Origin of the sequence: Nibribacter ruber (assembly GCF_009913235.1) — a bacterium.
Classification (GTDB): Bacteria; Bacteroidota; Bacteroidia; order Cytophagales; family Hymenobacteraceae; genus Nibribacter; species Nibribacter ruber.
On the sequence record NZ_CP047897.1, the window covers coordinates 2,528,014 to 2,989,386 of the forward strand.

The 461,373-nt window shown below is 50.5% G+C and carries 402 protein-coding genes, 1 tRNA gene and 1 pseudogene (2 of these 404 cut by a window edge); 244 read left to right on the forward strand and 160 right to left on the reverse strand.

Going from position 1 to position 461,373, the window contains the following annotated elements; translation table 11 throughout:
• A protein-coding gene (locus GU926_RS10600; protein WP_160691639.1) for a thioredoxin-like domain-containing protein crosses the window boundary here: on the reverse strand, positions 1-71 show its 5' portion. The gene continues 1,345 nt to the left of window position 1, outside the view; only the first 71 of its 1,416 coding nucleotides appear in the window; the start codon lies at positions 69-71; the stop codon falls past the left edge of the window.
• Positions 72-214: 143 nt separating this feature from the next.
• Between GU926_RS10600 and GU926_RS10605 the strand changes: the two genes are divergently transcribed.
• From GU926_RS10605 to GU926_RS10645, 9 genes are all read left to right on the forward strand, one after another.
• Entirely contained in the window at positions 215-697 is a 483-nt protein-coding gene (locus GU926_RS10605; RefSeq protein WP_160691641.1) for an NADH-quinone oxidoreductase subunit A, read from the forward strand.
• 51 nt (positions 698-748) lie between these two features.
• Entirely contained in the window at positions 749-1,279 is a 531-nt protein-coding gene (gene nuoB, locus GU926_RS10610; RefSeq protein WP_160691643.1) for an NADH-quinone oxidoreductase subunit NuoB, read from the forward strand.
• Between the two features lie 2 nt (positions 1,280-1,281).
• Positions 1,282-1,833 (forward strand): NADH-quinone oxidoreductase subunit C, encoded by a 552-nt coding sequence (locus GU926_RS10615; RefSeq protein ID WP_160691646.1) that lies wholly within the window; start codon positions 1,282-1,284, stop codon positions 1,831-1,833.
• Positions 1,830-2,303 carry a hypothetical protein gene (locus GU926_RS10620; RefSeq protein ID WP_160691648.1) on the forward strand — a complete coding sequence of 158 codons (474 nt, stop codon included), beginning with the start codon at positions 1,830-1,832 and terminating at the stop codon, positions 2,301-2,303. Before GU926_RS10615 ends, GU926_RS10620 begins: the two co-directional genes overlap by 4 nt.
• An 83-nt stretch (positions 2,304-2,386) precedes the next feature.
• A complete protein-coding gene (locus tag GU926_RS10625) occupies positions 2,387-3,565 on the forward strand; it encodes an NADH-quinone oxidoreductase subunit D (protein ID WP_232058482.1) in 1,179 nt (392 codons plus the stop codon).
• A 52-nt stretch (positions 3,566-3,617) separates the two neighbouring features.
• Complete coding sequence (locus tag GU926_RS10630; protein ID WP_160691652.1) at positions 3,618-4,031, forward strand: hypothetical protein; 414 nt, start codon at positions 3,618-3,620, stop codon at positions 4,029-4,031.
• Positions 4,032-4,150: 119 nt separating this feature from the next.
• Complete coding sequence (locus GU926_RS10635) at positions 4,151-4,672, forward strand: hypothetical protein (protein ID WP_160691654.1); 522 nt, start codon at positions 4,151-4,153, stop codon at positions 4,670-4,672.
• A 269-nt stretch (positions 4,673-4,941) separates the two neighbouring features.
• Positions 4,942-5,748, forward strand: coding sequence for a phosphatase PAP2 family protein (locus tag GU926_RS10640; RefSeq protein ID WP_232058293.1), 807 nt, complete (start codon positions 4,942-4,944; stop codon positions 5,746-5,748).
• Positions 5,749-6,237: 489 nt separating this feature from the next.
• The gene (locus GU926_RS10645) at positions 6,238-7,749 is read left to right on the forward strand and encodes an NAD(P)H-hydrate dehydratase (protein ID WP_160691658.1); all 1,512 of its coding nucleotides are present in this window, start codon (positions 6,238-6,240) and stop codon (positions 7,747-7,749) included.
• A gap of 64 nt (positions 7,750-7,813) precedes the next feature.
• On the opposite strand, the gene GU926_RS10650 is transcribed toward GU926_RS10645, so the two are convergent.
• The 11 genes from GU926_RS10650 to GU926_RS10700 all read right to left on the reverse strand — a co-directional run bounded on the left by GU926_RS10650 (position 7,814) and on the right by GU926_RS10700 (position 17,152).
• Complete coding sequence (locus GU926_RS10650; protein WP_160691660.1) at positions 7,814-8,662, reverse strand: UbiA prenyltransferase family protein; 849 nt, start codon at positions 8,660-8,662, stop codon at positions 7,814-7,816.
• A 171-nt stretch (positions 8,663-8,833) separates the two neighbouring features.
• Positions 8,834-9,394, reverse strand: coding sequence for an inorganic diphosphatase (locus GU926_RS10655; RefSeq protein ID WP_160691662.1), 561 nt, complete (start codon positions 9,392-9,394; stop codon positions 8,834-8,836).
• A gap of 48 nt (positions 9,395-9,442) precedes the next feature.
• A complete protein-coding gene (pafA, locus tag GU926_RS10660) occupies positions 9,443-11,113 on the reverse strand; it encodes an alkaline phosphatase PafA (protein ID WP_160691664.1) in 1,671 nt (556 codons plus the stop codon).
• Positions 11,114-11,311: 198 nt separating this feature from the next.
• Entirely contained in the window at positions 11,312-12,202 is an 891-nt protein-coding gene (gene atpG / locus GU926_RS10665) for an ATP synthase F1 subunit gamma (protein WP_160691666.1), read from the reverse strand.
• A 73-nt stretch (positions 12,203-12,275) separates the two neighbouring features.
• Positions 12,276-13,856 (reverse strand): F0F1 ATP synthase subunit alpha, encoded by a 1,581-nt coding sequence (atpA, locus tag GU926_RS10670; RefSeq protein ID WP_160691668.1) that lies wholly within the window; start codon positions 13,854-13,856, stop codon positions 12,276-12,278.
• Between the two features lie 2 nt (positions 13,857-13,858).
• Complete coding sequence (gene atpH, locus GU926_RS10675) at positions 13,859-14,416, reverse strand: ATP synthase F1 subunit delta (protein ID WP_160691670.1); 558 nt, start codon at positions 14,414-14,416, stop codon at positions 13,859-13,861.
• Positions 14,417-14,484: 68 nt separating this feature from the next.
• Entirely contained in the window at positions 14,485-14,982 is a 498-nt protein-coding gene (locus GU926_RS10680; RefSeq protein WP_160691672.1) for a F0F1 ATP synthase subunit B, read from the reverse strand.
• Between the two features lie 122 nt (positions 14,983-15,104).
• Positions 15,105-15,362: an ATP synthase F0 subunit C gene (atpE, locus tag GU926_RS10685; RefSeq protein ID WP_066506565.1), complete on the reverse strand. Its 258-nt coding sequence runs from the start codon at positions 15,360-15,362 to the stop codon at positions 15,105-15,107.
• 36 nt (positions 15,363-15,398) lie between these two features.
• Positions 15,399-16,481 carry a F0F1 ATP synthase subunit A gene (atpB, locus tag GU926_RS10690; RefSeq protein WP_160691674.1) on the reverse strand — a complete coding sequence of 361 codons (1,083 nt, stop codon included), beginning with the start codon at positions 16,479-16,481 and terminating at the stop codon, positions 15,399-15,401.
• Positions 16,482-16,524: 43 nt separating this feature from the next.
• The gene (locus GU926_RS10695; protein ID WP_160691676.1) at positions 16,525-16,908 is read right to left on the reverse strand and encodes a hypothetical protein; all 384 of its coding nucleotides are present in this window, start codon (positions 16,906-16,908) and stop codon (positions 16,525-16,527) included.
• Between the two features lies 1 nt (position 16,909).
• Positions 16,910-17,152 carry an AtpZ/AtpI family protein gene (locus tag GU926_RS10700; protein WP_160691678.1) on the reverse strand — a complete coding sequence of 81 codons (243 nt, stop codon included), beginning with the start codon at positions 17,150-17,152 and terminating at the stop codon, positions 16,910-16,912.
• Positions 17,153-17,466: 314 nt separating this feature from the next.
• Here GU926_RS10700 and porW point away from each other — a divergent pair, with 314 nt between their 5' ends.
• The 3 genes from porW to uvrC are packed head-to-tail and all read left to right on the forward strand — an operon-like array spanning position 17,467 to position 24,154.
• The gene (porW, locus tag GU926_RS10705; RefSeq protein ID WP_160691680.1) at positions 17,467-20,043 is read left to right on the forward strand and encodes a type IX secretion system periplasmic lipoprotein PorW/SprE; all 2,577 of its coding nucleotides are present in this window, start codon (positions 17,467-17,469) and stop codon (positions 20,041-20,043) included.
• Positions 20,024-22,342: a penicillin-binding protein 1A gene (locus GU926_RS10710; protein ID WP_232058294.1), complete on the forward strand. Its 2,319-nt coding sequence runs from the start codon at positions 20,024-20,026 to the stop codon at positions 22,340-22,342. Before porW ends, GU926_RS10710 begins: the two co-directional genes overlap by 20 nt.
• Positions 22,343-22,354: 12 nt before the next feature.
• Positions 22,355-24,154, forward strand: coding sequence for an excinuclease ABC subunit UvrC (gene uvrC, locus GU926_RS10715; protein WP_160691691.1), 1,800 nt, complete (start codon positions 22,355-22,357; stop codon positions 24,152-24,154).
• Between the two features lie 355 nt (positions 24,155-24,509).
• Here the strand turns inward: uvrC and porN are convergent, their stop codons facing one another.
• The 10 genes from porN to lipB all read right to left on the reverse strand — a co-directional run bounded on the left by porN (position 24,510) and on the right by lipB (position 34,633).
• The gene (gene porN, locus GU926_RS10720; RefSeq protein WP_198001405.1) at positions 24,510-25,532 is read right to left on the reverse strand and encodes a type IX secretion system ring subunit PorN/GldN; all 1,023 of its coding nucleotides are present in this window, start codon (positions 25,530-25,532) and stop codon (positions 24,510-24,512) included.
• Positions 25,533-25,554: 22 nt separating this feature from the next.
• Complete coding sequence (porM, locus tag GU926_RS10725; RefSeq protein ID WP_160691693.1) at positions 25,555-27,150, reverse strand: type IX secretion system motor protein PorM/GldM; 1,596 nt, start codon at positions 27,148-27,150, stop codon at positions 25,555-25,557.
• A 59-nt stretch (positions 27,151-27,209) separates the two neighbouring features.
• A complete protein-coding gene (gene porL / locus GU926_RS10730; protein WP_160691695.1) occupies positions 27,210-28,004 on the reverse strand; it encodes a type IX secretion system motor protein PorL/GldL in 795 nt (264 codons plus the stop codon).
• Positions 28,005-28,066: 62 nt separating this feature from the next.
• The gene (gene porK / locus GU926_RS10735; protein ID WP_160691705.1) at positions 28,067-29,101 is read right to left on the reverse strand and encodes a T9SS ring complex lipoprotein PorK/GldK; all 1,035 of its coding nucleotides are present in this window, start codon (positions 29,099-29,101) and stop codon (positions 28,067-28,069) included.
• A 199-nt stretch (positions 29,102-29,300) separates the two neighbouring features.
• Positions 29,301-30,272, reverse strand: a complete 972-nt coding sequence (locus GU926_RS10740) for a PorP/SprF family type IX secretion system membrane protein (protein WP_232058295.1) — start codon at positions 30,270-30,272, stop codon at positions 29,301-29,303.
• A gap of 137 nt (positions 30,273-30,409) precedes the next feature.
• On the reverse strand, positions 30,410-31,201 hold the full coding sequence (locus GU926_RS10745; RefSeq protein ID WP_160691707.1) for a uroporphyrinogen-III synthase: 792 nt from the start codon (positions 31,199-31,201) through the stop codon (positions 30,410-30,412).
• A 66-nt stretch (positions 31,202-31,267) separates the two neighbouring features.
• Positions 31,268-32,395, reverse strand: a complete 1,128-nt coding sequence (locus GU926_RS10750) for a DUF4271 domain-containing protein (RefSeq protein ID WP_160691709.1) — start codon at positions 32,393-32,395, stop codon at positions 31,268-31,270.
• Positions 32,396-32,398: 3 nt separating this feature from the next.
• Entirely contained in the window at positions 32,399-33,436 is a 1,038-nt protein-coding gene (locus GU926_RS10755; protein WP_232058296.1) for an MraY family glycosyltransferase, read from the reverse strand.
• 74 nt (positions 33,437-33,510) lie between these two features.
• Positions 33,511-33,915, reverse strand: coding sequence for a hypothetical protein (locus GU926_RS10760; RefSeq protein ID WP_160691711.1), 405 nt, complete (start codon positions 33,913-33,915; stop codon positions 33,511-33,513).
• Positions 33,899-34,633 (reverse strand): lipoyl(octanoyl) transferase LipB, encoded by a 735-nt coding sequence (gene lipB / locus GU926_RS10765; protein WP_160691713.1) that lies wholly within the window; start codon positions 34,631-34,633, stop codon positions 33,899-33,901. The genes GU926_RS10760 and lipB overlap by 17 nt, the downstream gene beginning before the upstream one ends.
• Positions 34,634-34,760: 127 nt before the next feature.
• Here lipB and GU926_RS10770 point away from each other — a divergent pair, with 127 nt between their 5' ends.
• The gene (locus tag GU926_RS10770; RefSeq protein ID WP_160691715.1) at positions 34,761-35,114 is read left to right on the forward strand and encodes a YraN family protein; all 354 of its coding nucleotides are present in this window, start codon (positions 34,761-34,763) and stop codon (positions 35,112-35,114) included.
• A gap of 49 nt (positions 35,115-35,163) precedes the next feature.
• Here GU926_RS10770 and GU926_RS10775 read toward each other — a convergent pair whose 3' ends face one another.
• A complete protein-coding gene (locus GU926_RS10775; RefSeq protein WP_160691717.1) occupies positions 35,164-36,072 on the reverse strand; it encodes a toxin-antitoxin system YwqK family antitoxin in 909 nt (302 codons plus the stop codon).
• A 247-nt stretch (positions 36,073-36,319) separates the two neighbouring features.
• Positions 36,320-37,063, reverse strand: coding sequence for a septal ring lytic transglycosylase RlpA family protein (locus GU926_RS10780; protein WP_160691719.1), 744 nt, complete (start codon positions 37,061-37,063; stop codon positions 36,320-36,322).
• A 411-nt stretch (positions 37,064-37,474) separates the two neighbouring features.
• Here GU926_RS10780 and GU926_RS10785 point away from each other — a divergent pair, with 411 nt between their 5' ends.
• Both GU926_RS10785 and GU926_RS10790 read left to right on the forward strand, forming a co-directional pair.
• Entirely contained in the window at positions 37,475-38,383 is a 909-nt protein-coding gene (locus GU926_RS10785) for a DUF72 domain-containing protein (protein ID WP_160691721.1), read from the forward strand.
• Between the two features lie 169 nt (positions 38,384-38,552).
• Positions 38,553-40,112 carry a gliding motility protein GldB-related protein gene (locus tag GU926_RS10790; RefSeq protein ID WP_160691723.1) on the forward strand — a complete coding sequence of 520 codons (1,560 nt, stop codon included), beginning with the start codon at positions 38,553-38,555 and terminating at the stop codon, positions 40,110-40,112.
• Between the two features lie 229 nt (positions 40,113-40,341).
• Here the strand turns inward: GU926_RS10790 and GU926_RS10795 are convergent, their stop codons facing one another.
• The 9 genes from GU926_RS10795 to GU926_RS10835 form a co-directional block, all read right to left on the reverse strand.
• A complete protein-coding gene (locus GU926_RS10795; RefSeq protein ID WP_160691725.1) occupies positions 40,342-41,649 on the reverse strand; it encodes a sensor histidine kinase in 1,308 nt (435 codons plus the stop codon).
• Positions 41,633-43,015, reverse strand: coding sequence for a sigma-54-dependent transcriptional regulator (locus tag GU926_RS10800; RefSeq protein ID WP_160691727.1), 1,383 nt, complete (start codon positions 43,013-43,015; stop codon positions 41,633-41,635). Before GU926_RS10800 ends, GU926_RS10795 begins: the two co-directional genes overlap by 17 nt.
• A gap of 198 nt (positions 43,016-43,213) precedes the next feature.
• Positions 43,214-44,395, reverse strand: coding sequence for an ABC transporter permease (locus GU926_RS10805; protein WP_160691729.1), 1,182 nt, complete (start codon positions 44,393-44,395; stop codon positions 43,214-43,216).
• Entirely contained in the window at positions 44,392-45,633 is a 1,242-nt protein-coding gene (locus GU926_RS10810; protein WP_160691731.1) for an ABC transporter permease, read from the reverse strand. The genes GU926_RS10805 and GU926_RS10810 overlap by 4 nt, the downstream gene beginning before the upstream one ends.
• 10 nt (positions 45,634-45,643) lie before the next feature.
• Positions 45,644-46,336, reverse strand: a complete 693-nt coding sequence (locus GU926_RS10815; protein WP_160691733.1) for an ABC transporter ATP-binding protein — start codon at positions 46,334-46,336, stop codon at positions 45,644-45,646.
• A gap of 124 nt (positions 46,337-46,460) precedes the next feature.
• Positions 46,461-47,936 (reverse strand): TolC family protein, encoded by a 1,476-nt coding sequence (locus GU926_RS10820; RefSeq protein WP_160691735.1) that lies wholly within the window; start codon positions 47,934-47,936, stop codon positions 46,461-46,463.
• An 8-nt stretch (positions 47,937-47,944) separates the two neighbouring features.
• The gene (locus tag GU926_RS10825; RefSeq protein ID WP_160691737.1) at positions 47,945-49,195 is read right to left on the reverse strand and encodes an efflux RND transporter periplasmic adaptor subunit; all 1,251 of its coding nucleotides are present in this window, start codon (positions 49,193-49,195) and stop codon (positions 47,945-47,947) included.
• 744 nt (positions 49,196-49,939) lie between these two features.
• Positions 49,940-52,012 carry an insulinase family protein gene (locus GU926_RS10830; protein ID WP_160691739.1) on the reverse strand — a complete coding sequence of 691 codons (2,073 nt, stop codon included), beginning with the start codon at positions 52,010-52,012 and terminating at the stop codon, positions 49,940-49,942.
• Between the two features lie 89 nt (positions 52,013-52,101).
• Entirely contained in the window at positions 52,102-53,418 is a 1,317-nt protein-coding gene (locus tag GU926_RS10835; protein WP_160691741.1) for a M16 family metallopeptidase, read from the reverse strand.
• A gap of 204 nt (positions 53,419-53,622) precedes the next feature.
• Here GU926_RS10835 and GU926_RS10840 point away from each other — a divergent pair, with 204 nt between their 5' ends.
• From GU926_RS10840 to GU926_RS10870, 7 genes are all read left to right on the forward strand, one after another.
• Positions 53,623-54,054 (forward strand): hypothetical protein, encoded by a 432-nt coding sequence (locus GU926_RS10840; protein WP_160691743.1) that lies wholly within the window; start codon positions 53,623-53,625, stop codon positions 54,052-54,054.
• 660 nt (positions 54,055-54,714) lie between these two features.
• Positions 54,715-57,144: a penicillin acylase family protein gene (locus GU926_RS10845; protein ID WP_160691745.1), complete on the forward strand. Its 2,430-nt coding sequence runs from the start codon at positions 54,715-54,717 to the stop codon at positions 57,142-57,144.
• A 49-nt stretch (positions 57,145-57,193) separates the two neighbouring features.
• Complete coding sequence (locus tag GU926_RS10850; protein WP_160691747.1) at positions 57,194-57,925, forward strand: hypothetical protein; 732 nt, start codon at positions 57,194-57,196, stop codon at positions 57,923-57,925.
• Between the two features lie 69 nt (positions 57,926-57,994).
• Positions 57,995-58,327: a hypothetical protein gene (locus GU926_RS10855; protein WP_160691749.1), complete on the forward strand. Its 333-nt coding sequence runs from the start codon at positions 57,995-57,997 to the stop codon at positions 58,325-58,327.
• Positions 58,328-58,393: 66 nt separating this feature from the next.
• Positions 58,394-58,663, forward strand: a complete 270-nt coding sequence (locus tag GU926_RS10860) for a hypothetical protein (protein ID WP_160691751.1) — start codon at positions 58,394-58,396, stop codon at positions 58,661-58,663.
• Positions 58,664-58,693: 30 nt separating this feature from the next.
• Entirely contained in the window at positions 58,694-59,263 is a 570-nt protein-coding gene (locus GU926_RS10865; RefSeq protein ID WP_160691753.1) for a helix-turn-helix domain-containing protein, read from the forward strand.
• A gap of 59 nt (positions 59,264-59,322) precedes the next feature.
• Entirely contained in the window at positions 59,323-60,504 is a 1,182-nt protein-coding gene (locus GU926_RS10870; protein WP_160691755.1) for a hypothetical protein, read from the forward strand.
• Positions 60,505-60,612: 108 nt separating this feature from the next.
• On the opposite strand, the gene GU926_RS10875 is transcribed toward GU926_RS10870, so the two are convergent.
• Positions 60,613-61,413 (reverse strand): tetratricopeptide repeat protein, encoded by an 801-nt coding sequence (locus tag GU926_RS10875; RefSeq protein ID WP_160691757.1) that lies wholly within the window; start codon positions 61,411-61,413, stop codon positions 60,613-60,615.
• A 272-nt stretch (positions 61,414-61,685) separates the two neighbouring features.
• Between GU926_RS10875 and GU926_RS10880 the strand changes: the two genes are divergently transcribed.
• From GU926_RS10880 to GU926_RS10905, 6 genes are all read left to right on the forward strand, one after another.
• Positions 61,686-62,195 carry an RNA polymerase sigma factor gene (locus GU926_RS10880; RefSeq protein ID WP_160691759.1) on the forward strand — a complete coding sequence of 170 codons (510 nt, stop codon included), beginning with the start codon at positions 61,686-61,688 and terminating at the stop codon, positions 62,193-62,195.
• The gene (locus GU926_RS10885; protein ID WP_160691761.1) at positions 62,185-63,120 is read left to right on the forward strand and encodes a HEAT repeat domain-containing protein; all 936 of its coding nucleotides are present in this window, start codon (positions 62,185-62,187) and stop codon (positions 63,118-63,120) included. The genes GU926_RS10880 and GU926_RS10885 overlap by 11 nt, the downstream gene beginning before the upstream one ends.
• Positions 63,121-63,191: 71 nt before the next feature.
• The gene (locus GU926_RS10890; protein ID WP_232058297.1) at positions 63,192-64,031 is read left to right on the forward strand and encodes a DUF4097 family beta strand repeat-containing protein; all 840 of its coding nucleotides are present in this window, start codon (positions 63,192-63,194) and stop codon (positions 64,029-64,031) included.
• Positions 64,032-64,063: 32 nt separating this feature from the next.
• The gene (locus tag GU926_RS10895; RefSeq protein WP_160691763.1) at positions 64,064-64,777 is read left to right on the forward strand and encodes a DUF4097 family beta strand repeat-containing protein; all 714 of its coding nucleotides are present in this window, start codon (positions 64,064-64,066) and stop codon (positions 64,775-64,777) included.
• Between the two features lie 365 nt (positions 64,778-65,142).
• On the forward strand, positions 65,143-65,424 hold the full coding sequence (locus GU926_RS10900; protein WP_160691765.1) for a hypothetical protein: 282 nt from the start codon (positions 65,143-65,145) through the stop codon (positions 65,422-65,424).
• 139 nt (positions 65,425-65,563) lie between these two features.
• Complete coding sequence (locus GU926_RS10905) at positions 65,564-68,005, forward strand: outer membrane beta-barrel family protein (protein WP_160691767.1); 2,442 nt, start codon at positions 65,564-65,566, stop codon at positions 68,003-68,005.
• A 7-nt stretch (positions 68,006-68,012) separates the two neighbouring features.
• Here GU926_RS10905 and GU926_RS10910 read toward each other — a convergent pair whose 3' ends face one another.
• Positions 68,013-68,831 (reverse strand): tetratricopeptide repeat protein, encoded by an 819-nt coding sequence (locus tag GU926_RS10910; RefSeq protein ID WP_160691769.1) that lies wholly within the window; start codon positions 68,829-68,831, stop codon positions 68,013-68,015.
• A gap of 141 nt (positions 68,832-68,972) precedes the next feature.
• Here GU926_RS10910 and nagA point away from each other — a divergent pair, with 141 nt between their 5' ends.
• The 16 genes from nagA (at position 68,973) to GU926_RS10990 (ending at position 94,245) form a co-directional block, all read left to right on the forward strand.
• On the forward strand, positions 68,973-70,121 hold the full coding sequence (gene nagA, locus GU926_RS10915; protein ID WP_160691771.1) for an N-acetylglucosamine-6-phosphate deacetylase: 1,149 nt from the start codon (positions 68,973-68,975) through the stop codon (positions 70,119-70,121).
• A 245-nt stretch (positions 70,122-70,366) separates the two neighbouring features.
• Positions 70,367-72,466 carry a M13 family metallopeptidase gene (locus GU926_RS10920; RefSeq protein ID WP_198001406.1) on the forward strand — a complete coding sequence of 700 codons (2,100 nt, stop codon included), beginning with the start codon at positions 70,367-70,369 and terminating at the stop codon, positions 72,464-72,466.
• Positions 72,467-72,630: 164 nt separating this feature from the next.
• The gene (locus GU926_RS10925) at positions 72,631-73,563 is read left to right on the forward strand and encodes a 1-phosphofructokinase family hexose kinase (RefSeq protein ID WP_160691773.1); all 933 of its coding nucleotides are present in this window, start codon (positions 72,631-72,633) and stop codon (positions 73,561-73,563) included.
• 216 nt (positions 73,564-73,779) lie between these two features.
• Positions 73,780-75,423, forward strand: coding sequence for a TldD/PmbA family protein (locus GU926_RS10930; RefSeq protein ID WP_160691775.1), 1,644 nt, complete (start codon positions 73,780-73,782; stop codon positions 75,421-75,423).
• Between the two features lie 50 nt (positions 75,424-75,473).
• Positions 75,474-75,848 (forward strand): four helix bundle protein, encoded by a 375-nt coding sequence (locus GU926_RS10935; protein ID WP_160691777.1) that lies wholly within the window; start codon positions 75,474-75,476, stop codon positions 75,846-75,848.
• Positions 75,849-75,909: 61 nt separating this feature from the next.
• Complete coding sequence (locus tag GU926_RS10940) at positions 75,910-77,232, forward strand: TldD/PmbA family protein (protein WP_160691779.1); 1,323 nt, start codon at positions 75,910-75,912, stop codon at positions 77,230-77,232.
• Between the two features lie 221 nt (positions 77,233-77,453).
• Complete coding sequence (locus GU926_RS10945; protein WP_160691781.1) at positions 77,454-78,074, forward strand: DUF4159 domain-containing protein; 621 nt, start codon at positions 77,454-77,456, stop codon at positions 78,072-78,074.
• 298 nt (positions 78,075-78,372) lie between these two features.
• A complete protein-coding gene (locus GU926_RS10950; RefSeq protein WP_198001490.1) occupies positions 78,373-79,368 on the forward strand; it encodes an AAA family ATPase in 996 nt (331 codons plus the stop codon).
• 366 nt (positions 79,369-79,734) lie between these two features.
• Positions 79,735-80,619 carry a DUF58 domain-containing protein gene (locus tag GU926_RS10955; RefSeq protein WP_160691785.1) on the forward strand — a complete coding sequence of 295 codons (885 nt, stop codon included), beginning with the start codon at positions 79,735-79,737 and terminating at the stop codon, positions 80,617-80,619.
• A 137-nt stretch (positions 80,620-80,756) separates the two neighbouring features.
• The gene (locus GU926_RS10960) at positions 80,757-81,212 is read left to right on the forward strand and encodes an RNA methyltransferase (RefSeq protein WP_160691787.1); all 456 of its coding nucleotides are present in this window, start codon (positions 80,757-80,759) and stop codon (positions 81,210-81,212) included.
• Positions 81,213-81,357: 145 nt separating this feature from the next.
• Positions 81,358-82,911, forward strand: a complete 1,554-nt coding sequence (locus tag GU926_RS10965) for a BatA domain-containing protein (protein ID WP_160691789.1) — start codon at positions 81,358-81,360, stop codon at positions 82,909-82,911.
• A complete protein-coding gene (locus tag GU926_RS10970) occupies positions 82,908-83,750 on the forward strand; it encodes a hypothetical protein (protein WP_160691791.1) in 843 nt (280 codons plus the stop codon). The genes GU926_RS10965 and GU926_RS10970 overlap by 4 nt, the downstream gene beginning before the upstream one ends.
• 41 nt (positions 83,751-83,791) lie before the next feature.
• Complete coding sequence (locus tag GU926_RS10975) at positions 83,792-86,011, forward strand: DUF4175 family protein (protein ID WP_160691793.1); 2,220 nt, start codon at positions 83,792-83,794, stop codon at positions 86,009-86,011.
• Positions 86,012-86,013: 2 nt separating this feature from the next.
• Positions 86,014-87,795, forward strand: coding sequence for a hypothetical protein (locus tag GU926_RS10980; protein ID WP_160691795.1), 1,782 nt, complete (start codon positions 86,014-86,016; stop codon positions 87,793-87,795).
• A gap of 183 nt (positions 87,796-87,978) precedes the next feature.
• Entirely contained in the window at positions 87,979-91,215 is a 3,237-nt protein-coding gene (locus tag GU926_RS10985; protein WP_160691797.1) for a T9SS type A sorting domain-containing protein, read from the forward strand.
• Positions 91,216-91,623: 408 nt separating this feature from the next.
• The gene (locus tag GU926_RS10990) at positions 91,624-94,245 is read left to right on the forward strand and encodes a PAS domain-containing sensor histidine kinase (protein WP_160691799.1); all 2,622 of its coding nucleotides are present in this window, start codon (positions 91,624-91,626) and stop codon (positions 94,243-94,245) included.
• Between the two features lie 116 nt (positions 94,246-94,361).
• On the opposite strand, the gene GU926_RS10995 is transcribed toward GU926_RS10990, so the two are convergent.
• Positions 94,362-95,831: a serine hydrolase domain-containing protein gene (locus tag GU926_RS10995; protein ID WP_160691801.1), complete on the reverse strand. Its 1,470-nt coding sequence runs from the start codon at positions 95,829-95,831 to the stop codon at positions 94,362-94,364.
• Positions 95,832-96,200: 369 nt separating this feature from the next.
• Positions 96,201-96,632, reverse strand: a complete 432-nt coding sequence (locus tag GU926_RS11000) for a hypothetical protein (protein WP_160691803.1) — start codon at positions 96,630-96,632, stop codon at positions 96,201-96,203.
• 298 nt (positions 96,633-96,930) lie between these two features.
• On the opposite strand from GU926_RS11000, the gene GU926_RS11005 reads away from it, so the two are divergent.
• Entirely contained in the window at positions 96,931-98,100 is a 1,170-nt protein-coding gene (locus tag GU926_RS11005) for a tetratricopeptide repeat protein (protein ID WP_160691805.1), read from the forward strand.
• Positions 98,101-98,304: 204 nt separating this feature from the next.
• Here GU926_RS11005 and GU926_RS11010 read toward each other — a convergent pair whose 3' ends face one another.
• Entirely contained in the window at positions 98,305-99,033 is a 729-nt protein-coding gene (locus GU926_RS11010) for a LytR/AlgR family response regulator transcription factor (protein ID WP_160691807.1), read from the reverse strand.
• Positions 99,002-100,042 carry a sensor histidine kinase gene (locus GU926_RS11015; protein ID WP_160691809.1) on the reverse strand — a complete coding sequence of 347 codons (1,041 nt, stop codon included), beginning with the start codon at positions 100,040-100,042 and terminating at the stop codon, positions 99,002-99,004. The genes GU926_RS11010 and GU926_RS11015 overlap by 32 nt, the downstream gene beginning before the upstream one ends.
• 381 nt (positions 100,043-100,423) lie before the next feature.
• Between GU926_RS11015 and GU926_RS11020 the strand changes: the two genes are divergently transcribed.
• From GU926_RS11020 to GU926_RS11040, 5 genes are all read left to right on the forward strand, one after another.
• Positions 100,424-101,353 (forward strand): ABC transporter ATP-binding protein, encoded by a 930-nt coding sequence (locus GU926_RS11020; protein WP_160691811.1) that lies wholly within the window; start codon positions 100,424-100,426, stop codon positions 101,351-101,353.
• Positions 101,350-104,973: an ABC transporter permease/M1 family aminopeptidase gene (locus GU926_RS11025; RefSeq protein WP_160691813.1), complete on the forward strand. Its 3,624-nt coding sequence runs from the start codon at positions 101,350-101,352 to the stop codon at positions 104,971-104,973. Before GU926_RS11020 ends, GU926_RS11025 begins: the two co-directional genes overlap by 4 nt.
• An 86-nt stretch (positions 104,974-105,059) precedes the next feature.
• Positions 105,060-107,255 carry a PAS domain-containing sensor histidine kinase gene (locus tag GU926_RS11030; RefSeq protein ID WP_160691815.1) on the forward strand — a complete coding sequence of 732 codons (2,196 nt, stop codon included), beginning with the start codon at positions 105,060-105,062 and terminating at the stop codon, positions 107,253-107,255.
• 478 nt (positions 107,256-107,733) lie between these two features.
• Positions 107,734-108,996 (forward strand): tyrosine-type recombinase/integrase, encoded by a 1,263-nt coding sequence (locus tag GU926_RS11035; protein WP_160691817.1) that lies wholly within the window; start codon positions 107,734-107,736, stop codon positions 108,994-108,996.
• 210 nt (positions 108,997-109,206) lie between these two features.
• Positions 109,207-109,503: a helix-turn-helix domain-containing protein gene (locus GU926_RS11040; protein ID WP_160691819.1), complete on the forward strand. Its 297-nt coding sequence runs from the start codon at positions 109,207-109,209 to the stop codon at positions 109,501-109,503.
• A 98-nt stretch (positions 109,504-109,601) separates the two neighbouring features.
• On the opposite strand, the gene GU926_RS11045 is transcribed toward GU926_RS11040, so the two are convergent.
• Positions 109,602-110,246, reverse strand: a complete 645-nt coding sequence (locus tag GU926_RS11045; protein ID WP_160691821.1) for a hypothetical protein — start codon at positions 110,244-110,246, stop codon at positions 109,602-109,604.
• Positions 110,247-110,693: 447 nt separating this feature from the next.
• Here GU926_RS11045 and GU926_RS11050 point away from each other — a divergent pair, with 447 nt between their 5' ends.
• Entirely contained in the window at positions 110,694-111,005 is a 312-nt protein-coding gene (locus GU926_RS11050) for a hypothetical protein (protein WP_160691823.1), read from the forward strand.
• 108 nt (positions 111,006-111,113) lie between these two features.
• Here GU926_RS11050 and GU926_RS11055 read toward each other — a convergent pair whose 3' ends face one another.
• Positions 111,114-111,803 carry a hypothetical protein gene (locus tag GU926_RS11055; RefSeq protein ID WP_160691825.1) on the reverse strand — a complete coding sequence of 230 codons (690 nt, stop codon included), beginning with the start codon at positions 111,801-111,803 and terminating at the stop codon, positions 111,114-111,116.
• Between the two features lie 1,013 nt (positions 111,804-112,816).
• Between GU926_RS11055 and GU926_RS11060 the strand changes: the two genes are divergently transcribed.
• Complete coding sequence (locus GU926_RS11060) at positions 112,817-114,244, forward strand: hypothetical protein (RefSeq protein WP_232058298.1); 1,428 nt, start codon at positions 112,817-112,819, stop codon at positions 114,242-114,244.
• A gap of 468 nt (positions 114,245-114,712) precedes the next feature.
• Here GU926_RS11060 and GU926_RS11065 read toward each other — a convergent pair whose 3' ends face one another.
• Positions 114,713-114,922: a hypothetical protein gene (locus tag GU926_RS11065; protein WP_160691829.1), complete on the reverse strand. Its 210-nt coding sequence runs from the start codon at positions 114,920-114,922 to the stop codon at positions 114,713-114,715.
• A 1-nt stretch (position 114,923) separates the two neighbouring features.
• Here GU926_RS11065 and GU926_RS11070 point away from each other — a divergent pair, with 1 nt between their 5' ends.
• Positions 114,924-115,151, forward strand: a complete 228-nt coding sequence (locus tag GU926_RS11070) for an SH3 domain-containing protein (protein ID WP_160691831.1) — start codon at positions 114,924-114,926, stop codon at positions 115,149-115,151.
• A 490-nt stretch (positions 115,152-115,641) separates the two neighbouring features.
• Complete coding sequence (locus GU926_RS11075; protein WP_198001407.1) at positions 115,642-116,601, forward strand: hypothetical protein; 960 nt, start codon at positions 115,642-115,644, stop codon at positions 116,599-116,601.
• A 366-nt stretch (positions 116,602-116,967) separates the two neighbouring features.
• On the opposite strand, the gene darG is transcribed toward GU926_RS11075, so the two are convergent.
• From darG to GU926_RS11090, 3 genes are all read right to left on the reverse strand, one after another.
• Entirely contained in the window at positions 116,968-118,023 is a 1,056-nt protein-coding gene (gene darG, locus GU926_RS11080; protein WP_160691833.1) for a type II toxin-antitoxin system antitoxin DNA ADP-ribosyl glycohydrolase DarG, read from the reverse strand.
• Positions 118,023-118,667 (reverse strand): type II toxin-antitoxin system toxin DNA ADP-ribosyl transferase DarT, encoded by a 645-nt coding sequence (gene darT, locus GU926_RS11085; protein WP_160691835.1) that lies wholly within the window; start codon positions 118,665-118,667, stop codon positions 118,023-118,025. Before darT ends, darG begins: the two co-directional genes overlap by 1 nt.
• A gap of 514 nt (positions 118,668-119,181) precedes the next feature.
• Positions 119,182-119,439: a helix-turn-helix domain-containing protein gene (locus tag GU926_RS11090; RefSeq protein WP_160691837.1), complete on the reverse strand. Its 258-nt coding sequence runs from the start codon at positions 119,437-119,439 to the stop codon at positions 119,182-119,184.
• Between the two features lie 102 nt (positions 119,440-119,541).
• Here GU926_RS11090 and GU926_RS11095 point away from each other — a divergent pair, with 102 nt between their 5' ends.
• The 4 genes from GU926_RS11095 (at position 119,542) to GU926_RS11110 (ending at position 124,900) form a co-directional block, all read left to right on the forward strand.
• A complete protein-coding gene (locus tag GU926_RS11095; RefSeq protein WP_160691838.1) occupies positions 119,542-120,342 on the forward strand; it encodes a DUF2726 domain-containing protein in 801 nt (266 codons plus the stop codon).
• 188 nt (positions 120,343-120,530) lie between these two features.
• Positions 120,531-121,799 carry an ABC-three component system protein gene (locus GU926_RS11100; RefSeq protein ID WP_160691840.1) on the forward strand — a complete coding sequence of 423 codons (1,269 nt, stop codon included), beginning with the start codon at positions 120,531-120,533 and terminating at the stop codon, positions 121,797-121,799.
• Positions 121,792-122,511 (forward strand): ABC-three component system middle component 1, encoded by a 720-nt coding sequence (locus tag GU926_RS11105; protein ID WP_160691842.1) that lies wholly within the window; start codon positions 121,792-121,794, stop codon positions 122,509-122,511. Before GU926_RS11100 ends, GU926_RS11105 begins: the two co-directional genes overlap by 8 nt.
• Entirely contained in the window at positions 122,504-124,900 is a 2,397-nt protein-coding gene (locus GU926_RS11110; protein ID WP_160691844.1) for an ATP-binding protein, read from the forward strand. Before GU926_RS11105 ends, GU926_RS11110 begins: the two co-directional genes overlap by 8 nt.
• A 707-nt stretch (positions 124,901-125,607) precedes the next feature.
• Here the strand turns inward: GU926_RS11110 and GU926_RS11115 are convergent.
• The 3 genes from GU926_RS11115 to GU926_RS11125 form a co-directional block, all read right to left on the reverse strand.
• Positions 125,608-130,245: an NACHT domain-containing protein gene (locus GU926_RS11115; RefSeq protein WP_160691846.1), complete on the reverse strand. Its 4,638-nt coding sequence runs from the start codon at positions 130,243-130,245 to the stop codon at positions 125,608-125,610.
• Positions 130,246-130,769: 524 nt separating this feature from the next.
• A complete protein-coding gene (locus GU926_RS11120; protein WP_232058299.1) occupies positions 130,770-131,627 on the reverse strand; it encodes an IS3 family transposase in 858 nt (285 codons plus the stop codon).
• Positions 131,628-131,674: 47 nt separating this feature from the next.
• Positions 131,675-132,010, reverse strand: a complete 336-nt coding sequence (locus tag GU926_RS11125; RefSeq protein ID WP_160691848.1) for a transposase — start codon at positions 132,008-132,010, stop codon at positions 131,675-131,677.
• A gap of 51 nt (positions 132,011-132,061) precedes the next feature.
• Here GU926_RS11125 and GU926_RS11130 point away from each other — a divergent pair.
• Positions 132,062-132,652, forward strand: a pseudogene (locus GU926_RS11130) (recombinase family protein); the annotation flags it as partial.
• 349 nt (positions 132,653-133,001) lie between these two features.
• Here the strand turns inward: GU926_RS11130 and GU926_RS11135 are convergent.
• Together GU926_RS11135 and GU926_RS11140 are read right to left on the reverse strand one after the other, a co-directional pair.
• The gene (locus GU926_RS11135) at positions 133,002-133,400 is read right to left on the reverse strand and encodes a hypothetical protein (protein ID WP_160691850.1); all 399 of its coding nucleotides are present in this window, start codon (positions 133,398-133,400) and stop codon (positions 133,002-133,004) included.
• 8 nt (positions 133,401-133,408) lie between these two features.
• Entirely contained in the window at positions 133,409-137,923 is a 4,515-nt protein-coding gene (locus GU926_RS11140) for a DUF6443 domain-containing protein (RefSeq protein WP_262886166.1), read from the reverse strand.
• Here GU926_RS11140 and GU926_RS11145 point away from each other — a divergent pair.
• Positions 137,829-138,056, forward strand: a complete 228-nt coding sequence (locus tag GU926_RS11145) for a hypothetical protein (protein WP_160691854.1) — start codon at positions 137,829-137,831, stop codon at positions 138,054-138,056. The genes GU926_RS11140 and GU926_RS11145 overlap by 95 nt on opposite strands.
• A gap of 550 nt (positions 138,057-138,606) precedes the next feature.
• Here GU926_RS11145 and GU926_RS11150 read toward each other — a convergent pair.
• Positions 138,607-142,713 carry a PKD domain-containing protein gene (locus GU926_RS11150; protein ID WP_160691856.1) on the reverse strand — a complete coding sequence of 1,369 codons (4,107 nt, stop codon included), beginning with the start codon at positions 142,711-142,713 and terminating at the stop codon, positions 138,607-138,609.
• Positions 142,714-143,532: 819 nt separating this feature from the next.
• On the opposite strand from GU926_RS11150, the gene GU926_RS11155 reads away from it, so the two are divergent.
• The 13 genes from GU926_RS11155 (at position 143,533) to GU926_RS11215 (ending at position 155,136) form a co-directional block, all read left to right on the forward strand.
• The gene (locus tag GU926_RS11155; protein ID WP_160691858.1) at positions 143,533-143,733 is read left to right on the forward strand and encodes a hypothetical protein; all 201 of its coding nucleotides are present in this window, start codon (positions 143,533-143,535) and stop codon (positions 143,731-143,733) included.
• A gap of 324 nt (positions 143,734-144,057) precedes the next feature.
• Positions 144,058-144,339, forward strand: a complete 282-nt coding sequence (locus GU926_RS11160; protein WP_160691860.1) for a heavy metal-binding domain-containing protein — start codon at positions 144,058-144,060, stop codon at positions 144,337-144,339.
• Between the two features lie 123 nt (positions 144,340-144,462).
• A complete protein-coding gene (locus GU926_RS18590) occupies positions 144,463-145,743 on the forward strand; it encodes an efflux RND transporter permease subunit (RefSeq protein ID WP_160691862.1) in 1,281 nt (426 codons plus the stop codon).
• A complete protein-coding gene (locus GU926_RS18595; RefSeq protein WP_160691864.1) occupies positions 145,736-147,628 on the forward strand; it encodes an efflux RND transporter permease subunit in 1,893 nt (630 codons plus the stop codon). The genes GU926_RS18590 and GU926_RS18595 overlap by 8 nt, the downstream gene beginning before the upstream one ends.
• Positions 147,612-148,859 (forward strand): TolC family protein, encoded by a 1,248-nt coding sequence (locus GU926_RS11175; protein WP_160691866.1) that lies wholly within the window; start codon positions 147,612-147,614, stop codon positions 148,857-148,859. Before GU926_RS18595 ends, GU926_RS11175 begins: the two co-directional genes overlap by 17 nt.
• Positions 148,837-149,667: an efflux RND transporter periplasmic adaptor subunit gene (locus tag GU926_RS18600; RefSeq protein ID WP_160691868.1), complete on the forward strand. Its 831-nt coding sequence runs from the start codon at positions 148,837-148,839 to the stop codon at positions 149,665-149,667. The genes GU926_RS11175 and GU926_RS18600 overlap by 23 nt, the downstream gene beginning before the upstream one ends.
• On the forward strand, positions 149,658-150,173 hold the full coding sequence (locus GU926_RS18605; RefSeq protein ID WP_160691870.1) for an efflux RND transporter periplasmic adaptor subunit: 516 nt from the start codon (positions 149,658-149,660) through the stop codon (positions 150,171-150,173). Before GU926_RS18600 ends, GU926_RS18605 begins: the two co-directional genes overlap by 10 nt.
• A complete protein-coding gene (locus GU926_RS11190) occupies positions 150,170-151,489 on the forward strand; it encodes an efflux RND transporter periplasmic adaptor subunit (protein ID WP_160691872.1) in 1,320 nt (439 codons plus the stop codon). Before GU926_RS18605 ends, GU926_RS11190 begins: the two co-directional genes overlap by 4 nt.
• Positions 151,490-151,592: 103 nt before the next feature.
• On the forward strand, positions 151,593-152,672 hold the full coding sequence (locus GU926_RS11195) for a YncE family protein (protein ID WP_198001408.1): 1,080 nt from the start codon (positions 151,593-151,595) through the stop codon (positions 152,670-152,672).
• Positions 152,673-152,707: 35 nt separating this feature from the next.
• Positions 152,708-153,397 (forward strand): hypothetical protein, encoded by a 690-nt coding sequence (locus GU926_RS11200; protein WP_232058300.1) that lies wholly within the window; start codon positions 152,708-152,710, stop codon positions 153,395-153,397.
• A 39-nt stretch (positions 153,398-153,436) separates the two neighbouring features.
• Positions 153,437-154,063, forward strand: a complete 627-nt coding sequence (locus tag GU926_RS11205) for a DUF2911 domain-containing protein (RefSeq protein ID WP_160691874.1) — start codon at positions 153,437-153,439, stop codon at positions 154,061-154,063.
• 85 nt (positions 154,064-154,148) lie between these two features.
• Entirely contained in the window at positions 154,149-154,691 is a 543-nt protein-coding gene (locus GU926_RS11210; RefSeq protein ID WP_160691875.1) for a helix-turn-helix domain-containing protein, read from the forward strand.
• A 112-nt stretch (positions 154,692-154,803) separates the two neighbouring features.
• On the forward strand, positions 154,804-155,136 hold the full coding sequence (locus tag GU926_RS11215; RefSeq protein WP_160691877.1) for a four-helix bundle copper-binding protein: 333 nt from the start codon (positions 154,804-154,806) through the stop codon (positions 155,134-155,136).
• Between the two features lie 130 nt (positions 155,137-155,266).
• On the opposite strand, the gene GU926_RS11220 is transcribed toward GU926_RS11215, so the two are convergent.
• Together GU926_RS11220 and GU926_RS11225 are read right to left on the reverse strand one after the other, a co-directional pair.
• Positions 155,267-155,935, reverse strand: a complete 669-nt coding sequence (locus GU926_RS11220) for a DUF305 domain-containing protein (RefSeq protein ID WP_160691879.1) — start codon at positions 155,933-155,935, stop codon at positions 155,267-155,269.
• 222 nt (positions 155,936-156,157) lie between these two features.
• Complete coding sequence (locus tag GU926_RS11225) at positions 156,158-156,613, reverse strand: DUF305 domain-containing protein (protein ID WP_160691881.1); 456 nt, start codon at positions 156,611-156,613, stop codon at positions 156,158-156,160.
• Between the two features lie 594 nt (positions 156,614-157,207).
• Here GU926_RS11225 and GU926_RS11230 point away from each other — a divergent pair.
• The 10 genes from GU926_RS11230 to GU926_RS11275 all read left to right on the forward strand — a co-directional run bounded on the left by GU926_RS11230 (position 157,208) and on the right by GU926_RS11275 (position 173,335).
• Positions 157,208-157,537, forward strand: a complete 330-nt coding sequence (locus tag GU926_RS11230) for a four-helix bundle copper-binding protein (protein ID WP_160691883.1) — start codon at positions 157,208-157,210, stop codon at positions 157,535-157,537.
• 333 nt (positions 157,538-157,870) lie between these two features.
• Positions 157,871-158,500, forward strand: coding sequence for a DUF305 domain-containing protein (locus tag GU926_RS11235; RefSeq protein ID WP_160691885.1), 630 nt, complete (start codon positions 157,871-157,873; stop codon positions 158,498-158,500).
• Positions 158,501-158,625: 125 nt separating this feature from the next.
• Positions 158,626-160,881: a multicopper oxidase domain-containing protein gene (locus tag GU926_RS11240; RefSeq protein ID WP_232058301.1), complete on the forward strand. Its 2,256-nt coding sequence runs from the start codon at positions 158,626-158,628 to the stop codon at positions 160,879-160,881.
• A gap of 233 nt (positions 160,882-161,114) precedes the next feature.
• The gene (locus GU926_RS11245; RefSeq protein WP_160691889.1) at positions 161,115-161,327 is read left to right on the forward strand and encodes a heavy-metal-associated domain-containing protein; all 213 of its coding nucleotides are present in this window, start codon (positions 161,115-161,117) and stop codon (positions 161,325-161,327) included.
• Between the two features lie 77 nt (positions 161,328-161,404).
• Complete coding sequence (locus GU926_RS11250) at positions 161,405-163,513, forward strand: copper-translocating P-type ATPase (RefSeq protein ID WP_160691891.1); 2,109 nt, start codon at positions 161,405-161,407, stop codon at positions 163,511-163,513.
• Positions 163,514-163,958: 445 nt separating this feature from the next.
• Positions 163,959-164,408 (forward strand): DUF2911 domain-containing protein, encoded by a 450-nt coding sequence (locus tag GU926_RS11255; RefSeq protein WP_232058484.1) that lies wholly within the window; start codon positions 163,959-163,961, stop codon positions 164,406-164,408.
• A 578-nt stretch (positions 164,409-164,986) separates the two neighbouring features.
• Complete coding sequence (locus tag GU926_RS11260) at positions 164,987-169,378, forward strand: CusA/CzcA family heavy metal efflux RND transporter (RefSeq protein WP_160691895.1); 4,392 nt, start codon at positions 164,987-164,989, stop codon at positions 169,376-169,378.
• A 2-nt stretch (positions 169,379-169,380) separates the two neighbouring features.
• Positions 169,381-170,628 (forward strand): efflux RND transporter periplasmic adaptor subunit, encoded by a 1,248-nt coding sequence (locus GU926_RS11265; RefSeq protein ID WP_160691897.1) that lies wholly within the window; start codon positions 169,381-169,383, stop codon positions 170,626-170,628.
• A 63-nt stretch (positions 170,629-170,691) separates the two neighbouring features.
• Positions 170,692-171,285 carry a hypothetical protein gene (locus GU926_RS11270; protein ID WP_160691899.1) on the forward strand — a complete coding sequence of 198 codons (594 nt, stop codon included), beginning with the start codon at positions 170,692-170,694 and terminating at the stop codon, positions 171,283-171,285.
• Positions 171,286-171,307: 22 nt separating this feature from the next.
• A complete protein-coding gene (locus GU926_RS11275) occupies positions 171,308-173,335 on the forward strand; it encodes a heavy metal translocating P-type ATPase (protein WP_232058302.1) in 2,028 nt (675 codons plus the stop codon).
• A gap of 200 nt (positions 173,336-173,535) precedes the next feature.
• Here the strand turns inward: GU926_RS11275 and GU926_RS11280 are convergent, their stop codons facing one another.
• From GU926_RS11280 to GU926_RS11305, 6 genes are all read right to left on the reverse strand, one after another.
• On the reverse strand, positions 173,536-173,949 hold the full coding sequence (locus GU926_RS11280; protein WP_160691901.1) for a bleomycin resistance protein: 414 nt from the start codon (positions 173,947-173,949) through the stop codon (positions 173,536-173,538).
• 12 nt (positions 173,950-173,961) lie between these two features.
• A complete protein-coding gene (locus GU926_RS18510) occupies positions 173,962-174,177 on the reverse strand; it encodes a GDCCVxC domain-containing (seleno)protein (protein ID WP_160691903.1) in 216 nt (71 codons plus the stop codon).
• Between the two features lie 7 nt (positions 174,178-174,184).
• Positions 174,185-174,925 carry a hypothetical protein gene (locus GU926_RS11290; protein ID WP_160691905.1) on the reverse strand — a complete coding sequence of 247 codons (741 nt, stop codon included), beginning with the start codon at positions 174,923-174,925 and terminating at the stop codon, positions 174,185-174,187.
• Positions 174,926-174,965: 40 nt separating this feature from the next.
• Positions 174,966-175,577, reverse strand: a complete 612-nt coding sequence (gene merTP, locus GU926_RS11295) for a mercuric transport protein MerTP (protein ID WP_160691907.1) — start codon at positions 175,575-175,577, stop codon at positions 174,966-174,968.
• Positions 175,574-175,948 (reverse strand): ArsR/SmtB family transcription factor, encoded by a 375-nt coding sequence (locus GU926_RS18610; RefSeq protein WP_160691909.1) that lies wholly within the window; start codon positions 175,946-175,948, stop codon positions 175,574-175,576. The genes merTP and GU926_RS18610 overlap by 4 nt, the downstream gene beginning before the upstream one ends.
• Before the next feature lie 291 nt (positions 175,949-176,239).
• Entirely contained in the window at positions 176,240-176,653 is a 414-nt protein-coding gene (locus GU926_RS11305) for a hypothetical protein (protein WP_160691911.1), read from the reverse strand.
• Positions 176,654-176,877: 224 nt separating this feature from the next.
• Here GU926_RS11305 and GU926_RS11310 point away from each other — a divergent pair, with 224 nt between their 5' ends.
• The gene (locus GU926_RS11310) at positions 176,878-177,213 is read left to right on the forward strand and encodes a transposase (protein WP_160691848.1); all 336 of its coding nucleotides are present in this window, start codon (positions 176,878-176,880) and stop codon (positions 177,211-177,213) included.
• Between the two features lie 47 nt (positions 177,214-177,260).
• Positions 177,261-178,118, forward strand: a complete 858-nt coding sequence (locus GU926_RS11315; protein WP_232058299.1) for an IS3 family transposase — start codon at positions 177,261-177,263, stop codon at positions 178,116-178,118.
• Positions 178,119-178,516: 398 nt separating this feature from the next.
• Here GU926_RS11315 and GU926_RS11320 read toward each other — a convergent pair whose 3' ends face one another.
• Genes GU926_RS11320 through GU926_RS18615 form a run of 3 tightly spaced genes read right to left on the reverse strand, consistent with a single transcriptional unit; the run spans position 178,517 to position 181,719 of the window.
• Complete coding sequence (locus GU926_RS11320) at positions 178,517-180,367, reverse strand: ATP-binding protein (protein ID WP_160691913.1); 1,851 nt, start codon at positions 180,365-180,367, stop codon at positions 178,517-178,519.
• On the reverse strand, positions 180,351-181,574 hold the full coding sequence (locus GU926_RS11325; RefSeq protein ID WP_160691915.1) for an SIR2 family protein: 1,224 nt from the start codon (positions 181,572-181,574) through the stop codon (positions 180,351-180,353). Before GU926_RS11325 ends, GU926_RS11320 begins: the two co-directional genes overlap by 17 nt.
• A gap of 16 nt (positions 181,575-181,590) precedes the next feature.
• On the reverse strand, positions 181,591-181,719 hold the full coding sequence (locus tag GU926_RS18615) for a hypothetical protein (protein WP_262886136.1): 129 nt from the start codon (positions 181,717-181,719) through the stop codon (positions 181,591-181,593).
• A 352-nt stretch (positions 181,720-182,071) separates the two neighbouring features.
• Here GU926_RS18615 and GU926_RS11330 point away from each other — a divergent pair, with 352 nt between their 5' ends.
• The 5 genes from GU926_RS11330 (at position 182,072) to GU926_RS18670 (ending at position 186,055) form a co-directional block, all read left to right on the forward strand.
• Positions 182,072-182,593 (forward strand): helix-turn-helix domain-containing protein, encoded by a 522-nt coding sequence (locus GU926_RS11330; protein WP_160691917.1) that lies wholly within the window; start codon positions 182,072-182,074, stop codon positions 182,591-182,593.
• A 66-nt stretch (positions 182,594-182,659) separates the two neighbouring features.
• Entirely contained in the window at positions 182,660-183,154 is a 495-nt protein-coding gene (locus GU926_RS11335; protein ID WP_160691919.1) for a hypothetical protein, read from the forward strand.
• Complete coding sequence (locus GU926_RS11340) at positions 183,151-183,336, forward strand: hypothetical protein (RefSeq protein WP_160691921.1); 186 nt, start codon at positions 183,151-183,153, stop codon at positions 183,334-183,336. The genes GU926_RS11335 and GU926_RS11340 overlap by 4 nt, the downstream gene beginning before the upstream one ends.
• A 245-nt stretch (positions 183,337-183,581) precedes the next feature.
• Positions 183,582-184,112 carry a hypothetical protein gene (locus GU926_RS11345; RefSeq protein ID WP_160691923.1) on the forward strand — a complete coding sequence of 177 codons (531 nt, stop codon included), beginning with the start codon at positions 183,582-183,584 and terminating at the stop codon, positions 184,110-184,112.
• 335 nt (positions 184,113-184,447) lie between these two features.
• Positions 184,448-186,055, forward strand: a complete 1,608-nt coding sequence (locus GU926_RS18670) for a recombinase family protein (protein WP_394350780.1) — start codon at positions 184,448-184,450, stop codon at positions 186,053-186,055.
• On the opposite strand, the gene GU926_RS11360 is transcribed toward GU926_RS18670, so the two are convergent.
• Together GU926_RS11360 and GU926_RS11365 are read right to left on the reverse strand one after the other, a co-directional pair.
• Positions 186,011-186,087: transfer RNA gene (locus GU926_RS11360), tRNA-Met, on the reverse strand. The genes GU926_RS18670 and GU926_RS11360 overlap by 45 nt on opposite strands.
• Positions 186,088-186,160: 73 nt before the next feature.
• Positions 186,161-187,945 carry a BamA/OMP85 family outer membrane protein gene (locus GU926_RS11365; protein ID WP_160691927.1) on the reverse strand — a complete coding sequence of 595 codons (1,785 nt, stop codon included), beginning with the start codon at positions 187,943-187,945 and terminating at the stop codon, positions 186,161-186,163.
• 86 nt (positions 187,946-188,031) lie between these two features.
• On the opposite strand from GU926_RS11365, the gene hemW reads away from it, so the two are divergent.
• From hemW to GU926_RS11405, 8 genes are all read left to right on the forward strand, one after another.
• Positions 188,032-189,183, forward strand: a complete 1,152-nt coding sequence (hemW, locus tag GU926_RS11370) for a radical SAM family heme chaperone HemW (protein WP_160691929.1) — start codon at positions 188,032-188,034, stop codon at positions 189,181-189,183.
• A gap of 457 nt (positions 189,184-189,640) precedes the next feature.
• Positions 189,641-190,765, forward strand: a complete 1,125-nt coding sequence (locus tag GU926_RS11375; protein ID WP_160691931.1) for an MBL fold metallo-hydrolase — start codon at positions 189,641-189,643, stop codon at positions 190,763-190,765.
• A 148-nt stretch (positions 190,766-190,913) separates the two neighbouring features.
• Positions 190,914-191,228 carry a hypothetical protein gene (locus GU926_RS11380; protein ID WP_160691933.1) on the forward strand — a complete coding sequence of 105 codons (315 nt, stop codon included), beginning with the start codon at positions 190,914-190,916 and terminating at the stop codon, positions 191,226-191,228.
• A 194-nt stretch (positions 191,229-191,422) separates the two neighbouring features.
• Complete coding sequence (locus GU926_RS11385; protein WP_160691935.1) at positions 191,423-191,998, forward strand: pentapeptide repeat-containing protein; 576 nt, start codon at positions 191,423-191,425, stop codon at positions 191,996-191,998.
• A 327-nt stretch (positions 191,999-192,325) separates the two neighbouring features.
• A complete protein-coding gene (locus GU926_RS11390) occupies positions 192,326-193,231 on the forward strand; it encodes a LytR/AlgR family response regulator transcription factor (RefSeq protein WP_160691937.1) in 906 nt (301 codons plus the stop codon).
• Positions 193,232-193,362: 131 nt separating this feature from the next.
• The gene (locus GU926_RS11395) at positions 193,363-194,661 is read left to right on the forward strand and encodes a TraB/GumN family protein (protein WP_160691939.1); all 1,299 of its coding nucleotides are present in this window, start codon (positions 193,363-193,365) and stop codon (positions 194,659-194,661) included.
• Between the two features lie 127 nt (positions 194,662-194,788).
• The gene (locus GU926_RS11400; protein WP_160691941.1) at positions 194,789-195,484 is read left to right on the forward strand and encodes a 2'-5' RNA ligase family protein; all 696 of its coding nucleotides are present in this window, start codon (positions 194,789-194,791) and stop codon (positions 195,482-195,484) included.
• Between the two features lie 55 nt (positions 195,485-195,539).
• The gene (locus GU926_RS11405; RefSeq protein ID WP_160691943.1) at positions 195,540-196,319 is read left to right on the forward strand and encodes a cyclase family protein; all 780 of its coding nucleotides are present in this window, start codon (positions 195,540-195,542) and stop codon (positions 196,317-196,319) included.
• A 715-nt stretch (positions 196,320-197,034) separates the two neighbouring features.
• Here the strand turns inward: GU926_RS11405 and rpmA are convergent.
• Together rpmA and rplU are read right to left on the reverse strand one after the other, a co-directional pair.
• A complete protein-coding gene (rpmA, locus tag GU926_RS11410) occupies positions 197,035-197,340 on the reverse strand; it encodes a 50S ribosomal protein L27 (protein WP_160691945.1) in 306 nt (101 codons plus the stop codon).
• Positions 197,341-197,411: 71 nt separating this feature from the next.
• On the reverse strand, positions 197,412-197,720 hold the full coding sequence (rplU, locus tag GU926_RS11415) for a 50S ribosomal protein L21 (protein ID WP_160691947.1): 309 nt from the start codon (positions 197,718-197,720) through the stop codon (positions 197,412-197,414).
• 715 nt (positions 197,721-198,435) lie between these two features.
• Between rplU and GU926_RS11420 the strand changes: the two genes are divergently transcribed.
• The 4 genes from GU926_RS11420 (at position 198,436) to GU926_RS11435 (ending at position 204,605) form a co-directional block, all read left to right on the forward strand.
• Entirely contained in the window at positions 198,436-199,395 is a 960-nt protein-coding gene (locus GU926_RS11420) for a ribonucleoside-diphosphate reductase small subunit (RefSeq protein ID WP_160691949.1), read from the forward strand.
• A gap of 460 nt (positions 199,396-199,855) precedes the next feature.
• Positions 199,856-202,237, forward strand: coding sequence for a ribonucleoside-diphosphate reductase subunit alpha (locus GU926_RS11425; RefSeq protein ID WP_160691951.1), 2,382 nt, complete (start codon positions 199,856-199,858; stop codon positions 202,235-202,237).
• Between the two features lie 630 nt (positions 202,238-202,867).
• Positions 202,868-203,557: a hypothetical protein gene (locus GU926_RS11430; protein ID WP_160691953.1), complete on the forward strand. Its 690-nt coding sequence runs from the start codon at positions 202,868-202,870 to the stop codon at positions 203,555-203,557.
• A gap of 193 nt (positions 203,558-203,750) precedes the next feature.
• Positions 203,751-204,605: a DUF3298 and DUF4163 domain-containing protein gene (locus GU926_RS11435; RefSeq protein WP_160691955.1), complete on the forward strand. Its 855-nt coding sequence runs from the start codon at positions 203,751-203,753 to the stop codon at positions 204,603-204,605.
• 57 nt (positions 204,606-204,662) lie between these two features.
• Here GU926_RS11435 and GU926_RS11440 read toward each other — a convergent pair whose 3' ends face one another.
• Positions 204,663-205,427: a hypothetical protein gene (locus tag GU926_RS11440; RefSeq protein WP_160691957.1), complete on the reverse strand. Its 765-nt coding sequence runs from the start codon at positions 205,425-205,427 to the stop codon at positions 204,663-204,665.
• Between the two features lie 498 nt (positions 205,428-205,925).
• Here GU926_RS11440 and GU926_RS11445 point away from each other — a divergent pair, with 498 nt between their 5' ends.
• Positions 205,926-206,384 carry a hypothetical protein gene (locus tag GU926_RS11445; RefSeq protein WP_160691959.1) on the forward strand — a complete coding sequence of 153 codons (459 nt, stop codon included), beginning with the start codon at positions 205,926-205,928 and terminating at the stop codon, positions 206,382-206,384.
• A gap of 93 nt (positions 206,385-206,477) precedes the next feature.
• On the opposite strand, the gene GU926_RS11450 is transcribed toward GU926_RS11445, so the two are convergent.
• Both GU926_RS11450 and GU926_RS11455 read right to left on the reverse strand, forming a co-directional pair.
• Complete coding sequence (locus GU926_RS11450) at positions 206,478-207,290, reverse strand: hypothetical protein (protein ID WP_160691961.1); 813 nt, start codon at positions 207,288-207,290, stop codon at positions 206,478-206,480.
• 363 nt (positions 207,291-207,653) lie between these two features.
• On the reverse strand, positions 207,654-208,070 hold the full coding sequence (locus tag GU926_RS11455) for a hypothetical protein (protein ID WP_160691963.1): 417 nt from the start codon (positions 208,068-208,070) through the stop codon (positions 207,654-207,656).
• A gap of 456 nt (positions 208,071-208,526) precedes the next feature.
• Between GU926_RS11455 and GU926_RS11460 the strand changes: the two genes are divergently transcribed.
• The 3 genes from GU926_RS11460 to GU926_RS11470 all read left to right on the forward strand — a co-directional run bounded on the left by GU926_RS11460 (position 208,527) and on the right by GU926_RS11470 (position 210,239).
• Positions 208,527-208,940, forward strand: coding sequence for a hypothetical protein (locus GU926_RS11460; RefSeq protein ID WP_160691965.1), 414 nt, complete (start codon positions 208,527-208,529; stop codon positions 208,938-208,940).
• Positions 208,941-209,103: 163 nt separating this feature from the next.
• Positions 209,104-209,484: an Hsp20/alpha crystallin family protein gene (locus tag GU926_RS11465; RefSeq protein ID WP_160691967.1), complete on the forward strand. Its 381-nt coding sequence runs from the start codon at positions 209,104-209,106 to the stop codon at positions 209,482-209,484.
• A 188-nt stretch (positions 209,485-209,672) separates the two neighbouring features.
• Positions 209,673-210,239 (forward strand): Hsp20/alpha crystallin family protein, encoded by a 567-nt coding sequence (locus GU926_RS11470; protein WP_160691969.1) that lies wholly within the window; start codon positions 209,673-209,675, stop codon positions 210,237-210,239.
• A gap of 75 nt (positions 210,240-210,314) precedes the next feature.
• Here the strand turns inward: GU926_RS11470 and GU926_RS11475 are convergent, their stop codons facing one another.
• Positions 210,315-210,563, reverse strand: a complete 249-nt coding sequence (locus GU926_RS11475; protein ID WP_160691971.1) for a hypothetical protein — start codon at positions 210,561-210,563, stop codon at positions 210,315-210,317.
• A 162-nt stretch (positions 210,564-210,725) separates the two neighbouring features.
• Here GU926_RS11475 and GU926_RS11480 point away from each other — a divergent pair, with 162 nt between their 5' ends.
• The 4 genes from GU926_RS11480 (at position 210,726) to GU926_RS11495 (ending at position 213,249) form a co-directional block, all read left to right on the forward strand.
• Positions 210,726-211,469 carry a hypothetical protein gene (locus GU926_RS11480; protein WP_160691973.1) on the forward strand — a complete coding sequence of 248 codons (744 nt, stop codon included), beginning with the start codon at positions 210,726-210,728 and terminating at the stop codon, positions 211,467-211,469.
• Between the two features lie 156 nt (positions 211,470-211,625).
• Positions 211,626-212,060 (forward strand): GNAT family N-acetyltransferase, encoded by a 435-nt coding sequence (locus tag GU926_RS11485; RefSeq protein ID WP_160691975.1) that lies wholly within the window; start codon positions 211,626-211,628, stop codon positions 212,058-212,060.
• An 87-nt stretch (positions 212,061-212,147) separates the two neighbouring features.
• Positions 212,148-212,840 (forward strand): alpha/beta fold hydrolase, encoded by a 693-nt coding sequence (locus tag GU926_RS11490; protein ID WP_160691977.1) that lies wholly within the window; start codon positions 212,148-212,150, stop codon positions 212,838-212,840.
• A gap of 28 nt (positions 212,841-212,868) precedes the next feature.
• A complete protein-coding gene (locus GU926_RS11495) occupies positions 212,869-213,249 on the forward strand; it encodes a septal ring lytic transglycosylase RlpA family protein (protein WP_232058305.1) in 381 nt (126 codons plus the stop codon).
• A 781-nt stretch (positions 213,250-214,030) separates the two neighbouring features.
• Here GU926_RS11495 and GU926_RS11500 read toward each other — a convergent pair.
• The 3 genes from GU926_RS11500 to GU926_RS11510 form a co-directional block, all read right to left on the reverse strand.
• Complete coding sequence (locus tag GU926_RS11500; RefSeq protein WP_160691981.1) at positions 214,031-214,747, reverse strand: head GIN domain-containing protein; 717 nt, start codon at positions 214,745-214,747, stop codon at positions 214,031-214,033.
• 85 nt (positions 214,748-214,832) lie between these two features.
• Complete coding sequence (locus tag GU926_RS11505) at positions 214,833-215,852, reverse strand: DUF3667 domain-containing protein (RefSeq protein ID WP_160691983.1); 1,020 nt, start codon at positions 215,850-215,852, stop codon at positions 214,833-214,835.
• Positions 215,853-215,999: 147 nt separating this feature from the next.
• A complete protein-coding gene (locus GU926_RS11510; RefSeq protein WP_160691985.1) occupies positions 216,000-216,515 on the reverse strand; it encodes a hypothetical protein in 516 nt (171 codons plus the stop codon).
• Between the two features lie 155 nt (positions 216,516-216,670).
• On the opposite strand from GU926_RS11510, the gene GU926_RS11515 reads away from it, so the two are divergent.
• Both GU926_RS11515 and GU926_RS11520 read left to right on the forward strand, forming a co-directional pair.
• Positions 216,671-218,209 (forward strand): ArnT family glycosyltransferase, encoded by a 1,539-nt coding sequence (locus tag GU926_RS11515; RefSeq protein ID WP_160691987.1) that lies wholly within the window; start codon positions 216,671-216,673, stop codon positions 218,207-218,209.
• Positions 218,193-219,185 carry a glycosyltransferase family 2 protein gene (locus GU926_RS11520; protein WP_160691989.1) on the forward strand — a complete coding sequence of 331 codons (993 nt, stop codon included), beginning with the start codon at positions 218,193-218,195 and terminating at the stop codon, positions 219,183-219,185. Before GU926_RS11515 ends, GU926_RS11520 begins: the two co-directional genes overlap by 17 nt.
• Positions 219,186-219,256: 71 nt before the next feature.
• Here GU926_RS11520 and GU926_RS11525 read toward each other — a convergent pair whose 3' ends face one another.
• Positions 219,257-219,499, reverse strand: coding sequence for a hypothetical protein (locus GU926_RS11525; RefSeq protein ID WP_160691991.1), 243 nt, complete (start codon positions 219,497-219,499; stop codon positions 219,257-219,259).
• Positions 219,500-219,659: 160 nt separating this feature from the next.
• On the opposite strand from GU926_RS11525, the gene GU926_RS11530 reads away from it, so the two are divergent.
• The 4 genes from GU926_RS11530 to GU926_RS11545 all read left to right on the forward strand — a co-directional run bounded on the left by GU926_RS11530 (position 219,660) and on the right by GU926_RS11545 (position 222,443).
• A complete protein-coding gene (locus GU926_RS11530; RefSeq protein WP_160691993.1) occupies positions 219,660-220,520 on the forward strand; it encodes an alpha/beta hydrolase in 861 nt (286 codons plus the stop codon).
• Between the two features lie 20 nt (positions 220,521-220,540).
• The gene (locus tag GU926_RS11535; RefSeq protein WP_160691995.1) at positions 220,541-221,167 is read left to right on the forward strand and encodes a class I SAM-dependent methyltransferase; all 627 of its coding nucleotides are present in this window, start codon (positions 220,541-220,543) and stop codon (positions 221,165-221,167) included.
• Positions 221,168-221,210: 43 nt separating this feature from the next.
• Positions 221,211-221,588, forward strand: a complete 378-nt coding sequence (locus GU926_RS11540; RefSeq protein ID WP_160691997.1) for an iron chaperone — start codon at positions 221,211-221,213, stop codon at positions 221,586-221,588.
• Positions 221,589-221,828: 240 nt separating this feature from the next.
• A complete protein-coding gene (locus GU926_RS11545) occupies positions 221,829-222,443 on the forward strand; it encodes a hypothetical protein (protein WP_160691999.1) in 615 nt (204 codons plus the stop codon).
• A 315-nt stretch (positions 222,444-222,758) separates the two neighbouring features.
• On the opposite strand, the gene GU926_RS11550 is transcribed toward GU926_RS11545, so the two are convergent.
• A complete protein-coding gene (locus GU926_RS11550; protein WP_160692001.1) occupies positions 222,759-224,843 on the reverse strand; it encodes a M56 family metallopeptidase in 2,085 nt (694 codons plus the stop codon).
• The gene (locus tag GU926_RS11555; RefSeq protein ID WP_160692003.1) at positions 224,818-225,222 is read right to left on the reverse strand and encodes a BlaI/MecI/CopY family transcriptional regulator; all 405 of its coding nucleotides are present in this window, start codon (positions 225,220-225,222) and stop codon (positions 224,818-224,820) included. The genes GU926_RS11550 and GU926_RS11555 overlap by 26 nt, the downstream gene beginning before the upstream one ends.
• A 263-nt stretch (positions 225,223-225,485) precedes the next feature.
• Here GU926_RS11555 and GU926_RS11560 point away from each other — a divergent pair, with 263 nt between their 5' ends.
• Positions 225,486-226,004 (forward strand): hypothetical protein, encoded by a 519-nt coding sequence (locus GU926_RS11560; protein WP_160692005.1) that lies wholly within the window; start codon positions 225,486-225,488, stop codon positions 226,002-226,004.
• 56 nt (positions 226,005-226,060) lie between these two features.
• Here GU926_RS11560 and GU926_RS11565 read toward each other — a convergent pair whose 3' ends face one another.
• Positions 226,061-226,249: a hypothetical protein gene (locus GU926_RS11565; protein ID WP_160692007.1), complete on the reverse strand. Its 189-nt coding sequence runs from the start codon at positions 226,247-226,249 to the stop codon at positions 226,061-226,063.
• Between the two features lie 434 nt (positions 226,250-226,683).
• Here GU926_RS11565 and arfB point away from each other — a divergent pair, with 434 nt between their 5' ends.
• Positions 226,684-227,088, forward strand: coding sequence for an alternative ribosome rescue aminoacyl-tRNA hydrolase ArfB (arfB, locus tag GU926_RS11570; RefSeq protein WP_160692009.1), 405 nt, complete (start codon positions 226,684-226,686; stop codon positions 227,086-227,088).
• A 344-nt stretch (positions 227,089-227,432) separates the two neighbouring features.
• On the opposite strand, the gene GU926_RS11575 is transcribed toward arfB, so the two are convergent.
• Both GU926_RS11575 and GU926_RS11580 read right to left on the reverse strand, forming a co-directional pair.
• On the reverse strand, positions 227,433-228,158 hold the full coding sequence (locus tag GU926_RS11575; protein WP_160692011.1) for a DUF481 domain-containing protein: 726 nt from the start codon (positions 228,156-228,158) through the stop codon (positions 227,433-227,435).
• A 915-nt stretch (positions 228,159-229,073) separates the two neighbouring features.
• Positions 229,074-230,405 carry an MBL fold metallo-hydrolase gene (locus GU926_RS11580; RefSeq protein ID WP_160692013.1) on the reverse strand — a complete coding sequence of 444 codons (1,332 nt, stop codon included), beginning with the start codon at positions 230,403-230,405 and terminating at the stop codon, positions 229,074-229,076.
• 436 nt (positions 230,406-230,841) lie between these two features.
• Here GU926_RS11580 and GU926_RS11585 point away from each other — a divergent pair, with 436 nt between their 5' ends.
• On the forward strand, positions 230,842-231,666 hold the full coding sequence (locus GU926_RS11585; protein ID WP_160692015.1) for a cyanophycinase: 825 nt from the start codon (positions 230,842-230,844) through the stop codon (positions 231,664-231,666).
• 352 nt (positions 231,667-232,018) lie between these two features.
• Here the strand turns inward: GU926_RS11585 and GU926_RS11590 are convergent, their stop codons facing one another.
• Positions 232,019-232,912 carry an NAD(P)/FAD-dependent oxidoreductase gene (locus tag GU926_RS11590; protein WP_160692017.1) on the reverse strand — a complete coding sequence of 298 codons (894 nt, stop codon included), beginning with the start codon at positions 232,910-232,912 and terminating at the stop codon, positions 232,019-232,021.
• Between the two features lie 274 nt (positions 232,913-233,186).
• Between GU926_RS11590 and GU926_RS11595 the strand changes: the two genes are divergently transcribed.
• The gene (locus tag GU926_RS11595) at positions 233,187-234,431 is read left to right on the forward strand and encodes an OmpP1/FadL family transporter (protein WP_160692019.1); all 1,245 of its coding nucleotides are present in this window, start codon (positions 233,187-233,189) and stop codon (positions 234,429-234,431) included.
• Between the two features lie 14 nt (positions 234,432-234,445).
• Complete coding sequence (locus GU926_RS11600) at positions 234,446-235,750, forward strand: SGNH/GDSL hydrolase family protein (protein WP_198001409.1); 1,305 nt, start codon at positions 234,446-234,448, stop codon at positions 235,748-235,750.
• 111 nt (positions 235,751-235,861) lie between these two features.
• Here GU926_RS11600 and polA read toward each other — a convergent pair whose 3' ends face one another.
• From polA to rbfA, 5 genes are all read right to left on the reverse strand, one after another.
• On the reverse strand, positions 235,862-238,732 hold the full coding sequence (polA, locus tag GU926_RS11605; protein ID WP_160692023.1) for a DNA polymerase I: 2,871 nt from the start codon (positions 238,730-238,732) through the stop codon (positions 235,862-235,864).
• 894 nt (positions 238,733-239,626) lie between these two features.
• Positions 239,627-240,850, reverse strand: coding sequence for an ABC transporter permease (locus tag GU926_RS11610; RefSeq protein ID WP_160692025.1), 1,224 nt, complete (start codon positions 240,848-240,850; stop codon positions 239,627-239,629).
• A gap of 150 nt (positions 240,851-241,000) precedes the next feature.
• Positions 241,001-241,471, reverse strand: a complete 471-nt coding sequence (locus GU926_RS11615; protein WP_160692027.1) for a GNAT family N-acetyltransferase — start codon at positions 241,469-241,471, stop codon at positions 241,001-241,003.
• Between the two features lie 164 nt (positions 241,472-241,635).
• Positions 241,636-242,448, reverse strand: coding sequence for a class I SAM-dependent methyltransferase (locus tag GU926_RS11620; protein ID WP_160692029.1), 813 nt, complete (start codon positions 242,446-242,448; stop codon positions 241,636-241,638).
• A gap of 41 nt (positions 242,449-242,489) precedes the next feature.
• Positions 242,490-242,960, reverse strand: a complete 471-nt coding sequence (gene rbfA / locus GU926_RS11625; RefSeq protein WP_160692031.1) for a 30S ribosome-binding factor RbfA — start codon at positions 242,958-242,960, stop codon at positions 242,490-242,492.
• 84 nt (positions 242,961-243,044) lie between these two features.
• Here rbfA and GU926_RS11630 point away from each other — a divergent pair, with 84 nt between their 5' ends.
• A complete protein-coding gene (locus tag GU926_RS11630; RefSeq protein ID WP_160692033.1) occupies positions 243,045-244,457 on the forward strand; it encodes a hypothetical protein in 1,413 nt (470 codons plus the stop codon).
• Between the two features lie 429 nt (positions 244,458-244,886).
• On the opposite strand, the gene rpiB is transcribed toward GU926_RS11630, so the two are convergent.
• The 8 genes from rpiB to GU926_RS11670 all read right to left on the reverse strand — a co-directional run bounded on the left by rpiB (position 244,887) and on the right by GU926_RS11670 (position 251,878).
• Positions 244,887-245,318 carry a ribose 5-phosphate isomerase B gene (gene rpiB / locus GU926_RS11635; protein ID WP_160692035.1) on the reverse strand — a complete coding sequence of 144 codons (432 nt, stop codon included), beginning with the start codon at positions 245,316-245,318 and terminating at the stop codon, positions 244,887-244,889.
• A gap of 10 nt (positions 245,319-245,328) precedes the next feature.
• Positions 245,329-246,183: a twin-arginine translocase subunit TatC gene (gene tatC, locus GU926_RS11640; protein ID WP_232058306.1), complete on the reverse strand. Its 855-nt coding sequence runs from the start codon at positions 246,181-246,183 to the stop codon at positions 245,329-245,331.
• A 15-nt stretch (positions 246,184-246,198) separates the two neighbouring features.
• Positions 246,199-247,473, reverse strand: coding sequence for a serine hydroxymethyltransferase (locus GU926_RS11645; RefSeq protein ID WP_160692037.1), 1,275 nt, complete (start codon positions 247,471-247,473; stop codon positions 246,199-246,201).
• A 155-nt stretch (positions 247,474-247,628) separates the two neighbouring features.
• Positions 247,629-249,317: a T9SS type A sorting domain-containing protein gene (locus GU926_RS11650; protein WP_160692039.1), complete on the reverse strand. Its 1,689-nt coding sequence runs from the start codon at positions 249,315-249,317 to the stop codon at positions 247,629-247,631.
• 173 nt (positions 249,318-249,490) lie between these two features.
• Positions 249,491-250,189 (reverse strand): metallophosphoesterase family protein, encoded by a 699-nt coding sequence (locus tag GU926_RS11655; protein ID WP_160692041.1) that lies wholly within the window; start codon positions 250,187-250,189, stop codon positions 249,491-249,493.
• A gap of 172 nt (positions 250,190-250,361) precedes the next feature.
• A complete protein-coding gene (locus GU926_RS11660; protein WP_160692043.1) occupies positions 250,362-250,607 on the reverse strand; it encodes a hypothetical protein in 246 nt (81 codons plus the stop codon).
• Positions 250,608-250,663: 56 nt separating this feature from the next.
• Positions 250,664-250,957 (reverse strand): hypothetical protein, encoded by a 294-nt coding sequence (locus tag GU926_RS11665; RefSeq protein ID WP_160692045.1) that lies wholly within the window; start codon positions 250,955-250,957, stop codon positions 250,664-250,666.
• Between the two features lie 63 nt (positions 250,958-251,020).
• On the reverse strand, positions 251,021-251,878 hold the full coding sequence (locus tag GU926_RS11670) for an SDR family oxidoreductase (protein ID WP_160692047.1): 858 nt from the start codon (positions 251,876-251,878) through the stop codon (positions 251,021-251,023).
• A 230-nt stretch (positions 251,879-252,108) separates the two neighbouring features.
• Between GU926_RS11670 and GU926_RS11675 the strand changes: the two genes are divergently transcribed.
• The 6 genes from GU926_RS11675 (at position 252,109) to GU926_RS11700 (ending at position 256,843) form a co-directional block, all read left to right on the forward strand.
• The gene (locus tag GU926_RS11675) at positions 252,109-252,351 is read left to right on the forward strand and encodes a 4a-hydroxytetrahydrobiopterin dehydratase (protein ID WP_160692049.1); all 243 of its coding nucleotides are present in this window, start codon (positions 252,109-252,111) and stop codon (positions 252,349-252,351) included.
• Between the two features lie 787 nt (positions 252,352-253,138).
• Positions 253,139-253,834 carry a 16S rRNA (cytidine(1402)-2'-O)-methyltransferase gene (gene rsmI, locus GU926_RS11680; RefSeq protein ID WP_160692051.1) on the forward strand — a complete coding sequence of 232 codons (696 nt, stop codon included), beginning with the start codon at positions 253,139-253,141 and terminating at the stop codon, positions 253,832-253,834.
• 6 nt (positions 253,835-253,840) lie between these two features.
• Positions 253,841-255,037 carry an Lnb N-terminal periplasmic domain-containing protein gene (locus GU926_RS11685; RefSeq protein ID WP_160692053.1) on the forward strand — a complete coding sequence of 399 codons (1,197 nt, stop codon included), beginning with the start codon at positions 253,841-253,843 and terminating at the stop codon, positions 255,035-255,037.
• Between the two features lie 28 nt (positions 255,038-255,065).
• A complete protein-coding gene (locus GU926_RS11690; RefSeq protein ID WP_160692055.1) occupies positions 255,066-255,866 on the forward strand; it encodes an inositol monophosphatase family protein in 801 nt (266 codons plus the stop codon).
• 209 nt (positions 255,867-256,075) lie between these two features.
• Positions 256,076-256,261: a FeoB-associated Cys-rich membrane protein gene (locus GU926_RS11695; RefSeq protein WP_232058307.1), complete on the forward strand. Its 186-nt coding sequence runs from the start codon at positions 256,076-256,078 to the stop codon at positions 256,259-256,261.
• A 243-nt stretch (positions 256,262-256,504) separates the two neighbouring features.
• Positions 256,505-256,843 (forward strand): hypothetical protein, encoded by a 339-nt coding sequence (locus GU926_RS11700; protein ID WP_160692057.1) that lies wholly within the window; start codon positions 256,505-256,507, stop codon positions 256,841-256,843.
• A gap of 42 nt (positions 256,844-256,885) precedes the next feature.
• Here the strand turns inward: GU926_RS11700 and GU926_RS11705 are convergent, their stop codons facing one another.
• The 5 genes from GU926_RS11705 to radA form a co-directional block, all read right to left on the reverse strand.
• On the reverse strand, positions 256,886-257,848 hold the full coding sequence (locus tag GU926_RS11705) for a mechanosensitive ion channel family protein (RefSeq protein WP_160692059.1): 963 nt from the start codon (positions 257,846-257,848) through the stop codon (positions 256,886-256,888).
• A 123-nt stretch (positions 257,849-257,971) separates the two neighbouring features.
• Positions 257,972-258,442: a hypothetical protein gene (locus GU926_RS11710; RefSeq protein ID WP_160692061.1), complete on the reverse strand. Its 471-nt coding sequence runs from the start codon at positions 258,440-258,442 to the stop codon at positions 257,972-257,974.
• A 54-nt stretch (positions 258,443-258,496) separates the two neighbouring features.
• Entirely contained in the window at positions 258,497-259,522 is a 1,026-nt protein-coding gene (locus tag GU926_RS11715) for an SPASM domain-containing protein (protein ID WP_160692063.1), read from the reverse strand.
• A 116-nt stretch (positions 259,523-259,638) separates the two neighbouring features.
• Positions 259,639-261,072, reverse strand: coding sequence for a TlpA family protein disulfide reductase (locus GU926_RS11720; protein ID WP_160692066.1), 1,434 nt, complete (start codon positions 261,070-261,072; stop codon positions 259,639-259,641).
• 97 nt (positions 261,073-261,169) lie between these two features.
• Positions 261,170-262,549 (reverse strand): DNA repair protein RadA, encoded by a 1,380-nt coding sequence (radA, locus tag GU926_RS11725; RefSeq protein ID WP_160692068.1) that lies wholly within the window; start codon positions 262,547-262,549, stop codon positions 261,170-261,172.
• Between the two features lie 205 nt (positions 262,550-262,754).
• Here radA and GU926_RS11730 point away from each other — a divergent pair, with 205 nt between their 5' ends.
• From GU926_RS11730 to GU926_RS11745, 4 genes are all read left to right on the forward strand, one after another.
• Entirely contained in the window at positions 262,755-263,177 is a 423-nt protein-coding gene (locus GU926_RS11730) for a hypothetical protein (RefSeq protein ID WP_160692070.1), read from the forward strand.
• Between the two features lie 54 nt (positions 263,178-263,231).
• Entirely contained in the window at positions 263,232-264,305 is a 1,074-nt protein-coding gene (locus GU926_RS11735) for a hypothetical protein (RefSeq protein WP_160692072.1), read from the forward strand.
• A 312-nt stretch (positions 264,306-264,617) separates the two neighbouring features.
• Complete coding sequence (locus GU926_RS11740; protein WP_198001410.1) at positions 264,618-266,033, forward strand: methyltransferase RsmF C-terminal domain-like protein; 1,416 nt, start codon at positions 264,618-264,620, stop codon at positions 266,031-266,033.
• Between the two features lie 125 nt (positions 266,034-266,158).
• Positions 266,159-266,971 (forward strand): hypothetical protein, encoded by an 813-nt coding sequence (locus GU926_RS11745; RefSeq protein ID WP_160692074.1) that lies wholly within the window; start codon positions 266,159-266,161, stop codon positions 266,969-266,971.
• Positions 266,972-267,174: 203 nt separating this feature from the next.
• Here the strand turns inward: GU926_RS11745 and GU926_RS11750 are convergent, their stop codons facing one another.
• Positions 267,175-268,362 carry a class I SAM-dependent rRNA methyltransferase gene (locus GU926_RS11750; RefSeq protein ID WP_160692076.1) on the reverse strand — a complete coding sequence of 396 codons (1,188 nt, stop codon included), beginning with the start codon at positions 268,360-268,362 and terminating at the stop codon, positions 267,175-267,177.
• Positions 268,363-268,520: 158 nt separating this feature from the next.
• Here GU926_RS11750 and GU926_RS11755 point away from each other — a divergent pair, with 158 nt between their 5' ends.
• The 7 genes from GU926_RS11755 (at position 268,521) to GU926_RS11785 (ending at position 276,631) form a co-directional block, all read left to right on the forward strand.
• Positions 268,521-269,507 (forward strand): dipeptidase, encoded by a 987-nt coding sequence (locus tag GU926_RS11755; protein WP_160692078.1) that lies wholly within the window; start codon positions 268,521-268,523, stop codon positions 269,505-269,507.
• Positions 269,508-269,606: 99 nt separating this feature from the next.
• A complete protein-coding gene (locus GU926_RS11760; RefSeq protein ID WP_160692080.1) occupies positions 269,607-272,321 on the forward strand; it encodes a TonB-dependent receptor plug domain-containing protein in 2,715 nt (904 codons plus the stop codon).
• A 105-nt stretch (positions 272,322-272,426) separates the two neighbouring features.
• On the forward strand, positions 272,427-273,500 hold the full coding sequence (prfA, locus tag GU926_RS11765) for a peptide chain release factor 1 (protein WP_066507215.1): 1,074 nt from the start codon (positions 272,427-272,429) through the stop codon (positions 273,498-273,500).
• Between the two features lie 109 nt (positions 273,501-273,609).
• On the forward strand, positions 273,610-273,978 hold the full coding sequence (locus tag GU926_RS11770; RefSeq protein WP_160692082.1) for a hypothetical protein: 369 nt from the start codon (positions 273,610-273,612) through the stop codon (positions 273,976-273,978).
• A 252-nt stretch (positions 273,979-274,230) separates the two neighbouring features.
• On the forward strand, positions 274,231-274,527 hold the full coding sequence (locus tag GU926_RS11775) for a hypothetical protein (protein ID WP_160692084.1): 297 nt from the start codon (positions 274,231-274,233) through the stop codon (positions 274,525-274,527).
• Positions 274,528-274,787: 260 nt separating this feature from the next.
• On the forward strand, positions 274,788-276,197 hold the full coding sequence (locus GU926_RS11780; RefSeq protein ID WP_160692086.1) for a hypothetical protein: 1,410 nt from the start codon (positions 274,788-274,790) through the stop codon (positions 276,195-276,197).
• Between the two features lie 11 nt (positions 276,198-276,208).
• Positions 276,209-276,631: a secondary thiamine-phosphate synthase enzyme YjbQ gene (locus GU926_RS11785; protein ID WP_160692088.1), complete on the forward strand. Its 423-nt coding sequence runs from the start codon at positions 276,209-276,211 to the stop codon at positions 276,629-276,631.
• 44 nt (positions 276,632-276,675) lie between these two features.
• Here the strand turns inward: GU926_RS11785 and GU926_RS11790 are convergent, their stop codons facing one another.
• Positions 276,676-278,910, reverse strand: a complete 2,235-nt coding sequence (locus GU926_RS11790) for an ATP-binding protein (protein ID WP_160692090.1) — start codon at positions 278,908-278,910, stop codon at positions 276,676-276,678.
• A gap of 146 nt (positions 278,911-279,056) precedes the next feature.
• Between GU926_RS11790 and GU926_RS11795 the strand changes: the two genes are divergently transcribed.
• Positions 279,057-279,356: an antibiotic biosynthesis monooxygenase family protein gene (locus GU926_RS11795; RefSeq protein WP_160692092.1), complete on the forward strand. Its 300-nt coding sequence runs from the start codon at positions 279,057-279,059 to the stop codon at positions 279,354-279,356.
• 141 nt (positions 279,357-279,497) lie between these two features.
• Here GU926_RS11795 and GU926_RS11800 read toward each other — a convergent pair whose 3' ends face one another.
• Both GU926_RS11800 and gpmI read right to left on the reverse strand, forming a co-directional pair.
• Positions 279,498-280,085: a hypothetical protein gene (locus GU926_RS11800; RefSeq protein WP_160692094.1), complete on the reverse strand. Its 588-nt coding sequence runs from the start codon at positions 280,083-280,085 to the stop codon at positions 279,498-279,500.
• Between the two features lie 163 nt (positions 280,086-280,248).
• Positions 280,249-281,784, reverse strand: coding sequence for a 2,3-bisphosphoglycerate-independent phosphoglycerate mutase (gene gpmI, locus GU926_RS11805; protein WP_160692096.1), 1,536 nt, complete (start codon positions 281,782-281,784; stop codon positions 280,249-280,251).
• 149 nt (positions 281,785-281,933) lie between these two features.
• Here gpmI and GU926_RS11810 point away from each other — a divergent pair, with 149 nt between their 5' ends.
• From GU926_RS11810 to GU926_RS11855, 10 genes are all read left to right on the forward strand, one after another.
• The gene (locus tag GU926_RS11810) at positions 281,934-282,326 is read left to right on the forward strand and encodes a DUF4783 domain-containing protein (protein WP_160692098.1); all 393 of its coding nucleotides are present in this window, start codon (positions 281,934-281,936) and stop codon (positions 282,324-282,326) included.
• A 122-nt stretch (positions 282,327-282,448) separates the two neighbouring features.
• Positions 282,449-283,309, forward strand: coding sequence for a carboxylating nicotinate-nucleotide diphosphorylase (gene nadC / locus GU926_RS11815; protein ID WP_160692100.1), 861 nt, complete (start codon positions 282,449-282,451; stop codon positions 283,307-283,309).
• Positions 283,310-283,444: 135 nt separating this feature from the next.
• A complete protein-coding gene (locus GU926_RS11820) occupies positions 283,445-284,041 on the forward strand; it encodes a hypothetical protein (RefSeq protein WP_160692102.1) in 597 nt (198 codons plus the stop codon).
• A 43-nt stretch (positions 284,042-284,084) separates the two neighbouring features.
• Positions 284,085-284,375, forward strand: coding sequence for a hypothetical protein (locus GU926_RS11825; RefSeq protein WP_160692104.1), 291 nt, complete (start codon positions 284,085-284,087; stop codon positions 284,373-284,375).
• A gap of 86 nt (positions 284,376-284,461) precedes the next feature.
• Entirely contained in the window at positions 284,462-284,749 is a 288-nt protein-coding gene (locus GU926_RS11830; RefSeq protein WP_232058308.1) for a heavy metal-binding domain-containing protein, read from the forward strand.
• A 60-nt stretch (positions 284,750-284,809) separates the two neighbouring features.
• On the forward strand, positions 284,810-285,544 hold the full coding sequence (locus GU926_RS11835; protein WP_160692106.1) for an SAM-dependent methyltransferase: 735 nt from the start codon (positions 284,810-284,812) through the stop codon (positions 285,542-285,544).
• Positions 285,545-285,550: 6 nt separating this feature from the next.
• Entirely contained in the window at positions 285,551-286,336 is a 786-nt protein-coding gene (locus GU926_RS11840) for a ZIP family metal transporter (RefSeq protein ID WP_160692108.1), read from the forward strand.
• Positions 286,337-286,475: 139 nt separating this feature from the next.
• The gene (locus tag GU926_RS11845; protein ID WP_160692110.1) at positions 286,476-287,138 is read left to right on the forward strand and encodes a DUF2939 domain-containing protein; all 663 of its coding nucleotides are present in this window, start codon (positions 286,476-286,478) and stop codon (positions 287,136-287,138) included.
• A 111-nt stretch (positions 287,139-287,249) separates the two neighbouring features.
• Positions 287,250-287,768, forward strand: coding sequence for a GNAT family N-acetyltransferase (locus GU926_RS11850; RefSeq protein WP_160692112.1), 519 nt, complete (start codon positions 287,250-287,252; stop codon positions 287,766-287,768).
• Between the two features lie 158 nt (positions 287,769-287,926).
• On the forward strand, positions 287,927-289,366 hold the full coding sequence (locus GU926_RS11855; RefSeq protein ID WP_160692114.1) for a tetratricopeptide repeat protein: 1,440 nt from the start codon (positions 287,927-287,929) through the stop codon (positions 289,364-289,366).
• A 481-nt stretch (positions 289,367-289,847) separates the two neighbouring features.
• On the opposite strand, the gene GU926_RS11860 is transcribed toward GU926_RS11855, so the two are convergent.
• From GU926_RS11860 to GU926_RS11870, 3 genes are all read right to left on the reverse strand, one after another.
• Positions 289,848-291,215: a deoxyguanosinetriphosphate triphosphohydrolase gene (locus GU926_RS11860; RefSeq protein ID WP_160692116.1), complete on the reverse strand. Its 1,368-nt coding sequence runs from the start codon at positions 291,213-291,215 to the stop codon at positions 289,848-289,850.
• A 127-nt stretch (positions 291,216-291,342) separates the two neighbouring features.
• Complete coding sequence (locus GU926_RS11865) at positions 291,343-293,487, reverse strand: T9SS type A sorting domain-containing protein (RefSeq protein WP_160692118.1); 2,145 nt, start codon at positions 293,485-293,487, stop codon at positions 291,343-291,345.
• Between the two features lie 297 nt (positions 293,488-293,784).
• Positions 293,785-294,282 carry a YciI family protein gene (locus GU926_RS11870; protein ID WP_160692120.1) on the reverse strand — a complete coding sequence of 166 codons (498 nt, stop codon included), beginning with the start codon at positions 294,280-294,282 and terminating at the stop codon, positions 293,785-293,787.
• Positions 294,283-294,412: 130 nt separating this feature from the next.
• On the opposite strand from GU926_RS11870, the gene GU926_RS11875 reads away from it, so the two are divergent.
• Positions 294,413-296,650 carry a prolyl oligopeptidase family serine peptidase gene (locus tag GU926_RS11875; protein WP_160692123.1) on the forward strand — a complete coding sequence of 746 codons (2,238 nt, stop codon included), beginning with the start codon at positions 294,413-294,415 and terminating at the stop codon, positions 296,648-296,650.
• A gap of 115 nt (positions 296,651-296,765) precedes the next feature.
• The gene (locus GU926_RS11880; RefSeq protein WP_160692125.1) at positions 296,766-297,242 is read left to right on the forward strand and encodes a GNAT family N-acetyltransferase; all 477 of its coding nucleotides are present in this window, start codon (positions 296,766-296,768) and stop codon (positions 297,240-297,242) included.
• 133 nt (positions 297,243-297,375) lie between these two features.
• Here GU926_RS11880 and GU926_RS11885 read toward each other — a convergent pair whose 3' ends face one another.
• From GU926_RS11885 to GU926_RS11895, 3 genes are all read right to left on the reverse strand, one after another.
• Complete coding sequence (locus GU926_RS11885; RefSeq protein ID WP_160692127.1) at positions 297,376-297,681, reverse strand: DUF4286 family protein; 306 nt, start codon at positions 297,679-297,681, stop codon at positions 297,376-297,378.
• A gap of 145 nt (positions 297,682-297,826) precedes the next feature.
• Positions 297,827-298,510 carry a hypothetical protein gene (locus tag GU926_RS11890; protein ID WP_160692129.1) on the reverse strand — a complete coding sequence of 228 codons (684 nt, stop codon included), beginning with the start codon at positions 298,508-298,510 and terminating at the stop codon, positions 297,827-297,829.
• A 25-nt stretch (positions 298,511-298,535) separates the two neighbouring features.
• A complete protein-coding gene (locus GU926_RS11895) occupies positions 298,536-299,774 on the reverse strand; it encodes an MFS transporter (protein ID WP_160692131.1) in 1,239 nt (412 codons plus the stop codon).
• 205 nt (positions 299,775-299,979) lie between these two features.
• Here GU926_RS11895 and GU926_RS11900 point away from each other — a divergent pair, with 205 nt between their 5' ends.
• Positions 299,980-300,858, forward strand: coding sequence for a TraB/GumN family protein (locus GU926_RS11900; RefSeq protein WP_160692133.1), 879 nt, complete (start codon positions 299,980-299,982; stop codon positions 300,856-300,858).
• Positions 300,859-301,122: 264 nt separating this feature from the next.
• Here GU926_RS11900 and GU926_RS11905 read toward each other — a convergent pair whose 3' ends face one another.
• Together GU926_RS11905 and GU926_RS11910 are read right to left on the reverse strand one after the other, a co-directional pair.
• A complete protein-coding gene (locus GU926_RS11905) occupies positions 301,123-303,546 on the reverse strand; it encodes a TonB-dependent receptor (protein WP_160692135.1) in 2,424 nt (807 codons plus the stop codon).
• Positions 303,547-303,678: 132 nt separating this feature from the next.
• Positions 303,679-304,005, reverse strand: a complete 327-nt coding sequence (locus tag GU926_RS11910) for a hypothetical protein (protein ID WP_160692137.1) — start codon at positions 304,003-304,005, stop codon at positions 303,679-303,681.
• 823 nt (positions 304,006-304,828) lie between these two features.
• On the opposite strand from GU926_RS11910, the gene htpG reads away from it, so the two are divergent.
• Positions 304,829-306,655, forward strand: coding sequence for a molecular chaperone HtpG (gene htpG, locus GU926_RS11915; protein WP_160692139.1), 1,827 nt, complete (start codon positions 304,829-304,831; stop codon positions 306,653-306,655).
• Positions 306,656-306,707: 52 nt separating this feature from the next.
• Here htpG and GU926_RS11920 read toward each other — a convergent pair whose 3' ends face one another.
• The 3 genes from GU926_RS11920 to GU926_RS11930 all read right to left on the reverse strand — a co-directional run bounded on the left by GU926_RS11920 (position 306,708) and on the right by GU926_RS11930 (position 309,730).
• Complete coding sequence (locus GU926_RS11920) at positions 306,708-307,643, reverse strand: hypothetical protein (protein WP_160692141.1); 936 nt, start codon at positions 307,641-307,643, stop codon at positions 306,708-306,710.
• Positions 307,644-307,724: 81 nt separating this feature from the next.
• The gene (locus GU926_RS11925) at positions 307,725-308,822 is read right to left on the reverse strand and encodes a serine hydrolase domain-containing protein (RefSeq protein WP_232058309.1); all 1,098 of its coding nucleotides are present in this window, start codon (positions 308,820-308,822) and stop codon (positions 307,725-307,727) included.
• A gap of 155 nt (positions 308,823-308,977) precedes the next feature.
• Positions 308,978-309,730, reverse strand: a complete 753-nt coding sequence (locus GU926_RS11930) for a DoxX family membrane protein (protein WP_160692143.1) — start codon at positions 309,728-309,730, stop codon at positions 308,978-308,980.
• 321 nt (positions 309,731-310,051) lie between these two features.
• Between GU926_RS11930 and GU926_RS11935 the strand changes: the two genes are divergently transcribed.
• From GU926_RS11935 to GU926_RS11945, 3 genes are read left to right on the forward strand one after another with little or no spacing between them, the layout of a single operon-like run.
• The gene (locus GU926_RS11935) at positions 310,052-311,623 is read left to right on the forward strand and encodes a hypothetical protein (RefSeq protein WP_160692145.1); all 1,572 of its coding nucleotides are present in this window, start codon (positions 310,052-310,054) and stop codon (positions 311,621-311,623) included.
• 34 nt (positions 311,624-311,657) lie between these two features.
• The gene (locus GU926_RS11940) at positions 311,658-312,635 is read left to right on the forward strand and encodes a WD40/YVTN/BNR-like repeat-containing protein (protein WP_160692147.1); all 978 of its coding nucleotides are present in this window, start codon (positions 311,658-311,660) and stop codon (positions 312,633-312,635) included.
• Between the two features lie 26 nt (positions 312,636-312,661).
• A complete protein-coding gene (locus GU926_RS11945) occupies positions 312,662-313,246 on the forward strand; it encodes a hypothetical protein (RefSeq protein WP_160692149.1) in 585 nt (194 codons plus the stop codon).
• Positions 313,247-313,313: 67 nt separating this feature from the next.
• On the opposite strand, the gene ygiD is transcribed toward GU926_RS11945, so the two are convergent.
• The 6 genes from ygiD to GU926_RS11975 all read right to left on the reverse strand — a co-directional run bounded on the left by ygiD (position 313,314) and on the right by GU926_RS11975 (position 318,038).
• Entirely contained in the window at positions 313,314-314,144 is an 831-nt protein-coding gene (ygiD, locus tag GU926_RS11950; protein ID WP_160692151.1) for a 4,5-DOPA-extradiol-dioxygenase, read from the reverse strand.
• Positions 314,145-314,323: 179 nt separating this feature from the next.
• Complete coding sequence (locus GU926_RS11955) at positions 314,324-314,914, reverse strand: Crp/Fnr family transcriptional regulator (RefSeq protein WP_160692153.1); 591 nt, start codon at positions 314,912-314,914, stop codon at positions 314,324-314,326.
• A 71-nt stretch (positions 314,915-314,985) separates the two neighbouring features.
• The gene (locus GU926_RS11960; protein WP_160692155.1) at positions 314,986-315,432 is read right to left on the reverse strand and encodes a hypothetical protein; all 447 of its coding nucleotides are present in this window, start codon (positions 315,430-315,432) and stop codon (positions 314,986-314,988) included.
• A gap of 84 nt (positions 315,433-315,516) precedes the next feature.
• A complete protein-coding gene (locus tag GU926_RS11965; RefSeq protein ID WP_160692157.1) occupies positions 315,517-315,945 on the reverse strand; it encodes an SRPBCC family protein in 429 nt (142 codons plus the stop codon).
• Between the two features lie 65 nt (positions 315,946-316,010).
• Positions 316,011-316,952 carry an NAD(P)H-dependent flavin oxidoreductase gene (locus GU926_RS11970; protein ID WP_160692159.1) on the reverse strand — a complete coding sequence of 314 codons (942 nt, stop codon included), beginning with the start codon at positions 316,950-316,952 and terminating at the stop codon, positions 316,011-316,013.
• A gap of 87 nt (positions 316,953-317,039) precedes the next feature.
• Complete coding sequence (locus tag GU926_RS11975; RefSeq protein ID WP_160692161.1) at positions 317,040-318,038, reverse strand: sugar phosphate nucleotidyltransferase; 999 nt, start codon at positions 318,036-318,038, stop codon at positions 317,040-317,042.
• Between the two features lie 270 nt (positions 318,039-318,308).
• Between GU926_RS11975 and GU926_RS11980 the strand changes: the two genes are divergently transcribed.
• From GU926_RS11980 to GU926_RS11990, 3 genes are all read left to right on the forward strand, one after another.
• Positions 318,309-318,887, forward strand: a complete 579-nt coding sequence (locus GU926_RS11980; RefSeq protein WP_160692163.1) for a LemA family protein — start codon at positions 318,309-318,311, stop codon at positions 318,885-318,887.
• Between the two features lie 168 nt (positions 318,888-319,055).
• Entirely contained in the window at positions 319,056-319,517 is a 462-nt protein-coding gene (locus GU926_RS11985; RefSeq protein ID WP_160692165.1) for a TPM domain-containing protein, read from the forward strand.
• On the forward strand, positions 319,514-320,311 hold the full coding sequence (locus tag GU926_RS11990) for a TPM domain-containing protein (protein ID WP_160692167.1): 798 nt from the start codon (positions 319,514-319,516) through the stop codon (positions 320,309-320,311). The genes GU926_RS11985 and GU926_RS11990 overlap by 4 nt, the downstream gene beginning before the upstream one ends.
• A gap of 780 nt (positions 320,312-321,091) precedes the next feature.
• On the opposite strand, the gene fbaA is transcribed toward GU926_RS11990, so the two are convergent.
• Positions 321,092-322,159, reverse strand: coding sequence for a class II fructose-bisphosphate aldolase (fbaA, locus tag GU926_RS11995; RefSeq protein ID WP_160692169.1), 1,068 nt, complete (start codon positions 322,157-322,159; stop codon positions 321,092-321,094).
• Positions 322,160-322,468: 309 nt separating this feature from the next.
• Between fbaA and GU926_RS12000 the strand changes: the two genes are divergently transcribed.
• The 6 genes from GU926_RS12000 to GU926_RS12025 all read left to right on the forward strand — a co-directional run bounded on the left by GU926_RS12000 (position 322,469) and on the right by GU926_RS12025 (position 328,578).
• Complete coding sequence (locus GU926_RS12000; protein WP_160692171.1) at positions 322,469-325,411, forward strand: DEAD/DEAH box helicase; 2,943 nt, start codon at positions 322,469-322,471, stop codon at positions 325,409-325,411.
• A 108-nt stretch (positions 325,412-325,519) separates the two neighbouring features.
• Positions 325,520-326,425, forward strand: a complete 906-nt coding sequence (locus GU926_RS12005; RefSeq protein WP_160692173.1) for a tetratricopeptide repeat protein — start codon at positions 325,520-325,522, stop codon at positions 326,423-326,425.
• 134 nt (positions 326,426-326,559) lie between these two features.
• Complete coding sequence (locus tag GU926_RS12010) at positions 326,560-326,883, forward strand: nucleotidyltransferase family protein (RefSeq protein ID WP_160692175.1); 324 nt, start codon at positions 326,560-326,562, stop codon at positions 326,881-326,883.
• Entirely contained in the window at positions 326,852-327,193 is a 342-nt protein-coding gene (locus GU926_RS12015) for a HepT-like ribonuclease domain-containing protein (RefSeq protein ID WP_160692177.1), read from the forward strand. The genes GU926_RS12010 and GU926_RS12015 overlap by 32 nt, the downstream gene beginning before the upstream one ends.
• Positions 327,194-327,251: 58 nt before the next feature.
• Entirely contained in the window at positions 327,252-327,767 is a 516-nt protein-coding gene (locus GU926_RS12020) for a MepB family protein (RefSeq protein ID WP_232058310.1), read from the forward strand.
• A gap of 196 nt (positions 327,768-327,963) precedes the next feature.
• Positions 327,964-328,578, forward strand: a complete 615-nt coding sequence (locus tag GU926_RS12025; RefSeq protein WP_160692179.1) for an FEKKY domain-containing protein — start codon at positions 327,964-327,966, stop codon at positions 328,576-328,578.
• Between the two features lie 97 nt (positions 328,579-328,675).
• Here GU926_RS12025 and GU926_RS12030 read toward each other — a convergent pair whose 3' ends face one another.
• On the reverse strand, positions 328,676-329,359 hold the full coding sequence (locus GU926_RS12030; RefSeq protein WP_160692181.1) for a hypothetical protein: 684 nt from the start codon (positions 329,357-329,359) through the stop codon (positions 328,676-328,678).
• 352 nt (positions 329,360-329,711) lie between these two features.
• Between GU926_RS12030 and GU926_RS12035 the strand changes: the two genes are divergently transcribed.
• From GU926_RS12035 to GU926_RS12060, 6 genes are all read left to right on the forward strand, one after another.
• A complete protein-coding gene (locus GU926_RS12035) occupies positions 329,712-330,152 on the forward strand; it encodes an SRPBCC family protein (RefSeq protein WP_160692183.1) in 441 nt (146 codons plus the stop codon).
• Between the two features lie 282 nt (positions 330,153-330,434).
• Positions 330,435-331,922 (forward strand): 1-hydroxycarotenoid 3,4-desaturase CrtD, encoded by a 1,488-nt coding sequence (gene crtD / locus GU926_RS12040; RefSeq protein ID WP_160692185.1) that lies wholly within the window; start codon positions 330,435-330,437, stop codon positions 331,920-331,922.
• Positions 331,919-332,584 (forward strand): carotenoid biosynthesis protein, encoded by a 666-nt coding sequence (locus tag GU926_RS12045; protein WP_160692187.1) that lies wholly within the window; start codon positions 331,919-331,921, stop codon positions 332,582-332,584. Before crtD ends, GU926_RS12045 begins: the two co-directional genes overlap by 4 nt.
• Before the next feature lie 36 nt (positions 332,585-332,620).
• Positions 332,621-334,030: a glycosyltransferase family protein gene (locus GU926_RS12050; RefSeq protein ID WP_160692189.1), complete on the forward strand. Its 1,410-nt coding sequence runs from the start codon at positions 332,621-332,623 to the stop codon at positions 334,028-334,030.
• Between the two features lie 155 nt (positions 334,031-334,185).
• Entirely contained in the window at positions 334,186-334,827 is a 642-nt protein-coding gene (locus GU926_RS12055) for a TetR/AcrR family transcriptional regulator (protein WP_160692191.1), read from the forward strand.
• Positions 334,828-334,914: 87 nt separating this feature from the next.
• Positions 334,915-335,529, forward strand: a complete 615-nt coding sequence (locus GU926_RS12060; protein WP_160692193.1) for a TetR/AcrR family transcriptional regulator — start codon at positions 334,915-334,917, stop codon at positions 335,527-335,529.
• Positions 335,530-335,783: 254 nt separating this feature from the next.
• Here GU926_RS12060 and GU926_RS12065 read toward each other — a convergent pair whose 3' ends face one another.
• From GU926_RS12065 to GU926_RS12075, 3 genes are all read right to left on the reverse strand, one after another.
• Positions 335,784-336,026 carry a DUF6952 family protein gene (locus tag GU926_RS12065; protein WP_160692195.1) on the reverse strand — a complete coding sequence of 81 codons (243 nt, stop codon included), beginning with the start codon at positions 336,024-336,026 and terminating at the stop codon, positions 335,784-335,786.
• A gap of 7 nt (positions 336,027-336,033) precedes the next feature.
• On the reverse strand, positions 336,034-336,351 hold the full coding sequence (locus GU926_RS12070; RefSeq protein ID WP_160692197.1) for a thioredoxin family protein: 318 nt from the start codon (positions 336,349-336,351) through the stop codon (positions 336,034-336,036).
• Between the two features lie 188 nt (positions 336,352-336,539).
• A complete protein-coding gene (locus GU926_RS12075) occupies positions 336,540-337,154 on the reverse strand; it encodes a hypothetical protein (protein ID WP_160692199.1) in 615 nt (204 codons plus the stop codon).
• Positions 337,155-337,160: 6 nt separating this feature from the next.
• On the opposite strand from GU926_RS12075, the gene GU926_RS12080 reads away from it, so the two are divergent.
• Together GU926_RS12080 and GU926_RS12085 are read left to right on the forward strand one after the other, a co-directional pair.
• Positions 337,161-337,562, forward strand: coding sequence for a hypothetical protein (locus GU926_RS12080; RefSeq protein WP_160692201.1), 402 nt, complete (start codon positions 337,161-337,163; stop codon positions 337,560-337,562).
• Between the two features lie 240 nt (positions 337,563-337,802).
• The gene (locus GU926_RS12085; RefSeq protein ID WP_160692203.1) at positions 337,803-337,967 is read left to right on the forward strand and encodes a hypothetical protein; all 165 of its coding nucleotides are present in this window, start codon (positions 337,803-337,805) and stop codon (positions 337,965-337,967) included.
• Positions 337,968-337,994: 27 nt separating this feature from the next.
• Here the strand turns inward: GU926_RS12085 and GU926_RS12090 are convergent, their stop codons facing one another.
• Both GU926_RS12090 and GU926_RS12095 read right to left on the reverse strand, forming a co-directional pair.
• Positions 337,995-338,384 (reverse strand): nuclease A inhibitor family protein, encoded by a 390-nt coding sequence (locus GU926_RS12090; protein ID WP_160692205.1) that lies wholly within the window; start codon positions 338,382-338,384, stop codon positions 337,995-337,997.
• Positions 338,385-338,450: 66 nt separating this feature from the next.
• Positions 338,451-339,323, reverse strand: a complete 873-nt coding sequence (locus GU926_RS12095) for a DNA/RNA non-specific endonuclease (protein ID WP_160692207.1) — start codon at positions 339,321-339,323, stop codon at positions 338,451-338,453.
• Between the two features lie 246 nt (positions 339,324-339,569).
• On the opposite strand from GU926_RS12095, the gene GU926_RS12100 reads away from it, so the two are divergent.
• Positions 339,570-341,108: a glycoside hydrolase family 10 protein gene (locus GU926_RS12100; RefSeq protein ID WP_160692209.1), complete on the forward strand. Its 1,539-nt coding sequence runs from the start codon at positions 339,570-339,572 to the stop codon at positions 341,106-341,108.
• Positions 341,109-341,255: 147 nt separating this feature from the next.
• On the forward strand, positions 341,256-342,653 hold the full coding sequence (gene fumC / locus GU926_RS12105) for a class II fumarate hydratase (RefSeq protein ID WP_160692211.1): 1,398 nt from the start codon (positions 341,256-341,258) through the stop codon (positions 342,651-342,653).
• Between the two features lie 155 nt (positions 342,654-342,808).
• On the opposite strand, the gene GU926_RS12110 is transcribed toward fumC, so the two are convergent.
• The 3 genes from GU926_RS12110 to GU926_RS12120 are packed head-to-tail and all read right to left on the reverse strand — an operon-like array spanning position 342,809 to position 348,660.
• Positions 342,809-344,047 carry a hypothetical protein gene (locus tag GU926_RS12110; RefSeq protein ID WP_160692213.1) on the reverse strand — a complete coding sequence of 413 codons (1,239 nt, stop codon included), beginning with the start codon at positions 344,045-344,047 and terminating at the stop codon, positions 342,809-342,811.
• 28 nt (positions 344,048-344,075) lie between these two features.
• Entirely contained in the window at positions 344,076-345,548 is a 1,473-nt protein-coding gene (locus GU926_RS12115) for a SusD/RagB family nutrient-binding outer membrane lipoprotein (protein WP_160692215.1), read from the reverse strand.
• Positions 345,549-345,567: 19 nt separating this feature from the next.
• A complete protein-coding gene (locus GU926_RS12120; RefSeq protein ID WP_160692217.1) occupies positions 345,568-348,660 on the reverse strand; it encodes a SusC/RagA family TonB-linked outer membrane protein in 3,093 nt (1,030 codons plus the stop codon).
• A 360-nt stretch (positions 348,661-349,020) separates the two neighbouring features.
• Between GU926_RS12120 and GU926_RS12125 the strand changes: the two genes are divergently transcribed.
• From GU926_RS12125 to GU926_RS12135, 3 genes are all read left to right on the forward strand, one after another.
• Positions 349,021-350,187 carry an acyltransferase family protein gene (locus GU926_RS12125; protein ID WP_232058311.1) on the forward strand — a complete coding sequence of 389 codons (1,167 nt, stop codon included), beginning with the start codon at positions 349,021-349,023 and terminating at the stop codon, positions 350,185-350,187.
• Between the two features lie 198 nt (positions 350,188-350,385).
• Entirely contained in the window at positions 350,386-350,790 is a 405-nt protein-coding gene (locus tag GU926_RS12130) for a diacylglycerol kinase (RefSeq protein ID WP_160692219.1), read from the forward strand.
• Between the two features lie 69 nt (positions 350,791-350,859).
• Positions 350,860-351,345 (forward strand): DinB family protein, encoded by a 486-nt coding sequence (locus GU926_RS12135; RefSeq protein WP_160692221.1) that lies wholly within the window; start codon positions 350,860-350,862, stop codon positions 351,343-351,345.
• Between the two features lie 114 nt (positions 351,346-351,459).
• Here GU926_RS12135 and GU926_RS12140 read toward each other — a convergent pair whose 3' ends face one another.
• Complete coding sequence (locus GU926_RS12140) at positions 351,460-352,254, reverse strand: DUF4382 domain-containing protein (RefSeq protein ID WP_160692223.1); 795 nt, start codon at positions 352,252-352,254, stop codon at positions 351,460-351,462.
• A gap of 173 nt (positions 352,255-352,427) precedes the next feature.
• Complete coding sequence (locus GU926_RS12145; RefSeq protein WP_160692225.1) at positions 352,428-355,445, reverse strand: AsmA-like C-terminal region-containing protein; 3,018 nt, start codon at positions 355,443-355,445, stop codon at positions 352,428-352,430.
• Between the two features lie 146 nt (positions 355,446-355,591).
• Here GU926_RS12145 and GU926_RS12150 point away from each other — a divergent pair, with 146 nt between their 5' ends.
• Positions 355,592-356,563 (forward strand): PorP/SprF family type IX secretion system membrane protein, encoded by a 972-nt coding sequence (locus GU926_RS12150; protein WP_160692227.1) that lies wholly within the window; start codon positions 355,592-355,594, stop codon positions 356,561-356,563.
• Between the two features lie 85 nt (positions 356,564-356,648).
• Positions 356,649-357,836: a gliding motility lipoprotein GldJ gene (gldJ, locus tag GU926_RS12155; protein ID WP_160692229.1), complete on the forward strand. Its 1,188-nt coding sequence runs from the start codon at positions 356,649-356,651 to the stop codon at positions 357,834-357,836.
• Positions 357,837-358,016: 180 nt separating this feature from the next.
• On the opposite strand, the gene GU926_RS12160 is transcribed toward gldJ, so the two are convergent.
• A complete protein-coding gene (locus tag GU926_RS12160; RefSeq protein WP_160692231.1) occupies positions 358,017-358,730 on the reverse strand; it encodes a ComF family protein in 714 nt (237 codons plus the stop codon).
• A 66-nt stretch (positions 358,731-358,796) separates the two neighbouring features.
• Here GU926_RS12160 and GU926_RS12165 point away from each other — a divergent pair, with 66 nt between their 5' ends.
• The 11 genes from GU926_RS12165 (at position 358,797) to GU926_RS12215 (ending at position 370,205) form a co-directional block, all read left to right on the forward strand.
• The gene (locus GU926_RS12165) at positions 358,797-359,147 is read left to right on the forward strand and encodes a carboxymuconolactone decarboxylase family protein (RefSeq protein ID WP_160692233.1); all 351 of its coding nucleotides are present in this window, start codon (positions 358,797-358,799) and stop codon (positions 359,145-359,147) included.
• Positions 359,148-359,290: 143 nt separating this feature from the next.
• Positions 359,291-359,635 (forward strand): hypothetical protein, encoded by a 345-nt coding sequence (locus GU926_RS12170; RefSeq protein WP_160692235.1) that lies wholly within the window; start codon positions 359,291-359,293, stop codon positions 359,633-359,635.
• Complete coding sequence (locus GU926_RS12175; protein WP_160692237.1) at positions 359,632-360,402, forward strand: exodeoxyribonuclease III; 771 nt, start codon at positions 359,632-359,634, stop codon at positions 360,400-360,402. Before GU926_RS12170 ends, GU926_RS12175 begins: the two co-directional genes overlap by 4 nt.
• A 139-nt stretch (positions 360,403-360,541) precedes the next feature.
• Complete coding sequence (locus tag GU926_RS12180) at positions 360,542-363,547, forward strand: DUF4175 family protein (protein ID WP_160692239.1); 3,006 nt, start codon at positions 360,542-360,544, stop codon at positions 363,545-363,547.
• Between the two features lie 8 nt (positions 363,548-363,555).
• A complete protein-coding gene (locus tag GU926_RS12185) occupies positions 363,556-363,852 on the forward strand; it encodes a hypothetical protein (protein WP_160692241.1) in 297 nt (98 codons plus the stop codon).
• Between the two features lie 39 nt (positions 363,853-363,891).
• Positions 363,892-364,299, forward strand: coding sequence for an ATP-binding protein (locus GU926_RS12190; RefSeq protein ID WP_160692243.1), 408 nt, complete (start codon positions 363,892-363,894; stop codon positions 364,297-364,299).
• Positions 364,292-364,723 carry an rRNA maturation RNase YbeY gene (ybeY, locus tag GU926_RS12195; RefSeq protein WP_160692245.1) on the forward strand — a complete coding sequence of 144 codons (432 nt, stop codon included), beginning with the start codon at positions 364,292-364,294 and terminating at the stop codon, positions 364,721-364,723. Before GU926_RS12190 ends, ybeY begins: the two co-directional genes overlap by 8 nt.
• 70 nt (positions 364,724-364,793) lie before the next feature.
• Positions 364,794-366,656 carry a tRNA uridine-5-carboxymethylaminomethyl(34) synthesis enzyme MnmG gene (gene mnmG, locus GU926_RS12200; protein ID WP_160692247.1) on the forward strand — a complete coding sequence of 621 codons (1,863 nt, stop codon included), beginning with the start codon at positions 364,794-364,796 and terminating at the stop codon, positions 366,654-366,656.
• Positions 366,657-367,544 (forward strand): class I SAM-dependent methyltransferase, encoded by an 888-nt coding sequence (locus GU926_RS12205; RefSeq protein WP_160692249.1) that lies wholly within the window; start codon positions 366,657-366,659, stop codon positions 367,542-367,544.
• Positions 367,545-367,614: 70 nt separating this feature from the next.
• Positions 367,615-369,198 carry an Ig-like domain-containing protein gene (locus tag GU926_RS12210; RefSeq protein ID WP_160692251.1) on the forward strand — a complete coding sequence of 528 codons (1,584 nt, stop codon included), beginning with the start codon at positions 367,615-367,617 and terminating at the stop codon, positions 369,196-369,198.
• A 533-nt stretch (positions 369,199-369,731) separates the two neighbouring features.
• Positions 369,732-370,205, forward strand: coding sequence for a hypothetical protein (locus GU926_RS12215; RefSeq protein ID WP_160692253.1), 474 nt, complete (start codon positions 369,732-369,734; stop codon positions 370,203-370,205).
• A 611-nt stretch (positions 370,206-370,816) separates the two neighbouring features.
• Here the strand turns inward: GU926_RS12215 and GU926_RS12220 are convergent.
• Positions 370,817-372,223 carry an inorganic phosphate transporter gene (locus tag GU926_RS12220; protein WP_160692255.1) on the reverse strand — a complete coding sequence of 469 codons (1,407 nt, stop codon included), beginning with the start codon at positions 372,221-372,223 and terminating at the stop codon, positions 370,817-370,819.
• 243 nt (positions 372,224-372,466) lie between these two features.
• Between GU926_RS12220 and GU926_RS12225 the strand changes: the two genes are divergently transcribed.
• Complete coding sequence (locus tag GU926_RS12225; RefSeq protein ID WP_160692257.1) at positions 372,467-373,963, forward strand: glycine--tRNA ligase; 1,497 nt, start codon at positions 372,467-372,469, stop codon at positions 373,961-373,963.
• Between the two features lie 563 nt (positions 373,964-374,526).
• Here GU926_RS12225 and GU926_RS12230 read toward each other — a convergent pair.
• Complete coding sequence (locus GU926_RS12230) at positions 374,527-375,603, reverse strand: dipeptide epimerase (protein WP_160692259.1); 1,077 nt, start codon at positions 375,601-375,603, stop codon at positions 374,527-374,529.
• Positions 375,604-375,871: 268 nt separating this feature from the next.
• Here GU926_RS12230 and GU926_RS12235 point away from each other — a divergent pair, with 268 nt between their 5' ends.
• The 3 genes from GU926_RS12235 to GU926_RS12245 all read left to right on the forward strand — a co-directional run bounded on the left by GU926_RS12235 (position 375,872) and on the right by GU926_RS12245 (position 382,477).
• On the forward strand, positions 375,872-378,304 hold the full coding sequence (locus GU926_RS12235) for an efflux RND transporter permease subunit (protein ID WP_232058312.1): 2,433 nt from the start codon (positions 375,872-375,874) through the stop codon (positions 378,302-378,304).
• Positions 378,294-381,794: an isoleucine--tRNA ligase gene (gene ileS / locus GU926_RS12240; protein ID WP_160692263.1), complete on the forward strand. Its 3,501-nt coding sequence runs from the start codon at positions 378,294-378,296 to the stop codon at positions 381,792-381,794. The genes GU926_RS12235 and ileS overlap by 11 nt, the downstream gene beginning before the upstream one ends.
• A gap of 83 nt (positions 381,795-381,877) precedes the next feature.
• Complete coding sequence (locus tag GU926_RS12245; RefSeq protein ID WP_160692265.1) at positions 381,878-382,477, forward strand: lipoprotein signal peptidase; 600 nt, start codon at positions 381,878-381,880, stop codon at positions 382,475-382,477.
• 93 nt (positions 382,478-382,570) lie between these two features.
• On the opposite strand, the gene GU926_RS12250 is transcribed toward GU926_RS12245, so the two are convergent.
• Positions 382,571-383,179 (reverse strand): hypothetical protein, encoded by a 609-nt coding sequence (locus tag GU926_RS12250; protein ID WP_160692267.1) that lies wholly within the window; start codon positions 383,177-383,179, stop codon positions 382,571-382,573.
• Between the two features lie 191 nt (positions 383,180-383,370).
• On the opposite strand from GU926_RS12250, the gene GU926_RS18525 reads away from it, so the two are divergent.
• The 7 genes from GU926_RS18525 (at position 383,371) to GU926_RS12285 (ending at position 392,200) form a co-directional block, all read left to right on the forward strand.
• The gene (locus tag GU926_RS18525) at positions 383,371-385,137 is read left to right on the forward strand and encodes an ABC transporter ATP-binding protein (RefSeq protein ID WP_160692269.1); all 1,767 of its coding nucleotides are present in this window, start codon (positions 383,371-383,373) and stop codon (positions 385,135-385,137) included.
• Between the two features lie 237 nt (positions 385,138-385,374).
• Positions 385,375-387,714, forward strand: a complete 2,340-nt coding sequence (rnr, locus tag GU926_RS12260) for a ribonuclease R (RefSeq protein WP_160692271.1) — start codon at positions 385,375-385,377, stop codon at positions 387,712-387,714.
• 180 nt (positions 387,715-387,894) lie between these two features.
• Positions 387,895-388,857: a polyprenyl synthetase family protein gene (locus tag GU926_RS12265; protein ID WP_160692273.1), complete on the forward strand. Its 963-nt coding sequence runs from the start codon at positions 387,895-387,897 to the stop codon at positions 388,855-388,857.
• A 286-nt stretch (positions 388,858-389,143) separates the two neighbouring features.
• Positions 389,144-389,851, forward strand: coding sequence for a hypothetical protein (locus tag GU926_RS12270; RefSeq protein ID WP_160692275.1), 708 nt, complete (start codon positions 389,144-389,146; stop codon positions 389,849-389,851).
• 73 nt (positions 389,852-389,924) lie between these two features.
• Positions 389,925-390,551, forward strand: coding sequence for a rhomboid family intramembrane serine protease (locus tag GU926_RS12275; RefSeq protein WP_232058315.1), 627 nt, complete (start codon positions 389,925-389,927; stop codon positions 390,549-390,551).
• A gap of 120 nt (positions 390,552-390,671) precedes the next feature.
• Positions 390,672-391,154 (forward strand): fasciclin domain-containing protein, encoded by a 483-nt coding sequence (locus GU926_RS12280; RefSeq protein ID WP_160692277.1) that lies wholly within the window; start codon positions 390,672-390,674, stop codon positions 391,152-391,154.
• Between the two features lie 317 nt (positions 391,155-391,471).
• On the forward strand, positions 391,472-392,200 hold the full coding sequence (locus GU926_RS12285; protein WP_160692279.1) for a head GIN domain-containing protein: 729 nt from the start codon (positions 391,472-391,474) through the stop codon (positions 392,198-392,200).
• 396 nt (positions 392,201-392,596) lie between these two features.
• Here the strand turns inward: GU926_RS12285 and GU926_RS12290 are convergent, their stop codons facing one another.
• Complete coding sequence (locus GU926_RS12290; RefSeq protein ID WP_160692281.1) at positions 392,597-394,918, reverse strand: patatin-like phospholipase family protein; 2,322 nt, start codon at positions 394,916-394,918, stop codon at positions 392,597-392,599.
• A gap of 598 nt (positions 394,919-395,516) precedes the next feature.
• On the reverse strand, positions 395,517-396,899 hold the full coding sequence (locus tag GU926_RS12295; protein ID WP_198001411.1) for a M28 family peptidase: 1,383 nt from the start codon (positions 396,897-396,899) through the stop codon (positions 395,517-395,519).
• Positions 396,900-397,244: 345 nt separating this feature from the next.
• Between GU926_RS12295 and GU926_RS12300 the strand changes: the two genes are divergently transcribed.
• From GU926_RS12300 to cls, 9 genes are all read left to right on the forward strand, one after another.
• Positions 397,245-398,669 (forward strand): Glu/Leu/Phe/Val family dehydrogenase, encoded by a 1,425-nt coding sequence (locus GU926_RS12300; RefSeq protein ID WP_160692283.1) that lies wholly within the window; start codon positions 397,245-397,247, stop codon positions 398,667-398,669.
• Between the two features lie 1,090 nt (positions 398,670-399,759).
• Positions 399,760-400,200, forward strand: coding sequence for an RNA polymerase sigma factor (locus GU926_RS12305; protein ID WP_232058316.1), 441 nt, complete (start codon positions 399,760-399,762; stop codon positions 400,198-400,200).
• A complete protein-coding gene (locus tag GU926_RS12310) occupies positions 400,187-400,822 on the forward strand; it encodes a hypothetical protein (RefSeq protein WP_160692287.1) in 636 nt (211 codons plus the stop codon). The genes GU926_RS12305 and GU926_RS12310 overlap by 14 nt, the downstream gene beginning before the upstream one ends.
• A gap of 127 nt (positions 400,823-400,949) precedes the next feature.
• The gene (locus tag GU926_RS12315; RefSeq protein WP_160692289.1) at positions 400,950-402,437 is read left to right on the forward strand and encodes a DUF5687 family protein; all 1,488 of its coding nucleotides are present in this window, start codon (positions 400,950-400,952) and stop codon (positions 402,435-402,437) included.
• Positions 402,438-402,545: 108 nt separating this feature from the next.
• Positions 402,546-403,238 carry an ABC transporter ATP-binding protein gene (locus GU926_RS12320; protein WP_160692291.1) on the forward strand — a complete coding sequence of 231 codons (693 nt, stop codon included), beginning with the start codon at positions 402,546-402,548 and terminating at the stop codon, positions 403,236-403,238.
• Positions 403,239-403,382: 144 nt separating this feature from the next.
• Positions 403,383-404,741 (forward strand): serine hydrolase domain-containing protein, encoded by a 1,359-nt coding sequence (locus GU926_RS12325; protein WP_160692293.1) that lies wholly within the window; start codon positions 403,383-403,385, stop codon positions 404,739-404,741.
• Positions 404,742-404,843: 102 nt separating this feature from the next.
• Complete coding sequence (locus GU926_RS12330; RefSeq protein ID WP_160692295.1) at positions 404,844-405,881, forward strand: metal-dependent hydrolase; 1,038 nt, start codon at positions 404,844-404,846, stop codon at positions 405,879-405,881.
• 38 nt (positions 405,882-405,919) lie between these two features.
• Positions 405,920-406,474, forward strand: a complete 555-nt coding sequence (locus tag GU926_RS12335; protein WP_160692297.1) for a hypothetical protein — start codon at positions 405,920-405,922, stop codon at positions 406,472-406,474.
• A gap of 34 nt (positions 406,475-406,508) precedes the next feature.
• Positions 406,509-408,020, forward strand: coding sequence for a cardiolipin synthase (gene cls / locus GU926_RS12340; RefSeq protein WP_160692299.1), 1,512 nt, complete (start codon positions 406,509-406,511; stop codon positions 408,018-408,020).
• A 62-nt stretch (positions 408,021-408,082) separates the two neighbouring features.
• On the opposite strand, the gene GU926_RS12345 is transcribed toward cls, so the two are convergent.
• The 5 genes from GU926_RS12345 to recF all read right to left on the reverse strand — a co-directional run bounded on the left by GU926_RS12345 (position 408,083) and on the right by recF (position 411,729).
• Positions 408,083-408,658 carry an acyl-CoA thioesterase gene (locus GU926_RS12345; RefSeq protein ID WP_160692301.1) on the reverse strand — a complete coding sequence of 192 codons (576 nt, stop codon included), beginning with the start codon at positions 408,656-408,658 and terminating at the stop codon, positions 408,083-408,085.
• A gap of 50 nt (positions 408,659-408,708) precedes the next feature.
• Entirely contained in the window at positions 408,709-409,437 is a 729-nt protein-coding gene (locus tag GU926_RS12350) for a DUF1003 domain-containing protein (RefSeq protein WP_232058317.1), read from the reverse strand.
• Between the two features lie 73 nt (positions 409,438-409,510).
• Positions 409,511-409,837 (reverse strand): DUF721 domain-containing protein, encoded by a 327-nt coding sequence (locus GU926_RS12355; RefSeq protein ID WP_198001412.1) that lies wholly within the window; start codon positions 409,835-409,837, stop codon positions 409,511-409,513.
• Between the two features lie 179 nt (positions 409,838-410,016).
• Entirely contained in the window at positions 410,017-410,571 is a 555-nt protein-coding gene (locus GU926_RS12360) for a GNAT family N-acetyltransferase (protein ID WP_160692303.1), read from the reverse strand.
• A 39-nt stretch (positions 410,572-410,610) separates the two neighbouring features.
• Positions 410,611-411,729 carry a DNA replication/repair protein RecF gene (recF, locus tag GU926_RS12365; protein WP_160692305.1) on the reverse strand — a complete coding sequence of 373 codons (1,119 nt, stop codon included), beginning with the start codon at positions 411,727-411,729 and terminating at the stop codon, positions 410,611-410,613.
• 135 nt (positions 411,730-411,864) lie between these two features.
• On the opposite strand from recF, the gene pdhA reads away from it, so the two are divergent.
• The 3 genes from pdhA to ribH all read left to right on the forward strand — a co-directional run bounded on the left by pdhA (position 411,865) and on the right by ribH (position 414,354).
• The gene (pdhA, locus tag GU926_RS12370) at positions 411,865-412,902 is read left to right on the forward strand and encodes a pyruvate dehydrogenase (acetyl-transferring) E1 component subunit alpha (RefSeq protein WP_160692307.1); all 1,038 of its coding nucleotides are present in this window, start codon (positions 411,865-411,867) and stop codon (positions 412,900-412,902) included.
• 94 nt (positions 412,903-412,996) lie between these two features.
• Positions 412,997-413,707 (forward strand): tetratricopeptide repeat protein, encoded by a 711-nt coding sequence (locus tag GU926_RS12375; RefSeq protein WP_160692309.1) that lies wholly within the window; start codon positions 412,997-412,999, stop codon positions 413,705-413,707.
• A gap of 164 nt (positions 413,708-413,871) precedes the next feature.
• Positions 413,872-414,354: a 6,7-dimethyl-8-ribityllumazine synthase gene (gene ribH / locus GU926_RS12380; protein ID WP_160692311.1), complete on the forward strand. Its 483-nt coding sequence runs from the start codon at positions 413,872-413,874 to the stop codon at positions 414,352-414,354.
• A gap of 141 nt (positions 414,355-414,495) precedes the next feature.
• On the opposite strand, the gene GU926_RS12385 is transcribed toward ribH, so the two are convergent.
• Positions 414,496-415,029, reverse strand: coding sequence for a DUF3575 domain-containing protein (locus GU926_RS12385; protein ID WP_160692313.1), 534 nt, complete (start codon positions 415,027-415,029; stop codon positions 414,496-414,498).
• 476 nt (positions 415,030-415,505) lie between these two features.
• Here GU926_RS12385 and GU926_RS12390 point away from each other — a divergent pair, with 476 nt between their 5' ends.
• The 10 genes from GU926_RS12390 to GU926_RS12435 all read left to right on the forward strand — a co-directional run bounded on the left by GU926_RS12390 (position 415,506) and on the right by GU926_RS12435 (position 426,623).
• Complete coding sequence (locus GU926_RS12390) at positions 415,506-415,889, forward strand: TraR/DksA family transcriptional regulator (protein WP_198001413.1); 384 nt, start codon at positions 415,506-415,508, stop codon at positions 415,887-415,889.
• Positions 415,890-415,905: 16 nt separating this feature from the next.
• Positions 415,906-416,469, forward strand: a complete 564-nt coding sequence (scpB, locus tag GU926_RS12395; RefSeq protein ID WP_160692315.1) for an SMC-Scp complex subunit ScpB — start codon at positions 415,906-415,908, stop codon at positions 416,467-416,469.
• A gap of 54 nt (positions 416,470-416,523) precedes the next feature.
• A complete protein-coding gene (locus tag GU926_RS12400; RefSeq protein WP_160692317.1) occupies positions 416,524-418,326 on the forward strand; it encodes a pseudouridine synthase in 1,803 nt (600 codons plus the stop codon).
• Between the two features lie 15 nt (positions 418,327-418,341).
• Positions 418,342-419,058: a type III pantothenate kinase gene (locus tag GU926_RS12405; protein WP_198001414.1), complete on the forward strand. Its 717-nt coding sequence runs from the start codon at positions 418,342-418,344 to the stop codon at positions 419,056-419,058.
• Positions 419,051-420,382, forward strand: a complete 1,332-nt coding sequence (locus GU926_RS12410) for a hypothetical protein (protein WP_160692319.1) — start codon at positions 419,051-419,053, stop codon at positions 420,380-420,382. Before GU926_RS12405 ends, GU926_RS12410 begins: the two co-directional genes overlap by 8 nt.
• Positions 420,383-420,425: 43 nt before the next feature.
• Positions 420,426-420,956 carry an LPS export ABC transporter periplasmic protein LptC gene (lptC, locus tag GU926_RS12415; RefSeq protein WP_160692321.1) on the forward strand — a complete coding sequence of 177 codons (531 nt, stop codon included), beginning with the start codon at positions 420,426-420,428 and terminating at the stop codon, positions 420,954-420,956.
• Complete coding sequence (locus GU926_RS12420; RefSeq protein WP_160692323.1) at positions 420,953-421,108, forward strand: hypothetical protein; 156 nt, start codon at positions 420,953-420,955, stop codon at positions 421,106-421,108. The genes lptC and GU926_RS12420 overlap by 4 nt, the downstream gene beginning before the upstream one ends.
• Positions 421,109-421,125: 17 nt before the next feature.
• A complete protein-coding gene (locus GU926_RS12425; protein ID WP_160692325.1) occupies positions 421,126-422,400 on the forward strand; it encodes a hemolysin family protein in 1,275 nt (424 codons plus the stop codon).
• Positions 422,401-422,483: 83 nt separating this feature from the next.
• A complete protein-coding gene (locus GU926_RS12430) occupies positions 422,484-424,586 on the forward strand; it encodes a peptidylprolyl isomerase (RefSeq protein ID WP_160692327.1) in 2,103 nt (700 codons plus the stop codon).
• A gap of 213 nt (positions 424,587-424,799) precedes the next feature.
• Positions 424,800-426,623 carry a tetratricopeptide repeat protein gene (locus tag GU926_RS12435; RefSeq protein ID WP_160692329.1) on the forward strand — a complete coding sequence of 608 codons (1,824 nt, stop codon included), beginning with the start codon at positions 424,800-424,802 and terminating at the stop codon, positions 426,621-426,623.
• An 85-nt stretch (positions 426,624-426,708) separates the two neighbouring features.
• On the opposite strand, the gene GU926_RS12440 is transcribed toward GU926_RS12435, so the two are convergent.
• Positions 426,709-427,146 carry a PH domain-containing protein gene (locus GU926_RS12440; RefSeq protein ID WP_160692331.1) on the reverse strand — a complete coding sequence of 146 codons (438 nt, stop codon included), beginning with the start codon at positions 427,144-427,146 and terminating at the stop codon, positions 426,709-426,711.
• 344 nt (positions 427,147-427,490) lie between these two features.
• Here GU926_RS12440 and recJ point away from each other — a divergent pair, with 344 nt between their 5' ends.
• The 4 genes from recJ to GU926_RS12455 all read left to right on the forward strand — a co-directional run bounded on the left by recJ (position 427,491) and on the right by GU926_RS12455 (position 433,790).
• Positions 427,491-429,203, forward strand: a complete 1,713-nt coding sequence (gene recJ, locus GU926_RS12445; RefSeq protein WP_160692333.1) for a single-stranded-DNA-specific exonuclease RecJ — start codon at positions 427,491-427,493, stop codon at positions 429,201-429,203.
• 742 nt (positions 429,204-429,945) lie between these two features.
• Positions 429,946-432,873, forward strand: a complete 2,928-nt coding sequence (locus GU926_RS12450) for an alpha/beta hydrolase family protein (protein WP_160692335.1) — start codon at positions 429,946-429,948, stop codon at positions 432,871-432,873.
• A gap of 109 nt (positions 432,874-432,982) precedes the next feature.
• On the forward strand, positions 432,983-433,105 hold the full coding sequence (locus tag GU926_RS18620; protein ID WP_262886141.1) for a hypothetical protein: 123 nt from the start codon (positions 432,983-432,985) through the stop codon (positions 433,103-433,105).
• 160 nt (positions 433,106-433,265) lie between these two features.
• Positions 433,266-433,790, forward strand: coding sequence for an FtsZ/tubulin family protein (locus GU926_RS12455; protein WP_160692337.1), 525 nt, complete (start codon positions 433,266-433,268; stop codon positions 433,788-433,790).
• 42 nt (positions 433,791-433,832) lie between these two features.
• On the opposite strand, the gene GU926_RS12460 is transcribed toward GU926_RS12455, so the two are convergent.
• Positions 433,833-434,597, reverse strand: a complete 765-nt coding sequence (locus GU926_RS12460; RefSeq protein WP_160692339.1) for a glycoside hydrolase family 25 protein — start codon at positions 434,595-434,597, stop codon at positions 433,833-433,835.
• 195 nt (positions 434,598-434,792) lie between these two features.
• On the opposite strand from GU926_RS12460, the gene lptB reads away from it, so the two are divergent.
• From lptB to GU926_RS12475, 3 genes are all read left to right on the forward strand, one after another.
• Positions 434,793-435,524, forward strand: a complete 732-nt coding sequence (lptB, locus tag GU926_RS12465) for an LPS export ABC transporter ATP-binding protein (RefSeq protein ID WP_160692341.1) — start codon at positions 434,793-434,795, stop codon at positions 435,522-435,524.
• Positions 435,525-435,723: 199 nt separating this feature from the next.
• The gene (locus GU926_RS12470; protein WP_160692343.1) at positions 435,724-436,080 is read left to right on the forward strand and encodes a four helix bundle protein; all 357 of its coding nucleotides are present in this window, start codon (positions 435,724-435,726) and stop codon (positions 436,078-436,080) included.
• Positions 436,081-436,172: 92 nt separating this feature from the next.
• Complete coding sequence (locus tag GU926_RS12475; protein WP_232058318.1) at positions 436,173-437,693, forward strand: GH3 auxin-responsive promoter family protein; 1,521 nt, start codon at positions 436,173-436,175, stop codon at positions 437,691-437,693.
• 104 nt (positions 437,694-437,797) lie between these two features.
• On the opposite strand, the gene GU926_RS12480 is transcribed toward GU926_RS12475, so the two are convergent.
• The 3 genes from GU926_RS12480 to gltX all read right to left on the reverse strand — a co-directional run bounded on the left by GU926_RS12480 (position 437,798) and on the right by gltX (position 440,698).
• Positions 437,798-438,559: a TIGR00266 family protein gene (locus tag GU926_RS12480; protein WP_160692345.1), complete on the reverse strand. Its 762-nt coding sequence runs from the start codon at positions 438,557-438,559 to the stop codon at positions 437,798-437,800.
• A gap of 6 nt (positions 438,560-438,565) precedes the next feature.
• A complete protein-coding gene (locus tag GU926_RS12485; RefSeq protein ID WP_160692347.1) occupies positions 438,566-438,934 on the reverse strand; it encodes a hypothetical protein in 369 nt (122 codons plus the stop codon).
• 225 nt (positions 438,935-439,159) lie between these two features.
• Positions 439,160-440,698, reverse strand: a complete 1,539-nt coding sequence (gene gltX / locus GU926_RS12490; RefSeq protein WP_160692349.1) for a glutamate--tRNA ligase — start codon at positions 440,696-440,698, stop codon at positions 439,160-439,162.
• Between the two features lie 189 nt (positions 440,699-440,887).
• Between gltX and GU926_RS12495 the strand changes: the two genes are divergently transcribed.
• Positions 440,888-441,886 carry a YihY/virulence factor BrkB family protein gene (locus GU926_RS12495; protein WP_160692351.1) on the forward strand — a complete coding sequence of 333 codons (999 nt, stop codon included), beginning with the start codon at positions 440,888-440,890 and terminating at the stop codon, positions 441,884-441,886.
• A gap of 46 nt (positions 441,887-441,932) precedes the next feature.
• Here GU926_RS12495 and GU926_RS12500 read toward each other — a convergent pair whose 3' ends face one another.
• On the reverse strand, positions 441,933-442,532 hold the full coding sequence (locus GU926_RS12500) for a nitroreductase family protein (protein WP_160692353.1): 600 nt from the start codon (positions 442,530-442,532) through the stop codon (positions 441,933-441,935).
• Positions 442,533-442,677: 145 nt separating this feature from the next.
• A complete protein-coding gene (locus GU926_RS12505; protein WP_160692355.1) occupies positions 442,678-443,061 on the reverse strand; it encodes a RidA family protein in 384 nt (127 codons plus the stop codon).
• Positions 443,062-443,110: 49 nt separating this feature from the next.
• Here GU926_RS12505 and GU926_RS12510 point away from each other — a divergent pair, with 49 nt between their 5' ends.
• Entirely contained in the window at positions 443,111-443,788 is a 678-nt protein-coding gene (locus GU926_RS12510) for a 3-hydroxyacyl-CoA dehydrogenase family protein (protein ID WP_160692357.1), read from the forward strand.
• Positions 443,789-443,896: 108 nt separating this feature from the next.
• Here GU926_RS12510 and glmS read toward each other — a convergent pair whose 3' ends face one another.
• The 3 genes from glmS to GU926_RS12525 all read right to left on the reverse strand — a co-directional run bounded on the left by glmS (position 443,897) and on the right by GU926_RS12525 (position 448,030).
• The gene (gene glmS / locus GU926_RS12515) at positions 443,897-445,735 is read right to left on the reverse strand and encodes a glutamine--fructose-6-phosphate transaminase (isomerizing) (RefSeq protein ID WP_160692359.1); all 1,839 of its coding nucleotides are present in this window, start codon (positions 445,733-445,735) and stop codon (positions 443,897-443,899) included.
• 74 nt (positions 445,736-445,809) lie between these two features.
• Positions 445,810-447,234: a DUF4270 family protein gene (locus GU926_RS12520; protein ID WP_160692361.1), complete on the reverse strand. Its 1,425-nt coding sequence runs from the start codon at positions 447,232-447,234 to the stop codon at positions 445,810-445,812.
• Positions 447,218-448,030, reverse strand: coding sequence for a glycogen/starch synthase (locus tag GU926_RS12525; protein ID WP_160692363.1), 813 nt, complete (start codon positions 448,028-448,030; stop codon positions 447,218-447,220). The genes GU926_RS12520 and GU926_RS12525 overlap by 17 nt, the downstream gene beginning before the upstream one ends.
• Positions 448,031-448,175: 145 nt before the next feature.
• Between GU926_RS12525 and panC the strand changes: the two genes are divergently transcribed.
• The 7 genes from panC to GU926_RS12560 all read left to right on the forward strand — a co-directional run bounded on the left by panC (position 448,176) and on the right by GU926_RS12560 (position 454,254).
• Positions 448,176-449,021 carry a pantoate--beta-alanine ligase gene (gene panC, locus GU926_RS12530; protein WP_160692365.1) on the forward strand — a complete coding sequence of 282 codons (846 nt, stop codon included), beginning with the start codon at positions 448,176-448,178 and terminating at the stop codon, positions 449,019-449,021.
• Positions 449,022-449,160: 139 nt separating this feature from the next.
• A complete protein-coding gene (gene panD / locus GU926_RS12535) occupies positions 449,161-449,508 on the forward strand; it encodes an aspartate 1-decarboxylase (protein WP_066507614.1) in 348 nt (115 codons plus the stop codon).
• 12 nt (positions 449,509-449,520) lie between these two features.
• The gene (locus GU926_RS12540; protein WP_160692367.1) at positions 449,521-450,543 is read left to right on the forward strand and encodes a lysylphosphatidylglycerol synthase transmembrane domain-containing protein; all 1,023 of its coding nucleotides are present in this window, start codon (positions 449,521-449,523) and stop codon (positions 450,541-450,543) included.
• Between the two features lie 68 nt (positions 450,544-450,611).
• A complete protein-coding gene (gene rfaE2 / locus GU926_RS12545) occupies positions 450,612-451,094 on the forward strand; it encodes a D-glycero-beta-D-manno-heptose 1-phosphate adenylyltransferase (RefSeq protein ID WP_160692369.1) in 483 nt (160 codons plus the stop codon).
• Between the two features lie 28 nt (positions 451,095-451,122).
• Complete coding sequence (locus tag GU926_RS12550) at positions 451,123-451,803, forward strand: zinc metallopeptidase (RefSeq protein ID WP_160692371.1); 681 nt, start codon at positions 451,123-451,125, stop codon at positions 451,801-451,803.
• A gap of 222 nt (positions 451,804-452,025) precedes the next feature.
• Entirely contained in the window at positions 452,026-453,165 is a 1,140-nt protein-coding gene (locus tag GU926_RS12555; protein ID WP_160692373.1) for an acyl-CoA dehydrogenase, read from the forward strand.
• A 168-nt stretch (positions 453,166-453,333) separates the two neighbouring features.
• A complete protein-coding gene (locus tag GU926_RS12560; RefSeq protein WP_160692375.1) occupies positions 453,334-454,254 on the forward strand; it encodes a helix-turn-helix domain-containing protein in 921 nt (306 codons plus the stop codon).
• 95 nt (positions 454,255-454,349) lie between these two features.
• On the opposite strand, the gene GU926_RS12565 is transcribed toward GU926_RS12560, so the two are convergent.
• The 6 genes from GU926_RS12565 to GU926_RS12590 all read right to left on the reverse strand — a co-directional run bounded on the left by GU926_RS12565 (position 454,350) and on the right by GU926_RS12590 (position 457,663).
• Entirely contained in the window at positions 454,350-454,787 is a 438-nt protein-coding gene (locus tag GU926_RS12565) for an STAS/SEC14 domain-containing protein (protein WP_160692377.1), read from the reverse strand.
• A 193-nt stretch (positions 454,788-454,980) separates the two neighbouring features.
• Positions 454,981-455,385 (reverse strand): nucleoside diphosphate kinase regulator, encoded by a 405-nt coding sequence (rnk, locus tag GU926_RS12570; protein ID WP_160692379.1) that lies wholly within the window; start codon positions 455,383-455,385, stop codon positions 454,981-454,983.
• A gap of 229 nt (positions 455,386-455,614) precedes the next feature.
• Positions 455,615-455,782 carry a hypothetical protein gene (locus GU926_RS12575; RefSeq protein ID WP_160692381.1) on the reverse strand — a complete coding sequence of 56 codons (168 nt, stop codon included), beginning with the start codon at positions 455,780-455,782 and terminating at the stop codon, positions 455,615-455,617.
• 39 nt (positions 455,783-455,821) lie between these two features.
• A complete protein-coding gene (locus GU926_RS12580; protein WP_160692383.1) occupies positions 455,822-456,613 on the reverse strand; it encodes a geranylgeranylglyceryl/heptaprenylglyceryl phosphate synthase in 792 nt (263 codons plus the stop codon).
• Positions 456,585-457,211 (reverse strand): hypothetical protein, encoded by a 627-nt coding sequence (locus GU926_RS12585; protein WP_160692385.1) that lies wholly within the window; start codon positions 457,209-457,211, stop codon positions 456,585-456,587. The genes GU926_RS12580 and GU926_RS12585 overlap by 29 nt, the downstream gene beginning before the upstream one ends.
• A gap of 14 nt (positions 457,212-457,225) precedes the next feature.
• A complete protein-coding gene (locus GU926_RS12590) occupies positions 457,226-457,663 on the reverse strand; it encodes a phage holin family protein (RefSeq protein ID WP_232058319.1) in 438 nt (145 codons plus the stop codon).
• Positions 457,664-457,847: 184 nt separating this feature from the next.
• Between GU926_RS12590 and GU926_RS12595 the strand changes: the two genes are divergently transcribed.
• Positions 457,848-458,927 (forward strand): DnaJ domain-containing protein, encoded by a 1,080-nt coding sequence (locus GU926_RS12595; RefSeq protein ID WP_160692387.1) that lies wholly within the window; start codon positions 457,848-457,850, stop codon positions 458,925-458,927.
• Between the two features lie 3 nt (positions 458,928-458,930).
• On the opposite strand, the gene GU926_RS12600 is transcribed toward GU926_RS12595, so the two are convergent.
• Entirely contained in the window at positions 458,931-459,857 is a 927-nt protein-coding gene (locus GU926_RS12600) for an isoaspartyl peptidase/L-asparaginase family protein (RefSeq protein WP_160692389.1), read from the reverse strand.
• A 302-nt stretch (positions 459,858-460,159) separates the two neighbouring features.
• On the opposite strand from GU926_RS12600, the gene GU926_RS12605 reads away from it, so the two are divergent.
• Together GU926_RS12605 and GU926_RS12610 are read left to right on the forward strand one after the other, a co-directional pair.
• Positions 460,160-460,429: a hypothetical protein gene (locus GU926_RS12605; RefSeq protein ID WP_160692391.1), complete on the forward strand. Its 270-nt coding sequence runs from the start codon at positions 460,160-460,162 to the stop codon at positions 460,427-460,429.
• Positions 460,430-460,700: 271 nt separating this feature from the next.
• Positions 460,701-461,373, forward strand: the 5' portion of a protein-coding gene (locus GU926_RS12610; protein ID WP_160692393.1) for a putative sensor domain DACNV-containing protein. Its footprint extends 470 nt past the window's final position; 673 of the gene's 1,143 nt are visible here — the first part of the coding sequence; the start codon lies at positions 460,701-460,703; the stop codon falls past the right edge of the window.

The following is a 461,373-nucleotide window of genomic DNA, read 5'->3' on the forward strand; positions in this document are numbered from 1 at the left end:
TAGGAGCGGTCTGTGTTGAGCCAGCCGTGTTTGGTGTTTATTTCTGGGGCGTTGACAACTCCTGTTAGCATAGAAAATAGTTTGATGGGTAGATAGGCATTGGGCAATATTTTCTTAACCCCGGCTCTCCAAAAAGGTTACACAGCCCGGCCCGCTAGCATATTTACTGGACACTTCTCAAGAAATGGGTTAGTTTTGTATAGACCTGCTGCTCATGACACCAAACCTGTATTTTTCTGATTTTGGCATGATTCTGCTTTTCCTGATAGGCGGGGTGGTGTTTGTGGCGCTCGGGCTTTTTGCCAGCCGGCTACTGCGTCCCAACAACCCCAACTCAGAGAAGCTGGCCACCTATGAGTCGGGGGAGGAGGCTTTGGGCAACGCCTGGGGTGCTTTCAATCCGCGCTTTTACGTGATTGCCCTGGTTTTTCTCTTGTTTGAAGTAGAGCTGGTGTTTCTCTTCCCATGGGCTGTGGTGTTTGGCGATAAAAATTTGATGGAAGCTACAGACGGTGCCTGGGGTTGGTTTGCGGTGGCCGAGATGTTCTTCTTCGTGCTGGTCTTGGCCTTGGGCCTGGCCTACGCGTGGGTGAAAGGCCATTTGGATTGGATTAAGCCGAAGCCGGTGGTGCCCAAGAGCCGCTCTAAGATTCCGGGCAGTTTCTACCAGCAGGTCAATGACAAGTATAAGAAATAGTATCATTCGTTTTTAGCCTCTTTTCAGCAAAACAACCCAAAAACGCACCCCATGTTCCCCACAGACAAAACCGGCGAAGGAGGCGTAGTCATCGCCAAACTAGATGACCTGCTCAACTGGGCCAGGCTGTCGGCGCTGTGGCCCATGGGATTTGGGCTGGCCTGCTGTGCCATTGAGATGATGGGCGCGTATGGCTCTAACTATGACATGGACAGGTTCGGGATTCTGCCTAGGCCTTCCCCTCGCCAGAGCGACGTAATGATTGTGGCCGGCACCGTCACTTTCAAAATGGCCGACCGCATCCGCCGCCTCTATGAACAGATGCCCGAGCCACGGTATGTCATCTCCATGGGCTCTTGTTCTAACTGCGGAGGCCCATACTGGGAGCACGGCTATCATGTGGTCAAAGGCGTGGACCGCATCATTCCGGTAGACGTCTACGTGCCCGGCTGCCCTCCTAGGCCAGAGGCGTTGATTGGCGGCTTCCTGAAACTGCAGGAACTCATCAGAAAGGAAAGCATCACCGCGCCCAGAGCGGTGTTGCGGTTGTTGGACCAGGAGAAGACCCAAGAAAACGCCTAGCCATGACTTTCGCAGAAATCAAAGACTTGTTGCTTACCCAGTTCGGGCCAACCGTAATTTTGGGCGAAGAGGTGCATCCTTTGCAGTCTTATGCGTTGTTGGCGGTGTGGGCTTTGCCTGAGGTGGCGGAGTTTCTGCATGACGAGGAACAGACCTATTTTGACTTTCTCTCTTGCCTCACGGGCGTGGACAACGGCCCTGAGGCCGGCACTATGGAAGTAATTTATCACCTCTATTCTATCCCGTACAACCACCATTTTGCGTTAAAGGTACAGGTACCCCGCAATCTACCCGACCAGAATCTGCCCGCCGTACCTACGGTGAGTCATGTGTGGCGGTCAGCGGATTGGCATGAGCGCGAAGTCTATGATCTGGTAGGCATTTCGTTTCCAGACCACCCAGACCTGCGGCGCATTCTGTGCGCCGCCGACTGGGAAGGGCATCCGCTCAGGAAAGATTACACGTGGCCGGCAGAATACCATGGCATCAAAGTGCCCTATGACCGGCACAATGAAGAGAATGGTGTTAAAAACGATTGGAATCTACCCTCATGAGAAAGATTAGAAATATGTTCGATTTTCTGGCCCTGCTGTTTGGCGTGAGAACCAGAAACAACTTTGAAGGCCGAAGAGGCTTTTGGGCCAGCTTTACCCGCACCCTAGGCCCGGTCATCAGGCTGTCCATGATAGTGCTGGTAGGCGGCTTTGTACTGATGCTACTAGTCTATGCATTGACTTACAACATGGTCAAAGAACGCAACACCGCCTTGAAATTAAATCGCCTGAGCGGACAGATTGCGCAGTATTATCAAACGCGGGCTATGCTTCCGGCGCACTTGAATGAGGTGGTAGCCAATGACCCGATGATTAGAAACAACACTTTTGACAGCTGGGGAAACCGAGTGGTGTATCAACCTCTACTACCCAACCAAGGTTTTAAACTGACATCGGCGGGCAAGGACAGAAAGATCAACACGGATGATGACATTGAACGGCTGGTCACCCAGGCACCGGCGGTCAATTAACCACTTCCGTTTTTGCCCTGTTTTCCAGAAATTAGCCTAAAAACGAATTATATCTTTTGGCCACCACGCGCTACACAGAGTACCTGCTCCAATCTGAACCCAACAAGTTTGACGTAGACAGCCTGCAACACGGCGAACTGCTCTTGAACATGGGTCCGCAACACCCGGCCACGCACGGAGTTCTGCGGCTGGAGGTGGTGACAGACGGCGAGCTGGTGGTAGACGTGGTGCCGCACATTGGGTACCTGCACCGTTGTTTTGAGAAGCACGCCGAGGCCCTGACTTATCAGCAGTCCATCCCGTACGTGGACCGCATGGACTACCTGGCCGCCATGAATTCTGAGCACGTATGGTGCATGGCCGTGGAAAAGATGCTGGGCCTAGACGGGCAGCTGCCCAAGCGCGTGGAATACATACGCGTGCTAGTGGCCGAGCTCAACCGCATTGCCTCCCATTTTCTGGCTATTGGCACCTACGCCATTGACATTGGGGCCTTCACGCCGTTTCTGTGGCTCCTGCGGGACCGTGAGCACATTCAGCGTCTGCTGGAGTGGGTGACGGGCGCGCGCATGCTCTACAACTACATCTGGGTGGGTGGTTTGTACTATGACCTGCCCGTGGGCTTTGAACAGCGCTGCCGCGAATTCATCCAGTACCTCCTGCCCAAGCTCACCGAACTGGACACGCTCCTGCTTCAGAATAAAATCTTCATTGACCGAACCGCCAACGTGGGTACTTTGCCCTTAGACGTGGCCATCAATTACGGATGCTCGGGCCCTATGCTACGCGGCTCGGGGCTTCGGTTTGATTTGCGCCGGGTGGATGGCTATTCAGTCTATACAGAGTTGGACTTTGATATTCCTATTGGGCAGGGCTTGGCTGGCGCCGTGGGCGATTGCTGGGATAGAAACTACGTGCGCGCACAGGAGTGCCATGAGAGCATCAAAATCATTTCGCAGTGCCTGGACAAACTGGAAGGCGACCACAAGCGCACCCCAGACTTCGACCCGCAGGCCATGTGCCCCAAAAAGATACGCCCCACGGCGCAGGACTTCTATTTCAGGGCAGAAACACCACGCGGCGAACTAGGCTACTTCTTTAGAACCACAGGCCGCACCGATGTGCCGTTCCGGTGCAAAGGCCGCTCGCCGTGTTTTTCCAATTTATCAGTCTTGCCTGAAATCAGCAAAGGTTGTATGGTCTCTGACCTCGTTGCCATTGTAGGCTCGGTGGACATTGTCTTGGGTGAGCTGGATAGGTAGTAAGTGGCTTTCCTTTTTTAATTCTGTTTAGCAAATAGTTGGGGTTAATATTATGAGAAAAACTCTATCGACATTGGGATTTTTATGGATTGCGATTTGTCATGCTACACCTCTACAGGACAGTATCAAAATTGGCAAGTTTACTTACAAAACCAAAAAGGCTAAAGTCTTTTTAAAAGATGAATCATACCATTGCAATTGGTTCTCCTTGTATTCTCAAAATGGTGAGCACCAAGCAGGTCTTATAATAGAAGCCAAGCGGAATGACACGCTTTTTGTGAGTGGAACTTACCAGATTGAATCAAACAATTTTATCGCTAAAAACTACTATCATTTTAGACATAGCCACGAACCCGATTCTTCAGTAAAAACTTTTGTACAGAACAGCAAAGGAAAGCTAGAACTTCGCTCATTCATTGAGTTTACAGATGGAGTAAAAAATGCAATCAAATTGCCTAATCATTAGCGCCATTAAAATACGACAGGTAACCTACAGAAAAATACTACCGCTAACGAGAGCTAAACGACATCTCGGCCAACGGCTGTCGTCACCGTTTAGCCTTACCACTTTGCCACATGTAAAGTATGAAAAAACCTATCCTAATCTTCTTACTACTCCTCGCTCCATTAGTAAACTTTGGGAGGCAAGGCGCTGGAGAAAAACTTAATAAAGAACTAATATGCCAACAGCTTGAGGCTGCATTAATGCACCTAAAAAGTAATACTATACTTAAAGGATTTGAATTAAAGTTTGACAACCGGATTAGGGATGGCTGGGGTTATGGCTCGTTCGCCACCTTATATACAGCAAAAAAACTTAAGGTAACGCCAGAAGAACTTTGGAATCAAGACAAGAGCAAGATTGGAGAGATATTCAACTCGTTTGAAGACAAACCCTTTAAGTCTGGTTCCAAAATGAATTTGGATTGTCTATCTAAATCCCGTTGTGCAAATACGGTTATCTCTAAAATAGATAGTGATACCATGCTGTTCTATGTGACTACTAACAGGCTTGGAGAGGAAGGTTCATCAGGAGTGATTCTTTTATTTTGCTTTGATGAATCAAATAATATTGAATCGTTTCATAAGACCTCTTGGATAAGCTAAAGGAAACGCTTGTTACAACATTATCTATACTTCAGCCTTCAGTCTTACCCGTTAGATAGCATAGTCCAATTGAAAATCACCTGTCTATTTGTGACGATGTAAAGAATGCTTTCTGTTTTCCTTCTATTTTCTAAGAAACAGGCCAAAAACGATTCTAGTCCATTCTGATTCAGTAACTTGCACCCCGCTAAAACAAAATTGAGTTTACTTTTGTGAATTCTCATGGTGGCTTTTGCGTTATGTCCCTATTTCACCCAAATTTTAACCGTTTGAATCTTAGAAAGTATGTTGCGGTGCCCTTGGTGTGGCTTTCTCTGCTAGGAGGAGTACAGGCCCAAACCACACCAGAGGTAGTAGAAGTTATTGCGTCCGTCGCAGAAAGACTACCCGCCGCCCAGGCAGACTCCATCCTGAAGGCCCAGCACAAACAAAGCAACAGGCAGTTCTTGAAAAATGCGGTGTTGCCCTCAGCTGTTTTAATAGCCGCCGGCATCTATACCATCAAAGACAACGGCTTTTACAGCAGCTATGACGCCAAGCAGGACGCCCGTACAGAGTTTCCGCACTTCAGCACCAAGATAGACGACTACATTTTCTTCGTGCCGATGGTGGGCTTGTACGGCTTCAACTTATTTTCTTCCCAGAACAAGCATGACATCCGCCGACAGACGGGCCTGCTTCTGGCATCTGGCGCCTTGGCCACGGCCATCATCTACCCTACCAAAATACTGTCGGGGCAGGAGCGGCCCAACGGTCTTCCCAGAGCATTTCCCTCTGGGCATACGGCCTACGCGTTTACCATTGCCACCATCGCAGACAAGGAGTTCAGAGACAAAAGCCCCTGGATCAGCGTGGGCGCCTACACCATTGCCAGCGCCACGGGCGTGATGCGGGTCTTAAACAATGAGCACTGGATGTCTGATGTACTGGCCGGCGCCGGCATTGGAATCTTATCTGTAAATACCGTGTACTGGCTGCATGACAAGTTTGCCCGCAACAAAGGCCTGAACGCCCGCATGGCGCCTACCATTTTGCCCAACGGCCAACTGGGCATGGGACTGGCGGTGAAATTTTAATTGATTGCTGATGGCTGATGGTTAGTTGCTGATGGTTGAAGGAGACGTTGGCAGAAGGTAAAAATCCGTTTTTGGGCTGTTTTGATGGAAACAGCCCAAAAACGGATTTTTTGTTTTCAAGCGATGGCTGGTTATTCGGTTAGAGATTGTAAACGAATACTGGTTTTACATCCTGATACAGCACTCTTTCTCCTTCATGAAAGCAAGGTAGTTGCTGGGGATAACACAACAACAGCTGGACACTAACAACAAGTGGAAAGGCAGGCGGCAAACAGGCAGGCAGAATGCCAACGTTCCTTGATAGATCGGCTTATGTCTGTGATTGAACACGCAAACCAGACTGACCAATACACATACACCATTCTCACCTTCCACGGCAGCCTCAACACCTCGCTGGCAAGTACACGTACAATGCGTAACTAGCCGTTGATACCATTGCCACGGTAATTGGTAATGAACAGCCAGCAACTAACAATCCACCAATTCTCTATGAAAATCCTTACCGCCGCCCAGACCAGAGAAGCAGATGCCTATACCATTCAACAAGAGCCAGTTTCTTCTCTGGACTTGATGGAACGGGCAGCGGCGGCATTGGTGGCGTGGCTCAGGCAACGGTATTCTGCCCAGGTGCCGTTTGTCTTCTTCTGCGGTCCCGGCAACAACGGCGGCGACGGCCTGGCGGCGGCTAGGCTTCTCTTTCAGGCGGGGTATGAGGTGCAGGTGTTTTTGGTGGAGGAAGCTGGCCAGTGCAAATCTCAAGACTTTACACAGAACCTTCAGCGGCTTCCTTCAGAGATTTCTACCCATACGCTTCAGGCCGGCTTTGGCTTTCCTGAGATGGAGTTTGGCGCCATTGTCGTAGACGCGCTCTTCGGGTCTGGGCTGTCCCGGCCTTTGCAAGGCGTGTATGCGCAGGTAGCGGAGGAGATTAATCAGGCAGGTGTCACCGTGGTGGCGGTAGATGTACCCTCGGGACTCTTCACAGATGCGCCCACGCCAGAAGACGCGGTTGTTGTGCAGGCTACCTATACGGTCACCTTTGAACGCCCTAAGCTGGCCTTTCTTCTGCCTAAATCAGGGGCGTGGGTAGGCGAATGGCACGCAGTCCCCATCGGGCTGCACCCAGAGTTCCTGCAACAGGTGGCCACGCCGTATCAACTGCTTACAAATGCTTACGTGAAAAGCCTGCTCAAGGCCCGGCAGAAATATGCGCACAAAGGCACATACGGGCACGCGCTGCTGATTGGCGGAAGCTATGGAAAGATGGGTGCCTTGGTTTTAGCGGCCAAAGCTGCCTTGCGCGCGGGAATAGGTTTGTTGACGGTGCAAATTCCGCAGGTGGGTTATTCTATTGTACAGACCGCCGTGCCAGAGGCCATGGCCCTAACAGATGCGCATGAGCTGCACTTTACCCGGTTCATGGGTCAGCCAGAGACGTATGAGTGTATAGGCATAGGACCGGGCCTGGGCCAGGCCGAAGACACCCGGCTGGCGCTTGAAAACTTATTCCGGCAGCATTTGCCGCCTTTGGTCCTGGACGCAGATGCCCTCAACCTTCTGGCCGCTGACCGAACCTTGCTCAGAACCCTCCCCCAGGACACCATTCTCACGCCCCACCTGAAGGAGTTTGAACGCTTGGCCGGTCCTGCCACAGATGATTTTCACCGGCTGCAGCTGCTACAAAGCTTTTGCCAGGAACACAGGTGCTATGTGGTTTTGAAGGGGGCGCACAGCTGCGTTGGCACTCCTACCGGCGATTTCTACTTCAACACCACCGGCAATCCGGGCATGGCCACCGGCGGCTCAGGAGACGTCTTAACGGGCATCTTGACCGCGTTGCGGGCGCAGGGACATAGTGCCTTAGAGACATGCTTATTGGGCGTGTATCTGCATGGCTTGGCCGGAGACCTGGCCGCGAAGGAAATGGGACAGGCTTCATTGATTGCTTCAGACCTAACTACTTATCTGGGAAAGGCATTTCTAGCTTTGGAGGCTAGTTAAATAGAGAAGACGTTTTTGGCTTGTTTTCCGGAAATCAGGCCAAAAACGAGGCTTTGGCAGATCATCAGATAAAGAGCCAGACCAACAGAAACTGCAGGAGCATCATGCCGTCTGCCAAGATGAGGTAATAGTAATACGACCTGCCTTCGCGGGCCTGCCACACCACCCAGGCGGCTCCTCCGGCTGAAAGTCCCAGCGCCAGCCGCACCTGCCAATTGATGCTGGCGGGGAGCAGGATGGCAAAAAACAACAGCGAGAGCATGGCTAGTTGCTTGGTGCGCTTGATTCCCCATTTGCCCGGGAACGTGACGGTCTCTGTGAGCTTATCTTTGTTGATGTCCCGGATGTCAAAGACCAGCGTGAGCGCGAAGATGAACAGGAACCTACGCACAAACAGAATCAGGCTGTCTGTGGCAAAAAGGTCACGGCCGGCTTCCATCTGGGGTAGCTGCACGGTAATGGCAGACCAGACATAGGCAATGAGAAACACTTTGAGAAAAGGAACATCGCGCAGCGGAATATACCCCTCGCGGTCTGGCAGCACGGGTATGGAGTACAGCCCCGCTACCACCATCAGGTGCAGCATGAACCAGAAGCTCAGCTCAAAGGCAGCCGTCCAGTAGAGCGCAAACACGCATAGGACGCTGATGGCAGCCATGGCCATTAAGACCAGCTTGTTCTGTTGCACCCAGGCCATGCGGGGCGTAAGTGGCACGTCCTGGTTGAATTTATAGGGCAGCAGGCTGTCTGCGTTGTACACAAAAAGCGTGGCAAAGAAGGCCATCACGCCCAGCCTGAGGGAGATGGGCATACCGCTGAGCATATAGGTCTCCCATACCAACGCTGCTGCGCAAACGGCAATGAACAGGTTGCTGAACAAGATAAAATCCAGGAGTTTCTGAAGTAAGCGCATGGGTATGGACAAGACGATGCCGCCTTTGTTCAGCAAGATACGTTGCTGGTAAGAAACCTGATAACTTGTTCTTCAATCTCTCCTGTTTTTGGTCACTTTTTCTGAAAACAGCCTAAATACGAAAGCGCCGCTCCCGTGACGGGGAGCGGCGCTTTTCAGGTTCTTGAGCAATTAGCCGTTGTTACGGAACGTCTCATCATAGAGCTTGATGCTGTCTTCAATGATACGGTAGGCATCCTCACGGCCCAGGAAGTTCTCCACCACCACTTGTTTGTTCTCCAGCTTCTTGTAGTCTTCAAAGAAACGCTGGATCTCCAGCAAGGTGTGCGGCGGTAACTCAGAGATGTCGTTGATGTGCTTCACAGACATGTCATTGGCAGCCACGGCGATGATCTTGTCATCTTCCTCGTCGTTGTCAATCATCTGCATCACGCCAATCACTTTGGCATCAATCATACACATAGGAACCACGTCAATGGAGCAAAGCACCAGAATGTCCAGAGGGTCTTTGTCGTCACAGTAGGTCTGCGGGATGAAACCGTAGTTGGCGGGGTAATGTACCGCTGAGAACAACACGCGGTCCAGTTTCAACAGGCCGCTTTCTTTGTCTAACTCGTATTTTGCTTTGGATCCCTTCGGGATTTCAATGATACCGGTTACTATGGCTGGCGCTTGATCGCCGTATTCTACATCATGCCAAGGGTTGCTGGCGGTTTTAGAAGTTTCTAACATACGTACTTTAAATTCTAAGCTATTTTAATCGTCATCGGCAGAAACAAATTATTTCTGCATGTATTGCTGTAAGGCTTTGCCGGTGGTGCCGTTGGGCTCCTGAATGTTCAACCAATGAGCCAAACTTGGGGCGATATCTGTGATGTGGCTGCGCTGAGAGCTTTCTCCCGCCGGTATCTGCCAACCGTACCAGAGCAAAGGAACGTGCGTGTCATAACCCCAGGGACTGCCGTGCGTGGTGCCCTTCGGCTCGCCGCGGCCGTAGCCCTCATACCAACCCGGCTGAAGCGTGATCATCACGTCTCCGGAGCGGTACGGCATGTAACCGTTCTCTACCAGCATGCCTACGCCGCCCTCCCAATGAGAGCGCATGAGGGCGTCAGCGGTGATTGAACGTAAAACACCTGGAAAACGCTGCACAAACCGAGCAGTTTCTTCTTGAATGGCCACCAAGTCTGCCTTCTTGCTTTCAATGACGGCGTGGTTCAGGTACACCTGCTGGTTCATGAAACTAGAGACCCAGTCTGCGGTCCCAAACTTCTGGTTCAGGTGCTTCTTGAGGGAATCTACCATCATGCCGCCAGCGGTGGTACCCGCCGGAATGCGCAGGCTTTTGAGATAGTTGGGATTGTGCGCCGCACCATGGTCTGCCGTCAAGAAAATGAGCACGTTCTCCTTGCCCAAATACCCGTCCAGGAATTTGAGGAAATCTGCCAAGTCCTTGTCCAGACGCAGGTAGTTGTCTTCTACCTCAATGGAATTGGGACCGTATTGGTGACCCACATAGTCTGGGCTGGAAAAGCTCAGGGCCAGAAAGTCTGTCACTTGCCCTTTGCCCATGTTCTCTGCCTTGATGGCTTCTATGGCGAACTCCTTGGTATAGGTATTCCCGAAGGGAACCGCGCGTAGCATGTCAAAGGTCTTGCCGCGCAATTCGGGCAGATTGTGCGGGAATACTGGTTTCTTCTCTCCTGCGAACAAGCCTTCAAACGGCTGGTCATCGGCGGTGCTCTCAGTGTATTGTTCAATAGGCAACAGCGTATTCCAAGGCTGGCTCAGGTACTGGTCGGCTAGTTTCCGGTTGTTGAACGCCTGCACCCATGCCGGAAGCTCCTGCATGTAGTAGGTGCTGGTAATCATGTTGCCGTTGCTCCCGTCAAACCAATAAGCGGCATTGGCAGCGTGCCCGGCCGGTAAAATAGAGCCGCGGTCCTTCAGGCTGACACCAATCACCTTGCTCTTTTGGTTGGTGGCCAGTTTGAGCTCATCTGTGATGGTGGTGGAGATCATGTTAACCGGCGACATTTGTCCTGCGGTAGACGTACTACCCACTGACTGAACCGTCTTGTCTTCGGCGCAGTAGATGTTTTTGCCGGTGGTTCTGTTGTACCAGTCATTGCCTACAATGCCGTGCATGGCTGGGGTGGTGCCTGTGTAGATAGACGCGTGCCCCGGCCCCGTGTAAGTAGGTACGTAGTTGTAGTGGTTGTTCTTAAAGTTGAACCCTTCGCGCAACAGCCGCTTGAACCCGTCATTAGAGTATTTGTCCCAGTAGCGGTACAGGTAGTCATAGCGCATCTGGTCCACCACAATGCCTACCACCAGCTTGGGCTGGCTTGATTGGTCCTTGCGAGAGCGGTTTCTTTTCTGTGCCTCGGTTGAGAAAGACAACAGTAAGAAGAGAAGAATCAGGGGGAAGTTGAAAAATCTTCTTTCCATAAAAGTGGAGGTTTGTTCGTTTTTGGGCTATTTCCCAGAAAACAGGTGAAAAACGAAGCAAAGATACCAGCGCACTGCACTTCTTGCGCGGTTAGGCTCAACGTTTTACAAATGATAACCTTGTGGTAACAGGCACCGCTCTAAAATGCGAAACGCCCATCTGTATGGATGGGCGCCGCAAATAAGGGTGAAATTGGTTTATCTACTGGCCGCGAGCGCCTCTGCACCACCCACAATCTCCAGGATTTCGGTGGTAATGGCCGCTTGACGCGTTCGGTTGTAGGTCAGTTTCAATTGTTTCAAAAGCTCACCGGCATTTTCCGTGGCTTTGTCCATGGCCGTCATACGGGCACCGTGCTCAGAGGCATTAGACTCCAACACCGCTTTGTAGATTTGAATCTTCAAAGACTTAGGAATCAACTGCTCCACAATCTCTTCTTTTGAAGGCTCAAAGATATAGTCAGAGTTGGCGTTGTTGGCCGTCTCTTCTTCGGTCTTCTCAGGGATTGGCAGGAACTGCTCTGTGCGCACAATCTGGGTAGCCACGTTCTTGAACTCATTGTACACAAGATCAATGCGGTCATACTGGCCCAAGATGAAGCCTTCCATGGCCTGTTCAGCGGCAACGCGTACGCGCTCAAAAGACAGGTTGTTGAAGACCGTGGTGTAGTCACCGGCTAGTGTGTAGTTACGCTTGGTAAAGAACTCATGTCCTTTTTTACCAATGGCCATAATCTCTACGTTGCCGGCAGCCTCTTGTGCGCTGTATTTTTCTTTAATCAAAAGGTTAGCCGCTTTCATCACGTTAGAGTTGAAAGCACCGCACAAGCCGCGGTCAGAGGTCACCACAATGATCAAAACACGCTGCACGTCACGCTTCTGTGAATAGATATTGGTGTCTGACTCTGCGTTTACCGTAGAGACGTTAGACAAAATACTGTTCAAGCGTTGTGCATAGGGACGCATACGGATAATGTTGTCCTGTGCTCTTCTCAACTTGGCCGCCGCCACCATTTTCATGGCTTTGGTGATTTGTTGCGTAGACCCAATGGAAACAATTCTATTGCGTACTTCTTTTAAACTAGCCATTAATAGTTAGTCAAATATGAACAGAGAAAGAAGAGCCTGCCGGGTGGGCAAAGCTCTTCTTCTGTTGAGTTAATTAGTTACGATATCTGGCGGTGATGTCACGAGCTACTTGCTTCAGCTCATTGGTCACGTTGTCATCAATCTTACCAGCTTTCAAAGCATCCAATACCGGACGGTGCTGGGCGTTCATGGTCATCAAGAACTCTTTCTCAAACGCACGAACCTCATTCACTGGCACATCATCAATCAGACCGTTGGTACAGCAGTAGATCATAGCCACCTGGTCTTCTACAGATACTGGAGCGAACTGTGGTTGCTTCAATACTTCTAAGTTTCTACGGCCACGCTCAATGGTCAACTTAGTAGCGGCATCCAGGTCAGAACCAAACTTAGCGAAAGCCTCCAATTCACGGAACTGCGCCTGGTCTAGTTTCAAGGTACCAGCCACTTTCTTCATGGACTTGATCTGGGCGTTACCACCTACGCGTGATACCGAGATACCAACGTTGATAGCTGGACGGATACCAGAGTTGAACAAGTTAGTCTCCAAGAAGATCTGACCGTCTGTGATAGAGATCACGTTGGTTGGGATATACGCAGAAACGTCACCAGCCTGAGTCTCAATGATTGGAAGAGCGGTCAATGATCCACCACCTTTCACCAAGTGCTTAATAGACTCTGGCAAGTCGTTCATGTCTTGGGCAATAGAGTCAGACGCGTTGATCTTAGCCGCACGCTCTAATAGACGAGAGTGAAGGTAGAATACGTCACCTGGATAAGCCTCACGTCCTGGAGGACGACGAAGCAACAGAGACACTTCACGGTACGCAACTGCTTGCTTAGACAGGTCATCATAAACTACCAAGGCAGGACGACCGGTATCACGGAAGAACTCACCAATAGCAGCACCAGTAAATGGTGCGTAGAATTGCAATGGAGCTGGGTCAGCGGCAGGAGCAGCAACTACTACGGTGTAACGCATGGCGCCACCAGCTTGTAGAGCGTTCACAATCTGGGCAACCGTAGAAGCCTTCTGGCCAACGGCTACATAGATACAGAAAACAGGCTCACCTCTGTCAAAGAACTCACCCTGGTTAATGATAGTATCAATGGCCACGGCAGTCTTACCTGTCTGACGGTCACCAATGATCAACTCACGCTGGCCACGGCCAATCGGAATCATGGAGTCAATGGCTTTGATACCGGTTTGCATAGGCTCAGTTACCGGTTGGCGGTAAATAACACCTGGTGCTTTTCTTTCAATTGGCATTTCGTATAGCTCACCTACCAATGGACCTTTTCCATCAATTGGATGACCAAGCGTGTTTACCACACGGCCTACCATGCCATCACCTACTTTTACAGAGGCGATTTTATTTGTTTTCTTTACAGTATCGCCTTCTTTAACGTTGCTGTAGTCACCCAACAATACCGCACCCACGTTGTCTTCCTCTAGGTTAAGAACAAGGGCCTGCAGACCGTTTTCGAATTCTAACAACTCACCAGATTGTGCCTTGGATAAGCCGTAGATACGAGCAACACCGTCACCAACTTGCAAAACAGTACCAACTTCTTCTAGTTCAGCCTCTGTTCTGAAGTTTGACAGTTGTTCTCTTAATATCGCTGATACTTCATCAGGTCTAACTTCTGCCATGATTATAGTTTAGTAATGTATGGATTTTCTTTAAACTTATTTTTCAACTTCTGCACCTTGGCGCGGACTGTGTTATCAATCTGCTCGTCACCAATGCGCAATACGTACCCACCTACTACGGCAGGGTTCACCACTTCTTTCAAATCTACTGTCTTGCCAGAGCGCTCTCTTACCATGTTCTGGAAAGTGGCGCGCAGCTCATCAGTCAATGGCACGGCAGTGGTCACCGTAGCTTTTTGAATGCCTTTGATTTCATTGTACTGGGTCACAAACTCTGTGGCCACAGTCTCTAAGATAGTCTCCCGGTTTTTCTGGGTTAAGATCTTGAAGAAGGCAAGGGTCAACTCGGTTACTTTACCTGAGAAAATAGAGGTAAGGATGGCAAGTTTCTTATCGTGTTTTACTATTGGGTTTTGCAACACCAGGTGCAAGTCGCGGGTTTCAGTGACGGCTTTTGTAAATAAAAGCATGTCTGCGTACACCTGCTCAAGCTGGCCTCTTTCATTGGCTAGCTCCAACAGTGACTTGGCGTATCTGGAGGCAACTCTAACGTCTGACATCTCTCTAGCGTGGTTTAAGGTTCAGGCTTCCTGTTCAATGGGCGGGAAGCGGCTCGCCTTTACCGGTCTTAGCTTAAGTTGGCGTCCTGCAGGTAGCTTTGCACCAGAGCACGTTGCGCCTGCTCGTCTTGTAACTCGCGGTTCAACAGTTTCTCAGCAATGTTGATAGACAAGGTAGCCGCCAGGTTTTTCACCTCGGTCAAAGCCGCCTGTTTCTCATGACCAATGGCCTCACGGGCGTTTTCAATCATGCGCTGTCCTTCTTCGTTTGCCTTGGCACGGGCTCCTTCAACTAATGAGTTAGCCGTTTCAGTAGCTTCTTTCAAGATGCGCTCACGCTCAACACGGGCCTCATTCAAAAGACGCTCGTTGTCAGCTTTCAAAGACTGCATCTCTAGCTTGGCTTTTTCAGCCATCTGCAAGGCGCTGTCAATAGACTGCTCACGTTCGCGCAGGGCGGCCATGATCGGCTTCCAGGCAAACTTAGACAACAAGAACAACACAATCAGGAAGGTGATTGCTTGCCAGATAAGTAGCCCTAGATTTGGAGTTACTAATGGATTCATTTCTTTCTATTTAAAGTCTTGGAGGGCAATAACCTCTAATAACGTATATACTCTACTAACGCTCTTTTATCACTTCACCCGTCAAGACCAATCGTCAGGACGGGTGAAGGATAGAAATCATCTTACTTGATGAAAGAGATCAGAAGGCAAACAACCACCCCGAAAAGGGCAACACCTTCAATAAGAGCAGAAGCAATAATCATTGCAGTCTGGATCTTACCACCGGCCTCTGGTTGTCTTGCAATAGACTCCATGGCTGAACCACCGATTCTACCGATACCAAGACCAGCGCCAAGAGCAACTAAACCAGCACCGATACCGGCACCCATGATTGCGAAACCTGCGCCTTCTGACAAAGCTTGAAGCAATAATGCTAACATAATTGTAGGTATATATAGTTAAAAAAGAAATTCAGATTAATGATGTGCGTCTACTGTATAAGGAGCATCGCCGTGGCCCATGTCATCATGACCGTCATGCTCTTCTACCGCACCGCCAAAGTACATGGCAGACAGCAACGTGAAAATGTACGCTTGCAGTAAAGCCACAAACAACTCCAAAAAGTTCATGAAGGTAGCAAAAGCTACACTCACCGGGCCAATGGCCACTGATTGGAAGATAAAGATCAAGCTAAACAAAGAGAGGATGATGATGTGACCAGCCGTGATGTTGGCAAAAAGTCGAACCATCAAAGAGAAAGGTTTGGTAAAGATACCAATCACCTCTACCAATGGCATGATGGGAATACCCCACTTCAACCACCACGGAACGCCCGGAGTGTTGAAGATGTGACCCCAGTATGATTTGTTACCGCTGAACACCGTGATCAACAAAGTAAACACCGCTAGGATCAACGTAACCGTAATGTTACCCGTCAAGTTGGCACCACCCGGCAACAAGCCCAACATGTTGTTGAACCAGATAAAGAAAAACACCGTCAGCAAATATGGCATGTAGCGCTCATATTTAGGACCAATGTTAGTCTTGGCAATCTCATCTCTTACAAAGATGATGATGGGCTCAAAGAAAGACTGAATGCCTCTTGGCGCTCTGCCTCTGTTCTTTTTGTAAGCACCGGCAATGGACATGAATACCAAGAACAACAAGAACACACTCAGCAACATAGAAGCCACGTTCTTGGTAATGGAAAGATCAAAAGGGCCTACATGCTTTTCTTCGCCGTTTACCAATTCTGTTCTTGGGTGACCGTTGGCGTCTGCATAATAAATATGCCCATGCTCCATCACGTAGCCGTTGTAAGGCTGCAACTCATGGTTGGCATTGTAGAAGTTAGACGAAGAGAACACATCCCAGCCGTTTTCACCGTTTACAATGACCGGCAATGGAAGCACCAGACCGTCAGCGAAGTGCCATGTGTAGTCATCACCAATGTGGTGCATGATCATGTCGCCGGGCTTGAATTCCCCACCTTCAGTAGATTCTGCCGCCTGGGCTGAAAAAGTAAGAATAGAAAGCAGAAAAACGAATATCTTCTTCATTAAGAGCGGTTTAAAAGTAACGTGCCTTAGTTGACACATTCCCCTAGAATTGCTTTTTTGAATTTTGGCGCAAGTTACTCAACAATGAGTAGATTTCAAATCCGGTATAGATAAAATAAAGCACGAAAAAGTTGAACACGAATTGGATTACCCGCTCCTCGTTGAAATATCTATATATAAAAATTGCTATAATCACGAACACCATACGGACGCCCATGGACGCGTAATAGTAGGCGTGCAAATGTTCCTGATCGTGCTTTAAGCCCATATGCGCCACATAATGCGCAAAGCCAGTCACAAAGACAAAGAAGCCCACCATCCACCAGATGAGGGGATGCACGTACTCGTTTCCGGCAAAAGCGATGAAACCGCTGGCCACCATAACCACCAAACCGGTAATCAAAACCAGTCCTCTAATAAAATTCACGCTAATCTTTTTTAGTCAGTGACACGATGACCAGATACATAGAAGCGGCAATAGCCACCAAAAGCAGACCCAACGTCCACCATGGAGTAGCGTTCCCAAAATGGGCATCTAACTTGCGTCCGCCCAAGGCTGCCAGCACCATGATGCCAATCATCTGAAATGCCAGCCCAGAATACTTAAGGTAGGGCTTGGCCGCCTGTGACTCTTGACGCGATTTCTCTGTAGGTTTATTTTCTGGCTCCATAGTGTTTGCTTGGACAAAGGTACAAAAGCATCTTAAATGGTAAGGTCTTGTAAATCTTCCGTTTTTGGGCTATTTTCTGGAAATCAGGCCAAAAACGACAATGGCATACCTATCTCTGGCGTCTGCGCGTTATCTATCTGCAGGGCATTTGCGTACTAGGGTAGCATGAGCGCAAAAAAGCGTAAGTTTGTTTATGAACAAGTGGCCTGGGCTCTTGGCTTCTGCTTACGTTCTTCTGCCTTTAGAAAGACAGATTGCCGGTAAAATATATCTAACCCTGCACAGTTCTACTGTTGTTCCAATTCTCCTATACGTTGAAGCTGACACGTTTCTTTGTCTATTCCCTTCTGTTTGCCCTGCTGGCTGGTTGCTCCGCTGAGAAGAACGGCCCCGTGAGCCGCGCCTTCCATAACCTGAACGCCCGCTTCAATGGCTACTTTCTGGCCCGGGAAAAGATGCTGGAGGTGGAAACCAAACTGGCCGCCGCCACGGTCAATGACTACAACCGCATTCTGGACGTGCTGCCGCCCCTGGACACGACCGTGCTCAAGACCCTTCAGCCAGATTTAGACGAGGTCATCAAGCGCGCTTCTTTCCCCATTGCCCGTCACCCCAAGTCCAGGTGGGTAGATGACTGCTACGTACTCATTGGCAAAGCCCGTTATTACCAGGGAGAGGAGGCTGAAGCCATCAAGACCTTCCGGTATGTGCAGACCACCAGCAAAGACCGCCACGCCAAACACGCCGCCCTGGTGTGGCTCATGCGCACCTATCTCAGAGCCAAGGACTATGACAATGCCACCTCGGTGTCAGAATTATTCCGGAAGGAGCGCATGAACGAAGACAACGGCCGCGAGTTGTTGCTCACCCGCGCCCAGCTGGCCAGTGAACAGAACAACCTGCCCATCATGATAGAAAACCTGGAGCGCGCCCTGCCATTTGTTGAAGCGCGCGACGAGGAATCCCGCGTGCGGTTTATTCTGGGTCAGGCGTACCAGGCCACCAACCAGGATGCCAAAGCTTATGAACAATTCGCGAAGGTGCTCAAGAAGAACCCGCCGTATGAACTGGGTTTCTATTCTAAACTAAGCCAGGCACAGGTCACTGAATTGAAGGACGTAACAGAGCAGGATAAGGTAGAAAGCTTTCTAAACAACCTAGCCAAGGATGAAAAGAACAAAGAGTACTTGGACAAAATCTATTATGATTTAGCAAAGCTGGAACTACGGCAGCAACAGTATCCGGCCGCTTTGGAATACCTGGCCAAATCTACCAAAGCCTCCACCAGAAACCGCACCCAGAAGGCCTACTCTTATTTATTGGCAGGGCAGATTCATTATGAGCACTTGCAGGAGTACAAACTGGCCCAGGCCTACTATGACAGCACGCTCCAACTATTACCGCCCACTACGCTGGGATATGACGAGCTAGCCGACAGACGCACCGTACTCACTGCCTTTACCCAACAGCTGGAGATTATAAGAACCGAGGACAGTCTGCAGGCCCTGGCGCAGTTACCGGCCGCAGAACGCACCCAGCGCATTGCCCAGCAGATTGAACAAGAGCAACAAGCCAAGGCAGAGGCGACCACTGCCGCTACTAACAGACCAAGCTTCACTTCCGCGGGCCCTGCCCCCGCAGGTGGGTCGGGTGGCACCTGGTACTTTGACAACCCGGTAGCCATGGCCAGTGCCAGAAATGACTTCTTACGTGTATGGGGGGAGCGCCCGCTGCAGGACAACTGGCGCCGGGCCACCGCGCTTTCCATGGCAGGCGGTCAGCTCCCTGATGCCACCGCGGGCGCGGGCGTAGACAGCACCGCCCTGGCAGCCGCCAATGCCCAGAAGCAGGAAGCGTATGCTCAGGCCATTCCTCTTACGCTAGAACAGAAACAAGCCTCAGACAAAAAGATTGAAGAAGCCTTGTTCACCCTAGGCAACATCTACCAGCAGCGGTTACGTGAACCGGAACAGGCCGCCAAAACATTCCAGCAACTGTTACAGCGCTTCCCTGCTTCTGCCCACGCCTCTGAGGCCTATTATAGTTTGTACGTGCTAGCTCAGTCACAGAAACAGGCTACTCAGGCTGCCCAATACGCCCAGGCCTTGAAAGAACGCTTCCCCAACTCCAAATACAGCCGCCTCATTGATCAACCCGATTTCCTGACCCAGTTCACCGCAGAAAATGCCGCGGCCCATGCTCTATATGACTCCGCTTACCAGATGTACGACCGTGAGGAATATGCGCTGGCTTCTGCCGTTTTAGGCGAGATTTCTCAAAAATACCCCGGAAACGACATTCCAGACCAAGTCGCTTTCCTGGCTGCACTCATTACCAGCCGCACCCATTCTCCTTCAGACTTCAAGGCTGCGCTGGAAGGCTTCCAAAAACAATTCCAGGACAGTCCTCTCCAGGCCAGAGCTGCAGAGCTGCTGGCAGTGCAACAACGCCTAGAGAATGAACAGGTGGCCAAACCAGAACTACCTGCCGCCGCACCACCCGTTGCACCAGCGGCCGAGGCTCCCGCTTATAAAGTTGATTTGGCTGCCCCACACGCGTTTGTGCTTGCCTATCCCAATGACAGTCTGGCAGCGAAGACCATGGTCACTGCCCTGCAGGCCTACGCCACCCGCTATCATGCCAAAAAGAACCTGACGGTGCAAGTAGTGGCCCTTACAGACAGCGCCCGCCTTATTGTAGTACAGCCATTCTCAGACTATAAAGCCTCAGACCAATTCTCCCGGTTGCAGAAAGCGCGCAACTCACCACTGGTTACCGTAAAAGGCCCGAAATTTGCTACCTTTGTTATCTCCGCAGAAAACCTACTGTTACTGCAACAGCTCAAGGATTTACCTGCGTACCTAGCCTTCTTTGAAAAAAATTACCAATAGTATGTTCTCGTCGCCTAATAGCACGTACCGGAAAATCATTTCGGGGCTGTGGCTTTGCTTTGCTGGAGGATTCATCTTCTTCGTCCTGTACGTTTTTGCCGTAAGCATCAACTTCCTCAACCTGTTTGGTGACCTGCCCGACTTGAAGGCTCTGGAAAATCCCAAGAGTGAACTGGCTTCTGAGGTGTATTCAGAGGACGGAGTCCTGCTGGGGAAATACTTCAGAGAGAATAGAAGCCCGGTCACGTATGAGCAGCTGCCTCAGCACTTGGTAGACGCCCTGGTCGCTACCGAAGACATTCGGTTTGAGGAGCATTCAGGTATTGACTTCAAGGGAACCTTGGCCGTGCCTTACTATCAGTTGACTGGCAAGCAAGACCGTGGTTCCAGTACGCTCACCCAGCAGCTGGCCCGTAACCTCTTCAGGACCCGTAGTGATCTAAACGATGGTTTGCTGAGCAGTGTGCCCGGTCTGCGCATGCTTATCATCAAGACCAAGGAGTGGATCATGGCCATTAAACTGGAGCGCTCTTACACCAAGAAAGAGATTCTGTTAATGTACCTGAACACCGTAGACTTTGGCTCTAATGCCTACGGCGTGAAAGTGGCCGCCAAAACCTTCTTCAACAAAGAGCCAGAGCAATTGACCGTAGAAGAGTCCGCCACTTTGGTAGGTGTCTTGAAAGGACCTTCGTTTTACAGCCCGGTGGGCAATCCTGAGCGCTCTGTGAGCAGACGCAATACGGTGTTAGACCAGATGCTCAAGTACAATTACATTGATGAGCCCACGTATCAAGCCAGTATCGCCAAGCCTCTGAAGCTTGATTTCAACGTGGAGAACCAGAACAAAGGCCTGGCCCCGTACTTCCGGACGGAGATGGGCAAGTTCCTGACCAAGTGGGCCAAGGAGAACGGGTATGATCTGTATTCAGATGGTCTGCGTATCTACACCACCATCAACTCGCGCATGCAGAAACACGCCGAGGATGCCGTGGAAGACCACATGAAGACCATGCAGAAGATCTTCTTCCAGCAATGGAAAGGCAAGAACCCCTGGATAGATGAGAATGGCAAAGAGATTAAAAACTTCTTGTCTACTCAGATTAAACGCACCGCCCGTTATCAAAGCCTGAAGGAGCAGTATGATGACAATGAAGATTCCATCAAGTACCACTTGAATAAGAAAGTGCCCATGCGCGTCTTCTCCTGGAAAGGCGAGATTGACACACTCATGAGTCCCATGGACTCTTTGCGGTACTACAAGCACTTCCTGCATGTTGGTTTCATGGCCATGAACCCATTGAACGGACACGTGAAGGCGTGGGTAGGCGGTGCCAACTACAAATACTTCAAATATGACCACGTGCAGCAGGGCGCGCGCCAGCCGGGCTCTACGTTTAAACCGTTTGTGTACACAACGGCCATTGAGGCTGGGTATTCACCTTGCTATGAAGTGGTAGACGCCCCTGTGACCATCATCAACGAAGATGGCGTTCCCTGGACGCCTAAGAACAGTGATGGCGTCTTTACCGGCCGCAAGTTCACGCTACGCCAGGCCCTGGCACTTTCCGTCAACTCCATCACCACGTTCCTGATGAAGAAGCTGGGTCCCGAAGCCGTGGTGAACACTGCCCGCAGATTGGGTATTACTACTCCGCTGGAAGCGGTTCCTTCTTTGGGCCTGGGCTCTAGTGACGTTACCTTGTTTGACATGGTGGGCGCCTATGGTACGTTTGTCAACAAAGGCGTCTGGACGCAGCCGCAGTACATTCTGCGCATTGAAGACAAGGCCGGCACCGTGGTGCAGGAGTTTGCCCCTAAGACCGTAGAGGCCTTGAGTGAAGAAACGGCGTACCTGATGGTGCACATGTTGCAGGGCTCAGCAGATACCCGCGGCGGTACAGCTTATTATGGTCTCCGGTTCAGGAACAACCTTAAGAATGAGATTGGTGCTAAAACCGGTACCACCTCTAATTACTCAGACGCATGGTTCATGGGCATTACCCCTGATCTGGCGGCGGGTGTATGGGTAGGCGGTGAAGACAGAAGCATCCACTTTAGAAGTGCCGCTTATGGTCAGGGAAACAAGCTGGCCATGCCTATTTACGGAGCCTTCATGCAAAAAGTATACGCAGACAAATCATTGAACGTGTCTAAGGCTCCTTTCCCTAAACCAGAAACCCCGCTTTCTACAAATATCAATTGTGGTGCCGTGAATGCTGCACCCGTTCTTCCTGATTCCGTACAACAAGACCAGGTTTTGACTATACCTAAAGAAGTAGGAGAAGAAGAGATTTAAGGGAGAACGCGAATGACTGTTGAGGAACAAATTAGAGAGCAGATCAAACACCTGCCACACAGGCCTGGTATCTATAAGTTCTATGATGATAAGGGCATTATCTACGTAGGCAAGGCCATAGACATCAGGAAGCGGGTGAGTAGCTACTTTAACCGCTCCACGCAGCACAACAAGAAAACCAAGAAGCTCATTTCGCAGATTCAGCGTATTGAGTTTACCATTGTAGACAATGAGGCTGATGCTTTCTTGCTGGAGAACAACCTCATCAAGCAGCATCAGCCTAAGTACAACATTCTGCTCAAAGACGGGAAAACCTACCCGTACCTGGTGATCACCAATGAGCGGTTCCCGCGCATCTTCAGTACCCGCAACAAGATCAATGACGGTTCGCGCTACTTCGGGCCATACCCCACCGGCACCAGTATGTATGTGCTGCTGGAACTGATCAGGTCCTTGTACCCGCTCAGAACGTGCAGCTACAATCTTTCACAAGCCAACATAGACGCGGGCAAATTCAAGGTTTGCCTGGAATACCACATAGGAAACTGCAAAGGGCCCTGTGAGAACCTGTACTCAGAAGAAGAATACAACCAGCACATTCAGCAGATCAGGAACATTCTGTCTGGCAACCTGAGCATTGCCAAGACCTATTTTAAAGAACGAATGTCTGAGGCTGCCGCAGACTATCAATATGAACTGGCCCACCAATACAAGCAGAAGCTAGACCGATTAGAGGATTTCCAGGCCAAGTCTACCGTGGTCAGCCATACGCTCACCAATATTGACGTCTTCACCATTACGTCTAATGAGAAGTGCGCCTTCGTCAACTACCTGAAGGTCATGAACGGCTCCATCATAGCCACCCAGTCCCTGGAACTGCAGAAAAAGCTGGAAGAAACCGATCAAGACATTCTGGCCTCCATCATTATGCAGTTGCGGCAGGAGTTTGAGAGCCTTTCCAGGGAGATTATCGTCAATGTGCCAGACATAGAACTGCCCTTGGAGAACGTGTCCATCACGGTTCCGCAGATAGGGGATAAGAAGAAGCTGCTCAATTTGTCTTTGAAGAATGCACTGTACCTGCGCAAGGAGAAGGAGAGCATGCAAGACAAGTCAAAGGACAGCAACGAGGTACGCATCATGGAAACCATGAAAAAAGACCTTCGGCTCACAGAGCTGCCCAAGCACATTGAGTGCTTTGACAACTCCAACTTTCAGGGAGATAATCCGGTGGCGTCCATGGTCTGCTTCAAGAATGCGCGGCCTTCCAAGAAAGATTACCGCCATTTCCATATCAAAACCGTGGTAGGCCCAGATGACTTTGCCTCTATGTATGAGGTGGTCACGCGCCGGTACAGAAGGCTGCTGGATGAAGGCACGCCTTTGCCGCAGTTGATTATTGTGGACGGCGGCAAAGGCCAGTTGGGCATGGGCGTGAAGGCGCTCAAAGACTTGGGAATTTACAGCCAAGTAGCCATTGTGGGCATTGCCAAACGGTTGGAGGAAATCTTCTATCCCGGTGACACCCTGCCGCTGTACATTGACAAGAAGTCTGAGTCGCTGCGCTTGATTCAACGCATCCGGAACGAGGCACACCGGTTTGCCATTACCTTCCACCGGTCTCTCCGGGATGCAGGCACGCTACAAACCGAACTCACGCAAATCAAAGGACTTGGCCCGGCCACGGCAGAAAAACTTCTTACCAAGTTTAAGTCTGTGAAGAAGATAGCCGAACTTTCCCAGCAGGAATTAGAGGCCGAGGTAGGCAAGAGCAAAGCCAAGCTGCTTTTAAATCATTTCGGGAAGGCGTAGACAATCGTTTTTGGGCTGTTTTCTGGGAAATAAGCCAAAAACAACCTTCCCGCGTTTCCCTACCGGCGAGTGACCTCAAATTTGGTTGTTATCATCTAGTCTGTAAGAACAAGATCCTTGTTGAAGTTTAGTCTCTAGGCTTTCTGCCTCTGTACATTCTAGTGCCTTCGCCTTACTCTAGTCGTTTTTAGGCTAATTCCTGGAAAATAGGCCAAAAACGATTGTTCACGCCAAGGCTAGAAAGACGCTTTCCTAATCACAGTAAGATTGTTGAATAAGACTTTAAGAATCTAGAAACAGTACATAAAAAAAGGAGACCAAATGGTCTCCTTTTTTTATGTACTGTATGTGATGCTTAGTAGCTCCAAAGGCTGTATTCAAACTCAATAAGTTCTTCCATAGCTTGCTGAGCGGCTAATAAACCTTTCTTGCCACCACCGTAGACTTCATCCAAACGCTCATTGTTCACGTTGGATACTTTGGTGATGTAAGAGCTGAACAACCACAGGTCAAAGGCATCTGCCAGGTTCTTATGCTGGGCATCGTTCTGCTGGTTAAACCAGATGGCTTCGTCTGGATGCGCCTTGAACACTTTTGCCAATTCACTGAACTTGAAAGAAGCAGCTGTTTTCTCAATTCCCAGTGGATCAAACTTTGAAGGAACGGTGATAGTGAGTGATTGGATGTCATGATACAGGCGTGAACGCTTTTTATCAAACACTACATCTTCTTTCAGTTCCAATTGGTACAGTTGGTTCGCGAAAAGCTCATTTGAAGCCGTCATAGGAGCGGCAGCGGCAGTTTTACCACCTTTTGCAGGCGCAGCGGGAGCACCCCATCCATCATCTGCAGCAGCGGCATCAGCCGTACCAAATCCCGCTTTCTTCTCTTCTTCCGTTAAAACTGTTGCGCCTCCCTGTGCAGGAGAAATAGCAGTCAAGAACTCTTGAGGAGTGATAGGTCTGTTTAAGCTATCAGTGGCATATGGCTGCAATTCGCCACGCTTCACAGCATCAACAATCAATTTAGTGATTTCTTTCCCTGGAGAGAACATTGGCTTGTTCTGCTTTTCTCTAAGGTCTATCAAACGCCAAACCGTTTTCTTGAACATCACATCTGATGCCGGAATAGGACGCACTGACGGATTAGCAGAGTCAGACTTAGCCAGTAATTGTTGTGATCTCTGAGATGCAGCCGCCTCTTGTTGTTGTCTTGCCAACTCCTCCTGACGAGCCTTCTCTTGAGCTGCAGAAGCTGCAGATGATTTAGCTGTGGTAGTGGTTGCCTTCTTTTTAGTGGTAGTGGTTCTCTTTTGAGCCACAGATACCACTGGTAAGCTCAACAAGCCCGCTAAACCCAAAACAATTAACTTTTTCATGGTACTAGGGAAAATAACTTAATTAATTAAGTGCAAACGTCATGCTCATTCCGTTTGACGGAACGGTCTCCTGCTGATCGCGGTAGTTCATTCTGCGAACTTCCTTCACCTCAATGGCAATACGGTCGCCCGGACGAGCCTTTGAAGCTAAGCTGGTAATGTTCACAGAAGGACCATTACCTGGCACTTGATCTACTGGACGGTTACCACGCACCAAATACACGGTGTAGTTGGTTACTCTGTAACGAGCTTCTTTAGGAAGCAAGTTCTTGAAGCTTTCGTCTGGAACCGCATTCACTTGCAGAATTCTTGGACCTGGCGCAGCCATACCTCTCACTGGGTCTACCTGACGGCCATTGGCCAATACGGCAATCTGTGGTCTTGGAACCGTTTTCACGGTGAATTCCTGTGACCCAATCAGGTTACCACCGCTGCTCACGTTCAACTTCACGGTTCTTCCGTTAGGAATGATGGTCACAAAACCCTTCTTAGCACCTTTCACTACAGTAGCGCCAGAGGCTGAGAAAGAAGGATCGTATGTAGCACCTAACGCCGGAACCTGGATGTTTAGTTCGTTACCGCAGTTAAAATACAAAGAGTTGATTGCAGCAGACTGAATTTGCATAACAGGCTTGGCTACCACGTATTCTTGTTTTACAGTGAAGACAGTATCACGTCCGCTTGGCTGACGGAAACGCACTTGGCCAGTCCATTGTTTTTTGGCATTGCCTTCTGCGTCATAGTTACCCGCACTGGCAGTGAACTCAATTTGTCCTTTACCCGCCTGTACTTTGATTGGTCTACCGTCTACAGACATAGTGGGCGTTACCGCATCAGAGGAAGCAGCCAAGAACATTTCTGCCTTGTATTTAGTACCGGCAGCTACTGTTTTAGACTCAGCGCTAGCCATGGCAAATATCTTCTCAAACTTGATGATATCTGCTCCTACTTTTTGAGCCAGCTTAGAAAGAGTCTCAGATTCATACTTCAACACTTCAGATTCCATGTGCGCAATGGTAGCCAAAGCGGCCACAATGGGAGTTTCTGCGAAGTTGATTTCAGCAAAGTCTTTCTTCTTCTGCTCTTTGTTTCCTTGTACGCGTGGGTCTTCTTTTCCGCTCATGGCTAGTTTAGCAGGAGCGTTTTCATTGTACTGGCGCAAGAAGGCCGCGTATTCGTTAAGTTTTTTCTCTAACTCATAGGCTTTACCACCCTTGCCTGGTCCACCAATCATAAGCATGTTTACACGCTCATTGTTCTCTGGATTGTTGTACCCGCCTGTTTCTTCGTTCTTTCCGCCAGCTTCTTTCACAAGTTGCTCGCGTAAACCATCCATGTAAGCAATGATCTCACTGGTTTTGGTTCTTACAGCAGTGGCATTTTCCACTACTCTAACGTCAGCCGGCCTGTTGCCAGATTCGTCTACCGTTGATTTGATGCCACTTACAATACCTCCGTTATCACTTTTAGTTTTAGTGTTTACAGTTGTTAAACTGTCATCTATAAACTGAAATTTTAGAAGAATTGCAGAGCTTACGTTCAAGGCCAACATTGCAGTCAGAACGAGATACATCATCCCGATCATTTTCTGCCGTGGCGTTTCTTTTCCTCCAGCCATATAATCCTTGGTCTAGCTTTTTTGTTAAACTATTGGTTTAAAAATAGGATTGGCAGAGATTAACCTCTCATTGCATTAAGCATGTTACCATACACATTGTTCAAAGAGTGAAGGTTCTTGGTCAAGTTAGTAACCTCCGTCTTGAACTGCTCAGTATCACGGCTTGCCTCAGTCAAATTCTCCATAGCCATAGTCAGGCTACCGTAGAATTTGTTCATAGACTTCAAGTGATTGTTGGCGTCCTGCAACTCCATTTCATATACCGCATTCAGAGCACCCAGATTCTTAGTGATGTTCTGTACTTGCATATGATATTCCTGAGTATCTGCTGTAGACTTGGCCATGTGAGAAACGGCCTCTACAGTGGCACCATACGCTTCATTGATTTTATCCAAAGAAACAGCTGCTGTTCTTACACGCGAGGTGTATTCATTTGTAGCAACGGTAGCATCTGACATATCAGACATTTGAGCAGCAGTTTCGCTCAATCTGTTCAAGCCTTGGCCTAAAGTATTGATAGTGGCTGGTGTTACGTTGGCATCACGCAGCATTCTATCCAGGTCACCGGTCAAAGAACCTTCGTTAGATTTGGTAGCTACAGTAGGAAGAGGACCGTCATAGTCGTCACGTAATTGTGGGTACACACGATCCCATGCTGGTTCATGTGCGGCTGGCTGGAATGCACTCAGGAAGAAGATGACGGCTTCAGTACCAAGACCTACCATAAGCATGATATCAGCTGGACCAATGTGCAAGATTTTAAACAATGCACCCAGAATTACGATTGCCGCACCAATACCATAAATTTTGGGCATCATACCATCCCAGAACCAGTGACCTTTTGATTTGCTCATTTTTTTGACAGATTTAAAATTATAAAGATTGTTTGTTACTTGATAAAAATGGAGGGTTTAGATTAGTTTCCAAAGCCAAACTCACGACCTGAAGAACGACCGATGTAGATCATGGCGCTGCGGAAACCGATAAAGGATCTGGTTGAATCTTCGTGTTCAAAATTACGAACGCCTGTTTCCAAGAAATAAGCGATGTCTTTCCAAGAACCACCACGCACTACCTTCTCCTTGATGGTGTCATTGCTGAAAGTAGGGTTCAAGTCCCATACCAACGGAACAGAAGCTACAGAATAAGCATCTTCACACCACTCAGATACGTTTCCGGCCATGTCATACAGACCAAAATCGTTTGGATAGTACTGGCCTACCGGAGCAGTGTAGGTAAAACCGTCGCTGTAGTAGTCCCCGCGACCTGGCTTGAAGTTAGCCAACATACAACCTTTGGAATTGCGCAGGTAAGGACCACCCCAAGGATAGGTTGCCAAATCACGACCGCCACGGGCGGCATACTCCCACTCTGCCTCAGACGGCAGGCGGAAATTAGGCATTGGCGCCTGACCGTTCTCTAAGTTATAATTGTTCTTGTGCTTGGTGCGCCATTCGTTGAAACGCTTGGCACCATGCCAGCTCACACCTACCACCGGATAATCATCAAAGGCAGGGTGAGTATAGTAGTATTCCATCAAGGGGTCACCCATGTGGTTGCTAAAGTCTTTTACCCATACGGTTGTGTCTGGGTAAAGCTTGGTCATCACATACTCTTCGTCATACCCTGGCGCGCCGGCAGAGTCTGTCTTAATAGCGTCAACAAACTGACGGTACTCATTGTTGGTAATCTCAGTCTCATCCATATAGAATCCACCAATGGTCACCTGCTTGTTCAGGTTAGACATACTGGCGGCTATATCCTGATCTGTCTGCCCCATGTGGAATGTTCCACCTGGACACGCAATCATCCCATACGGCACCTCTTGCGGGTTGAAATCTGGACGGTCCTCTGCACCAATCAGATCACCTTCTGAGCTTCGTCCCATACCGCAACCCACTGTCAAAACAGCGCTTAATGCAATGGCAGAAAACTGTAAAACCTTATTCATATACTTGAAAATTGAAAAGAAATGCGCTAATTATAGAGTATTCGGATTTTAAGAAAGCAAATATAGATAAGTGGTTTCAAAAATAAAACTATTAATTTTTCTTGAACATATTTTTTTCAACGTTCCAACAAAAATTTTAGTATTAGAAACCAGTAATATAATAGAGTCAGGTATTTGGCTACCCTTCCACACCTAGTCCTTAAAAATTATATCTGGGGGTCTTGATAGGTGGTTTTGCAGTATTCTTAGATTTTGGCAATCTATAGCCCAGCATTATCTCATGAGAGGTGGCGCTTTTAGCGGCGGCGTCTACCAAGGTGTAATCAAAGGCATACCCAAAACTCAACGCGTTGTCTTTCAAAAAATAAACACCCAGCAAACCGGTGGCTGCTTCTCCTACTCTGTAGCCGGCACCTGCCCAAAACTTATCATAGAAGGTGGCTCGGGCCCCTGCTTCCAGGGAAGATACGCTGGCACTCAAGTCATGTTTCAATATAGCCGTTGGCGTCAGGGAAATGGAACTGCTAAGTTCAGCGGTATAACCGCCCGTAAGCATGATGTGCTTCTCTCCTGTAACCGTGCTCAAGGCGCCGCTTCTGTCTTTGTTTTCAAATTCATAGGTAGAACCCAGCAAGTTTGTGATGCCCACGCCTACATACCAATCCTCGTGCTGGTACCATAAACCGGCACCCATGTCAAATTTTCGGTCTGAGCTCTGGAAAGGCACCCGCGGATCTGACTCCGTGTTGGGCCGGTAACTTCCTTTGCTCATGTTAGTTATATTCCCCTGAACGCCTATTCCCAAATTACCGTTCCCTAAACGGGCATGATATGCATAAGAAAGTTGCGCCTGAAAAACATCTACCGCTCCTATCTCATCTTTCATCACCACCAGACCAATCCCACTCTTTAAAGAAGGCAGAGGCGTTGATAACGTGAACAAACCTGTTTTAGGAGAACCACCCCCGTCAAAGGACCCTTCATAGCCTAGCCACTGGTAACGGTACAAGACATTTAATTCTGTCTGTCCTTGAATACCAGCATATCCCGGACTAATAAACTGTCCGTTAAAGGCGTAGTGGCTGAATTGGGGAAGTTGTTGAGCAGCCATTGGCAGAGAAGCCAACAGACCGGCACCAATAAGGAGGCAGCGTAAAGTTTTGAACATCATACCAGAGGATAGAAAACGTTAGGCATATAACACCTAGGAGCAAAAGCTAAGAAAATGATGGACAAAGACCAAAAATAATATTCGTTTTCTAAGCTAATGCTTGCTACGTATAATCTACTCTAAGGTAGGAAAAACGTTTATTTTTTACCCGAGTTCTGCTGAATATACACCTCAATGGCACCTGTCATGGAAGGAGCATTGGGCATGGGAGCCACAATATCCAACTCCAGGCCAGCATCACGCACGGCTTGAGCAGTGGTAGGACCAAAGGCTGCTATGCGGGTACCATCCTGCACAAAGTCAGGAAAGTTGGTGAACAGAGAATGGATACCTGACGGGCTAAAGAAGGCAATGCAGTCATACTTCACCTCTGCCAGGTCAGACAGGTCAGAAGCCACTGTTTTGTACATGGTGGCCTCAGAGAAGTCAAACCCGTTGGCTCGCATAAACTCAGGAATGTCTTCTTTTCTGATGTTAGAGCAAGGGTACAAGAATTTCTCCCCCTTGTGCTTTTTCAACACATCAAATAAGTCTGCGGCCACCTTGCCACCCACAAACAATTTGCGCTTGCGCAGCACAATGTATTTCTGGAGGTAATAAGCGGTCTGGTCAGAAATACAGAAGTACTTCATCTCAGCGGGCACTTCCATCTTACCTTCGGCGCAGATTCTAAAGAAATGGTCTACCGCGTTGCGGCTGGTAAAGATAACCGCCGTGTGCTCCAGAATATTTACCTTGTCTTTTCTAAACTCTTTAAATGGAACCGGCTCAATATCAATAAAAGCCCTAAAGTCTACTTTAATCCCGTACTTCTCGGCAATGCCCAGATACGGCGAGTTATCATTTGCCGGCTTTGGTTGCGTGACCAGAATACTGGAGATTTTCTTCGAATGTCTGTCCGCACCCAACTTTTCTTTACCGTCAGCCATGTTGTAGAAAGTAGTTAAACGACTTTAGTTTGAGGATTCAAAGAACAAGGCGCTTTTACACCTGTCCTACACAAAAACAATCAATTTGAGCAAAATCATCAAAGGGATCACTTCCGTGGCGCAAATGTACGAAAACAAATGCAGATTTTGAAGTGAATACTTTTTACTGATTGTAAGAAAAGTCCTGATTACTGTAAAAATAAGCAAAACCGCCACACTCAGATTCGCTATCCAGTAAATGACCAAAGGCGCTGACTTAGAAAGACCTAAATGCAGCAGCAAAATAAGAGGCAAAAACACGCCCAGGGCCAGCAGCGTTCTCAAAAACTCACGGTATTGTGTAAGTACTACTTCTGTCACGCCAAAGATAAATCCCATCAGCTGCAGGAAAAGATACTTAGACACCACAAACGAGAAGACCAGCAGGGCATACAGGATGATCTTAGAAAGCAAGTCTGCCTGCGTGGCCGTGAACAGCTGGTTCAACAGCGCCAACTCCTCAATGTCTCTGTGGATGGCCACAATCAGCAGGGAAAAGGACAAGGAAAACGCCACTACAAACAGTATGCTAGACCAGTTCCCGATTGGCTTTGCCAGCAAACCCTCTTCCAGCGTGTTCACCTTAGTAAAGTTTGAGAACTTGAAGATGCTGGTAAAGTCCGTAGGGAAGGTCATGCGCAGACTGCCGTACAGCAGGCCTACCACCACCATAAATAGAATAAGCACACTGCGCACAGAGCTAGAAGGACGTTGTTTCACCTGCACGGTAGTGGGCGCAGCGGCATTGCTTTGCACCGTTTGCACCTCTGGCACCCTAAAAGAAAGGTAATTGGGTTGTTGCTCTGGATGCCAGAGGGAGAACAGATACTTCTGCCCAGGCTTCATCCATTTACTCAGATTTAGGGTGTACCGGGCCGTAGAGTCGGCTACGAAGATGAGTTTGTTGTCCAGAAACACGCAGAGCTGCTTACGGGCGGCAAATTCTACCACCGGGTTGGTAAAAGCGTCTAGCTTCACCCACTGGTGCAAGGCCTGGTGCTCTTCATGAAAGTCTGCCAAGTAGGGCACCAGCTGGTTTTTCTGGGGATGGTAAATGAGCCAGTCAGAGGACAGGAGCGGCTTAAGCGGGGCAGGTTGGCCTTGCGCCACGCCCCACATCAGCCAACAGCCCAGCAGCAATGCCCATACGCGCATAAGTTAAACCGTAGGAGTGGTAGCTTTGGAGGTATTCTGCCCCAGTACAAAACTCAATACCAGAGAGAAACCCAACAAGCAAAGCAGCAGGTTCAGGTTACCCCAGTAAGAAAAATAGAACACGAAGGCAGTCACCAGAATATTCAACAGCGCCAGAATCAGCACCGTAGCCACCTGACTGAAGCCCATAGCCAGAATGCGGTGGTGAATGTGATTCTTGTCTGGTGAGAAAGGCGAAAGCCCCTTCAGCACGCGAATGATGGACACTCTAATGGTATCAAACAAAGGCACGAACAACACCCCCAAGGCCACCGCCGGTGAAGAAGGCACATAGCGCATTTCAATGAACTGAATGGCCATCACAGAAACTATGAACCCGCATACCAGCGAGCCGGTGTCTCCCATGAAAATCCGGGCTTTGTAGAAATTGTACCGCAAAAAACCCAGCAAACCGCCAATCAGGCAGACGGCCACCCCGGCATAGTTAGAGAATCCTCCGTAATGCGAGGCCCAGAAGAAGAACCCAAACGTGGCCACGATGATAGTGACCATGGTACCCGCCAAACCGTCTAACCCATCAATGAGGTTAATGGCATTGGTGATGCCCACAATGGTAAAGAAGGTAAAGGCATAGCTCAAGCCAATGGGCAGTTCATGAATGCCAAAAATACCCTGAAAGCTGGAGATTCTGATGTCTGCCATGAACATGACCACGCCCGTGGCCAGCACCTGCATAAAGAACTTCTTCACCGGCGAGATGGAGACCAGGTCATCCTTCAGGCCGCCAAAGAACAAAATGATACAGCCCGCCAGCAGCTGCTGCACGCCATTGTCCAGGTCCCCGAAGATGGTGAGCGCCGACATGAACCCGGCAAATACCCCCAACCCTCCTAATCTAGGCGTGAGCGACACGTGCACCGTGCGCTGGTTGGGTTGGTCCAGGATGTTTTTCAAATGCGCCACATACACAATGGAGGGAATGGCAAACAAGGCAATGAAAAACGACCAACTAAAGGAAAGCAGGTAGGTAATAAATTTCATGGGGTGTCACAAAGGTATAAAAAGCCGCGAAAAAGTATCATTACGCAAGCCAGTGCCTGCAGATGCCTCATCCCTTAGGAATGCAACACCCCACGCTTGTCCAATATAGAGATATCTATCAGGTTTTCCTCCACTACCGTACCCGGCACGAACAAAAACTTCTTGTCATAAATGGTCTGCCCAATGTAATAGCTCACCCAGTACTCATTAGTGATGCCAAACAAAGCCGGGTCAATGGGCTCAATCTGCACAAAGCTCTTAGGCGCCACCTGGTCAAACAAATGCCGAAGCACGGAGGTCTTCACTTCCTGGCCATCCTGCTCGCCATAGCCTTTGGAGGCGACCATCACATTGTCCAGGTACACATCATTTTTGTTGATAAAGAAGACGTTCCATTCTTTCTCGCCCAGGTCATTCACCTCTTGGGCAATGGCCACGGAGACACCTTCTACCGCAAGAAACTCAATATCTTTCTTCATGTGCTTTCTCTACTATACTTGCTCCAAATAACTCCTGAAAATGCACCAGCAGCTTTTCTTCCACTTCCTGCATCTGCACCTCTCTGCCTAACTCCAGTTGCATGGAAGTAACGGCCTTGTCTGTAATGCCGCAGGGCACAATATTCCCGAAATAGGCCAAATCTGTGTTCACGTTCAAGGCCAGCCCGTGCATGGTCACCCAGCGGCTGCATTTCACGCCCATGGCACAGATCTTACGCGGGTTCTTCTGCTCTTCAAAATCCAGCCACACGCCGGTCAGGCCCGCAATTCTACCCGCCTTCAGCCCAAAGTCTGCGAGGGTAAGAATCACGGCTTCCTCTAAGAAGCGCAGGTACTTGTGTATGTCTGTGAAGAAATGGTCTAGGTCTAGCAAGGGGTAGGCCACCAGTTGCCCGGGACCGTGGTAGGTGATGTCGCCGCCGCGGTTGATCTTGTAGAACGTGGCTTCTTTCTCGGCTAAGCCCTGTTCATCTAACAACAGATGATCCAGGTGGCCGCTCTTGCCCAGCGTGTATACGTGCGGGTGCTGGCAGAACAGCAGGTAGTTGGGTGTGGTTTGCTGCTCATCTTCGGGCAGACTGCGGTTCTGAGCCTTTAGGTCCAGAATCTCCTTAAACAACTTTTCCTGATAGTCCCAGGCCTGCTGGTAGTCCATCAATCCAAGTCTTTGGAGAAGCACCTCTTTATTTTGAATCACAGCGTTTGCTTGAAATAGGTAAAATCAATTGCGTCTTTGACCGCATAGGCCATTTACCGGTGGGCGCGTATACACCATTGCCTTGTAAACCGATGCAAATTACTCATTTAACCAGGAGCAACCAAAAATGAGCACCAACGCCTCTTTGGGCCAGTTAGGCGAAAAAGCCGCTGAGGCCTATTTAGTTACCCACGGCTACCAGGTCTTGCAACGAAACTACCGCTACAAACGCGCCGAGGTGGATTTGGTGGTGCTGAAAGAACGTTTTTTGGTGTTGGTGGAGGTGAAGACCAGAAGCAGCCGGCAGTATGGGTTTCCGGAGGAGGCCGTCTCTCCCAGAAAGCAGGAGATGCTCTTTCTGGCCGCCGAAGAACTGGTGCAGCAACTGGACTGGCAGCACGAGGTGCGCTTTGACATCGTCTCCATCTTCTGGCATCCTACCTCTCCAGACATTCTGCACATAGAAGACGCCTTCCATTAACCGTTTTTGGCCTATTTTCTGGAAAACAGGCCAAAAACGCCGTTAGGCTCTACTCTTTCTTTTCATACACCAGCACCCCGTAGGCATCATAATGCTTGGTGAGCACGGGTTCGGCAGGGGCGTCAAAGGCAGATTCTGGGTACAGGAACTCATGCTGCAGGCGGCCTCTATAGTCATAGAAGTGAGACCAGGTGCCTACTTTGCGGCCTTTGTCATAGGTGCCGCGCCATTCCAGCTGCCCGTTTTCATAGAACTTGAGGTACTGGCCCTGCACTTCGCCGTACTGGTACGGAATCACTTCTTTGATCTTGGTCTTGCCGGCGTCATAGTAAGAAATAACGGCGTCTCTGGGAAAACCCTTCTCATAGTGCAGCTTGCTGGCCAGGGTACTGTCCGTTTTAAAGGTCTCCCAGCGCAGGTGCTTGGTACCTACATAGAAATACCCCTGTTCAATGACCACGTCACCGCGCATGCGCGTGTAAGGACCATGCAGAATACGAGCCTGGTTGGGTTTTAAGGTGAAGTTGTAGGTGCGCAGCACGTCACGCTTCTTCACATCATAGTAGTATTTCTCTGGGGCATAGGGGTTGGGCTGTTGGAACTCGCGCAGGTAATGAAAGGTCTCCACAATCTGGTTTTTGCCTTTCCCCTGCCGCGCAAAGCCTTTCTTGACGCGGTAGCCAAAGTACGCCTTCTTCTTTTTAGACTTCTTGCCGTCCTTTTCATCCTCGGCAAGGCTGTCCTTGCCCGCGGTGACCAGAGAAGGCATGGCCAGAGAATCCACCACCGTCAGCGTGTCTGCCGGCGAAAGGACCACCGGCTCCTTCTTGCGCTGCCAGAAGAAGATCTTTTTTTTCTCCTTGCCTATAATCTGTGCCTGAGCGGGGTCTGGCGCTGTCGCCCAAAAGGCCATGGCCACCACCAGCGCTTTTCCCCAGAATGAAATCCTTGTGTTCATGCCGTGTTCTTCAATCTAACGTCTTTGTTGTAACGCGCCTGTGTGCGTCTTGGTATCAGATGCCCCTTGTACGCACGTTGCCGGCGCAGGTGGCCTATCTTGTTGTAAAGAACAAAAATTTACAGATATAATTCAGAACCCGTCGTTTTTGGCCTGTTTCCCAGGAAATAGCCCAAAAACGACCAGGCACAAAAAAGCCAAGCCTGCAGGCGCAAACTTGGCGGTACTCGTAAACACAAATGGACTCTTAGATAGCGCTCACCACTTGGGCGGGCTCTTTCATTTCTTTTACCAGGCCCTGGAAGCCTTTCTTCACCAGATCCTGGCGGGCTTGCTCTGCGGTGGCTTTGTCCTGGAACTTGCCGGCTACAATGCGGTGCACGGTCTTGCCGTTCACGGTCTCCTCCATGAGAGAGACTGGCAGCTGCTGGTAAATGCGCTTCAGCTTCTCTAGCTGCGCCTGCGCGTTGGCCAGGCTCCCGAAGGCACCTGCCTGAATCACGAAGGAAGACACCGTGTTGGCCGTTAAGACGGTTTCTGCAGATACCTGCTTCACCTCAGTGGCGGGCGCGGCAGCCGGGGCAGAGCGCTTGGCTAGGTAAGACTGCGGTAATTCTACCACCTCCACAGACACTTCTGCAAGGCCGGCGTTGCGGTACTTGATTTGCTTGGCGGCAGCCTCAGAAAGGTCAATGATGCGGCGGCCTTTGAACGGACCTCTGTCATTGATCTTCACTACCACGCTTTCTCCGTTGGAGAGGTTGGTCACCTTTACAATGGTGCCCAGCGGAAGCCCGTTGTGGGCGGCAGTGAGTTTGTGGCGGTTGTAGACTTCGCCGCTGCTGGTCTTGCGGCCGTGGTATTTAGCGCCATACCAAGAGGCCAGACCTTTTTGCGTTTCGCCTACTTCCTGCGCGGAGGCAGTTGGGGCAAAGGCAATGAATGATATGAAAAGAACGACAATTGCATGGTAAATTTTCTGTATCCCCATTTTAGGTTTTGTTGGTGGAACATCAATTCTAAGGCGACAAAATTAGGAATTATTTTTTTCAAAGCTATTCTCAGCCCGAAAGCAACCTCCTTTGCCACCTCTAACAACTAGCTAAATTTATATGATTTTATTATAATGTTCAAAATAAAATTTTGTAAATATAACTTTATTCATAAAACGTGGTATGCCAGAATTTTCCCCTCTTGGCAGGCTAGAAAGTAGGCATACAGACCGTATGGCTAAATTTAGGGCGGCTTTTTGGTTGGGTCTGGCGGGCCGCACTTCCTTAGAAAAATAGAAAGTGAGAAAAAAAAGTGGACTTTCGCTAAAAAAAATAGTCAAACCCAGAAAATAGGGCTTTAAAACGCCTCCTTTTTTAGCCGAATATCGTTTAAGGCATATATTTATCGCATGGATTTCGGACGCTTACCAGACATCAGCAAGGTCAATTTTAGCTTGCCAGAGGACCACGCCGCCACGGCCCAGGTGCTGGCGCGGGCGCAGCGCCCTACCAAGCCGTCTTTGTACCTGGGCTGCCCTACCTGGGTGAACAAGAACTGGCTGGGTTCTTACTATCCCTCGGGGGCGCCAGACAACCAGTTGCTGTACTGGTACAGCCGCCAGTTCAACACCCTGGAGATGAACACCACGCACTACCGCATTCCAGACCTGGCCACCGTGCACAAATGGAAACAGGCCGTCCCTTCGGGCTTTACCTTTTGCCCCAAGCTGCCCCAGATCATTAGCCATGACCAACTGTTGCAGAACGCTGGCGAACCCACCCAACGCTTCTGTGAGGCCATATTAGAACTAGGCGAGGCGCTGGGGATGGCCTTTCTACAGCTGCCGCCCTTCTTCGGGCCAGAGGACTTTGACATTCTCCAACGCTTCCTGGAGCAGTTTCCGGCAGAGGTGCCGCTGGCCGTAGAGTTCAGGCACCCAGACTGGTTTAAAGCGGGCCCCAGGCAAGAAGAAGCCTTTCAGTTGCTGGAAGAACGCCAGATGGCCACCGTGCTCACAGACGTAGCCGGAAGAAGGGACGCCCTGCACATGCGCCTGACGGCCCCGGTGGCTATGATCAGGTTCAACGGCCACGGCCTGCACCCCACCGACTACACCAGATTAACCGATTGGGCAGAGAGGCTGCATCAATGGCTAGAACAGGGCCTGCATACGGTCTACTTTTTCATGCACCAGCAGGAGATTCTGCACGCGCCGCCGGCACTGGAGTTTCTGATGGACCAACTGCAACAGCGTACCAGCCTTGCGCTACCTAGGCCGCAGAAACTGCAGCAATACATACAAGGCCAGCTCTTTTAGCACGGTTTACCACTCTATATATAAGGAGCAACCGTTTTGGGGTATTTTCTGGAAATCAGGCTAAAAACGATTGCTAAACAAGGCTGAGAGCAGCCTTCAGGAAAATAAGCTGCCGGAAGCAACCATCTCCTGTGTCTGCGCATCTATGTTGAAAAAGAGATGTACAGCCATGAGATTTTCTACTTCGCTCAAAACCTTTCTTAGCAGAAGCGCCCTGGCCGCCGTGGCCCTTCTGCCGCTACAGGCCTTTGCCCAGTCGGCGACAGCCTTCCTGTCCGCTCCTCAGGACAGCGTCACCTTGCGCATGGCAGAAACCAGGTACAAGCACTCCTTTAAGGTAAGCGAGGCCGGCCAGGAGAAACTGGTGCGCATTTCCCCCACCTCCAGAGGCAATACCATGTGGCTCAATCTGGGGAAAGACAGCCTGGCCATCACCTACAAAGGCAGGGACAAGGAACGCTACACCCTCTCCAACGGCAAAGACACGGTGCAACTGGTTTTCTCCTTCTTCAGCCCGCCCGCGCATGAGCCCTTGGTCAAGAAAGGTACCGAGGAGTACGGTAAGCAGCAATACGCCCTGGCGGCAGACTTTTACCAGCAAGCCCTCAAGGCCACTCCCACAGGAGCCCATACCCGCACCACCTATTACAACCTGGCCTGCTGCTACGCCTTGTTAGGTCAGAAAGAACCAGCCCTCAAAGCGTTGGAGCAGGCCGTGAAAGCCGGCTATAAGAATGTGGCCCACCTGAAGAGAGACTCAGACCTGGACATCCTCAGAAAAGAGAAAGGGTACCTGCAGTTGGTGAACAAACTAGAGAAAACCCAGGCCCAGCTAGGCGATCCTTTCAAGGCGCAACTGGTGACCACAGACGTGCACAACTTCTGGAAAGCCTATGACGCCGCAGCTAAACATCCCGCCCAGAAACAGGAAATCTTTGAGAAACAGTACTTCGGGAAGGCCTCTGCGGGGTTACAGGATTACTTTGAGAACAAGATTGGCTCCGTGGAGCTGTTCATGAACAACCTGGTCAACAAGCCTGCCTTCTTCCCGGCCATCAGAAAGAACACCCTGCAGGTTGACGCCATGAAACCGGCCATTTACCAGAGCTTCCAGAAGATGAAGGAGTTATACCCGGCGGCCACTTTCCCCAACGTGTACTTTGTGATCGGGCGCTACAACTCGGCGGGTACGGTCTCTGATAATGGCTTGTTGATTGGCATTGACCAGTTCTCGCGCTCAGCAGACGTGCCCCTGCAGGAACTCAACCTCTGGGAGCGCAACAACTACAACTACGTACACAACGTGCCACCGCTCATTGCCCATGAACTCATTCACTTCATCCAGTCTGACCGAAACGACACAACGCTCCTGTCTAACGCCTTAACCGAGGGCATGGCCGACTTCATTGGCGAGCTCATCTCTGGCGTGAACACCAACCAACGCATCCATGACTTCGCCAACCCCCGGGAGAAGCAAATCTGGGAAGAGTTCCAGAAGGAGATGTACCTCAAGCGCGCCTACAACTGGATTGCCAACGGCAACCAGGAGCGCCCAGATCGGCCCGCAGATCTTGGCTATTACATGGGCTACAAAATCTGCGAAGCCTATTACACCAAAGCCACAGACAAGAAGCAGGCCGTGAAGGATATTCTAGAGATGAAAGACGCCAAGGCCTTTTTTGAGCAAAGCGGCTACGCCGATAAATTCCTGCAAGCCAACAACCGGTAAATAAGCCAAACCCCTTTTTAGGCTATTTTCTGGAAAAGAGGCCAAAAACGACAAAGACCTCACTGGCTTGAAAACCGGTGAGGTCTTATTTTATAGATAATTGTTCTGTTCTGAAGAAAAGCTTAATCCTACAAGAGCCTTAGCTTTACATAATAAACACATGACCCTAAGCACCTGAACATCGTTTTTGGCCTATTTCCTAGGAAACACGCCAAAAACGGTTCTTGCTTTAAGCTTCGGTGAGGTCAATGGCAAACGCGGTGATGCCGTCCTGCCCGGTCTGCAAGGAGAATTTGAACCCGTGCTGCAGCAATATTTCCCGAACCATGGTCAAGCCAATGCCCTGCCCGTTCACTTTGGTACTGAAGAAGGGTGAGAAGAGCTTTTCCTGCACCTCAGGGGAAATGGGTTTACCGTTGTCCTTAATAAGCAGCCGCGCCGGCGAGGCACTGGTCTGCACCTTCACCCAGCCACCGGGCTCAGTGGCTTCCAGTGCATTTTTGACTACGTTGATTAGGACCTGTTCCAGTTGTTGCACGTCTACGGCTACCATAGGAGATTCCTGGTCCAGATTCCATTGCCAAGTCACCTGTTTCTGCTCAAAGCTAGGCGCCATCAATCTATGAATGCCCTGCAACAATTCATGCAAATGAACCGGCCGTTTGACCGGCACGGGTATGCGTACCACGTTGGCAAAATTGGCCATGAAGCCCGCCAGGTTCTGGTTGCGGGTAATGCACACTTGCAAAGCCTCGTCAAAGTCTGGCTTGGTGTCTGCGTCCAGCTGAGGTGCGAAGTACTTGAATGAATTAAGAATGGAATTGACGGCGCCGATGGAATTGTTGATCTCATGACTCATCATTCTAATGAGTTTCTCATAAGCGTTGCGCTCCTTCTCCAGCAACTCCTGCGTAAGTTCTTCTATTAAGAGAAAGTACCTATGGTAGCCTCTATCCAAGAACCTGATTTTACGGCACCGGTAGGTCTGGATGCCATTGGGCCTGATGACGCGTTGCTCGTCCTTAGGAATACTCTCCAAGGAATTTCCCCAATGGCCGGGCAGCTCGCCTAGCGCTTTGCCCACCACGTCTCTGCTGGAGGCCTGCAACAGTTGTGCGGCGGCGGGGTTCAAACCCGCCACGCGGTCATAAGTGTCTAATAGAATAATGCCAGAGGGCGAGGCTTCAATAAGGCGTTCCAGTAGAAAATGCTTCTCGGTTTGGGTCACGCGCTGCTGCCGCAACTCGTCCATCATCTGGTTATACACAGAAATGAGTTGGTCCACCTCTTGCTGGCCCGTCTCCATGAACTTGATGGAAAAATCGCGGTCTTTGATGGATTCCACGCCGGCGGCAATCAGGTGCATGGGCCGCACGAAGGACAGGTACAACCGGTAGGTGAACACCAGACTGATGACAATCAAGGCCTCGGCCATCACAAAAAGCACCTTGTCATAGCGCAACAACTGCCAGGCCAGCACGCCCATGGCCAGGTACAGAACCGCTACCGTGAGGATGAACTTATTCCGCAGCGTCATACGGAATGTTGAATTTCTCCAGCCTTCTATACAAAGAACCTCGGCTCACGCCCAAGGCCTTAGCCACTTTGCTCACGTTGTTATTATAATGCGCCATGGACTTTTTGATCATGCTGGCTTCCAGCTCATCTAAGGTCATAGCGCCCACAGACGGTAAGGCTTTATCCTCCTGCTTGCGCAGGCCGCCCTGTAGCTGGTTCATGAAATCATCTTCGGTGAGCAGGCTCTTGCCAGACACTAGCACGGTCCGTTCCACCAGATTCTTGAGCTCCCGTATGTTGCCGGGCAAAGGCTGTTCCTTGAGCCAGGTCAAGGCTTTGGCGCTTACTTCTAGTTCTTGCTTATGGTAGGTCTTCTTGAGGTTATTGACAAAGTGCTGCACTAGCAAGGGAATGTCCTGTGGACGTTCGCGAAGAGCGGGTAGGCGTACCGTGATTAAGTTAATTCTGTAATAAAGGTCCTCTCTGAACTTACCTTCCAAGACCATCTCGCGCAGGTCGCGGTTGGTGGCGCAGATGACGCGTATGTCCAGATTGCGGGAGCGGCTATCGCCTAAGACTTCATAGGTACGGTCCTGGAGCACGCGCAAGAGTTTCACTTGGCTGCTCATGTCCAGTTCGCCAATCTCATCCAGGAAAATGGTGCCTTTGTTGGCCATCTCAAAACGGCCCACGCGATCGGCTTTGGCGTCTGTGAACGCGCCGCGGCGGTGCCCGAACATCTCACTCTCAAACAAACTCGCTGAAATACCGCCTAAGTTAACCTTCACGAAAGGGGCTTTAGCACGATGGCTGTTTTTATGAATGGCCTCGGCAATGAGCTCTTTCCCCGTGCCGCTTTCGCCCTCAATTAAGATAGACGCGTCTGTGGCACTGATCTGGCCAACGTTGCGCAGCACTTGTAACAAACCCGCATCTTCGCCCACAATCATGGAGAAGTCATAGAGCTCGTCCAGTTTTTTTCGGGTGAGTTTATCGGTGGCGGCTTCGCGGGCGGGTAGGGACAAATCAATCGCCGTCTGGACAGCCTGCAGCAGGTAGTCGTTGTTCCAGGGTTTGGTAATGAAATCGGCGGCGCCGGCTTTAATGCCCTCTACGGCCAGGTTGATGGATCCCCAACCGGTAATCAAAATCACCGGAATGGCGGGGTAGAGTTCTTTCAGTTGCCCTAAGAGTTGCAAGCCGTCCTCCCCGGTGGTTTCCATGGAGAAGTTCATGTCCATGAGCACCAACTGAGGACGGTGCTTGACTGCGGCCTCTAAGGCCTCAGGCTGATTGGTGGCTTGTACGGTCGTGTAACCGGCCTGCTTGAGGAGCAGACTTAGAGAGGCCCGAACGGCAACGTCATCGTCTATAATAAGGATCATGGTTCTTTGGAGCGGGTAAGTGAAGGTAGCGTTTTTAAGCCGTTTTCTGAAAAACAGGCCAAAAACGGAATCTATATTTAAACTGGCGCGAGTCTGAAGACTCACGCCAGTTGGTTTTTCGTTTTTGGCCTGTTTTCTGGAAAACAGGCCAAAAACGCAGGAGCGTAGTTCCCCCTCTCAACTGGAGAGGGGCTGGCCCTACTCTTCATGCAAGGCCACGGCCGGCTGTATGCCAGAGGCCTGGCGGCTAGGGTACAGGGCGCACAAGGCGGTGAGCAGGAAGATGAAGAGGCCCGCCAAGACAATGCCTTGCCAGTAAATCTCACTAGACACCTGAAACACATCCAACAACGGAAACTGCACGGCCAGCAACAAGCCCAGCACTACGCCAAAGAAAGCCAGCACTATTACTTCGCCTACAAACTGGGTTCTGATCTGGCGGGTAGTAGCACCCATGGCGCGGCGCAATCCAATCTCGCCGGTGCGCTTGTTGATGTTGTACCACAGCACGCCAAACAGTCCCAAGGCCACGTTGAACACCAGAAACCCGCACACCACGGCCAGAGCAATCAAAGGCACCAACGTGAAATTGGCCTTGTTCTGGCGCATCTTCTCCAGGGTAGAAACATCCATGGTCCAGCCTTTGGCAATCTGCCCCAGCTCGCGCATCATCTTTTCTTCAAATTCTACGCCCGTACCCGGCTTCACTTTTATCAAGAGACTGTTCCAGCGCCATTCGTTGTTCTTCTGACGGTCAATGCGGGTAAAGAACGCTCCGTCTTCGGCGCTATATTCACTGGAGGCCCTGAAATAATCCGTCACGCCAATCACTTGGTACTGCACAGAGTCATTCATAGGAATCACTTTCCCAATAGGGTCCACGTCATGGAACAAGTCTTGCTGCAGCTTGCGGTTAATCACAATGGGCTGGCGCAGAGAGGTCCCGTCCTGCGGCCCGAACCAGCGGCCCTGCACCACTTTTAGTCCCATCACGTCTTTATACTCATCTTCTACGTCATACTGGTTAGCGTCATAATCTTTGACGTTGCCATAGGCAAGCCGGTTGTTCATAGAAGAGAAAGAAAACGGGGCGTTGCTGCTTGAGAAGGCCGCATGTTCCACCTCGGGGAAGCTGCGCACCCGTTGCATGATCTGCTCCTGGGTCTGGGCGTTCTGGGCCGCAGAATCTGACCGGGTCTCCAGAGAAAGTAACCAGACGTTGTCATAGGCAAAGCCCAGCGGCTTCTGGTAATTGTGGTAATTGTAGAGCCCGAAGCTGATCACCCCAAACAGCACCAGAAAGGAGAAGAATATTTCAGAAATCAGAAGGAAGTTACTTTTCTTCCGGTTCCAGATTAGTTTAAACAGATGGCGTATCATTTTGTACCTCCTCTTAGTGCCTCAACGGCGTTTAAGCGTGACATTTTATAAGCAGGGTAAACCCCAGAAATCAGCCCGAACACCAGGCACAGCAGAATACCCCAGGCAAACACTCTTATGTTCAACCCCAGGTCTGCATAGACAATAATGCCGCTGTTATTAATAAGGTGCATAACACCCAAAGAAAGCACCAGCCCCAGTAAACCGCCAATCAAGGTCAGGAACACGTTCTCCACCACAAACTGGCCAATAATCACCTTAGACGATGCACCAAAGGCTTTTCTCACGCCAATTTCTGAGGACCGCTCCATGATGCGACTGATATTGATGTTGACCAGGTTGATGGTAGGCAACAGCATGAACAAAAAGGCCGCCAAAGCCAGCAAGGTGTAGAACAAGCCAATCTTAGAGTCCTGGCCTCTGCCCAGGGCACTGCGGGCGAAGAACTCCAGAATAGTGTCCGGGAAAGAAAACAGTTGAGACACTTCCTTGGGGTTTTTAATCTCTACCTGGGTCATCATGTGGGCATATTCGTCCTTGATTTTAGGCAGGTCACCCGCGGTTTTGGCCTGGATGATGCCCATGAATGTACCGCGCAGCCCATCGTTCTTAAACTCATTCTGCCGCAACGTGATAGGCACCCACACATCTGCGTAAGAGTTAAGTCTCAACACCGGCACGTCTTTCACCACGCCCACTACCTTGTAGGTGACTTGGTTGACCACAATGTCCTGGCCAATGGCGGCGGCATCCCCGAAGTACTTTTTGCGGGTATTCTGGTTGATGACCGCCACATGGCTGGCATTGGCTACTTCCTGCTCATTGAAGGCGCGGCCTTCCAGGAACTCAAAGTCCAGAATCTCCCAGAAGGCCCGGTCTGTGTGTTTCAGGTCCAGGGCCAGCTTCTGGTTGTTCACATAGCTGTTCACCATGTTGAACACAGAGCTGATGGAGACTTTTTCCGGGGTCGGGAGGCTTTTCACGTAATGGTCCAGGAAATAATAACTGGGGGGACCGCTGGTGTTGTAGCCTTCTTCGCCCTGTTCCCGCATCATGTTCACAAACAGCAAACGATCTGTATCACGCTCTGGCATTTGCGGACCGAAGGCATGGTCAAACAATGAAGTCACCACCATCAACACCATCAAGGTAAAGCTGATGCCAAAAAGGCTGATGAAGGTGAAGAACTTGCGCCGTTGCAAGACCTTCCAGGCAATTTTTATGTAGTTCTTTAACATGGCCGTGGTCTTAAATCTGGGCTTCCAATACCAATGAATCTGCCACCTGCTGGCCGTCAAAGAACCTGATGAGACGGCTGGTCTTGTGGGCCATGTGCTCATCATGCGTCACCATAACAATAGTGGTGCCTTCTTCTTTGTTGAGTCTTAGCAGGATGTCCATAATCTCCTCGCCCATCACGCTGTCCAGGTTACCAGTAGGCTCATCTGCCAGGATAATCTCGGGGTTACCAGCTAGCGCTCTTGCAATGGCCACACGCTGGCGCTGACCACCTGACAGTTGGCTAGGAAAGTGACGAGTACGAGTGCTCAATCCAACTTTCTCCAAGGCTTCCAACGCACGTTTGCGGCGCTCTGAGCCAGAAATATTGCGGTACAGCAGAGGCAACTCCACGTTGTCCACCACAGATAGGTCATGAATGAGATGGTAACTCTGAAAGACGAAGCCTATTTTCTCATTCCGGAGCTTGGCCAGTTGCTTGTCTGAATGCGTTTTCACGGGAAGGCCGTCAATGCTTACCTGGCCGGCAGAAGGCTCATCCAGCAGGCCCATGATGTTGAGCAGGGTGGACTTTCCGCAACCCGAGGGGCCCATGATGGATACAAACTCGCCGCGTTCCACGTGCATGTTCACGCAGTTGAGGGCTACCGTCTCTATGGTCTTGGTGCGGTAGACTTTTTCAATGTTAGATAACTGGATCATAGTCTTTAATGTGCTAAAGTGCTAATTTCTAATTGTACTATTTTCTTCTTCATCGCCTGTTGAACAAGGCGCAATAGGTACTGTCGTTTTTGGCCTGATTTCCGGAAAAGAGGCAAAAAAACGATTACTCATTGGCCAGCAAGGGCTGACCGCGTTCAAAGTCATATAAAGTAAGCGCCCGCAGGCGGTAATAAGCTACCCAGAAATCCTGCAGGGCCGAGATAAAAGCCCGGCGGGCCTGGTCTTTTTCCTGCAAAGCAATGTTCAAATCTGTAATGCTGATGCGGCCCACCAGAAACGTGGCCTTGGTGATGTCGTAGCGTTCCTGGCCAATAGAGTCTGCGGCGGCGGTGATTTTGAGGCGCTCCTGAAGTAGTTCTATCTGGTTTACCTGCGTCAGGACGCTCTGTTCAAAGGCCGTCTGTTCCTGCTCTACCGTGTATTGGGTAAGTTGCAGTTTGGCCTGCGCCGTTTTCACTCTCCCTTTCTGCTGACCCCAATCTACAATAGGAAGACTGAACCCTACTGTTACCTGCTGTTGGTTTTCTGGGCTGCTGAAGCTTTCTGTAATGTTGCGCGCGCTTTTAGAAAGGCCATAGGTAGCGTATAGATTGGCATTGAAGCCACCGTTGCCCCTAGCAGCCGCCACGTCCTGCTGGGCCTGCAACACCTTCCGCTGGAACTGGAAGTGCTCCTTGCGGTTCTGGCGCGCCTGGTCCAGCGCCGCTTGTTCTTCTACCTGCAGTTCGGGTACTTCCTGCGGCGCCATTACGGTAACTTTCTCTCCCTGAGGCAAACCCACATAAGCGGCAAACTGCATGGTGGCGGTCTTCAGCTCAGTGGCGGCCTGGGCCTGGGCCATTTGGGCGTTCATGAGGCTCAGCTTCAGTTGCAGCAACTCATTGCGGGACAGTCTGCCTAATCTGTATTTCTCTTCGGCCACTTTGAACAGCGCCTGGTTGTTGGTCACGTTCTTGGAGGCAATCTCATGGTTCACCTGTTGCAACAACACCTCAAAGAAGCGTTGGGTGGCGGTAGTGGCCAGTGTCTCGCGGTCTTCCACATACTGGCGCTCGGCCTCCTGGTAGCGCAGTGGCTCAATCTTTTTATCCCAGGCCAGGCCATTGTAGCCAAACAGCGGCTGGTTGATGCCAAAGATGGCCGGGAACGAATTATAGTTTCTGATGCCGCGGTTAAAGTCATCGAAGCGCTGGGTAAGGGAGGTCACAAACACTTCGCCCCCGGTCAACCCAATAGACTGACTCACCGACAACGCCATGTCTGAGTTACTGATGGACACCGCCCGGTATTCTGTGGTCCCGTCTGGTTGTTCTACCGCCTTATTGGTTCTACTGAAGTCTGGCAACGTACCTTTTAAGATAAGCTGCGGACGGTAGTTGGACTTGAACGTGCGGTACTGCCAGTAGCTGCTGGTTTTGTTGGTCACGGCCTGTTTGGCCGCAATAGAAGAGGACAAAGCCAGATCAATGGTTTCTTGCAGCGTGAGTTGGCGGCCCACCGACGAAACCGTCTGCTGAGCGTAGGCTCCAGGCGCCAGGGTCACTAAGCCCAACACTATATAATATAGAGTCTTTTTCATGGCGCAGCCTAATTATTGGTGAGGTGAAGTTCCTCTAAGTGCGCGTACTCCTTGGTGTTAGAGAGAATGATCTGCTCACCGGCGGCAATGTCTCCTTGCAGTTCCACGAAGTCAAAGTTGCTAGCCCCGGTTTTGAGCGTGCGCCTAATGGCTTTATCTCCCTGCACTACAAACACGGCCTGCTCTTTGGCGCCTGTATAGAAAGGGCCGTTCTTCACCCGCAGCACATTGGGCCTAAAATCTGTGAGCACAAACACTTCTACCCGCAGGTTAGAGCGCAAGGCCTGGTGGTTTTTCTCTTGCAGGCGCACATAAAAGGTGATGATGCCGTTCTCTACCTTGGGCTGAATGTTGGCAATCTCGCCGCGCAAATCTGTGTTGTTGATGCGCACGGTTACAGGTCCGTCCACTTTCAACTGCTCAGCATAGGTATCTGAGATGGTGGCTTTTATTTTAAAGCTGCTGAGGTCGGCTACGCGGGCAAGTGGTTCGCCGGCGTTTATGGTGGCGCCAATCTCTTCATTCACCCAGGTCACCACGCCTTTGCGGGAAGCCTTCACATCTGCTTGGTCTAGCTGGCGCTGTAGTTGGCCAATGTCTCGACGTTTCATCTCCAGCTCAAAACCCACGTCTTTCATGCCGATGCGGGCGGCCTCCTGCTCATCTTTGATTTGGCGTTGCAGTTGGGTCAGTTCCAATGAGGCTACTTTCAAATCAAGCTCGGCTTTTTTGACGTTCTCCTTGGTACCGCCGCCAATAGAAAGTAGATATTGTTCATCTGCAAGCGCGGCCTGCAGGCTTTTCACGCGCACTTCCTGCACAGCATAGCGCGAACGGAGCTGGTTCACGTTTTTGCGGAGGTCATTTTCTACCTGGGCGGTTTTGTTTTGCTTAAGCTGCTGCTCGTCTCTGAGTTTTTCAAAGGAAGTTTGGGCCAGTTGCTTGTCTAATTGTAACAGGGACTCGCCAGCGGTAACCTGGTCGCCGGGGGTATGCAAGACGCGCTCAATCTTGGCTTGGATGGGGCTGGTGATGACTTCTTCGTTCTCAGGCACCACAGTACCGGTTGCAGTCAATGATGCTTCCACGGCGCCCACCTCCACCGTGGCAAACCGAAGGTCAGACTTGGCCACTCTGGTCTCCAACAGCATCCGGAAACCCACCACGGCCAGTAGCACAATGACCATCACTCCACCAATGAGCCAGATTTGGCGGCGCCTGGCTTGCTGAACAACGGTTTGGGGTAATTCTCTATCCATTTTCTTGAAGGTTTCTTGCCTTCCCCTATCCAAGCCGCGTGCCAAATTATATATTATTGATTCACAACTATTTACAGCGGTCATAAAGTAGACCCACTGTCCAGTATTGGACAGTCTGGTCCAGTTGTGGTCAAGTATGCAGAGTTATTTAGGTAAACTTTCAAGCGGAGAATATTCCTTTTCGTTTTTGGCTTCTTTTTGAGAAATCAGGCTAAAAACGATGAGAGGTTTGCTGGTAAAACTCCTGAAGACTAAAGGAAAGAAAGGTTGGTCAGGCGGTGAACAAGAAGTGGGAAGTTCACATTATCTATAAATCAGTGCCTCCCTATTTTGTCATCCTGAAAGGATCTTAGTGGCGAACTGTTGCAGCGTTCACCAAGAGGAATATTTTGGTTTGTAAAAGAGAGGAATAGAGGATTAGTGTTTTATAGCTACTGACTGTCTATTTCGCCACCAAGATCCTTTCAGGATGACAAAGGGAGGAGAGGATAATTAGAGAGGGAGAAGAAAGAGGTAAAAAAGGATGATAAGAAGAAGAGAGAAACTAAGAACGACTCTTTCGGCTTCCTTTGGTTTCCTTGTAGAGGTTCCCGTTGGGATTGGATTACGAACTGCTTGATCTGAGAAGCACCTTGGGAGGATACTTCTACTGTTGGGTAGGCACAAAAAAACCGCCTCCGTTTTTGGCCTGTTTTCTTGAAAACATGCCAAAAACGGAAGCGGTTGCTGCAATTTAGAGAACCCTTACTTCACTTTGAACAAATCGTCTTTCAGGTTTTTGTTGATTTCAATGCTGGTGACGGTAGAAGACAATACCTGACCGCCAATGTGCAGGTCAATCTGGTGCGGGTACTTGATGCCGTTTACTTCGCGATAGTCTTTGAGGTCGGTGGTTTGGTTGGCGGTGCCTACCGAGGTTTGCTCTGTGGCTACTTCGCGTACTTTCAAGCCGGTCTCTTTATCAAAGTAGTGGAAAGATTTTTTGCCGCTGGGCAGGATCAGTTCCAACTTGTAGGCATCGCGGCCTTCTACTTTCTCCATGGTGTTCAAAGCCAGTTGTACGCCCAGGTTGTTGTAATTGAGTACGCTGAAGAGAATGCCTTCCAATTTTTGGTCCTGCACTTCTATGGCGCTCAGCTCTTTCACCTGGCCCTGTGAGCTGATGGCTCCCTGATTACCATTAATGGTGACGCGGTTGAGTTCGTCTGGCCCGTATTTGGTAGTCAGGAGCATTTTATCAAAACCTTTCTGCTGCTGGATTACGGCCAGTTCACCGCCCGGCACTTTCATGGTGCGCTTGAGGGTAAGGTCTTTCACCTTGGCCACGTTGGCTTGCCCGCCAATGGCGTTGATGTAAGAAGCCAGCACGCTCTCCACGGTCACGCCCGCCGGAAGTGAGTTGATGGGCGCCTCGGTCTTCTCGCCGTAGGCGTTGTAATAGGCAATGGGCTGGCTGGTGTTGAAGCGCTTGAGAGAACCGGCTACTTCACGAGCGTTGCCCACTACGGCCAGGTACGCATTCTCTGGTTGCAGGTACTTTTGAGCCACCCGCTGAATGTCTGCCGGAGTAACGGATGCCACATTCTTGAGGTAGTTGGCATAGTAGTCGTTGGGCAGGCCGTGACGGGCGGTGTTGATCGCGAACATGGCCACCGTCAAAGGATTCTCCAGTGAACGCGCAAACGAGCCGGTCATCATGCTCTGCACTTTCTGCAGCTCTTGGGCGCTTACTGGTTCTTTGCGCAAACGGTCCATCTCCCACAGAATCTGCGTGAATGCACTGTCTGTCACGGCGTTTCTTACGCTGGCATAGGCTGTAAAATAACCAGCCAACTTATCAGCAGACAACGACGAGTTAGAGCCATAAGTATAGGCGTGCTTCTCGCGTAGGTTGGCATCCAGGCGGGCAAAAGAGCCGCCCAAGATGTTGTTCAGCAAAGAAGCCGCTATCACATCCGGGTTGCTGGGCTTCAGGTCTACGGCATAGGTGACAGAAATCTGCGACTGTACTGCGTTAGGACGGTCAATGAACGCCACCCTGGTACCCGTCAAGGCAGCTGGTGCTGGGTACGCCGTGGCAGGAACCGTTCCTTTCTGCCACTTCCCGAAGTACTGTTTAGCCAGCGTCTTGGCCTGTTTCACGGTCACGTCGCCTACAATGGCCAGGTAGCCAATGTTGGGCCGGAAATACGTGGCATGGTACTTCTGCACATCGGCTAGGGTGATGTTCTCCACGGTCTTCTCGGTCATGACGCCGCCGTACGGATGGTTTTTCCCGAACAGCAATGACTGCTGCAGGTTCTGCTCCAGGGTAGCCGGGTCGTTTTTACCGGCGGCCAGGTTAGAGAGCATCTGCTTTTTGAACTTGTCCAGCTCCTCTTGCTTGAACTGCGGATTCTGGGTCACGTCTGCGGCCAGCTCCATCAATTTAGGCAAGTGTTTTTTCAAGCCACTCGCAGAAAAGCCAGACGCATTGGTGCTGAGAGTAGCACCTATGAAATCCACTTCTTCGTCCAGTTTGTCTTTGGGGCGAGAGACGGTCCCGCTGCGCATCAAGTAGCCCGCCGCCGAAGTCAGGCCTACTTTATCGCCTTCCAGCAAAGGGTCACGGTCCAAGACCAAGCTCATGGCCACTTTAGGCAGTTGGTGGTTTTCTACCACGTATACTTTCAAGCCATTGGACAAGACAAACGACTCATACGCGCCCAGCTGAATGGTAGGCGCGGGGCCTGCCACGGGAGGTTTTTGTTGTGCCTGCGCTACGTCTACCACCGCGGCAGAAAGCGCTAAACAGAAAATAGAAATATATTTTTTCATCGAAATCTAAACTAAAAAGGAATACTGCTGAAGCCTTGAAAGCGGCGTTAAGGCCCTTCTCCCAATCTTCAAATCTCTACATCTTCAAATTATCTTTCCTTAGGAAGATAGTGCAACACCACGCGGTTCTCTTTGGTGAGGTACTGGTTGGCCACCCGCTGAATGTCCTCTTTGGTCACGGCCAGTAACTTGTCCAGCTCTGTGTTGATGAGGTTGGTGTCTTTGTAGAGCATGTGGTATGAAGCCAGTTTCTCCGTGCGGCCTTCCAGCGTAGAAATACCGTTGATGAAATCTGTCTCAATCTTGTTGCGCAGCTTTTGGAATTCCTGATCGGTGATGGCTTCGGTTTTCACGCGCTCAATCTCCACGTCCAAAGCCCGCTCCAGGTCCTGGGCATCTACGCCCATGTTGGCAATGGCCAGGTTGATGAACAAGCCCGGGTGCTCCAGGGGCATAGGGATAGAAGCCACCTGCACCGCTTTCTGCTGGTTGTCTACCAAGGCTTTGTTCAACCGCGAGCTCTGCCCTCCTGACAACAGCGTGGTCAACAGGTTGATGGCGTATGAATCTGGCGTACCCTGCGCCGGAATGTGATAAGCCTGAATAACCGCTGGCAACTGAATATTGTCAAAAATCACGCGACGGCCTTCTTCCATCTGGGCTGGCTCCGTGACGCTAGGTCTGATGATGGGAATGTTGCTTTTAGGAATGCTCCCGAAGTACTGCTCCACCCACGCCTTAGTCTGGTTCACGTCTAAATCGCCGGCAATGGTCAACGTAGCGTTGTTGGGCACATAGTAGGTCTTGTAGAAGTTCATGAACTCCGGAAGAGACGCCTGGTCTATGTACTGTGCGGAGCCAATGGGCGTCCAGCGGTACGGAAACACTTCATAAGCGGTGGCAAAAGTGTTTTCCAGCAAAGAGCCGTACGGCTGGTTGTCTATGCGCTGTTTCTTTTCTTCTTTCACTACCTGGCGCTGGGTCTCAACACCCTGCTGGTCAATTTTGGCAGATTTGAGGCGGTCGGCTTCCATCCAGAGGCCCAGGGCCAGTTGGTTGGACGGCAGAATCTGGTAGTAGTAGGTGCGGTCAAAGGAGGTGTTGGCATTTACGGTTCCGCCCGCGCTCTGAATCATGTTAATGTACTTGCCCCGCTCCACGTTTTCAGAGCCTTCAAACATCAAATGCTCAAAGAAATGCGCAAAGCCAGTACGGCGCGGATCTTCGTTCTTGGAGCCCACGTGGTACATCATGGTCACGGCCACGGTGGGCGTGGTTTTGTCCTGGTGCAGAATCACGTGCAGGCCGTTGGGCAGGTCATATTCTGTGAAGGCAATCTTGTTACTCTGCGCGGCGGCGGCGAGGCCGGCACCCAGCAACAGGGCACTTAGTACTAAGCGTTTCATTCAAAAAGCGTTAAAAGAAAGTAAGGGTAGTCAGGTCAGTTTGGCGCAAGTTTTAGGTAAGCGTCCTTAAAAATAAGGCAAAAAAATGGAAAACACCTCTATTCGCCTGACTGCCTTACTACTAGAAATAAATTTTTGCGTGTATATTAACCTTTGGCCTGTTTCGCGTTCTAAGACATAAACCCTTTAATCCCCTTGTATAGTATGAAGACATTGAAGAAAGTAACCCGGTTGGCATTTGTGTTCGCACTTTTCTTACTAGGCACCACGGCCTTTGCCCAGCAGGCCAATTCCAGCAACCCCAGAGCCAGCCTCACCGCCGAGCAACGCGCCCAGGCCCAAGTGCAGCGCTACCAGAAGCAACTGAACCTTACCCCAGAGCAAACGGTTAAAATCACCGCCATTGTGACGGCCTCCGTACAAGAGATGGACAAACTGCGCACGCCCGGCACCCGTCCAGACCGCCAAGCCATGCAGGCCGAAGCCCAGAAACGCGCCCAGGAGATCAACGCCATCCTCACCCCAGCCCAGCAAGAGAAGTTTGCCGCCATGTTAGCCAAGCAGATGGAACAGGGACAAGGCAGAGGAGGACGCCAACCCATCAAAGGCACCAACAAAACCAAAGGAGACATTTAATCCATCCTCTTCAATAAGAACAAAAAGCCGAAGCCCACCGCTTCGGCTTTTTCTTTGCGTGCCGTTTTTGGCCTGTTTTCCGGAAAGCAGGCCAAAAACGCGATAGCGCAATTGCTTCTTCCTCAGGGAGAGGGGCTTCTTCCTCAGGGAGAGGGGCTTCTTCCTGTATCTGGCGCGAGTCTCCAGACTCGTGACTGGGGATGCCGGGCAGTCACCTGACTGCCCTCGCGGGCACCGCGAAACCGGTACGCATTGCTTTCTCCTGCTGAAGTTTATCTGCAAGAGTAAGTCATCCCCTACCCCCTTCAAAGGGGGACGGCATACGTGTTGATCGGAGAGACCAGGCACTGCCTTGTCTCCTGCGCATTGCTTTCTTTGACGATAAAAGATCTGCTGGTGTAAACACCCCCCTTCGCCACCCTCAAAGGGGAGAATCTGTAATATGGACGGTCTTTAACACAGACGCTCGCAAGTACTGGCGCACGCTACGAGGTCTTATGAGCAGGCGGCATTGCCGTTTTTGACCTACTTTCTGGAAAACAGTCTAAAAACGAAAACGCAACACGCCACCTTATTTCTAATTCGTAATTTCTACTATTTAATTGTCCGCTGAAGGCGGAACATCTATATTTCAGGACGCATCTTTTTGCACCTCCCTCTATGAAATGGTTGAAAGCGGCTCTGGCCACCTTCCTTGCAGTATTGGTTGTCTACGGACTGAACAGAAACTATGGAACTGAGGTACCCGCATTGGGGCCGTTTCTGAGCCCCTATGAAGGTTTTTGGCTGAACAGTGAACGGAATGGAGATTTCACCTCTGAAGAACTGACCATTGAAGGACTGCGCCAGCCGGTCCAGATTCGGTTTGACTCCTTGCGGGTGCCGCACATCTTCGCGCAGAACGACCATGACCTGTACCTGGCCCAAGGGTACGTCACGGCTAAAGACCGGCTCTGGCAGATGGAGTTCATGACGCACGCCGCGGCGGGTAGGCTTTCTGAGATTATTGGTGACCAGACCTTGGCCCTGGACCAGTACCAACGCCGCATGGGCATGATGAAATCTGCCAAGGAGTCGCTGCAGAAATTCTCTTCTGACCCTGCCTCCAAAGCCTTATTAGACGCTTACGCCGCGGGGGTCAACGCCTACATTAAACAACTTTCGCCGCGGGAGTATCCATTGGAATACAAGCTTCTGAAATACGCGCCAGAGGCCTGGACACCTTTGAAAACGGCGCTATTGCTGAAGAGGCTGGCCTATGACATGACCGGTTTCTCTGATGATTTGCGCATGACCAACAACCTGCGCAAATATGGAAACTCGGTCATGCAAGACCTTTTCCCAGACTATCCTTTCAGGGAAGAACCCATTATTCCGGTAGGCACGCCGCAGAGTTTTAAACCGCTTCCCATTCCCGCTACTCCGGCAGAATTTGTGGCCGGTTTGGCCTCTCATACATTAGAACGGCAGAAGCCCGAAAACCTGGGCAGTAACAACTGGGCCGTGACGGGTACTCGTACGGCCAACGGCTATCCTTTGCTAGCCTCAGACCCGCATCTGAACTTAACCTTGCCGTCTATCTGGCACGCGGTGCAGTTGCATGCGCCGGGCGTGAATGTGTATGGCGTGATTATTCCGGGAGCGCCGGGCGTGGGCATTGGCTTTAATGAGCACATTGCCTGGGGCATGACCAACGTGGGCTCAGATGTGCTGGACTGGTACGAAGTCAAATTCAAAGACGCCAGCCGCCGGGAGTACTGGCACGACAACCAATGGAAGCCCATCAAACGCGTGTTAGAGGAAATCAAAATCAAAGGCAAGGCTTCTAAAATAGACACGGTTCTGTACACGCACCACGGCCCAGTGGCCTATCTGCCTAATGAAGAACCTTACCGAAAAGCTACCACGCCCATCGGTCACGCCTTGCGATGGACGGCCCATGACACCCAGAACGAACTCATGGCTTTGCACAGCGTGAACCGCGCTACCAATTACCACGCTTTCAAAAAAGCCCTGACCACCTGGGCGGCCCCGGCCTTCAACTTTGTCTACGCCGACAGCCAGAACATTGCCATTATCTCCAACGGACTCTTCCCCAACAAATGGAAAGGCCAAGGCCAGTACCTGCTGGACGGCTCTAACCCCACCCACGACTGGCAGGGCTGGATTCCCATGGACCACGTACCGCAGGTAATGAATCCGGCTAGAGGCTTTGTGAGTTCTGCCAACCAATCACCGGTGTCGCCCAAGGATTATCCATATTATTTAGGTTCTTCTTTTGCAGGGTATGAGCGCGGTGCCCGCATCAACCAACGCCTGTCCGCTATGACCAAGGCCGTACCCGACAGTTTTAAGCTGTTGCAGATGGATAACTTCAATGTGCATGCGCAGAATGTCCTGCCCACCTTGCTGGCGCAACTAGACACCAAAGCCTTTACATCTGCCCAGCGTCAAGCCTATCAAGCGCTCAGCACCTGGAAGTACCAGTATGTGGCAGAAGCGGTCGCGCCGTCGGTGTTTGAGGAATGGTGGCAGGCGCTTAGCCGCAACACTTGGCGAGACGAATTCCCCGTGGAGAACTTCAAAGTCCCGGCCCGTGACAGGACCGTACAGATGCTGTTACAGGAACCCAACGCCCAATGGTTTGACAACATAGAAACTCCGCAGAAGGAAACCATGCAAGACGTGATTCAGGTGTCCTTTACACAAGCAGTGGACAGCCTGACCAAAGACTACGGCACGGTGAATGACCAATGGCAGTGGGGACATCACAAGAACTCCAGCATCGGGCACATGGCGCGGTTGCCCGGTTTTGGCACCAAGCTGTTTGCTGGCGGGAGCGCCAATTCCATCAACGCCCTCAACGGCAGTCACGGTCCCTCCTGGCGCATGGTGGTAGAAATGGGCCCAGAAGTAAAAGCATACGGCGTGTACCCCGGCGGCCAAAGCGGCAATCCCGGAAGCAAGTTCTATGACAACCTGGTAGAAGACTGGCGTCTGGGCAAATTGCATGAACTGTTATTCTTGACGTTTGCTGAGGATAGAAAAGAACAGACCAACGTGGTTTGGGTGATGAAGGGCAAGAAGTAAAAGTTAGATGATGTATAGACTACCCTTTATTCTCCTATTTTGCATTGCAATGGTTTCATGCCAGCCATCAGAGAAAGCGCCCATTCCAAAAGAGGAATCTACCATTGTTTCAGATTCAATTTCTCATAAGTCAGAGGCTCCATCTAAAGAGGTAGTGCAAGCAGCCACCCAGGAATGCAGTTATGATAATGAATCCAGCTCCCTAGGCATTGGCCTTGTTCTGGCACCAGATACGTTTGAGCTTTTCAATGATAGTCTTTTAACAGACCGTTATTTGGAATGGGATGTGTACTCCAGCGATGCTCCTCCTAAACCCACTTGCTCTAAATATTATATGCCAGAATACGCCATCATGCATTTTGTCTGCCTACAACAGACCAAGGCTTTTTACAAAGTGTTGGTGAATAACAACCAGATAAAATACTTCCCTAAAAAGAAGGAATATGAATTTAAGACCTGGGAAAACTACATATTAAATGGAGTTGGCATCAGGAGGGCGACAAACGAAAACGGCAGTCCGGCAAATGAAAGACCGCTCCAAAAGAATCCGTCAGAGACATCAGAATCCATAAAAATACCTGAAGGCCATGAACACTTCTGTCCGCTAGAAGTGAATGGAGATTGGGTGAAAGTCACGTACAATTGTTTCTATAACTTAGAGCGAGACCCGTATGAGGGCGAGCCTTGTCAGTTTATAGACAAATGCGCTAACCCAACCACCGGCTGGCTCAAATGGCGAGAAGAAAATAAAATTCTCATTGATATTTTCCTGATGCCCTAATCGGCTTTCCGTTTTCAGCCGCTTTTCACCAAAACAGCCCAAAAACGACCACCTCAAACTCTCACGCGTATGCTCTTCGTCCTCATTCTTATTCTCAGCCTGATTGCCCAGTTGTTTCTTCCGTGGTGGAGCGTGGCCGTGGTGTGTTTTGCGTTGGCCTTCTGGAAAGCGCATAGAGGTGGGCAGGCGTTTACGGCGGGCTTCTTGGGAGTGGGGCTCACGTGGCTGGGCGCGGCTCTCTTCTGGCAGGTAGTGAGTGATGGCATCTTGAGTGCACGGGTGGCAGAGATGTTCACGGTAGAGTCGCCGTGGGTGTTGCTGGCGGTGACCGTGATGCTGGGTGGCTTGGTAGGTGGCGTGAGCGCCGTGTCAGGGTTCTTTGTGCGGCGGGCCTTGGTGTAGCGTTTCTGGCCTATTTTCTGGAAAATAGCCCGAAAACGGCTGATTCAGATTTTCTATTTTTAACCCATGGAAATACAGCCTCGCCCGTTTACGCCCCGGCACCCGCTGTTGCAGAAGCACCTGCAATACTTCTATTTCCTGAAAACCGATTCCAGCCAGTTTGAGACACAGTACTACGCCTTTCCCAGCACCAACACCGTTTTAAACATCCACCAGAAGGCCAATTGCCAGATACAGGAGTACCATACCCACGTCTTTGAAGACCCCAGCCAACCGCACCTCGCCATTGTGCAGGGCATGCGCGAACTGGCCTTGCGCGCGCACTTGCAAGGCTAGTTAGACAAAGTAACCCTTATCTTCCATCCCTTGGGGCTCAACCATTTTCTGCCGGTGCCTTTTCTGAAGGTAGCGCCCAAAGATTCACAAGTGTTCACGGCTTGGGATGCTTTACCTGAATATCATCAGTTTTTACATGCCTTCTACGCCACCCAAGACAATACCCAGAGCGCAAAGCTCCTTGAGGACTTTCTACTGAGCGTGTACCGGCCGTTCCCGGAATATGAGGTCTTGCAGGAAGCACTCACTTTGCTCACGCAGTTTGACGAGGAACTGCCCGTGGAGGAAATAGCCCAGCGACTAAAACTAAACCCTAGAACCTTTCACAGGCTGTTCAAGAAGCACATGGGCATCTCACCGGTGGGTTACCGGAAGGTGGCACGGTTCAGGCATTCGCTCAACAACAAGCTGGTAGACGCGCAGTTCAAGAAACTCACCGAACTGGGTTACGCCAGCAACTTCTATGACCAGGCTTACTTTAACAAGGTCTACAAGCAGTTCACCGGCTCCAACCCCAGCACCTTTTTCAACTCCATTGACACCATGGCCGAGGATAAGCTCATTTTCCAGTTCCTGAAGGAAAAAGATAACACTGTCTGAAAAATACAAGCGCTGGTTGAGTAGACGGCATTTCTTTGTGCTTTCCTTACCCAAATTCCATGAAAGCAAAACTCCTACTTCCGTTGTTTTTATTATTGGGCGCACTTTCTGCCACCGCCCAGACCAAGCCCGCAACCTACCGCCTGTCCAGTCAGATTGAGACGCAGATTAAAACTGACACCGTACCTTGGAAGCACCAGAAAGGTGCCTGGGAATATTCGTTTGGGGGACATTATTTGCAGGCCTTGCAGGCGTGGGATGCGCAATACCCCACCATGCGGCGCCAAGTCACGGCCCAGGACAGCACTTTGTTTAAAACGCACGCGCCCAGCCCCGCCAAGGCATATTTGGTGGAGAAAGCAAAAAAACACCAGTTGTTCGTCATCAATGAGGCGCACCACACCGCTGAGCACAGAGCCTTCACCCAAAGCCTGCTGGCAGATTTATACAAACAGGGTTACCGGTATCTGGGCTTAGAGGCCTTGGACCAAACAGACAGCCTCATCAATCAACGCCAATACCCAGTGCAGGAAAGCGGCTACTACACCAAAGAACCGCAGATGGGCAGTCTGGTGCGTGAGGCCTTACGCCTGGGCTATACCGTGTTTGGCTATGACGCTGAAGGTAACGGAAAAGAGCGGGAGATCAACCAGGCCCGAAACATCCAGAAAATGCTCCAGAAAGACCCTAAAGCCAAAATGGTCATCCATTGCGGCTTCGACCATGTGAACGAGGGGCCATCACAGGCATGGGAGAAAGCCATGGCCGGCCGCCTGAAAGAATTTACCGGTTTGGACCCGTTCACCGTAGATCAGGAAAGCCTTACGCCCACCAGCGCCCCGCGCTTTGACGAGCCTTTCCTACAGCTTTCCAACGCACCTTATCCAGCAGTCTATCTCCAAAAAGATACCAAACAGCCCTTCACAGGTTCAGGTTCTCAGCGTACGGTAGATGTGGTAGTGGTGCATCCAAAGACCAAACTGGTCAAGGGACGGCCTGGTTGGGTGTGGTTGAAGGACCGGAAACCGTACAAACTGTCTGCCAGGAAAATCACCATTGGGTATCCGGCACTGGTCTTGGCCTACAAACAAAGCGAGGCTGGTAAAGCGGTGCCCATGGATATTATAGAAATCAGAAAGGCTCAGAATATGCCAGCCTTGGCCTTACCGAAGGGCGAGTACCGGCTTGTCCTTCAGAACGGAGCCGGACAGCAGCAGACGCTGCCCATCCAAGTGAAGTAAGCCACATAAAAGAGGACCCGTTTTTGCCCTGATTTCTGGAAATCAGGGCAAAAACGGGTTCTTTCTAAAACGAATGCTTAGACAAGCCCTAGGCAAACCAAGCTTTCTTTACCAGGTAATGGGGTCATCCTCCTCCCAGCCGTCATCATAGGAGCTGGCCATATCTTGAAAGGCGCCTCTCTTGTCTTTCAGGGCGGCACGCACATGGCTTCGGTAGAGATAGGCCACGGCCAGGTCCTCGTTGATGTCCAGGGCCTCGTCCAGGTCTTCCAGGGCTTGGGTGTATTCCTCAAGTTTCAGGTGCACGTACCCGCGGTAGGCAAAGGCAAACTCCAGATTAGCGTTCATGGCAATGGCTTTCTCCAGATCTTTAAGAGCGCCGTCAAAATCTTGCAGATAGGCCTTGGTATGGCCGCGCTGGGCCAGGGCGTCATAGTAGTCTGGTTCCAGGGCCAGGGCCTGGTCTAAATCTGCAATGGCAGCCGTGTACAGGCCCAGTTCATGGTTGGCCATGCCGCGCATGTAGTAAAAATTGGCGTTGCTGCCCTTGTAGAGAATGGCCTGGTCAAACTTCTCCTTGGCTGGCAGGTAAAACCCACCCCTGAACGCAATCTGACCCAGGTTAAAATACGCAGACCCAATGTTAGGATTCAGGCGAAGGGCTTTTCTGTAATCTTCCTTGGCGGCGTTGAAGGCGTGCTTGTCAAACTTGGCGTTGCCGCGGTGATAATACGCCAGTGCGTTGACAGAGTCCAGGGCAATGGCCTTGTCCAGCTCTACAATGGCATCGTCAAAAAGACCCTGGCTCACTTTGGCCGCCCCCTTGGCCAGAAAATCCTGCGCCGTCTGGCCGTAACCAGAAAAGTAGGTGCAAAGCAGAAGAAGAGAAAGTAAAATGCGGGGACTCATAGGGGGTACTCTAAAAGTAAGCCCATAAAGATAAGAGTTTTACAAAGTGTTTTGCATGGTCTTGCCGTTAAGTTGTCTCAGAACCGTCACAATCGTTTTTGGGCGGTTTTCCAGAAAACAGGCCAAAAACGGCGGCTTTCATGTTTCCCATCTTTTCGGCAAATTACCTCTTGCTTGCGTCTGCGGTGGTGTGGCCGCCGTTTTTCCCCTCCCAGAAAATATTTTTCAAAAAGCCTGTAATGACTTCTCACCTGCGTCGTCTTTGTTATTGAATGGACTTACAAGAGTTTAAAACCAAGGTACTCCCGGCCAAACAAAAGCTCTACCGGCTGGCGCTCTTCTTGTTGCAGAACAAGGAGGAGGCTGAGGACATCTTGCAGGACGTGTTCCTGAAACTCTGGACCAATAAACACAAGCTCCACGCCTACGCCAGCATTGAGGCGTTTGCCATGACCGTCACCAAGAACCTATGCCTGGACAAACTAAAAGCGCGCAAGCACAAAAACATGGTAGTCATAGAAGACTTGGAACTAGGCGCCCATGATGCCAACCCACACCAGCGCTATGAGTTGGCAGACCAAGTGAACAAGGTGCAGGAACTGGTGCAGCTTCTGCCGGAGCAACAGCGCCTGATCCTACATCTGCGCGATGTGGAAGGCTACGAGTACCAGGAGATTGAGCAGGTGACCGGCATACAGGTGAACGCCATACGGGTGGCCTTGAGCAGAGCCCGCAAAAGCGTACGCGACGGACTTTTAAAACTAGAAAGCTATGCAGTTTAACCAGATAGAAGCTTTGCTGGAGAAATACTACAACGGCCAAACCTCTTTACCGGAAGAGGCCCAGCTGCGGGAGTTCTTCCTGAAGACCAAACTGCTGCCAGACCACCTCAAGGCCCATGCCGCCGCGTTCCAGTTTTACGCCCATGAGCAGACCGTTGAGATGGACAAGTTTCTGGCCGACGACTGGCTGTTTGCCAAGATAGAACAACCCTCCATGGCTGCGGAGCCTGCTACTCCCACAACCAGAAACGTCTTTACCGCCTACTCCTGGCAGATTGCCGCCAGCATCACGTTGCTGCTAGTGGCGTTCTGGGCCGGAAGCTATTTTAAACCCGCCAGCCAGCTTACTTCAGGAACTGCTCCTTTGGCAACACAGCAAGAGAAAGCAGAAACGCCTGCTCCGCCAGCAGAAGAAGTTGCGCCTGTCATAGAAGAACCAGCCCTAGCCAGCGCCAAATCAGCACCAATAGAACCAGAACCGGCAGCAGAAACCCAAGCTAGAGCATCCAAAGCCAGACCCAGAAAAGGAATAGTTTTGGCCAGTAACGTCACCCAGGTGGCCTCAGCGAGTGACCGTTTGCAGCTAATCAGCCAGGAAATGCCTGCACAGGGCCTCACCCCGCAAGAAAACCAAAAGGTAATGCGCCTGCTCATCAAAACCATGCAGCAAGATGACAACGTGAACGTGCGCCTGGCCGCCTGCGAGGCCCTTTACCAGTTCAAAGACCAGAAAGAGGCGCGGCAGGCGTTTATTCAGGCCTTGGGCACGCAGACAGACCCCATGATGCAGCTTACGCTCATTGACATTGTCATCAGCCTGAAGGAAAAACGAGCCCTGCCGCAACTACAGCAGCTAGCCAACCAGGAGAACGTCTTACCCATCATTAAACACAAAGCACAAGAGGGACTGGGCACTCTTATCTAAAGCCCGGTAAGCAGGCATCCATGGTACACGCCCGCTTTCACATTTACATTCATCTAATGACCAATACAGACATGAAAAAAGTATGCATGATAGCATGGGCCAGCCTAATGCTCACCACAGGCGCCTTCGCCCAGACCAAAGCGGGCCAGCCCACAACCAACGCCCCTCAGAACAACGCCCGTGACGTGAAGACCCACAAAGTGAAGTTGGGCAGTGGCAAGGACAAACAAGTACAACTAACTGTGTATAGCAGCGAGGTAGAGATCATAGGATACAACGGCGATGACGTCATCATTGAGACCTCAGACTACCTTCCTGCCTCCTCGGAACGCGCTAAGGGCCTCAAACCCTTGTATAACCAGATAGAGGACAACACGGGTCTGGGGTTAGCTGTGGAGAAGAAGAACGACGTCGTTTCCATCACCAAAGCTTCGCGCACCGCTGCCAGCTATACCATCAAAGTACCAAAAAATGCTTCCATTCTATTCAAAGAGGCAGACTGGACTGGCGGCGATCTTAAAATTACTGATGTAGACGGCGAGATTGAAGCTAGGCTCAACAACTCAGACGCCACCCTAACCAACGTATCTGGACCGGTGGTGGCCAACACCACGGCCGGTACCATCAAAGTCATTTTCTCTGCCCTGGATCAGAGCAAGCCCTTCGCGCTGACCGCCGTGGCCGGCGACATTGACCTTACGTTCCCTGCTAACTCAAAAGCCAATTTCAAGCTGGAGTCCATGCAAGGCGAGATTTACACTGACTTTGACATGGACGTGAAGCATGAAGGCAAAAGCGAACTGCCCCTGATTGGCGGGGGTGGCATCATTGACGGCAAAACCAACGGCGGCGGCGTGCAAATCACGGTCAAGAGCATCACCAGCGACATCTACATCCGGAAGAAAAAATAGTCTCTCAGAGCCACTAAAAACCTAATTCTCTTATGAAAAAGTTATTGCTTGCAGCCCTGCTCTTGTGGGGTATAGGGAACCTCCATGCCCAGAAAAAAACAGTGGAGAAGACGCTTACCGTGCCCGCCAGCCAGAAGGTGAACCTCAACCTCAAGTTTGCCAATGATATCAAAATCACCGCCTGGGACAAGAAGGAAGCCTACATCAAGGTGACCTATGAGATCAACGGCGGCAAGGGCAACGAGGCCATGAAAATCACGTTCACGCCCAGCGCAGACCAACTTTCCATCCTCACAGACCTGGACCATGAGTACCTGAAAACCCAGGCATCAACTGAGAACGATTGCCCGGACGGTTATTCTCAAACCTCGGGCACGTACATCAAAGGCAAGGCGGCCAGGTTCACCTGCACCCGCATTGACTATGAAATCTTCCTACCCAGACAAGCAAACGTGACTCTGGAAACTATCAACGGTGACATTGAGCTCAGAGGCTTCACCGGTCCGGTCAAGGCCAAGTCCATTAGTGGGTTTGTAGACATGGACTGGCCCACCCAGAAAGGCGCCAGTGTAGCCCTCAAAACTATTACCGGCGAAGTGTTCACCGACCTGGCCCTCCAGTTCCCGGCTGGCAAAAAGGAGATGTCCATGATTGGTCACCAATTAAACGGCAGCCTCAACAAAGGCGGCGCCGCCATCCAACTGGAATCCATCAGCAACAACATTTACCTGCGAAAGAAAAAGTAGCCCCTCGTTTTTGGGCTGTTTTAGTCAAAACAGCCCAAAAACGAGGAAATTAAAAATTAGAAATTATGAATTAGAAATTGGTTGAGATGTGGTGTCCCCGTTTTAGCCTGTTCTTCTGAAAATAAAGCCAAAAGCGGCAGTTGCCCTTGCTCCAAAGACCTCGTAGTGTCCAGAGGACCTGCGAGCGTCTCTGTGCCAAGGACGGTTACCAAACGTAGATTCCCCCTTAAGGGGCGAAGGGGTTGTTTATACCAGCAGATAAAACAGGCAAAAGTGGGCAATGCGTCAGAGACAAGGCGGTGCCTGGTCTCTACAAAAACCACGCATAACGTCCCCCTTTAAAGGGGGTAGGGGGATGACTGCACATGCTGTTCGGGATTTGCAATCCCGAACTTTTGAAAAGCGGATTTGCAATCCGCCTGCTGCAACCTAACCTAATGGCTATGGTGCGGGGATTACAAATCTCCCCTCGGTACTTCCGAATTACAAATCCGGGAGAGCGCAGACAAAACCTTGGTTGTATTTGCTCAAAAGGATTGATGGATACCCAGAAAAGCTTTGGTGAGAATGCGCGGAACCTGCACTTAGCAAAAAGCTCTCCTCCTGATTTGGGAGTGGCAGCAGCGGTAAAATCTTGGCTACTTTAACTCATAATTCTCAACTCTTACCACACCACTCTCCCCACTCGTTTTTAGGCTGATTTCCAGAAAACAGCCTAAAAACGTCGCTTACTACTTTCAGGCGCAGGTAGCAGCCATACTTAAACCTCTTATTCTTATCATACCTATGAAAAAAAGCATTCACTTTTTGCTGGGAGGGCTATGCCTTTTCCTCAGCGCTTTCAGCCCGGTTTGGGCACAAACGTCTGTTGCTTCCTCTACCTCCGTTCAAAATAGGGGCACCATCTCTGGCGTGGTCACAGACGCGGCCACGGGAAAGCCCATTGAGTTTGCCACGGTGGCGCTTACCAGACAAAATGCTACTCAATCTCTGGACGGCGTGCTGACCAATGACAAGGGAGCGTTTACCCTCAACAGTGTGCCGGTGGGCACCTATGAGGTAAAAGTCAGTTTTGTGGGGTATGTATCGCAACAGGTAAGCCCGGTGATAGTGGCAGAGCAACAGTTGTCTGTACATGTGGCTCCTCTTCAGTTGAGTCCAGAAGCGCACAAGCTAAAAGAGGTAACCGTAGTGGGGCAAAAGCCGCTGATAGAAGACAAGGTAGACCGCCTGGTTTACAACGCAGACCAGGACATTAGCAACAGCGGAGGCAATGCCGCCGATGTCCTGCGCAAAGTGCCTTCGCTTTCTGTGGATATGGACGGAAATGTGCAGTTGCGGGGCTCGGCCAATGTGCGGGTATTGGTCAACAACAAGACGTCTACGTTAATGGCCACCAGCCTGGCAGACGCGCTGCGCCAGATTCCGGCAGACATGATCAAGAGCGTAGAGGTGATTACCAGCCCATCGGCTAAATATGACGCCGAAGGCTCTGCCGGCATCATCAACATCATCACCAAGAAGAACACCTTGCAAGGCTTGACCGGCAACGCCGGAGGATTGGTAGGCACCCAGAGCCAGAGCTTTTACAGTTCGCTCAGCACGCGTCGGCAGAAATGGGGCGTGACCTTGGGGGCCAGCGCGTTCAGGTATGACGTACCCAAAGGATTTGGCATGTACAGAAGAGAGTTTGCCGAGGGCGAAGACATCATCACGCGTCAGGAGGGCGAGGGAAAAGTCTACGGCGGCGGAAGCAGTGCCCAGCTGGGCCTGGACTATGACCTGGACTCTGCCAACCTGTTTTCATTGGGCATCAAGTTCAACCAGGGCCGGTACCAAGGCAAGAATGAGCAGATCACCACCACTACGTCTTCTGCCGGTTATCCGTACATCAGGAACACCAATCAATACCAATACACGCCTTTGGGCCTGGACCTCAACCTGGACTATACGCACATCTTTCAACCGCAGCAGGAACTTACGGTGCTGGCCCAGTTCAGCCAGTCAGACCATGGCAATTTTGTAGACCAGGACCATTTCACGCAGGCAGATGATTTGTTTTACCTGCAGCGCAACACCAACCAGAACAGCAACCAGGAGATTACTTTCCAGACAGACTATACCCACCCAGTTACCAACAACGCTACCCTGGAGGTGGGCCTCAAAGCCATTCTGCGCAATGCCCAGAGTGACGGCCGTTATGACATCAGGTTTCCGCTGGAAGGCCGGGCACTACCAGATCAGAACAGCCTGAACTACCAGCAAGACGTTGCGGCCGGGTACCTGTCCTATGGTTTTAAAATGGGCAAGCACTACGCTCTTAAAGTGGGCGGCCGGTATGAGCACACCTGGTTGTCCGGTGATTTCACCACCACCCAAACCAGCCTCAGCCAGCGCTACCACATCTTCATTCCCAGCTTTTCGGTTTCCAGAACGTTTAAGGAAAACCATACGGTAAAAGTAAACTACACGCAGCGCATACAACGTCCGCACATCTTCCTCCTAAACCCCTACCGCGACAGCCGCGACCCTAAGAGCGTTTTCTATGGCAACCCGGCGCTAGAACCGGAACGCACGCACTTGTATGAACTAGGCTACAGCACTTTCTTTAACACCAGTTCACTCACCAGTTCTTTGTATGTGCGGCAGATTGACAATGCCATCCAGATGGTGACGCTGCAGATAGAAGACGGCGTTGCGCAGAACACTTATGTAAACGCGGGCAACCTGCTAAGCTACGGCCTTACGGTGGCAGGATCTGTTAAACCCTTGGCGGCGCTCAGCGTCAACGGAGACATCAACTGGTATTACAACCAACTGCAGGGAGCAGGTTTCCGGAATGCAGGCTGGCAATACAACCTTAACTTAACTACCGGGTATGAGTTTGGGAAAGGGTTTACCGGGCAGTTTTCGGGGCTGTTTGGCTCTTCCAGGGTAACATTGCAGGGACGCGCGCTGCCCTGGCAGCAGTACAGTCTGGCCGTGAAGAAGGAGTTCTGGAACAAGAAAGCCAGCCTCACCCTGGCCGTCAACAACCCGTTCACCAAATCCGTCAACTTCGGGCAGGAAACCGTGACAGACGCGTTTGTGCAGACCAATGAGAACCGAAACTTCAACCGCGCTCTGCGCCTGAGCTTTGACTATAAATTTGGGCAGCAGAACGCCTCCAAAAACCCGGCGCGCAAGAAGAAAACCATTAGGAACGATGACGTGAAACAGGGCGAGTAAAACTGACCTAGGGCGTCTTGCCGTCTTCCTGACTGGACCAGCCTTCTGACTCCTCCATAAGCTCTAACAAAATTGCTTTGTCTTTTTCGGCTCCTTTCTTGTCACCCAGGGCTAGTTTGATTTTCCGGCGCAGGCGGTACCCGTTTTTAGAGTCAGGCAAGAGAGTTAAGAATGTATTGGCACTGGCCAGGGCTTCCTTGTATTTCTCCCATTGCCAGTAGATGTCACCCACCTCGTAATGTGCCCAGACTTTTTCAGGGTCCAGCACCAGCGCCTGTTGTAGGTCGGCCACGGCCTCTGGGTACTTGTTCTGTGCTTTAAAAGTGAGGCCCCTGTGGTAATAGGCTTCTGCGTTTCTGGGGTTCAACTGAAGGGCTTTCTGCAGATCGGGGAGAGACTCATGGTGCAGGCCCAGGGCATGGTGCAGGAGGGCGCGCATCAGGTAGCCTTCGGCGTTGGCCGGGTCCAGCAGAATGAGCTTCTCAAAGTCCTTGCCGGCGTCATCAAACTGCTCAAAGGAAAGGTGCAGTTCACCACGGCGCTGGTACGCTTGCCAATGGTTGGGGTTTAGGGCAATGGCTTTGGCATAGTCCAGCATGGCATTGTCTATCATGCCTTCTTCCGCTTGGGCTAGGCCTCGGTAGAAATACCCGTTGGCGCTGGTTGGGTCTAGCTTAAGGTACGCGTTGAAGTCGTCCAGGGCGGCGGCGTATTCTTTCTTTTCCAGGTTGGCTATGCCCCGCTGCCAAACTTCTCCTTTGTTCTGGCCTACGGCCGAAAACAACGTACAAAGAAAAAGGAGCAGGAAGAGACCTTTGGTTTTCATGAGCTACGGAGTTTGAGGTTATAAAGATAGAGAACTTTGCCAGCTCTCTTCCATTATAGCCCTGAACCCGAAACCTATGCAAACCAGATTGGCGTTTTTGGTCTGTTTTCATGAAATTAGCCCAAAAACGAGTTACCTGCCATGCGCTTCGCCCTCACCAACGGTACCATTTACACCGGTCATTCCATGTACCAAGACCACGCCCTGCTTTTTGAGGACGGCAAGGTGGTGGAGATACTCCCTCATACCCAGGTTCCCAAAGAGGCCACTCCCATAGACGCGCTGGGCGGTATCATTTGCCCGGGCTTTGTAGACCTGCAGGTAAACGGCGGAAACGGCATTTACTTCACCCAACATCCTACGGTAGAAAGCCTGAACACCATTAGAGACGCGCACCTCCAGTTTGGCACCACCAGCTTTCTGCCCACGGTCATCTCAGCGTTTCAGGAAGTCATTCTGGAGACCATCACCGCCGTGCGGCAGGCCATGCAGGCAAACCCCAGCACGTTTCTGGGCATGCACCTGGAGGGGCCGTATTTCAGTCTGGAGAAGGCCGGCGCGCATGACGTGGCCTGCATCAGGACGGCCACGCATGAAGAACTGGATATTCTTTTAGCAGCCGGCCAGGACGTCATCAACTACCTCACCCTGGCCCCTGAATGCGTAGAAGAAAGCGTCTTGCAACGATTGGTGGACAGCGGGATTGTTCTGTCTGCCGGACACAGCATGGCCACCTATGACCAGGCCATGGACTTCTTTAAGAAAGGTGTAACGGCGGTCACCCACCTCTACAACGCCATGAGCGGCCTGGACACCAAAAACCCGGGACTGGCAGCCGCCACTTTAGATTATGGCCAAGCTTGGACGGGCATTATTGTAGACGGCGAGCATTGCCACCCCGCGGCCGTACGGTTAGCCAAAAAGGCGCTGAACGAGAAGCTGCTGTTGATTTCTGACTGCGCGGCCTGCGTCAACTCAGACATTGAATACACGCAGTTCGGGAATTTCAGGTCATACTACCGCAACGGTCGTTGTGAAACCGAGGATGGGCGCCTGGCCGGCTCGGCGCTGACCATGCTCAAGGCCGTGCAAAACACCGTACAATTGGTGGGCCTGCCCCTAGACGAAGCCCTGCGCATGGCCACGCTGTATCCTGCGCAGGTCTTGAAGATGGAAGAAAAAGTGGGCCAGCTTGTTCCAGGAGCCTTTGCCAACATAGCAGTTCTCCACCAAGACTTGACTTTGCAGCAGGTTTGGGTAGACGGCCAGCCGGTTGCGCTGGAGGCATAGGCGTTTTTGGCTTCTTTTCTGGAAAACTGACCAAAAACGCCGTTCCATTATCTCGCTCAGGCTCAATATGTCCTGTCTGGGGCCTATTACAAAACTTGGCTCACTTGCATCTCTTTGTTAATTTTTAGTAATACTTTGCCTTCTGTTCCGACTAATATAGAAGCCGCTGCCGTTATCGCTGCAGAAGCAGCCTACCCAACAAACCCTTCGGCGGCAGCCTTATACTTGTTCAACCAAACCAACCCATGCTAAAACGAACCATCAAAATCTCAGAAATTTTGCTTCTGGCATCAGGGGCGCTACTGACTGTGAGCTGTAGCAAGTCCATGACCACTGAGCAGAAACCCGCCACCGCCGAAGTAGCGGTAGCCACCGTTCCCCAGGAACAGTCAAACCTGCGGTCGGGCATCATCAAGGCCAACATGGACCCTAGCGTAAAACCCGGCGACAACTTTACCGCCTACGTGAACGGCACTTGGGTTAAGAACACCGAAATTCCGGCCGACAAGGCTGCGTATGGCGCGGGTTCCATCTTGAATGACAAAGCCCAGGAAGACGTGAAAGCCATTATTGAGGCCTCTGCGGCGGGTACGTTTGCCAAAGGCTCAGATGAGCAAAAAATCGGCGACTTGTACGAGGCGTATCTCAACACCAAGGTGAGAGACTCCATCGGGCTGAAGCCGTTGCAGGAAGAGTTGCAGAAGATTGAGGCCATCAAAAACCACAAGGACCTGGCCCGCTACTTCGCCTACGCCAACAAATACGGCATCACCTCGCCATTCAGCATTGGCGTCACCGAAGACTTCAAGAAGCCAACCCAGTACATGCTGCTCACCTGGCAGGGTGGGCTGGGCTTACCAGAGCGTGAATACTACCTGAAGGAAGATGCCAAGTCCAAGGAAATCAGAGCCAAGTACGTAGACCACATCAGCAAGATGCTTACGTTGGCCGGCATTGCCAAAGGCAAGGAGAAAGCCAGCCAGATCATGGCCTTGGAGACCAAGATGGCGGCCAAGCACATGAAGAAAGAAGACACCCGCAACATTGCGGCGCTGTACAACAAATATGCCATCAGCAAGGTGAGCACCCTCATGCCTGATTTTGACATGACCGGTTACTTGCAAGAGGCGGGCATTGCCGGACAGGACAGTGTGGTGGTGACGCAGGTAGACTACATGAAAGCGGCCAACGCCATCATCAAGAACACCCCCATCAGTACCTGGAAAACCTATTTGCAGTGGAGCCTGGTGAACAACTCTGCCACCGCGCTTACCTCTGCCCTGGACCAGCAGAACTTTGAGTTCTACAACAAGACCTTGTACGGCGTACAGCAGCAACAGCCGCAGTGGCGCCGTGCCGTGGGTGTGGTGAACGGGAGCTTAGGCGAGATTGTGGGCAAAGTGTACGTGAAGAAGCACTTCCCGCCACAGGCTAAAGAACGTATGGAAACCCTGGTAGCCAACCTCATCAAAGCCTATGAGTCTAGCATCAAAGAACTGGACTGGATGGGCGAAGAAACCAAGGCCCAGGCTTTGGACAAACTGCACAAATTCACCCCGAAGATTGGCTACCCAGACAAATGGCGTGATTACTCTGCCCTGCAGATTGCCAAGCATGACTTGTTCGGCAACATGAAACGCGCCGCCGCCTTTGAGTACCAGCGCAGCGTCAACAAACTGGGCAAACCGGTAGACCGCTCTGAGTGGGGCATGACGCCGCAGACCGTGAACGCCTACTACAACCCACCTTTGAACGAGATTGTGTTCCCCGCTGCCATTCTGCAACCGCCTTATTTTGACCTGAACGCCGAGGATGCCGTGAACTACGGCGGCATTGGCGCCGTGATTGGTCATGAGATTGGCCACGGCTTTGATGACCAGGGCAGCACCTTTGACGGCAACGGCGTCATGCGCAACTGGTGGACCGAAAAAGACCAGCAGGAGTTCAAGAAACGCACCAATGCCCTGGTGGCCCAGTACAATGACTTCAAAGTGTTCCCAGACCTGAACGTGAACGGTGCCTTTACCTTAGGCGAGAACATTGGTGATTTGGGAGGCTTGAGCATCGCCTTGAAGGCCTACAACAACAGCCTGAACGGCAAGCCAGCCCCGGTACTGGATGGTTTTACCGGCACGCAGCGCGTGTTCCTGGGTTGGGGACAGGCCTGGCTGAGCAAAGCCCGCGAAGAAGCCTTGCGCAACCAGGTGTCTACAGACCCGCACTCACCTGCCATGTTTAGAGTGAACGGCGTGGTGCGCAACATCCCAGAATTCTATACCGCCTTCAACGTACAACCAACCGACTCTCTGTACCTGGCTCCGGAAAAGCGCGTGAAAATCTGGTAAATCCTTTTTGAGTAACACCTATAAAAAAGCCTGTCTAGTTTTTAGACAGGCTTTTTTATAGCCACCGTTTTTGTCCCCTTTTCCGGAAAACAGGTCAAAAACGGTGACATGCACGTAAGAACTAGCATCAAGCGAAGAAACCAACTTCCTACCCAACACCTGCCATGAAAATCATCACCATCACGGTTAATCCCGCCCTAGACAAGAGCACCCGCCTGGACAAAGTAGCCCCAGAGAAAAAACTGCGCTGCGAACAGCCTACCTATGAGCCCGGCGGGGGCGGCATCAACGTGTCCAGAGCCATCAAGAAACTGGGCGGCGAGTCGTGTGCCTGGTACCTGAGCGGCGGCGGTTCTGGCGAGTTGCTGGGACAACTGCTCAAAGAGGAAGGGGTGTCTTTTAGACAATTCAAATGCGAACACTGGACCCGCGAGAACCTGATGGTCTATGAAACCGCCAGCGGCCAGCAGTTCAGGTTTGGGATGCCCGGCCCACCAGTTTCAGAGGCAGAATGGAAGCAGCTTCTGCAGGCTTTGGAAGAATTAGAGGAAACACCCGAGTTTGTGGTGGCCAGCGGCAGCCTTTCGCCGGGAGTACCCGATGATTTCTATGCGCAGATTGCCCAGATTGCCGTCAAAAAAGGATTTAAACTAGTGGTGGACACTTCAGGCGAGGCGCTCTTACAATCTGCCGGAAAAGGCATATACCTGCTCAAGCCTAACCTAAGTGAACTGGCTGCCTTGGCTGGCAAGGAAAAAATCAACGCCAGAGAGCAGGAAGAATTAGCGCATAAGGTGATGGAGGAAGGCAAGAGCGAAGTATTGGTGGTTTCCCTGGGTCCGCGCGGCGCCATGCTGGCCACCAAAGACGGCTTTGAGTACATCACCCCGCCCACCGTCCAGACAGAAAGTGCCGTAGGCGCCGGTGATAGCATGGTAGGCGGCATGGTTCTTAAACTATCGCAGGGGTGGCCTTGGTCAGACGTTATAAAATACGGCGTAGCCACCGGTACTGCCACGTCCATGACGCCTGGTTCAGAACTCTGCCGCCTACCAGATGTAGAAGAGATTTACGCCTGGCTAAAGGCAAGAAGCTGAGCGCCCTGCGTTCTCAATTGCTTCAGTTATCAATCTTTTCCGTTTTTGGCTTCTTTTCCAGAAAACTGCCCAAAAACGTCCTACCCTGTCTTTTGCAAGTACCGGCTATTGTAATTCTAGGTATGCTTTCTTGTTTTCCTGCCAAACAAGAGGTAAACTTAATGGGGCAAAAATAGCCGCCCTGTTAACCTACTCGCATACCTAACAAACAAACACTTGAAAAGACGTGATTTTATAGGACTGACCGCCATGGGCGTCGGAGGGCTTATGCTCGCTGGCATCCCAACGTTCGGTCATGAGATTGACCCGGCCAGGGCGCTGGACATCATAGATCCAGCCTTGAAGAAACGCCTTGCAGATGTGGCCTTGAACGCGGCCAAAGCTAAGGGCGCCACTTACACAGACGTACGCATTGGTCGTTACCTGGCGCAGAACCTGTTCACCCGCGAGAAGCAGGTGCAGGGCATTAGCACCACAGAAAGCTACGGGGTGGGCGTTCGCGTGATTGCCAACGGTACCTGGGGTTTTGCCGCCACCTCAGATGTAAGCGATAAAGGCATTGCCAAGGCCGCCGAGCAGGCCGTGGCCATCGCCAAGGCCAACTCCAAACTACAGAAAGAACCAGTCAAGCTGGCTCCACAGGAAGGCTACGGCGAGGTAAGCTGGAGAACGCCCATCAAGAAAAACGCTTTTGAAGTACCCGTTTCTGAAAAGGCAGATCTGCTCCTGGCCGCCAACGCCGCAGCTTTGGCCGCTGGTGCTAACTTCGTGAATTCTGCCTTGTTCCAGATCAATGAGCAGAAGTATTTTGCCTCTACAGACGGTTCTTACATTGACCAGGACATTCATAGAATCTGGCCGAACTTTACAGTAACCGCCGTAGACAAAGCCTCAGGCAAGTTCAAAACCCGTGACGCCTTGAGCGCGCCTATGGGTATGGGTTATGAGTACCTGACGGTAAAAGCGCCTACCATGAAAGGCCCCGAAGGCACCAGCCTCATCGGCTATGATAAATACTATGATATTGTGGCAGACGCCGGTCTGGCCGCCAAACAAGCCCGCGAGAAACTGACGGCCAAGTCTGTTTTAGCTGGTAAATATGATATAGTCTTAGACCCGAATCACCTGGGCTTGACCATCCACGAAAGTGTAGGTCACCCATTAGAACTAGACCGCGTGCTAGGCTACGAAGCCAACTACGCCGGTACCTCCTTCGCGACCTTAGACAAGTGGAAAACCAAGAACTTCCCATATGGCAGCAAGCTGGTGAACATCTTCGCAGACAAAGTACAGGAAGGCTCTCTGGGCGCCGTAGGCTTTGACGATGAAGGCGTGAAAACCAAGCGTTGGGACCTCATCAAAGACGGCACGCTGGTGAACTACCAGGCCACCCGTGACCAAGCCCACATCATAGGCGAGAAGGAATCCCATGGCTGTTCGTACGCTGACAACTGGAGCTCGGTGCAGTTCCAGCGCATGCCTAACGTGTCTCTAGCGCCTGGCAAAGAAAAGCTGAGCGTAGACGAGATGATTAAGGACGTGAAACGCGGTATCTACATTGCCGGTCGCGGCTCTTACTCTATTGACCAACAGCGTTACAACTTCCAATTTGGTGGTCAGCTGTTCTATGAGATCAAAGACGGCAAGATTGTGGGGCCCTTAGAAGACGTGGCGTACCAGTCTAACACCCAGGAATTCTGGAACTCTTGCGCCGCCATCTGTGACCAAAGCGACTACCGCATGTTCGGGTCGTTCTTTGATGGCAAAGGCCAGCCCAGCCAGGTAAGCGCCGTATCACACGGCTCTGCCCACACCCGTTTCAACGGTGTCAATGTCATCAACACTGGTCGTAAGATTTAACATTAGTCGCGAGTCGTGAGTCTAGAGTTGCGAGTCTTTAAAAGTGAGAAATGAGCGATAGCATTGTTGCTAAGAAGTCTTATAGTTTCGCTCTGCTGGTAATTAAGCTTTATAAACATCTGCAGACAGATCAGCGTGAGTTTGTTTTGGCAAAGCAGGTGCTTAGAAGCGGGACTTCTATTGGAGCCAATGTAGAAGAAGCATTGGGTACTCAAACAAAGGCTGACTTTAGACATAAGCTGGCCATTGCTCTCAAAGAAGCGAATGAAACCAGTTACTGGCTCAGGCTTTTGAAAGACTCAGATATGATTTCAGCAAGTTCTTTCTCTAGCATTCACAGTGAATGCGAAGAGTTGATAAAGATTCTGAAGTCCATTATCATCACTTCGAAAAGCAAAGAAGAAAAACCAACTCGCGACTCGTGACTCTAGACTCGCGACTAGAAAAGTAAAACAGTTACCTACAACTGATAGACGTTATTTAAACATGGCAATATTATCAAAAGACCAAGCCGAGGCGCTTCTCAAAAAAGCACTTAGCTATTCAAAAGCCGATGAGTGCGAGGTAAACCTCAGCGGTTATAAAGGCGGAAACATCCGTTATGCCCGCAGTACGGTGAGCACCAGCGGCGAGGAAGAAAACATGTCCCTGGCCGTAGAGGCAAGATTTGGCAAACGCTCTGGCGTGGCCACCATCAATGAGTTTGATGACGCCTCGCTGGAGAAAGTAGTGCGCCGCGCTGAGGAGGTGGCCCGCATTGCCCCGGAAAGCCCGGAGTACGTGCCTATGCTGGGACCGCAGACCTACCTGCCTAGTAACGCGTGGTTCAAATCTACCGCCGACATCAACCCAGAGTACCGCGCCGAAGCCGCCCGCAAGAGCATGGCCCTGGCAGATAGCAAGAAATTGACATCGGCTGGTTTCTGGGAAGACCGCAGTGGCTTCAATGCCAAGATGAACTCCAAAGGCCTGTTCGCCTACAACCAAAGCTCAGACGTAGATTTCTCGGTGACTATGCGCACCGAGGATGGTACTGGTACTGGCTCTGGTTATGTAACCCGTGATGTGAGTGACGTAAGCAAACTGGATACTGCCGCCGCCTCTGAGATTGCCGCACAGAAAGCCCTTGGCTCTATGAACGCCAAAGCCATTGAGCCCGGCAAGTACACGGTTATTCTGGAGCCTACCGCCGCCGTAGATTTGTTGCAGAACATGTTTGGGAGCATGGACGCCCGCTCTGCCGAGGAAGGCCGTTCGTTCCTGAGCAAAACCGGCGGTGCTACCAAGTTAGGAGAGAAGATGTTTGACGCCCGCGTGACCATCACCTCAGACCCAACCAACCCAGAAATCCCTACCTCTACCTGGGCCGGCGATGGCCGCCCGCATGAGAAGGTGACCTGGATTGACAAAGGCGTTATTAAGCAGATGCCATACTCGCGCTTCTGGGCGCAGAAGAAAGGTGTGAAAGGCCTACCAATGCCAGGCGGTTTCATCATGCAGGGCGGTACCCAAAGCCTGGAAGACCTTATCAAAGGCACCCAGAAGGGCATCTTGGTAACGCGTCTTTGGTACATACGGGCCGTTGACCCACAGACACTACTCTACACCGGCCTTACCCGTGACGGAACTTTCTACATTGAGAACGGCAAGATCAAGCACCCGGTCAAGAACTTCCGGTTCAACGAAAGCCCGGTGATTATGCTCAACAACTTAGAGGCCTTGGGCAAACCGCAACGCATTGGGGGCAACCTAGTGCCTCCTATGAAAATCAGAGACTTTACCTTCACCAGCTTGTCAGACGCGGTGTAAAAGCCTCACCCCAAACCCCTCTCCCTGTGGAGAGGGGCTTTTTTTGTTTTCGGGCTATTTCCCAGAAAATAGGCTAAAAACGAAATGTGACCATTTTACTCTTTCCTTCTTGTCATCTTGGAAGGATCTTGGTGGCGAACTAGAAAGGCGCTTAAGCAACTACAGCTTGCCCACAAGGTCCTTTCAAGATGACAATTTAATACTGTAGGAACTTCACCAAAATGCCTACTCCGTTTACCTTCGTACGCTTACAATACCGCTCCGGCAACTGGGACACCGACCAGCGCATGCCTTCTAACCTGCTACACTCCTTGGTGGAATACACCACCGTGCCCGTAGTAGAGCAGGAGAAGGTCATTTCTCTGGAAAGCGCCGAGTTGTTCCGGTACCCGTTCTGTTATCTGAGCGGGCACAAGTTGGTGCAGTTCAACGCCAAGGAGAAAGCCAACTTTGTGAAGTATGTGCAGAACGGAGGCTTCGTGTTTGTAGATGATTGCAACCATGACATTGACGGGCTGTTTGCGCGGTCGTTTGAGGAGCAGATGCGCGTCTGCTTCGGCCCGAAGGCTTTGAAGAAACTCCCCAACAACCACGCACTGTACAAGTCTTTTTTCAAGTTCGAGGAAGGTCCGCCCACCACATCTTTTGAGCTCAACGGCTGGGGCGATGACCTGGTGCATGATTATCTGAAAGCCTATGAAGTGAACGGAAGAATCGGCGTACTTTACAGCAACAAAGACTACGGCTGTGAGTGGGACTATGACTTCAGGAACAAGCGCTGGCTGGCCGAGGATAACACCAAGTTTGGGGTAAACATTCTCATGTATGCCTTGACCAGTTAGGGCTTTGCCCAATTAGAAATTCTGAATTAGAAATTAGAAATGGTTTTTTAACTGGCGCGAGTCTAAAGACTCGTGACATGGGATGCGAGTAGTCTTCAGACTACCTATTGAAATTATTCCCCTCATCGTGAGTCTGGAGACTCACCCCATCCGTAGCCACGAGTCTGAAGACTCGCGACAGAAACTTAAGCGAACCGAAGAGCCTAGCGTTTTTAGCCTCTTTCCCAAAAAACGCAAAGCTACTTTCAGCAACAATCGCTTACTTACCAGACACAAACTACTTAAGGTTCTGCCAATAGTGACGCAACAAGAAGTAACTCAGTTTTTAGATAAATTGCCTGTCCTTCGGCAGGAAATAGGTAAAATCATTGTAGGCCAGCAAGAGGTGCTAGATGAGGTGCTTATCACGCTTCTAGCCGGCGGGCACGGCCTTTTAGAAGGCGTACCTGGATTGGCCAAAACCTTGTTAGTACGCACACTAGCCAGCGCCGTAGATTTGCCTTTCCGGCGCATTCAGTTCACGCCAGACCTTATGCCTACAGACATTTTGGGCACCGAAGTTCTGGAAGAAGACCACACCACCGGCAAGCGCTTTTTCCAGTTCAATGAAGGTCCCATTTTTGCCAGCATTGTCCTTGCAGATGAGATTAACCGGACTCCGCCTAAAACGCAGGCCGCGCTTCTGGAGGCCATGCAGGAATTTGAGGTGACCTACGCCGGTAAAACCTATCCCTTGCCGCGGCCCTTCTTCTTGCTGGCCACCCAGAACCCTATAGAACAAAGCGGTACTTATCCTCTGCCCGAGGCGCAACTGGACCGTTTTCTGCTGTACATTAAAATCAAATACCCCACAGAACTAGAGGAAATCTCTGTTCTGAAAAGCACTACCGGCGGAGCACGTGCCCAAGTAAAGCCCATCCTAACGGGGCCTGAGATTCTAGCCCTGCAAAGCCTGGTGCGCGACGTCACTATTTCAGATGAACTGGTGGCCTACGTCGCCCGCTTGGTTCGGGCCACGCGCCCAGAAGAAACGCAGGTTTCCTTTGTGCAGGAGTTTGTGCGCTGGGGCGCCGGTCCTAGAGCCGGTCAAGCACTTATCCTTACCGCCAAAGCCCGCGCCCTCTTGCAACGTAGGTTTGCGGTGACGTTGCCAGATTTACACACCATGGCCTATCCAGTTTTGCGGCATAGAATCTTAGTGAACTTCTCTGCAGAGGCGGATAATATCACCACAGACAAGGTCGTGGAAGAGTTAGTAAAAGGCGTGGAGTTACCAAGGGAGGTATTGCGGTAGATTTTCAAAACAAAGTTCACCCTTTGTAGATGCGGCTACCAAGCGCAGATTCTCCCCTTGAGGGGAGCGCAGAGGGGTGTTCACACCTTCTGATTAACACATTAGAGGTTTCCTTCTGATTCACCTAAAGGAAGCTAAACCTTTGAGATAGGTTCGGAAATACGTACTCTCCTATGTAGACACCCCTCTACGCTCCCCTCAAGGGGAGAATCTGAGTTGAAGAAACAGAATACATATTTGTTCAGCTTTTAATATCGCTATTTGTAAAATTTGAATCCAAAAAAAACCATCTCAAACACCATCAAAGGAGACGAATAACCTCCTCTTCTCAAAAGCTCCTTAATCAATAAGAACAAGCGTTACCATATGCCGCACCGCCTGCTCAACCCACAAACATTCACCGCCATCAAAGACCTGCGCTTGATTGCGAAGGCCGTGGTGGATGGTTTTTTGTTGGGGCAGAGCCAGAGCATAAGGCGGGGAGCGGGCATTGAGTTTAGTCAGTACAGGAGCTACCAGCCCGGGGATGATTTGCGGCAGTTGGACTGGAAGTTGTTTGCGCGGGCAGACCGGTATTACATAAGAGAGTCTGAGGTGGACAGCAGTGTGGCCGTAAGGTTTGTGGTGGACGCCAGTGGGTCTATGGCACACCAAGATGGTACCTTGACCAAGCTGGATTATGCACGGTACCTGGTGGCAGCTTTGGCGTATCTGGCGGCGCAACAAGGCGATGCTGTGGGGCTGTTTGTGCTACAGGAGAATCAGGTCCTACCCTTGGCACCGGGACAATCTACCCAGCACCTGCAACGGCTTTTCCATCAATTAGATCAACTACAACCTGCTGGCAATTTCCCTAGTCTAGACCGATTATCGCCTGTTTTCGCGAAAAAGCGGCAAAAAGAGATTACCGTGCTGGTCACCGATATGTACGAGCAGACCTCTGAGATATCGGAGACCTTGCGTAAGATTGGCGCCCGCGAAAAGGACACGCTCTTGTTTCATCTCATGGGCAAGAATGAGTTGGAATTCAGCTATCAGGGCCAGGTGGCATTTCAGGATTTGGAGACGGGGCAAACCCTGCAGGTTAATTCAGAAGCGCAACGAAGAGACTACTTAGAGAACCTCAACACTTGGTTGCAAACGCTAGAGACAGACACCCGGAAATGCCAAATCCACTATGAGCGCTTCCACCTGCATGAGCCGTTGGACAAAGCTTTGCGGGCCTTCCTGCTGAACCGGGCCAAGCAATAAAGCAGTACTGGTCTTATAATGGGAACGAGCGAATTTTCGATTTCGGCCTCTTTACCAGAAACAGACCAAAAACGAACACCGCTTTCTATCTTCGCCCATTCTCTCATTCATTCAATCTCTCAATCATTCAACCAAAAATGGAAACCGGCTACTTTGGGATAGGCATATTTGAGCCGAAGCACGAGACCAACATGGGCACGCTGTGGCGGTCGGCGAGTTTGCTGGGGGCCAGCTTTATCTTTACCATTGGCAAGCGGTATAAAAAGCAGTCTACGGACACCAATAAGAGTTGGAAGGAGATTCCGCTGTACCATTACCAGGACCTGGAGGATTTCTACCAGCACTTGCCCTACAGTTGCCAATTAGTGGGGATTGAGATGGACGCGAAGTCGGTGCCGGTGGAGCAGTTTGTACACCCAGAACGGTGCGTGTACCTGCTAGGCGCCGAAGACCACGGCCTCACTAAGGCCGCCCTTGCCAAATGCCACCACTTGGTGCAACTGCCCGGCGAAACGTCTTTGAACGTGGCCTCGGCGGGGTCCATCATCCTGTACGACCGTCATCTCAAAAGTACGCTGGCGCCGTCCACCTAATTCTATGCCGTTAATGCCTTGCATCGATGCACATTAACGGGCTATGGTATAGGAAATGCCGCGCCCTGCCAGTATCTTGGTTCCTGAGGCCGACACCCTCGGTCTTGCGTCTTATGTGGTACACCTCGCTTCTTTCTAAGTAGTCTTGCTTCAGTTTCTGCATCCGGTTTGGTTATGGTTGGCGGCCGGTGTGGTGGTGCCCATTGCTATCCATTTATGGAACAAGAAACCGCCCAGGACGGTACAGGTGGGCAGTATCAGGTGGCTACAACCTTCACAGAGCCAGAAGCTGAGCAGTATCCATTTGTCGCAGGTGTGGTTGCTGTTGCTCAGGTGCCTGATGGTACTGTTGCTGGCCTTGCTTTTGGCCCAACCGCAATGGACGCGGCCCGTCACGGCCCAGCCCGAAAACCACGTATACCTGCACCCAGCCCTTTTCCAAAAGCAGTACCTTTCCCAGATTAGCTCCACGGTAGATTCCCTGGTCGGTAAAGGCTGGCAAGTGCACACAATGGCATCGGGGTTCCCGAAGCTATCCTTAGACCAAGAGACGTCCATTGCCAGTTTTCAGTCTGATAGCACTACCAAAGACACCACCAATGCCTGGGCGAGCCTTCGGGTACTGACCAGAAGCCTACCAGCCCACGCGAAGGCCTGGATTTTCACCACCAACCTGGTCCGGCATCACCGCGGTGCACAGCCTGCCTTGCGCGCTGGGTTTATATGGGTGCCGGTGAGTGAACCGCAAACGGAAGTCTGGCTACAGGAAGCCTATTACACCCAGAAAAACCAATTGCGCATCCAAGTGGGCAAGAGTGATGACCAAGCCGTAACCTTTACCGAACACACGGTAACCAAGCCCACATCCGGACAGACCATTTCCCTGCCCCAACTGCCCGCTGTCAAATTCACCGCTCACCCTCAAGCTGATTCCTTGGCTTTACAAGGCGGCACCCGAAACATCCTTCCGCTTCAAAAATTACCTTTGCAGGTCTTGGTACGGGTAGACAAAGCCCGGCAAGCCGATGTTCGCTATTTGAAGGCCGCTCTGCAAACGGCCTTGGACCACCGCGAGCAGGCCTATTCCCTCACCGTTTCCTCCAGCCCTCAGCCCTTGCCTACCACCGCCCCTGATTGGGTTTTCTGGCTGACGGATGAACCCTTATCTCCGTTTTTGGCCCGTTTTCCAGAAAAGAGGCAAAAAACGATGCAAGACGCACCCAGCTCCGCACGCGTGCAGAAACGAGAAAGCTGGCTCCAGATTCCTGGTATCCCGCAACAAGTACCTTTGCACCAGCGCACAACTTCTGACAAGAACCCTCAGGCTCTGGTACTGTGGCAGGACGGTTACGGCGACCCTTTGCTTACCCAAAAGCAAAAACTCAATCAGACTCTATACCAGTTCTACAGCCGCTTCCATCCCACGTGGAACGCACTGGTAGACAGCGGCCACTTCCCCGAAGCGCTCCTCCGTCTGCTCTTCCCGGAGAATACCGCCTGGAAAACCCTGTATGACACCCGCGTCCTGCCCCCAGAAGTAGAACGCCCGAAACCGTTTTCGGGCTCTTTTCAGGAAATCAGGCCAAAAACGGAAGAGGTCTTGGATTTGAAGCTTTGGTTGGTGGGCGCATTGGCTTTGTTGCTAGCGCTGGAACGGTGGCTGGCGGGGAGGAAAACCTATAAACAATCTCAACCATGAATGGAAAAGACCTTTATTTAGTCATGTTTCTTATTAGTACAACTTTGGCTTCTTGTAACAGTGAAGCCAAGGTAGAGCAGGTTGCAGTAGTTCCTCAATCTTCTATGATGGCTGACAGCGCACAGGTGACAACTGCTCCTAATAGAAACAACACATCACTTACATTTTCTTGGTCAACAGAAAGCTGCACAAACAAAGGCATCTACAATCCGGAGGATTACACTGAGCAACAATTAAAGGACACCTATTACTTATGGTATAAGTTTAATAGTGTAATTGAATTAGAGGATGCTACCCTAGATAATCCTGATGAATTAACTATTGAGAATATTAACAAGAAAAGCCAAAAACTAGATTCTGACTATAATAAGGCTACAAACAGATTAAAAAATCTAAAGTTAGTTCCAGGCCAGTTTTGGAATACACTTAGGGATTTAAAGACAAAAAATCTAGATGAATTATATGCTTTGAAGAAATTAACCATTGAAGCATATAGAACTCCAGTAATACTTGTTAATAATTCATATTCACAAAAGTGCCAAGTATATGTAAATGCTTTAGCATCTGAAGACAGTGTAGAGCTAATCAATGCTTGGGAAAGCTTAGTTGAGGAAAAGATGAAAAATAATGGCGCACCAGAACTTCTGAAAGCCAAATTCAATAAACAAAGACATTGCTCTGAATGGCTACGCTATGCAAAAATTGAACTCATGACTTATGGATGGTGGAATTGTGCTAACCATCAAAGAAAGTACATTGACGCATATCAGAATATGCCTATGGAAGAAGAATTCAATAAGTTGTTCATCAAAATCACTGAAGAATGTGATGTAGATTAATAGTTTCTCTTAATACGACCACAGGAATTCAAACATTAACCTTGACCTCAACCACCACCCATACCACCCATGTTACCGCTACTTTGGAGCGAGTGCGCACGCACTACTTCCGGAGGAAAGCGGCGGTGATGGCTTTGCAGGCGCTGGGCATGGCCTTGCCGTTGGGCATGTGGGCGTACAAAGGTTGGGGCAGGGAAGGAGGCGTCATGGCCGCGCTCTTGTTACTACTGCTTGTGGGTACATTACAGGTCTGGCGCTGGTGGGACGTGTACCGGAAGACCAGCCTAGCCACCGTAGCGCACCACCTCAACCGAAAATACCCGCAACTAGAGGAAAGCACCCAACTGCTCCTGCAACCCGAAGAAGAGCTGACCCTGCTTCCGCAACTGCAACGCCAGCGGGTGGCAGGTACTTTGGCGCAGATTCCGGTTAGGGAAGCGTCACAGGTGAGTTATAAAAACGGCTTCTTGCCGCTAGTTATTGGCTTAGCTTTGGCGACTGGCTTATGGTTTGTGTCCCGGCTTTTGCAACAGCCCGCACAAGCGGGCACTACGCGTACCGGCACCTCCACCAACGTACAAGAAGCCGTGGCTCAGCCGAAGGCGATTCTTCCAGCCATTGAACAGATGAACATCCGTATTTCGCCGCCGGGGTATACCCGCAAGGCGCCGTATGCCGTCACCACGCCTTCGTTCAAGGCCGAGGTGGGTGCGCAGGTCACGTGGACGGTGCAGACCAACCAAGCCATTCAATCGCCTAAACTGATATTGAGCAACCAGAAGCCAATCTTAATGCGCCCAGTGGCCAATCAGAAGAACACCTATACGACGTCAGTGACGCTCATCCAGTCCACGCTCTACCATCTGCAATTGAACGGTCAGGCTTCTGATTTTTATTCCATAGAAGTGATACCAGATGAGGCTCCCAGCCTGACCGTGAAGAAACCGGCGCAGTACCTGGAGATTCTTTTCGGGGAGGCTCAACGCGTGACGGTGCAGGCCACCTTGCAGGATGATTACGGCTTGCGTTCAGCCGAGATGGTGGCCACCGTAGCGCAAGGCGAGGGCGAGGCCGTCAAGTTCAGGGAACAGCGCATCCCTTTGAACCTCTCCTTCGCGGGACAGCCCCGTCAATTGCAACTAAACCAGACCTTGGACTTGAAGAAGTTGGGCATGACCTACGGCGATGAGCTGTACTTCTACCTGCAGGCCTATGACAACCACCGCGGTTACACCCGCACCGAATCTTTTCTGGTAGAAATTGAAGACACTACCGTAGTGGAGACCATGGACGACCTGTCATTGGGCGTGAACCCCAACCCCGAGTATTTCAGGAGCCAGCGCCAGATTATCATTGACACCGAGAAACTGATTCAGGAACAGAAAGGCCTCACGCAAGCGGTCTTCGCAGACAGGTCCAACAACATCGGCGTTGACCAGAAACTGTTGCGCCTGCGCTACGGCAAGTTCCTAGGCGAGGAGTTTGAATCTACCATTGGCAAAGCGGCCCTACCTGAGGGCTTAGCCGAAGGCCACACCGCAGACGACGGCCACGACCATTCTCCGCCCAAAGGCGCCTCTGAACACGAAGCCAAAATGGGCGAACTGCTGGACCCGTACCTGCACAAGCACGACCAGGAAGAAGCCGCCACCTTCTTTGAGCCCGCCATCAAAGCCCAACTCAAAGGCGCCCTAGCCCAGATGTGGGAAGCCGAATTAAGACTGCGCACCAATCGGCCAAAAGAGGCACTTCCCTTTGAGTACAAGGCCCTGCGCATGCTCAAAGACGTTCAGCAGAAATCTAGGGTGTACGTGAAGAAATCTGGGTTTGAACCGCCGCCCCTTAAAGAACCAGAGAAACGCCTCACCGGCGATTTAAGTAAAGTACAGACAGTCCAACAACGCCGCGAAGAGAAGCCATCAGCCTCTTACCCCGTGGTACGGCAAGCCCTGCAACGCGTGGAGAGCCTGAAAGCCGGCGGCAACCCCAAACCAGAAGATGCGAGCCTGCTGGAACAAGCCGGGCAGGAACTGGGCAAAGCCGCCGTGCGTGAGCCAAGACAGTATTTGCGTGCTCTCCAAGATGTGCGCAAAGTAGTGCAAGACCTAAGAGTCAACCGAAAGCCCTGTCAAGATTGCCTGGTGCGTGTGGAGAGCGCCTTGCATCGTTTTTTGCCTGTTTCTGAGAAATCAGCCCAAAAACGCATCACGCCCGCGCCCGAGAAAAAACTAGCCCAAGACTACTTTAACCGCCTCAACTAACCGTGACCATCTCCTTACCGCTTCTTCTGGCTTTAGCCGTTTTGCTGGGTGCCTGGCTCACCTGGGAGGCCGTACGCCGCGCAGACCGAAGAAGGCTGGCTGGGCGTATAGTCGCTTCGTGGGTGGCAGTAGGGTGCCTGGCTTTGCTGGTGTCTCCTCCGTCCATCACCCGCACCTACAGCGCCACAGAGGCCATCCTGTTAACTGAAGGCTACAGTTCAGACACGCTCACTTCGGTTCTAAAAACTTTATCCCCCAAACCGAAGGTATTCAGTTATGATGTGAAGGCTGACCGCGCCACTCAGATTACAGACTTTACCCAATTCAAAGCACGCAACCCAGCCGTTCAAACGGTACATTTTTTAGGCCATGGCTTAGAGGAAGAAACACTAACTGAGCTAGGCAATGTGCAGGTAATCCCGCATCTGTCACGCTTGCCAACCGGAGTACTCTCCGCTTTTTGGCCACATAAAATCACGCTAGGCGAAGAAGTAAAGGTACAGGGTAAATTCACGTCGGCAGACCAACCAACTAAACTGTATTTACAAGCCGCCGGAGCCAATCGTGATTCTATAGAATTCAAGAAAGGAGCGGAACAGCCCTTTGAATTCAGGTTCAGACCCAAGGCCAGCGGCCGCTTTGTGTATCATTTGCAATGGAAGGGCGCAGACGATTCTGTCTACCAAGAGGCTATTCCGGTAACAGTACAAGAACCCAGAAAGCTGGCGGTGTTGATTCTGGCTTCATCTCCCTCTTTTGAGGTGAAGTTTCTAAAGAACGCCCTGGCACAGCGAGGGCACGGCGTGGCCCTCAGGACGCAAGTGAGCAAAGGCATCTTCCAGACCGAACTGGTCAATCTGCCCGCCCTTTCCCTGACTAGAATCACCGCCCCGCTGTTGCAGAAAGTAGATGTGGTGCTGTTAGATGCGGCCATGCTGCAAGGATTAACGGGGGTAGAGAAACAACTGCTTCAGCAGGCGGTTCGGCAACGGGGAGTAGGTCTTTTGACTTCTTTTCCGGGGTCTGACCCCAAGCAAATTCCTTTCTTCTCCGAAGCCGTTTTTACCCCAATTCCGGAAAAAACGGCCAAAAACGCTTTGGTAATCTGGGATGGTGAGACAGCTTCTACCGCCACCTTGCCTATTACCTCCTTTGCCATAAAACCACTAGGTGGGCAACAGACGTTGGTCTGGCGGCCAGGGAAGCAACAAGCACTAGCGGTCCGTTCCAGAAAAGGCTTGGGGCAGGTGGGCGTGAGCGTAATGCCAGAGACGTTTCCTTTGGCGTTGGAGGGCAAGGAACGGCTTTACCAATCGTATTGGGCCTCCATGCTCTCTTCTCTGGCAGCTCCATTAGAAGTACCGGCCGTACTGGTTCTCCCTAACCTAGCTAGCGTACAAGAACCCGTTTCGGTTACTCTTTCTGCTGGCAACACCTCTATAGACCGCATTACTCATACTGCCACCGGTAAACCCGTGTCTCTGGTCAGTTCTGCCTCTGCTCTCTTTACCAATAGGAAAACCTTTCAGCTGTGGCCTCAAACGCCTGGCTGGCATTCCTTGGCTCTTCCAGACAACAACCTTCCTTTTTACTTCTACCCTTCAGCCGCCTGGAAGACCTATCAACTGCACCAGCGGCAACAGGCGCTTCTGAAGAAAGCGCAAGTACTTTTAAATCCTGCCAGAAATACTGACATCACCAGACAAGAGCCTCTGCCGCTTTGGCCCTTTGCACTCGTTTTGCTTACAGCCTTGGGTTTCCTTTGGGTAGAAGAGAAGTTGTAACAGACATTGTACCTGTACTTTCCACCACATTTAGAGTACAGGCAACCCTTCTTTTTGAGTTGTTCAGCTAGGCAAACAGACGATTGGTCGAAATATTGGTAAATTGGATTTACCTATTACTTAATTTCACTATTAAGACTAATAGGAGCCTCACGTATACGGTCTCTTTTCTTCCAACGCTATATGAAACACGCTTTACTCGCTATTTTTGGGCTTTTCCTGAGCCTTTTGATTTTCAACAATGAGGCGCAAGCCTTTACGAAGGGATTCCGGGCAGATACGGACAGCCTACAGACGCTTCCTATCACGGGTTCACCTTTCTGCGTGGGCAGCAGCGTCACGGTTCCTTATTATACCAATGTCACGTTTCCGGTGGGCAACACCTTTACCGTGCAATTATCAGGTACAACCGGCAGTTTTAGTGCACCAAGGATTTTAGGAAGCGCGCAGGGCAGAACCTCTGGTCAGATTCAAGTAACGCTACCCACTAATTTAACGGCCGGCACGGCTTACCGCATTAGAGTGGTGGCTTCTAACCCCACCACGGGCATGAAGGTGCTGGATAATGGTACCAACCTGACCATCGGGACTCCGCCCGCTACTCCTGCCATTACCAGTAATTCTGGCGTCTGCGCCGGAGGCACGCTTACTTTGTCCTCCAGTAAAGTGACCGGTGCCACCTACTCCTGGTCAGGCCCTAACGGGTTTCAGGCGACGGGCTCAGTGATTTCTATTCCCAATGCAGAAGTAGCGGCCAGCGGTGTATATACCCTTACCATTACCGTTAACGGATGCAGCACCTCTAATTCAGCCACGGTAGAAGTAAAACCTGCCTCTGCCAATGCCGGACCAGACAAAGTAATCTGCCCAGGCCAAGGCGTGCAGTTAACTGCTTCGGGCGGCGTAAGCTACAGCTGGACGCCTGTCACCACCCTGGACAATAGCACCAGTGCCACGCCCATTGCCTCGCCTACAGTCACCACTACGTACACGGTACAAGTAACCAACGCCAACGGCTGCGTGCGCTCAGACCAAGTAGTAGTAACGGTGAATCCACTTCCAACCCTCGTGATTGCGCCGGCGGCCCCATCTATTTGCGCCGGAACGTCAGTTCAGTTACAGGCCACAGGAGCGGCTTCTTACTCCTGGAGCCCGGCCACCGGATTGGATGACCCTACCAGTGCCACGCCCATCGCTAGTCCTGCCCAAACTACCACGTATACCGTGACCGGCACCTCGGCGGCAGGCTGCGTGAACACTAAAACCGTGACGGTCACGGTAAAAGCATTACCCATTGCCAACGCCGGCTTTGACCGGAGCCTTTGTTCTGGTCAGGCGTTGGCTTTAGGCACTTCTGCCACCTCATCAGGTACGTACCTATGGGAACCTGCCACAGATTTGTCTAGCGCTACGGTTAAGAATCCTGTCTTTGCCTTGGTCAACACTACCAATGCTCCCATCACCAGAACCTATAAATTAACCGTTACCACCAACGGCTGTACGTCTACTGATGAGGTAACTCTTACCGTGAATCCGGCGGTGCCAGCCAGTGCGGGGCCAGATGTGGCTATTTGCGCAGGTAACAGCACGCAGCTAAACGCCTCTGGCGGAAGCACCTACAGATGGAACCCTACTACCAACCTCAGCGACCCTAACATTGCCAATCCTGTTGCTTTCCCAACTGCCACTACGCGGTATATAGTCACTGTGACCAATGCCGAAGGCTGTAGCCGCAACGATACCGTCTTTGTGAATGTGGCCCCTAACCCGGTGCTCACCGTGTTACCCGCAGCGCCTTCTGTTTGCGTGGGTTCGTCTGTACAACTGCAGGCTTCTGGCGCTACTTCATATGCCTGGAGCCCGGCCACCGGACTGGATGACCCTACCAGTGCCAGTCCCATCGCCAATCCAACGGTTACAACCACGTACACCGTGACCGGCACCTCGGCCGCCGGATGTTCCATCAGCAAGACAGTTACGGTGAAGGTAAATCCCATCCCTGTGGCCAATGCCGGGGTAGACAAAGTGGTATGTTCGCGTCAAGCCATTGTTTTAGGTACTGCCGCCACCACGGGGTATACCTATTCCTGGTCACCGGCTATTGGCTTGTCTAGCACAAAAGTGGCCAACCCAACCCTTACCTACATAAGCGAGAGCAATGAACCCATTGTGGTGGACTACACAGTCACGGTAACCGCCAACGGCTGTACGTCTACAGACGTGGTGCGAGTGACGGTTAACCCGGCGGCGTACGCTGGTCCAGACATTGCCGTTTGTGCCGGAGGAAGCGCTCAACTCCAGGCATTTGGTGGCCTTACCTATTCCTGGAGCCCAACTACGGGCCTAAGTGACCCAACTATTGCCAACCCAGTAGTTACGCCCACTGCCACCACCACGTACACAGTTACCGTAACCGGACCAAACGCCATCTGCTTAAAGACAGACCAGATAAAGGTGACGGTTAACCCGCTACCCGTCATTAGTGCCAATGCCACACTGGGTACTATTTGTCAGGGAGCCTCTACTACGTTAAGTGCCACAGGCGGGGTTCGGTATGAATGGGCGCCCGCCACCGGGCTAAGTGATGCCACCAGTGCCAATTCTGTTGCTACTCCAACTGAAACCACTACTTACACCGTCACGGGCACAGATGCCAAAGGCTGCACCAACACCGCACGGGTAACCATCACCGTGCTTCCAAAACCAGTGGTCACCATTCAGCCATCTGGGACAACTACTCTTTGCCAAGGGAACAATGTGACGCTTACCGCCTCTCAAGGCACTTCCTATGTATGGAGCAACGGGGCCACTACTTCCTCTATCACTGTTTCTGAAGCCGGCAGTTATTCTGTGACCGTGACCAATGCCCAAGGTTGCAGCAATACTTCTGAGGCAGTACAAGTGACCGTAAACCCTCTGCCTGTAGTAATGCTGGACGCTTTTGCCACCATATGCCAGGACAAGAGTCCTTTCACTTTGACTGGTGGCTCGCCGGCAGGAGGTACGTACAGTGGCCCTGGCGTGAGCAACAACCAGTTTAGCGCCAGAACTGTGGGTGCCGGCACGTACACCATCATGTATGCCTACACAGACGCCAATGGTTGCACCAATGCTGCAAGTCAATCTATCACGGTAAGCACCTGTTTGGGACTGGAGGAAGAAGTGATTCAGGCCACCTTTAAGGCTGCGCCAAACCCTGCCAAAGACGTCCTTTCCCTTGAAACCTCCATTATCACCAAGACAGACGTTCAACTCCAGTTGATAAGCCTGAGTGGGAAAGTTGTGAAGGAAGAACAGGTGAAAAGCTTTAAGGGAACTTTGAAACGACAATGGTTGGTGCAGCATTTGTCAAAAGGGGTGTATATTCTGCGTTTAACCACTGCCAACGCCTCCTTGCAAAAGAAAATAGTTATTCAGTAACAAACCTTGTAAAGAAAGCGGGCTTCCCAGTGATGAGAAGCCTGCTTTCTTTATAACTACTCTTCAAAGCTGAAGAAAGCTTCTTTCCTGCCCTTCTATCCATATCCTAGAATCCTTCTAATTTTATGCGGAAAAGTTAAAAACGTGCGCAGATCCTTTCTTTCTGATAGAAAGATGTTAAATTACCAGAAGAAATCTCCCGAAACAGCTGACCATCAATAGACTTAGCCGTTCTGGTTGCGTACACTCTCTTTTAAGTGCATTGATTTCCCCTCCAGCCCCCGCGGAAAAACGACAAGCAAAATACAGATGCACGCCTCTCCCCTCCATGTGTCTGTATTCCAGAGCTCGCTTTGGACACTTTTGCCTACAGCAGCAAGCATACACTACATTTAAAGCCTTATCAGTATGAGTAAGGTAGCGCCCACTCCTGGAGTTGACCAACTATCCGGCGAGCAGAAGCACGGCTTTAAGCCTGTGGACTTTGAAAAGATGGTGCAGACCTCGGGGAACATCCATTGTACCCTGGACCGCGCCGGTCACATTGAATTCATAAGCGATGCTTGTTCTACTTTGTTAGGCTACGCGCCTGAGGAGGTGGCAGGCAAGTCTCTGGCAGAACTGGTGAAACCCATGGACACCGTGCCGGCAGAAGACACGCTGCGCCTGCTGCTTCACCCCAATGCCCCAGTCAGAAAAAGAGTGCATCTGCTCCATAAGAACGGGGCACCCGTCTTGCTGGACTGGTCGTCGCGGTGGATGGAAGAAGAGGAAGTGTTCTACGCCACGGCCAAAGAATGCCAGTACCAGGAACTGAGCGCCATTCCCCCCAACCAGCCCAAGGATCTGCATGAAGTGCTGGTGCAATATGGCGCCGACATGGTGGCCCTGTTGAACCTGCAGGGCACTTACACATACGTGGGCGGGCCCACAGAACGAATTCTGGGCTACAAGGCCGAAGAACTTTTGGGCACCAGCGTCTTTCAACTCATCCATCCAGAAGACTTACCAGAGGCCAAAGCGTCCTTTCTGGCCTTGCTTCAGTCAGACACGTACACCAACAGCAAGGGTTTCCGGTTTAAGAGTGCCAGTGGCCAATGGCGCTGGCTGGACACTACTGCCAGCAACCAGTTGCTCAATCCCAACATACAGGCCTTGGTGGTAAGCTCCCGTGACATCACCGAGCAGGTAGAAAGCAACAACCGGTTACAGGAGAGCGAGCAGAAATACCGCAACCTCTTTGAGAAGAACCCAGACGTGGTGTTTCTGCAAAACCCGCAAGGCCACATCATGGAGGTGAACCAGTCTTTCCAGAAAGTGCTGAGCTTTACGCCCCATGAGGTGATAGGACAGCCTGTCACGCTTTTTCTGCCCATTGAGAACACCGCCACTTCCTTAAGATACTTCAACGAGTCTCTGCACGGCAAAACCACGCGCTTTGAAATCCCCCTCCTGACCAAGTCTGGAGAGAGGAAAACCTTTGAGATTGTCATGTACCCGCTGTCTTTGAAAGGAAGCATCCTGGGGGTGGAGACCATTGCCAAGGACATTACCGTGGTCAAACAGGCGTTTGAGACCATTCAGAGACAGGCCCAGCGCCTCAACACCGTGCTGGAAAGCATCACAGACGCCTTCTTCACCCTGGACCGAAACCTCAGAATCACCCATTTGAACAGTGAGCTGGTTAAGTTGTTGGGCATAGACAAAGAAGACACCCTGGGCCGAAGCATTCTGGAGGTGTTTCCGGAGGAGGTGGAAGACGTGTTCAGGAAACATTACAAGCGCATGCTCACTACTGGCAAGTCTGTGTCTTTTGAGACCTACCTCAAGCGGAAGCGCAAATGGCTGAGCGTGAAGTTTTTCCCGTTTGAAGGCGGCCTGTCAGTGTATCTACTGGACATCACTCAGCGGGTACGGTACCAGAACGAGCTGAGCATGCTGTCACTGGTGGCCAGCAAAATCACCAACGGCGTAGTCATCATGAACGCGCACTGCCAGATTGAATGGGTGAACGAAGGCTTTACCAGCATCAACGGCTACACGCTACCAGAAGTGATTGGCAAGCGCCCAGATGACTTCTTTCATGGTCCTAAGACAGACGCAGAGACCCGTAGAAGAATCTTTGACGGTTATAACTCCGGCGAGCCGTTTGCGGAAGAGATCCTGAACTATAAAAAGAACGGAGAAGAGTTCTGGGTGAGCTTGAACATCACGCCCGTTAAAAACGAGCAGGGCAAGGTCATTAGGTATATTGCCATCCAGACAGACATTACGTCACTGAAGCAGGCCGAAGAGCAGAAAGCCAAACTCACCCAGGAGCTCAACCGCCAGAATCTGGACCTGCAGCAGTTCACCTACATTGTGTCTCATAACCTGCGGGCGCCGGTGGCCAATGCGCTGGGCCTGGCCAAGCTGTTACCGCTGCTAGACAAAGAAGACAGTGGCTACACGCGGGCCATCAAGGGCATTGAGAAGTCCATCCTGTCCATAGACACCGTCCTGAAAGACCTGAATACCATTCTCACCATCGGGTTTAACAAAGACACGTTGGGCGTGGAGAACATCAACCTGCAGGCGGTGTGCACAGAGGCCATTGAAAGTCTGCGCGAGTCCATTGACGGCGTGCACGGCACTATTCAGGTAAGCATTGACCCAGATTTGCGGGTATCGGGTAACAAGGCCTATCTGTTCAGCACCTTCCACAACCTGCTCACCAATGCCATTAAGTACCGGTCATCAGAGAGAGAACTGCGGGTGGAGATCATTGCCACCGTTAAGAATAAGTGGGTGAAGGTTCTCTTCACAGACAACGGCTCTGGCTTTGACGAAGAGAGGGTAGGCGACAAGATCTTCAAGCTGTACCAGCGCTTCCACCATGAGGTAGAAGGCCGCGGCCTGGGCTTGTTCATGGTCAAAACCCAGGTAGAAAGCATGGGCGGCGACATTCAGGTTTCCAGCCAGGAAGGCGTGGGCACTGAGTTCCTGATTTGTCTGCGTCTGGGACAGCCCTTGGTGGAAAAACAAAAGTAAACTCCTCTTTTTTGGCTTGTTTTCTGGAAAACAGGCTAAAAAAGAGGAGTTTACTTTTTATGAATCTTATCAGCTAGACCATGTTTGAACAGTTGGTTCTGCTTGTATTCCAGCCTTTATTTCTTCTCTAACGCCTGAAGCTGTCTAATGGCCCCGGTATTTTTAGGGTTCAAAGCCACTGCGCGCTTGTAGTTGTCAATGGCCATAGCCTTCTGGCCGTTTCCTAAGAGCGCCTCGGCGTAACTGTCATAGGCGTTGCCACTTTGGGGATACAGAGCTACGTTTAGTTTAAACACCGCCAACGCATGCGGCAACTGACCCTGTTTCCAGAGCAGATAACTCCAGTCATTCAGGTCATTTTCAGCTACGCGGTAGGTCTTGTCCTTCTTCTGCAGCGCCCGCACAATTTTCTCCGTATTCTGGAAACCAGACTTGGTGAAGGCCTTGTGCAACACCAGCACGGCAGGCGGTAACCCAAAACCAGTAGAGGGCTTCATGGAAGGCACGTAGAAACCAGCCACCTCATCAATGAACGTTTCGGGGGCACAGCCCATGCGGTTGGTCAGGATGACAATGGTCAGGTCATCCTGGGGGTAGATAAAGAACGCCGATCTGCCGCCGCCAATGCCGCCCAGGGCCGGGTGTGCTGGCCGGGACATGGTTGGCCAGCCAATGCCGTAGCCGTTTACCAACTTGGTAAAGCCACCTCTCTCTCCAGAATTCAAAGCCACCGGGCTGCCCAGCAGGGCAAGACTGTTCTTGTCTTTGAGGAGCTTGCCTTGTTGCAGGGCAATGGTCCACTGCGCAACTTCCTGAGCGGTGCTGTATAGGCCAGCGGCGGTTCTACCGGCCACCGGAAACGTTTCTGCCACGTTAAGGTGCTTTCTGTTGCGCACGGCGTACGGTTTAGCCAAATTAGGAATCACGTCTGTAAAATCCCCAAACCCCGTCTGCTGCATACCTACTGCCGCAATCTGTCGCTCCTTGATAAACTCTGCGAAGGGTTTCCCAGACAGCTTATCCAGCAAAAGCCCTAGCAAGACGTAACCGGTTTGGTTGTAGCTGAATTTTTTGCCGGGGGCAAACTCCATAGGCAGAGCCAGCGTTTGGGCCCAGCCTGCATCTCCAATAGTCTGAAAGGTCCAATCGCCGGTGTTAGGATCAATCACGTTGGGCAGGCCGCCGGTGTGCGAGGCCAATTGCCGTACCGTTACCTTCTGCCATGCTTCTGGTACATCGGGGAGGTAAGTTGAAATAGGCGCGCCTAGGTCTAGTTTGCCTTCTTCTACCAATTGCAGCAGCGCCACGCCTGTAAATGACTTGGTGATGGAGTTGAGCGAAAAGGCCGTAGTGGGTGTTACCGGGGTTTGGTATTCTAAACTGGCCACGCCGTAGGCTCCCGTCTTGACAATCTGGCCACCGCGAACCACGGCCAGTTGCAGACCAGGAATGGCGCGCTCTTGCATGATCTTCTTCAGGAAAACGTCTACGCTGTCGGTTTGGGCATGCACGGCGTGGCTTAACAACAAGGTTGCCAACAGAAAGGCTTTGGCAAGCAGGGACTGGGTGAATGTTGGTTTTTTCATAGTTGGGATAGAAAGTGTTGCACAAGAATCCTTAGAAGCCTATGCCTCGGGCAGCCTTGTACACTTGAGATGCACAACTACCTCATTGGGTTGCCTGCTATGACCAACTAATTATCAGTATTGAGTATTTGAAGAAAAAGCCACAGGTCCGTTTTTGGCCTGTTTTCTGGAAAACAAGCCAAAAACGGACCTGCATTGGTCATCTAAAACTGCTACGCTGGTGTGGTAAAGGTACCCTGAGAGAAAACGCAAACTACTACGCGCCTTGTTATTTGCCCCGTGCTTACTAGTGAGCAGTGGCTCTATGCCTGAAAACACAAAGGGCGGCCAATTTCTGGGCCGCCCTTTGTGCGTAGGTTCAAGCAAAGCCTATTTAGGCCATACCTGCCAAGGAATCCTGGAAAGGATGAATACCAGACCCAAGGTAAAGAAAATCAAAATGCTTAGGTAGCGCGCTCTGTCTGCGGTAAGGCGCTTGGTTCTGGAATACCCTACCGTGATGAGGATAATGGCAATCAGCATCATGAGCGGATGCTCTAAAAAGTAGAGTCTGGACCCGGCGTCTTTCATGGCGGCCCCAGAAGCATTGGAAAGCCCCATAGGAGACACAAAGTACAATACTATGCCTACCAAGAACTGCAAGTGTGCTGAAATCAAGCCCACTAGCGCCATTTTCCGGTTGCCCTCTGTGAAAGATTTGTTGCTCAGAAAGCTGAACAGCGTGTAAAGAATTGAAATGATTAAAACGGCCAGCAACACATAGGCCAGCACAGAGTGAAGGTGTTTGATTCCGGTGTACATGATTTTAGGTTATGGTTGGAGCATGAATGTCTTGGGTTAAAGATATTCGTTTTTCTGGATATTAAACCTATCAGGGGAGCCTCTTGTCTGGAACTGCCAGAATCCATACCCCCCTTTACCCCACGAAAGCTGACTGGCCAAAGGGGATGCAGGCTGTGGATTGCCCAAAGGACTGATTGGTTTACAGGAAAGACGCCGCCTTAAGAGGAAAAGCATTGAACAATTAGCGCACTATATATAACTTATAGTATATTAGTATTCATACTCAAGGCCTTACCCAAGATATACCTTCCTTAAGATGGCAAAAACCTTACAAGCCGCAGTGGTCGCATTTTTCATGTTGTGCAGCCTATTTCCTGTGTATGCGCAGGGACCGCTAGATGAGTTAGATGTTTATGTAGAAAAGCTGAAGTCCTCCAAAGCAACGGGCGGATCAGAAACGGCTTTCATGTCCATCGGCTCAGATTTCCTGTATGCCCAGGAGTATTTTGAGGCGAAGAACTACTCCTCGGCAGCCTATAGTTTCATGGCAATTGTAAGGAGGCAAAAAGACCATCCCTTTGCCAATTACCAGCTGGCCATTGCGCTCATCAGGCAGAACGAACCAGAGAAAGCCAAACAAGCCCAGGAATACCTGCAGCAAGCGTTTTCACTGTTGCCGACGCTCAAAGAACGCTATTCCAAAGACGTACCCGGGGCCAGCTCAGCTAGTACTACTTCATCAGAAACCAAGGAACCCAGCAACTCCAAGGAGCCTGCCACCCGAAAGCCGGCGCAAGGTCTGGCGGCGTACATCGCCTCCCTCAAGCACTCTTATGCTACCGGCGGCCGTGAAACCCAGATGCTGAGCCCCGGCCAGGAGGCTCACAGCGGCATCCAGTACTTTGAAGCCGGTGAGTTTGGCAGCGCCGAGACTAGCTTCAGTTTGTCATTGGCCAGAGATGCGCAGAACCCGTATGTCAACTACCTAAAAGCCGTTTCTTTAGAGGCGCAAGGCAAAGGAGCCTCGGCGCAGCCTTTCTACCAGAAGGCTCTGCAAGGAGATGCGTCTCTCAAAAACCAATACGCCCAGGACGTGGCCGCCGCCAAGGCTTCCTGGGCAAAACTGCAAGCCTCTAAAGAAGTAAAAGTGACGCCGCCTGCCAAATTAGTGTACGGCGGCACCTTAACGTACGGCAAATACACCTGCCACCAATCCATCTGGAACGGCCCCAACGCCAGCCCCGCCTACCGGTTTGACTACAAGGGTTACTTTGAACTGAAAAAGGACGGCACCTACCGTTGGCTAGACGATGGCGGCACCGGCCGGTACGCCTACAACGCCAAGACGGGCGCCATTACTTGGCTTTCTGGTCCCATGAAAGGCCAAAGCCCGCAATCTTCTAAATTTCAGAAAGGTACCACGGTAGCCCAGATTACGCTGGCGTTTTCTAAAAACTACAGCTGGGAGTGCGGCTGCAAGAAATAACCGCCGCCTGCCAAACTCCATCAACCAGGACAAGCCCAGCACACATGGGTGGCAAAAATGATAAAGCAGGAGGCTCTTCAGGATTATCTGAAGAGCCTCTCTTTCTTAGACCAGACGCTATTCTGGTTCACCAGCCTACTCATGGAACGGGAGGAGAAGCTCAGTTTTGGGCTGATTCCGGAAAAAGTGCCCAAAATCCATGGGTTATGCCAGCCCGTTCAATTTCTTGTAAAAGCTGTCGCTGTAGGTCTCACTGATGGGAATGATCTGGTCAGCTATCTGTATTCGGCCTTTCTCAATGTGGTCTATTTTGTCAATGGCTACCATGAAAGAGCGGTGCACTCTGGCAAAGTAGGCCGCGGGCAGCAATTCTTCCAGTTTAGAAAAGCTAAGAAGAGTCATGATTTTTTCTTGGCCGGTATGAAGGCGCAGGTAGTCTTTCATTCCTTCCACAAAGAGTATGTCACGGATGGCTACTTTCTGAATGCGGTGGCCCACTTTTAAGAAAAGGTACTCCTGCTCGTGCTTGGGCTCGGGCTTGGCCTGTGGGTTTTCTGATGGTAGTCTGGGGCTTTGCTCCTGGTACAGGCGCAGCACTCCTTTGTAAAACCGCTCAAAAGAGAAAGGCTTTAGCAGGTAGTCCTTCACCTCCAGGTCAAACGCCTTGAGGGCGTACTGGTCATACGCCGTGGTGAGGATGATCATAGGCTTGGGGTGCAACATAGGAATGAAGCTGAGCCCATCCAGGTCGGGCATGTTGATGTCCAGGAACAGCAGGTCGGGTTTGTCTTTCTCCAGAGGGGCCACGGCCTCCAGCGGACTCATGAAGGTGCCCTTCAGCTCCAGGAAAGAGACTTTGGAGATGTATTCCTCCAGAATCTCCTGGGCCAGGGGCTCGTCATCAATGATGTAGCAGCTGAGCTTTTCTTTCATGGACCTGTGTATGAAGACCGTGGATTTTTAGAACAACGGCAAACGTGTCACCAGCGTGGTGGATTTCCAGGGAATGCTGGCCGGGGTACAGCAGAGCCAGCCTCTTCCGGACGTTGGGCAGACCAATGCCGCCGGGTTCTTCCAACGCACTCACCGGGTTCTGCCTAACGGGGTTCTGTACCCTGAAGGTAAGAATATCTTCGCTTATCTCTATCTGCACCTTCAGGTCGCCGGGTTCTAGCCTGGCCGGGCCGTGTTTGTAGGCATTCTCCAGCAAATGGATGAACAGCAAGGGGGCAATGTGGCAGGACTCCGTTTCGCCTTCAACGGTAAGGTCCACTACCGGGCTCTTCTTATACCTAAGCTGCTGCAAACTCATGTAATCCTGCAGGTAGTCCATCTCCCGGGCCAGCGGCACTGTGGGCGCGTTAGATTCATAAATCATGTAGCGCATGAGCGAGGCCAGCTGCATGACAGCCTGCGGGGCGGCCGGGGCCTGCTTGTAGACCAGCGTATGAATGTTGTTGAGGGTGTTGAACAAAAAATGCGGATTGATCTGTGATTTGAGGTAGTGCAGCTCGGTCTCCACGGCCTGTTTCTCCAGCTGCTCTTTCTTGATGGTGTTGAGGACCAGGTTCTCCGTCACCCTGGCCAGCCAGCTGAGAAATAGAAAAATGGGAACAAGAGTGAGCAGAACCATGGGATAGTACCCTAAGATAAGGTTCCAACTATCTGGTCTTTTAGGATGTAGAATTAGGAAAGGCAGTGGACCAATGGAGGCAATTGCCGCCAGCCTGAGAAAATAGGCACGCTTCTGGTTCTTCCCTAAATACTTGGTGAGAAGAAAGAAGTGGGTGTAGAACACCAGCAGAGCCGTCAGGATGAACCCAATAGTAAAGGGCACCCAGTAATTATGGTCATCTGTGTATAATTGCAGGCTCACCAAAAAAGTGAACAGCACCCAAACGATGACGTGAATCAGCCAGAAGATTCTTTTGACTTTCTGCATACAACAAAGATACCTTTTCTCTAAAGCACCTGCACCTCTACTCTACCAGTTGCTCTTCTTTATCTACCAAATGAAAAGCACAGCCTACCAGTGCACTCACAGATGAAAAACCTGCCTTCGTCGATTGCTTTGCCGCGGCGGCATATCAGTTTTTGCGCCTTGTAAGGAAGAAGGTTCTTTTACATGAAAGAAGAGTTGGAAGGGGAAATGAACATCACATCCTCCTGTTGAATGAATAGAAACGGCAGAAAGTCCTAAACTCTCCTTATGACATCATGCATTACCGTTTTTGGCCAGTTTCTGAGAAAACAGCCCAAAAATGAAAAGAAAGCAAGCTGCCGGCCGCCGGCGAAGTTCAACTACTGCACAAGCAAGAAAACCATGGAAAATCTGCACGAAAGCCTGCTGATACGCAACGTCTCTAAAACCTATGCCAACGGCGTGCACGCCTTGTCTAACATTTCACTGACCATTCCGCCGGGCATGTACGGTTTACTGGGTCCCAACGGCGCGGGGAAATCTACGCTCATGCGCACCTTGGCCACCTTGCAGGAGCCAGACCAGGGAGAGATTTTCTTGGGAAGTTTGGATGTGGTGAACCAGAAAGAGGAAGTGCGCCAGACGCTGGGCTACCTGCCCCAGGAATTTGGGGTGTACCCTAAAGCTACCGCCGAGGAGTTGCTGGATTACTTTGCAGTGCTCAAAGGCATCACCCATCGCGCGGCGCGCAGAGAAGTCACCGAAGCCCTGCTCAGGCAAACCAACCTCTGGGACAAGCGCAAACAGAAACTAGGTGGCTATTCTGGGGGTATGCGGCAGCGCTTTGGTGTGGCAGTGGCGCTCTTGGGCAACCCCAAGCTCTTGATCGTGGATGAACCCACCGCGGGCCTTGACCCCGCTGAGCGCGTGCGTTTCTTAAACTTATTGAGTGAACTTGGGGAGAACAGCGTGGTAATTCTCTCCACCCACATTGTAGAAGACGTGTCTGAACTGTGCACCCACCTGGCCATCATTAACAAGGGGCAGATTTTGTTGGAAGCGCAAACCCAGCAGGCCGTGGGTGCTCTGCAAGGGAAAGTATGGCGCACGCTCATTGAGAAGAACAAGCTATCTGCTATTGAGCAGGAGCACCAGGTCATTTCAGCCAAGCTCCTGGGGGGCCGCACCTTGGTGCATGTGTATAGCCACATAAACCCCGGCAATGGTTTTGAGCAGGTAGCCCCAGACTTGGAGGATGTGTACTTCAGTGCCATGACGGGCAATTACGCGCAAACCTGCCAACAGCAAAAATCAGAGGAGGTAGCATCATGAAGTTCCAGAAGATCTTCCGGTTGGAGCTTACCTATCAGCTTCGGCAGGTAACTACGTGGCTGTATTTTGCGGTAATGCTTGTTCTTGCCTTCCTGTTCATAATGGGCAATTTCATTCATGATGCGCGGGAAGGGTACGTTCAGCTCAATGCGCCTGTCATTATTGGGGTAGTCACTGTCTTATGCTGCGTATTCTGGCTATTGATGGGCGGCGCCGTAGCCGGTGATGCCGCCGCCAGGGACGTGCAGACCCGCATGTTCTCCCTCACTTACACGTCGCCGGCCAGCAAGGCAGATTATTTAGGCGGGCGTTTCCTGGCGGCCTTCCTGCTCAATGTGCTCATCCTGTTGGCCATTCCTATCAGTATTCTGCTGACCATGCAGTTCACGGGGGTGGAGCCCGAGATCATGGGTCCGTTCAGGGTTTCGTCCTACCTCAGTTCTTATTTCTTTCTAGTCCTGCCAAACGCATTTATTGCCACAGCCATTCAGTTTTCCATGGCAGCGCTTTCGCGCAAGGGTATGGCCAGCTATTTGGGCGGGGTCATGCTGTTTGTGGCGGCCTATTTGCTGGGGCAGGTACTGGATGCTTCCCTGCGGAAATGGGGCCTCGGCACCTTGATAGACCCCATGGGTTTTACGCCCGTCATGAGCCACTACAGTAGCGAATGGAGCCCCCTAGAGATGAATACGCGCCTGCTTGTGCCCGAAGGGATGTTTCTGGTGAGCCGAATTTTATGGATATGCATTGCTCTGGGCATGCTGGCGTTTACGTATTTCCGTTTTAGCTTCATTTTACCAGAAACTGGCCAAAAACGAAAGAAAACAAACCAGCCAGAAACTGAGGTGGCCGCTATGACCTGGCTGAAATGGGAAAGAACAGAACCGTTGCCGCGGGTGCGGGGAAGCTTCTCCTTCGCTACCCATCTGCACCAGGTAAGACGCATCACCGCCACCTCGTTTTGGGCCTTGGCAAAAAAGGGAACGGGGCTTCCCTTGTTGTTTCTCATTGCCCTGTTGGTGGGCGCGGCCATGCCTGGTAATTTAAAGGCCAAAGGCGTTCCCTTGCTACCCAGAACCGACCAAGTCTTAACCATCATCACCGCTCCCTTCACAGAGCCTGGCAAGTTCTGGATGATTCTCTTCCTGCTTCTTATTTTCTACGCCGGCGAGTTGGTCTGGCGCGAACGGGAGAGCGGCCTGAGTGAACTCTCCAACGCAGCCCCGGTACCGGAATGGGTCCTTTTTCTGAGCAAGTTTTCTGCGTTGAGCTTCCTTCTTTTTAGCGGACTGATATTTCTGTTACTTTCTGGAATGCTGTCACAAGTAGCCATAGGGGGTGCCCAGGTAGAAGCAGGTCTGTATCTGAAAGCGCTCTTCGGGTTTCAATTGGTGGAATGCCTGCTCTTTGCCTTGTTGGCGCTGGTGGTGCACGTGGTGGTGAACCAGAAATACCTGGGGCATTTGGCGGCCTTGCTGGTTTTTGGTTGCATCATGTTTGCCTCTCAACTGGGGGTAGAGCACAAGCTCCTTATCTTTGGGGCTAGCCCGAAATGGACGTACAGTGCCATGGCCGGTTTTGCCAATTCTGTGGCGCCTTGGTTCTGGTTCAAAGCCTATTGGGTAGCGTGGGCGCTGCTACTGGCAGTGGTGGCACGGCTCATTTGGGTACGGGGCCGCGAAGCAAGCATAAAGGCACGGCTCCAGTTGGCGCGCCACCGGTTTACCCGCGCTACGGCCTTCACGATGGCCCTAGCCCTAGGCGGCATCCTGCTGTTGGGCGGCTTTGTCTTCTATAACACCAACGTGCTAAATGACTACACTAATTCTACTGCCTCAGCGGCGCAGCGGGCTGCGTATGAGCACCAGTACAAACACTACCAGAATGCACCCCAACCATTGCTGAAAGGCGTACATCTGCGGGTAGAACTTTATCCCTCTCAGCGGAGGGTGACGATACTAGGCACGTACCTGCTGGTGAATAACAGTCACGTCTCCATTGATTCGGTGCAGGTGGCGCCGGGGGCGGGCGTGGAAACTACAGGAGTTGATTTTGGCCAGACCACTAAGGAAGTGCTTCGGGACGAGGAGCTAGGCTTCAGGATATACGCGTTGTCAAAGCCCCTTGCCCCCGGCGACTCCTTGCGCCTGCGCTTTCATGTAAACTACAAGGTGACCGGATTTGCCAACAGCGGCGCCGATGCAGAAGTAGGAGAAAACAGTATCTACCTCCGTAATCTGGAATGGCTCCCCGTCATTGGGTACCAGCCGTACCGGGAATTGGACGCGGCCGCCGCCAGAAAAGACCATGGCTTGGCAGCAAGACCTGCCACTGCCTCGCTCTATGACGTGGCCGCCCACCGGTACGCTCCGTTTCCAGAGCAAATCAGGTTTGAAGCCATTGTAGGAACAGAGGCCCACCAACAGGTAGTGGCGCCGGGCACCTTGCGCCGGACCTGGACCAAAGACGGCCGCCGCTACTTCCACTATGCCTCAGATGCGCCCATGAGAAATGAGTATGCCTTTTTCTCAACAACCTATGCAGTGCAGGAAGGAAAATGGCGAAACACATCAGCAGGTTCAGGACAGGAGGTGGCTATCCAGATGTACTATCCGCCGGGGCTTACGCAGAATCCAGAACGCATGATCAGGAGCGCAGCCGCTTCGCTGGACTATTACACCCGGCAGTTTGGGCCTTACCCGCACCACCAGCTCCGGTTTGTGGCCCATCCTGGGAATAACTTCGGGAACCACGCGGCGTCCATTAATATTACCGCTGAGGAAGGATTTTTCCTGATGAACCCGAAGGCAGATGAGCGAGGCTTTGACCTGGTGACGGCCGTGGTGGCGCATGAAGTGGCGCACCAGTGGTGGGGCAACCAGCTGAAGCAAGCCTATACAGAAGGAGCCGGCCTCATCTCTGAAAGCCTGGCCTGGTACTCTGCCATGGGCATGTTGGAAGAGCAATACGGTCCTGCGTACCAGAAAAAGCTATTAAGTTTCTTACGGGAGGAATACGAGAATCCACAAACCAAGGCGGCTTTACCACTATTGCAAGCCGACGATTGGTACCAGAATTACCGCAAAGGACCCGTGGCGCTGTATGCCATGAGTGCTTATATAGGCAGAGACCAGGTAAATGGTGCGCTCCGGAGTTTATTAGCGAATCACCTACCGGGCAAAGTACCGTTCGCTACCTCTCTGGACCTTTATCAAGAACTGGAAGCCGTCACGCCAGACTCCCTCCAGTATCTGCTTCACGACCTGTTCAAAGCCAACACCTTCTGGGATCTTAAGGCAGGTCCGGCAACTGCTCAGCAGAATAAAGCAGGCACCTGGCAGGTAACGTTCAAGGTGCAGGCCCTCAAGACGGTGGTTAGTGAATTAGGTCTGGAGAAGCAAGTACCTTTGAAGGATTGGATGGAGATAGGGATTTTCGCGCCTGCCAAACCGGGTGAGGACCAGGGCAAGCCTTTGTACCTACAGAAGCACCTAATTTCGTCTAAACAGCAGACCATCACCGTAACGGTACCCCGCAAGCCCGCGCAAGTGGGTATAGACCCTAACCACTTGCTAGTAGATTGGAACCTGATGGATAATTTTGGCGAGGTGAAAAAGTAAAACAGCCTACTTTCCACGCAATAATTTTCCTTTAAACTTCAATCTATCAACTGTTTGCCACGTTGAATAGAACAAAGGAAGGCACTGTGGAAAGCAAGGGAAAATATTTTATCCAAGGGGAGCAAAGCACCATCAATTGGGAGAAATTCGCTCAGGTTTCTCTGGACATGGTCTGTACCACCAATGCTGACGGCGTTTATACGTATGTGAGCGAGGCCAGCCTGGACATGCTGGGCTATGCCTCTCATGAGATGATTGGCAGGCCCTTCCAGGAATTCCTTCACCCCGAAGACATTGCCAAAACGGAGCAGGGCATGGTGGTGGTGCTGGAGGGCACTAAAAAAAGAGATTTCCAGAATAGGCTGCTGCACAAAGACGGCCACGTGGTAACGGTGCAATGGTCTTCGGTCTGGTCAGTGGAGGACGGTCTCTTATACAGCACGGCCCGTGACATAACCTCCCTGGTACAGGCCTATGAAACCATTAAACAGCAAAACCTGAAGCTCAATACGCTCTTTGACAGTATCACAGATGCTTTGGTCATAGTAGACACCGGCTGGCACATCACCTTTTTCAATAGAGAGGCAGAAAGGCTCCTGCCCATTGACCGTCCAATGCACCTGGGTGAAAATGTATGGAAGGTCTTCCCGGAGGCCATTGGTGGCGAACCTTATACCAAATGCTACCAGGCCGTTCAAACTGGCCGTACCGTCACCTTCACTACTTTTCACAGGGGTTTGGACAAATGGTTTCATGTTAAGGCTTTTCCCTCACCAGAAGGACTTTCCATTTATTTTGACGATGTGTCTGACCTAGTAAAGGCCAAAGAAGAATTGGAAAAGCTGGCGCTAGTGGCCAGTAAAACAACCCAAGGCGTGATTATTACCAACGCAGAAGGAATCACGGAGTGGGTCAATGAGGGCTTTACCCACCTTCTAGGCTTTAGCATGGAAGACATGGTGGGCAAGAAACCGGGCGCCGTCATGCAGGGCCCTAAAACAGACCCAGACACGGTGGCCTATATCCGGAGTATGCTGCAAAAGCAACTACCTTTCAACGCCACGCTCACCAATTACACCAAAGAAGGCACAGAACTATTCGTGGCCATGGACATTACCCCTATTTTCTCAGGATCTGGGAATCTAGTACGGTTCATTGCCATTTTACAGGACGTGACTGCCCAGGTACACACCCAACAGGAGTTGGAGCGCTTGGCTTTGGTAGCCAGCAAGACGAACAACGGCGTGCTCATCTGTGACAGCGAGTGGCGCATACAATGGGTCAACGAGGGATTCACCAGATTACTGGGATATTCTCTAGAGGAGGCTCTTGGCCAGCAGCCCAAGGTGTTTTTAAAAAGCCATCACTCAGATAGTACAGATATTGCCCCACCCTGGCAGAATTTATACAAAGGAGAACTGGTTTCCTTTAAAGCTCCCAATGGCCGAAAAGACGGCACAGATGTTTGGCTTTCGGTGGACATCTCGCCCATCTTTAATGAAAAAGGCGAGCTGACCACCTATGTTGTGGTGCAGACGGACATTACCGATCTTAAAAGCTCTGAGCTGGAACTTTCCAAGCTGGCAGATGACCTTTACCGCCAAAACAGCGACCTGCAGAAATTCACTTACATAGTATCGCATAATCTGCGATCGCCGGTCTCCAACGCCCTTGGCATCACCCAACTGATGACCCGCACAGACAAGCACTCTAATGCCTTTGACGTCTCGTTGGACTACCTGAGTCAGAGCATCCAGAAACTGGACGCCGTACTCCGTGACATGAACACCATCTTAACGGTACGGGACAGCGCCGGCAACTTATGGCTGGAGGAAGTAGACGTACGCAACGTCCTGGAGCAGGCCCTTTCCTCTTTTCAGGAGCAGTTAGAACTGGTAAACGCCCAGGTCTCCGTGCGTACTCAAGAGGTTCTGTTGGCAAGGGCCAACAAAGCCTACCTGTACAGTATTTTCCATAACCTCATCAGTAATTCCCTCAAGTACAGGTCACAGGACAGGCCCCTCCAACTCTCCATTAAATGCTTCGGGAGCCAGGGAAAGGCCACGGCCATCTCTTTCTCAGACAATGGTTCTGGGTTTGACACCATCAAGGCACGCGGCAACATCTTTAAACTCTACAAGCGCTTCCACAAGGAGCAGGAAGGCCGCGGCATGGGTTTGTACTTAGTAAAAAGCCATTTGGATGCCATGGGCGGGCACATTGAGGTGACCAGTCAAATTGGAGTGGGCACCCGCTTTTTAATCTACTTCCCGCAGGTGTAAACGGCCTCTTTTTGTACAGAAGAGAATCAACCCCTTTAGGAACAGGCTGCTTAGGGCTTAAATAAAGCTTCTTGATAGAAGATGACTGTTTGCATGGGATGCTTATGAAGCAGGGAAATGCTAGCGGCCAAGCTGGTTGGGGGATTCGCAGTCGAATTCCTTTGGGCCGAAAACGGGGTAAAAGAAAAGAGGCAAACCAGATTTCTCTAGTTTGCCTCTTTGTAGGTAGCGGGAACAGGACTACGAGTCCTTTATTTAGCTTATACTAATCTTAACCAAAACCGCCCTAGAACGGCTTCATTCCATCATTTCACCTAAACAAAGTAAAACCAGCTAAAAGTGATTAAAGCATTTTGGTCACCTTTTGGTCACCCGTTTACACCTTCTGGAAGACAGTTTCAAAATAGTGCAGAAAACCTTCTTCCACTTGTAAACACGCATTTTACCTTTGTTTAAGCTAAGTGAAGCAGTTAAGAAAATGAAAGAGAAAGTAGTAAGCTATTTTTTAAAAGACAGTACAAACGATAAGTCCAAGGCGGGAACACTAATACTTGCCAGTTTCTCCTATTTTGGGAAAAGATTAAAAATGACAACTGGTTTAAGCATTGCTCCTAACAATTGGGATAAAAAGACCAAACTTCCCAAAAAAAGCTTCATGAACTACATGGAGTACAAAGCTGAGCTTGGCAATTTTGAAAGAGTGGTGCTTGAATCTTATAAGTTTCACATTGATAAAGGCATTATTCCAGAGCCGCAGACTTTAAAGGCACACATACTAGGTAAAAGAAACCTAAGACACGAGTCAGAAATTTTGGACTTTAAAGAAAGGTATCAAGATTTTTTAGAAGAGAAAGGCCTTGAAGTTAAGGAACTGACCCTCAAGAAGTACAAAACACTCATTTTTCTGATTACGGAGTTTGAGAAGAAACACAATCTCAGTGTCCGCTTTGACACTGTAGACACGAATTTTGAAAAACGTTTTAAAAACTTTCTTACTGGCACCAGGAAGCAGTTAACCGATACAGTAAGTAAATACATGGAGTGCCTGAAAGTCTATTTAGATTGGGCTTTGAAAAAAGAGTACCATAACACTACAGTTTTCAAAGGCTTCAAAATTCTCAAAACAAAGCCAAAGGTGGTCTATTTGACCTATGATGAACTAGTGAAGCTTTTAGATTTGGATTTAGAAGGAAATGAAAGATTAGCTAAGGTTCGTGATATGTTTTGCTTCCAATGCCTTACAGGGCAACGGTTTTCCGATTTGATGTCCTTACGGTGGAACGAGCTTCTTAACAAGGAATCGGGCGAATTGGAGTGGCACCTATTCCAACAGAAAGGAAATAAGCCAAGGAAACTAGAAATACTCATTACTCCAGACGCTGTTAAGATTCTGTCAAGGTACAGCTCAACCTACAAGAAGGACTTTGTATTTGACAGAATCAGCAATCAGAAATTCAATCTGTACCTAAAGGAGCTAGGCCAACTCGCAGGAATAGATGAAGACGTTGTGGACAGAAGATACTGTGGAAAAGAAGCTGTTTCAAAGTCTGGCCCCAAGTACAAGCGTATTACAAGTCATACCGCAAGAAGAACATATGTTACCATATCTCACCAAAGAGGCATGGATGAAAAGGCAATAATGGACACGACTGGACATGAAGATTTAAGAACTTTGCACAGGTATCTGGGAAGCAATAAAGAGCGGACACACGCGCAAATGAATAGCGCATGGACTAGATGAACTAAACGGTGTTTGCATCCCCGTTCTTGTTCTTCTAACCTAAATAAAATACTTACATAAACCTTCTTTCACTTGTAAACACACATTTTACCTTTGCATTAATAAATTGCAACTCATTATTAACTAACAAGATACGGCAACAATTAACACCTCTTTTAAGATAAACAAAAAGCCTATCTAAATATTTATTAAATATTTAATTAAACACAAATGGAAACATTAAACTTATTCAACTCTTCTTTCATTTACTCTCTTATTGAAGCACTATCACAGAAAATAGCATCTAAAATAGAAGCCTTTTTAAATAATTTTATTGCACGAGAAATGGAGCCAAAGGATTTCATGCGCCCTGACGAAGTATGTGCGTGGCTCGGCATGACTATCCCTACATTAAACAATGTCGTAAAGAAGGGCACTATAAAAAAGTACCAACTAGAAGGAAGTAAGGGAATTTACTATCATGTACCCGAAATAAAAAAAGCAATTTTAAGCAATCCCATAAGTTAATGCTCAACTTTGGCAAATAACCAAATTCACCGTAACGCCTTTTCATGTTGCCTTTAAAGAAGGGCATGGAAAGGCGTTTATTTTTTACTCTAGTTAATTTAAATTTTAAAAGTCTTCTCAATAAGAGTTTCCATATTTAGTTTATCCAATCCTAGAGCAGCACTCCAAAGTCCTTGCTGGTTTAGCGCCAACCCATTCTCTGGCTTTGCTTCTGGTGTATAACCACTTAGCAATACATCCTTCTTTCGCCTTGCTGTTGGGTTTCTTGCTAGAATCTTATCATAAACCCTATCATCTGAATAGCAAACTTCAGGTGAATCTCCAACCAAGTTTGCCTTTATGCTTTCAAAGTATCCGTGTCTAGAATTTACCTTTCCTGGGATAATGCATAATAAGACATATGGATAGCCAAAATGTCTGGCTAAGCTTCTAGAAAGCACATGGTCCACATGTACCCCAGTTTGAATTTCTCCTATTATTTTTTGAAATGCTTTCCTATAGTTTCTATAGTTCGGATTTACATAGACATAACATAACTTATTGCTGTCATGGGCTACAAATACATTTTTAATGCTGAGCCGTCCAAATTTAAAGCAAGGCATATTAATGGCTTTTGAAATACTCTCCATGCTCTTGCCCGCTATAACAGTTTGATTAGGAGCCAGACTGGGGAAGTTTCGCCCTATCCACCTTGGCGAACCTACTTCTAGCACCTTTTCACAATCTAACACAATATTTGACATACGTTAGGTTAAAATCATTGATTTAGTATTTGCATTCTATGTTGCCTTTAAAAGAGCCTGATACACTATGCCATTTTGTTAAATTATTTAATTAAAAACAATTTAACGTTGTTCTTTTATCAAATAGAAACTCATAACTTTCTCGAGATGGCAGAGACCCACACAGATGCCCTTGGTCGTCAATAAAGTTAGCTATGCACGTATTTCTATTCAGACAAATCTCTGGCTTAAATTTGCGAAGCCAAAGACTTAACACCAACCATTTTATTGTTTTAAATTGGGGCAAGCTAATCTTTCCATCTTATTGATTAAACGAATCACAGAGCCATGCCAACTATCCAAGTTCTTGAAAACTTCGTCCGTTCGTTCCTTTATGAGTCCAATACTTTGCGCAGAACCTCAAACAATGAAATCCATTGGGTGCACAAAATTGTAGATAGGGTATTTATGAAATTCGCCAACGAGAGGGTGGGGATTCAAGACCTAGAGAAGGTGCTCCTAAATCTAAAATACACAACGGCAACATCTTCACTAGGGGAAGACAATAAAACAGGCATAGAGTTATCCATGAAAAAAACCGCGCAGGGTTGGGAAACCTTCAACAGACATTATTTCATCCATCCTCATGCATTAAAGGAGTTGAACCTTGCAACGAGATCACTGCCGGTAAACACAGGTTTTGAAAAGGTCGAAATACAGGAAGGATTATTGGAGAAGCTTGAGATTTTCTTTAATGACCCTACCACCCCTCTATGTTAATGTGAAGAACACCTTCCCGTAGTTCTATCAACTGTAATTTGGAAGGTGTTCTTCATACCATTTCTTAAAACAATTTTAAGCCTTTTAATTTATTTACTTCACTAGCTTTTAGAGTTCTCTAATCTCTTTCAATGTCTTATCAATTAACAAAGGAACAGAACCTGTCAACAGTTCAGAGTACACTATCTTCTGGGCACTGTAAGTGTCCACTGCGATGCAGAAATCTGGTGAGATCTGATACTTGTGGGCATAATTTTCAATTAAAAGCCTGTACAACACTTCACAGAACATCCCAAGTTCGTACTTCTTGAACCCGTTAAGCATTGGGATCAACCACAACGCCCCTAGCTCCTGTTTGCCGTTCCGCTCATAGGAGAACAGAAAGCTTGGATTAACAAACAGTGGAAACCCATTGACCTCAAGAACTTTGTTTGCCTTGGGCACTTTTTCAAATTTCAAATCATCGCTTGGTTTCAATTCAGCGAACTCAAACTCTTTAAAGCTACTTAAAATGTCAATGTTCCTCTGGTACATTGTCTTGATGCGAGTATCCGTAGCGTTTTCATGCTTCACACGGAGCTCATCCACCTTGGGGTCATAAAGACTGTCATTATCGTACTTAAACACGTTATAGATGCAACTGGTGCTCGTTACCCAATAGTCACCACCGCCTTCCTCACTTAAAGTTTCATCCTTTACTTTGGCTTCCCTACTTTTTAGTTTAATGGCATAGTTCTTTCTACTCCTGTCTGACCTTCTTATAAAGCCTACCAGTTCCTTAATTGCGATTTTTTGCATTGGTGAATTTTGAGATTAAATAAAATATTAATGGTTGAATGCAGGTGAAATGATTCCAAAGGAAGCAAACAGCATAAGAAAGGGTGCGTTTACCCTACGATGGCTAAACTAACCAAGCCATCGCATCTTACCGTGCTTTTAAGATAAGGGAAATACAATTTAATGCCAAAGAGTACCTTAAAATTCACGGATGGAAGTACCCAATTATCAATAAATGAAGCTCATGACTTGGGAATAGGTGATTTGCTTAACCTTAAGTGCAAGGTGACAGGTTGCTTTTATGTTATTTAATTGACTGGCATTATGGTAGGGCTTCTAAATAAATTAAATTTAAAAAGTTACTCCAAATACCTGTTTTTCTGAAATGAGGAAACCCCTTCTTATTGGCAGTTTTAACGCCTTATCTAAATCAATCTAAACGCGCATTTCATTACTCTATGAGTAAACAGACGTTTAAACAGAAGCTAAAAATGCATTTCTGAAGAACTGACACATGTTTACAATCAAAAATAAACCCAGGGTGCCAATGGTTAAATTCATAGGCATATGACGTTTAAAACCTCCTTATGCACAATCTAAACGGAACGGCCAACAGCCAGTTCTTGACTGTCTATAATTAAAAAGGTGCCAAAAATATTTATAAATATCCCTTAAAATACCCTTCGCTTCTTTCCTCCACTTGTAAACACGGGTTTTACCTTTGTAAAAGGCAATCATTACCAACATTCCTAAAGACATTTTCAAAGAGGAGAAACCCCTCTGCCAGCATGCTATTGCCCAAACTTTACCCATTTAATTATTTAATAAATCATCAAATGCAGTATTCTATCCCAGACACATTCATCATCAAAGAGCACCTTGCACAATACCCACCGAAAGACCACTTCCCAGAAGGAGGAAAGAACTTTTGCCCCGATAAGCTACATTACGCCCTTTCCTTACCCATTGAAATCCCATCCAACAACAAAGACCTGAAACACCGAAACGGCTTCGTGCCCATTAATTCCAGGGCTTTGAAAAACGCCATCGGGAACGACTATAAATACTATCTGGCTTATCTTGTAAATACCGGTGTGTTTGACGGGGGCAACAACCAGTACAGGAACGGGGTGCACTCCCGCATGTACCGTTACACTAAGGGATACCGGAAGGGTTACACACTTGTTGAGGTGAAAAAGGCCTTTTCATTTAACTTTAAAAAGGCGCTAACAGAACATGAGGAACAACGGCTAAAGGAACTGGAAGAGGGATTAGGCAAGCACTTGCGCAAGCCTTTCAAAAGCGGACTTCTGGAAATGGATATGGAAGGGGCTCAAGAGTACCTGCGCAAAACGTTTCTGCAAGGTGTGAGAGATGGCGGTTATTTAAATTTAAAAATGCGGGTAACAGACGTGAACAACGCCAACCGGAAAGACCCAACTGCCAAGGAGCAACTGACTAGGCGAGAGAAGAAGCTGTTGAAGTACCATATTAACCTGCATGCGGCCTTGAAGATAGGCAAGGGCAACTTCTACCACGGCTTTGACACTGTTTCGGGCCGCTTCCACACTTCATTAACTAATTTAAAAAAGGAACTGCGGAATTTCCTGACATACGGAGGGGAGAAGCTGTATGAGGTGGATTTGAAGAACAGCCAGATGTATTTCAGCCTTTTATTACTGGATAGGGATTTCTACGGCAAGACGAGAGCGCGCCGCGATAAAATCTCTATGGCTACTCCTTCTATGTTCGTTCATAAAAGTATTCCCAATGTCATAGATGCACATAACACTTCCACTAAGGCTAAAATAACCTTTAAGAGACTGTCTCTCCACAATGTATTATCAAACGAGATGTTTCTATGTCTTCCCAATGTCTTTTCTAACGTTATGATTCATAACACCCTTAAAGACATTGACAATGAAGATGTTATCCACTACAAGAATGTGGTACTGGAAGGTAGGCTGTATGAATACCTTTTGGAGAAGTACGTAGAGACAACTGGCAAAAGGGATATGGACAGAGGAAAGATGAAGAAGGTGATGTTCACCATCCTTTTCTCCGAGAATGAGAAGCAAGCAAAACACAGGGAAAACATGAAAGACAGAATGGTAAGGAAGCAGAGGGAAGCCGCCAAAGACCTTTTCAGAAGTTGTTTCCCGACCGTCATGCGGCTCTTTGAGTACATCAAGCAGCATGACCACCGGTTGCTATCCTGTCTGTTACAGGCCATAGAGGCGCATGTGTTATTGACGAAGGTATGCGGCAGGATAAAGCGTGAAAGACAGGCAGTGCCCCTCTTCACTGTCCATGATTCCATCTTGTCCACCGAGCCCAATAAAGCCTATCTGCAAAAGGTGGTGACGGAAGAGTGCATGCGGCTCACTGGCTACATGCCTCGGATAGAGGTGACTCTATTGCACCCTCATAAGCTGGAAATAACGTTGAGAGCGGCGGCATAAAATCATTTAAGGCTATTACCTTTTAGCCGTTTCAAGGCTTCCTGCTCTAAAGGACTACATGAACATCAGGCTTTGTCACAGAGTCGCTTGAAGCGGCTAAAATAGGCTTAAAAAAGGCTTCCCATAGTAGGCTTCCCTTCTAAGGGGGAATAACTCCGCCAACCAATTAGGATTCCCTGTTTTAAATTTAAAATTATTTAATTTTATGAGTCACAATGAAATCAGCTAACACCAGAGACACTTCCTATTCCACTCCATGGGTATCTTCAACCTTTTTATCATTGCCTCCTACTTCCTGACCATTTCCCTTACCCATAACGGTGACACACCTCATAAAGGCGGTTCACACACTGGCAAGTGCACAGGCTCCTCTAACTGCACCGCCTGCTCCAACTGCAACTACTGCAAGCACTGCAACAGCGGGGGCTCCTGCGGGGTATGCACTGGCGGGGGAAGCAGTTACACCGCCTACCCTGCACCGGCGAGAAAGGCAAGCGCCTCACCAAAAAGAAAATCTGCCAAGGTGCCGAGCAAGGCTCTTACAACTCGCAAACTCAGCACAGCCAAGGCTAGCCCAACTACTAGCAGGACCAGTTCCACCGGCAAAGTGGCATCGCTAAGCAAAAACAATGCTAAAAATACGAGCACATCGCCCAAAACGACTGATTCGCCAGCCATTGTGAACGCTGCCCCTAGGGATTACAAGGTTCACTCTGAAATGGTGGAAGTGCGGATTGGGCCCGGCGCAGAATATCCCATTACGGCCAAACTGCCAAAGGGAGAAGTAGTGACTTCTTCTTCATTAGAGGGGGAAGAATGGGTGAAGATTACCATCTCCTCTTTCCAGAACGGAAGCCTGAGAATAAGCAAAGGGTACGTGAACAGACAGGGCCTAACCAAACTATAGGCTGGATAGTTTCACCTTATGCCTGGGGAGCAAAATCAGTCTGATCAATTTTGAATATGCTTTAAAATCGACCCCTTATAGCCTTTGTGTTCTTTAAGCATTCATTGTAAAAGCATTTACAGAAAATGGCTTGAACAGGCTAAAACAGGGGGAAATTATGCAGTTTTAGATAGTACAACAACGTTGTGAATCTTTATTGCACAATCAAAGGCAATATTGAGGTGTAATTTTTTAAGTTAAATTATTTAAGACGCTGTAGGATGCGACAATTTGATTTTGACTCATGCTGGATAAACTTCCCTTGTCCTAAATGTAATTACATTGTAGATGTCCAGCTAATAGATGCTAAAACAGAAAATTATGCTTTCTGCCATAACTGCAAAGTAAGAATCAACATTCAAGATAGTCAGGCCTCTGTCCACCAAGGCATCGAGGCAATGAACAGTTCTTTAAGAAAACTTCAACAGGCATTTAAAAAATTCGGCAAATAATGTACTACAACCACAATCTAAGAACTAATCTTCAAGAATGGAAGAATAGGCTCTACAGGGCTAACTATTCCCAATTCGGTAACCAAATAAACTATTTCATAAATAACATTGAAAGCGAGAAGATTCTGGCTTCTATTCTATTGGAAGGAAAGTTGAAGTATGGGTTAGATTCAGAGAAAGTAGAAGAATTTATCAAGGCAGAAGACAGCCGTGGGTTTCTTCAATTTGACGGCGAGGATGAGCAAGCAACATATGTTTACCTCATGATTAAGCATTTATTTGCTAAACACGGCCCCAACAACCTATTGTATTCCTCTTTATTAGGTCGTGCCAGCTTTGACGATTCAAAAAGCCACTTCCTTGAGGCTTACATCACTCCATTAGTCAACTATCTGCACGATAAGCTAGACAAATCGAACTCTACCATATTCCTTTTGGAGAAATACAAAAAGCGGACGGAATGGTTTAATAGGGAAAGACTTTACAGCCTTTACAAAAGTGCTACCAAAAGTTATGAACAAATCCTTGAAGATGATTTAAGGTTGTTCCTCTTTGATCAAGGGATTGATTACCCTTTCTCCACGCCTAAGTCAGTGTCGGGCCGCGCTGATATCATAGGGGCTTTGGACACAGATGACCCGTTAGTGATTGAGGTTAAGGTATTTGACAGTGAGAAAGGGTACAAGGTAAACAGAATTAAAGAAGGACTTACCCAGATCATCAAGTATACAAACGACTATCATAAGGACTTTGGGTATCTGGTTGTTTTCAACTTAGATGATGTTGAGATTGACTTCAACTTCAATGAGGAAAGAAAGTACTTCCCCCCTAGGCTAGTCATCAACAACAAGTGCTTCTTTCTGGTAGTTGTTAATGTAAAGCCACCGTTAACCTCTGCAAGCAAGGCAGGAAAGTCAACCAAGCTAGAAATAACAGAGCAAATCCTTTTAGATAGCTAGTAAGGCTTGTTCGGGAACGTACGCCAGAATCCGCTACTAATTAATTCATGTTAATTACTCAAAAATTATTCAATGACTTAGCTCGCGAAAACACTTCATTCAGGTAAACCTCAAGCATGGACAATATGAAAAAATATCCACCAAGAACTGTTTTCAATTGCCGCAGATTTGCACAAATCATAAGTAGAAGCACACTTCATAAGCCTTAAGATGAACAAATACTAAATAAGGGCTACCTCTCTGAAAGTTAAGACAACTATTCTAAGCCTAAAAAAGCTAATTTAAAATTGAATATAAAAAGAAGAGGCTTTGGTAGATAACCACCAAAGCCTCTTCTTATATTTACTTTAAAGATTATGCAAGTTACTACCCAATTTGCAACCGGCTTCCGTATTCTTCAAGATGTTTAATAGCAATATCTATGTACTTGTCTTTAAAAAGGGCTCTTTTCCTTTCAGACCAGTTATGTATAGATTGAACTATGTCCTTTGACTGAATATCTTTCTTTTCGCTTTTAACAAAATCAACAGTGGCTAGAATCTCTAATGAAAAAGCCGATTGAAAACCATCAATTAGCTTAACAAGATTATCTAGACGCTGCTTGTGCTCATAAGTGAGTTCATTATTAATATAACCACTTATTTCTTCAAAAGTATTGTAATTTAATTCGAGAGGTTCAAAAGCCTTTGCACTTCTTTGCTCTAGTCCTTTTAGGTACTTTCCATTAAGAGCAACCATAACATGCTCAACTTGAACACTGTATGGGCCATAGTGGCTTCTAGTGAAGTTCAATTTACTCAAACTGCTTTCCCCAAGGCGTTGCAGAAAATATGCAAGTTTATTAGCTACAAATAAGCTACTAGTTTCACCTAATGCTTCATAATAGAACAAAGCATACAGAAGCATTGCGCGTGCCGGGGTAAGCTTTACAACTTTTTTTGTTTCTTGTTGTTTTAACAACTCCTTTACTGCCTCATTGGGTTCATAAACATGAATTGCTACATTAGGTAAGTTTCCAAGATATTTTTCAATCATTGGTTTTACTTTATCCCACTTAAGCCCCCCATTTCCACAGCCCAAAGGAGGAATTGCAATGCTTTTAATTTGGTTTGATTCAATAATTCTAGCTAATTCCTTTAGCCCATCTTCCACATAACCATAACTTGATTTTAAGTACCATTCGGTTTTAGTAGGAAAGTTAATTATTGTTTTTTCTCCTTTAATAGTCAACTCTTTTACAACCAAAAGTTTCCCAGGTTGCAATTCCTTTCTTTTACAAGCCGCTGAATATATTTTAAAGTTTATAGGGAATTCCTCTTTAAACTGCAAAGCAATTCCCTTACCCATGACACCAACTGTGTTCACGGTATTTACTAATGCCTCTGTATTGGCATCTAACAAGTTTCCTTTAATGTACTCCATTAATAGTAAAACTCCTTTCTAGGGTTAATCAAAACTGGAATACTCAGTCCTAAATGCTTTAGCATATTATTCACCTGCACCTCTCTCTCAGCATCATATACAACAATACATCCAATTGTTGATGCAGGAACGTGATTTTTGACTAGAAACTCGGCCTGCTTTCTCCTCATACGGTCAAAATCATCTTCAGTGTTACTCCACCATCTCTGTGTAACAACTTCCCAATCTACTTTCTCCAAGTTGTCTAAGCTGTTGTAAAACTCTGAGATTGCAGTTTTAGCATGTCCATCAGTATAGCACCAATGACTACATGAATCCGCCACATCACTAATTTTGCAACATAAATAAACAATATCTGTTTGTGGCCTTTTAGTAATACCACGATGACCTGTTTTTATGTTGTACAGCATTGGAGACAAGGGCCCGAAGTAAAAAGGAATGTATTCCCCTAACTCACCTCCCGGGGGCGATATTCCTACTTGATGGTTATTTCGCTGTTCAATCAGATTGCTGTCGCCAATATTAATGTAGTTCGGGTCAGCGTTGGGATGGTATCGATTGAATATACCATGCTTTAAAATGTATTCCAAGTTATCTTTATGGATAATCCTAAATAACCACTTTTTGGCAGGTATTACTGACATTGCTTTAGAAGTCTCTCAAATCTTTATCAAAACTAATCATTTATTTTTTCTCAAGTGTCCAAACAACAAACCTTTCCAATAGCCAACCAAGACTCAGCCCCTCTAAGGTTATTACAGTTCAACCACATTTCTAATACCTTAACAACCAAATTGCCTGCAACATTCACTTATTTTATGCTTGATTAGAAAGAATTAAAATTTTACATGTTGAAACTCGGCAACTATCAGAGTCATAAGAACCCATGGAGAAGTATTGAAATATTTAGCAGTTTCAGTTAACTTGTAACTGCGGATAAGCAAGAATACATAAAAATGTCACCTATTTGGTCACCTGTAAAACGACAAAAGCCTTGCAAGTGGCTAACTTACAAGGCTTTATCTTACTATTGGGTAGACTCAGGGGCTGAAATATCGAACTTTCTGCTTCAAGATTTAGACTCTTTAGAGAAATTTTTCCGGAGTGTAAGTCTTGATTAACAAACCCAATACCTCCGGAAGGACTAGCTACTTACCTTTAGCTTTTATGATCTCCGAGTTCTTCTCCCAGGGCTTCGAAGCCCTGGGAGAAGAACTCAGCAAGGCTTACATTTAGGTACCGGCAGACTGCCTCAAGGGTGCTAAGCGTTACGTTGGCCCTGCCCGCTTCCAGCCGAGCCAAGTGGATGCCGGTGTCGTGAAAAACCACCTCCAGGGTCACGCCCTTCGCCTCGCGTAGCTGCTTCACCCGCGCAGCCACCGCGTCTATAAGCCGTTGGTTTCTCAGTCTCGCCATTCGTTGCGGCAAGCTGGCGAAACCACAGTTTTATTTTAATGACATACTTGTCATTAAAGGGTATGAAGGGTAGATTTGCCTGAGTCAGAAACCACTCCTCACATGAACCCTAACTGCGACATCCATTATTTCGCCGAGGCCGGGCACAATGCTCTGAGCCTATTGTACTGGACCTTCTGGCCTGAGGGCAGCAGGAGCCTAGGGCCCATATACCCAATCGAGAAATTAGCAGAGATAAGCGGAAAAACGGCCGATGAGGTCTTGGAGGCAGTAAGGAGCTCTAGCGCCGCCTCCGCCCGGTGCGCCGTCTGCCAGACTTCCTTCCCGTTAAAAGACAGGGAGGAGCTGGAGCAACTGCAGTTTGGATTCAACGGCTACCAGGTGATGTGTACAAGCTGCAGTCGAGAGGTCACGGAGAATGCCCCCATTATAAGGGCACTGCACCGCAGAGGTGAGTGCAATCTAAGGCCCATTATTCCCATCGGCAGGGAGGAGACTTTCGAACAGCTCACATCACTCTTCCCGCACGTATTCCCCTCTGTCAGTCCGGCCGCCTTCCTCGACGAGGAGACCTCACAATCCTTTGCCATGGACGCGACCGGACTCGAGCTTTTCCACAAGGCTAGGTTCTCCTTCGCGTTGGCCGACGAGGAAAGCCACGTGCTGGCGGTCATAGACCACCCGTTCAAACATGAGCAGGCACAGTGGTCAAACAACGTTGAGTATAAGGAAAGGCTGATGAATCATGTAGGGGTACCTTACTATGTCTTCCCTAAGGACAGAAAGCGCTTCCTCTCTACCGAGGTACCCCGCCTGCTAAAGGCCGCAGAACTGCGCATGAAATTTGGGGGTGCGGGTATGTTGGAAGCTGCTGCTTTCATTTCGCAGGAACCTCCATTTTAAGAACTAGAGCATTCCTAAAATTTTCATACAAGAAATGCTCATTACAGCCATGTTAAATGGTCTTTTTAAATCCTCGGAAAAATTGTTGTCTAAATAATTTATAAAACTCTCCTATATAGCATTGCTCCTATTTTGCTAGTATTGTAGTAGCAGCTACCACTACTGGACTGCATTATATAATGTAGTAAATGGAAGTATCACTCATAAGTGAGGAAAAGCATCACTGTGCAGCCCCCACATGGAATGGATTTGTATATCAGGGAAAGATAGCTCTTATCGTTGTTCTGGATCTACTGCTAGGCCAAGACCAGAATTGGCAGGATTATGCTTTAGAGTTGGAATGGAGAGAAGATTTCAGCATTAAAAACCAAGAGCGATATATCTCAATCCACCAAGTAAAATGCAAGGGTGGTTCAGGAGCAGCGGAGTATCAGGAAGCAGTTGACAAGCTTCTGGCCAACATCTATCAAACTGAAAGCCTTGAAGAGCCAACTACCTTGCCTATAAGGTGTCTACATACGGCATGCTCCATAATTTCTCCAGAGTGGAATGGAATAACGTTGTATGATTATGGGGCTGGGAAATGTTTTATGCCAATCGAGTTTATAGACAAAGAGTTATTAAGCAGAATCTCAAACTATCTTAACAAAATAGACCCAGAAAATTCTGGAAATAGAGGTACGACTTTCTATGATCGTTGTCTTTTGTATTTATGTAACAAAATTACAGCCAAAATACAGGACATCCATCGCATCAATCATACTGGTGTCCGTGTAGCTGATATAGATAAACGAATCCCATTCGAAGAGATTATTGCTACATTGCAAAAGAACTATAATGCTAATTCGGAGGATTATTACACCTTTCGAATAAAGGAAACTTTTAATAAAGCATTTGAGAATTTTTTCTCCGAAAACAATATTACTGAAGAGTTGAGCAAAGAACAATACACGAAGCTTTGTGTGTATAGTTCTCTAATCAATTGCCTGGCAAATGATAAATTCAGACACTTTTGCCTAGCTATTTTTCCGGGTGCTGATATAATAGAAGAATCAGGGTTTCCTGAGCACCATGCTCATATCATTACAGATAACTTTTGCGAGATCCTTAGCCATATATCACTTCGCGCCGATATAGCCGACAAAGACTACAAACTTCAATATCATAAAGGTGGAGCTAATTATCTACCGACATCTTTGGGAGATAAAAAACTAAGAATTATCAATGAATTAAGGAAGAATATTCATAAAGATGCCTATCTGAGGGTTCTGTATGAAGTGAGAACTATAATCACTAAAAGCGTGTCCTTTGCCTCCTTGGGAAAGGAGCTGGGCCATATTATGAATATACAGAACCTGGAGCACAGCTCAGAAATCAGAGAAAAAATAAATCAGATACAGGCAATTGAGATGATTGATCGAGTAGCAGCTAAACAAAGGATAGATACAGATGACTGACATACTTAAAAGCATACTACAGCAACTAAACTTTACCATTGCCCAGCAAGAAAGCCTTCCTGTTGGGTCTTTTTTAGCCTCATTTAGCTCCTCCCAAAAAGAGGAGTACTTTCTTGTACTAAATGTGGCAAGCTTAAATCCAGATAAGTGGGCCGAGGAGAAGCTTGACCAAAGTCTAGCAGATCTGGTTTCTTTTTGGAAGGGCCATCTCTCAGGTTTCAGCAAGAACGTGAGTTTGCTGGTGCTTTGGCAAGTTCTTAGTGAAGAGGAAGTCGAAAACAGCAAAAGATTTATCTTCGAGCTGGAGGAAGACCCCTATGATTTCAAAAAGTACGTCCTATTTTACACCGAGCCAGAGTTATCAGCTTTCACAGATAAGTTCTCAGAAGACGGATATAGATTAGAGGACCTTCAGAAAGAACTGAATAACCCCAATTCCTTTGAGTCTTTTAAAAGTTACCTCAAATCTAAAGCCCCATCTGCAGAGGAAACATTTCGCTACTTCTCTCTTCTTAGCCGCATCTTCATAAAGGTCCCGATCTTACGGACGACTAGTCAGCACCAGGAGGTGTATGATTTGCAGAATGCCATTGATTCTATGTTTAGGCTTAAGGGGCATGAGGTTTTGCAGCAAAGGCTGCTAAACCTAGATGTGAGTATATTGGAAAATGATCCGATTGATAAACTGATAACCAAGCTCTGCGATGAATAAGATAAAAATAAGCAGGCTCAGACTGGAGAACTTTAAACTATTTGATGCCAGGACATTTGACTTTGAGGATAAGGACCTTGTGGTGCTTGACGGACCTAATGGATTTGGGAAGACCTCTCTCTTTGATGCTATAGAACTGCTTATAACAAGGAATATTACCCGGATCAACCGAGCGGCAGGGACGTTGATTAAGTCATTTTCATACAATGACCCCCTATTGTTATGCAGGGAGGCTATAGAAAACAGAGAGACAGGGGAAACCTGTATCTCGGTAACTATGGAGGTCTCCAATGAGGAGGGGAAATTTGTCCTATGCAGAAGGATGAAATGTACAGCAAGGACGGATGGGAACGCCTACCCTGACAACTTCTCGGAATTCAATCTCTATCAGTTGCCGAATTTTGAATCAGACTTTAATGAAGGCGCATTACTAACCGAGACCGAGGAAAAGGAGCTAGTAAGCCAACTATTCGGAAGTACTATCCTGCACTACTATTCCCTCTTTTACTACATTGAGCAGGAGGATAGCACCCATTTCCTAAAACGCGGCGAAAGGGACAGAAAGGAGTTCATCAGTTCCCTTTTCGACACAACAGAGCAGGAGTTTCAGAGCAAGAAAATCGATATTGTAAGAAAGCGGCTCTCAGACAAATTGAAAGAGCTCTCTACTTCTATAGGCAACTTACTGAGCAAAAGGGAGGAAGCGAAGGGAAAGGCACGGAACGAGAATATTGACGCTGAAACCTATAAATCGGTCCTTACTGGGCTTGATGTCCATAGAATATGGGATATAGAACTAGAGCGTTTAGAGGAGGATGTATACAATGCTGGTAAAAAAGAGCTACAGTCCCTTGAGGACTTCCTGGCAACCTTCAATGTATTCAAACAGGATCGGATCAACGCTAAACTCATTAAATACGCTGAGAACTTTCCGTTACTGAGGTCAACAATTGCCCTGCTCCATTTTCTTCCAGAGATGGAGACTATAAGGGCCAACTACAATACCCAATTGGAAATCCTGCAGGCAAGGCAAAAGCTACAGGGAGATCAGCTCACTAAGACGTTGCTCAACAATCTAGTAGATTTCGGGCGGATCTCCTCACTGCTACAAATCCAGGCCCCATCCGATTCACTGCAAAATGAAATTGAACAACTAAGAAGGCTACAAGCTAACGCCAACGATCTCGACCTACTCATCCGGGACTTGAACAATAGCCGGTTGGCACTCCAAGCTCAATTTAATAAGGTAAGGGGAGCTGAAGGCATCAAAGACAGTGAGTGTCCATTATGCGGGTTTGACTGGTCTGATTTTGAGCAATTGTTGGCGGCTATGCAACAGAAAGAAGACAAATTCACCAGTTTGTTCAAAGGTAATATTGAACAAATTAGTGCCCTGCTTCATTTGATCACTGATAGTGAGCTCAAGCCCTTGATAGAGGCTTTAAAACGGTATGAGGCCAGCAACATTCTAATTCAAGAAGCATTCTACTCCCAGCTGTTAGAGGCATCTAAGCAAAAAAACGAAATTGTTAGCTTCTCCGATTGGCTAAACAAATATGGAATAAGCATTGACAAGTTTCTTAGAACTGATTTTAATGCTTATGAGCCAATCTCACCAGAGGAGGTGCAGACCTTAGGAACCTTTATCATCGAGCAGCAGCAACCTGCTGACAAAGACTTAATACCTACCGACGCTTCATCTACCTATAAGGATTTTTTTAAATCGAATGAGGATAATTTGAAGCTGATCTCCATTTCAGATTTACAGGCAAAGAATAGATATCTGGATTACCAATGGCATTTGACCAATAGTTCTGCGCTAAAGACTATAGACGCATCCCTGGAGCAGGCGCGAAGCCAAAAAACGAAACTGGATGAGCTGCATGGACAGCTTAACGAAATGAAAGGCATCTACAAAAAAGAGTTGAATATATTCCGAAGTAAGGTAATTAGGGACATTGAAATTCCATTCTATTTGTACAGTGCGCGAATCATACAGAGCTACCAGCGGGGACTGGGCCTTTTCATCCATGGGGAAGGCGGGCAAGAATTAAAATCCATAAAGTTCCTGTCAGACCTGAACTCCAACCACGATGCCCTGTTCTCCCTAAGCTCCGGCCAGTTAACAGCATTAGTCATCGCATTCTCTCTCGCCTTAAATAAGATATACGCAGAGAACTCCCTCCTTCTGATAGATGATCCAACTCAAACAATGGATGAGATCAACGTCGCCTCCTTAGTTGAGCTACTTAGAAATGAGTTCGGTGATAGGCAAATTTTCTTGTCCACACATGAAGATGATACTTCTATGTACCTCCGGTACAAGTTCCAAAAGTACGGGAAAGAGACAAAACGAATAAATTTGAAAGAAACGACAATTCTTGAATAACCATTGAAGGACTAATTCACTGACACTTTTAAAAATTAATTAAACTTAGGTTTTATTGCTAGTTGTATTTGATTTAAACATTAGTTTTCACTTCTTAGACCACTACTCAACTTACTGAAATTCAACACCAAACAAGGGATATATTCTACGGGGAAGCTCTTTTATCAAAAGCTGACCAGATAGAAGTTAGAGTTGATGATTCAAAGTAGTATAGATGCTATTTTTCAGATTCTTTAACATGTTTAACGCTAGATGTAGCTGTTTAAATTAATTTCCGTTGCAGTCACCAAGTTTGACAAGAGTGTGAGAATCAAAGTGACCCACGTAACCTGTAAAAGGATTAACTACTATTTACCTTTTCAATTTTTAGACTCGATCCATTAAGAAGACGACTGGGCTGTGTTGTCTGATAAAAATGACAACCGTTAGCGCCGTGTATCAGCATACACTTTCAAAGGTCTGCTCAGCTCTTTTCTAAATATTAGAATCCTGCCCTATATTAAACTCTGCTTTTAGTTCTTACCAAACCAGACCCAAAAACGGTTTGTGTATGGTGCATATCTCGAAGAGTGTGCACCATAGCTATAGAAATTTGTGTTTTGTACCACTTAGAAGTGTAACCTCTATCAGTGGCTATAGCCCTATAAAAATTGACATGCTGGTTGGCCAGCAAATGTTTACTAAAATAAAAGAGCCTGTAAGCATCTTTATATTTCAACATGATCGATCACCTTGTTTGCTGCACCTCTGAATTTTTGAGTTTTGAGCATTTTATCGAATAGGGCGATGGATTGGTTTAGGTGATTGGGATTCTTTGTTTCCAAACTAGACAGCGAGTTGTATATTCCGATAAGAACTTTGACAGGTTCGCCATCATAGTAGCCCGCCTGAGAAATATCAGGCTTGTCGTAGGTGGTCACGTGTTGTAGAAGTTCAAGACATTCGACAGGATGCTTTTTGGCACATTTGAGCAGGTATTCGAAATAGTAATGCGGCTCCTTCTTTGCCACATTAGATCGTGCGTACTTTTGGAGCAATGGATAAACTTCAAGGAACATTTCGGGGGTGAGGTCAAGGAATGCGGAAGAATACTCTTGGATTACCTTTTCATTAGTGGAGCTAAGGAACCTTAGAAAGATTTGGCGGCATTTTGCCCGAACACTTTTCTTTTTATCCCCGAGATTATTGACGGCTATGTCTACCAGTTTGGCTTTTGCTTCATCACTTATTTTTAGCAGTGAGTTTAGGAGCTGATAGCTTCCTTCTTTTTCTTTTAACCAAGCTACACCCAAAACAGCGGCAATTGCACCTTGTATGGACTCCATTTTTATTGCTCGTTGGAAGTAGTCAGTGAGCTTTTCGAAGTTGTTGTTGAGTAAGTATTGTACCGACCAGATGGAATGCTCCATGATTTCTGGTTCGTTTGAGCTTACAAGCTTTAAAAAAATTTCCAGTGTTTTTTGCTCATTTAGATTCATCAGCACCGCCAGCCTAGCCATAACTGCCACTCGAACACTAAGATTGGGGTCCTCTGCTATTGTGTGAAGTGCTTCGAAAACAAGGTTTTCAAAAGCGGGATTGAAATAGACCTTACTGATATTTCCTGCTGCCGATCCGCGCACATTATTTAAGCCATCACTCAACGCATTATTACGAATTGTGTTCTCCTCAGGGTTTGGGTGATTCTTAGCTGTTTCGATCAAGTATTCTAGTACATCCTGATCCAGGATTTTGGCCTCTAAGAAGTATGAGGACACCCAAACGAAGTAAAGAGTGTATTCTCGATCAAATGGAATGGAAAGGGCCTTTTTGTAAATGCGCTGCACTTCGACCGGGTTATGGCCCCCCTCTTCTAAGCCTTTAAGGCCAGCCACTATGTATTGGTAGGGCGCTTTGTTCTCATCAATCAGCTTTTCGATGAAGGGAAAGAAGTGTGATGCCTTGATTTTTACTTCTGCCTGAAATGCACGGGAGTGCTCTAGAATTGATCCCCTGTCCGATGCGAACTCAGTCTTGTATTCTGCATCGTACTTTTCGAATGTTTGCTCCCATTGGCCAAATGTCATTTTATCGTAGGCCGAACTGTCCATAGGCGGGCCAACGCCTATCCACCTAAACTTGTGGGGTTCTGTATCAACGACCTTCGGAAACTTACGTTCTAACTCTAAAAAAGCCCTGTTTAACAAGGGTCGTTGCTTCAACTCGCTTGTGGGTAGTGCACTTAGGTATAGATATTTTTTCTGACCGTACCTCTGCAAACTCGGTCGCGTTTTCCCGTTTTCGTCCTGATAGGTGGCCAGCTCATATTCTGATTTAATCGAAAGCAGCAAACTGTCTATTTGATCTTTTTGGGCGTTGTCAAAATGCGGGTAAGCCTCTTTTAACAGCTGGCGAAACTGAAATTGAATCTTGTCATCACCTTCTAGTCCTCCTTTTTGATGAAAGAGCTCCATTAGACTAAATATCTCATTTGCATAATGGGCTGGGTTTGCCAACAACCCGAAGAACAACAACCTTAAGATGGTAATGGAATTACAGTTCTGATGATCTGCCAAGAACTGGTCAAACCACGGAGTGGTTTGTTCTGCTTGCTCTTGCACTTTGTCTACGAGCAGGCGATATATAGCCTCGTGCCCGTGAGAACGGCTATCACGCTCATAGTCGAACAGCCAGAAACCAAGGTCGGTGTACAATTTAGATTTATCCTCGCCCCCGGTTTTTGCAGAAATCCGCTTGATTATATCCAAAGCGAAGTCGGACGCTTTAATGGTATCCACGTCGAACATCTTTTTAAACAGCTGTTCGTCCTGGTACTCAAAATGGGGCTTGTCGCTGAAACCTTTGATGGCTTCAATCTTTTTGAGGCAGTGGTTCTTGTATCGCTGTATTACCCAATCGATATCGAAGCCCAGTGCATCTTCGAGTGTCTTATAGTAACCAAAGCGATCAGCTCCTGCTTCGGACTCATGTATTTCGAAGAGCTGGAAAGCTATTGGAACATCCCACTCTTTAACATGGTAGAGCAACCTGAAAATGAACTTTGGCTTCCCTTCAAATTCAGAGCAATTCAAAAGAAAACCACAGACCTCTTGCCTGCTTTTGGGTAGTTGTTTGATCAAAATCTGCCAAAGCAGGTTAATTTGCGCATCCCATCTTTCAGAGGTGCTTTTATAGTGTAGAAGGGTTTTTATTTTGTCTACAAACTTGTTCGCTTCTCCCCAATCGCGTTCTGCGAGCCTGTTGCGCCAACCAATCTTTTGGGTAATCAGTTTATTCAATTCTCCTTCTTTAAGAAGAAGCGTAAACCAACCATTGCCGGTAACCGACTCTAAAAAAGGCAGCTTCAGTTCTTTGCTCGGCAGAATGAGGGATTTTACGAGCTGCTTTTCCTTGGCTGTTGGGGCTTCTTCAAAACCAAGCAAATTCAACAGCATTAGTTTGATATGAAACCGATACCTTGGAGAAAGCAGAATGGTTTCGAGGGCTTTTATGTATGCCGCATGATCTTGTTCGCGCAGAAAGCCAACAATCATTTTCAAGCTGGATCGAATGAAAAGACCTTGGTGGTTTTCAAGTATGTAGTTCGTTACCGATTTTCCGCTCTGGACGAATTGCTTCGCAAAGGCAAAGTCAAAAAATGTCTGATGGAAAAATTGGACTTCTTTATCCGCTTCGGTTACAATCCCGCTGCTTTTCAAATAATCAATCTCGTCCGTAAACGACCCGAAGAATGGCTTTGAGGGGGTGCTAATTCGCTGCTCTCCGTGCATCTGTTCCGCGATGGCAAAAACTAGGCTTTGGCATTTATCAGAACTGGCAGGTGATGTGGTTGGAACCTTGGCTATTTGCTGAACCCAGAGGCTCTCATATAGATCGTGTAGTGTGGTTATTGATCGAAGGTTGATTTGAGAATCGTACACCTTGCAAAACACATTCAGATGATGTGGCGTGCGCAAAAGGTTGAGCAATTGCCCAGGTACTTCGCTCTCTCTTGTTCCAAGCTTGGTAAGCACCTGTGTAACCTGACCTGCATCTAGTAAACCAACTCTGAAGCTTTTTTGATTTTTGTAGAACTTCAGTTCATTGTCATAGTCGAGATCGTATGCTCTTACAGAAATAACCACTCTTACCCGATCAATGGCAATAAGCTTTCTAACAAGGAGGTTGTAGGCATCGAGGTATTCTCGTTTGGCTGATAAAGACTGGGAAAGCGCATCTATCTGGTCAATAAGCACAACTACCCGCTCACTGACCACGCTTAGGGTTCGAACTACTTTCTCAAACGAGTCTTCGAGATCAATTTTGTTTTGTAGGTCTGTTATACTTTCTGCATAAAGCCTATCAGCTTTTAAGGCAATTGCAGGTACGTTGGCTTCATTGAGTTTCAGAAACACATCTTTTAGGATAACCGTTTTTCCGCTACCGGCACCGCCAACCAGCAAAACCACAGGTTGCTCGTCTTTTCCTAATGGTGATTTGATCCATTGAAGCAAATCATCCGTTTCCTTTCTTTCAATGTGCGAATCATCCACCCCTTCAAAAGAGCTATTATAATCCGTTAGGTAGTGGGAAGCATGATCAAATTTTTGCAGAATAACATCGACCGGAATATTGGAGGTGGTTTGGTATTCGCTCTGCTTTATTAGCTCTTCTGTCAGCTTTTCAACTGGCTCCGATTCAATCACCATTCTTACCTCGAAAAAGGTCTTGATGATAGATTGGAAACCGTCAGTATTTAGCAGTGTGTCTAAGTCTTGCGGGATTATTTTCTTTATGGTAATTGATGCGAGTACTGTTCTTAGATCAGACTGAATGTCGCTGTATTTAAGGTGTTTAAGTTCTTCATTGGCATTTATTACAGTCTCTGTCCAATCTTTTAGTTCTATCTGTTTAAGAATCTCGTTGTTGAAGTCGTCCAGTAAATCTTTAGCCTTTTCATTGAAACCGTAAGAGACGGCAAACCAATACGTGAAGTTCTTAGGGTCATGAATCAACTGTTTGTCCAAAAGGGAATGCAGCACAAACTTGATGATCTCCCTTGCACACTCTGGCCTGTTAATTCTGTTACCGCTATCAATACTATGCTTGCACTGAATTAGTCCAAGTGATTTGCCATTCAAATGCAGACTACAATCTCTCCCACGTTCCCTAACCCCTTGCAGAAGATTTATTTCATCGAACTGCCCTTTCCAGTCGCCTTTTTCAATTCTTAGTTTTCCAACTGAGTAGAGAAGCTCCTCAAACCTTCGGTCATCAAGACCAGAATATGGATAACCTCTATTTGGCGAAGCCGGAGGTCTATTTGAAGCTTCTTCGATTGTGGGTTGAGTGTAAGTTAAGGCCATTGATAAAGTTACAATCTTGGATCAAGATACTTTTATTTCCAATGATTTTAATGGCCCACGCGGAGTTTCAAACATTTAAGCTCACTACTGTATAAGCGTATGTTCGGCCTTTTACAGTAGTCTGTATAAGACCGAACATACGTCCGAACCACGGATGTGGCTAGATAGGCGAAACCTGCTGCCGAATATACCATAGGTAGTCAAGTGAGCACCCACCTAAGCCATGCATTTCGCTTCAATTTAATCCCTGCCTCAACCAGCTGGATATTTCCTTTTGAAAGCCGGTTCGCTTTCTTATAACTGCTTCAAGTCTAGCAAATGCCAGAAATGAAGCAAGAAAACAAAGCTATCATCTACTGACTCGTCCTGAAAAAAGTTGACAGTTTACACTGTTAATCCTACCCTGGGTTGACAGGGACTAATTAATCCTGCCACTCCTTTACACCTTATACCAGGAAGGACAAACATGGGTTTTGAAGTGCTCCTACTCCTCAGTTTGTACCTTAAATAAAACCTTGGGGCTATTACACAGATGCCTGCTTTTCACTGTTGGCAGTATGATAGTTCTTCCAATGCCTTCTAAGCTCCCCTTCTCTGCCGTGCGCATCCGCCGGCGTGAGCATGTCCACGCTTAAATGCGGACGCTGGTGATTGTATATGCTTATCGCCGTGGCAACGGCCGACTGTGCTTCTTGGAATGTTGGATATGTCCTTTCCAGAAGCTCTTCTTTTAAGATGCCATTCACGCGTTCCGCCAATGCATTCTCCAGCGGATCGCCGCTCTGTGTCATGGAGATGGCAATTCCTTTTTCCTTCAGCAGCTTGACATACCCTTGGCTGCAGTATTGCAAGCCCCTGTCAGAATGGTGAATGAGGTAGTCTTGCTGTAGCCAGGCAGTGAGTGCCATTTCCAAAGCCCTAATACACCCTGAGGCGGCAAGGTTGGTACTAAGAAAGAAGCCGACGATCTTGCGGCTGTAAGCGTCGGTGACCAGGCTCAGGTAAGCAAAGCCTTCTTCCAACGGGATGTAGGTAATATCGCTGACCCACAGCTGTCCCGCGGCCCTGGGCACGAAACCAGCGGCCAGATTGGGGTACTTGCGCAGCCAATGACTGGAGAATGTGGTCTGGGGTTTCGAACGCCTACGCTTCCTGACCAGTAGGCCGCGCTCACTTAGAAGCTTAAAAAAGGCATCCCTGCCGATTTGTATACCGTGGGCAGTCATAAAGGGGGACATCATCGCCAGCATCTTGCGCGCGCCTATCCGCTTTTGGCCGCGCCGGATACGAAGCACCTCGTGTATGAGCAGATCCTCCTGCAGGGCCTCCTGCTGTCTTGTTTTGATGTGCTGGTAATACGCCTGTCTGCTGTAACCAAACAATGAGCAAAGCACTCCAACTACTTGGAAGGGCGTCCTTTGCTCTACTCTCAGGATTGCTTGGTGCCAGACTTTTTTAGAATGGGAACCCCAAGCTCCTCCTCGGCGATGAGGATCGCCTCCTGCAGCGCCTGGTTGTAGAGCCGGGCCTTGCGTAGCTCCGACTGAAGGGTCTCGACATTGTTAGGCAGCCTGTCCGTGGGCAACTCCCGCAGTAGCCTGGCTCTTCTGTATTTGGATGGTTTCTTCATGCGCCCTTGGTATTCTTTTACCCAGCGGTGCAGGCTTCGGTGATCAACCCCACATCGGTCGGCCACTTCCCGGTAGCTCAGCCCGGAGGTCAGGTACTCAGCTACAATACGTTCTTTTAATGCTTTGTCCTTCATCTTGTTGACTTTTTTGTCAACCTATTTCAGGACTAGACATACACCAGGGTCTCCACCAGCGGGCAGACCACCGCCCTCCAGGTGAAAGACCTGCAGGAGACAGGCTACCAGGTGGTGAAGGTGTTCTCCGAGAAAATCTCCGGGTTCAGCAAGTCCCTCGCCGAGCGGCAGGAACTCCAGAAAGCCCTGGCCTATCTGGACAAAGAGAATGTGAAATATCTGCTCATCCACGAGATCTCTAGGCTGGGCAGAAACACCACCGAGGTGCTGAACCTGCTGAAGGAACTGGAGACAAAGAGCGTGTCGGTCCACGTCCACAACTTGGGCATCACCCTCTCGGCGGAGAACGACTCCAACCACATCTTCACCAAGCTGGTCATCACCATCATGGCGGACCTGGCGCGAATGGAGAGTGAGCAGCTGAGCCTGCGCATCAAGTCAGGCATCAGGAGCCGCAAGGCGCAGGGCCTGCACACGGGAAGGAAGGTCAACTCCACAGAGTCCAGGGAGAAGTTTCTGGGCAAGCACAAAGAGGTGATCAAGTATCTGGGATTGGGCAGGCCTTACAGTGAGATCACCAAGCTGACCGGTGCCGCGCCTTATACCATCTCCAAGGTGAAGAAGGCGCTGGCGGAGGAGTGATTGGTGTATTCAAGTAAGTGGTTTGTCTCACTTTATCATCCCGAAAACTAGGAATGTATTTTGATTTGTGAGACGGCAGATTGAGACATATCCCAACAGGCTGGGCAAGTAGTGACAAGCACCATTCATAGTCTCAGAAAACGGCCGTTATCTGGGACTGATATATCCTTTTAAAGCAAAGGCCAAGTCCAGAAAAATCTTGACAGTTCACACTGTTAATCCTAACCTTAGTTGATAGATTTTACTCGGTGTATAATTAAGCTTAGCTTTTCCGTTTAATATAAATTAGATGTAAAAACACCCTAACATCTTTAAATCTCGATTAAAAACACTTGTCATGGAATTTAATTTAAAATCTGTTTTCATTCTCTAACATTTTTAAGTACATACTCCCAAAAAGAATTAAAATTCCTACAATGACATAAAGTATCAATGCAAGGTCACCATATTGACTTTGCTTCTCACTTTCCTGGGAGTATTTCTTCACTATTTTCATGCCCCTACCTAAATATAAATACACATAATATGTCAACACAAGTACCATTACACAAAGGGTGCCAGCTCCAAATGCTGTACCTAAATATGATATTCCTTGCAACCACCCCAATGAAACAAGCATCATTAGGATGCCATAGATGTAGACTATTATAGATATTGATAAAGCAATCAATGAGGAAACAGCAGCAATATCCCCATTTCCTACTCTTTGTTGCCACTTATAAAACCTAAAATATAAATAATCAAACATTTCCGTAATTATTTAAGTTTTGTAGGGTCGCCCCAATCACCAAATACTCCAGCAGTATCGGCAATAAAATAAGCTGTACTTATACCAAACCCAATTGGGCCCATCAAACCAACTCCAGCCATTGCTAAATCCAGCCCTGCTTTCAACATAACATCATGACCTACTCCACCATTTGAATAATAATTAACTGCTAATCCTATTGTTACACCAGCCGATACAGCTGACAGCGCCAATCCTGCAACTTTGAAATTTCTAGCAACTTTAATAGCACTATTCTGACCATTTCTGAAGCCCTGAACCCCTCGTACATATTTACCATTTAGTCCCTTCTCGAGAATTTTCGTTGATTGAAAATCCCCTTTCGCATTGGTCCAAAAGTATTTATTTGACATTGTTAATTCTAGCCCGCCATACAGGACACCTCCAACGCCTAAAGTAGTATTAGAGTTCTTGAAGAACGTTGACCAACCAGATCCCTGGATTCGTAAATTAGTCAAAGTTTTCATACTTGTAGTTTGTGTAGCGTAATATTGAGTCCTGCCCTCAAAATAATATTCGCCTCCAGCACCATTATTAATCCATCCGTTCCCTTCCGTGTAGGAGCTAAACTCTGTACTTATTATTAGCTCTCGCCAATTATTATTTTCATCTCTTGCGAACGTCTTGCCAGGGTTTGTTAAAAGCTTGTCCCTTAAATACTCTTGGGTAGTAGGCACTTCACTCCTATCAATAAAGCCTAGACTTATGAGATTCATATCATTACCCTCCCCAGCAAATAACATAGCAGCGGCTTGCCCGTCAGGTGAATTTTCCCAATGGCGTCTACCTAGATCATCTCTCGCATTAACAAGACGCCCATTGTAAACATTATTGGTTACCAAGTCCCCTAACGGATCATTAAAACTAACTGGACTGTTATAACCGAACTGGTAGGGGTTCCACGACCCAAACTGATCCGCCAGCGGGTCCACCCCCTGGAACCTTCCCAGCACAGGGTCATAGTGGCGGTAATGCGTGCCGTAGGTCTGGGTGAAGTCCTGGAGCTCCACCCCACCGTTGTATAAGTTCCGGTTGGGATTCTCAGGGCTTTCAAGCACTCCTGCGGCTATACCCTGCAGCTTCATGCCGAACGGGTAATAGTGGTTCTCCTGCGTGACCATGGGCACCAGCTGCCCCACCCGCATAGCGTCGAAGAAGACGTCCTCTTCCCCCTCGTTCACCACCATCACCTCCACGAAGCCCTTCTGCTCCGCCCGGTAGTGCAGGGCAAGGTTCTCCCAGCCGCCTTTCGCCTCCTTGGTGATGGGGCGCTCAAAGCTCTTCACGAAGTTGGAGTCCTGGTCATACACCAGGATCCGCAGATAGGCCTTGGGAACCCCCTCCTCCGCCTTGTGCTGTACCAAAGGAGCCAGGGCCAACCCGGTACCCACGCCTAGATAAGGAGTGATTTTATTCTTACCCTTTTGTACTGCCCCGTCCTGCCGCCGGTCCTTCACCTCCACAGTGGCATTGCCTAACAGGAAACCTATCAGGCTGAAGACGAAGCCCTGGGGCCTGGCCGGACGAACATAGTGTGCGTACACGTCCGTTGAGATGCTGTCGCCGGCCTGGACGGTGAGCCATTTCCTCGGGCCTATCGGTTTCCCGATCCTGGCATTCAGCCTGGCGGAGGCCTTGCCATTGTAGGCGTGCGCGGCGTCCAGGTGCCTGGTCTCCGCCACGTTGGAGAACTCCTCCTCCTCCTCCGGGGCGGCCATCTGCTCCATGGTCACGGTGCCGTTCTCGTTGTCCCCGGGGCTGAAGGTCAGGCGCACGTTGCCCTGATGGTCCTTCAGGAAATACTCATAGTAGAAGCTCCCGTTCCTTTTCACCCTCCGGCCTTCGGCGGTGGGGTAATAAGCCAGAGCGTCACCACCCGTGTTGGTCCTCTCATACACAAAGCCGTTGGCGTAGCTGGTAGTCTGGGTGTTGGCTCCCACCTTCACTACCCGCTGTACCACATTTCCGGTGGCGTCATAGACATAGGTAGCCTTGTCAGTGCCGGCCACCGCCTCCTTCACCTTGTTGAGGATATTATAGCTTAAATTGATGCCTTTGTTGTAATCCTGCAACTGGCTTCCGTTCTCATCATAGGTGTACTCGGTGGCCAGAGACGCCCCGTTCTTGAAACCGACAGGCGTCGTACCTCCCGTAGTTGCATTGTCTACCACTTGCACCAACCGGTTGCCTGCGGGAGCGGCGGGGTTGGAGGAGGTACTGTAGAGATAGGTCAAACCGTCGATTTTAGTGGGACCGGTTCCTCCCGCCGCCCAACTGTACCTGTCCAGGGTGCGCATGTTGCCGTTGGCGTCATAGGTTAGGTTCTTCTCATCGTAGCCGCCCGCTTCCTCCGTCCAGGGAGTTCCGTCCGAGTTCCGGGCCTTGTAGAAGGCACCCTTCATCCGGCCGATGGCGTCATACTCCATTCGGTAGCTTCTCTCCCGCTGGCCTATCTGCCGGGCGGTCGCTGTCAGGTTGGGGTTCTGGTCCTTTACCTTCCACTTCACCCCGCTCACCAGACCGTCCCAGCGGCCGATGTTACCCAGACCCTGGTCCTGGCCCTCATACAGAATCTCCAACCCGAACAAGTCGTTGATGGCGTCTCCCTGGTTGATGCCCGTCATACCCAGCTCACTACCGTTTATCCTCCTCAGGCGGCCGTTAATGTCATAGCGGAAGTCGACGCTCTGCAGAAATGGGTCTTCTAGGGTTTCCATCATTCCCGGTCCGGCCGGAGGGGTCACTTTCGCGTGCATGTCCTTCTCTACCAGCTGACCCAGCTCGTTGTACTGGTACTGCCCCAGGATTACCTCCTGCACCGGCAAGGAGGGATCCTCTATGCTTGTCTGGCGCACTTCCAACAGGCGCCCGGCGTGGTCATACTTCTGCTTGTTTTCCACTTTCACCGTCGCGGCGGGTGTGGAGTGCCTCGCAAACGACTGCACGGTTTTTCCCTCAAAATCAAATACGCTAGTACGTCGGTCCAAACCTCCCAGGATGTTGTCCGCCACCGTCTGGACTACCCGACCGAACTCGTCATAGTAGAACACCTGCTTCAGCGTAAGGGGGGAGCTGGCGTCTATGACTTTGATCTCCTTCCCGGTCAGCATCCCGAAGGTTTTCTCTGTTTTGGATAGACCCGCGGCGTCTGCATTATCATAGGCATATAAGGACTGTCCAGCTATGAACCCATAACTGTCGTATAGGTTCTTCACAAGGAGCTCCAGGTTAATCGAAGGAAACGCATACCCGCTGGCCGCAGTGGCTTGGCTTTGCATCTGCGCCTGGCTTAATGTACTCCCTGCGGAATACAGTCCCTCCTCCGTCAGCCTACCCAGATCGTCATATTTGTTGTAATACCACTTGTTGGCCGCTCTCTGCTTTCCGTCCTGGGTCATGATAAGCCTGTCTGCCTTGTCATACACGAGGTACTGCGCCTGGGCGCCAGGTACCTGCTTCTGGGCTAGCCTCCCCAGGTCATCGTATACATAGGAGAAGACCCATTTGGAGATGAAGGCTGGATCTGTATTTAGTTTCCACGTTTGGGTGGAGGCCTTTTGCAGCTCCACTACCGCCTGGGGCGGCACCTGGTACTTCAGGCGGCCCGCCTCGTCATACACATAGTAGGTCTCCAGCCATGGAACCGATACACCGTCTACCGTCTCGCCCAGTTGCTGTCTGGTCAGCACCCTCCTGCCCGATTTGTCCGAGAAGGACTGTAGCTTCTTGCCCTCCGCGTTGGTCACCTCCTCCATCAGAAGGGAGTTGGCCGCATAAAAGGTGGAGCCGTCGCCGTCGGGCTTCCAGAAACGGACCTCGTTGGCCCCGTTCGTGTGAACCGCGGATGTGGTGCTTTTCTGAGCCCAGGCCTCCCCCACGGGAATGCTTTTGAGGACTGCCCCGACAGGGGATTTCTCTCGTACGGTCTCAGACCATGGCCGGCTGTCCTCCTTTATCTCGGGCGTCTCCGTGTCAGAAAGGTTCTTCACCCTGTAGAATTCCGACTGGGCGGCAAGGGCGCCCGTTTTCATGCGGCCGTCGCTTCCCTGCACATAGGGCAGGTACTGTTTGGCCACTTCCCCGAAGGCGTCATAAGCTATCGGCTGCACGATATCCTTTCCGAGGGGGCTCGCCGTGATCGCCACCGACTGGATGGGCCTGCCGAGCCCGTCCAGGTAGGTGACCGACCGCCTGAATTTACTAGGGGCTAGCGATTTCGTGCCCTGAGCCGTTATGACTCCTTCCTCAATAATCTGGGTCGAGACGATCGCGTTGACCCCCTGGCGCCCGAGCCCATAGATCACCTTCGCCCACACCTTGGTCGGGGCGGAAAGACAGCCATTCTTCAGTGCCCTGACCGCGTATTGCCGGTCACCCACCAGATGCCCTGTGCTGAAAGAAGGACCGGTCCCCAGGATATTGGAGGTGATCTCTCCGTACTGGTTGACCTCATACCAGTTGTACTCGCTGCCGTCCTGGTTCATCACCTGCAAGATCACCTCCCCGGCCTGCAGCCTGGACACGTCCGGCACGTCTGGAGCAGATGGAACCGGGTTCACTACCACTGTCACCTGCTTCGTATCTGAACAATTCCCTGAGTATCCTGTGACCGTATAAGTGGTGGTCACGGACGGGCTGACGGTAAAGGAGGGGCCCGAGCCATAGACACCGCCGCCGCTCCAGTATATGTCCGTGGCCCCGCTGGCGCCCAATACGACGGATCCGCCCTGGCATATGGTAGAGCTGCTCTGTGTCACCACAAGGCTGGCGGGCTGCTGGACCGTCTCCTCGTAATAGGCGGAGGAGAAGCCATGCTCCCCGAAACAGCCCGTGGCATCCACGTAGATTGATCCGAAAGAGGAGTTCCATTGCACTTCAATGGAACTCCCATAGTTGTTAATTATCTCTCCACCGCTCACAGACCAATAATAGGCGCTACAGTTGGCTCCGTCCCCGCTCACGTAATAGTACTGGGTCCCCTGCGCGCACGCGCCGCCATAGGGACCCACTATGTAGAAATCAGTCTGGGCAATGGCCTTTTCAGAGACAAGCGTGAAGAGGAAGAATGAAAGAAGAAGTAAAAATTTTCGGCTGGAGATTTTTGAAGAGGGCATCTTAGCTCTTGATGATTGTAAAGATTCTGGAAGTTGGATCTTACCGGCTGTTTCTATTGGCTGCATGGTCTCTGGCTGTAACTTGCAGTAAAGTGCCACACAGTTGAATAATTTGCTCTTCCAGCTGAGCCCACCCTGACCACGCAGCGTATGGCATAGCTCGTTTTGTTGAAGGCGGTCGAGGCTGAGAATGTACTTCCGGTTGCACCGAGTATATCTGGGAAGGTTTTCCCGCCATCTATGCTCTTCTGCCATTGGTAGGTGATGGTGGCGCCTGCAGGGTGGCCGGTGACCCCAGTGATGCTGTAGGTCGTGGCAGTCGTAGAGGGATTGTTACCAATACCACAGGGATGCTGCACCGGAGCATTTATTCCGCACAGGTCGATCTCCGACGGACCCGTTACGCAGTAGCTTAAACTCAACGCTTGTTCATAGACGGTGATTGACTTCACCAGAGTCACCTGCCCATGGTTAGGGGTTATGACCGTTACGGTAACCGGATACCCAAACTCCTTAATGGTAAGGTTGGATGAGCTTTCAGAGGTGTTTTGGAACACATGGCTCATCTGGGCGCCCCCCCAGACGTCACCTGTCCCGTCTCCAAAGTTCCATTTGTACTGGTAACCATCCCCCACCTCGCAGGACGTGACTTTGAAAATAACGGGGGTCACCGTGACGTAATCCTGGTATTTAATTGCGGCTGAGTTGGGGACTGCCTCCAGCTCCGCCGAGATGTTGGACTTCTGGTCCCATAACAGCTTCTCCTGAACCGTCCTTATCTGGTCCCTGTGGTCCCGCTCATACAGCAGGTTGCCTAAGCGGTCATACTCCCTGGAGGCGAACCGCCCGTTCATGTCCGTCTGACGAACCAGCTGCCCCGCCGGGTTGAACGCACTGGTTGCAACCTGGGCGGTGGCCGGCCAGAAGGTCAGGTCATCGATCAGGACCTCCTGTGCATCCACCGACTCCAGCTCGAAGGTCACCGTGCCGGAGAGCCCTGCCACGGAGATCGGGTTCACCTCCACCATCTGCCAGTCCCCGCCCTGGTAGGCGACGGCCACCGGTGCAAGCACCTGACCGTTTGAGCTTTTAAGATGTATGCGCAGGCTACCGGGTGCGCTGGCCTTCACCCAGGCGCGGAACCTATAAGCAGGATGTGCGCCTACCGACAGGTTCTGCCACATCTTCTGACCCTGGGTAAGTTTCTTAACAGAAAGTCCCTGTCCCCGGCCTTCCACCAATACACCGTTTCCGCCGAGCCCATACCTAGAGCCTGACTCGAACCCGTCGTGGAGGACCTCGTTCGCCTGGGCACCGACGATTGACAAGGTTGGCAGCGTCCCGCCGTGGGACAGGTGGGTAGCCTGGACCCGGCCGGCGCCTTTTCTACTGCTAACGCCTAAGGGTTGGAAGTCATCGTCATATCCTATGTTTCGGCTCTGCTCAAGGTAACTCGGATTTGCGTCCGGCGTGAACCCGGGCCCCTGGTTGGACCGGCGGAAGGTAGCCGTCGGGAGTGCCGGGTTGAAGCTGTGAACGGAGCTCGCCAGCGGGTAGGGCTTCCCGAAGAAGGAATACCTCACCAGCGTAGCCTGCGACACCTTCTCCACTCCGTCCCCGCCTTTCACCGTCTGCACCACCTCCACCGGGGTACCTAACTGGTTGGCAGTTTTCAGGGCCAGGATGGCCTTCTCCTCCTCATTGGTGGTGGAGGTGCTGATGGAATAGTCCTTGGGGTAGTAGAAATAGCTTTTGACCTCCGAGTTATCACTGGCAATGGAACTGGTGCTTGCCAAAAGCCTGCCCCCGTAGGTGTACTTTTTGGAGGTCGTGACGCTGGCGCTGTGATTCGGTCCGACGAACAGGGTCTCCCTCTCCTCAGAGAGCGCGCTTGCAACCTGCGTGTTCAGGACGTATTTGGCATAGGCGAAAGCCTGCGGGGCCGCTGACGAGACGGTGGTGTACCGGTTTCTCACCTCGTCGTATTGCTGGTAGGTCACGCAGGTGGGCAACGGTTCCGCCACCACGCCATATACTGGCAAAGCGGAGCCGGCCGGTAGGCGGGTGTAGAAGTACTCCTTCATGGAAACGGGTTCCGCCGGTTTGTTCAGCGCCGGCTCGGCCTCCGTGAACATGCTCACCTTGGTGAGAAGCCCCCTTTCAAAGTCATAGTTAGGGGAAGGGGCGAATGGGAAAGTATAGGGTCCGCCCCCCATGGCCCCGATGTCGGGGCAGAGGCTTGAGCCGGTGCTGTTGTCAAACGTCAAAGCAAGGGAGGAGGAAGTCTCTTTCCAGTCAGCCGTCGGCGCTCCTCCCCAGGCCCCCGCCACGCGGTACTCATACTCCGTCCGGCCCTTCCCGGCGACACGCTCGGTCACCTTGCTGTACACCACGGCGCCGGTCTCCAATCCGTTGGGTTTCGACAGGTCGGACTCCGAGCGCACCAGAAGCATGTCCCAAAGACTCACCTCGGTGCGGGCCCCGGCGCTCACCTCGTTGCGCAACTGGTTGTAGGTCTTCCCGGTGGCTTCAAGTGACCCAATCCCCCTATAAAAGCCCGTGGGAATGGTGAACTGCGGCATGGTGATCAATACCCCGCTGGTAGCCCCGCTGGAAGACTCGTATTGATACTCCTTCGTAAGCACTTGGCTGTCATTGCCAAGTCCCTCTTTCATGCTTATCCTATGAATCCTGATCCCTGCGCCCTCTTTGAAGCCGCTGCCCCAGACGAACCGGTTAGGCTGGTACTCGAAATCGATCGAGCCACCTGAAGGTAGCACGACGCTCTTCAAGGTTCCGATGTCCGTCTTGGAACCGTCCGCGGCCCGGTCGGCTCCGGCCAGCACCACCTGCTGGCCGGCGTACGCAGGCAAGGGAATGGTCTGGTACCTGCGCTCCGCGGCTTCGCTCGGGTACACGTAAAGTTTTGGCCTCAGCGTGAGGTTGGATGATCCGAAGAACCCCCAGAGGTCCACCGACTTTGACCCGGCTGCCGGGAATAAGGAGGGATCTTTGTACACGAACCTGTAGGGCGGGTTCTTCTGGCAGTCATTCTCCTCCGTCACGGCGCTCAGGTAGAACAGTCCGTTCGTCTCCTTCGTGGCATAGTCATACTCCAACAGGATCTTCCGCAACAGAACCTCGGTGGCGCCGCTTTTATAGTAGTGGCCTATCTCCCTGTTATCTATGAATTTGACGATGCTGCTTCCCCCACTGATCGAGAGGAGTTTCCTTTTGTAGACCCTGGTCGTGAGGGTGTATTCACCCACCCCTTCGCAGGAGGCCTGTGAGACGCAGTTGACGTGCATCTTCTCCGCCTTCGTGTTATACTCAGGGTCCAGTGAGCTAGCCGGTGCGTAGGCGTAGGCTGCGATCTCCCTTTTGGTGGGGGAATATATCTTGGCTAGGCGCCAGGAGGAGTTATAGCTGGTGGCGATGCCGTAGTTCCTGTAGTCATAGGCCATGTATTGGACCGTCCCTGGGTTCCCGGAGAGGGAGCTGGAGGCCGTGCTGGACCGCTCGGCCTCACTGAAATGGTACTCGTACCCATTGTCGCTTTTTACCACGAAGGAGGTGATCTCCCCGGTGGCCGAACGGGCATAGGTAATCTGAAGTTCCTGGCCAGACAGCACCCGGATGTTCTTGCTGTTGTCATAGACGAAGGTGGCCGAAAGCCCCGGTGCGCTGACCGAGTAGACGTCCGGCTCAGAGTCGTAAAGGGGAACCGAGCTTTGCCACGTGCTCCCCCAGTTGTTGGTGACCGTGTTCCAGATGGATCCCGTGCTCGCGCAAGAGGAGGCCGTCGACTGGATGAAGGGCGATACTTTCTCCGCGCCGCCCTCCAGCCAGCCGCGCCGTGAATCGACGCTCGTCGGCTTCATGTCATCCGGAAGGCCCATGACGACCCTGGAGATCTGTCCCGTCCCATAGAGCGACCAGCCTATCCCGTATTCGTCCGGCGTCTGGCCGACCATGACGCCGCTGGCGGTGTAGCTGAGGCCGATGCTCACTGGGATACCCTCTGTGGAGATTGTGGTTAAGGGTATAGCATACCCCATGGTGCCCGTCTGGTGGTCGACTGACACATTGGGCTGGGAGAGGCCTGAAAAGGAATGGGACAGCAATAGTAAAACTAACGCGGGAAACTTACGTAATAGCATTGGGATAAGAATATTATGCAAGTTCCCACTTTGCATAGTCTCTCCTAGGGAAAACTTACATTTTTTATATCTAAAATTATAATGATATAAATTATAATTTTATAGCTATCATATGTCTCTAGAATCATATTCCCCTCTTATATATCTATATATTTTGCTATAAATCCTAATTAGTAACATTGCATCTATTGGACCATTTCCTCTATCTCAATAGAGATTAACTCGGCCTCCTTCTTTTATATTAAGACCAATATTTCTAACGTCTGTGAGATTGACCACAGTTAGAGGATTAAACATAAGAAATTGAGGAACAGCCATACCGAAACCTAGGGCTTATTACTCAGCACATTACTTTATTAGCCTATAACGGCTCTTATGTAAAATACGAAGGCCCAATAGTTTTCCTTATTTTACATAAGAGCCGTTATGAGATTGTTGAAATCTTTCTAACAACAACAATTCATATCAATTATCCATACTTATAATGACTGAGTTGTATAACTTTTGACAAAGATTATATAACAGTGTATGACAGAATTGTTTATACTTTTGTGAAAAGAAGCTGACTAGATTGACAACCCTTCCAGGTAGTTAACGTTTTGGCACTGATACTTATCCAGCCGAATGACCTTACTGCAGAGATTCCTACACCTAAGCCTGATCGTTGCCATCTCAATGGCGTCGATGGGGTTCCGCGTGGCCGGGTCTCAGTGCGCTGGGGGCAACAGTGTTGAGATAGGCTTTTTCGCGGAACCAAGCTGCTGCTGCAAAAAGGGTTCGAAAGGCCCGATGAAGTCTTGTGAAGATTTCTCCTGTGTGATGCCCCGCGGGGCAATGGCCCAAAGTAATTTCAACTCTCCCACCCAACAGATTGCCCAAGTAGCGAATGATCCGGCGGGCTTTCCAAGCTTTGCCGAAGCCATCCGTCCGGTTATCCTGGAATCAATTCCCCATGTCACCCTGCCCCCGCCCATCTCCGGGCGAGACATCGGCATCCTGCACCAGACTTTCCTTATTTGATTTCCTTTCTTTTTAGAAGCCGCGCCTAACCTTTCCATTGGGCTGCCTTCTATCCTGTAAATTCGATTCAGCGATCTAGATCAGAGCGATTGGCTTCCTTTGTCCAATATGTAACCTGACGTTTGAAGGCGTTGCTTTTACCCTCGCCTCTAAGGGGCAATGCTATCCTGATTCCGAAATTTACTGCCTTATCAACCTTGCCAGATAGAGCCCCTCAGCTCAGAAACACTGAGGCTGACTCTTGTCTATTTTTATTGTTTGCAGAGCGCTTTTGGGCCCTGTAGGCTAAGTCTGTGTTTTTTAAACTTCAAACCATACCTTTTTATGAAATCTCTGAAAGTAACCTTTGCATTTGCCTTCTTCGGCTTGACTTTATTCTCATCATGCAACAACTCTGGAACTGAGCAGAAAACAGCCGAGGGAACAACCTCAGAGGCGCAGGTGGCGGGCGTTACCTACACATGCCCCATGCACCCGGAAGTGGTGAGCGATGTGAAGGGAAAATGCCCTAAGTGCGGCATGTTCCTGGAAGAGGTGAAGCCAGGCGAAAAGCTGGATTCTGCCGCCGCCGCTCAACAGCACCATGAGGGCGAAGAGCAACACTAATCGCTTATGGTTTAATGGTTAAACCGTAAGGTGAGACCAAAGCGTTTATGCCGTTTTTGGGCTGTTTTCTGTAAAACAGCCCAAAAACGCAAAACCGTCAATGCCAAATAACTTACCTATTTTATGATTGGCAAATTAATTTCCTTTTCCCTCCGCAACCGGATGATTGTGTTGCTCATTGCGGCAGGCATGTTCGGTTGGGGGGCTTATTCAGTCACCACCAGTAAGGTGGACGCCATCCCTGACTTATCTGAGAACCAGGTGATCGTGTTCACCGAGTGGATGGGCCGAAGCCCTCAGATCATAGAGGACCAGGTCACGTACCCGCTGGTCACCAACCTGCAGGGCATGCCGCAGGTCAAGTATGTGCGGGGCGTCTCCATGTTCGGGATGAGCTTCATCTATATCATCTTTGATGATAAAACAGACATCTACTGGGCCCGGGAACGGGTGCTGGAGCGGCTCAACTACGCCAACCGCCTGTTGCCCGAAGGGGCCATCCCAACCCTGGGACCGGACGGTACCGGCGTGGGGCATATTCTCTGGTACACCCTAGACGCGCAAGGCATGGACCTGGGCGAACAGCGGGCGGTGCAGGACTGGTATGTGAAGTTCGCACTGCAGAACGTGCCGGGCGTAAGTGAGATAGCCTCCTTCGGAGGTTTTCAGAAGCAGTACCAAATCACCATTGACCCAAATAAACTTACCTATTACAACCTATCCGTGCCGCAGGTGATGGCCGCCGTGCGGGCCAACAACAATGAAAGCGGGGGGCGCAAGTTTGAGATGAGCGACATTGGCTACATCATTAAAACCACGGGCTATCTACAGTCCATGGAAGAGATAGAGAGCATTCCCATCACCACCCAAAATACCATACCTGTGAGCGTGCGTGACGTGGCCACCGTGCAGATGACGGGCGAGAGCCGACTGGGTATTTTTGACCTGAACGGCGAGGGTGAGGCCGTGGGCGGTATTGTGGTGATGCGCTACGGTGAGAATGCCGAGGAGGTGATCAGGAACGTCAAAGCCAAGATGGAAGAGGTCTCAGCAGGTCTGCCCAAAGGCGTCAAGTTCAACATCGTCTATGACCGCAGCGGGCTCATCAATGAATCCGTCGATTCTATCAAGACCACCTTGATAGAAGAGATGCTGGTGGCCTCGGCCATTGTGTTCCTGTTCCTTTTCCATTGGCGCAGTGCCCTCATCATCATCATTCAACTGCCGCTTTCCATTGCCATCGGTTTTATCCTGCTGAACGCCTTTGACATCACCTCCAACATCATGTCCCTGACAGGCATTGCCCTATCTATAGGCGTGATCGTCGACGATGCGATTGTGATGGTAGAAAACGCATACCGGCACCTAGCCGATGCCCAAATAGAAGAAGAGAACCATGGATAATAAAACACGTCTGTCGATCATAGAGAAAGCCTCCAAGCAGGTAGGGCCCAGTGTTTTTTGGAGCACCATCATCATCATCACCTCCTTCCTGCCGGTGTTCCTTTTGACCGGGCAGGAGGGGCGCCTGTTTAGTCCGCTGGCCTGGACCAAGACCTTTATCCTCATTGTAGACGCCTTTGTGGCCATCACAGTGACTCCCGTGCTGCTGTCGCTCCTTCTCAAAGGCAAGTTCAAGCCTGAGAGCGCCAATCCTGTTAACCGTGCCTTGGAACGGGTGTATTCACCTATTCTGCGCTGGTGCCTTAAATGGCGCAAAACCACCATTGGCATTAACATTCTGGCCTTGGCAGTGAGTATTCCCATGCTGCTGAGTCTGGGGTCAGAGTTCATGCCGCCCTTGGATGAGAGCTCTATCCTGTTTATGCCCGTGACCCTGCCAGACATTTCCAACGCCGAGGCCAAGCGCATTCTGCAGGTGCAGGACAAGATTATAAAATCTACGCCGGAGGTGGAACAAGTGTTGGGCAAGGCAGGCCGGGCCAGCACGGCCACGGACAACTCGCCCATCAGCATGATTGAGACCATTATCCTGCTGAAGCCTCAGTCAGAATGGCGCGAGGGGATGACCAAGGCGAAGATCATAGCCGAACTTGACCAGAAACTGCAAATCCCCGGCGTAATCAACGGCTGGACCCAGCCCATCATCAACCGCATCAACATGCTGGCTACCGGTATCAGGACAGACGTGGGCGTGAAGGTGTATGGCCAGAGCCTGGATTCTATTGCGGCGGTTTCTGAGAAAGTGCGCAATGCATTGCAACAGGTGGAAGGCGTGAAAGACCTCTACATTGAGCCTGTGACCGGTGGACGTTACCTGGAGATCCAGACCCGCCGGGAGGATCTGGGGCGCTACGGTCTTTCCGTCAATGATGTGAACAGTGTGGTGGAGTCTGCCCTCGGTGGGGCCAGCATCGGCAATACCATTGAAGGAAGGCGGCGATTCTCCATCAATGTGCGCTTGGCGCAGGAGTACCGCAATAGTCTGGACCGGATACGCCGCATCCCCATCCAGTCAAGCACCAATGGTACGGTGCCGCTTTCAGCGGTGGCCGACGTGAAATTTGTGGACGGACCCCCTATGATTGCCTCAGAGAACGCCCAATTGCGGGGCGCGGTGCTATTCAATGTGCGTGGCCGCGATCTGGGCAGCACGGTGCAAGAGGCCATCAAAACCATCAATCAGGAAGTGACGGGAATACCCAACGGTTATCATCTGGAGTGGAGCGGACAGTGGGAAAACCAGATCAGGGCGAACAAGACCCTTAAGATTATCATCCCGCTGGTGGTGCTCATTATTTTCCTGATTCTGTATTTCTCCTTCAAGTCTTTCAAAGAGGCTCTGCTCAACCTGGTGACCATTCCTTTTGCCCTGGTGGGCGGGGTGTTCATTGTGTACTTCTATGGCATCAACCTGTCAGTGGCGGTGGCGGTGGGCTTCATCGCCCTGTTTGGAATGGCGGTAGAGACGGGCATGCTCATGGTGGTGTACCTGAATGAGGCCATGAACGAACTGGTGGCTAAAAAAGGAAACTCCAGCGAGACCATCACCAAGCAGGATATAAGGGAATATGTGTTTCAGGGGGCTGCCAAACGCCTACGGCCCAAGATTATGACGGTTTCTGTGTCCCTTTTCGGCCTGATTCCCATTCTGTGGGCTACTGGTGTGGGTACTGACGTGATGTTACCAATTGTGCTTCCTCTTATAGGTGGTGTTTTCACCTCCTCCATTCATATCCTGCTGGTAACCCCCGTGGTGTTTGAAATGACCAAGGAATATGAACTCAGGAAACACGGCAAATTAGATATTTATGATGTCAAACATTAGAATATACCTGGGTGCCTTGCTCTTGTTGCTGGCAACTTCTGCCAAGGCCCAAACCCCGGTGCTCCCGCTGGACACGGTCCTGAACCGCATATCCCAGAACAACGGCATGCTCCAGGAGATTGAATTTAGGGCGAAGGCGCAAAATGCCATGGCGAAAGGCGCCAGAAGCCAGATGGCACCTATGGTGGGTGCCGGGGTTTTTATGTACCCGTACCCAGGCCAGATGAAAATGGAGGAAGATGACGCCATGTACATGACGGCGGTGGAGCAGGACATCACCAACCCTGCCAAGCTGAAAGCCCGTGAGAAATACCAACTCTCTAGGGCGGCCATTGAGGAGGCAGGCCGCGACATGACCTTTAACCAACTCAGGGCGCAGGCCAAAACCGCTTATTACCAGTGGGTGGTGCTGGAAAAGAAGAAGGCCGTGCTGGCAGAGAGTCAGCGCATCATGCAGTTCATGCTCAAGCTGGGCAAGGTGCGCTATCCCTATAACCAAAGCTCGCTGGGCAGTATCTACAAAGCCGAGGGCCGGGTAGGCGAGGTGGAGAATATGCTCACCATGACCAATAGTGAGATTGAGATGAAGAACATCCAGTTGAACATGCTCATGAACCTGCCTCCGGAAAATAGATTCAGGGTAGATACCACCATAAAGGCGCCTGAGCTGATTGTGCTACCAGACACCGCCTCCCTAAGCGCCGCCCGCAGTGACGTACGCCAGATAGACCGGACCATAGAGTCTATGCAGTTGAACCTGCGACTGGAGAACATCCAGCGCAAACCTGATTTCGGGATACGATTCGAGAACATGATGCCGCGTGACAGGATGATGCCCCAGTCGTTCACATTGATGGGCATGGTCTCTATTCCCATCGCTCCCTGGTCCTCTAAAATGTACAAGGCCAACGCCACCGCCATGAACCTCGAGATACAGGGCATGCAGAAGGGCAGGGAGGCCCTCTTGAACGAAGCACGCAACATGGTGGCCAGCATGGCCCTGGAACTGCAGGCCAAGCGGACGCAGGTGCAGAACTATGAGAAGAAGATCATTCCGGCCCTGCGCCGCAACTATGAAACCACGCTCCTGAGCTATGAGCAGAACACAGGCCAGCTACCCTTGGTGATTGACGCCTGGGAAGCCCTGAACATGGCCCAGATGGAATACCTCAACAATTTGGAGCAACTCTACCTAATCGGTGTGAACTATGAGAAAGAACTGGAGAAATAAGATCCTTGGCGTATTCCTTCTGCTGTTGCCTTTCTCCTTCGCCGCTTGTAATGACAAGGCTGAGAAGGGAGAAGCTGCGCATGCCATGGAGTACACCTGCCCCATGCACCCTCAGATTGTGCAGGACAAGCCAGGGTCTTGCCCCATCTGCGGCATGGACCTGGTGGCCAAGCAACCCGCCAATGCACCGGCAAATACTACATCCACAGACTTAGACTATTTGTTACAGCCTTCCAACCAGGCGGTGGTCTCCTCTGTGCAGACCACGCACCCGATGCAAAAGCCGCTGGAGCAGGAAATCACCATGTCCGGGGTGGTGACCTATGACACCCGTCGGCAGTACATCATCCCAGCCCGGTTCGCAGGGCGGATAGAGAAACTGTACGTGCAGTTCAACTACCAGCCAGTGCGCAAAGGCCAGAAGCTGTATGACATCTACAGCCCGGAACTGGTCACTGCGCAGAAGGAACTCCTCTACCTACTCAAGAATGATCCTGGCAATACATCCCTCATAGGCGGCGCGCGCCAAAAATTACGTCTTCTGGGTGCCACAGAGGGACAGATAAATCAGCTTGCACGCACGGGGAGAGAGTCCTATACCTTCTCAGTCTTTAGCCCTTACTCGGGGTATGTGTTGGATCCGGCCGTGACGGCAACCCCAACAGTAGCGCCAGCCGCCGCCTCCGCCGCAGGCGGTAGCGAAGACGGCATGGGCGGCATGGGCGGTTCTAGCGGCGGTGCTTCCAGCACAACAAACGCACCCGCCTCGGCCCCCAAGGATTTGCCATCCGGGAGGGCATGTACGTGACCACGGGGCAGGCGCTGCTAAAAGTAATTGACGCCTCCCAGGTTTGGGCGCAGTTTAACGTGGCCAGCAATGTGGCGGGCCAATTGAAGAAGGGGACTCCCATCACTATTTCCTTTAACCAGGTGGAGGGTAAGACCCTGCAGTCCTCGGTGCATTTGGTGGAGCCTGTGTATGAGGAGGGGGAGAACTTCGCGCAGGTCAGGGCCTTGCTTCCGGCGAAGGGGAATCCGGTTCTAATCGGCCAGGTCATCACCGGGAAAGCAGCCTATAGCACTGGCTCCGCCATTTGGGTTCCCAAAGATGCCGTGTTGGACCTTGGGGGCCAGTCAGTAGCATTCCTGAAAATGGACGGAGTGTTCAAACCCATTGGTGTGCGCGTGGGACAGAAGACGGACGGTCAATTAGAGATTGTGTCAGGGCTGAAAGTCAGTGACGTGATAGCCGCCAATGCGCAGTTCCTGGTGGACAGTGAAAGTTTTATTAGGGTAGCAGATACAAGCAGATGAAACATATAAAAAACCTATTCACCGTTTTACTGGCAACTCTCTTTTTGATGGCCTGCACCAAGACTGACGAGCATGCCCACGCAACGGAAGATGCCAGCTACACCTGTCCCATGCACCCCCAAATTGTGGAAGGCGAGCCTGGTTCTTGTCCCATCTGTGGCATGGACCTGGTTTTGGTCCAAAAACAAAAAAAGGAACCAGAAACGGCCAGTGCCTTCACCTGCCCCATGCACCCACAGATAGTTGAGGACAAAGCCGGCTCATGCCCCATTTGCGGGATGGACCTGGTACCCGTGAAAAAGCAAAGCACCAAAGGTGAGGAAGTCAGTATCATGCTGAGTGAAAGTCAGATCAAACTGGGCAACATCAGCACGCAAACCGTCCGGCAGGGACAGGTAGGAAGCAGTACGGTGCTTACGGGCAGGCTGGTGGTGGACCAGACGCAGGCCGATGTTATCAGCAGTCGGGCCGCTGGCCGCATAGAGAGACTGTATGTGAAAGAAACGGGTCAATCTATCCGTAAGGGGCAACCCATCTATGACTTATACAGTGAGACCCTTCTCACATTGGAACAGGAATACCTGCTGGCTTTGGACCAGGTGAAGGCGTTCCCCGGCGAGAGGCAGTTTGCCTCCATTTTGGATGCGGCCAAAAGAAAGCTTCTCTTAACCGGGCTAACTAACGCTCAGGTCAATCGAATTGCCCGCACCCGTAAACTAGACGCCCGCATCACCTTCGTAGCACCCAGTTCAGGTACTGTCACGGAGATAGCCGCCGCAGAAGGCGTGTATGTGGCTGAGGGAAGTCCGCTTTACCGCATAAGCCGGTTCAACACCATTTGGGCGGAGGCCGAGTTGTACGCCGGTGAAGCCGGAGCGCTAAAGATAGGGACTCCGGTAGACGTCATCGTAGCCGGAAGCAAGATGCCCATCAAGACAAAAATCTCTTTTATCAATCCAGAGTTCAGGAAGAACAGCCAAGTGGTGATTGCCCGGGCTTCGGTTCCTAACCCAGGAGGAGGCTTGATCCCAGGCACCCAGGCCACCATGACGGTAGGTGCCCAGGTGAGAGAAGCATTAACCCTGCCGCTGGATGCCGTGATCCGGGATTCCAAAGGTGCGCACGTCTGGGTGAAGATCGGGGAGAACACCTTCAGCCCCAGAAGGGTGGAGCTTGGGGAGGAAAGCGCTAACCGGGTGGCCATTGCCAGCGGCCTGCAACCCAGAGACACTATTGTAGTGACGGGCGCCTATCTGTTGTATAGCGAATATGTGCTGAAGCAAGGGGCAGACCCGATGGCGGGACATAACCACTAATAACAGCACGGTTCTTTGAAATGAATTAGCCGTTTTTGGCTGTTTTCCATAGAAAAGGGCCCAAAATAACAGACAATAGACAAGTAAATTACTCAAAGTACCTATGATAAAATACAATATCTGTTTTCGCATTCTCCTCTTTTCCTGCCTCCTCGGGGTGACCGCCTGTAACCTCCACACAGAGGCAGACATGGATGGTATGGACGAGGACATGGACGGCATGGACTTGAACATTGACTACCCGGCCGCCTTTGTGGTAAACGGGGAGTCCAATGACGTGGACGTCATCAACCTCAATGACCACACCCACAAAGACCACCTCAAATTGAACGGAGCCACCTTCCCGCACCATATCAACATGAGCCCAGATAGAACCAGGTTGGCCGTAGCCATTACCAGCACAGACCTGAGCGGGGGCCATGACGGCGGAGGCATGGACGGGATGAGCGGCCTGAAGGTCATTGTGCTCAACAGCTACACTGGCAAGATTGAGAAGGAGATTGTGCTCCCCAAGATGCCGCATAACGCCGCCTTTAACGCAGACGGTTCTGAGCTGTGGGTCTCACAGGAAGACGAACACCGAAGCCAGGTGCTGGTGTACAATGTAGGAAGCTGGAGTTTGAAGAACACCATTCAGGTAGGGAAAGGACTGTCTGAAATCACTTTCTCCTCAGACGGGTCTAGAGCCTATGCCGCCAATACCATGGATGCCACTGTCTCTGTCATCCACCCAGAAACGAAATCCATTCTAGCCACCATCTCCGTTGGCAAAGACCCGGTAGGCGCCTGGCCGGCTGTGAATGGCTATATGTACGCAGACAATGAAACGGACCAGACCGTGTCTGAGATTCAGGTAAGTACCTCTACCGTAACAGAAACTATTAATTTAGGCTTTAAACCGGGATACGTGGCCTACCACCCTGGCCAACAAGAGCTATGGGTGAGCGATGCCACCAATGGTAAAGTGGTCTACTACAAAAAGGCAAACGGCCTTTGGGCCAGACAAGGAGCTATCACTACGGGCGCAGATGCCCACGCCATCGCCTTTACCAAAGATGGCTCCACTGCCTTTGTTACCAACCAGGGGGCAGGCACAGTTTCCGTTATCCAAGTCGCTAGTCATGCGGTGACCGCTACCATCCAGGTAGGTAAGAAACCAAATGGATTGGTCATCCGGCAGTAAAAAACAAACATCCATATCTAAACCCGAGTATTTAAATGAAATCTTCTACCGCTATTCGTTGCCTTCTAGGCTTCTTGCTCGTTGCTATCTTCTTACTTCCTATTGAAACGCTGGCCCATGGAGGGGAGAAGCATAGCAAGAAGGCACCATCAGCAAAGGCAGACTCCCTTAAAAAGGAAGTAGTCAGCACGAAGGACACTATCACGTTCAGTAAGGTGACTCCGGCAGAGCATGCAGGACACAAGGCCAATCCGGCCAAGGTGCATGCGTCCATTTCTGACTTTCCGCACATTCACCCTTTGATTGTGCATTTCCCCATCATGCTTCTCCTGATTGCGGCGGGTGTTCAATTCGTGAATATCCTATTCCGGAAAAAAGAGCTGAATTGGGCCGTTACGATCATGGTGTTGCTTGGATTTGTGACCGCCTACGCTTCAACTCATTGGTCACACCCCCATACCGATGGCCTTACTGAGCATGCTGAGCTGGTTTTGGAACAGCACGATAAATACGCGGACTACACAATCTACCTATCAGGGCTTGGGTTACTGGCCCAATTGCTGAGCCTGTTTCTATTCAAAGGAAAACGCTGGAGCATTGCCGTGGCGGCTGTCATCCTTATTGGGGCGGGATATGCCGTGAGTATGGCGGGCCACTACGGCGCACAACTTGTGCATATAGAAGGAGTAGGCCCGCAGGGGAAATACCTGGAACAGCACCATTAACCTAATACATTGAACTCTTAAGTATCTAAACAACCAGCCATGATTTCAAGAATAACCTCTACCGCCGGCATCTTGTGCCTCAGTCTTGTTTTCTTTTCATGTACCCAGAACGCGGAGGTGCAACAAACACAGGAGAAGGACACTACTTCCTCTATTTCTACAAAAGTGGAAGTCGATGACGCTGTAACTATAAAGGAACAATCAGAACCTGACACTATAAAGGGAAGCATCAAAGCAGTAGCAAAAGAAAAAATGGCGGGTGTCAATATCACTGTCAGATACCACTCCCCCGCCGTGAGAAAGAGAGTAATATGGGGTGGTTTGGTTGCCTACAACCAAGTATGGGTGACTGGAGCACACTCCGCCACCACTTTTGAAATAGATGGTCCTATCCGCCTAGGTGGGAAAGAAGTGCCTGCCGGTAAATATGCCTTGTTTACTATTCCCGGGGAGAAGGAATGGACGGTGATTCTAAATAAGAACTGGGAGCAACATTTAGCGGATGAATACAATGATGCGGATGACATAATGCGCATATCTGTAAAACCTCAGCAGGCCCCCCACCAGGAACGCCTCCGCTATGCCATCCAGTCGGCCGGTGCCGACAAAGGAACCCTGGTTATCCACTGGGACCGGTTGCGGATTCCTATTTCTATCGGGCAGTAAGTGCTAGCCCAGTATTGTCATCACTTTTCTCTGGCTTATGGAACTTCAAGGTAGCGATAGCAAGGTCACATTAAGCATCAAAAACATGGTCTGTCCGCGTTGCATCCGGATTATCAAGGACCAGTTCGCGTTGCTCCATCTACCCGTCAATGAGGTGCGGCTGGGGCAGGTGGATTTAGACCGCCCCTTGAACCAGGAGGAGCTGGAGCGGGTGAAGTCAGTTATGGCAGAATATGGTTTTGAGTTGCTTGAGGATAGGAAGGGAAAGTTGGTGGAGCAGATAAAGACTTTGCTCATAGAGGCAATTCATTATCAGGAAGAAAAAATCAGTGCCAACTACTCTACCTATTTGGCCCAAGCCATAGGAAAGGATTATAGCACCCTGAGTCATGTCTTTTCCTCTATGGAGAATGTTACCATTGAGAGGTATATCATCCTTCAAAAAGTAGAGTACATCAAAGCCGAACTGGATTATGAGGAGCTGTCCCTTGGGGAGATTGCAGCAAGACTGCATTACAGCAGCTTGAGCCATTTATCCAAGCAGTTCAAGGCAGTGACCGGGTATAGCCCCTCTGAATACAGGAAGCTACAGATAATGAATCGTTTACCCCTTGACCAAGTCACCTAGTGGTTTGCCCATAATTATGCAAGTCTAAACAAGGACTTTACAAAACCGCAATGGAAGAATGGTGGTAGAATAGTGCAGTGATATTATCTTTTAACTTAAATTCTACCTAAGGATGCACAATTCAAACCAGTATCAATCTGTAATTGCGGCCTTGAATGCCTGCGCCGCGGCCTGTGACCATTGCTACGATGCCTGCCTGCAGGAGGAGCATGTGAAAATGATGGCCCGCTGTATTCGCCTCGACCGTGACTGTGCCGAAATATGCAAGCTCACCGCCAGTGCGCTTGCCCGAAACTCAGAGTCGGCTAAAGTCCTGTTGCAGGCCTGCGCCGAAATATGCCGTGAATGTGGCGTTGAGTGCGCCAGCCACAAAGAAATGCAACATTGCCTGCAGTGTGCTGAGGCCTGCAAGGCTTGTGAGGACGCCTGTCGTAGCGCCGTATAAACATACAACAGTTAAGGATTGAGGCCTTGGTAGTATCCATGACCTCAATCCTTATTTTTGGTCTTATATTGGGAAGATTCTACAAAATGGCTCCATCTTATTTTTTAGCTGACTCATTTTGCCATCTCACTTATTGCCGATGCTCCTTCAGCCAGGCGTCTAGTTTCCGCTTTTCATTTTGCTGCTCATCCATGATTTTTTGAGCCATGTCTTTTATTTCCGGAGTCTTCGCCTGAGGCAGATAAACTTTTACCATGTCAATTCCACTTTGGTGGTGCATGCTCATAAGGCTCGCAAAATGATGGTCTGTGGTGCCAGCCATATTATGGTTCATTTCGGCCATCATGCTTTTCATAGGCTGCGTCATCTTCATAGTGGCAGCAGTATCACCCGTAGCAGATTGGTTGTTTTGAACAAAATCTCTTAATTTGTCCTGTTCCTCTTTTTGCTTCGGAGGGCTCTTTTTAGCCATATTGACGAGCATTGTATCACTCCCACTGCTTTCCTCTTCCTGGGCCATCTTGATTGCTCCTTCGTGGTGGGTAGCCATTAAATTGGCAAAATCCACATCCGGATTTCCGGTCATTTTGACTTTCTGCATTGCCGACATATTCTCGTGCATCAGGTCCATCATCTCATTTGACTTCCCAGCTTCCATGTTGTGTTCGGAATGGTCTTCTGTTTTCTCCATATCAGAGGCCACTTCCGTTTCGCCGGAGTTGCGACTACAGGCGGTAAAGAACAAGGAAGCCCCGCAAAGCATTGCCACCCACTTAGGATTAAACTTGTTGTTTTTCATAGTTATTTTTAAAGATTAAAAAGTAAATCTCATGGAAGGAAAAAGACATATTGCTGAAAAAACTGGGGTAATTGTCATGTATAAGCTTACTTATCGTTGAAGCAGTTTTAACTTTATGAAGATCTTACCCTAGGACATAATTTTCTTTCTCAACTTCGGTTCAATATAGTCCTGTTGGAGATTGTGTCAGTAGAAACCATCAGAACATCATTTGGGAATAAATTATTCTTCATCCATTCTTTTTAAGATAGCCTTCATTTCAGTGATTTCCTTCACTTGGGACTTGATGATTCCGTCAGCAAGTTTTTTCAATTCAGGGTCACTGATATTAGCTTTCTGGCTAACCATTATGGCGGAAGAGTGATGAGGAATCATTGCCTTCATGTATTGCTCGTCCGCGACTAAGACTTGGTTTCTTAAAAAGAACAGGGCCCCAATAAACACTATAGCGCTTGATGCATAAATTGCCATGTTTAACTTTTTATCTTCATACATGTTCCGCATCATCAATAACATTACTACGGCCATAGGCGCTACCATCAATAAGGTAGTATAGACCCTTGTGGCACTTAGATAAACATGTTCAACTTGGTCTACATTTAAGAACATTACTGCGTACATGATTACAAACGATACTGTTAGCATGTAAAGGAACTTCTTGTAATGGTTGTTTTTCATTTGGAGTAGTTGTTTCTAGCCTAAATCTTGAAAGGGTTTACCCATTTCATAATAGCATCTATTCACATAAAGCTAATCGAAGCCTTATATATTAGAATACAGCTATATCCTTTGGATAAGCGTTTTATACGAAGTACTCGGAGACTAGTTATTTAGAGCAGACAGGGCCAAAATACAGCAATTTTGGTTTCCTGGCCAATAAGAGCCTATGAATAGCGAGATGTGAGATAACCGCCATTTTAACTCCCCTTATTATGTCAGTATTTTCTTAAATTATACAAATACTATCTTCGACCAATTTAGTATTAGAAGCTACCTGGGTAACAGTCGGTGTCACTTTACTTTATAAGAGACGCTCCTTCTAATCAGTTTAACAGGCTTACGTATCATATGGCTACTGTGCCCCTGCAAATGCATAAAGTATTAGAAGGCGTAGCATTTTCCGACGGCGCGGCCATGACTGTAAAGATTGCTCGAAAAGGATACCAATACCAAATTATATAAATCTAATCAAGGATAATTTATAACATATATTCTTCTAAAGGGTAAAACTCATAGAGTTTACAAAATTTAATAACCTAACTGCTTACTAACATGCACAATTCTCAATATCAATCCGTTATACAAGCCCTTAATGCTTGTGCTGCTGCCTGTGACCATTGTTACGATGCCTGTTTACAGGAGCAGGATGTTAAAATGATGGCGCGTTGTATTCGCCTGGACCGAGATTGCTCCGACATCTGTAAGCTTACCTCCAGCGCACTGGCTCGCAATTCAGAGGTGGCCAAAACACTGTTGCAGGCCTGTGCCGACATCTGCCGGGAATGTGGAATCGAATGCGCAAATCATAAGCAGATGCAGCATTGCTTAGAATGTGCAGAGGCATGCAAAGTATGTGAAGAAGCCTGCAGGAGCGTATTGTAACTTAAAATAACAACAAAAAAGGGATGTAAACAGGCAATAGAACGGCCTGTTTACATCCCTTTTTTGTTAAAACCCATTTCTTCAAAAAGTGCAGAATATTTATTCTAGATTCAATTTTAAGGTTATTTTGGCCTTTTCCAGAAAGACCTTATGCCTTTAAATATTGTATCTGATAATTATTATGCAAATATGACATGTTACTTCAAAAGCTAATAAAAGGTATTGGGTAACCATCCTAATGCTACTTTAAATATATAAAACTAATCCTTAATTGTGCAAAACTAATCATGAAGGCATAAGTAAGATAATAGTGTTTTAACTTATAAATCAACTATGAAAAAATTACTATCCTTTCGATTGGGTTTGGTACTTCTTTCCGCCTCAGTGCTTTTAACCTCTTGTGATGATGAAGATGAAGGGCTTGCGATTCAACCGCATGACCAAAATGCAATGATGTCTATTATGCATAGCATGATGGATAAAATGGAAGCTATGTCCATGAACGAAGACCCTGACATTACCTTTGCCCGAATGATGATTATGCACCACCAGGGAGCCATTGACATGTCAAATGAGGAATTAAGTACTGGAGATGACGCGGCCATAAAAGCCATGGCTCAGAAGATAAAGGACGAACAGCAAAAAGAAATAGCGGAATTACAGGCTTTTATTAGCTCTTATCAACCTGACCAGCCAGCCGACAACACTTTTAATATGGAGCTGATGAGTTCTATGGAAAAATCTGGTAAGCAGAGCGACCTCCAGGTATTGACCGGCGACACAGACCAGGACTTTGCCCAACTAATGATTGTACACCACCAATCCGCTATTGAGAACTCCAGGTCTGTAATGGAGCACGGCACCAGCGCCGCAATCAAAGAAATGGCACATAAGATGATTAATGCTCAGATGGCGGAGATTCAGGAATTGCAAGAATGGCTATTGGCTAATAAAAGCTACTAACGTTTAATCTGATTAAAAAAACGTCTCCGCCCTAAAGCAGAGACGTTTTTTTATATAAATTTTGTAAGGACCTGAATATGAAAAAACTCACTCCCCTGGTTGTAGCACTGGTTATACTACTTTTAATGTTTGGAAAAGAGGCGACTGCCCAAACTGATACCGTTATTTACCACATCTCCATAAGCCAGAAAAATGTAAAGATTGCGGGTAAAGAGAGTACGGGAATGACTATAAACGGCACTATTCCAGGACCTACGTTGCGGTTTCCTGAGGGTGGCTACGCTGTAATATACGTCAAGAATGAGATGGATGTGGAAACATCCGTGCATTGGCATGGCTTGCTGCTGCCTAATTTCCAGGATGGTGTTCCTTACCTGACCACACCTCCCATTGAACCGGGCAAAACCCTTAAATATGAGTTTGCCTTAAGGCATGCGGGCACCTATTGGTACCACTCCCACACCGGCCTGCAGGAACAGTCTGGCGTATATGGTTCCATTGTTATAGAACCCAAAGAGAAAACGTTGGACTACGCCCGAGACTTTGTCGTGGTTCTGTCTGACTGGACTTATGAGAAGCCAAAGAATGTCTTGAAGAACCTGAAACGCGGGCTAGAGATCTATGACATACAGAAAGGTACGTCAACCCCGCTGGGCATGGTCATAGCAAGGGGAGCCTTGGGGGCACAGCTTAATTTCTGGAGACAACGCATGGAGGGGGCCGATATAGCCGATATTTACTACCCCGCTTTCCTTACCAACGGTCAACCTGTGCAGGATTACCCGGAGTTTACACCGGGCGAGAAAGTCAGGCTACGCATCATAAATGCCGCCGCCTCCAGCCAATTCTGGCTGACCTTCGGCGGAGAGGAACCGCTGTTGGTAGCCGCCGATGGTTTGGATGTAGTGCCTGTGCAACAGAACAAAACGTTTATTGCCGTAGCTGAAACCTATGATTTCATTGTCACCATTCCACAAAACGGTAAAATGGAGGTAAGGGCTACCGTGCAGGATGGCTCCGGCCAAACAAGCGCCTTTTTCGGGCAAGGCAATACCCTTAGCGCGCCAGATGTGCCCCGGCCAGATAAAGTGGCCATTATGCAGCAAATGGCCGGGATGAAGATGAAAATGGGGGCCCCTGCCTCCAAATTTAATCCGGGAAAGGAAGAGCCTGTTGAAATGATGAACAAGTGGGGGATGCAGATGGAAGGAGAGATGGGCATGGGGCAAATGGGCGGAATGGACCACTCCGGAATGATCCATGGGATGAATGATGCATCCATGAAAAAATCGGGAAAAAGCCCGGGAATGCCTATGGCAGGGAAGGGGCAGGAAAGTAGCGGGCAAGGCATGGGCATGTTCGCTGAATACAACTATGACTACTTAAAATCGCCGGAGAAAACAGATTTCCCGACTGATAAACCGGTTAAAGAAATGGTGCTGAACCTAACCGGTAACATGGTGCGCTACATTTGGAGCCTGAACGGAGTGCCATTAAATGAAGCGGATAAAATAAAAATCAACAAAGGCGAAGTAACGCGCATTATCCTTAACAACCTGACCATGATGCACCACCCCATGCACTTGCACGGGCATTTTTTCAGGGTTATCAACGGGAACGGGGAATATTCCCCTCTGAAGCATACCGTAAACGTGGCTCCCATGCAAAAGGTAGTCATTGAGTTTGATGCCAATGAATACGGCGACTGGTTCTTCCACTGCCATGTCCTGTACCACATGGACGCGGGCATGGCACGGGTCTTTAGTTACGGTACCCCCAGGGACGAAAGGCTGGAACGCTATCCTCTCTCTATTCTCACAAACAAAAGCAATCATTTTTTTACCTGGGGTGTCGTTGACGCAGCCTCCCACATGACTGAACTCAACCTAGTGTCCTCCAACATAAGGAACCAGTTTGCTTTAAGCGCAGAATACGGTTGGAATAGAAATCTGGAAGCAGAATTTACCTACGGGCGGTTCCTGTATGACTACCTAAGTATTTTCGGTGGCGTCAACGTGGAAAACGAAGAGGACAATAGCCTTGACGAGATACAGCCCACGGCCATAGTAGGCTTCAGGTACCTTACTCCGTACCTTTTTAATCTTGACGTTCGGATTGACAACAAACTCCGTCCCCAGGTAAGTTTAGCTCGGGAGGTACTTGTATTCCCCCGGACTTTCCTGTTCGGGGAGTTTGAATACCAAGCTGACTTTGGTTGGGTAAAAGATACGTCAGAGGGCAGTGTAAGCAGCGGTGCGGGTTACACGAGGGAAATAGTCTGGAGGGTAGGCTCTGAATATCTTATCTCCAAAACCTTCTCGCTTATGGCAAACTATGATAACAGGTTTGGTGCGGGAGGAGGATTGACCGTAAGGTTTTAAAGGGACAGGCTTTAGCGTCTATACCGCAGTTTATAGGGAAACTATAGTGGCTGTACACAAAGACAACAATAGTCAATCGGCGGTTTCAGATGAACAAAATAGTATAACGCTTTTTTAAAATTATGTCACACAATACCCTAAGTCAAGGGGTATTTTTATGATAGAAAGCTAAGTGCTTACATGAGTACTTAGGCATAGGACTTAATTGATAACCAAAAAATAGTTGAAACATTATGGAAACTCTGAAATTTAAAACCGATATCAAATGCGGTGGATGTGTAGCCACTGTTACCCCCTTCCTGAACAGTGAAAAAAGTGTGGAGAAGTGGCAAGTAGACACTAATAATCCTGATAAAATTTTAACTGTCGAAGGAAGTACCGTGAGCGAGGAGGAAGTAGTAGAGGCGGTTGAGAAAGCTGGCTTTAAAATAGAACCACTTCAATAGAAGTGCAGAAAAAAAGGGGTAATCTTTAAAGTTACCCCTTTTATATTCCGAATCTTCCTGAATTAAACCCGTAAACTATGGACCACTCCCACCATAACCACCATCCAAACAACGAAAGGAATTCTAAAGACACCGAAGTAGCGGATAAAATAGTCGAGAAAACCTTGCATGCCCATAACCGGGCAATACCTGACGAGGAACAGCACCCTTCTGGGCACGGGGAGCACGGACACGATCACCATACTATGATGATTGATGACTTCAGGCGCAGGTTCTGGGTCTCCCTGCTACTGTCATTGCCGGTAATCATCCTCAGCCCGATGGTGCAGCACATCCTAGGGTACCGCTTGGAGATACCATTCGGCATGTCTATCGCCTTTGTCCTTTCCTCTGTCATATTCTTCTACGGGGGGTGGCCCTTCCTAACAGGGCTGTGGCAGGAGATGAAAAAGGGAGCCCCTGGGATGATGACCCTCATCGCGATAGCAATAACGGTGGCCTATCTTTACAGCACCGCCATAGTGTTTGGCTTGGAAGGCATGGACTTCTTCTGGGAGCTGGCAACCCTCATCGTGATCATGCTCCTAGGGCATTGGATAGAGATGAAATCGGTTTTGGGTGCCTCACGCGCCTTGGAATTATTGGTTAGCCTCATGCCCTCTGAGGCACATGTGATAAGAGAAGGCGAAACAGTGAACATTGGAGTGGGCGCCTTGCAGAAGGGTGACCTGATCCTGATAAAGCCAGGGGAAAAAGTGCCGGCTGACGGACTTGTCGAAGAGGGGGAAAGCTATCTGGATGAAAGCATGCTCACCGGCGAGAGCAAGCCGGTGCAAAAGAAGTTGGATGACAGGGTAATAGGAGGCTCCTTAAACGGCAATGGCTCATTGAAAGTAAGGGTGCAGGGCACTGGGGAGGAGGGATACCTGAAGAAGGTGATAAATCTGGTACAGGAAGCCCAGAAAACTAAATCAGATACGCAGCATTTGGCGGATAAGGCAGCCCGTTGGTTGACATATATCGCCCTCATTTCTGGTTTTGCCACGTTCGCTGTCTGGCTGCTGCTTGGAGAGGATTTGGCTTTCGCCTTAGAGCGGATGGTGACGGTGATGGTGATCTCATGTCCACATGCCCTAGGCCTGGCGGTGCCGTTGGTTGTGGCCATCTCCACTGCTATCTCAGCTAAAAACGGTTTGTTGATCCGGAACCGTACCGCATTTGAGAATTCAAGAAAGATCACCACCATCATATTTGATAAGACCGGTACTCTAACGCAGGGTTCACATCAGTTGTCCAGAGTGGTTTCCCTACAGAATGCATTCCCGGAAGAAGAATTACTCCGGCTGGCGGCTGGCGTGGAGCAGAACTCAGAACACTATATCTCCCAGGGCATCCTGAAACAGGTAAAGGCTGAACAAATTTCTATACCCCACGCCGAGAACTTCAATTACCTTCCAGGGAAAGGTCTAGAGGGAACGGTAGAAGGCAAGTCTGTTAAAGTGGTAGGGCCAAGTTACTTGCAGGAGTTTAGCATCCAAACACCCCAAAGCGATGCAGAGGAGGGAGTTGAAACGGTGGTATATGTGCTAATCGATGGCATAGTCGCTGGTTTTATCAGCCTTAGAGATCAGATACGTCCAGAGTCTTCTGAGGCGATTAGGACACTCAAAGCCAGTGGCATCAAAAACCTGTTACTCACCGGTGACAATGACCGGGTCGCGAAAAGCGTCAGCGACACCTTGGGAATGGATGGGTTCCTTGCCAATGTCTTACCCCACCAAAAGCAGGAAAAGGTAAAAGAGCTACAATCCAAGGGTGAGTTTGTGGCTATGACCGGCGATGGAGTGAATGATGCCCCTGCCCTAGCCCAGGCAGATGTGGGCATAGCGGTCGGGTCTGGCACCGATGTAGCTGCCGAGACCGCTGACATTATTCTGGTGAATAGCAACCCACAAGATATAGCTTCCCTAATCCTTTTCGGGAAAGCAACTTACCGAAAGATGATTCAGAATATCATATGGGCCACTGCTTACAATGTGGTGGCGTTGCCGTTGGCGGCGGGAGTTCTGTATAAGCAAGGCATTATGGTTTCCCCAGCGGTAGGCGCGGCTCTGATGAGTTTGAGCACGGTGATTGTCGCCTTCAACGCACAGTTATTGAAAAGACAGTTTAAGTCTATAGCATAATCTGAAGGTTTGAAGGTAATTTCTTTTTTGCTCCTTAGATTAAACTCCATATACTGAATCATCCACAATGGTTATCAGTCTCCTAGTCTTAGTAATTAAATATATCCTCCGTTATGTGATTGCTAGAAAACCACTTGATCTCTGCCGGTTTTCAGGATGCTGTTTACCCAAAGGTTATCGCCTCTGCCGATGGCCCATATTGAGCCTTATGCTCCATGGCCACTGACCGAATGCTACCGTTAAATAGGGGAAAGCAACCAATTAACAGATGAAATCCCTTTATCCCTGCCTTCTATCGACCTTACTGCTGTCTGTAGGCTGTGACAGAAGGCCCGCCCCAGAGATCCGTGAGTCCCAGGCCGAGACCGGTTCCAATCCAGGCGCAGCGGAAAACCCCTTCGCCATACAGGCCCAGAGTGAGCGTGACACGTTGGGGGAGAGCATCATGGCGCAGGCAACCGGGAAGGTGGGCGCCTCCCAAATCGAAATAGAGTACCACTCGCCAGCCGTCCGGGGACGGGCCATCTGGGGTAGGGTGGTCCCATACGGGCGACTGTGGGTGACGGGATCCCATTCCGCGACCCGGCTGACGACCGACGCCCCGCTTCTATTTGGGGGAAGGGAGTTGCCGGCCGGCAGGTATGCCATCTTCACCGTCCCAGGAAAAGGGGATTGGGAGGTTGTCATTAACAGGGACTGGAACCAGCACCTAACCACCCAGTACTCAAGGAATATGGATGTCCTCAGGTTCACCGTCAAACCCATCCGCCAGAAAGCCAACCAGGAGCGCTTGCGCTATGAGGTCATTCCCTTGGGCGGTGACTCGGGCAGGGTGGCGATGAGCTGGGAGAAAGTTAGGGTAGACATACCCGTTTCCCAACCGCCCCCACAATGAAAACGTGTTTTAGGTAGTTTAACTAAAACATGCCTTAAGCTGCGCCACCGAGTTGGTAACGTTTAGGGAGCGTATGGAGTATAAGCAAGAGTCTCCCTCAGGACTCCGTTTGACCGAGGGGTTGTATTTGACGAAGCATCCCGTATTTTTGCCCCAATGAAGTGGACTAACCTTCTCATCGCTGTCTTCATGACCCTTGTGGCCTGTATGCCGTGCAGCGACACGTACGGTTACTCTGAGACGGGGAACAAGGCTTCCGTGGCCTCGGCAACCGCCGAAAACCACCAGGAGTCGGCCGATGTGTGCACGCCGCTCTGCATCTGCAGTTGCTGCGCTGGTTTCTCCCAGCCGGCCCCAGCCCCACTTCATATGGAGGCAAAGCCGGTCTTTCACCGGACGCCCCTTCTTTCCATCTACCGGGAACGGCACCTGACCGTCCATGCCTCCATCTGGCAACCCCCCAAAGTTTAAGCCTTCTTTAGTGACTGCCGGGTCAAGGTAAACTCCTTCTCCTTGCTATTTCGCCTGGATTCCCATGGGTCCCAGGCTGTCTATTTATTGGCTTAAACAATATTTTAATGATTGACAATCTGATAGCTTTTTCCATCCGGAACAAGCTGATCGTTGGGCTATTTACCCTTGCCCTGGTGGTTTGGGGGCTTTTCTCCCTGAGCCGGCTTCCCATCGACGCCGTTCCGGACATTACCAACAACCAAGTGCAGATCATCACGACTTCCCCCACCTTGGCGGCGCAGGAGGTCGAGCAGTTCATCACCTACCCGATCGAGATTGAGATGGCCAACGTGCCGGACCTGGTGGAGGTCCGCTCCATCTCCCGGTTCGGCCTTTCCGTGGTCACCGTGGTCTTTGAGGATGATGTGGACGTCTACCTTGCCCGCCAGATCGTGGGTGAGAAGCTCAGAAGCGCCCAGGAGCAGATCCCAGATGGGCTGGGCACCCCTGAGATGGGCCCTGTCTCAACCGGCCTGGGTGAGATATACCAGTATGTGCTGCACACCACCCCCAACTCGCCTAAGAAATACTCACCCACGGAACTAAGGACGATCCAGGACTGGATCGTGAAACGGCAGTTGGCCGGCACGCCCGGGGTGGCCGAGGTCAGCAGCTTCGGCGGGATGCTGAAGCAGTACCAGGTTTCAGTGGACCCAGAAAGGCTTCGGGCGTTCGACCTTTCCATCTCAGATATCTTTGAGGCGTTGGAGAAAAACAACCAGAACACCGGTGGGGCCTTTATAGAGAAAGGACCGAACGCTTATTTCATACGGGGCATCGGCTTGCTGACGAACTTTGAGGACATCAGGCAGATCCTTGTCAGGAACACAGATGGAGTCCCATTGCTGATCAGGGACGTCGCCACCGTAGAGGAGGGAAGCGCCGTTCGTTATGGTGCCTTGACCCGAAACGGCGAGGGAGAGGTGGTAGGCGGCATCGTCATGATGCTCAAAGGGCAGAACTCCGCGCAGGTGATCGAACAAGTAAAGGCGAAGGTAGAGGGAATCCAGAAAACCCTACCAGCTGGGGTGGTGCTGGAGCCGTTCCTGGACCGCACCCGCCTGGTGGACCGCGCAATCGGCACCGTCAGCAAAAACCTCATAGAAGGGGGGCTTATCGTGGTTTTCGTTTTGGTGCTCCTGTTGGGCAACCTAAGGGCCGGACTTGTGGTGGCCTCGGTCATTCCCCTGGCCATGCTTTTCGCCGTCTCCATGATGCAATTATTCGGCGTATCCGGAAACCTGATGAGCCTGGGGGCGATTGACTTCGGTTTGATTGTGGACGGCGCAGTCATCATCGTGGAGAGTATCGTGCACCGGATAGGGACCAACCGAAGATTCGCAGACATAGACAGGCTCAACCAGGGGCAGATGGATGATATTGTCCTGGATGCCACCGTCAAAATACGCCAGTCGGCCGCTTTCGGGGAAATTATCATCCTTATCGTCTACCTGCCCATACTGGCGCTGGTGGGGATTGAGGGCAAGATGTTCCGGCCTATGGCCCAGACCGTGGGGTTTGCCATCCTGGGCGCCTTGATCCTTTCCCTGACCTACGTGCCTATGGCCTCTGCCCTCTTCTTGAGTAAGAAGACGAAGCATAAAACCACCATGGCTGACAGGGTCATGGCAAGGTTGGAGAATCTGTATGGGGGGTTGCTGCAGAAGGCACTTAAGATTAGAGGCCTTTTGACGGGGCTTACCCTTGGGTTGTTTCTTTTCACACTCTTTTTGTTCACAAGGATGGGAGGTGAGTTCATTCCCACCCTCGACGAAGGGGATTTTGCCATCGAGTCCTCTATCAGTGCCGGTTCTTCGCTTACCCAAAGTGTCAAGACATTCTCCCAGGCAGAGAAAATCCTTCTCACGCAATTCCCAGAGGTAAAGGAGGTGGTCAGCAAAATCGGAGCATCTGAGATACCGACGGACCCCATGCCCGTAGAGGCAGCTGATATGACCGTTATCCTGAAGGACCGGGACGATTGGGAGTCAGCCGACACCAGGGAGGGGCTTATGGAGAAGATGGAAGAGGCGCTTTCCATCATTCCGGGCTTGAACGCAGAGTTCTCACAGCCTATTCAGTTGAGAAGCAACGAGCTGATCACCGGGGTGAAACAGGACATCGCGGTAAAGATCTACGGCGAGGACTTGGACGTACTGGCCCAGAAAGCCGAGGAGGCGGCCAACCTCATCCGCCCGATTGCAGGGGTGGGGGATTTGAAGGTGGAGCAGACTAAGGGTCTGCCGCAGATCCTAGTGAAATACAACCGGGCCCAGATGGCCCAGATGGGCGTGAACATAGAGGATGTGAACCAGGTTCTCCGCTCCGGTTTCGCCGGCGGGGAGGCTGGGGTCATCTTTGAGGGCGAGAGGCGCTTCGATCTCGTGGTGAGGTTGGGCCAGGCGAACCGGCAGAACTTCTCTGACGTGGAGAACCTGCTCATCGACCTGCCCACCGGGGCCAGGATCCCACTCCGGCAGGTGGCCCAGGTGACACTACAGGAAGGGCCAAGCCAGATATCGCGGGATGACACCAAACGCCGCATCACCATAGGCATCAATGCCCGGGAGCGTGACGTGGAGAACCTGGTAAAGGAAATACAGGCGACCCTGGAAGCCGGGTTCAAATTGCCGGTCGGCTACTATATAAGCTACGGCGGGCAGTTTGAGAATCTACAGGCCGCCAAGGCCCGGCTTTCGGTGGCTGTGCCACTTTCCCTGGCGATTATCCTGATACTTCTCTTTCTGACCTTCGGCTCTTTCAAGCAAAGCCTGCTCATCTTCACGGCCATTCCCCTGGCGGCCATAGGCGGTGTGTTCGCCTTGCTGTTGAGGGGCATGCCCTTCAGTATATCCGCCGGTATAGGTTTCATCGCCCTCTTCGGCGTGGCGGTGTTGAACGGGATCGTTCTGATCGGGTATTTCAACCAGTTGAAAAAAGAGGGATGGGAAGACCCTTATGCCAGGATCATGGAAGGGACGAAGGTCCGGCTGCGCCCGGTGATCATGACGGCGGCGGTGGCCTCACTGGGCTTCCTTCCCATGGCACTTTCCGGCTCTGCCGGGGCTGAGGTGCAGAAACCGTTGGCCACAGTGGTGATTGGGGGCCTTATCACCTCCACACTACTCACCCTTTTCCTGCTACCGGTTCTATACAGTTTCGTAGAGAAGCTGCAGAAGCCTGGCCCATCATCGGGATTGAACGGCAAAGTGGTCCTTTTACTTTGCATCCTACTGTCAGGTGCTGGGGGGCTTTCCGCCAATGCCCAGACAGTTCCCATTCCCGGCGGCATCACCTCGCTGACCCAGGCGGTGGACCTCGCCCTACAGAGCAGTCCGGCGGTCAAGGCAGCCACTTTGGAAGTTGAAAGGCAGCAGGCCCTGCGCAAGACGGGCTTCGAGCTACCCAAGACAGCGGTCACTGGCGGTTTCGGTCAGATGAACAGTGCCGCCAACGATAACTCTCTGACGATATCACAGGGCTTCTCCCTTCCGGGGGTATACCGAAGCCAGGCCCGATTGGCAGCTCAACAGGTCCTTAGTGCAGAGGTGCAATTGAAACAGACCAGGCGTGCGGTGATACGGGATGTCAAACTCATCTTTAATGAGTGGTCTATCCTTACCCAAAGGCAGGTTTACCTGGCCGCGCAGGATACGCTCGCCCGGCAGTTCGCCAGGGCCGCAGATGTCCGCTACCGAACCGGGGAGGCCAACTACCTGGAAAAGATCGCCGCCGAGGCTCAGGCCATGGAGGCGCGCACGGCCCTGGAGGCGGCCCAGGCCGAAGCCCTTTCTGTCAGGCAACGGCTGGCCAGGTCGCTGTTTCTTGGGGACACGCTCCAAATCCAGCCTGAGCTGAGACCGGCAGAGGTGTCCTTTCCCGTGGACACGGCTTGGCTCAGCAGCCACCCCCAGATCAGTCTCTTTAAAAATGAGGTTGCCCTAAGCGAGGCTCAGGCAAAGGTGGAGAAAAGCCGGCTGCTGCCAGAGTTTTCCATTGGGGTGACGAGCCAGACCATCCAGGGGTTCCAGAACACCTCAGGCACGGAACAGTACTTCGGGCCGAGCAGGCGCTTCCAGTCCGTGGAGGCTGGGGTGGCCATCCCCCTTATTTCCCGGGCGCAGCGGGCGAGGGTCCAAGCCTCTGTCCTGCAGACCCGCGTCGCTGAGGCCCAGCTACAGAACCAGCGCTTGGTTTTGGAGACAGAGTTCCGGCGGCTGAGCCAGGAATATGACAGGCACCGGAAAATGCTCCAATATTATGAGGAGAAGGCCCTTCCCCAGGCCAGTCTGCTGATTGAATATGCGACCAAGGGTTTCAGGGCAGGGGAGACGGAGTACACTGAATATATCCAGAACATCGCCCAGGCCCAGCGGATCAGGTTGCAGTACCTGGACACGCTGTCACAGTTCAACCAGGCCGCTATTCAGATTGAGTATCACTTAAAGGACAATTAGAAATGTATAAATATATCAGATCAACAACCTTCCTATTGCTGCTGACCATCTGCATTGGCGGCAGTGCCTGTCAGAAGGAAGCTAAAATCGCCGAGGAAACCGAGGAGGCCCATGCCGAAGGCGAACCTGGGGCGGAGGAGGCCATCGGGCTGACCCAGGCCCAAATGGATGCGGTGGGAATAAAATTGGGAGACCTTGAGAACCGGCCCCTGAAAAGCGGGATACAGGCAAACGGAATGCTGGACCTGCCCCCACAGAACAAAGCCACCATCTCCAGCATGACAGAGGGGGTTGTACGCGAAATCTTTGTGACCCAAGGCCAGTTCGTAAAGAAAGGACAGCGGCTGGTGAGTCTGGAGCATCCCAGTATCATCCAGTTGCAGGAGGAGTATTTGCAGGCCCGAAGCGCACTTAGTTACGCGCAGAAGGATTATGAGCGGCAGAAAGAACTGTTGCGGGAGAACATCATCGCCGCTAAGAAGTTCCAGTTGGCAGAGGCCGAATACCGGGGTAGGCAGGCGGCGGTCTCGTCTTTGGCCAGCCAGCTTAGCCAGATGGGTATCACCCCCAACCGGGTGCGGGTGGGGTCGCTCCTGCGTTCCGTTTCCGTGGTGTCGCCCATGCACGGGTATGTGCATCAGATCAAGGTGAACATTGGCGCCTTGGTTGAGCCGTCCAAGGAGCTATTCCAGGTAGTGGACAACCACCACATCCAGATTGACCTTCAGGTCTTTGAAAAGGACATCGCCTTAGTCAAGAACGGGCAGAAGGTCCTCTTTTCCCTGACCTCCAATCCCTCCAAGACTTATGAGGCCACTATCTTCTCGGTGGGTAAGTCATTTGAGAACGATACCAAGACGGTGGTGGTGCACGCCCAGATCAACGACAACCAGGAGGCTACCCTGCTTCCCGGCATGTTCGTGAGCGGCCGCATACTGACCTCTGAGGCCACCGTGCCGGCGCTCCCGGATGAGGCCATTATTGCTGAAGGGGCTCTGAAGTTTGTCTTCGCTGCCACGCGTGCCACCCGCACCTCTGAGTCTAAAGCTGAGAGCTCCGAAGAAGAGCATGAGGGAGAACTCGCTCCAGATTGGGTCTTTACCAAGATTGGGGTTCAGACGGGATCCACGGATGCCGGCTATACAGAGGTGAAACTCTTGAACCCTATACCGGCCGGCTCGCAACTCGTTACCAAAGGTGCCTACTATGTCGCGGCGCAAGCCAACAAAGGAGAGGGCGACCATCACTAATTTAGAATGGGAGTTTAATCTTTACTGATAACTGATATGGTCCACGTTCTTCTGGATAGCCTTTTGATTAGTCTGATCCACGCCCTGATCCCCAGCCACTGGATGGCCCTGGTGGCCATAGGGCGCTCAGAGGGTTGGCCGCTGGCCACCACGCTCCGGGCCACCCTTTTGGCGGGCTTTGCCCACATTACTGGCACCCTATTGTTGGGAGGCCTGATCGGGTACCTCGGGATTAGGCTGTCTGAGAAGTTTACGTCTTTTGCCCAAAACGCAACTCCTCTGGTTATGGTCCTGATAGGCATCTTTTTACTGGGTATTGCCTATTCCCATCCCGATCAGGTTCCTGAGGACCAGCCGAACCTTGGTAAAGCGCCTTCCGTCCGTAGCTGGTTCGCCACCATGACGGTGGCCCTGTTTTTTTCGCCCTGTTTGGAGATAAGCTCCTATTTCCTGACAGCCGGTACCCATGGGTGGCAGGGAATTCTCCTGGTGGCGGTGGTTTTCGTTTTTGTGACGCTGCCGTTGATGCTGGGGCTTGTCGCGTTGGGGTACCGGGGCATCGGCCGCTTCAAAGGAGTGGTGCTGGAGAGGCACGGGCACGCTATCATGGGTGGCGTGCTGATCGTCTTGGGATTGGCCACCTTCATTTTTGAATAGTTAAATTAATAATCGAACTCACATGTCACAGGAACTTACCGGCGGCGAAGACCGCAACCCAACTTATAATACAGCCCCCCTAACGGGCCCGGATATACCAATGGATGAAGAAAGGGGCCCAAGTGCGGTCAAACACGCCGATGTGGGGAAGAACGGCGGCCATGACGGCCATGACCATGGGGGCGGGGAATCCCCAGGGTGGAAAAGCCACTGGGCGCTTCTGCTGTCCCTGGCCGTACTGGTGGCTATGCTAACTTTGGAGTACGGCTTCGGCTACGTCCCATCCGCACCGCTGGGCCTTGCCATATACGGCGCCGCCTACCTGCTTGCGGGCTATAAGGTACTGGACCTCGCCTTCCGCAAGGCCATGCGCCTCGACTTCTTCAATGAGTTCTTCCTGATGAGCGTCGCCACACTCGGTGCCTTTGCCATCGGCTCCTACAGTGAGGGTGTGGCCGTCATGGTGTTCTACTCCATAGGGGAGTGGTTCCAGGACGCTGCCGTGAACCGTGCTAAGCGCAGTATAAAGGCATTGTTGGATATTCGCCCCGATGAGGTCTCTGTCATCAGGAACGGAACGGCTATGGTAGTTGACCCAAAGGAAGTACAGATTGGGGAGACCATCCAGATGAAATCCGGGGAGAAAGTGGCCCTGGACGGCGAACTGCTCTCAGAGAAGGCATCCTTCAACACCGCCGCCCTGACCGGGGAGAGCAAACCTGACACAAAGGCGAAGGGGGAGAAAGTGTACGCCGGAATGATCAACCTCAATACCGTGGCTGAGGTCCAGGTCACCTCCCTGTTTCGGGACAGCAAGCTGAGCAGGATATTGGAGATGGTCCAGGATGCGACCGCTAGGAAGTCGCAGACCCAGCTCTTCATCTCCCGTTTCGCTAAAGTCTATACACCCATCGTCTTCTTTCTGGCCTTAGCCGTATGCGCTGTGCCTTATTTCATAATAGACGACTATGACTTCAACGTCTGGTTCTACCGCGCGCTGGTCTTCCTGGTGATAAGCTGTCCCTGTGCGCTGGTAGTGTCCATTCCCCTGGGTTATTTCGGTGGGATCGGGCTGGCCTCCCGGAACGGAATCCTTTTTAAGGGATCAAACTTCCTGGATGTGATGACCAGGGTCAACGCGGTGGTGATGGACAAGACCGGCACTTTGACGCACGGCGTCTTCAAGGTGCAGCAGGTGGTGGCCCACGGGCTGGAGGAACAAGAGCTTATAAGCCTGACAGCCGCCATCGAGACGCAGTCCACCCACCCGATCGCTAAGGCCATAGCCGAATTCGCTGGGGCCCAGACCCTACAGGTGTCCAAAATTGAGCAGGTGGAGGAGATATCGGGCCACGGGCTCAAAGGCATGATCGATGGAAAGCAGGTGCTGGCCGGCAACACCAAACTATTGAAGAAATTCAACATACCCTACCCATTGGAGATCGAGGGCATCGTCAACACCATAGTGGTGGTGGCGGTGAACGGGCAGTACGCCGGGTACATCACCATTGCAGACGAGATAAAGGAGGATGCGGCTCAGGCCATTAGGGAGATGCATGCCTTGAACATCCAGACAGTGATGCTCTCGGGTGACAAACAGACGGTGGTGGACGAGGTGGCCACGAAACTGGGCATTGATACGGCGTTTGGGAACCTCCTCCCGGAGGACAAGGTAGCTAAGGTGCAGGCGTTGAAGGATCAGGGCAGGCACATTGCCTTTGTGGGTGACGGGGTGAATGACGCGCCGGTGGTGGCCCTGGCTGATGCCGGGATCGCCATGGGAGGCCTGGGCAGCGATGCCACCATAGAGACCGCTGATGTGGTGATCCAGAACGATCAGCCGTCCAAGATCGTGTCCGCCATAAAGGTGGGGAAGATAACCCGCAGTATCGTCTGGCAGAACATCATTTTGGCGATGACTGTCAAGGTAATCGTGCTGGCCTTGGGTGCCGGGGGGGTGGCCACCCTGTGGGAGGCGGTCATCGCCGATGTGGGCGTCGCCCTGCTGGCCATCTTGAATGCGGTGCGGATACAGCGCATGAAAGTATAGGAAAGTTAGGCTGTTTATGTTTTGAAGTGTTGGATTCTTGGAGGTATTAAATGCTCTAAGAATCCAACTTACGAAGCTTTGCCAGGCTGTATTTACAGTGACATGATTTGCATGTCATTTGTTCCAGTTATGTTGAGGACGTCACAAAATTATACCAAGGCTCTGTAGTTTCTTAACTGTTCGGTCTGAAGCCATTTATGCTATGGCATAACCTCATAAAAGGTAAGCAGGTTGCGGTGATGGTCTAAGGCCGGAAACTCCCTGTCCCCCCAAGGCTGCTCTACCACCACTGTGGCCGCGTCATAGACAACGCCTTGCGCCTTGTATTCCATGAACAGTTCATCAATGCCCTGCACCTCTATCCTGCAACTGGCTGTACCAGCCAAAAAGCTTTCGGCACCACTGCAGATAGGAAGAATTGACAAGGACGCACCTTTTGAGCGCCAACTCTCATCCCCTGATTTCCATAGGTGAAGTTCCACCTCGTCACGGACTAAGATGGCGAACCCGTCTTCCTTGTGGCGTGCCTCAAAGCCAAGCTTTTCCGAATAGAATTTAACTGATTCCCCAATATTCCTGACGGGAAGCGCAGGAATGGATTTTTTCATCTTCATGCTTGTAGAGGGCTAGGCACAACACGGTTTGTCCTGTTGGATAGGGGGACATTTCACCGTGCCGTAGCTACAGAAAACACAGCAGTCACCCTCCAAAGGCTTCAAAACGGTATGGCAATTCTCACACTCATAGAAATACTGGCACGCATTGGTGGGCATTTGCTCCTCTTTGGCGTGTCCGCACTCTGGGCAGGTGATAGTGGATTCTAAAATCACTGTGTTCTCCATTCTGTCGTTAGTTTTTATCGCAACATGATTTGCCGGTGGCCTGTGTGCAAGACTCTCCCTTAGCGCCATCCAGTTTGGGTGCAATGCAGAGTTCGACGCGGGGCATATTGCCTGCGCCTACGTATTTCTCACCGGCAGTCTGAATCTGCGCCTCAACCCTGTTGTAGGTCTCTGTGTTAAGGTCTTTGTATGAGGAAAGGGAAAGGAAAAGGTCTGCGTAGATTTTCTCCACGTCCGCCTCAAACTGCTTTTCAAACGACGGTTTCAGCAGTTGCTTTTCCCTGTAGCCCTTCATGGTGTTCTTGGCTATTATGCGCGCCTCTTCCTTGCTTAACTCGTCCACCTCTCTGCCCTTGAACCAGTCTTTCCTGTCTGGGAATGAGCCGGAAAGGCTTGCCTGTTCTTTTGGTGCCAAGGCGGTAAGAGTGGAGTTGTGAGCGGTGCCGACCGCTTTCAATACCACTTCCCTCTTGTCCGCACTGACGGCACCGCGCCACTTGACAGCCACGACGGTGCCTTGCCTGTTAAGCCAAGCCCCCTCCACGGCCTCACTGTGCTTTTCCAAGTCTACCAGAAGGAACTTGGCCTTGCTGCCGCAACCGATGGCGGGAGCCGCACTGCACACCAAAGGTGCCCCGTAGAAGTAAACACCCTTGGTGTCTGGTGCATACAGGCGACCGTACATAGGAATGGCAAGCAAGAGAAGGGCTGAAAGTGCTACTAGGACGGTGAATGGCTTTGTTTTCATGCTCCGGTTTATCGTATCCATCTTTCCTGAATCAATGCCTTTATTTCTTAACCTTCACTTCTGTGACCTTGTAACCGGTTGCCTTTATGGCTTTCTCTACTTGTTCAACAGAGGTTTTGGTTTTGTCAAACTCCACCACGGCATTGGAGTTGGCGTAGGAAACCTGTAAGCCCACGATGCCCTGCAACTTGTTCACCTCTCCGGCAACATGACCCTCACATGCGGCACAAGTCATGCCCGTGATGGTGAACTCTGCCACTGTTTTGGCCTTTGGCTTCCCCTGTGACTTCACGGGGCTGTTCTGCTTCACGGATTCTGGAGAGAACACGTTGGCATAGTTGGGGAAAGTGAGCATTAGGAGCGCGAACGCGGTCACTAGGGTAAGGAAGGTTTTGCTTTGCATAAATCTGGGTTTTTCTGGTTCACAATTACAATCAATCTGGGGCTGCGGCTTGAATTTCTGGTACCAAGCAAATGCCAGTACCGCCAACGTAAGGGCAATGAGCCAAGGCCGCAAGGGCGCAACCCAAGCCAAGGACGAGGCCAGGCCGCCTGTTCCGGCCACCAGCGCCAGAAGAGGCGTGATACAGCACATAGAGGCCGCAAGGGCCGCCACTAGGCCTGTTCCTGCCAGTTTATTCTCCGTCTTCATACCGCTTCCAATACTTCGCTCTCTGTGATTGTCTGGAAAAACGGCCTCAGAACGTCCGCATACTCCGGTGAAAGGGAATAGTAGATGGTCTGCCCTTCTTTGGTAGCCTTGACAAGGCTCCGGTCTTTCATTTTGCGTAGGTGCTGTGACACAGCTGAGACGCTGATTCCCAGAATGTCACTCAGGTCACACACGCAAAGTCCCTGCTCCTCTGAAAGAAGGAACATGATTTTCAGTCTCACAGGATTCCCTGCCATCTCCAAGCTATTGGCTACATGGGCGAAAGAATCATTTAAGGCTCCGACCCTGTCTTTGCAGCGTTCTATCTGGGGAACATCTGTCGCTTGACGGATGCATATGATATTTTCCATACTGCAAAGTTAGGTTTGATTAAGTATTTAAGCAAATACTGAAATAAGGGGCAGTAATGGTGAACACCCCTCCCAGTTCTAATGGGTTTTTAGATTTAGGAGTGATAAGGCAGATATGGTTAGCGAATACCTGAAGGGTTTTATTTGGGCCACAGGAATGACCCAAGAGGACAAAAGGCTTTTAACCCAATGGTTTGGGGATTTGAGGGCCGTCCCAGAATGGGGACAGTTCAGCGAAACCCAGACGGAGACAGCCCCCTAGTTGGCACACTGCCTTGTACGCAGGAGTTGCTAGGCGGTTAGCCAGGCCAGGGCCTCGGCCTTGTCGGTGAAGTTGCGGTTCTCCACCGTCAGCCTCGCCTTCCTGGAGATGTCCTCGCTTATCTGCTGGGAGGTGGCCTCCCTCGCCAGGTCGGCGTGCATGATGCGGGCGGACTTCTGCAGGCGGGTCTTCTGGAGTTTATAGGCGAACTCCGTGACGATGGCCTGGTACTCCACCATGTCCAGGTCCGGGGAGATGACGGCCTTGGTGCTGTCAATCAGGAGCCTCTTCACGTCGTAGTTCGTGATGTACTCCACCAGCGTGCTGAGGGACCGCTCCACCTCCGTCAGGTCATACGCGCTCACGCTCGGCCAGTCCACGGACAGCACGTCCGTGCCTGGTCTGTATTCAAGGACAATCAGTCGGTTCTGGAAGAGTATCATATGCAGCAAAGATGCAGTTTGTAAAACTGCCGTGCAATTCAGGATTAGGGAATAATTCCAGCCTCAAGTAACATTGGGAGATTGTGGTCTCAGGTCTAGTGCTAGTCATCGGAACCTACAGTACATTGTTTCACTTTCTCCAGGTTCATGCAGGAATAGCTAGTCTCTTTGGAGATAGTTGTACTTGTCTAGTCCTGAAATAGGTTGACAAAAAAGTCAACAAGATGAAGGACAAAGCATTAAAAGAACGTATTGTAGCTGAGTACCTGACCTCCGGGCTGAGCTACCGGGAAGTGGCCGACCGATGTGGGGTTGATCACCGAAGCCTGCACCGCTGGGTAAAAGAATACCAAGGGCGCATGAAGAAACCATCCAAATACAGAAGAGCCAGGCTACTGCGGGAGTTGCCCACGGACAGGCTGCCTAACAATGTCGAGACCCTTCAGTCGGAGCTACGCAAGGCCCGGCTCTACAACCAGGCGCTGCAGGAGGCGATCCTCATCGCCGAGGAGGAGCTTGGGGTTCCCATTCTAAAAAAGTCTGGCACCAAGCAATCCTGAGAGTAGAGCAAAGGACGCCCTTCCAAGTAGTTGGAGTGCTTTGCTCATTGTTTGGTTACAGCAGACAGGCGTATTACCAGCACATCAAAACAAGACAGCAGGAGGCCCTGCAGGAGGATCTGCTCATACACGAGGTGCTTCGTATCCGGCGCGGCCAAAAGCGGATAGGCGCGCGCAAGATGCTGGCGATGATGTCCCCCTTTATGACTGCCCACGGTATACAAATCGGCAGGGATGCCTTTTTTAAGCTTCTAAGTGAGCGCGGCCTACTGGTCAGGAAGCGTAGGCGTTCGAAACCCCAGACCACATTCTCCAGTCATTGGCTGCGCAAGTACCCCAATCTGGCCGCTGGTTTCGTGCCCAGGGCCGCGGGACAGCTGTGGGTCAGCGATATTACCTACATCCCGTTGGAAGAAGGCTTTGCTTACCTGAGCCTGGTCACCGACGCTTACAGCCGCAAGATCGTCGGCTTCTTTCTTAGTACCAACCTTGCCGCCTCAGGGTGTATTAGGGCTTTGGAAATGGCACTCACTGCCTGGCTACAGCAAGACTACCTCATTCACCATTCTGACAGGGGCTTGCAATACTGCAGCCAAGGGTATGTCAAGCTGCTGAAGGAAAAAGGAATTGCCATCTCCATGACACAGAGCGGCGATCCGCTGGAGAATGCATTGGCGGAACGCGTGAATGGCATCTTAAAAGAAGAGCTTCTGGAAAGGACATATCCAACATTCCAAGAAGCACAGTCGGCCGTTGCCACGGCGATAAGCATATACAATCACCAGCGTCCGCATTTAAGCGTGGACATGCTCACGCCGGCGGATGCGCACGGCAGAGAAGGGGAGCTTAGAAGGCATTGGAAGAACTATCATACTGCCAACAGTGAAAAGCAGGCATCTGTGTAATAGCCCCAAGGTTTTATTTAAGGTACAAACTGAGGAGTAGGAGCACTTCAAAACCCATGTTTGTCCTTCCTGGTATAAGGTGTAAAGGAGTGGCAGGATTAATTAGTCCCTGTCAACCCAGGGTAGGATTAACAGTGTAAACTGTCAACTTTTTTCAGGACGAGTCAAGAAATCCATCTCCCTAACATTTGTCTCGGAAAACGGCCGTTTTATGAGGCAAGATTAAATTTCATTGCTATGTGTATTAGAGGCATCTGACCTGTCTTTTATAAGCGTCTCATAAATCAAAGCTGATTTAAGTTTATGGTACAGAGTAAATGAGACATTCACAAGTAGAATAAAAGCTGAGCTATTTTTGACCCTATGTTGAGAATACTAAGCCCTCCCCATCTGTAACGTCAAGCTGAAGGTGTTTTTTCCATACTTCTTATTTCAATTTGCCTTACCCATCTTTCAGTAATTCCTTTCAACGATTCAGTGCTATTATCTTTATTGAGCCACCCCTCCACAAAACTAATATCATGGGAATCGGGTAGTTTTTCTTTTGTAAGGTTGTTGATCCTTATGCGGCTCGGCAAGGCTGCGGCCTCTCCCACAAATATGGCCTCCCTTCTTGTTAATGAGGAGAGCATCTTTGTCAAGCCAAGTAGGCTGTCAGGGAGAAACTTCGCCACGTGCTCCTGGTCATTTGAATTAGTCAAGCGCAGGATCAGCCATGAGTTGCACTGAGAAAGAACCGTGGACTCCACATCTGAAGGCCGCTGCGAGACCAGCATCAAACCTAGGCCATACTTCCTCCCCTCTTTTGCAATCCTTCTCACTGCTTCTTGGGCCTCTTTATACTGGGCTTCCCCATAATTAGGCACATAGCGGTGAGCCTCCTCGCACACAAAGAGTAATGGATCCGACTTTCTTTCCTCTCTTGTCTGCCAAAGCTTATACTGGAATAGTAACCTAGAAATCAATGCGGTAAGGGTGCCTGCCACTTCATTCGGCAAGCCAGAAATATCAATAATACGAAGGTTCTTGCCATCCTCCCCACCAACAAACTGAGCCAGGATGGAATCCAATGAAGCATCATCCGGAGCATATTCGTCCAAAATGAAAGATAGCTGGGGGTTTGACCTTAAGACCTTAAGTTTTTTCAGAATACTCTCAATTTTATCTCTTCCTGAGCTGGCAGCAAGGTTCTGAAGTGTAAGAGCTTTTCGGCCTTGAATTTTATCGATGTGCTTTACGAACTCAGACAAAAGGAACGGGATAGGTTTATCCCTGTCGAAGTTCAGGATTTGATTCGCTTCAACTCCAACGGCAGGAATATTATCTGCCGCCTCACCCATTGGATCTTCCCCAACGTTTTGTACCAAGCCACAATGCAGCATCCTCGCATAAGTGAGTGCTTGGTAGACAATGTTGTTTTGTGCAGTGGCTTCGAATTCAGTTTTCCCAATGAATAGCGACCTGAGCTCGTCACTTGACATCAGCCAGTATGGAAGCTTAAGCAGTTTCGCATTTCCGTCTCCATTTCCTACATCGTTATAGGCCCTGTAAACCCTTGCCTTATCACCAAAGGCTGCAGCGTACTCACCATGTGGGTCAATAATTACGATTTTGGGGTTCACAGCCTTATCCCCATGTGTGTGTTCCAGTACCGAATGAAGAATAGAGGCAACCGTTCCTGATTTTCCCGATCCTGTAGAACCAAGGATGGCGCAGTGATGGCCGAAAAGCTTATCAATGTTTGCTCTACAAACGGCGTTATTCCCCCCGATGTAATGCCCGATTGGTACCAGTGGGCTCGCAGTGTCTTTATTTGAAGACTGCTCTGCAGCCTGAAAGACAGCTTCAAGCTCCCCGTTAAGGCATAAGAAGGCGCTCTGCAGAGGGAGAGGATAGGTTTCCACTCCTCTTGAGAAGGAAAGACGAGAATCTTTAAGACTCCATAGGCCCTGTCCGAAAAGATCTGCCTCAAGCACCCTAGTATCGTCATCTGTGGATATCGCAGTACTGCCTTCCTCAGCAATTATGTCTGAGCGCATACGAAGCATTCTTACATAAGCGAACAGGATCTTACGGCCAAAATGTACTTTTATAATGCTCCCAATCTGCCCAACCGGGTAAACCTTACCATCCACAGAGCGGGTTAGCTCCGTTATCTTTACATCAAGTTCAATCCGTATCGCGCTACCGTTGACCTCGATTATCTTCCCGATGCGAAGGTCCGGTCTTGCTTCAAATAGCCTTTTCATATTCTCCAGTTGCTAAGAAATTGGTCATTCCATTAAAGGTCCACCATAAGAGTTGTTCTGAAGTTCCAGCCTTGGCGGGTGCCGTTGAGTGATGGTATATTCCATCCTTTCCAGCTACATAGATTCGGCTACCGAACTCTTCATCTTTGAGCCAGCGGTCAAGCGTCCTATTGATGACTATGCCCTCTTTGGGAGCCTCTTCAGAAAAAGCCAGCAATGTAGTCCTGTTGCCCCTAATCCTCAGCGCGGATTCTATTTCTGAATTAATGTGGTCATCACCAAAACTATAGCCGCAGGTTACAAGGACATTGTCTTGGGTGGAATTCAATGACCTCCTGAACCGCTCAAAGAGAAACGCGAATGGATCCTTCTGGGTCTCCACATACTTGGTAGCCTGAGGGTAGATCATTATGTCAGACATATCAGGTAGATACTTTGTGCCGTACCGCACCCTAACCAGGCCATGCTCCTTATCACAATGCCAATCAATTGACCCATGCAGCTTGTAAACTCCGCACATAAGTTGCTTATCTTCGACCCTCTTGAACTCCTGGTTGGGATTCCAAAACCCCACTGCACCTCCTGAGAAACCGTCGATCACAACTTTCCTTTCTATTGCCAAGGCATCCTCCAAAAGCGTGTCATAATTGGTTGTAAAAAATGACAGCCTTGACCTACTTTCTAAATTGGCCCGGTTCTTAAATAGGGCTCTTACGAAATCAAGGTGATGGGCGATTTCGACGATTGGCTTTTCTGGTGTGCCTATGAGTGCATCCGTATCCTTAGAGTATCCGAAACGCACCGTTTGACCTATAGCCGCAACAATTGTCCGGTGCATTTCACGAAGCTCCTCAGAGGAGAACTTTTTATCGCAGATGATGGCGGCTTTATCTTTTGAACGCTCAGAAAGGGCGATCAAGTCACCAAGATGGCTTAGATAATGTTCGATGTGGCAATCCTCATCAAGATCGGCGGTTAATGTATGATAAATCTCTTTACCCTTTTCTGTTCCATCATTCTCTATGATTTCTTCAACCCTGTAAGTTAGGGGGAACATCAAGGGTATGTTTGACTTGAAGCTAATACCAGCTCCTAATAGCCAATTCTGTCTTGGAGAGTCAAGGTGCTTTTTCAGTTCCTCTACCAGTATCTCGAAATCTTGCATTCTATATTTTTCGGGTTCAATCTTCTTATAGTCATTTGACATACTATACTTATTTGACCTACTGGTCCTGCTCTGTTTTGCGCAACAGGTTCAGTTGGTAGTTGGCCCACTCAGAGGCGCCAGAGTATTTCCAACGGTGTATAAATTGGTCTATGGCGATGGAGTGACCTCTGTTCTTCTCCGACATGGGCGGCGAATTTTCCCTCTTAGTTAATGTAATGCATTTTAAGAAATACCTCAGAGAAAACATTTGTCCCAGCTCTCATGGGTCTTCTTAATGCATTTGTCATTCTTAACGCAACCCTGATTCCACATCCCTTGAATCAGTGGTTCACACGCCTTAATCTCCTGTATATAAACCGATACAAATTGTATTGTTCACACCACATTTTGTAGAGTCGGCAAGACAAAGTGAAAAGCAGTTACTACAATTTGTAACCTAGCTATTACACCCTGCCATGGGCCAAACTCCTAAAAACTTATTTATTTTTTTTACAACATATAGCAATAAATATAAAAACGTTTTCAAACTTTACGCCATGGACGGAATCAATACAAAGATCAAGGCCGCGCGCAAGGCGCGGGGCCTGACCCAGGAGGCCGTGGCCGAGGAGCTGGGCATGACCAAGGGCAACCTGAGCCGGATGGAGAAGGGGGACGTCGCCTTCTCCCCGGAAAGGATAGAGACCCTGGCGAGGCTATTCGGGATGACCGTGGAGGAGCTGGCCACCTTCGAGACCCTGGAGGAGAAGGTGAACCGGGAGGACCGCCACAGCGCCCTCTCCGAGCAGCTAAGGAACCGGGAGGCGCAGATAGGGAGGATGCAGCGGGAGACCGAGCGCTTCCTGCTCGAGCTGCTCTCCCAGATGGTGCGGGAGGACGAGGCGCAGGGCCACCCGCAGCCGGGCCACCGGCTCTTCGAGCTGCCGGGCATCGGGCGCCTGCTCAACGGCGAGAACACCACCCCGGACTTCGCCCTGCTGGAACCCTACCGGGAGCACGAGCTCTTCAAGGCGCAGGCCATCTTCGGCAGGCTCCACCCATCCGCCAAGAAGAAATAAACCTGAAAGGTCAGTCATTAAATAGTGAAACCGATAACACATTCAATCCACCTAAACCCAACCAAAATGAAAGAGCACACGAAAGAAGCGGCAGAGCTATACGGCCTGCCCATCACCCTCAGGGTCCCGGCCGAGCTCAAGCGAAAACTGTCCGATGAGGCGGCGGCGCTCGGCGTCAGCCTGGCCCAGCACGGGGCTGGCATCCTGGCCGGCGCCCACCAGGCCTCGGAGAGCGTCTCAAACCAGCTGGATCTGACGCTCCGGGAGAACCGGGACCTGAATCAGAGATTAGCCGCCCTGGAAAAACAGACCGCCTGGCAAGAGGGCGATGCCGGCAGCGTGCTCCAAACCCTGCGCAGAAATTTTGCAGTCCTTGCCGAGGCGCACGGAAAAGGGGAGGCTGTGACTCAGGACGCGTTAAAAGCAAGGGGCTTTGACTTCAACTTCAACACCCACATCGCCTGGTTAGACGGCGCGCAGTACTTCTGCGTCTTCGGCCTGGGCTACCGCCTGGAGGGGAAGCAAGTGACCATCCAAGAATTCAAACCATTGAGACCATGACAGGTACCTACACACTAGTGGAATGGCCCTTGGCGGACCTGAGCGCCCTGCCCATCGCCCCGCCCCGGCAAAGGGGCCAAAACAAACTATACATCGTTGCTATCCTCTTCCTCTTGGCCCTGGCCCTGACCTGGCTCATCCTGGAGAAAGGGAAGAAGGACAGAAAGACTACATGGGTGTGAAGACGGAAACATCGGCACCGAACCGACCCGCCTACATCCGGCATGAGCTGCCTATGACCCTAGCTGCCCGTCGGGTAACGCCATCTACGGGTGACATAGCCCAACTGGAGGCACTCGGCCTTGGCATCGGCATCCCCTGCAGCGGGCTCCTCACCCTGGCCGAGGGTCTGTGCGTAGCGGTGATGGCCGAGCTGGCGCGCTACTGCTTCCCCTCCCAGGTGGTCTACGCTGTCGGAAAATTACTGATGGCTAAAGTAGAAGTAGAAGGCATAGAACTTCCCTGTAGCGGGGGCAGGCTTTTGTACGCCGAAATGGCATTGCTTGACCTCTACCTGGAGGAGGCCTTGGGAACGGACAGTGAGCTCCTCTTGCAAGTCACTCGTGAAGGCAGGATCCAGCTGGTCTCCCATGGAAGCGGCCACTCTCACCCGGCAGGTGGGTGCGTGAGCTTCCCGCTCCTTTCCATGGCCAATCAGCTCTTTGGGAACCAGGCCCACAGTTACCAGGGCAGTCTGCAGACGTTGGTTAGCGAGGCCGAGCTGGCCCTGCTTGCCGCCGTGAACGAGCCCGCCTACAGAGAGGTGCAGGTGGTCAAGCCCAAGAAGGGCGGCACCCACCGCTGGGATCTGCTCACCGTGGAGTCGGGCGTGGCCTCGCCCCAGGAGCTGCACCGCCTGGTAGGCCAGACGACAGGAACTGCGGACGCCGTCAGCCTCATCGGACTGCCCGGCCAGCGCAAGGCATCCTACACTTACACCCACAGGAAAAGATATTAGAGGCTGTATCTCCCAAAGTAGCTAAGAATAGTACTGGCACTGCATACCTCAGGCCCAATTAGAAAGACAGGCATCCTTACTGAATATCTCAGACGCATGCGGAAACCCACCGATTTCCGTGAAGGCAACAACTGTAAAACAGAAACCACTCACCCCACACACCCTCAAAACATACCCCGGCCTGCAAAACCTTAGCGACAAGGAGGCAGAGGAAATATTTGAAAGTTTGTCTCTCCTCGCCCAGCTATGCTATGAGCTGTACACAGAGAGCCAGGTTGATGACAAAATATAAAAAGAAGAACACCTTAGGAATATCAAATTCAGATTAAAACGACATGGCTAATCTAAATTCATTCAAGGCCTTTGCCAAAGCTGGAAAGAGCCAGAGCCGGAAGCACAGCAACAAGGTGGTGGTCTACACCCGCGTCTCCACCAAGGAGCAGGCCGAGAACAACCAGAGCCTAGCCACCCAGCGAAAGTACTGCGACGCCTTTGCCCTCAAGAACGGGCTAGAGGTGGTCGAGTACTTCGGGGGCACCTACGAGAGCGCCAAGACCGACGAGCGAAAGGAGTTCAACCGCATGCTCTCCTTTGTGAAAAAATCCAAGGAGCAGATCGCGAGCATCATCATCTACAGCCCCGACCGCTTCTCTCGCTCGGGCGCTAATGCCATCCACATCGCCAAGGAGCTTCAGCAGAACAACATCTCCATCCGCTCGGTGATGCAGGAGACCAATACGGCCACGGCCTCGGGCAAGTTCCAGCAAAACATCCAGTTCCTCTTCAGCGAGTTCGACAACACCCAGCGACGCGAGAAGTGCATGGCCGGCATGCTGGAGAAGCTGAAGCGGGGCGAATGGCCCACCAGAGTGCCCATTGGGTACGATCAGCTCACCAATAAAGGGCAGCAGCAAATAGTAGTGAATGAGAAAGGCAAGCTACTCCGCAAAGCATTCCAATGGAAGGCGGAGCAGCGTCTCTCCAATGTGGAAATTTTGGAAAAGCTGGAATCCATGGGGTTCACCCTCTCCAAGCAACGACTAACAGAAATTTTTAGGAACCCCTTCTACTGCGGCATCCTTTCCCATAATCTACTGGAAGGCGAAGTGGTGGAGGGAAAGCATGAGAAGCTGATCAGCCAGAAAGTCTTTTTTCAGATCAATCAGATCCAGGCAGAGAACAATAGCGGCTATACCACCAAGAAATATGACAACCGCCTGCCGTTGAGAAACTTTATTCGTTGCGCGTCCTGCGGCACCCACATGACTGGTTATGAGGTAAAGAAAAAGGGCATCTTCTACTACAAGTGCAACAAGATTGGGTGTAAGGTAAACAGAGGTGCCCGGCAGATGCACGCCAGATACGAGGAAGTGCTTAACGGCTTCCAGCTGGAAAGCGACCTGCATGAGCCCATGACCCAGCGGCTACTGGACGTCTTCCAAGAGATGAACCAGCAAAAGGAGGACGAGTTGAAGCACACCAAAGCGCACCTCAAAACCATTGACCAACAGTTGGAGAAACTGGAGGAGCGCTTCGTTCTTTTGGAGGAGATCAACAAGGACCAGTACGAGAAGTTCACCCAGAAGCTGAGACTGGAGAAGAAGCAACTGGAGGGAAAGCTCCCGGCAGAGCAAATAAAATTATCGAACCTGCAAAAATACCTGAGGTTTGCGGTGAAAATGTGCTCTGAGATAGGCTCTATGTGGGTTTCTGGTAGTTACCACCAACGCCAGAAGCTGCAGAAGCTAGTGTTTCCGGAAGGTGTGCTGTATGACAAAGAAATGGACGGTTATCGAACCCATCGGGTGAATGCGATTTTCTTCCTAATCGCCTCATTGTCAGCCAAAATAGGGATAAAAGAAAAAGGACAAACCAGTAATAAAACTGATTTGTCCTCTTGGGTAGCGGGAACAGGACTCGAACCTGTGACCTTTGGGTTATGAGCCCAACGAGCTACCAACTGCTCCATCCCGCACTGTTTGTAATACAAATGTAAGAGGTTTTTCTATACCCTCCAAACACTCTTTCTAAGTTTTTACGCAATCAGGCTAGAAACGGCCCGTAATCCCGAAGTGAATTTTAGACCGTTGCAAGGTAAATGGTTCATTGGCAGTGCGTCCCACCGAATACACCAGTTGAAAAATTCCTGCGCCAGTGGAGAAACTAATTCCGCCGCCCACGCCGCTTGCCCACTGCGCCAGGGTATCTTGGGGCAAATCTCGGCGCAGGTAGCCTTGGTCATACAGTAGAAACACGTAAGAATCCAGACCCGTGTACAGTCTGTACTCCAGCGTACTCACCGCATAAGAAGAGGCATAGAACGCATAGTCATCAAAACCGCGCAGAGAAGAAAGACCGCCCAACCTAAAGAGCTCATTCAAGTACAGTCGTTCGTTCAAGAGTGCCTCGCCTTTTAGGCGGGTGAGCAAGACCGCATTCTTGGAGACGGGCCAGTAACGCTCTAGCCTGATAGCCAAGCTGAACTGTGACGTGCGCAATTGCAGGGTATCATAATAGCTGGCTTCCACCCGTGCATTGCGTTGAATGCGTTTTGTACCGACTGCGCCCTGCAAAAACACCTGCATGCCCCGGCGCGGGAAGAACAAATCATCCAGGCTGTTCCAGTTATAAGAAAGGCCATAAGACGTGAAGTTGGCATCAATGGCTGAAGAGTCATTGCGTTGGCGCTTAATGACCTCGGCAGAAAGCATCTGGGTGCTCAGAATCTCAGTGAAGAACGTAACCCGACTGGTAGTGGACAAAGGATAGGCCACCTCTACCCGCGGCCGAAGATTCAGGAACGAGGTATCCTGCTTGTATAAGTGAAACTGCGCGGCTATTTCCAGCGGTGAATTGAAGAGATTAGGATGCCGATACTCAGCGTCTAGCAACTGGGAGTTGCGGTCTACCTTGCGCCAGTGCAGACCAATCTGCTTGCCACTGCCGCGCAGGTTACGCACCTGTAGGTTCACTTCACCGGTAATGAGCAGTTTGGCGCTTTGGGCGTTGGGGTCGGGCAGGAACCCGATGATGCCGTCAAACTGGTTGGCTTTTTTCTCCTCCAGAAAGAAATACACGCGCGCCTGATTTTTGGCGAACAAAACCTGCGGCGGACCCACTACCCGCACAAAAGGCAGTTGCCGCAGGGCGCGCACCGCTTCATCAATGCGTTGTTGGGAGAAAGGCTGACCGGGAGATAGTTGGGTGAATCTATAGAGGGCATTCTGCTGAATTCTGGCGTTCCCCACAATCTGCACCGAGTCAATGAGCATCAAAGGCCCACGCACCACCCGCAACGTAGCCTGAATCTTATCATCTTCCACCACTAGAGAATCCAGCCTGACCTGCGCAAAAGGACGCCCGATGTTCTCAGCTTCACGGATTAATGCGTTTTGCAGACGAGCAAACTCTGCCGGGCGCAAAGGCGTGCCGCGGTAGAGCTTTTCCCTGAAGCCCACTTTCTCCAGCAGGCCTTCGCCTACGTTGCCGTTTTTCAAAGAAGCCCATTGATATTGTCCGCCGGTAAAGACGTGCACTGTCAAAGAGTCTTTCTTCACATGAAAAGAATCTATGGACGCCGTGAGGTAGCCTTCCTCTTGTATTTGCGTGAGCCAGGTTTTGAGTTCTTGTCTGAGGGCCAGTGAATCCTGCACCTGCAGTTTGGGGGGACGGCGTTCCCAGACGTTGGCGGCTTCGGGCGTAGGGGCCACCACTCTTAGTTTCAGGCGGTTTTGGGCTAGTAAAGCACCAGAGAATCCCCAACACAGAGCCAGCACCGCTATAATTCTATAACTTTGCCTGCGCATGTTGCTTACCCTGTGGGAACTTGCCATCCATTTCATTGTTTACCAAGGTACTGCTTGCCGGGGCAACCGTGCAAATCAGTCCTATGTATCATTCATTTTACCTATAACGCATTTTGGCCGGAATTTATCTTCACATCCCTTTTTGTAAACAAGCCTGCCATTACTGCGACTTCCACTTTAGCACTTCGCTGGGTTTAAAAGAAGCCGTCTTGCAGGCCATGCACCAAGAACTGCATCTGCAGAAAGATTACTTACAGGGCGAAATCATCCAAACCATTTACTTTGGGGGTGGCACGCCGTCCATCTTGTCGGTACCCGAGATTCAGGGACTGCTGGATGCCATTTACCAGTTGCACACCGTCACACCAGACGCCGAGATTACTCTGGAGGCCAACCCAGACGACCTGACGCCCGAGAAACTACTGGCCTTACGGCAAACGCCCATCAACCGGTTGAGCATTGGCGTGCAGTCGTTCCATGACCCACACTTGCAACTCATGAACCGTCCCCACTCTGCCCAAGAAGCCGTGGAATGCATCACGCTAGCGAAGAGCCTCGGCTTTGACAACATTTCTCTGGATTTAATCTATGGCATTCCGGCGGAAGACGAAGCGCTGTGGGAACAGGACCTGGCCAAAGCTTTCGCCTTGAACGTACAGCACCTGTCTTGCTACGCCTTGACCATTGAACCCAACACCGTATTGGGGCATCGGCTTAAGAAAGGGAAATTCACGCCTGCCGAGGAAGAGCGCGTGGCCCAGCAGTTTGAGTTGCTCATGACCGAAGCCAAAAACCACGGTTTCCTGCACTATGAAATCTCTAACTTCTGCCAGCCCGGCTTTGAGAGCAGGCACAACAGCAGTTACTGGCGGCAGGTCCCGTACTTAGGTATCGGGCCAAGTGCGCACTCCTTCAACGGCGTGAGTAGGCAGTTTAACAAAGCGCACAACCCGCAATATGTAGAAGCCTTAAAGCTAGGCCAACTGCCTTGCACCGTAGAGGAGCTGTCTGTAGAGGACCGCGTGAATGAATTCGTCATGACCACTTTGCGCACCAGCTGGGGCTGTGACACGCAATACGTGCAACAGAAATGGGGTATGGACTTACTGGCCTTGCACGCAGAGTACTTAGCTAAAATTAAAACCAAGGGTCTGCTACGCATAGAGAACCAAACGCTCCTCCTCACCGAGGCCGGAAAACTGCTCGCCGATGAAATTGCCCTAGATTTATTTTTGTTGCCAGAAGAGGCCGAAGAAACAGAGTAGCCGTCATTCGTTTTTCGGCTTGTTTTATGGTGAATTGAGCCAAAAACCACAGCAGGCAATCAATCACTTTCAAAATGCTATACAGCAACCCAAACGCAGATTCTCCCCTTGAGGGGAGCGTAGAGGGGTGTTTACAAAGGAGAGCAAAGACTTTTATTTTCGTGAATACATTAAAAGGTTTTCGGAAAGCCTTTTCTACATAAGGTGTAAATGGAAACCTCAAGACCAGCAGACACAGACACCCCTCTACGCTCCCCTCAAGGGGAGAATCCGCATTTAGTAAAGGCCTCCTTTAACTTGTACAGCTTTCGTTATAATGCCTTATGAATGAATATCTTTTTTGGCCTATTTCCCAGAAAACAGACCAAAAACGAGCCTCCTCTTACATTCTGGTATCCAATAAGATACCGCTAATCATTTTATGCGCTCAGAGGTTATACCTTTGAGACTCTATCCCATGAAGAAATTTATGCTCATCCTTCTTTCCATTATTGGGGCCATTGCTTTGGGCGGCGGTCTGTTTGTGTCCTTCGCGCCTACGTTTGGAGCCACAGCTCAAGGCCAGAGCCTGGACAGAATCCAGAAGTCCCCGAACTTTAAAAACGGCAAGTTCCAGAACGCATCCCACACGCCCATGATGGACGAGTCGCCGTTGCTGGACAAGGTTAAAATCTTCTATAAGTTCTTTACCGGCGTAGACGGCTCCTCGCCAGAAAACGCCTTGCCTATGGTCAACTTGAAACCAAATGACTTTCCGACAACACCCAGCCAGACGCCTGTGATTACGTGGTTTGGGCATTCGGCGGTGCTGATTGAGATTGGGGGCAAGCGCATCTTCGCGGACCCCATGCTGGGACAGCGCGCCTCGCCGGTTTCATTCATCGGGTCTAAGCGGTTCAACAAGGACTTGCCTATCAAGATTGAAGACCTGCCGACTTTGGACATCGTGTTGCTGTCGCACGACCATTATGACCACCTGGACCACGGTACCATTGAGAAGCTGAAGGGCAAGACCAAACACTTCTTCGTGCCATTAGGCGTAGCTGCGCATCTGGTGAAGTGGGGCGTAGATCCGAATAAAATCACGGAACTGGACTGGTGGGAGACTGCTATTTATGAAGGTCTTACGCTTGCCGCCACGCCAGCTCGTCATTTCTCAGGCCGGGGCTTAAGCGACCGGGACAAGACGCTTTGGTGCTCCTGGGTGTTGAAGTCGGCTACCAACTCGGTGTACTTCGGCGGAGACTCGGGCTATGACACGCATTTTAAAGAGATTGGTGAGAAGTACGGACCGTTTGATGTGACCATGCTGGAATGCGGTCAGTACAACAAGGCTTGGAAATACATCCACATGATGCCCGAAGAAACCGCTCAGGCCCATGTAGACCTGAAAGGAAAAGTCCTGATGCCTACGCACTGGGGCGCTTTCTCCCTGGCCCTGCACACGTGGCAAGAGCCCATCAGACGCCTGAGCAAAGCCGCTAAGCAACTCAACATTCAGATGGCTACGCCCATCATAGGTCATCGCTGGGAACCCACCGGCACTTTGCCGCAGGAGCTGTGGTGGAAGGGCATTCAATAAATAAAGCACTTGCCGTTTTTGGCTTGTTTTACAGAAACTAGGCTAAAAACGGCAAGGTTATTTTGCTGAATTATGCAGTAATTGACAGTCAAGAAATATGGAAAATGGCCGGTAGAAGCATCCTAAGAGAAACTAACCTTTTCTACTTATGGAAACTGCAACCAATGCCCATCCGCTTGCTTCCGCTCCCCGTAGCCCAAGAAAAGCCAGTTCTGTTTTGTTAGCTGGCTTGGCCTGTCTATTGCTTCTACTGCTTGGTGGTTTGTATTTCATCTCCTCCTTAAAACCATCTGCACCTGTTAGCTCATTGGTAGAAAGTACGGCCGCTCCTTCAGCAGTGCCTGACACCAGTACTATCTCGCCCTTCCCGCGTCTGGATAATCTGGCCGGCCATGCTATGTTCGCGCCTTTGGCGACTCCTGCCTCAGACTCATTACCGAAAGTACTTGCCCCTCAGAAGTAATCTAGTTTACAGGATTGTTCATGGCATTAGATGGACAATCTGTTTGGCAAGTGCTCGTGTTTGACTCATACAACTTAAATGATTAGGGTCAGGCATGAGCACTTGCTTTTATTGGAAGATGCTCTCACCCTACCAATAAATAAATTGGCCAAAAACAAATCTTGTTTTTCGTAACTTCTGCAGAAGTTTACGCCATGAAAGACATTCTGCACCAGAACAAGGAATTTGCGGGCATCGACTATACCAACCAAGCCATTTCGGGGAGGGAGTTTGACGGGTGCACGTTCAAGAACTGCGATTTCTCCAATACAGACCTTTCTAACAACAGCTTCTTGGAGTGCCTGTTTGAGCACTGCAACCTGAGCAACATCAAACTGAATGGCGCCAAACTGCAGGACGTCACGTTCTCACATTGCAAAATCATGGGCGTGGACTTTAGCGGGTGCCATGACTTTCTGCTGAGCGTTGAGTTTACCAACTGCTCTCTGGACTACGCTTTTTTCGGGCGGAAGAATTTCAAGAAGACCAAGTTCACTGGCTGTAGCATCAAAGAAGCCAACTTCACCGACACAGACCTCACCGAAGCCAAGTTTGCCGACTGCGACTTACTCAGAACCGTCTTCCAGAACACCAATCTAGAGAAGGCAGACTTCTACTCGGCTTACAATTATACCCTGGACCCCGAAGTGAATCGCATTAAGAAAGCCAAGTTCTCTACCCAAGGCGCCTTGGGCTTGCTGGCCAAATACGATATCAGCATTAAGCAGTAGTGACTTCGTTTTTGGCCTGTTTTCTGGAAACTAGACCAAAAACGCCTTTCTAAAAAGTGAAGGTTCTTGTTGTTCATTTCAACATAACCCATAACTCTATTTTGCAAGGCTGAAGTTAAAGTAATAAAAGCCGCCATTGTTGGTGTTATCATCAACAATCTAAACACATGGGCTAATCCGCTTGCTGGTGATAACACACAGCAAGGGCGAGTGGTTGTTTTTCACCCAGTAAGTACCCAGAATGAAACTCACGCGTGTTTTCGGGCTTGGCAAAATCTGTGTATCTTTCTATTTGCAAGATTGCCTTGAACTTTAGCCGTGTGCCCCATGCTTTCGTTTTTCAAACAGCCTTTCCCGGTAAGTGAACTGAACCTGTCAAAGACGCTGGGGCTTTCCCTGCTGTTTGGTGCCATGATAGCGTTCTGCTTGGTGGTGTTTCAGCCGTTTGGGTCGTATAACTGGCATTCGCCTACCAAGAACCTGGTCTTGTCAGGGTATGGGTTGGTGGCGGCGTTCTCGGTGTTTCTCAACTTCTATGGCTTCAGGAGGATGGCGCCTGCTTTCTTCCATGAGAGCCGTTGGAACGTGGGCAAGGAGATTCTTTGGAACCTGGTGCATTTTGTGACGGGTGGTTTCCTGAGCACGGTGTATGGCGCGGCCATGGGCATTATGCCGTTCTCGCTGCCGCAAATCAGCTACATGATTCTAGTGGCTTTCATGATGGGCTTGGTGCCGGCTATCCTAATTGTGCTCATCATGTATCTGTACCTCTTGCAGAAATACCGCCCCATTTCACTAGTTAGAAAAGAAGAACCGGTTGTCGCGCCGTTGGCGGTGGAGAGCCCTGTTCAAAATATCTCAACACCAACTGAACAAGAGCCAACCAACACGCACATCACGCTCATCGCTGAAAACGGAAAAGACACGCTCACCTTAGAAGCCGCGCACCTCTTGTACATTGAAGCGAGTGACAATTACTGCACGGTCTTCTACCTTCAGAACAACGCCTTGCAAAAACACCTGTTGCGCAGTAGCCTGAGCAGATTAGAGAATCAAATCACCCAGCTCGAAGTGGTGCGTTGCCATAGGTCTTATCTGGTGAATCTGGACCGGGTTCAGAACGTGTCGGGCAATGCGCAAGGGTATAAGCTTCACTTCGCGCAGACAGGGCAGACGGTGCCGGTGGCCCGAGCATCCAGCAGTGTGGTGAAATCATTCTTCGTAGCCAGCTAATCACCCCGCCAGGCCTTACCATTCGCCCCAAACCGTGCCTATAGCCCCAAAAACGGCCCCTTTCGCCCCATTGCCCAGCGGCGCATTCTACCGCCCCGTACTTTTGACGAAACGATTAACCAAACCTCGTCATGAAAAAAGCACTGAAAAGAATTGCCCTGTTTGTAGTCTTGACTCCTGTTGTTCTGGTAGTTTTGGCCGCTGTTGGTTACTTCTCCTATAGGCTAGTGGCCGTGGGCGGAGAAAGCACGCCGCACCAAGCGTACCTGGCCAAATACAAAGAAGAAATCACGCCAGCGCAGGACCCCGCCTTCTCTATCTTTGACAGCGCGTTTTACCAAAACCAGATATTTTTTCTAGGCGAAGCCCACGGTACCGCCAAGCCGCAGGAACTTGATTTTGCCTTGGTAAAACATCTGAACCAAAAGGTGAACATGCGCTATTACTTAGCCGAGGTAGACTACAGCCAGGCCCATTATCTGAACCAATATTTACTGACCGGCGACGAGAAGAACCTGGATGTAGTGTTTCAGTTCTGGGCCCGTCTGAACGCGCAGTGGGGCAACCAAGACTTCATGAACAAGATTAAGAAGATACGCGCCTACAACCAGATCCTACCAGAAGCCCAGCGCGTTTCCATTATGGGTGTAGACCGCATCCAAGACCCAGAAGCCCTGCACCGTCATTTAAAGGAGTTGGTGGCCACGCTTCCGGCAAGCCAGAACCCACTGCAGAACAGCCTGCGCTTACTTACCTCTTCAGACAGTTTAGACACAGACGCCCTGACCAGCCTAGCCAAACAGCTCATCACGAAAGACAGCGCCAGCCTTGGCTTCGAATTACGCCATACTTTGCAGAACGCCGTCTACTACACAGACAGAACCAAGCGCGATAGCGTCATGTACTTGAATCTGAACACGCTGGTGCAGAGCAAAGGTCTGCAGAAAGAGAAATTCTACGGCATGTGGGGCATGTTCCATGCCATCCCGGTGCAGGTGGAGCGCGGCACGCCGTTTGCCTATCTACTACAACATGCCAGCTCGCCGTTCAAGAACAAGGCCGTTTCTATTGGCGTTTACACCCTGGACAGCGAAAGCATGATGCCCACCGCCACAATGCCCTCGTTTGTGTCTAAGGGACAGCGCTTCGTGAATACCACCATGTCTAACAATGACGGCCCGCTGGTGTTTGTGAACGGCATTAAGGATTTGCGCGCCGTGACTAAAGAAAACTCCATGACGCTGTTCAAGACCAACGCACCCGGCACGCCTTACAAAAACTCAGAGCGTTTGGCTAGTTTCAAAGTCTTGATGCCCAACCAGAGCATCGCCTTCAAGCAAGCAAACACGGGCCTTGCCGATGTCTTCCAATACATCTGCTTGGTGCGCAACTCACGGGCCACTACGCCAGTAGAACTGAAACAACTTTAAGCTATTAGCGAAGTAGACAGGAATCAGAAGCAAGGGTGAAACGCCTAGCTTCTGATTTTCCGTTTTTAGGTTATTTTAGCGGAAACAGCCCAAAAACGAATCGCCTCTTATTTGTAGCGCCTAACAAATGCCTCAGCCACTATCGCTTTCTGAACAGTATGACTCTCTCTGGCAACACGCCCGGCAGGAGTTTGCCCGGGGTCATTTTGAAATAGACCCATTTCTAGCTGACACGGTTCCAGATACCAGAAGAGGCATTACGTTACTGACTCGGCCCAATGCTGAGGTGCAAGCACAAATCCTTCAACTGTTGCAGAGTTTAAAAGCAGTAGAGCCCATGCAGTATTTCTACCCAGCCAGTGACTTACACATCACCTTGCTTTCTATAATATCCTGCTCTCCAAACTTTAAATTAGGCTCTATTCCACAAGAAGACTATATCCAAGTTATTAGAGAAGCTCTTCAAGACATAGGTCCTTTCACTGTTCATTTTAAAGGCATCACAGCTTCACCGTCTTGTATCATGGTGCAAGGCTTTCCGGATGGTGAGGGTCTGCAGCAACTGCGGGAGAAGCTGAGAACGGCGTTTAAGAATTTGGGCCTGCACCATACCATTGACCAGCGCTACACCATTCAGACGGCGCATAGCACGGTGCTTCGGTTTCAGGCGCCATTGCAACACCCAGATGCCTTTCTGGAACAGTTGGAGAATTTTAGAACTATAGGCTTTGGCATTTTCACTGTGGACCAGGTAGAACTGGTCTATAATGATTGGTACCAGCGGGCCAGCAACACTCAAGCATTGGCTACTTTTAGGTTGTAATACAGGTTTGTCGTTTTTGGCTTATTTTAGCGAAAACAGCCCAAAAACGCCTGCTATGCTTTCAGCTACCGCCACCATCACCTACAAAAGTCAAGCCTACCAATTCAATCCGCTTCAGCCTTTGGATATTTCTTTGCAGTTGCGAGCCGGCTCTGACAACGTGAATTGCTTTTGGGCCGAGCCTGTGCAGGTAGATACCATCACGGTAGGGAGCTTTGTGGGCAGTGTGGCCTTGGGCGGTTCCACCAATTACCAGCGTGTGCATCTTACGCCGCACGGCAACGGCACCCATACCGAGTGCTATGGCCATATCTCACCAGACCCAGCCGCCACCCTAGACAAATGCCTGACCCGGTTTCTGTTTGTAACGCAAGTGGTTTCTGTCATGCCGCAGCGGCAGGAGAATGGTGATTTAGTGGTGTTGGCGGAGGATGTGATTTCCCGGTTGTCTTTGGAGAACCTACCCGAGGCGCTGGTGTTGCGCACCTTGCCGAATATAGACACTAAGCGCACCGCACAATACTCGGGGACTAATCCCACTTATATAGAACCAGCCTTGGCTCACTTTCTAGCAGACAATGGCGTGGAGCATCTGTTGTTAGATTTGCCTTCAGTGGATAGAGAAGAAGATGGTGGGGAGTTGTTGGCGCATCATGCCTTCTGGCAGTATCCAGCCGCCACTCGGGTTGCTTCTACTATCACGGAATTGATTTTTGTGCCGGATGCGGTGGTGGATGGTTTGTATCTGTTGAATTTACAGGTGACTAGTTTGGTGTTGGATGCCAGCCCTAGCAAGCCGGTGTTGTATGCCTTGACGCCATTAGCTGATAGTTAATTTCTTTGTCTCCCTTTGAATGGATAGAGGATACTTGGATAGTTCTGCGCATTATTTCCTACCCCAACGTCCTTTACTAAACGCGGATTCTCCCCTTGAGGATTGCCCAAACGAGAGTTTGAGGCACCGAGCATAGCTCTGTAGAGGGTGTTTACTTTATCTGATTTTCTTAATTCTGCCTTAGACTCCCAATCCCGTTTTTTCTAATTTCCTCTTTTTTACTTCCAGCCTGAGTTTGTCACTTTTCTCCTTGATGAGAAAAGTAACCAAAAGAATCAAGAAGAAAAGAAACTCGCTGAACGCTCGGACAGTCTTTTCTTCACAGTTATGCACCGTGAGAAGCTATCTGTTTCATCGTAAGCTTACGCCTCTGCCAATTGGAAAGCCACTGCTTTCTCCCTCGGCAACAGAGCCTTAAATTGAACAAGCTCTGTTGCCGAGGTCAAGGGCAAGTGGGTTGCTAGCAGAGGCATTGCGATGCCTTCATTGCCCTGCGGGCGGGAATCTATTATGACTCAAGACTCGCGACTCTAGACTCAGGACTAGCCAAGACCTCGTAGCGTCCGGCAGGACCTGCGAGCGTCTGCGCCAACAACCGTTTTCAGCCTAATTCTCAGAAAACAAGCCAAAAACGGAATGCTGTAAAACAAAGAAAGCCAATCCATAAGGATTGGCTTTCTTGAAATCTATATCTAACCTTTCGGCTAGGGGTTGCTTAGGCAGTTACTTCTTCAGAAGGAGTAGTAGATACTTTAGAAGCTTCTACTTCTCTTGGAAGAACAGATACGTAAGAACGGTTCTTCACGCCTTTTCTGAAAGAAACAACACCATCTGTCAAAGCAAACAAGGTATGGTCTTTACCAATACCTACGTTAGCGCCTGGGTGGTGAGCAGTACCGCGCTGACGCACGATGATGTTACCTGCAATGATGGCTTGGCCACCGAAGATTTTAACGCCTAGGCGTTTGGAATGAGATTCGCGGCCGTTGTTAGAACTACCGACACCTTTTTTGTGAGCCATTTCTAGTCTATGTTAACCCCGGAAAATACCGGGAATAGGTTCTACAATAATTTTACTTCCCTTTCTGGCAATTAACCAATTGTGTTGATCAACACTTTGGTGAACTGCTGACGGTGACCGTTTTTCTTCTTGTAGCCTTTTCTTCTTTTCTTCTTGAAGATGATTACTTTGTCAGCTTTAGAGTGGCCCTGGATAGTTCCAGTCACTTTCACGCCGTCCAAGAAAGGAGCGCCTAAAGATACATTACCATCATTGTCAGTCAAAAGAACATTGGCGAACTCTACGGCGTCACCCTCATTGCCGGAAAGCTTGTTTGAGTAGAAGAACTTACCGCTCTCTACCTTCGTCTGGACCCCAGCGATTTCAACAATTGCGTACATCAGCTTACGTTTATTTTAAAAAATTGAACCGCAAAGGTAAGCCCATCTGCTTATATATGCAACTACTGATGCTTTATTTTTAATTGAAGCAAATCAGGCTAGTTTCTTGGTTCTAAGCACCTTGCAAGTTTTCCAACCCCTGTGGGTAACTTATGTGGATAAACTAAATTGGTATTGATACTCAAACACTTACGCGTGGACAAGTCAAAAGAAAATCTGCCCGCGCTGAACAGCCGGGTAAGAAGGGAGCCTAAAAGCCACAAAAAGCGGCGAGCGACACTGAGTGACAAGGCTGACTAAACGTAACAGAAAGAAAAGAGAATGTCAAGCGCACAGTGCTATTTTTTCTTTCTTTTTTCACGTAGCTACATACGCCTTCATTTACCCATTTTTGGAAGATGCAACCCTATCCTACTTTACTAAAAGATACCACTTCCATTCTATTAAGTTTTCCATATATTAGGGCTTTCTAATTTTGATAAAATTTCAAACTACTGGTTTTCAAGCATTTATAATGTGGATAACTGTGGTATAAGAAATGGATAAATTAGACCTCTGTGACGGGGCGGTCAACGTAAATGTCCCTATATTTGAAATCTCAACCCGGAGCAGACCAACCTTCTTTTAGAGGTTTACAGTCCATGGTGCCTGCAGGAAAACGTATCCTAAGCACCCTCCACACAACCTATAGATTCACCACTTTTAGTAACCGCTTATGGAGCCTATTTTACAAGAGAACCCTAACCGCTTTGTCCTGTTCCCCATCCAGAATGACGCCGTGTGGCAGATGTACAAACAGGCCGAAGCCAGCTTTTGGACCGCAGAAGAGATTGACCTGACCCAGGACAACAAAGACTGGGAGAAACTGAATGACGGCGAGCGTCACTTCATCTCACACGTACTGGCGTTCTTCGCGGCCTCAGACGGAATTGTGAACGAGAACCTGGCCATCAACTTCATGCAAGAGGTGCAGATGCCAGAGGCGCGTTGCTTCTATGGTTTCCAGATTATGATGGAGAACATCCACTCTGAGACTTACTCTTTATTAATAGACAATTACATTAAAGACCCGAAAGAAAAGGACCGCCTGTTCAACGCCCTGGAGACCGTGCCATGCGTGAAGAAAAAAGGCGAGTGGGCGCTTAAATGGATTAACTCTGAGGACTTCACCGAGCGTTTGATTGCCTTCGCCGCCGTAGAGGGTATTTTCTTCTCTGGTTCTTTCTGCTCTATCTTCTGGATGAAGAAACGCGGCTTGATGCCAGGCCTTACTTTCTCTAACGAATTAATTTCCAGAGACGAAGGATTGCACTGCGATTTTGCCTGCCTGCTATACTCTATGTTAGTAAACAAGCTACCAGAAGAGCGCGTACACAGCATCATTAGAGACGCGGTGAGCATTGAGCAAGAGTTTGTGACAGATGCCTTGCCGGTAGACCTGATTGGAATGAACGCAAAACTGATGAGTCAATACATTGAGTTTGTGGCTGACCGCCTGCTAGTTTCTTTGGGCTGTAGCAAGATTTACAATTCCGCCAATCCATTTGACTTCATGGAGTTAATCTCCCTGCAAGGCAAAACCAACTTCTTTGAGAAACGCGTGGCCGAGTACCAGAAATCTGGCGTGATGAGCGACCGTGACTCTAACGTATTCTCCCTGGACGAAGACTTTTAGTCCAACCCCTTACCTCGCCATTCATCAGTCCGGCTTCCGTTTTTGGGCTGATTTGGCGAAAACAGTTCAAAAACGCCCAATAGCTGGTTGGGCTGTAAAAACAGCAAAAAAAGTTTTCTCTGGTGCATATCCCTCGCTCGCGTCCCGCGAGTGTGAGAAACGAATGGCCTCTGACCAATTTGCATAAACACCAGAAAAGGGTATTAAAGCGACGGGACGTCGGCAGTAGCCCACACTCGCGGGACGCGAGCGAGTAAAATAGTACCAGCCCTAGAAGGCAGACCCAACACCAAAGTCGTTTTTGGGCTATTTTCCAGAAAGTAGGACAAAAACGCTTGGCGACGGGCCGGGCAAACCCAAAGAAGATTCCATATTAAAATGCCGCCTTTCGCTTAAAGAACGAAAGGCAATAGATATCTGGGACGACCCCAATCGTCCTTTCACCTATATAGTGTAGCGTATGTTAGTTGTAAAGAGAGACGGCCGCAGGGAGTCGGTCAAGTTTGATAAGATCACGGCCCGCATAGAGAAACTGTGTTACGGCCTGAACATGTCGTTTGTAAGCCCTATTGAGGTTGCCAAAAAGGTGATTGACGGGATTTATGACGGCGTGACCACCGTGGAGTTGGACAACCTGGCGGCAGAGACCTCAGCGTCTATGACCACCAAGCACCCAGACTATGCTATTCTGGCGGCGCGCATTGCCATCTCCAGCCTGCACAAGGTGACCCAGAAGTCGTTCTTCAACACCATGAAACAGCTCTACACTTATGTAGATCCTAAGACTGGTGAGAATGCTTCTCTCATTGCCAAGGACGTGTTTGACATCATCAAGAAAAACGCGGCCATGCTAGACTCAAGCATCATCTATGACCGTGACTACAACTATGACTACTTCGGGTACAAGACTCTGGAGCGTTCTTACTTGTTGCGCGCGCATGGCAAGGTGATTGAGCGTCCTCAGCACATGCTCATGCGTGTGGCGGTGGGTATTCACAAAGAAGATATTGAGTCGGCTATTATTACCTACAACTTAATGTCTGAGAAGTGGTTCACGCACGCTACGCCAACCCTTTTCAACGCTGGTACGCCTAAACCGCAGTTGTCTTCTTGCTTCTTGTTGACCATGAAAGAGGACAGCATTCCGGGCATCTATGATACCTTGAAGAACTGTGCCTTGATCTCGCAGAGCGCGGGTGGTATTGGTTTAGCGGCCCACAACATCAGAGCCACGGGTTCTTACATCAAAGGCACCAACGGTACGTCTAATGGCCTTGTACCAATGCTGAAGGTGTTCAATGACACGGCCCGCTACGTAGACCAAGGCGGCGGAAAGCGCAAAGGCGCCTTCGCTATTTACCTGGAGCCATGGCACTCAGACATCTTTGACTTCCTGGATCTTAGAAAGAACCACGGCAAGGAAGAGATGCGTACCCGTGACCTGTTCCTGGCTCTTTGGACACCAGACTTGTTCATGAAGCGCGTTGAGGCCAACGGTGATTGGAGCTTAATGTGCCCGAACGAGTGCCCAGGCCTTTCTGACACCTGGGGTAAGGACTTCGAACGTTTGTATGAAAAATACGAGAAAGAAGGCAAAGCCCGCAAAACCATCAAGGCGCAGGAACTGTGGTTCGCTATCCTAGAATCACAGACCGAGACCGGTACGCCTTATATGTTGTTCAAGGACCACGCCAACGGCAAGTCTAACCAGCAGAACCTGGGTACCATCAAGAGTTCTAACTTGTGTACTGAGATCATCGAGTACACAGACGCCGATGAGATTGCCGTGTGTAACCTGGCCTCGCTTGCCCTTCCGCGCTATATCAAAGAAGAAAACGGGGTTAAGAAATTTGACCACGACAAACTATACGAAGTCACTTACACCGTCACCAAGAACCTGAACAAGGTAATTGACGTGAACTACTATCCGGTGCCGGAGGCCAAGAAGTCTAACATGCGCCACCGTCCAATTGGACTGGGTGTACAAGGCTTGGCAGACGCGTTCTTGTTATTGAGAATGCCGTTTGAGAGCGAAGAGGCCGCCCGTCTGAACAAGGAAATCTTTGAGACCATCTACTTTGCGGCCATGACGGCTTCTAAGGATTTAGCCAAAGTAGAAGGACCGTATGAGACCTTTGAAGGTTCACCTATCAGCCGTGGTATCTTCCAGTTTGACATGTGGGGCGTGACCCCAGAAAGCGGTCGTTGGGATTGGGAGGCCTTGCGTCAGGAAGTAGTAGAGCACGGTGTGCGTAACTCATTGCTAGTAGCGCCAATGCCAACGGCTTCAACGTCTCAGATTCTGGGCAACAATGAAGGGTTTGAGCCTTACACGTCTAACATCTACGTGCGCCGTGTGTTGAGCGGCGAGTTCATGATTGTGAACAAGCACTTGCTCAATGACCTGATTGCCTTGAACCTGTGGAATGACCAGATGAAGAGCGCCATCATTTCGGCGAACGGCTCTGTGCAGAACATTCCTAACATTCCGCAGAACATCAAAGACCTGTACAAGACGGTGTGGGAGATTAGTCAGCGTACCATCATTGACATGTCTGCCGACCGCGGCGCGTACATCTGCCAAAGCCAAAGCCTGAACCTGCACGTGTCTAACGTGAACTTCGGGAAGCTGACGTCTATGCACTTCCACAGCTGGAAGCGCGGCCTGAAAACCGGTATGTACTACCTGCGCACCAAAGCCGCCGCAGACGCCATCAAGTTCACCGTTGAGAAACAAGCCGCCGAAACCCTGGCCCCTATGTACAACAACGTGGAACAGAACCAAAGCGACATGGCCTGCTCTCTGGACAACCCAGACGCTTGCGAAGCTTGCGGTAGCTAAGAAACAGAAAGAGGAGGCCTAATCGCCTCCTCTTTTTTATATTAAACAATTACTTTAACTAATAAACTCTAATTTATTTAGCATCAATAATTTAAAAGCTAATATTTCATTAGCAATTAATATATTTTTACTATATTTAGTATATAGAAACAGAAAAGCCGGTCATCTTCCTACGGACACCGGCTCTTCAGATTTTCTTAACTATGTTGGGCATGTTAAGCCAGAATCTAAGCGATCCTGGAGGCTTTGTTTTATACGTTACAAAGGTAAAAGGTTTGATATCTTATCCAAACCTTTTCATTCCTCTCTTCGATTGAGCCGATTCGTGCTTGCCATTCCAACCCCTGTTCAAAAAAACACACATTAAAATGTGTGCAACCAGAAAGGAGGTGAATTTAAAATGGCTACCAATACAGGTAGAGGTTATCGAAATGGCGCGGTTACTAAGCGTTCACAAACTTACAATCCATCTACAGAGACTTGGACTAAGCGAGATTCAAGTTCAGGAAAATTTATTGATGGAAAGTCCGATGGTACACCTTTCAAAGGCGTGCGGAAGGAGAAGTAGTTTGAAGTCCCCAAGGTGCAAATGCACCTTGGGGTATTAATTCATTTTTGTAAAGCGAAGTAATGGCAGTAAAAACGAAGAAGATTACCAAAAGACTAAAGCCGCGGCTTTCAGTGAATAAATTAGGAGAGTATTTGAGCGCAGCACCTTATAGAAGGAGGAAAATTCTACAAGATGCAAAATATCCTCAAACAGTTATTTTCAAGAGATATAACTCTGCTGCAAATATTATCAGAGACTTTTTTGTTTCTGATAGAAGACATGAATCTATGGTTCAAGATGCAATAGAGAAATTTAGGCAACAAAAGCCCACTAGCAAATATCAAAGGGAAGTTATCCATTCCTGTATCGAGGCTTTAACAAGATTCATGCAATTCATTGAAGAATCCTCATTTCCAGAGGGGAATGAATTTCAAGATGGCATAAGTATATCTGCCTCTATTGCAATTGAAGGGACACAAGTAAGTGTAAGACCAGAGATTTTAATACATGAGAAAGGAAAGGTTGTAGGAGGTGTTAAACTTTACTTTTCCAAATCATTTCCGCTTTCAAAAGATTCTGCGGAATATATAGGCACCTTGCTAATGAAATATTTAGAGCTAAAATTAGATAGGCCTATTAAATCTAGGAATTGCTTTGTAATAGATGTCTTTAGCAAAACTATTTATACAGCACCAAAGTCACATATAAGAAGGTTCCAGGATATTGAAGCAGCTTGTCAAGAAATATCCAGCAGATGGAATTCTATCTAATTATTTGACCTAGAAAAGGAGGCCGCTAATGGCCTCCTTTATTATTTCTTCTGGCCAAACCCGTTTTTAGCCTACTTCCCAGAAAACAGGCAAAAAACGACTTTTCTTCCTCTTCAGACTTCATTTCCAAATTAGCATCCAGTATTTCCAGCCTCCTCCGTATAGAACGTGGTAGTATCATCGTTCCTCTTACATGAAGAAGTATTTATCTGCGTTCTTGATGCTGTTGGGCGGGTTAGCGTTTTCGTGCCAGTCGCTTAGCAATGAGTCTGGGGTGGCGCCAGAAGTTTCTGCTACCGCTGGGGCTGAAGAAGCCGGGGAGTTGACCTTTATATCGCAACGGGTGAATAGGCCTGAGAAGCCTTGCCCACAGGACAGCTGCGCCGAGGTGAAACTGCAATACCTGGTGGCCAAGGGAGAGCCGGCGGCTTTGCGGGATTCCTTGAACCGGTACATGCAACGCTACCTGCTGGGCTTACAGCTCATGAACAACCCAGACGCCAGTCTAACTCCCAGAGAAGACGCCGCCGTTCTTGTCGCGGACCAGTTCATGGAACAGCAGGCAAAATTCCGGAAAGATTTTCCAGACGCAGCCGTCCGGGCGGGTTGGTATCTGACGGTATCGTCTAAGCCGCTGCATCAAACAGACAGCTTGGTGTCTTTGCAGATAAAGCATGAAGGCTACAGCGGCGGCGCGCACGGCTATGCCATGACCACCTTGCAAACCTTTGACAATACCGGCCACGCGCTCAAGATTACTGAACTGGTCACAGACACGGTACAGCTCAGGAAGTTGGTGGAGCAGGAGTTCAGGAAGGTGCGCAAACTGCCGGCTACGTCTTTTAGAAGACAGGGCTTCTACACCCAGCGCGGCAGGCTGCCGTTTCCGCAGAACGCCGCGCTTACGCTAGAGGGACTTCTGCTTTATTACAATGCCTATGAGGTGAATGCCTACGCCTTCGGTCCCACGCAACTGGTCTTGCCGTATGCGCAACTCCAAACCCTGCTCAAGCCAGCGTACCTACCCAGAGAACCAGGTACTCGCTAGCAGCAAGCACCTGTTCCGTTTTTAGGCTAAAACCCAGAAAACAGGCTAAAAACACTACTAAAGGCCAGGCGCTAAAACAATAGACAGAAAAAATATCCCTAAAAGGATGGCCGCGGGCAGTACACTCAACAAAAAGCCAACTTTAGCAATTTTCTTGTCGCGGGCATAGATGCTGGGGTCTGGGCTTTTTGAGATTTTAGACATAGCCAACACAAAGAAGAGTGCTCCTAGCAACGCGAAGGCTAGATAAAAGCCCAGAAGCACCCAACCAGCACCAAGCAGACTCCATACGCCAAATAACCCTACTACCAGAGACACCGCAGCAGCGGCCAACCCAAAACCGATCAGCGTACGAACAGATTTGCTTTGAGGCGTCTTCTCCTCCTGACCATCACCAACCGCTTGCCTGTACTTTTTATGGGTCGCTCCAGCTTTCAGGTCCCGTGACTTGGCGGCGGCCTTCTCCACTTGCTTCTTGAACTGGAGCAAGCGCTTGTCCAGCAGCGTACTGCCTTTGGGGTTGATTGGGCGTTTAGAGGAAGGGGCAGAAGAAAGGGCAGACCCAGAGGAGAAACGTGCCGGCGTTGGCTGCGCCACAGAAGCCTCCAGAGGATATGTTTCTGCAGGAGCGGTCTCTAATGCAACAGACACTCTACCATTGTGGGCATTGTCACTGGGGGTATTGGGCTGCGCGTTCTGTGTTTTGGCAAGGGGCACAGAAAAGTCAAAGACCTGCCGCTGGGCACAGCCCGAGGCAAACAATAACACCATTAAAAAAGGCAACAAAGGAAAAGCGCCAGGGGAAAACACAGTTTTCTTCATCCCTCAAGATAAAGAAATACCGGCATCCTTCTATATATTCTCGCGGGCATATGTTCCGCAAAAGCTGCCTTGTATCTCCTAAGGCCATGGTAATCTCTGGAAGCTTCCAGGCTAGGCAATCCAATCATTAGGGCATTCAAACAAAAGGAATTTAACTGTCTGGTTCTTGCCGTCTGCACAAGAAGTCGTTTTTAGGCTAAAATCCAGAAAACAGGCCAAAAACGGCTTTTCATAAAACCTTACGGAACTTCCATCCAGCATTTCATGGCACGGCCGGCTCTTCCAACCCCGCTTTGCTCATTCCAACAAAGAGTAATTTTTCCGCTTGTAAACCAGTCTGTTATCTATTTACCCACAGGCCTGGGGATAACTTTTCGGGTTGTCAACGGCAGAAACCTGGAAGGCCCTCGTTAGTCTAGCGGCTCCGGTCACCGGCCACACGGGCCTGGCTGCAGCCAAAATGTTTTATGTTTTACGTTCACCCTTAATTCCCCCATTATGAAATTGAACCGTCTTTCCCTGTTGCTGTTGCTGGCCGTTCCGTTTACCGCCTGCGAAGACGATGACGACAACGCGCCCAGCCTGAATGCCCAATGGAAGCTCTATTCCTCCAAAGTACTCACCATGGGCGACCAGTCAGCCTGCGATTATCAGGTAAAGCCCTCTGACATGGACGGGGCGCCCAGCACCGCGGCTTGCCAGGTAGATGACGTATATGACTTCAGCAACAACAAAGAGCTCATCATCCAGAACGGCGACAAGAAATGTACCCCCACAGAGTCTGCCACCACCGCCAAGCCGTATGAGCGCCAGGGAGATCAACTCATGATTGACGGCCAGGCCTACTCCATTGTGCGCCTCACGCAAGACACCCTCATCCTGAGCCACTGCACCAACCTGCCTTCGGCAACTGGGTTTACCAATGGCAAAGTGGGCATGAAGTTCATTAGAAACTAAGCCATCAAGAATCCCCGCCGTTTTTGGCTTGTTTTACAGAAAACAGACCAAAAACGACGGGGATTCTTCTTTTACAGACCTTCGCTTTACTGGTTAGAATTGGTACGTGAAAGTGGTTTCTACTGGGCTGCCCTGCTCTGAGGTGGTGATTCTCTTGGTAGGCAGGTTGCGGTCATTGTACTCATAGGTGAACGTGGTCACATGCTGCTCTCCGTTGGCCAGCGTGGTGGTCACCTTGCCGGGGTTGTTGCGGTGTAAAACAATGGTAGGCGTGAACAGGAAACCCAGCATGTGCTGCACTCCAATCTTGGCGTCATAGTCTGTGTACTTCTGCATCTGCACCAACTGCCAGTCCAGGGCAGAACCCGCCTTCTGGAAAGACTCTACCAAGATTACGTTGCCGCTGCCGGTCTCATAGGTATACACTTCCTTGTGGGTGGCCAGGGGCGTTTCTGAATCAGAGTCCGCGTTTTTGGAGAAGTCATAGCGCGTTTTCAGGAGTTTTTTGGCGTCATACTCAAAGGTGTGGTAGCTTTCCACGCGGCCGTCCACCAGCTCTTCTATCTTGTAGACCAGGTTGTCTGAGGTGTAGTGGTAGACGTTTTCAGCGTCCTGGGCGGTGCCTTTGGTGAGCACGTAGGCCAGGCGGCTCCAGTTGTCAAAAAGTATGTTGCTGGTAGACTCCTGCGCGTCATTGAGGGCGTAGCTGCCTTTGCCTTTGATCTGTGTGAGCCAGCCTTGCCCGTTGTACACAAACTGGCGCTCATCACCGGCAGAAGAAGCCGCTCTGGTCAAATATACCGGCCCCGCCGATGGGTTCGCAGGCGCGGGGTCTTCCAGGTCACAGCTGGTTAAAAACAATGGGGCCAGCAGGCCAAACGTCAGTAGCCGTAAGAATGCTTTCATAAGATTTACGTGTAGGGGGAAGCTGTCCATAAAAGCCAGCCACTAGAAAGAGCCTGCTCTGGGCAGAAAGGTTGCATGCCCCTTCCAACCACCTGCCACTCTACCGCATATTGGGCCGTGCAGCCAACCAATCCTTACCCGTTTGCGCCTCTACGTCTCCTCCCTTCTTCAGGACGATGTTCTAGGGGTATATTATTAATACAGTGGAAGTAAGCTGCTCCTCTCTTGGAAGTGACAGTAGGCTGATGGGCTTTTTTAATGGGGAGGTTTTAAGATGGGTAGATTTGATAGTGGAGGTAAAGCACTTGGACCGTTTTTGGCTTATTTTCCAGAAAACAGGCTAAAAACGACAAGGGAATGCTGTTACAACTCCTCCATCAGCCACTTGACCGCCGCTTCCTCGTCCTTAAAGTCGCACAGGGCCAGGTTATGCTGCCCGGCGCGTTCTACAATATGTGCCATGGTCTCTACGTGGGCCACGTCTTGAGACACCAGGGTGGCCATGCGCTGCAAGGGGCCGGCCAGAATCTGCGGAACGGCGTTCTGCATGATCCAGAGCTGGTCTTCTGGGGAGAAGGCGCGCATTCTGCGGTTGTCGGCTAGCCAGCGGGCAAGCCCGAAGCGGTCTACCACGTTGGCGCATAGCAGCATACCCTCGCGCAGTTCCTGGCTGCCTATTTTGCCTTGCCAGACCGCCATTCCCAACGACTGCTCTGCGTCATACCTGATGGTGACGGCATAACTCTCAAAATACACAACGGGTTGGGTTAACAGCATCATATGCACAAGTATAAACAAATATACCGCATTAGCGGCGCGTTCAGATAATAGGGAAGTAAGCGGCCAACCTCTACAGCAGGGCCAGATAGAAGCGTGCATTTTCTTGAAACAGTCGCTCCTGCCTTCTCTGGCACTTTCTACTTTATATACCCAGAAGCCAACTAGTAAGCGCCGGTCATATTTGTTTCTCAACCCATGAAAGCATTAGACGAGGCCGGCAGATTGCTTCTGTCTCTTGGCCGTTAAGCCTTTTTACAAACGTCAGAAGACTGAGTTGATTGATCAAAAAGTATTAGTTGATGCCAGATTCCCGCTAAAAAGAGAATAATTACCCGTTTTTTTAAGTGTTTCTACACGGGTTGTATGTAAAAACACGCAATAGATGGAGGAAAGTAACCTGCTTTTTCATAAATTTACTTTTTCTGAAAACGCCCCATTTCGTTTTTCCATTGCCTTATGCTAGCTCAGGAACAATCTACCGTACTACAATTTGGGCAAGCGTCACTACGCTTGGTCTATGATGCCCAGAACGGCTGGATTTATGGTGACTGGATTGGCGTGCATTCGCTCAACACCATCCAAAAGGGTATGAACACGCTCCTAGAGTGGATAGAGCAGACCGGCGCCACCAAGTACCTCAGCGATAACACCAACATTGTGGGCGGCTGGAATACGGCCAATGAGTGGCTAGCCGATGTCTGGACCCCCAAAGCCGCCGAAGTGGGCATGAAGCACGTGGCGCACGTACTGGCGCCTGGGATTTTCGGGCAGATGTCCATGGAGTCTCTGGAGCCGCAAATCAACTCTTTGATCAACATTCAAATGTTTGATGCCCTGGCAGACGCCCAGCACTGGCTCTCTGAGCAATAATCCTCGCCTTCCTCTCCACCGCACTGCCCTGTCAAAATGCCATTGCCGGCAGCAGGCCTCTTTGTCAATTTGTCTTATTTACTTCGCCTAAAAGAGCTAATGCTGCTCTGGTACGGGCTTTGCTATTCTTCTGGTATCTGAAATAGAGCAGAAGGAGAAGACCATGAAGTTGATAAAAGATAAAAAGTTCTTACAGAACGTTGCCCATTACATAGACGTGACCAATACCGTAGGCGGCGGGGTCATACAGCCGCAGGTACGGTTGCAGAAGCGCCAGAAGGAAGTAGTGCTACAAGTGCTGCTGCCGGGGGTAGAGACAGAGCAATGCCAGGTGGTGCTAGACAAAAACCAGCTGACCGTCATGGCCCTGCACCACAACCAGGACTACCCCGTCATGCAGGCGCCGCTGTTCCACCAGCAGTTTGCCTTGCCGCCCCAACTGGACTACGGCCAGATAAGGGTGGTGCGCAAAGACCGTGAACTGCGCGTGCATGTGCCGTACCTGCCCCAAGGCCCGCGTCTGTTGGATATTGAGCAATGGTAATTTCAAAATAAACGTATACAAGAAGAGCCCAGAACGGATTGGTCAAAGTGACTGGGCGTTTTTGGGCTCTTTTTCTGGAACCAGGCTAAAAACGGCCCTCGTGCAGCCAGATGCCAGCGCCTGCCAGGTGTTGGCCTTTACAGCAAGAGTTTATGTTTTGTCTAACCAATAAAGAAAAGGAGGAGATTATGGCCATCCAACGTTTTAACGGCGGCTTTGATGACATGATGCCGCAAAGCTTCAGCACCATGCTGGACCGTTTCTTTCAGGATTCTATGAGCAACCGCGAACGCCTGAACCGGTTTAGTCCGCAGGTAGACACGTGTGAGACAGAGCGTGGGTTTGAGATTGACGTGTCTCTGCCGGGCCTCAGAAAAGAAGACATTTCTCTGGACTTCCAGCAGGGCCGCCTCACCATCTCTGGAGAGCGCCAGTTCAACCAGGAGAAGAATGAGAAGCGCTACCACATGGTAGAAAGCCAGTACGGCTCTTTCTCCCGCTCGTTCCAGTTGCCAGACATTGTAGACCCCAACGGCATTGAGGCCGTCTTTGAAAACGGCGTGCTTAGGGTAACCGTGCCCAAAGACGAGCGCAAGACCGCCCGCCAGCGCATTGAGGTGCGCGAGGGCAGCAACGGCGGCAACGCCAACATGCGCCTGGACGCTCAATCACAGCAGCATTCTAACCAATTTGAGGAAGCCAACACCGCTATACGCGAGAACGCTTCTAAAAAACAGAAAGCCCCATCTAAATAATCCGCTGGCCGGAACAACAAAAAGAGAGGCATCTCCGCAGCGGGGATGCCTCTCTTTTTTGGGTTCAATGGTAGGTTACCCTTGCATGCCACTGCTCATGGCGGCGTTGCCGCTTCCTTTGTCCTGGCCGGTTCCGTCTGGCACGCTGCCTGGGTTATACGTACCCCCGCTGGCCTGCCCCGGCACCGTTGGGCTGGTTGCGTTTCCTCCAGACACCCGGGTGGCCGTGCCGGCAGTATTGGCCGCTCCGCCACGGTTGGCTTTGTAGTAATACACTGTAATGAACAGGGCAATAATCAACAGAATGACAAGTGCTATAAACATAGTGGTAAGGTTAAGTTAAACAGAACGTACACCTTCTCTTTTACTCCCTTGGGGCGCTGCCGTTGCAAAAACCTGCCCAAAAGATGCCTTCCCAACCTATTCTCCGTTTTTTCTGTACCTTTAATTCAATAGCCACCGCCGTTTTTCCGTTTGTATAAAGCTATGATGAAGAAACTGTTTTTCCTGATACTGGTGGCCTGGGCCGCCACCCAAACCGCGCGGGCGCAAGACATGGGCCAGCGCTATTTCATAGAACTGATGACCGGCGAGCGCATTTACGCCCACAAGATCCAGTTCAAGAGTCCCTTGTTCAAGCAAAACTACTTCCTGTTGGATGATTCATTGCAGTACACGCCAGACCGGGTGCGCTACTTCCAGAACCAGGAGGGTTATTTTGCCCGGCTCAACACCACGGGCCGTCGCTTCGGGGATTTTGCCCAGCGGGAGAGTGCCGGCAAGATTTCTACCTACTTTGTCTACCGCACAGACTACAACTATTCCCCCGGTGTGGGTGTGGGCATGGGCGGAGTGGGAATGGGAGGGTATGGCTACGGGTACCCCACCCAGCGCCGGGTGTACTATTTCTCCAAGGAGAACGGCCCTCTGGAGCCATTGTCTTACAAGAACCTGAGAGTGGCCTTATCTGACAACCCAGGCAGCATGGAAAGCCTGCAGAAATACAAGCGGGGCCAGAATATACAACTGGGCATGTACATTGCCGGCGGCGGTCTCATGCTGGCGGGTCTGCAACAGCAGTTCAGGTCTACGCCAGAGGGCGGAAGCAAAATTTCGCCGCTGTTCTTTGTAGGCTTGGGTGTTTCTCTGTTGCCGCAGGTGATTAGGCTGGTGAAAAAAGACCAGCTCTCTGAAGCCATTGAACTCTACAACTACACCCCGGTTAACTAAACCACCCAGACACGCAGCAGCGGCCGTCCCTCTCAGCAAGGACGGCCGCTGCTGCGTTGGCCCTGTTTCACTGGCAAAGGGCCTGGGTCTTCCTGTATTCACAGTATATTTGCGGGCCGTCTGCTTTTGTTGAACAAGCCTTTAGTAACCTTACACGTGACCTCTTCTTCATTTACCATAAGACCCATCACCAGCCACCAGGAGATGCTGGACCAGTTTAAGTTGATTCAGCTGTTGAACCCGCACATGACGCCAGAGCGCTACACCCAGCTCGTTGACCAGATGCACCCCAGCCACTACCAAATGGTGGGCTGCTTTCAAGGAGAGACCTGCGTAGGGTTGTCTGGGTATTGGATAGCCACCAAACTGTACAGCGGCAAGTACCTGGAGATTGACAATTTTGTGGTAGATGAACCCAACCGCTCACAAGGCGTAGGCAAGCTGCTATTGGACTGGCTCCTGGCAGAAGCCACCGCCCACAACTGTGAAACGGCCATGCTAGACGCCTACGTGGTCAATGCCCCGGCCCACAAGTTCTACCTACGCGAAGGCTTCCAGATCAAGGGTTTCCACTTCCTGAAAAAGCTGTAAGGCCCGGGCTCCGTTTTTGGCGTATTTCATGGAAAACAGCCTAAAAACGGTGCTTTTATTTTAGGTCTAGTTCTGTAATTTGCCTCTATGAAACCATTGCTGCTGTTGCACGGTGCGCTGGGCGCCCAAAACCAATTTGAGCCGCTTCTGTCTCTGTTACCCGAGCAGGTGCCCGTGTATTCTTTTAACCTGGCCGGCCACGGCGGGGCTCCGTTTTCAGAGGCCCCGTTCCAGATGGAGACGTTTGTCACACAGCTTCTGCAGTGGCTGGAAGAAAAAAACCTGCCTCCCATGAACGTATTTGGGTACAGCATGGGCGGGTACGTGGCCCTAGAAGCCGCTAGGCAGCAACCCAGGTGGTTTCATCAGATCTTTACGCTGGCCAGCAAGTTTGCCTGGTCCCCAGAGGCTGCCCAACATGAAACGGCCAAGCTGCAGCCTGAAGTAGTACAGGAGAAAGTACCGCAGTTTGCCGAGGCCCTTCGCCAGCGCCACGCGCCGCAAGACTGGCAGGAACTCATGCGCCGCACCGCCGCCATGATGCAGCAGTTGGGCGCGCAGCCCCTGCTCACCCCAGAGACCTTGGCCCAAATCACTGTTCCCGTGCGCATAGCCGTAGGCGATCATGACCCCATGGTCACCATTGAAGAGACCGTGCAGGCCTATCGTCAACTGCCCAACGCTCAGTTGCAGATAATACCCGCCACCAAGCATCCGTTAGAACAGCTACACTGGCCCCTGCTTGCGCAGGCCCTTACTCATTTCTTTGCCTATGCTTAGTCCTTCCCCGCTCTTCCGCCAGGTTCTTGTGTCTGTTTGCCTTCTGGCGCTTCTTTGGCTTAGCAGCTGCGCCGCCGGGGGCCCGAAGTTTGGCGAAAAGGGCTACACCGAGAAAGGCAAGGCCAGCTACTACAGCAACAAACTACGTGGCAATAAAATGGCCAACGGCCAGCGCTACCGCCCCAGCAAGAAAACAGCCGCCCACAAGAAACTCGCCTTCGGGACCAAGGTAAAGGTGACTAATCCTAAAAACGGCAAATCGGTGAAGGTGCGCATCACGGACAGAGGTCCTTTCACGCCGGGGCGTATTCTGGATTTGTCCCTGAAGGCCGCCCTTAAGTTGGATTTAGAGAAAGCGGGGGTTGCTCCCGTGGAGATGGAGGTGGTGAAGGAGCCGAAGAAAAAGTGATTTGGAGGAGTTTTTAGGGAGGGAATAAGAGTTTGAGGCGTCTTCAGGCATGGTAGAGGTTTTCACCAATACTTGGGCGGTTTTTCTCATTCCTTCCTTCTTTGGCGCAGAAGTTCCTTCCCTGACTTTTTGCTATTGCCTCTGCCGAGCACTTGTGTTGGTTTTTCCCTTGGCAGTGCCACTTGTTCCGGTGCGAACTCACTGCCTTGTTTCATTGTGTCTGGTAAGCGCTCACGGCCGCGGGGCCCCGTCCCGTCCCTTCGCGCTGCTGTTGTTTGTGGGACTTTGTCCCTGCCGCCGCTGGCCGCGGCGCACAAACACCAGAGGCGCTCAGGACCAGGACTCGCTTGGGTCCCAATCTTGCATAGGTTTGATGGTTGGCTTGCTGGTCGTAGGTGATTGCTTTGGCTGTCGCTGCAAAGCCGTGCGTGCTTCGCACGGTTTTTATCTGCTGGCACGGGGCCGGCCCGGCCTTGCGGCCTGGACCGCCGATTGTAGGAAAAAGGCGGTGTTTGGTCTCTGCAGGGAACTTCCTCTAATTACCATTTTTGGGGTATTTCCCAGAAAATAGGCCAAAAACGACAACGTAACTCCATGCCTCAGAAACCTACACCACTTGCTATGTCACAATCAAGGTATGCGCTTATCATTACTTCCCAGCAATTGATAACAAACAATTAGCCACGAGCAATTGACAATCAGCGATTAAAGAAGAAGCCCCGGCTGCTTGCGCTGCGCGGGGCCTCTTCACCTGTCAAGGATGCTGCAGGAAAGGATGGGATTAGAGGGGCTTTACTTTGCCCATGCCGGTGTGGTGCACTTTAGGAGAGCCTTTGTAGCCTACGCTCACAATGCCCGAGGCGTCTACGGTCAGTTCTTTGGCGGCATACACTTCGGCGTTGCTGGCACCAGAGGCATCCAGGGTGAAGTAGTTGGCTTTCAGGTCAAGGGCTTTGAGGTTGGTGGCACCAGACACGTCAAATTTCACTTTGTCTGCCGTTCCGCGCAAAGTCACGTCACACCCACCCGACATGTCTGCGTCTAGTTGCTGCACGGCCAGGGCCATGTTCAACTGAATGCCGCCGCTGGCGTCTACTTTCAGGAGGGCGCTTTTTAGGGTGTTGGTGGTGGTGAGTTTAATGCCTCCGCTTAGGTCTAAGTTTTTGAGCTGCTGCACCGTCACGTACACCTTCATTGCCTTAGACTTTCTGATGTTTACAGAGTTCTTGGTGGAAATCTTCAGCGTGCCGTCGGTCACCTTGGTTTCAATGAGGGGCAGAAGGTTGGCATCGGCTTCCAGTTTCAGGCTTTCCTGGGTGCCTTGGGTCAGGATCACTTCAAAGCCGCCACTTATCTTTAGGCTGGTAAAGTCCTGCACCGCTCTGGTTTCAGAAGACACGTTTCCGTTGCCCTCTACGGTATTGGTCTGGGCCTGGGCACAGGAGGTCATGCCCACAAAGGCCAGGAGCAGTAAGAAGAAAGTAACAGTCTTTTTCATGGTATCTATTCTTTTTAATAGGTTCTTTCCATAATAGATGCGCGTTCTGCCCGAAGGTTGCACGGCTTCCCAGAAATTTATCTGTCTAGAAAATGGCGCTTACGCCCAAGCCCAGCAAGCCCGTGAACAAGCCTACCACGCAGTACAGGAACACCAGCACAAACATGTTGAAGAACGTGCGCAGGTAGCTTCTATGGAACACCCGCTTGAGGCCCAGGAACAGGTACACCGCCACCAGCAGGTTAAACCAGGCCAGAACAGACGCTGGCGTGTGCAGATACTCCAGCAGCATATAGATAATAAACAGCAGGAACACAAAGCAGTGCAGGTGAATGCTGAACATGAGGTGCTCCATGTAATAGCGGCGTGCCCTGAAGAAGACCAGCTTGAGCAGGAGCGCAAAAATGGGCATGAGCACGAACATGAGAATAGACCAGTATTTCAGCAGCATGGTAATCAATTGTTCCTGCGGAAGCTTGATTATATGAACTCCTTTGCGCATGGCTGACCGGGTATACCAGTTAGGCGCCATGCCTGTGTCTCTGATCAATGAATCAATGGTAGCCTGTGGCGCGAAGTCTGAAACAGCGCCCATTTTCTCTAAAGTAGTCTCAAACGTAAGGTTTTGCTTCATCGTGAATAAAGAATCTGCCCGCTGCTTTTGCTTGAGGTCTGTCGTGACACTGTCATTGACAGCTTCTACCTTTTTTATAAACTCAGCTGCATTCTTAGACTTTACCTGCTCGGCAAGGCTCCTGTTCTGTTGCTCGCTCTCCACATGCCCCACCCGCATGGACAGCAGAAAGAAAAACACGAAGTTGATGAACACATACAGCCTGATGGGCGGCACGTAGTCCATGCGCCGGCCCCGGTGGAACTCATTGGTGAGCTTGCCGGGGTAGAGCAGCAGGTACTTGATGGTGGTCCAGAACTTGGTGTCGTAGTGGATGGTGCCCTCCAGCACCTCCAGGGCTACGTGCTTGAACGGAACGTTGAGGTCGTGGTTCTCCTGTCCGCATTGGGGGCAGAAGTTGTCTGGCTCGCCCTCAGAGAACGTGTAATTGCAGTTGGTACAGACCGGGTATTTGCGCCGATGCTTGGACATGAAAGGGAATGGCTTGCCAAAAGAATATAGAACAACAGCAATATATACTTTTTACATGGCACAATTACGGGAGCACCTCCGTTTTTGGCCTATTTCCTGGAAAACAGCTCAAAAACAGACATTCTCCTTGCCGCCTGCCTTGCTGTGTTAGGTGCGTATAATGCCTGCTGGTCCCACGCCCACGCTCTGCCCTTGGTTTACGTTGGAGAATAGCCGCCAGAACAGCTCCTCGCCTAGTACGCCTTGCGCCGGTTCTATGTGCAGCAGCACCCCGCGGCTTAGGGCAATGCGCACTTCACCTTCCGGGGAGGCCTGTATTTGCCACACCTGCAGCTCTTCGGCCGGACGGCGCACCAGGTCCTGTAGTTTGCGGTCGCGCAGGTTAGCGCCCGGCACCATGGGGTCAAAGTTAGGATCTGAAAGGGCTTGGGTGTCTCTGGGAACCTGGGCCTCCTGGTAATCAATGGTTGCTTTGCCGCCTTCTTCTACCTGCCAGAAACAGCTCACCTCCAGCGTCCAGGCACCCACGTCCAGAATGAGGCCGCTGCTGTTGGTCACGTGCGCCCTCCCGAAGTGAAAGTATTGCACATGCCCCAGCCGCGTGGTTTTGGTCAAGGGAAGTTCCAGCAGTTGCTGCCATTCAGGGAAGTTTTGCTCGCTCATAGAAGTGCCTCACAGGTCTGCCCCAAAGGTACAACAATCCAGACATTTGGGAGAAGCCCGTTTTTGGGATGTTTTCTGAAAAAGAGGCTAAAAACGAAGTCTGCTTGGTAGCGCTAAAAACAATATATTAGCAGATAGAACCAAATCCTCTTCTTTTGGAACAAACCCAATCCTTGCTGGAACACTCCACTACCGAAGTCATCTCAGATACTAGAAAGAGAAGGATAACTGTCTGGCTACGCAAGTATGGTAAGTATGCTATCCTGGCCGCACTAGTGATAGTACCGTTGTTTGGCTATTTAGGCACGCTGCCCATTAGATTATGGGATGAATCTAGGTTGGCCAGCAATGCCTTTGAGATGTATGACACGGGTCACTTGCTGGTAACTACCTTTGAATACAGCCCAGACCTCTGGAACACCAAACCCCCGCTTTTAATTTGGTTGCAGGCAGGACTCATGAAGGTGCTAGGCGTGAATGAATGGGCCGTGCGCCTGCCGTCGGCGGTGGCGGGTTTATTGACCTGCTCTTTGCTGCTTTACTTGTCGCGGCGCTACCTCAACAGCTTCTGGTTTGGTTTCATTGCCCTCCTGGTCCTGGTCACTTCTGAAGGTTATATTACAGAACACGGCACCAGGACTGGTGATTATGACGCACTCCTGACCCTGTTCACTACGCTAAGTGCGCTGGCCTTCTTTGCCTACTGTGAGACTACCCGCAATAAGTACCTATATCTGGTTTTTGCGGCCACGGCCCTGGCGGTTTTAACCAAAAGCATCGCTGGTTTTCTGTTTGTCCCGGCCCTAGGAATCTACGCCATCATAAGGGGACAGGTATTGCCTTTGCTCCAAAACAAGCACTTTTACATTGGGTTGCTGGGCTGTCTGGGAGTGATAGCGGGCTATTACCTGCTCAGAGAAGCCGTGAGCCCGGGGTACTTGCAGGCAGTCTGGCACAATGAGCTGGGCGGGCGGTACCTGCAAGTGAATGAGAACCACTCCGGCGATTTCTGGTTTTACTACTATGGCTTCATGGAGCTGAAACTCACGGCCTGGTACCTGCTGGTGCCTTGCGGCTTTGCCGTGGGATTGCTACTGAAAAATCATCGCATGAACCGGCTGGCTCTGTTCTGCGCGGTAATGGTGGTAGGTTTCTTCTTGGTCATTTCTGTGTCTAAGACCAAGCTGCACTGGTATGATATTCCGTTGTACCCGTTCTTGTCTCTGCTCATTGCCATGGTAGTGTATGCCGTTTTTGATGCACTGCGTCATTTAACCTGGGTCAACCAGCACATGCGCTCCAACATCTGGCCGTTTGTTTTTCTGTTCCTACTGGCCATTAACCCCTACCGAAAGACCCTGGACAGAACTTACACGCCTGAAGAGAACCCCGGCGACAAGGTTTTCTTTGACATAGGCTATTTCTTGAAAGACGCCCTGAAAGGCAAGCAAGACATAACTGGGTATTCTCTCCTCTATGAAGGCTTTAATACCCACAACCTGTTTTATCTGTACGCGCTCAGAGACAACGGCACACGCCTGGATTTCCAGGATTGGACCAACCTCAAGCCAGGCGAACTGGTCATAGTGCCGCAGGAACATATCAAGCAGTACGTGCGGGAGCATTATGAACAAGAGGTGGTTGAGGAGATAGGCACCATTACCAAATTCAGGATTCATGGAAAGAAACAGTAGCCCGGCCATCTCGGTGATTGTGCCCGTGTACAATGAGGAGAAGAACCTGCCTGAGTTGTACCGCCGCCTCAAAGACGCTCTGTTGAGCCTGCAGTTGCCGCATGAGTTGATTTTTGTGAACGATGGCAGCAAGGACAAGTCGCTGTTAGAGCTGCTGCGCCTGGGCCAGGAAGACGATTCGGTGTTTTACATCAATTTCAGCCGGAACTTCGGTCACCAGATTGCCGTGACTGCGGGGCTGGACGCCTGCCGCGGGGCCTGCGCCGTGATTATTGACGGAGACCTTCAAGACCCGCCCGAACTCATCCCAGACCTCTACCGCAAATACCAGGAGGGCCATGAGGTGGTCTATGCCCAACGGGCCAGCAGAGACGGCGACGGTTATTTCAAGAAAATCACCGCCAAGCTCTTTTACAGAATTCTGCGGGCCTCCACTTCCACAGACATTCCCCTGGACACCGGCGACTTCCGGCTCATTGACCGTAAGGTGATTGACTATCTTAAGCAGATGCCAGAGCAGAACAAATTCCTGCGCGGGCAGATTGCCTGGCTGGGCTTTCGGCAGACGCATGTGCTCTTCCACCGCGACAGCCGCCGGCACGGCACCTCTGGCTACCCGCTGGGCAAGATGCTGCGCTTCGCCATGGACGGCATCACGGGTTTTTCAGATGCGCCGCTTCAGCTAGTCACGCGCCTGGGCTTCACCATCTCGGCGGTGTCCTTCCTGATCATCCTGTACGCCGTGTATAGCCATTTTTTATTGCACCGCACCATTACCGGTTGGACCTCGCTCATCATCAGTTCTATGTTCATTGGCGGCGTGCAACTCCTTTCCATTGGCGTGATTGGCGAGTACGTGAGCCGCATCAACCGCAACGTCTTAAATAGGCCGCTCTACATTGTGCAAGGCTCTAATCTTGGCAGCCAGTCTGCCGTCATAGCGCCTCAAACTCAGGCGGTGGCAGTACCGTCTTAAGAGGCGTTTTTGGGCTGTTTTCCAGAAAATACGCTAAAAACGGTTCGCTCTATTTACCAAACCATAGCCTCTTATACCGGCTCTTTAGACGGCTCTTGAGCGGGAAAGTGGTTTTTGCGCAGGTTCATGCCGTATGTGTAGTTGGTGGAAAGAATTACGTCATTGCAGTCAAAATGCTTGATGACACCGTCCTTTTGCAGAGCCACCACCCAGCAGGTGTTCTGGTGCATGCCATAGTCAATGATAAAAATAGCCTGGCCGGTTCCCAGGGGAGTCTCCACCAGAATGGTTGGTTTCAGTTGCAAGATAGACATGGCAAAACACGGTTAGGGGATAGCGGCCAAAAGCCTTTTCTGGCATAGCTAGTAAGAGAACAAACCCAAGGCCCGGTTGTTTTCCTACCGCAGGCACTGGGCCTACCAACTGCCCAAAACTTGTTTTATATTAGGCCTTTGAACTCTTATCGCCCAGCCCATGAGAAGCGCGTTCACCCTATTACTGGCCTTGTGCCTGGCCTGCCCGGTTTTGGGCCAATCAAAAAAAGCCAGCAAGAACCCTCCCGTAAAGCCGTTTGTCATTGGCGTGATTGACCAGGTTCCGTCAAAGGTGCTAGGCGAAGACAGAACGCTCAACATCTACCTCCCCGAAGGCTACGACCCCAAAGACACCACCCGGTACCCGGTCATCTACCTGTTGGACGGCTCCGCCGATGAGGATTTTATACACGTGGTGGGCCTGGTGCAGTTCAATACCTTCCCCTGGATCAACCAACTGCCCAAGTCTATTGTGGTGGGCATTGCCAACAAAGACCGCCGCCGCGATTTCACCTACCCCACGTCTATAATAGCTGACCAGAACCGGTACAAGACAGCGGGCCATTCTGAGAAATTCATCTCTTTTCTGGAGACAGAGCTGCAGCCCTACATAGACAGACATTACAAGACCACGGCTGCCAAGACCATCATTGGCCAGTCTCTGGGCGGCTTGCTGGTCACAGAAATCTTGTTCAAGAAGCCGGCGCTGTTCCAGAAGTACATCATCATCAGCCCTAGCATCTGGTGGGACAACGGTTCTCTGCTGGCGCAGACTCCGGCACCCATCACGCAGAAGACAGACGTATACATTGGGGTAGGCAAAGAGGGCTTAACTCCCGGAGACGCGCCGCGGGTCATGGAAGTAGACGCCAACCTCCTCGCCGAAAAGCTCCGCAACGCCCACAAAAGCAACTTTACGCTCTTCTTTGACTACCTGCCCCAGGAAGACCATGCCACCATCACCCACCAGGCCGTGTTCAATGCGTTCAGGCTGTTATACCCGTTGCCCGCCAAACAGTAAGACCATCACCCGCGCCTGCCATGGAAACCTACCAAGCTACGTTTGACACCTGGAACCAGCTGGCCCACCAATATCAGGAGAAGTTCATGGACCTGGACCTCTACCAAGACACCTATGACCGGTTCTGCCAGTTGGTGGAAACGCCGTCGGCCAGGGTGCTGGAATTAGGCTGCGGCCCCGGCAACATCACCAAGCACCTTTTACGCCAACGGCCAGATTTTACGGTAGAGGCCACAGACGTGGCGCCCAACATGGTGGCCCTGGCACAAGCCAACAACCCAGCCGCGCTCTGCTACGTGTTGGACTGCCGATCTCTGGACAAGCTCACTGGTTCTTATGACGCCATTCTGGGTGGTTTCTGCCTGCCGTACCTGTCGGCGCTAGACTGCCAAAAGCTGGTGCAAGCCAGCGCCCACCTGCTGCCCCTCGGCGGAATTTTATATCTTAGTTTTGTAGACGATGATCCGGAGAAATCTGGGTATGAGACCAGTAGCAACGGGCAGCACACGCTTTTTGTGCACTACCACCGGGCCGTTTTTGTACAGGAAGCGCTCACGGCCAGTGGTTTTGCTTTAGTAGATACCATCAAAAAGAACTATCTTCCTGTCAATGCTACGCACACCATTCTTTTAGCTCGCAGAATTTGATCTTTTACGCTTTCATGTTCCACCTTTTTCCGCCTCCCCGAATATGATTACTACCGCGCCCAAAGACATCAACAGCTACCTTGCAGCCTTCCCCGAAGCAACCCAGCGCGCCCTGCAACAAATCAGAAACCTGGTGCAAGAAACTGTGCCCGAGGCCAAAGAGACCATCAAGTACGGCATGCCCACTTTCATTTACCATGGAGATCTGGTCCATTTTGCGGCCTTTGTACACCACATTGGCTTTTATTCTGTGCCTACCAGCCAGGACAGCTTCACCAATGACTTGCAAGCCTACAAGGTGGGCAATGGCTCTGTACAGTTTCCATTAAACCAGCCGCTTCCCTTAGCACTGATCAGAAAGATTGTGACCTACCGGGCACAGGAAAACCTAGAAGCCGCCCTGCATCCACAACACGCGTAACATTTCGTCAAGGCCCAGAGGACCTGCTTTCACTCAACCAGGATTCATGGCTGCCTAGGGTTGGCAACAGCGCTAAGGTTTCGTTTTTGCCTCTTTCCTTAAAAAGAAGCCAAAAACGATCTAGCGGTTAATATAGAATTAGTTGAATATTTACGCCTACCTTTGCCTTAGGGTGCTGTCTGAAGGTTTTCTTCTTTTATGGAAGCAGCATCTGCGTGACCAACCGGCAACAACAGGCGTATGACCACCCGGCAGCTACATTACCTTTCTGGGCTTCTGCTCACCGCGTTCATTGGAGTGCACCTCCTCAACCATGCGGCCGCCCTCTGGGGACCTGAGCAGCACATTGCTTTCATGGACACCCTGCGGCTGGCCTACCGCAACCCTCTGGTCGAGACGCTTTTGCTGGCTGCCGTGGCGGTTCAGATTTTCTCTGGCCTCAGACTTTTCAAAGGCTCCAGAAAAAAGGCAACCAAGGGTTTTGACCGCCTGCACCTTTGGACGGGGCTTTACCTGGCGCTTTTCCTGCTGGTGCACGTGACCGCGGTGCTGCTAGGCCGCACGGCACTGGGTCTGGACACCAATTTCTACTTTGGCGTGGCCGGCCTGAATACGTTCCCGTTCTACTTCTTCTTTGTGCCTTACTATGGCCTGGCCGTGGTTTCTTTCTTCGGGCATTTGGCTGCGGTGCACCAAAAGAAGATGCAGCACTCGCTTCTATTCCTTTCCCCTAGCGGGCAGGCGCTTGCTTTGCTCTTGCTAGGAATAGGCCTGGCCGGATTGCTGTTGTATGGCCTCACCAACCAATTTGAGGGCGTAGAAATACCAGCCGCTTACCAACTCACGTCCCCATAATCAAACTCCACCATTGCTCTGTCTCTTGATTTACCAATGTTTGCTTGGCAGGCAGACCTCGATCTGGACCTTCTTACCATGACAAGTTGGTGCGATGTATTGGTACTTACCAGAGGCTACATCCCTTCCCAGCAAGTTAGAAATTACCACTTTTCAATTCCTCTCTACACCTAGCCACTCGAAAACATTTTCCAGCGCAGAAGGCCAACCAATATTTGGTAAGGTATAAAAAGCCCTCGCTCCGTTTTTGGCCTGTTTCCTGGAAAACAACCTAAAAACGGAGCGAGGGCTTTCTAAGAAGCTTATCTAAGGCTGCTATTTGGTCTTAGTGCTCTTGTTGGTGTTGATGGTGAAGTTGGAGCCTTCCTTCTTTAGCATCATGTCAATGTCTTCACCGGTGGCGGTTGAGATGATCTTCTTATATTTCTGGTAGAGCGCGTCTGACTGCTTCTTGTCATCTACAAACAGACCGGTCTTGTCCAGCTTGAAGGTGTAATCCGCCTCGCTAGATTTGATCAAACCATCAGAAACCAGGGCGGCCTTGAGCTCTTTCATCATGGCGTCGTGCTTTTTCATGCGCTCATCATGTTCTTTCATGCGCACGGCGTGCTCAGCCATTCGTTTTTCATGCTCTTTCATGCGCACGGCATGTTCGTCCATGCGGCGTTTGTGGTCTTCCTGGCGGCGGGCCTGATCCACCAGTCGGGCTTGGCGGTCAACTTGCACGGTGGCACCGTAGGCTTCCCGCTGGGCATGAAACTCGTCTAACTGGGCCTGATATTCCTTCAATTGAGTTTCATACTCCTTGAGGTCTTGCTTGTAGCGCTTCTGGCCTTCTTTGTCATTGCTTAGCGGAGCAACAGGGGCCACCGGAGGAACAGGTGGTACCGGTGATACTGGAGCCATGGAAGCGCCTCTGCCAACAGATACAGGTCTGCGGGGAGCCATTGGCGGACGAGGGGCAAACCTTGTTTCTCTTTCCACTTCCTGCAAGGTACCGTTGGCAACGGCCATGGCGCGCTCGGTTTCCTCATGAGACATGGTCTTGGCGTTTTTGGTTGCCTTTAACTGGCGTTCAATGCGGGCCTGGTATTTGGGTAGTTCGTTTTTAGGGACGCGCTTCCCGTTCACGTACACTTCTACTACTTTTCCCTTCTTGTTCTGCACAATCACCAGGTCATCGGCTAGTTGCACCATGGTCAAGGCTTCTTCCAACTCTTCCTCGGGTTCTGGAACGTTGACGGGAGCGGTGGTGGCCAGATACTCTTGTTGAGGAGCAGGCACGGGCAGAGCCACCGGTTCCTGATGCGCCGGTTGCGGGGCATCAGGGGTTTGGTAGTTGGCCCAGGCAGTGGCAGAGAAAACCAGCAAACCAGCGGTGAGGGCGCAGGCGGCCAGAAAGCCTTCAGAGAAAGAAGGCCTAAGGGCCGGTTGCTGCACCAACCTGGTAATGCGGCTCAATAACGTGCGGCGACGGCCCGAGAAGGCCATGGTCAATTGGGGAGAGGAAGTGGGATTTTTCATGAGCAGTTCTTCTAAATGAGTTAAGGCATAGGCATAGGTAAGCGAGTCGCCGCAGACAGAAATGGCCAGGTCGTCACAGGCGTGTTCCCGCTCGGTTCTAATGCAGTCAGAAATCCACCACACGGCGGGGTGAAAGAAAAACAAGGTTTCTACCAGGCTCTGCAATAAGTTGAGCAGGTAGTCTTTGCGGTGCACGTGGGCCAGTTCATGCGCCAGAATGGCCTCTATCTGCGCCGTAGACAGTCCGGCTAAGGCACCCAGCGGCAATAAGATGAGCGGCTTTACATGGCCAATGACCATGGGCATTTTTACCAGGGCAGACTCTGCCACGGCTACAGCCTGCGCCAACCCAAGCTGTCTGCCCACCGCAGCCGCCTTCTGCTGCCAGGCTTCGGGCACGGGTTGCACTCTATAAGAACGTAAGCGCTGTACATACACCCAGCCGCCTAGTAAGCGCATACCCATCACCACCATTCCCAAGAGCCACAACAGTACCATGGCGGGCAGATGCTGTTCAAAGTAAGCTTGGCTTTGGGCAGTGACTTCCTCCCAGAACGTCTGGGTGGTGAGAACCTCTGCTCCTGCTGTGACCGCGGTGCTGCTAACTATTACAGATGCACGGGTCAAAGAAGCTGGCGGCACGGCAGGTTCATACAATTTATAGTAGGTGATGCCCGCCATCAGAACCAAGGCCATGAGTCCGGCCCAGGCCACGCGGTACCGGGTGGCCGCCGAGTGCCGGTGCATCAAGCGCAGCAGAATGGCCAACAAGATGGCTAGCAAAGTGCCTTGCCAAACGGAGTGCAGGAGGGTCCAGCCCAGGGCGTTGAGGCTACCAGGGGGCAGCACCTCATGGAGTAGGTTTGTGGGAGTCATCTTCCAGGCGTTTTAAGAGGTTCTTGATTTGGTTTAACTCATCTGGGGTAGTAGACCGGTTGCCCAGGGCCTGCATGACCAGTTTCATGGCAGATCCTCTAAAGGCAGTGTCCAGGAAGCGGTCCAGCAAATGCTTCTGGGTGTCTTCTTCGGTCACGGCGGCCTGGTACAAATGGGAGCGGCTCTCCTCATCACGGGACACCAGGTTCTTCTCATGCATGATCTGCAAAAGCTTGAGCGTGGTGGTGTAGCCGGTTTCCTTTACCTGGTTCTGGGCCTCATTCACAAAGCGCACCGTGCTGGGACCGTTCTGCCAGAGAATCTGCAGGATCTCTAGTTCGGTCTCAGTGGGCTTAAGCGGCGGGGTTGGGTTGGTCATGTCTGTAAGCAGTAATTCTAACTACGATTTATTTCGTACTCAATTATACGAACACTTTCGTAAAAGGAAAACTTTTAACACGAAATCTTTCGTAGTTTATTCTGAGAAGTTCATTCCTGCACCCAAAAGATGCTTTAGACATTTCTGCTACAAGCAGTTGCCTTCTACTTTAAAGGCACACTTTGATACTGTTGGCAGGAGAAATTCTGTCAACGCTCTAAAAGGAGTATACCAGATATGAGGTTTGTTGCGTATTCTGCAGTATGAAGAGAACCGTACTGCTGGTCTGTGTGCTGGCACTTCTTGCACTGGCTCCTGCTTTGGCTCAGCGGTACCGCACCGCGGCGGGTGCGCGCGTAGGCAAAAACGAAGTGGGCCTGACCATTCAACAAAAGATATTTGAGAGAACCACCTTGGAGGGCCTGGCCACTGCCGCCCCCCGCGAGGTCTTGGCCACCGTTCTGGCCGAACAACATTTTAACATTCTTGGAAAACGCCTGAACTACTACATGGGCGCGGGCGCGCACGGCGGCAAGCTGAAGGATTACGGGGCCGTCTACGGGTTTGACGTCATAGCCGGCCTGGAGTATAAAATCAACGGGCTCCCGTTTCTGCTCTCCGCCGACCTGAAGCCGGCCTTTCATCTACGTCACGAGGAGTGGTTTAACCTGGGCAGCGCTTTCTCTATCCGGTATGTGATAGTGAAAGAGCCTACAGAGTCACCGCTGGATTTCATCAAAGGAATCTTTTCACCGTCTGGGAAAAGCAAGAAGAGGGACTAGTTATCTTAGGTGCTTTTGGGCTGTTTTGGAGAAAACAAGCTAAAAACGGGTACGCTTTATAAAGATGCGATTTGCTCATAAGACGCCAAGGTCTCTGACTGCGCATGGTCTTCTGGAGATAAAACTTGCGTTCCGTTTTGGTTCACATAAATAACTTCTTGCTTGTAATCTACTCTGCTTAAGGCATTGTCTAATGCGAAGCTGGAACCTATACAAGCGGCGAACAATAATACGATCAATTTCATGGCTGTAATCTTTAATGGTTTGTTTAAGAGACTATCTCATTCTTAATTAGTTGCACCGTTTTCTCAAGTTTTTTTTCTGGTGCCGAAGGTCATTTCCTCTTGTGGTACATCTGGTTTCTGTTAGTAAGATGCACATGACCTTCTGTGGGTTGCCTTGCTTGTTAACTTTATATCCAAACGGCATGCCACAACCGCAAAACCTTGATTTAAAGCAGTTTACAGCATATTTTTTCTTTACCATTGTCCATCCCCGAACAAAATATGTCCGCTACCGGACAAGTGTACCGCTTACTTCGTACAGTTTGGATTGCCCTAGCGCCATAGGCTCTTCCTAAATTCCTGATTTTTAGCTGCGTATCATTTACCAGCACCCCGCCAACAACTTTTCTTGCCGTTCCTGTGTATCTTGACCGGCATTCACGCGCTCCTGTTTTATGACTCTCCCAGATTTAACCCCAGAACTAGTTTTCCAGACATCGCGGAGTAGCGGCCCCGGCGGCCAGAACGTGAACAAGGTGGAGAGCCGCGTAGAAGTGTGGTTTTCCATTGAGAACTCGGTGTTACTCAGTCCAGAGCAAAAAGAACTGATGCTGGAGAAGCTAGCCCCGCGCCTGAACAAAGACGGCTTCCTGCACCTGGCCAGCCAGGAAGACCGCAGCCAACTGGCCAACAAGGAACTGGCCGTACAGAAGCTTTATGAGACGTTAGAGCAAGCTTTGCACCGCCCCAAGCCGCGCAAACGCACCAAACCCTCTAAAGCCGCCGTCCAGAAACGCATAGAAGCCAAAAAGAAGATTGGTCAGAAGAAAGCCAACAGGCGGTTTAATTCAGAATCGTGAGTATTTTTAAAATATCAGCTGATTGTTAATTGCTGCATAGGTGTTTTTGGCCTGTTTTCTGGGAATCAGGCCAAAAATGGAGTTGCGGTTCTTCTCTCTGATAAATAGACTAAGAGGACGTTGTAGACTGGTAGAGATAACGGCACCGCCTTGTCGCCCACGCATTCCGGATTCAATTTGCGCCTATACACAAGCGGATGTTTGCTCAATGATACCTTGAACCACCTATACATATCCTTCAGATTTGGGGCAGAAAACAGACCTGTTTTTAGCCTATTTCCTAGAAAACACGCCAAAAACGCATTCCCAGACTCAAGACTCGCGACTCAGAACTCAAGACTAGACTAGAAGCTTACTTGTAAACCGTTGGTGAGGCTGTAGAGGTAATTGGGGATGGGCACGATGGGCTGGTTCTCATAGGTATGAGAGAAGTTGGTCACCAATTGCAGCCACGTGTTCACTTTCATGGTCAGGGAAAGGTCTCCGCTAAACCGATGCCGGAACTGGCTGTGCGGTTGGTCATAGCCCACCTGGTAGTAATGAATGGTGCTGAGTTCCAGATACGGGTTCAGGGGCAGGCGTACGCTAGCGTAATTAGACAGCTTGGGCATGTCCTTCTTGATGTAGCGGTCTTCCTCCAGGTTATGCCAGCGCTCGTGCTCATACATGGCGCCGGTGCCCAGGTTAAACCTGAGGTTCTCTTTGCGCACCACGGCAAACCGTATGCCCGCCCCGGCCAGCGCCCGCAACTCCAGACCCCGGTTATAGTCATACTGCAACTGCCCGAAGGTTTCATACGACAACCGCTGCTTTCTTTGAAAGGTGACCCGGCCGTGCACGTAGCCGGTTTCTATCTGCGTGGCCCCGCGCAGGCGCACGTAGTTGTAAGAACCCAGCAGCAGGTAGGTGTTCTGCTCAGACACGTAGCCAATGTTGCCGTTTCCGGTGAGGCCGATGTAGTGATCCGTTTTTCCTTCTTTACCCACCGGGCGGTTGAACAAGTTGAGGTTCACGCCCAGCTTGCCGGTAAAATAATTTGAGGAGTCCCGCTCCACCCGCGCCTTCTCCACGTTTAAAATCTGGCCCTTGGCACCCCATGAAAGCGTTAAAAGAAATGTTAAAGCAAAGAAACTGCGTACCGTAAACGTCATAAGCATAAGAACCGTGCAAGGCGGGCATTTGTAAAGCTGGAACAGAAACAGGCGCTTTAGCATCCATTGCCCCAATCATGTTTTTCAGCAACAAAGGTACACAGCATTTCCAGAAACGGTAGGCAAGGCAAACCAGGCCAGCTGGTTTCACGCTTGGCCGGAGGTTGTTCTCAAAGCTTTGGCTTTCTCCTATTTCACTTTTTTTCAGGGGTCAGAGCACCAGGCAGCCCCGCGCCGTTTTTGGCTTGTTTCCAAGAAAATAAGGCAAAAACGCATCCTTAAGGAAAATCCAAGGCACGCACAACCTTTCTGCAAGCGCCCTTCAAAAAAGAAAGGCCCTAGCGGTTAAGAGCAGGCAGAGAAAATACGGGAAGCTGAATTATAGAGAGGAAATCTTACGGGTAGGCATGCGTCTTCCGGCCTTGCCAATACGATACTTCCCACACCATGACGGAACTCCACCAGCAAAAGCCAAAGTAACTGACTGCTCGGGTGAGATCTGGCGCCCTGTCCATACAACTTAAAGCGAGATCTGACGCTTCATACAAATACACCTTGAAGATGGTCAGCAGGAGTATGATAAGCGTGGCACCCCCTATTTTCAGCCTACGGCTGGGCATTTCTTGTGGTAGTAGTTTTTGCCCCGTCCAGACTTGTATGGCTAAGAAAAGAACCAAGCAGGAAAACGACCAAACCAAAGTGGCTGCTTTTGCGCCTAGCTGTTCTGCTGCGCCGCTGGCACTAAAAACAAAAAGCAGGCCCGCTATCAAATAGCCGGCCTGCCTTAAATAGAGATTCAGTCTTACCCTGATGTCCAAAGATCAGCTCAGCTTGCTAGAACTGGGAAATGGCATCGCTTAAATCATACACGGGCACGCCCACAATACCGGGCTTGATAATGCTGGTGGCGGCGGCAGAACGGTAGCCGGCCGCGCAATGCACCACTACGGGCTTGTCTGCCGGAATCTCTTCTACGCGCTCCCGCAGTTCGGGCAGCGGGATCTCCAGCGCCGAAGGGAAAATCTTGCGCTGCTTGATTTCGCCCCAGTTGCGCACGTCTACAATGGTGTAGTTTTCTGGGTGCTGTTTAAAGTCTTCCAGGTTCATCTCCATGGTAGTGTCCGTGGCCGTGGGCGGACAGGTGAGCGCCCCCAGAATCAAGCGATTATAGCCAATGCGGGCCGTCTTGCTGATGATCTCTTGCATCTTCTCCTCGTTCTCCACCACTATGTAGAACTTCTCGTTTGGCCAGACAATGGAACCCAGCCAGGTTTCAAACTTGCCGCCGTCCTGCAGATTGATGGAGTTGGGCACGTGGCCTTTCTTGAACTGGGCCTGCGGGCGGGTGTCAATGACCAAGGCATCTTTCTCCAGTTCATGGTCTGCCGGCAGAATAGGTACGCGCTTGACAGAAGACTCATATTTGGAGGCCCCTTTTCTGTTAAGCGCCACGGCATGCTCAAAGTACTTGGGTACAAAGGGCTGGTCTGAGGTCAGGTAGGTGACAAACGCGTCCTCAGACATGGGCTGCAGGGCCGGGTTGGTGCGCTTCTCGTCGCCAATGGTGCTGCTGTTGGCACTGCTCATGCCTTTGCCGCAGAGGCTGCCGGCGCCGTGCGCGGGGTATACCAATACATGGTCTGGCAGGGGCATGAGCTTCTCACGGGTAGAGTGGTACATCTGGCGGGCCAGTTCATCTCTAGAGGCGGTTAGGTTTCCCACGTTCTCGCGCAGGTCTGGCCGGCCTACATCACCTATGAACAGGGTGTCACCGGTAAAGATGGCGTACTCTTTTCCCTCTTCGTCTAATAAAAGAATAGAGATGCTGTCTGGCGAGTGCCCGGGCGTGTTGATGGCCTTGAGGGTGACCTTGCCCAGTTGAATGACGTCGCCGTCGTCAAAGGTGGTGTGCGGGTACTCGGCGCCCAGAAGTTCGCTCACGTAGATGGTGGCTCCTTTGGCCTCAGAAAGCTCCAGGTGGCCGCTCACAAAGTCGGCGTGGGGGTGGGTTTCTATGACCGTGGTGATGCGGGCGTCATGCAGCATGGCGTACTCTTCATATTGCCTGGGATTGCGCGTGGGGTCAATGACGGCAATCTCGGCATCGCTCATGATGATGTATGAGTAATGGGCCAGGCCCTTGTCTTCAAACTGCTCTATTTTCATAGGAATGGAATTTACGGAGGATGAATGAGGCAAAGTTGGTATTTTCAGGTGGTATTTCATAGATGACGTTCATCACCTTCGCAGATTCCTTTTTGGCCTCTTTTCCAGAAAACAGCCTAAAAACTACCCACTTCGGCTGAAGACAAGATCTGGCGCAGACGCTACATTCTGTCTGCTACTTCGTTCAGGGTCTGCACTTTGTCCAAGCGCCGCTGCTTCTGCGGCTGTCTGCCCCGGCGGTTCTACCCATGCCCGCCTGGGTTGGCGAACTTTAGAAATAGGCAGGTTTTCATAACTTGTAGGCAGGCTTTTTAGTTATGTCTTATACGGGCATCTTTCACCAGATACCGTTTTTTAGCGCAAAACCTTTACATTCAGGCAACTGGGTGCAGGCAATGCCGAAGACAACTCCTTCACCTACCTCATACAAGAACCTATGCAAGAACCAAAAGGCACCTTGATCGCGTTGGGCGGCGGCGATGATGACGGCTTAATCAACCTCATACGCGGCGAAATCTGCAGCAAAGACTCTAACATTGAGGTGATCACCACCGCCACGCTGGAGCCTCTGGAGTCTGGCCAGGCGTACAAAGAGGCCTTTGAGGAACTGGGCTGCAGCAGCGTGCGCTTCATGCACATAGATGAAGACAACCTAGCCGACAAACCCGAGTACCTGGACCGCATTGCCCGTGCCGAGGTCATTTTCTTTACCGGCGGCAACCAGCTGCGCTTAAAGGAGTTCCTGGCCAACACCAACCTGCACGCCCTCATGCTCCAGCGGTATCAATATGACGAGGTGACCATTGCCGGCACCAGCGCCGGGGCCGCCGCCATGTCTGACCGCATGATCTACGAAGGCTACGGCTACTATTCCCTGCTCAAAGGCGAAACCAAAACCACCGAAGGCCTTTCCTTTATCCAGAACGTGTTCATAGACACCCATTTTACGGAGCGCGGTCGGTTTGGCCGCCTGGCCCACGCCGTGACCAAGCGGCCCGAGTTTGTGGGCATTGGCCTGGGCGAGGAAACGGGTGTCATCATTAAGAGCGGCAACCACGTAGAGGTGTTTGGCAACGGCGTGGTGACCATCATGGACGGCTCGCATGTGCGCTACACCAACCTCAATGAAGTAGAAGAAGGCGACCCCATTGCCATTGAGAACCTGACCATGCACCTGCTGGTAGAAGGCCATGAATACTGCCTCAAAGACCGCTTCTTTAGAAAACTCTCCCAGCAGAAAAAGAAGTCCGTGCTGAAATAATAGATTGGTAGGGCCTTTCAAGGCAATGTTCCACCTCGCTTGCCTCTAGCGAGTGTGAGCTTCCTGCGGACTCTGGCCGCCGCCGCTGGACGGTTTGGGAAAGCCGGATTGAAAAAAGATGTATCCTCATACGGCCAGAGGCCGCGCAATAACCCACACTCGCCAGAGGAGAGCGAGTACTTTCTATATTTATTTTCGATTTTAATAGGCTTCCTGCCAGGCTAGCTAAGAGAAGAGTTTATACTGTTAGTAACCAAGAGCCCCTCGTTTTTGGCCTGTTTTCTGTAAAACAGACCAAAAACGAGGGGCTTTACCCTGGTACGGTATGTAGAAAATCTTGCGTCTAAAAACTTTACTGCCTGAATTCTTTCTGCAGCTCTATGTTGATGGCCACGGCGGCTTTGGTGCCTTCGGCGGCGGCGACAATGACTAGTTGCATGTCTCGGGCAGAGTCACCGGCTACGTACAGGCCTTTCACGTTGGTCTCTTGGTGCTTGTAGGTGCGCACTACGCCTTTGCTGGTAAAGTCGCACTCTAGTTGGCTAGCCAAGTCTGAGCGCTGGTCTGAGCCGGTGGCAAAAAATAGGGCGTGCCGTTCTTCTACCTGGCCGTTCTGTAAAATAATACGCTGCATCTGGCCGTCTTCGCCCTCAATTCTCTCAATGGCCGCGGTGGCGTAGGTGATGCCGTTGCGGGCCAGCAGCTCCTTGTCCTCACGGGTGAGTTTGTTGGTGCCGTCTGTGAACAGCTTTACGTCATTGCTCCAGGTCTTGAGCGACAGGGACAGTCCTATGGCTTTTCTGGCCTTTCCGTACGCCGCCAAGGGCTTGTTCTTGGACTCATAGCCGTCACAGTACGGGCAGTGGTGAATGCTGGTGCCAAAGAAAGGCTCGGCGCCGGGTATCTGGGGCCAGCGGTCGGTGAGGCCCGTGGCCAGTAAGACTTTTCTGGAAAGGTAGGCTTGCCCGTCTTCGTCTATGGCCTGGAATAAGTCTGCCCGTTTGGTGAGATGCGTGATGCGCTTCTGCTTGAGGTCTACCTCATACTTGCTTAGGTCTTCGCGGCCCAGGCGCAGGAACTCGCTGGGCGGGGTGCCGTCACGGGTAATGAAGCCGTTCATGGCGTGTGAATATGAGTTTCTATACTCGCCGGTGTCAAAGAGGGCCACTTTTCGCATGCAGCGCCCCAGCAACATGGCTGCGCTTAAGCCGGCTGGTCCGCCCCCTACTATCAATACGTCATACATAATTATCGCCTACATTCTTGCTTGAAATGGCTAAACGCAAATCAGGCAAAAGGGGTGGACCTGCGCGGGATATTTTATCTGTTTCCGTGCCCATCTGCCAGGCCCCGTGGCGGATGGTGTCCAAGCCAGAAAGCGGCTTTATAATTAAATCAGGTGCTAAAAATTAAAAAAATGGTGCCCATGCATACTAATATTAGAATATCATATCAATTTTTCTATCTTTGGTTAACAAACTCTCACAATTCCACTTAACCAGATTTTAACAAACCAACGCATGAAAAGTAAATTTTTAGCCTTTCTGGGCAGTGCTGTGCTGACAGCGGGCGTTGCCAATGCCGGGGGATACCAAGCAAACCTCCAGGGGCAGAAGCAGATAGGAATGGGGCACGCCGGAACAGGGCTAGCATTGGACCAGAGCAGCATCTTCTTCAACCCGGGAGCTTTGGCGCATTTGAGACAGAACGGGATTCAGATTGGCGTGAGCGCCCTGAACTCCAAGATAGCCTACCGTGAAGCTTCTGGCGGTGTTTCTGAGTCGCAGACTGACAATCCGTTAGGCACGCCTTTCCAAGTATATGCCTCTTATGGTGCTGCTGAAAGCCCGTTGCGATTTGGTATTGGCGTATACACGCCGTATGGTAGCACCGTTAACTGGGGAAGCACCTGGCAAGGACGCTTCGGATTGAATGAATTGACCTTGCAGGCTATTTACATCCAGCCTACGGTGAGTTACAGAATTACAGACAAGTTGGGCGTGGGCGCTGGCTTAATCGTTTCTATTGGCAGTGTAAACCTGCAGAGATCTGTTCCTTTGACAGATGAGAACGGCAACGAGGGCCACATTGAGCTAGACGGAAAATCAAAAACTGGTATTGGCTTTAATGCCGGGGTTTATTTCCAGCCTACAGACAAGCTTTCCTTGGGCTTAACCTACCGTTCTAAGGTAGATGCCAAAGTAGAAGACGGTGACATCATCTTGCAGATACCAGATGCCGCACCCGTGAGAGCTCAGTTCAAAGGAGACAAGTTCAACGCTACGCTTCCTTTGCCAGCCAACCTTACGCTGGGCTTAGGCTACAAAGCCACTGACAAACTGACCATTGCCGCAGACGTACAGCGCGTAGAGTGGAGTGCGTATGAATCTCTTCGGTTTGATTTTAATGACGTGATTGGCGGCCAGGTTTCTTCTGAGGCCCAGCGCCAGTATGAAGATTCTTACATCTACCGTTTGGGCGCGCAGTACGTGCTGTCTGACATCATGACTATTCGGGCGGGTGCTTACTATGATGAGTCTCCGGTACAAGATGGATTCTTAACCCCAGAAACCCCAGACTCAGACTCAAGAGGAGTTTCTGCCGGTTTAACTCTTAAGCTTTCAGAAAAAGTTGACCTAGACGCTTCTTTCCTGTATGTGAACAAGAAAGAGCGCACAGATGACGCCAGCAAGTCTAACGGCGTGGCCGGTACTTTCAAGTCTGTGGCGTACATCCCTGGTGTTGGGGTTAACTATAAATTCTAATTTCTTTAATGAACATGAAAAATTTATTACATAAACTAGGTGCTGTTGCTTTCCTCACCAGCTCCTTACTATTTGCCGGTTGTGATCCTGAGTTTGAAGAGGACCGTACCTTTAGCGCCGGCTCTCTGGACCTATCTAAGTATGTGGCGGTGGGTAACTCACTTACAGCCGGTTACCAAGACGGTGGCTTGTACCTAGAAGGACAGCGAAACTCTTATCCAAACATTCTGGCTAACCAGTTCTCTCTTGTAGGTGGCGGTGGTTTTACGCAGCCGTTGTTCACAGAAGAGCAGAAGAATGGATCTGGCTATCTTAAACTGACGGGCTTTAGCTCCTCTGGATTGCCAACCACGGCTCCTGTAACCACCAACCTGGCCATACGTGGCATGGGCGCAGACAACAAGACTCCCTTGTACACTAAGTTTACAGGCGAAGTCCAGAACTTAGGCGTTCCCGGCATAAAGATGGTAGACGTCACTACTGCCGGCTATGGCTATAACAACCCACTTGGCTTCAATCCATTTTATGAGCGCCTGCTATCTGATCAAGTTGCTCCAACGGGTGCACTGCTTCCTTATGTAAACAAGGTGGAGTCTGTAAAGGCTACTTTCTTTACTATGTGGTTAGGCAACAATGATGTGTTGGGGTATGCCACCTCTGGCGGAATTGCTGCTATCTCATCTGAGACGGCCTTCCAAACTGCATTAGACGCCATGGTAGCCAAATTGCCGGCGCAGGGTGTCATCATCAATATCCCAGATGTGACAGCCGTTCCATTCTTCACGACTAAGGCTACTGCCGGCATCATGGCTCAAGCGCAAGCTGCCAACGCAAAGTTGTATATTACAATGGGCGATGGCACTGTACGTGAGGCAAAAGCAGCAGATTACGTGCTTCTTACTTCTACAGTAGGTACACCAGAAGCAGTGCCTGGCATTCCGCAGCAGATTCCACATGGCTTTTCTCCATTCAACCCCTTGAAGAACCAAGAGGTATTGGATGAAAACGAAGTAACTGCTGTTAAAACAGCCACTACCTCCTTCAATGCTAAATTGCGCGCGGCGGCTACTGCTAAGAATGTTGCTTTCTCAGACATGAATGCTTACTTCAACGCAATTAAAGCTGGTTTTTCATTGAATGGCGTAAACTATTCACCTGCCTTTATCACGGGTAACCTGTTTTCTTTGGACGGCGTGCACCTTACTCCTAGAGGCTATGCCATTGTAGCCAATGAGATCATTAAGGCCATCAACACCAAATACAGCTCTACCATCCCAACCATTGACGTAACTTTGTTCAGAGCGGTATTAATCCCGTAATCAACTCTAGTATCCATACATAGAAGAGGCCCGGCGTTCGCCGGGCCTCTTCTATTTTATGCCTCTATGAACCGTTTTTGGCCTGATTTACAGAAAACAGGCCAAAAACGCCTAGTGCGCCTGCAGCCAGTTATCACCGGTGCCCATGCCTACTTCCATGGGAACGCTCAGCGGGAAGGCGTTTTTCATGAGTTCCTCTACTTTGGCCTGCACCAGTGACAGTTCTTCTTTGAGCACGTCAAACACCAATTCATCATGCACCTGCAAGATCATGCGGCTAGCCAGTTTCTCATCCCGTAGCCATTGGTCAATGTTGATCATGGCAATCTTGATGATGTCTGCCGCCGTGCCTTGGATGGGCGCGTTGATGGCGTTGCGTTCGGCGTAGCCCCGTATGTTCTGGTTGCGGGAGTTAATGTCCCTGAGGTAGCGTCTACGGCCTAACAGCGTCTCCACAAACTCCTGGTCGCGGGCCTCGTTGATGGCGCTGTCCATGTACTGCTTCACCGCTGGGAACTCCTGGAAGTAGGCTTCAATAATTTCAGCAGCCTCTCTTCTTGGAATAGCCAATCTCTCGGCCAGACCAAACGCAGAAATCCCATAGATAATCCCGAAGTTGATGGTCTTGGCCTTGCGGCGCATATCACTGTCCACCTGGTCAACGGGCACGTGGAACACCTTGGCCGCCGTTGACGCGTGAATATCCAAACCCTTCTGGAAGGCCTCTTTCATAGTGGCGTCATTGCTGAAATGCGCCATGATCCTCAACTCAATCTGCGAATAATCCGCGGACAGCAATACGTGGTTTTCATCTCTCGGCACGAAGGCTTTGCGTATCTCACGCCCTTTCTCAGTCCTAATAGGAATGTTCTGCAGGTTGGGGTTGGTAGAACTCAAACGGCCGGTAGCGGCTACGGCTTGGTTATAGGACGTGTGCAGGCGGTCATCCTCTTTGCAAATCAATTGCGGAAGCGCGTCTACGTAGGTGCTCTTGAGCTTGGTCAGTTGTCTATGGTCTAGGATCAACGCGACAATCTCATGCTCAAAGGCCAGCTTAGACAGTATCTCCTCGCCGGTGGCATATTGGCCCGTTTTGGTTTTCTTAATTTTGTTGCCGCCCAGCTGCATGCGGTCAAACAGGACTTCGCCCAATTGCTTAGGTGAGCCGATGTTGAACTCCATGCCCGCTTGCTCAAAAATCTTCTGTTCAATTTCCTTGATACTGGTTTGCAACACGATAGAAGACTCACCCAGAGCTTCGGCGTCAATGCTCACGCCTTCGCGCTCCATGTGCCCCAGCACGCGCAATAGTGGGTTCTCTACGTCATTGAAGAGACGCTTAAGGCCCTGTTTCTCCAGCAACGGGTCAAAGTAATGCTTAAGCTGTAGCGTGACGTCAGCATCCTCGCAGGCGTATTCATAGATTTGGAGCGGCGGCAACTTGTCCATGGTCAGCTGGTTCTTGCCTTTGCCTAACAGCGTCTCAATCGCGATGGGTGTGTAATGTAAATACGTCTCTGCCAGCAAATCCATGTTGTGGCGCATGTCTGGCTCTAGGAGGTAGTGGGCCAGCATGGTATCATACAGTGGGCCTTGCACGTCAATGCCGTAGCGCTGCAAGACTACCAAGTCATACTTGATGTTCTGGCCAATCTTGGTAATAGAAGGGCTTTCCAATATCTCCTTGAACTCCTGCACAATCTCCAGAGTAGCCTCATAGTCATCAGCTGGCACTGGAATGTAATACGCCTCGCCGGGCATGTAGCAGAACGAGATGCCCACCAGGCGCGCGGTGATGGCGTCAATGCTGGTGGTCTCGGTGTCAAAAGAAATTTCCTTCTGAAGCTTCAGGTATTTTAACAGTTGCGCACGCTGCTCTGGCATGGTGAGCAGATGGTACTCATGTAGCGTGGTGTCAATGGTTTTGCGTGGCGTAGACACATAACCTTCACCGCCGCCTTCTATCATAGCCCCTGCCTCAGGCGTCATGACCTCATCAGCGGGCATGTCAAAGAGAGACGTCTGCCCCATGGGCTTGTCTGACTTAAAGCCTTTGCCTACGGTGGGTTTGTTGGAGATGGGCTTGGGAACGGCCGGCGAGGCGGTACCCAGCACACGCGTAGCCAGTTGTCTGAACTCCAGCTCGTCAAAGAGGGCGGCCAGCTTGTCCATGTCGGGGCCGTCATAGCGCAGGCCTTCCTCGTCAAAGTCAATGGGTACGTCCAGGTGAATGGTGGCCAATTCTTTGGACATCAAGCCCTGCTCAGCGAAGTTCTCCACGTTCTCCTTCTGCTTGCCTTTCAGTTCATGCGAATGGGCGATTAGATTCTCTACCGAGCCGTATTTTTGAATAAGCGTCTTGGCCGTCTTCTCGCCAATGCCCGGTATGCCCGGGATGTTGTCCACGGCATCGCCCTGCAAGCCTAGAATGTCAATGACTTGTTTTACATCACTGATTTCCCAGCGCTCCAGCACTTTGGGTTTGTCAATGACCTCAATGGCATTGCCTAAGAATGCCGGCTTGTAGACAAACACATGATCAGTGACCAGCTGGTAATAGTCCTTGTCTGGCGTCATCATGAACACGTCAAACCCAGCCTTTTCTGCCTTACAGGAAAGCGTGCCAATGATGTCATCGGCCTCAAAACCGTCCAGCATCATGCCCGGTATGCCAAAGGCCTCCACAATCTTCTTCACGTACGGTATGGCAATGGAAATATCCTCGGGCATGGCCTGCCTATTGGCCTTGTACTCTACAAAGTTGTCATGCCGGAACGTCTTGGATGGCGCGTCATAGCAAACCCCAATGTGGGTGGGCTTTTCGCGGTTGAGCAGGTCTACCAAGGTGTTGGTGAAGCCCAGCGCAGCGCCGGTGTTCATGCCCTTGGAGTTGATTCTGGGGTTCTTGCTGAACGCGAAGTGGGCGCGGTAGATGAGCGCCATGGCGTCTAAGAGAAAAAGGCGTTTGTCTGGTGTACTCATAGGCTAGCGAAGGTACAAGCAAAGCGTCTGCCTTGCAACGGTGCTACCTATTTAACTGAAGACGCGGCAGAAAGTTAGGGCAGGTCGTTTTTAGCCTGTTTTCTGAGATTTAGCCAAAAAATGGTTTTTGATTATTGATTGCCAATTGCTGGTTGATGAAGAATGGAAATGCAATCTTAACTTCTAAAGGTAACCCGCCGTCCCCACCGTTGTTGGTGTTATCACCAACAATCTAGACTGCCTCTCTCCTGGAGCCTGCAATTCATAGGCACTTCCGTTGGCTATCCCTGAAGAGTTTCTTCCTGCCGGTGCCCTTATGCCGCCTTGTTTCATTGCCGCCGCTAAGCGCTCACGGCCGCGAGGCCCCGTCTTCCCGCCTCGCGCTGTACCAGCTTGCCTCTTCTGCGTGGATGCTCCTTTGGTGGTCAAAGCGCTTCTACCTTGTGGTGACCGTTGTTCTAACTCGAGGCGGCAACCTGCTTAGGCGACTCGACGGAAAGACTGGAATCGGTGCGTTTAGTAGAAGCCTTTGGTAAACGAAGATTCCCCCCTTGAGGGGGGCGAAGGGGGGGGTGTTTACACCAGCAGGATTTATAAGCAAAAGAAAGCAACGCGTTGGAGACAAGGCAGTGCCATTGTCTCTACAGAAAACACGCATTCTGTCCCCCTTTGAAGGGGTTGGGGGATGACTTAGGCAGGCAAGATAATTCAGAAGATACAAAGCAATCCGCACTGGTTTCGCGGTGCCCGCGAGGGTAGTCGAGAGACTACCCGGCATCCACGAGTCTGGAGACTCGCGCCAGTTAAAAAAACCTCTCCCTGAGAGAGAAGAGACTGCGCTATTCCGTTTTTAGGCAATTTTCCAGGAAATCGGCCAAAAACGGGATTTAGGAGCTAGAGATTTTCTCTGATGGAAAGGGAAGACGCTTTGCGGGCCGGACGGATGGACACCAAGAGTGTGATCACAATGATGGCGGCGGCGGTGAACAGAAAGTCCTCTACCCGCATGAGTACCGGATAGGCCTCTACCACCGAGGTGGTCATACCCATAGACACAATCCCGAAGGTCTGCTGCACCCAGCAGATGGTGCCGCCAATCACCAGGCCCGCCACGGCTCCGGTAAAAGCGACAATAGCCCCTTCCAGCAAAAAAATCTTCCGGATGGTGCCGGGGTCAGCGCCCAGCGAGGCCAGAATGGCAATGTCTTTCTGCTTATCCAGCACCAGCATGGACAGGGAAAAGAAGATGTTGATGGACGCAATGAGCAAGACGAAGGTGAAGGTCACAAACACGAACAGCTTCTCTACCTTGACGGCGCGCAAGAGGCTTACGTGCTGCTCTTCGCTGTTCTGTACCAGAAAACCCGGCCCCAGCTTTTCTTGCAGGGCATTCTTGATTTTGTCTATGTTGCCGGGGGTATCTGCTTTTACCTCAAGAGAGGTGCGCTTGTTCTCATAGCCCAGCAGTTCCTGCGCAAAGTCTAGCGGCACAAACACATACTGGTCATCATACTGCCGCTCAATGGCAAAAACGCCGCCCGCCTGTATGCCCAACTGCCTGAAGGCGTTCTCTGGATTCAAGGTGACTTTCTTGCCGGCCTTGGGGTACATAAACTGCAACGGCGAGAACGGGTTCTCTGGCCTGATGGACAATTGGTACTGCACGCCGCGTCCAATGAGCGCATACTGCTGTCCGCCCCGTTTCAAGAGCCTGTCGCCGTCTACAATGGCAGAATCAATCTGGTTTTGTTTGTAGTAATTGTCGCTTACGCCCTTCACCTTGACCACCATCTGGCGGTCATTGTAGCGGAGCAGGGCGTTGTCTTCTATGACCTCGGTGAGCAGGACCACGCCGGGCGTTTTCTTGATGCGCTCCAGAAAAGCGGCATCGGTTTCAAACGACTTTCCTTCCACAGAGGTGATTTTTATTTCGGGGTCAAACTTGCCGTAGAGGCTCCTGATCAGATCTTCCAGACCGTTGAACACCGACAGCACCACAATGAGGGCCATGGTGCCTACCCCCACGCCAATCATGGCAATGATGGAAATGATGTTGATGATGTTGCGCTTCTTCTTGGTGAAAAAGTACCGCTTCGCGATAAAAAGGGCAACGTTCATCTGGTGGGGTATGAGTGAAGGAGAGATTGATTGTTTGAGTGAATGGCTTTTGCGCTATTCTGGTTGCGTGTACTGTTTTGGCGGCAAAGGGTTTTCTTTCCTGAACCTAGCCGTCTTCCTCAAGAATTTATCTATCAGAAAGACAACTGGTTAGCGCAGCACGTTTTCAGGCAGCAGCGGCTTTTTCATACACACGCTGCTCTCAATATTGGCATATTGGCCGTAGTTGGGGATGATCTCAAAGCCGTTCTTGGTGTAGAGCCTGATGGCTTCGGGCATGGCCTTTCCGGTTTCCAGAATAAGGTAGTTGAACTGAAGCTGGGCGGCCCACTGCTCCAGGTCCTCCAGCACCCGCCCGGCTATGCCCTGGCCCCTGAATTCTGGCAGCACAAACATGCGCTTCACCTCTGCTATATCTTGGCTGAAGGGCTTAATGGCCCCGCAGCCCACGGGCAGTTCATCATGATAAGCCACCACTACCTCTTTAATGGTGTCAATCTTGTTAAACTGCGCAAAGAACGAATGATCGTCCCCGTCCCGCACGTGCAATTCAGCGTCTAGCAGAAAAACCAGTTCTGCAAAGTCTGGGTTGGCTGAATCTGTTCTGACTAACTCTATCATAGGCTAATAAGAATTAGGTTGGCCTCACTATCTGAGCGGGTGAAGGTAGCGTTTCTGGGCAGACCGTCAAAATCATGGGAGGCTGTCCGTTTTTGGCCTGTTTTCTGGAAAAGAAGCCAAAAACGCCTCTCTTGCTTTAAGAACCGACTTACTATCAGAAAGTTTTATTTCCAGGCTTTGACAATAAGCCCGGTGCCGGTGGCATGCTTGGAATTGGTGTCCAGCCAGTTTAAGATTAGACAGAACGGATACACCACCACATAGTAGAAAGGCAGCAGCACAAAAAACAGCTTAGAGGCACCCAGCATCAAGATGGGGTACTTCATGCTCAGGCGCCAGGAGATCTTACCCGGTGTGCCATAGGAGTAATGCGCCTCTGTGCGGCTGAAGCCCGCGCTCTTTAGTTTATCCTGAATCTCCTGGATGTTGTAGCCGTCGCGGACGTGTTCTTCAATGAAAGAGCTTTCATCATCTCCGTGCACGTCTGATCCTCCTTGGTCTGATGGCGTAGAAATCAACACCATGCCGCCGGGGCGCATAGAGGCGTAAAAGTTCTTGAATACCTCCACGTCTTCTAAGATATGCTCCATCACGTCTACAGAAAGCACCAGGTCAAAGGTCTCCTGCGGTTCGCGGTAGGTCACTAAGTCTTCTATTCTAAAGGTGACGTTGTTTCGGTTGATCTTCCGGAAGAAGGTGGTGCAGTCCGCAATCTGCTCGTCTTTCACGTCTACAGCCAGCACGCGCCATTTCTCGCTCATGCCGGTTAAGTAATAAGAATACTGCCCGAAGCCAGAGCCCGCGTCCAGAATCTGAAGCGGCTGTTGGCGTCTGCCTTTGCCCCAGGCTCTCAATTCTTTGTGAATGTGCCAGGTTCTAAGCAAAAGCAAGTCCAGCAGGTTGTAAAAGAGCTTACGCAGGAATGGGGTTTTGTTGAACGCGTCCCCTAGAACGCGCTTGATAGGATCGTACTGCATGTTGGGTTTAGTCTCTCTGGCTTGGTAGGCGACGGCGCAGGTTAGCGGTCGCGGGTGTCTTCATCCTCTTCCTCGTCTTCCAGGTCTTCGTCTTCTTCATAGAAGTCGTCCTCCTCTTCTTCTGGCGAACGGAACGGATTGGTAGGGTCTTCTTTAGATTCGCCGGGAATGTCTAGCTGCGAGATGATCTTGTCCATCTTGGCGGCGTACTCAGCGCTTTCGTCAATGTAGAAAATAAGCTCAGGCACTACGCGCACTTGGTTTCTGATGCGCTTGGCCAACTCATGGCGTATGGTCTTGCTATGAAACTGAATTTCTTTGAGCAAATCCTTTCCGTTGGGGTTTAGCAGAAAGCTTAAATGCGCCTTGGCCACGCCCAAATCTGGTGACACGCGTACTCCACTGATTGATATATAGGATCCCTGAAACAAGTGAGAAACGTCTCGCTGAAAGATTTCAGCCAGCTCCTTTTGTATCAGTCGGGCGAATTTTTGTTGGCGTTTACTATCCATGGTTCGACAAATATCGCATTAATTTCACATTTTTACTTCACAAACCGCCGTCCTCTTTGTGGGCCGGCTCTTCTGTGTTCCCTCTTGATACGTTTCTTCCGTAGTTTGTTTCCCTCCAGGTGGGTAGTGCTGGTGCTGCTGTTTCTCTTGATTCGGCTGCCGCTGCTGTTCTTTGGCCTGCCTGCCACCCTTACAGAGTTGCACCATGTGCTCTTGGGGGAACGTCTGCATGGAGGTTTTATCATGTACCAGGACGTGTATGACACCACCGCGCCGCTGGCCGCCGGTCTGTACAAATGGCTGGACGCGCTGTTTGGCAAGTCTTATCTGGCCCACCGCCTAGTGGCCCTGGTTTTAACCATTTACCAGGCGTTTCTACTCAACTACATCTTCAACAGAAATCAAGTTCATCCGCAGAAGTCCTTCTTGCCGGCGTTGTTCTATCTGGTGTTTAGCAGTGTCTTCTTTGAGATGGATGTGCTGTCGCCGGTACTGTTGGGCCATACGTTTGTCTTGCTGGGCGTGTACAGCCTCACGGCCATTTCCAAAGACGGGTCCAATGCGCAGCGCTTGTTTAAGGCAGGCTTCATGCTGGGTTTGGCCGCGCTATGCTACCTGCCTTTGATCTGGTTTTTGGTGCTGGGGTTCCTTGCCATCATCTATTTTGCCTCCAGCGCGTTCAGAAGCACCCTTTTGCTCATCACGGGTTTCGTGTTTCCGTTTAGCGTGGTGGTCACCTACTTCCTGTACCGCGACTCACTTATGCCGTTTCTGGAACTGGGTTTGGCCTGGTCCTGGCAGTTCAGGTTTACGTTCGTGCTGCCGTTTATACAGGTCTTGAAAGTGGGTGCCATTCCGCTGGGCGTGCTGGCCTTGTCTCTGATTACGCTGCCGCTGGTGAACCTGGGCCTGAACTACCAGGCGCGTTTCCTGCAGTTTGTGCTCATTTGGCTGATTGTGGTGGGCCTGGTGCTGGTGAGCGGCCATGACGGCTCGGCCAAAGGCCTCATCCTGTTCATGCCCATCATTGGCTACTTCGGGGTTTTTCTGTTCACGCAGTGGACCGGCAAAAAAGTACTCATTAACGAGGTGTTCTTTCTGGTGCTATTGGCAGGGACGCTGTTCATGCGCTATAACCCGTTGGGACTGGTGTATTCTGCCTTGGCCATTGAACCCGACTTGATACAAGTAAGAGAGCTCCCCAAATACCAGCAGGTACAGAATGAGCGAATTCTGGTGCTGGGCCCAGACTTGAACTATTACCAGCAGAACAGCCTGGGCTCTCCTTACCTGAGGTGGGATCTGGCGCAGCCTTACTTCAACAACCTGGCCCGGTATGATGCTCTCTTCACCATCTACCAGGATTTACGGAAAGCCCCGCCTGCCTATATCATTGACCAGAAAAGCCTCATGCCAGAGCTACAGTATAAGCTCCCCGCCTTGTTTAACAGATATAAGCGCGAAGGAAATAGCTTGGTGTATAAACTGGTGAGGTAGGAGAGAGTTGGAGAAATAGGTCTGCCTGTCTAGTAATTCTTTAATTAAACCCTTTCTCTCGCTCGCCTCTGGCGAGTGTGAGTTACTTGCGGCCTCAGGCCACAAGTTGAACATTCCTGATGCATTATTCACAGAATAGTATAATGCTCATTCTTGACTTAAGACTGAATTGGATAACATCTTAGAAACTAATCTATCTCTTCAAACGGCCAGAGGCCGCAGGTAACTCACACTCGCCAGAGGCGAGCGAGGGTAATACTTTTTTTCGTTGCTTTCATTGGGCTAACTGATTTCTTTGCTACCTTATCAGCTTAACCCCTTCCTCTTAGCTTTCAAATACTATTTGATTGTAAATAAGAAAGCCGTTTTTGGCCTGATTTCCTGAAATCAGGCCAAAAACGGCTTTTGCCTTGTAAATAGATTTACTGCTTAAGAACAGGCAATCTTGGCTACGCGGTTCTGGTGGCGGCCGCCTTCAAAAGGAGTAGTAAGGAAGGCAGTAACCATGTCCTTGGCCACTTCTTCAGACACAAACCTGGCCGGAATGCACAATACGTTGGCGTTGTTGTGTGATTTTGCCAGTTCGGCTAGTTCTTTGTTCCAGCACAGCGCGGCTCTAATGCCGGCGTGCTTGTTGGCCGTCATGGCTACGCCGTTGCCGCTTCCGCAGATTAAAATACCCAAGTCATGTTCTTGATTTTCTACCGCAGTAGACAAAGGGTGAACAAAGTCTGGGTAGTCTACAGAGGCTTCTGAGAACGGCCCGAAGTCCTTCATCTCATGCCCCAGCTCTTCTAACTGGGCCTTGAGCATCTCTTTGTATTGAAAGCCGGCATGGTCGCCGCCTAAGGCAATTTTCATAAGATTCTGGTTAAGAAGTAGCTTGTTTGTTTAGTCTGGCCACGTCCCGTCTGCGCACCAACCATGAGATGTGAATACTCACCTCATAGAGCAACAGCAAGGGAATGCCCATCAAAGTCATGCTCAACACGTCTGGCGGCGACAAGATGGCAGCCACGATCAAGATGACCACAATGGCATGCTTGCGGTACAGCTTCATGAGTTCTGGGCTCACCAGACCGGCTCTAGACAGGAAGAACACAATCATGGGCAGCTCAAACATGATGCCGCAAGACAGCACCAAGGTCATGAGGGTAGAAATGTACGCCGACAAGTCAATGTCATTCTGGATGCTGGGGTCTACTTGGTAGTTGGCCAGGAAGTTGATGGACAGCGGAGATACAATAAAGTACCCGAATACACAGCCCAGCAAGAAAAGAAACGACACAAAGAACACGGCTCCTCTGGAGTTCTTCTGCTCATGCGGGTACAAACCGGGCTTGATGAACCGCCAGATTTCCCAAAACAGATACGGGAACGCCAGCAACAGACCAATCACGAAGGAGCTGGTCATGTGCATGGTAAACTGTGAGGACAGCTCCCGGCTCTGTAGCACAAATGGTAGCTTGTCTATGCACAAACCACTGGAATTGAGCTGTGCGCCCAATTCACAGAGTTTGCGGTAGGTATAGAAGTCTGTACGCGATGGGCCCAGGATGATTTCATGAAACACAATCTCCGGGAAGCTGAATGCCAGGATGGTAAAGACCACCACTGCAATAGCTGCTCGTATCAAGTGCCACCTCAATGCCTCAAGGTGGTCCAAAAAGGTCATTTCATGTTCTTCAGCACCATTCACTGCCACCTCTTCGGAACGTAAAGTCATGGGTCAATTCAAGGATTAGTAGCTAAACAGCGGGAACTGTTGCATCCAGCTGTTGATTTCTTTTCTGGTATCAGAAAGAATGGTGTCATTGTCATGGTTCATGAGCACGCGGTCAATGTAGTCTACCACGCGGTCCATGTCCTGTTCTTTCAGTCCACGGGTAGTTACGGCAGCCGAGCCAATCCGGATTCCGGAAGTGACAAACGGTGACTTGTCATCAAACGGCACCATGTTCTTGTTGATGGTAATGTCTGCCTTAATCAAGGTGTTCTCGGCTAGTTTACCCGTCAATCCTTTAGAACGCAGGTCAATCAGCATCAAGTGGTTATCCGTTCCGCCAGAGATGAGTTGGTAGCCTCTGTTTACAAACGCCTGCGCCAATACCTGCGCATTTTTCTGCACCTGGATCTGGTATTCCTTGAAAGAAGGCGTCAAAGCCTCAAAGAATGCCACCGCTTTGGCCGCAATTACGTGCTCTAGTGGTCCACCCTGCGTGCCCGGGAATACGGCGCTGTCCAGGATAGAAGACATCATTCTGGTTTCGCCCTTAGGCGTCTTCAACCCGAAGGGGTTTTCAAAGTCCTTGCGCATCATGATCATCCCGCCGCGTGGTCCTCTCAGGGTTTTGTGCGTGGTAGTGGTCACAATGTGGCAATAATCAAACGGATCATTCAACAAACCGGTGGCAATTAAACCGGCCGGGTGAGAGATGTCTGCCAGTACTAGAGCGCCAACGGCATCGGCGGCTTCTCTTATTTTCTGATAGTTCCAGTCACGCGAATACGCCGAGGCTCCGCAGATGATCAGCTTTGGTTTCTCCCGCTTGGCCACCTCCAGTATGTTGTCCCAGTTGATCTCGCCGGTCTCCTGTTCTACGCCATAAAACACTGGTCTGTACAACTTGCCCGAGAAGTTCACCGGCGATCCGTGCGTCAAGTGTCCGCCATGTGACAGATCAAAGCCTAAGATGGTGTCTCCGGGTGATAAAACACCCAGCATCACTGCGGCATTGGCCTGCGCCCCCGAGTGCGGCTGAACGTTCACCCATTCTGCGTTGAACAGTTGCTTAGCCCTATCAATGGCCAACTGCTCAGACTGGTCTACAATCTCGCAACCACCATAGTAGCGTTTGGCGGGTAAGCCCTCAGCGTACTTGTTCGTCATCACGCTACCCATGGCCTGCATTACTTGCTCAGAAACGAAGTTCTCTGAAGCAATTAACTCAATTCCGTGTAACTGGCGCTCGTGCTCTTTCTGGATAAGGTCGAAAATCTGTTGGTCGCGTTGCATACGTCTGGTGTTTAGGTTCTCAAAAGTACAGGGAAAGCGTCAATTAACCAATCCTTTGCCATAGAGGTTTGGCACGCGCCCTCTATCCTGTAAACGGCTACGCATAAAAAAAGCCTTAGCAAAGGCTAAGGCTTTTTTTATAACTCTATCAATGATTACTCTTTGATTAAGCGAGTAGTCTTAGTGGTTCCATCTACTTGCGTTGTCAGGAAGTAAAGCCCTGATCTTAGGTTAGAAGGCAAGTCTAACGTTTTAGCATTTACGCCTGCTTCAACGGAGATAGACTTGGCAAACACTTTCTGACCAGTTGCATCATATAAGGTGGCTACCAAAGCACCCGCCTTCTCTGCTTCTACTTCAATGTTGACTTGCTGCTTGAACGGGTTCGGGAATACATTTACCAAACCTTGTCCTTTGGCGCCTTGCTTGATGTTCACAGAAACTACTTTGCTGTACTCAAAAGTACCGTCTGTGTCTACTTGCTTCAAGCGGTAGTATACGGTGGTTCCTTTTGCGGTCTTTGTATCCAAGAAGTCATAAGAAAGCAAAGTATTGCTGTTGCTGTTTTGCGTTTCTACACGGCCTAGCGTTTGGAAGTCTCCAGATTTCAGGTTGTTGGTAGACTGTACTTCAAAGTAAGCATTGTTCTCCTCAGAAGCGGTCTGCCAAGAAAGTTTCGCTCCCAATGAGGTAGGCGTAGCATTGAAGTTTACCAGTTCTACTGGGAGTGGATTATTGTCAACCGTGAAAGTTTCAGAGTCGATACCCCCTAAAGTTGAGATAATCAATGATCCTACTCCGGGGTTCGCATCTGCTGGAACAGTTGCAGTTAAGACACCATCAATTACTTTGTGAATAGCATTGAATCCATTAATACGAATGAAGTTAATGTTCGTCAGGTTAGTGCCAAAAACTTTTATTTTATCACCAACGGCACCTATCTTAGGTGAAATAGAGGTAATGTCTGGAGCTATATAGAAATCACTGCTACTCAGGGCGATTATCTCATAGTTCTCGTCGATGATTCCGATTTTCCCTGTTACGGCGTCGACAGGCACCTTTCCTGAAATCACTGTACCAGTTGGCTTTGTAGGGTCTGGGTTAACGACCACATCGTCTGCACCCAGCATTTCCCCTGCGCTGTTAAAGAAAACAAGGGCTGATATCTCCGGAATATTCTTGCCTGTCACCACTACCTCATCTCCAACTGAGCCTGAACCAGGAGTGAAGGAATCTATTGTGGTGGCATTTAAATTAGGACTTATGTTTATTCTGTCAACATATACTGGATTCGAACCAGTAATAGATTTCAATCTAAAGCGAACACTCCTTGTTCCAGGCTTGAGAGGCAAAGTTACCGATTGAGAAGACGATGAATAAGTACCGCCAGTAATAGAAACTATTGGAGTTCCTACAGTTGTATAGACACCATTTATTGTGGAAGATTCTTCTACTATAAATTCTCCATTAAATGTTCCAGTATTTTTTGTATTATATAAAAACGACAACTTGTCGGCAGAGGTCGCAAAATCTACTTGCAAAACTGCACCAGCGTTCGTAAAATTTGCAACACCAGTAGAGGTGGCATTGGGAGCAGTACTACTTCCTAAGTTAGTATTAAAAGGGTCACCACTTAATCCCGTTTGTGACCATCCAGGCACGGTTGAGTTTGGCGCAGATGGAAGGGTACTCCATTTACCGTAATAAGCAATAGGGAAAGCTGCTGTTGCTCCTGTCTGAGCACTCGCCCCAAAGGACATGAATAGGCTTAGAAAGGCCAAAAGCATTACTGCGTGCACCCCTCGTATTCCCTTTAAATTGACACTGAGTAAAGTTTGTTTCATAAGTCTTTCTATTTGAGCCTATTATTACTGATTACAAAAATATGGTTTTTTACTTCGCTATTCAATAATCAAGAGTGAGTATTTTAATTTTTTTATTAAATATATGCAACTCCCAATATTCAAAAATACAATTCAGTACAGTTATCCCATGTAATAATGTAACTGCACACCTATCACGCTTTCACCTTAATATCATATTCACCCTCCATATTCTCCTGCCAGAACAGTGCTTTGGAGTCTAACCCAAAACCGCACATCCAACCAAACTCCGCATTCTTGTAATAGACACATCCAGCGTCCAAGTTAAAAGCAGGTCGCTTCTGGGTTACTGCCTTCTCAACGGCGGCCTTTGACACCGGCATATGACCGTGCAACAGGGTTCTGGCACCTAATTTCTTAGCCGTGGGCTGGAAGCGTTTGATATTGAGCAGCGTATGAGAATCTGTGGTAAGCAGGTTCAGTTGGGAAAAGTCAAGGCCGGCGTGCACCAAGATGTAGTCGTCTAAAACCACTAACAGAGGCATGGACTGGATGAACTGGATGTACACCGCTGGAATGTCTTCAAACTTGTCCACTCCGAAGCTGCGGAGCGTGGTTTGCTGGTCTTCCGGGGAGAGCCAAACAGTGTGCGCCCCTTTCTGGACGGCGTCTAGGAAAAGCTGGTCATGGTTGCCGCGCAGGCAGGTGAGCTGGTAGCCATCGCGCTGCAGCTGCAGGAGGTAGTCCAGCACGCCTTTGCTGTCTGGGCCTTTATTGACATAATCTCCCAGTAGGTACAGGTGGTCATGGGGTTGCAGCTGCAGCCGCTCTTCCACCAGGGCTTTGAATGTGGCTAAACAGCCGTGAATGTCAGAAATCGCGTAGCGGGCCATGGGGGAATGGGTAACAGCCTCGAAAGATAGAAAAGTACCCGCAGCTTTGCTAACAATTCATGTAAATACAATTATTCGTTTTGGGGCTATTTCCTGAAAAACCGGCCAAAAACGCACAAAAAAAGCACCTCCCGGCAAGGGAAGGTGCTTTCTGTTCATCTGAACATTTTAGTTAAGAGCCTCCGCCGTAAGACGGTTTGTCTATGTCTTCTTTGTTAGTGTTTCTATTGGGATGGGTGACAGCGTCTGGGGCGGCGCGCTCGCCATCGCGTACGTGCTTGGACACAATCTCCTCGTCACGCTTGATCTGGTCTGGGCTGCCGGGCTGCTTCACCTCGGCTTTGCTTTGGCCGCGGCCAGACGGATTCCCTTTGTTCTCACTGCCTTGCTGGTTGGTGTTATTGCTTTTATAGGGCATGATTTCCTCCTTTTCTGCTTTTGTTACACAATTTAATCTACGGACCTTGACGTGCATCAAGTGCCGCGTCCTTCGTCATCGGTGCGCATGTTGTCTTTGGGGTGCTCAGTGCTGTCGGCGTCTTCGTTGACGCTTACGCCAGAAGGGCCGTCAGAGCTGTCGGTGCCGTAGCCTTCTTTGCCGTCCCGGTTCCCGAAACCGCCGCGCTGGGCCTCGTTCTTGGGCGGATCTGCGCCCGGTATAATGTGTCCTGCCATCATGTCTTCCATGTTGGTGGCCGTGTCATCAATCACCCTCACCGGACGATCGTGCGCATGGTTGTTCTGCTGGTCTTTATCTTCAGTTGCCATAGGCGTTAGAATTAGGTGAATATGTCTGGTAGTTTACTGCTTTCCGCGGGGAAAGGTTAAGCTCTAGCCGTTGATCATCTCGCCGCCGTTGACGTGAATGGTCTGCCCGGTAATGTATGAACCGTCTTCTGAGGCCAGAAAAACATAGGCCGGCGCCACCTCAGAAGGCTGGCCTAATCTGCCCATAGGCTGGTCTTTCCCAAAATCGCCCACTTCTTCCAGCGTGGCGGGGATAAGCGGCGTCCAGATAGGGCCGGGGGCCACCGCGTTCACCCTGATGCCCTCCTTGGCCAGGTTCTGCGACAAGGACCGGGTAAACGTGGTGATGGCGCCTTTGGTGGCCGAATAATCCATAAGATGGTCAGAGCCGCGGTAGGAGGTAATGGACGTGGTATTGACAATGCAGTCTCCTTTCTGCAGATGGTCCAACGCGGCCTGCGTCACGTAGAAGAAGGAGAAGATGTTGGTCTTGAAAGTATTCTCCAATTGCTGGGCCGTGATTTCACGCAACTCTTCCTTTTCATGCTGTTCGGCGGCGTTGTTGACCAGAATGTTCAGCCCGCCCAGTTCTTTCACGGCGCGCTGCACCGCCTCTTTGCAGAATTTCTCATCGCGCAGGTCACCTTTGATGAGCACACAGGTACGGCCTTCCTTCTCCACCATTTTCTGCGTGTCTTTGGCGTCCTGGGTCTCGTCTAGGTAGACAATGGCCACGTCGGCACCTTCGCGGGCGAAGTGCACGGCCACGGCCCGGCCAATGCCGCTGTCGCCGCCGGTAATAAGGGCTTTCCTGCCTTTGAGTTTGTCGCTGCCTTTGTAGTTGTCTCTGATCACAATGGGCTCTGGCGTCATTTTGTGCTCCAGGCCGGGCTGCTTAGGTTGGTGCTGGTCTGGCACCTTCTTAGGATTCTTGTCTGCCATGGTTTTCTGGTTGATTGTTGGTTGCTAAATATTTTCCCCATCCATCACAAAAGCACCTTTGAAAACGTACCTCTTGGTAGAGGAATGGAATAAGGAAATACGGATACCAGGAGAAGAAGGCAGGCGTTTTTAGGCTATTTTCCAGAAAACAGACCAAAAACGAGGGCACCTTATACAAGCAAGGCACGCTCTTTGTACATTGCTTGCGGAGTACCTAAAACAACCAGAGAATGTGGCAAGAAGAAGACAATAGCTTGAAAAAGAGCTTCACGTTCAAAGACTTCAAAGAAGCCTTCGTGTTTATGAGCGAGGTGGCAGAAGCCGCCGAACACCTCAACCACCACCCGTGGTGGAGCAACGTGTACAACAAGGTAAACATAGAACTCACCACCCATGACGCGGGCAACACCGTCACGGAAAGAGACTGGGAACTGGCCAAGCAGATTGACGCCATCGCCAAGACCCTGCAGTAAGTTTTTCGTTTTTGGCCTGTTTTGGGTAAAAACAGGCCAAAAACGAAGGATTGGTTAAGAGTTAAGATTGGCAGAAGATAAACAGACAGGGTTTGATTTGGCCTTGCCAGGCTAGCCTTTACTACTCTAGGTCCCTCCTAAAACAGGAGACAAGCTTTTTCCGCTGAGTTCATTCTAAGGCTTTCTCGGATTTTACTCCATTTAACCACCACTATCAGCGCTTCTTCTGAGCAACAGCAACCAACGTTTTATCTACGCTCTTCTGGATTTGTAATCCGGAAGTACCGAGAGGGGGGATTTGTAATCCCCAACGCATTGAAGATAACTATCTCCTGGCAGGCGGATTGCAATCCGCTTTTCAATAATTCGGGATTGCAAATCCCGAATAGCGGGAACCTTCCAAATAGGCAAAATAAGTTTTCCCTGCAGAGACAATGGCACAGCTTTGTCTCTACATTGCTGGACTAGGAATACGTGATAAAAAGGGCTGCCAACTCTAGCCAACGACGGCAATTTCTTGCACATTTCCCTTGTAGCGTCGTTCCGCGGAAAGGCGTGCTTCTACGCAGCAGGGCATCCTCAATCCATCCAAACATCGTCCTTGACACCAATTAAAACGTCTTTGGCCTTGGATGGAAGCTGCTACTGATGGAAGCGTTTCTGTTTCATGGGCCCACGTCGTTCCGCAGTAAGACGCTTCATTTCCGGCAGAAGCACATTAGAAGAAGGGCGTGCGGCTTTTGGCTCAGAACTTAAGACTCAGGACTAAATTTTCTATCTTTGGGATATGGCCCAGCCCCAGGAAGAAACCGTTTTATATTTAGTGCCCACGCCCATCGGCAATTTGGAGGATATCACCTTGCGCGCCATTAGAGTGCTCAAAGAGGTAGACGTCATCTTAGCCGAGGACACCCGCACCAGCGGCAAGCTGCTCAACCATTTGGGCATTGAGAAGCGCATGCACAGCCACCACCTGCACAATGAGCACAAAGCCGTAGCGCACCTGGTGGAACGCCTTAAGAAAGGCGAAAAAATGGCTCTCATTTCAGATGCGGGCACGCCTGGCATCTCAGACCCTGGCTTTTTGCTGGTGCGCGCCTGCGTGCAGGAAGGCATCAAGCTGGAATGCCTGCCCGGGGCCACCGCCTTTGTGCCGGCCCTGGTCAAATCTGGTTTCAGCACAGACAGGTTTACGTTTGAAGGGTTTCTGCCCGTGAAGAAAGGCCGCCAGACGCGTCTGCAGAGCCTGGCCCAGGAAGAGCGCACCATGATTTTCTATGAATCGCCGCACCGGGTGGTCAAGACCCTGGAGCAGTTCAAAGAAGTGTTCGGGCCAGAACGCCAGGCATCGGTGTCCAGGGAAATCTCTAAGATGTTTGAAGAAACGTTGAACGGCACGCTGGCCGAACTGGTAGAAATCTTCGCCACCAAGGCCATCAAAGGCGAGTTTGTAGTGGTGGTGGACGGTTTTAGCAAGAAATAACCTTAGATGATGCCTCGTATTTCTACTTCGCTTAAAAAACTGGTCTTGTTGTGCCTGTTGCTGGCATATGGAGCTTCTAGCCAGGCCTGGCCGCTGTCTAACCAGGCGCAAATCAGCCTGATCACCGTCTCGCCGGGCCAGGAACTCTACTCTATGTATGGCCACAGCGCCATAAGGGTGCAAGACCCGGTCATGAACCTGGATTATGTGTTCAACTACGGCACGTTCAACTTCAACACGCCTAACTTTTATGTGAAGTTTGTGCGCGGCAAGCTCATGTACCAGCTGGCACCGGGCTACTTTGCAGACCTGAAAGCCCGAAACATAGAAGAAAACCGCTCCATTTATGAACAGGTCCTTCACCTGACGCCGGCGCAGAAGCAGCGCGTCATTGACTTTTTGGAGACCAACTATGAGCCCCAGAACCGCGAGTACCTCTATGATTTCCTGAAGGACAACTGCGCCACCCGTATTAGAGACGTATTCAAGAAGACCTTAGGCGATTCTCTGCAATACCCGGCAGACATACCGGGTACACCCAGCACCTACCGGCGCATGGTGGGCATTTACCAGGCACCGCACCCGTGGGTAGACCTGGGCGTGGACCTGGCCATGGGATTGCCGTCAGATGAAAAGACCGGCGTCTGGGAAGCCATGTTTTTGCCAGATTATTTGTTGGCCAGCTTCGCGAAGGCGCAATTGCAAACCCCAACGGGACCTACTGCCTTTGCCGGACCAGTCATTAAGCATTTTGAAGCGTCTGCGGTCCCCGCTGCGCAGGGTTTCTTCACGCCCATGGTCGCGTTCTGGATGCTGTTTGTAGTAGTGGCCTTGGTCACGCTTCTGCAGTTTAGAAGCAAGAAAGCTAGTCATACCCTGGATGTAGTTCTTTTCTCCTTGACCGGTTTCCTGGGCGTATTTCTGCTGTTTCTGTGGTTGGGCACTGATCATCAGTCCTTTGCCACTAACCTGAATCTGCTCTGGGCGTTTCCGGTGCACTTGGTAGCGGGCCTACTGTTGCTTAAAAAGAACCCGCCGCGTTGGCTCAAGCCTTATTTTCTGGTGACGGGCCTTGTCTTGGTAGTACTGGCCATCGCCTGGAAGTTTTTACCCCAGGAGTATCATCCATCCTTGTTGCCGCTCGTATTGACTTTAGCGCTCAGGGCCTTTTATATCTGGCGGGCCCAGCCGGCGCATCGGTAATTTTTCAAAGAGTAACCCAATTCCTTCCATGGCAGATGTATCATCCCTCAGAGACCAGGTGACCGCGCTCACCGCCCAGGTAAGAACGTTTATACAGGCAGAGGCGGCGCAGTTTGACATGTCCAAGATGGAACGGAAGGGATTCAACGACCTGGTTTCTTACGTAGACAAGCAAGCCGAGCAACAGTTGGTGGAAGGCCTGCAAAAGCTGTTGCCTGAGGCCGGCTTCATTACCGAAGAAGGCACCAGCTCCGTTCAGAAAGACGAATACAACTGGATCATTGACCCGCTGGACGGCACCACTAACTTCATCCACGGCCTGCCGGTGTATTCCATCAGCGTGGCTTTGCTGCAGAGAGAGGAACTGGTGTTGGGCGTGGTGCATGAACTCAACCAGGACGAGTGTTTTCACGCCGTGAAGGGTGGCGGCGCCTTCTGTAACCAAGAGCGCATCTCTGTGTCTCAAGTAGGTTCGCTGGCAGATGCTTTGATTGCCACCGGCTTCCCGTACCATGACTTTAACAAGATGCAGAACTACCTGCAGGTGCTGGGCAGATTCATGCAAAACAGCCACGGCGTCCGCCGACTGGGTTCTGCCGCCGTAGACTTAGCCTACGTGGCCGCCGGCCGCTTTGAAGGCTTTTTTGAATTCAACCTCAACCCTTGGGACGTAGCCGGCGGTGCTTTGATTGTACAAGAAGCCGGAGGCATAGTCACCGATTTTAAAGGCGAGAATGGCTATCTGTTCGGGCGGCAGATTTGTGCCAGCAACGGCCAGGCCATTCAGCAGGAGATGCTGACCTTGACGGAGCCTATCTGGAAAGAGTAATTTCAGTTAATAGCAAGCAGTGATCAGTAAACAGGTGGTTCTTTCGTTTTTGGCCTGTTTTCTGGAAAACAGGCCAAAAACGGCTTTATGGAAATAGCTGCAGTATCCTTTAACATACCCATAATTCCATTCATCGCTTAAACTATTTGTACCTTTTTGGGCGTTACTTCTGGTAGAGAGGCCGTTGGGCTGTTTTAATCTGTAGGGCTATGATTCAGGAAATCATCATTTTCATTGTGTTTGCGCTGGCGGCAGTCTACGTGCTGCGCATTGGCTACAAGAGCTTTTTCTCTAAAGAGGTGGGGTGTGCCAAGGGTTGCGGCGGCTGTTCTTCCATTGACTTGAACAAGATCCAAAAGGAGATAGAGGCCAAACAGAGCAAAGCGCTTCGTTAGTTTTTATCTACTTCCATCATTGAAAAGCCCCTCCTGCAGAGCGGCTTTTTTTTATGCCCGGGCCTAACCGTTTTTGGCTTAAAATCCAGAAAACAGGCCAAAAACGATAATCGATCCTCTTTATAACTCCTTGATTTGCAAGTGCTATATTCTGATTATTGAATATACCTGTAAACCATTTGCGGTGTTTACGTATAGCCGAGAACCAACCACTGAAACGAAATCATCTAAAAATACTTGGTTATGCAAGACAAGGAAGAAGAAAGAAGCCTCATCAACGTAGAGGCCAGATTAAACAAAGACGGATTTACCACAGACTTTAAAGTGGGCGAGGACAACCGTCTCTGGACCCTGGACGGGAAAAAGAGCTACGCCGTAGAAGACGTGAAGATTGTAGACTTCTACCGCTTTGAGGGCGAAACCAACCCAGACGACATGTCCATCTTGTACGCTTTAGAGTGCACGGACGGGACCAGAGGCACCATCTCAAACTCTTACGGCACGTATGCAGACCAAGGCATTGACGCCTTCTTAAAGCAGATTGAAGACATGGGCAAGAACCTGGACAAGAATTCCAAATAGCCAGAGGCGCAATTTATTGGCTAAAGAAAAAGGGGAGGACGGTTAACCGTCATCCCCTTTTTCTTGGTCTTCTGCCGTGGTGGTCACCTTTAGTTTTGTATTGGAGCCGAGGTCTTCTTTCCCGTTCTTCATCTGGATGGACAGGTCGTGGCCGCCCTTCACACCGAAGTTGAGCGTAGTGATAGGGAACGGAATCTCAATCTTATGCTGGTCAAAGGCCTTCTTGATTTTGATGATGGCGTCACTCTTGGCGTACACAAAATCTGTCTGTCGCTTGTAATGAATCCAGTAGCGCACCAAAAAGTCAATGCTGCTAGGCCCGAAGTCTGTGTACACCACCTCTACTTCTTTGCCCTCAATCATGCCGTTAATGTCCACCATGGCCTCTTTCACCACTTCCTGCACACGCTCCAAGTCCTCGGCATACGCCACGCCCACCTTCAAGTCAATGCGCCTGATGCCGTAATGAGAGAAGTTAATCACAGAGGTCTCAAACACCTTGCGGTTGGGAATCTTCACCAGTTCACCCGTCTGGCGGCGCACGTCTACGGTACGCAGGTTAATGCGCTCAATGGTGCCAAAGTGCTCATTGGTCTCAATCACGTCCCCTACCACAAAAGGCTTTCTAATGGCAATGATCACCCCAGAGATGAAGTTGGCGGCAATGTCCTGAAAAGCGAAACCCAACGCCAAACCGATGATACCGGCACCCGCCAACAAAGTGGTGACGGTCTTGTCCAGCTTTAAGATACTGAGCGTAAAAAAGATGCCCAGCATGAGAATGGTCACGTAGACCGTTGTGCCTACCAGGTTGTTGAGCGAGCTGCTGTGCGTGAACCGGATGAGGAGCTTGTCTGAGGTCTTGCGCAGTATTCTGGCCGCAAAAAAAGTAAGCACCAGAACCAGAGTGGCAATGATCAAGTTGGGGAGCATGAGCACCAGGGCGCGCAGCCAGAGCTCAAGTTTGGTCCAGAGTAATTGAAACGCTTGGTTTATTTCGGTCACAGGTGATGGAGCGGTTGGTGAACAACAGGAAACTTACTCCCTTACGGCAAAAGCCCTTGGGTAAGTTGCTGGAAATATAGTGACTATCCCAAGCCTATCCCGCATTTGCCTCCATTTATCTTGCTAATCACCGGTAAAGAAGGTAACCGTAAGCGAAACCCGATGCTCGGCTATGCCTGGCATTTCTCTGCCGGCCACAGACTTACCGTACCCGTATAGCAGGGTTGCCCTGCCCATGGCCGTAAAACCCACCTCTGGCATGAGCCTGAAATCCAAACGGTCTTCGCGCAGGTACACAAGGGCATTCATTCTGGCAGCTAAAACCTGGAACGGATGGTACTCTGCAAACCCCTTTAAGCCCAACGTGACTTCATGGTCCAGCACACCCAGTTCTATGCCTTCGCCAAAGCCATAGGAGGGCACCTGCCGGTTGCCGTAATGTTGGCCGTGCAGAATGCCCAATTGCAGAAAATGGGTCTTGGCATAGGCGTAGCCTACCATTACCCCGCGCTCATATTCATTAGTAGCCTGCGCCCGGGCCAAGGCGGGTAAAAACAAAAACACAGGAAGAAAGAAAAGTAGTTTTAAAGACATAGCCTGCTCCTTTAAAGAATGGAATCACGTCATAGCAGGAAAGTCTGGGAGAGGTTATCCCCAGACTTTGGTGCCCTCAGAGCAGTTTCGGCACATGTCAATGGTGCTTCTACTTTGCAACAGAGAACCTCTAAAGGAACGGTAGGCGTCGCTTCGCCATACTTCTTTAAACGAGTGATTTTGCAAATTGCCTAACCGGTGGTGGGCATCTTTGTCAAAACAGCAGGGCACCACCAGACCGTCCCAGGTGATGACGCAGGAATGCCACATCTTCCAGCAGCCGTCTATCAATTTGTTCTTGAGTGAATATGTGCCGTTGGGCTGCTGCTGGTACCGTGAGTAATAGTCAATGGTGGGAATCAACGGCGACCCGTGCTCATAGTCATAGATCTGCGCAGTCTTAAACCAGACATCATCCACCCCCAGGTCTTTGGCCAGCTGTTTGGCGTCCTCTATCTGATGCTCGTTGGGCTTTACCACCAGAAACTGGAAAATCAAATAAGGCGTCTTGGAGTTGAGATCGCGCTTTTGCTGCACCAGCCGCTTGGTGCCTTCCAGGACCTTGTCCAGTTGTCCACCCACGCGGTATTGCTTGTAGACGTCTTGGGTAGTCCCGTCCAGAGAGATGATCAACCGGTCCAGGCCAGATTCTACGGTCTTGCGGGCGTTGTCTTGGGTGAGGTAGTGTCCGTTGGTAGAGGTAGCCGTGTAAATGCCTTTTTTAGAAGCATACTTCACCAAATCCAGAAACGACGGGTGCAGGTACGGTTCCCCCTGAAAGTAAAACAGCAGATACAGCAACCGCTGGTGCAGTTGGTCTATGGTGTCTTTGAACAGATTGTCGGGGAGCATGCCGGTGGGCCGGGTAAACGACCGCAGGCCGCTGGGGCATTCTGGACAGCGCAGGTTGCAAGACGTGGTGGGCTCAAAGGAAATGCTCACCGGGCTTCCCCAATGGCGCGGTTTTTTGGTCACTCTGGACAAGGCGTAGCTGCTCACTACCTGCAGCGTGTTCCAGGCGCGGCGCGGCGTCAGCTTGGACACAAAATTCAATCCGTCTTGTAGGGCGCCTCTAGTCAAAGGGTAGGGTCTAAAGCAAATGCGTTGATGTGCCAAAAGTAGTCAGCACATCAACGCATTCAAATGAGAAACAGCTGCGTTTTTAGGCTGTTTTCTGAAAAAGAGGTCAAAAACGCTTATTTGGTGCGGGAATCTCGGTATTGGTCCACCAGATGGGCAATCTCACGGGCGCCCTCTGCGTACCCGGGACGGCGCGCATTGGTCTTGATGATGGTCCCCTCCGGCGAAATCAGGAAATACGACGGGAAGTTCTTCACCTCATACGCCCGCACCACTTGGTCTTCCATGTCTGGTGAGTACAGCTGCATACCCGGGTAGTTCTTCTCCTGCAACGTCTTCTTCCAATTGGCCAACTCCTCGCCCACGGTCACTTGCACAAACGTAATGCCTTTTTCTGCCAACTGGTTTACAAAGTACTTGTACGCCTGCTGGTCTACCTGGCAGATACCGCACAACGGCCGCCAAAAGCCCAGATACACCAACTTTCCTTTGAGGTGTTGGAGAGAGATGCTGTCGCCGGAAGCAGAGAGCAGGGTGAAATCTGGGGCCTGGCTGCCCATGCCTACCTTTTGGTACTGCTTGTATTGGTTTTGCACGTAGGTCAGGTACTGCGGGTCCTGCACCTGTTTCTTAAAGTCTGCGAACATGGCGTCCGTATCTGGTATGTACCCAAACCGGGCAGACTGGGAGATGATCCGGGACATCATCATGTCTTTGGCCGGGCCTTTTAGCTCTTCCTTCACCATTTTGTACATGATGGGGTAATAGTCCTTTTCTACATTGCCGCGGCGGTCACCCAAGGCTTTAAACTGGAAGTAGTTGATCAAGAAATCCAGGTAGGCTTGGTTGCGGGTGGCGCCTGGCAGGTTTAAATCCATCTTCTTGAGGTAGTCATAGTAAGAGGCAGAAAGCTTGGGCGTAAGGCCGCCTACCCGGTTGCGTACCTCCACGTAGGTAAGGCGGTCATTGGCGTAACTGTACTCCATCTGCGCCTTGGCGTAGTTCTTGAAGGCCTCAGACACCGGCGTTTTCTTCACATACTTCTCAAAGAAGTTCTTCTGGTCTTGGCGGCGTTCCTCCAGAAACTGCAAGAACTCGCCCTCCTTTTTATACACGTTGTTAGGCAGCACCTGGTAATCTTCTTCCTCTTCAAACTTGAGCTCAAACTGTACCAGATACGTGTTCTCATTGGCACCGCTGCCTTTGTATTTGATGCTGTTCAGGAAATCTTCTGCGTTCACGCGCACATCCAGATCATTGCCGGGCTGCAGAAACAGAATCATGGACTCTGGGCCGTGCACCAGTTCGGCCACCATGGGCTCTGCCAAGGGAACGGTGATCTTGAATTCGCCGCTGGCATTCAAAGCCGCCGTGAACGACTTGCCCACGTAGGAGGCTGGTAGCGTGTACAACTCCACCAGAGCACTGTCACTAACGGGGTTGCTGATTTTTCCGGTGATGGTGGCGGTTTTCTGTGCCTGCGCCTGCAACGCCAGTAATAGCACAAAGAAAACCGGAAGAATAGCTTGGGCGATGTTCTTAAAACGCATTCCTACTAATATAAAATGGTATTTGATTTGAATGATATATGCTCTCCGCGATGATGGGGTAACGCCTTTTTGCACAAAATCATTCAATCACTACCGCCTAACCGAACAAACCACTAAAAACTTCTTCTAAGCGGCTGGCCGCATGAATCCTGATGCTGAACCGGCTGAAGTCTACGCCTTTTTTGTTGTACTTAGAAATGTAAATGTCCTGAAAGCCTAATTTTTCTGCCTCAGAGATGCGCTGTTCAATTCTATGAACGGCCCGTACCTCGCCACCCAAGCCCACTTCTGCGGCAAAACACGAGGTATGCGGTATGGCAATGTCCTCAAACGAGGAAAGCAACGCGGCGCAGATGGCCAGATCCAGGGCTGGGTCTTCTACCTTCAAACCGCCGGCAATGTTCAGGAACACATCCTGGGTGCCTAGCTTAAACCCACCGCGCTTCTCCAGTACCGCCAAAAGCATGTTCAGGCGCTTTACGTCAAAGCCGGTGGCCGTGCGCTGGGGCGTGCCATACGTGGCAGGGCTTACCAGACTCTGCACTTCAATCAAGAGCGGACGATTGCCTTCCATAGTGCCGCCAATGGTAATGCCGCTAAAAGACTCTTCGCGCTGCGAAATCAGGATCTCAGATGGATTGCTCACTTCCCGCAGGCCCGTGCCCAGCATTTCATAAATCCCCAATTCTGAGGTAGAGCCAAACCGGTTCTTGGTGGTGCGCAGAATGCGGTAGGTCATGTGGCGGTCGCCTTCAAACGTCAGCACGGTGTCTACCATGTGCTCCAGAATCTTAGGACCAGCCAGCGAGCCTTCTTTGGTGATGTGCCCAATCAAAAACACGGGCGTACCGCTTTCCTTCGCGAACTTCAACAACTCTGCCGTACACTCCCGCACCTGGGCAACACTACCAGCTCCGCTTTCTATAAAAGACGAGTGGAGGGTTTGAATGGAGTCTACGATCAGGACTTCGGGTTGGAGTTGCTCTATCTGCTTAAAGATATTCTGCGTGCCCGTCTCTGTGAGGATAAAGCAGTTGGGATGCTGAGCACCCAGACGCTCGGCGCGCATTTTTATCTGCTGTTCGCTTTCCTCCCCAGAAATGTACAGCACGCGCTGGTTCTTCAGGCTGAGGGCAATCTGCAACATAAGCGTGGACTTGCCTATGCCGGGCTCGCCGCCAATGAGCACCATGGAGCCGGGCACAATGCCACCGCCCAACACGCGGTTCAGTTCGCCATCCTGGGTAATGATGCGGTGCTGTTCTGAATAGGTGATTTCTGCGATGGGCTTGGGCTTGCTGGCCACCTGCTGGCTGCTGGTGCCCACTTTCCACGCTGAGGTGGGCGTCACGTCCTCGCGGGTGATCACTTCCTCCACGTAGGTGTTCCATTCGCCGCAGGCCGGACAACGACCCACCCATTTAGCCGACTGCGCTCCGCAGCTCTGGCAGAAATATGCTGTTTTAATTTTAGCCATAGATATAAAAACCGCCCAGCGGATACCGCTCCAAGATAGTAAAACAATGTGAGGGAACGGCAGGGCTACTGGGTTCTAGGAAAACAATAAAAGCCGCGTTTTGGCTCCGAAACCCGCAAAAAAGTTCTAGTAAAGCACCGCTTGAACCCAGCATATCTCACAACTGGTTATTTCGTTTATAGAGGGTAACTAATTGGTCTTAAAGATGAACCTTTCCAACATATATACCCGCGCCGCTTTTCTTCTCTTACTGAATTTTGGCTTGCTCACCGGCTGTCAAAGCTCTCAAACGCCCACTAAAACCACCAACGCCGCCGCCACGGAGGAAACAGAGCCCGCGGTGCCACTCAAACGCGTAGACGTGCGAGGCACCATCATTAGAAAAGTGTACGACCAGGGCCAAGTGACGCTGGAAGTGGAAGGCATCACCTCGCAATACTCCCGCTTTACCCGCGCCTACGTACTCGTGACGCCCATTACTCAGATCATAGGCCTGGACGGCAAAACCCTTAGCATGAACGAGCTGTTTGAAGGACAGAACGTGGCCATCTTGCTGCGGGGCGGCGGACAGGGAAACCTGACGGGCGTGGGCGTAGCCCGAAAGCTGTGGCTGGAGGAGAGGTACTGATTCTGAGGCGATTTTCGTAAATTGCGATGAAATCAAGTTTTACTTCTGCGCCTTATGCCCAGCTTCTTCTTACGCTCCGTCATCGTTCTTACCGGCTTGCTGTCATGCCTTTGGTTGAATAGCCAGGCACAGTCTGGCAAGGCTCTAAAAATAGCCGATTTAGAAGTGCAGGTAGCAGGTACCAAACAACCCGCCACACAGTTGCAATATGCGTTTCAGGCGGGTGACGTGCTGGTGCTGGACCTGAATAACAAAGCGAAGGTCAACTACAAAGTGACGGTGCAGGAGTTCTATTCCAGCTCCCCGCTGTACAGCGTGGAGGAAACCAAAAAACTCAACAACCTGCGCCTGACGGTTCCGCAGAAATCAGTGTATACCATCACCTTGCAGAGCCTGTCAGAAACCAGCACCAAAAGCCATTTCACGTTAACGCGTATTCCGGCCAGCGCCAAAGCGCAGAACTTTAACACGCACGTTGCCTGGCGCACCATCCAAGACACTACCTGGACCACCGCCACAGAGAAAGTCTTGGTGAAAAACGATTTACTTCCGGAGACCATCTTGGACAAGACCTTCCGGCTCGCCTCTGTCACCAACATTACCAGCAATAACAGAACCACCGAGCGCTTCAAACTACCCGCCAATACCAAACACTGGGTGTACTGGGTAGGCGTGGGGCAGGAATCGGTGCAGGCCTTACAGGAGTCGGGCAAGCTGTTGGCCAAAGGCGCGACGGCCTTGTTGACGGGCAGCAATCCGTTGGTAGCCTTCGGAATGGGGCTGTTACCGCAATTACCGCAGGTGAAAAGCAGTGGCTACATCAGCTATTATTTGCTCAACAAGACCAACGCCAACCTGTTCAGAGAAGACGAAGATGGCTGGAAACCCTACGGTGTGGCCAAAGGACAGGACGTGCTTTCTGACTACGGCAAAATCATGGCCAACCAGACGCCTAAAACCGATGACGGCTACCTGTACCTAGGCTTTTTGAATCCCAGCACAATCACCGGACTGGACTTAACCTTGAAAGTAGTGGCCTTCGTGGACAATCCCGTGTACCAGACCCGCACGGTGCGCAAGCCGTCTAAAATCACTACCCACAAAGAGCCAATCTTGCCGGCTGAATAATTTTGTTTTTAGTCTATTTTACAGAAAACAGGCCAAAAACGGAATTATCTTCTCGCTCGCCTCCGGCGAGTGTGAGTAACACGTGGCGTCTCGTCGCATTACGGGCTACCTAGTATCGGCCAGAGGCCGGAGGTAACTCACACTCGCCGGAGGCGAGCGAGTGGGATGCTTACCCCTAGTTTGCGTTTCTTACATACCTCTGGCACTGCCCTGTTTTCCTCATTCTTGTTTTTGGCTTGTTTTCAGAAAAACACACCAAAAACAGAAATGGTATCTTTGCGGCAGCCCAGCTCTAGATCTGATTTCATCGCTATGTCTATACAACTTCCGCTTTCCTTTCAGGTGCGCATGCAAACCCAACTGGAAGAGGACTACCCCGCTTTCAAACAAGCCTTGGCCAGCCCTTCGCCCATCAGCATCCGGGTGAACGCCAACAAGACTTCTCTGCCTACTTCCTTAACACCTGTCCCTTGGACCGAAACCGGTTTCTACCTTTCAGAACGACCCAGTTTCACATTGGACCCTATGTTCCATGGCGGGGCGTATTACGTGCAGGAAGCCAGTTCTATGTTTCTGGAGCAGGCTTTAAAGCAGAGCGTAGATTTAGAAGAGTCTTTGGCGGTGTTGGATTTATGCGGTGCCCCCGGCGGAAAGTCTACCCACATCGCCTCTCTGCTTTCGGAGGGAAGTTTGCTAGTAGCCAACGAGGTCATCAAACCCAGAGCCAACATCTTGGCAGAGAACATCCAGAAATGGGGAAGCGGAAACGTAGTAGTCACCAATAACGACCCCAGCCACATCGGTGCCTTGACCGGTTTCTTTGATGTGATGGTGGTAGACGCGCCCTGCTCCGGCGAAGGTATGTTCCGGAAAGACCCCGATGCCATCCAGGAATGGTCTGAGGCTAACGTCAAGCTCTGCTCTGAGCGCCAGCGCCGTATTCTCATGGACGTCTGGGACGCCCTCAAACCCGGCGGAGTCCTCATTTACAGCACCTGCACCTACAATTCAGAAGAAAACGAAGAAAACCTTGTCTGGCTGTCTACTCAACAGGACGTAGAAACCGTGCCCTTAACCCTGCAACCCGAGTGGAACGTCACCGAAACCCAGGAACAAGGCATGCGTGGGTACCGCTTCTACCCGCACAAAACGCAGGGCGAAGGCTTCTTCCTGGCCGTGGTCCGCAAAACCGAAGGCGACGAGGCCGGTACTTACCGCAAGAGCAAACGCCCTTACTTGGTGTCTGCCTCTAAACAAGAGAAAGCCCTGGTGCAGGACTGGCTGAGTGAGCCCGGCGATTGGGAAATTGTGAAGCACAAAGAAACACTTCGTGCCCTGCCCAAAGCCTGGATGCTGGAACTAGAGCAACTCTATGAGAACCTGCGCGTGGTCTACGGCGGTATTGAACTAGCCGAGGTCATGAAAAACAATGCCAAGCCCCTGCCCGCCCTCGCCTTGTCCCAACATCTATCTGCAGGCGCTTTCCCTCGCGCCGAAGTAGACCTGGCCACCGCCCTCAAATTCCTCCACCGCGAAGACGTGGTGCTGGAAGACTCGGCCACCGGCTGGGTATTGGTTCAATTTAACGGCGTTCCACTGGGTTGGGGAAAGAAACTGCAGAACCGCGTCAACAACCATTACCCCAAGGAGTGGCGCATCAGGATGAGCTTGGATGAGGTGCTGAAACCGGAGAATCTGGAGAAGCAGTTTGTTTTATCCAATCAGTAGGGTCAACAAATTAGATGGGACTTTCCTTAAGATGCGTTTTTAGCCTATTTTGGAGAAAGTAGGCTAAAAACGCCAGAAGTGATAGTTGCATTCATCACATCTTCCAAGCTCTTTTATTCCCATTCATGAGAAAACCACTTTACTTAAGCCTTCTTCTGCTCCTAATTGGTTGTGGTGACAAAGCGAAAAAGGAGCAAGCCACCGTCACGGTTAAACCGGAAGAAAAAGTAGTAGAAACCCAAGCAATACCCTCATCAGTACCAGACTCCTTACTTGGCTATTATATCAATACTCTTTATGTAAATAGTCTACAGAAAACAAAGTCAACTAAAGCATCTCAATATGTATCTCCGCTTTCTATGGTGAAGATATTCAAAGACAGGGCTTCTGTCAAGTTGGAAACAGCTTGGAATTTTCATGAGGGCGGCGCAGATGGCATTCTCACCATGGTGGCAGGCAGCTCCTTTCAAGTGACGGGAACTGACGGAAATCATATGTTTTATCTGAGTTTAACTAAAGGCGGCGGAATCATTTTAAAAGCAGGGACAAACGAATATAAACTAGCCAAGTGCCCACCCGAATCCGCAGACTATGAACAGGCAGGGGATTTGACGGTTAACTCAACGTTGTTTGCTGGAGACTACTGGTTGGGCAAGAAAACGGTGAGCCTTACAAAGGAGGGAAAGATAACCGGCATTGATAGTTTATCTTCTTTTGTGGTGGCCACAGATTACATGGACGTAGGAATGTCTTTTGACAAAATTTACTTTAAAGTGAAAGGCAAAAAGCATTTAGGGTGGGGAGATGAATATGGATATGAATTCAGAGGGGACACACTGAATATATACAGAGTTGTCTGCTTAGACAAAGACAACGACCCAACCTCTTGTGAAGAAGATGCGAAGGGACCTGTTGCTTTTTCACTTGTAAGAAAATAAACAACTGATGGAAACACCCCTCTTCGCTCCCCTCAAGGGGAGAATCTGCGCTTAGTCCAAGCCTAAGGTATTTCAATCCGTTTTTGGCCTCATTTTCAGAAAATAGCTCAAAAACGGAAAGCCCTAGCAGTGCATGCACTGCTAGGGCTTTCCGTTTAAATCAACTCTAATCTTGCTACCTGATACGTGCTACTTGATACTAATTATTCTACATACAGCACCAAACCCTTCAGATACTCACCTTCTGGGTGGAAGATGCTGATGGGGTGGTCTGCGGGTTGGGAGAGGTGATGCATGACTTTGACGTTACGGCCGGCTTCAATGGCGGCGGCCATGACGGTGCTCTGGAACAGGTATTTGTCTACTACGCCGGAGCAGGAGAAAGTGAAGATGATACCGCCCGGCTTGATTTTCTCAATGGCTTCGGCATTCAGGCGCTTGTAGCCCATGAGCGCGTTGTGGCGTACTTTTTGGCTCTTGGCAAAGGCTGGTGGGTCCAGCACAATCACATCATAGAAGTCTTCCCGGCCTTTCATGAAATCAAAGGTGTCCATCGCGAACGCTTCGTGGCGGTCCTGGCCGTTGTTCAGTTCGGCGTTCTGCTCGGTGAGTACGATGGCTTTTTTGGAAACGTCCACAGAATGCACGGCTTCGGCGCCAGCGTTGAGGGCATAGATGGAGAAACCGCCGGTATAGCAAAAGGTATTAAGGACGGTCTTGCCTTTGGAGTAATGGGCCAACAATTCGCGGTTTTCGCGCTGGTCAATGAAGAAGCCTGTTTTCTGGCCGGTCACCCAGTCCACCAAGAACTTGTTGCCATTCTCGGTGACCACGTGCGGGGTAGCAGTTTCACCAATCAGGTAGCCGTTCTGACCTTGCTCGGTGCCTTTTCCTGGTAACGTCTCGGCGCTCTTGTCATACACAGCCGTCAGTTTGCCGTCATAGACTTCTACTAGGGCCTTTGCAATATCATGACGCACGTGGAACATGCCCACATTGTGCGCCTGCAACACGGCGGTGTTACCGTACACATCAATGATGAGGCCCGGCAAGCTGTCCCCTTCGGCGAATACCAAGCGGTACACATCTGTATCTGGGGTGTCCAGGAAACCTTGCTCGCGACGGTAATCCACGGCGCGCTGTACCCGGCTTTTCCAGAAGGCGTAGTCTATTTCTATCTCTTGAAAAGAGAAAATGCGCACGGCAATAGAACCCGGCTGATAATGGCCAATGCCCAGAAACTCGCGACGGTGGGTGTACACAGCCACAATGTCGCCTTCCTGTACATCGCCCTCAATCTTCTTGATGGCCCCCGAGAAAACCCACGGGTGGAAACGCTTTAAGGAATGCTCTTTGCCGTTATGCAGTAAAATAGAAGGTAAGGACGTCATAAGAATATAAAGAAAGGCAGTTTGGAGTACCGCCGTTTTTGACTTGTTTTTGCAAAATTCGGCAAAAAATACGGCATTGTTGTGCATTGCCCACTACGTTGCGCGTAAACTGCCTTGAAACGCCTATTCTCATTCTCTCAATCACTCATTCACTCATTATGAAAAGGCCCATCATTGACCTGCACTGCGACCTGACCGGCTACCTAGCTTGGATAGAAGGATCCACCGCCCTAGACGAAGACATTATTGGCTGTGCCATTCCGCATTTGAAAGCGGGCAAGGTGCGTTTGCAGACCATGGCCTTCTTCACACCCACTGAGCCGGGCAGCTCTGCGTTTACCTTAAAGCAAGCGCATCTTTTCAAGGAAGTGTTGTTAGCAGAGCGTGATGTTTTCACCTTGGTTAGGCCTGAAGAACTGGAGAAACAAGTCTTGCAGGAAGACAAAATCGCCATGGTGTCTGCCATTGAAAACGCCTCAGGCTTATGTGACGAAGGCGAGCCTTTGGCCAACACTTTCACCCGTCTGGAGGAAATCACAGAACTGGCTGGGCCGTTGCTGTACATTGGGCTTACCCACGCAGATGAGAATCGGTTCGCGGGAGGCAACTTCACCCCGGGCATCGGCCTGAAGCCAGACGGCGAGGAACTGTTGCGGTACCTCAGCGGAAAACGGATAGCCGTGGATTTGGCACATACCTCAGACGCTTCAGCATATGACTTATTCAATTTCATAGAAAAGCACTCTCTGGACATTCCCATCATTGCTAGTCATTCTAACTTCAGAAGCGTCTATGACAACCCTAGAAACCTGCCCAATGAGCTAGTACAGGAAGTAGTGCGCAGAGACGGCTTGATAGGTATAAATTTCTTGAAGAAGTTTGTGCACCCAGACAGGCCCGAGGCATTGCTGGAGCATATTCTGTACGGATTGGAGAAGGCACCGCAGGCGCTGGCATTTGGGGCGGACTTCTTTCAAGAATCCGGCATCATGGAGGGCGGGGAGTCTTACTTTCATCCAGAGCACAGAAACGCCACCAAGTACCAGAGCGTCTTGCAGGGGTTGGAAGGACAAGTGTCAGAGAAAGAATTAGAAGCCATCAGTTATGGAAACGCGCTTAGGTTTATGCAGAGGCTGTGGCTCTAGGGAAGGCGATAAACAAAAAGCCAAGCTTGGGAGAATGAAAGCACATCTTAAATTCACTATATTTAAGAAACTATTCTTCTATCCAATATTTTATAGTACATGCATTCCCCTTACAAGCTTCTAAAGTACCCTCTTGCCCTGGCATTTTTAATTCTTCTGGCCGGCTTTGCCCCTAAACACTGGCAGGCCAACCCGGTGCTGGAGAAAATTCTGGCCCAGCTTACTTCTTTCACTAAGAACTACCCGCAGGAAAAAGCCTACCTGCACCTGGATAAACCTTACTACGCCGCCGGTGAAGACCTCTGGTTCAAGGCCTATCTGGTAAATGGGGCAGACAACACGCCCAGCCTCATGAGCAAGGTCTTGTACGTGGAGCTTTTGAATGAACAAGACTCCATCTACAGCCGAGCAGTGGTGCCGGTAGAAAACGGGGTAGGCAAGGGAGACTTCGCCTTGCAGGACACCATCCCAGAAGGAAAGTACCGGCTGCGGGCCTACACCAGCTGGATGCAGAACTTTGACGAGGACTACTTCTATCACCAAGACCTCCAGATTTGGAACCCCAGAACCAGCGACGTAGCCACAACGGCTAGTTTCCAGTTTATTCCGCAAACCAGCGGAGACTCTGTAGTGGCCACCGTCACGGTGAAAGACCAACGGGAAAGTCCCCTTAGACAGACACCCTTCACCTACCGTACTACCATCCATCAAAAGACGGCCTCTGTGCGTAAGGGAGTCACTAATGCCAATGGCACTTCTCAGATTAGGTTTTTCCTCCCGCATACAGAGAAGCCCCATGCCGCCCAACTAGCAGTGACGGTACAACCCGAGGGAAAGCGCCCCACCAAACACCAATTTCTGGTGCCCAACCCCAGTCAGAGACTAGACGTGCAGTTCATGCCAGAGGGCGGGCACCTGGTGGCAGACATGTGGAGCATGGTAGGAGTGAAAGTCACTAACGCCGCAGGCATGGGCCAAGACCTGCAAGGAGGCATCTATGACCAGACCGGCAAGAAAGTAGCAGATTTTAAGACCCAGAAGTTTGGCATGGGCCGGTTTGGCTTAGTACCGCAGAAAGGCATGACCTACCAGGCACGGGTGAAAGACGGCGCTGGCAAAGAAGTCACTTATCCTTTGCCAGCGGCCCAGGCAGAAGGAGTGGTGCTGGCCGTTGACAACAGCAAGAAAGACAACATCAAGATGAAGATCTTCTTGGTGGGCTACTCAAGCGAGTCTAATAGACCTCAATCTATCAGCATTGTGGGTCAGAGCGGCGGCCGTGTGTATTTTACCGGGCATGTGGCCCAGCCAAAAGAACTGCTCATGGTAGACGTACCGCGGGCCAACTTCCCTACAGGCGTTGCGCAATTCACATTGTTCTCAGAAACCGGAACGCCTTTGGCAGAGCGTCTGGTCTTTGTAAACCACCAACAGCACCTGCAACTCACCCTTACTCCAGACCAGCCTTCCTATAAGACCCGTGAGAAAGTAACCATGCGCCTGCAGGCCAAAGACCATACAGGCAAACCTGTCTCGGGGCACTTCTCTGTGGCCGTGACAGACGCCCAGAAGGTAGAACTAGTAGAGAACGGTTCTTCCATCCTCACACATTTGCTGCTCACCTCAGACCTGCGGGGCCACATTGAACAGCCCGGCTACTATTTCTCTTCAGAGAATCCAGAAGTAACCCTGGCCCTGGACAACCTCATGCTCACGCAAGGCTGGCGAAGATTTGTCTGGAAAGACATCCTGGCCGGAAAGATGCCCACTGCGTCCTTCCCCATGGAGCAGAGCTTGACGGTGGGTGGCACCGTTCTTAAGCCTTCTGGCAAGCAAGAGCCCTTTGCGCTACTCACGCTCTATGACCTCAGAAACATCACCAACATGGCCAAAGATACCGCAGACGCACAGGGCAAGTTCAGGTTTGGGGTAAACGGCATCACAGACAGCACCTACCTAGTTGTAAAAGCCAAGCCCGCCAAAGGTAAGGGAAGCCTGGAACTGCGCTTGGACAAAAGCCTGCCCATTGCCAAAGTGCAACCCCGCGCACCGTTCGGGCCGCTGCCAGAAAGCATCTCTGCCGCCCAGCAAAGCTATTTAAAGGCCAACCGGGAGCAGCTTCGCCTGGACCAATTGTCTGGCAAAAGCATTCTTCTAGGCGACATAGACATAAAAGCCAGGAAGGAGGCAGCAGAGACGCCGTACTACAACGGCTTACTTACGCACCCAGATAGAACCGTCAAGTCCTCTGAGTTGGTGCAAGGACTGGATCTATTGAACAACTTGAATGGCCGCGTGGCCGGCATCATGCTCCGTAACGGGAACATTAGCATGCGGGGCGCGGGTCCGCCGCTGTACCTGTTGGATGGTATGCCGGTAGACGTGGAGTACATAAGAGGCATTTCTGTGATGGAGGTGGAGCGCATAGACATTATAAAGCCGGGGCCCACCGCTGTCATGTACGGCACCGAAGGCGGCAACGGCGTCATTGTGGTTTCTTTGAAGAAAGGCAGCACCGGGGCAAGCACCGCCAGCCGGTTCAGCGGAACAGCGGGGTATACCGGCGTTCGTTTCCAGAACGCGCGGGAGTTCTACATGCCTTTGTATGACCAGCCCCAGAAAGAAGAGAAGCCAGATTTCAGGACCACCATCTTCTGGAGCCCGGCTGTACAGACAGACACAGACGGCCACGCCGAGTTCTCATTTTTTGCCGCAGACGCCCCAACTACCTACCGGGCCCTGGTGGAAGGATTCACCGCCTACGGCCAGCTAGGACACGGAACGGCCACGCTGCAAGTGAAAAAGGCGCTGTAAAGATTCGCGTTTTTGGCCGGTTTTCCGTAAAACAAGCTAAAAACGATCCTGCCAGTTGCGCAGGAAATTTCGTATCTTTGCCCCCTGAATTAAGTAACGCAGAAGATGTTAGATAAACTGGAAGCGATCAAGGTTCGGTTTGAGGACGTGAGCCAACAACTGATCCAGCCGGACGTAGTGAGCGACATGAAGAAGTACAAGTCCCTGAACAAGGAGTTCAAGGACCTGGAAAAGATCGTGGCCGAATACGAGCGCTATAAACTGTTGCTGAGCAACATTGAGCATACTAAACTGGTGATTTCCACGGAGAAGGACGAAGACTTCAGGGAGATGGCCAAGGAGGAACTGGACGAGCTGTTGCCTCAGCGCGAGCAGATGGAAGAAACCATCAAGGAGATGTTGATTCCAACGGATCCAGATGACAGCAAGGACATTATCATGGAGATTAGAGCCGGCGCCGGTGGCGATGAAGCCTCTCTGTTTGCCGGTGACCTTTACCGCATGTACAGCCGATTTGCAGAAAAGCAAGGCTGGAAAATGGAAGTGATTGACGTGATGGAAGGTACCGCCGGTGGCTACAAAGAAGTAATTGTAGGCATCAAAGGCGAAGACGTGTACGGCAAGCTCAAGTTTGAGAGTGGTGTGCACCGTGTACAGCGCGTACCGGCCACAGAGACGGCTGGTCGTATCCACACCTCGGTGGCCTCTGTGGTAGTATTGCCCGAAGTTGAGGAATTGGACATTGACTTGAATATGAATGACATCCGGAAGGATTTGTTCTGTTCTTCGGGTCCGGGTGGTCAGTCTGTGAACACCACGTATTCTGCCGTTCGCTTGACCCACTTACCCACTGGTTTGGTGGCCCAGTGCCAGGACCAGAAATCACAGATGAAGAACTTTGACAAGGCCTTGGCCGTGTTGCGTTCCCGTATCTATGAGCAGGAATTGGCCAAGAAAAACGAGATTGAAGGCGCCCAGCGCAAAAGCATGGTAGGCGGCGGTGATCGTTCTGACAAAATCAGAACCTACAACTATCCGCAAGGCCGTGTGAGCGATCACCGCATCGGATTGACCGTGTATAACCTGCCCACGGTGATGGACGGCGGCATTGACGAGTTCGTGGAACAACTAAGAATTGCAGAGAACGCCGAACGCCTGAAAGAAGGCGCCCAGGCATAAGATCTTATCATAAAAGGAAAGCGCAACCCGTTGGGTTGCGCTTTTTTGTTTCTGGCCGTTTTTGGGCTATTTTTCAGAAAACAGGCAAAAAACGACACCTATCATCTAGATGAGGAAATCCATTTTTACTAACAGAGCCTTTTACTGGGCGGTGATTATACTCATCGGAGCATTGCTGTCTTGGAATATCTTTTTAGCTCTTGCGTACTCTAAGTTCCTTGGAATCATTCCAATAGCAGTACAGGCCACCTTACTGTATTTAGTTTGGAGCAAACATGAGTATGCCAAAAATGGTCTCAAAACATGGGCCGTCGTGTTCTTGATCATAGGCCCAAGCCTAAAACTTTTTGGTGGGCTATTGTCAGATATTGCGCAATCAACAGTACTTGAAAACCTAGAATCTTACTTGGTTAATGCCGTTTCTATTTTAATTGGAATAGCCATTGTAGACTTTACTAATAAAACCGTCAAGGTATAAGTATTAGAACAAGAATAAAGCCTGACATTCGCACACGTCGTTTTTGGGCTATTTTTCAGGAAACAGGCAAAAAACGGCCATAAACGTTGAGCTTAGTCAACAAGCAATACAAGAATCATGATTATGAGAAAACTTTGTATTCTATTTAGCTTCCTCTTGTTGGCTATTCCTTCTTTCGCCTGTGACTGCGAAGGCCCAGAGAAGCTTTTACAGGAATCTATTCAGCAGGCACACACTATTTTCTTGGGAAAGATGGTTTCTATCAAAGAATACAAACCAACCCTAAAACCTAAGGGCAAGTGGGACAGGTATTATCTTGTAGAATTTGAGGCGGAAGAAGTATTCAAAGGCACTACCACGAAGACCATCCAATTGATGGAGGAAAGCAACTCTTGCGGTCTTGACATTATAAAGGGACAAACTTATTTAGTGTTCGCTTATTTTGATGAGCAGGAGAAAATGCCCGCCTATCACCAGTGTTTTAAGTCAGCCCTTCAAAAAGACAAGGCATCTGAAGAATTAGCTGTTTTGAGGGCCAGCAAAAAGTAACATAGGGGCCTCACCAAACCACTTCGCTTTTGGGCTACTTTAGACAAAACAGGCGAAAAATGGAGATGATGAATTTGATAGGTGTTGGGTACTAGCTCTCCTTCAACGAACTACGGCTACTCTAGCTTGACCACAAGATCCTTTCAGGATGACAACAGGTGGTAAGAGATTGGAGATTAAAAACGAAAAACAATTTTGCACCGTCCTTCTTTATCTTCACGTACTACAACATCAGCACATTAAATGCATAGCATCCTGCCATGTCCTCAGTAAAGTCAGCTTTCTTCGCTTCACTTCGTCCTTTATTGCAATGCTTAGCCATGGTGGCGTTTATGGCATGGAGTGTGGTTTCCTGCACGCCCAAGGACGAGGAGTTTACCCCAGAAGCCAGTGCTGTGCTTCGGTTTGAGGCAGACACGGTGGTGTTTGACACGGTCTTCACCGTGGTGGGCAGTGTGACCAAGCGCCTGAAAGTTTACAACAGCAACAAGAACGCAGTGCGCATCTCAGAGATTAAGGTGGCGGGCATGGGCGCATCACCGTTCCAAGTATTTGTAAATGGGAGGCCGGGCCCCTTGCTGGAGAGCGTAGAAGTTCGGGGCGGCGACAGTTTGTTGCTTTTGGTCAAAGCTACCATCAACCCCACGGCAGACAACCAGCCATTCCTGGTAAGAGACTCCATCCAGTTCCTGACCAACGGAAACCAACAACAGGTAATTCTGGAGGCGTATGGCCAGAACGCCGCGTTCTACAGAAAATACACCACAGGTTGCGCCGAAACTTGGACCGCCAGCAAAGCGCATGTGATTTATGATTCGGTGACGGTGCCGGCGGGTTGTACGTTGATTATTGAGAAGGGCGCTCAGATTCACCTGCACAAGAATGCCAAACTCAAAGTGCTAGGCACGCTCTTGGTGCGTGGTGAGGCAGAAGAACGAGTGCGCTTTCAACAAGTTCGGCAGGAGGAAGATTACCGCAATGCGCCCGGTCAGTGGCAAGGAATTGAGTTGGCTGCTACCAGCACCGGAAACCGATTGCAATACACAGAGATTAAGAACGCCGTCACGGGCATTTTCCTGAAAGCCGAAGGAAATCAAGTGCCCTCCGTCACGCTGGAGCAGACGTTTATCAAGACCATGCTGCAATCCGGTATTTTGAGCCACGGCGGAAATGTGACGCTCATCAATAGCATTATTACCAATACCGGCGAGTATGCTTTGGCGGGCCTGGGAGGCGGACTGTATAAAATCTACTTCAGCACGCTGGCTAACTACGCGAATGAATTCGTGCGCTTCTCCCCGTCCTTTGTGTTTAGTGAGGAATTAGGTAATACTAGAAAAGCGCGGTACCAGGTAGAAGTGGTCAACAGCATCCTTTGGGGAAGGCAGGACGAGGAACTTCAGTTTGGCGCGGCAACGCTGGGCTCTACCAGAAACATCAGACATTCCTTTATAAAAACAATGGCTTACGCGACTGAACTAGCGGGCAACAACAACCAAATCAATGTGGATCCTAAATTCAGGGATGCGCCCAAGTTCGACTTCCAGATCATCAAGCTCTCACCGGCTAACAAGGCAGGTATACCGCTGTCTGGCATCTTGCTGGACTATGAAGCCAAAGAGCGCGACACCACCACGCCAGACGTAGGCGCCCTAGAAGTAATTGACTAATCCCCTATTCCATGAAGTGGTTCCAAAAGTCCATCCGGCTCCCGGCCGTCAAGCGCGGCTTTCATCTCATCACAGATTTGCTAGAATCCCAACTCCCCGAACTAGAGGATTATCAGGTGGGTTTGGCGCATGTGTTTATTCAGCATACCTCGGCGGGACTGTGCATCAATGAGAATGCAGACCCTACGGTGCGGCATGACTTTGAACAGCATTTCAATAAGATGGTACCCGAGAACGCGCCGTATTATAGACATACCTTAGAAGGACCCGATGATATGCCCGCGCATATTAAGTCGGCTTTGCTGGGCTCCTCGGTTACTATTCCCATTTCCAAAGGCCGTTTGGCATTAGGCACCTGGCAGGGCATTTACCTCTGTGAGCACCGCAACAACGGCGGCAAGCGCACGGTGGTGGTCACGTTGCAGGGGCAGTAGGCATCCGTTTTTGGGCTATTTCCCATAAAACAGGCCAAAAACGCCTATCGGGCCTCAGGGGAGTATTCAATCTGATTGAAATGCACTGTGAAGGTGGTGCCTTCCCCGGGTTGGCTGTCTACGGTGATGGTGCCGCCCAAGGCTTTCACCTGCATTTTGGTCAGGTACAGACCCAGGCCCTTAGAGTGCTCGGTTCTATGAAACACCTTGTAAAGCCCGAACAGCTTGGAACCCATCTTATCCAAGTCCATGCCAATGCCGTTGTCTTGCACCGCCAGATGCAGGGTGCTGCCCGTGCGCCAGCTCTTGACGGTGATAACGGGTTGCCTCTGCGGAGAACGGTATTTGAGGGCGTTGGAGATGAAGTTGTGCAATATGCTTTCCAGGTACAGTTTGGGCATGAAGATGGAAGAAACCTGCAGGTCCTGCACCACCTGCGCCTGTGTCTGCTCCAGAACGGCCGCCAGGTTCTCCTTCTCCTTCTGAATCAATTCCTCCAGGTTTACTTCTTCCTGCGGCAACTGCTGCACCAGGTGCGTCTCTAGAATCACGTTCAGGTCATCCAGGGTCGCCATGATGTTATCACTTACCTGCTTAATGCTGTCCATCACGTAGGCAGACGTTTCCTCGCCTGGCTCTTCTACATAAAACTGGTACAGGCTCTTGATGTTGGCCAAAGGCGAGCGCAGGTTATGGGAAATGATGTACGCGAAGTCTTCTAGCTGGGCATTCTTGGTTCTGAGCTGTTCTGCGTTCAGCAATAATTCTTCGTTTAAGGTCTGTAGGTCTTGGGCCTGGTTGCGGAGCCGGATGGCAATGAGGTCTTTCAAGAGGACCTGCGCTATGTCCACCTCGTTCACGTTCCAGGGCTGCGACTTGCCTTTGATCACCTCCACCCACTCTTCAAACGACTTTCTGGGGTGAATATGCAGTCCCTGGCCCAGCATGGGTTTCTCAGGGTTTCCGGCCCAAATACGGGTTTCGGTAATTTCAGGCTTAAAGAAAAGCAGGTATTCTTGGTTGTACCTGGAGATTTCCAGGGCTAGCAAGCCACTGGCCTGCTCCTGGAAAGGCGCCGCCTCTGGCCAATGGGCAGACAACTGCCGGGTGGCAAACACGCCCTCTGGCACGTGCCCAGACAGCCACTTGATGAGTTGGCGCACTTGTTCCTCTGGCGGGGTAACGCCTAGCATGGTCATTTCGCCGTCCAGTACCAGAGCGGCGCCGTGGCCTCCGGTGAGGTCCAACAGCGTGAGCTCCTGCGTGGACAATCCTCTTGACAATCCCAGGGTGCTGTCTGCGTACTGCACCAGCGCCTGTTCTACCTGCTTGTATTGATTGAACTGCGCTATGTCTCGCTTCTCCTGGATGGCGGCAATGGCGTTACCCAGGGTTTTGCACATCAGGTCGCAGAGCTGCCGGCGCCAGACATCTATAAACACGGGTTCTACGTGATGGCAGGCCACCACGCCCCAGAGCTGGTTCTTGACAATGATGGAGAACGAGATGGTAGCGCTCACGCCCGTGTTTCTGATGTACTCTAGGTGAATCTCAGAAGGATTGCGAAGTTCAGAACGCAAAATATTAGCGGGCGCGCCGGTACCAGGATTGAGGTACGGAGAAATCTCCACGGCCCGGGCGTTCACATTGGGTATCTGGCGCACATGCTTCTGCCGCAAGAGTTCGCGGGCGGGCGCGGGAATGTCGGTGGCCGGGAAATGGTGCCCTTCAAAGGACGAAAGGTGGGCGCTGCGGCTTTCGGCAATTACGTCTGTGTTCCACTCCTCGTCAAACCTGGTGATGTCTACCCGGTCATACTGCAGCACCTCCCGGAGCGTATGGGCAACGGCCAGGGCCACCGGTTCCAGCGCGTCTAACTTGTTTAACTGGTCATACAACTGGCACAGAATGCTGTTGTGGCGCAATTTCTCAGTGTCTGGGTAGGGTACATAGGGTTCTCCTTCCAGAATAAGCTTCTCCTCAGAAAGATGCACGTGCACGGTAAACAAAACGCCCTGGATGGACAGGAAATAGGTACCTGGTTCTGTCGGGTTGAATTCTAGCCGGCCCGGCGCCACAAGTTCTGACAGGGTCTTGCCCAACACGTCTTCTAAGGGGTAAGGCAGAAACTCTTGAACGTTCTTGCTGGCCTGTTCTACCTCAAGGGAGTCTTTGTGCAGTATAAATAAAAAGCCGTATGGCTGTATCTGGCCAATCTGATGAATGGGCTCATTGTCACAATTGGTAAGGTCAACCTGGTGGTGGTGATAATTTTGCATATGCTCACGTGCTCCCCTATGACGCTCCAACAACAATAGGGCTTCTGCGATAACGCTATTGCAAGAAATACGTTACAAGTCTAAATTACGGCGCATTTCAAGCCCGACTACCTAAAGCCACAGGCGCTTCCCTTCATTTTTACAGCATGTTTGTTTCCCTTAGCACCTTCACCATTGCCAACGACTCTAATGCCAACGTACACGAGGCATTCAAGAACCGGCCTCATTTAGTAGACAACGCCCCCGGCTTTCAACGGATGGAGGTACTCTCGCCGCAGGAGAACCCCAAAGAAATCTGGCTGATGACCTACTGGGACGATGAGGAGAGCTTTAAGACCTGGTACAAAAGTCATCAGTACCAAGATTCTCATAAAGGCATACCCCAGGATACCAAGCTGGTGCCCGGCAGTGTCAAAATCAAATACTTTTCAGTGGTGAGCCATTAGGCAGCGCCGTAGAGCAATGGTTCTGACTTAATGCGAAGACGGGTTTTTACTGCCTTTCCTATCGCGAGTTCTCAATTACCGGCCCAAAGCCTGCTTCATGTCGCCTGGGTGATTTACTTTCTTGGAAGGAAGGCGCTTCTCCTAACGTACCACCTCGCCTTTTACGCCATAGCGCTCTGTATTGGAGAACAGGAGCGTCTGGGACTCATCCAGGCTGTAGGATTGCAGTTGCGGGTGGGTGCCCGGTTGAGCGTGTAGGGTAAGTTGCTTGTGGGTGGTGAACAGGAAATTTTTCTGCAGCAAGGTGGCTTCCAATTGCACCAAGCGGCCTTGCCCATCCAGGGTATAGGTGGCCTTCTGGACCATGGCGTCTGTGTCTTCCTTAGCGGTGAACTGGTACACTTGCTGGCCCTGGGCGTTGGTAGTTTTCTGCACGTCAAAGAGGCCCAGCAAAGCGGGTTTGTTTAAGTCGGCCTCAGAAAAGGTGCCTAGTTCCTGCGCCCATTCTATGTCTTGCATGGTTTTGGTTTCCATCACCTGACCGTCTTCCAGCACCGTTTTCTTTACCTGCGCGTGCGCCTGCTCCAGAGACTTCGCCTCTTGGTCCAGAAAACCCACCAGGTCAAATGCCTGGTGCGTAGAGCGCGCCGCCCTGGGCACAGGTTGATCCTGGCAAGAAACCGAAAGGAGACAAACAGACAGGCCAAAGAGAAGGGTTACTTTCCTCATAGAGGTAGGAGTAAAGAATACGGTGGTAAAAGAATGAGGTGAACCAATAAACCGTTTTTGGCCTGTTTTCTGGAAAACAGGCCAAAAACGGCATTACGCGGGCAGAGGCAAGTTAGATGCAAACCAGTTGGCGCTCTTCTTCCTTTGCCCTAGCAACCAACTGCTAAACCGTATGCGGCGTCAGCAGGGAGGTACCAGTCATGTCAGCGGGTGCCTGTAGTCCCAGCAGGGCCAGGATGGTAGGGGCAATGTCGCCTAGTTTTCCGTCCTGCAGTTCGCCTTTGTAAGTGTCATCTGCCAGAATGAAAGGGACCAGGTTGGTGGTGTGCGCGGTGTTGGGCGTGCCGTCTGGATTACGCATGATGTCGGCGTTGCCGTGGTCCGCGATAATGATGCTGGCGTATCCGTGGGCCAGGGCTGCCGTCACTACGGCTTCTGCGCATTGGTCAACGGTTTCTACAGCTTTCACGGCGGCCTCAAACACGCCCGTATGGCCAACCATGTCTGGGTTGGCGAAGTTCAGGCAGATGAAATCGGCGGTCTCGGCTTCAATCTCCGGCACAATGGCGTCTCTGAGGTCAAAGGCACTCATTTCAGGCTGCAGGTCATAGGTAGCCACTTTGGGAGAGGGGCACATGAGACGCTTCTCTCCGTTGAACGGCAACTCACGGCCTCCTGAGAAGAAGAAGGTCACGTGCGGGTACTTTTCAGTCTCAGCTATACGTATCTGGGTTTTACCTTCCTTCTCCAGTACTTCGCCCAGCGTATTCACCAGGTTGTCTTTATCAAAGATGGGCGTTACGCCTACAAACGTGTCGTCATAATTGGTGAGGGTGTAGTAGCGCAGGGACAGCGGGTGCATGTCCTGCTCTGGGAATTCGCGCTGGGTCAGGGCCTGGGTAATCTCCCGGCCGCGGTCCGTCCTGAAGTTGAAACAGATCACCACATCGCCTTCCTGGATCTTGGCCATGGGCTCGCCGTTCTCATTCAGGCAGACAATGGGCTGTAAGAACTCATCGGTCACGGCATCGTCATAAGACTCCTGCACGGCCTCGCGCCAGTTCACAGAAGCACGGCCCTGGCCATTCACTAATAAATCATAGGCTAGTTTTACGCGCTCCCACCGGTTGTCTCTATCCATGGCGTAGTAACGGCCAATGATAGAGGCAATCTTGCCGGTGCTGGTAGCTAAGCTCTCTTCTAAGTCGGTGAGGTAGCCTAAGCCGCCTTTGGGGTCGGTGTCACGGCCATCGGTGAAGGCGTGCACAAACACGTTGGACAGCCCTTGTTCATGGGCCAGGGAGCAAAGGGCCTTTACGTGGTTGAGATGCGAATGCACGCCGCCGTCAGACACCAGACCTATTAAATGCACGGGCTTGTTGTTTTCACGGGCGTAGGCAAAGGCCTCCTGCAAGACAGGATTCTGGCCCAGAGTCTTTTCTCTGATGGCTACGTTAATGCGCACCAAGTCCTGGTACACTACGCGGCCGGCACCCAGGTTCATGTGGCCCACCTCAGAGTTTCCCATCTGGCCCTCAGGCAGGCCCACGGCCTCACCAGACGCCATTAGGCGGGCATGCGGAAAGCGGTCAAACATGGCGTCCATAAAAGGCGTGCGGGCGTGCGCAATGGCAGACACGGCAGGATCTGTGCCCAGTCCCCATCCGTCCAGAATCATTAAAAGTACCTTCTTGCTCATGCGGTAAAGATACGAGACCTATGGGAAAAAGCGCGCCGTTCTACCTGTTTCTATAGATTTCCCGTATCTTTAAGGCATCTCATCTTGGTAGGGGTTTGGCATAGTTTTGGCTACCTATCTGTAAACAGGAGAAAGACGTGATGAAAAATATGAAACGAGTGCTGGCCATGGTAGTGGTGATGCTGGGGATGTTGGTAGGCGCCGGACAAGTGGCTGCTCAGTCTGATGTGGTTTCTGGCGTGAAGTCAGCGATCAAGGCAGGCTCTTCCCGTGACCTGGCCCGTTACCTCAACACCAAAGTGCAGGTGAGCATTGACGGTGACAACGCCAGCTACAGCCAAAGCCAGGCTGAAATGGTGCTGCGCAACTTCTTCAGCAAAAATGCGCCCTTGAGCTTTGACTTTGAACACCAGGGCGGCTCTGAAGACGGGCAACGCTATGCCATTGGTAAATACGCCCACAAAGGCGGCCGCTACACCGTGCTGGTTCGCATGAAAAAGTACGGCGACGCCTACAAGATTGACACCATAGAGTTTAAGTAATCGCCTTCGGGTGCAAGTAGCAAGCCGTAAGATTCTTAGATAAATTGAAAATAAACCCGCTCTTTGGAGCGATAGTTAGAAAAGGCACCGATTGTTCGGTGCCTTTTTTTATTTTTGCACCCGTGAAAGCTCCGTACCTTACCCAAGAAAGCATACAGGCGTTTATCCGGCAGGCCCTCCAGGAAGACGTAGCCGATGGAGATCATTCCTCCCTGGCCGCTATTCCGGCCTCTGCCACCAACCAGGCCAAGCTTTTGGTGAAGGATGAAGGCATCTTGGCGGGTGTGGAACTGGCCGTGGCTATTTTCAAGGAGGTAGACCCAACCCTGCGCGTAGAAGTTTTGTTGCAGGACGGCACGCCCATCAAACACGGCGACGTAGCCTTGACCGTGCACGGCAAAGCCCAGTCTATTTTAACGGCTGAGCGCCTGGTCTTGAACTGCATGCAGCGCATGAGCGGCATTGCCACCTACACGCAGAGCATTGTCAAACTGATTGAAGGCACTGGCACTCGGTTATTAGACACTCGCAAGACTACGCCTAACTTCAGGATGATGGAGAAATGGGCAGTTTTGATTGGCGGCGGCACCAACCACCGGTTTGGCTTGTTTGACATGATCATGCTCAAAGACAACCACGTGGATTACGCCGGCGGCATCAAACCCGCCATTGAAGCCACACACGCCTACCTTAAAAAACTGGGCAAAGACCTGAAGATTGAAGTAGAAACCAGAAACATAGAAGAAGTTAGAGAGGCCCTGGAAGTAGGTGGCATTCACCGCATCATGCTGGACAACTTCCCGGTAGAGAAACTGAAAGAAGCCGTAGATTTGATTGGCGGTCGGGTAGAAGTGGAAGCTTCTGGCGGCATCACGGAGAAAACCATCAGAACTGTGGCAGAAACCGGGGTAGACTTCATTTCAGTGGGTGCCCTCACGCACTCCAACAGAAGCCTTGACCTGAGTTTGAAAGCTTATAAGTAGCAAGTAGCGCGTAGCAGGTAGTAAGACCTAGTACGTGGTTTGACAGAATAGTAAAAAGCAATTAAATAGATTACCCAAGGAGCACTAACCAAGTCATGATACTTGCTACCTGCTACTTGATACCCAACAAAAATTATGCAGCAACCTAATCAAAGAGGAGGATATAGACAGGCGCAGGGAGCTTCTAATCCATTGGCCATCAGAACAAAAAAGCACCAGCAAGACAAGAACGACTACGCCAAAATGGCCATGGCCCAGGTTTGGAAGAAAGAATGGTGGCGGGCGTTGATTCCGTTGGTATTGTTTTCTCTGCCGGCGGCGTTTGCGTTCTCCTGGTGGTGGGTAGCCGCCGCCGTGCTGGTGACGGTCATTTACGTATTGTTGCGCTCAGCGCAGGTGATGGGCGTGACCCAGATGGAACAGAGCAACCCGCTGTTCCAGCGCGTGAACTATGAGATTGACCAACGCCAGGTGTTGTTGAAACTGAACGAGCGCGAAGGCATGAACATTGGCTGGGACATGATTGAGCGCGCCGCCAACCAGAAGGACGGCTACATGCTGTGGTTAAAGCAGCCCAACGCAGACCAGTTGCCCGCCGGTTTCAAAGGCTGGCTGGCCCGTACCTTCACCGTGCCGGTTTTCCTGCACCTGCCCCACAGAATTTTCAACAGCACCAATGACTTAAAGCTGATGGACTCTTTGCTGAAACGCAAGAACCTTCTGCCTGCCTAAGCAAGTATACATACCACTTCATTACGCATATAATTTCTGACCGATGATAAAGAACCTCCTTTCCGTATTTGCCGTGGCCGGCGCTCTTGCCCTGGCTTCTTGCAGCAGCGAACCATCAGACCTGCGTCCAGGGACCAAAGTGTCTGTTGACACCGTACCTCCCGGAACCCGCAACAACACGTCTAACATTGATGCCCAGGCAGACGCCGCTGAGCACCGCGAAGACGTGCAGGTAAACCATGACGAGCACGCCACTGACATTGACACCAAGACCCAGGGCACGCCGGCACATGAAGAAACCACCAAGAAAGAAGCCGTAGAGAACCACAACTAAGGTTTTTCTAACTCACTGAATACCCGTTTTTAGCCTGTTTTCCAGAAAACAGGCTAAAAACGGGTATTTGCTGTATACCTTACTTTATGAAAAAGATCTTTTTAGCCGGCAGCCTGGCCCTTGCCCTGCTCACCGCAACGTCCTGCAACACCACCGCCACCAAAGAAGAGGCAACCACCGCAGAAGCCACAGAGACTCCTGCCGCTACCGCCGCTTCAGACACTACTGCTACTTCTACCACTCAAATGGCGTACATCTGCCCCATGGAGTGCAAAGGAAGCGCCAGCATGCAACCTGGCAAATGCCCCGTGTGCGGCATGGATCTGGAAAAGAATCCAAAGTACACCGCGGCAGAAACTCCGGCGCAGCAGTAATCACGCCTGCTCAGGACCCAACCCGTCTTAGAAGCAGTCTTTACCCTTTTGGCAACACCCATGGAAGTACCCTCTGATTGGTTTAGTACCTGGTTTGACTCACCGTATTACCATATTTTGTACAAGAACCGCGACGCGCACGAGGCCCAGCGGTTCATGGACAACCTACTGGAGCACCTGCACCCCAAACCCACCTGCAAATTGCTGGATTTGGCCTGCGGACGGGGACGCCATGCCATCTACCTAAACCAGAAAGGGTATGACGTGACCGGTATTGACCTCTCTGAGCAGAGCATTGCCATTGCCAGGCAGTCTGAGAATGAGCGTCTGCACTTCTTTGTGCATGACATGCGCAACATCTTCCGGCCAGACACCTTTGACTTTATCTTCAACCTGTTCACCAGCTTCGGGTATTTTCAGGAGGACTATGAGAACGTGGTGGCCTTGCGGGCTACTACCGCCTCCATTAAGCCGGGCGGCAAGCTCATCATTGACTTCATGAACACCCAGCGCGTAATAGACCGTCTGGTGGCCCATGAAACCAAAGAGGTGGACGGCATCACCTTTGACGTCTCCCGCCGGGTAGAGATGGGCTTCATCATCAAGACCATCCAGTTCCAGGACAAGGGGCAGGACTTTGAGTACCAGGAGCGGGTGCGCGCCCTGCGCTATGAGGAGTTCCTGGAGTATTTCCAGATGTGTCAACTGCGCCTGGCCGAAGTGTTTGGCGATTACCAGCTAGGCCCGTTTGATCCTCAGAAAAGTGAACGCATGATTTTCGTGCTTAAAAAGTAAGACCTCATGTTGGTAGCTGTTTCCATTCTCTTTCTCACCGTGATGCTGGCCGGCTGGCTGGTGAAGTTTCTGCCCCCGGGCAACCAGCGGTGGCTCAAGATTCTTCTGGCTTTCAGCGGGGCCTACTTGTTTGCACTCACCATCCTGCACATTCTGCCAGACGTATTGCTTAGCACCGAGGATCCGCACCGCGTAGGCTTCTACATTCTGGCAGGTTTCTTCCTGCAGTTGATTCTGGAGGTGTTCTCGCATGGCGTGGAGCACGGGCACATTCATGCGCACGCACAGGAACACGGGCACACGCATGGCATAGGCGCCGTACCGGTCTTGTTACTGGTCTCGCTCATCATTCACTCGTTCTTGGAAGGCAGCGTGCTTATTCAGAGTAGGATGGCGGCCCAGCAGGCACACTCCCATTTACACTCCCATGCCGCCGTGGGCGACAATTTCTATCATATTCTGGCGGGTATTGCCCTGCACCACATTCCGGCCGCCATTGCGCTTATGTCGGTGCTGGTAGACCGGTTGCACAGTTTCAAGAAGGCCATGGGCTATTTGTTTCTGTTTGCCATCGCCTCACCGCTGGGGCTTTTGTTCAGTAATTACGTGGCCTTGGAGCAACTGCTCACCGGCGATGTCTTCACGGTGCTGTCTGGCCTGGTAGTAGGGAACTTCCTGCACATTTCTACCACCATCCTGTTTGAGAGCAGCCCAGAGCACCGCTTCAACCGCGGCAAGCTCATTGCCACCATTGCCGGGGCCTCCCTGGCCATCGGGGCCGGACTGCTTTAACTCGTTTTTAGCCTCTTTTCAGGAAATCAGGCTAAAAACGGATTACTGACGTTCTTTATGTAGACGTCTGGTCTAAGCTGGAATAGGAACTGGGTCAAAACCCGTATACAGCCTTCACGCATCCTTTAATGAGCATTCTATGAAAAAGCCGTTTGTTTGGATTCTGATTCTAGTGTTGTTGGGGGCAGGCGCCTGGTTCTATGACCGCTACGTGCAAGGCCCCGAGTTCTCCCTTTACCAGATCAAAAAGGCGGTAGAGGCCCACGACATGGTGGCCATTGAAAAGTACGTGGACATTAGTAGAACGTCTACCAGCCTTTTGGAACAGACCACCCAGGCGGGCCTGGCCCAGATGTCTGAGAAAGACCGCGCCATTGCCGGCTTGTTCATTGGCATGATGATGACCTCACAGAAAGACAAAGTGCTGCGCACGCTTAGGGCAGAACTGGAGCGCTACGTGCGCGAAGGCAAGGCAGGTCAGGGACCGCCCGCGCACATGGATCGGCAGGAATGGGAACAGGTTCAGGCATTGTTGCCTCTGGAGAAGGTGCTTAGAGAAAGCCAGTTGGCGAACAGCCAGGTAAAGGACATTGCTTATGTGAATAAACAGGATTCTCTGGCTACCGTGGGCTTGTCTTTAAGCATCCCGCTTCAGCCAGACCTGGTCATCTTAGACGTGCAGATGCTGGACAAAGGCAACCATTGGCAGGTGATTGGCCTGCCCAACGCCGGGGCTGTCCTGAAACAACTGGGCGTGCTGGAGTCTTTACAGCAAATTAAATTGCCGAAGCTCAGATTTTAGCGTCATCTCTTCAGTCACTGACGGGCTTTCTCCGTATAAATACGTAGCACATAGGACTTGGTTAGTAACCGGGACTTCTGTGTGCATGACCTCTTTGCTCTTTCCCTACTCATGATAGAACTGTCTCAGCTAGACCAAAAACACCTGCCCTATTTTCTGGATTGGATCAATGACCAGGAGGTGATCAAGTATTCCCTGTCGGCGTTCCATGACCTTTCCACAGAGGCAGACATCACGCAGTGGTTTGAGGGGGTGTTGCAGGACACGGAGAGCATGAACCTGGCCATCATAGACACAGAGACGCAGGAATGCCTGGGCTACGCCACCATCAGCAACATGTCTGAGGCCAGTGACGGCGGCGAGTTCTTCCTTTTCATAGGCGACAAGTCTGCCTGGGGCAAAGGCATTGGGACGGAGGTGACCCGCCAAATGGTGGAGAAGGGCTTTACCGAGCAGGACCTGCACTGGATCATTCTGGTAGTGTCCAAATCTAACCGAGGGGGCGTAAAAGCCTACCAGCGCGCCGGTTTTACCATTGAGACCATGTTCAGGCAGCGCAGCATGGAAGACGGAAAATTGCATGACACATTCCTCATGTCCATAAGAAGGGAAGAGCAGGAGGCCGCCTAAGTTTCTAGGTGTTAGGCCCTTCCCTTGCGCCAGCCATAAAATATTCTTTGCCCACAATTTTGCATTTTCAATGTATATATAGTAATATAGGTTTTTGAATGTATCTACCGCGCCAACTCCCCCACTGGCCAAGACGCTACTACAGCCAAACAACCTACATGAAACAAACTCTACTTCTGGCATCTTTCCTGGCCCTGGGGACCTGGGCACAGGCTCAAAACTCTGCCTTCAGCATCAAGCCTGCGCTTCCGCAGACCGGGCAGGAGATTACCATCACTTACAACCCCGCAGGCACTGCCCTGGCTGACGCTAGCTCTATCACGGCCCTGGCGTACTTATATGACGGCAACAAGCCCAAGGTGCAGGAAATACAGCTTTACAAAAAGAACAACGGCTGGGAAGGGTGGTTTACCCCGGCAGCCGGCATAGACGGCGCACTGCTTCAGTTCAGGGCCGATGAGAACAATGAGAACAATGGTGGTTACGGCTACTCTGTTCTGGTGCACAATGCCAAGAAACAGCCGGTGGCAGACGCTTTGCACGGGTTGGCCGCCGCCTACATTGAGTGGGGCACCGTGGTGGGCATTACGCATGACCCTAAGAAAGGGCTTCAGCTGTTGGACCAGGAGGTAAGCCAGTACCCGCACCAGGCCAGAGCCATCATCAACACTAAATTAAACGGCTTGGCCGCCGCCTACCAGGGCGAAGAAAAAAGACAGCAGATTGCCGCCGAGCTGGAAGCCTTCACCCAGTTGAAAGGATTGTCTGGCAAAGAATTACGCATGCTGGCCCAGTTCTACCAGGTAATTGGCAACACAGAGAAAGCTTCTGACTACACTTCGCGCGCCAAGGTCATGGACCCTAAGGTAGGCACGGAGAACGAGCGTCTGGCCGCCTTTAACCAAGAGAAGAACGCAGACGCCCGCATTGCCATGGGTCTGGTGTTCCTGAAAGATTTCCCTATTCATACAGAGGTGCCTAGCGTGGTTGCCTCTATGGCCACCTTGTATGCCAAGAAGCAGAAATGGACTGAGTTTGAGAACCTCTTAAAGCAGTACCCGTCTGCCAACATGTATGAAATCTACACCTCTGCCGCCTGGGCATTGTATGAAACCGGCCAGAACGCGCAGAAGGCCAAAGAACTTGCCTGGAAAGGCTATCAACTAGCCTTAAAAGAAGTAAACGAGCCTTCAGGTGCCAAAGACAACCTGCTTACCAGTGCAGACTGGAGAACCAAGCGGGAGTATGCCCTGGGCGAGGTAGCCGACGTGTGCGGTGCCATCATGCTGAAAGAAGGCGACAAGGCTACGGCCACCAAATACCTGGCGAAGGCCTATGAAAGCACCAGAGGCCTGAACCCAGGCATCAACGAGCGCTACGCCCAGGTGTTAGCAGCATCGCCTAACAAGGCCGAAGCCCAGAAAACCATTGAAGCCATTGTAGCCAGCGGCAACGGCACCTCTAGGGTGAAACAATCACTTAAGCAGTTGTTCGTGTCCCTGGGCAACAGCGAAACCGGTTTTGACGCTTACTGGAGCAAAGTAGAGGCCCCAGCCCGTGACAAAATGAAAACCGCCCTACAAAAATCTTCTCTCTAGTTCCTACTAGAAAAGCGTAGTTACAACTAAATAAACCCGGTCGTTTTTGGCCTGTTTCCTAGAAAACAAGCCAAAAACGACCGGGTTTATCTTTTTAAAAGCCACCGCGTCCAACGGCGGTTTTTATTTTTATTCTGAAAAGGAGAAACAAGATAAAATGCCCTTTCCTTTCGCAGTTCTCTATATGCTGGCTGCTACGCTTGATGCCTTAAAGTCAAGGGCTGTCGCGGTTGAATTCGCAGTTAGCTGCCACCGTATTACATAGGCGGGATGATAAAAGCTTGGCTTCAGCCCATTCTAAGCAAGAGGACTTTTTTCAAAATCCGCCCGCCAGACATCCAGTAACAGAGCTTCCTAGACACCATTTTTCCTGGAACCTCCGGCAGGTAGCCGCTTCAAGTAGATGGCAACTGCTCTTTCGCGCCTTGTTTACCATTCCACAGGAGAGGCAAAACCCAACCATCAGCAATCAACCATCCTGCTAGTACATCTTGGGCAGTTCAATGCCTTTCATTTTGCGGTACAGGCTAATGGCGGCGCTGTCTGTGAGGCCAGAGATGAAATCGGTGATGTTGAGGATTCGCTCATAGGCATCAGTGACGATGTGGCGATCGCGGGCCAGGTATTGGTTGGGAATGAGGTCTTTGTACTTTTTATGACGACTGGCGTCTGGGTAGAAAACCGTTTTCAGGAACATGTCCAGCAGGCCGCCCAGCACCTCAAAACCGGCAGACTCAATCTCCAGCACGGGGCGGTTGCGGTACACGCGCTCAATAGACACTTTCTTAATCTGGTCCAGGGCGTGCTTCTGCTTCACCTCATTGATAAGCGGTTGGTCATAGGTGCCGGCCAGAATCTCCTCTTCATGCTGCAGGAAAATATCGGCGCACTCCTGAATGAGGTTGCCAATGATGATGGCCCGCCAGAAGCCCAGCTGCTCATGGTGGTCATAAAACTCCACGCTTGATTTCTTGTTTGGGTCCCGGTTCAGGAGGGGTTGCAGCAGGGCCTCGGCCTGGTCAAAAGGAATGAGCCCCAGTTTGCAGCCGTCCTCAAAGTCAATGATGCGGTAGCAGATGTCATCGGCGGCCTCCACCAGAAACGCCAGCGGGTGCCGGTGAAACGCGCCATCGCCGGCGGGCAATAGGCCTAGTTCTGTGGCTATCTTGGCAAAATGCGCCTGTTCAGCCTGAAAGAACCCGTACTTCTTCTCACTGGTGCGCTTGGTGCCTTTCACCACCTGGTCAGAGGGGCGTGGGTACTTGGTGAACGTGGCCAGGGTGCTGTAGGTAAGGCGCATGCCGCAGGTACCAGAGCTCTGACCCGGGTGCGTGTGCGTAAGGATTCTGAAACCGGCGGCGTTGCCTTCAAAGTTCTGCAGGTCTGCTTTTTGGGCTTCGGTGAGCGGCAGTAGAAAGCGCGCAGCTTCTTCGCTTCTAAAATAGGCAGAGATGGCGTCCTCACCAGAATGCCCGAAAGGCGGGTTGCCAATGTCATGGGCCAGGCAGGCAGCGGCCACCATGTCTCCTATGTCTGAGTCTGACAGGTCTTGGTGCGTCTGCAACAGCGCTGGGTGGCGGGCCAGAACTTCCTTACCCACAATCCTGCCCAGCGATCGGCCCACGCAAGAAGCTTCTAGGCTGTGCGTGAGGCGGTTGTGCACAAAATCACTTTCAGGCATGGGCATGACCTGCGTCTTGTTCTGCAAGCGCCTGAACGCCGAAGAGAAAACAATACGGTCATAATCCCGCTGAAAATCACCGCGCACGGGGCTGTTGAGAGCCAAGGAAGTAGCAGGCGTGTCTGAGCGTTCTCTGGAGATGAGGCGCTCCCAGGTCATGGTAGGCATGGGCAGAGTCTATAAACACCCCAAGCTACACCAACGGCAGGAGTCCTGCAAAACAACACCACCGCCAGCGAAGATAAAATTTCCGTTTTTGGGCTGTTTTACCCAAAACAGCCCAAAAACGGAAAACTTACTGCGGCCTATCAGCAATCTTTAAGAACCTGAACGTGCCGTTCTGGCTGCCGGTGGTCCACCTGATGATGTAATACCCCGGGGCCAGGTCTGGTAATTGCAGTGAGTAGCTTTTCACCTCGGGCACTACGTCTATGGTCAAGGCGCCAAAGAACCGGCCGGCGGTGTCAAAGAACTCCAGCTTGAGCTGATCTCTCTGCGCGGTGTTGAAGTTAAGGTTCACGTCCTTCACTCCTGGGTTAGGGAAGATGAGGTTGGTGAACTCAGGCCCGGCCACCTGGGCAAGCTCAGAGAACTCCACGGTGTTGTTGCTTTTGAGTATGCGCAAACGATAATAAGCCAGCGTAGGCAATGGATTGGGGTCTGTGAACTGATAGGTGCCCCGGTTGGCAGCCGTCACCCGTCCAATTTCAACGTAACTGTCTGGGTTGCCGGTGGCGCTACGCTCTACCACGTACGTGAGCACGTTCTCCTCATTCTCCACCTCCCACTGCAGCAGCACGGTGTTGGTGCCGGTTTGGTAGGTGCCTTGCAAGACTATGGTTTCTACCGGTATGGAGCAGGCGTTCTGCTGTTTAGGAATCATGATGGGCTCCTCACAGAACTGGGCAGAAGCGTTCAGGTTCATTACGTATTTACCTCCGGCAATGTCATTGGCCTGGCTCAACGTCCTGGATACCTGCCCGCGGCCCACGGCGTAGTGCATGACCGCCCTTGGCAAGATTAAGTGGCTCAATTGGTGCGCGTGCCCCAGTTCATGCAACGTCACCGACTCAAAGTCATACTGCACGTTGGTAGGCTGATCCGGGCCATACTGCCAGGCGAAGCTAGGCGAGAACTCCATGTCTATCTCCTCCACCCAGAAATTCACGTCCTTGCCAATGATACAACCTGCGTAGCGGCTGATGGTACGACCCAGCACATTCGCCGGCAGTTCGGCGGTATTACTAAACCGTACAGAGTTGAGGTTGTCATCGGCGGTTCTGGCAATGTTAGAGCCAGACTGGGTGTCCCAGTTGATGAGCGTACTACAAGACCACTCGTTCATGGACCGTTTGAAGGCGTACAGTGCCGGTTTGTTGGCCTCAAAGCTGGCCCCGAACTGGAACGTATACCCGCCTTTCGTGTTCTGATTGATATGCTCTGGTCCGTAGCTTGTCAAAGGAATGCCTCGCTCATCATCGTCATAGCCCACGTTAGAATAGGCGAAGATGATCAGCAGGTCTGATGCCGCGGTGGAGGTGCTGGGGTCACTATTCACCACTCTGAACTTACCGGTGCCAGCCGTGCCGCCGTCTATGCCGTAGGTGGGTACTTTTACCTTGATCTGGGTATTGCTCCAGCTGATGTAGTCGGTGTCCAGGGGTTTGATGAAGCTTTTGCCGCCGTCATCAGCGTCTGGGAACTCTACGTAACCGCTGCCCCGCGTGGCACCAAAGTTGTTGCCGGTGATGGTGAGGACGTCTGCGGTACCGGCCCTAAGGCTCTTGGGCGTAAAGTCGGAGATCTCAGGCACGGCCCGGCGCAGCTGCCGCTCCGGCACCTTGGGCGTTCCTTCTAGCTCGTGGTTAGGGTTGATGGTTTTAAAAGGCACACCGCTTAATCTGGTGAGGTTAGGGTAGAGGTCTCCTTGAATGGATGCATACCGCCCGAAGGGATCTCTGGCACTTTTCTGATCCACCTTGTAGTGAATGAAGCCTTGCATGGAGCCATACGCCTGGTAACGATTTGCAGTTTCTTTGCCTTTAGGTGCCTGCTGCAGAAAAAACACGCCCTGCTGCTGGGGCAGGAGTTGCAGGGTGGCAGAGTATACGTGCATGCGCAGGCCCACGCGGCCGCCTTCGGTGAGAACCTCCACGGTGCTGCCGGCAGCCTGCCCCTTGAAGAGCTTATACACCTGCACCTGGTTCACGGTGTAGATGTTTTCATGACGAGCATCCCAGAAAGACTTCTGCGAAATGACTTTTCCTTCCAGCACCAAGTCAGAGGCGCTCATGCGTTCTTCCAGGGAAAGCGGGACCAGGGTGGCATTGTCTTGCTGCGCCCAAGCTCCGGCACTGGCCATGAGCCAAAGCGTAAGCAGGCAGAAAAGCTTTTTGAAGCCAGTAACACCTGGCAGCGTACGGGAGGAAAGGTGTTTCATAGAAGCGGGTAGAAGCGGATGAACAGTAGCCCTACGTCTACTAGTACAGAGAAATATACACAAGTGCGATGGAACTGCAAAAACTACCTGAATCTACGTACATTCCTCCTATTTAGATTGAAAAATACGACTGCCCGCAAGGACATAAAAAATGAGGCACCCATCTCTACAGACAGGTGCCTCTAACAAGCTAAAAACAGGAACTACTTCTGGGCTTATAACGGCTTAGGCCAGGCCGGTATTGTACTGCTTTTTTCGTTTTTTGCTTATTTTCCAGAAAACTGGCCAAAAACGCGTTTACTGCAGCTTAGCGCCCTTCATGCTATACCAGGGGTGTAGTTCCATCACCAGCCGCCCGGACTTAACGGCGGGGTCTGCCTCTGTGAGCGCCTTGGCTTCTTCCATGGTTTTTACATTGAAGATGAAAATGCCGCGCAGCTCGCCGTCATCCATGAAGGGACCGGCCATGGTCAGCTTGCCATCGGCGGCCATCTTGTTGATGTGGGCCATGTGCTCGTCCTGGATGCGCGCTGCGGTGAGGGCGTCATGGGTTCTGTTGGGGCCTTTCTTCAAAATGGCCATGTAATAGGTTTTCATCTCGCCATCCTTCGGCTCCTTGGCCTCAGCAGGAGCTGGCTCTGGGGCTTTCGCGGCGGCTTGCGCAGGATTTGCCTCAGCGGCTTTGGTCTGCGTCTGGGCGGCTTTGGCTTTTTTGCCTTTGGCGGGCTTGGTCTGGGCCAGGGCGGTAGAGAGAACGCCTAACAGCAACAGGCAGGTAAAAAGGAATCTGTTCATAGAGAATAGGTTACTTACAACAAGTATACGCAAAGGAACAATACTACAGATTTTCTGTTGAAGTTCTCATACCGGCCACCCAGGCCTTGAAGCCAGGCAGAAGGCGCCCGCAGGAAAAGAGTTGATTTTCATGCGCAGGCTGTGCAACTTAGGAGAATCAATAAGCCTACCTAATCGCAAGCCCTATGAAGACTTCCTCTACTTTCCTGTTGGCCAGTGCCCTTGCGTGGGGGTGGGCTGTCAAAGTAACAAACCCAGCAGCGTGGCCGTGGCCGCTCCAGAAACCGTGGAGGCCAAAGCGCCCACGCTAGACTCTTTACCTATGTACCCTACTACCAAAAAGATAAACCACACAGACACTTACCACGGCACCCAGGTACCTGACCCTTACCGCTGGTTAGAAGCAGACACCGCCCAAGACGTAGCCGAGTGGGTAAAGGCGCAGAACCAGGTCACGTTTGAGTATCTGGAGAAAATCCCGTTCCGGAACCAGATCAAGGAGCGCCTCACCCAACTCTGGAACTACCCTAAATACGGTGCGCCGTTCAAAGAAGGAGACTACTATTATTTCTATAAGAACGATGGTCTCCAAAACCAGGCCGTGCTCTACCGCATGAAAGGCTTGAACGGCACCCCAGAACTGTTCCTTGACCCCAACAAGCTGTCTATGGATGGCACTACCTCTTTGGGCAGCCTGGCCTTCAGCAAAGACGCCAAATACGCGGTGTACACTACCTCTACTGGCGGCTCTGACTGGCGCGATGCTTACGTGCTGGACGTGGCCACGGGCAAGAAACTCACAGATGAGCTGCACTGGATCAAGTTCTCGGGCACCAGCTGGCACAAGGACGGTTTCTTCTACAGTCGTTACGCAGAACCTACCCAGGGCTCTAAAATGGCCAACAAGAACGAGTACCACCAAGTCTACTACCATAAAGTAGGCACGCCGCAAAGCCAGGACCAGCTTATCTGGGAAGCCAAACAACACCCGTTACGCTTGTTATTTGCCGGCACCACCGAGGATGAGAAATACCTGATTTTAACCGCCTCTGAAGGCACCAGCAACAACTCTTTGTATGTGAAAGACCTGAGCAAAGCCAGCAACCCCATTGTGCCCTTGGTGGAGAGCTTTGACAAGGAATATGGCGTGGTGGAAAACCTAGGCGACAGGCTCATTGTGCTTACCAACCAAGAAGCGCCCAAATACAAACTCATAGAAATTGACCTGAGCCGCCCGCAGAAAGCCAACTGGAAAACCTTGGTCCCCGAGACCGACAACGTACTTAATTCGGCTTCACTGGTGGGTGGCAAATTAATTTTGAACTACATGAAGGACGCCGCCACTCTGGTACGCGTGCATGACACCCATGGCAAGTGGCGGCATGACGTGCAACTGCCCACCCTGGGCACGGCCAGCGGTTTTGGCGGCAAGAAAGAGGACAAGACCGTTTTCTATACCTTCACCTCTTTTACCTACCCAAGCGCCATTTACCAGTATGACGTGGCCAGCAATACCTCTACACTCTACAAGAAAGCCGAGGTAGACGTGAACATGGATGCCTATGAAACCAAGCAGGTTTTCTACCCCAGCAAGGACGGCACCAAGATTCCCATGTTCATCACGCACAAGAAAGGCCTGGCGTTGAACAGTGACAATCCTACCTATCTGTATGCCTACGGTGGATTCAACGCTTCTATGACGCCTTATTTTAGCGTGAGCAACATGCTGTGGCTGGAGAACGGCGGCGTGCTGGCCATTGCCAACATTAGAGGCGGTGGCGAGTACGGCGAGGCCTGGCACCAAGCCGGCATGACGCCCAACAAACAAAACGTGTTTGACGACTTCATTGCCGCCGCAGAGCATCTGATTGCTCAGAAATACACCTCCTCCCAGAAGTTGGCCATTGCCGGCGGTTCTAACGGCGGCTTGCTTATTGGTGCCGTGGTCAACCAACGCCCCGACCTCTTTAAAGTAGCCCTGCCGGCAGTGGGCGTGATGGACATGCTGCGGTTCCATAAGTTTACCATTGGGTGGGCTTGGGTACCAGAATATGGCTCGTCAGAGGATGCCGCGCAGTTTCAGAACCTGTTGGCGTTCTCGCCCATCCACAACATCAAAGATGGCGTGAATTATCCGGCCACCCTGGTCACCACCGCCGACCATGACGACCGCGTGGTACCGGCCCACTCGTTCAAGTACATTGCCACCTTGCAGGAGAAAGGCGCTGGCTACAACCCCTACTTGATTAGAGTAGACGTGAAAGCGGGCCACGGCGCCGGTAAATCTACCACCGCCCAAATAGCCGAAGCCACCGATGTCTGGTCTTTTGTATATGAGAACATGCACATCAACCCGTACCAGAAGTAGAATATTTTCTAAGACAGAAAGGCCGATGCTCTCAATAGCATCGGCCTTTCTTATTGCGCTGGCTTTGCTATATCTTGCCTCTAGTATTTTAATTCGATTTTACTTTTTAAACCATATGAGCCTTACCCTCACCATCAGAAAAGGAACCCCAGACGATCTGGCCGCCGTGCATGCCCTTATTGTGGAACTGGCCGTGTTTGAAAAAGCACCAGACGAAGTGACCAACAGTCTGCAGGATATGCATCAGGACGGCTTCGGGGAGCAGCCCATCTTTGAGTTCTATGTGGCAGATTCTGAGGAAGAGGGAATTGTGGGCATTGCCTTGTATTACACTGCCTACTCTACCTGGAAGGGCAAGATGCTGTTCTTAGAAGACATTGTAATCACAGAGCGCCACCGTCGTAAAGGATTCGGGCGATTGCTGTTCAACGCCGTGGTGGAGGCGGCAAAGGCGGGCAACTACAAGCGCATGAAGTGGCAGGTACTGGACTGGAACGAGCCGGCCATCAACTTCTACCGCAGCATTGGCGCCCAACTGGACGGTGAATGGATCAACTGCAATCTCTCCCAGGAACAGATACAGCGGTTCTAACCCAACTTACTTTTTAAAACAGAACAGCCCGAAGACGAACCAAGCGTTTTCGGGCTGTTTTCATGAAAAGAGGCCAAAAACGAATCTGCCCCCTTTCTCACTGTTTACTTATTTACTGTTTATTTATTCACGGCTAGGCTACTACTTCCAGCACCGTCCTGAAGGCGGCGTACTTACCGGGGAACTTGGCCTGCATCTTGCCTTGCATGGTTTTGTCATGGTCGCGGTGGTACTCCAACAGATCGTCCATGTGGCGGGCGTAGTACTGCACGGCGTAGGTGGTGCCGCCGTTGTCCTCGTCCTCCATCACTTTGGCAATCTGGAATTTTACAAAAAAAGTGGTGGCCATTACTTCTGGCACGTGCGTCTCCTGCATCCACTGCAGCCACTCGGTAGCCACAGCGTTCTCAATGCTCACGGTCTCGTTGAAAAGAATCATCCTCAAAATTAGTGCTTATCTGGTTATAACAGAAACGAAGGCGGGAATAGTGCCAGAGAAGAAATACATAAAGCCAATAACCCGCATCGCTTTTCGTTTTTGGCCTTTTTCACCAAAACAGGCCAAAAACGAAAAGCTTGAATGCCTATACAATGTAAGATGACATACACCAGTCTAGTACCTTTCCCTGTTTATCTAACAAGAAATAATAGAATCGACCTCCCGTCCCAGATTTTCCCGCTTCATCTATGGATACCAAGAAGTGCTCTTCTAATTCAACCGCCTCCAATACTCTCATATTATAGGAATACCGGCGGAACTTGCTTACCAACTTTCTTATAAAGCCATAACTAGAATGCTTATGCGTCAGATTATCTACTGCCTTAAATTCCTTTGGGATGAATAAATGGATGGCCGACACCCTGTCTGTAGTATCAAATGGTTGGGTTTTTACATAATCATACCATTGGCCCGCTTTTTTTAACCAGTAGGCAGAAGTTTTTAATGAGTCAGGTCTTTCTCTATCTTGAGAATGTTTACAATGGAAAAAGTCATACCCCAACCCAGCCACCGACTCTAGGTTGGTGCTCCTTCTAGTTATCCTGCCGTCATATTTAAAAACGCGCGCCTTTGATTCCTGAGCGTGAATCTCCGATGCCAAATAATCTAATGCGTATTGTTCTATACGAGGTTGAATGGTTTGGCAAAAAGTACTTATGGGCATAAGGTATGTGCCTATAGCCAGCACCGACATAAAAGTTTTATATAAGTACCTCTTTCTATCAATCATATAGTTTGATTTAACAACTCGTTTTTGGCTTGTTTTCATGAAAACAAGCCAAAAACGGCTCTACTTACTCTTCTAGGTAATCCAGTTCCTTGCCATAGCTTTCTTGCAGGGTGAGGATGGCTACCAACGCGATGCTCAAGGCAATGACGCCTAAAATGCCTGCGGTCTGGATTAGCCCAAATTCTTCCTTAAAGGCACTAAAGGAAAGCGTCAAGGGAATGACGGCGCCGCGCACAAAGTTGGGAACGGTGGTGGTGACGGTGGCGCGTATGTTGGTGCCAAACTGCTCGGCGGCAATGGTCACGAAGACCGCCCAATATCCGCTGCAGAAACCAAGCGCTACGCATAAGCCATAGAAGTAGGCCTCAGAAGCATTGTCGGCTAGAAGGTACATGGCTATGACGCCTGCCAGTAGGAACAGGAAGAGGACCACCACGCGCTTCCGGCTTTTCAGTTGCTGGCTCAGTAGACCGCTGGCCACGTCTCCCAGACTCAGCCCGAAATAGGAGAACCCAATGGCTTTGGCCACCGAAATGACGGCCGGCACGCCCAATGCTTGCGCAAACTCAGGGGAGAAGGTGATGAGCACCCCAATCACAAACCAGATGGGCACGCCAATTAAAATGCACTTGAGGTACTTGAGAAACCTTGGCCCGTTGGTGAATAAGCTCAGGAAGTTGCCGCGTTTCACTTCTTCGCGCTGAGAACGCTCAAACATACCCGACTCAAACACGCCAATACGTAGCAGCAAGAGCAGCAGACCCAAACCGCCGCCCACAAAGTAAGCCGTGCGCCAGTGGAAGTATTCGCCAATCACCCCAGCCAAAATAGCCCCAGAAATACCCACCGAGGCCACAATGGTAGTCCCGTAGCCGCGCTTCTCCTTGGGCAGCACCTCAGACACCAGCGTAATACCGGCCCCCAACTCACCCGCCAGCCCCACTCCGGCAATAAACCTTAGCCAGGCATAGGCATCAATGCTGGTCACAAAGCCATTGGCAATATTAGCGGCAGAATACAAAAAGATAGACCCAAACAAGACCGATATGCGACCTTTCTTGTCACCTAACACGCCCCAAAACACACCGCCCAGCAGCATACCCGCCATTTGCATATTTATAAGACGCACACCCTGATCTAGAAGATCAGCTGGTTGGCTAATGCCAAGGTCTTTGAGGCTGGCTATTCTTACAATGCTGAATAAAACTAGGTCATAAATATCCACAAAGTACCCTAGGGCGGCCACCACCACGGCTACATTGAGAAGTTTGACCTTAGGGCTGTCAATCACAGAAGGATTCATACTAGGACAAGGCGAAAACGATAATTGCACTTTTAAAACAGAGCACTGTCAATATTAATATATTCAAAAAAACATATAATTACTTTATTGACAGACTTTTATATTTTTTCAATATATTTAAAAAATATACAGAGATAGAGGGGCTTGACTTCTTAGACCACAAAAAAAATTTATATTTTTGTTAAGAATTTGTAACCTTGCTCCCATGAACCCGTATAAGGCCGCCGCACTTTGGTTGTTTCTATCCCTCTTGACCAGCTTGAGCTCTGGCGCGTGGGCGGCAGAAACGCCAAATGCTTCTCAGCAATCTCTGCTTTGGAAGGTGAGCGGCAAGGGCATCAAGACCTCTTATGTATTTGGCACCTTCCACTTGGTACCCAAAGACCAGTTCGATCTGCCTCAAAAGGTAAAACAAAAACTCATAAAATCCGAGACGGTGGTGTTTGAAGTGGATCTGGACAGCCCAGAACTCACCCACGGCCTCACCCGTGCCATGCGCATGGCCAAGCCGCTGGAAACCCTCATGACCCCGCAGGACTACAACTGGCTGGCTCAGTTTGTGCAGGACAGTCTGGAGCGCAACATGCAGTTCTTCCGGTACATTAAGCCGGGTTTCCTGGGACAGATGCTGCTCTACCCTAAAATGCTGGGCTATAGCCCAGAGTCCTATGATCTGGCGCTGTTGGACCTGGCCAAGAAATTTAATAAGTCTGTGCACACTCTGGAGACCCCGGCAGAACAGCTGGCCCTGTTTGACCAAGTAAACCTGGAGACGCAGACTCAGCAGTTTCTGAACAGCGTAAAGCAGTTTGACCGCCAGCGCAAGCTCATGAAGCAGATGCTGACGCTTTATCACCAAGAAGACCTCAACGGCCTGTATGCCCTTATTAATTCAGAAAACGGCCCAGACAACCAAGACTTTTTACTAGATGAGCGCAATGAACGCTGGCTCATGCCCTTGGTAAAGAAGATGAAGAAAAGCGCTTCGTTCATTGCCGTGGGCGCTGCTCACTTGCCAGGAGAGCATGGCCTCTTAGAGTTACTCAAAGCGAAAGGCTACAAAGTGGAGCCGGTTCTAAACTAAACATCTCCCTATAGCGGCACTACTACTATATTTTAATTCCTGCATCGGCTGGTTCTTTAGACAAGGACCAGCCGATGTGCTTTACAGGCTTCTTCTTGCTAGTTGATTGGCAGTTGTAGAGCCGTACCATCACAGGAGTCCAAGCAAAGCGCAAAAGACTGATCGCTCTTACTGGCTTGAAAACGGAAGCGCCTTCCCGAAACAGTATCGGGGAGGCGCTTCCGTTTTTGGCGTATTTTGGCCAAAAGAGACTAAAAACGACTTTTACCCAAAGGGAACCACCAATTTAAAACTCACATTGCGACCCATGTTATACACGCCGGTTCTGCCAGTGGCCTCGTTGACGGGAGCGTATTTTAAGCGGCTCAGGTGGCTTTGGTAGGCTTTGTCCAGAACATTGTTGGCCGTGATGTAAAGTGAGGCGAAGGTCTTGCCTGCGGCGTTGGTCAGGTTGGCGCCCACCCCCAGGTTCAAGAGGCTATAGCCGGGCGTGGGGGTTTCCGTGTCAAAGGCGGTGTAGACCTGGCTCTGCTCAAAATAGTTTTCCAGTTCGGCCTTGGCGTACCAGTTCCTGATGTAGCTACCGGCCTTGGGGAAACTAATCTGCAACTCAGAGTCTAACCGCGGGCCGGGCGTAAACGGCAAAAACTTTCTATCTGCAGGCACGTTTTTTTGAATTGAGCGCACCCAGGAGAAGGAATTCTCAAAGTGCAGCCAGTCCAGCGGGTGCGGGTGAAAGTCAATGGTCACCTCGCCGCCGTACACGTAAGCATTGCCTTGCACGTATTTAAAGGTAGGCGCCAGGTCGTCCTCGTCGCCAGACAGGGAATCACCGCCCAGCACGCTGTTTAGTTTCTGCGCGAAGATGTAGTTCTGGATGTTGTTCCTGAAGCCGTTGAGGCCTAGCGTGATGTGCTTGCTATCATAGGTCACGCCGGCGTCTAGCTGAAAACTGGTCTCGGGATCCAGGCGCTGGTTGCCAAGTTCATACCTAAACGTGCCCTCATGACGGCCATTAGATGCCAGCTCGGCCATGTTAGGCGTTCTGAATCCTCTGGAAACGTTGGCTTTTACACTCAGCTGCTCATTGAAACTGTAAGTGGCGCCAATGCTACCGGACACGTTAGAAAAGTTGGCCTCAAACGAGTTGAACTTGGTTTGTGCCGCGTCCTGCGGGTTAGTGGTGAATTCGTCCTCGTCGGTTACATACAAGGCATCACTCAACACCCGCCGAAGGTCATAGCGCAGGCCGCCGCTCACGTTCAAGGCTCCAAACTCGCGCTTGGCAAAGGCAAAGATGCCCGCGTCTATGGTTCTATACTCCGGTATTAAGACTTCCTCGCCCTCGTTATGATTCTGCTGCCACATGCCGTTCACGCCAATGGTAGACTCCCACTCAGAGAATTGCGGCAAGAAGTATTTTACGTCATAGTTGAAGGTGTTCAGGCGCATGGCAATCTCCTCTTCGTTCACGTCTAGCGGGTTGCCATACTCGCGGCGCAGGTTCTGCTGCCAGGCCAGGTTGAACGCCAGCCTGGACTGGTCAAAGATGAGGCTGTTCTGTGAGGCCACCTTAAAATGATTGATGCGCTGCTGCGGAATGTCCAGGTCATAGCCTTTCAGGTCATCCTCGGTCACGGGCTGCTCCTCTACCTCTCCGTTCACGGGCACCAGTTTCAGGAACGTACCGTGCTCATCGCGCTCGCCCTCCACCAGGCCTACCTGCTGGTTGAACGTACTGAAAGCCAAGTGCGCGTAGCCCCAGCTTTTGTTCAGGCCTACATAACCGTTGGCATTGGTTTCCCTGAAGCCCGAGTTATGCACCTTGCCATCATACTTGTTCTGGTAGTTGCCCGCAAACTTCTGGCTGAAGCGCGCCGCCCAGTTAAAGCCGTTCAGGTTACCCGCGTTGTAGCCAGAGTAGCCAATGAGATGATTATTGGTCTGGTAGTTGGTGGTCACAGAACCCAAGACCTTGCCTTCCTCCACGGGGTCTGGCGTTAAGAAATTGATGACGCCGGCAATTCCGTCAGAGCCGTACATCAGGCTACCGGGGCCTTTCACCACCTCGGCGCGCTCTACAGAATACTCATCCAGTTCAAGGCCGTGCTCGTCTCCCCACTGCTGGCCTTCCTGCTTGATGCCGTCATTTAAGGTGATGATGCGGTTGAAACCCAGCCCCCGGATGACGGGTTTAGAAATGCCGGCTCCGGTAGAGATTTGAGACACACCGGGCGTTTTGGCAATGGCGTCAATGATGTTGGTGGCGGCGCCTCGGTTTAGCTGTTCCTTCCCGATGACCGTGGTGGGCACCGGATTCCGCTTGGCTTCCGTAGAGGAGGACACCCCCGTCACCACCACCGCCTGCAGTTCTGTCACAGAAGGAGCCAGCGTGAAGTTCACCGTGGTAGCCCCGTTGATTTGAATGGACCTGGCCTGCGTGATGTAGCCTACATAGCGCACCTGCGCCAGGTATTTGCCCTTAGGCAAGTCTTGCAACGTGTAGGCTCCGTTCACATCTGTAGAAACGGCCCGCTTCAGGTCTGGGAAATAAATGCTGGCCCCTATCAGCGCCGTGCCGTTGTTGGCGTCTTTGATGGTGCCAGAAAGGGAATTGTTGTTTTGAGCGAAGGCGCTCCCTACCAGAAGGAACAGGCCTGCCACTAGAAAAAATCTATGAAAGGACATGGTATATCTTATGTGTGAGAAAAGGGAAACAACTGCCATTGGCAGATATGCACCCAATTAAAATCAGTGGACAAGTCTCACCCGCACCTTAGCCAGGCACTTAAGCACGCACGTGAGAAAAGAAAGATAAGATTATACCAGAGCAGGCGGTCCCCGCGAAGGAGCCGTCTGCGGATAGCTGAACTTCCAGATGCACGCATAGCCGCTCAGATAATTGTCTATCCATGCAGTAGGTGCCGCGAAGTACACTCTATGGTCAGAGAGCTGAAAAGGCGCGTCAAAGAGTTCGGCGGTGGGGCAGTGCGTGTGCTTTACATCTATGTGCAGCGTACGCTCATCATGGTTGGTGTGGACCGTGTGCGCGTGGGCGTGCAGCATCACCAGCGCCTTCTCCGGCACCATGACCCGCATAAACAGCAGGAGCAGCAAGTAAGCGCTTATGTTTCTTAACGCACGCACAAACAACAGGTTAATCTACAAATATAACAGCACCCACTACATTTCAATGCACGCAGCCCATTCTTCCAGCAAAATGCAATAGTTTTTACTTTAAGTGAAGCAGGGACAGAAAGCGCAATCGTTTTTGGCTTGTTTTCTGGAAAATAGGCTAAAAACGGGAGAATTGTTGATTGTCAATTGCTGATTGATTTTATCTGTTGGTGTAACACCCCTCTACGCTCCCCTCAAGGGGAGAATCCTTGATTGGCAAAGGCCTCTGCTACGGGCACCTGTTCCAATTGCGACCTACAGAGGCCTTTACTAAACGCACCCGTTCCAGTCTTTCCGTCGAGTCGCCTAAGCAGGTTGCCGCCTCAGGTTGGAACTGCAGCAAAGACGGAGAGCTAGCCGTTCCTCCACCATGCCAGTTCCCACGCAGAGGAGGCAAGCTGGTACAGCGCGAGGCGGGAAGACGGGGCCCCGCGGCCGCGAGCGCTTAGCAGATAAAATGTAACAAGGCAGCATAAGGGCACCGGAAGGAAGAACCTTCTCAGGAAAAGCCAACTGCATGCACAAGATATTACAGATGGAAAGGCAGTCTTGGTCGTTAGTGATAACACCAACAACGGTGAATCGGCCAACGAGCCTAACGCCGTTTTTCGCATAATTCCCATAAAACAAGCCAAAAACGAACCAACCCCGCATTCAGATAAATCAAATTGACATTTGCAGACCTCAAAAACACCCACGCATTCTGCCATCCTGTCACAAAACTCGCTCTGGAACAGCTTTTGCCAAGCCTCCTCTACAAAAGCAACAAACCACATTTTTATAGATATAGGAAATGGAAGAAAAAGGCACGATTTCGATTCACACCGAGAACATTTTCCCCATCATCAAGAAGTTCTTGTACTCAGACCATGAGATTTTCTTGCGCGAACTGGTGTCCAACGCTGTTGACGCCACCCAGAAAGCCAAAAGCCTCTCCAGCATCAGTGAGCTGAAAGGCGACCTGGGCGAGCTGAAGGTGACCGTGAAGGTGGACAAAGAGAAAAAGCAGATCATCATCTCGGATAACGGTATTGGGATGACCGCCGAGGAGATTAAGAAATACATCAACCAGATTGCCTTCTCTGGTGCCACAGAATTTGTGGAGCGCTACAAAGACTCCAACGCCGACAAGAGCCAGATCATCGGGCAGTTTGGTTTAGGATTCTACTCGGCGTTCATGGTGGCCAATACCGTTGAGATTGACACCTTGTCACACCAGGACGGTTCTGAGCCCGCGCACTGGACCTGCGACGGTTCTACGGAGTTCACTATCACAAAAGGCACCCGCACTGAGCGTGGAACGGATGTGATTCTGAACATCGCGGAGGATTCTGAGGAGTTTCTGGAAGAAGCCCGCATCCAGACCATCCTAAACAAATACTGCAAGTTCCTGCCCATTCCCGTGGAGTTCAACGGCGAGATTATCAACAACCCGAACCCTATCTGGACCAAGTCACCTTCTGATTTGACCGACGAGGACTACAAGAATTTCTACAAAGAACTGTACCCGTTCTCTGAAGACCCGCTGTTCTGGATTCACCTCAACGTGGACTATCCGTTCAATTTGACCGGTATTCTGTACTTCCCTAAGGTGAAGAACGAGTTTGACTTCCAGAAAAACAAAATCCAGTTGTACAGCCGCCAGGTGTTCATCACCGATGAGGTGAAAGACGTGGTACCGGAGTTCCTGATGCTGTTGCACGGCGTGATTGACTCGCCAGACATTCCGTTGAACGTGAGCCGCTCGTTCTTGCAGGCCGATGCCAACGTGAAGAAAATCAACACCTACATTACCCGTAAGGTAGCCGATAAACTGAACGAAATCTACAAGAAAGATCGCACCGCCTACGAAGAGAAGTGGAACGACATTGCGGTGTTTGTGAAGTACGGCATGCTTTCAGATGACAAGTTCTATGAGAAAGCCAAGGACTTCGCGTTGCTGCAAAACACCGAAGGCAAATTCTCTACCCTAGAGGAATACCGTGGCCTGGTACAAGCCAACCAAACCGACAAAGACGGCAACCTGGTCATCTTGTACACCACAGACCCAGAGAAACAGCACGCCTTCATTGAGACCGCCAGCAACCGCAATTATGATGTGGTGAAACTGGACACCATGATTGACCCGCACTTTATTGGGCAACTAGAGCAGAAACTGGAGAAAACCACGTTGAAGCGTGTAGACGCTGACACCATTGACAAGCTCATCCAGACAGATGCCAAGCCAGAAAGCGTTTTGTCTGAGGACGAGACCAAGCGTTTGAAGGAACTGTTTGAAAAAGCCATTGACAACCAGAACATGACCGTAGGCGTGGAAGCTTTGTCTACCGATGACCAACCGGTGATCATTACCCTACCCGAGTTCATGCGCCGCATGAAGGACATGAACCGCATGGGCGGCGGTGGCATGATGATGATGGGCAACCTACCGGACATGTACAACGTGACCATCAACGCCAATCACCCTATCAACCACCGCATCTTAAAAGCCAAGGATGATCGCGGCGAGAAAATTGCCAAGCAAGCCTATGACCTAGCCTTGCTGTCGCAGAACATGCTATCCGGCGCCGCCTTAACGGCCTTCGTGAAGCGCAGCGTTGAATTGATTGACAAAGAGTAGTAATTAAGTTTTTTGTTTGGAAGAGGCCGGAGAGATTCGGCCTCTTTTTTTGCTAGTACAGCAAGCCTGCTTTCATATATTTTCTAACCAGTGAGTTTGCCTGAGCCGTATCGTTTTTCAGAAGAGCCTGGTAGACTGGCTTCACCAACTTATTCGCATCTGAAGAGGGCGCCTTATTCTCCAGATGTTTATAGGCAGTTGCGTAATAATCATCTAATCTATGATTATCAAAACTAAGCACCGGTGAGTTATCCATTCCATTTAACAAGGTGCCTAGATAACCTCTTCGCTCTTCATCAGCTTCTTGCAGGAGAACAAATCCAGGATTTCTTTTAATAAAGCTTTCCCACCAGATAACTCTGTCGGCCAGTTGGGTGGGACTAATAGACAAGCCTCCGTCTTCCTGAAATCCTTCTTTGTTTTCCTTATTCAGTTGCGTCAGATATTCTTTCAAAGCTGGACCGGTGTAGGGGTAGAAATGCTTGGTAATAAAGTCGCGGTCCTGCTGAAGATAGGTCATGCCTTCACTCATAGCTAACTGAAAGCCATTGGACTTTAAAAGCATTTCATACGCCTTAATCTCTTTTGATTGCTTTAAAGATTGGGAGAGGCTATGATTTATGAGCAGTGAATCAAATCTGACAAAATCATGCTTCTCATTGAGCGTATTGTCTGTCCGCAAGTAAAACCTGTCAAACAACACATAGCCAGAATCAGCTAACGCAGTAGGCTGGCCTTTGAACAAGGCGTCAAACTTTGCGGCGGCAACAGATACATTCTCTACTTTGCCACTGTCCAGTTGGGCTAAGAACTGCTCATATTCCACCAACAATGGATTATATCCAAACGGCTTTTTGAGCATCGGAGTGGAGGCAGCAGGAACTTGATTCTCTTCAACAACCGGACTTTCTTGAGTAGAAGTTTCCGTCTTAGTTTGACAGCTAACCAAAACCCCGAAGGCAAGCACCGCTGAATATAAGTATCTCATGATAATCATTTAGAATATACCAAATCCTTCTCAAGCTACCCGTTTTTGGCTTGTTTTCTCCAAAACAAGCCAAAAACGGGTCTACTTCTTCACCACGGCATTCACCTTCTTCCAAAGGTCATTCAGGAAAACCACGGGTACCTCGTTGTCATCTGGGTTCTCGCCCATGCGCACTAAGATGAGGTTCTGGCTGGGGACGATGTTGAGGAACTGACCGTTCTTGCCCAAGGCGGCATACATGTCAGAAGGGGCATCGGGCACCAGGCTGCCAGAGAAAGTGGTTTGCAACGTGGGGAGCATGAACGAAGACTGGCCGTTGAGCCACCAGAGATACCCATAGGAGCGGTTCAGGTCTTGCGAAGGACTGATCATGGCGTTGAAGTAGGCTTGGTCTCTCATGACGGCCGTAGTTTCCCAGACACCTTTGTTGAGCATAAGCAAGCCGAAACGCGCCATGCCGCGGGCGGTGCTGTGAAAGACAAAATCATCCTTGGAGGCGAACCACAAACCACCCATGCCAATCTTATCGCCTAGCTGGGTTTTAAAAAAGGCATTAAAATCTTGTTTAACGGCCTTGGCCACCACATCTTTAAGCCGGGTGTAAGGCCCGTTGTGATACGCCCAGCGGGTACCGGCGTCTGCCTTGTAGGTAAGACAGGAAGGAGCATAGCAATGGGGATTGGGCACCTGGTCGTTGAGACCGGTGGTCATGGTGAGTTGGTGTTTGATGGTGATTTTCCTTTCCTGTTCCAGGGGAAGGCTGGTCCAGCCGTTGCCTATGAAGTTGGCCGGCCTGTCCAGGATGGATAGATACCCATTTTCCTGCGCCTTGCCCACTAGAAAGGCGTTCAGCGTCTTCCCCGCCGAAGCCCAGTACCAAGGGCTGTTGACGGTAAAAGCGGTACCGCTGGAATTGGTGCCATTATAGTACTCTACCACAATCTTCCCGTTTTTCAACAGTAAGAAGGCGCGGGTGTTGCTTTGGTCTAGAAAAGCGTCTAAATAAGGGAGAGCAGCGGTATTCCAACCCAGACTTTGGGGCGAAGTGGTTGCCCAGGCATCAGAATTCACCGGCGGGAAATACAGGCTCTGAGCAGTAGGGGCGGGAGTTACGCCTTCTTTCTTACAAGCCACAAGGCCAAGACCGGCCAAGGCGCATACCAAAACAAGTTTTTTCATAGTACAAAGGGCAGTTGGCGGTAGATGTGGTCTCCTGCAAAAGATTACAAGCACGCACGTTTGATTTTACCCTCTGTAAAGCTATAAAATAGTCATAAGTCTATGTTGAAAACTTGTATGTGAACTGAGGTTTGAGCCCTTAGCTCGCATTGAGTCTATACCGTACTGGCTGTTCGCTTTTGCCGTGCATGCAACCAAGCATGAACCACCAGCAACACCAAGATGCCTCCGCTACAAATAGCAATGGAGACGTGGGTATATGGTAGTTTCATGCCCAGTGTCAAAAAACACATGTTGCCCACCGCCAATAGCACAATCAGTTTCTGCAGCCTGTCCAGCGCATGGGGTAGAATCACGGTGGCTCCTGCCAAACAGAAGGTAAGTAGGCCGGCGGCATTGGTCAAGGGATAATTGAATCTGGAAAGCCCAAGCGTGAGTAAAGCCGCTCCTATGACGGCCCACGGCAGCTTACCTGTTCTCAAGGTATCTAACGCGAGCGAGGGAGCAGACAAGGCGGGTTCAATTGAGAAAAGGAACTGGAAGCGCTTCCTATCATACAGCAACAGCGCCAGGTTCATGGCCAGGAACACGGCATTGACGTACGGCGTACCAGCCCAGTTCTGCGAGATGGTCACTGCCAGAATTGCAATGTTCATGGGCACCAGCATGACCGCTCCCAGCGTACTAAAGCGCTGCGTGAACAGCAACGTGCCCAGCACCACCTGGCACACGGCCACCACCTGCGCAAAAAAACTCAATCCGTATTCAGCTAACCGTTCTTCCAGCCACGGCGGGCCAATCAGCTGCCCAAAATTGCCATGCGTCAGCTTGCAGACGCCGGCAGAGAAAAATACATAGCCCAAGAAGAGCCGAATGAGCAGAACCAGAAAGTCTTTGTTTTGAAGCATGGCCGTAAACCGTTTTAGTGGACACAACAGGCAAGCCAAACGCCTTACCTGACACTAAGTAAACCAAGTACTTTTACTCCTTAAAATCTTTTAGACCAACTGCCTCTGCACCTAGACCAACCGGCCAGATGTCTAGAAAAGATACATCCGTTTTTGGCTCATTTCCCAGAAAACAGACCAAAAACGACCCCTAAATCTGTATGCCCATTCCTGCTATTGAAACGATGGAAGAGGGTAGTAAGAATTTATTCTCATCTTTGACTTACCATTCTGCATCTCCTGCTATTAACCCACTCCAACCTTTATCACCCCTTTATTAAAATGAAGAAAATTTACGCCCTCCTTCTTCTTGGCTTCTTGTCCAAGAGCTTCAACACGCATGCTCAGAAAATAGAGCTGACCGTTAAATCTGATTACAAGAACAAACTTATTCCCGTGACCGGAAATAGAGCGTCAGAGAAAGTAAATGACAATCTATTCCTCATGTTCAGGGAGACCGACAAGAAAAAAGCAGCCATTGTTGGGTATGACGCTACCACCCTTGCCCCAACTTTCAGCATTCCTTTAGAACATGGGCAATACTCACGGCCCCTTTTTAAATACAATGCAGAAACCAGCCAGGTGTTTGTTATAGAGAGCTACGCCAGAACCAACATCTATACCAAAAAAGGACATGGCTTTAAGGCGTCTGTATATGACCTGCAAGGCAAATTGGTAAAAACCAAGGATGTGGCCATAGACATTCCGTTACTATCCCCGCTGGTGATGCCAAGGGCATTTAAAGCCCCGGCGCCGGCGCTAGCCCCAACCGTATTCAGTTCTTATGCGGTCAATTTCTCTGAGAATGGAAAATATCTGTACACCCTTGAGAACTCGCCCAAAAAAGGGAAAGGAGCACTCTTGACGGTGTATGACATCAACCTGGAAGAAGTAGTAAAGAGAGAAGTAAAGACAAGTGCCAATGAAGACATTGAAGCCTCAGCTATCACCAATGACGGCGAAATGATTTTAGTACTTGCAGACCAAAAAGAAAAGGCTACCGTCCTTAAATTAGATGCCAAGGGCAAGGACGCCTCCAGAATTGCCCTTAAACACCAATTGGCTAACAGAGAGACTTTCGGCAATTACAACATTAAAATAGCTGGCGCCAGGGTACTGGTGACCGCCGAGAAGAACTTCAACAAGTCTGAACTAATGGCCATCCATGTATATGATGTAGACTTCGCTACAAGGGCCGCCAAGCTTTATGCCTCTAAGGAATTTGATAAAGGCTATGTTGCGCAACTCTATGGCAAAGTCAACGACAAAGACGTACTCCATGGCGGCCAAATGCTGAGCAAGAAGTTTGACCGGCCCAAGACCATAAAATCAATGAACGTGAAACAGATTTTAGTGGATGGCTCTACTATCTATCTGGTTTCTGAGGCCATCAACAACACCAGCACAACCCGTACTACCAGTATGCCAGCAGGTACTTCTGGTGCTACCACCACCTCCACCAAGACCATACCCCTAATCTTTGCAGAAGATATTCTAATCACAAAATTTGAGGGTGGCGTGAATACGTGGAACAGTGTTATTGGCCGCAACTTTATGGTGAGAGACATGCAGGCGGCAGACATGACCCACTCTATTGTAAACCAAAACAGCACTAGCATTCACCTCATCACATCAGAATCTTCCAGAGACAAGAACAACATCTCGGCCTACGCCAGAACCATTGACAAGACCACCGGCGAGGTAAGCAGCCCCAAAAGAATAAATGAGGGCAAATTTGTGACCTTCTCCAACTTTGCGTGCTGGCTTTCCCCAGACCAGGTGGTGCTTTTTAGAACCAATAAAATCGCCTTTGGCAAGGGAGGCTACTCTTTAGAAAAAGTGTCTCTTAACTAATCAGCTAGCGTAGTAACCATTTATGTTCAAACTTATGAAAACAGCCAGTGCAGCCCTTTTGCTGTGCTGGCTGTTTACTTCCTGTGAGAAGCAATACATAGACATCATCCCGGTCCTGCAGATAGAGCAAGATATTTCCATAGCCGGGGCCGGAGACATCAAATTTTTCACCTTCCCTACAGAACAGGTAGGGTACGCGGCTACAGAGAAAGCTATCGTGTATAAAACGACAGACGGCGGTATAACCTGGAAAAAACTTGCCACTCCCTTCTCTGCCTCCTGCAAAGGGTTAGAGTTCTATGACCTACAGAACGGCATGTGCCTTATCAACCAGTCTGTGTACGTAACAGAGAACGGCGGCCTTACCTGGGTACTCAGAGACAGCTCTCCTTTCATGGGCATCACCAAAGAGGGGGTTGGGGTAATAGGTAAGGAGTGTGGCTACAACGTGTATTGTATCTATACCTCCACCAACAAAGGGAAAAGCTTTCAGCAGATAGGGAAGGTGACCTTAGACGGAGACTTGGCCTTTGCCAAGGTCACGGGCTCTAAAGTCTACCTGGTGCCAACCAACGTCATGGATGAAGAAATCTTTTATGGCCTTGACCTTAAAACCAAGCAGACAGAAAAGGTGGCCGTGTACAGTATTGGCTATGACAGTGCTCCAAATGACATTTTCGTGGATGAGCAGCAAGGATACATTGTAGGCAAAGGCGGATTGATCATGGAACGCCAAGCAGATTTCACGACCACAGCCAGCCTTTACCATCAAGTGAACGGCTACTTTGGTCAGGATAATCTGTCTGTAGATGCCTACAATAACCTGGCCGTAGGCGTGGGAGAGAGAACCATCTCTGTGAACATTGACTTCGGGAAGGACGGCACCTGGACGGAACTTCTATCTCCTGCCGCCAAGAGCTTTGAGCCCACCTTTTACAAGGTGAAGTTTGCTGGCGAAAACAAATTTTACATTAGTGGTAGCAACGGACTTTTATGGAAAGCCAAAATATAAGTAAGACAATCCTTCTGGCTGCTTTTATGCTAATCGCTGCAGCAGCAAGCACTTTCGCGCAAAAGCGCAGCTGGCAGGTAGACAAGTTGCGCGTAGCCACGGGTGCCACCCTCGGCTACCAGCCCCTCAAAGTAAGAGGAATTGATGAGTCTGTTGACAACCCCGGCACATATGAAATGAAGGATGCAGAAGCCAGTTTTACCAACATATTGCTACAAGCAGAAGTAGTCCTACCCTTTTATAGGACGGACGCCTGGAGCGTTGGTGCCAGGGCAGGAGCTGCTCTAGGGCTACAGATGGTTTCACAAGGAGTGAAAGGATTAGAAGACTTGAACGGAAGCGTAGTGTATGATTTCCCGCAGTTTTTATACTACCGCAACTACCAAACTTCCTTTGACTTTACGGTTCTAGCTGGCTATAAGTATACCAAAGCCTCGTTCTCCACTCATTTTGCCTTGGCAGGCTTGGAGGTGCAGTTAATGGATAGTTATTCAATCAGAGGATACGGTTCCCTTAACTCTTACCAATACTACTTGCTTTACACAGATGGCCGTGAGGAGCCAGCACTCACCATCAGGGAGTTTGGCATCAGCCTAATGAAGTCATTCTAGATCAGCGTTGCTGTAAAAACAAAAGAGGCTCTTTACGCCTCTTTTGTTTTTACAGCAACGCTGATTTTTACGCCCCAATCTTTACCGAGGTCATGGTCAAGGAACCACCCACCATCTTGTCATTGAAGAAAGACGTCCCCTCGTTTTTGCCTTGCAGACCCAAAGTGTACAAAAGTGGTAGATAATGCTCAACCGTGGGTATGGCCAGAAGCGCCTCCTTGCCCATGCTATGGTAGTTGATTAGTGGCTTATGGTCACGGTTTGAGATCAAGTCCTTGAACTTCTCATTCATGGTCTGGGTCCAGTCATAGCCACCTCCGTTGATGAGGTTCCAGTCCATCATGCGCAGGTTATGTACCATGTTGCCGCTTCCCATAATCAAGACGCCTTTCTTGCGCAACGCCTGAAGTTCTTTGGCCAGGTCATAATGGTACTGCGGGCCTTTGGTGTAGTCAATACTCAATTGCAGAACGGGCACATCGGCGTCTGGGTACATATGGCGCACAATGGTCCAGGTGCCGTGGTCCAGGCCCCAGTCATGGTCTAGTTCCACGTGGGCAGATTGGATAAGGTCTACGGTTTCTTTGGCCAACATAGCATGACCAGGCGCAGGGTACTGCACGGCAAACAACTCCTGCGGGAAGCCCCCGAAGTCATGGATGGTCTTCGGGAAGTCCATGGCCGTAATCTTGGTGCCCTTGGTAAACCAGTGCGCCGAAATCACCAGCACCGCCTTGGGCACCGGAATGTCTTGGGCCAGCTTCTTCCAGCGTTGGCTGAATTCATTGTCTTCAATGCCGTTCATGGGCGAGCCGTGCCCAACAAACAGAACCGGCATGGTATAGTCTTGCGGCGCTAGGCCATCAGTAAATTTCTTGAATGCGCTTAAACTTGTCATGGCTATTCCTCCTGTAATTGCTAGTTTAATAAAGCTTCTTCTTTCCACGGTCAATCAAATTTTGGGTGAAGAATTTAGCGTAAACCTGCCCGTAGAAGCCACTGCTTGACAACAGCCTAACTACCTCAGATTTATAATGCAAAGGTCGGGAAGACGGGAGCTGAAAAGAATAAGGTACCTTAAGAAATGGCTTGTTGGTAGAGGTCCAACCCCTCAGACTTGATGGTACTGAAGAACTCAGGTGTGATGCCCAGGTAAGAGGCAATATGGTACTGCGGAATGCGCTGGCTCAGGTCAGGGAATTTGAGGAGGAAGTCGCGGTAATTCTCGGCAGCGGTCTGGGTCATACCAGACAGCATGCGCTTCTTAAATGCGAAGTAGCCGTTTTGGAGCAGTTTTCGGTAAAACAGGTTAAAAACGGGATGCTGTTGTGTGAGCGCTTCAAAGGCATTCACGTTGATTTGCACATACTGCGTGGGCTCCAAGGCTTGGATAGAAAGGAGCGCCGGTTTATGAAAGGCCACGTCACTAATCCAGTACCGCTCCACCGCAAACTCCAGGTTCACCTCCTTGCCGCTCTGATCAATGATGAACGACCGTAAACAACCGCTCTGTACGAAATACAAGTACAAGTTCTGCTCCCCCGTGCGCAACAGAAACTCCTTCTTCTTGGCCTCTTTCTGCTCACAGATAGCCAGGAAAACCGCTTCTTCCTCTGGCGTGAGGGAGACGTGTTTCTGAAGAGCGGTGAGAAGCAGATGTTGAGGCAAGGATATGTGATTTAGAGATTTCTCTCTTTTGTGACCCTAAAAGGATTTAATGAGCGAACTAAACAAATGGCTTATTCAAAATCAGTCTTTAACAATAGTTTTAGCCTTTCTGATATCTTAAATTCTATATTTGTCCAATAAGTCAAGCTAGGTTCATGGATTGCAAAGTTCTGCTTAATCCTTTCCTCAACGCTTGGGAAGTAAAACTCAAACTCACTTAATTTACTCTGCTCAAGTAGAGATTCAAGACCGTCTAACACCATTTCTAATAGAGTTTCTCTTTCTTTTGTAGTCGTGTTTAGCTTGTCATATTCTGCAATAAAGTCACGCATCCTTTTATAGTCTGAAACTTCATACTCCCAATCCTTCATGTCCTCAGAAAAAGGCAACTGCAATTTCTCGGCGAGCCTCTGTCTAGCTTGTTGATTCGGAATAAAGTTCATCTTAATCGCATAACTTCTGAACTCAATTATTTGGCTATCGGCTAAACTTGGTAAGCTGAAGTCTGAATATAGCACCTGCTTTTACGGCTTGCTCACAAGGTCCTTTCAGGATGACAAGTTGTATGTGCGTGTACAGCAGAAGTAGTTGCAAAGAAAACCTTACTTCTGCGACTCGGCGTGCTTTTTAAAATTGTCCAGAATAGCCTGCCAGCCGTTTCTTTGCAGTTCAATGGTGTTCGCGTCTTCTACTTCAAACACCTCTGTCACTTTGGTCTGGTCGCCTAGGCTTTCAAAGTTGATGCGTACCTGCCGGTTATCGTCCAGCTTAAGCACAATGCTTTTGTACGGGACTACCTGTTCATAGGTGCCGGCGTAGTCAAAGCCCACGCTTCCGTCTCTGGCTTCCATGCGCCATACAAACCGACCGCCGGGTTGCAAGTCATTGGTAGCGGCAGGGCACTGCCATGATTCATGCGCGAAGTTCCATTGAGTGATATGTTCTGGCGCTCCCCAGAGTTCCCATACTTTTTCTAACGGTTGCTGAACAGTAGTCTCAACCGTTATGGTGGTTTTGTCTTTAGTTTCCATAGTGTTTGGTCAATAAGGTCTTTGAAAAAGCGGAAATGGATTTGGTCTCTGATGGTTATTAATGCTTACCATTCAGCACAAAACTTTTTTTTGGCGGCTAAGAACTCCTGCCACATCTCTTGCACAATCTCCCCAGCGGGCTGAATGCGGTTAACTATGGCGGCAGCCTGACCAATCTCCAGTTCGCCTTCTTCCAGGTCACCTTCGTACATGCCGCGTTTGGCACGTCTGGAGCCTAGCAGTTCTGCTAGTTCCTGGGTGCTGGCACCTCTAGACTCGGCTAATTTTACGTCTTGGTAGAACTTGTTCTTGAGGAGGCGTACTGGCGTAAGTTGCTTCAAGGACAGTTCTGTGTCTCCTTCTTGAGCGGCTACCACGCGGTCTTTAAAGCTCTGGTGCGCACTGGATTCAATACTGGCTACAAATCGGCTTCCCACTTGTGCCCCATCAGCACCTAAAGCGAATGCGCCAAAAATGCCGGCGCCGTTGGCAATTCCGCCGGCAGCAATCAACGGCAAGTTCACTGCGGCGCGCACCATTGGAATAAGACAGAAGGTAGTGGTTTCCTCGCGGCCATTATGCCCACCGGCCTCGAAGCCTTCAGCCACGATAGCATCTACGCCGGCCTCTTCACATTTCTTCGCAAATTTGACGTTGCTCACCACGTGGATGACTTTGGCACCGTTATCCTGCAGAATCTTAGTCCAAGTCTTCGGGTTACCAGCAGAGGTCACCACCACCTGTACTTTCTCTTCCATGATGATCTGGAAATGATGCTCCAGGTCTGGGTACAGCAAAGGCACGTTCACGCCAAACGGTTTATCTGTAGCGGCTTTACATTTCTGGATGTGCTCACGCAGAATGTCTGGGTACATAGAGCCCGCGCCAATCAGACCCAGTCCACCGGCATTACTCACGGCACTGGCCAGTTCCCAGCCACTGCACCAAATCATGCCTGCTTGTACAATAGGGTATTCTATGTTAAGGAGTTCTGTAATTCTGTTCATTTTAATGGATGTTAGATGCTAGATGTTAGACACTAGACTATGAAACAAAATAAGTCTAAAATCTAATGTCTAACTACTAGCGTCTTTCTAACTGCTAAAATCTATCTCAGTGCTGTCACCAATATTCAACCGCTGGCTTTGGCCTTTAAGCGCCGAGTCTGAGCCTACCAGTGATTCTTGCAAAACAGCGTAGGCTAGTTCTGAGTACCCGCCTATGATGGAGTCGCGCACGATGGTGTAGTTGAGGATGGCCCGCTCACCAATGGCCACATTGGGCCCAATGATGGAGTTACTGATTTGCGCGTCCTTTCCAATGCTCACCGGCGGAATGATGATGGTGTTCGGGAATTCTGGGTAGTCTGTGTGCTTGAACTCTGGACGGTTGAGAAGCGTGGCATTGGCGTGCAGGAGGGTTTCTTTTCTTCCGCAATCAAACCAGTTGTCCACATCAAAGGTGAGCATGGGTTCGCCGTTCTGGATCATGTGCATGAGCGCATCCGTGAGGTGGTACTCGTTCTGGGTGCGTATGTCCTGGGCAATAATGTATTCCAGCGCCTCGGCCAGGCCTCTGGGGTTGTTGATTTTGTAGAGACCTACCAAGGCTAGATTGGACTTCGGGATTTTAGGCTTTTCTACCACCTTGGTGATGTAGGCGTCCTGGCCTACTTCTGTGATGCCGAACATGGTGGGCACTTTCACTTTTTTGACGGCCAGCACGGTTTGGTCAGAGGCCAGGATGGCTTCCATGTTCACGTCCACAATGGTATCGCCTAACTGGATGAGCACTTCTTTTTCGTTCCGGAAGGTCTCACGCGCCGTCCACAGGGCGTGGCCCAGCCCCTCGCGGGGCTGTTGTACCACAAACTCCATCTGCAGGTCTGGGTATTTCTTCTGCACATAGTGCATGATCTTCTCGCCCAGGTAGCCCACCACCAACACAAATTGGGTAATGCCTGCGGCCTGTAATCGTTCAATAATATGGCCTAGTATGGCCTTGCCTGCAATGGGTACTAAAGACTTGGGTTGGGTATGCGTATGTGGCCTGAGACGCGCGCCCATGCCTGCCACTGGTATAATTGCCTTCATAGAAACCTCTCCTTGAACAGCTAAAATAACGAATTTGTGATAGGGATGATGCTTTTCTGAAAGAGCAGAGAGAGAACCGGCGCAAAACAAGGGCCAAGTCTCCCTGAGCGGCTCTTCCTCTTGCCTCCGTTTTTTGCCTCCTTTCCGGAAAATAGCCCAAAAACGTATATTTTTATGGGATTGTGCGTATGAGAAGTACCCGAACCGAAAACGTGCGGTAAATACGGTAAAAGAACTATATTACACGCTGGATAAAACTACCCTACAACTATGAAAAAATTATTGCTTTACTTCTTCGGACTGGTGGTCTTGGTGTCGCAGTCTTCTTGCGGATACAATGAGATGGTCACCCTAGACGAGCAGGTATCTGGCCAGTGGGGACAGGTACAAAACGCCTACCAACGCCGCGCCGATCTTATTCCTAACCTGGTGAACACTGTGAAAGGTGCCGCCAACTTTGAGAAATCAACGCTAGAGGCCGTGATTAACGCCCGCGCCAAAGCCACCAGCATCAACTTGAACGCAGATGACCTCACGCCAGAGAACATAGCCAAATACCAGGAGGCCCAAAGCCAGTTGAGCGGTTCTTTGTCTAGGTTGATGGCCACCGTAGAAGCCTATCCAGACCTGAAAGCCAACCAGAACTTCCTGGAGCTACAAGCTCAGTTGGAAGGCACGGAGAACCGCATCTCTGTGGAGCGCAACAAGTTCAACCAGACGGTGCAGCAGTACAACACCTACATCAGGTCGTTCCCGCGCAACATCTACGCCGGCTGGTTTGACTTTGAGAAGAAAGGCTACTTTGAGGCCGAAGCCGGTGCTCAGAAAGCCCCAACCGTACAGTTCTAAAATAGACGCAAGATGTAAGACGCAAGACGTAAGACTGCTTCAAGTCTCCTTGTCTGTGCTTGCCTAAACCACCTTATCGTTTTTGGCCTGTTTTACCCAAAACAGGCCAAAAACGCATATTCTATAATTGACTCGAGACTCACGACTCAGAACTCAAGACTCATAAAAATGCCGCGCGATATCATTACCCCAGCAGACGAGGCCGCCCTTGTAGCGGCCATTGAGGAAGCCGAGCGCAACACCTCTGGCGAAATACGCGTGCATTTTGAAAATACATGCGAGATTAACGTGCTGGACCGGGCCGCTCAGGTGTTTGCCGAACTGCATATGCACGAGACCAAGCTGCGCAATGGCGTGCTGTTCTATGTGGCTCTCCGAAGCCACAAATTTGCCGTGCTGGGCGATGGCGGCATCAACGCGGTGGTACCCGCCAATTTCTGGGAAGACATCACCCAGCAGGTCATCCAAGACTTTAAGCAAGAAAAATACGCCGAGGGCCTGGCCAAAGGCATAAGACTGGCCGGCGAGCAGCTCAAAAGCTATTTCCCGTACGCTGGCGCGCACAAAGACGTGAACGAGTTGTCAGACAGCATCTCGTTCGGAACCCCTAAAGAAGACCCTTCCGCATGAAAAAACACATCTGGCTTCTAGGGCTGCTTTTTTTATACTCGTTTGCCATCTTTGCCCAGGTGCAGGACAAAGATTTTCCGCCCAGGCCCACACCACCCAGACTGGTCAATGACTTGGCAGATATTCTGAGTCCGCAGGAAGAGGCGGCACTGGAGCAGAAGCTGGTTGCCTACAGTGACAGTACCTCTACCCAGATTGCCATTGTCAACATCACCTCCATTGGCCCTTATGACATCTCTGACTATGCCTTCAGGCTAGGCGAACAGTGGGGCATTGGCGGGAAAGAGGATGACAACGGTATTCTCATTTTAACCGCCGTCAACGAGCGCAAGGTGTACATTGCCACTGGTTACGGTATGGAAGGCGTTTTGCCAGACGCCATCGCCAAACGCATTACAGAAGGTACATTAAAGCCCAATTACCAACAGCAGCAGTTTTACCAGGGCTTAGACCAGGCCACCACGCAAATCATTACCCGCGCGGCCGGTGAGTATAAGGCAGATCCCAAACAACGACAGGGAGAAGGCGAAGGTGGCGGCTCCAGCATCTGGGTGATCCTGTTCATCCTATTGATTATCTTCTTGATCAGTCGCAGAGGCGGCGGTGGCAAAGGCGGCCGGCGCGGAATGCGTGGCATGGGCGGACCTTTCATTCCGCCTATCATCTTCGGAGACTTCTCCGGCGGACGCGGCGTCTTCGGTGGCGGCGGCGGTGGCTTTGGAGGAGGAGGCGGTGGTTTCGGCGGCTTCGGGGGCGGTAGCTTCGGAGGTGGCGGCGCCGGTTCTGATTGGTAGCAGGAAGCTTTCGCTTTGTAGAAATTATGAAGAAGCGTTTTTGGCTTGTTTTCTCGGAAACTGGCCAAAAACGCTTTTCTGTTTCCCATCGTGACTAGCGCAACTCAACGCAGATTCTCCCCTTGAGGATTACCCAAACGAGAGTTTGAGGTAGCGAGCGTAGCTCAGTAGAGGGGTGTTTACACCAACTGGTCAATACCGCGCGCCGTTGTTGGTGTTCTCACCAACGACCTAACATGGCCTCTACCTCCCAGCTCTGCCATTCTCAACCATCTTCTTCCTTACTTTCTACCCGGGTTTGTCACTTTTCTCCTTGATGAGAAAAGTAACCAAAAGAATCAAGAGCCCCCGAACTCGCTGACCGCTCAGACAGGGCGGGGCTCATTAAGGTGCACCGTGAGAAGTGATTTGCTCCATAGCCAGCTTACGCCACTGCCAATGGATAAGCCATTACTTTCTCCCTCGTGAAAAGAGACTTAAATTGACCAGTCTCTTTTCCCTCGGTCAAGGGCGGGCGGACTGCGGTGGGAGACGTTGCAATGCCTGCATCGCCTTGAAGGCGGGAGACAAGGCGGTGCCGTTGCCTCTACGATTCTATCCTAACGCATCTGCCGCTACTCAAAAGACCTCGTAGCGTCCGGCAGGACCTGCGAGTGTCTGCGACAATATCCCTTTTTGGCATATTCTCCAGAAAACAGGAAAAAAACAAAAAGCCGGCCCTAAAGGACCGGCTTTCCATTTGTTCATATGCACCAAAATAGCACATCAACATATATAAAACTATGCGTTGCGATTGATGCAATTTAGGTCTTCAAAGGCTTCTTTCAAGCGGGTGATGAAGGCCTCTTCGCCTTTGCGCAACCAAACGCGTGGGTCGTAGTGCTTTTTGTTCGGGCTGTCTTCGCCGTCTGGGTTGCCAATTTGGCCTTGCAGATAGTCGCGCTTGCTCTCGTAGTAGTTCTTCACGCCGTCCCAGAATGCCCATTGCATGTCTGTGTCAATGTTCATTTTGATGGCACCGTACTCAATGGCTTCTCTGATTTTCTCTTTCTCTGAGCCAGAACCGCCATGGAACACGAAGTCAACCGGGTTAGGGCCTGTGCCTAGTTTCTCCTGGATGTACTCTTGCGAGTTCTTCAAGATTTCTGGACGAAGCTCTACGTTACCAGGCTTATACACACCGTGTACGTTACCAAAGGCGGCGGCCACTGTGAAGCGGTTGCTCACTTTGTTCAGCTCAGTATAGGCGTGGGCTACGTGCTCAGGCTGGGTATACAAGTGGGCGCTGTCCACATCAGAGTTGTCTACGCCGTCTTCCTCACCGCCGGTCACGCCTAGCTCAATTTCAATGGTCATGCCCAGCTTGTTCATGCGCTCCAAATACGTCACGCAAGTGCTCACGTTCTCTTCCAATTCTTCTTCAGAAAGGTCTAGCATGTGCGAGCTGAACAATGGCTTGCCATTTTGCTTAAAGTATTTCTCACCAGCATCCAGCAAGCCGTCAATCCAAGGAAGGAGTTTGCGGGCGGCGTGGTCTGTGTGCAATACAACCGGCACACCGTAAGCCTCGGCCATTAGGTGCACGTGCTGAGCGCCCGAGATGGCACCGGCAATGGCGGCGGCCTGTCCGTCGTTGTTCAAGCCTTTTCCGGCGAAGAACTGGGCACCGCCCTGTGAGAACTGGATGATAACGGGGGAATTCACTGCCTTGGCGGTTTCCAGCACAGCGTTGATGGAGTTGGTGCCAATCACGTTCACGGCTGGCAATGCAAAGTTATTGTCGTTTGCGTACTTGAATAGTTCCTGCACTTCGTCGCCGTGCAGAACACCAGATCTAAATTTAGGCATGGGTTGGCTTTTTGGTCTTTGGACAAAACTAACTAATTATTGCTTAGCTTCTAAGGTTTCCTGTCTTTGGATTTGCGCCTTAAGAAGCAATTGTATTCAAAATAAAGCAGGAAGCCCAACAATTAGAGAACATCAGCGCACTGCCTACGCTTTTTCATGGGAAAAGGCTCAGTTTTTAGCCTCTTTTCTGGAAAACAAGCCGAAAACGGTTTCGGGCGCTATACCACTATCAAGGTAAAAAACTCGCTTTTTCTCAGGCGGGCTACAAAATAAGTAGTACTTTCAAAGTTAAGATTGTTTGCGCCTGCCATGAAAGTCTATACCACACAGCCTTTTCAGATTATCTACTCCTTGTTAGAGCATGAATATCTGGGCTATCTGTTTGAGTCTTTTGTGATTCAGGTCAACTCTAAGAAACAGCTCACGCTCCAACACCAGAACATCTCGGCCAAGAACGCAGACGAGTTTGCTTCAAGGCTGGACGAGACCGATTTCCAGCTCATCAAGCTCATAGACCAGATTCAGCAAGAGGCGGTGTTCAAGAAGTTTGCCGTCAAGAAAGGCACGCTGGCCGACTTCTTTCTGAAGACCTATGACCCCGTAAAAGGCGACAAGCTGTTACAGGAAAACATCTTGCATTACGTGCAGACCCGCATGGCCAAGATTTTGACCTTGTTGCAGAACAAGATGACGTTCATCATGGGCAAGGACGGCGAGCCTACCTGGAAGCGCATTCAATCGGCCACTGAAAAGGCCACGGTGCTGTTCCACTTTGTGCGCAACGCAGACAATACCCACTACTTTCCTACCATCAAGTACCAAGGCGAGCGGATAGATTTCCAGTATAAGGACGCGGTGCTGGTATGCCATGAGCCGGCCTGGCTCTTGCTCAATGACACGCTCTACAACTTTGAGAAAGAGGTGGACGGCAAGAAGCTTCAGCCGTTTTTGAACAAGCGCTTTATTGTAGTGCCCCGTAACGTGGAAGACAGCTACTACCGCAAGTTCGTGGCCCCTTTGGTAGAGCAGTTTGACGTGTATGCCCGAGGCTTCTTGATAAAGTCTGAGCGCTATACCCCGCAACCGCAGATTGTCTTCTCAGAACTGGCGGTGGCAGAGACCTCAGTGGCCTTGTTCACGGCGGGCGGTGAGATGCTGGAAGAAGAGGAGATAGTACAGCCGTCTGGCGCCGAGAAGATGGTGTTTCAGCTCAACTTCCAGTACGGCACGTATCACCTGCCCATGCAGGATGCCAAAAAGATGAGCGTGAGCGTGGAGAAAACGCCTGATTCTTACATCTTCCATAGAGTGCACCGGGATTTGGAGCAGGAGCGCCATTTTGTGCGCGAGTTGGCCAGTCGGGGCTTAGAAATTAGAAACGGGAAAGCGGTGTTGGACAAGGCCTCTGCGTTTAGCTGGCTGAACCAATATGCGGGTGCGCTCGAGGAACTGGGCTTCTCTTTAAAGCAGAACCAATCAGACAAGAACTACTTCATCGGGGAGACCTCGGTGAACGTGGGCATCAATGAGAACAACGACTGGTTTGACATTTACGGGACGGTGCGCTTCGGGCCGTATGAGATTCCGTTTATCAAGCTCAGGAATCATATTTTGACCAAACGGCGCGAGTACAAACTGCCCAATGGTCAGATTGCCATCATCCCCGAGGAATGGTTTACGCAGTACCTGGAGCTCTTCGCGTTTGCCGAAGGTGAGGACGATGAACTGAAACTGCGCAAGCATCACTTGGCACTGGTAAGTGACCTGCAGAACGGCAACCTGGCCACCGTCACCATGACCCGCAAGCTGGAGAAGCTACGCGAGTTTGAGATGGTGGAAGACAAGCCTCTGCCCGAAGGCTTTAAAGGCGAATTGCGTCCGTACCAAAAGGCTGGTTATAACTGGTTGCATTTTGTGCAAGACTACCATTTTGGCGGTTGTCTGGCAGATGACATGGGTTTGGGAAAAACCGTGCAGACACTGGCCATGCTCCAGCACCGCAAGGAGAACGGCGCGCAGAGTGCTTCCTTGCTGGTTATGCCTACTTCTTTGATTTACAATTGGTTAGCCGAGGCCCAGAAATTCACTCCGCACCTGCGCATTCTGGTGTACACGGGCACGTACCGCACTAAAAACGTGTCACAGTTCAAGCACTATGACGTGGTCTTGACATCTTATGGTATTGTGCGCTTGGATTCAGAGCTTCTACAGAAATACTACTTTGACTACATCATTCTGGATGAGAGCCAAGCCATCAAAAACCCGAACTCCAATACCTCAGAAGCCATCCGGGAGCTCAAGTCGAAGCACAGGTTAATCCTGACGGGTACGCCCGTAGAGAACAGCATCATGGACCTCTGGAGCCAGATGTCGTTTATCAATCCGGGTTTGCTGGGCACGCAGGCGTTTTTTAAGAAGGAGTTCCTGAAGCCCATTGAGAAGCTCAAAGACGAGCACAAGACCAAGCGCCTGCACGCCCTTATAAAGCCGTTCATTTTGCGCCGGCATAAAAGCCAGGTAGCCCGTGAACTGCCCGAAAAGATTGAGCAAATCACCTACTGCAAAATGACCGAGGAGCAGGAGCACGCCTATGAGGAGACCAAGTCTTTCTACCGCAACAAAATCCTGAAGACCATTGAGGAGCAGGGCGCGGCTAAAAGCCAGTTCATGCTCTTGCAGGGTTTGATGAAGTTACGCCAAATTGCCAATCACCCCCGCATGGCCGACCCGTCTTATGAGGCGGAATCTGGCAAGCTGGGCGAGGTGATGCGCCTGACCAAGACCGTGGTGAGCAAAGGGCACAAGGTCTTAATCTTCAGTCAGTTTGTGAAGCACCTGGACATTGTGCGCGCTTCTTTGGACGAGCGCAAGATTAAGTACGCTTACCTGGACGGCTCCACCAAAGACCGCCAGGCCCAGGTGAATACCTTCCAGAACGACCCCAACCTACCCGTCTTCTTAATCTCCTTGAAAGCGGGTGGCGTGGGCCTCAACCTCACCGCCGCCGACTATGTCTTCATTCTGGACCCCTGGTGGAACCCCGCCGTAGAAGCCCAAGCCGTAGACCGTGCCCACCGCATTGGTCAGCAGAACACCGTCTTCACCTACAAGTTCATCACCAAGAACAGCGTAGAAGAGAAGATTCTGGCCCTGCAAGACAAGAAACTCCAACTGGTCTCAGACTTGATTTCTACGGACGAGGCCGTCATTAAAAACCTCACCAAAGAGGATATTGAGAGCTTGCTGAGCTAAGGCGTTTTTGGGTTAATTTTTGGGGAAAGAGGCTGGAAACGCCTTAGCCACTTATCAGAGTTGAAAAGATGATGGTGCGTTTATCCATATGTTGTGGCAAATTAAAAGATGAAAAATTCACCTTATACACTCTTGCTTTTTCTATTTCTAGGGTGTGGTCTTCCCGCTAAAGAACCGACAGAAAAAGTATGGTTAGAGAGCATAGATGAGTACTGGAGGCTATCTGAGGCAGAAGAGTACAGCAAAGCCTTAACAATAGCAAAAGAACAGGTGGGGTACGCTGAAAAGGAATTCCCAGAAAGTGCCTTTTTGGCTGAGTCACATGAAAGGCTAGGGAATACATATAAGAGTATCCACGATTACCAAAAGGCAGCTCATTATTTAAGGAAGTCCATTTTCTTGGGAAAGAGTAAGGGATTTGCTACGTTAAGTGCTTACCAGAGGCTATCTCTTGTCTATGTGGAAGCTGGAAAGATTGACTCAGCCCTGACTACATTGCATAAGGCATTCTCGGAAAATAGAGAAGCCACTGGTATTGATAGCATATACTGGTATGAGGCAAAAGTAAACTTGGCTGAGATACTTATCATGAAACGGGAGTACCAACAAGCAGAAAAGCTATTAGAGGCAGTCCATGTCTACAGCACTTCCAAAGGTGACTCATCTCTAATGATGACGGCAGCAACTGTAAAAGTGAGGCTTGATATTTACAATGCCCATTACGATTCGGCCTTGAAAGCTTGCGAGATTCTAAAAGGGTATTATAAAAGAAACAATGAGATGGAGAGGTATGGTTCGACGGTTAACAATATAGGAGCCATCTATTTTGCCAAAAAGAACTATGGAAAAGCGATTGAGTATTTCCAAAAGGCGGCCGACCAAAAACTAACACGTTTCAAAGATTCTGCATACGTAGCGACTGAACTGATAAATATTTCAGTGGCCTATGAGAAGAATCATGATACGTTAAAGTCTCAATACTACTATAGATTGCATAAAAGAGTATCAAAATAACTTGCAACAATATGGTATAAACATCAGCCATCGGAAGACAGCCTCGCCGTTTAAACTAACCTTTGTTAAAAACTGAAGAAAAACCTTATATGCTAATTCGACGCTAAACAGAATAAGTGTTTATATATTGCTTTATGAATGTAGTGGAACAAAATATCGCGAACATCTCAGCACTTTGCCAAATACATAAGGTGGACAGGTTATTTGTGTTTGGCTCCATTCTATCAGATAAATTCCGCGCCGAAAGTGACATAGACTTCTTAGTTAAGTTTGGGGACGTTGACCCTTACTATTATTTCGACAACTACATGGAATTGAAGGAGGCGTTGGAAAAGCTGTTGCAACGGCCTATTGACTTAGTCGAAGAACAGACCGTTAAGAATCCTATTCTGCAAAAGTCAATTGATAGCACCAAAAAACTAATCTATGGACGAGAGAATAGAAAAGTGGCTGCTTGACATACTACAGGCTATAGAAGAGACCGAACAATATTTCACTATCTATCCTAAAACCTTTCATTCCTTTCAATCCAACATCCTCCTTAAGCGGGCAACAGAAAGAAATCTGGAAATCATTGGTGAAGCCATGAACCGAATCCTGTTAAGAGAGCCTAATTTTCCGATTGAAAACGCGAGAAGAATAGTAGGTCTGCGAAATCACATAATTCATGCGTACGATAATATCTCAGATGAGAACATTTGGGCTATTGTTATCAATCATTTACCAAAGCTAAAAGCAGAGATAGACAAATTGCTGAACAGGCTCTAGCACCAAAAGCATTACACTTTCTATCCAACCACTAAAAGGAGCATCAATCCCAATTCCCGTGATTGAAACAGAAACCCTGAATAGCGAATTAGCAAATGCTATAAAAGAAGTATATGAGGCGTGTTCCCTTCAAATCACAGACCTTGTAGTGGAGCCAGAAAGCCAGGAATATAAAGCTTGTCGGTTTAGGGTGAATGGAGCGGTGGTGCTGGGCAGAGAGGCGAAGGTAACGCCCAAGAAGGTGGGGCAGTTTGTGACCTTTTGGAAAAGGAATGAGAAAGGCATCATTGCGCCCTTCTTCGAGACTGACCCGTTTGACTACTACACGGTGAATGTCAGGACGGAGAATCGCTTCGGGCAGTTTGTGTTTCCCAAAGCAGCTCTTATCAAAAAAGGCATCGTCTCTACAGAGCAAAAAGAAGGGAAGAGGGCGTTTAGGGTGTATCCGCCGTGGGATGTGGTACACAGCAAACAAGCAGAGCAATCACAGAAATGGCAGTTGGCGTTTTTTCTAGATTTGCACTCTGCGCCAGATGTAACCCGCGCGAAGGAGTTGTACACCAACCATCTGTAATTATTCCGTTTTTAGCTTATTTCCAGAAAAACAGGCCAAAAACGGAGGGCCCATCCACTAAAAATGGATGCGCTTTTTTATGCCAGGCAAAGGTTAATGTTTTGTTAAAGGTGAGGCGGGCGCTAGCTGTCCTGTCATTTTTCTGGTAACTAGAAAGTATTGGATCACTTACCTACTACCCAGCCAAAGACCAGCTATGAAAAATTGTATCCTCACCGTCCTTTTTCTCTTCACCCTCATCGTTGCCCAAGCCAAGGAAATCACCGCGCACGTCATCTTTGAGAACCGAACCGGGAAACAACTGACGGCGGGAAAGTTTTACATCCCAGAATTAGAAAAAACACTAGACATCACCTCAGCAGAGGGCTTTACGGTGACCTTGCCAGAGAAAGGGAAGTACAGCTTCGGGTTTAGGACAGATGAGTTTGAGGCCTACACTATGTACCCAGCCAGAATCACTGAAAACAAAAACATCATCACGGTAAGGCTAGAGGAGAAGCCGGCAAAGCAGGATACCATCACTATCAGCTTTGAGACGGAAATCACCCAGTTGGAAGACGCGCAATTGGAAAGCATGATCACCAAAGGGAAAGTAGAGTTTATCTTCCATAGCATTCAGCAACTCAACCTAGACTTTGGCACGTTCCAAGAGAAATACGGCATTGGGTATATCTCTAAGAACTGCATTATGGACCCGCTCACCCTCAAGGCCAGCACTGCGCATAACAAAAGGCTAGAAGCATTTCTAAACCAGAAGTACGGCGAAGGCTGGAAGAAAGACCTGCCGCTGCATCCCTTCGGGATAGAGTAGCGTTTTTGGCCTGATTTCCAGAAAACAGCCTAAAAACGCAGAAGCCCCGCCTATCAGAAATAGACGGAGCTTTTTGCGGGTTCACATTTACGTGTCGTTACGCTTTCAGCTTGGCGTAGGGTATTTTCTTGGCCGCTTTGCGGGTAATGGCTTTGGTGATGGTGTTGGTATCACTACCCAGATAGCGCGCCAGGCCTTTTTCATAATTCCAGAGCAGACTGCCGGTGGCGCCATCATAAATCTTCATGACGGCCATGCCCGTGTTGGTGGGACCTCCCATGGATAAGTTTGGGGTGGCCAACAAATCATACACGGCCATGGCGGCGGCCACGCCGTTAGAGAGAGGCTTGTCAGTGGTCAAGGTGCCCATCATGACCGCATCAACGCCTAACATAGACGCCAGCTCCGTTGGGGTGAAGTTGACCAACTCCTCGGGCTGAATGTCTTTCTCCATCAAAATAGCGTTGGTAGTGGCTACGTCCTGCACGTGTACCTTCTCTTTGTTCTTATTGATGGTCTGCAAGAAATGTACCTGCAAGGCTCCTTGAATGGCTCGGCCGTGCTGGCGCTCCAGTTCATAATGGCGCTCTTCGGTCATGGCGCGCTGCTCGTTGGGCCTGAGGCCTACTTTCACATCAAAGGGCAAGATGGCAATGGTCTTGTGCTGTTTGGCCACCGCGGTAAAAGAGGGACTGGTGTAGATGTTTCTGGATTGGTTGCAGCTCGGCAGGCCACAAACGGCAGCCAACAAGGCCACCACAACAAAATGCTTCGGTTTCATGGTATAGATACTTAAACGGATCATCAAAAAGGTTCTCAGCCAGACAAAAGGAACCAAAGAGACGTGCACTTCTCCTTACGTTTCTAGGGTCTGTTTGCAGGCAAGATGCGTGGGGGTGGGAAAAGGTTGCCTACTTCTACTAGATGCGCGAAACCATTTTTACCCCTACCGCGCCTCCAAAATTTTAAATGAAAGCACCTGGTTTCGCCCTGATTCCCAGAAAACAGCCCAAAAACCAGCCATCCTTCATTTGTTTGCCTGCCTGCCGGCTAATGCCATGCCAGAAGATTCTTCCCAAGATTCCCAACCTACTGCCGCCGTACTGGTTATACAGAAATAAAGCCCAGACTCCTTGAAAATTTCCCTTCAAACCCGCGTAGCCCAGCCGTATATAGCCGTCCTGAACCAGTTTAACCTGGAACTGTTCCAAGCGTTTGCTCCGGCCTTTCCTAAAATGAACGTCCTCAGGTTTGACGGCAGCCACCCCGGCGACAAGGTAGAAATTGAGCTGAGCGTAGGGCCACTGAAAAGACGCTGGACCAGCCTCATCACCGAGCGGCACCTAACCGAACAGGAGGCGTGGTTCACAGATGAAGGCCAGATTCTCCCCGCCCCGCTCACCTTCTGGCGACACCAGCACCTCATCACTCACCACGGCAGCTACAGCATCATCCATGACTTGATCGAGTTCAGGACTAGCAATAAGGTGTTAGACTATCTGGTGTACCCGGCATTATATGCCCAGTTCGCCCTGCGAGGCCCCGTCTATCAACGGATTTTCGGGAAGGCGTAGGACTTGCGTTTTTAGTCAGTTTTGGGGAAAAGAGGCCAAAACCGGAATAAGACAAGTAAAAGGTAGCAATGCGCCAGAGACAGGGCGGTGCCGTTGTCTCTACGTCTCCAACGCCAACTTTCTCATCCAAGCCTTCTCCCTCTGAGAGAAGGAACAGCGTTTTTTGCCTGTTTCCCAGAAATCAACTTGAAACCGGAAGGCAGTTAACGTACCTTCACAAAACATTCTGTCGCAGTCAAGAGTTATGCCCACAAAAAGCACGATTCTGCGTAGATTGGCAACATGGCGAAAGCAGCAGTCATAGGTTCTGGGATTGGGGGAATTGCCGCGGCCATACGGTTGGCGGTGAAAGGCTATGACGTGACTGTGCTGGAGACCAACGCCAGCTTCGGGGGCAAGATGACCCAGTTTACGTTGCCCGGCGGGTATCGCTTTGATGCGGGCCCGTCTTTGTTCACGCTGCCTCATCTAGTAGACGAACTGTTTACGTTGGCTGGCCGGAGCCCGCAAGACTATTTCAAGTACCAGCGGCTGCCCGTAGTCACGCAATATTTTTGGCCAGACGGCACCAGGTTAACCGCTCATGCCAACGCCAGTGACTTCGCGCGCGAGGTTGAGGACAAGCTACAGGTACCCAAAGAGAAAGTAGAAGCGCATTTACAGAAAGTAGCCAGGTTGTACCATGCCACGGAGGCCACCTTTCTGCAGAAGTCCCTGCACAAAGTAAACACGTATCTGAGCCCAGACGTGTTGAAAACGTTGCCGGCCCTTCCTGAATTAGGCCTGATGACCACCATGCATGCTGCCAACGCCCAAGCTTTCTCAGACCCGAGGTTGGTGCAGTTGCTAGACAGGTATGCTACCTACAATGGCTCAGACCCCTACCAGGCACCGGGCACCTTAAACCTGATTCCGCATTTAGAATTCAACATTGGCGCGTTTTACCCTTCGGGAGGAATCTATGCCATTGCGCAAAGCCTGGTAAAACTGGCGCAGGAACTGGGAGTAGAGTTCAGGTACCAGGAGCCGGTGCAGGAGATTCTGGTGAAGGGCAAACACACCCAAGGCGTCATAACAAACCAAGGATTCTATCCTGCTCAGGTGGTGGTGAGCAATATGGACATTGTGCCCACGTACAGAAAGCTTTTGCCCACGCAGCCTGCCCCAGAAACCACGCTTAAGCAACCCCGCAGCAGCAGCGCACTCATTTTCTACTGGGGCATTGCCAGCAGCTTCCCCCAACTGGACCTCCACAACATCTTCTTCAGTGAAAGTTATCAACAGGAGTTTGAGCACATCTTCCAGAAGAAAACCGTGAGCCCAGACCCGACGGTGTATGTGAACATCACCTCCAAATATTCCCCTGAAGACGCGCCTTCCGGCCATGAGAACTGGTTTGTCATGGTCAACGTGCCGCACAATGAGGGACAGGACTGGAATGCGTTATTAACCCAGACGCGCACCGCCGTTTTGCAGAAAGTGAGCAAGGTGCTGGGTGTAGCCATAGAGCCATTAATCACTGCAGAACGGGTATGGGACCCCAAAGGCGTTGAGGCAGACACTTCTTCTTTTGCCGGTGCCTTGTACGGAAGCAGTTCCAACAACAAGATGGCCGCCTTTCTGCGCCACCCAAATTTTTCATCCAGACTCAAAGGACTCTACTTTGTGGGGGGCAGCGTTCACCCCGGCGGAGGCATCCCGTTGTGCCTGCTTTCGGCTAAGATTGTGGGTGACCTGGTGCCGGCTCCTTCAACTTCTGTTTTACCATGATTTCAACGCTTCGCTCTTCTTCTGTCCCGTTTAGAGAACGGTTCCTTGCTGTTGGCATAGGCGTGTTGTTCCTGTTCTATGCCGTGGGCTTCTGGGGCCTGGGATTCAGTGACCATGAGCCTTGGTTTATTGCCCTGGTGCCGTTTAACCTCCTTCTCACCAACACCATTCTGTTTCTTTTCCACAGAGACTGGCGGCCGTCCTTCCTTCTGTTTGCTTTTACCGCCTGGGCGGCTGGCTTTCTGTTTGAATGGGTAGGCGTGCATACAGGCCTGCTTTTTGGCGAATACACCTATGGGGCAGCCCTTGGATTTAAGCTACACCAAATCCCTTTGTTGATAGGCTTGAACTGGCTTATGCTGGTGTATAGCTCTGGGCACCTGGTGCAACGGTTTGCCTCGCACTGGTTTCTGAGGGCGCTCCTAGGCGCCTTGATCATGGTGGGACTGGACATTCTCATTGAGCCCGTGGCTGTGCGATTTGATTTTTGGTCCTGGCACCAGAACCAGATTCCGTTCTCCAATTTCATAGGCTGGTTTGTAGTGGCCTTGCTGCTGCAGATGTATTTCCATAGAGCCCGTTTTCAAAAGGACAATCCCATTGCGCCCTGGGTTTTTGGAGTGCAGGTGCTGTTTTTCCTGGGGCTGTGGTGGGTTATCTGAAACAATTGGTAACTTGGGAGTAAACTCAATGCATTGTTGAAAACTCTCAAGGAAAGCCTTCCCTTTATCATTCCGTTCTGCCTATTGGCCGTTTTGCTCACGGTTTGGGTGCGGCACAACGGCTTCTTCTGGGACAGCATTCTGCTAGGCTCTACCTATGGGCAATGGTATTACCAGACCAACTTTTCCACACTCTTCGTCCCGCAGGAGATAGCGGGCTATCCGCCGCTGTTTGGTATGTATCTGGCCTTTGGCTGGAAGCTCTTCGATAAGACCTTAGTGGTTAGCCACTTTTTAATGCTACCCTTTCTGCTGGGGATTGTATGGCAAGTCTATCTGCTAGCCAAGCGGTATGTTCCTACTTTCTGGATAGGCATAGCCCTTCTTTTAGTCTTACTAGACCCAACGCTGGTGGCTCAAAGCGCGCAAATGGCTCCAGATGTAGTTTTAGTCTTCTTTTATCTACTGGCTATCAATTCTCTACTCCGCAAGGGTGCACTTCTATATGCCGTCTGCTTAATCGCGTTGGTCCTCCTAAGCCCCAGAGGCCAGATAATGGTGGCTGCATTGTTCCTGACAGACCTACTTATCCACAGACTGCACGGCGGTGGTTTAACCAAGGAATATCTCTTCCTGTTCTGTAAAAGGTATTTCCCGACTGGAATAGTTCTTCTGCTATGGTTGGTGCTTCATTTCCAGCATTTCGGGTGGGTGGGCTTTAACCGAGGATCAGACTGGGGAGCTTATGCGACCATGGTAAACTTGACTGGCTTCTTTAGAAACATAGGCATTCTTATTTGGCGGCTCATAGATTTTGGCCGAATCTTGCTGTGGATAACTGCCTTAGTATTGCTCTGGCAGATGAGAAGAAAGCTGCCTTTAGATGTAAAGGAGCTGATTTTGCTTCTCTTGGTGCCTTTTCTCACTCTAGGTTTAATTCTGGTCTGGTTCACCAATCCCATTGCGCATAGGTATTGGCTGGTGGTATATGTTTTCCTGGGGCTACTTACGGCCAGACTGCTTTTGCTCTTAAAGAACCCACAACCACGTTGGGGGGTAACGGCCTTGCTGGCACTGAGTTTGGTCAGCGGACATTTCTGGGTTTATCCACAACGCATTGCCAAGGGTTGGGATGCTACTTTGGCTCATCTGCCTTATTATGAGCTGCGGAAAGAAATGCTCCACTACCTGAATCAGCGGCAGATTCCCTGGCAGCAGGTAGGGTCAGATTTCCCTAACCTGGCCTCACCGGCTGCCACAGATCTTACAACTGACACCCGCACCCTGGCTCCTAAAGACCTGTCAACGCAAACCTATATTCTCTATTCCAACGTGTTCAATGGCTTTACAGACCAAGAACTTGCCTCTTTGAACAGTGACGGTTGGCAAGTCATCAAAGAACTCCGAAGGGGGCAGGTCTATATGCGTTTGTATCAGAAAAAATAATAGAAGCTCCTTGTTTATCCACAGGACTTAGCTCTTAAAATCCAGATGAGAGTGGAGGCTTCAGCATACTATTATTAAATAGAAGAAATCATATATATTTATTTGCTATTCTAAGAAGAAAGGTTAAATTTGTTTAGGGCCAAGCTTCACAGGATATGCAGCACTCCATCAGCAAAGAAGAGCTTTTACGCAGCGCCATGCGGTTCTTTTGTGCCAACGGCATAAAGGAAATCAACTACCGAAGCATCCTGCGCGAGTTCTCTCTGAGCCCTGAGGAGTTCCAAAGATTTTTCACCGACAAGGAGGATTTCATACGGCAGGCGGTGGAGCAGTATCTAGCCGAGCAGCGAGAAACCCAACTGGCCTTGCAACAGCACCATCCGCATCCCTTGGCCGAACTGGTGGTCATGCTGCGCCATCACATTCTGCAGCTTCAGCAAATTCATCCCAGCTTTTTCGTTCAGATCCAGTATCTCTACCCGCGCGTCTGGATGCTGTACCTGCGCCACGTGCAAATTCACTCGTACTACCTCTTTTACGACCTGCTCAACAAGGGCATTGAGCAGAAATACCTTCGGCCGGACCTCAACATTGAGATTGTGACCAAGGTCTTGCTGGAGCAGATAAACATGCTCTTAAACCAGAGTCTGTTCCCGGGCAGCCGGTACAACCTCACCGAGGTGTTCAGGGGAATCTTCCGGTACTATTTAAAAGGGATTTCCACGGACAAAGGGAATCTCTCCCTGGAAAATTTGTTATGTGATTTCAACCTCCCCGCTGGGAGCGAGAGAGAATAAAACCTAAACCATAGCAGGAAGATGAGTATCTTTATTTTCTGACACTAGAAACCTGCCCTCATCCACCTTCTTGGAACAGAAATCAGCATGACCATTAAAAACACGGTATTACAAGAAGCCCTGGCCCTTTTACAAAAAGAAGGGCTGCACGGCATTTCTGAGGAGCAGTTGGTTCATCGCCTGGGCATCTCCATGGCTACTTTTCAGGAACTGTTCGGGAGCAAGGAGAACTTGGTGCTGGAGGTGGTGCAGTATGACGTGCAGGGCCGCAAGCAGGCGCATGCCGCCCTTTTCAAAAACGAGTCCTCTGCCGTGAGAAAACTGCTGATGGTGGTGGAACATGGTCTGCAGCTTCTGCGCCAGGCCAACCCGCTCCTCATTGTAGAGCTCATTGAACATTACCCCAGGGCCTGGAACGTCTACCTGGACTATAACAGCGGCTATTCGGCCCATCTGGTGCATGACCTGCTCAATGAAGGCGTGCTGGGCGGTGACCTGCGCCGGGATATCAACATCCATTTGGTGACCAAGATTCTGATGGAGCAGGTGGCCATGCTGGTGAATCCCGCGGTTTTTCCGCCGGAGACCTACAACTTAGGCGAGGCCTTCAGAAGCATATTCCTGTACTACATAAGAGGTTTATGCACAGAAGAAGGCATGAAAAAGGCCGAGGAGTTCTTCAGCCGCACAGCCTCTTTCTAAAACCGGGGCGCGGTTGACGTGACGGTTTCGTATTTACTCTGGCACTGCCGAACTGGAAAACCGTTTTTAGCCTGTTTCCTGGAAAATAGGCCAAAAACGAAGCCGTAGCCCGTACACATCCAACCATCGGAAGCATAAACCTACCGTTGACGTGCCCTAGAAATGGGTTAGACCAACTTAGGACGATTCTTTAATAGAGCAGCAAGCATATACCAAGAAAAAGGCCTGTCTTTACCAGACAGGCCTTTTTTGTATTAGTTGATGGAGACTCTCACTTTCTGGGTGAACTCGCGCAGGGCGGTCTTAAAGTCTGAGCCCTTGTCTTCCATGTGGTTGAGGATGAAGATGGCCCCAAAGACATGGGTAAGTTTCTCGCCTTCGTCCTCGCCAATGATCTCAAAGGCCGGGGTTTCTTCGTTTAACAATTGCTCTTCGGCGGCGCGCAGGCTCTCTAAGGTCTGCGTCTCTACCAGTTGTTTGATGGCAGGTATCTTCATAATCTACTTACGCTAATTTTCTAACCATTTCTACCACGTATTCTTCTTTGCTGGTGGCAGAGCCTTCTACCAGCTCGCCGTTCTTGAACACCGCAAAGAAGGGCAGGTTGGTTACGCCGGCCAGCTTGCGGGCCTCTGGGCTGGTTTCAGCGTTCACGTCTACAAAGGCTACGTTGGCAAACTCTTCATTGGCGGCCAGGCGCTTGAACTTAGGCGTGAACAGGCGGCAGTTGCCACACCAGTCTGCATAATATTTTACCACTACGCGCTCATTGCCTTCCAGCACGTTTTTAAAATCAGCGTCACTTGCTTGTATGATTGCCATATCTCAGTACAGTTAGTTTTAAGGATTATCTTTTTGCAAACCAGCGGGCCTGCGTATTGTTTGAGTGCCTTTTGTATAAAAACGCCTTCAAAACGCAAAATTACCACAGAAAGTTTGCTTATGCTATGACCTTACGGGAAAAGGAGTCACCTAAAGTATACTGCTGCCCGCAGGCGCCAGACGGCCTGTCATGGGCGTATACCCGAGGTAGGGAAGTAGATGACCCACAGGCCGGTGACGGTTCCCACCTCAAACCCTTCGGGGCGGCCCTGGGTAGAATAGACGCGCAACTGGTCCAGATCAGGAGCCATGAAGTTGAGGAGGCTGGGCTCATCGCAGCTGGCACAGTTTCGGCGCTTGACCTGGATGGGGCGTTGATAGATGAGCTGGCCTTGAGACTGCTGCACCTGGGCCTGTAGCGGCGCCCTGCCCGAAAAGAAAGTACTCTGGTACCGGCCGCTTTTTAGTTGTTTCTCGCTTAGGGGCTTTCTTTCCAGGCGGGCCTGGTAGCGCTGCAACAGCACCTGCACGGCAGGCAGTTTGTCGGGCTGGGCCACAAAAAGGGCTTGGGCGCGGGGCTGACCTTCGGCTAACTGCAAAAAGGAGCCTTCCACTAAATGCACCACTGAGTCGCCCACGGCCAGGGCCACCGCTTCTGGTTTCTCCTGTAAGGCTACCGTCTGGGTATGAGAAGTCCCCGCCCCCGATGTGTCTGGGTACGCTTCTGGCCTAGGCGTGTCTGTACAGGCGCACGCCAGGCCCAGCAGGCATATTGTCACTACACGCTTGTAGAATGGCACCATAGGGGATTGAAGGTAGCAGATAACTTCCTTACAGACAAAGATGGGGCGCAGGTTGTTCATTCGCAATGCAACGGATCTGCGGCGCTTTCGTTTTTGGCCTCTTTCCCAGAAAACAAGCCAGAAACGACGGGCAACAAAAAACCCGACGCCTGGAGCATCGGGCTTTTTACACACAACAGTAAAATTTACTTTACCTTGGGAACCGGGGCCACCGCCGTTCAGCAGGCATCTTTCTTTCATAAACTCCCTCTAGCCAGCGCATTGCCGTCTTCTACAGAAACAGTTATGCTTCTTGTTATTGACGTCTGCTGGGTGAGGTACGTTCAGAACAACCGTTCAAGAGGGCAGCCCAGGCACTTGCCTATTAGTAGCGCAGAGAACCAAATTATTACAGAAGGGCCGAAGTAATTTCCCTTATCAGAGAAAAGAAAGAGTTGCGGCAGGCCGAAGGAGAGAGGAAGGAACAAGGCCGTTTTTGGGCTGTTTTACCCAAAACAAGCCAAAAACGACGGATCTTGGCCGGCTTGGGCCGAAGGAAAGGATTCAAATTTTAACGACCGGCCTTTGGGCTTTTGCCGCAGGAAAGGTATTTTCGTAGACACCCCAAGTAGTAGTAGACTCTCCACTCCCTTATCCACAAAGCTGTTCATGAAAAACAGATGGGCCATTTCTATCCTCTTCACGGTAGCCGCCGGGCTGGCGCTTATTTCTTTGGGCATCACCTATTACACCACCGGCAAGATTGATTGGCTGCGGCTGCTCACGGTCTTGTTCTCCAGCGGTCTGGCCTACATTGTGTCTAAAAGGAGATAGAGGTGCCTATTCTGGTAAAAACGGCTGTTAGGTTTCAATCAAGGTGGTTTTTACGCCCATCCAGGTTTGGTCTTCGGCCTGGCCCACCACATAGGCCTGCACCTGCGTCTGACCTAGTCTGTACACTTTTACGTCCTTTAGATTCTTCTCCAGCCACTGTTGCAGGGCCATGAACTTCTGGGCGTTTTGGTTTTGTATAGCATCCTCTTCAGAAGGGCGTACCATGTTCCGGAAGAAATGCGCCACCGTCACTTCCTCTACCGTCTGTTCTGGCTGACCTATGGCTTTTAAGAAACTGCTTGCCTCCTGCCCCGAGGTACCTGCGGGCAAGGCAAACGGCTCTAGCGGGTATTCACTCTCACTGATGAACAACAGGCTCTGGCTCAATTGCTCAAGTTCTTGATAGTTAGATGACATGGCTTTACTAAAAAAAGCGGGGCCACTTTCCTAGTAAAGAAGAGCAGCCCCGCCAATGAAATACACTTATTGGGTTGGACCAGAATCTACGCGGGCCTCAATGGTGGCTTGTACCGTGGAGGACACGTTAGACAAAATGTTGTATCCCGTAGCGGCCTCAATAGCGTCTACCGTGGTGCGGTAAGAACCCCACGTGCTGCTTATGCTGGTGGTGTTAGGCGTGTTCACGGCAATGACGCGGGTGCTGGTAGTCACGCGGGCTGCGTCACCGGTTCCGTTAGGCAACACCACTATCACCTTCCAGATACGGTTAGGCACGGTCACTTTGCCGCCGGCAATGGTTTCTTTGTAGCCATTCACGCCAGTACCGCCCACGCCATAGCTACCCATGATGATGTACAACTCGTTTCCGGCATTGATCAAGTTACGGCAGTAGTTCTCCAGGCCGGCCCAGGTCTGCTGGTTGTTAGTACTCGCCTGCGGAATCATGTTGGACATCAGGAACGTGGCAGAATTGTCCGTCACAGTCAAGGTACGGTCTGCTGATGGGCAGTTGTGGCCCCGGTCAAAACCGCTACCGGTGTAGTCAGAAGAAGTTACTCGGTAGAAAGCGCTTGGCAGGGAGGTGTCTGCCCTGAAATCATCCTGGCGCGGGGTGCTGCCTACCCAGGCGCTGCTCAGGTGCCAGCTTACCCAGTTGGGCGTGCCGCGGTAGCTGTTGTAGGACATAACGTACTGTGATTTGCTCACCAGGTAATTGCTATAGCTGGTGCCTGCACTGCTGGGATTGCCCATAGTGAGGTGTGAGTCTTTGGTGGCGGTAGCATCTTCAGTCCCCGTCGCCACGGGGGAATTTTTGGGCTCTACCATTTCCTTCTTACAGGACACACTAAAACCTACCAGCAAAGCCAGTACCAACGGACGATAAAATTTTTTCATGGAAGGGGGTTAGGTTGGTTGAAAGTTCTAGAAATATAAGGCCTAACAACCTAATACAAAACAAAATATAGCAAAATCCTATATTATTTTTCTGGCAACCGATTTCGTGTAACCTTCTTGCTGCGCATCCGTTTTTGGCGTGTTTTCCAGGAAATAGGCCAAAAACGAAGCCACCCTGAAAAACCGGTTGGAAGAAACCCAAAAAGGCGGTTACTTGCCTGCTTTCCAGTTTACCTCGTCTCTCACATGAAGCTTTCTCCCCGCATCCTGCCTTCGTTGCTCATCCTGTCTTTCTGTTTAAGTTTCTTCGCTATTAAAACCAAGGCCCAGACTGCTCCCAAGCGCGAATTCAGGGGCGTTTGGATTGCCACCGTGGCCAACATTGACTGGCCCAGCCAGCAAGGACTTTCGCCGGTGACGCAGATGGAGGAGTTCAAGTATATTCTAGACGAGCACCAGAAAAACGGCATCAACGCCCTGGTGGTGCAGGTGCGGCCCACCACAGACGCGCTGTATAGAAGCAACAAGGAACTCTGGTCGCATTGGCTGTCAGGGAAGCAGGGGCAGGCACCCAATCCGCCGTATGACCCGCTGGCGTTCCAGATTGAGGAGGCGCACAAGCGGGGCATGGAGTTTCATGCCTGGTTCAATCCATACCGGGCCACCCATGACACTATCAGCGCCAACATTGCCGCCAACCACATCACCAAGACCCGGCCCGAGTGGTTTGTGACCTACGCCGGCAAAAAATACTTTAAGCCCGGCCTGCCCGAAGTGCGCGAATACATAGTGGACATCATCCTGGACGTAGTGCAGCGCTATGACGTAGACGCCATCCATTTTGACGACTACTTCTACCCGTACCCCACCAGAGATACCTTCCCGGACGATGACGATTTTGCCCGGTACGGCGCAGGCTTTGCCACCAAGGATGACTGGCGCCGCCACAACGTGGACGAGGTCATCAGAGTCTTGTCTACTGAAATAAAGAAGATAAAGCCGCATGTTAAGTTTGGCATCAGTCCGTTTGCCATCTGGCGCAACAAGAAGGAAGACCCGCTTGGCTCAGACACCAACGGCCTCACCAACTACGGCCAACTCTACGCAGACATCAGGGGCTGGCTGGAGAAAGGCTGGATTGACTACAACGTACCTCAACTCTATTTCACCATCGGGTACCAAGTGGCCGACTACGCCAAACTGCTGGACTGGTGGAGTAAAAATAACTTCGGGAAGCATTTGTACATTGGCCAGGGCACCTACCGAGTGAACACAGACGCCAAAGTCAAGGAATGGTACAACCCGCTGGAGACCGGCAACCAACTGCGCCTGAACCGCCAGACGCCCAACGTGCACGGGAGCGTGTTCTTCAGCTCCAAATCCGTCATGAGTAATCCGCTGGGCGTACAGGACAGTCTACGGCAGAATTTCTACAAATACCCCGCGCTGGTGCCTACCATGCCCTGGCTGGATGACGTAGCGCCTTTAGCACCAAAAAGCGTGAAGGCCACGAACACACTTGACGGCATTCACCTCGCCTGGAAAGCGCCTGCGCCGGCCCCAGACGGAGAAACGGCCCGCTATTATGTAGTGTACCGGGCTCCTAAAGGCACTGATATTGATATGGAAAACCCAGCGCATATCCTGAAAATACATCATGGCGGTACTTCCTATTTAGACACATCTGCTATTTCTGGCCAAAAGTACACCTACCTAGTAACCGCCGTGGACCGATTGCACAATGAAAGCCGACCTTCTGAGACCGTGAGAGCTAAGCGGCGGTAAAACAGGAGAAAGGTTTCTGCCATGAACCGTTTTTGGGCAGTTTTCCAGAAAATAAGCTAAAAACGGAAGTCTTCAATCGCGCGCGCTTTTTATAATTATTGCGTAGTTTTGAGCGTATCTACAGTATTCACTTTATATCTTATAGACATGAGCATACGCATAGAGAAAGACACCATGGGACCGGTAGAGGTACCCGCAGATAAATACTGGGGCGCCCAGACGCAACGCTCTAAAGACAACTTCACCATTGGCGGTCAATTAATGCCCACCGAGGTGATTGAGGCCTTCGCTATTCTAAAGAAAGCCGCCGCTTACACCAACGCTGAGTTGGGCGTTCTGTCTCAGGACAAAGCCGAAATCATTGGCCGTGTATGCGACGAAATTCTGGCTGGTGACCTGGCAGGCGAGTTTCCGCTGGTGGTGTGGCAGACCGGTTCTGGTACGCAGAGCAACATGAACGTGAACGAGGTAGTAGCCAACCGCGCGCACGTGTTGCTAGGCGGCGATTTGATGGACGAGAAAAAGCAGATTCACCCCAATGATGACGTGAACAAGTCTCAGTCTTCTAATGACACCTTCCCGACGGCCATGCACATTGCCGGCTACAAAATTGTGGCCGAGCATACCTTGCCCATGATTCAAAAGCTGCGTGATACCCTGCATGCCAAGTCACAGGAGTACATGAACGTGGTGAAGATTGGCCGCACGCACTTAATGGATGCCACGCCGCTGACCCTGGGCCAGGAGCTTTCTGGTTACGTGTCACAGCTAGACCACGGCATGCGCGCCCTTAAAAACACGCTAGACCACCTAAGTGAGCTAGCCTTGGGCGGTTCTGCCGTTGGTACTGGTCTAAACACCCCGCAAGGCTACGCCGAACTGGTGGCCAAGAAAATCTCTGAGTTCTCTGGCCTTCCGTTGAAAACTGCTGAGAACAAGTTTGAGTCACTAGCTGCCCATGACGCCATTGTAGAAACTTCTGGTGCTTTGAAGCAGATTGCCGTGAGCCTGATGAAGATTGCCAATGACATCCGTCTGTTGGCTTCTGGTCCTCGTTCTGGTATTGGCGAGATCATCATCCCAGAAAACGAGCCGGGTTCTTCCATCATGCCGGGTAAAGTAAACCCAACCCAGGCCGAGGCTATGACCATGGTCTGTGCGCAGGTGATTGGTAATGACGTAGCTATCTCTGTGGGCGGCATGAACGGTCACTTTGAGCTGAACGTGTTCAAGCCGGTGATGATCTTCAACCTCTTAATGAGCGCTAGATTATTAGGCGATGCCTGTGATTCTTTTGACAAGCACTGCGCCGTAGGCATTGAACCGAACTACGAGGTCATCAAGCGCCAATTAGAGAACTCTCTCATGTTGGTAACCGCCTTGAACCCGCACGTAGGGTATGACAACGCCGCCAAGATTGCCAAGAAAGCGCACAAAGAAGGCACTACGCTTCGTCAGGCCGCTTTGGATTTAGGCTTGTTGACAGATGAGCAGTTCACCGAATGGGTGAGACCAGAAGACATGATTGGTTCTTTAAAAAGCTAAACCGTTTTTAGCCTCTTTTGGCCAAAACAGCCCAAAAAACGAAAACCCTTCTGCTCTGTAGCGGAAGGGTTTTTTTTATGAATGGAGGTTAAGAGAAAACAAAGGCCGCCCTGTTGCAGGACGGCCTTTGCTGTAAGTATATCTACGGGTTAAAATTATAGATACTTGTAGTCCATGGTAACAGTGGCTCCCGTTTCTGTGCGGTTGATGGCCGTTACTTTAAAGATCACATAGTTGTCTGTGCCTACCAATTTGGCAATGTACACGTCACCTACCAACAGATCAGCAATTGACGTTACCACGGTAGTAGGCACGGCATTGGCTCCGGTGTAATAGGTTTGGCGCACGCTGGAGAAAGTAGCGGCATTGTAGGCCGCCGTGGTAGACTTCACAAAAGCGGTAGTATTGTCTGCTTTCACGGCTACCTTGTTCCCGGCCACGCTGGTCACCGTAATGTCCTTGTTGGCCACCACATCAGACCCGGCGTTGGTTCTGGTCACAAAGTTAAAAGAGGCCATATTGGCGTCTCCGTTCAAGCCAATGGTAGCAGTACTGGTACCAGTGAAGGCCGTAGCCGCTACCGGCGTAACCGGTGCCGAGGTAACCGATGCCGCCAGTTTTGGCAATAGTGATTTCACCTCGAAACGGAACGTCACTTCCTGGCCGGCAGAACTGGCTGGTACGGTTACGTCTACGTTTCTGGTCACGGCCGCACCAGACTTGGTTAAGCCAATCCGTTGTACTCTGGTCTCAGCGGCTGCGCCTACTTTGGCGTATACGTTCAAGCTGTCCAAGTCTTTGTAAAGTATGGCGCTGGCTGGCGTGGTAGCCGTCACAGAGGTAACACCACCTTCATTCAGCAACAACTCATACCTGATCACATCACTGGCTGCGTTGCCGTACTGAGCCGTAGCCGTGCGGTTGGTCACGCTTTTGATTTTGATGGTAGGCATGGCCTCGGCCACTCTAAAGCTCACGCTTCTGGTTTTGGTGGCATTGTTGAAACCAACTCCCTTGGCGTCTAAACGAATGAGGGTCTTATTGGCCAATCCTTGCGGCACCACATATTCTACCACCAGCGTATCTGCCTTTTTACGGAGAGAGTAAGCGCCTTGGGCGGGTATGGTTCTCACCACGGAGGAATCCTGGGTGTCTAGCTTCTGGAGTAGTACAATCTCCTTTATGTCAGACTTGTTGTACACCAGTTCCATTTTCACGGTCTCGCCGGTGGCGTATTTGGTGGCTACCGGTAACGTACCGGTAGTCTGCAAAATCTGGAAAGAATCTTCAGTGATTTGGTAAGAGGGCTCATAGTCCTCTTCGCAGGAGACGGCCGTAAACCCTAGAAGGGCAATTGCCGGCACAGCCATGTATTTATTAAAAATGCTTTTCATGTCTTTTTACGTTAAATGCCTTATCGCCTTATTGCTTGTCCCACCAAACCGGAAGGGTCACGTAGTCTGGTGCTCCCCAACCCATTCTGGCTACTTCGCCGGGGTTGTACTGGGTTTCTGTCTGCGCCGGTGGCATTCTGCGCACAAACTTACCGCCTAAGTTGGGATTCACGCCCGTTGGCACTGCATAGTCAGGGTAGATGGCAGGATCAAAGTCAAATCTGCGCAAATCTGACCAAGACTCTGGGTTCAGGAACATGGCGATGTACTTCTGCTCCATGATGTGCTTGAAGGTAAGCGCGCTTTCGCTTTGCGCCACGGCTGCGCTGGACAGATACGTGGTTTGAGCGGCGGCAGGCACACCCAGCTTGGTCATATGCGCTGTGATACCAGCCTTGTAAGCCGTAAAGGCCCGGCTTTTGTCATTCTTCCGGAAAGCAGCCTCCGCCTCAATAAAGCGCATCTCGGCGTTGGTTACCATGGGGAACGGACTGTTGTCTGTAGAATACCAGCCACCATAGAAATCAGTTACGGCAGGAGCGGACGGTTGTCCGGCACCCGGTATGGCGCCGTTGCTCAAGGTAGGAGAGATGATTGGGAATCTAGGGTCATCAGCGGCAGTGGCATCTCCAAGCAGCGTGGTACCATTCATGTAGTTCACGAACATTCTACCAAAGGTATAAGAGCCCATGTTGGCTCTGGTAGGCCCAAAGATGCTGGTAGTGCTAGACTCTACGCTGGTAGGTTGTCTGTAGCCCAGCATGGCGTCATCTGCATTGTTCTTGATGCCCTTGTCAATGGCGGCCAACACGGCGTCTGCACTGTAGTTGGCTTTCTTGGTCAAGTGGTTCAACTGACGGGCTCTGATGGAATTGACTAATTTAATCCATTTGGCTGCGTCTCCCTGGTACAAAATGTCTCCGCTCACCGGGTTGGAGGTGTAGAAAGGCCGCTTGTTAGCAGTGGCTGGTTTGGAGAACTCCGCCTCGGCTTCATCTAACAACTTGAAGATGGTGGCGTAGATTTCTTCCTGTGGGTCATACTTGGGAGCAATGTTGGTATATCCCTTCCAAGCCTCTGCATAAGGAACATCGCCTAGCATGTCTGTTACGTGGGCCAGGATAATGGCTTTCATGGTTTTGCCGGCACCTACGTAATACGGAGACCCTTCTGCCTCTGCCGCCTCTATCATGGGGCCAATGTTGCTGCCCACCAGATAATAGGTGTTGTTGAAGGTAGAGGTAGAGTTACCCGGCGTGAAGTAGTACTGGTCTGTGGTGATGTTGGCCGTTCTGCCCGCCACGTTCTGGGTAATCTGTCCCACGCGTAGCTCGGTTAGGAGCTGTATCTGCAGACCGTTGCCAATGATGCTGGGTAGCAGGTAATTGGGGGTAGTAGAAACGGGGTTATTTGGATCTGTGTTTACATCCAAAAAGCCGTCTTCACAAGAGGTAAGCCCTAAGCCCACCACCGTGCAAAATCCTATTATAAATTTTTTCATGTTATGAGTTCTCAATAATCTAGAATGATAGCTTAATACCTAAATCAACACCTTTAGTTCCGGGTACGCTACCGTAGTCAAATCCGCCAGAACCACCACCACGTACGCCAGAACCGGCAGCAGCGGTCTCTGGGTCAGAGCCTGAGTATTTGGTGAGCAGAAGAAGGTTGCGGCCGGTCACGTTCAGCTCCACATTCTTGAAAGGAATTCTTCCAAAAAACTCTTTAGGCAAGCTGTATGCCATGGTAACGTAGCGCAAGCGTACCCACGAAGCGTCTTCAATGAAGTTAGTACCTACCACAGACATGATGTTGCGGTAGTAGCTTTCCGTTAATTCCACTTCTCTGGTGTTAGGCACATAGGTTACGTTACCATCTGCACCCGTCACTGCCACTACGCCTGGGAATACGGCTTTCTTGTATCTGTCCAGAGTCCGGTTGCTCAAGCCGCTGTTTACCAGGGCCGCCTCGTTACCATTTACCACCACGCCGCCTTTTCTAATGTCTGCCAAGAAAGAAAGTGACAGGTTATTGTATTTGAAGGTGTTGGTGATCTGCAGAGTGAAATCTGGGGCACGGTCTCCGGCGTAGGTAAACTTCTGGTCTACAAACGTAGGGTAACCGGTAGAACTGATGATCATCTGGCCGTCTGGGGCACGCTCATACTGCATGGCACCCAAGGCGCTCAGCGAGCTTCCCTGGAAAACAGAACCTCTGGCAAAACCTACAATCCAAGAGTCAGACTGGTAGATTTCTGTCAATGGATAAGGAATGGAGATTACTTCGCTTCTGTTGCGGGCAAAGTTGGCTACTACATCCCAAGAGAAGTCTCCTTTTTCAATGGCCGTTCCAGACAAGATGGCCTCAATACCGCGGTTCTCCACGGTACCGCCGTTCACGTACTGCAGAATGAAACCAGACGCCTGGCTCAGACGAGGGGCGATGATCTGGTCAATGGTTCTGTCTTGGTAGTAAGTAACGTTGAAGCGCAGGTTGTTTTTAGAGAAGTTGAAGTCCAGACCGGTCTCAAAAGAAGTCTTGGTTTCTGGCTTCAACTCTGGGTTACCACCAAAGAAGTTGTTTCTGAAACCGCCCCCCAAGAAGGTGTTGTTGGTCAACGGAGAAGAAACGCGGTACGGCGGTGAGTCTTTACCTACCTGGGCATAGGAGATGTTGAACTTACCAAACTTCAGGAAAGAGTCAGTGGCTAGCGGCAGGTGCTCTGTGAACACGTACCCTAAGCTGGCCGAACCATAGGCAAAGGAACGGTTTTTCACCGGCAGGGTAGAAGACCAATCATTACGGCCCTGTAATTCTAAGAACAGGAAGTTGTCATAGTCTAAGCTTACACGGGCAAAGGCACCAATCAGTCTGCGCAGAGAGTTTCTCTGAATCACGCTTCTGTTGGTGGTATTGTTGAGGCCTACAAAGTCTGGGTTCTGGAAAATCAAGCCCAGGTAATCCACGCCTTTGGTCTCTGTCTGCTCTACGGTGTTACCCAACACCAGGCCAGCGCCCAGCTTCTCCGTGAAGTTCTTGTTGGCGGTCACTACAAAGTTAGAGGTGTATTGCTGGAACTGGTTCACAGACACGGCCAGGCCACCTTGCTGGTTGTTAGGCAAAGAAGTACCAGGAGAACGCACGCTCTCTGTACGCTCTGTGTACACGTCTGATCCCAAACGGTAGTTGATCTTCAGCCAGTCAGTAGGGTCCAGGGTCACGCCCACGTTGCCAATCATGCGTTCTACTCTGTCTGTCTGTGGGTTTTTGTTTACGGTGAAGTAAGGGTTGTCAATGTCACCGGTTACGCTTTCCAGCAGACGACGGCGGGAACCGTCTGGGTTCTGCCAGTCAGACATGTTATCATTCAAAGGCCAGTTAAAGATACTTACCAAGAAACCGCCGGTACCACCAAAGAGGCCAGGACCTTGCAAGGCTCTTTTACCGCTGGTCTGCAAGTAGTTGGCAGAACCGTCAAAAGACAGGATGTCATTGAACTTGGCCGTACCAGATACGCGCACAGAGTTTTTCTCATACTCTGTTTCTGGCACCACGCCCCCCTGGTCCAGGTGGTTGGCAGAAATATAGAAGCTGGTTTTCTCAGAACCGCCAGATACGCTCAGGTTATGGTTCATCTTAAAGCCCGTCTGGAAGAAGTCGCCTATGTTGTCATACTGCGGATCGCCTTCCTGGAACTTAGGTCCCCATGAACGACGGGTAGTACCGTCAAACACCCCGTTGGTGCCTTGCATGTACACGTTCTGCACTTCAGGGAGTCTGTTCACCTTGTCAAAAGAGAACAAGGCGTTGTAAGACACAGACGTCTGTCCGGCCACGCCTTTTTTAGTGGTGATAATTACGGCACCGTTACCAGCGCGCAGACCGTACAAGGCCGCTGCGGCTGGTCCTTTCAACACGGTGATAGAGGCAATGTCCTCTGGGTTCAGGTCACCGGCGCGGTTAGAAGATCCTACAGAGCGCCCCAAAATACCATTGAAGCCGCTACCAGCGCCTGGTGCTGTGGACTCTTGGAAAGAAGAGTTGTCAATAGGAATACCGTCAATCACAAACAAAGGCTGGTTGTCGCCGTCAATAGAGGAACCGCCTCTAATCACAATGCTGGCTCCCTCGCCGGCGCCACCACCAGAACTGATGATGTTCACCCCGGCTACCTTGCCTTGCAGGGCGTTCACCACGTTCTGCTGACGGCTGTCTTCCAGCGCCTTGCCAGAAACAGACTGTACCGCATAGTTAATGGTCTTTTGCTCCTGGGCAATGTTAAAGCCAGTCACCACCACCTCTTCCAAGGCTTTGGCATCTGATTTAAGCACCACGTCAATGGTGTTGTCTACGCCCACGGTGCGCTCCTGAGAGACCATACCAATAAAGGTGTACACCAATACGCTCCCAGATGAGGCTTGGATGGAGTATTTACCCTCACCGTCTGTAGAGGCACCGTTGGAAGTTCCTTTGACTACCACACTCACCCCGGGCAGGGCAGAGCCGTCATCTGCAGAAGTGACCCTTCCAGTAATGGTCTTGCTTTGAGCAAAACCCGTTTGCGCAATGAGAAAACTCAAAGCGAATAACATAAGCCGTAACGCTATTTTCATAGAAAAAAATTTGGGAGGAAATAAAGGTTTAAACTGCTTGTTGGTAATTGCTAAGGAATAAAAATTATTAAATGAATCCCATTCATGCCAAAGCAATGGACACACTTTGACAACTTGTCCCAAATTTAAACTTTCCACAATTTAATGCTACACCTCGGGCCTACTTTTTAAAATTTATTAATCGATCTTGCATTTGCCTGTCATTTTATGATTAATTACCTTAAGAATTTAAAAGATGGGCTACTCTTTAAAATAATTGGGTTATGTTTAACCAATAGCGAAACCCCTACTTTTTACTTGAACTATTAAGCTCATAGTGAACCCGTTGTAAAATAACTATACCTGTAAACTGCTTCTATTTTGGCCACCTCTGTCTCTGCCACACCCCTTTCAGCTTCTGTCCCGCAGGCTGCCGTTCCCCGTCCCGCGCGGTTAAAATCACTGGATGTCTTTAGAGGTATCACGGTGCTGTCTATGATTTTAGTGAACAACCCCGGCAACTGGGGAAAGATCTACGCTCCTTTGAAACACGCGCCTTGGAACGGCTGCACTCCTACAGACCTGGTCTTTCCATTCTTTCTGTTCATTGTGGGCGTTTCTATTGCCTATGCCCTAGAAAGCAGCAAACACCACCCAGACACCCACAAAGCCGTCCTTATAAGAATTGTAAGACGCGGCCTCACTCTCTTTGCTTTGGGCATGTTTCTGGCGCTGTTTCCTAAGTTTGACTTTGACACGGTGCGCATACCCGGGGTGCTGCAAAGAATAGGAGTGGTCTTCATCATTGCCGCCATCCTTTTCCTCAAGACAGATAGAAAAACCCAAATCTGGACCATTGCCACGCTGTTGGTAGGTTACTGGGCGCTGATGATGTTTATACCGGTGCCGGGCATAGGGCAGGCCAACCTGCAACCTACCACCAACCTGGCTGCCTGGCTAGACAACCTCCTCCTCTCTGAGCATCTCTGGAAGCAGTCCAAAGTCTGGGACCCCGAAGGAATCCTAAGTACGCTGCCAGCCGTGGCCACCGCGCTCACAGGCGTGTTGGTGGGCCAGTGGCTCAAGAAACCCACCGCGCCCGGCGACAAGATTGCCTGGCTAATGGTCTGGGGTGTCATCTGCGTCTGCCTGGGGCTTATCTGGGACCTGCACTTTCCCATCAACAAAATCCTCTGGACCAGCTCGTATGTGTTGTACACCTCAGGACTGGCCATGCTGGGACTAGGGCTCTGCTACTGGCTGATTGACGTGAAAGGTTATCAGAAGTTCACCACGCCGTTTCTGGTGTATGGAGTCAATGCCATCACCGTGTTTTTCCTGTCTGGCTTGATTCCGCGCATCATGGGCATGATAAAAGTAGACACGGCCAATGGAGAGGTAGACAGCAAAACCTGGCTGTATGAGTCTTTTTACACGCCGTTCCTGTCGCCTATCAATGCCTCGCTGGCCTGGGCACTCACCTGGATCGCCTTCTGGATGGTCATCCTCTATATTATGTACAAGAAGAACATCATTATCAAAGTCTAAGCCGAAGGCACCTTCCAACAAACTGCCTGGCAATATCCGTTTTTGGGCTGATTCCTGGAAAACAGCCCAAAAACGTTATTTCTTGCTTTAAGGCACCATCCTGCTTTTGCTTTTGGCAGGAGACAGTCCTGAAGAGCAAGCCGTGCGCCAGAGAGCAGTTTGTTACCTTCCGGAAAAAATCGCGTAGACTGGCAGCATATGGAAAAGACCAGACCTTCCTTCATTCGGCAGCGGGCCAACAGCTTCGGGTATGCGGTAAAAGGCATTGCGGCGGCATTCCGGTCTGAGGTGAACCTGCGCTGGCACGTTCTTTCTGCCGGACTGGTAGTGGCCCTGGGCTTGTATGTGCGCCTGACCACCGTGGAGTGGGCGCTGGTCTGCGCCGCCATAGGCCTGGTCTGGATGGCCGAGCTGTTCAACACGGCCATTGAGGTGGTGGTCAATCTGGTCTCCCCAGACCGGCACCCGCTGGCCGGCAAGGCCAAGGACATTGCTGCTGGGGCTGTTTTGATTGCTTCTCTGACGGCCGCCGCCGTTGGCTTGCTGGTCTTCTGGCCGTATTTGCTGCAATTGGTGGAAATAACAAGTAAACATTCTTTCTGAGGCACCCGTTTACTACTTTTGCGCAATTTCCAGGGCGCGCCTCTGGGGCTACTTACCAAATTTACTTTTATGACTACAAATGACGTCCTCCAGAACTTGACGCACTACAACGTATGGGCCAACGCCCGGGTGCTGAAAAGCTTTGACAAAATAGAAGGCGAACTACCTGATTACGCAGTTTTGATGTTCAGCCACGTGTTGAACGCCCAAGCCATCTGGATTGCCCGCATCACCGGCACCAAAAGCCCCGTAACCGTTCTCCAAAAGCATTCTCTGGAAGAATTGCACCGCCTGGCCCAGGACACGTCTACCAAACTGGTGGAAATTTACGCCAACGCTGACGAGGCTGAGCTGAACCGCCAAATTGAATACACCAACACCCAGGGCAAGGCCTATTCTACCAAAGTGCAGGACATCTTGACCCACGCCATCAACCATGCCACTTACCACCGCGGCCAGGTGGCCCGTGAGCTGAGACTGGCCGGCCATGAACCCATCAACTCAGACTACGTGACGTACGTGCGCATTCAGTACGGCCAGGACTTAGAACTGTAATCCCTCGTTTTTGGCCTGTTTCCCAGAAAATACGCCAAAAACGAAATACCAGATAAAGAAAAAGGGAGCCTATAAGTTAGGCTCCCTTTTTTATGGGTCATGCAGTAAGGCAGATTAGTTCAGGTCTGTTACCGGCATCTCCGTGATTTGGTCATTGGTCACTACCACGTTGGCTACCTCTTTGTTTTTGTATGGCTCAGTGGTGGTGAACTGCACTTTGTAGGTACCGGCTCTCAGGCCCTTGATCAGGAAGCGTCCGGCATCATCGGCGAAGCCACCCACGCTATCACCAGCCGCAGAAATTACCAGAATACCCGGCTTGGCGGCGGCTGGCGTTACGGTTCCTTTGATACCTCCAGCCACCGCCTGGGTAATGGTTCTGATGACCGGTTTCAAGTTGTACTCGCCGCTGTTACCGCGGGGCACCACAGATTTGGCAGCGTCAAAGTCCAGCAACACTACGTAGGTCACATCTTCCTCCAGGGTGGTGTTCAAGGCCAGTTTCAGGCCTGATGTCTGGCCGCTAGGCGTAGTCAGGGATCTAAGCGTGTTTTCGCCTTTCAGTTTTAGGGAGTTGTTGTTGCCTAACACCAGTCTTATCTGGGTGATGGCACCGGCTGGCAAGGTCGCGCTGGCTAATAACGTGTCACGGCCATTGGCGAAGTCCAGCAGGTTGTACACACCTGGCTTGATGTTGTCCAGCGTAATCCAGCCAGACTCGTCGCCGGTGGCGTCTCTGTGAATCTGTACCGAGCGGATGTCTACGTTTACTTCGTCATAGTCGCCGGGGGCGTCTGTTAGGCGCACTTCCATGCGGGAGGTGCCGGTGGTTTCCTTGTCATCGTCTGAGCAGGCAGAGAAGCCAAGGGCACCTACTAAAAACAGGGCTGCTACAAGTTGCTTTTTCATTTTGGTAAAATTTAGGTTGGGGGAAATATTCTGATTGTCTATAGTAACGAGACCTATACGAAATATTGCATAAGAGTTTACAAGAGTTGGGCCCGCACATAAAAAAATCCCGTTTTTAGCTTCTTTTCCAGAAAAGAAGCCAAAAACGGGATCAAGCAGTTGCAAAACTTAGGTTACTGCTTAGTTGTGTCTGGCGGCGTTGTGGTGGTGGCGGGCTTCTTAGGCCTGTTGAAGATATTGTTCAGCTGTTTTTTAGCCTCGTCGCGCACTTTCTGCTCTGCCTCCAGGCGTTTTTTCTCCAACTCCTGCTGGGCTTTCACCTTGGCTTCTTCCTGCTTTCTGGCAAATTCGGCTTTTAAGCTGTCTTTGCTGGTAGGCACGTTCACGTTCAGCTTTTCCTTCACGCCTTCCAGCTTGCTGCTCACCACTTGTTTCACCAGGTCCTTGGCTTCGGCTTTGAGGCTGCTGCTGCGCAGGGCCACGGTGGGGTTGGTAAGCGTACCGCCCACGCCCAGTTGCAAGGTCACGCGCTCCAGGCTGTTGATGTTCTGCACCCCAGACATGGCCGTGAGTTTAGAGGCCAAAGCGCCGCCTACTTTGCCAGAAGGCACATCCATGGCCACCACGTAGTCCATGGTGCCAGCCAGGTTGTTGGTGCCGCCCACGGTCATTTTCATATCGCCTACGTTAAAATCAAAGGGTTTCACCACCAGGTTACCGGCCAAAATCTCAGCCGCGAAGCCTTTGTTCTTCACCACGAAGTTCTGCACGTCTTTGAGCTGCGTCACTTCACTGATCTTGGTAAGCGCTTTGATGTTGGTCACCACGGCTTGCACTACTTCTACCATGCCCTTGCCCGTTAAAGTGCTCATAACCGGCATCATGTCTGCCCCTAGTTCACCGGTTAAGCTGAACTTGGTGGAGAACTGGCCGTCCAAGGCCTTAGAAATAGGAGCAATCTTCTGCAAGGTATTAAAGGCGGTGAAGGCACTCTTGAAATCCAGGTTCTTGATATCCAGCCCGAAGGAGAACTTAGGATGGATCAGGTCTCTGGAGTCATAGGAACCGGTGGTCACAAACTGGCCGCCCAGCGTGTTGAAGCTCACGTTCTCCAGCTTGGCAATCTGGTCTTTGATGGCCACTTTTCCTTTGAAGTCCTGCAGTTTTAAGTTGTCATAAATAACGGTACCCGCCTGCGTATTCAGCACCAGCTCCAGATCTGCCGGAACCTGCACCACACCTTGGGCCTGGGTAGCAGAAGAAGGAGCGGCCTGGCCGGTGTGCTCGTCTACGGTCCACTCGTTCACGTTGAACGTACCGGCGCGCAGGTTAAAATTACCGCGCAAGGGCTGGTTTTCTGAGAACAGGTAGCCCATGTAGTTGGTCACGGTACCGTCCATCTGCACATCGCTCTTGCCCAGGAAGCCGTTCAGGTTCTCCAGACGCACCTGGTCATTGTTGAAGGTGGCTTTGGCCGTGTTGATGCGCATGCCCTGCGGCAGGTCTGTGCTCTTGTAGTTCAACTGGCTGATTTGCATGGCGCCGCTGGCCGTAATGTTGCCGTACTTGCCAGCCTCTACATCGGTCATTTTGCCTTTGGCAGCAATGTTTCCGTTCAGGCGACCGCTGAGCGTGGTACCCTCAATAGGGAAAATCTTGGTGAGCTTGGTCAAATCCAGCACGCCATTCACTACTGCGTCAAATTGCGGCTGGGCCAGGTTCTTGATAGATACGCGCCCATCTAATGGCTCTTTGTCCAGCAGCATTCTAAATTTAGAGATGTTAATGTCAGTGTCGGCGGCCTGGCCGGTGCTGTTGGTCACAGTAGAGACTACCGTCACCTGCTCCAGCGGTGCCGGGAAGGAGGTTGATTTCACATAGCCGTTGGTGAGGTTCAGCTTGGCCACCACTTTGGGCATGTGGTTCTCAAAATACACGCCATTGGCCGTCGCGTCCACGTCCAGCAAACCGCGCAGGGTAGTGCCTTCTAATGGGAACACTTTGGTCATTTCGGCTAGGTCCAGCTTGGCTTTCAGGTTACCGTTAATCTTCATAGGCGACAGACCGTCAATGAGCACCTGACCGTCTACCGGGTTCTTGCCCAGGTCTAAGTGCAGCTTCTTGATGTTGACCTGCGTATGGTCTACCACGCCGTCTGCGTTCTTCACGCTCATGTTCACGTTGATGTTGCGGGCCTCCTGGGGCAGGTCTGGGTATTTAAACCGGCCGTTGTTCACCTGCAAATCTACCCCGAAGCCCGGCATGGTGGTCTCATTGAACGTGCCTTTCACGTAGCCATTGAAGGCCAGCTTGCCATCTGTGTCAATGTCTTTGAATTTGTCCGTGAACACGCCGGGCACCAGAGAGAACAGGTTTTTAAAATCGGTTTCCAGGGCTTTGAAGGTCAGGTCCAGAATGATATCCTCAGTCGGCATGGCCACCGAGCCCGCCATTCCTAATGCAAAGTCATTTATCCTGAAGTTGTTGTCCTTGAAAGTGTATTTCATATTGGCCAGGTCCATGGCCATGGTCACATCTGCGTCCAGCTTCTTGTTCTCTATGTAGTTGATGCCGTCATAGGTCATGGTGAAGCGCTCGGCCTGAGTCTGGGTCTTCATGTCAAAGATGTCTTTGGCTAAATCGCCACTGCCGGTGTGCTGCACATTGTAGGCGGCCACTCCAAATGGAATGCTCAGGTCTTGGTACACAATCTGGCCGTTGGTCATCTCCCAGCTGTCAATGCCCATCTTAAAGTCTGAGGTGTCTGTCTGGGCCGCCTGCGCCGAGTCCGGAATAAAGATGTCCCAGTTGGCCTTGCCAGATTTCAGCACCAACAGCTTTAACTGAGGCCGGTCCATCTGCACGGACTTGATCACCATCTCATCTCCAGAAATCACGCTCATAAGGTCTAAGCCTAGGGAAAAATCTGGCAGGTAGGCGAGGGTGTCCCTTTGAAAAGAGTCTTTGCCAATGATGCGTAGTTCCTTTACGCTCAGGCCCAGGTCTGGGAATGTGCGAAACAAGGACAGCGATACGTTGTCAGTTTCGTATAGGACCCGGGCGTTAATATTCTTAGCTATTTCTTTATCTAGCCGGTCTTTGATTTTATCTTTGAAGAGAACCGGTACCAGCACGGCCGCGGCCACCAGCACTACAAAGAAAATGGCTAATCCAATGAATACTTTTTTCATCTTGTGAGAAGGTGAGTTCAGACTGTAAGTTTACTATTTTTAGAATGAAGATAGGCGTTAGAAACACATCGCAATTTACGTGCCGTCTCTCAAAGGCCGTACGGTTGGGTAGATTTCTGCCGTTTCTTTTTTTCGGGGGGTCTCTGATGGCGCCCCTTGCTAAGGCCCAGGAGTTACCCTCTGCCCAGCAATTTGCGCACCGTGTCTTTCTTAACCCCGCATTCACGGGTTTATTGTCTGACTACAGCGTTACGGCCGGTCACAGAGCGCAATGGACCGGCGCCCAGAACGGTTTTTCCACCCAGTGGCTCAGTGGCGAGTATCGGTTTCAGGAGAGCAAGACGGGTGTGGGGCTCACCTTGCAGGCAGACCGCGCCCCTGCGGGTGGCTATGCTCGGGTGCAGGCGGGTGCTGTATATGCCTATCATACTAAGCTTAGGGAGAACATAGACTTCAGTGCGGGGCTGCAGGCGGCCTATGCCTCCCAGAAACCCGGCTTCTCTGATCTTATTTTTGAAGATCAGCTGGGAGCAGGCGGCACCGTGCAGCAACCCACCACCGAGGCGCTGGGGAAGGAGCGTTCTTCTTATGCCACCTTCGCCACCGGATTTTTACTTTTCACAGACCAGTTCTGGGTGGGCGCTTCTGCGCAACATATAAATAATCCAACCACGGGCGTAGGGTCAGGGGCGTCCTTGCCTCCCATATTTCAGGTGCAGACCGGGTACAGATTCTACGTAAAAAACTACTACGCCCAAAATTCTTTAAAGGAGATAAGCTTTGTGCCAACGCTTGCGTTTACGCAGCAGCAAAGTTTTAAAAGGCTGGACGGGAACCTTTATACTATTGTAACACCTATCACGTTAGGACTTGGGTACAGCTACCTGCCCGCCGGTGCGCAAACGTCTGCTAGTAATGGCTTTAGCGGCCTGTTTGGCGTAATGTACCAAGGGTTTAAGGTGGGCTATGCTTATAGGGCGGCGCTCTCTGAAGAAGCCTCAGCCTTGGGTCCAACCCATGAGATAAGCATAGGGTTTGCCAAGGCAGATTTCAAGAAGATTTTTAAAAGATTAGGTTCTGATAAAAATTACAATCGCATTGCTTGTCCAGAATTTTGATTTTGTCTATTTTTACACGTTAAAGGCAAACCGTTTTTAGAGAACACAATTATCACCTATTATTATTTGGCATCAACCAAAATTTATGAGACTGTCTAAGCAACTTTTGTACACGATGGTAGCAGGCGCCCTTGCTATTTCTTCCTGCAAAAAAGGAAACCATCCCACTAGCCGCGACCCCGGCGACGTGAGTACAGCCACTGGGGTAGAATTTGATCAAGAAGAAGGCGATTTTGCTGTAGCTGATTATAGTGACACTCCAGAAGGACCGGGTTTGGTGTTTATTGAAGGTGGTAGAACTACCTTGGGTTCTTCTGAGGAAGACATTGCCATGACCCGTGACAACATTGAGCGTACCATCACCATCGCTTCTTTCTACATGGACGAGGCAGAGGTGGCCAACATTCACTGGTTGGAGTACCTTCACTACGTAAGAAAAGACTCTTCTGAGGAAATCTATACCAAGGCCTTGCCAGACACTACCGTTTGGGAGCGTGAATTGTCTTTCAATGACCCATACGTAAACTATTATCTGCGTTACCCAGGTTTCCGTTTCTACCCTGTGGTAGGCGTGAGCTGGGAGCAGGCCCAGGACTTCTGCTTGTGGCGTACTGCCATGGTGAATAAGAACCTGGCCAAGGACTATGATGGTGATTTAGAAGAAGGTGCCGTGCCACCCATTGAGTCTGGTGCCGTTCTGCCCAACTACCGTCTCCCAACAGAAGCTGAGTGGGAATATGCTGCTCAAGCTTTGATTGGTGTACAGTTAGACGAAGAAGAAAACCAATTGAACAAGCGTATCTACCCATGGGATGGCCACCAAGTGCGTAACCCATACGGGAAAGGCATGGGTCAGTTCCTGGCTAACTTCAAACGCGGCCGTGGTGACTACGCTGGTATTGCCGGTTCTTTGAACGATGGTGCCATGATCACAGAATACATCTACGCCTACCCGCCAAACGACTTCGGTTTGTACAACATGGCTGGTAACGTGAACGAGTGGGTACAAGACGTGTACCGTCCGTTGTCCTTCCAAGACGTGGAAGACTTGAACCCAGTGCGTAGAAACGGTGTGTTGGATGACACTTCCAACTATGACGTGGCTGGTTTCAAATCATTGATCGGGAACAACGTAAGAGTGTACAAAGGTGGTTCATGGAAAGATGTGGCTTACTGGTTGTCTCCAGGAACGCGTCGCTTCATGGCTCAGGACTCTGCTACCTCTACCATCGGTTTCCGTTGCGCCATGATCAACACTGGATCAAACAAGTAATCTCTTTAGAGTTTCATACAGAAAGGGCTGGTGTACACCAGCCCTTTTTTTGTGCCCACTTGCCACAAATTAATTCAAAGACACATTATCGTTTTTGGCCTGTTCCCCAGAAAGTAGCCTAAAAACGATACCCTTACTTCAGATTAAGTTTACTCTACTCCTTAGTATATAAAGAGTAGGTTACAATGTATAGGCGATGGTGGCAATGCTGACAGCCTTGGCGCCTGCGGCGAGCAGGGCAGAAGAGCAGGCTTCCAGGGTGGCGCCGGTGGTCACAACGTCATCTATCAACAGCACGTGCTTCCCTACAATACGCTCCTTCTGTGCCACACTATACAACTGCCGCATGGCCTCCCAACGCTGCTGACGGTTCTTCTTGGTCTGCGTCTTGCTGCTCCTGGATTTCTTGAGGACATACTCTTCAAAGGATACTTGCAGCGCTGAGGCAATCTCCTGCCCGAAGGCGCTTACCTGGTTATAGCCGCGTTGCTGTCGTTTGGCTTTGTACAGGGGCACAGGAATTACCACGTCAACATCTGTAAAAGCCTCCTGTTGTTGCAATTGAGCGCCATACCATCGGCCTAATACTTCGCCTACTTCCTCACGGCCCCGGTATTTAAGTTGGTGCAGGAGGCGCTGCACGCGGCTTTTCTCCTGGAACATGAGGTAAGAAACCGCTAGTTGCACGGGTACCCGCCCCCAGAAGACCTTGTGCAGGACGTTGTCCTTGGGCATCAGGTGGAAATTGGTATAGGGGAGTTTAATGCGGCAGTGGCTGCAGATAACGTCCTCGCCAATGGCCAGCTCGCCGCCACAGGCCCGGCATTCCTCCGGGAAAAGCAAACTTAGAAAGTCCTGGAACAAGGAGGAGACACTCACCGAAGCCTTAACCATACACTCTTGCGTTTTTTGATGTAACTTTACTTTAGAGGCGCTTGCCTTCTACTTACCGCAATACATATGAGCTTAGTTACAGAATTCAACGACTACCGCACCCGCATGAACGAGAAGATCATGGAGGCGGACAATAAAGTAATCAAACGCTTTTTCAACCTGGATACCAACGCTTACGCCGAGGGCGCCATTGACGTGAAGACCAAAGAGATGCTGGGCTTGGCCTGCTCCATGGTGCTGCGCTGCGATGACTGCATCAAGTACCACCTGGGCAAATGCTTTGAATGCGGCCTCACAGATGAGCAGGTGTACGAGGTCTTTGCCATTGCCAACCTGATTGGCGGTTCCATTGTGATCCCGCACTTTAGAAGGGCCGTGGAATACTGGGAAGAACTGAAAACGGAACAGCAGGCCTAGTTTCTTTGTCTCTATCAGAAGGATTCCGTTTTTGGCGTATTTCCCAGGAAACAGGCCAAAAACGGAATTCTGTCATCTATTGATTGAGTGAAAGGCAGAGTCATTCACGCCTTCACTCAATCACTCACTCATTCAATACCAATATGGAGCACGAAGAGGACTTTGACGTACGGTGGGCTGCGCTTCGGCAGGACATCAAGCAGCGCTTCGGGAAGAAACCAGACTTGAACGCTATTCTCTTCTTGATTGGCGTGCAGGAACTGGGGCAGGGCGTGCAGGAGTTCACCAAAGAGCAGAAGCAGGATCTGATGCACATTGCCACCTGCAAGATATTGAGCCTGTCTGGCTATTATGAACTGGAAGGCGCCGACCAGGACGGTTGGCCCCATTGGAAAGCCGTGAAAGCCCTGCCGTTTTGCAACCTGAAAGAGCAGGAACGCATGATGCGCTGGCACGTGCTGGAATATTTTGACCAAATGAATAAATGAAAATCATCAGTTATAATGTGAATGGGATCAGGTCTGCGTTGTCTAAGGGCTTCGCGGACTGGGTGAGAGCGGCCAATCCAGATGTGTTGTGTCTGCAGGAGATAAAGGCAGATGAAACCAAGTTTGACAAAACCGTCTGGCAGGAGCTAGGCTACCATGTCTACATTCATCCGGCGCAGAAGAAAGGCTACAGCGGCGTGGCCATTCTCTCTAAGCAGGAGCCTAAAAACGTGTGCATAGGCTGCGGCATTGAGCACTATGATCAGGAAGGAAGAGTAATTCGGGTAGATTTTGACGGCTATTCAGTGTTGAACGTGTACATGCCCTCTGGCTCCAGCGGAGAGCATAGACAAGCGTTTAAGATACAATGGCTGCAGGATTTTCAACAGTACATTCAGACGCTCAAGAATACGGTGCCGGGTTTGGTCATCTGCGGCGACTACAACATCTGTCACCAGGCCATAGATATCCACAACCCCAAATCCAACGCCAACAGCTCTGGCTTCCTGCCCGAGGAACGCAATTGGTTCAGTGGCTTTCTGCAGGATGGGTTCATAGACTCGTTCCGGCACTTTAACACGGAGCCGCACCAGTATACGTGGTGGAGTTACCGGGCCAACGTGCGGGCCAAGAACCTGGGCTGGCGCATTGACTACCTGCTGGTGTCTGACCATTTAAAGCCGCACATGAAACGCGCCGCCATCCTTTCTGAGGCCAAACACTCTGACCATTGCCCGGTTCTATTAGAAATGCACCCGCTGGCGTAGCATTCTTGCAATAATTTAATAGTATAATTAGTTACTGTATTGTTACTTACGTATGGCTAAATAGAAAACGGATTGAAGCAGGAAACACTTTCTTCTTCCATCCGTTTTTGGGCTATTTTTCTTAAAACTCATCAAAACCATGCAGGCTGCCGGTTCCTTACATACTGTACTACAGCAGCTTCAGGCGTTTAAGCGTAAGTTCTACCTGAACCTGTTGTTCAAAGGCGCGCTTCTCACCGCAGGACTCCTGCTTTCCTTTTTCCTGCTCTTCACTTTACTAGAATACTTCTTTTACTTCCAACCAGAAATCAGAGCCTTTCTGCTTTTCTCGTTTCTTGCCATTACCGTTTTTGCCGTAGGGCGCTGGCTCTGGACGCCGCTCATGGCCTTGGCCAATTTAAAGAAGCTGCTGTCAGATGAGCAGGCTGCCCAACAAGTAACCACTTACTTTCCCGAGATTCAGGACCGCTTGCTCAACCTGCTGCAATTGCGCCAACAGGCTGCAGAGAATGACTTGGTGGCCGCCAGCGTGGAACAGCGCTCCAGAGAATTAGAAGGTTATAAATTTCCGGAGCGGGTGCGCATGGCGCAGAACAGGCCGTATTTAAAATATGTACTGTTGCCGTCTGCGCTGGTGTTGGTCTTGGCCTTCATTTACCCCAGCTTCTTTGTACAGGGCAGCCAACGCATCATCAACTTCAAAACCCGGTACACGCCCAAAGCCCCATTTGAATTTAAGATCCTGAATAGAAATCTACAGGCTTTCCAGGGCGAGGATTTTCAGCTGAAAGTAGCCATCACCGGAGACAAGGTGCCAGAAGCGGTGGCCCTGGTGATGGATGGCAGAGAGATTCCGCTGCGCAAAGACAAAGACAACACGTATAGCTATGACTTCCAGCGGGTAGAGGAGACTGTGGATTTCCAACTCACCGGAGCCGGCTTTTACTCAGAGGAGAATCAACTGACGGTGGTGCCCAGGCCTTTGCTACGCGCTTTAAAAGCAGAATTACGCTACCCAGGCTACCTGCGCAAGCCCATGGAAGTTGTGGAAAACACCGGCGACCTGACCGTTCCCGAAGGCACGCAGGTTACCTGGCACCTGGAGGCAGAACACGCAGACTCCCTCTGGCTGCATTTCCAGAACCCCGCACAACGCGTGAAGGCCGAAGAACAGGAAGGTGCCTTTGTAGTGCGCAAAACGTTTCTGCAAAGCCAGCCCTACAGCATGCACCTGCGCAACAAGTACAGTGACAACAAAGAACGCATCAACTACCAGGTCAACGTCATTCCAGACAGGACTCCCGAGATTACGCTGGAGCAGTTCAGGGATTCGGTGCTGTTCTCGTATTTGGTAGTGGGAGGAAACATTTCAGATGACTACGGTTTTAGCAGACTGGCCTTATATTATAGAGTGTCTAAACCCGGAAAGACCAGCGGCGGGTTCAAAGCCATTCCGGTTCCTTTCAACAAGACCATTCCCACGCAGGCGTACTTCCATCAGTTCAACTTAAAGCCGCTGGCCCTACATCCCGGTGACAAGGTGGAATATTTTGTACAGGTAACAGACAATGATGAGGTGCCTACGCCCAAGAGCGCGCGTTCTTCTACCTTCCTGTTTACCTATCCAGACCCGGCGCAGCTGCAGAAGTCCATTGACGCCACCTCGCAGAAAGTACAGTCGCAGTTAAAATCTTCATTGTCCAAGGCCGAGGAGCTGAAGAAGTCTCTGGAGCAGAACGAGGAGAAAACCAAACTGAAGCGTGAGCTGAGCTATCAAGACAAGAAGGCGTTGCAAGAATTGGCTGAGAAAAAGAAAGCCCTGCAGGAAGACTTGTCCTCTTTGCAAGAACTCAACAACCAGCTCAACCAACAGCAGGAGCGTTTTTCGCCTGAAAACGAGAAAATAGCCGAAAAACGAGACCAGCTCAAAAAGATGATGGACGAGCTATTGGATGAGGAGACCAAGAAGCTGTATGATGAGTTGGAAAAACTCCTGGAGCAGCGCCAGCCTAATCCGGCAGCCATTCAACCGCTTCTGGACCAGCTCAACCAAAAAGAAGAAAACCTGCAGAAAGAACTAGACCGCTTGTTAGAACTCTTCCAGCAGCTACAGGTAGAGCAGAAACTAGACCAGGCCACCCAGCAGTTAGAGCAACTAGCCAAAGAGCAGGAAGAGCTGTCGCAGAAATCACTGGACAAAAATCAATCAGAGAAAGCGCTGCAAGAAGAACAGAAGAAACTGCAGGAAGAATTCAAGGAGGCGCAAAAGGCGTTGGAGGAGGCCAAGAAACAAAACGAGAAACTGGAGAACCCAGAGTCCATTCCAGATTCAGAGAAACTAGAAGAGCAGATTGAGCAAGAGCAGGAAAACGCCCAAGAGTCTTTAGAGAAGAGCCAGAACAAGAAGGCCAGCCAGTCGCAGAAAGCCGCCGCTCAGAAAATGCAGCAGATGGCCCAGCAGATGAAAAGCGAGGAAATGTCTGGCGACATGGAACAGATGCAACAGAACCTGGACCACCTCAGAGACATCCTGGAGAATTTGGTGACGCTTTCCTTTGATCAGGAGAACCTCATGAAGTCCTTTAGAAGCGTGCACCAGAGCGACCCTCGGTTTATCAATCTGGCCCAGCAGCAACTCAAACTCTCAGATGATGCCAAGATCATTGAAGATAGTTTATTGTCCTTGGCCAAGCGAGTTTTCCAGATCCAGTCGTTTGTGACGCGGGAGGTAGGGGAGATGGAAGACAACATGGACAAGAGTTCAGAATCCATTAAAGACCGCAACCTCTCCAAAACGGGGACACACCAGCAACTGGCCATGACGTCTATGAACAACCTGGCACTCATGCTCAGTGACGTGCAAAAGCAGATGCAACAAGCCATGATGGCTGCACAGCAGGCGGGACCGGGTAAGAAGAAAGGCAAGAGCGGCAAGAATCAACCGGGGGCCTTGGGACAGATGCAACAGCAGCTCAACCAACAGATACAGCAATTGCAGCAGAGCGGCCAATCGGGGAAGGCCTTGTCAGAATCACTGGCCAAGTTGGCTGCCCAGCAGGAGCGGTTGCGCAACGCCTTGAAAGACATCACCCCGTCGTCCACTTCTCCGGGGGAAAGGAGCAGGGTCAGAATCTGTCTAATTTGAGCAAGCTCATGGAACAAACGGAGGCTGATCTCGTTAATAAACGTCTTACGGAGCAGACAATAACGCGTCAGAAAGAAATTATGACGCGTTTATTACAAGCTGAGAAAGCAGCCAACGAGCGGGACTTAGATGAGAAGCGGGAAGCAAACACGGCAAAAGACCTGCCGGCGCGCATTCCTGCGGCTTTACAGAAGTACAAACAGCGGCAGCTGCAGCAAACAGAAACGCTCCGGGAGAGCTTACCTGCCTTTACCCCGTATTACAAAAAACAGGTAGACGCTTATTTAAAAAAATTAGGTTATTAGTATTAGATTTGCAGACATTTCAGATATAGTAAACATATTATGAATCAAGTAAAAATTCAGATTCCTTCTATCATTGAGAACATTCGGATAGTGGAGAGCTTCATTGACAACTCCCGCGAAAAATTCCAGATTGAAGATGACATCTATGGCAATATCATGGTGGCTGTTACGGAATCTGTCAACAACGCTATCCGTCACGGCAATAAATTTGATAAAGACAAGAACGTTTACCTTTCTTTATTTGTAGAGCCTAAACAACTCAGGTTTGAAGTAGAGGATGAAGGTACCGGGTTTGACCCAGAGGCTTTGTCTGATCCTACCGCTCCTGAGAACCTGGAGAATCCAGGGGGCCGCGGCATTTTCTTGATGCGCAACCTCTGTGATGACGTGTCCTTCAGCAATGACGGCCGCACCGTTTCGTTAACCTTCAACATTGAAAATGCCTGAATCACCCATTGAGTTTTTTACCGAGGACGTTGAGTTTGAAATAAAGAACGAACAAAAAGTTAAAGAATGGTTAGAAGAGGTCATCTCAAACTATTCCTTTGAATTAGAATCTTTGAACTACATTTTGTGTTCTGATGAATATCTTCATCAAATGAATGTAGAGTACTTAGATCATGATACACTCACTGATGTCATCACCTTTGATAATTCCGATGTAGAAGGAGTTATTGAAGGTGATGTTTTCATTAGTATAGACCGGGTTGTGGACAATGCGCAGTCTTTCAACATTACTGTAGAAAACGAGCTACACCGGGTAATGGCCCACGGCTTGCTGCACCTACTTGGTTTTGACGATAAAACCCCCGAATTGAAGGACTTAATGCGTTCTAAAGAGAATGCTGCTTTAGAAGCCTTAAAGTTCTAAACATAGGTTATCCTAGTTTTACCTCAGTTATCAACAATGTTTCACGTGAAACATCACAGTAATCCACAATATGTTCACAGAGTATGATGTAATAGTAGTAGGGGCAGGACATGCAGGTTGTGAAGCTGCACATGCAGCCGCTACCATGGGTTCAAAAGTATTATTGGTGACCATGAACATGAACACCATTGCCCAGATGTCCTGTAACCCAGCCATGGGTGGCGTGGCCAAAGGGCAGATAGTACGCGAGGTAGATGCTTTGGGCGGAATGAGTGGAATTGTCACCGACAAAACCATGATTCAGTTCAGGATGCTAAATATGTCCAAAGGCCCTGCCATGTGGAGCCCGCGGGCCCAGAGTGACAGAATGCGTTTTGCCGAAGAATGGAGAATGGTGTTGGAACAAACGCCCAACCTGGACTTCTGGCAGGAGATGGTTTCAGAACTACTAGTAGAAGAAGGGAAAGTAGTAGGCGTCAAGACGAGTTTAGGTATAGAAATCAAAGGCAAGTCAGTAGTCTTAACCAATGGTACTTTCTTGAATGGGATCATTCATATTGGGGAGAAACAATTAGGAGGAGGCCGCGCAGCTGAGAAATCTGCCAAGGGACTTACCGAACAATTAATACAATTGGGCTTTGAAGCAGGCCGCATGAAAACCGGAACTCCGCCAAGAGTAGACGGCCGCAGCCTTAACTATGATTTGATGGAAGAGCAGAAAGGGGATGAGAATCCTTCTAAGTTCTCCTATACAGATACCCCGGCATTGCCATCCCAAAGAAGCTGCTACATTACCTATACCAATACCAAAGTCCATGAGATTCTAAAGACAGGGTTTGAGCAATCACCTATGTTCAAAGGAAGAATCCAAGGCTTGGGGCCACGGTACTGTCCATCCATTGAAGATAAAATCAATCGGTTTGCCGAGCGAGATCGTCATCAAATCTTTGTAGAGCCAGAAGGCTGGAATACAGTAGAAGTGTATGTGAACGGTTTCTCTAGTTCCTTGCCAGAAGACGTACAGTTGAAAGCATTGCGTGAGATAGCTGGTTTTGAGAATGCCAAGATGTTCCGGCCAGGCTACGCCATTGAATATGACTTCTTCCCACCCACCCAGTTGAACCTCACACTTGAGACCAAGCGCGTGGAAAACCTATACTTCGCGGGACAAATCAATGGAACCACTGGGTATGAGGAAGCGGCTTGCCAAGGGCTTATGGCGGGAATCAACGCCCACAACAAGGTGCATAACCTGGAGCCGTTCGTTCTGAAAAGATCAGAGGCTTACATAGGTGTATTGATTGACGATTTGGTAAACAAAGGCACCGAGGAACCTTACCGTATGTTCACGTCTCGTGCAGAGCACCGGATTTTATTACGCCAGGATAACGCCGATATTAGATTAACCGAGAAAGGCCATAAGCTAGGTCTTGCCTCTGATGAGCGTTTAGAAAAAGTGCAACGCAAGATTCAAGAGACCAAAGAAGTATTGGCATATTTACAGCAGAAGGGCATAGAACCAGAAGAGGTAAACGCTACGTTGCTGGAAATGGAATCAGCGCCCATCAGTGAAAGAGCCAAAGCGGCAAACCTGCTTAAGCGGCCTAACATTGAACTGGAGCATTTATTGAAATCCTCAGAAAGCCTTAACTTGTACCTGAGCAAATACCTGCCAGACAGTTTGGAGCAAGCGGTGATTTCCATTAAATATGCCAGCTACATTGAGAAGGAAAACCAGTTGGCCACTAAAATGGAAGAGCTGGAAAACTATCTCATTAAAGACAGACTAGATTACAAAGCCATACCGGCGCTCTCAAATGAAGCCCGCGAAAAGCTGTTTAAGATACAACCCGAAACGTTAGGCCAAGCCTCCAGAATAAGCGGTGTCTCCCCGGCAGACATCTCTATCCTGATGGTTTACTTAGGAAAATAAATGAGCTACGAACGGCTAGAACAGTGCCCTGTTTGCCAGAAAACCGACTTCAAGAATTTTTTAGTAGTACAAGACAAAAGCGTTTCTCAGGAGAGTTTTGTTATTGTCCAGTGCACCAACTGCGGTCTTAAATTCACCAACCCCAGACCGGCAGAAGAACACATAGGACCCTATTATTCCTCTGAGGCGTACATCTCGCATAGTGACACAGACAAAGGTTTACTCAACAAGACCTACCGTTTGGTGAGATCCATGGCCGTGCGGAAGAAGGTGGACCTGGTGAATAGCCTTTCTAAAAAAGGAAAACTGTTGGACTACGGTTGCGGAGTGGGTTACTTTTTGCAAGCATGTAAAAAGGACGGCTGGCAGGTAGAAGGGTTTGAGCCCAATCAACTGGCCCGCGAACAAACAGAAGAGAAGCTTGGCCAGAAGATACATCATGAAAACCTGGCGGAATTTGAAAACGAAACCTTCAACGTGACCACCTTATGGCATGTACTAGAGCATGTGCACCAGGTAAATGAAACTCTGAAGGAGCTGGTAAGAGTCACGCAGAAAGGGGGCCATATTGTGATAGCCGTACCCAACGCTGATTCTTATGACGCCAAAAAGTATGGCGCCGACTGGGCCGCGTATGATGTGCCACGCCATCTGTACCACTTCCACAAGGCCAGCATGCAAAAGCTTTTGAAGAAGCATAAGCTGGATCTGAAAGAAGTACTGCCCATGCGCTGGGATTCTTATTACGTGAGCCTATTGAGCGAGAAGTACAAGCACGGCGAAATGAAAATGATCAGTCCTTTCTGGACGGGCTTCAGGTCCAACCTGCACGGCTACCGCAATGGGAACTCCTATTCCAGTCAGATTTTCATAGCCCAGAAAAAGTAATTTCAGGAATACCGTATATTCAAATGACCTTATAGACTACTATAAGGTCATTTCCGTTTTAAAACAGAACATGAAAAAAACACTTCTACCTATATTAATCTTAGCAGTAGCCTTCCTAGAAGGGTGCGCCAGCATCAGTTCACCAGAAGGAGGCGACAAAGACATCATTGCCCCCAAACTGGTATCCAGCTACCCTAAGAATGGGCAAACCAACGTGAGTCCTGAGAAAATCACGCTCACCTTTGATGAAGCCATCCAGGCACCAGACATCACCCAGCAACTCATCATAGCGCCGTTCACAGAAAACACCTATAAAACTAAAATAAAGGATGGCACGCTGGAACTGGAATTCTCAAAACCCTGGCAGCCCAACACCACCTATAGCTTAAATTTCAGGCAGAGCATAGGCGACATCACAGAAAAAAATCCGGCTAGGAAAGTGATCCTTACTTTTAGCACAGGTGCGAGTTTAGACTCTGGCTCAGTGTCAGGGAAAGTGACTCCGTTGTTCAGTCCTACATTAAACAAGGAGGTGAACGTCTTACTGTACCGCGCTGCAGATACAGCCCAGGTCCAGAAGGGGAGACCGCTTTACGTGACGCTTTCAGACTCCAGCGGAAACTACGGCTTCCAGAATATTAAGGAAGGGAGCTACCACCTCTATGCCTTGGCAGAAACCAACAACAACCTGCGCTATGACAGTGAAAAGGAACAAATAGCATACCTGGCCCAGCCACTGCAAATCACTGACAAGCCCACCACGGCTAACTTGCAGCTGCACGTGCAAGACAACACCAATCCCATCTTGACCTCCCGGAAAAGCTTTGCCAACCTGTATGAAGTAGAATACAATGAGGGGCTGGCCAGCGCTACGGTATTAGACGCCGCCGAAGACATCAAATGGAACCTAATCAACAACGGAAAGACCCTTCAACTGTTTCCGGCGGTAACGCAAGAAAAAACCTGGCGGGTACAAGTGCAGGACAGCGCCGGTAATACCAAGACAGACTCGGTGGCCGTGCGCCTGGCCGGGGCCAAGGCAACCAGAAGAAACAACACCTTTGTGCTCCAGAACGGAGAGACCATCAAGCCCGGCGAGGAGCTCAAGCTAAAGTTTGACGTGCCTGTGAAAATTACTCAACCTGCCGGCGCCATCAATCTAGTCATAGATTCTTTGACCAATGCGGCCACCGCTACCCCCAAAGACTTCGCGCTCACAGAAAACCAGACTCTGCTCACTTTGAAACTTCCCGTTAAAGCCATCAGAAGCGTGCAGGTGAGCATTGACTCCACCAAGGTGCTTCCGTTCTTAGGCGAGCACTTCACCAAAGGCACCAAGAAGGTCAACGTGAGTGACAAAGCCACCACGGGCAGCCTGAAGATCACGCTAAAGACGGCAGAGAAAAGCTATTTGGTGCAGTTACTCCGCGATGACAAAATCATCTTCACCGAGAAAAACATCAAGGCCAAAACCTGGCCAGAACTGGAACCGGGCAAATACCAAATCAGAATTCTGGTAGATAAAAACGGAAACGGCCGCTGGGACAATGGCTCTTTAAAAGACAGAAGACTCCCAGAGCCGGTGGTGCTGATCCCCGAGGTGCAGGAAGTACGAGCCAACTGGGAGGTGGAAATGAACGCTATTGAATTTTAGATCTTCGGTGGGTAACCTGTGGGTAACTGGTGGAATAAAAAGGGCATAAGTCTGAAAACTCAACATCAAAGGAGAGTCCACCCCCAAAGTCAACCACCTTTTGTGAATGAGCGTTTACAAAACAGACAATCCCTGAGAGTTATTCACGTATGCATAACTTGAAAAGGTTTTCACCAGGTCATTTTGTGAATTAGTGGAAAAGGCAGATAACTACTTGAACCAGAATAAAAACAAATTCACAACGTAAAGGAAAAGTGTGCATGAAACGGGCTGCTTGTACACAAACAGAAAACAGCCGTGTGTATACCCAAACTTATCCACTTGCTAACAGCCCTAATGATGAAAGAGATTCTTTTTAAGAAAAATTGTTTTATCATAAATGTCATGTGAACATTGTTGAGAACTGGAAAAAGAAAAAATTTGAAGAGGCCCACCGCCCCAAGAAATAAAAAGCAGAGCGTGTACAGTATCTGTTTTTGTGTAGTTTTATAAAAAGTAAGCCAAAAACGGCATCATCAATCAAGAGCAATAATATGGAAGAAGGAAACGAAGCATTCGACAATGAAATACGCTTAGGACAGGGCATCGGGGATTTAAAATTCGGGATCACCATGGAAGACGTAGAGGAACTCATGGGCGAGCCTGAAGAAGTAGAAGAGTCTGACGAGGAAGATGAATTTGAGCACAAGGCCTGGAACTACTGGGACACCGGCTTCTCCTTCTACTTTGACAAAGAGGACGACTACCGCCTGAGCTGCATTGAGACCGCCAACCCCAACGTGACGCTTTGGGGCGAGAAGATATTTGAAATGGACATGAACAAAGTGCAGGATCTGTTCAAAGCCAAGGGCATCACCAGCGTAGAGAAAGAGACCATGGAGAACGATGTGGTTTGCCTATCCTATGACAAGGAGATGATTGACCTTTACTTTGAAGAAGGCAAGCTTCTAGCCGTTAACTTCGGTGTTCATATGGATGACAATCTGGAAGTGAAGTGGCCCGCCTAAGCGAAGGCTCACTCACTCTATAAACGATTTAAAAAGGGCAGCTATTCAGCTGCCCTTTTTTATGCAAGTTCGTTCATGGTGCTAGCTTATCAGAAGACCTCATTATGTACTGACTACCAGGTCGCATCGTTTTTAGCCTCTTTTCCAGAAAACAGCCTAAAAACGAAACTCAGAAAGTGTACCACAGCAAACTCCCATTGGACGGAAAAGCTCCATTACCGTGAAACCTAGATCTAAGGATGAGCAAGGCGGGGTTCTTAGAAAGAGCCTTTGAGACGCATTCATTATGAGATAGGAAAGGCTTATCAGTTGCAGAGGACAATTTAATATAGGATTGTACGCTTTGCTCCGTGGCACCTTACCGTTTCACGCAACTACGCTACAAGGGCAGTTTGTAGGGTTAATATGATACTAATAGCAAAAATGCCACCCGCTGGCGTTGGTTTCCAGATTTGTGCCTTGAGATGCTGGGTAAATTCTTAATTCGTAAACTGACTCCTCGTTTTTCGCCCCTTTCCCAGAAAACAGACCAAAAACGGCAAATCATCAAACCATAGCCACAAAAAAAGCCGCTCTGGAAGGAACGGCTTTTTTATTTTAAAAGGCGGAGACTAGCTCAACATCCATCTGAACAACAAGAACAGGGATCCTGAGAGGAACATGGACACCGGCAAGGTTAATACCCAGGCCATGGCAATGCTCCGGATGGTGCCCGCGTTGAGGTTCTTAATGCCCTTGTTGGCTACCATACTACCAGCAATACCAGAAGATAGAATGTGAGTAGTACTTACGGGCAGTTTGAAGACAAACGTAGAAAAGCCAATTACGCTGGCCGCCATCAGCTCGGCAGAGGCGCCTTGCGCGTAGGTCAGGTGTTCTTTGCCAATCTTCTCGCCAATGGTTTTTACAATCCGTTTCCAGCCAATCATGGTCCCGACGCCCAAAGAAAGTGCAATCATCATGATCACCCAGTCCGGAGCATAATCTGTGAAGGAGCGCATGCCTTTCACACCCTCTTCCAGCTGTTCACGGTCTCTGGGGCTCAGGCTTACATCCTTGCTTTCCAATAGGTTTTTAGTCCCTTTGGTAATCAAGAGAATGTCTCTGCGTAAGGCAAAGCGGGTATCCTTCGGGAGGGTTTTCAAAGTCTGGTTGGCGGCAAAGATTCCTTTCATTTCAGCCAGTTCAGCATTGAGCTTGTTCATTTCCTCTTTGTCAGAGGCAGACAGGGTGGTTAGGTTCACTTTGCCCAACACCTGCTCCACCTTGGTAATGGAGCCTTGCATCTCAAACGGGTCGCGGCTGCTGTCCAGGGCAAAATAAGTAGGCACAATGGCAATCAGAATCAACATCACCAGCCCCACACCTTTCTGACCATCGTTAGAGCCGTGGAAAAAAGAAACCAGCGTACAGGTGATGATCAAGATCAAACGGATCCACAAGGGAGGCGCTTTGCGTTTGTGCGGTTCCTTGAAAATGCTTTTGTTTTTCACGAAGCGCTTCAAAACAAACATCAGGAACACCGTCAACGTGAAACCTAGGAAAGGCGAAACGATGAGGGACATCCCGGTTTTGGTAGCCTCGTCCCAGGCGAAGGTGGCACCGTTAGAAGAAGGCAGAAGGGAAAATGCGATGCCCAGACCCAGAATGGAGCCAATTAAAGTATGCGAACTGGAAGAAGGCAAACCGTAATACCAAGTGCCCAGGTTCCAGAGGATGGCACTTATCAGGAGCGCGCCAATCATAGCCACGCCGTGCCAGACATCCTGGTCAATGAGCGTTTCAATGGGCAGCAAATACACAATACCCATGGCCACCCCAATACCGCCGGCAAACACGCCAATGAAGTTCCAGAAGCCAGACCAAACCACGGCCGCCCAAGGGCGTAAGGAGTTGGTGTAAATAACGGTAGCTACCGCGTTGGCCGTGTCATGGAAACCATTCACAAACTCAAAGGCGCAGGCGGCAAACAAACACAGTAATAGCAGGAGGAGCAAGTCAGTCTCTAATCCAAACATAAAATAGGTGAGATAAAATAAAAACTACCAAAGCTACTAGAACAGAAGAAACCCAATGTTACTTAATTGTTAAATCTACAAGGCCAGATAGTAATTGAGATACTTAAAAGGGAAACAGCCTTGAAACTGAGTTTCTTGGTAACAGAAAGTACGTACGGAAATAAAGAAAATAAGTAGGTGCACGCCCAAGCCCAGCCACCCGCGTTTGGGGAAAGTGCCACAGAAACCTCTATATTTGCAGCCATGAGCACTACTGAGAAGACAACAGAGAACGCACAATTAAAAGATATCATCTCGCACGCCAAGGAATACGGCTTCGTGTTCCCGTCCAGCGAGATTTACGACGGTCTGCAGGCCGTATATGATTACGGGCAAAACGGGGTTGAATTAAAAAACAACCTCAAGATGCTGTGGTGGAAGTGCATGACCCAACTGCACCAGAACGTGGTAGGCATTGACGCCGCTATTTTCATGCACCCGCTCACCTGGAAGGCATCGGGCCACATTGACTCGTTCAATGACCCCATGATTGACAACCTGGACTCTAAAAAACGCTACCGCGCCGACGTGCTCCTGGAAGACAAAGCCGCCGAGTACGAGAAAGCCGGTGATGTGGACAAAGCTCAGTCTCTGCTTAAGGAAATGGGCCGTCTGTTAGAGGCCGAAGACCTGAAAGGCGTACAGCAACTCATTATCTCAGAAAACATAAAGTGCCCTATTTCAGGGACTTCTAACTGGACAGACGTGCGTCAATTCAACCTGATGTTCTCCACACAGGTAGGATCCGTGGCCGAGGACTCCAGCACCATCTACCTTCGCCCAGAAACCGCCCAAGGAATTTTCGTGAACTTCTTGAACGTGCAGAAATCGGGTCGTATGAAAGTGCCATTTGGCATCGCCCAGATTGGGAAAGCGTTTAGAAACGAGATTGTGGCCCGTCAGTTCATCTTCAGGATGCGCGAGTTTGAGCAGATGGAGATGCAGTTCTTCGTGCGCCCCGGCACCGAGATGGAATGGTACCAGCACTGGCGCACCATGCGCAAGAACTGGCACGAGGCTTTGGGCGTTCCTTCCAACAAACTGCGCTACCATGACCACGAAAAACTTGCCCATTACGCCAATGCTGCCGTGGACATTGAGTTTGAATTCCCGTTCGGTTTCAAAGAAGTAGAAGGCATCCACTCCCGTACCGACTTTGATCTGAAACAACACCAGGAACTAAGCCGCAAAAAGCTTCAGTACTTTGACAACGACCTGAACGAAGACGGCAAACCCTATGGTAATTACGTGCCCTACGTGGTAGAAACGTCCGTAGGCGCTGACCGTCTGTTCCTGATGACGCTCTGCAATGCCTACCAAGAAGAGGAAATTACCGAAGGCGAAAACACCAAGACCCGTACTTTCCTGAAGTTCCACCCGGCCATTGCCCCAGTGAAAGCCGCCGTGTTCCCGCTGGTGAAGAAAGACGGACTACCTGAGAAAGCCATGGAGATCTTCAACGACCTGCGCTTTGACTTCAACATGATTTACGAAGAGCGCGACGCCATCGGTAAACGCTACACCCGCCAAGACCTAATCGGTACGCCGTTCTGTATTGCCGTAGACTACGAGACGCTAGAGAACAACACCGTCACGGTACGGGAGCGCGACAGCCGCGAGCAAAAACGCATGCACATCTCTGAGCTTCGTCAGTACATTGGCGACGCCGTCAGCTTCAAGCGTATTTTTGAGAAATTATAATTGTGCGTTTTTAGGCAGTTTTCCAGAAAATAAGCCAAAAACGAAAATACTAAAAAGGCTCCTCTATAGCAGAGGAGCCTTTTTTATTGTGGATAGTTGAAGAGAGCTAAATCTGTTTACCCACAGCTTCAGCATCAAAATGAAGGCCGCAACCCAAACGCTGATTCCCCCTTTGAGGGGGGCGAATGGGGGTGTTTATACCAGCAGAGAAACTCAGCAAAAGAAGACAATGCGCAGGAGACAAGGCGATGCCGTTGTCTCTACATAAATTCCATTTCAGTCCTTGGTCTGTCCCCTGACAGACCGATACGCGTCTTCTCCCTACGTTGATTTTGTTGGCAGGCACACCTCGGTAATTTACGCAAGAAATTTCGCGGTGCCCGCGAGGGTAGTCAGTAGACTTCCCGGCATCCTAAGTCACGAGTCTGGAGACTCGCGCCAGCAAAATTAAATTCAACCAACGTCCAACTCTCGTTCTAACTTTATCCCTAAGGGAGCAGGGCGGCGCTGTTCCGTTTTTGGCCTGTTTCCCAGAAAACAGGCCAAAAACGATTCTACCAAACTTACCCTAACTTCACGCCGTGCCCAGGCGCATCCAAATCCAACGTCAAATGCGGGCCATTTTGTGCAAAGCCACCGGTGAAGGGATGGCTGGCGATGAAAAGTGGTGTATCCAAATCCACGAAGTCAAATCCGCCTAAGCCGGCCGCGAAGTGCGCAGAGAAACTCATGGCCAAGATACTTTCTACCATGCCGCCAATCATCAAACGCAGATTATAGGCTTTGGCCAGGCTCACCATTTCCAGGGCTTCCAACACCCCGCATTTCATCAGTTTGATGTTGACAACAGCCGCACTTTGGTCATGGGCCAGCCTGATTACATCTGAACCGTTACGCGCCGACTCATCTGCGGCAATGGGGAAAGGGCTGGCAGTTGCCAACAGTTGCAAATCTTCCCAATCTTCTCTGGGAAGCGGCTGTTCCAGCAACACCACCGGTATTTGGGCCACTTGTAAACGGTGGACAAAGTCTTGGGCACGGGCCAGGTCATAGCCGCAGTTGCCGTCAATAATCAAGTTAGCCCCCGGCGCAGCACTGTGAATAGCCTGGATTCTTCTGAAATCATAATCCACATCCACGCCTTCGGTTTTTACCTTGATGGTAGAGAAGCCCCGGTCCATGATAGACTTGGCAGAGGCAACAGCATGGGCTTCGTCTCCGGCGGTGATGGTCAAATCCGTTTCCAGTTCAGTACCCACCCCTCCGAAGAATACATACAAGGGCATGTTGTAATGCTGGCAGAGCGCGTCTAACATGGCCATCTCCAATCCACATCTGGCGGAGGGCGCTTCATGGGCGATTTCATCCAGATTCTTGGCCAGTGTGCGCCATTCCCGCACGTCTTGGTTTACCAGATGGGTTTCCAGCACCACCAAAGCGCCAAGGGTGCTGGTCTGGGTTTCGCCGTTGACCGCCGGAAATGGAGCAGCTTCGCCCAAGCCCACGGTTCCGTCTGCCAGTTCCACGCGTATCAAGACGTTCTCTACCTGGTACTGAGTGCCGGTGGCTATGGCGAAGGGTTCTTTCAAATCCAGGTCCAGCGGTTGATAGGTGACGGAGACGATGCGGGTAGGGGTCATAGGGGATGGTGGTTAGTGAGCAGACAAGAAAAGAAAGATTCTGGCTAATCTCAACAGATAAGACTAGACCAGACAGCAAGCAGCTAGGATGCCCGTGCCGTTTTTAGGCTGTTTTCTGGAAAATAGGCAAAAAACGGAGGTTTCCAATAGGTGACCGCTCACCACCCAATTATTCCGTACCTTTGCGGGATTATTGAGGATTATGTGGACTAGACTTGCGATTTTTATCATAAAACAGCGCTTACCCCTAATAGCGCTGTTAGCCGTCATGACCGCGTTTATGGCCTACAAAGCCAAGGACGTAGAAATGACCTATGACTTTGCCAAAGTAGTATCAGCCGATGACCCGGACATGATGTACTACAAACGGTTCCATGACCAGTTCGGCGAAGACGGAAACGTATTGGTGGCGGGCATGCAGGACAGCAGTGTGTATGAACTGGCCAACTTCAAACATCTAAGCGACCTTTCTAAAAACTTAAACAATGTGGAAGGCGTGACGGCGGTCATCTCGCTTCCTAACTTAATCAACATCTCCAAAGACACGGTAGAGCGCAAATTTACCACCAGTAAAATTTTTGAGCCGTTCCCACAGAGTCAACAACAGTTAGATTCTCTGCTCAAGAAGGTACAGGAACTGCATTTCTACGACGGCCAGATTATCAACCAAAAAACGGGTGCCACACTCCTGGCCATCACGGTAGACCCGGCCTACCTTAATTCTTCTAGAAGAGCATCCGTGATGAACAACATCATGACGCTCACAGATGATTTCTCGGCCAAGACCAAAATCAAACTCCACTTGGCGGGGCTTCCGTTTGTGCGGGCCATCATGACCACCAAGGTAGCCGATGAGATGAAGCTGTTCCTGTTGCTGGCTTTGGTCGTAACGGGTGTCACACTGTATCTGTCCTTCCGGTCTATGTCAGCGGTAGTGTTCCCGCTGTTGATCATCAGTCTGGCGGTGATTTGGGTATTGGGGACTATATCCTTGATGGGCTACAAAATCTCGCTTTTGACGGGTTTGATTCCGGCCATCATAGTCGTGATTGGGGTTCCCAACTCCACGTACTTGCTGGCCACGTATCATCAGGAGTTCAGGAAGCACGGGAACCAGGTGCTGGCCATGGCACGGGTGATTAGCAAGCTGGGCCTGGTGATTTTCATCAACAACGCTACCACGGCCATCGGGTTCATTGTGTTCATGTTCACAGACATTGCCATTCTCTATGAGTTTGGGGTAGTGGCCGGGGTAAATACCTTCGTGACGTTCTTGTTGTCCATTATTCTGGTGCCGGCGGTGTTCATTTATTTGAAGCCCCCCACTGAGAAACAGCTCAAGCACCTGGACGCCCGCACGCTTACCAAACTGTTGGAGTTCATGGATTACCTGGTGTTGAAAAAGCGCGGGTTCATCTATGGCTTTACCATTGCATTGGTGGTGCTGGGAAGCTGGGGTGTCTACAAAATGAAGGCCGTTTCTTACATGGTAGATGATCTGCCCGAAGAAAGCAGTGTGAACAAAGACCTTCAATTCTTTGAGCACCATTTCAACGGGGTCATGCCGCTGGAGATAGTTGTCAACACGGGTCAGAAACAGGGGGTGCTAAAATTGCCCAACCTTCGGAAGATGGAAGAACTGGAAAACTTCCTGCAGACCCAGCCCATCCTGACCACGCCTATCTCTATTGTGGGACTGGTGAAGACGGCCACCCAGTCCTTTTATAACGGTGACGAAAGCTCGTTTAGACTGCCAGACAATACGGAACGTAACTTCATCTTCAGTTACCTGGCCAAGCAACCCAAAGCCGAAACCCAGAAGCTGCTCAGAAGCTTCGTGGACAGCACCGGACAGGAAGCGCGCATCTCTTTAAAGGTAGCAGATGTTGGTTCGCAGGAGTTGGATTCCTTGATCATCAACAAACTCAAACCAGAGATAAGAAAGATTTGGGGCGGCGAGGACGTGAAGATCACCGAGGAAGGCAACACCATGAATTTCACGCGGGTAGACAGTGATCGGAAGCAGTCGGTGAGTTTGACGGGTACTACGCTCTTGTTTATAAAAGGCAATCAGTATTTGATAGACAGTTTGGGATCAAGCTTGCTGCAGGCGTTCATTGCGGTGATATTGATTGTGGTTTTCCTGTTCAGGACGTCCAAATCTGTGATCATCACTTTAATTCCCAACATCATTCCCTTGTTATTAGTGGGCGGATTTATGGGCTTTTTCAACATCGCTTTAAAGCCGAGCACGGCACTTATCTTCACCATTGCGTTGGGGATAACCGTAGACAACACCGTGCACTTTCTGGCTTACTACAGACACACGTTAGTAGCCAATGGCTTTAACGTGATGAAGGCTATTAGCACCAGTATTGTGGAAGCAGGAACCAGTATGATCTATACCACGGTTACATTGTTCTTCGGGTTTGGTATCTTCGCTTTTTCAGAGTTTGGGGGTACCAAGGCGCTGGGCGTTTTGATGGCCTTGACCTTGCTCATTGCCTTGTTCACCAACTTGATTATTTTACCGGCCTTGCTGGTGAGCTTTGACAAAGGAAAATATATCCATGAGTCAGATGCACCCATTCAAGATTATGACGAGCTTTATACCCAAGACGCTGAAGAGCTGAACGAAGCTTTGTCTGAAGACATTAAGAAATCAACGAACCTAGATACGGAGAAGAAAGGTGAAGTATAACGAGTATAAACAACTGGACTATGCGAATCTTGCCGAAGAGGTAAGAGCCTACTGGAAACAGAACCGCATATTTGAGAAATCAGTGGAAACCCGCGAGGGGCAGGAGAGCTTCGTGTTTTATGAAGGGCCGCCCTCTGCCAACGGCGCTCCGGGCATTCACCACGTGATGGCCCGCGCAGTAAAAGACATTTTCTGCCGGTACAAAACCCTGCAAGGCTTTCAGGTGCAACGCAAAGGCGGTTGGGACACCCACGGTCTACCCATTGAGTTACAGGTAGAGAAAGAGTTGGGCATCACCAAGGAAGACATCGGCAAGACCATCTCTGTGGAGGAATACAATGCCCGTTGCCGTGAAACCGTGATGCGGTTCAAGGACCAGTGGGATGACCTTACTGAGCGCATGGGCTACTGGGTAGACCTGGACAACCCGTACATCACCTTTGACAACAAATACATTGAGTCTAACTGGGCCTTGCTCAAGAAGCTCTATGACAAAGGCTACCTCTACAAAGGCTACACCATCCAGCCATTCTCTCCAGCGGCCGGTACTGGTTTGTCTAGCCATGAACTGAACCAGCCGGGCACTTATCGCAACGTGAAGGACACGTCCATTGTGGCGCAGTTCAAAATCCAGCAGAGCGAGAAGTCTGACTTCCTGTTCCAGGACAGCCAAGACAACTACTTCCTGGCGTGGACAACTACGCCTTGGACGCTTCCGGCCAACACCGCGTTGGCGGTGGGTAAGAACATCAAGTATGTGCAGGTAAAGACGTTCAACCCGTACACTTTTGCGCCTATTACGGTGGTATTGGCCAAAGACCTGGTGGGTAAGTACTTCTCAGAGAAAGCCAAAGAAGCTTCTTTTGAAGACTTTAAACCTGGGGATAAAGTAATTCCTTTCCACATACTACAAGAGTTTACCGGCGAGCAAATCAAGGATGTGACCTATGAGCAGTTGATGCCCTACGTACAGCCAGACAAGCCAGCCTTTAGAGTTGTGATTGGCGACTTTGTCACTACGGAGGACGGTACCGGTATTGTGCATATCTCACCTACGTTTGGTGCGGATGACTTTAGAGTGGCCGCCCAGAATGACATTCCGGCGCTGTTGGTAATGGATGAGAACGGTAAGCCTTCTCCACTGGTGAACCGCCAGGGACGCTTTGTGCAAGAGGTAACGGACTTTGCCGGAATGCCTGTCAAGAACTATGACAAGCTAGACGAGAACGGCGCTGACTACAAGAGCACTGATGTATTAATCGCTATCAAGCTCAAAGAAGAAGGCAAGGCGTTCAAGGTAGAGAAGTACGAGCACAGCTATCCACACTGCTGGCGTACGGACATGCCTATCTTGTATTACCCACTGGACAGCTGGTTTATCCAGACCACGGCGGTAAAGGCAAGACTGATAGAACTGAACAAGACCATCAACTGGAAACCAGAATCTACCGGCGCCGGTCGTTTTGGTAACTGGCTGGAGAATCTGGTGGACTGGAACTTGTCACGGTCCCGCTATTGGGGAACGCCCTTACCAATCTGGCGCACCGAAGACGGCACCGAGGAAATCTGCATAGGGTCTGTAGCGCAGTTGGACAAAGAGATTGAGCGCAGTATCCAGTTAGGGTTCATGCAGGAGAATCCGTTGCGCAAAGGCAAGCCGGCACCCAAGCCTGTACATACTGGCACTAAGGATGAGAAAGAGGCGAACAATTTACTAGAGTTCGCCGGCGAGTTTGCTCTTAGTCCTACCGGAAATGAGGAGCCCCGCGAAGAATTCTACCTGACGGACATTGACTACGACGGCTTCGACTTGCATAGACCGTATGTGGATAACATCATCCTGGCCAGCGCCAAAGGTGAGCCTATGCAACGTGAGACGGATTTAATTGACGTTTGGTTTGACTCGGGTGCCATGCCGTATGCACAGTGGCATTACCCATTTGACAACCATGATAAGTTTAAGGCCAACTTCCCGGCAGACTTCATCGCCGAAGGCGTAGACCAAACCCGTGGCTGGTTCTTTACTCTGCATGCACTAGCGGTAATGCTGGAAGACAGCGTGGCATTCAAAAATGTGATTGCCAACGGGCTGGTATTGGACAAGAACGGCAACAAGATGAGCAAACGCCTAGGCAACGCCATTGACCCGTTTGAGACCATCGGTCGTTTCGGACCAGATGCCACCAGATGGTACATGATTGTGAACGCGCCACCATGGGATAACCTCAAGTTCAACCTGGACGGCGTCACCGAGGTTCAGCGCCGTTTCTTCGGGACCTTGCAGAACACGTACTCGTTCTTTGCGCTATACGCGAATTTGGACGGTTTCACGTTCCAAGAAGGAGACGAGGTACCGGTAAGCCAGCGCACCGAAAGCGACCGTTGGATCATCTCGCGTTTGAACACCTTGGTTAGAGAAGTAGAAAGCTACTTTGATGACTATGACCCAACCAAAGCGGCTAGAGCCATCCAGGACTTCGTGGCAGATGAATTGAGCAACTGGTACGTGCGCCTGAACCGTAAACGCTTCTGGAAAGGCGAACTGAATCAAGACAAAAAAGCCGCTTACCAAACGCTATACACATGTCTAGAAACCGTGGCCAAGTTGGGAGCGCCTATCGCGCCGTTCTACATGGACCGTCTGTTCCTGGATTTGAACCGCGTGAGTGGTCGTAGCCTATCTGAGTCTGTGCACTTGGAGCGTTTCCCGCTAATCAATGAGAACCTAGTGGATACTGATTTGGAAGAGCGCATGCAGTTGGCCCAAAGCGTTTCTTCACTGGTGCACTCGCTGCGCAAGAAGCAGATGATCAAAGTGCGTCAGCCGTTGAGCCGTATCCTGGTACCTATCCTGGATGACAAGATGAAGACCCAGTTGCAGGCCGTAGAAGACCTGATCCTCTCTGAGGTGAACGTGAAAAGCGTGGAATATCTGGAAGACACGACCGGTATCTTGGTGAAGAAAATCAAGCCTAACTTCAAACGCCTGGGCCAAGTATTCGGACCTAAGTTGAAGATAGTGGCCGCACAGATTCAGGAGATGGGCCAAGAGGACATTGCCCGTATGGAGCGCGAAGGCTTCTTTGAGATTGCCGTGGACGGTGATACCACCGTGTTGAGCCGGGAGGATGTGGAAATCATGTCAGAGGATATCCCGGGTTGGCTGGTGGCTTCTGAAGGCGCCATCACAGTAGCTTTGGACATTACCATCACAGAAGAGTTGCGCTTAGAAGGAATGGCGCGTGAACTGGTAAATCGTCTGCAGAACCTGCGCAAAGATAGCGGCCTGGAAGTACAAGACAAAATCAGGGTCTACATTCAGGACGGACAGGAAGAAGTGCGCGCCGCCTTGCAACTCTTCGGCAACTACATAGCTGAAGAAGTACAAGCCGTAGACTTGGCCTTGGTGCCTAACTTAGAAGGAACAGACGCCACCGTGCTGGACATGGAAGGCCTTTCTTTGCCGGTTCGTATAGAAGTAGCGCGCTAAAATAGTACATTTGATTCTACTTGCCCTTCGTTTTTGGCCTGTTTTCTAGAAAACAGGCCAAAAACGAAGGTTAACCTTCTCTCATGAAGTACACAAAATACTACCTGCTCACCTTGCTGGTGATTGCCATTGACCAGGCCGTGAAGATGCTGGTCCATTATAAGATGCAGATGGGTCTGCCCGGCGAAATTCCGGTTTTCGGCGATTGGTTCAAGCTGCACTACACGCTCAATCCAGGCATGGCCTTTGGCGTGGAGATCGGCTCTGACTATGGTAAGTTGATTTTGACTTCCTTCAGAATGGTGGCCATGGTGGGCATTGGGTACTTGGTGTATTACTTGGTAAAAACCAGAGCGCACCAAGGCTTGGTATGGTGCGTAGCCGCCATTTTAGGCGGGGCCATTGGCAACTTAATTGACAGTACCTTCTACGGTGTGTGGTTTGACAACGCCCCGTATGGCGTGGTGACGCCCTGGCTGCATGGCCAGGTGATTGACATGTTCTACCTGGACATCTGGGAGGGTATTTTGCCGCACTGGATTCCCATCATCGGCGGAACGCCCATGTCTTTGTGGCCTATCTTCAATATAGCAGATGCGGCCATCTTTGTAGGCGTGTTAATCATTGTACTCAATCAGAACAGATTCCTGAATCAGACACCGGCTCCGCAGGTACAGGCGTAAAACCAGAATCCTGTAAAACGAAGAGGCGTTTTTGGCCTGTTTCCCGGGAAACAGGCCAAAAACGCCTCTTCGTTTAAGTTACGTGACTGGAGTCTAGAAAGAGTAACCCATGTTCAGGCCCACAGAAAAGATAGACGTGCCTTTGTTGTACAAATAACCAGTGGCGCGCCAGCCGAAGAACAGGCGGTTGTCACTGAAGAAGTCGTTCTCCAGGGCAATCTTTCCCCCGAAGTCCTTCTGTCGGTTATGGATGAACTGTTCGTCTGAGGTCTGACCCGGTGTGGTATTGTCACCTAGTGCTCCTTTGGCCAGGTCTACCTCTGAGCGTCTGCGTACGGCCGGGCCTGCACCAATCTTGATGGTAAAGCGGTCGTTCTCCAGCAAATCAAAGTACATGGAGGCATCAAACATGACAAAGGCTTTTCTGGAGGTGAAGATTTTCTTGCCCTGGTCATACCTGGACGAGCTCAGATATTCACCAGACACCGTCATGTTTAATCTATCCGTCAGCTCACGGCTGTACTGGTTAGAGAACAAGGCCCCGCTATTGTCTCCCTCTACAATGTAGGCAAAAGCTACACCCGTCCGGAATGAATTTTTGTAGACGTGCTGCGCTGAGGCAGAAAAGGAGAGGGCGCCGCACAAAACGGCCACAAAGGCTGTTTTTAGGCATAGTGAGGTTAGGTAGTGGATGTGTTTCATAAAAGTTTTTCTGTAGTAAGCTTATTAAGCGGGGGAGAATGGTCAACTTGGGGTATTGTGGCATACTTAGGTTTATCTAATTTAGTTGTATAGGAATCCCTGAATTTTTAAAGAATACCTACTGCTGACCTAAGAACCAGTAGCTTGCTGCCTCAATCAATGTTAAAATTTTTCCCTTCTGCCCCTCAACTTTGGTAAATCCTGTTCCTCTTCTAAGCGTTTCTGGCCTGCAGATAAACTTTTGCGGGGGCAAAGAGGCGCCTGTCAGGGTTGTAGAAGGCGTGCACCTCACGCTGCAGAAGGGCGAAGTACTGGCACTGGTAGGAGAGACCGGCTCTGGCAAGACGGCTACCTCCTTGGCCCTGTTACAATTGCTACCCAGTTCGCCGGCCCAAGTGGTGGCAGGCAAGGCCATCTTTCAGTCTAGGCAGCTTGGTGAGGTAGATTTACTACAGCTGCCTGCCAAAGAAATGCAGAAGATACGGGGGCGTGAGATTTCCATGGTGTTTCAAGAGCCTATGTCGGCGCTCAATCCGGTCATGCGCTGTGGAAAACAGGTTGCCGAGGCCCTGCAGATTCACTTTAACCTATCCAAAACAGCGGCCAGACAGCAAGCCATAGAACTTTTAGCCTTGGTGCAGCTGCCCAATCCAGAACAGAAGTACCAGGCTTATCCACATGAATTGTCTGGCGGGCAGAAGCAGAGGGTCATGATTGCCATGGCCTTGGCGTGTAACCCGTCTGTCCTGATGGCAGATGAACCCACCACCGCACTGGATGTGACGGTGCAGTCAGCCATTCTGGACTTGTTGCGCACCCTCTGCCAGCAGCGCCAAATGGCTATGCTCTTCGTTACTCATGATTTGGGCGTGGTGGCTGAGATTGCTGATAGGGTGGCAGTGCTCTACCAAGGGAAGGTAGTGGAAGAAGGAACCGTGAAGGAGGTTCTCCAGCACCCGCAGCACCCATACACCAAAGGATTGCTGGCCTGTAGACCTTCTTTGCACACTAAAAGCGCCATCCTGCCCACCGTAGCCGATTTTCTTTTATCAGAGTCAGCAGCAGAGCAAGTACCAGAGATTCTAGGCAAGGATAAACAAGTCAAAGTGAATAGGGAAGAACTTCTCCAACCAGTGAGCCAAAGTCAGCCTCCGCTTATTCAAGTAAAAGACTTGCGGGTGCATTTGCCGCTGGGGCGCAATTTCTTTGGCAGGCCCAGAGACGTGGTAAAAGCCGTGGACGGTGTTTCCTTTGAGATTCACCCCGGAGAAACGGTGGCTTTGGTGGGAGAGTCGGGCTGTGGAAAAACCACCTTGGGCAGGGCCTTGCTACGTCTGTTGGAGCCTACGGCGGGTACCATCTTACTCAACGGCGAGACGTGGAAAAACCTTTCAGCGGCAGAGTTGAGAAAACGTAGAAAAGAGTTCCAGATCATCTTTCAGGATCCCCTGGCGGCCCTGAATCCCTATACCAGGATAGGGGAAGCCATCATGGAACCTATGCAGGCACATGGCGTGTTAAAGAGCGGCCGGGAACGGAAACAGCACGTAGAAGTATTGCTTCAGAAAGTGAACCTCCGGCCAGAACATTTTCATCGTTATCCACATCAATTGTCAGGCGGGCAACTACAGCGTATCAACATAGCCCGCGCCCTGGCCCTGCAGCCTTCTTGTATCGTCTGTGACGAAGCCGTCTCCTCTCTGGACGCATCTGTGCAGGCCCAGGTCTTGAACCTGCTCAACCAGCTCAAGCAGGAATTTAACATGACGTATCTGTTCATTACCCATGACCTGGCCGTGGCTAGGTTTATGGCCGACCGTATCTTTGTCATGCACCAGGGCAAGATAGTTGAGCAAGGCACGGCAGAGCAGATTTTTGAAAACCCACAGCATGGCTACACCAAAACGCTCCTGCAGTCTGTACCCGGTGCAAGTGTTCATGATTTTTTAACACCCTGAGAGAAACGAAAAGCGCTGAAAGCAAGTATAGATGAATAGATATATTTGCAAAGCGTTCTCCCGCTTCCGTTTTTGGCCTCTTTTGCAGGAATTAAGCCAAAAACGACTCATCAACCATACTTCTGGCAGCAACCAACATCAATTTTGCCCGAGTATCACTGGCAGTAGAAGTACGGCCGGCAATGGCAGAGATCATAAAAGTCGTGTTCCTGCCAGACACAAATTGTAATTTTTAGAATGGAAAGAAAAAGAAGAGACCGTAACGAAAAAGGGGAATCTGCCCCACGGTCCGAAAGATCAAGAAACAGCAGAGGCTCGGCCTCAAAAGATAAAAGAGGTTCTGGAAAGAAAGGCGGACCAAACGTGGGCCAGATTTCGGCGGGCGTGTTGATTAACATCTTCAGCCAGAACCCAGAGAAAGTATTCACCTATCGCCAACTGCACCGCCGCCTAGGCATCAATGATCAGCGCGGCCGCGAAGAGGTGTTCGGCATCCTTAAACAATTGCGCAAAACCGGAGAGTTGGTGCATTTGCAGAACGACGCCTATGTCTTCAACCCAGACTTTAAAGGCGAGCGCACACGCAGTCCTAAACGCGAAGATGCCGGTGACCGCGGTGAAAGACGCACTACGTCTACCCGTTTCAGCGGACGTGGCAGTGAGACGCTTATTGGCAAGGTAGACTTGGCCAACGGACGTTTTGCTTATGTCATCTGCGAGGATTCTGAGCAGGACGTGCGCGTCCCTACAGACAAGCTCATGTTTGCCATGACCGGTGACACCGTGCGCGTAGCCGTAAGACGCGGTCGCAAGCCGAGTGACCGTCCAGAAGGTGAAGTGGTGGAAGTACTCAAGCGCGAGCGCGAAGAAGTGGTGGGCCGTCTGCAAATGGGCAAGGGCTTCGGCTTCTTGGTGCCAGACCAGAAACGCATGTACTTTGACGTGTTTGTGGGCGAGCGCAACCTGGCAGACGCTAAAGACGGCGACAAGGTATTGGTGAAAGTAACTGAGTGGCCAGAAGACCCTAAAAAAAGCCCGACGGGTGAAATCATCAGGGTATTCGGTCCGGCCGGTGAACACAACGCCGAGATTCACGCGATTATGGCCGAATTCGGACTTCCGTTTGAATTCCCGGAGAGCGTGGAAAAAGAAGCGGATGCCATCCCTGAGGGAATCACCAAGGAGGAAATTGCCAAGCGCCGTGACTTTAGGGACGTGACCACCTTTACCATTGACCCCGCAGACGCCAAGGACTTTGATGATGCCTTGAGCATGCGTCAACTGGAGAACGGTAACTGGGAGATTGGCGTGCACATTGCAGATGTAACGCACTATGTTCAGCCCAACACCAAACTAGAGAAGGAAGCCTACCGAAGAGCCACGTCTGTGTACCTGGTAGACCGTACCATCCCTATGTTGCCAGAGCGTTTGTCTAATGGCCTTTGCTCGCTAAGACCCAATGAAGACAAACTCACGTTCTCTGTGGTGTTTGAGATGGATGACAACGCCAAAATCCATGACTATTGGATTGGACGCACCATCATCCACTCAGACCGTCGTTTTGCTTATGAAGACGCCCAAGAGGTGATTGAAACCGGTGAAGGCGACTACAAAGACGAGATTCTGAAGCTGAACGAACTCGCCAAGAAATTCAAGGACAAGCGCTTTAAAAACGGTGCTGTGAACTTTGAAACCATTGAGGTGAAGTTCAAACTGGATGAGAACGGCAAGCCTTTGTCTTTGTACATCAAGGAACGCAAGGACGCGCACAAACTGATTGAGGAATTCATGCTATTGGCCAACAAGTATGTAGCTGAGCATGTGTACCACATCAAAAAGGGCAAGAACAAACTGACCATGGTGTACCGTACTCACGGCGCGCCAGACCCAGAGAAACTCTTGAACTTCTCCATGTTTGCGCGCAAGTTTGGCTATAATTTGAATCTAGCCGAAGGCCGTGACATCTCTAAGGAGTTGAACAGCCTGGCAGACCAAACCGAAGGCAAGCCTGAGCAGAACGTGCTTCAGAGCCTGGCCATCAGAACGATGGCGAAGGCCAAGTATTCCACAGAGCCAGAAGGGCACTTTGGGCTGGCATTTGCGCACTACTCGCACTTTACGTCGCCTATCAGAAGGTACCCAGACATGATGGCGCACCGCCTCATTGACCGGTATACCCATGGACAGGACAGTGCAGATGTGGAAGAGTTTGAAGAGCGTTGCTTGCATTCTTCAGACATGGAGAAACGCGCCGCAGACGCAGAACGGGCCTCTATCAAGTTCAAGCAGGTGGAGTTTATCAACAACTTCATTGGTGAGCAGTTCAAAGGAATTGTCTCTGGCTTGACCGAGTGGGGCATGTATGTGGAGATAGAAGAGAACAAGTGCGAAGGCATGATTCGTCTGGCAGACCTGCAGGACGACTTCTACGAACTTGACTCGGCTAACTACCGCATCATTGGCCGTAGCAACAAGCGCATGATTTCCTTCGGGGATGAGGTGATTGTAGAGGTGAAGGCCGCCAACATTCTGGACCGTACCATTGACCTGGAGTTGATAGACACGGTTAAGAAATAAGCAACTCTAAACGGTAAAAGCGTTTTTGGCTTCTTTTCCAGGAAAGAGGCTAAAAACGCTTTTTTCTTGTTAGCTTAAACAAAACAACCTCTTTCCTTATTTTACTGTAGCTTTGACTTTAGACAGTGAATAGCACTCCTTTCAGCTACTTTTTTGACAACACAATTAATCAATACCACTGTGGATATCTCCCAATTCTCCGAGAGAATCAACCAAACCCTTTCCACGCTCCAGTATGGTGATAAACCGAAGGAGTTGTATGAGCCCATCCAGTATATTATGGCTTTGGGCGGCAAACGCATCCGTCCGTTGCTCACGTTATTGGGCGCGTATCTGTTTGAGGATGACGTAGAAAAAGCGGTGATGCCAGCCATTGGGGTAGAGGTTTTCCACAACTTCACGCTCATGCATGATGATATCATGGACCAAGCACCCATAAGAAGAGGACAGGCCACAGTGCATGAGAAATGGAACACCAACGTCGCCATTCTTTCTGGCGACGTAATGCTGGTACGCGCCTATGAATACTTCTTAGGCATTGAACCCACCAAACTGCCAACCGCCTTGCAACTGTTTAGTACGTGCGCCGCTCAAGTCTGCGAAGGCCAGCAACTGGACATGCTCTTTGAAACCCGCCAAGACGTAACTATTGACGAGTACCTGGAGATGATTAAATTGAAGACGGCCGTTTTGCTAGGCTTCTGCTTAGAACTAGGTGCGCTTTTAAACAACGCAGATCCTGAGGACGCCAAACATTTAAAGGAGTTCGGGATCAATATGGGCTTGGCGTTTCAATTGCGAGATGATTTGCTGGACGTTTATGGCGAGCAGGCCAAGTTTGGCAAGCGCGTAGGTGGAGACATTGTCTCTGATAAGAAAACCTATCTGCTGTTAACCGCTTTAGAACGCGCCTCGGCTACGGAACAGAAGGAATTGCTAAGCTGGCAAGGCAAAATGGATGTGGATAAAGTAGAAGCCGTGAAAGCCATTTATGACCGCTTGAACATTCAGGACATCACCCAGGGCCAGGTCAATCATTATTTCCAGAGAGCCCTACAGCACCTGCAGGAAGTAAATGCCTTGAATAATAAAAAGGATTTGCTCAGAACGCTGGCCATTCAATTGATTGAGCGCGATAGTTAAACAGATGTGAAGGTTTGAAAATGTGAAGATGTGAAAATTGAATTACCGTTTTGAGCTGTTTTACAGGAAATAGGCCAAAAACGAGAGCAAGACAATTCTTCTGCATTTTCAGATAGAGGTAATCCTTTGTGCTTGCCCTTCACAGTAGTTGCCTTTTCCAGCTTAAGAAAGTCAAAATAGTATCTTTCGCTATCGTTGGTGGTATCACCAACAATCTAAGTAGGTAGCTTTCTTAGCAGATAGTTTATCATTTGAAGACATCCATTTAAATACAAGGTCATCTGTTATGCATAGAAAACTACTGGTAGCATCACTTGCTTTCTTGTCTCTTGCTTGCACCCCTAACCGTGAATCTGTTAAGCAAGAGCCCTTAGAAGCTTCAGTAGTGGAAAAGCCTCCAGTTATTTCAGGAAGGAAGGAGAAATTACGTCCTACTTCAGGAATGCAGCAGGCATTACGTCAACAAAAGGCCATAATTGATTCACTTTTTGAGGTTGAACTTAAGGATACCCTGCTTACCTCCAGGAGAAAGAAATTTCAAGTCTGGGTTAAGCACCCTGAAACCGGAGAACTTACCCAAGTAGTAAATAACAAGTGGCCTGAGGAGGTAGAGACAACCTTCAACTTTTTCATGGACGACCAAGGCCGTATCATTAGAATATCAGAGATGCCTTATAGCGAGAGTGGCGATTGGGATATGATGTTCAGTCATTACTTCACCGCTGAGGGCACAACCTTTGCCTTTGAAAAGCAAGTGAGCGCCTTTAACACATATTGTCCAAATGATGAATACCCAGATGGTATAACCAGAGAAAAGGCCATTCATTTATATTCGCCTTCCTTTACTCTGATAGACAGTACTTATAAAATGACAGATGATGAGGACAAAGACATCACTACCAGAAAATGTGAGTTAGAAGTTGATAGTGAGACACAGGTCTATAGAAATCTGTCCTCATATCTTGCTGCTGCAAAGCTTAAATTTAATAAGTAGGGATTTGCGCTGTAAATGCCCAGAGCAATATGATGCGCTCATGTCTCTTAACATCTAACAATACTCACCAACCATGCCTTTCCCCATTAGCATCACCATACTTCTTATCATTATCACCGTGGCCATTTCTATGTATGCCTGGCGCAACCAGAACCTCATGGAGAACTGGGTGCATCATCCGCAGAGCGTGGCGCAGCACAATGAATGGTGGCGGTTGTTGACGTCAGGGTTTCTGCACGCAGACTTTGGCCACTTGTTCTTCAATATGTTCTCGTTCTATATGTTCGGGAGGGTGGTGGAGCAGTACTTTATGGCCATTTTCGGGCCCACCATGGGCATTGTGCTGTACTTGGTCCTGTATTTAGGTGCCATCATCTTGTCAGATCTGCCTACGTATTTTAAGCATAGGAACGACAGAGGGTATTACTCCCTGGGAGCATCGGGTGGGGTGGCGGCCATCATCTTCTCCAGCATTTACTTTAATCCGCAGTCTGAACTCATCATTTTCCCTATTCCATTTCATATCAAGGGCTATATTTTTGGGGCCTTGTACTTGATATACTCGTATTATCAGGCCAGACGTGCCGGAGACGGTATTAACCACAGCGCCCACTTTTATGGTGCCTTGTTTGGCGTGGTGTTCACCATTGGACTGGTGCCAGAATACTTCCCAAGATTTCTAGAGTTGATTCTTGAATAGTATTTGTACTTTTCTTGTAATGAACGGCTAATCTTATTCTTATGAGTCTGCGTATATAGTACATATACAGACAGAAAGAAGAAGATGGGCGTGGCAGGTAAATTGGGTATTTTAAAGGCGATGTTTCTGCTTTGCATTCTGGTAGCGCTACCGGGTGCTAGCGAGGCACAGGTCGCGACGGCCAGCACCGCTGTAGTGACCAAGGCGCCCTTACCTACATTAGCCGAAGGCGTGCTCAGCAGCCATCAGGGGTTATTGGTGGAACTGGTTACCAAAGCCGGGCTCATGCCCACTTTATCCAGTGCGGGTGCGTACACCTTCTTCGTGCCCTCTGAAGAAGGCCTGACCAAGCTTCAAACCCAATCTCCCGACGATCTCAAAAGCATCCTTTCCCAGCATATTGTGCCTGGAGTAGTCTTGATGAAAGATATGCGGGACGGGGCTACCTTGAAAACAATGGGCGGAGGCACCTTACGGATTCTCAAGAAGAAAGACGCCATTCTCATTGACGGAATAAGAATCACCTCAGGTGACCAGGCGTTTTCCAACGGCGTCTGGCACCAACTGAAGGGTGTTTTGCATGCCCCAGTTTCTCTGTTATAATCTACTCAGCTTCCTGTTGTCAACACATGTAAGAGCGGCCATTCCCCCAGGGCCGCTCTTACTGTTTTTGGCCTCTTTCCTCAAAAATAGCCTAAAAACGGTTGGTTAGCCATCCTTTGTCATTGCGCGTAACATGGGCCCTCCAACTAGATAGAATGCAGTTCTATCAGATGAGATGGTAGAAAAGTCAGGCCCCTGGGAGCGGAAGTACGTTTGGTGTAGAGGTGGGCCTAAAGAGAAATTGTAAATTAATTACAGGAAGCAAGCAACCCTTTGCCTGCCGGCTACATCTTTAGCATGAACCTTACCCTAAGACTATGAAAAGACATTCTTTACTCACTGCCCTTTTATTGCTGATAGTAGCCAGCGCGCTTGCCTCTTTTACTTTTTCCGCCACTGCGCTTCTTGATCAGGAAGACAGGTCCATTGGGGCTTTTACCATGATAGGCCTCGCTTTTCCGGCTCATGTAGAAGTACGCAAGGGAAGCACCCACAGCGTGAAAGTTGAAGGAGACGCCAAAGACCTGAAAGAACTGATCACCGAGGTAAAAGACGGTAAACTGCTCATCAAGCGCAAAGACTCTGACAACTGGATTAGCTGGGGTTCAAATGACTCAAAGCCAGTGAGAGTATACGTGACCACGCCCACGCTAGAGGCGGTTTCTGTAAGCGGCTCTGGCAAGTTGGTGGCCCAGGACACATTTAAAGGCGCTTCTATGAGTTTGGCGGTGAGCGGCTCGGGCTCCATTACCATGTCTACAGATGTGGATAAACTCACCAGCAAGATTTCTGGCTCAGGCACCATTCACCTAAAAGGCGAAGGCAAAAGCACTTCCGCTTCCATCAGCGGGTCTGGTTCATTGAAAGGCTATGACTTTGAAACGGAGACGGCCAGCGTGAGCATTTCTGGTTCGGGCTCTTGTGAAATCAACGCGAAGGCTACCCTCAAGTCTATCATCAGCGGCAGCGGCCGGGTGTACTACAGCGGTTCTCCCAGCGTAGACAGCCGCGTCAGCGGATCTGGTTCTGTGAAACGCCGTGGCTAATCCTATTTTCGGCCTGATTTCTGGAAAACAGCCCAAAATCGCCTAGGCCTTGCGCCCATCTGCTCAGGTTCAGCCTCTGACGGATGGGCGTTTTCTTTTACAACATCTCTGTGGATAACTGCAGCTACTCGTTCAACTAACGTGAGCAAATTATTCCTTTTCAGCGTCTAGCAAAGCTTACTCAAGCAATTAGTAAGAAAATTAGACTCATCTATCCTCATGAGTCTATCTAAGACTTATTTCCTCAATTTAAAATATCAACCTATAGTAATGAAGATTACCCTGGAGTTGAATGAGAGCCACAGCCATAGCGTCAGAAAGAAACAGACTGGCGTTTTTGGGCTGTTTTCCAGAAATAAGGCCAAAAACGATGCATTGCCTTACATGAGTTCTTACTTATTGCAAAGACCTGGCTCTGTACAACAACAAGCCCACATGCCCAAACACTGACCATCTGTGCGCCTTGTTGTCATAATGGATGACATGAAGCGCCGCCGGCCCAATGGGTAGTTGTAGGATAACGCCGGTACTGGCGGTCAGGTACGGCCTGCTGAACCCCGGTTTCCTGATGGCCATTTGCTCTGGGCCTTCTTTCCAGGGACTGTGGATAACGTGGGTAAAGGCCTCGGTGCGCCACTCAAATTTAGTGAGGAAGTTCCTGGAGAAGCGCAAACCCAAAGCGCCGTAGCGGGTGGCGCGGTAATTGTCCAGAAACAGCGTACGGGAGTCTGGGAGGGGTAGAAACGAGGGCGCGCTAGTCAACGAAGAACGATAGTTGGAAAAGTTGCCCTGGGTGCTGATCATGCCTTCGGCGAAGTAGCCCCAACTGCTTTTGCCGTTCTTTGCCTCATAAAAACCTTCATAGATGGCAGAGAACTGCGCCCACTTGTGGTTATCTTCATGAGTGTCTGTCATGAGAGAGGTAGAACCTGGCCGATAGAGTTCAGTGGCTTGCACCAGGCGCAGTCCCAGCACGGCGCGGTGGCCTTTGGTGGAGTACATTTTTCTGTTGAGGGAATTGCGCTCAAACCGGAAGGCGGTGGTGAGGCCGGTCAAATCCGTTTCGTCTAGCTTGTCATCAGAAGAAACGTCTTCAATGTTGGCGTATTCATCTTCATTGGCAAAATAGGCGCCGTCTACCACAAACCTACCCCTAAAGTTATGGCTCAAACCCACCTGCATGCCTACTTTGAAATCGCGCTGGCGTACTTGCGTGCTGGCAGCCTCCCGGTCAAAGATGGAGTTGGTGTTCTGGTAGTTCAGGCTGCTGTACATCACAGAAGGCTCTAGATAAAAAGGCAGCCTGGAGGGTACGTTCACCCTAAATCCAAACTGACCCGCTGTGTAAAACCTACCCAAATTGGCATTAATGCCTACCGTGTAAAGCAACTTGGTGAGTACCCGGTACTCCAGTCCAACGAACAGGTTATCCACAGGGCGGGTGCTGAAAAGGGCCCCCACTTCAGCGGTGGCCTTGTTGCTCTGCTGGGCGTCTATGCTCAATACATAGCCGTTGGCGGCAGGGTCAAACTGAATGCGCGGGTAAATGCCCCTGAAGAATTCATTGGCCGCCAGGCGGTAGTAGCCTTCCTGAATCTCCTCAATGGTGTAATGGTCTCCCTTCCGCCGGAAGAACTTGCGCACGTATTCGTTCTGGTTTTCTTTGAGGCCCTGCACCCGCACGCGGTCAAACTTAACAGGCGGGGCCTTCTGCTGGAATTGGGCTCTTCGTTTAACCAATTGTACCGTGTCTGCCTTCCGGGCAATGCGCTGCTGCATGAGGTCTACTTTGGCTTGGGCGGCCTGGCTCCCCAATTCAATGAGTTCCTTTACCTTGTCAAAGTCAGTGGTGCCATAGCCTTCCAGGTCTGGTTGAATGAAAATGCCGTTTTTGCCCACGGCCAAGGTATCTGCCACGTCAAAACTCAGGAATATGAGCGAACTGCCCAGCAACTCATCGTCTTTCTCCTTGGGGTATTTTTTATAAGAGACGTCTCCCACGTTCACGCCTATGATCACGTCTGGCTTAAACTCTGAGCGCATCACGTCTGTGGGAAAGTTATTGAAAAGACCGCCGTCAAAGAAGTAGCGGCCGTCTGGCTGCCGGATGGGCCTGAACGCCAGGGGCACTGCCATGGAGTTGCGCACCGCATCGGCCAGAGATCCCTTGCGTTGCACAATCTGCTGCCTTGTGAAAATCTCTGCCGCTAAGGCCCTGAATGGCACAAACAGGTTATCAAAGTCATAATTAGAGATGGCTCCGCCGGCCGCCAGCGTAGTGGCCAAGGCATAGTTGAGGTTCACGTCATTGATGAGCCCGCCGGCCACTGGCCGTACTTGTATGCTGGACTTGAACGTGATGGGTAGCCTCAGCGCCGCCGGAGAAGGGTCCAGGCTGAAAAAGTTGAACGCATGGTCCTCCAGCTGTCTTCCAGACACCCAGTACTGGAACTCTGGGGAGAGCATGAGGTCTTCAATGTCCTGCGGAGAATAGCCCGCCGAGTACAGTGAACCTACCACCGCGCCCATGCTGGTGCCCACAATGTAGTCAATGGGAATCCGGTTTTTCTCCAGCACCTTTAGAACGCCCACGTGAGCCAGTCCCTTTGCACCGCCTCCGCTTAAAACCAGCCCAACTTTCTGGGCAGAACTATTTTGTAGTCCCGCCCCCAGCCACAGGAGAAGCAACAGGCAAGAAAAGTAATAAGAACGATGCATAAATATGTTTCTATAGCGTAGGAGCGAGGTTTTAGAAAAGAAAATTCTGCGGTGAAGGCAAACAACCCGCCGGGCCAATAACCAAAGACGCAAGGAGTTGTTGCCAGCAAAGTGTATATTCATAAACCAACATATTTTGGTAAAGGTTACACCTCTCATTGCCACCAACCCTGTCTATACGGCATGGGCCTTAAAACAAACAGCCTGATATGAACACGATAAGTTGTTTTTGGCCTGTTTTCTGGAAATTAGGCTAAAAACGAAATAGTTGAGCAATGCGCGTGAGGCAAGGCAGTGCCGTTTTTTCTACAGCAATCCACGTAATCAGTTCCCCTATGAAGCCCCGGGATGATAACTCTTTTAGAAAACTCAGATGAAGAATGAACGCGGTGGTTTCGCGGTGCCCGTGAGGGTAGCCTGGAGATACCCGGCATTCTTAAGCCACCCGTCTGAAGACGTGCGCCGGTTAAAAGAAGAAAAGGCTTTCTGTTGGGGAGGGCTTAGGAAGAGACATCGTTTTTAGCTCCTTTTCCAGGAAACAGGCCAAAAACGGTTATAAAAAAAGCCCCTTTCTGCAGAAAGGGGCTTTTTGGTGAGGTTATCTGATAGGCTTCGGCATGACGGGGAGACTTTCATGGCCCTCTGCGTCAACGGCCTGCACGGCAAAGAAATAGTTGTCTTTGGAGTAGGGCAGGAGCGTGGTAGTGGTGGTGCCGCCGTCTAGGTAGATTTTCTTTTCCCACATGGGAGAAGACGTCTCCCGCATGAGAATGTAATACCCGGCGGGTCGCTCACCTTTGGCAGGGGCTTCCCATTTCAGTTCGGTCTTGTTGGTGAGGTTGCTGGTCACCACGCCCACGTTCTCTGGAGAATAAGGCGCCAGGGCCAGGTTAGCCAGGGTGGCCAGGTTCATGGCGGTGTTTTTGCGCATGTACTCGTAGTCCACGTGTTCAGGGAAATCGCCGTAGGCAATGCCGTTTTCTGTGCGCACGTTCTGGTGCTGGTACTGGTAGTTCTCGTTCATCTCACAGACCCGTATGGCCGTGAAGCCCAATTGGCTGAAGGGGGTATGGTCGCCGCCGCGCAGAAAACGGTCTGTGCGGTAGTTGAGCACTACGTCTAGCTGCGGCACGTAACGGTTGGTCATCTCTTTCATGTAGCGGGCCAGTTGGCGGCTGCGGCTGTCGTTCTCGCCGCCGGTGCTTTTGCGCATGGCCGTCATCTCTGGGGTTTCAAAGGCCGGAACGCCTTCAGAGAAAATACGCACGCGGGTATTGTCTTTGAGGCCGGTTTCATCTGAGAACGAGTTCCCGATCATGTCATTGTTGAGCATGGCCACCAGGTTCCAGTTCTCCTTCTTGGCGCGCTCGGCTAAGTGGCGGGCACCAATAAGGCCTTGTTCTTCGCCCTGCACGCACACAAAGATGATGGTGGCCGGAAAAGGTTGTTTGGCCATGACGCGGGCCAGCTCAATCACCGCCGAGGTCCCGGAGCCGTCATCATTGGCACCGGGCGCCTTGCCTTTCACGTCCATCACGTCTGTGTTGCGGGAGTCTATGTGGCCGCTCACAATGAACACGCGGTCATCGTTGGGGTCGGTGCCTTTGAGGGTGGCCATGACGTTGGCAAACTCCGTGTCTTCCTTTACGCGGCGTCCGTCTGCCTTGACCACGTATTTGTCCTGGGTGACAGTCATGCGTCCTCCAGAGGTGGCGGCGGCTTTCTGGAGCTCGGCCTCTGCCCAGTTACGGGCGGCGCCAATGCCTTTCTTTTTGTCTTTGACCGTGCTAAGCGAGTGGCGGGTCTCAAAGCTGACCAGGCCGCGCACCAGGCGCTCCAGCTCCTGGGCAGAGACTTCCTCGGTCATTTTTTTGATGACAGGGTCTGCCTTGACAATGGTTTGGGCCCGGGCAGCAGGAGCGCTCAACAGCACCCCCAGCGCCGAAGCGCCCGCCAAGGCAATCGTGGAAAATTTAAACATGGTTGTTTGTGTAGTAGTGTGGTATGGGTTTTTAAAGCTGTACCTACGGAGTTACTAACTTAACGGGACGTTGCCGCCTTTCAACGCTCACATAGTTCAGCCTGGTAATTTCTGGATTATTCTGCAGAAACTCAATCTTTGCAAAATGCCATGCCTCCTGCTTCGGTCGTTTTTCGCCTCTTTTCCAGGAAATAAGACAAAAACGACACCCGGTCTCAGAGTAAAGTCTGGCCTCTAGTGTTTAGCATCTAATATCTCTTCTGATGTTCTCCGTGGAACATTTTGAGGTCAAGCAACGCTCCTACAACTAAGTACGTTCTACCTAGGTCACCAACCTTGAAAACTATGAGCACTACTATTTCACCCGGACGGGAATTCTTAGACAGTGTCCACTACTACTATGACCAGGCGGCCCAGCACTCCAAGCTCAACCCCGGTATCTTAGAACAGATAAGGACATGCAACAGTGTGTACAAAGTGAAGTTTCCGGTGGAAATAGACGGGCAGATACAGGTTTTTGAGGGAATCAGGGCGCAGCACAGCCATCATAAGCTGCCCACCAAGGGCGGCATCCGGTACAGCATGCACGTAGACGAGGATGAAGTAGTGGCCCTGGCCACGCTCATGACCTTTAAGTGCGCCGTGGTAGACGTGCCGTTTGGCGGGGCCAAGGGCGGCGTAAAGATAAACCCCAGAACTTCTTCGGTGGAGCTGCTGGAGAAAGTGACCCGCCGGTTTGCCAGTGAACTCATCAAGAAAAACTTGATTGGCCCGGCCATGGACGTGCCCGCCCCAGACTATGGGACCGGTGCCCGTGAAATGGCCTGGATAGCCGATACCTACCATACCTTCAAATACGGTGAGACCAACGCCCTGGGCTGCGTAACCGGCAAGCCTGTGGGCCAGGGCGGAATCAGGGGCCGGACCGAGGCCACCGGCATGGGTGTTTTCTTCGGGCTGCGCGAAGCCTTGCATGATGCAGACCTGCTCAAACCGCTGGGCCTTTCTGCGGGCATTGAAGGTAAACGCATCATTGTGCAGGGATTGGGCAACGTGGGCTACCACGCGGCTATTTTCTGCCAACGGGCCGGCGCTGTCATCACGGGTATTGCCGAGCGCGAAGGCGGCATCTTCAACCCAGACGGGCTAGATGTAGATGAAGTCTTCCAGTTCAGGCAGAAGAACGGCACCATTAAAGGTTTCCATGGATGCGTTTTCTTAGAAGACTCCAGCCAGCTTCTGGAACATGAGTGCGACGTGCTCTTGCCAGCGGCCCTGGAGAACGTCATTCACCAGGACAACGCTGAGCGCATCCAGGCCAAAATCATTGCCGAAGGTGCCAACGGCCCGGTTACCCAGGAAGCTGAGCGCATTCTGCACGGTAGAGGTGTGGTGATTCTGCCAGACTTGTACCTAAATGCCGGCGGCGTGACGGTGTCTTACTTTGAGTGGCTCAAGAACCTGTCTAACGTGCGCTTCGGGCGCATGGGCAAACGCGCCGAGGAAGCCAGCCTGCGGCGCCTGGTGACAACCATTGAGAAAAACACCGGTAAAAGCCTTTCCGCCGAAGAAAAAGAACTCATCATCCACGGCGCCGATGAGCGTGACTTAGTTTATTCTGGCCTGGAGGACACCATGATCACCGCCTACCATGAAATACGCGAAGTCATGCACCAGAACGCCAACATCACCGACCTCCGCACCGCCGCCTTCTACAGCGCCATTGAGAAGATAGGCGTGAGTTACCAGTCACTGGGTATTTTTCCGTAAGGACGTTTTTGGCTTGTTTTTCAGGAAACTGCCCAAAAACGGAAAAGCCTCAGCAGGTGTGCCTGCTGAGGCTTCTTTATGTGGATAAGTGGAGAGTTTTTGTGTTGGATTGGTTTATAAAGGGTTAATGAAGAGATAAGGATAGTGGGCGCCTTTCCTTTTGCTACGATGGCCTTCTATAGTCCTTTATGGCACGTATTTACTTCCGTGACTATCTGGACACTGGTTCAGTGTATGCAATTGGCTGCTCTGTGACCTTCTCTTTTTGGTTGGTGCACTTCCCGTTGGCCTTTCCCTGGCAGTGCCGCCTCTGCCGGTGCGCACTACCTTTCTTGTTTCATTGTGTCTGGTAAGCGCTCACGGCCGCGGGGCCCCGTCCCGTCCCTTCGCACTGCTGTTGTTTGTGGGACTCTGTCCCTGCCGCCGCTGGCCGCGGCGCACAAACACCAGAGGCGCTCAGGACCAGGACTGGTTTTGGTTCCAATCCTGCTGTGGCTGCAGGGTCTTCTAGCTGGTTGCAGGTGATGGCTTTGGCTGTTGTTGCAGAGTCATGCGTGCTGCGCACGGCTTTTCTATCTGCTTTCCCGCGTCTGGTTCAAGTTTATGACTTGGACCCACTGTGGCGGGCAGTCTGAGACTGCCCTGAGGCATCAGCCTCCCACCTCTTCCGGTGGGGAACCGGTGCATCCTTTACCAAGTGCGGATTCCCCCCTTGAGGGGGGCGAAGGGGGGTGTTGACACCTTTAGACGAAAAGCTCCCCTCCTAATTTGAGAGGGACCGAGGTGGTAACTGAAATGTGCATAAAGACAAGCCGCGACGTGCAACTACTTCCTCTGTCACTTTTAATCAAAACCTTCGTTTTTAGCTCCTTTCTCAGAAAACAGGCCAAAAACGAGATGTGTCAGTAAACCTGCTGGGCTGGCTTGGCTATTACTTTCACATATATATCTGGGAGAAACTGTAATTTACCAGAGTGTTCGGCTACTTATAGGGGAAACCAGAAAAGGAACGGTGGAGAATCCGGCGCTTCGCGAAGAATTTGTTAGGCTCATTGCCCAGGATCAGGCTTTAATTCATAAGGTCTGTAGCATGTATTGCCGTGACCCAGAGGAACGCAAGGATCTGTTCCAGGAGATAGTGCTGCAACTCTGGCGGTCCTATCCCTCGTTTAAACACGAATCTAAGGTAAGCACCTGGATGTACCGCGTGGCCTTGAACACGGCTGTCTCTAGCTTCAGGAAGGAAAGCCGAAGGCCGCACCACGGCTCGCTCTCTGACCTGGACCTGCAGATACCTTCTGCCCCAGACACCTCCGCTGAATACGAATTAAAAATCAAGTATCTCTACACCGCTATTGACCAGTTGTCTCAGGTGGAAAAAGCCATTGTCATGTTGTATTTAGAAGACCGCACGTATGAGGAGATCGCCGAGATCATAGGTATCACCAAAAGCAACGTGGGCGTGAAACTAAACCGCATCAAAGCCAAGCTGGAGAAACTGCTAACCCCTGTGTACGATGAAATTAGATAGCCTCAAAGACGCCTGGCAACACTATGCTGCCCAGGCCGCGGCGGTCCACCGGGTAACGGAAGACCAGATCAGCGGCCTGCTGAAAACCAGAACGGAAAACGCGGTGACCAAGCTCAAAAGGAACATTTACTTTGAGTTGGGCATGCTATTGTTTACGGTCCTTTACTTTGGCGTGAACGTGGTCATGGTCCAGGATGACCCGGCGTTTAAGATCCTATGCATGGTGATTGTGGTCATCTGCCTGCCGTTTCTGGGCTATTTCTGGGGCCGTTTGCAGTACCTGCGTCGTTTGAACGTGACCACTGAGAACCTGCGGGGCACGCTGAGTAATCTCACCGAGATGCTTACCGGCCTGACCAAGCTGTACTTCTGGAGCAACGTGCTGTTTGCGCCTATAGGGCTGGCGGCCGGACAATTGATTTACTTGAAACTGGGTGAGGGCATCAACATCTCGCACCTTCCCTGGGAGCAGTTATCGCTGCGCCTCCTCATTGGTTTTGTGATTGGCGGGGTGTTTGGGTATTTCTTCCTGCGCTGGTACATCCGCCAGATGTTCGGGAATCATTTAACCAACCTGAAGGGCGCCCTGCATGAATTGGAGAGCCTGGAGATGGCTGCATAAGGCTACCTTCAGCGTATATAGGGTAATTTCTATCTTTAAGGAAAGAATTTAGGCAAGGCTTGTAATATTTTGGTAAGTTAAAGGACTAATATCCTAAACGCTCTCATACCAAACTAACCACCTGCTTATGCTTTCACTTCTTCTTTCACACCAATGGAAAGAAACCACCCGGTCTTCTGTCTGGCAGAAAAACCTGGCGGTAAACTTGGTGCTGGGCTTCTTCATGCTCCTCATGCTCCTGTATGTGGTGATGCTGGGTTTCTTCCTGGACAAGATCCTCAATTACATGTTTCCGGGCAAAGAGACGCTGGCCATGATCAATGGCGGTCTCTTGTTTTATTTCATGATTGACCTGGCTCTGCGCTTCTTCATGCAGGAACTGCCCGTGCTGGGCATACAGCCGTACCTGCACCTGCCGGTGGGCAAATCTAAGCTGGTCAACTTCGTTCTCTGGAAGTCTGTTACCAGCCTCTTCAACTTCCTGCCGCTGTTCCTGTTCATTCCCTTCGCGGTAAAGACGCTGCCGGCGGTGTATGGCACCACCGGTACCTGTATGTGGGTGCTGGGCGTGTTCCTGCTCACACTGGTGAATAACTTTATCACCATGTACGTGAAGCGCCAGTTGGTGGAAAAACCCTTGGTGACGTTTGGATTTCTGGCGGCGGTGATCGGCCTGGCCGTGGCAGACTATTTCAATCTTATTTCGCTTAGCACCGCTTCTCGCTATTTCTTCAATGCCCTAGGTACGCAACCAGTTTGGGTGTTGGTGCCGCTAGTGCTGTTGGTGGCGGTGTATGTTCTAAACTTCAATTTCTTGATTTCGCATACCTATCCAGAAGAGATGCGAGTGAACAAGGCCTCTAAGGTGGGGGACAGCGCAGAGATTGGCTTTCTGCAGCGGTTTGGTGAACTGGGTACCTTGATTGGTCTGGAACTGCGCCTGATTCAACGGCACAAGCGGCCCAGGTCTGTGGTGATCATGTCCATCTTCTTTCTGGCGTACGGCTTTGTCTTCTACATGAACAAGGTGTACACAGATGGTTTTGCGATGATGATCTTCCCGGGTATTTTCATGACGGGTTTTATGATGATGAGCTACGGGCAGTTTGTACCGGGCTGGCAAAGCGCCCACTTTGACGCCTTGCTTACCAAGCGTCTTAGCCCTTATACCTTCTTCCTCGCTAAGTACTGGCTGTTTGTTCCGGCTAGCGTTGTGGCTTATCTGGTTACCTTGCTTTATGGCCTGTTACCAGAAGTAGGTGGTAAGATCATGTTGATAAATACGGCCTGCTTCCTATACAATATTGGCATTAACACATTTGTGGTGCTTTTTATGAGTACGTTCAACAAGAAACGCATTGACCTGAGCAAGAGTGCCTCATTCAACTGGCAAGGGGTAGGTGCCTCACAGTTTATCCTGATGTTGCCAATTCTGCTAGGGCCTATCCTAATTTACCTGCCCTTCAATCTTTTGGGTCAGCCTTACTGGGGCGTAGCTGCCTTGGGCGTCTTGGGTATCTTAGGCTTCATCTTCCATAAGCAATTGCTGGGCTTGGTGGTAAAGCGCTTTAACGCCCAGAAGTATGAGATTGCCGCCGGTTTCAGACAAGCCTAACCCTCTGTGGATAACTTGTAGCTGTTTAAAGCAGATTAAAGTATAATAAACTGAAAATAAGTAATTTACTGCATAAGGACTTGGCGCTTGTGTTTAAAATATAAAGATATGATAGAAGTACGCAACCTTCAGAAAAGATACAATGGCGTGACCGTGGTAGATATTCCGGCACTGGCCATCAACAAAGGCGAAACCATTGGCCTGGTAGGCAACAACGGCGCTGGCAAGACCACCTTCTTCCGGATGATCCTGGACTTGATACGCCCGTCTGGCGGCGAGGTCCTGAGCAAAGACACCAATGTGCGCTCCTCTGAAGACTGGAAACAGTACACCGGCTCTCACCTGGACGAAGGCTTTTTGATTGACTACCTCACGCCAGAGGAGTACTTTAACTTCATTGGTAAGCTCAACGGTCTCACTCCCGGCGATGTGCAGGCGTTTCTGGAGCGGTTCCAGGATTTTTTCAATGGGGAGATTCTGGCGCAGCGCAAATATATCAGAGACTTCTCCAAAGGAAACCAGAAGAAGGTAGGCGTGGCTGCCGCCGTCATGTCAGACCCAGAGCTGCTGATTCTGGATGAGCCCTTCGCTAACCTGGACCCTAGCTCACAGATACGCCTCAAGAACCTTTTGAAAGACCTTAAGCGCCAAGGCATCACCATGCTCATCTCCAGCCACGACCTAAGCCACGTGATTGAAGTCTGCGACCGCATTGTGCTGCTAGAAAAAGGCAAAGTGGTGGAAGACATGAAGACCAATGAAACTACCCTGCAGCAGCTGGAAAGCTATTTCACAGTATAGTTATCCACAGGTGATTGGTTGGCTCATGGCCAAGCGGATGCCTAGATGTAGAAACAAAAACTATTAGAAGGAAAGGCGTTTTTGGGCTGATTTACAGGAATTAGCCCAAAAACGCCTTTCTGTTTACCTATAACCCAGAAGACTTTGACTAAGAGATTTAAGAAAATGGTAGTGGCTTTCCTGTTGCTATCCTTCCCCTTTGCGGGTGTGGCTCAAAAGAAGCAGCCCTTCAACAAACAGAAAATGGATAGCCTGCTCTCGGTTCTTGAAAGTAAGGACAAGCTCATGGGCGCAGTGGCCATTTACCAAGAGGGCAAACCTGTGTATAACCGTTCCATTGGCTACGCTATGGTAGACGGCAATGCAAAGGAAAAGGCCACCACGGCTACGCGCTACAGGATCGGTTCCATTTCCAAGACTTTTACAGCCACGCTTATCCTGCAGTTGATAGAAGAGAAAAAATTGGCCTTGAACACTCCGCTTTCTACTTTTTTTCCGGAATTTGAAAACGCATCTGCCATCACCGTTGAGCATCTGCTAAACCAGCACAGCGGCCTGATGAGCTTTACCTCTGTGCCCACCTATGGTTTGTACATGACGCAACCCAAAACCCAGGCAGACATGCTGGCCATCATGGCCTCGCTGAAACCCATTGCCGAACCAGGAGCCAAGTATGACTACAGCAACACCAACTACGTGCTGCTAGGGTATATTGTAGAACGCGTTACCAAGAAGCCGTATGCGCAGGTTCTACAAGAAAAGATTGTGGATAAGCTTAAGTTGAAAGATACGTATTACGGCGGAAAGATTGACAGAACCAAAAAGGAGGCGGCTTCTTTCAAATTTATCAACAACCAGTGGAGTCTAGCGCCAGAGACAGACATGAGCATTCCGCACGGGGCAGGGGCTATTGTTTCCACTACCAAAGACTTGGCCGTGTTCATTAATGGGTTGTTTGCCGGCAAGCTTATTTCCATGGCTTCCTTGGAGCAAATGAAAACGATCAAGGACGGTTATGGTCTGGGATTGGTCACCCTAAAGTTTGACAACCAGGTTTCTTACGGGCATGGCGGCATTATTGACGGGTTCAACTCCATGATTAGCTACTTTCCAGAGCAGAAACTGACCATGGCAACTACCTTCAATGGCCTCAACATCAACCCGAGCGATGCCCATGTAGGGATTCTGAGCATAGCGTTTAACAAGCCGTACAAAGTACCCACTTATGCGGCGCCCAAGAACCTGAATCTGGACCTGACCAAATACGAGGGCACGTTTGTCTCTCAGCAGTTTCCTTTAAAGATTACCATGCGCAAAGAGGGAGAATTGCTTATGTCACAGGCACAGGGACAGTCTGCCTTTGCCCTGGAGCCTAGATCGTCGCAGAACTTTGTGTTTGAGCCGGCCCAGATTGAGATTGAGTTTAAGGCCAATGAGGCAGGAGTCTTTGACCAGTTTACCTTGACGCAGGGGGCTGGCAAATACCACTTCACCAAAGAGTAGGAAAGTAAATACTGGCTACGTTCGTTTTTGGCCTGTTTTACCCAAAACTGACCAAAAACGCCGTTTTGATTATAGGCGTATAGCCAAGACATTTGCAAACGTATGGATTCATTGACGCACGCCGCCATTGGGGCCTGTATAGGAGAAATTGTGCTTGGGAGAAAGCTGGGCAGGCACGCGCTCTGGCTGGGGGCCCTGGCACAGAACCTGCCAGATGTGGACGTGGCGACAGCACTGTGGCTGCCGTTCTCTCAGAATCTGTTGGTGCACCGGGGCATTACCCATTCCTTTCTCTTCGGGGGGCTGGTGGCGTTGGTTCTGGCGCTGGCTCTATCCCGGTGGAAACCGACAAAGAAGGTGGGTCTGTTGCCGCTGCTGCTCTTCTTTTTAGGCCAGATTTTTCTGCATGACCTGCTAGACACCTGCAACGCTTACGGTACCGGACTGCTACTGCCCTTTAGTGAGACACGGTTCTCCTGGCATTTGCTGTACGTGGCTGACCCGCTGTTCACGCTGTGGCCTGTGCTGGCGGTAGTGGGCCTATTGTCCCTGAAAAAGCTTACGTTGCAGCGCCGGAAAATCTGGCCACTCCTAGGCTTGCTTTTGCCGATCGCCTACCTGGGCTACGCCTTCCAGAATAAGCAAACCGTGGAGCAAGGCATACAGGCTTCATTGGCTCAACAAAAGCTGCAGGTGCAAGATCACTTTAGTACGCCCACGCCTTTCAACAACTGGCTTTGGTACGTGGTGGCTGCGTCAGATAGTGGGTATTACATTGGCTATAGATCTGTGTTTGAAGACCCGGCGGCACTTACCGCGTTTGAGTTCTTTCCCAGAAACAGCCACTTATTAACATCCTACCCAGACCAACAGGAAGTGCAGGACCTGAAGCAGTTTGCCGCTGGCTATTACCTAGCAGAGCAACGGCAAGACACGCTGCTTTTTCAGGTGCTTCGGTTTGGGCAGGTACTGGGTTGGCGCGACAAGAATGCTACATTTGCCTTTCATTATTACCTCCAGCCCAAATTAGACAATACGCTGGCAGTTCAACGCGGAAGGTTCCAGGGTTGGGACGCGGCCACCATGCGGCAACTTTTCCACAGAATCTTTCAGCCCGCAAGTACTCAAACAACCAAATAATCATTGCCCTTCGGCAGATTAAAAACTGCCTTCTACCCATGCAAAAACTGGTGCACCTTTTCATTTTCTGTATACAGGCTAGCCTTACGGCCGTGATTCTGGTTTGTCTGTACCTGCTTTTCGCGGTCTTGGATTATGAAGGCGGTTTCCCTGGATTCATGGGTCTGGTGTTGTTTCAGCCGCTGATGGCGCTTCTGTGTGCTGTGGTTACCGTGGGCGCGGTCTTTTTAATGGGTTTGCCCATACGGGTCAGCAGGCGCCTGCATCATTGGTGGCGGAAACACTTCTATCTGGCCATTTTGCTCGCGGTGCTTGGGGTTCTCTTCTGTTTGGTATCTCTTGTGCCCTCGTTCATGAAAGAAGTCACGTATCAAGAAGGAGGCGCAACAATAAGGAAGACCATTCCCAATGTCGCTCTCTTCCTCTGGGGTTGGGGTACGCTGGCTTTTGGCACCCTGCACCTTTTTCCGCCTTTGGGCATAGAGGCAAGAATAAAACAACTGGTAGCGAAGATGCTGAAGCTTGGCGTAGAAAGGCTGGATGTGAAAAGCAGTAAACGTCTTTTAGATAGTGATTTACATCCAAAAGGTTGACTTTCTTAGATAGATTTATCCACAGTGAAACAACATGATTGAGAAGCTCAGGCTGTTTCTGGAGAATTCCCCTCTGGATTTTCTATTAGACCAGAAGAACTGGGTGCTTCTGGGCAACATCTTGTACACCGCAGTGCTGGTATTGGTCTGCCTGCGCATTGTATATGATACCCGTTCTACGTCCAAGACGCTGGCCTATCTGCTCATTGCCATCTTTGTGCCGTTCCTGGGCATGGTGGTGTACTTTTCCTTCGGGATTAATTATAAGAAGCGGCGCATCTACACTAAGAAGCTCATAGAGGACGAAGTCTTTATTACTGCGCTGGAGCACCGCGTGACGGCGTACTCAGAAAGGAACCTGAAGAGCAGTAGCCCAGAAGTACAAGCCAACAAAGAACTGGTCAAACTCCTGCTGCGGGACAGTATGAGTCCGCTTACGGTGGGCAACAAGGTGAAGATATTGCTCAACGGCGAAGAAACGTTCCCCGCAATATTAGAAGCGCTGCGCCAGGCCCGGCATCATATCCACATAGAATATTATATCATAGATGATGACACGGTAGGCAACCAAATCAAGGACGTGCTCATTCAAAAGGCGAGGGAAGGCGTGCAGGTGCGCTTGATTTATGACGACTACGGCAGCCGGTCCATCAGGGGGAAGTACCTGGCAGAACTGCTGGCGGCAGGCGTAGAGGCCCATCCGTTTCATAAAGTGCACTTCTGGCTGCTGGCCAACCGGCTCAACTATAGAAACCACCGCAAGATCATCATCATAGACGCTAAGACGGCGTTTGTGGGCGGCATCAACATAGCAGACCGCTACATCAACTCACCTGAGGCCAAGAAAAGCCTCTACTGGCGCGACACTCATTTGCGCATAGACGGTCCCGGCATTTACTATCTGCAGTACCTGTTCTTCTGCGACTGGAACTTCTGCTCTAGCCAGCAACTTGCTCCAGAGGAGCATTACTTCATCACAGACCCTATAGAAGGCCAGCATTGCCACGTGCAAATAGCGGCCAGCGGACCAGATTCCCCTACGGCCACTATTCTGTTTTCCTTGCTTCAGTCCATCTACCTGGCTCAAGAGGAAGTGTTGATAACTACGCCTTATTTCATACCCGGTGAAAGCATTTTAAACGCCTTGTGCGTGGCTGCCATGGGGGGCGTGTCTGTTAAGTTGTTGGTGCCGGGCATTGCAGATTCTGGCTTGGTGAACGCTGCGGCCTGGTCTTACTATGATGATCTGCTGTTAGCGGGTGTGGAAATCTACCTGTACCAGAAAGGCTTCATGCACGCCAAGACCATGGTCATAGACGGCAACATGGCCATGGTGGGCACCGCCAACATGGACAACCGAAGCTTCGAGCTCAACTTTGAGGTGAACGCGGTGGTCTATGATCAGGAAATCTCCCAGCAACTGCGCTCTGTCTTTTACCAAGACCTAGAGCAATCCAAGAGAATAAACCCAGAAGAATGGCGCAACCGCTCCAAAGTGAAACAGCTCTTTGAGAAACTGGCTAGGTTGCTGTCACCGTTGCTATAAAGGGAAAAATGCCGTTTTTGACCTGTGTTCTAAAAAATAGGCCAAAAACGCCTGTGGATAACTTATAAGCTGAACGCCATCTGGCAGCGCTGACCATCCAGGGTAGGCAAGTGCTGTTGCAGTTCTAGATGCGTCTTAATCTCTTTGAACTCCTGCTCTGACCGGGCTTTGATTTCTTTGCGTTGCAAGGCTTCAATAAAGCGACGAGCGTCATCTGGGGTTTCCAGGGTGAGGCCGGGTACTAGCGCGGGTTTGTCGTCTTCGCCTTTGGCCACCATGGTAAAGTAAGAAGTGTTGGTGTGCTTGACAGAGCCGCTCTTTACATTCTCGGCAATCACTTTAATGCCCACCAGCAAAGAGGTTTTGCCCACGTAGTTGACAGAAGCCATCAAACTCACTAGTTCACCCACTTCTACGGGTTGTAGAAAATGCACGCCGTCTACGGTCACCGTCACGCAGTAATTGCCCGCATGCTTGGCGGCGCAGGCATACGCTACTTTGTCCATTAAAGAGAGTAGAATGCCGCCGTGAATCTTCCCCCCGAAGTTAGCATAGCTGGGAATCATCAATTCTGTGAGCGTGGTGCGTGAATGGGAGACGGGTCTAAAGAAGTCTTGTTCTGGCGTAGAGGTAGGCATTCCGTTTTTAGGCTGTTTTCCTAAAAGTAAGGCAAAAACGGCAAAAGTGTCTACGCGTCTTTTTGCAAACTGCGGTTGATTTCATTGAGCAGCTCTATCTGTATCTGCTGTATCTGGAACATTCTATGGCCCTGTTGCATGAGCAGGTGGTCAATCTTCTCATGCAGTTGGCGTATCTCTAGTTCGGCTTTTAGGTTGATCTGGTAATCATGCTCGGCACGCAGGCGGTCTTTCTCTTCCTGGCGGTTCTGGCTCATCATGATGACGGGCGCTTGCAGAGCGGCAATGGAAGAAAGGATGAGGTTGAGCAGGATGAAGGGGAAAGGGTCAAACGGCTGCCCCAGCAGGTGAATAATGTTGATGATCATCCAGAGGGCCAGAAAAGCCAGAAAGCTGAGGATAAAGCGCCAACTGCCCCCAAAATCAGCGATCTTGTCAGAGACCCGCTCTCCAAAGGTGAGCTGCTCTTCGTACGTTGTCTCGGTGTTCTTTGAAAGCAGCTCATTCTGCGAGATGCTGCTCACCACTTCTTTCTCTAGTTTGGTTAGCTGACCAAATTCCTCTTGTAATAAGGATTCTACAAATGCAGTCCGGTACTTGTTCAGTTCATCCAGAGAGACATAACCAGACCGGTCCCAGTGCGGATGGTCCTTGAGAATGAGCGCCACCAGCGGCTCACGCACGGCATTGGCGGGCATCAATTGGTTAAGCGGCAGAGTTTTGCCGGTGATTTGGCATTTTCCAGCCAGCGGCAGGTCTTTCAAGGTAGACATACGCATAGGACTTTACATGAGGTTTAAGGACATTCCCTTAACCTTCCTTCAAGTACGTATATCAGCGCGGCAAGAGTAACTACAAGAACACTACGTCGTCAATCACAGATTCGCCCACCTCAGCGTTGATGAGGGTAAGGACTTTGGCCTTGGCCATGTTGAGTTCGTGCTTGAGCGGGGCAGAGGTGAGGCGCACAAACAGCTTGCGGTTGCGCACAAAGACTTCCTGCGTTTTCATGGCGATGGCTTTGCCCATGATCTTCTCCCAAGAAGCGATTAACTGCACTTCGCTCAGTTTGCCGTTGAGTTTGTACGCCCGCAGCATGGCCTCAATGCTGTCTTTCAAAGAGATGGTATCTGCTTTGCGCATGAAGGGGCTTCTGGGGTTCAACGGGCGTAATGACATAGTTTTTGCAGGTAAGGATTTGCGGGTTCTGGACTGCTAAGGTAGCCGTTTAAAACGCCCCTAAATCCTTTTACGGCAGATGAATTTATCCACCCGGTTATCCCCAGAAATACGCTAAGTTCTGCACCTTCGTTTTCAGCCTGATTTCCAGAAAGTAAGCCAAAAACGAGGTTATGGTTTTAAGAATGCGTCTCAGAAATTATCTTTTGGTAGTCTTTTCTGGTGAGTTTCCAGCGGTTGACTTCCTGCTCAAAGTTGAGAGAGCCCGGAATGGTGACATACCGTTTCTCAAACGTAAAGCCCACTTTCTCCAAGGTCTTGTTGGGTGCGGCATTGAGCGCGTACGGCTCACTGTACAACTCTTGCAGTTGCAGGTTGTCAAAGAAGTAAGGCAATGACTTTATAACCAACTCCTTACCCATACCACGCTGCCGGGTCTCAGGCTGCCACAAGTGCAAATGCATGAAGGCACTCTGACCGAATTCAATCCCGTTCACATTGCAATGGCCCACCGGTTTGCCGTCTACCAGCCAAATTAGCGCATAGGCCATCTTTTCTGACATAGGTGTTTTTAGCTGTGACGTAAGCATGTTGGTAAGGCCTTCGCGCGAAGGGAGTTTTTGCAAATCCACGCCCATGCTCACCAGAAAGTCTGGGTCAGAGGTCAGCCAGTAATCTGCGATGAGGGAAATGTCATCTGCCTGCAGTTCTCTTACTTCTAAAGATGCTTCCATGGGAGTGGGGTTTTAGAACTCAAGCTTACGCATTTTCAATTACAACTCCTCATCCTCAATGGTCTCTGCCTTTCCTTCAGAAATTCTGAACCGCCTGATGTTGTTGGAAAGCGGCTGGAGAATCTTGTCCGTTCTGTCCAAGTGCGTGTCCGTTAGGAAAATCTGCCCGAAGGTGTTGTTGGCCACCAGTTGCATGAGGTGCGTGATGCGTTTCTCGTCCAGACGGTCAAAGATGTCATCTAATAACAGCAATGGCTTGTTGTCGTTTTTCTGGGCTAAGACCTCAAATTGCGCTAGCTTGAGGGCGATGACGTAGCTCTTCTGCTGGCCCTGGGACCCGTAGTTCTTTACGCTTTTCTCAGCCATCAAGAACACAAAATCGTCTTTGTGCGGACCCACGGTGGTGCGTTGCAACAATAGGTCTTTGCGTTGACTTTGATCTAACAGATACGCGTAGTTCTGCCGAATGAGTTGGCTTTGGTAGCCCAGCGTGACCAACTCAGAAGAACCGGACAAATGCTGGTAATGACGCTGAAAAACCGGTTCAAAGGTTTCTAGAAACGAAGCGCGACGAATGCTCAGTTCAGTGCCTAGTGGCATGAGCTGCTCGTCCAGAATCTGCAGGTACTCTTTGTCTATGTAGTTTTTCTCCGCGAACTGCTTTAACAGGGAGTTGCGCTGTTTGAGTACGTAGTTGTATTGAATGAGCAAATCTAGGTAAGAATGGTCCAGCTGCGCCATGAGGCTGTCAAAGAATTTGCGCCGGTCCTCACTTCCTTCTCTAATCAAATCTGTGTCATACGGCGAAATTAAGACCACCGGAAACTGGCCCACGTGCTCGCTCACGCGCTCATAGGGTGTTTTGTTGAGCGTGATGATTTTCTTTTGGCCGGCCTTCAAATAGCACTGCACGGCGCTCACCTTTTCATTAGAGACAAAGCGTCCGCGCACTATAAAGTAGTCTTCGCCGTCCTTTATGTTTTGCAGGTCTGTGCCCGTAAAGGCGCTTTTGGTAAGGGACAGGTAATGAATGGCGTCCAGCAGGTTAGTCTTACCACTGCCGTTGTCGCCAATAAAGCAGTTGATGTGCGTGGAAAAGGGTAGCGTGGCTTCCTCGTAATTCTTAAAGTGGAGCAGGTGTAGATTTTCGAGGACCATTAATTTGTTTCCGGTATTTTTCTTAATTTCGCATGTTTAACACTTTTCGGAACATAGCCAGTAGCAGATCTTTAAGAGAAAACTACCCTATATTCCGGCCCCTGACTTAACTAGTACGCACAACAGACATAAAGTATGGCGGAGACGAAAGACACGAAAGCGAAGAAAGCAAAGGTAAACGCTGCCCCTGCATTTTCAAAAGAGACCTACATGCGCTGGTATGAGATGATGCAACTCATGCGCAAATTTGAAGAAAAAGCCGGCCAATTATACGGTCAGCAGAAAATCAAAGGTTTCTGTCACTTATACATCGGGCAGGAAGCATGCGCCGCCGGTGCCATCACCGCCCTTACCAAAGATGACAAATGGATCACCGCGTATCGTGACCACGCGCATCCGCTAGGATTGGGCACTTCGCCAAACGCCGTTATGGCCGAGCTGTACGCCAAGGCAACTGGTTGCTCTAAAGGCAAAGGCGGGTCTATGCACATCTTTGACAAAGAGGTAAACTTTGTGGGCGGTCACGGGATTGTAGGCGCGCAGGTGCCTATGGGTGCTGGTCTGGCCTTCGCCGAGAAATATAACAAGACGGGCAATCTGTGCATTACCTATATGGGTGATGGTGCGGTGCGTCAAGGTGCTTTGCACGAGGCCTTTAACATGGCCATGCTCTGGAAACTGCCGGTTATCTTTGTAGTAGAGAACAACGGCTACGCCATGGGTACCTCGGTGCAGCGTACTTCAAACGTAACCGAACTCTACAAACTGGGTCTTTCGTATGACATGCCTTCTGAGCCGGTAAACGCCATGCGCTGCGAAGACGTGCATGCCGCGGTGGCCCGTGCTGCTGAGCGTGCTCGCGGCGGTGAAGGCCCAACGTTCCTGGAGTTTAGAACCTACCGCTACAAAGGTCACTCCATGTCTGACCCGGCTAAATACCGTACCAAAGAAGAATTAGAGAGCTATCGTAATCAAGATCCAATTGAGAGCGTTCGTTTTACTATCTTGGAGAACAAATTTGCCACAGAGCAGGAGTTAGAAGAGATAGACAACAAGGTGAAGGCGCAGGTGCAGGAGTCAGTAGAATTTGCTGAGAACTCACCCTACCCAGATCCAAAAGAGTTGTACACAGACATTTACGTAGAGGCAGACTATCCTTACTTAATGGACTAAACCTTGGCGCTGCGGGAACGGTCTGGGTAAACAGATGGTTCTTGGGGCTAACAAGGCAAACAGAAAGCATAAAACTTATTATCTTATATTACTGATGTCAAAGAACACAATGAAGCAAGAAAGCGAATTCGAGCTAGTGGAAAACCCAGATGCCCTGGCCAATCGCCTTGTAGGCGGGTCCGAAGATTTTGTGAACCGTCACAAGAACTTGCTGATTGGAATTTTTGTGGCCATTGCCGCCGCCGTGGTAGGAGGGTTCCTGTATTACCAGAACCAGCAGACCAAAAACGCCGAGGCGCAGGCTGCCATGTTCCAGGCAGAGTATTATTTAGAGGCCGACTCTCTGAACAAAGCCATCAACGGTGACGGTCAGTACGACGGTTTCAAGAAAGTAGCCGATGAGTACGGCAGCACCAAAGCCGGTAACCTGGCCAACTTCTACGCTGGTGTTGCCCTTTTGAAAGACGGCAAATTCCAGGATGCCTTAAACTACCTAGAGGATTTCAAGTCGGATGACCTGTTGTTGCAAGCCCGTGCCTACAGCCTGCAAGGCGATGCCAACCTGGAATTAGGCAAAAAGGAGGAGGCCGCTGAGCTGTACAAGAAAGCCGCTGACCACAAAGCCAACGACTTCTTCTCGCCGCAGTATCTGATGAAAGCAGGGGTTGCCCTTGAGTCTGCCAACCAGTATTCTGAGGCTGCCGAGGTGTACAATCGCATCATCACAGACTACCCGGCTGCCCCAGAGGTAAACGACGCCAAGAAATACAAGGCCCGCAATGAGGCTCTGGCCGCCACCAAATAAGGTTCTTTCCTAAAAGACAGAACGGTTCGCTGTAAGAGATTTCTCTCTGGCGAACCGTTTTTTTATGCATTTTTGCGTACAATCGATTTTGGCCTCTTTTCTGGAAAATACCCCAAAAACGGCCCTTTCAATTGATTTCTACCATTCCTTAATCAGAAGATCGCATGGCCACCAGCCTGAAAAACTTAAGTGACTATAACTCAGACCAACTACCAGACATTTCAGGGAAACGCTTTGGCATAGTGGTAGCCGAGTGGAACAAAACCATTACAGATGCTCTCTGCAAAGGGGCCTATGAAACCTTGTTAACGCACGGCGCCAAGCCAGAAAATATTCACCGCAACACCGTTCCCGGCAGTTTTGAGTTGACCCTGGGCTCTCAGTACATGGCCATGAGCAATGAGATAGATGCCGTCATTGCCTTAGGCGTGGTCATTAAAGGCGAGACCAAGCATGATGATTACATCTGCCACGCCGTGGCCAAAGGACTGACAGACGTGGCCCTTAAATTCAACAAACCAGTCATCTTTGGTCTGGTCACCACCAATGACGAGCAGCAGGCCCTGGACCGCGCCGGCGGAAAGCACGGCAACAAAGGCGTAGAAGCCGCCGTGACGGCCATTCAAATGCTGGCGTTACACAGCTAATAGTACTTCCATTAAAGCCCACCAACAGAAAGGCCCGCAAAGATGTCTGCGGGCCTTTCTGTTGGTGGAACACCGTATTTGTCGTTTTTGGGCTCTTTTCATGAAAAGAGCCCAAAAACGGATTATAAGGGAAAGAGGTCTCTAGAATTTAAAGCCAAGTGCCACGCCGGCTCTTGGCAGCCATCCGTTGTAGGCGGCTTCTTCAATGTCTTCCTTGTTGCCGTATTCTGCCTTGGCGTTGCTAACAGTGTATTCTGGCCCAAGAAAAATGTCAAAAGAAACTTTCTGCTTGAATATCCACTGGCGGCCAGCTATTAATCCGCCACCAAAGTTGGTCGTTTTTCCTTTGTAGCCAAAGCCATCATTCCCGTTATCTACTTTGAATTTCATGAAACCCAGAAAGGGCGCCACATAGAACCCGTCCGGCGCGGGGGTGTCTGACAAGTAGACTCTATATTCTGGGGTGATTCCATAGCCAGACAGATCATCTAATTTGGTGAAAAAGACCCCCAGTTGAAGGCTTTTGTCTCCTTTGATGACATGTTCAAAGTAAAAAGATCCTGTTTGCAAGAGAGGAGAGAGGAGGTTGGCTTTCAATAGATTACCCTGGGCCTGCACTGGTTTGGCGGCCACGGCAAAGGCGAATGCCAGCGCAAAGAAGAATAGTTTTTTCATGGGTCTTTAGGGTTTAGGATAGGAGGTTGTATAGGTGGGACAGGCTCTTACAAGCAGACCCCTATAGGTTGGAAAGATTGTTTCTTGCTCCTTTTGAGCACTTGTGCAGTAAAAATTGCCTCTAGCATTTACCATTTCCGTTTTTGGGGTATTATGGAGAAAACAGCCCAAAAACAACAGAAAAAGAAAGCAGCCCACCGGCAAATAGGACCAATAACAGAAAAGGATTTGTAAAATAAGGCTATCAATTTGAACTACTGCATAGTTTTCAGAAATAATAGCTGTATTTTTGCGCAAAATTGTAACTAGCCCCATCTCTGCCTTTTACAAAATAAAAGACTAGGCGGGGCAGGAGTTACAAAGGAAAGCCGGCCCCTGAGCACAACACATACGCCCCGTTGCCGTAACCTAGCCCAACCGCTGAAAAGCGCACATACCAACAAACTATAGCAAAACCGTTACCAACCTGTATAGCCATGAGTGAAGAAAAACTTCGGTATTCCCGTGAGGAGTTGAACGAATTTGAAGAGATTATCCTTGAGAAATTAAATAATGCGCGCAAAGAGGTAACTTTTATCAAAGAAACCTTGAGCCGCCGCAATGATGAGGGTACTGACAACACCGCCAACACCTCTAAAGTGCTGGAAGACGGCGCAGACACCCAGGAAAAGGAAAGCCTGAACCAGTTAGCCTCCAGACAGCTGAAATTCATCCAGCAGTTGGAGAACGCCCTCATCCGGATTAAGAACGGAAGCTACGGCGTCTGCATCAAGACGGGTAAGCTAATCCCCAAAGAGCGCCTGAAGGCAGTGCCGCACACGCAGCACACCATAGAGGCCAAAATGAACCGCAACGACTAAGAAGGAGTATCTGACTTTGAATCTGTTACTGAATCACCTACAGGCACTTATTTTCTGTGCCACCTCGCCAGTGTCTATTGAAGAGCTGCAGAAATGCCTCTCAGAAGCCCTGGTCATGGAGGTGAGTGTAAGCGACGTGCTGGAGGGAATTGAGCAGCTCAATGCTCAATTTTCTACAGACGCGTTCTCTTTCCAGATCTATGCCATTGGCGGGGGCTACCAGTTCCTGACCAAACCGGCCTATCAGGACTCAGTGAGTATTCTCTTAAAGCACAAGTCCAAGAAGAAGCTCTCTGCGTCTGCGCTGGAGACCCTGGCCATCATTGCCTACAAACAACCCATCACCCGCACCCAGTTAGAACAGATAAGAGGCGTAAGCTGTGACTACGCCATCCAGCGCCTGCTGGAGAAAGACCTTGTAGAAATAAAAGGCAAGGCCAACACCATTGGGCGGCCCGTGCTGTACGGCACCAGCCAGAAGTTCATGGAATACTTTGGCATCAACCACCTCAGAGACCTCCCACAGCTCAGAGACCTGGCCCCAGAAGAGAACACCATTGGTGAAATCTCTGAATCATAAGCGCATTACACATCCTTTCATACAGTAGCGATACTGCAATTTTTTACTTAGAACATGGCTAGAAGAGAAGACACGCCCCAAGAAGGCAGAGACAGAGACCGTAACGCAGGGAACGGTGAAAGAAAAGTATTTGGCCGTGGCACCCGCTTTGACCGCCCAGCCGGCGGTGACAGAGACAGAGGTCCGCGCAGAGATAATAATGACAGCCGCTCTTCAGACAGAGGAGACCGCGCTGAACGCCCCCAAAGAGAACACAAAGACGACTATAGCGGCTATGAGGCCAGCTCTAGAAGAGATGACAGAGAAAGAGCGCCGCGCCGCGAGAATGATCGCCGGGGCGGTGACTTCCGTCCGGTAGAACGCAACAACGACCGCCGCTCAGAAAGACCATCTTTCAGTGGAGACCGTGACCGCGCTCCAAGACGCGAAGAGGACAGAGGCGGGTTCAAACGCCCTGGCTCATCAGACAGAAACGAAAGAGGTGGCTACGCAAGAGGCGGGGAAGACCGTAACCGCGAGGGCGGCTTCCGGAAACCTGGTTCCTCCTTTGGCGGCGACAGAGACAATCGTTCTTCCAGAGGCGGTGATGAAAGACGCAGCTTCGGCAGCTCTGAAGGCAGAGATGACAGAAGAGGCGGCTTTAGACCAACCACCGGCGATGACCGTAGAGGCGGTGGTGACAGAGACAACCGTGGCTTCAACCGCGGCGGTGACCGCAACCGTGAAGGTGGCTTTACCCCCACTGAAGGCAAGAAAAGATACGCCCCTAACCCTCACCCAAGCAGAGGAGCAGAAGGCCGGGAAGACCGTCCAGGCAGAAGCGCAGAAGGTAGAGAGGAGCGTCCGCGCAGAAACGAAGACAGACCGCAGCGCGATGACAGCAGACCAAAGCGTGCATTTGAGATAGACAATCCAGACCGCGCGTCTAAATTCTCTCGTTCAGACAGAGGCGACAGGCCTTCTTTCTCCAGAGGGGGTGACCGTCCTTCGTTCCAGAAGCGTGATGACCGCAGGAGCAATGACCGCAATGATAAACCCCGCACCGCTAGTCGCTATGACCGCAGCAATGAAGAAGTGCAGGACGCGCCGTCTTACAACCTAAAGCACTACGAAGACCGCAAAAAGCGCAAGCAGCAGGACACAGAGGATGACGGCATCCGCTTGAACCGCTACATCGCCAATGCGGGCATCTGCTCTCGCAGAGAGGCAGATGAGCTTATTGCGGCCGGTGAAATCAAAGTAAACGGTGAAGTGGTGATAGAGATGGGCTACAAAGTGGCGCCTACAGACACCGTGCAATACGGCCGCAAGACCTTGAACCGCGAAAAAACGGTATACGTGCTGTTGAACAAGCCAAAAGACTTCATCACTACCACAGAAGATCCAGAAGGCCGCAAAACGGTGATGGACCTGGTGAAGAATGCGTCAAAAGAGCGCTTGTTCCCAGTGGGTAGACTAGACAGAAACACCACCGGCCTGTTGCTGTTCACCAATGACGGAGAACTGGCGCAGAAACTTACGCACCCGTCACACAAAGTCACTAAAATCTACCAGGTAGAACTGGACAAGCCCATCACCAAGGATGACCTGGCCAAGATAGCCGATGGCTTAGAACTGGAAGACGGCAAAGCCGATGTGGATGATGTGGCCTTGCTGGGCGACTCTAACAAGTTCCTGGGCATTGAGATTCATATTGGCCGCAACCGCATTGTGCGCCGTATTTTTGAACACCTGGGCTATGAGGTAGTGTCTCTGGACCGCGTACAATATGCCGGCCTTACCAAGAAAGACCTGCCAAGAGGCGACTGGAGATTCCTTTCAGAAAAAGAAGTAGTGCGCTTGAAATACTTTATGTAATCAGTCGTTCACTGGATGTTGAATCTAGCCATTGACATGGGAAACTCCCGCATCAAAGTCGGCTTTTTTGAAAGCGGTTCTTTGGTGCGGGAGTCCATTTTTTCTGATCTCCCTGAAATTGGCGAGGCTGTGAAAGGGCAAGAGGTGCAGCACGTTATTGTCTCTTCGGTGCGCAAGACGCCCGAGAAGCTGAGCGCCGTGGTGCCGTTAACTGGTAAGCAGATCCAGTTTTCTAGTCAGACGCCGGTGCCTTTGCAGAACGCGTACGCCACGCCTCATACGCTGGGCGTAGACCGTTTAGCCGCGGCGGTAGGGGCCAGTTATCTGTTTCCGGGCCAGAACTGCCTGGTCATAGACGCCGGCACCTGCATTACCTATGATCTGGTAGAGGCCGCAGGAATCTACCAGGGAGGCAACATTTCTCCGGGGCTGAACATGCGCTACCAGGCCATGCATACGTTTACGGGTAAACTGCCGCTTCTCTCTGGCACAAAACTGCCGCTCAGGCCAGGTAAAACCACTGAGCAGGCCATGCAAGGCGGGGTGCTGTACGGACTGGTGGCAGAAGTAGAAGGCATCATTCAACATTATGAGCGTCAATACAAATCATTGACCGTAGTTCTTTGCGGCGGCGATGCCCCGTTTTTTGAAAGTACAGTAAAAGCACGCATCTTTGTCATTCCCGAATTGGTTTTAATCGGGCTAAACCGAATTTTAGAGTATAATGTATAAGCCTTTCCGCGCACTGCTTCTCCTTTCTGGTCTTGTTATTGGGTCGCATGTACAGGCGCAGCAACTCGCCAACTCTCCGTACTCACGGTTTGGGGTGGGTGATGTAGTACAGGGCACCGGCGGTGTTCGTAACTTTGGCATGGGCAACGTGGGAGTGGCTACGGCCAACCTGAGCACCATCAATGACATAAACCCGGCGCTGTTGTATTACAACAACACGGTTACGTTTGAGGCCGCCGTTATCTCTGAGCTTAAAAAGCTGGAAGACAGAACAGCGTCACAGGTAGACGGTAAAACCAACCTCAACTACCTGGCGCTGTCCATTCCCGTTTCCAGAAGATGGACCATGGCCGTGGGCCTTAAGCCTTACAGCCGCGTTAACTACTCTACTATCTTCATTTCTCCCGTGCTGGACCCTTCTACCGGTAACCGGGTGGCACAATCGTACACAGAATACAGAGGCAGCGGCGGTTTGAACGAAGTACACTTCTCGCATGGCGTTTCTCTGGCGCCCGGCTTCACCATTGGTGCGGCGGGTTCTTACATTTTTGGTACCACAGAAAGAGACGCATCTACTATTCTGGTAGAGGAAGGTGAGACAGACATTACCGCCGTGCAGAAAGCGCTGGTACATAACGCCACCAAATACACGGGCTTCATGTTCAAAGGCGGAACGCATTTCCGCAGAAAACTGACCGGTGACTGGAATCTGGGTGCCGGTGCCACGTACACCTTGCAATCTGTGCTAGACGCAGACAGACAAGTAAGCCAGGAACGTAGAAGGGTAGATGAGTCTATTGTCTCTCAGGTGTTCACAGACAGCCTGGGCGGGTACACTACCCTGCCGCAGAGCTACCAGATAGGCCTGGCCCTTGACAATGCTAAGAACTTTGTGCTGGGTCTGGACTTTTCTTCTTACCAGGGCTCTGATTTTAGAGGATTCAGCAGTGAGCGCAACGGTGGCCGCCAGGAACTAGGCAATGGCTACAGAATTGGCCTGGGCGGAGAACTAACGCCAGACGGTGGTTCTGTGACCTCTTACCTGAAGCGCGTGACCTACCGGTTAGGAGGTTATTACAGCAAAAACGAGGTGATAGCCACTAGCGGTCCAGACGAAGTAAAAGACATGGGCCTTACCTGGGGTTTCACCCTGCCCTTGGGCAGAGGGGTGCGTCCGCCAGACTATACCCAGGCCTTGATCAATACCAGCTTTGCCGTAGGCCGCTTAGAAGGTCAGAAAGCAGAGTTGGAAGAGATGTACTTTAGAGTGAACCTGGGCATCAACTTCAACAGCCGCTGGTTCATTAAACGTAAATTTGACTAAGCCGCGCTTAGCCGTGCTTTCACGCAACCCAAGCAAGTCCTACATGAAGGTGTATTCTGTATACATAGGGGTGTTGTTGGCGCTGGCAGGTGCAAGCTGCTCTGGCTCTGATGACGAGGCGGCCAAGATGGTGCAGTACAAAGGACCGGAGGCCGTCACCAAGGACCTGGTTACCATCTACAGTGACTCAGCCAAGACCGTCTTGAAGATGACCTCGCCGCTAGAGCAGAAAATGCAGAACGGTGACATTCTCTATCCCAAAGGCCTGTTCATCACTTTCTATGAAGAAGGCAAGCCCTCCAGCATGGTTTCTTCTAAGTACGGCAAGTATGACCAGTCCAAAGATCAGTACTTTGTGCGTAACAACGTAGTGGTCAAGAACATCATCAAAAAAGAGAAGCTCAACACAGAAGAACTCTACTGGGACAAGAAGAAGCGCATCATCTTCACAGATAAGTTTGTGCGCATTACCAGTGAGAAGGAAGTGGCCACCGGGCACGGACTCACCGCCAACGAAGACTTCTCAGACTACCAGATCAAAAACTTCTCAGGCAGCTTTACCCTTCAGCAATGACGCTTAAACAAACAATTTACCTGGCCCTGGCTACGGCGGCCCTGGTCATTGGCATTCACCGCGCTACTCAGGACGGCATTCTGGAGAGCTACTGGATTTTCATGGTGGCGGTGATCTTTCTGTTCCTTTTCCGTATGAACAAAGGAAAATAAGCCGTTCCTTTCACTGAATGGATCCAGACATACCCTATACATTTCTTAGCCTGGGAGCGGTGCTGCTCCTGTTCTTAAGCACGGCAGAGGTGGCGTTGCGGCACCTTGGGTCGGTGGTGGCTCAGTTGGAGGCGGCAGAGCAGAAAAGCCTCACTGGCTTCTTGCTGCGCCGGCAGTCTCTGACCTTTCTTACCATTCAGGTGGGCCTGGGCCTGGGGCTGCTCTTGTTCGGGGCCGGGCTGTACCAAACGCTGTACCAGGTCCTGCTCACCAAAACCGCCCTCATGCACAGCCTGGTTGTGGTGCTGGCCGCAGGCATCGCCGTCCTGGCCGCCTGGCTGCTCTTGTTAGGCGTGGGCATGGCAGCCTCTCTGGCCGCCAATGGCAAAATGCTCAGAGTGTTGTCTGCCCCTTTGGCCTTTCTGTTGGTGGTATTCTATCCCATCACCGCTACCGTCAATGCCGTTTTTAGCCTGTTTTCTGGGAATGAGCCCCAAAACGAAGAAGAGCTCCTCAGCAACGCGCTGGCGTTTGAGCCCTTCGCCACCAAGCTGCCCACCGCAGAAGAATCCACCCTGGCGTTGCTGGCCGCCGAAGAGGTTGACACCAAGATTTTTCACAACGCCCTAGAGTTCAAAAACGTGAAGGTGCGCGAGTGCATGGTGCCCCGCACAGAGATTGACGCCATTGAGCTGGAAGACGGGGTAGAGTCTTTGCGGCAGGCCTTCATTGAGACCGGCCATTCCAAGATCCTCATCTACCAAGACTCGCTGGACCATATTCTAGGCTACTGCCACCAGTTTAGCCTGTTTAAGCAGCCCAGCCGCTTAGAGGATATTCTCATGCCCATGGAGGCCGTGCCGGAAAACATGCTGGCGCGGGAGCTTTTTGTCAAGTTCATCACAGACCACCGCAGCATTGTGCTGGTAGTGGATGAGTTTGGCGGCACCTCTGGCATTGTCACCCTGGAAGACGTGATGGAAGAAATCTTCGGCGACATCAATGACGAGTATGACGAGGAGGACCTGCTGGAGCAGACCCTGCCCGAACCCAACACTTACCTGTTCAGCGCCCGCCAGGAGATTGACTACCTCAATGAGGAATATGAACTGAATCTGCCCGTGGGCGACTATGAAACCTTGGGCGGTTTTATTTTATCTGTGCTGGAAGAAATACCCTCTGCCGGAGACGTAATCACGGTCCCACCCTTTGAAATACGCATTCTTTCCATGAATGAGCACCGCATCAACACGGTACACCTGTCTGTCAAGAACCCGTCTCCAGAAGAATAACCTGCTCACTAGGCACTTATATTTTGATTTTATCACTTATTCAGATTATTTTGCATAACGCATAAAATACGTCAATTACTTACATGGCATTAATTAACAAGATTCGGGAGAAGTCAGGCTTTGCGGTAGGCGCAATTGCCGTTGGCTTGCTCATTTTCATTGTGTTGGGAGACCTGCTGGGACCTAATTCCCGGTTGTTCGGCAACAAGATGGTGGTAGGGGAGATTGCAGGACATGAAGTGTCTGCGCAAGACTTTGAGCTCATGGTGGAAGACGCCAAGAACAACTACGCACAACAGTACGGTCGTCAGCCCGGCGACAACGAGATGGCGGCTTTGCGTGAGCAGACCTGGAACCAGCTGGTATTCAAATACGCCTTTGCCGAGGAGTTTGAGAAACTGGGCTTAGGCGTTTCTGATGATGAGATGTATGACATGGTGCAGGGCAAGAACATTCACCCGGCCATCAAGCAGTTGTTCACCAACCAGCAGACCGGTCAGTTTGATGTAAACCTGGTGCGCCAGACCTTGCAGAACCTGAAGAACATGGACCCCGCCCAGCGCGAGTCTTGGTACAAATATGAGGCAGAACTAGCCACAGACCGTCTTCGCAACAAATACTACAACCTGTTCACGCTGTCTAACTACGTAACCACTGAAGAAGTAAAACGCTTCAACGCAGAGCAGAACAGCCGTGCCAGCATGAAATACCTGTTCATTCCGTACTTCACCATTGCAGACTCTGCCGTGAAAGTAACCGATGACCAGCTGTCTGACTACCTGAACAAGAACAAGAAGAAGTTTGAAGTAGAAGAAGGACGCTCTATCTCTTATGTGACCGTTCCGGTGGCGGCCTCTAAAGAAGACAGCCTGGAGTACCAGAAAGAGACGTCTGAACTGGCTGCTGAGTTTGCCAACACCCAGAACGATTCTCTGTTTGTGAAAGCCGAGTCTGACACCCCGTACAGCGGCGCCTACGTTTCTGTGAGCGAACTGCCAGCGGCTTTGAGAACCCAGACCCTGGAAGAAGGCAAACTGTACGGTCCATTCGTGGAGAACGGTACGTTCAGCCTGATCAAGGTAACCGATGTGAAAGACGGTGGTACGCCTTCTGCGCGCGCCAGCCACATCTTGATCAAGCCAGAGAGTGACACCCCAGAAGCCAAAGCCGCCGCCAAAGCCAAGGCCCAAGGCATCTACAACCAAATCAAAGGCGGTGCTGACTTTGCCATGATGGCCGCCCAGCACGGCACAGACGGAACTGCCTCTCAAGGTGGTGACCTGGGTTGGTTTACTCAGGGCCGTATGGTACCTGCCTTTGAGAAAGCCGTTTTTGGCGCCACTTCTACTGGTCTGTTGCCAAACCTGGTAGAGACTGAGTACGGTTACCACATTGTGAAGGTAACAGCTCCTAAGTCTAGCAAATCTTACCAACTGGCACAGGTTACCCGTAACATCACCGCCAGCGACGCCTCTAGAGAAGACGCCTTCAGAAGGGCAAGCGTACTGGCCTCAGAAAGCACCAACGCAGAACAGTTTGAGAAAGCCATCGCCAAGGAGAAAGGCCTGGTAAAAGCAGAAGCCAAGAACATCACCGCGGCAGACAGAGGCGTCAACAACCTGCAGAACGCCCGTGAACTGGTGCGTTGGGCCTTTGACAAAGACACCAAAGTAGGCGAGGTTTCTCCGGTAATGACCATTGACGACCAATACGTGGTAGCCGTGTTAACCGGCCAGCGTGAAAAAGGAACTGCCAAGGTAGAAGACGTAAAAGAAGAACTGACCGCCGCCGTACGCAATGAGCTAAAGGCTAAGCAGATCATGGACAAACTGGGCAAAGTGACCAACATTGACCAGGCTGCCGCCAAATATGGTCCAAATGCAGTAGTACGTTCTGTAACAGACATAACATTAGGTACCGCCAACGCACAAGGCTTAGGCTATGAGCCGGTGGCCATTGGAACCGCCTTCGGGTTGAAGCCAGGACAGCGCACGCAGCCTATCCAGGGCGAAGCCGGTGTGATTGTCATGGAGATGGGAAGCGTAACGCCAGCTCCTCCGGTAACAGACGTAGCCACCATGAAGCAACAACTGGCAGGCCAGCGCGCCGGTCGTGTGCAGGGTGCCATCTACGAAGCCGTTAAGAAAAACGCCAACGTAGAAGACAACCGCGTACGCTTCTTTTAAGCTGTAACCAATTGTCTAACAAGAAAGCCGCACCCACCGTGCGGCTTTCTTGTTTTCTGCCAATGCCGTTTTTGGCTTCTTTTCTGGAAAACAGCCCAAAAACGTTATCTTGGTAAAGAAAAAGAAGCATGCCCAGCAATCCTCATCAAGGGCTAATAATACGTATATGCACTTCTACATCGTTTAAAGAACAACGTGTTAGCGAAGATTCACATGAGCAAGCAGAAGGGGTTGGTGGGGGTACTCCTGTGTTGGTGCCTGTGCGCTAGTCCGCTGGTGGGGGTGGGCCAGACCCAGGGCGTACCAGAGCAGATGGCGCTGGCCAAGGAATACCTGCGCAAAAGTGAATTCCAGAAGGCCGAGGCCTTGTTCAGCCAACTCATTGAGCAAGAAGTGCAGTTTGGCCTGGTGTACGCAGACTACCTGAAAACCCTGTTGGCGCTACGTAACTACAAGGAGGCGGAGAAGCTGGTGAAGCGGGCTCAGAAGAAATACCCGGGCGTGGCCAACTATGCCGTAGACGAAGGCCGCGTGCTGCAGGCCGCAGGCAACACCGCTGGTGCCGAGAAGCAATGGGCCGAAGTGGTGCAGTCCGTTACGCCAGAAAACGTGTACAGCGTGGCCGGAGCGTTCCAGCAGGCTGAACTCTTTGACCACATGGAGCAGACCTACCTCCGCGCCAGAAAGATCAGCGGCAATGAAAAAGCCTTCGCGCCACAGTTATTGCAAATCTATTCTTACCAGCGCAAGAGTGAACAACTCATCAACGAAGTGCTGCAGCAGGTCAAAACCAATGCCGTGCCGGTGAACTTCGCGCAGAACATGCTGCAGAACACCCTTCGGGATGAAGAGTCCCTGAACCTGCTGGAGGCCAAACTGATGCAGGCCGTGCAAGTGGAGCCTGACGCCACGCCTCTGCAGGAACTGCTCATCTGGGCCCTGGTGCAACGCAAAGACTTCGGGCCAGCGCTTATGCAAGCCCGGGCCCTGGACCGACGTACCCAAGGCGGCGGTGACCGCGTGCTCTCATTGGCAGACATCAGCTTGCGCAACAAAGACTACGGCACCGCCATTGACGGCTACACCTACCTCATGCAGCAATACAAAGGCACCGAGGTCTACCCATTGGCCCGGCAACGCGCCATCAGGGCCAGAGAAGAGCAAGTAAAGAACACGTTTCCGGTAGACAAAGAGAAAATCAAGCTGCTGGCCCAGGAATATGAGGCGCTGTTGCTGGAACTGGGCAGAACCGGCCGCACCGCCGAGATCATCAAAGACCTGGGCGAACTGCAGGCCTTCTACCTGGACCAACCCGAACTAGCCATCAAGCATCTGCAGGAGGTCATTGCCCTGCCCGGCGCGCACCCCAACGTGGTGGCAGAAGCCAAACTGGTGCTGGCAGACGTGTATTTGCTTCGGGGAGAGCCTTGGGAAAGCACCTTGTTATACAGCCAGGTGGAGAAAAGCCATAAAGAGCAGCCCCTGGGCTACGAGGCCAAACTGCGCAACGCCCGCCTCAGCTACTACAAAGGAGATTTTGAACTTGCCCAAAGCCACCTGGACATTCTAAAACTGGCCACCAGCCGTGAGATTGCCAATGACGCCCTAGACCTGAGCCTGCTCATTGTGGACAACACCGGCATGGACACCAGTGCCCTTGCCCTGAAAGAATACGCCGCCATTGACTTCCTGGTCTTTCAGCATAAAACAGCTGAGGCCTTAAAAGCGCTGGACGGTCTACTGGCCAAATACCCCGGCCACAGCCTCACCGATGAAATCTATTACCAGAAAGCCCAATTGCTCTACCAGACGGGTCAGTTTGAGGAAGCGGCCCAGAACCTGCAGCGCATCATAGAAAATCCCAAGTATGACATCCTCTCAGACGATGCCCTATTCTTGCTAGCCAAAATCAACGAGGAGAACCTGAAACAGCCCGCCAAGGCCCAGGAGTTGTACAACCAGTTGCTGGTCAAATACCCTGGCAGCGTGTTTGTAGCCGAAGCCCGCAAACGGTTCAAGGCGTTGAGAGGGAGTTGAGCAGTGCTTCGTTTTTAGGCTATTTTCTGAGAAACAGGCCAAAAACGGCAAGCCGATATTATTTAATGATTAGAAAGCGAGAAGCTTACTTTAGCTGTATGCTGGGATTTACCTGCTGGAGCGACTGTATGAACGCTTCTTTCTTCTTAGGTGACAGGTAAATCTCATCCCATTTATGGTAATGCAGCACCAGGCCATCCAGCCCCAGCGCTGGGCGTAGGCCAGCCCATAAGCGGTCTTTCTGCCTGACAACTCTAATGTCTTGAATGGGAATCCTGCCATGCCAAGGGCCGCAACGGTAATACAGATGCTGGCCCACAATCTGGTAGTAAGTGCCAAACCACGTCCAGAGCAAGAGCCCCACCAAAAGGAAGGAAAAGACGCCCAAAGCCAGCTTGGCGGCCAGAGAGGCTTCTGATAAAAGCTGCTGACCGAACGCTACGCCCAACAGCAGACACGCTCCCCAGAGCACCAGGCCCACGAACCAGTTTTTAGAGGAGGTAAACGTCTGCGTGCTGCACATACGGGAAGATACACCATTCTACCCTTCCTTGCCAAGCGCACAAAAAGGCTAGGTTTCGTTTTTAGCTTGTTTTCTGGGAAATAGGCCAAAAACGGGGCTTCCCTTCTATGCGAAGAACAGGAACAGCAGGCCCAAGAACAGGAAAAACGAGAGGTACATGAGGGCGTCCACCAGCCCGTAGTCTTTGTACTTGAGGTAAAAATCTTTCAGCTTTTTCACGGAGGTCAGGAATTAAAAAGGGTGTTTCAGGATTTCTAACAGCGGGCAAGGCGCAACAGTGCCAGATGAATTCGTTATTTTTGCGCCCGCTTGTCAAATACATTAAACGCCGCAGCAACACACCAATGCAGAAGAGATGGGTAGTTAAGGAGGTGCCGGACGCCGCAAAAGTACAGAATTTGAGTGATAGCCTGAACATTGGACTGCCCTTGGCGGCCATCCTCTGCCAGCGCAACATTTGTACCTTTGAGGAAGCCCGCGCTTTTTTCAGACCCTCGCTGGAAGAGCTGCATGACCCGTTCCTGCTCAAAGACATGGACAAGGCCGTCAACCGGCTAGTAGACGCTTTGCACCGCCAGGAACGCATCCTCATCTACGGCGACTATGACGTGGACGGCACCACCTCGGTGGCCCTGGTCTTCAGCTTTCTGCAGGACTTCTTCCGGGACAACATCCAATACTACATTCCAGACCGCTACGCCGAGGGCTACGGGATCTCGTTCCAGGGCATTGACTGGGCGCAGGAAAACGGTTTTAGTTTGATTATCTCCCTGGATTGCGGCGTCAAGTCCATTGACAAGATCGCCTACGCCAATGAGAAAGGCATTGACTTCATCATCTGTGACCACCATTTGCCAGATGACATGCTCCCTGAGGCGGTGGCCGTCCTGGATGCCAAACGCCTGGACTGCCCGTACCCCTACAAAGAGCTGGCCGGTTGCGGCGTGGGCTTCAAGTTCATGCAGGCCTTCTGTTTGCAGCAGGGCCTTGACCCAGAGCCTTTGTACCAACTTCTGGACCTGGTGGTAGTGAGCATTGCCGCAGATATTGTGCCCATCACGGGAGAGAATAGAATACTGGCCTACCATGGCCTGCAACGCATGAACAGCCGGGGGCCTTTGCGCCCGGGCCTGGAAGCCCTGAAAGACCTGGCCGGTTTACGCAATGAGCTGGACATTACGCAGATAGTGTTTGGGTTTGCGCCGCGCATCAACGCCGCCGGCCGCATGGGCGATGCCAAGCGCTCAGTAGCCATGCTGCTGGCCAGAACCAAGGAAGAAGCCTTTGACATGGCGGCCAACATCAACGTCTCCAACTCTGAGCGGCGCGGGCATGACACCAGCATCACCAAAGAGGCTCTGCAGATGATTGAGGACGATGACTTTCTGCGCAACGCCCGCTCTACCGTCTTGTTCAAAGAAAACTGGCACAAAGGCGTGGTGGGCATTGTGGCCTCCAGATGCATTGAGAAATACTACCGCCCCACCATCATCCTCACTGAATCTCATGGCAAAGCCACCGGTTCAGCCCGTTCGGTACACGGCTTTGACGTGCACCAGGCCATCCTTGCCTGTTCTGACCTCTTAGACCAGTTTGGGGGGCACATGTACGCCGCCGGCTTAACCATGCCCGTGGAGAATGTTCCGGCCTTTAGAGAGCGCTTTGAAGAGATTGTAGCCAATACCATCCTTGACGAGCAGTTAGTGCCCATGGTAGAGATTGACCTGCCGCTAGAGTTCCACCAGATAAAGCCCAACTTCTTTAGAGTGCTCAAGCAGATGGAGCCGTTTGGGCCGGGTAACATGTCACCAGTGTTTATGAGTACCTGCGTGTATGACACCGGCTCGGTGCGCGTGGTAGGAGACACCCACCTCAAACTGCGCCTCACCCAGGACGGCGATGTCTCCTTTGATGCCATCGCCTTCGGTATGGCTCCCTATTACCCGCTCATCCAGAAAGGCATTCCGTTCGATGTCTGCTACAGCATAGAGGAAAACGAATTCAGGGGCAACGTCACGCTGCAACTTCGCATCAAAGACATCCGGTTCTCTTCTTAAGCAATTCTCCCGTTTTTGGCCCATTTTCTGGGAAACAAGCCAAAAACGGGAGAATTGCTGGTTGTTGATTGTCAATTGTTGATTGCCGGTGGATTCATCTACCCGTGTAAACACCCCTCTACTGAGCTACACTCGCTGCCTCAAACACCCCCCCTCGCCCCCCTCAAGGGGGGAATCTAATTAGTAATAGCCTCTGCTACGGGCACCTGTTCCAGTTACGACCTACAAAGGCTTCTACTAAACGCACCGATTCCAGTCTTTCTGACGAGCGCCTAAGCAGGTTGCCGCCTCAGGCTAGAACGGCGATCACTACAAGGCAGAAGCAGCTTGACCACCAAAGGAGCATCCACGCAGAAGAGGCAAGCTGGTACAGCGCGAGGCGGGAAGACGGGGCCCCGCGGCCGCGAGCGCTTAGCGGAAACGATGCAACAAGGCATAAGGGCACCGGATGAAAGAGCCTGCTCAGGAAAAGCCAACGGAAGTGCTTCCATACAATAGAAGTGGGTCACTGATGTAACCTCTACGCCATTGAAGCAAAGGAAAGAAGGCGGCAATAGATTGAGTTGCTGACCATCATCCAACATTTAACAACCATCAATCAAACACTCGTTTTTCGCCTAATTCCTGCAAAACAAGCCAAAAACAACGCTTGCCTATCTTCCCTCTGTGGATAACTTTATTTCTACCGGCAAAAGCGGTATCTTTCTCCTTTCCCAACCTTTATCATCCACAAACAAACCTTATGAAACTACCTTCTCTCATTATAGGGCTGGTGTTAGGGGCAGGTGCGGTGTCTGTACAAGCACAGTCCGTCGTCAAAAAGCCTTTAACCCATGACGTCTATGACAGTTGGAAAGCCATTGCAGACGACTCCCTCTCGGCAGATGGCAAGTTCTTGTTGTATGGCATCAACCCGCAGGAAGGCGACGGCGTGCTGCATTTGCGCGACCTGACCCAGGCCAGCGCGGCCAAACAGTTTGCCCGAGGCTACCGCAGCGCCTTCACCACAGACAGCCGCTTTGCCATTTTCCAGATAAAGCCCGCCTTTGCCACCGTGCGCCAGGCCAAGCTCAAAAAGAAGAAGCCTGAGGAAATGCCCAAAGACTCTCTGGCCATTCATGACCTGAGCAAAGGTAGTACCCAGTACGTGGCCCGCGTGAAGACCTACAAACTGCCCAAGCAGAACGGCGAATGGCTGGCCTATCACCTGGAAGCACCCTTGGCAACCAAAGCATCCAAAGACACTACCAAAGGCAAAGCCCCGGCCAAACCTGCCGCTAAACCAGCGCCTAAACCTGCTACAGGCGCCAGTAAGCAAGACCCCACCGAGCTGGTATTGCGCCACCTGCCTACCGGCCAGGAGTTCCGCTTTGACCGCGTGACCGACTACCTGTTCTCCAGCAAAGGCAGTACGCTCTTCTTCGTGAAGGCTGAAACCGATTCTCTGCACAAAGCTGGCGTACATGCCTTCAACACCGCTACCCGCAAAGCAATGCCAGTAGACACGGGCCGTGTGAGCTATAAGAACCTCGCGACGGATGCCACTGGTCAGCAACTGGCTTTTGTAGCCAGCAAGGACAGCGCCGGCAAAGACCTGCGCTACTTCCATCTCATGCACTGGACCCAGAAAGATAACCGCACCAAAATACTAGCAGACACTGCGTACAAAGGCATGCCGGCCAAATGGATGGTAAGCGAGCACGCGCAGCTGGGCTTTGATGACAAGGGCGAGCGCCTTTTCTTCGGGACGTTCCCGCGGCCTATGCAGTACGAGAAAGACACCACCAAGCTAGAAGAAGATAAAGTAAGCCTGGACATCTGGACGTACAAAGATCCCCTCATTCAGCCAATGCAGCTCAAAAACCTAGAGCGGGAGCAAAAGCGGTCTTTTTTGGCGGTATATGACCTGAAGGCTAAGAAAATGATTCAGCTGGCTACTTTGGAGATTCCAGAGGTAGCCTTAAACCCGGGCCGTACCTCTGATTATGCGGTAGGGATCAGTAACGTGAACTACCTGTTGAGCGTGGGCTATGATTCGCCTTCTAAACAAGATGCCTGGTTAATCAACCTCAAAGACGGAAGCCGCCGACTTGTCTCCAAAGCCACCAGAGGGAATCCAAGACTATCGCCGGCTGGCAAATATCTGTACTGGTATGAGCCCGCCGACAGCTCCTGGAAAGCCATGAGCGTGAAGGCCAACGCGCCTATCAACCTGACCCGCGCCCTTAAAACGCCTTTCTACGACGTACAACATGACATGCCTACCCTGCCAGAGGAGTACGGTTTGGCCGGTTGGACCAAGGAAGATGAGCATTTGCTAGTGTATGACCAGTTTGACATCTGGCGCTTAGACCCAAGCGGAAAAGACAATGCTGTGAACGTGACAGATGGCTTTGGCCGGAAGAACAATTTGCAGTTCAGATACCTAAGCTTGAACCCTTCGCAGCGCACCATTCCGGCTGAGGACAAGCTCTTGTTGAGAACCTTCGATTGGAAAACCAAAGGCAGCGGTTTCTACACAGACTACGTGACCAAAGCAGGAGCCCCGCAGAAGGTCTTAATGGAACCGTACTCTTTCACGGGGGTGCAGAAAGCCAAGAACGCTGACCGCCTCATCTTTAGAAGAGGCAGTTACACTATGTTCCCAGATGTTTGGGTGACCACTACCAGCTTTGCAACTCCGCAGAAAGTAAGCGATGCCAACCCGCAACAGAGCCAGTACGCTTGGGGTACCGTGGATCTGGTAAACTGGCGCTCCAATGACAACATTCCGCTGGAAGGCCTCTTGTTCAAGCCAGACAATTTTGACCCGAATAAGAAGTACCCCATGCTGGTATATTTCTATGAGCGCAACGCCGAGACCCTGCACAACTACCGCACGCCGGCCCCAAGCGCCTCAACTATCAACATTCCATTGTTCGTGAGCCAGGGCTACCTGGTGTTTGTGCCAGACATTGTGTACAAAGACGGCTATCCAGGCGAAAGCGCCTACAATTCCATCATTCCGGGTGTGCAGAGCCTAGTAGCCAAAGGATTTGTAGACGAGAAGAACATGGCCTTGCAAGGCCAGAGCTGGGGCGGCTACCAGATTGCGTATCTGGTGACGCGTACCAACCTGTTCAAAGCCGCCATGGCCGGCGCGCCGGTGAGCAACATGACCAGCGCCTATGGCGGAATACGTTGGGAAAGCGGTATGAGCCGTCAGTTCCAGTATGAGCGCACGCAGAGCCGGATTGGTGGAACCCTCTGGGAGAAACCGATGCAGTACATTGAGAACTCCCCGCTGTTCTTCGCCCCCAAGGTAGAAACGCCTTTGATGATTATGAGTAATGACAATGACGGCGCTGTTCCGTGGTACCAGGGCATTGAGTTCTTCATGGCCTTGCGCCGTCTGGAGAAGCCGGTGTGGATGCTGGTCTACAACGGCGAGGCCCACAACTTGATGCAACGCAAGAACCGCAAAGACTTGTCCGTACGCCTGTCGCAGTTCTTCGACCATTACCTGAAAGGCGCGCCAGAACCAGCCTGGATGAAGAAAGGCGTGCCCACGCTGGTGAAAGGCAAGGAATACGGACTGGAGCTGATTGAAGAGCCGGCCATCACCACGCCAACGCCCGGTCAGCCGCCTGCCACTACCGCCACCGCCGTACCAGTGAATGCCGGTAAATAAATCGTTTTTAGGCTAATTCCCGGAAAACAAGCCAAAAACGCCCAGCTACTCAAAAGTGGCTGGGCGTTTCCTGTTTAAACTGACTATCTTCCATCAAACGCAAAACCACATGAACACCGCCACTACCAACATCACCGCCGTCCTGCTGGGCAAACTCGGCGAAGCCGTACAAAGCATCTTTCAACAGAAGCCGTACAAAGCATCTTTCAACAAAAGCCCCTCACGGGAGTAGAAATGCACCACGACCTGAATTGGGTGGAACCCCTAGATGAAAGTTCTCAGCATCAAAAAGAAGAAGTACTGCTCTTGGTAGCCGAGGCCGAAGCGCTTACTCCAGACATGCTTTCAAGGCTGGGAAAGAGGCCTCCCACCATGTTTACCATTGCATAACTGTGGCTCCAACGGACCACGTGAAAGTCTCTACGGGGAAGCATCAAGAGGTTCTGGCAACTGTAGACTCCATGATTGTGTTACCATTGTCAGGAGACGTTCCGGCTTTTCAGGACCCAGCCTTGTTAGCAGCCATCAAGCAAACCATGACGTACCTGATTGCGCTTATTCAAGAAGCGTTGCAGGGTGGGGTGAATGTAGACTTTGCAGATGTGAAGACCGTGATTAGAAGCAAAAGACCGTCTTCAGTAAGTGTGGCCAAGGCCAGCGGAAAGGATCGGGTAGCCCTGGTCACCGAGCAGCTTTTTTCTTCGCCGTACATGGTGCCTGGCCAGGCCAAGGATGCAGCAAGAGTCTTACTGCAAATTTTGTCAAGTGCCAAGGCAGAACTAGAGATGGATGAACTAAACGACATCACAGACGCCATTCAAGAGGCCTGCGGCGAGGAGAGTGAAGTCATCTTTGGTCACTCACTGGAGAATAGTCTGGACCATGAGTTGGAAGTGTTTCTGCTGGCGTCTTACTAAACCCGCGCGACGCGTTTTTGGGCTGTTTTTCAGGAAATAGCCTTAAAACGCAGGTTCGGTTTGCGCAAGTGCAGAGGAAGAAGCCGCTGCCGGAGCCACAGACGGTTGTGGCAGGCAGTGGGTGTTGAGGGCGTTGATGTCGCCGTAGAACCAGTTCACGTCTACGGGGGTTTTAATGCCCTTTACCGTGCCTTTTTCTGAATACTGCCAGAAGGCCATCTGGTCATTGGGGTGCGTAGAGGGCTCCTCGTTTTTGTAGCGGGCAATCCAGAACTTATAGCCGGCAAAGTGGCCTCTCAGCTTTTTGTCATAGAAACCCTGGTAGGTGTAGATGATGGGCTTGATGCCGTAATGATCTTCAATGCCCACCAGCCAGCGCTTGATGTCAATGCGCATCTGGGCGTCTGAGATGTCTCTGGCGAAGGTCTCTAAATCCAGTACTGGTGCTAAATCTCCCGGCTGCAGGTCTACGGTCTTCTTGAACAGTTCTATCTGCTGGTCTACGTTTACCCAAGGCAGGTAGAAATGGTAGGCGCCGCGTTTAATGCCGTGCTGGCGGCTAAGTTCCCAGTTGCGTTTAAAGTAAGGATCGCGCAGAAAATCGCCTTCGGTGGCTTTCATGAACGCGAAGCTGATGTTAGATTCCTTCACGTGCTCCCAGTTCACCTCGGCCTGGTATCTGGACACGTCAATGCCGTGCAGAAAGTTAGACGAGTTGGTATTGGCTCCCATCAAAGTGATACTGCCCGCCAAAAGAACGGTAGCAGTGAAGGTTCGCCAGCCAGCTGTAGTAAAAAAGGAAGCCATGAGTGATAAGCGCTTGTACTAAAAGGTATTGTAAATTAGAAAGAAGAATAAAGCCAATCAAACATTCCCTGAATTATAAAACAAACTCCCTTATAAAGTGCAATTATCAGTGAAACATTCATGTTTTATATGCGTACCGGAGGCACTTATGCGTTAGAGTATCACATCTGCGGTTTATTGACTATTTTTAGCCCAATGATTTTAAGAGCCGAACATCTATTCAAAAAATATAAGTCGCGCACGGTGGTGAACGACGTGAGTGTGGAAGTGAACCAAGGCGAGATTGTGGGACTGCTGGGGCCTAATGGCGCGGGAAAGACTACTTCGTTCTACATGATTGTGGGCTTGGTGAAACCCAATTCTGGAAAGATTTTTCTGGACCAGGAGGACATTACGCAGCTGCCCATGTACCGCCGGGCCAAGAAAGGAGTGGGGTATCTGGCGCAAGAGGCCTCGGTGTTCAGAGACCTTACGGTAGAAGAAAACATCCTGTCGGTGCTGGAGATGACGGGCCGGCCCAAGCAGGAGCAGAAGGAGAAAGTAGAAGAGCTCTTAGAAGAGTTCTCCCTTACCCATGTACGTAAAAACAAGGGTGTGGTACTGTCTGGCGGTGAGCGCCGCCGTACCGAGATTGCCCGTGCCCTGGCCGTGGACCCGAGCTTCGTGCTGTTGGATGAGCCCTTTGCAGGCGTTGACCCCATTGCGGTAGAGGAGATTCAGAGCATTGTGTCTAAGCTCAAGACCAAGAACATAGGCATTCTCATCACCGACCACAACGTGAACGAGACCCTTTCCATCGTGGACCGCGCCTACCTGCTCTTTGAAGGCAAAATCCTCAAATCCGGCACCGCCGAAGATCTCGCCGCCGATGAGCAGGTGAGACGCGTGTATCTGGGTAAGCACTTTGAATTGAAACGGAAAGTGTAGAACAATTATCAGTTAGCAGTAATAAGTAAACAGTTTCTCAGTTAACAATTAACAGTTAGTAGTAAACAGTTTTATCGTTTTGCTTCCAACCGTTAGTATTGTCAATGAGCTAAAGCATGGTATGACTGTTTACTAATTTCTGCTCCCTATTTACTGGAAACCCCTGTTTACTCATTACTGCTCACTGATAACTGAAAAGATGTTGGAGAATAATCTGTACAAGAAGAGTTATGCCTTTGCTGTGGAGATGGTGCGATTATATCAGCAGATTAGCGGTGAGAAAAGGGAATATGTTCTTTCTAAGCAGTTGCTAAGAAGTGGCACTTCTATTGGTGCAAATGTAGCTGAAGCGAATGGTGCCATTTCTACAGCTGATTTCTCCTCTAAAATTTCCTTGGCCTATAAAGAGACCCTAGAAACGAAATATTGGTTGAACCTACTAAGGGATACGGAGTATATTGAACCTATTTTAGTGGATAGACTACTCAAGGATGCAGATGAACTCAGCCGGATCATGTTTAGCATCCTCAAGAAGACCAGAATCACACCGAAATAGGTAATTCTGTCAGAATAAACTGGTTGCTAATTCCTGGTTATTGATAACTAAAATCACTGTTTACTTATTACTGATAACTGTTTACTGTTTTCATGGAAATCATCAATTCAATTGTGACGTGGGTAATGAAGAAGCGGGTCCACCAGATAGACCTGTTTAGAAAATACCCGCATGACGTCCAAAGCGAATTGTTTTCCAACCTGATTAACACCGCTAAAAACACCGAGTGGGGAAAGCAGTACGGCTATTCAGATAAGCTGAGCGTGCGTGAGTTTCAGGAGCGGGTGCCCATTTGCACGTATGAAGACTTGTATCCGCACATTGAGCGCATCATGCGCGGGGAGCAGAACGTGCTGTGGCCGTCTAAGATTGAGTGGTTCGCTAAGTCTTCGGGCACTACCAATGCGCGCAGTAAGTTCATTCCCGTAAGTCCCGAGGCTCTGGAAGATTGCCATTACAAGGGCGGCAAGGACATGCTCTCCATCTACGTCAACAACTACCCAGACACTAAAGTCTTCTCAGGGAAGGGGCTGTCTATTGGCGGTACGCACCATCCCAATGAGTTCAACTCTGATACCCGCTGCGGCGACGTGTCTGCGGTCATCATGCAGAACCTGCCGCTGTGGGCCGAGGCCATACGCACGCCCCCGCTCAAGGTGGCGCTCATGGACAAGTGGGAAGAGAAGATTGCCAAGATGGTGGAAATCTGCGTGAAGGAGAACGTGACCAGCATCTCGGGCGTGCCTACCTGGACGTACGTACTCTTGAACAGGATTCTGGAAGAGACAGGAGCCAAGGACATTACCGAAGTATGGCCGAACCTGGAATTGTTCGCGCATGGAGCGGTAGCCTTTGGGCCGTACAGAGAGCTCTTCCGGCAGATCATCCCCACGGACAAGATGAACTACCTGGAGATTTACAATGCCTCTGAAGGCTTCTTCGGGATACAGGATGAGCCTAGCCTAAAGGACGAGATGCTCCTGATGCTGGACTACGGCGTGTTCTATGAGTTCATCCCTATGGAAGAGGAAGACAAAGAACACCCCAAGGTGCTCACGCTAGACCAGGTGGAACTGGGCCAGAACTACGCCTTGCTAATCTCTACCAACGCCGGCCTCTGGCGCTACAAGATTGGCGATACGGTTAAATTCACCTCGCTTTCTCCCTACCGCATCAAAATCTCGGGGAGGACTAAGCACTTCATCAACGCTTTCGGCGAGGAGGTAGTAGTGGAGAACGCGGAAACCGCCATCACCAAGGCCTGCGATGCTACTGGTGCTACCATCACCAACTTCACGGCGGCGCCTATCTATTTTGAAGGGAAGAGCAAAGGTGGTCACCAGTGGATTATAGAGTTCTCTAAGCAGCCTTCTAGTATTGAACAGTTTACAGATGTCTTAGATGCAACGCTGCGTCAAATCAACTCAGATTATGACGCTAAGCGCTACAAAGACATGGCCTTGCAAGCGCCTTTGATTACCGTAGCCCCAAAAGGCGCTTTCTTGAACTGGCTGGAACACAAAGGCAAAATGGGTGGTCAGCACAAGGTCCCCAGACTGGCTAACAACCGCGACTATCTGGAAGAGATTCTGGAGGTGAATAACTTGGTGTAAGCCATTCGTTTTTGGCCTGTTTTCGTGAAAAGAGGCCAAAAACGGAGGTAACAGAAAATGCCCGGCGTGAACCGGGCATTTGTCTTTTCATAGAAAGGGAGTTGCTATTCCATAAAACTGCTCAACAGGCCGCCTTCTTTGGTGGCGTTTCCGCCGTGCGGCATCAAGGCCTGGATAAGTTTCTTGATAGGCATGGACTGAATCCAAACTCTACCGGTTCCGCGCAGGGTAGCCAAGAACAAGCCTTCGCCGCCAAACACCATAGACTTCAAACCGCCAGTTTGCTGAATATCAAAGTCGATGCCGGCTTCATAGGCTACCACGCACCCTGTATCCACGCGCAGGGTCTCATTGTGCAGATGACGCTCTACCACGGTTCCGCCGGCATGAATGAAGGCCAGGCCATCGCCGGTGAGTTTTTGCATGATGAAGCCCTCGCCGCCAAAGAAGCCCGCGCCTAGGCGCTGGTTCAGGTGCATGGCAATCTTGGTGCCCATGGCCGCGGCCAGGAAACCGTCTTTCTGCACGATCAATCCCTGCGGAAACTCCGCCAGATTGATGGGCATGATAGTACCAGGGTAGGGAGCCGAGAAAGCTACCTTGGCCTTGCTGTACCCGCGGTGCGTGAAGTGCGTCATGAACAGAGATTCACCCGTGATCAATCGGCTACCGGCAGAGACCAACTTCCCGAAGAATCCTTGGCTAGGATTGGAGCCGTCGCCCATCTTGGTTTCAAACTGGATGCCGTCTTCCATAAAGACCATGGCGCCGGCCTCGGCAATGACGGTTTCCTGCGGGTCTAGTTCTACTTCCAGCACCTGAATGTCAGAGCCATGGATGCGGTAATCAATCTCGTGTGATCTCATATAGTTTTATTTTTTCTTAGGCTTCTTGTCATCCGCCGGAGGGTCTTTTAGCTCTTTGCCCAAATCGGCCTCGTCTTCTTCAGACAATTTAGCCTTTCCCTTAAAGAAATCCTCCTCGTTTTCCTCCCCATCGGCGGTTTCTTCAATCGGGAACTCTTCTTCCTCTTCTCCAGGGCGCTTCTTGCCTTGGTCGCCTACCAGTTTCTTGTCGCGCACGTTGCGGTCCAGGAAGTCGTTGAGCTGGTCTATGTTAAAGTTAGAGGTAATGTCGCCCAGTGGATTTATCTTAATCTCGAAGCCTTCCAGCTCAGGGTGCACCTTCGCTTTTTTCTCCGGCTTGTTCTCCTTCTTCTTTTCTGGTTTTTTCTTAGCCATGGCAGTAGGATTAGGGGTGAACCAGACCTTTCGGACTGGTAAGTCAATGCTACTACAAACGGGAAAAATCCTAAGAAGGATTAGGCGAATTAAGAAGAAACCATCGGCTTACGCAAGCGTCTCTGTGAATTGAATTGTTTTTGCTGAAACGAAGAAGCCGTTTTTGGGCTGTTTTCTAGAAAACAGCCCAAAAACGGCTTCAAAGAATTTGTATGTAGTGCTTACTTAAACTGCGTACTGGCTCAATTTAGAGATGGCGGCGTCAATGCGCTGTTGCGTCTCTTCCTTACCAATGATCTCAATGATGGCCATCAGGTCTGGACCAGCCTCAACGCCCGTCACGGCAATTCTAAGCGCCTGCATCACTTGGCCAATCTTAAGACCGTTGCGCTCCAGAATCTGCAACAACAAAGCTTTTACAGAGTCTGCGTTGAAGTCCTCCAGCGTGCTCAGTTCATTTCTGAACTGCACAAAGGCGGCGGCTCCGGCGGCGTTCCATTTCTTGGCGGCCACCTGCTCATTGTATTGCGTTGGGGCAGAGAAGAAGTAGGTAGCCTCCTTGGCGAAGTCCTGAGGGAAGGTCACGCGCTCTTTCATCAAGCTCACAATCTTCACGGCGCGGTCTTCTGAACACTCAATGTTCTGTTCTTTCAAAGACGCTAACAGGTACTGGGCTAACTCAGTATCAGGCTTCGCACGAAGGTATTGCTCATTGTACCAACGGGCTTTCTGGATGTCAAAACGGGTGCCGGACTTGCCAATGCGCTCAATGCTGAAGGCCTCAATTAGTTCATCCATGGTAAACAGCTCCTGTTGCGTACCAGGGTTCCAGCCTAGGAAGGCCAGGAAGTTGATGAACGCCTCGGGCAGATAGCCGCTCTCGCGGTAGCCGCTGGCGGTCTCACCGGTGTTAGGGTCTTGCCAGAACAACGGGAACACCGGGAAGCCCAATTTATCACCGTCGCGCTTGCTTAGTTTGCCGTTACCATCAGGCTTCAATAACAAAGGCAAGTGAGCAAATTCTGGCATGGTGTCTTCCCAGCCAAAATAGCGGTACAACAACACGTGTAAAGGCGCGCTTGGCAACCACTCTTCGCCGCGTATTACGTGGGTGATTTCCATTAAATGGTCATCCACGATGTTGGCCAAGTGGTAGGTAGGCATGCCGTCCGACTTCATCAAGACCTTGTCATCAATAGCCGAGGAGTGTACCATCACCCAGCCTCTGATCATGTCTTTGAGTCTAATTTCTTCTTTGCGGGGTACTTTCAAACGGATCACGTACGGATCGCCGCTTTCCAGTCTGCGCTTCACCTCATCCTCTGGCAGGGTGAGGGAGTTCTTCATGGTGGCGCGCGTAATGGCGTTGTATTGCGGGGTGGCTACCTTGGCGGCTTTCAGGCGCTCGCGCATGGCTTCCAGTTCCTCAGAGGTATCAAAGGCATAGTAGGCGTGGCCGGCGTTTACCAGTTGCAAGGCGTAGTCCATGTACATGGGCTTGCGCTCAGACTGGCGGTAGGGTGCATGCGGACCACCGTGTACGGGGCTTTCGTCCAACTTGATGCCACACCATTCCAGGCTGTCAAAGATGTACTGCTCGGCGCCGGGCACAAAGCGATTTTGGTCTGTATCTTCAATGCGCAGCAACATCTTGCCGCCCATCTTCTTCGCGAAAAGGTAATTATATAGGGCTGTGCGTACCCCGCCAATGTGCAAGGCACCGGTTGGGCTAGGGGCAAAGCGTACACGTACTTCTCTTTCCATGGTCATCCTTTGTTAAACAGGGTGCAAAAGTACGCTATTTCAAGTCTTTCCTAAACTTTTATGTGCAAAACCTTGCTGCGCCGTGGGTTATGGCTTGGTAACCGTGCAAGGCAGGCGTGGCAGAAAGAGTTTGGGGGCCATTCTAAAACCTAAATGCTGTGTTGCGTATGTAGGTGGAAACCTTGGTTCATGTTCAAGAAGATTTTTGTGGAAGGCTGGTGCATCATCAAGGAGGTCTGGTTTGACTTCCTGGACAACAACTCGTTCCAGAAAGGAGCGGCGCTGGCCTATTACACCATTTTCGCGCTGCCGCCTATTCTCATCATCATGATCAACACCGCCGGGGCCGTTTTTGGGCGCGAGGCAGTGCAGGGAGAAGTGTATACCCAGCTGCGGGATCTTTTAGGGAGCAAGAGCGCGGCCAGCATCCAGGAGATGGTGGAAAGCATCCACCAATCCGCCGACTTTAACTTGGCCACGATGATTGGGGTGACCACATTGCTGGTGGGAGCCACGGGCGTATTTATTTCCTTGCAGGAGTCTCTGAACCAAATCTGGGGCGTAAAGCCGAAGCCCAAGAACGAGTATCTGAAGATTCTGGTGGATCGGTTGTTGTCCTTCGCCATGATTCTGGGGATTGTCTTCCTGCTGCTGGTGAGTTTGATTGTGAACGCCATCTTGGTGGTAATCACCTCTTACCTGGCTAAAAAAGTGGATCCTTCGCTCTTGCAACTCACGCAGGCTACTAATTTTCTGGTGTCTACCGCCGTGGTCACGTTTCTGTTTGCCCTTATTTACAAGTTTCTGCCAGATGCCAAAATCAAGTGGAAGGACGTGTGGGTAGGCTCTTTGGTAACAGCACTTCTCTTTGCGTTGGGTAAATCCTTGATTGGGTTGTATCTGGGCAACAGTGACTTCTCCAGTATCTATGGGGCGGCGGGGTCTGTGATTGTGGTGCTGGTGTGGGTGTTTTATACCTCGCAGATCATCTTTCTAGGCGCACAGTTCACGTTGGTGTATGCCCGCCGTTATGGTGCCAACATTTACCCGTCTACCTATGCGGTGCGGGTAGAAAACAAGGAAGTAGAAATAGGCAAAGCCCCGCTTAACGCAGAGCCCGGCCCCAATGAGGCCAAAGCCAAAGGGGAAGAAGACCCCGAAGAAGAGGAGCAAGCGAAAAACAAGTAGCCCGTTTTTGGCTTGTTTTCTGAGAAACAGGCCAAAAACGAAGGGTCTAAGTCAATTCTTGATAACCACCTTTCCAAGTACCCATATGCACGGTTTCCTGTAATGGCTTGCGGGTAGACTTGGTCTGTTCACGGGTTTGCAATTCTTGCGTTGGCAATAGGGTAAAGGGAGCCGGGTGTCCAACTACTGCCATGGCAATGGGTTGGTATTCACTTGGCACCTGTAACGCCTCATTAGCCTTGTCCATGGCAAATCCGCCCATCTGGTGCACCTGTAGCCCCATGGCCGTTGCCTGCAGACAGAATTGCCCCATCGCTAATCCCGTGTCATACAAGTGACCCGGATGTAGCTTACCATTGTCTCTTTCGGTTTTAGAAAACACTACCATCAGGAAAGGCGCGTTCTTTGCCCAGATTGCATTGCCTTCATCCAAAAGACTCACTAATCGCTGAAAATCCTTTTGCTGATCACTAGTGGCATAGACAAACCGCCATGGTTGTCCGTTGCCGGAAGAAGCCGCCCACCGCGCCGCCTGAAATAGGCTTTCTATTTGCTCTTGGGTAAGCAATTCAGAGGAGAAGCTTCTGGGGCTCCAACGCGCCTGCATGAGCTCATGGATGTTGTGCTGTTCTTCGCGGTGTTGCATGGGTTTATTGAGTGAATGAGAGATTGAATGAAGGAGAGAATGGGCGATTTGAAAATGTGAAAATTAGCTCATCAGGATCATCTCCAACTCTGCAAATCTTCAAATCAAGAACATTCTCTCACTCATTCAATCCTTCAATCTATCATTAAAATTTAACCGCGATGCAGGAGATTTCCACGTTCACGTCTTTGGGTAGGCGGCTCACTTCCACGGTTTCGCGGGCGGGCTCATTGCTGGAGAAATAGCTGCCGTAGGTTTCATTGATGGCGCCAAAGTTGCCCAGGTCCTTCACAAAAATAGAGCACTTTACCACATTGCTGAAGTTCATGCCCGCCTCTTCTAAGATGTACTGCAGGTTTTTCATGACTTGGTGCGTCTCGGCTTGGATGTCTCCCTGTACCAACTGGCCAGTGGCCTGGTCCAAAGGAATCTGGCCCGATACGTACAAGGTGTTGCCTGCCATCACGGCCTGGCTGTAAGGTCCAATGGGGGCCGGAGCGGCTTTGCTTTCTATGATAGTAGTTGCCATAACAAGAATAGTTAAATCAGTATCTTTGTGTGCTTAAAGGTACAGATTTATGAAGACAATGGTTTTGGCCTCTCCTGAATTGGAGCAAGAATACAGTTTGAAGTTTCCTAACAGAGCATACCTCTACTTGCAGGACCCGGCAGAACTTGGCTTATGGCTCAATCAGGTAGAAGTAGTCTTTGACTTGCTGCTGCATGAACAGCCAGAACGCCTGGCGCAGTATGCCAAAGCTGAAAAAGGCGAAGATTTGGTGATTTTCTGCAACGCTCCCAAACTGCAGCTAGCCAGCCTCGCCAAAGAACATGGTCCTTTCCCTTTTCATTTATGCGGCGTAAACGCGCTGCCTTCGCTCTTCAACAGAGAAGTGCTAGAGGTAAGTGTGCTGAAACCAGAATCTGAAAAGGAAGTGGCCCGCGTCATGGAGGTCTTGGGCACCGGTTATGAGTTGGTAGCTGATAGAGTGGGCATGGTGACGCCGCGCGTGCTCTGCATGATCATCAATGAAGCCTGCTACACCCTGCAGGAAGGCACCGCTACTAAAGAAGACATTGACCTGGGCATGAAGCTGGGTACCAACTATCCCTTCGGGCCGTTTGAGTGGGCGAATAAGATAGGCGTAGCAAATGTCTATGATTTGCTGGAAGCCGTCTATGCAGACACTAAGGACGAGCGCTATAAGATTTGTCCCTTGTTGAAAACCGCCTATCTAAAAGGAGAGGAGCTATAGGTCTTGCATCCGTTTTTGGTCTGTTTTCTGGGAAAAGGGCCAAAAACGGATAAAAGAAAAGGGCCACCTGCTTAGGTGGCCCTTTTCTTTTATCTATGAATCTGGTGATTACTCAACGGTCACAGACTTGGCTAAGTTTCTAGGCTGGTCTACGTTACAACCGCGCATTACGGCAATGTGGTAGCTCAACAACTGCAACGGAATCACTGAAAGTAGAGGAACTAAGACCTCGTGCGTTTCAGGCACCTCAATTACAAACTCCGCCATCTCTGGGATGACCGTGTCTCCTTCGGTTACAATGGCAATTACACGGCCTTTACGGGCTCTTACCTCTTGGATGTTAGATACTACCTTCTCATATGAGTTGTCCTTGGTCGCGATTACCACCACCGGCATGTTCTCATCAATCAAGGCAATAGGACCGTGCTTCATTTCTGCCGCCGGGTATCCTTCTGCGTGGATGTAAGAAATCTCCTTCAATTTCAAGGCGCCTTCCAAGGCTACCGGGAAGTTCAAGCCGCGGCCCAGGTATATGAAATTGCTGGAATCCTTGAAAATTTCGGCAATGGCCTGTATCTCTTTGTCCAACTGTAGCGCTTTCTCTACTTTGGCTGGTACCTGCTCCATCTCCATCATCAACTGATGCAAAGCAGATTTCTCTATGGTGCCGCGTTTCTCAGCTAGCATCATGGCAATAAGCGTAAGCACCGTTACCTGGGCCGTGAAAGCTTTGGTTGAGGCTACTCCAATCTCAGGGCCAGCGTGAGTATAAGCACCAGCGTCTGTAGCGCGGGCAATGGAAGAACCTACTACGTTACACACACCAAAGATGAGAGCACCTTTGGATTTAGCCAGTTCCAGCGCCGCCAAGGTATCTGCCGTTTCACCAGACTGGGAAATAGCAATCACAATATCTCCTTCGGTGATAATGGGGTTTCTGTAGCGGAACTCAGAGGCATATTCCACTTCTACCGGGATGCGTGCCAACTCTTCAATCATATACTCCGCCACCAAACCTGCATGCCAAGAAGTACCGCAGGCTACAATGATGATGCGTTGGGCATTCTTAAAGCGATTCTCATACTCTCTGATGCTGGACATGGTCAACTGCGTGTTCTCAGCCACTAAACGGCCACGCATGCTGTCCATGATAGAGCGGGGCTGCTCAAAAATCTCCTTCAACATGAAGTGAGGGTAGCCGCCTTTCTCAATAGACTCCAACTCCAGCTCCAAAGTCTGGATGTAAGGTGTCTGTACAATATCCTCTTTAGTCCGGATGTCTAACACGCCATCCTTAATCAACGCAATCTCAAAGTCATTCAGGTACACCACGTCTTTGGTGTATTCAATGATAGGAGTAGCGTCAGAAGCAAGAAAATACTCACCTTGTCCGATTCCAATCACCAATGGGCTTCCTTTACGGGCCGCGATCAGCTCAGTAGGAGAATCATGGGAGATCACTACAATGGCATAGGCGCCTACTACCTCATGCAGAGCTAAACGCACCGCCTCAGCCAGGTTTACCTTGGTGGTTTCTCTGATGTCCTCAATCAGGTTGACAAATACTTCAGAGTCGGTGTCGCTGTGGAAGTCGTAGCCTTTGTTGATCAAGTGCTGCTTTAAGGCTGCGTAGTTTTCAATGATGCCATTATGGATGATGGCAATCTTTTTAGAGCTAGAGTAGTGCGGGTGCGCGTTGGCATCATTGGGCTCGCCGTGCGTTGCCCAGCGGGTGTGCCCAATACCAATATGGCTGGTAGTGTCCTGGTTACCAATAAATTCTTCCAGGTCGCTTACCTTTCCTTTTCTCTTGAAAACCTTTAACTCACCGTCATTTAACAAGGCCACGCCGGCGCTGTCATATCCACGATACTCTAATCTTTTTAAACCTTTAAGAATGATTGGGCAAGCTTCGCGCTGCCCAACGTAGGCTACAATTCCACACATAGTAAATGATCTTCTTTAAATTAACCGGCAAGTTTCTGGTCTGCAGCGGCTAACAAATAAAATTGACGATAAGTTTATTGAACGGTTGAGTAAAAAATCCGCAGACGGGGGCGTCTGTTGGTGTTAGACTCAGAAGGGGAATACGGGTTAGCTTCTAATACTGCTCTGTTCACCTTTTGGCCATTGAAGGTTGGGGTGGAAACAGAGGCGCTTACATTAGAAGGTAAAAGAATAAGGCCATTGTTGCTTCTCTTTTTATACAAGACGCTTTGCACATAAGAGGTAACATTTACCACGTATGCTTTCTGCGCCCTGTCATACGTAAGCGTAGCCGGATCTGTTGTGCCTTCGGCTAATAAAATATTAGGGAATCCGTTGGTCTTGGCAATCAAGTTGTTAGAAGTGGCTTCCACTACTGTGATCACCGGAGGCAAGGCGTAAATGGAGGTATCTGGCAACGCAGAGGCAAGCACCGGGATCACCAGTTCGGCCTTGTTGACCACTAATTCCAAAGAGGAGCCAGTGGCCGTTTTTCTGAAGTTCTCCAGGTTAGGCAGGGTTAATTTGGTGACTAGGCCTGTGCCTGACTGTAAGAACGTAGCGCTGCCTGTCTGGCTAGATGGCTTCAACTGAGCATAGCTGGTGAAGCCGGCCAATGAGGTGCCAGAACGGTCTGCAGTGATCTGGTTGAAATAACGGTCAGAGAACCTGAATGTGTACTTCTTTGCCTTACCGTCTGTGTTCTTAAAATAGAGGGTAAAGGTAGAGTTGACAGAGGTTGGGTTAATGCCCAGGATGCTCTTGGTGTCTCCGGCAGGGACAATGGCAAGGCCCTTGAAGAAGGCGGCAAAGTCCTTCTGGGTTTTTAAGGTGCTGGTTTCTGCCTTGCTCAGAATGCTCTCTGCCAATGCCCGGCCCGCGGTCTGTTGGTCTAATCTAAACTTAGCCAGTACCGGTGTGCCACCAGGAACGGTGTCATTGGGCATAGGTTGGAAAGTAGACGTGGCTAACAGGCTGTTGGCGTTGTAGCTCAAAGACGATGTGGTGAAGTAAGTGGTCTCGTCAATGAAGCCCTGCGTGAGCGGATACACGTTCCAGGTAATATTAGATCTAAGGGAAGCTTTCTCTTTGGGGTAAGAGGCGTCGCCGTAGGCATACGCATAGTCCAGGGCAAGCACCAGAGAGTCTAGCGTAGCGCCAGTCTTTATGGTGTCATTGCCGCCCACCAGGGTAATCTCTCCAAAGGTTTTGGCTGTTATTTCGCCAAATTTATCATCCTGTATCTGGCCTACCAGCGTGCTGGAGGCGCCAAGCGTAAAGATGGAATCATTTAAAAGAACAGTAGACGCCAGTACCGCGGTAGTGTCTGTATACTTGGTTCCTATTTGGCTCCCTGGCTCTTGCAGTTCTAAGCCTACGCCGGTAGGGTCTTCACAAGAGGCAAAAAACAAGGAAGAAAGAAAGAGGGCAGCGGTCGCTTTGTTAATTCGCCAGTTCATTATATAAGTTGAAGTAAGAATCCATCACGTTGTCATCAGAGGCAATAGTGCTAATGCGCTTGGTGCTGTTGTACTCGGTGAACATCGCGTTTAAGTTGTCACTGAAATCCTCGTTAGACTTAAGGACCATGTCAGCGTACTGCATGCCCATTTTGATGAACGCGCCAAAGTCGGCGGTCTTCAAATTGTTCAGCATGTCATCCTCAATGTCCAGCATTTTGGCCTTCTCTAGCAAGTCTCCCTCAAATTTATGCGCAAATTCGTTGTTGTACACGCTGAACACAGACTTTGACGTCTTAAAGATAGGGTCGTTCTTGTAAGTAGTCTTCAAATACAAAGGCATTAAGCTGGTCATCCAGTCGTTGCAATGTACAATGTCTGGGGCCCAGCCTAGTTTTTTCACGGTTTCCAGGACGCCTTTGCAGAAGAAGATGGCACGCTCATCATTGTCTGCGTGGAATTTATTGTCTTTGTCCACCAAAACGGACTTGCGGTGGAAATAGTCTTCGTTGTCAATAAAATAAACCTGCAGTTTGGCATTAGGAATGGAGGCCACCTTGATAATCAAGGGTTTCTCTTCTTCGCCTACCGCAATGTTGATGCCCGAAAGGCGAACCACCTCATGCAAACGGTTTTTACGCTCATTGATCAAGCCAAAACGAGGAACGAAAATACGTACTTCCATTCCACGCTCCTGCATGGCCTGTGGCAACATCCTCAAAAATTCCGCTACTTTTGTGGTCTGCAGAAAAGGGTCAATCTCGGTGGCCGCGTATAAGATTCTCAATTTGGACATAAGTTGGAAGGAAATAGATTTTAAATTAGGCAATACTAATCGCGAGGTGCAAAATTACGCATTTCTTAGCTGATTTTCAATTTATTTGACGAAAACCCTACCTTTACCCCCTTTAACAAATCCTGCTTAAACTCAGTTCTCTGCCATGTTGCAGCTTTCTTCTCTCTCAGACATCCGTCAACATTGTGAACAAGTACGCTGTCAAGGCCTCAGAATAGGGTTTGTGCCCACCATGGGCGCCCTGCATGAAGGCCACCTGTCTTTGTTGAGAGCAGCCAAGGCGCAGAATGACGTGGTGGTCTGCAGCGTGTTCGTGAATCCTACCCAGTTCAACAACGCAGAGGATTATAACCTGTACCCGAGGCTAATTGTAGAGGATGCTGAGATGCTGGCCCAAGTGGGCTGCGACGTGCTCTTTGCGCCCAATGCCGCTGAGATGTACGCCCAGGCGGCCAGGCTCACGTTTGATTTTGGGATTCTGGAGCGCGTGATGGAGGGCGCGCACCGCCCCGGGCACTTTAACGGCGTGGCTACGGTGGTAAGCAAACTCTTCCATCTGGTTAGGCCGCACCAGGCGTTCTTTGGGCAGAAGGACCTGCAGCAGTTTGCCATAGTGCAGCAGTTGGTGCAAGACCTGAGCTTTGATCTGGAACTGGTATGCTTTCCCATTATTAGAGAAGAAGACGGGCTGGCCATGTCCTCCAGAAACCGACGCCTTACGCCAGAACAGCGCCAAGTAGCCCCCAAACTGTACGAAGCCCTGCAACTCCTGAGCGAGCAGGCAAAGCACGTCCCAATAGAGGAGGCGAAGGCCGCAGCGGTGACTTTTCTAACCCAGTTTCCGGAACTGCGCCTGGAGTACCTGGAGGTGGTGGACGCTGCCACGCTGCAGCCTATAGCGCACGTGCAGGAAGTTCCCCGCGCGGCGGTGTGTCTGGCCGCTTTCTTAGGCGAGGTGCGGTTGATTGACAACGTGCTGTTAGGGCAATAGCCGCATTGCCGCCGTTTCTTGAAATCATTCCAGAAATATTTTGGTTATGCCTTCAGCCGGTGCGTGTCTTATCCAAGAGGGATGGGTGCCAGGGTCTCGTAAATAATTGATAACTTTGCGCGCTTTTTAGAATTTTCTGATGCAGATTGAAGTATTAAAATCCAAGATTCACCGGGCTAAGGTTACGCAGGCTGAGTTGCATTACGTGGGGAGCATTACCATAGACGAAGATCTGCTGGATGCCGCCAACATGGTGCCCCATGAAAAGGTGACCATTGTGAACGTGAACAACGGCGAGCGGTTTGAGACCTACATCATCAAAGGCGAGCGCGGCAGTGGCATGATCTGCCTCAACGGACCAGCCGCACGCAAGGTGCAGGTAGGCGATGTGATCATCATCATTTCCTACGCCCTTATTCCCTTTCAAGACGCCCGCGCCCACGAGCCCACCGTTATTTTCCCAGACCAGCACAACCGGCTGGTATAAACGCCCTGCGGCATGAAGAAGACGGTCAACATAGTCAAGTATCTGCTGCTGCTGGCGGTGTCTGTGTTCTTGATGGCGTACGCCCTTAGAAGCATCAATTTCACAGCGGTAAAGTCAGAGCTAAGCCAGGCGAATTTCTTCTGGATTGGGGTGACTTTGCTGCTCTCCGTAGCCGGGTATGTGAGCCGCGCCATCAGGTGGCAAATGCAGTACGCGCCCGTGGGGTACAAGCCCACTTTCTGGCAGGTGTACCACGCGCAAATGGTAGGCTATCTGGCCAACGTGGTACTGCCTAGAGCCGGCGAGGTCATCAGGTGTACCATTTTAAAGCGTACGGCCAACGTGCCCGTCAACGTGTCTCTGGGAACGGTGATTACGGAACGCCTTCTGGACCTGGTCCTTCTGGTTTCCTGCATTGGCGCTACGTTTTTCATTGAGTTTGACCGCCTGAATGAGTTTTTCCTCCAGATCTTTTCTGATAAGTACAACGGCTTGCAACAGAACCTGCAGACGCTCTATCTCTTGATAGGAGTAGTGGTGCTGGGTACCTTGTTTGTGGTATGGTACATTTATAAAAACATCAGCAGGTTGCAGCACAACCGTCATTTCCAGAAGGTGAGTCAGTTTGTAAAAGGTCTGTGGCTGGGTATCTTCAGTATAAAGGAGATGGATCAGAAGGGACTATTCCTGTTGCACACGGCTTTTATCTGGTTCTCTTACTTTCTTACCAGCTACCTGGCGTTTTTTGTGCTACCAGGTACATCAGGCCTTTCCTGGCAGGCGGGTATGACCATTTTTGTGATGGGAGGCATTGGTATGTCGGCGCCGGTGCAGGGCGGTATTGGTGTGTACCATATTCTAGTGAGAACCGCGCTGCTGCTATATGCCGTGCCTCTGGACAAAGGAATGGCGTATGCCTTGATTGTGCATGCCACGGGCGCCATCTTGGTGGTCATCATGGGGGTCATCAGTCTGGTGGCCAGTCTGGCGGCTAAGCCCAAAAAGGCATTGCTTGCCCAACAACAGACGGCCTAGGTCGTTTTTGGCGTACTTTCCAGAAAACAGGGCAAAACGGCTTCTCTTCCATTTAATAGAAAAATCCTATGCTACCTTCACAGGCTAAAATTTGCACGCTTCCAGATTTATTAGACAAGGTGGCCGAGTGGCGGACCCAAGGCCAGAAACTGGTCTTCACCAACGGCTGCTTTGACATTGTGCACGTGGGGCATGTAGACTATCTTGAGCGCGCCAGATTGCTGGGAGATAAATTGATCCTGGGTCTGAATACCGACCAATCTGTCAGTAGGTTAAAGGGACCCAGCCGTCCTTTACAGGACGAAATGTCACGCCAGCGGGTGATGGCATCATTTTGGTTTGTAGACGCGGTAGTGCTATTTGACGAGGAAACGCCCTATGAACTAATCAAGGCCGTGCAGCCAGACGTGCTGGTGAAAGGCGATGATTACTCCATTGACACCATTGTGGGCCACGACCTCGTATTAGAGAGGGGAGGAGAGGTGAAAACCATTCCGCTGGTAAAAGGGTACTCTACCTCACAGGTGGTGGCCAGAATCCTCGGCACATAGCACCTCCACTAAAAAAAACTATAAGACCATGGGAGGCATTTATTTAATACTAATTGTGACCATGCTGGCCTCAGGATTGGTCAGCTGGATGCTGAAGAGCAAGTTTGAGAAGTACTCAAAGATAGGATTGCAGTCAGGCTTGAGTGGCCGCGAAGCCGCCGAGATGATGTTAGCCGACAATGGCATTACGGATGTGCGCGTGATCTCCACACCCGGTAAACTGACGGACCATTACAACCCCGCAGACAAAACCGTGAACCTGAGCGAGTACGTGTATGAAGGCCGAAGCGCCGCCGCCGCCGCCGTAGCCGCCCATGAGGTAGGCCACGCCGTGCAACACGCCAAAGCCTATACTTTCTTGAAGTTCCGCTCGGCCATGGTGCCGGCCTTGAGCGTGGCCAGCCGGTATATGCAATGGATTCTTCTGATTGGGGTAGTGATGATTCAGTCTACTCCCATTCCGTTGGCGGTTGGGGTGGCCTTGTTTGCCTTGACTACTTTATTCAGTTTCATTACGCTGCCGGTTGAGTTTGACGCCAGTAAGCGGGCGCTGGCCTGGATGGACACCAAAGGTATTGTGACCACGCAAGAACACGGCATGGCAAAGGATGCTTTGAAATGGGCGGCCATGACGTATGTGGTGGCAGCCGTTGGTTCCTTGGCCACCTTGTTGTACTATGCTTCTATGCTGTTTGGCAGAAGAGACTAGTCTTTGTATGACTGATTTTAGAAAGGGGCAGCCGGTTGGTTGCCCCTTTTTTGTGTAAAGACCTCAGGAGTAACACATTTTTTGCCGTAAACAGATGGAGAAGAGCAAAACAAATGTTAGCTTGCCTCTTGGCAAACATATGTTGGTAAGCTGCATGCATACTATAAATTACCTACTTTTGTCTGCCAGAAAACAACATAAGAAATTATAACATCCCTTGATATGGAATTCCAATTTACCGAAGAACAATTAGCCGTGCAGGCGGCTGCGCGTGAGTTTGCCCAGAATGAGCTATTGCCCGGCGTCATTGAGCGCGACGAGCTGCAGAAGTTTCCCGCAGAGCAAATCAAGAAGCTGGGAGAGCTGGGCTTTCTGGGCATGATGGTAGACCCTAAGTATGGCGGAAGCGGCATGGACACCGTTTCTTACGTGCTGGCCATGGAGGAAATCTCCAAAGTAGATGCCTCGGCCTCAGTGGTTATGTCGGTGAACAACTCCCTGGTATGCTGGGGTCTGGAGAAATACGGCAACGAAGAGCAGAAGCAGAAATATTTGACCCGCTTAGCTACTGGCGAAATCATTGGCGCCTTCTGTCTTTCTGAGCCAGAAGCCGGTTCTGACGCCACCATGCAGCGCACCACCGCCGTAGACATGGGTGACCACTACCTGTTGAACGGTACCAAGAACTGGATCACCAACGGTAGCACCGCTTCGGTCTACTTAGTGATTGCGCAAACCAACCCAGAGCTTCGTCACAAGGGCATCAATGCTTTTATTGTGGAAAAAGGAGCACCAGGCTTCCAGATTGGACCTAAAGAGAACAAGCTGGGCATTAGAGGCTCAGACACGCACTCTTTGATGTTCACAGACGTGAAAGTGCCAAAAGAGAATCGCATCGGGGAAGATGGCTTCGGGTTTAAGTTTGCCATGTCTACCTTAAACGGTGGCCGTATTGGTATTGCTTCCCAAGCACTGGGTATTGCTTCTGGCGCGTATGAGCTGGCGTTGAAGTATTCAAAAGAGCGCAAGGCATTTGGCGTTCCAATTTCGCAGCACCAAGGCATTCAGTTCAAACTGGCAGACATGGCGACTAACATTGACGCCGCCCGTCTGTTGTGTCTGCAGGCCGCCGCTGACAAGGACGCACATCGGGATTATTCAAAAACCGGCGCCATGGCCAAGCTGTTTGCCTCTAAAGTGGCAATGGACACCACCGTTGAGGCGGTGCAAGTTCACGGCGGTTACGGTTTCGTGAAAGAATACCACGTAGAGCGTTTAATGCGTGATGCCAAAATTACCCAAATTTACGAGGGTACTTCAGAGATTCAGAAGATTGTGATTTCCCGCGAAATATTAAAATAAGCAGGCTTTGTATACCCTCTATTGCTTGATTAGTAGTAGGATAGTGATAGAGGGTATATAATTATTTGTCCAAGTAGTTTGACAAAGTCAAAGATAAGTGCTAGTTTTAGGGCGACAGACAATCTTGAAAAACAACAAATTCAGAAACCCTTTATCTAGTACCCCTACATGGAAGATTACAATAAAATAATTGAGTCGCTGAAGGTTCGCTACATCAAGGCTAAAAACCTGGTGCTGCAGCAGCCACTCACGGTGCGTAACTACTATGACGTTGGCAACAACCTCATCTTAGTGCACAACGGAATTATCGCTTTCGGGGATGACAAACAAATGGTAGAAGAAGGGCAGCTGCTCTTCATACCAGGCGGCCGAAGCACCAAGATCTACTACGGCGACACTGAGAGCCGCGTCATCTCCAATGATGACTACATCACCACCAAAGACAAGTTCTTCAGAAGCAACAATGACCTGGATCTTATCGGGGAAGCCGATGACAGCCACAGCCACGTAAGCTTTGAGGCCAAAGTATTTGACTCTGTAAACTTCTTTACCTCTCTGGAGGTACCGGCGTTTGTGATCACCAGCAACAAGCTGGCCACGCTCATCATCAAGATTGTAGAGGAAAGCATGCAGGACTTGCCGGGCAAGGAGCGCATCATCAGCCTGTACACTGAGCAGATGGTGGTGGAGCTGATCCGTTATATCCTTAAGAACAAGATGTTTGTGGAGCAATTGGCTACCAACAGCACGTACTTCAAGGATCCACGCCTCATTGACCTGTTCAACTACATCAAAGAGAACCTGGGCGGTGACTTGTCTAACAAGGTGTTGAGCAACGTGGCCAACGTGTCTGAGGACTACGTAGGGCAGTACTTTAAAATGCTGACCGGCATCAACCCTCAGGATTACATTGAGTACCAGCGCATGGAGCGTGCCGTGTTCTTGCTGCGCACTACCAAGAAGAGCATCAGGGAGATTGGCAAAGACGTGGGTTACAAAGACACCGCGTACTTCTGCCGTCGCTTTAAGATGATGTTCGGGATTCCGGCGGGCAAGATGCGCCGCAGAGAGTCTTCTATGAACGTGTAAGACAGATTAGTGACTATTTATAGGAAAGGCCCGCAACTGCGGGCCTTTCTGTTTTTGGCCTCTTTTCTGGGAAAGAGGCCAAAAACGGCATCCTTCTAAGTAAGTTGGTAGGACCGGCTCTGAAGCCAGTTGGAACGGCGCTGCAGCCAGTTTTCGGCAGACTCCAGGTCTTCAAACACCTTGGCCTTGAAATAGCGCACCTGTTCGTAAAAAGCATCGGCGGAGGCCTCTGCAAAAGATTCTGGCTCTACCAACAGCGCATAGTATTGCAAGCCCGCCCGAGCCGCCTGGGGCGCCCATTCTTCCAGCATCCAGTCCAGGGAGTGGCTCCAGGAGCCGGCCATCTGGCGGGTGTCAATGAGCATGGCATGCAGGTGGCTTTGCTCCAGAGCCTGCGTATACGCCGTCATGCCCGTCTTTATGGCCTCCTCGGTGGAGTAGCCTTGCCAGTCGGCGCGTATCCAGCGGTTCTCATGGTCCTGGGTGATGGTGAGAAACGTATTTCCAAAAGCATTTACCAGTTCAGTTCTCATACTACAAGTTTTAAGTGTGTCCAATGCCCTCCAGGGGAAGGCCATCCTCTGGCGCGCCGTCTCTCCTGGGTTTGCCAGGCCAGTCTCCTTTTGGGACAGGGGCATGGCAAACCGCGTTTTTGGGCTGATTTGGTGAAAACAGGCCAAAAACGGAAGGAGAGAGAGGACGTGCCTCGTCAAGGGAAGAAGCTGTCTACAGGTTGAAGTCGCCGGCGGCTTCTGGCTGATACATCACTTCTTCAATCTGGTACTGCAGCGTGCCGCGCGGGGCGGGGCATTCTACTTCCTGGCCTACCTTTCTGCCCAGAATGGCAAAACCCACCGGGGCCAGCACCGAGATTTTGCGGGTGGCCACATCGGCGTTTTTAGGGTAGACCAGCGTGAGGTCCATCACGGTGCCGCTTTTCTTTTCGCGCAGGCGCACCTGTGAGTTCATGGTGACCACGTCTACCGGTACTTGCTCTGCCGGAATAAGCGTGGCCGTGCGCAATTCTTTGCAAAGGCCCTCTACCACCAGGGCAGGGGCCACAGACCGTTGGGCCTGCACCAGTAAATGCAAGCGTTCATAATCCTGCTCGGTTAAAAAAACAGAGTTCATAAGCGTGTAAATAAATTGAATTAGAAAATACAGGGGAGCGGAAGTCTTTCTAAACCGGTGCTTAACGCTGCCTCAGGGACGGCTGCCAGGAACCGAACACATGAGAAGACGAGCTTGCTAGAAAGAAGAAGCCGTTAGCGGCATGCGACAGGGAAAACCCAGAGGGCTTCTGCTGTCACACGCCGCTAACGGCAAACGGATGGCGTGCCGGATGTGTAAAACCTCCGGCCTACTTATTAAAGTCTTTGGGCGACGTAAAAAAGAAAAGGCAATAGCCGTTCAGGACATCACGCAGGGACGCATGATGAGACGCTGCTACCAGGCCGGTAAACGGCTGCAAGGCGGTAGAGGGTATGTCTCTGAACGGATACACGATTTTAATTTCTGATATAGTCAAAGATAGCCAGAAAGGCCGTCAAAAGCAAGAAGGAACGGGCTACGCCTGCGCGTGCGGCAAAACCATGTTGAATCGGTGCTTGACCTCGCTTACTTCTGCAATGAACTGCGGGCTCTTCTCAATATGGTTGCCTACCACCAGCACATCGGCGCCGGCTTTCCAAGCGGCTTCTGCCTTCTCTGTGGTGTTCACGCCGCCGCCCACAATCACGGGCACGTCTACGGCCTGGCGCACGGCCTGGATCATGGCGGGGCTAACCGGGTACATGGCACCGCTGCCGCCGTCCAGATACATGTGTTGCAAGCCCAGCATCTGGCCGGCCAAGGCGGTGCAGGCGGCAATGGAAGGCTTGTCATTAGGAATGGGCGTAGTGCCGCTCATATAAGACGCCGTGGTCTGCCTGCCCGAGTCAATAAGCATATAGCCGGTAGAGTACAAAGGCAGGCCGCTGGATTTGAGCAAGGGCGCGGCGGCCACGTGCTGTCCAATCAGGAAGTCTGGGTTACGGCCCGAGATCAAGGAGAGCAACAATAGACCATCTGCCTTGGCGTCTATGTACAGACCGCTGCTGGGGAACAGAATGACCGGAATGGAGCTGTGCTGCTTGATGAAGGAGACGAATGAGGTCTGGTCTGGGTTGGAGATGAGACTGCCGCCCATGAAAAAGAAATCAACCTCGTGCCGGTGGCTCAGGGCCAGTATCTCCTGGCAGCGCGCAATGGTGAGGTGGTCTGGGTCTAACAGCACAGCCAGCCGCTTGTGGCGGCTGGCTGGCGTAGTAGAATCTGGTATGGAAAGTAAGCTAGAACTGCGTTGATGGTTGGTGGGCATGGGTGTCCTCGTCAGTCTGTAAGTGATAGACCACGTCTGTGGTTTCGGGCTCTTCTTGGTGAGAGGCGAGGGCGGCGCTTACGTGAAAGCGCTCCTCAATGAGCTTGGTGATGTACAGCATGAGCATGGCCGCCAGTTGGTGCTCCACCGCCTTGAACAGGTCTGACTGCATGAAAGACTTGGCCGCCGTCATAAAGCCGCTTTCTTTCTTGCGCCCGCCCGCCGAAAACAGGGTGCCCGTGTTGGGGTGGTACACCGCCGGATAGGTGCGCTCAATGGCACTGTACAAAGGCTCATCGTCTTCCACGTCTGGAATGTTGGCAATCCAGGCGCGGTCCTCTGCTCCTTTAAAAGTAGCCGATTTTTTTAGCTTGTTGCCTTTTTTTTTCTTGGGCTTGTCACCGTTGCCGCTAAAGGCCTTGCCCAGCAGGTACATGCCTACCATGAGGCCGCCGGCCATCAGGACGTTTTTGCCAATCTGGGTGGACTGGTCTTTGAGCTCTGCCACGTCACTGAGGAGGGCGTTCTTATATTCTTCCTTCTGGCGCTCCAGCAGTTCGCGCTGGTCTTCAAAAAGGGGGTTGTTCAATTCGCTCATGGGTATAAATGAGGTTAATTGGTTTGTTCAGATTCGTCTGCTTTGTAAATGGTATTTCTGAAGGCCTTGTCTGCCATGCCCTGAAACACTTTCTTGTCTAAGCCCACAAACAGAATGACCAGCAAAATAAGGTAAAAAAGTGTAATGATCCCGAAGCCCCAGAAACGGCTGTCCAGCAAATCATTCAACAGCAGAGCCAGGAAAATGTTGAGGAACAGCAGCACCATCAGCGCCACCAGGCCCAGCAGCACCCCGTGAATGGTGCTCACAAAGGCACTCTTCAGTTTGGTTTGCATGTCTAGCTTGAGCAGGTCTATGCGGGTGTCTATGTACCCCATCATGTTGCCAATGATGCTGTCAGTCTTGCTTTTCTCGTCTTGGGCCATTTTTTTCTCTTTACGGGTAAAGGTTCTTTTGAGGATATACGGGAACATGGCAGGAAAATATTCCAAAATTGTTTCCCGTCAAAACCGCATACGTAAAAGTAGAGGCTATGGCTAACCCAAGTAAAATTTGTGCTCTTGGGTGTTTTTGGCCTACTTTCCAGAAAAGAGGCCAAAAACGAAACGCAGGCACCGCCACCGTACAGCCAAAAACCACGTACTTTTGTAGCGGCCGCCGCGCCGCGCATAAATCTTGACCCAAAACTACTACCATATCCTGGGCCTTGCCCCCTCTGCCAGCGCCTCTGAGATAAAGGCCGCCTACAAGCGCCTGGCCCTCAAGTACCACCCAGACCGCAACCCCCTCAATGACCGCGCCGAGGAGCAGTTCAAGCGCGTGAACGAGGCCTACCAGATTCTCTCTGACCCCCGGCGCAAAGCCACCTATGACCTCAAGCGCCAGTATGAGAAAAACTACCATCAGTCACAGGCCTACAGCAACCCGCGCTACCATTACACCCGCCCACCCGCCGGTATGCAGGAACGGCATTACCACCAGCGGCCGCAACGGCACAGTCATTTTTCTAAGAAAGACCGACTCATTGCCCTGGGCCTTATTGTATTGCTAGTGCTGCTGCTGGCTACCATTAAACTCTCCTGGGACGCCTTTGCCAGCCAGCGCGCTTACCAGCGGGGTCAGCAAGCCGAAACCCAGAAACACTGGGCCGAGGCCGAGGCCTTCTTTACCGAGGTGCTGGACCATGACGAGGACCAGGAAGAAGCCCGCCTGAAAAGAGCCCGATTGCGCCTTCACCACCTCAACGACCCGCAGGGAGCCGTCACGGACGTGTCTTGGTTGTTGGAGGAAAGTGAGGCACCCTCCGCAGAACTCTGGCAGACGCGCGCCCAGGCCTTTCTGCAGCTCAAGAACTACCGGCAGGCCTTGCAAGATCTAAACCATAGCATTGAATTGAAATCCAGCGGCACCGCGGCCTACTTTGACAGGGGCGTGGCCAGGCTGCACCTGGAGGAAGACCTGCCCTTGGCGGTAAAGGACCTGTCTGTTTTTCTGGAGAATCCTTCCCCTGGAAGAAGCCTAGCCGATGCGTGGTTGTACAGAAGCTTCGCGCAGTTCAAGCTGAAGCGCCTGGACCTGGCCAAGAATGACGTAGCCAAGGCCCTTGAACTGGATCCTTTGAACGCGCGAGCGTATTACGTACAGGCACAGGTGCTCAAAGCCCGAAAGGATATTCCGGGGGCGTACAAGGCCTTTAAGCGGGCGGCAGATCTGGGCTTCTCAGAAGCTGAAATGGAAGCAGATAGGTTGCAGTAAGGATTAGTCCTCCCAGATGCGCACCACCGGGTCATCGCCCCCAATCCGGAAGCCCCTGAACATGAGGTTGCAGTTGTAGACCATGCCCACCTCGCCGTTGGGGTCTAGGGCGATGATGCCTTTGTCGCCGCCAATCTTCTTCTTGTACATATCCACGGCTTCGTCACAGGCTTCCTGCACAGACAGTCCTTTGTATTTCATGAGGGAATAGACTTCATGGGCCAATACGGAGCGCATGATCTCTTCGCCTTCACCGGTGCAGGACACGGCCACCACCTCATTATTGGCGTAGGTGCCCGCACCAATAATGGGAGAGTCACCCACGCGGCCGTTCATCTGATTGGTGAGGCCGCCGGTAGAGGTGGCAGCGGCCAGGTTGCCTTCCATGTCCAGGGCCACGGCGCCCACAGTATCAACCCGCATTTTAGCCCTGGCCTCAGGCTTTTTCTTTTCCTTTTCGTGCTGTTTCTCCCATTCCTTGATGCGTTCTTCCTCTTGGAAGTAGGGTACGGGCTTGATGGTGAGTTCTTGCTCGCGGGCAAAATCCATGGCACCGTCGCTGGTGAGGTACACGTGCTTGGTCTTGTCCATGATGGCCCGGGCCAGCGAGATGGGGTTCTTGATCTGCTCCACGTTGCTGCAAGCTCCCGCGTTCATGTCTTTGCCGTCCATGATGGCGGCGTCCATTTTGTTTTCGCCCAGTTCTGTGAGGGCAGCGCCTTTGCCGGCATTGAACAAGGGATTATCCTCCAGAGAACGCACGGCGGCTTCAACGGCGTCTACAGCGGTGCCACCCTTTTTTAAAACGCTCCACCCGGCGGTGAGGGCCTCAGAAAGACCGTGCCGGTAGGCCTTTTCCTTTTCGGGGCTCACCTCGCTTTTCTTCAGGTTCTCAGCGCCGGCGTGTATGGCTATGGCAAATTTTTTCATGGAATGTAGCGGTTGGTAGTAATCACCTGTAAAAACGGCGGCACATTGGCAGAGTTGCGGGTATTAATACGGTAAATGCACGTATGGCAAAGCCAAGGAGTATTGCTACGGAACTCTCTCTGCCGTCCAGGAGTTTTGCTGCATCTAAACCAGGCCGCAACTAGACTCTGGAAAGAAAAGAATGGTGTTCTGGCCGGGAACTATGCTGCCGCTGTAACAGGAAACCTTGAAAAGAGTAATAAATTAGCCGGCGCACGTACTAAACATAAGGTAGCGAGCGTATTTTAGAAACAGCCACTGAGATGAAGGATATGCAAGTGAAAGAGTTTGTGGAGCTGCCGCTGGTGGAGCAGATAAAGCAGGTGCAGGACAACGGCCGCTACCTGCACTCCCGCCTGAAGGGGTGGTGCCATATCAGTTTGTACGCTATGGGCTCCTTCTACGCCGAGGTCTGGCTTCTGGAGCACTGTGGCAGCATTGCCCTGGTGCGCACCTTCACCTCCCAGAAGCAATTAGACCCCTACCTGCAGACCTCCTGCCTGGAAAACCTCCTGCAGCAACTCAAGCCCTGAACTCTCTCTCTCTTCGCTTAATTAAATTTGACTGCGCCTGTCTCCTTTTCTTGGCTGCGGTCCTTCTGTTTTTGGCCTCTTTTCCAGAAAACAGCCCAAAAACGCCTTTCACTTTCCCTCTCTTTAATTACTTGTAGTTATTGCCCTGGGCAGAAAGATGTCCCATGGCGGTAAAGGCATAAGATAAATCTGGTCTATTTCGCGTAAGTTGCTAGTATCATGAACAGGAGGCGGCGTGCTGGTTCCTGCTCTTGTGCAAACGCTTGTACCTATGAACCGTGAAATAACATACCAGGCGGCCCTGGCGGTGGCCGAGTCCATGGAAACGCATTTTGTGCAGCACCTGCATGAAGCCCGCGAACGGGGAGAGCAGGCCCTTGCCCCCGAGCCCCATGCCAAGGTCATTGCCGCCATGATTGACACTGCTTTCTGGGCCAGCCTGCGCCGCGAAGAAGGCCATTCTCCCAAGATTTCCCTGGCCTTTCTGCCGCCAGACCATTCGGTAAGGCCGCTGGTGTTTGAACAGCGGCTGCCGCTCACTTCGGCCATTCTCACCAAGCTGGCGCCCGGCGTGGAGCGGGCCGGCATTCACCTGGGCATCTGGTATGAGGGCGAAGAACTCTACATCTGGGGCACCATGCATGAGATCACCAAGTTCTGCTTCGTGCTGGACGTCTCTGAGCCTGGTCTGCTGGTGATCAAGCACCGCCGACAGGGAGGCCTGGGCAAGTTCAACAACGTGGCCGTGCTCAAAGGGGACCAGGTGAAGATTGTGGATGAGTCTAGCGCCACCCTGCCGGACTGCCCCAACGTGCTTTCCTCTCTGCTGGGTTTTGCGTCTGCCGCCTCCTGGGATGATTCTGTGAACGTGCTGGTGCAGCTGGCGGTGTCTATGCGGGCGCACGGCCGCGGCGGAACTCTGCTGCTGGTACCCACCAACGACG

Excerpts from the sequence above, each read along its gene's own strand:
- GU926_RS11975 (WP_160692161.1), bottom strand. The coding sequence starts at position 318,038 with ATGAAGGCAATTATACCAGTGGCAGGCATGGGCGCGCGTCTCAGGCCA.
- GU926_RS10900 (WP_160691765.1), top strand. The coding sequence starts at position 65,143 with ATGCTGTTCGGGATTTGCAATCCCGAACTTTTGAAAAGCGGATTTGCA.
- recJ (WP_160692333.1), top strand. The coding sequence starts at position 427,491 with ATGCAGAAGAGATGGGTAGTTAAGGAGGTGCCGGACGCCGCAAAAGTA.
- GU926_RS11880 (WP_160692125.1), top strand. The coding sequence starts at position 296,766 with ATGAGCCTTACCCTCACCATCAGAAAAGGAACCCCAGACGATCTGGCC.
- rpmA (WP_160691945.1), bottom strand. The coding sequence starts at position 197,340 with ATGGCTCACAAAAAAGGTGTCGGTAGTTCTAACAACGGCCGCGAATCT.
- GU926_RS12335 (WP_160692297.1), top strand. The coding sequence starts at position 405,920 with ATGCAAAAACTGGTGCACCTTTTCATTTTCTGTATACAGGCTAGCCTT.
- pafA (WP_160691664.1), bottom strand. The coding sequence starts at position 11,113 with ATGGAAAGAAGATTTTTCAACTTCCCCCTGATTCTTCTCTTCTTACTG.
- GU926_RS12175 (WP_160692237.1), top strand. The coding sequence starts at position 359,632 with ATGAAAATCATCAGTTATAATGTGAATGGGATCAGGTCTGCGTTGTCT.
- GU926_RS12270 (WP_160692275.1), top strand. The coding sequence starts at position 389,144 with ATGCATAGAAAACTACTGGTAGCATCACTTGCTTTCTTGTCTCTTGCT.
- GU926_RS11845 (WP_160692110.1), top strand. The coding sequence starts at position 286,476 with ATGAAAAAGCCGTTTGTTTGGATTCTGATTCTAGTGTTGTTGGGGGCA.
- GU926_RS10860 (WP_160691751.1), top strand. The coding sequence starts at position 58,394 with ATGGAAATACAGCCTCGCCCGTTTACGCCCCGGCACCCGCTGTTGCAG.
- GU926_RS12475 (WP_232058318.1), top strand. The coding sequence starts at position 436,173 with ATGGAAATCATCAATTCAATTGTGACGTGGGTAATGAAGAAGCGGGTC.
- GU926_RS11850 (WP_160692112.1), top strand. The coding sequence starts at position 287,250 with ATGATAGAACTGTCTCAGCTAGACCAAAAACACCTGCCCTATTTTCTG.
- GU926_RS11590 (WP_160692017.1), bottom strand. The coding sequence starts at position 232,912 with ATGTATGACGTATTGATAGTAGGGGGCGGACCAGCCGGCTTAAGCGCA.
- ybeY (WP_160692245.1), top strand. The coding sequence starts at position 364,292 with ATGCCTGAATCACCCATTGAGTTTTTTACCGAGGACGTTGAGTTTGAA.
- porL (WP_160691695.1), bottom strand. The coding sequence starts at position 28,004 with ATGAGCAAATCAAAAGGTCACTGGTTCTGGGATGGTATGATGCCCAAA.
- GU926_RS10995 (WP_160691801.1), bottom strand. The coding sequence starts at position 95,831 with ATGAAAAAACCAACATTCACCCAGTCCCTGCTTGCCAAAGCCTTTCTG.
- GU926_RS11125 (WP_160691848.1), bottom strand. The coding sequence starts at position 132,010 with ATGAAGGACAAAGCATTAAAAGAACGTATTGTAGCTGAGTACCTGACC.
- GU926_RS11500 (WP_160691981.1), bottom strand. The coding sequence starts at position 214,747 with ATGAAAAAGACTGTTACTTTCTTCTTACTGCTCCTGGCCTTTGTGGGC.
- GU926_RS12215 (WP_160692253.1), top strand. The coding sequence starts at position 369,732 with ATGGAAGAAGGAAACGAAGCATTCGACAATGAAATACGCTTAGGACAG.
- GU926_RS18590 (WP_160691862.1), top strand. The coding sequence starts at position 144,463 with ATGATTGGCAAATTAATTTCCTTTTCCCTCCGCAACCGGATGATTGTG.
- lptC (WP_160692321.1), top strand. The coding sequence starts at position 420,426 with ATGAAGGTGTATTCTGTATACATAGGGGTGTTGTTGGCGCTGGCAGGT.
- GU926_RS18615 (WP_262886136.1), bottom strand. The coding sequence starts at position 181,719 with ATGTCGGAGAAGAACAGAGGTCACTCCATCGCCATAGACCAATTTATA.
- GU926_RS11340 (WP_160691921.1), top strand. The coding sequence starts at position 183,151 with ATGACAGGTACCTACACACTAGTGGAATGGCCCTTGGCGGACCTGAGC.
- GU926_RS12100 (WP_160692209.1), top strand. The coding sequence starts at position 339,570 with ATGAAGCTTTCTCCCCGCATCCTGCCTTCGTTGCTCATCCTGTCTTTC.
- GU926_RS11280 (WP_160691901.1), bottom strand. The coding sequence starts at position 173,949 with ATGAAGATGAAAAAATCCATTCCTGCGCTTCCCGTCAGGAATATTGGG.
- GU926_RS11230 (WP_160691883.1), top strand. The coding sequence starts at position 157,208 with ATGCACAATTCTCAATATCAATCCGTTATACAAGCCCTTAATGCTTGT.
- atpE (WP_066506565.1), bottom strand. The coding sequence starts at position 15,362 with ATGTTAGCATTATTGCTTCAAGCTTTGTCAGAAGGCGCAGGTTTCGCA.
- GU926_RS11600 (WP_198001409.1), top strand. The coding sequence starts at position 234,446 with ATGAAAAATTTATTACATAAACTAGGTGCTGTTGCTTTCCTCACCAGC.
- GU926_RS11935 (WP_160692145.1), top strand. The coding sequence starts at position 310,052 with ATGAAGAAAATTTACGCCCTCCTTCTTCTTGGCTTCTTGTCCAAGAGC.
- crtD (WP_160692185.1), top strand. The coding sequence starts at position 330,435 with ATGGCGAAAGCAGCAGTCATAGGTTCTGGGATTGGGGGAATTGCCGCG.
- GU926_RS12190 (WP_160692243.1), top strand. The coding sequence starts at position 363,892 with ATGAATCAAGTAAAAATTCAGATTCCTTCTATCATTGAGAACATTCGG.
- GU926_RS11510 (WP_160691985.1), bottom strand. The coding sequence starts at position 216,515 with ATGAGCGAGCAAAACTTCCCTGAATGGCAGCAACTGCTGGAACTTCCC.
- GU926_RS12580 (WP_160692383.1), bottom strand. The coding sequence starts at position 456,613 with ATGCCCACCAACCATCAACGCAGTTCTAGCTTACTTTCCATACCAGAT.
- GU926_RS11985 (WP_160692165.1), top strand. The coding sequence starts at position 319,056 with ATGCCGCGCGATATCATTACCCCAGCAGACGAGGCCGCCCTTGTAGCG.
- GU926_RS11770 (WP_160692082.1), top strand. The coding sequence starts at position 273,610 with ATGAGGAAATCCATTTTTACTAACAGAGCCTTTTACTGGGCGGTGATT.
- GU926_RS10835 (WP_160691741.1), bottom strand. The coding sequence starts at position 53,418 with ATGAAACGCTTAGTACTAAGTGCCCTGTTGCTGGGTGCCGGCCTCGCC.
- GU926_RS11190 (WP_160691872.1), top strand. The coding sequence starts at position 150,170 with ATGAAACATATAAAAAACCTATTCACCGTTTTACTGGCAACTCTCTTT.
- GU926_RS11160 (WP_160691860.1), top strand. The coding sequence starts at position 144,058 with ATGAAATCTCTGAAAGTAACCTTTGCATTTGCCTTCTTCGGCTTGACT.
- GU926_RS11325 (WP_160691915.1), bottom strand. The coding sequence starts at position 181,574 with ATGTCAAATGACTATAAGAAGATTGAACCCGAAAAATATAGAATGCAA.
- GU926_RS12480 (WP_160692345.1), bottom strand. The coding sequence starts at position 438,559 with ATGAGATCACACGAGATTGATTACCGCATCCATGGCTCTGACATTCAG.
- GU926_RS12425 (WP_160692325.1), top strand. The coding sequence starts at position 421,126 with ATGGATCCAGACATACCCTATACATTTCTTAGCCTGGGAGCGGTGCTG.
- atpA (WP_160691668.1), bottom strand. The coding sequence starts at position 13,856 with ATGGCAGAAGTTAGACCTGATGAAGTATCAGCGATATTAAGAGAACAA.
- GU926_RS12305 (WP_232058316.1), top strand. The coding sequence starts at position 399,760 with ATGTATTGCCGTGACCCAGAGGAACGCAAGGATCTGTTCCAGGAGATA.
- GU926_RS10795 (WP_160691725.1), bottom strand. The coding sequence starts at position 41,649 with ATGACGCTGCGGAATAAGTTCATCCTCACGGTAGCGGTTCTGTACCTG.
- panD (WP_066507614.1), top strand. The coding sequence starts at position 449,161 with ATGCAGATTGAAGTATTAAAATCCAAGATTCACCGGGCTAAGGTTACG.
- GU926_RS10800 (WP_160691727.1), bottom strand. The coding sequence starts at position 43,015 with ATGATCCTTATTATAGACGATGACGTTGCCGTTCGGGCCTCTCTAAGT.
- GU926_RS12385 (WP_160692313.1), bottom strand. The coding sequence starts at position 415,029 with ATGAAAAAACTATTCTTCTTTGCGCTGGCATTCGCCTTTGCCGTGGCC.
- GU926_RS11105 (WP_160691842.1), top strand. The coding sequence starts at position 121,792 with ATGACTGACATACTTAAAAGCATACTACAGCAACTAAACTTTACCATT.
- GU926_RS12065 (WP_160692195.1), bottom strand. The coding sequence starts at position 336,026 with ATGAAGATACCTGCCATCAAACAACTGGTAGAGACGCAGACCTTAGAG.
- GU926_RS11830 (WP_232058308.1), top strand. The coding sequence starts at position 284,462 with ATGAAAAAGATCTTTTTAGCCGGCAGCCTGGCCCTTGCCCTGCTCACC.
- GU926_RS11065 (WP_160691829.1), bottom strand. The coding sequence starts at position 114,922 with ATGGCTGGCGAATCAGTCGTTTTGGGCGATGTGCTCGTATTTTTAGCA.
- GU926_RS12095 (WP_160692207.1), bottom strand. The coding sequence starts at position 339,323 with ATGAAAAAATTTTATCGTCCGTTGGTACTGGCTTTGCTGGTAGGTTTT.
- GU926_RS12330 (WP_160692295.1), top strand. The coding sequence starts at position 404,844 with ATGGATTCATTGACGCACGCCGCCATTGGGGCCTGTATAGGAGAAATT.
- GU926_RS11755 (WP_160692078.1), top strand. The coding sequence starts at position 268,521 with ATGAAAAGGCCCATCATTGACCTGCACTGCGACCTGACCGGCTACCTA.
- GU926_RS12540 (WP_160692367.1), top strand. The coding sequence starts at position 449,521 with ATGAAGAAGACGGTCAACATAGTCAAGTATCTGCTGCTGCTGGCGGTG.
- GU926_RS11100 (WP_160691840.1), top strand. The coding sequence starts at position 120,531 with ATGGAAGTATCACTCATAAGTGAGGAAAAGCATCACTGTGCAGCCCCC.
- GU926_RS11405 (WP_160691943.1), top strand. The coding sequence starts at position 195,540 with ATGCTTTCAGCTACCGCCACCATCACCTACAAAAGTCAAGCCTACCAA.
- GU926_RS10635 (WP_160691654.1), top strand. The coding sequence starts at position 4,151 with ATGAAAAAACCTATCCTAATCTTCTTACTACTCCTCGCTCCATTAGTA.
- GU926_RS12130 (WP_160692219.1), top strand. The coding sequence starts at position 350,386 with ATGGAAAAGACCAGACCTTCCTTCATTCGGCAGCGGGCCAACAGCTTC.
- ygiD (WP_160692151.1), bottom strand. The coding sequence starts at position 314,144 with ATGACAAGTTTAAGCGCATTCAAGAAATTTACTGATGGCCTAGCGCCG.
- GU926_RS12350 (WP_232058317.1), bottom strand. The coding sequence starts at position 409,437 with ATGCGTATGTCTACCTTGAAAGACCTGCCGCTGGCTGGAAAATGCCAA.
- GU926_RS10770 (WP_160691715.1), top strand. The coding sequence starts at position 34,761 with ATGAGCACCAACGCCTCTTTGGGCCAGTTAGGCGAAAAAGCCGCTGAG.
- GU926_RS11555 (WP_160692003.1), bottom strand. The coding sequence starts at position 225,222 with ATGACCAACCCAACCCCGCCGCTTAAGCCCACTGAGACCGAACTAGAG.
- GU926_RS11380 (WP_160691933.1), top strand. The coding sequence starts at position 190,914 with ATGGAAACTGCAACCAATGCCCATCCGCTTGCTTCCGCTCCCCGTAGC.
- GU926_RS11455 (WP_160691963.1), bottom strand. The coding sequence starts at position 208,070 with ATGATGCTGTTAACCCAACCCGTTGTGTATTTTGAGAGTTATGCCGTC.
- GU926_RS11015 (WP_160691809.1), bottom strand. The coding sequence starts at position 100,042 with ATGCAGAAAGTCAAAAGAATCTTCTGGCTGATTCACGTCATCGTTTGG.
- GU926_RS12440 (WP_160692331.1), bottom strand. The coding sequence starts at position 427,146 with ATGTGCAGCACGCAGACGTTTACCTCCTCTAAAAACTGGTTCGTGGGC.
- GU926_RS10955 (WP_160691785.1), top strand. The coding sequence starts at position 79,735 with ATGCCGCACCGCCTGCTCAACCCACAAACATTCACCGCCATCAAAGAC.
- GU926_RS11820 (WP_160692102.1), top strand. The coding sequence starts at position 283,445 with ATGCAGCAACCTAATCAAAGAGGAGGATATAGACAGGCGCAGGGAGCT.
- GU926_RS10780 (WP_160691719.1), bottom strand. The coding sequence starts at position 37,063 with ATGGGGATACAGAAAATTTACCATGCAATTGTCGTTCTTTTCATATCA.
- GU926_RS11375 (WP_160691931.1), top strand. The coding sequence starts at position 189,641 with ATGAAGAAATTTATGCTCATCCTTCTTTCCATTATTGGGGCCATTGCT.
- GU926_RS11550 (WP_160692001.1), bottom strand. The coding sequence starts at position 224,843 with ATGACTCCCACAAACCTACTCCATGAGGTGCTGCCCCCTGGTAGCCTC.
- GU926_RS10985 (WP_160691797.1), top strand. The coding sequence starts at position 87,979 with ATGAAACACGCTTTACTCGCTATTTTTGGGCTTTTCCTGAGCCTTTTG.
- GU926_RS12170 (WP_160692235.1), top strand. The coding sequence starts at position 359,291 with ATGGAGCACGAAGAGGACTTTGACGTACGGTGGGCTGCGCTTCGGCAG.
- glmS (WP_160692359.1), bottom strand. The coding sequence starts at position 445,735 with ATGTGTGGAATTGTAGCCTACGTTGGGCAGCGCGAAGCTTGCCCAATC.
- GU926_RS10945 (WP_160691781.1), top strand. The coding sequence starts at position 77,454 with ATGCCTACTCCGTTTACCTTCGTACGCTTACAATACCGCTCCGGCAAC.
- GU926_RS10620 (WP_160691648.1), top strand. The coding sequence starts at position 1,830 with ATGAGAAAGATTAGAAATATGTTCGATTTTCTGGCCCTGCTGTTTGGC.
- rsmI (WP_160692051.1), top strand. The coding sequence starts at position 253,139 with ATGGCCCAGCCCCAGGAAGAAACCGTTTTATATTTAGTGCCCACGCCC.
- GU926_RS12290 (WP_160692281.1), bottom strand. The coding sequence starts at position 394,918 with ATGCATCGTTCTTATTACTTTTCTTGCCTGTTGCTTCTCCTGTGGCTG.
- GU926_RS12180 (WP_160692239.1), top strand. The coding sequence starts at position 360,542 with ATGCAGGCTGCCGGTTCCTTACATACTGTACTACAGCAGCTTCAGGCG.
- GU926_RS12165 (WP_160692233.1), top strand. The coding sequence starts at position 358,797 with ATGAGCTTAGTTACAGAATTCAACGACTACCGCACCCGCATGAACGAG.
- GU926_RS10630 (WP_160691652.1), top strand. The coding sequence starts at position 3,618 with ATGAGAAAAACTCTATCGACATTGGGATTTTTATGGATTGCGATTTGT.
- GU926_RS12205 (WP_160692249.1), top strand. The coding sequence starts at position 366,657 with ATGAGCTACGAACGGCTAGAACAGTGCCCTGTTTGCCAGAAAACCGAC.
- GU926_RS10815 (WP_160691733.1), bottom strand. The coding sequence starts at position 46,336 with ATGATCCAGTTATCTAACATTGAAAAAGTCTACCGCACCAAGACCATA.
- GU926_RS11610 (WP_160692025.1), bottom strand. The coding sequence starts at position 240,850 with ATGAACGTTGCCCTTTTTATCGCGAAGCGGTACTTTTTCACCAAGAAG.
- GU926_RS11020 (WP_160691811.1), top strand. The coding sequence starts at position 100,424 with ATGGAAAATCTGCACGAAAGCCTGCTGATACGCAACGTCTCTAAAACC.
- GU926_RS18595 (WP_160691864.1), top strand. The coding sequence starts at position 145,736 with ATGGATAATAAAACACGTCTGTCGATCATAGAGAAAGCCTCCAAGCAG.
- GU926_RS11175 (WP_160691866.1), top strand. The coding sequence starts at position 147,612 with ATGATGTCAAACATTAGAATATACCTGGGTGCCTTGCTCTTGTTGCTG.
- GU926_RS10990 (WP_160691799.1), top strand. The coding sequence starts at position 91,624 with ATGAGTAAGGTAGCGCCCACTCCTGGAGTTGACCAACTATCCGGCGAG.
- ribH (WP_160692311.1), top strand. The coding sequence starts at position 413,872 with ATGGCCACCAGCCTGAAAAACTTAAGTGACTATAACTCAGACCAACTA.
- GU926_RS11870 (WP_160692120.1), bottom strand. The coding sequence starts at position 294,282 with ATGAACAGATTCCTTTTTACCTGCCTGTTGCTGTTAGGCGTTCTCTCT.
- GU926_RS12070 (WP_160692197.1), bottom strand. The coding sequence starts at position 336,351 with ATGGCAATCATACAAGCAAGTGACGCTGATTTTAAAAACGTGCTGGAA.
- GU926_RS12120 (WP_160692217.1), bottom strand. The coding sequence starts at position 348,660 with ATGAAAATAGCGTTACGGCTTATGTTATTCGCTTTGAGTTTTCTCATT.
- GU926_RS11475 (WP_160691971.1), bottom strand. The coding sequence starts at position 210,563 with ATGTTTATAGCACTTGTCATTCTGTTGATTATTGCCCTGTTCATTACA.
- GU926_RS10775 (WP_160691717.1), bottom strand. The coding sequence starts at position 36,072 with ATGAACACAAGGATTTCATTCTGGGGAAAAGCGCTGGTGGTGGCCATG.
- GU926_RS11435 (WP_160691955.1), top strand. The coding sequence starts at position 203,751 with ATGAAGAAGTATTTATCTGCGTTCTTGATGCTGTTGGGCGGGTTAGCG.
- GU926_RS11535 (WP_160691995.1), top strand. The coding sequence starts at position 220,541 with ATGGAAACCTACCAAGCTACGTTTGACACCTGGAACCAGCTGGCCCAC.
- GU926_RS12005 (WP_160692173.1), top strand. The coding sequence starts at position 325,520 with ATGAAAAATTCACCTTATACACTCTTGCTTTTTCTATTTCTAGGGTGT.
- GU926_RS10925 (WP_160691773.1), top strand. The coding sequence starts at position 72,631 with ATGAAAATCATCACCATCACGGTTAATCCCGCCCTAGACAAGAGCACC.
- rpiB (WP_160692035.1), bottom strand. The coding sequence starts at position 245,318 with ATGAAAATTGCCTTAGGCGGCGACCATGCCGGCTTTCAATACAAAGAG.
- GU926_RS11540 (WP_160691997.1), top strand. The coding sequence starts at position 221,211 with ATGATTACTACCGCGCCCAAAGACATCAACAGCTACCTTGCAGCCTTC.
- GU926_RS11580 (WP_160692013.1), bottom strand. The coding sequence starts at position 230,405 with ATGAAAATAGAGCAGTTTGAAGACAAGGGCCTGGCCCATTACTCATAC.
- GU926_RS11655 (WP_160692041.1), bottom strand. The coding sequence starts at position 250,189 with ATGGCCCGCTACGCGATTTCTGACATTCACGGCTGTTTAGCCACATTC.
- GU926_RS11940 (WP_160692147.1), top strand. The coding sequence starts at position 311,658 with ATGAAAACAGCCAGTGCAGCCCTTTTGCTGTGCTGGCTGTTTACTTCC.
- GU926_RS12495 (WP_160692351.1), top strand. The coding sequence starts at position 440,888 with ATGTTCAAGAAGATTTTTGTGGAAGGCTGGTGCATCATCAAGGAGGTC.
- GU926_RS11330 (WP_160691917.1), top strand. The coding sequence starts at position 182,072 with ATGGACGGAATCAATACAAAGATCAAGGCCGCGCGCAAGGCGCGGGGC.
- GU926_RS11055 (WP_160691825.1), bottom strand. The coding sequence starts at position 111,803 with ATGCAAAAAATCGCAATTAAGGAACTGGTAGGCTTTATAAGAAGGTCA.
- GU926_RS12470 (WP_160692343.1), top strand. The coding sequence starts at position 435,724 with ATGTTGGAGAATAATCTGTACAAGAAGAGTTATGCCTTTGCTGTGGAG.
- GU926_RS18620 (WP_262886141.1), top strand. The coding sequence starts at position 432,983 with ATGAACACCGCCACTACCAACATCACCGCCGTCCTGCTGGGCAAACTC.
- cls (WP_160692299.1), top strand. The coding sequence starts at position 406,509 with ATGATTGAGAAGCTCAGGCTGTTTCTGGAGAATTCCCCTCTGGATTTT.
- GU926_RS10745 (WP_160691707.1), bottom strand. The coding sequence starts at position 31,201 with ATGGCTGACGGTAAAGAAAAGTTGGGTGCGGACAGACATTCGAAGAAA.
- GU926_RS10920 (WP_198001406.1), top strand. The coding sequence starts at position 70,367 with ATGCTAAAACGAACCATCAAAATCTCAGAAATTTTGCTTCTGGCATCA.
- GU926_RS11250 (WP_160691891.1), top strand. The coding sequence starts at position 161,405 with ATGGACCACTCCCACCATAACCACCATCCAAACAACGAAAGGAATTCT.
- GU926_RS12115 (WP_160692215.1), bottom strand. The coding sequence starts at position 345,548 with ATGAAAAAATTTATAATAGGATTTTGCACGGTGGTGGGCTTAGGGCTT.
- GU926_RS11885 (WP_160692127.1), bottom strand. The coding sequence starts at position 297,681 with ATGATTCTTTTCAACGAGACCGTGAGCATTGAGAACGCTGTGGCTACC.
- GU926_RS11150 (WP_160691856.1), bottom strand. The coding sequence starts at position 142,713 with ATGCTATTACGTAAGTTTCCCGCGTTAGTTTTACTATTGCTGTCCCAT.
- GU926_RS12390 (WP_198001413.1), top strand. The coding sequence starts at position 415,506 with ATGAGTGAAGAAAAACTTCGGTATTCCCGTGAGGAGTTGAACGAATTT.
- GU926_RS11945 (WP_160692149.1), top strand. The coding sequence starts at position 312,662 with ATGCTAATCGCTGCAGCAGCAAGCACTTTCGCGCAAAAGCGCAGCTGG.
- GU926_RS18610 (WP_160691909.1), bottom strand. The coding sequence starts at position 175,948 with ATGGAAAATATCATATGCATCCGTCAAGCGACAGATGTTCCCCAGATA.
- GU926_RS11620 (WP_160692029.1), bottom strand. The coding sequence starts at position 242,448 with ATGCAGTACGATCCTATCAAGCGCGTTCTAGGGGACGCGTTCAACAAA.
- GU926_RS12295 (WP_198001411.1), bottom strand. The coding sequence starts at position 396,899 with ATGTTTAAATTTTCCACGATTGCCTTGGCGGGCGCTTCGGCGCTGGGG.
- GU926_RS11875 (WP_160692123.1), top strand. The coding sequence starts at position 294,413 with ATGCGCAGGCTGTGCAACTTAGGAGAATCAATAAGCCTACCTAATCGC.
- GU926_RS11835 (WP_160692106.1), top strand. The coding sequence starts at position 284,810 with ATGGAAGTACCCTCTGATTGGTTTAGTACCTGGTTTGACTCACCGTAT.
- gldJ (WP_160692229.1), top strand. The coding sequence starts at position 356,649 with ATGAGACTGTCTAAGCAACTTTTGTACACGATGGTAGCAGGCGCCCTT.
- GU926_RS12505 (WP_160692355.1), bottom strand. The coding sequence starts at position 443,061 with ATGGCAACTACTATCATAGAAAGCAAAGCCGCTCCGGCCCCCATTGGA.
- GU926_RS12010 (WP_160692175.1), top strand. The coding sequence starts at position 326,560 with ATGAATGTAGTGGAACAAAATATCGCGAACATCTCAGCACTTTGCCAA.
- rplU (WP_160691947.1), bottom strand. The coding sequence starts at position 197,720 with ATGTACGCAATTGTTGAAATCGCTGGGGTCCAGACGAAGGTAGAGAGC.
- pdhA (WP_160692307.1), top strand. The coding sequence starts at position 411,865 with ATGGCGGAGACGAAAGACACGAAAGCGAAGAAAGCAAAGGTAAACGCT.
- GU926_RS11265 (WP_160691897.1), top strand. The coding sequence starts at position 169,381 with ATGTATAAATATATCAGATCAACAACCTTCCTATTGCTGCTGACCATC.
- GU926_RS10855 (WP_160691749.1), top strand. The coding sequence starts at position 57,995 with ATGCTCTTCGTCCTCATTCTTATTCTCAGCCTGATTGCCCAGTTGTTT.
- GU926_RS11215 (WP_160691877.1), top strand. The coding sequence starts at position 154,804 with ATGCACAATTCAAACCAGTATCAATCTGTAATTGCGGCCTTGAATGCC.
- GU926_RS12460 (WP_160692339.1), bottom strand. The coding sequence starts at position 434,597 with ATGGCTTCCTTTTTTACTACAGCTGGCTGGCGAACCTTCACTGCTACC.
- GU926_RS12285 (WP_160692279.1), top strand. The coding sequence starts at position 391,472 with ATGAAAAGACATTCTTTACTCACTGCCCTTTTATTGCTGATAGTAGCC.
- GU926_RS12055 (WP_160692191.1), top strand. The coding sequence starts at position 334,186 with ATGCAGCACTCCATCAGCAAAGAAGAGCTTTTACGCAGCGCCATGCGG.
- prfA (WP_066507215.1), top strand. The coding sequence starts at position 272,427 with ATGTTAGATAAACTGGAAGCGATCAAGGTTCGGTTTGAGGACGTGAGC.
- GU926_RS11925 (WP_232058309.1), bottom strand. The coding sequence starts at position 308,822 with ATGAAAAAACTTGTTTTGGTATGCGCCTTGGCCGGTCTTGGCCTTGTG.
- GU926_RS11530 (WP_160691993.1), top strand. The coding sequence starts at position 219,660 with ATGAGAAGCGCGTTCACCCTATTACTGGCCTTGTGCCTGGCCTGCCCG.
- GU926_RS11205 (WP_160691874.1), top strand. The coding sequence starts at position 153,437 with ATGATTTCAAGAATAACCTCTACCGCCGGCATCTTGTGCCTCAGTCTT.
- GU926_RS11490 (WP_160691977.1), top strand. The coding sequence starts at position 212,148 with ATGAAACCATTGCTGCTGTTGCACGGTGCGCTGGGCGCCCAAAACCAA.
- rbfA (WP_160692031.1), bottom strand. The coding sequence starts at position 242,960 with ATGGATAGTAAACGCCAACAAAAATTCGCCCGACTGATACAAAAGGAG.
- GU926_RS12245 (WP_160692265.1), top strand. The coding sequence starts at position 381,878 with ATGAAGTACACAAAATACTACCTGCTCACCTTGCTGGTGATTGCCATT.
- GU926_RS12550 (WP_160692371.1), top strand. The coding sequence starts at position 451,123 with ATGGGAGGCATTTATTTAATACTAATTGTGACCATGCTGGCCTCAGGA.
- GU926_RS12525 (WP_160692363.1), bottom strand. The coding sequence starts at position 448,030 with ATGTCCAAATTGAGAATCTTATACGCGGCCACCGAGATTGACCCTTTT.
- GU926_RS18670 (WP_394350780.1), top strand. The coding sequence starts at position 184,448 with ATGGCTAATCTAAATTCATTCAAGGCCTTTGCCAAAGCTGGAAAGAGC.
- atpG (WP_160691666.1), bottom strand. The coding sequence starts at position 12,202 with ATGGCTAGTTTAAAAGAAGTACGCAATAGAATTGTTTCCATTGGGTCT.
- polA (WP_160692023.1), bottom strand. The coding sequence starts at position 238,732 with ATGAGTACACCAGACAAACGCCTTTTTCTCTTAGACGCCATGGCGCTC.
- GU926_RS11035 (WP_160691817.1), top strand. The coding sequence starts at position 107,734 with ATGAAAGAGAAAGTAGTAAGCTATTTTTTAAAAGACAGTACAAACGAT.
- GU926_RS12085 (WP_160692203.1), top strand. The coding sequence starts at position 337,803 with ATGAAAAACAGATGGGCCATTTCTATCCTCTTCACGGTAGCCGCCGGG.
- fbaA (WP_160692169.1), bottom strand. The coding sequence starts at position 322,159 with ATGCCTAAATTTAGATCTGGTGTTCTGCACGGCGACGAAGTGCAGGAA.
- GU926_RS10785 (WP_160691721.1), top strand. The coding sequence starts at position 37,475 with ATGGATTTCGGACGCTTACCAGACATCAGCAAGGTCAATTTTAGCTTG.
- GU926_RS11365 (WP_160691927.1), bottom strand. The coding sequence starts at position 187,945 with ATGGCAAGTTCCCACAGGGTAAGCAACATGCGCAGGCAAAGTTATAGA.
- GU926_RS10905 (WP_160691767.1), top strand. The coding sequence starts at position 65,564 with ATGAAAAAAAGCATTCACTTTTTGCTGGGAGGGCTATGCCTTTTCCTC.
- recF (WP_160692305.1), bottom strand. The coding sequence starts at position 411,729 with ATGGTCCTCGAAAATCTACACCTGCTCCACTTTAAGAATTACGAGGAA.
- GU926_RS12110 (WP_160692213.1), bottom strand. The coding sequence starts at position 344,047 with ATGAAAAGCATTTTTAATAAATACATGGCTGTGCCGGCAATTGCCCTT.
- GU926_RS12090 (WP_160692205.1), bottom strand. The coding sequence starts at position 338,384 with ATGTCATCTAACTATCAAGAACTTGAGCAATTGAGCCAGAGCCTGTTG.
- GU926_RS10850 (WP_160691747.1), top strand. The coding sequence starts at position 57,194 with ATGGTTTCATGCCAGCCATCAGAGAAAGCGCCCATTCCAAAAGAGGAA.
- GU926_RS11740 (WP_198001410.1), top strand. The coding sequence starts at position 264,618 with ATGTCTATACAACTTCCGCTTTCCTTTCAGGTGCGCATGCAAACCCAA.
- GU926_RS11225 (WP_160691881.1), bottom strand. The coding sequence starts at position 156,613 with ATGAAAAACAACCATTACAAGAAGTTCCTTTACATGCTAACAGTATCG.
- GU926_RS11425 (WP_160691951.1), top strand. The coding sequence starts at position 199,856 with ATGTTAGTTGTAAAGAGAGACGGCCGCAGGGAGTCGGTCAAGTTTGAT.
- GU926_RS11795 (WP_160692092.1), top strand. The coding sequence starts at position 279,057 with ATGTTTGTTTCCCTTAGCACCTTCACCATTGCCAACGACTCTAATGCC.
- GU926_RS11685 (WP_160692053.1), top strand. The coding sequence starts at position 253,841 with ATGATGCCTCGTATTTCTACTTCGCTTAAAAAACTGGTCTTGTTGTGC.
- GU926_RS10830 (WP_160691739.1), bottom strand. The coding sequence starts at position 52,012 with ATGAAAAAATATATTTCTATTTTCTGTTTAGCGCTTTCTGCCGCGGTG.
- htpG (WP_160692139.1), top strand. The coding sequence starts at position 304,829 with ATGGAAGAAAAAGGCACGATTTCGATTCACACCGAGAACATTTTCCCC.
- GU926_RS11430 (WP_160691953.1), top strand. The coding sequence starts at position 202,868 with ATGGCAGTAAAAACGAAGAAGATTACCAAAAGACTAAAGCCGCGGCTT.
- GU926_RS11865 (WP_160692118.1), bottom strand. The coding sequence starts at position 293,487 with ATGAAACACCTTTCCTCCCGTACGCTGCCAGGTGTTACTGGCTTCAAA.
- GU926_RS11710 (WP_160692061.1), bottom strand. The coding sequence starts at position 258,442 with ATGTCTTTAAAACTACTTTTCTTTCTTCCTGTGTTTTTGTTTTTACCC.
- GU926_RS11745 (WP_160692074.1), top strand. The coding sequence starts at position 266,159 with ATGAGAAAACCACTTTACTTAAGCCTTCTTCTGCTCCTAATTGGTTGT.
- GU926_RS12140 (WP_160692223.1), bottom strand. The coding sequence starts at position 352,254 with ATGAAAAAGCAACTTGTAGCAGCCCTGTTTTTAGTAGGTGCCCTTGGC.
- porN (WP_198001405.1), bottom strand. The coding sequence starts at position 25,532 with ATGAAAAAGTTAATTGTTTTGGGTTTAGCGGGCTTGTTGAGCTTACCA.
- GU926_RS11395 (WP_160691939.1), top strand. The coding sequence starts at position 193,363 with ATGAAAAAAGCACTGAAAAGAATTGCCCTGTTTGTAGTCTTGACTCCT.
- GU926_RS12410 (WP_160692319.1), top strand. The coding sequence starts at position 419,051 with ATGTATAAGCCTTTCCGCGCACTGCTTCTCCTTTCTGGTCTTGTTATT.
- GU926_RS12220 (WP_160692255.1), bottom strand. The coding sequence starts at position 372,223 with ATGTTTGGATTAGAGACTGACTTGCTCCTCCTGCTATTACTGTGTTTG.
- GU926_RS12435 (WP_160692329.1), top strand. The coding sequence starts at position 424,800 with ATGAGCAAGCAGAAGGGGTTGGTGGGGGTACTCCTGTGTTGGTGCCTG.
- GU926_RS11305 (WP_160691911.1), bottom strand. The coding sequence starts at position 176,653 with ATGATACTCTTCCAGAACCGACTGATTGTCCTTGAATACAGACCAGGC.
- GU926_RS12150 (WP_160692227.1), top strand. The coding sequence starts at position 355,592 with ATGGCGCCCCTTGCTAAGGCCCAGGAGTTACCCTCTGCCCAGCAATTT.
- GU926_RS11310 (WP_160691848.1), top strand. The coding sequence starts at position 176,878 with ATGAAGGACAAAGCATTAAAAGAACGTATTGTAGCTGAGTACCTGACC.
- GU926_RS10825 (WP_160691737.1), bottom strand. The coding sequence starts at position 49,195 with ATGGATAGAGAATTACCCCAAACCGTTGTTCAGCAAGCCAGGCGCCGC.
- GU926_RS12135 (WP_160692221.1), top strand. The coding sequence starts at position 350,860 with ATGACTACAAATGACGTCCTCCAGAACTTGACGCACTACAACGTATGG.
- GU926_RS11920 (WP_160692141.1), bottom strand. The coding sequence starts at position 307,643 with ATGAGATACTTATATTCAGCGGTGCTTGCCTTCGGGGTTTTGGTTAGC.
- GU926_RS11810 (WP_160692098.1), top strand. The coding sequence starts at position 281,934 with ATGAAACGAGTGCTGGCCATGGTAGTGGTGATGCTGGGGATGTTGGTA.
- GU926_RS11005 (WP_160691805.1), top strand. The coding sequence starts at position 96,931 with ATGGCAAAAACCTTACAAGCCGCAGTGGTCGCATTTTTCATGTTGTGC.
- GU926_RS11090 (WP_160691837.1), bottom strand. The coding sequence starts at position 119,439 with ATGGCGAGACTGAGAAACCAACGGCTTATAGACGCGGTGGCTGCGCGG.
- GU926_RS12520 (WP_160692361.1), bottom strand. The coding sequence starts at position 447,234 with ATGAACTGGCGAATTAACAAAGCGACCGCTGCCCTCTTTCTTTCTTCC.
- GU926_RS12400 (WP_160692317.1), top strand. The coding sequence starts at position 416,524 with ATGGCTAGAAGAGAAGACACGCCCCAAGAAGGCAGAGACAGAGACCGT.
- GU926_RS12450 (WP_160692335.1), top strand. The coding sequence starts at position 429,946 with ATGAAACTACCTTCTCTCATTATAGGGCTGGTGTTAGGGGCAGGTGCG.
- GU926_RS12485 (WP_160692347.1), bottom strand. The coding sequence starts at position 438,934 with ATGGCTAAGAAAAAACCAGAAAAGAAGAAGGAGAACAAGCCGGAGAAA.
- GU926_RS11010 (WP_160691807.1), bottom strand. The coding sequence starts at position 99,033 with ATGAAAGAAAAGCTCAGCTGCTACATCATTGATGACGAGCCCCTGGCC.
- GU926_RS11525 (WP_160691991.1), bottom strand. The coding sequence starts at position 219,499 with ATGTCTATCTTGCAACTGAAACCAACCATTCTGGTGGAGACTCCCCTG.
- arfB (WP_160692009.1), top strand. The coding sequence starts at position 226,684 with ATGACTCTCCCAGATTTAACCCCAGAACTAGTTTTCCAGACATCGCGG.
- GU926_RS11700 (WP_160692057.1), top strand. The coding sequence starts at position 256,505 with ATGCAAGACAAGGAAGAAGAAAGAAGCCTCATCAACGTAGAGGCCAGA.
- GU926_RS11255 (WP_232058484.1), top strand. The coding sequence starts at position 163,959 with ATGGCGCAGGCAACCGGGAAGGTGGGCGCCTCCCAAATCGAAATAGAG.
- GU926_RS10655 (WP_160691662.1), bottom strand. The coding sequence starts at position 9,394 with ATGTTAGAAACTTCTAAAACCGCCAGCAACCCTTGGCATGATGTAGAA.
- GU926_RS11615 (WP_160692027.1), bottom strand. The coding sequence starts at position 241,471 with ATGATAGAGTTAGTCAGAACAGATTCAGCCAACCCAGACTTTGCAGAA.
- GU926_RS11445 (WP_160691959.1), top strand. The coding sequence starts at position 205,926 with ATGAAATTGAACCGTCTTTCCCTGTTGCTGTTGCTGGCCGTTCCGTTT.
- GU926_RS12160 (WP_160692231.1), bottom strand. The coding sequence starts at position 358,730 with ATGGTTAAGGCTTCGGTGAGTGTCTCCTCCTTGTTCCAGGACTTTCTA.
- GU926_RS11860 (WP_160692116.1), bottom strand. The coding sequence starts at position 291,215 with ATGCCTACCATGACCTGGGAGCGCCTCATCTCCAGAGAACGCTCAGAC.
- GU926_RS11670 (WP_160692047.1), bottom strand. The coding sequence starts at position 251,878 with ATGGCAGACAAGAATCCTAAGAAGGTGCCAGACCAGCACCAACCTAAG.
- rnk (WP_160692379.1), bottom strand. The coding sequence starts at position 455,385 with ATGAACTCTGTTTTTTTAACCGAGCAGGATTATGAACGCTTGCATTTA.
- radA (WP_160692068.1), bottom strand. The coding sequence starts at position 262,549 with ATGGCTAAAATTAAAACAGCATATTTCTGCCAGAGCTGCGGAGCGCAG.
- GU926_RS12320 (WP_160692291.1), top strand. The coding sequence starts at position 402,546 with ATGATAGAAGTACGCAACCTTCAGAAAAGATACAATGGCGTGACCGTG.
- GU926_RS10750 (WP_160691709.1), bottom strand. The coding sequence starts at position 32,395 with ATGCGCGTATGGGCATTGCTGCTGGGCTGTTGGCTGATGTGGGGCGTG.
- GU926_RS11855 (WP_160692114.1), top strand. The coding sequence starts at position 287,927 with ATGAAACAAACTCTACTTCTGGCATCTTTCCTGGCCCTGGGGACCTGG.
- GU926_RS10870 (WP_160691755.1), top strand. The coding sequence starts at position 59,323 with ATGAAAGCAAAACTCCTACTTCCGTTGTTTTTATTATTGGGCGCACTT.
- GU926_RS11825 (WP_160692104.1), top strand. The coding sequence starts at position 284,085 with ATGATAAAGAACCTCCTTTCCGTATTTGCCGTGGCCGGCGCTCTTGCC.
- GU926_RS10740 (WP_232058295.1), bottom strand. The coding sequence starts at position 30,272 with ATGATGTTCAAAACTTTACGCTGCCTCCTTATTGGTGCCGGTCTGTTG.
- GU926_RS12560 (WP_160692375.1), top strand. The coding sequence starts at position 453,334 with ATGGAAGATTACAATAAAATAATTGAGTCGCTGAAGGTTCGCTACATC.
- GU926_RS10940 (WP_160691779.1), top strand. The coding sequence starts at position 75,910 with ATGGCAATATTATCAAAAGACCAAGCCGAGGCGCTTCTCAAAAAAGCA.
- GU926_RS11930 (WP_160692143.1), bottom strand. The coding sequence starts at position 309,730 with ATGCTTCAAAACAAAGACTTTCTGGTTCTGCTCATTCGGCTCTTCTTG.
- GU926_RS11480 (WP_160691973.1), top strand. The coding sequence starts at position 210,726 with ATGATGAAGAAACTGTTTTTCCTGATACTGGTGGCCTGGGCCGCCACC.
- uvrC (WP_160691691.1), top strand. The coding sequence starts at position 22,355 with ATGACTGTTGAGGAACAAATTAGAGAGCAGATCAAACACCTGCCACAC.
- GU926_RS12310 (WP_160692287.1), top strand. The coding sequence starts at position 400,187 with ATGAAATTAGATAGCCTCAAAGACGCCTGGCAACACTATGCTGCCCAG.
- GU926_RS12230 (WP_160692259.1), bottom strand. The coding sequence starts at position 375,603 with ATGACCCCTACCCGCATCGTCTCCGTCACCTATCAACCGCTGGACCTG.
- GU926_RS12420 (WP_160692323.1), top strand. The coding sequence starts at position 420,953 with ATGACGCTTAAACAAACAATTTACCTGGCCCTGGCTACGGCGGCCCTG.
- rfaE2 (WP_160692369.1), top strand. The coding sequence starts at position 450,612 with ATGCTACCTTCACAGGCTAAAATTTGCACGCTTCCAGATTTATTAGAC.
- GU926_RS10970 (WP_160691791.1), top strand. The coding sequence starts at position 82,908 with ATGAATGGAAAAGACCTTTATTTAGTCATGTTTCTTATTAGTACAACT.
- GU926_RS12500 (WP_160692353.1), bottom strand. The coding sequence starts at position 442,532 with ATGCAACACCGCGAAGAACAGCACAACATCCATGAGCTCATGCAGGCG.
- GU926_RS12185 (WP_160692241.1), top strand. The coding sequence starts at position 363,556 with ATGGAACAAACGGAGGCTGATCTCGTTAATAAACGTCTTACGGAGCAG.
- GU926_RS11040 (WP_160691819.1), top strand. The coding sequence starts at position 109,207 with ATGGAAACATTAAACTTATTCAACTCTTCTTTCATTTACTCTCTTATT.
- GU926_RS12235 (WP_232058312.1), top strand. The coding sequence starts at position 375,872 with ATGACCGCGTTTATGGCCTACAAAGCCAAGGACGTAGAAATGACCTAT.
- GU926_RS12225 (WP_160692257.1), top strand. The coding sequence starts at position 372,467 with ATGAGCACTACTGAGAAGACAACAGAGAACGCACAATTAAAAGATATC.
- GU926_RS12015 (WP_160692177.1), top strand. The coding sequence starts at position 326,852 with ATGGACGAGAGAATAGAAAAGTGGCTGCTTGACATACTACAGGCTATA.
- GU926_RS11645 (WP_160692037.1), bottom strand. The coding sequence starts at position 247,473 with ATGCAACGCGACCAACAGATTTTCGACCTTATCCAGAAAGAGCACGAG.
- GU926_RS10935 (WP_160691777.1), top strand. The coding sequence starts at position 75,474 with ATGAGCGATAGCATTGTTGCTAAGAAGTCTTATAGTTTCGCTCTGCTG.
- GU926_RS10650 (WP_160691660.1), bottom strand. The coding sequence starts at position 8,662 with ATGCGCTTACTTCAGAAACTCCTGGATTTTATCTTGTTCAGCAACCTG.
- porK (WP_160691705.1), bottom strand. The coding sequence starts at position 29,101 with ATGAATAAGGTTTTACAGTTTTCTGCCATTGCATTAAGCGCTGTTTTG.
- GU926_RS11420 (WP_160691949.1), top strand. The coding sequence starts at position 198,436 with ATGGAGCCTATTTTACAAGAGAACCCTAACCGCTTTGTCCTGTTCCCC.
- GU926_RS11050 (WP_160691823.1), top strand. The coding sequence starts at position 110,694 with ATGAAATTCGCCAACGAGAGGGTGGGGATTCAAGACCTAGAGAAGGTG.
- GU926_RS11735 (WP_160692072.1), top strand. The coding sequence starts at position 263,232 with ATGCCCAGCTTCTTCTTACGCTCCGTCATCGTTCTTACCGGCTTGCTG.
- GU926_RS11115 (WP_160691846.1), bottom strand. The coding sequence starts at position 130,245 with ATGGCCTTAACTTACACTCAACCCACAATCGAAGAAGCTTCAAATAGA.
- GU926_RS11695 (WP_232058307.1), top strand. The coding sequence starts at position 256,076 with ATGATTCAGGAAATCATCATTTTCATTGTGTTTGCGCTGGCGGCAGTC.
- GU926_RS11095 (WP_160691838.1), top strand. The coding sequence starts at position 119,542 with ATGAACCCTAACTGCGACATCCATTATTTCGCCGAGGCCGGGCACAAT.
- porM (WP_160691693.1), bottom strand. The coding sequence starts at position 27,150 with ATGGCTGGAGGAAAAGAAACGCCACGGCAGAAAATGATCGGGATGATG.
- GU926_RS10805 (WP_160691729.1), bottom strand. The coding sequence starts at position 44,395 with ATGATACGCCATCTGTTTAAACTAATCTGGAACCGGAAGAAAAGTAAC.
- GU926_RS11720 (WP_160692066.1), bottom strand. The coding sequence starts at position 261,072 with ATGCGTTTTAAGAACATCGCCCAAGCTATTCTTCCGGTTTTCTTTGTG.
- lptB (WP_160692341.1), top strand. The coding sequence starts at position 434,793 with ATGATTTTAAGAGCCGAACATCTATTCAAAAAATATAAGTCGCGCACG.
- GU926_RS11970 (WP_160692159.1), bottom strand. The coding sequence starts at position 316,952 with ATGAACAGAATTACAGAACTCCTTAACATAGAATACCCTATTGTACAA.
- GU926_RS11245 (WP_160691889.1), top strand. The coding sequence starts at position 161,115 with ATGGAAACTCTGAAATTTAAAACCGATATCAAATGCGGTGGATGTGTA.
- GU926_RS10645 (WP_160691658.1), top strand. The coding sequence starts at position 6,238 with ATGAAAATCCTTACCGCCGCCCAGACCAGAGAAGCAGATGCCTATACC.
- GU926_RS10895 (WP_160691763.1), top strand. The coding sequence starts at position 64,064 with ATGAAAAAGTTATTGCTTGCAGCCCTGCTCTTGTGGGGTATAGGGAAC.
- GU926_RS11470 (WP_160691969.1), top strand. The coding sequence starts at position 209,673 with ATGGCCATCCAACGTTTTAACGGCGGCTTTGATGACATGATGCCGCAA.
- GU926_RS11075 (WP_198001407.1), top strand. The coding sequence starts at position 115,642 with ATGTACTACAACCACAATCTAAGAACTAATCTTCAAGAATGGAAGAAT.
- GU926_RS12600 (WP_160692389.1), bottom strand. The coding sequence starts at position 459,857 with ATGAAAAAATTTGCCATAGCCATACACGCCGGCGCTGAGAACCTGAAG.
- rnr (WP_160692271.1), top strand. The coding sequence starts at position 385,375 with ATGGAAAGAAAAAGAAGAGACCGTAACGAAAAAGGGGAATCTGCCCCA.
- GU926_RS10880 (WP_160691759.1), top strand. The coding sequence starts at position 61,686 with ATGGACTTACAAGAGTTTAAAACCAAGGTACTCCCGGCCAAACAAAAG.
- GU926_RS11135 (WP_160691850.1), bottom strand. The coding sequence starts at position 133,400 with ATGTTTGATTATTTATATTTTAGGTTTTATAAGTGGCAACAAAGAGTA.
- GU926_RS11690 (WP_160692055.1), top strand. The coding sequence starts at position 255,066 with ATGGCAGATGTATCATCCCTCAGAGACCAGGTGACCGCGCTCACCGCC.
- GU926_RS11235 (WP_160691885.1), top strand. The coding sequence starts at position 157,871 with ATGAAAAAATTACTATCCTTTCGATTGGGTTTGGTACTTCTTTCCGCC.
- GU926_RS11895 (WP_160692131.1), bottom strand. The coding sequence starts at position 299,774 with ATGAATCCTTCTGTGATTGACAGCCCTAAGGTCAAACTTCTCAATGTA.
- GU926_RS10700 (WP_160691678.1), bottom strand. The coding sequence starts at position 17,152 with ATGGAGCCAGAAAATAAACCTACAGAGAAATCGCGTCAAGAGTCACAG.
- GU926_RS11775 (WP_160692084.1), top strand. The coding sequence starts at position 274,231 with ATGGTTTCTATCAAAGAATACAAACCAACCCTAAAACCTAAGGGCAAG.
- GU926_RS12555 (WP_160692373.1), top strand. The coding sequence starts at position 452,026 with ATGGAATTCCAATTTACCGAAGAACAATTAGCCGTGCAGGCGGCTGCG.
- GU926_RS11585 (WP_160692015.1), top strand. The coding sequence starts at position 230,842 with ATGCAAGAACCAAAAGGCACCTTGATCGCGTTGGGCGGCGGCGATGAT.
- GU926_RS12280 (WP_160692277.1), top strand. The coding sequence starts at position 390,672 with ATGTTTCTGCTTTGCATTCTGGTAGCGCTACCGGGTGCTAGCGAGGCA.
- GU926_RS11595 (WP_160692019.1), top strand. The coding sequence starts at position 233,187 with ATGAAAAGTAAATTTTTAGCCTTTCTGGGCAGTGCTGTGCTGACAGCG.
- GU926_RS11545 (WP_160691999.1), top strand. The coding sequence starts at position 221,829 with ATGACCACCCGGCAGCTACATTACCTTTCTGGGCTTCTGCTCACCGCG.
- darT (WP_160691835.1), bottom strand. The coding sequence starts at position 118,667 with ATGTCAGTAATACCTGCCAAAAAGTGGTTATTTAGGATTATCCATAAA.
- GU926_RS12355 (WP_198001412.1), bottom strand. The coding sequence starts at position 409,837 with ATGTCATTACGCCCGTTGAACCCCAGAAGCCCCTTCATGCGCAAAGCA.
- GU926_RS11520 (WP_160691989.1), top strand. The coding sequence starts at position 218,193 with ATGGAAAGAAACAGTAGCCCGGCCATCTCGGTGATTGTGCCCGTGTAC.
- GU926_RS11460 (WP_160691965.1), top strand. The coding sequence starts at position 208,527 with ATGCTAGCTCAGGAACAATCTACCGTACTACAATTTGGGCAAGCGTCA.
- GU926_RS11390 (WP_160691937.1), top strand. The coding sequence starts at position 192,326 with ATGCTTTCGTTTTTCAAACAGCCTTTCCCGGTAAGTGAACTGAACCTG.
- atpH (WP_160691670.1), bottom strand. The coding sequence starts at position 14,416 with ATGTCAGACGTTAGAGTTGCCTCCAGATACGCCAAGTCACTGTTGGAG.
- GU926_RS12025 (WP_160692179.1), top strand. The coding sequence starts at position 327,964 with ATGAAAAATTGTATCCTCACCGTCCTTTTTCTCTTCACCCTCATCGTT.
- GU926_RS12360 (WP_160692303.1), bottom strand. The coding sequence starts at position 410,571 with ATGGAAGCATCTTTAGAAGTAAGAGAACTGCAGGCAGATGACATTTCC.
- GU926_RS11760 (WP_160692080.1), top strand. The coding sequence starts at position 269,607 with ATGCATTCCCCTTACAAGCTTCTAAAGTACCCTCTTGCCCTGGCATTT.
- GU926_RS11155 (WP_160691858.1), top strand. The coding sequence starts at position 143,533 with ATGCCCCGCGGGGCAATGGCCCAAAGTAATTTCAACTCTCCCACCCAA.
- GU926_RS10790 (WP_160691723.1), top strand. The coding sequence starts at position 38,553 with ATGAGATTTTCTACTTCGCTCAAAACCTTTCTTAGCAGAAGCGCCCTG.
- atpB (WP_160691674.1), bottom strand. The coding sequence starts at position 16,481 with ATGAAGAAGATATTCGTTTTTCTGCTTTCTATTCTTACTTTTTCAGCC.
- nuoB (WP_160691643.1), top strand. The coding sequence starts at position 749 with ATGTTCCCCACAGACAAAACCGGCGAAGGAGGCGTAGTCATCGCCAAA.
- GU926_RS11785 (WP_160692088.1), top strand. The coding sequence starts at position 276,209 with ATGAAGTGGTTCCAAAAGTCCATCCGGCTCCCGGCCGTCAAGCGCGGC.
- gpmI (WP_160692096.1), bottom strand. The coding sequence starts at position 281,784 with ATGAGCAAGAAGGTACTTTTAATGATTCTGGACGGATGGGGACTGGGC.
- nagA (WP_160691771.1), top strand. The coding sequence starts at position 68,973 with ATGCGCTTCGCCCTCACCAACGGTACCATTTACACCGGTCATTCCATG.
- GU926_RS10875 (WP_160691757.1), bottom strand. The coding sequence starts at position 61,413 with ATGAGTCCCCGCATTTTACTTTCTCTTCTTCTGCTTTGCACCTACTTT.
- GU926_RS10910 (WP_160691769.1), bottom strand. The coding sequence starts at position 68,831 with ATGAAAACCAAAGGTCTCTTCCTGCTCCTTTTTCTTTGTACGTTGTTT.
- GU926_RS12275 (WP_232058315.1), top strand. The coding sequence starts at position 389,925 with ATGCCTTTCCCCATTAGCATCACCATACTTCTTATCATTATCACCGTG.
- GU926_RS11140 (WP_262886166.1), bottom strand. The coding sequence starts at position 137,923 with ATGAACCAGGACGGCAGCGAGTACAACTGGTATGAGGTCAACCAGTAC.
- panC (WP_160692365.1), top strand. The coding sequence starts at position 448,176 with ATGTTGCAGCTTTCTTCTCTCTCAGACATCCGTCAACATTGTGAACAA.
- GU926_RS11260 (WP_160691895.1), top strand. The coding sequence starts at position 164,987 with ATGATTGACAATCTGATAGCTTTTTCCATCCGGAACAAGCTGATCGTT.
- GU926_RS11505 (WP_160691983.1), bottom strand. The coding sequence starts at position 215,852 with ATGTCCAAGCATCGGCGCAAATACCCGGTCTGTACCAACTGCAATTAC.
- GU926_RS11440 (WP_160691957.1), bottom strand. The coding sequence starts at position 205,427 with ATGAAGAAAACTGTGTTTTCCCCTGGCGCTTTTCCTTTGTTGCCTTTT.
- gltX (WP_160692349.1), bottom strand. The coding sequence starts at position 440,698 with ATGGAAAGAGAAGTACGTGTACGCTTTGCCCCTAGCCCAACCGGTGCC.
- GU926_RS11320 (WP_160691913.1), bottom strand. The coding sequence starts at position 180,367 with ATGAAAAGGCTATTTGAAGCAAGACCGGACCTTCGCATCGGGAAGATA.
- GU926_RS10755 (WP_232058296.1), bottom strand. The coding sequence starts at position 33,436 with ATGAAATTTATTACCTACCTGCTTTCCTTTAGTTGGTCGTTTTTCATT.
- GU926_RS12585 (WP_160692385.1), bottom strand. The coding sequence starts at position 457,211 with ATGAGCGAATTGAACAACCCCCTTTTTGAAGACCAGCGCGAACTGCTG.
- GU926_RS10890 (WP_232058297.1), top strand. The coding sequence starts at position 63,192 with ATGAAAAAAGTATGCATGATAGCATGGGCCAGCCTAATGCTCACCACA.
- GU926_RS10810 (WP_160691731.1), bottom strand. The coding sequence starts at position 45,633 with ATGTTAAAGAACTACATAAAAATTGCCTGGAAGGTCTTGCAACGGCGC.
- GU926_RS11025 (WP_160691813.1), top strand. The coding sequence starts at position 101,350 with ATGAAGTTCCAGAAGATCTTCCGGTTGGAGCTTACCTATCAGCTTCGG.
- GU926_RS11675 (WP_160692049.1), top strand. The coding sequence starts at position 252,109 with ATGTGGCAAGAAGAAGACAATAGCTTGAAAAAGAGCTTCACGTTCAAA.
- GU926_RS18510 (WP_160691903.1), bottom strand. The coding sequence starts at position 174,177 with ATGGAGAACACAGTGATTTTAGAATCCACTATCACCTGCCCAGAGTGC.
- GU926_RS18600 (WP_160691868.1), top strand. The coding sequence starts at position 148,837 with ATGAGAAAGAACTGGAGAAATAAGATCCTTGGCGTATTCCTTCTGCTG.
- GU926_RS12315 (WP_160692289.1), top strand. The coding sequence starts at position 400,950 with ATGCTTTCACTTCTTCTTTCACACCAATGGAAAGAAACCACCCGGTCT.
- tatC (WP_232058306.1), bottom strand. The coding sequence starts at position 246,183 with ATGACTTTACGTTCCGAAGAGGTGGCAGTGAATGGTGCTGAAGAACAT.
- GU926_RS11335 (WP_160691919.1), top strand. The coding sequence starts at position 182,660 with ATGAAAGAGCACACGAAAGAAGCGGCAGAGCTATACGGCCTGCCCATC.
- GU926_RS11905 (WP_160692135.1), bottom strand. The coding sequence starts at position 303,546 with ATGTCCTTTCATAGATTTTTTCTAGTGGCAGGCCTGTTCCTTCTGGTA.
- GU926_RS11980 (WP_160692163.1), top strand. The coding sequence starts at position 318,309 with ATGAAAAAATTATTGCTTTACTTCTTCGGACTGGTGGTCTTGGTGTCG.
- GU926_RS18605 (WP_160691870.1), top strand. The coding sequence starts at position 149,658 with ATGTACGTGACCACGGGGCAGGCGCTGCTAAAAGTAATTGACGCCTCC.
- GU926_RS12300 (WP_160692283.1), top strand. The coding sequence starts at position 397,245 with ATGAGCACTACTATTTCACCCGGACGGGAATTCTTAGACAGTGTCCAC.
- darG (WP_160691833.1), bottom strand. The coding sequence starts at position 118,023 with ATGGAGTACATTAAAGGAAACTTGTTAGATGCCAATACAGAGGCATTA.
- GU926_RS12000 (WP_160692171.1), top strand. The coding sequence starts at position 322,469 with ATGAAAGTCTATACCACACAGCCTTTTCAGATTATCTACTCCTTGTTA.
- GU926_RS10605 (WP_160691641.1), top strand. The coding sequence starts at position 215 with ATGACACCAAACCTGTATTTTTCTGATTTTGGCATGATTCTGCTTTTC.
- GU926_RS12210 (WP_160692251.1), top strand. The coding sequence starts at position 367,615 with ATGAAAAAAACACTTCTACCTATATTAATCTTAGCAGTAGCCTTCCTA.
- GU926_RS11290 (WP_160691905.1), bottom strand. The coding sequence starts at position 174,925 with ATGAAAACAAAGCCATTCACCGTCCTAGTAGCACTTTCAGCCCTTCTC.
- GU926_RS11560 (WP_160692005.1), top strand. The coding sequence starts at position 225,486 with ATGAAGAGAACCGTACTGCTGGTCTGTGTGCTGGCACTTCTTGCACTG.
- GU926_RS11400 (WP_160691941.1), top strand. The coding sequence starts at position 194,789 with ATGCCTCAGCCACTATCGCTTTCTGAACAGTATGACTCTCTCTGGCAA.
- GU926_RS11000 (WP_160691803.1), bottom strand. The coding sequence starts at position 96,632 with ATGTACACCGGAATCAAACACCTTCACTCTGTGCTGGCCTATGTGTTG.
- GU926_RS11840 (WP_160692108.1), top strand. The coding sequence starts at position 285,551 with ATGTTGGTAGCTGTTTCCATTCTCTTTCTCACCGTGATGCTGGCCGGC.
- GU926_RS12250 (WP_160692267.1), bottom strand. The coding sequence starts at position 383,179 with ATGAAACACATCCACTACCTAACCTCACTATGCCTAAAAACAGCCTTT.
- GU926_RS12430 (WP_160692327.1), top strand. The coding sequence starts at position 422,484 with ATGGCATTAATTAACAAGATTCGGGAGAAGTCAGGCTTTGCGGTAGGC.
- GU926_RS12030 (WP_160692181.1), bottom strand. The coding sequence starts at position 329,359 with ATGAAACCGAAGCATTTTGTTGTGGTGGCCTTGTTGGCTGCCGTTTGT.
- GU926_RS11275 (WP_232058302.1), top strand. The coding sequence starts at position 171,308 with ATGTCACAGGAACTTACCGGCGGCGAAGACCGCAACCCAACTTATAAT.
- GU926_RS11240 (WP_232058301.1), top strand. The coding sequence starts at position 158,626 with ATGTTTGGAAAAGAGGCGACTGCCCAAACTGATACCGTTATTTACCAC.
- GU926_RS11220 (WP_160691879.1), bottom strand. The coding sequence starts at position 155,935 with ATGAAAAACAACAAGTTTAATCCTAAGTGGGTGGCAATGCTTTGCGGG.
- GU926_RS12510 (WP_160692357.1), top strand. The coding sequence starts at position 443,111 with ATGAAGACAATGGTTTTGGCCTCTCCTGAATTGGAGCAAGAATACAGT.
- GU926_RS12565 (WP_160692377.1), bottom strand. The coding sequence starts at position 454,787 with ATGAGAACTGAACTGGTAAATGCTTTTGGAAATACGTTTCTCACCATC.
- GU926_RS10840 (WP_160691743.1), top strand. The coding sequence starts at position 53,623 with ATGAAGACATTGAAGAAAGTAACCCGGTTGGCATTTGTGTTCGCACTT.
- GU926_RS11200 (WP_232058300.1), top strand. The coding sequence starts at position 152,708 with ATGAAATCTTCTACCGCTATTCGTTGCCTTCTAGGCTTCTTGCTCGTT.
- GU926_RS12145 (WP_160692225.1), bottom strand. The coding sequence starts at position 355,445 with ATGAAAAAAGTATTCATTGGATTAGCCATTTTCTTTGTAGTGCTGGTG.
- GU926_RS12345 (WP_160692301.1), bottom strand. The coding sequence starts at position 408,658 with ATGCCTACCTCTACGCCAGAACAAGACTTCTTTAGACCCGTCTCCCAT.
- GU926_RS11210 (WP_160691875.1), top strand. The coding sequence starts at position 154,149 with ATGGTCTGTCCGCGTTGCATCCGGATTATCAAGGACCAGTTCGCGTTG.
- merTP (WP_160691907.1), bottom strand. The coding sequence starts at position 175,577 with ATGAAGACGGAGAATAAACTGGCAGGAACAGGCCTAGTGGCGGCCCTT.
- GU926_RS10760 (WP_160691711.1), bottom strand. The coding sequence starts at position 33,915 with ATGAAGAAAGATATTGAGTTTCTTGCGGTAGAAGGTGTCTCCGTGGCC.
- GU926_RS11660 (WP_160692043.1), bottom strand. The coding sequence starts at position 250,607 with ATGCCCTATAAAAGCAATAACACCAACCAGCAAGGCAGTGAGAACAAA.
- GU926_RS11385 (WP_160691935.1), top strand. The coding sequence starts at position 191,423 with ATGAAAGACATTCTGCACCAGAACAAGGAATTTGCGGGCATCGACTAT.
- GU926_RS11800 (WP_160692094.1), bottom strand. The coding sequence starts at position 280,085 with ATGAGGAAAGTAACCCTTCTCTTTGGCCTGTCTGTTTGTCTCCTTTCG.
- GU926_RS11465 (WP_160691967.1), top strand. The coding sequence starts at position 209,104 with ATGAAGTTGATAAAAGATAAAAAGTTCTTACAGAACGTTGCCCATTAC.
- GU926_RS10820 (WP_160691735.1), bottom strand. The coding sequence starts at position 47,936 with ATGAAAAAGACTCTATATTATATAGTGTTGGGCTTAGTGACCCTGGCG.
- GU926_RS11990 (WP_160692167.1), top strand. The coding sequence starts at position 319,514 with ATGAAAAAACACATCTGGCTTCTAGGGCTGCTTTTTTTATACTCGTTT.
- GU926_RS12605 (WP_160692391.1), top strand. The coding sequence starts at position 460,160 with ATGAAGGATATGCAAGTGAAAGAGTTTGTGGAGCTGCCGCTGGTGGAG.
- GU926_RS11965 (WP_160692157.1), bottom strand. The coding sequence starts at position 315,945 with ATGGAAACTAAAGACAAAACCACCATAACGGTTGAGACTACTGTTCAG.
- GU926_RS11900 (WP_160692133.1), top strand. The coding sequence starts at position 299,980 with ATGAACCCGTATAAGGCCGCCGCACTTTGGTTGTTTCTATCCCTCTTG.
- GU926_RS10615 (WP_160691646.1), top strand. The coding sequence starts at position 1,282 with ATGACTTTCGCAGAAATCAAAGACTTGTTGCTTACCCAGTTCGGGCCA.
- GU926_RS11565 (WP_160692007.1), bottom strand. The coding sequence starts at position 226,249 with ATGAAATTGATCGTATTATTGTTCGCCGCTTGTATAGGTTCCAGCTTC.
- GU926_RS12405 (WP_198001414.1), top strand. The coding sequence starts at position 418,342 with ATGTTGAATCTAGCCATTGACATGGGAAACTCCCGCATCAAAGTCGGC.
- GU926_RS11195 (WP_198001408.1), top strand. The coding sequence starts at position 151,593 with ATGATAAAATACAATATCTGTTTTCGCATTCTCCTCTTTTCCTGCCTC.
- GU926_RS12075 (WP_160692199.1), bottom strand. The coding sequence starts at position 337,154 with ATGGTGCCATTCTACAAGCGTGTAGTGACAATATGCCTGCTGGGCCTG.
- GU926_RS12375 (WP_160692309.1), top strand. The coding sequence starts at position 412,997 with ATGTCAAAGAACACAATGAAGCAAGAAAGCGAATTCGAGCTAGTGGAA.
- GU926_RS11780 (WP_160692086.1), top strand. The coding sequence starts at position 274,788 with ATGTCCTCAGTAAAGTCAGCTTTCTTCGCTTCACTTCGTCCTTTATTG.
- GU926_RS11750 (WP_160692076.1), bottom strand. The coding sequence starts at position 268,362 with ATGACGTCCTTACCTTCTATTTTACTGCATAACGGCAAAGAGCATTCC.
- GU926_RS12060 (WP_160692193.1), top strand. The coding sequence starts at position 334,915 with ATGACCATTAAAAACACGGTATTACAAGAAGCCCTGGCCCTTTTACAA.
- GU926_RS12045 (WP_160692187.1), top strand. The coding sequence starts at position 331,919 with ATGATTTCAACGCTTCGCTCTTCTTCTGTCCCGTTTAGAGAACGGTTC.
- GU926_RS11890 (WP_160692129.1), bottom strand. The coding sequence starts at position 298,510 with ATGAAAACAAGCCAAAAACGAGTTGTTAAATCAAACTATATGATTGAT.
- GU926_RS11665 (WP_160692045.1), bottom strand. The coding sequence starts at position 250,957 with ATGGCAACTGAAGATAAAGACCAGCAGAACAACCATGCGCACGATCGT.
- GU926_RS11790 (WP_160692090.1), bottom strand. The coding sequence starts at position 278,910 with ATGCAAAATTATCACCACCACCAGGTTGACCTTACCAATTGTGACAAT.
- GU926_RS10885 (WP_160691761.1), top strand. The coding sequence starts at position 62,185 with ATGCAGTTTAACCAGATAGAAGCTTTGCTGGAGAAATACTACAACGGC.
- GU926_RS10680 (WP_160691672.1), bottom strand. The coding sequence starts at position 14,982 with ATGAATCCATTAGTAACTCCAAATCTAGGGCTACTTATCTGGCAAGCA.
- GU926_RS10960 (WP_160691787.1), top strand. The coding sequence starts at position 80,757 with ATGGAAACCGGCTACTTTGGGATAGGCATATTTGAGCCGAAGCACGAG.
- GU926_RS11110 (WP_160691844.1), top strand. The coding sequence starts at position 122,504 with ATGAATAAGATAAAAATAAGCAGGCTCAGACTGGAGAACTTTAAACTA.
- GU926_RS11345 (WP_160691923.1), top strand. The coding sequence starts at position 183,582 with ATGGCTAAAGTAGAAGTAGAAGGCATAGAACTTCCCTGTAGCGGGGGC.
- mnmG (WP_160692247.1), top strand. The coding sequence starts at position 364,794 with ATGTTCACAGAGTATGATGTAATAGTAGTAGGGGCAGGACATGCAGGT.
- GU926_RS11450 (WP_160691961.1), bottom strand. The coding sequence starts at position 207,290 with ATGAAAGCATTCTTACGGCTACTGACGTTTGGCCTGCTGGCCCCATTG.
- GU926_RS11650 (WP_160692039.1), bottom strand. The coding sequence starts at position 249,317 with ATGAAACAAACTTTACTCAGTGTCAATTTAAAGGGAATACGAGGGGTG.
- GU926_RS11730 (WP_160692070.1), top strand. The coding sequence starts at position 262,755 with ATGAACCTTTCCAACATATATACCCGCGCCGCTTTTCTTCTCTTACTG.
- GU926_RS11045 (WP_160691821.1), bottom strand. The coding sequence starts at position 110,246 with ATGTCAAATATTGTGTTAGATTGTGAAAAGGTGCTAGAAGTAGGTTCG.
- fumC (WP_160692211.1), top strand. The coding sequence starts at position 341,256 with ATGAGCATACGCATAGAGAAAGACACCATGGGACCGGTAGAGGTACCC.
- GU926_RS10845 (WP_160691745.1), top strand. The coding sequence starts at position 54,715 with ATGAAATGGTTGAAAGCGGCTCTGGCCACCTTCCTTGCAGTATTGGTT.